The organism is Bacillus sp. CGMCC 1.60114 (assembly GCF_042676365.1).
In the GTDB taxonomy this organism is placed as follows: Bacteria; Bacillota; Bacilli; order Bacillales; family Bacillaceae_G; genus Bacillus_A; species Bacillus_A rhizoplanae_A.
Genome location: NZ_JBHTHG010000007.1, coordinates 1 through 414,073, shown reverse-complemented (window position 1 = coordinate 414,073; position 414,073 = coordinate 1). Strand labels below are relative to the sequence as shown.

Annotated in this window: 424 protein-coding genes, 3 tRNA genes, 5 pseudogenes, 2 riboswitches and 9 other annotated features; of the genes and pseudogenes, 340 read left to right on the top strand and 92 right to left on the bottom strand. The window is 37.1% G+C overall.

All coding sequences use genetic code 11. The features are described 5' to 3' along the window. Positions 1–232: 232 nt before the first annotated feature. Positions 233–424, top strand: coding sequence for a DUF3949 domain-containing protein (locus tag ACFQZ1_RS05230; RefSeq protein WP_377881054.1), 192 nt, complete (start codon positions 233–235; stop codon positions 422–424). A gap of 242 nt (positions 425–666) precedes the next feature. On the opposite strand, the gene ACFQZ1_RS05225 is transcribed toward ACFQZ1_RS05230, so the two are convergent. Beyond that, positions 667–1,464: a tyrosine-protein phosphatase gene (locus ACFQZ1_RS05225; protein ID WP_377881037.1), complete on the bottom strand. Its 798-nt coding sequence runs from the start codon at positions 1,462–1,464 to the stop codon at positions 667–669. Positions 1,465–1,861: 397 nt separating this feature from the next. Beyond that, entirely contained in the window at positions 1,862–2,509 is a 648-nt protein-coding gene (locus tag ACFQZ1_RS05220) for a GntR family transcriptional regulator (protein ID WP_377881036.1), read from the bottom strand. Positions 2,510–2,830: 321 nt separating this feature from the next. On the opposite strand from ACFQZ1_RS05220, the gene ACFQZ1_RS05215 reads away from it, so the two are divergent. Both ACFQZ1_RS05215 and ACFQZ1_RS05210 read left to right on the top strand, forming a co-directional pair. Beyond that, positions 2,831–4,171 carry an MFS transporter gene (locus ACFQZ1_RS05215; protein ID WP_377881035.1) on the top strand — a complete coding sequence of 447 codons (1,341 nt, stop codon included), beginning with the start codon at positions 2,831–2,833 and terminating at the stop codon, positions 4,169–4,171. A gap of 53 nt (positions 4,172–4,224) precedes the next feature. Further along, positions 4,225–5,937, top strand: a complete 1,713-nt coding sequence (locus ACFQZ1_RS05210; RefSeq protein WP_377881034.1) for a glycoside hydrolase family 3 protein — start codon at positions 4,225–4,227, stop codon at positions 5,935–5,937. A 357-nt stretch (positions 5,938–6,294) separates the two neighbouring features. On the opposite strand, the gene murI is transcribed toward ACFQZ1_RS05210, so the two are convergent. From murI to ACFQZ1_RS05195, 3 genes are all read right to left on the bottom strand, one after another. Continuing rightward, a complete protein-coding gene (gene murI, locus ACFQZ1_RS05205) occupies positions 6,295–7,086 on the bottom strand; it encodes a glutamate racemase (RefSeq protein ID WP_377881052.1) in 792 nt (263 codons plus the stop codon). Between the two features lie 352 nt (positions 7,087–7,438). Then, positions 7,439–8,197, bottom strand: a complete 759-nt coding sequence (locus ACFQZ1_RS05200; protein WP_377881033.1) for an arylamine N-acetyltransferase family protein — start codon at positions 8,195–8,197, stop codon at positions 7,439–7,441. A gap of 17 nt (positions 8,198–8,214) precedes the next feature. Then, the gene (locus ACFQZ1_RS05195; RefSeq protein WP_377881032.1) at positions 8,215–8,517 is read right to left on the bottom strand and encodes a YtpI family protein; all 303 of its coding nucleotides are present in this window, start codon (positions 8,515–8,517) and stop codon (positions 8,215–8,217) included. A gap of 118 nt (positions 8,518–8,635) precedes the next feature. Between ACFQZ1_RS05195 and ACFQZ1_RS05190 the strand changes: the two genes are divergently transcribed. After that, complete coding sequence (locus ACFQZ1_RS05190) at positions 8,636–9,568, top strand: DHH family phosphoesterase (protein WP_377881031.1); 933 nt, start codon at positions 8,636–8,638, stop codon at positions 9,566–9,568. 20 nt (positions 9,569–9,588) lie between these two features. Here ACFQZ1_RS05190 and ytrI read toward each other — a convergent pair whose 3' ends face one another. Together ytrI and ytrH are read right to left on the bottom strand one after the other, a co-directional pair. After that, positions 9,589–10,089, bottom strand: coding sequence for a sporulation membrane protein YtrI (ytrI, locus tag ACFQZ1_RS05185; RefSeq protein WP_377881030.1), 501 nt, complete (start codon positions 10,087–10,089; stop codon positions 9,589–9,591). After that, positions 10,086–10,427, bottom strand: coding sequence for a sporulation membrane protein YtrH (ytrH, locus tag ACFQZ1_RS05180; RefSeq protein WP_377881029.1), 342 nt, complete (start codon positions 10,425–10,427; stop codon positions 10,086–10,088). The genes ytrI and ytrH overlap by 4 nt, the downstream gene beginning before the upstream one ends. Positions 10,428–10,526: 99 nt before the next feature. Here ytrH and dnaE point away from each other — a divergent pair, with 99 nt between their 5' ends. The 8 genes from dnaE (at position 10,527) to ACFQZ1_RS05140 (ending at position 21,247) form a co-directional block, all read left to right on the top strand. Then, a complete protein-coding gene (gene dnaE, locus ACFQZ1_RS05175) occupies positions 10,527–13,856 on the top strand; it encodes a DNA polymerase III subunit alpha (protein WP_377881028.1) in 3,330 nt (1,109 codons plus the stop codon). 92 nt (positions 13,857–13,948) lie between these two features. Beyond that, positions 13,949–15,205: an NADP-dependent malic enzyme gene (gene ystJ / locus ACFQZ1_RS05170; protein ID WP_377881027.1), complete on the top strand. Its 1,257-nt coding sequence runs from the start codon at positions 13,949–13,951 to the stop codon at positions 15,203–15,205. Positions 15,206–15,219: 14 nt separating this feature from the next. Beyond that, on the top strand, positions 15,220–15,855 hold the full coding sequence (locus ACFQZ1_RS05165; protein ID WP_377881026.1) for a FadR/GntR family transcriptional regulator: 636 nt from the start codon (positions 15,220–15,222) through the stop codon (positions 15,853–15,855). Between the two features lie 197 nt (positions 15,856–16,052). Continuing rightward, a complete protein-coding gene (accD, locus tag ACFQZ1_RS05160; RefSeq protein WP_377881025.1) occupies positions 16,053–16,922 on the top strand; it encodes an acetyl-CoA carboxylase, carboxyltransferase subunit beta in 870 nt (289 codons plus the stop codon). Beyond that, positions 16,910–17,884: an acetyl-CoA carboxylase carboxyl transferase subunit alpha gene (gene accA, locus ACFQZ1_RS05155; protein WP_377881024.1), complete on the top strand. Its 975-nt coding sequence runs from the start codon at positions 16,910–16,912 to the stop codon at positions 17,882–17,884. Before accD ends, accA begins: the two co-directional genes overlap by 13 nt. A 129-nt stretch (positions 17,885–18,013) precedes the next feature. Beyond that, a complete protein-coding gene (gene pfkA / locus ACFQZ1_RS05150; RefSeq protein ID WP_377881023.1) occupies positions 18,014–18,973 on the top strand; it encodes a 6-phosphofructokinase in 960 nt (319 codons plus the stop codon). A gap of 54 nt (positions 18,974–19,027) precedes the next feature. Next, positions 19,028–20,785, top strand: coding sequence for a pyruvate kinase (gene pyk, locus ACFQZ1_RS05145; RefSeq protein WP_377881022.1), 1,758 nt, complete (start codon positions 19,028–19,030; stop codon positions 20,783–20,785). Positions 20,786–20,857: 72 nt separating this feature from the next. Beyond that, complete coding sequence (locus ACFQZ1_RS05140) at positions 20,858–21,247, top strand: FxsA family protein (protein WP_377881021.1); 390 nt, start codon at positions 20,858–20,860, stop codon at positions 21,245–21,247. Positions 21,248–21,496: 249 nt separating this feature from the next. Here the strand turns inward: ACFQZ1_RS05140 and ytvI are convergent, their stop codons facing one another. After that, complete coding sequence (gene ytvI / locus ACFQZ1_RS05135; protein ID WP_377881020.1) at positions 21,497–22,603, bottom strand: sporulation integral membrane protein YtvI; 1,107 nt, start codon at positions 22,601–22,603, stop codon at positions 21,497–21,499. 371 nt (positions 22,604–22,974) lie between these two features. Between ytvI and ACFQZ1_RS05130 the strand changes: the two genes are divergently transcribed. The 5 genes from ACFQZ1_RS05130 to ACFQZ1_RS05110 all read left to right on the top strand — a co-directional run bounded on the left by ACFQZ1_RS05130 (position 22,975) and on the right by ACFQZ1_RS05110 (position 28,053). After that, the gene (locus ACFQZ1_RS05130) at positions 22,975–23,436 is read left to right on the top strand and encodes a DUF441 domain-containing protein (protein ID WP_377881019.1); all 462 of its coding nucleotides are present in this window, start codon (positions 22,975–22,977) and stop codon (positions 23,434–23,436) included. Between the two features lie 432 nt (positions 23,437–23,868). Further along, positions 23,869–24,987: a citrate synthase gene (citZ, locus tag ACFQZ1_RS05125; protein WP_377881018.1), complete on the top strand. Its 1,119-nt coding sequence runs from the start codon at positions 23,869–23,871 to the stop codon at positions 24,985–24,987. A gap of 132 nt (positions 24,988–25,119) precedes the next feature. Then, the gene (icd, locus tag ACFQZ1_RS05120; RefSeq protein ID WP_377881017.1) at positions 25,120–26,412 is read left to right on the top strand and encodes an NADP-dependent isocitrate dehydrogenase; all 1,293 of its coding nucleotides are present in this window, start codon (positions 25,120–25,122) and stop codon (positions 26,410–26,412) included. Positions 26,413–26,433: 21 nt separating this feature from the next. Beyond that, complete coding sequence (gene mdh / locus ACFQZ1_RS05115) at positions 26,434–27,372, top strand: malate dehydrogenase (RefSeq protein WP_377881016.1); 939 nt, start codon at positions 26,434–26,436, stop codon at positions 27,370–27,372. Between the two features lie 207 nt (positions 27,373–27,579). Continuing rightward, the gene (locus ACFQZ1_RS05110; protein WP_377881015.1) at positions 27,580–28,053 is read left to right on the top strand and encodes a MaoC family dehydratase; all 474 of its coding nucleotides are present in this window, start codon (positions 27,580–27,582) and stop codon (positions 28,051–28,053) included. 124 nt (positions 28,054–28,177) lie between these two features. Here ACFQZ1_RS05110 and ACFQZ1_RS05105 read toward each other — a convergent pair whose 3' ends face one another. Further along, positions 28,178–28,501 carry a YnfA family protein gene (locus ACFQZ1_RS05105; protein ID WP_377881013.1) on the bottom strand — a complete coding sequence of 108 codons (324 nt, stop codon included), beginning with the start codon at positions 28,499–28,501 and terminating at the stop codon, positions 28,178–28,180. A gap of 215 nt (positions 28,502–28,716) precedes the next feature. Between ACFQZ1_RS05105 and ACFQZ1_RS05100 the strand changes: the two genes are divergently transcribed. The 20 genes from ACFQZ1_RS05100 (at position 28,717) to ACFQZ1_RS05005 (ending at position 50,353) form a co-directional block, all read left to right on the top strand. After that, positions 28,717–29,433 (top strand): winged helix-turn-helix domain-containing protein, encoded by a 717-nt coding sequence (locus tag ACFQZ1_RS05100; protein ID WP_377881012.1) that lies wholly within the window; start codon positions 28,717–28,719, stop codon positions 29,431–29,433. Continuing rightward, positions 29,426–31,186 carry a two-component system histidine kinase PnpS gene (gene pnpS, locus ACFQZ1_RS05095; RefSeq protein WP_377881011.1) on the top strand — a complete coding sequence of 587 codons (1,761 nt, stop codon included), beginning with the start codon at positions 29,426–29,428 and terminating at the stop codon, positions 31,184–31,186. Before ACFQZ1_RS05100 ends, pnpS begins: the two co-directional genes overlap by 8 nt. Before the next feature lie 369 nt (positions 31,187–31,555). After that, complete coding sequence (gene polA / locus ACFQZ1_RS05090; protein ID WP_377881010.1) at positions 31,556–34,189, top strand: DNA polymerase I; 2,634 nt, start codon at positions 31,556–31,558, stop codon at positions 34,187–34,189. A 12-nt stretch (positions 34,190–34,201) separates the two neighbouring features. Next, positions 34,202–35,032 (top strand): DNA-formamidopyrimidine glycosylase, encoded by an 831-nt coding sequence (gene mutM / locus ACFQZ1_RS05085; RefSeq protein ID WP_377881008.1) that lies wholly within the window; start codon positions 34,202–34,204, stop codon positions 35,030–35,032. Between the two features lie 124 nt (positions 35,033–35,156). Next, positions 35,157–35,789 (top strand): sporulation membrane protein YtaF, encoded by a 633-nt coding sequence (ytaF, locus tag ACFQZ1_RS05080; RefSeq protein ID WP_377881007.1) that lies wholly within the window; start codon positions 35,157–35,159, stop codon positions 35,787–35,789. 267 nt (positions 35,790–36,056) lie between these two features. Next, a complete protein-coding gene (coaE, locus tag ACFQZ1_RS05075; protein ID WP_377881006.1) occupies positions 36,057–36,659 on the top strand; it encodes a dephospho-CoA kinase in 603 nt (200 codons plus the stop codon). A 109-nt stretch (positions 36,660–36,768) separates the two neighbouring features. Further along, positions 36,769–37,797, top strand: a complete 1,029-nt coding sequence (locus tag ACFQZ1_RS05070) for a glyceraldehyde-3-phosphate dehydrogenase (RefSeq protein ID WP_377881005.1) — start codon at positions 36,769–36,771, stop codon at positions 37,795–37,797. Between the two features lie 372 nt (positions 37,798–38,169). Beyond that, on the top strand, positions 38,170–38,553 hold the full coding sequence (gene speD / locus ACFQZ1_RS05065; protein WP_377881051.1) for an adenosylmethionine decarboxylase: 384 nt from the start codon (positions 38,170–38,172) through the stop codon (positions 38,551–38,553). A 243-nt stretch (positions 38,554–38,796) separates the two neighbouring features. Further along, positions 38,797–39,258, top strand: coding sequence for a transcriptional regulator NrdR (gene nrdR / locus ACFQZ1_RS05060; RefSeq protein WP_098305307.1), 462 nt, complete (start codon positions 38,797–38,799; stop codon positions 39,256–39,258). A 261-nt stretch (positions 39,259–39,519) separates the two neighbouring features. Then, on the top strand, positions 39,520–40,923 hold the full coding sequence (locus ACFQZ1_RS05055) for a replication initiation and membrane attachment family protein (protein ID WP_377881004.1): 1,404 nt from the start codon (positions 39,520–39,522) through the stop codon (positions 40,921–40,923). Between the two features lie 26 nt (positions 40,924–40,949). After that, on the top strand, positions 40,950–41,885 hold the full coding sequence (gene dnaI, locus ACFQZ1_RS05050; protein WP_377881002.1) for a primosomal protein DnaI: 936 nt from the start codon (positions 40,950–40,952) through the stop codon (positions 41,883–41,885). 447 nt (positions 41,886–42,332) lie between these two features. Then, positions 42,333–42,524: a hypothetical protein gene (locus tag ACFQZ1_RS05045; protein ID WP_377881001.1), complete on the top strand. Its 192-nt coding sequence runs from the start codon at positions 42,333–42,335 to the stop codon at positions 42,522–42,524. A 111-nt stretch (positions 42,525–42,635) separates the two neighbouring features. After that, a complete protein-coding gene (gene ytxC / locus ACFQZ1_RS05040) occupies positions 42,636–43,517 on the top strand; it encodes a putative sporulation protein YtxC (RefSeq protein ID WP_377881000.1) in 882 nt (293 codons plus the stop codon). Positions 43,518–43,549: 32 nt separating this feature from the next. Next, positions 43,550–43,776, top strand: a binding site (T-box leader). A 50-nt stretch (positions 43,777–43,826) separates the two neighbouring features. Next, on the top strand, positions 43,827–45,758 hold the full coding sequence (thrS, locus tag ACFQZ1_RS05035; protein ID WP_377880998.1) for a threonine--tRNA ligase: 1,932 nt from the start codon (positions 43,827–43,829) through the stop codon (positions 45,756–45,758). Between the two features lie 198 nt (positions 45,759–45,956). After that, positions 45,957–46,077: a sequence feature (ribosomal protein L20 leader region), on the top strand. 62 nt (positions 46,078–46,139) lie between these two features. Then, positions 46,140–46,643 (top strand): translation initiation factor IF-3, encoded by a 504-nt coding sequence (gene infC / locus ACFQZ1_RS05030; RefSeq protein WP_020060081.1) that lies wholly within the window; start codon positions 46,140–46,142, stop codon positions 46,641–46,643. A gap of 21 nt (positions 46,644–46,664) precedes the next feature. Further along, entirely contained in the window at positions 46,665–46,862 is a 198-nt protein-coding gene (gene rpmI / locus ACFQZ1_RS05025; protein ID WP_020060080.1) for a 50S ribosomal protein L35, read from the top strand. A 40-nt stretch (positions 46,863–46,902) separates the two neighbouring features. Beyond that, positions 46,903–47,262 carry a 50S ribosomal protein L20 gene (rplT, locus tag ACFQZ1_RS05020; RefSeq protein WP_230573755.1) on the top strand — a complete coding sequence of 120 codons (360 nt, stop codon included), beginning with the start codon at positions 46,903–46,905 and terminating at the stop codon, positions 47,260–47,262. Positions 47,263–47,444: 182 nt separating this feature from the next. After that, entirely contained in the window at positions 47,445–48,461 is a 1,017-nt protein-coding gene (adhP, locus tag ACFQZ1_RS05015; RefSeq protein ID WP_377880996.1) for an alcohol dehydrogenase AdhP, read from the top strand. Between the two features lie 243 nt (positions 48,462–48,704). After that, positions 48,705–49,196, top strand: coding sequence for a dUTP diphosphatase (locus tag ACFQZ1_RS05010; RefSeq protein ID WP_377880995.1), 492 nt, complete (start codon positions 48,705–48,707; stop codon positions 49,194–49,196). A 71-nt stretch (positions 49,197–49,267) separates the two neighbouring features. Beyond that, positions 49,268–50,353: a M42 family metallopeptidase gene (locus ACFQZ1_RS05005; RefSeq protein ID WP_377880994.1), complete on the top strand. Its 1,086-nt coding sequence runs from the start codon at positions 49,268–49,270 to the stop codon at positions 50,351–50,353. Positions 50,354–50,391: 38 nt separating this feature from the next. Here ACFQZ1_RS05005 and ACFQZ1_RS05000 read toward each other — a convergent pair whose 3' ends face one another. After that, positions 50,392–51,012 (bottom strand): TetR/AcrR family transcriptional regulator, encoded by a 621-nt coding sequence (locus ACFQZ1_RS05000; RefSeq protein WP_377880993.1) that lies wholly within the window; start codon positions 51,010–51,012, stop codon positions 50,392–50,394. A 283-nt stretch (positions 51,013–51,295) separates the two neighbouring features. On the opposite strand from ACFQZ1_RS05000, the gene ACFQZ1_RS04995 reads away from it, so the two are divergent. Both ACFQZ1_RS04995 and ACFQZ1_RS04990 read left to right on the top strand, forming a co-directional pair. Beyond that, a complete protein-coding gene (locus ACFQZ1_RS04995) occupies positions 51,296–51,949 on the top strand; it encodes an HlyD family secretion protein (protein ID WP_377880992.1) in 654 nt (217 codons plus the stop codon). 13 nt (positions 51,950–51,962) lie between these two features. Beyond that, the gene (locus ACFQZ1_RS04990; protein WP_377880991.1) at positions 51,963–53,810 is read left to right on the top strand and encodes a DHA2 family efflux MFS transporter permease subunit; all 1,848 of its coding nucleotides are present in this window, start codon (positions 51,963–51,965) and stop codon (positions 53,808–53,810) included. Between the two features lie 29 nt (positions 53,811–53,839). Here the strand turns inward: ACFQZ1_RS04990 and ACFQZ1_RS04985 are convergent, their stop codons facing one another. From ACFQZ1_RS04985 to ACFQZ1_RS04975, 3 genes are all read right to left on the bottom strand, one after another. Next, positions 53,840–54,184 carry a hypothetical protein gene (locus ACFQZ1_RS04985; protein ID WP_377880990.1) on the bottom strand — a complete coding sequence of 115 codons (345 nt, stop codon included), beginning with the start codon at positions 54,182–54,184 and terminating at the stop codon, positions 53,840–53,842. Between the two features lie 176 nt (positions 54,185–54,360). Continuing rightward, complete coding sequence (locus ACFQZ1_RS04980; protein ID WP_377880989.1) at positions 54,361–54,942, bottom strand: HD domain-containing protein; 582 nt, start codon at positions 54,940–54,942, stop codon at positions 54,361–54,363. Between the two features lie 218 nt (positions 54,943–55,160). Next, entirely contained in the window at positions 55,161–55,379 is a 219-nt protein-coding gene (locus tag ACFQZ1_RS04975) for a hypothetical protein (protein ID WP_377880988.1), read from the bottom strand. Between the two features lie 225 nt (positions 55,380–55,604). On the opposite strand from ACFQZ1_RS04975, the pseudogene ACFQZ1_RS04970 reads away from it, so the two are divergent. Both ACFQZ1_RS04970 and ACFQZ1_RS04965 read left to right on the top strand, forming a co-directional pair. After that, positions 55,605–55,739 (top strand): annotated as a pseudogene (locus ACFQZ1_RS04970) (sigma-70 family RNA polymerase sigma factor); the annotation flags it as partial. 186 nt (positions 55,740–55,925) lie between these two features. Continuing rightward, the gene (locus tag ACFQZ1_RS04965) at positions 55,926–56,162 is read left to right on the top strand and encodes a hypothetical protein (RefSeq protein WP_377880987.1); all 237 of its coding nucleotides are present in this window, start codon (positions 55,926–55,928) and stop codon (positions 56,160–56,162) included. Between the two features lie 113 nt (positions 56,163–56,275). Here the strand turns inward: ACFQZ1_RS04965 and sspI are convergent, their stop codons facing one another. Next, on the bottom strand, positions 56,276–56,485 hold the full coding sequence (gene sspI / locus ACFQZ1_RS04960) for a small acid-soluble spore protein SspI (RefSeq protein WP_377880986.1): 210 nt from the start codon (positions 56,483–56,485) through the stop codon (positions 56,276–56,278). 82 nt (positions 56,486–56,567) lie between these two features. Here sspI and ACFQZ1_RS04955 point away from each other — a divergent pair, with 82 nt between their 5' ends. The 3 genes from ACFQZ1_RS04955 to pheT all read left to right on the top strand — a co-directional run bounded on the left by ACFQZ1_RS04955 (position 56,568) and on the right by pheT (position 61,144). Then, a complete protein-coding gene (locus tag ACFQZ1_RS04955) occupies positions 56,568–57,365 on the top strand; it encodes a TrmH family RNA methyltransferase (protein ID WP_377880985.1) in 798 nt (265 codons plus the stop codon). Between the two features lie 32 nt (positions 57,366–57,397). Next, positions 57,398–57,626, top strand: a binding site (T-box leader). 44 nt (positions 57,627–57,670) lie between these two features. Continuing rightward, positions 57,671–58,705: a phenylalanine--tRNA ligase subunit alpha gene (pheS, locus tag ACFQZ1_RS04950; RefSeq protein ID WP_377880984.1), complete on the top strand. Its 1,035-nt coding sequence runs from the start codon at positions 57,671–57,673 to the stop codon at positions 58,703–58,705. 18 nt (positions 58,706–58,723) lie between these two features. Further along, complete coding sequence (gene pheT, locus ACFQZ1_RS04945) at positions 58,724–61,144, top strand: phenylalanine--tRNA ligase subunit beta (RefSeq protein WP_377880983.1); 2,421 nt, start codon at positions 58,724–58,726, stop codon at positions 61,142–61,144. A 150-nt stretch (positions 61,145–61,294) separates the two neighbouring features. On the opposite strand, the gene ACFQZ1_RS04940 is transcribed toward pheT, so the two are convergent. Further along, positions 61,295–62,008 (bottom strand): hypothetical protein, encoded by a 714-nt coding sequence (locus ACFQZ1_RS04940; protein WP_377880982.1) that lies wholly within the window; start codon positions 62,006–62,008, stop codon positions 61,295–61,297. A 247-nt stretch (positions 62,009–62,255) separates the two neighbouring features. Further along, positions 62,256–62,825 carry a hypothetical protein gene (locus tag ACFQZ1_RS04935; protein ID WP_377880981.1) on the bottom strand — a complete coding sequence of 190 codons (570 nt, stop codon included), beginning with the start codon at positions 62,823–62,825 and terminating at the stop codon, positions 62,256–62,258. Positions 62,826–63,079: 254 nt separating this feature from the next. Further along, positions 63,080–63,333: a binding site (T-box leader), on the top strand. 50 nt (positions 63,334–63,383) lie between these two features. Between ACFQZ1_RS04935 and asnS the strand changes: the two genes are divergently transcribed. After that, positions 63,384–64,775, top strand: coding sequence for an asparagine--tRNA ligase (asnS, locus tag ACFQZ1_RS04930; protein WP_377880980.1), 1,392 nt, complete (start codon positions 63,384–63,386; stop codon positions 64,773–64,775). A 122-nt stretch (positions 64,776–64,897) separates the two neighbouring features. Then, a complete protein-coding gene (locus ACFQZ1_RS04925; RefSeq protein ID WP_377880979.1) occupies positions 64,898–65,371 on the top strand; it encodes a hypothetical protein in 474 nt (157 codons plus the stop codon). A gap of 125 nt (positions 65,372–65,496) precedes the next feature. On the opposite strand, the gene rnhC is transcribed toward ACFQZ1_RS04925, so the two are convergent. Further along, the gene (gene rnhC / locus ACFQZ1_RS04920; RefSeq protein WP_377881050.1) at positions 65,497–66,435 is read right to left on the bottom strand and encodes a ribonuclease HIII; all 939 of its coding nucleotides are present in this window, start codon (positions 66,433–66,435) and stop codon (positions 65,497–65,499) included. A 124-nt stretch (positions 66,436–66,559) separates the two neighbouring features. Between rnhC and zapA the strand changes: the two genes are divergently transcribed. The 6 genes from zapA (at position 66,560) to ACFQZ1_RS04890 (ending at position 74,320) form a co-directional block, all read left to right on the top strand. Beyond that, a complete protein-coding gene (zapA, locus tag ACFQZ1_RS04915) occupies positions 66,560–66,829 on the top strand; it encodes a cell division protein ZapA (protein ID WP_154709943.1) in 270 nt (89 codons plus the stop codon). A 1-nt stretch (position 66,830) separates the two neighbouring features. Next, positions 66,831–67,370, top strand: coding sequence for a CvpA family protein (locus ACFQZ1_RS04910; RefSeq protein WP_377880978.1), 540 nt, complete (start codon positions 66,831–66,833; stop codon positions 67,368–67,370). Between the two features lie 54 nt (positions 67,371–67,424). Beyond that, positions 67,425–69,143, top strand: a complete 1,719-nt coding sequence (gene polX, locus ACFQZ1_RS04905; protein ID WP_377880977.1) for a DNA polymerase/3'-5' exonuclease PolX — start codon at positions 67,425–67,427, stop codon at positions 69,141–69,143. A gap of 20 nt (positions 69,144–69,163) precedes the next feature. After that, entirely contained in the window at positions 69,164–71,524 is a 2,361-nt protein-coding gene (locus ACFQZ1_RS04900; protein ID WP_377880976.1) for an endonuclease MutS2, read from the top strand. Positions 71,525–71,763: 239 nt separating this feature from the next. Continuing rightward, complete coding sequence (locus ACFQZ1_RS04895; RefSeq protein ID WP_377880975.1) at positions 71,764–72,849, top strand: nitric oxide synthase oxygenase; 1,086 nt, start codon at positions 71,764–71,766, stop codon at positions 72,847–72,849. A gap of 271 nt (positions 72,850–73,120) precedes the next feature. Beyond that, on the top strand, positions 73,121–74,320 hold the full coding sequence (locus ACFQZ1_RS04890; RefSeq protein ID WP_377880974.1) for a class I SAM-dependent rRNA methyltransferase: 1,200 nt from the start codon (positions 73,121–73,123) through the stop codon (positions 74,318–74,320). An 88-nt stretch (positions 74,321–74,408) separates the two neighbouring features. Here the strand turns inward: ACFQZ1_RS04890 and ACFQZ1_RS04885 are convergent, their stop codons facing one another. Together ACFQZ1_RS04885 and ACFQZ1_RS04880 are read right to left on the bottom strand one after the other, a co-directional pair. After that, on the bottom strand, positions 74,409–74,603 hold the full coding sequence (locus ACFQZ1_RS04885) for a YwbE family protein (protein ID WP_377880973.1): 195 nt from the start codon (positions 74,601–74,603) through the stop codon (positions 74,409–74,411). Next, a complete protein-coding gene (locus tag ACFQZ1_RS04880) occupies positions 74,604–74,777 on the bottom strand; it encodes a hypothetical protein (protein ID WP_377880972.1) in 174 nt (57 codons plus the stop codon). A 221-nt stretch (positions 74,778–74,998) separates the two neighbouring features. Between ACFQZ1_RS04880 and ACFQZ1_RS04875 the strand changes: the two genes are divergently transcribed. The 6 genes from ACFQZ1_RS04875 (at position 74,999) to ACFQZ1_RS04850 (ending at position 79,503) form a co-directional block, all read left to right on the top strand. Next, positions 74,999–75,694, top strand: coding sequence for a response regulator transcription factor (locus ACFQZ1_RS04875; RefSeq protein ID WP_377880971.1), 696 nt, complete (start codon positions 74,999–75,001; stop codon positions 75,692–75,694). 1 nt (position 75,695) lies between these two features. Then, entirely contained in the window at positions 75,696–76,631 is a 936-nt protein-coding gene (locus ACFQZ1_RS04870; protein WP_377880970.1) for a HAMP domain-containing histidine kinase, read from the top strand. A 126-nt stretch (positions 76,632–76,757) separates the two neighbouring features. Next, on the top strand, positions 76,758–77,681 hold the full coding sequence (locus ACFQZ1_RS04865) for an ABC transporter ATP-binding protein (RefSeq protein WP_377880969.1): 924 nt from the start codon (positions 76,758–76,760) through the stop codon (positions 77,679–77,681). After that, positions 77,674–78,369, top strand: a complete 696-nt coding sequence (locus tag ACFQZ1_RS04860) for an ABC transporter permease (protein WP_377880968.1) — start codon at positions 77,674–77,676, stop codon at positions 78,367–78,369. Before ACFQZ1_RS04865 ends, ACFQZ1_RS04860 begins: the two co-directional genes overlap by 8 nt. Positions 78,370–78,403: 34 nt before the next feature. Next, a complete protein-coding gene (locus ACFQZ1_RS04855) occupies positions 78,404–79,096 on the top strand; it encodes an ABC transporter permease (protein ID WP_377880967.1) in 693 nt (230 codons plus the stop codon). Between the two features lie 248 nt (positions 79,097–79,344). Next, positions 79,345–79,503 carry a hypothetical protein gene (locus ACFQZ1_RS04850; RefSeq protein WP_377880966.1) on the top strand — a complete coding sequence of 53 codons (159 nt, stop codon included), beginning with the start codon at positions 79,345–79,347 and terminating at the stop codon, positions 79,501–79,503. 213 nt (positions 79,504–79,716) lie between these two features. Here the strand turns inward: ACFQZ1_RS04850 and ACFQZ1_RS04845 are convergent, their stop codons facing one another. Next, positions 79,717–80,175 (bottom strand): NUDIX hydrolase, encoded by a 459-nt coding sequence (locus ACFQZ1_RS04845; RefSeq protein WP_377880964.1) that lies wholly within the window; start codon positions 80,173–80,175, stop codon positions 79,717–79,719. Between the two features lie 229 nt (positions 80,176–80,404). Between ACFQZ1_RS04845 and ACFQZ1_RS04840 the strand changes: the two genes are divergently transcribed. Next, the gene (locus tag ACFQZ1_RS04840; protein ID WP_377880963.1) at positions 80,405–80,968 is read left to right on the top strand and encodes a hypothetical protein; all 564 of its coding nucleotides are present in this window, start codon (positions 80,405–80,407) and stop codon (positions 80,966–80,968) included. A gap of 62 nt (positions 80,969–81,030) precedes the next feature. On the opposite strand, the gene ACFQZ1_RS04835 is transcribed toward ACFQZ1_RS04840, so the two are convergent. Further along, on the bottom strand, positions 81,031–81,534 hold the full coding sequence (locus ACFQZ1_RS04835; protein WP_377880962.1) for a DinB family protein: 504 nt from the start codon (positions 81,532–81,534) through the stop codon (positions 81,031–81,033). 106 nt (positions 81,535–81,640) lie between these two features. Here ACFQZ1_RS04835 and ACFQZ1_RS04830 point away from each other — a divergent pair, with 106 nt between their 5' ends. From ACFQZ1_RS04830 to uvrC, 8 genes are all read left to right on the top strand, one after another. Next, on the top strand, positions 81,641–81,874 hold the full coding sequence (locus tag ACFQZ1_RS04830) for an AzlD domain-containing protein (protein ID WP_377880961.1): 234 nt from the start codon (positions 81,641–81,643) through the stop codon (positions 81,872–81,874). A 177-nt stretch (positions 81,875–82,051) separates the two neighbouring features. Next, complete coding sequence (locus tag ACFQZ1_RS04825) at positions 82,052–83,737, top strand: long-chain-fatty-acid--CoA ligase (RefSeq protein WP_377880960.1); 1,686 nt, start codon at positions 82,052–82,054, stop codon at positions 83,735–83,737. A gap of 108 nt (positions 83,738–83,845) precedes the next feature. Then, positions 83,846–84,433 (top strand): fatty acid metabolism transcriptional regulator FadR, encoded by a 588-nt coding sequence (locus ACFQZ1_RS04820; protein WP_445291724.1) that lies wholly within the window; start codon positions 83,846–83,848, stop codon positions 84,431–84,433. A 16-nt stretch (positions 84,434–84,449) separates the two neighbouring features. Further along, positions 84,450–85,223, top strand: coding sequence for an enoyl-CoA hydratase (locus tag ACFQZ1_RS04815; RefSeq protein WP_377880958.1), 774 nt, complete (start codon positions 84,450–84,452; stop codon positions 85,221–85,223). Between the two features lie 77 nt (positions 85,224–85,300). After that, a complete protein-coding gene (etfB, locus tag ACFQZ1_RS04810) occupies positions 85,301–86,074 on the top strand; it encodes an electron transfer flavoprotein subunit beta (protein ID WP_377880957.1) in 774 nt (257 codons plus the stop codon). Positions 86,075–86,105: 31 nt separating this feature from the next. After that, positions 86,106–87,083, top strand: coding sequence for an electron transfer flavoprotein subunit alpha/FixB family protein (locus ACFQZ1_RS04805; RefSeq protein ID WP_377880955.1), 978 nt, complete (start codon positions 86,106–86,108; stop codon positions 87,081–87,083). A 222-nt stretch (positions 87,084–87,305) separates the two neighbouring features. Further along, positions 87,306–87,620, top strand: coding sequence for a thioredoxin (gene trxA / locus ACFQZ1_RS04800; RefSeq protein WP_098305183.1), 315 nt, complete (start codon positions 87,306–87,308; stop codon positions 87,618–87,620). Positions 87,621–87,867: 247 nt separating this feature from the next. After that, complete coding sequence (gene uvrC, locus ACFQZ1_RS04795) at positions 87,868–89,649, top strand: excinuclease ABC subunit UvrC (RefSeq protein ID WP_377880954.1); 1,782 nt, start codon at positions 87,868–87,870, stop codon at positions 89,647–89,649. Between the two features lie 127 nt (positions 89,650–89,776). Here uvrC and ACFQZ1_RS04790 read toward each other — a convergent pair whose 3' ends face one another. Continuing rightward, positions 89,777–90,181: a YslB family protein gene (locus ACFQZ1_RS04790; protein ID WP_377881049.1), complete on the bottom strand. Its 405-nt coding sequence runs from the start codon at positions 90,179–90,181 to the stop codon at positions 89,777–89,779. Positions 90,182–90,528: 347 nt separating this feature from the next. On the opposite strand from ACFQZ1_RS04790, the gene ACFQZ1_RS04785 reads away from it, so the two are divergent. The 4 genes from ACFQZ1_RS04785 (at position 90,529) to ACFQZ1_RS04770 (ending at position 94,369) form a co-directional block, all read left to right on the top strand. Further along, a complete protein-coding gene (locus ACFQZ1_RS04785; RefSeq protein ID WP_377880953.1) occupies positions 90,529–91,155 on the top strand; it encodes a succinate dehydrogenase cytochrome b558 subunit in 627 nt (208 codons plus the stop codon). A gap of 13 nt (positions 91,156–91,168) precedes the next feature. Further along, positions 91,169–92,962 (top strand): succinate dehydrogenase flavoprotein subunit, encoded by a 1,794-nt coding sequence (sdhA, locus tag ACFQZ1_RS04780; protein ID WP_377880952.1) that lies wholly within the window; start codon positions 91,169–91,171, stop codon positions 92,960–92,962. Beyond that, positions 92,955–93,716: a succinate dehydrogenase iron-sulfur subunit gene (gene sdhB, locus ACFQZ1_RS04775; RefSeq protein WP_377880951.1), complete on the top strand. Its 762-nt coding sequence runs from the start codon at positions 92,955–92,957 to the stop codon at positions 93,714–93,716. The genes sdhA and sdhB overlap by 8 nt, the downstream gene beginning before the upstream one ends. A 206-nt stretch (positions 93,717–93,922) precedes the next feature. Continuing rightward, complete coding sequence (locus tag ACFQZ1_RS04770) at positions 93,923–94,369, top strand: acyl-CoA thioesterase (RefSeq protein WP_377880950.1); 447 nt, start codon at positions 93,923–93,925, stop codon at positions 94,367–94,369. A 24-nt stretch (positions 94,370–94,393) separates the two neighbouring features. On the opposite strand, the gene ACFQZ1_RS04765 is transcribed toward ACFQZ1_RS04770, so the two are convergent. After that, entirely contained in the window at positions 94,394–95,176 is a 783-nt protein-coding gene (locus ACFQZ1_RS04765) for a M15 family metallopeptidase (RefSeq protein WP_377881048.1), read from the bottom strand. A 295-nt stretch (positions 95,177–95,471) separates the two neighbouring features. On the opposite strand from ACFQZ1_RS04765, the gene motA reads away from it, so the two are divergent. Both motA and motB read left to right on the top strand, forming a co-directional pair. Then, complete coding sequence (gene motA / locus ACFQZ1_RS04760) at positions 95,472–96,263, top strand: flagellar motor stator protein MotA (RefSeq protein ID WP_377880949.1); 792 nt, start codon at positions 95,472–95,474, stop codon at positions 96,261–96,263. Further along, on the top strand, positions 96,256–97,032 hold the full coding sequence (motB, locus tag ACFQZ1_RS04755) for a flagellar motor protein MotB (protein WP_377880948.1): 777 nt from the start codon (positions 96,256–96,258) through the stop codon (positions 97,030–97,032). Before motA ends, motB begins: the two co-directional genes overlap by 8 nt. A 21-nt stretch (positions 97,033–97,053) precedes the next feature. Here the strand turns inward: motB and ACFQZ1_RS04750 are convergent, their stop codons facing one another. Further along, positions 97,054–97,884 carry a 5'-nucleotidase, lipoprotein e(P4) family gene (locus ACFQZ1_RS04750; protein WP_377880947.1) on the bottom strand — a complete coding sequence of 277 codons (831 nt, stop codon included), beginning with the start codon at positions 97,882–97,884 and terminating at the stop codon, positions 97,054–97,056. Between the two features lie 193 nt (positions 97,885–98,077). Here ACFQZ1_RS04750 and ACFQZ1_RS04745 point away from each other — a divergent pair, with 193 nt between their 5' ends. The 3 genes from ACFQZ1_RS04745 (at position 98,078) to ACFQZ1_RS04735 (ending at position 100,943) form a co-directional block, all read left to right on the top strand. Beyond that, positions 98,078–98,962, top strand: a complete 885-nt coding sequence (locus ACFQZ1_RS04745; RefSeq protein ID WP_377880946.1) for an ABC transporter ATP-binding protein — start codon at positions 98,078–98,080, stop codon at positions 98,960–98,962. 2 nt (positions 98,963–98,964) lie between these two features. Then, entirely contained in the window at positions 98,965–100,191 is a 1,227-nt protein-coding gene (locus tag ACFQZ1_RS04740) for an ABC transporter permease (RefSeq protein ID WP_377880945.1), read from the top strand. Positions 100,192–100,511: 320 nt separating this feature from the next. Then, a complete protein-coding gene (locus ACFQZ1_RS04735) occupies positions 100,512–100,943 on the top strand; it encodes an Rrf2 family transcriptional regulator (RefSeq protein WP_377880944.1) in 432 nt (143 codons plus the stop codon). 36 nt (positions 100,944–100,979) lie between these two features. Here the strand turns inward: ACFQZ1_RS04735 and ACFQZ1_RS04730 are convergent, their stop codons facing one another. Continuing rightward, positions 100,980–101,615 (bottom strand): NAD(P)-dependent oxidoreductase, encoded by a 636-nt coding sequence (locus ACFQZ1_RS04730; RefSeq protein ID WP_377880942.1) that lies wholly within the window; start codon positions 101,613–101,615, stop codon positions 100,980–100,982. Between the two features lie 177 nt (positions 101,616–101,792). After that, positions 101,793–102,758 (bottom strand): DMT family transporter, encoded by a 966-nt coding sequence (locus tag ACFQZ1_RS04725; RefSeq protein WP_377880941.1) that lies wholly within the window; start codon positions 102,756–102,758, stop codon positions 101,793–101,795. A 95-nt stretch (positions 102,759–102,853) separates the two neighbouring features. On the opposite strand from ACFQZ1_RS04725, the gene ACFQZ1_RS04720 reads away from it, so the two are divergent. Further along, complete coding sequence (locus ACFQZ1_RS04720; protein WP_377880940.1) at positions 102,854–103,429, top strand: helix-turn-helix domain-containing protein; 576 nt, start codon at positions 102,854–102,856, stop codon at positions 103,427–103,429. A 33-nt stretch (positions 103,430–103,462) separates the two neighbouring features. Here ACFQZ1_RS04720 and ACFQZ1_RS04715 read toward each other — a convergent pair whose 3' ends face one another. Together ACFQZ1_RS04715 and ACFQZ1_RS04710 are read right to left on the bottom strand one after the other, a co-directional pair. Continuing rightward, positions 103,463–103,651 carry a PspC domain-containing protein gene (locus ACFQZ1_RS04715; RefSeq protein ID WP_377880939.1) on the bottom strand — a complete coding sequence of 63 codons (189 nt, stop codon included), beginning with the start codon at positions 103,649–103,651 and terminating at the stop codon, positions 103,463–103,465. A 354-nt stretch (positions 103,652–104,005) separates the two neighbouring features. Further along, complete coding sequence (locus tag ACFQZ1_RS04710; RefSeq protein ID WP_377880938.1) at positions 104,006–105,829, bottom strand: APC family permease; 1,824 nt, start codon at positions 105,827–105,829, stop codon at positions 104,006–104,008. 297 nt (positions 105,830–106,126) lie between these two features. Here ACFQZ1_RS04710 and gerE point away from each other — a divergent pair, with 297 nt between their 5' ends. Beyond that, a complete protein-coding gene (gene gerE, locus ACFQZ1_RS04705; protein ID WP_020060005.1) occupies positions 106,127–106,351 on the top strand; it encodes a spore germination transcription factor GerE in 225 nt (74 codons plus the stop codon). A gap of 138 nt (positions 106,352–106,489) precedes the next feature. Further along, positions 106,490–107,344, top strand: coding sequence for a glutamate racemase (racE, locus tag ACFQZ1_RS04700; RefSeq protein ID WP_377880937.1), 855 nt, complete (start codon positions 106,490–106,492; stop codon positions 107,342–107,344). A gap of 161 nt (positions 107,345–107,505) precedes the next feature. Here the strand turns inward: racE and ACFQZ1_RS04695 are convergent, their stop codons facing one another. Genes ACFQZ1_RS04695 through nirB form a run of 5 tightly spaced genes read right to left on the bottom strand, consistent with a single transcriptional unit; the run spans position 107,506 to position 112,874 of the window. Then, positions 107,506–107,955 carry a precorrin-2 dehydrogenase gene (locus tag ACFQZ1_RS04695; RefSeq protein WP_377880936.1) on the bottom strand — a complete coding sequence of 150 codons (450 nt, stop codon included), beginning with the start codon at positions 107,953–107,955 and terminating at the stop codon, positions 107,506–107,508. Continuing rightward, positions 107,948–108,658, bottom strand: a complete 711-nt coding sequence (locus tag ACFQZ1_RS04690; protein WP_377880935.1) for a sirohydrochlorin chelatase — start codon at positions 108,656–108,658, stop codon at positions 107,948–107,950. Before ACFQZ1_RS04690 ends, ACFQZ1_RS04695 begins: the two co-directional genes overlap by 8 nt. Continuing rightward, a complete protein-coding gene (locus ACFQZ1_RS04685; RefSeq protein WP_377880934.1) occupies positions 108,655–110,079 on the bottom strand; it encodes a uroporphyrin-III C-methyltransferase in 1,425 nt (474 codons plus the stop codon). Before ACFQZ1_RS04685 ends, ACFQZ1_RS04690 begins: the two co-directional genes overlap by 4 nt. Before the next feature lie 59 nt (positions 110,080–110,138). Continuing rightward, complete coding sequence (gene nirD, locus ACFQZ1_RS04680; RefSeq protein ID WP_377880933.1) at positions 110,139–110,456, bottom strand: nitrite reductase small subunit NirD; 318 nt, start codon at positions 110,454–110,456, stop codon at positions 110,139–110,141. Between the two features lie 12 nt (positions 110,457–110,468). Next, positions 110,469–112,874, bottom strand: coding sequence for a nitrite reductase large subunit NirB (gene nirB / locus ACFQZ1_RS04675; protein WP_377880932.1), 2,406 nt, complete (start codon positions 112,872–112,874; stop codon positions 110,469–110,471). A gap of 344 nt (positions 112,875–113,218) precedes the next feature. On the opposite strand from nirB, the gene ACFQZ1_RS04670 reads away from it, so the two are divergent. The 8 genes from ACFQZ1_RS04670 (at position 113,219) to ACFQZ1_RS04635 (ending at position 118,767) form a co-directional block, all read left to right on the top strand. Beyond that, positions 113,219–114,256 carry a GerMN domain-containing protein gene (locus ACFQZ1_RS04670; RefSeq protein WP_377880931.1) on the top strand — a complete coding sequence of 346 codons (1,038 nt, stop codon included), beginning with the start codon at positions 113,219–113,221 and terminating at the stop codon, positions 114,254–114,256. Positions 114,257–114,381: 125 nt separating this feature from the next. Next, complete coding sequence (gene rph, locus ACFQZ1_RS04665) at positions 114,382–115,119, top strand: ribonuclease PH (protein WP_377880930.1); 738 nt, start codon at positions 114,382–114,384, stop codon at positions 115,117–115,119. A 10-nt stretch (positions 115,120–115,129) separates the two neighbouring features. Further along, on the top strand, positions 115,130–115,744 hold the full coding sequence (locus tag ACFQZ1_RS04660) for an XTP/dITP diphosphatase (RefSeq protein ID WP_377880929.1): 615 nt from the start codon (positions 115,130–115,132) through the stop codon (positions 115,742–115,744). Between the two features lie 13 nt (positions 115,745–115,757). Further along, a complete protein-coding gene (locus tag ACFQZ1_RS04655; protein ID WP_377880927.1) occupies positions 115,758–116,264 on the top strand; it encodes a metallophosphoesterase in 507 nt (168 codons plus the stop codon). Between the two features lie 101 nt (positions 116,265–116,365). Then, a tRNA-Gly gene (locus ACFQZ1_RS04650) sits at positions 116,366–116,439 on the top strand. Position 116,440: 1 nt separating this feature from the next. Next, a tRNA-Arg gene (locus ACFQZ1_RS04645) sits at positions 116,441–116,514 on the top strand. 124 nt (positions 116,515–116,638) lie between these two features. Continuing rightward, entirely contained in the window at positions 116,639–117,208 is a 570-nt protein-coding gene (locus ACFQZ1_RS04640) for a hypothetical protein (protein ID WP_377880926.1), read from the top strand. Positions 117,209–117,531: 323 nt separating this feature from the next. Beyond that, entirely contained in the window at positions 117,532–118,767 is a 1,236-nt protein-coding gene (locus ACFQZ1_RS04635; RefSeq protein WP_377880925.1) for a COG4705 family protein, read from the top strand. Positions 118,768–118,911: 144 nt separating this feature from the next. On the opposite strand, the gene ACFQZ1_RS04630 is transcribed toward ACFQZ1_RS04635, so the two are convergent. Continuing rightward, positions 118,912–119,526, bottom strand: coding sequence for a PH domain-containing protein (locus tag ACFQZ1_RS04630; protein WP_230573822.1), 615 nt, complete (start codon positions 119,524–119,526; stop codon positions 118,912–118,914). 304 nt (positions 119,527–119,830) lie between these two features. Here ACFQZ1_RS04630 and ACFQZ1_RS04625 point away from each other — a divergent pair, with 304 nt between their 5' ends. The 7 genes from ACFQZ1_RS04625 (at position 119,831) to ysxC (ending at position 129,485) form a co-directional block, all read left to right on the top strand. Continuing rightward, complete coding sequence (locus tag ACFQZ1_RS04625; RefSeq protein WP_377880924.1) at positions 119,831–120,079, top strand: hypothetical protein; 249 nt, start codon at positions 119,831–119,833, stop codon at positions 120,077–120,079. A gap of 225 nt (positions 120,080–120,304) precedes the next feature. Then, a complete protein-coding gene (locus ACFQZ1_RS04620; RefSeq protein ID WP_377880923.1) occupies positions 120,305–121,309 on the top strand; it encodes a hypothetical protein in 1,005 nt (334 codons plus the stop codon). Positions 121,310–121,638: 329 nt separating this feature from the next. Further along, positions 121,639–122,922: a trigger factor gene (gene tig, locus ACFQZ1_RS04615; RefSeq protein WP_377880922.1), complete on the top strand. Its 1,284-nt coding sequence runs from the start codon at positions 121,639–121,641 to the stop codon at positions 122,920–122,922. A gap of 264 nt (positions 122,923–123,186) precedes the next feature. Further along, positions 123,187–124,452 (top strand): ATP-dependent protease ATP-binding subunit ClpX, encoded by a 1,266-nt coding sequence (gene clpX / locus ACFQZ1_RS04610; protein WP_377880921.1) that lies wholly within the window; start codon positions 123,187–123,189, stop codon positions 124,450–124,452. A gap of 226 nt (positions 124,453–124,678) precedes the next feature. Then, the gene (gene lonB / locus ACFQZ1_RS04605) at positions 124,679–126,349 is read left to right on the top strand and encodes an ATP-dependent protease LonB (protein WP_377880919.1); all 1,671 of its coding nucleotides are present in this window, start codon (positions 124,679–124,681) and stop codon (positions 126,347–126,349) included. A gap of 212 nt (positions 126,350–126,561) precedes the next feature. Continuing rightward, positions 126,562–128,892 (top strand): endopeptidase La, encoded by a 2,331-nt coding sequence (lon, locus tag ACFQZ1_RS04600; RefSeq protein ID WP_377880918.1) that lies wholly within the window; start codon positions 126,562–126,564, stop codon positions 128,890–128,892. Next, the gene (gene ysxC / locus ACFQZ1_RS04595; protein ID WP_377880917.1) at positions 128,889–129,485 is read left to right on the top strand and encodes a ribosome biogenesis GTP-binding protein YsxC; all 597 of its coding nucleotides are present in this window, start codon (positions 128,889–128,891) and stop codon (positions 129,483–129,485) included. Before lon ends, ysxC begins: the two co-directional genes overlap by 4 nt. A gap of 24 nt (positions 129,486–129,509) precedes the next feature. Here the strand turns inward: ysxC and ACFQZ1_RS04590 are convergent, their stop codons facing one another. Together ACFQZ1_RS04590 and ACFQZ1_RS04585 are read right to left on the bottom strand one after the other, a co-directional pair. Then, positions 129,510–129,926, bottom strand: a complete 417-nt coding sequence (locus ACFQZ1_RS04590) for an organic hydroperoxide resistance protein (protein WP_377880916.1) — start codon at positions 129,924–129,926, stop codon at positions 129,510–129,512. A gap of 2 nt (positions 129,927–129,928) precedes the next feature. Continuing rightward, positions 129,929–130,381: a MarR family winged helix-turn-helix transcriptional regulator gene (locus ACFQZ1_RS04585; RefSeq protein ID WP_377880915.1), complete on the bottom strand. Its 453-nt coding sequence runs from the start codon at positions 130,379–130,381 to the stop codon at positions 129,929–129,931. Between the two features lie 560 nt (positions 130,382–130,941). Between ACFQZ1_RS04585 and hemA the strand changes: the two genes are divergently transcribed. The 8 genes from hemA (at position 130,942) to ysxE (ending at position 139,492) form a co-directional block, all read left to right on the top strand. Further along, positions 130,942–132,279 carry a glutamyl-tRNA reductase gene (gene hemA, locus ACFQZ1_RS04580; protein WP_377880914.1) on the top strand — a complete coding sequence of 446 codons (1,338 nt, stop codon included), beginning with the start codon at positions 130,942–130,944 and terminating at the stop codon, positions 132,277–132,279. A gap of 16 nt (positions 132,280–132,295) precedes the next feature. Continuing rightward, positions 132,296–133,129: a cytochrome c biogenesis protein gene (locus ACFQZ1_RS04575; protein ID WP_377880913.1), complete on the top strand. Its 834-nt coding sequence runs from the start codon at positions 132,296–132,298 to the stop codon at positions 133,127–133,129. Positions 133,130–133,144: 15 nt separating this feature from the next. Further along, positions 133,145–134,074, top strand: coding sequence for a hydroxymethylbilane synthase (gene hemC / locus ACFQZ1_RS04570; protein ID WP_377880912.1), 930 nt, complete (start codon positions 133,145–133,147; stop codon positions 134,072–134,074). A gap of 4 nt (positions 134,075–134,078) precedes the next feature. After that, positions 134,079–134,840, top strand: a complete 762-nt coding sequence (locus ACFQZ1_RS04565; RefSeq protein ID WP_377880911.1) for a uroporphyrinogen-III synthase — start codon at positions 134,079–134,081, stop codon at positions 134,838–134,840. A gap of 37 nt (positions 134,841–134,877) precedes the next feature. Beyond that, positions 134,878–135,867 carry a porphobilinogen synthase gene (gene hemB, locus ACFQZ1_RS04560; RefSeq protein WP_377880909.1) on the top strand — a complete coding sequence of 330 codons (990 nt, stop codon included), beginning with the start codon at positions 134,878–134,880 and terminating at the stop codon, positions 135,865–135,867. After that, positions 135,867–137,156: a glutamate-1-semialdehyde 2,1-aminomutase gene (gene hemL / locus ACFQZ1_RS04555; protein ID WP_377880907.1), complete on the top strand. Its 1,290-nt coding sequence runs from the start codon at positions 135,867–135,869 to the stop codon at positions 137,154–137,156. The genes hemB and hemL overlap by 1 nt, the downstream gene beginning before the upstream one ends. Positions 137,157–137,290: 134 nt before the next feature. Next, positions 137,291–138,256 carry a stage VI sporulation protein D gene (gene spoVID, locus ACFQZ1_RS04550; protein ID WP_377880905.1) on the top strand — a complete coding sequence of 322 codons (966 nt, stop codon included), beginning with the start codon at positions 137,291–137,293 and terminating at the stop codon, positions 138,254–138,256. 210 nt (positions 138,257–138,466) lie between these two features. Further along, the gene (gene ysxE, locus ACFQZ1_RS04545) at positions 138,467–139,492 is read left to right on the top strand and encodes a spore coat protein YsxE (protein ID WP_377881047.1); all 1,026 of its coding nucleotides are present in this window, start codon (positions 138,467–138,469) and stop codon (positions 139,490–139,492) included. A 49-nt stretch (positions 139,493–139,541) separates the two neighbouring features. On the opposite strand, the gene ACFQZ1_RS04540 is transcribed toward ysxE, so the two are convergent. After that, entirely contained in the window at positions 139,542–139,736 is a 195-nt protein-coding gene (locus tag ACFQZ1_RS04540) for a hypothetical protein (RefSeq protein WP_377880904.1), read from the bottom strand. 256 nt (positions 139,737–139,992) lie between these two features. Continuing rightward, positions 139,993–140,224, top strand: a binding site (T-box leader). A 38-nt stretch (positions 140,225–140,262) separates the two neighbouring features. On the opposite strand from ACFQZ1_RS04540, the gene ACFQZ1_RS04535 reads away from it, so the two are divergent. The 24 genes from ACFQZ1_RS04535 (at position 140,263) to pheA (ending at position 165,004) form a co-directional block, all read left to right on the top strand. Next, positions 140,263–142,908, top strand: coding sequence for a valine--tRNA ligase (locus ACFQZ1_RS04535; protein WP_377880902.1), 2,646 nt, complete (start codon positions 140,263–140,265; stop codon positions 142,906–142,908). A 117-nt stretch (positions 142,909–143,025) separates the two neighbouring features. After that, entirely contained in the window at positions 143,026–144,336 is a 1,311-nt protein-coding gene (locus ACFQZ1_RS04530) for a bifunctional folylpolyglutamate synthase/dihydrofolate synthase (protein WP_377880900.1), read from the top strand. Between the two features lie 156 nt (positions 144,337–144,492). Further along, positions 144,493–145,461 carry a stage II sporulation protein B gene (locus ACFQZ1_RS04525; RefSeq protein WP_377880899.1) on the top strand — a complete coding sequence of 323 codons (969 nt, stop codon included), beginning with the start codon at positions 144,493–144,495 and terminating at the stop codon, positions 145,459–145,461. Positions 145,462–145,768: 307 nt separating this feature from the next. Beyond that, positions 145,769–146,329 (top strand): Maf family protein, encoded by a 561-nt coding sequence (locus ACFQZ1_RS04520; RefSeq protein ID WP_377880898.1) that lies wholly within the window; start codon positions 145,769–145,771, stop codon positions 146,327–146,329. 13 nt (positions 146,330–146,342) lie between these two features. After that, positions 146,343–147,020, top strand: a complete 678-nt coding sequence (gene radC, locus ACFQZ1_RS04515) for a RadC family protein (RefSeq protein ID WP_377880897.1) — start codon at positions 146,343–146,345, stop codon at positions 147,018–147,020. Between the two features lie 171 nt (positions 147,021–147,191). Continuing rightward, the gene (gene mreB, locus ACFQZ1_RS04510; RefSeq protein ID WP_377880896.1) at positions 147,192–148,208 is read left to right on the top strand and encodes a cell shape-determining protein MreB; all 1,017 of its coding nucleotides are present in this window, start codon (positions 147,192–147,194) and stop codon (positions 148,206–148,208) included. A 48-nt stretch (positions 148,209–148,256) separates the two neighbouring features. Next, the gene (mreC, locus tag ACFQZ1_RS04505) at positions 148,257–149,111 is read left to right on the top strand and encodes a rod shape-determining protein MreC (protein ID WP_377880895.1); all 855 of its coding nucleotides are present in this window, start codon (positions 148,257–148,259) and stop codon (positions 149,109–149,111) included. Between the two features lie 12 nt (positions 149,112–149,123). Further along, positions 149,124–149,666: a rod shape-determining protein MreD gene (gene mreD / locus ACFQZ1_RS04500; protein ID WP_377880894.1), complete on the top strand. Its 543-nt coding sequence runs from the start codon at positions 149,124–149,126 to the stop codon at positions 149,664–149,666. Positions 149,667–149,701: 35 nt separating this feature from the next. Beyond that, positions 149,702–150,388, top strand: coding sequence for a septum site-determining protein MinC (minC, locus tag ACFQZ1_RS04495; protein WP_377880893.1), 687 nt, complete (start codon positions 149,702–149,704; stop codon positions 150,386–150,388). Positions 150,389–150,390: 2 nt separating this feature from the next. Further along, complete coding sequence (gene minD / locus ACFQZ1_RS04490; protein ID WP_230573848.1) at positions 150,391–151,188, top strand: septum site-determining protein MinD; 798 nt, start codon at positions 150,391–150,393, stop codon at positions 151,186–151,188. 153 nt (positions 151,189–151,341) lie between these two features. After that, a complete protein-coding gene (locus tag ACFQZ1_RS04485) occupies positions 151,342–152,082 on the top strand; it encodes a peptidoglycan DD-metalloendopeptidase family protein (protein WP_377880892.1) in 741 nt (246 codons plus the stop codon). After that, positions 152,075–152,935: a M50 family metallopeptidase gene (locus tag ACFQZ1_RS04480; RefSeq protein WP_377880891.1), complete on the top strand. Its 861-nt coding sequence runs from the start codon at positions 152,075–152,077 to the stop codon at positions 152,933–152,935. Before ACFQZ1_RS04485 ends, ACFQZ1_RS04480 begins: the two co-directional genes overlap by 8 nt. 63 nt (positions 152,936–152,998) lie before the next feature. Continuing rightward, on the top strand, positions 152,999–154,381 hold the full coding sequence (locus tag ACFQZ1_RS04475) for an Rne/Rng family ribonuclease (protein WP_377880890.1): 1,383 nt from the start codon (positions 152,999–153,001) through the stop codon (positions 154,379–154,381). Positions 154,382–154,458: 77 nt separating this feature from the next. After that, positions 154,459–154,536: a sequence feature (ribosomal protein L21 leader region), on the top strand. Positions 154,537–154,550: 14 nt separating this feature from the next. Beyond that, positions 154,551–154,859, top strand: coding sequence for a 50S ribosomal protein L21 (rplU, locus tag ACFQZ1_RS04470; RefSeq protein ID WP_020059958.1), 309 nt, complete (start codon positions 154,551–154,553; stop codon positions 154,857–154,859). An 11-nt stretch (positions 154,860–154,870) separates the two neighbouring features. Then, positions 154,871–155,215 carry a ribosomal-processing cysteine protease Prp gene (locus ACFQZ1_RS04465; protein ID WP_377880889.1) on the top strand — a complete coding sequence of 115 codons (345 nt, stop codon included), beginning with the start codon at positions 154,871–154,873 and terminating at the stop codon, positions 155,213–155,215. A 3-nt stretch (positions 155,216–155,218) separates the two neighbouring features. After that, entirely contained in the window at positions 155,219–155,509 is a 291-nt protein-coding gene (gene rpmA / locus ACFQZ1_RS04460; protein WP_369902463.1) for a 50S ribosomal protein L27, read from the top strand. A 65-nt stretch (positions 155,510–155,574) separates the two neighbouring features. Then, a complete protein-coding gene (locus tag ACFQZ1_RS04455; protein WP_377880888.1) occupies positions 155,575–156,123 on the top strand; it encodes a Spo0B C-terminal domain-containing protein in 549 nt (182 codons plus the stop codon). Further along, a complete protein-coding gene (gene obgE / locus ACFQZ1_RS04450; RefSeq protein WP_377880887.1) occupies positions 156,123–157,409 on the top strand; it encodes a GTPase ObgE in 1,287 nt (428 codons plus the stop codon). Before ACFQZ1_RS04455 ends, obgE begins: the two co-directional genes overlap by 1 nt. 149 nt (positions 157,410–157,558) lie before the next feature. Then, positions 157,559–158,266 carry a winged helix-turn-helix domain-containing protein gene (locus ACFQZ1_RS04445; RefSeq protein ID WP_377880886.1) on the top strand — a complete coding sequence of 236 codons (708 nt, stop codon included), beginning with the start codon at positions 157,559–157,561 and terminating at the stop codon, positions 158,264–158,266. Then, on the top strand, positions 158,256–159,338 hold the full coding sequence (locus tag ACFQZ1_RS04440) for a sensor histidine kinase (protein ID WP_377880884.1): 1,083 nt from the start codon (positions 158,256–158,258) through the stop codon (positions 159,336–159,338). The genes ACFQZ1_RS04445 and ACFQZ1_RS04440 overlap by 11 nt, the downstream gene beginning before the upstream one ends. Positions 159,339–159,431: 93 nt before the next feature. Further along, positions 159,432–160,208: an ABC transporter ATP-binding protein gene (locus ACFQZ1_RS04435; protein WP_377880883.1), complete on the top strand. Its 777-nt coding sequence runs from the start codon at positions 159,432–159,434 to the stop codon at positions 160,206–160,208. Next, entirely contained in the window at positions 160,183–162,096 is a 1,914-nt protein-coding gene (locus ACFQZ1_RS04430; protein WP_377880882.1) for an ABC transporter permease, read from the top strand. Before ACFQZ1_RS04435 ends, ACFQZ1_RS04430 begins: the two co-directional genes overlap by 26 nt. Before the next feature lie 49 nt (positions 162,097–162,145). Next, complete coding sequence (locus ACFQZ1_RS04425) at positions 162,146–164,053, top strand: ABC transporter permease (protein ID WP_377880881.1); 1,908 nt, start codon at positions 162,146–162,148, stop codon at positions 164,051–164,053. A 96-nt stretch (positions 164,054–164,149) separates the two neighbouring features. Beyond that, positions 164,150–165,004 (top strand): prephenate dehydratase, encoded by an 855-nt coding sequence (gene pheA / locus ACFQZ1_RS04420; RefSeq protein WP_377880880.1) that lies wholly within the window; start codon positions 164,150–164,152, stop codon positions 165,002–165,004. Positions 165,005–165,039: 35 nt separating this feature from the next. Here pheA and ACFQZ1_RS04415 read toward each other — a convergent pair whose 3' ends face one another. The 3 genes from ACFQZ1_RS04415 to ACFQZ1_RS04405 form a co-directional block, all read right to left on the bottom strand. Next, entirely contained in the window at positions 165,040–165,687 is a 648-nt protein-coding gene (locus ACFQZ1_RS04415; RefSeq protein WP_377880879.1) for an MOSC domain-containing protein, read from the bottom strand. Between the two features lie 91 nt (positions 165,688–165,778). Further along, positions 165,779–166,324, bottom strand: a complete 546-nt coding sequence (locus ACFQZ1_RS04410; protein WP_336481804.1) for a transcription repressor NadR — start codon at positions 166,322–166,324, stop codon at positions 165,779–165,781. Then, the gene (locus tag ACFQZ1_RS04405) at positions 166,321–167,463 is read right to left on the bottom strand and encodes an IscS subfamily cysteine desulfurase (RefSeq protein WP_377880878.1); all 1,143 of its coding nucleotides are present in this window, start codon (positions 167,461–167,463) and stop codon (positions 166,321–166,323) included. The genes ACFQZ1_RS04410 and ACFQZ1_RS04405 overlap by 4 nt, the downstream gene beginning before the upstream one ends. Before the next feature lie 113 nt (positions 167,464–167,576). Between ACFQZ1_RS04405 and nadB the strand changes: the two genes are divergently transcribed. The 6 genes from nadB (at position 167,577) to ACFQZ1_RS04375 (ending at position 175,184) form a co-directional block, all read left to right on the top strand. Beyond that, the gene (gene nadB / locus ACFQZ1_RS04400) at positions 167,577–169,103 is read left to right on the top strand and encodes an L-aspartate oxidase (protein ID WP_377880877.1); all 1,527 of its coding nucleotides are present in this window, start codon (positions 167,577–167,579) and stop codon (positions 169,101–169,103) included. A 21-nt stretch (positions 169,104–169,124) separates the two neighbouring features. After that, positions 169,125–169,958, top strand: coding sequence for a carboxylating nicotinate-nucleotide diphosphorylase (nadC, locus tag ACFQZ1_RS04395; RefSeq protein ID WP_377880875.1), 834 nt, complete (start codon positions 169,125–169,127; stop codon positions 169,956–169,958). A gap of 30 nt (positions 169,959–169,988) precedes the next feature. Beyond that, on the top strand, positions 169,989–171,095 hold the full coding sequence (gene nadA, locus ACFQZ1_RS04390) for a quinolinate synthase NadA (protein ID WP_377880873.1): 1,107 nt from the start codon (positions 169,989–169,991) through the stop codon (positions 171,093–171,095). A 282-nt stretch (positions 171,096–171,377) separates the two neighbouring features. Further along, the gene (gene safA, locus ACFQZ1_RS04385) at positions 171,378–173,486 is read left to right on the top strand and encodes a SafA/ExsA family spore coat assembly protein (protein ID WP_377880871.1); all 2,109 of its coding nucleotides are present in this window, start codon (positions 171,378–171,380) and stop codon (positions 173,484–173,486) included. Between the two features lie 130 nt (positions 173,487–173,616). After that, a complete protein-coding gene (gene nadE, locus ACFQZ1_RS04380; RefSeq protein WP_377880869.1) occupies positions 173,617–174,357 on the top strand; it encodes an NAD(+) synthase in 741 nt (246 codons plus the stop codon). A gap of 95 nt (positions 174,358–174,452) precedes the next feature. Next, a complete protein-coding gene (locus ACFQZ1_RS04375; RefSeq protein ID WP_377880868.1) occupies positions 174,453–175,184 on the top strand; it encodes a YhcN/YlaJ family sporulation lipoprotein in 732 nt (243 codons plus the stop codon). A gap of 344 nt (positions 175,185–175,528) precedes the next feature. Here the strand turns inward: ACFQZ1_RS04375 and ACFQZ1_RS04370 are convergent, their stop codons facing one another. Beyond that, positions 175,529–176,623: a response regulator aspartate phosphatase gene (locus ACFQZ1_RS04370; RefSeq protein ID WP_377880867.1), complete on the bottom strand. Its 1,095-nt coding sequence runs from the start codon at positions 176,621–176,623 to the stop codon at positions 175,529–175,531. A 640-nt stretch (positions 176,624–177,263) separates the two neighbouring features. Between ACFQZ1_RS04370 and ACFQZ1_RS04365 the strand changes: the two genes are divergently transcribed. The 7 genes from ACFQZ1_RS04365 (at position 177,264) to yajC (ending at position 182,407) form a co-directional block, all read left to right on the top strand. Further along, complete coding sequence (locus ACFQZ1_RS04365) at positions 177,264–177,794, top strand: BofC C-terminal domain-containing protein (RefSeq protein WP_377880866.1); 531 nt, start codon at positions 177,264–177,266, stop codon at positions 177,792–177,794. A gap of 278 nt (positions 177,795–178,072) precedes the next feature. Continuing rightward, the gene (ruvA, locus tag ACFQZ1_RS04360) at positions 178,073–178,690 is read left to right on the top strand and encodes a Holliday junction DNA helicase RuvA (RefSeq protein ID WP_377880865.1); all 618 of its coding nucleotides are present in this window, start codon (positions 178,073–178,075) and stop codon (positions 178,688–178,690) included. Positions 178,691–178,695: 5 nt separating this feature from the next. After that, on the top strand, positions 178,696–179,697 hold the full coding sequence (gene ruvB / locus ACFQZ1_RS04355; protein ID WP_336481792.1) for a Holliday junction branch migration DNA helicase RuvB: 1,002 nt from the start codon (positions 178,696–178,698) through the stop codon (positions 179,695–179,697). Then, on the top strand, positions 179,694–179,894 hold the full coding sequence (locus tag ACFQZ1_RS04350) for a DUF2905 domain-containing protein (protein WP_377880864.1): 201 nt from the start codon (positions 179,694–179,696) through the stop codon (positions 179,892–179,894). The genes ruvB and ACFQZ1_RS04350 overlap by 4 nt, the downstream gene beginning before the upstream one ends. A gap of 18 nt (positions 179,895–179,912) precedes the next feature. Beyond that, entirely contained in the window at positions 179,913–180,965 is a 1,053-nt protein-coding gene (queA, locus tag ACFQZ1_RS04345) for a tRNA preQ1(34) S-adenosylmethionine ribosyltransferase-isomerase QueA (RefSeq protein WP_377880863.1), read from the top strand. 14 nt (positions 180,966–180,979) lie between these two features. Continuing rightward, positions 180,980–182,119: a tRNA guanosine(34) transglycosylase Tgt gene (gene tgt / locus ACFQZ1_RS04340; protein WP_098308017.1), complete on the top strand. Its 1,140-nt coding sequence runs from the start codon at positions 180,980–180,982 to the stop codon at positions 182,117–182,119. Between the two features lie 27 nt (positions 182,120–182,146). Beyond that, positions 182,147–182,407, top strand: coding sequence for a preprotein translocase subunit YajC (gene yajC, locus ACFQZ1_RS04335; protein ID WP_377880862.1), 261 nt, complete (start codon positions 182,147–182,149; stop codon positions 182,405–182,407). Positions 182,408–182,437: 30 nt separating this feature from the next. Here the strand turns inward: yajC and ACFQZ1_RS04330 are convergent, their stop codons facing one another. Beyond that, positions 182,438–182,821, bottom strand: a complete 384-nt coding sequence (locus ACFQZ1_RS04330; protein WP_377880861.1) for a TIGR04086 family membrane protein — start codon at positions 182,819–182,821, stop codon at positions 182,438–182,440. A gap of 114 nt (positions 182,822–182,935) precedes the next feature. Here ACFQZ1_RS04330 and ACFQZ1_RS04325 point away from each other — a divergent pair, with 114 nt between their 5' ends. Next, positions 182,936–183,592, top strand: a complete 657-nt coding sequence (locus ACFQZ1_RS04325; RefSeq protein WP_377880860.1) for a DUF421 domain-containing protein — start codon at positions 182,936–182,938, stop codon at positions 183,590–183,592. 31 nt (positions 183,593–183,623) lie between these two features. On the opposite strand, the gene spoVB is transcribed toward ACFQZ1_RS04325, so the two are convergent. Further along, a complete protein-coding gene (spoVB, locus tag ACFQZ1_RS04320; protein ID WP_377880859.1) occupies positions 183,624–185,183 on the bottom strand; it encodes a stage V sporulation protein B in 1,560 nt (519 codons plus the stop codon). A gap of 121 nt (positions 185,184–185,304) precedes the next feature. On the opposite strand from spoVB, the gene ACFQZ1_RS04315 reads away from it, so the two are divergent. From ACFQZ1_RS04315 to ACFQZ1_RS04265, 11 genes are all read left to right on the top strand, one after another. Next, complete coding sequence (locus ACFQZ1_RS04315; protein WP_377880858.1) at positions 185,305–185,589, top strand: post-transcriptional regulator; 285 nt, start codon at positions 185,305–185,307, stop codon at positions 185,587–185,589. Between the two features lie 105 nt (positions 185,590–185,694). Next, a complete protein-coding gene (gene secDF, locus ACFQZ1_RS04310) occupies positions 185,695–187,959 on the top strand; it encodes a protein translocase subunit SecDF (RefSeq protein WP_377880857.1) in 2,265 nt (754 codons plus the stop codon). A gap of 106 nt (positions 187,960–188,065) precedes the next feature. Continuing rightward, positions 188,066–188,959, top strand: a complete 894-nt coding sequence (locus ACFQZ1_RS04305; RefSeq protein WP_377880856.1) for a cation diffusion facilitator family transporter — start codon at positions 188,066–188,068, stop codon at positions 188,957–188,959. A gap of 259 nt (positions 188,960–189,218) precedes the next feature. Continuing rightward, entirely contained in the window at positions 189,219–191,558 is a 2,340-nt protein-coding gene (gene recJ / locus ACFQZ1_RS04300; protein WP_377880855.1) for a single-stranded-DNA-specific exonuclease RecJ, read from the top strand. Positions 191,559–191,605: 47 nt separating this feature from the next. Next, positions 191,606–192,118, top strand: coding sequence for an adenine phosphoribosyltransferase (locus ACFQZ1_RS04295; RefSeq protein ID WP_377880854.1), 513 nt, complete (start codon positions 191,606–191,608; stop codon positions 192,116–192,118). A 352-nt stretch (positions 192,119–192,470) separates the two neighbouring features. Further along, the gene (gene relA, locus ACFQZ1_RS04290) at positions 192,471–194,651 is read left to right on the top strand and encodes a GTP diphosphokinase (RefSeq protein ID WP_377880853.1); all 2,181 of its coding nucleotides are present in this window, start codon (positions 192,471–192,473) and stop codon (positions 194,649–194,651) included. A 16-nt stretch (positions 194,652–194,667) separates the two neighbouring features. Further along, a complete protein-coding gene (dtd, locus tag ACFQZ1_RS04285; protein ID WP_377880852.1) occupies positions 194,668–195,108 on the top strand; it encodes a D-aminoacyl-tRNA deacylase in 441 nt (146 codons plus the stop codon). 118 nt (positions 195,109–195,226) lie between these two features. Next, a complete protein-coding gene (locus ACFQZ1_RS04280; RefSeq protein ID WP_377880851.1) occupies positions 195,227–195,403 on the top strand; it encodes a hypothetical protein in 177 nt (58 codons plus the stop codon). A 69-nt stretch (positions 195,404–195,472) separates the two neighbouring features. Beyond that, positions 195,473–195,702 (top strand) — a binding site (T-box leader). Positions 195,703–195,768: 66 nt separating this feature from the next. Continuing rightward, entirely contained in the window at positions 195,769–197,040 is a 1,272-nt protein-coding gene (gene hisS, locus ACFQZ1_RS04275; RefSeq protein ID WP_377880850.1) for a histidine--tRNA ligase, read from the top strand. 13 nt (positions 197,041–197,053) lie between these two features. Next, complete coding sequence (aspS, locus tag ACFQZ1_RS04270; protein ID WP_377880849.1) at positions 197,054–198,829, top strand: aspartate--tRNA ligase; 1,776 nt, start codon at positions 197,054–197,056, stop codon at positions 198,827–198,829. A 132-nt stretch (positions 198,830–198,961) separates the two neighbouring features. Beyond that, positions 198,962–199,729, top strand: a complete 768-nt coding sequence (locus ACFQZ1_RS04265; protein ID WP_377880848.1) for a tRNA threonylcarbamoyladenosine dehydratase — start codon at positions 198,962–198,964, stop codon at positions 199,727–199,729. Between the two features lie 132 nt (positions 199,730–199,861). On the opposite strand, the gene ACFQZ1_RS04260 is transcribed toward ACFQZ1_RS04265, so the two are convergent. Together ACFQZ1_RS04260 and ACFQZ1_RS04255 are read right to left on the bottom strand one after the other, a co-directional pair. Next, a complete protein-coding gene (locus ACFQZ1_RS04260) occupies positions 199,862–200,503 on the bottom strand; it encodes an RsfA family transcriptional regulator (RefSeq protein WP_377880847.1) in 642 nt (213 codons plus the stop codon). 37 nt (positions 200,504–200,540) lie between these two features. Beyond that, positions 200,541–201,827 carry a replication-associated recombination protein A gene (locus ACFQZ1_RS04255; RefSeq protein WP_377880846.1) on the bottom strand — a complete coding sequence of 429 codons (1,287 nt, stop codon included), beginning with the start codon at positions 201,825–201,827 and terminating at the stop codon, positions 200,541–200,543. Between the two features lie 223 nt (positions 201,828–202,050). Here ACFQZ1_RS04255 and cymR point away from each other — a divergent pair, with 223 nt between their 5' ends. The 7 genes from cymR (at position 202,051) to ACFQZ1_RS04220 (ending at position 208,342) form a co-directional block, all read left to right on the top strand. Beyond that, complete coding sequence (cymR, locus tag ACFQZ1_RS04250; protein ID WP_090916825.1) at positions 202,051–202,467, top strand: cysteine metabolism transcriptional regulator CymR; 417 nt, start codon at positions 202,051–202,053, stop codon at positions 202,465–202,467. Between the two features lie 35 nt (positions 202,468–202,502). After that, on the top strand, positions 202,503–203,648 hold the full coding sequence (locus ACFQZ1_RS04245; protein WP_377880845.1) for a cysteine desulfurase family protein: 1,146 nt from the start codon (positions 202,503–202,505) through the stop codon (positions 203,646–203,648). Between the two features lie 16 nt (positions 203,649–203,664). Then, entirely contained in the window at positions 203,665–204,780 is a 1,116-nt protein-coding gene (mnmA, locus tag ACFQZ1_RS04240; RefSeq protein WP_377880844.1) for a tRNA 2-thiouridine(34) synthase MnmA, read from the top strand. Between the two features lie 112 nt (positions 204,781–204,892). Further along, complete coding sequence (locus ACFQZ1_RS04235; protein ID WP_377880843.1) at positions 204,893–205,549, top strand: tetratricopeptide repeat protein; 657 nt, start codon at positions 204,893–204,895, stop codon at positions 205,547–205,549. 18 nt (positions 205,550–205,567) lie between these two features. After that, entirely contained in the window at positions 205,568–207,898 is a 2,331-nt protein-coding gene (recD2, locus tag ACFQZ1_RS04230) for an SF1B family DNA helicase RecD2 (protein WP_377880842.1), read from the top strand. Between the two features lie 109 nt (positions 207,899–208,007). Further along, positions 208,008–208,196: a hypothetical protein gene (locus ACFQZ1_RS04225; RefSeq protein WP_020060848.1), complete on the top strand. Its 189-nt coding sequence runs from the start codon at positions 208,008–208,010 to the stop codon at positions 208,194–208,196. 17 nt (positions 208,197–208,213) lie between these two features. Continuing rightward, the gene (locus ACFQZ1_RS04220) at positions 208,214–208,342 is read left to right on the top strand and encodes a YrzQ family protein (RefSeq protein ID WP_020060849.1); all 129 of its coding nucleotides are present in this window, start codon (positions 208,214–208,216) and stop codon (positions 208,340–208,342) included. Positions 208,343–208,401: 59 nt separating this feature from the next. Here the strand turns inward: ACFQZ1_RS04220 and ACFQZ1_RS04215 are convergent, their stop codons facing one another. Next, positions 208,402–208,614 carry a hypothetical protein gene (locus tag ACFQZ1_RS04215; protein WP_377880841.1) on the bottom strand — a complete coding sequence of 71 codons (213 nt, stop codon included), beginning with the start codon at positions 208,612–208,614 and terminating at the stop codon, positions 208,402–208,404. Between the two features lie 216 nt (positions 208,615–208,830). On the opposite strand from ACFQZ1_RS04215, the gene ACFQZ1_RS04210 reads away from it, so the two are divergent. The 14 genes from ACFQZ1_RS04210 (at position 208,831) to ACFQZ1_RS04145 (ending at position 222,989) form a co-directional block, all read left to right on the top strand. Next, the gene (locus tag ACFQZ1_RS04210) at positions 208,831–209,907 is read left to right on the top strand and encodes an AI-2E family transporter (RefSeq protein ID WP_377881046.1); all 1,077 of its coding nucleotides are present in this window, start codon (positions 208,831–208,833) and stop codon (positions 209,905–209,907) included. 366 nt (positions 209,908–210,273) lie between these two features. Further along, the gene (alaS, locus tag ACFQZ1_RS04205) at positions 210,274–212,916 is read left to right on the top strand and encodes an alanine--tRNA ligase (RefSeq protein ID WP_377880840.1); all 2,643 of its coding nucleotides are present in this window, start codon (positions 210,274–210,276) and stop codon (positions 212,914–212,916) included. A 74-nt stretch (positions 212,917–212,990) separates the two neighbouring features. Next, the gene (locus tag ACFQZ1_RS04200; protein ID WP_020060853.1) at positions 212,991–213,257 is read left to right on the top strand and encodes an IreB family regulatory phosphoprotein; all 267 of its coding nucleotides are present in this window, start codon (positions 212,991–212,993) and stop codon (positions 213,255–213,257) included. Positions 213,258–213,260: 3 nt separating this feature from the next. Beyond that, positions 213,261–213,674: a Holliday junction resolvase RuvX gene (gene ruvX, locus ACFQZ1_RS04195; RefSeq protein ID WP_377880839.1), complete on the top strand. Its 414-nt coding sequence runs from the start codon at positions 213,261–213,263 to the stop codon at positions 213,672–213,674. A 12-nt stretch (positions 213,675–213,686) separates the two neighbouring features. Then, positions 213,687–213,974, top strand: coding sequence for a DUF1292 domain-containing protein (locus ACFQZ1_RS04190; protein WP_154710066.1), 288 nt, complete (start codon positions 213,687–213,689; stop codon positions 213,972–213,974). A 125-nt stretch (positions 213,975–214,099) separates the two neighbouring features. Then, positions 214,100–214,552 (top strand): hypothetical protein, encoded by a 453-nt coding sequence (locus ACFQZ1_RS04185; RefSeq protein ID WP_377880838.1) that lies wholly within the window; start codon positions 214,100–214,102, stop codon positions 214,550–214,552. Positions 214,553–214,773: 221 nt separating this feature from the next. Next, positions 214,774–215,835, top strand: a complete 1,062-nt coding sequence (gene mltG / locus ACFQZ1_RS04180) for an endolytic transglycosylase MltG (protein WP_377881045.1) — start codon at positions 214,774–214,776, stop codon at positions 215,833–215,835. A gap of 197 nt (positions 215,836–216,032) precedes the next feature. Continuing rightward, the gene (locus tag ACFQZ1_RS04175) at positions 216,033–216,680 is read left to right on the top strand and encodes an O-methyltransferase (RefSeq protein ID WP_377880837.1); all 648 of its coding nucleotides are present in this window, start codon (positions 216,033–216,035) and stop codon (positions 216,678–216,680) included. Positions 216,681–216,686: 6 nt separating this feature from the next. Then, entirely contained in the window at positions 216,687–217,616 is a 930-nt protein-coding gene (locus ACFQZ1_RS04170; RefSeq protein ID WP_377880836.1) for a peptidase U32 family protein, read from the top strand. 16 nt (positions 217,617–217,632) lie between these two features. Beyond that, on the top strand, positions 217,633–218,913 hold the full coding sequence (locus ACFQZ1_RS04165) for a peptidase U32 family protein (protein WP_377880835.1): 1,281 nt from the start codon (positions 217,633–217,635) through the stop codon (positions 218,911–218,913). 17 nt (positions 218,914–218,930) lie between these two features. Beyond that, a complete protein-coding gene (udk, locus tag ACFQZ1_RS04160) occupies positions 218,931–219,569 on the top strand; it encodes a uridine kinase (protein WP_377880834.1) in 639 nt (212 codons plus the stop codon). 283 nt (positions 219,570–219,852) lie between these two features. Further along, positions 219,853–220,329, top strand: coding sequence for a transcription elongation factor GreA (gene greA, locus ACFQZ1_RS04155; protein WP_377880833.1), 477 nt, complete (start codon positions 219,853–219,855; stop codon positions 220,327–220,329). Between the two features lie 172 nt (positions 220,330–220,501). Continuing rightward, entirely contained in the window at positions 220,502–222,256 is a 1,755-nt protein-coding gene (locus ACFQZ1_RS04150) for a peptidoglycan D,D-transpeptidase FtsI family protein (protein ID WP_377880832.1), read from the top strand. A 100-nt stretch (positions 222,257–222,356) separates the two neighbouring features. Then, complete coding sequence (locus tag ACFQZ1_RS04145; protein ID WP_377880831.1) at positions 222,357–222,989, top strand: YrrS family protein; 633 nt, start codon at positions 222,357–222,359, stop codon at positions 222,987–222,989. Between the two features lie 33 nt (positions 222,990–223,022). Here ACFQZ1_RS04145 and ACFQZ1_RS04140 read toward each other — a convergent pair whose 3' ends face one another. Beyond that, complete coding sequence (locus ACFQZ1_RS04140; RefSeq protein ID WP_377880830.1) at positions 223,023–223,238, bottom strand: YrzA family protein; 216 nt, start codon at positions 223,236–223,238, stop codon at positions 223,023–223,025. A 136-nt stretch (positions 223,239–223,374) separates the two neighbouring features. Between ACFQZ1_RS04140 and ACFQZ1_RS04135 the strand changes: the two genes are divergently transcribed. The 7 genes from ACFQZ1_RS04135 to ACFQZ1_RS04105 all read left to right on the top strand — a co-directional run bounded on the left by ACFQZ1_RS04135 (position 223,375) and on the right by ACFQZ1_RS04105 (position 230,882). Beyond that, positions 223,375–224,013, top strand: a complete 639-nt coding sequence (locus ACFQZ1_RS04135; protein WP_377880829.1) for a class I SAM-dependent DNA methyltransferase — start codon at positions 223,375–223,377, stop codon at positions 224,011–224,013. A 14-nt stretch (positions 224,014–224,027) separates the two neighbouring features. Continuing rightward, positions 224,028–224,723, top strand: a complete 696-nt coding sequence (gene mtnN, locus ACFQZ1_RS04130) for a 5'-methylthioadenosine/S-adenosylhomocysteine nucleosidase (RefSeq protein ID WP_377880828.1) — start codon at positions 224,028–224,030, stop codon at positions 224,721–224,723. 85 nt (positions 224,724–224,808) lie between these two features. Further along, complete coding sequence (locus ACFQZ1_RS04125) at positions 224,809–225,732, top strand: O-acetylserine dependent cystathionine beta-synthase (protein ID WP_377880827.1); 924 nt, start codon at positions 224,809–224,811, stop codon at positions 225,730–225,732. Between the two features lie 2 nt (positions 225,733–225,734). Further along, positions 225,735–226,868, top strand: coding sequence for a bifunctional cystathionine gamma-lyase/homocysteine desulfhydrase (locus ACFQZ1_RS04120; protein ID WP_377880826.1), 1,134 nt, complete (start codon positions 225,735–225,737; stop codon positions 226,866–226,868). A 263-nt stretch (positions 226,869–227,131) separates the two neighbouring features. Next, the gene (adhE, locus tag ACFQZ1_RS04115; protein ID WP_377880825.1) at positions 227,132–229,735 is read left to right on the top strand and encodes a bifunctional acetaldehyde-CoA/alcohol dehydrogenase; all 2,604 of its coding nucleotides are present in this window, start codon (positions 227,132–227,134) and stop codon (positions 229,733–229,735) included. 126 nt (positions 229,736–229,861) lie between these two features. Then, positions 229,862–230,098 (top strand): YrhC family protein, encoded by a 237-nt coding sequence (locus tag ACFQZ1_RS04110; protein ID WP_377880824.1) that lies wholly within the window; start codon positions 229,862–229,864, stop codon positions 230,096–230,098. Between the two features lie 268 nt (positions 230,099–230,366). Beyond that, the gene (locus tag ACFQZ1_RS04105; protein WP_377880823.1) at positions 230,367–230,882 is read left to right on the top strand and encodes a GNAT family N-acetyltransferase; all 516 of its coding nucleotides are present in this window, start codon (positions 230,367–230,369) and stop codon (positions 230,880–230,882) included. Positions 230,883–230,942: 60 nt separating this feature from the next. Here ACFQZ1_RS04105 and ACFQZ1_RS04100 read toward each other — a convergent pair whose 3' ends face one another. Beyond that, positions 230,943–231,488, bottom strand: a complete 546-nt coding sequence (locus ACFQZ1_RS04100) for a helix-turn-helix domain-containing protein (RefSeq protein ID WP_377880822.1) — start codon at positions 231,486–231,488, stop codon at positions 230,943–230,945. Between the two features lie 157 nt (positions 231,489–231,645). Here ACFQZ1_RS04100 and ACFQZ1_RS04095 point away from each other — a divergent pair, with 157 nt between their 5' ends. Further along, on the top strand, positions 231,646–232,050 hold the full coding sequence (locus ACFQZ1_RS04095) for a DoxX family protein (protein WP_377880821.1): 405 nt from the start codon (positions 231,646–231,648) through the stop codon (positions 232,048–232,050). Positions 232,051–232,249: 199 nt separating this feature from the next. On the opposite strand, the gene ACFQZ1_RS04090 is transcribed toward ACFQZ1_RS04095, so the two are convergent. The 3 genes from ACFQZ1_RS04090 to ACFQZ1_RS04080 all read right to left on the bottom strand — a co-directional run bounded on the left by ACFQZ1_RS04090 (position 232,250) and on the right by ACFQZ1_RS04080 (position 234,514). After that, the gene (locus ACFQZ1_RS04090) at positions 232,250–232,396 is read right to left on the bottom strand and encodes a tRNA U-34 5-methylaminomethyl-2-thiouridine biosynthesis protein (protein ID WP_377880820.1); all 147 of its coding nucleotides are present in this window, start codon (positions 232,394–232,396) and stop codon (positions 232,250–232,252) included. Positions 232,397–232,467: 71 nt separating this feature from the next. Next, positions 232,468–232,779: a 4a-hydroxytetrahydrobiopterin dehydratase gene (locus ACFQZ1_RS04085; RefSeq protein WP_377881044.1), complete on the bottom strand. Its 312-nt coding sequence runs from the start codon at positions 232,777–232,779 to the stop codon at positions 232,468–232,470. Continuing rightward, positions 232,760–234,514 carry an aromatic amino acid hydroxylase gene (locus ACFQZ1_RS04080; protein WP_377880819.1) on the bottom strand — a complete coding sequence of 585 codons (1,755 nt, stop codon included), beginning with the start codon at positions 234,512–234,514 and terminating at the stop codon, positions 232,760–232,762. Before ACFQZ1_RS04080 ends, ACFQZ1_RS04085 begins: the two co-directional genes overlap by 20 nt. Positions 234,515–234,674: 160 nt before the next feature. After that, positions 234,675–234,901 (bottom strand) — a binding site (T-box leader). A gap of 50 nt (positions 234,902–234,951) precedes the next feature. Next, positions 234,952–235,176: a binding site (T-box leader), on the bottom strand. 198 nt (positions 235,177–235,374) lie between these two features. On the opposite strand from ACFQZ1_RS04080, the gene ACFQZ1_RS04075 reads away from it, so the two are divergent. From ACFQZ1_RS04075 to ACFQZ1_RS04065, 3 genes are all read left to right on the top strand, one after another. Next, a complete protein-coding gene (locus ACFQZ1_RS04075; RefSeq protein ID WP_377880818.1) occupies positions 235,375–237,447 on the top strand; it encodes a peptidoglycan D,D-transpeptidase FtsI family protein in 2,073 nt (690 codons plus the stop codon). A 102-nt stretch (positions 237,448–237,549) separates the two neighbouring features. Further along, on the top strand, positions 237,550–237,861 hold the full coding sequence (locus ACFQZ1_RS04070) for a hypothetical protein (RefSeq protein ID WP_377880816.1): 312 nt from the start codon (positions 237,550–237,552) through the stop codon (positions 237,859–237,861). A 9-nt stretch (positions 237,862–237,870) separates the two neighbouring features. Then, positions 237,871–239,106 (top strand): TolB family protein, encoded by a 1,236-nt coding sequence (locus ACFQZ1_RS04065; RefSeq protein ID WP_377880815.1) that lies wholly within the window; start codon positions 237,871–237,873, stop codon positions 239,104–239,106. A 50-nt stretch (positions 239,107–239,156) separates the two neighbouring features. On the opposite strand, the gene ACFQZ1_RS04060 is transcribed toward ACFQZ1_RS04065, so the two are convergent. Continuing rightward, the gene (locus ACFQZ1_RS04060) at positions 239,157–239,651 is read right to left on the bottom strand and encodes a GNAT family N-acetyltransferase (RefSeq protein WP_377880814.1); all 495 of its coding nucleotides are present in this window, start codon (positions 239,649–239,651) and stop codon (positions 239,157–239,159) included. A gap of 222 nt (positions 239,652–239,873) precedes the next feature. Between ACFQZ1_RS04060 and ACFQZ1_RS04055 the strand changes: the two genes are divergently transcribed. Together ACFQZ1_RS04055 and ACFQZ1_RS04050 are read left to right on the top strand one after the other, a co-directional pair. Next, positions 239,874–240,449, top strand: a complete 576-nt coding sequence (locus tag ACFQZ1_RS04055) for a histidine phosphatase family protein (protein WP_377880813.1) — start codon at positions 239,874–239,876, stop codon at positions 240,447–240,449. Between the two features lie 393 nt (positions 240,450–240,842). Then, a complete protein-coding gene (locus ACFQZ1_RS04050) occupies positions 240,843–241,343 on the top strand; it encodes a DoxX family protein (protein WP_377880812.1) in 501 nt (166 codons plus the stop codon). 35 nt (positions 241,344–241,378) lie between these two features. Here ACFQZ1_RS04050 and ACFQZ1_RS04045 read toward each other — a convergent pair whose 3' ends face one another. The 3 genes from ACFQZ1_RS04045 to ACFQZ1_RS04035 form a co-directional block, all read right to left on the bottom strand. Continuing rightward, positions 241,379–241,825, bottom strand: coding sequence for a hypothetical protein (locus ACFQZ1_RS04045; protein ID WP_377880811.1), 447 nt, complete (start codon positions 241,823–241,825; stop codon positions 241,379–241,381). A gap of 67 nt (positions 241,826–241,892) precedes the next feature. Next, on the bottom strand, positions 241,893–242,771 hold the full coding sequence (locus ACFQZ1_RS04040; RefSeq protein ID WP_377880810.1) for an alpha/beta fold hydrolase: 879 nt from the start codon (positions 242,769–242,771) through the stop codon (positions 241,893–241,895). Positions 242,772–242,786: 15 nt separating this feature from the next. Beyond that, the gene (locus tag ACFQZ1_RS04035) at positions 242,787–243,626 is read right to left on the bottom strand and encodes a GNAT family N-acetyltransferase (RefSeq protein ID WP_377880809.1); all 840 of its coding nucleotides are present in this window, start codon (positions 243,624–243,626) and stop codon (positions 242,787–242,789) included. A 273-nt stretch (positions 243,627–243,899) separates the two neighbouring features. On the opposite strand from ACFQZ1_RS04035, the gene ACFQZ1_RS04030 reads away from it, so the two are divergent. Next, entirely contained in the window at positions 243,900–245,285 is a 1,386-nt protein-coding gene (locus ACFQZ1_RS04030) for an alkaline phosphatase (RefSeq protein WP_377880808.1), read from the top strand. 63 nt (positions 245,286–245,348) lie between these two features. After that, positions 245,349–245,828, top strand: a complete 480-nt coding sequence (locus tag ACFQZ1_RS04025) for a Cif family virulence factor (protein WP_377880807.1) — start codon at positions 245,349–245,351, stop codon at positions 245,826–245,828. 30 nt (positions 245,829–245,858) lie between these two features. On the opposite strand, the gene ACFQZ1_RS04020 is transcribed toward ACFQZ1_RS04025, so the two are convergent. Then, complete coding sequence (locus ACFQZ1_RS04020) at positions 245,859–246,509, bottom strand: GTP pyrophosphokinase (RefSeq protein ID WP_377880806.1); 651 nt, start codon at positions 246,507–246,509, stop codon at positions 245,859–245,861. 498 nt (positions 246,510–247,007) lie between these two features. Between ACFQZ1_RS04020 and rpmG (ACFQZ1_RS04015) the strand changes: the two genes are divergently transcribed. The 4 genes from rpmG (ACFQZ1_RS04015) to ACFQZ1_RS04000 all read left to right on the top strand — a co-directional run bounded on the left by rpmG (ACFQZ1_RS04015) (position 247,008) and on the right by ACFQZ1_RS04000 (position 250,064). Then, positions 247,008–247,157 carry a 50S ribosomal protein L33 gene (rpmG, locus tag ACFQZ1_RS04015; RefSeq protein ID WP_001265619.1) on the top strand — a complete coding sequence of 50 codons (150 nt, stop codon included), beginning with the start codon at positions 247,008–247,010 and terminating at the stop codon, positions 247,155–247,157. Between the two features lie 313 nt (positions 247,158–247,470). Next, entirely contained in the window at positions 247,471–248,100 is a 630-nt protein-coding gene (locus tag ACFQZ1_RS04010; RefSeq protein ID WP_377880804.1) for a hypothetical protein, read from the top strand. Positions 248,101–248,350: 250 nt separating this feature from the next. Further along, on the top strand, positions 248,351–249,064 hold the full coding sequence (gene sigK, locus ACFQZ1_RS04005; RefSeq protein WP_230574839.1) for an RNA polymerase sporulation sigma factor SigK: 714 nt from the start codon (positions 248,351–248,353) through the stop codon (positions 249,062–249,064). Between the two features lie 220 nt (positions 249,065–249,284). Next, complete coding sequence (locus ACFQZ1_RS04000; RefSeq protein WP_377880803.1) at positions 249,285–250,064, top strand: phosphatidylserine decarboxylase; 780 nt, start codon at positions 249,285–249,287, stop codon at positions 250,062–250,064. 347 nt (positions 250,065–250,411) lie between these two features. Here the strand turns inward: ACFQZ1_RS04000 and sda are convergent, their stop codons facing one another. Next, a complete protein-coding gene (gene sda, locus ACFQZ1_RS03995) occupies positions 250,412–250,567 on the bottom strand; it encodes a sporulation histidine kinase inhibitor Sda (protein ID WP_139207688.1) in 156 nt (51 codons plus the stop codon). 277 nt (positions 250,568–250,844) lie between these two features. On the opposite strand from sda, the gene ACFQZ1_RS03990 reads away from it, so the two are divergent. From ACFQZ1_RS03990 to ACFQZ1_RS03955, 8 genes are all read left to right on the top strand, one after another. Beyond that, on the top strand, positions 250,845–251,357 hold the full coding sequence (locus ACFQZ1_RS03990; RefSeq protein ID WP_377880802.1) for a YqeG family HAD IIIA-type phosphatase: 513 nt from the start codon (positions 250,845–250,847) through the stop codon (positions 251,355–251,357). A 3-nt stretch (positions 251,358–251,360) separates the two neighbouring features. Beyond that, positions 251,361–252,467, top strand: a complete 1,107-nt coding sequence (gene yqeH, locus ACFQZ1_RS03985; protein ID WP_377880801.1) for a ribosome biogenesis GTPase YqeH — start codon at positions 251,361–251,363, stop codon at positions 252,465–252,467. Positions 252,468–252,481: 14 nt separating this feature from the next. Continuing rightward, positions 252,482–253,315: a shikimate dehydrogenase gene (gene aroE, locus ACFQZ1_RS03980; RefSeq protein WP_377880800.1), complete on the top strand. Its 834-nt coding sequence runs from the start codon at positions 252,482–252,484 to the stop codon at positions 253,313–253,315. Between the two features lie 4 nt (positions 253,316–253,319). After that, positions 253,320–253,619, top strand: coding sequence for a ribosome assembly RNA-binding protein YhbY (gene yhbY / locus ACFQZ1_RS03975; RefSeq protein ID WP_377880799.1), 300 nt, complete (start codon positions 253,320–253,322; stop codon positions 253,617–253,619). 135 nt (positions 253,620–253,754) lie between these two features. Beyond that, complete coding sequence (locus ACFQZ1_RS03970; protein ID WP_377880798.1) at positions 253,755–254,324, top strand: nicotinate-nucleotide adenylyltransferase; 570 nt, start codon at positions 253,755–253,757, stop codon at positions 254,322–254,324. After that, positions 254,314–254,883: a bis(5'-nucleosyl)-tetraphosphatase (symmetrical) YqeK gene (yqeK, locus tag ACFQZ1_RS03965; RefSeq protein WP_377880797.1), complete on the top strand. Its 570-nt coding sequence runs from the start codon at positions 254,314–254,316 to the stop codon at positions 254,881–254,883. Before ACFQZ1_RS03970 ends, yqeK begins: the two co-directional genes overlap by 11 nt. Further along, positions 254,880–255,236 carry a ribosome silencing factor gene (gene rsfS, locus ACFQZ1_RS03960; RefSeq protein WP_253630441.1) on the top strand — a complete coding sequence of 119 codons (357 nt, stop codon included), beginning with the start codon at positions 254,880–254,882 and terminating at the stop codon, positions 255,234–255,236. The genes yqeK and rsfS overlap by 4 nt, the downstream gene beginning before the upstream one ends. After that, positions 255,233–255,982: a class I SAM-dependent DNA methyltransferase gene (locus ACFQZ1_RS03955; protein ID WP_377880796.1), complete on the top strand. Its 750-nt coding sequence runs from the start codon at positions 255,233–255,235 to the stop codon at positions 255,980–255,982. The genes rsfS and ACFQZ1_RS03955 overlap by 4 nt, the downstream gene beginning before the upstream one ends. A 105-nt stretch (positions 255,983–256,087) precedes the next feature. Here ACFQZ1_RS03955 and comER read toward each other — a convergent pair whose 3' ends face one another. Continuing rightward, on the bottom strand, positions 256,088–256,912 hold the full coding sequence (comER, locus tag ACFQZ1_RS03950) for a late competence protein ComER (protein WP_377880795.1): 825 nt from the start codon (positions 256,910–256,912) through the stop codon (positions 256,088–256,090). An 82-nt stretch (positions 256,913–256,994) separates the two neighbouring features. Here comER and ACFQZ1_RS03945 point away from each other — a divergent pair, with 82 nt between their 5' ends. The 3 genes from ACFQZ1_RS03945 (at position 256,995) to ACFQZ1_RS03935 (ending at position 260,592) form a co-directional block, all read left to right on the top strand. After that, positions 256,995–257,594, top strand: coding sequence for a helix-hairpin-helix domain-containing protein (locus tag ACFQZ1_RS03945; protein ID WP_377881043.1), 600 nt, complete (start codon positions 256,995–256,997; stop codon positions 257,592–257,594). Between the two features lie 63 nt (positions 257,595–257,657). Beyond that, on the top strand, positions 257,658–258,215 hold the full coding sequence (locus ACFQZ1_RS03940; protein ID WP_377880794.1) for a ComE operon protein 2: 558 nt from the start codon (positions 257,658–257,660) through the stop codon (positions 258,213–258,215). Between the two features lie 19 nt (positions 258,216–258,234). Further along, on the top strand, positions 258,235–260,592 hold the full coding sequence (locus ACFQZ1_RS03935) for a DNA internalization-related competence protein ComEC/Rec2 (RefSeq protein ID WP_377881042.1): 2,358 nt from the start codon (positions 258,235–258,237) through the stop codon (positions 260,590–260,592). Here ACFQZ1_RS03935 and ACFQZ1_RS03930 read toward each other — a convergent pair. Beyond that, a complete protein-coding gene (locus ACFQZ1_RS03930) occupies positions 260,579–260,713 on the bottom strand; it encodes a YqzM family protein (protein ID WP_098307876.1) in 135 nt (44 codons plus the stop codon). The genes ACFQZ1_RS03935 and ACFQZ1_RS03930 overlap by 14 nt on opposite strands. Before the next feature lie 421 nt (positions 260,714–261,134). Between ACFQZ1_RS03930 and holA the strand changes: the two genes are divergently transcribed. Beyond that, positions 261,135–262,148 (top strand): DNA polymerase III subunit delta, encoded by a 1,014-nt coding sequence (holA, locus tag ACFQZ1_RS03925; RefSeq protein ID WP_377880793.1) that lies wholly within the window; start codon positions 261,135–261,137, stop codon positions 262,146–262,148. A gap of 84 nt (positions 262,149–262,232) precedes the next feature. On the opposite strand, the gene rpsT is transcribed toward holA, so the two are convergent. Then, entirely contained in the window at positions 262,233–262,490 is a 258-nt protein-coding gene (gene rpsT / locus ACFQZ1_RS03920; RefSeq protein ID WP_098307872.1) for a 30S ribosomal protein S20, read from the bottom strand. 182 nt (positions 262,491–262,672) lie between these two features. Here rpsT and gpr point away from each other — a divergent pair, with 182 nt between their 5' ends. The 33 genes and pseudogenes from gpr (at position 262,673) to ACFQZ1_RS03755 (ending at position 295,221) form a co-directional block, all read left to right on the top strand. Continuing rightward, positions 262,673–263,776, top strand: a complete 1,104-nt coding sequence (gene gpr / locus ACFQZ1_RS03915) for a GPR endopeptidase (RefSeq protein WP_377880792.1) — start codon at positions 262,673–262,675, stop codon at positions 263,774–263,776. 21 nt (positions 263,777–263,797) lie between these two features. Beyond that, positions 263,798–264,139: a YqxA family protein gene (locus tag ACFQZ1_RS03910; RefSeq protein ID WP_377880791.1), complete on the top strand. Its 342-nt coding sequence runs from the start codon at positions 263,798–263,800 to the stop codon at positions 264,137–264,139. 211 nt (positions 264,140–264,350) lie between these two features. Next, a complete protein-coding gene (lepA, locus tag ACFQZ1_RS03905) occupies positions 264,351–266,174 on the top strand; it encodes an elongation factor 4 (RefSeq protein WP_336481711.1) in 1,824 nt (607 codons plus the stop codon). Between the two features lie 181 nt (positions 266,175–266,355). Next, positions 266,356–266,730 (top strand): winged helix-turn-helix transcriptional regulator, encoded by a 375-nt coding sequence (locus ACFQZ1_RS03900; RefSeq protein ID WP_377880790.1) that lies wholly within the window; start codon positions 266,356–266,358, stop codon positions 266,728–266,730. Between the two features lie 54 nt (positions 266,731–266,784). Beyond that, complete coding sequence (gene hemW, locus ACFQZ1_RS03895; RefSeq protein ID WP_377880789.1) at positions 266,785–267,924, top strand: radical SAM family heme chaperone HemW; 1,140 nt, start codon at positions 266,785–266,787, stop codon at positions 267,922–267,924. 351 nt (positions 267,925–268,275) lie between these two features. After that, the gene (hrcA, locus tag ACFQZ1_RS03890; RefSeq protein ID WP_377880788.1) at positions 268,276–269,307 is read left to right on the top strand and encodes a heat-inducible transcriptional repressor HrcA; all 1,032 of its coding nucleotides are present in this window, start codon (positions 268,276–268,278) and stop codon (positions 269,305–269,307) included. Positions 269,308–269,429: 122 nt separating this feature from the next. Continuing rightward, on the top strand, positions 269,430–269,999 hold the full coding sequence (gene grpE, locus ACFQZ1_RS03885; RefSeq protein WP_377880787.1) for a nucleotide exchange factor GrpE: 570 nt from the start codon (positions 269,430–269,432) through the stop codon (positions 269,997–269,999). A gap of 25 nt (positions 270,000–270,024) precedes the next feature. Further along, complete coding sequence (gene dnaK, locus ACFQZ1_RS03880; protein ID WP_377880786.1) at positions 270,025–271,860, top strand: chaperone protein DnaK; 1,836 nt, start codon at positions 270,025–270,027, stop codon at positions 271,858–271,860. A 215-nt stretch (positions 271,861–272,075) separates the two neighbouring features. After that, positions 272,076–273,188: a molecular chaperone DnaJ gene (gene dnaJ, locus ACFQZ1_RS03875; protein ID WP_377880785.1), complete on the top strand. Its 1,113-nt coding sequence runs from the start codon at positions 272,076–272,078 to the stop codon at positions 273,186–273,188. Positions 273,189–273,216: 28 nt separating this feature from the next. Then, complete coding sequence (gene prmA, locus ACFQZ1_RS03870; RefSeq protein ID WP_377880784.1) at positions 273,217–274,155, top strand: 50S ribosomal protein L11 methyltransferase; 939 nt, start codon at positions 273,217–273,219, stop codon at positions 274,153–274,155. A gap of 175 nt (positions 274,156–274,330) precedes the next feature. Then, on the top strand, positions 274,331–275,080 hold the full coding sequence (locus ACFQZ1_RS03865) for a 16S rRNA (uracil(1498)-N(3))-methyltransferase (protein WP_377880783.1): 750 nt from the start codon (positions 274,331–274,333) through the stop codon (positions 275,078–275,080). Between the two features lie 6 nt (positions 275,081–275,086). Continuing rightward, a complete protein-coding gene (mtaB, locus tag ACFQZ1_RS03860) occupies positions 275,087–276,439 on the top strand; it encodes a tRNA (N(6)-L-threonylcarbamoyladenosine(37)-C(2))-methylthiotransferase MtaB (protein ID WP_098307846.1) in 1,353 nt (450 codons plus the stop codon). A 164-nt stretch (positions 276,440–276,603) separates the two neighbouring features. After that, entirely contained in the window at positions 276,604–277,269 is a 666-nt protein-coding gene (gene deoC, locus ACFQZ1_RS03855; protein WP_377880781.1) for a deoxyribose-phosphate aldolase, read from the top strand. Positions 277,270–277,704: 435 nt separating this feature from the next. Beyond that, a complete protein-coding gene (rpsU, locus tag ACFQZ1_RS03850) occupies positions 277,705–277,878 on the top strand; it encodes a 30S ribosomal protein S21 (protein ID WP_020062243.1) in 174 nt (57 codons plus the stop codon). 15 nt (positions 277,879–277,893) lie between these two features. Then, the gene (locus tag ACFQZ1_RS03845) at positions 277,894–278,337 is read left to right on the top strand and encodes a GatB/YqeY domain-containing protein (protein WP_377880779.1); all 444 of its coding nucleotides are present in this window, start codon (positions 277,894–277,896) and stop codon (positions 278,335–278,337) included. Between the two features lie 106 nt (positions 278,338–278,443). Further along, positions 278,444–278,737, top strand: coding sequence for a sporulation protein YqfC (gene yqfC / locus ACFQZ1_RS03840; RefSeq protein WP_377880778.1), 294 nt, complete (start codon positions 278,444–278,446; stop codon positions 278,735–278,737). A gap of 175 nt (positions 278,738–278,912) precedes the next feature. Next, a complete protein-coding gene (yqfD, locus tag ACFQZ1_RS03835; protein WP_377880777.1) occupies positions 278,913–280,112 on the top strand; it encodes a sporulation protein YqfD in 1,200 nt (399 codons plus the stop codon). Positions 280,113–280,119: 7 nt separating this feature from the next. Then, the gene (locus tag ACFQZ1_RS03830; RefSeq protein WP_377880776.1) at positions 280,120–281,079 is read left to right on the top strand and encodes a PhoH family protein; all 960 of its coding nucleotides are present in this window, start codon (positions 280,120–280,122) and stop codon (positions 281,077–281,079) included. Positions 281,080–281,528: 449 nt separating this feature from the next. Continuing rightward, positions 281,529–283,670, top strand: coding sequence for an HD family phosphohydrolase (locus tag ACFQZ1_RS03825; protein WP_377880775.1), 2,142 nt, complete (start codon positions 281,529–281,531; stop codon positions 283,668–283,670). Next, positions 283,671–284,141 (top strand): rRNA maturation RNase YbeY, encoded by a 471-nt coding sequence (gene ybeY, locus ACFQZ1_RS03820; RefSeq protein WP_377880774.1) that lies wholly within the window; start codon positions 283,671–283,673, stop codon positions 284,139–284,141. Next, the gene (locus tag ACFQZ1_RS03815; RefSeq protein ID WP_377880772.1) at positions 284,138–284,491 is read left to right on the top strand and encodes a diacylglycerol kinase family protein; all 354 of its coding nucleotides are present in this window, start codon (positions 284,138–284,140) and stop codon (positions 284,489–284,491) included. Before ybeY ends, ACFQZ1_RS03815 begins: the two co-directional genes overlap by 4 nt. A 55-nt stretch (positions 284,492–284,546) precedes the next feature. After that, entirely contained in the window at positions 284,547–284,945 is a 399-nt protein-coding gene (locus ACFQZ1_RS03810; RefSeq protein WP_377880771.1) for a cytidine deaminase, read from the top strand. Next, complete coding sequence (gene era / locus ACFQZ1_RS03805; RefSeq protein WP_377880770.1) at positions 284,938–285,846, top strand: GTPase Era; 909 nt, start codon at positions 284,938–284,940, stop codon at positions 285,844–285,846. Before ACFQZ1_RS03810 ends, era begins: the two co-directional genes overlap by 8 nt. Positions 285,847–286,012: 166 nt before the next feature. Continuing rightward, positions 286,013–286,153, top strand: coding sequence for a YqzL family protein (locus ACFQZ1_RS03800; protein ID WP_377880769.1), 141 nt, complete (start codon positions 286,013–286,015; stop codon positions 286,151–286,153). Between the two features lie 33 nt (positions 286,154–286,186). Beyond that, positions 286,187–286,933, top strand: coding sequence for a DNA repair protein RecO (gene recO, locus ACFQZ1_RS03795; protein WP_377880768.1), 747 nt, complete (start codon positions 286,187–286,189; stop codon positions 286,931–286,933). A gap of 105 nt (positions 286,934–287,038) precedes the next feature. Continuing rightward, complete coding sequence (gene ccpN, locus ACFQZ1_RS03790) at positions 287,039–287,671, top strand: transcriptional regulator CcpN (RefSeq protein WP_377880767.1); 633 nt, start codon at positions 287,039–287,041, stop codon at positions 287,669–287,671. Between the two features lie 29 nt (positions 287,672–287,700). Further along, the gene (locus tag ACFQZ1_RS03785) at positions 287,701–288,513 is read left to right on the top strand and encodes a pyruvate, water dikinase regulatory protein (RefSeq protein ID WP_377880766.1); all 813 of its coding nucleotides are present in this window, start codon (positions 287,701–287,703) and stop codon (positions 288,511–288,513) included. 255 nt (positions 288,514–288,768) lie between these two features. After that, positions 288,769–289,173 (top strand): annotated as a pseudogene (locus ACFQZ1_RS03780) (YaiI/YqxD family protein). 92 nt (positions 289,174–289,265) lie between these two features. After that, on the top strand, positions 289,266–291,062 hold the full coding sequence (gene dnaG / locus ACFQZ1_RS03775) for a DNA primase (RefSeq protein ID WP_377880765.1): 1,797 nt from the start codon (positions 289,266–289,268) through the stop codon (positions 291,060–291,062). Positions 291,063–291,121: 59 nt separating this feature from the next. Then, on the top strand, positions 291,122–292,243 hold the full coding sequence (gene rpoD, locus ACFQZ1_RS03770; protein ID WP_336481689.1) for an RNA polymerase sigma factor RpoD: 1,122 nt from the start codon (positions 291,122–291,124) through the stop codon (positions 292,241–292,243). 385 nt (positions 292,244–292,628) lie between these two features. After that, positions 292,629–292,988 (top strand): cytochrome c550, encoded by a 360-nt coding sequence (gene cccA / locus ACFQZ1_RS03765; RefSeq protein ID WP_377880764.1) that lies wholly within the window; start codon positions 292,629–292,631, stop codon positions 292,986–292,988. A gap of 407 nt (positions 292,989–293,395) precedes the next feature. Continuing rightward, complete coding sequence (locus tag ACFQZ1_RS03760) at positions 293,396–294,103, top strand: tRNA (adenine(22)-N(1))-methyltransferase (RefSeq protein ID WP_377881041.1); 708 nt, start codon at positions 293,396–293,398, stop codon at positions 294,101–294,103. Further along, entirely contained in the window at positions 294,100–295,221 is a 1,122-nt protein-coding gene (locus ACFQZ1_RS03755) for a Nif3-like dinuclear metal center hexameric protein (RefSeq protein WP_377880763.1), read from the top strand. Before ACFQZ1_RS03760 ends, ACFQZ1_RS03755 begins: the two co-directional genes overlap by 4 nt. Before the next feature lie 136 nt (positions 295,222–295,357). Here the strand turns inward: ACFQZ1_RS03755 and ACFQZ1_RS03750 are convergent, their stop codons facing one another. Together ACFQZ1_RS03750 and vrrA are read right to left on the bottom strand one after the other, a co-directional pair. Further along, positions 295,358–296,299 (bottom strand): 4-hydroxy-3-methylbut-2-enyl diphosphate reductase, encoded by a 942-nt coding sequence (locus ACFQZ1_RS03750; protein WP_377880762.1) that lies wholly within the window; start codon positions 296,297–296,299, stop codon positions 295,358–295,360. 90 nt (positions 296,300–296,389) lie between these two features. Continuing rightward, positions 296,390–297,112: a VrrA/YqfQ family protein gene (gene vrrA, locus ACFQZ1_RS03745; RefSeq protein WP_377880761.1), complete on the bottom strand. Its 723-nt coding sequence runs from the start codon at positions 297,110–297,112 to the stop codon at positions 296,390–296,392. Positions 297,113–297,290: 178 nt separating this feature from the next. On the opposite strand from vrrA, the gene ACFQZ1_RS03740 reads away from it, so the two are divergent. Continuing rightward, positions 297,291–298,601 carry a DEAD/DEAH box helicase gene (locus ACFQZ1_RS03740; protein ID WP_377880760.1) on the top strand — a complete coding sequence of 437 codons (1,311 nt, stop codon included), beginning with the start codon at positions 297,291–297,293 and terminating at the stop codon, positions 298,599–298,601. Positions 298,602–298,897: 296 nt separating this feature from the next. Further along, the gene (locus ACFQZ1_RS03735) at positions 298,898–299,794 is read left to right on the top strand and encodes a deoxyribonuclease IV (RefSeq protein ID WP_377880758.1); all 897 of its coding nucleotides are present in this window, start codon (positions 298,898–298,900) and stop codon (positions 299,792–299,794) included. A 21-nt stretch (positions 299,795–299,815) separates the two neighbouring features. On the opposite strand, the gene ACFQZ1_RS03730 is transcribed toward ACFQZ1_RS03735, so the two are convergent. Then, a complete protein-coding gene (locus ACFQZ1_RS03730) occupies positions 299,816–300,070 on the bottom strand; it encodes a DUF2624 domain-containing protein (RefSeq protein ID WP_377880757.1) in 255 nt (84 codons plus the stop codon). A 149-nt stretch (positions 300,071–300,219) separates the two neighbouring features. Here ACFQZ1_RS03730 and ACFQZ1_RS03725 point away from each other — a divergent pair, with 149 nt between their 5' ends. The 4 genes from ACFQZ1_RS03725 (at position 300,220) to ACFQZ1_RS03710 (ending at position 303,286) form a co-directional block, all read left to right on the top strand. Continuing rightward, positions 300,220–301,098, top strand: coding sequence for a YitT family protein (locus ACFQZ1_RS03725; RefSeq protein WP_377880755.1), 879 nt, complete (start codon positions 300,220–300,222; stop codon positions 301,096–301,098). A gap of 157 nt (positions 301,099–301,255) precedes the next feature. Then, positions 301,256–302,029: a metal ABC transporter ATP-binding protein gene (locus ACFQZ1_RS03720; RefSeq protein ID WP_377880753.1), complete on the top strand. Its 774-nt coding sequence runs from the start codon at positions 301,256–301,258 to the stop codon at positions 302,027–302,029. Next, positions 302,026–302,859, top strand: a complete 834-nt coding sequence (locus ACFQZ1_RS03715; protein WP_377880752.1) for a metal ABC transporter permease — start codon at positions 302,026–302,028, stop codon at positions 302,857–302,859. The genes ACFQZ1_RS03720 and ACFQZ1_RS03715 overlap by 4 nt, the downstream gene beginning before the upstream one ends. 13 nt (positions 302,860–302,872) lie before the next feature. After that, complete coding sequence (locus ACFQZ1_RS03710; protein WP_377880751.1) at positions 302,873–303,286, top strand: Fur family transcriptional regulator; 414 nt, start codon at positions 302,873–302,875, stop codon at positions 303,284–303,286. Between the two features lie 53 nt (positions 303,287–303,339). Here the strand turns inward: ACFQZ1_RS03710 and ispG are convergent, their stop codons facing one another. From ispG to ACFQZ1_RS03695, 3 genes are all read right to left on the bottom strand, one after another. Further along, on the bottom strand, positions 303,340–304,431 hold the full coding sequence (gene ispG, locus ACFQZ1_RS03705) for a flavodoxin-dependent (E)-4-hydroxy-3-methylbut-2-enyl-diphosphate synthase (RefSeq protein ID WP_098307794.1): 1,092 nt from the start codon (positions 304,429–304,431) through the stop codon (positions 303,340–303,342). 317 nt (positions 304,432–304,748) lie between these two features. Beyond that, entirely contained in the window at positions 304,749–305,090 is a 342-nt protein-coding gene (locus ACFQZ1_RS03700) for a hypothetical protein (RefSeq protein WP_377880750.1), read from the bottom strand. 64 nt (positions 305,091–305,154) lie between these two features. After that, a complete protein-coding gene (locus ACFQZ1_RS03695) occupies positions 305,155–305,922 on the bottom strand; it encodes a DUF1189 domain-containing protein (protein WP_377880749.1) in 768 nt (255 codons plus the stop codon). 224 nt (positions 305,923–306,146) lie between these two features. Here ACFQZ1_RS03695 and ACFQZ1_RS03690 point away from each other — a divergent pair. The 15 genes from ACFQZ1_RS03690 (at position 306,147) to ACFQZ1_RS03620 (ending at position 322,232) form a co-directional block, all read left to right on the top strand. Next, positions 306,147–306,220, top strand: a tRNA-Ile gene (locus ACFQZ1_RS03690). A 224-nt stretch (positions 306,221–306,444) separates the two neighbouring features. Further along, positions 306,445–307,056 (top strand): superoxide dismutase [Mn], encoded by a 612-nt coding sequence (gene sodA / locus ACFQZ1_RS03685; protein ID WP_377880747.1) that lies wholly within the window; start codon positions 306,445–306,447, stop codon positions 307,054–307,056. A 311-nt stretch (positions 307,057–307,367) separates the two neighbouring features. Next, positions 307,368–308,645 carry an MFS transporter gene (locus ACFQZ1_RS03680; RefSeq protein ID WP_377880746.1) on the top strand — a complete coding sequence of 426 codons (1,278 nt, stop codon included), beginning with the start codon at positions 307,368–307,370 and terminating at the stop codon, positions 308,643–308,645. Positions 308,646–308,753: 108 nt separating this feature from the next. Next, positions 308,754–310,877, top strand: a complete 2,124-nt coding sequence (locus tag ACFQZ1_RS03675) for a peptidoglycan D,D-transpeptidase FtsI family protein (protein ID WP_377880745.1) — start codon at positions 308,754–308,756, stop codon at positions 310,875–310,877. Between the two features lie 592 nt (positions 310,878–311,469). Continuing rightward, a complete protein-coding gene (locus tag ACFQZ1_RS03670; RefSeq protein ID WP_377880743.1) occupies positions 311,470–312,384 on the top strand; it encodes a PstS family phosphate ABC transporter substrate-binding protein in 915 nt (304 codons plus the stop codon). Between the two features lie 27 nt (positions 312,385–312,411). After that, positions 312,412–313,362 (top strand): phosphate ABC transporter permease subunit PstC, encoded by a 951-nt coding sequence (gene pstC, locus ACFQZ1_RS03665; protein WP_377880742.1) that lies wholly within the window; start codon positions 312,412–312,414, stop codon positions 313,360–313,362. 1 nt (position 313,363) lies between these two features. After that, the gene (gene pstA / locus ACFQZ1_RS03660; protein ID WP_377880740.1) at positions 313,364–314,230 is read left to right on the top strand and encodes a phosphate ABC transporter permease PstA; all 867 of its coding nucleotides are present in this window, start codon (positions 313,364–313,366) and stop codon (positions 314,228–314,230) included. A 30-nt stretch (positions 314,231–314,260) separates the two neighbouring features. Continuing rightward, a complete protein-coding gene (gene pstB / locus ACFQZ1_RS03655; protein ID WP_377880739.1) occupies positions 314,261–315,076 on the top strand; it encodes a phosphate ABC transporter ATP-binding protein in 816 nt (271 codons plus the stop codon). Between the two features lie 104 nt (positions 315,077–315,180). Next, complete coding sequence (phoU, locus tag ACFQZ1_RS03650; RefSeq protein WP_377880738.1) at positions 315,181–315,837, top strand: phosphate signaling complex protein PhoU; 657 nt, start codon at positions 315,181–315,183, stop codon at positions 315,835–315,837. Between the two features lie 550 nt (positions 315,838–316,387). Then, positions 316,388–317,578: a glycosyltransferase family 4 protein gene (locus ACFQZ1_RS03645; RefSeq protein WP_377880737.1), complete on the top strand. Its 1,191-nt coding sequence runs from the start codon at positions 316,388–316,390 to the stop codon at positions 317,576–317,578. Positions 317,579–317,584: 6 nt separating this feature from the next. Then, positions 317,585–319,942 carry a sugar phosphate nucleotidyltransferase gene (locus tag ACFQZ1_RS03640; RefSeq protein ID WP_377880735.1) on the top strand — a complete coding sequence of 786 codons (2,358 nt, stop codon included), beginning with the start codon at positions 317,585–317,587 and terminating at the stop codon, positions 319,940–319,942. Positions 319,943–320,012: 70 nt separating this feature from the next. Further along, positions 320,013–320,162, top strand: a complete 150-nt coding sequence (gene rpmG, locus ACFQZ1_RS03635) for a 50S ribosomal protein L33 (protein ID WP_012095458.1) — start codon at positions 320,013–320,015, stop codon at positions 320,160–320,162. 50 nt (positions 320,163–320,212) lie between these two features. After that, entirely contained in the window at positions 320,213–320,791 is a 579-nt protein-coding gene (locus ACFQZ1_RS03630; protein WP_098307772.1) for a 5-formyltetrahydrofolate cyclo-ligase, read from the top strand. A gap of 102 nt (positions 320,792–320,893) precedes the next feature. Beyond that, positions 320,894–321,088, top strand: a complete 195-nt coding sequence (locus ACFQZ1_RS03625) for a YqgQ family protein (protein ID WP_377880734.1) — start codon at positions 320,894–320,896, stop codon at positions 321,086–321,088. 166 nt (positions 321,089–321,254) lie between these two features. Continuing rightward, on the top strand, positions 321,255–322,232 hold the full coding sequence (locus ACFQZ1_RS03620) for an ROK family glucokinase (RefSeq protein ID WP_377880733.1): 978 nt from the start codon (positions 321,255–321,257) through the stop codon (positions 322,230–322,232). 135 nt (positions 322,233–322,367) lie between these two features. Here the strand turns inward: ACFQZ1_RS03620 and ACFQZ1_RS03615 are convergent, their stop codons facing one another. Next, on the bottom strand, positions 322,368–322,541 hold the full coding sequence (locus ACFQZ1_RS03615; RefSeq protein ID WP_377880732.1) for a DUF2759 domain-containing protein: 174 nt from the start codon (positions 322,539–322,541) through the stop codon (positions 322,368–322,370). Positions 322,542–322,703: 162 nt separating this feature from the next. Between ACFQZ1_RS03615 and ACFQZ1_RS03610 the strand changes: the two genes are divergently transcribed. After that, positions 322,704–323,333 carry an MBL fold metallo-hydrolase gene (locus ACFQZ1_RS03610; RefSeq protein WP_377880731.1) on the top strand — a complete coding sequence of 210 codons (630 nt, stop codon included), beginning with the start codon at positions 322,704–322,706 and terminating at the stop codon, positions 323,331–323,333. An 11-nt stretch (positions 323,334–323,344) separates the two neighbouring features. Next, a complete protein-coding gene (locus ACFQZ1_RS03605; RefSeq protein WP_377880729.1) occupies positions 323,345–324,460 on the top strand; it encodes a class I SAM-dependent methyltransferase in 1,116 nt (371 codons plus the stop codon). Positions 324,461–324,618: 158 nt separating this feature from the next. Here the strand turns inward: ACFQZ1_RS03605 and ACFQZ1_RS03600 are convergent, their stop codons facing one another. Continuing rightward, positions 324,619–324,909: an ArsR/SmtB family transcription factor gene (locus ACFQZ1_RS03600; RefSeq protein ID WP_000894376.1), complete on the bottom strand. Its 291-nt coding sequence runs from the start codon at positions 324,907–324,909 to the stop codon at positions 324,619–324,621. 353 nt (positions 324,910–325,262) lie between these two features. Here ACFQZ1_RS03600 and ACFQZ1_RS03595 point away from each other — a divergent pair, with 353 nt between their 5' ends. Both ACFQZ1_RS03595 and ACFQZ1_RS03590 read left to right on the top strand, forming a co-directional pair. Beyond that, positions 325,263–326,108, top strand: a complete 846-nt coding sequence (locus tag ACFQZ1_RS03595) for an MBL fold metallo-hydrolase (RefSeq protein WP_377880728.1) — start codon at positions 325,263–325,265, stop codon at positions 326,106–326,108. A gap of 38 nt (positions 326,109–326,146) precedes the next feature. Next, positions 326,147–326,629 (top strand): GNAT family N-acetyltransferase, encoded by a 483-nt coding sequence (locus tag ACFQZ1_RS03590; protein ID WP_377880727.1) that lies wholly within the window; start codon positions 326,147–326,149, stop codon positions 326,627–326,629. 129 nt (positions 326,630–326,758) lie between these two features. On the opposite strand, the gene metC is transcribed toward ACFQZ1_RS03590, so the two are convergent. Together metC and ACFQZ1_RS03580 are read right to left on the bottom strand one after the other, a co-directional pair. Next, positions 326,759–327,922: a cystathionine beta-lyase gene (metC, locus tag ACFQZ1_RS03585; protein WP_377880726.1), complete on the bottom strand. Its 1,164-nt coding sequence runs from the start codon at positions 327,920–327,922 to the stop codon at positions 326,759–326,761. Further along, positions 327,919–329,031: a methionine biosynthesis PLP-dependent protein gene (locus ACFQZ1_RS03580; protein WP_377880725.1), complete on the bottom strand. Its 1,113-nt coding sequence runs from the start codon at positions 329,029–329,031 to the stop codon at positions 327,919–327,921. The genes metC and ACFQZ1_RS03580 overlap by 4 nt, the downstream gene beginning before the upstream one ends. Positions 329,032–329,105: 74 nt before the next feature. Continuing rightward, positions 329,106–329,225: riboswitch (SAM riboswitch) on the bottom strand. 200 nt (positions 329,226–329,425) lie between these two features. Next, a riboswitch (SAM riboswitch) is annotated at positions 329,426–329,536 on the top strand. A 72-nt stretch (positions 329,537–329,608) separates the two neighbouring features. On the opposite strand from ACFQZ1_RS03580, the gene ACFQZ1_RS03575 reads away from it, so the two are divergent. From ACFQZ1_RS03575 to ACFQZ1_RS03545, 7 genes and pseudogenes are all read left to right on the top strand, one after another. Then, the gene (locus ACFQZ1_RS03575) at positions 329,609–331,444 is read left to right on the top strand and encodes a bifunctional homocysteine S-methyltransferase/methylenetetrahydrofolate reductase (protein WP_377880724.1); all 1,836 of its coding nucleotides are present in this window, start codon (positions 329,609–329,611) and stop codon (positions 331,442–331,444) included. Next, positions 331,441–334,842, top strand: coding sequence for a methionine synthase (gene metH / locus ACFQZ1_RS03570; protein ID WP_377880723.1), 3,402 nt, complete (start codon positions 331,441–331,443; stop codon positions 334,840–334,842). Before ACFQZ1_RS03575 ends, metH begins: the two co-directional genes overlap by 4 nt. A gap of 34 nt (positions 334,843–334,876) precedes the next feature. Continuing rightward, positions 334,877–335,935 carry an undecaprenyldiphospho-muramoylpentapeptide beta-N-acetylglucosaminyltransferase gene (locus ACFQZ1_RS03565; protein WP_377880722.1) on the top strand — a complete coding sequence of 353 codons (1,059 nt, stop codon included), beginning with the start codon at positions 334,877–334,879 and terminating at the stop codon, positions 335,933–335,935. An 85-nt stretch (positions 335,936–336,020) separates the two neighbouring features. After that, positions 336,021–336,243: pseudogene (locus tag ACFQZ1_RS03560) on the top strand (DUF3966 domain-containing protein). A gap of 74 nt (positions 336,244–336,317) precedes the next feature. Further along, a complete protein-coding gene (locus tag ACFQZ1_RS03555; protein WP_377880721.1) occupies positions 336,318–336,695 on the top strand; it encodes a group-specific protein in 378 nt (125 codons plus the stop codon). Further along, on the top strand, positions 336,695–337,672 hold the full coding sequence (locus tag ACFQZ1_RS03550; RefSeq protein WP_377881040.1) for an HD domain-containing protein: 978 nt from the start codon (positions 336,695–336,697) through the stop codon (positions 337,670–337,672). Before ACFQZ1_RS03555 ends, ACFQZ1_RS03550 begins: the two co-directional genes overlap by 1 nt. Before the next feature lie 15 nt (positions 337,673–337,687). Then, positions 337,688–338,179 (top strand): hypothetical protein, encoded by a 492-nt coding sequence (locus ACFQZ1_RS03545; protein WP_377880720.1) that lies wholly within the window; start codon positions 337,688–337,690, stop codon positions 338,177–338,179. Between the two features lie 12 nt (positions 338,180–338,191). Here the strand turns inward: ACFQZ1_RS03545 and ACFQZ1_RS03540 are convergent, their stop codons facing one another. Then, a complete protein-coding gene (locus tag ACFQZ1_RS03540; RefSeq protein ID WP_377880719.1) occupies positions 338,192–338,509 on the bottom strand; it encodes a hypothetical protein in 318 nt (105 codons plus the stop codon). 350 nt (positions 338,510–338,859) lie between these two features. Between ACFQZ1_RS03540 and ACFQZ1_RS03535 the strand changes: the two genes are divergently transcribed. Together ACFQZ1_RS03535 and ACFQZ1_RS03530 are read left to right on the top strand one after the other, a co-directional pair. Then, positions 338,860–339,075: a DUF3912 family protein gene (locus ACFQZ1_RS03535; protein ID WP_154710920.1), complete on the top strand. Its 216-nt coding sequence runs from the start codon at positions 338,860–338,862 to the stop codon at positions 339,073–339,075. 397 nt (positions 339,076–339,472) lie between these two features. Then, positions 339,473–340,525: a 2,3-butanediol dehydrogenase gene (locus ACFQZ1_RS03530; RefSeq protein WP_377880718.1), complete on the top strand. Its 1,053-nt coding sequence runs from the start codon at positions 339,473–339,475 to the stop codon at positions 340,523–340,525. A 58-nt stretch (positions 340,526–340,583) separates the two neighbouring features. Here ACFQZ1_RS03530 and ACFQZ1_RS03525 read toward each other — a convergent pair whose 3' ends face one another. The 3 genes from ACFQZ1_RS03525 to ACFQZ1_RS03515 all read right to left on the bottom strand — a co-directional run bounded on the left by ACFQZ1_RS03525 (position 340,584) and on the right by ACFQZ1_RS03515 (position 343,139). Beyond that, on the bottom strand, positions 340,584–341,978 hold the full coding sequence (locus tag ACFQZ1_RS03525; RefSeq protein WP_377880717.1) for an L-cystine transporter: 1,395 nt from the start codon (positions 341,976–341,978) through the stop codon (positions 340,584–340,586). Positions 341,979–342,084: 106 nt separating this feature from the next. Continuing rightward, positions 342,085–342,327 carry a DUF2626 domain-containing protein gene (locus tag ACFQZ1_RS03520; protein WP_154710902.1) on the bottom strand — a complete coding sequence of 81 codons (243 nt, stop codon included), beginning with the start codon at positions 342,325–342,327 and terminating at the stop codon, positions 342,085–342,087. A gap of 113 nt (positions 342,328–342,440) precedes the next feature. Further along, positions 342,441–343,139 carry a helix-turn-helix transcriptional regulator gene (locus tag ACFQZ1_RS03515; protein ID WP_377880716.1) on the bottom strand — a complete coding sequence of 233 codons (699 nt, stop codon included), beginning with the start codon at positions 343,137–343,139 and terminating at the stop codon, positions 342,441–342,443. Between the two features lie 224 nt (positions 343,140–343,363). On the opposite strand from ACFQZ1_RS03515, the gene comGA reads away from it, so the two are divergent. The 9 genes from comGA to ACFQZ1_RS03470 are packed head-to-tail and all read left to right on the top strand — an operon-like array spanning position 343,364 to position 348,033. Further along, entirely contained in the window at positions 343,364–344,407 is a 1,044-nt protein-coding gene (gene comGA, locus ACFQZ1_RS03510) for a competence type IV pilus ATPase ComGA (protein ID WP_377880715.1), read from the top strand. Then, positions 344,400–345,434: a competence type IV pilus assembly protein ComGB gene (gene comGB, locus ACFQZ1_RS03505; protein ID WP_377880714.1), complete on the top strand. Its 1,035-nt coding sequence runs from the start codon at positions 344,400–344,402 to the stop codon at positions 345,432–345,434. The genes comGA and comGB overlap by 8 nt, the downstream gene beginning before the upstream one ends. Before the next feature lie 12 nt (positions 345,435–345,446). Beyond that, positions 345,447–345,752 (top strand): competence type IV pilus major pilin ComGC, encoded by a 306-nt coding sequence (comGC, locus tag ACFQZ1_RS03500; RefSeq protein ID WP_377880713.1) that lies wholly within the window; start codon positions 345,447–345,449, stop codon positions 345,750–345,752. Next, positions 345,749–346,183 (top strand): competence type IV pilus minor pilin ComGD, encoded by a 435-nt coding sequence (comGD, locus tag ACFQZ1_RS03495; RefSeq protein WP_377880712.1) that lies wholly within the window; start codon positions 345,749–345,751, stop codon positions 346,181–346,183. Before comGC ends, comGD begins: the two co-directional genes overlap by 4 nt. Beyond that, positions 346,173–346,490: a type II secretion system protein gene (locus ACFQZ1_RS03490; RefSeq protein WP_377880711.1), complete on the top strand. Its 318-nt coding sequence runs from the start codon at positions 346,173–346,175 to the stop codon at positions 346,488–346,490. Before comGD ends, ACFQZ1_RS03490 begins: the two co-directional genes overlap by 11 nt. Further along, positions 346,477–346,923, top strand: a complete 447-nt coding sequence (gene comGF, locus ACFQZ1_RS03485; RefSeq protein ID WP_377880710.1) for a competence type IV pilus minor pilin ComGF — start codon at positions 346,477–346,479, stop codon at positions 346,921–346,923. Before ACFQZ1_RS03490 ends, comGF begins: the two co-directional genes overlap by 14 nt. Continuing rightward, positions 346,920–347,297, top strand: a complete 378-nt coding sequence (comGG, locus tag ACFQZ1_RS03480; RefSeq protein ID WP_377880709.1) for a competence type IV pilus minor pilin ComGG — start codon at positions 346,920–346,922, stop codon at positions 347,295–347,297. Before comGF ends, comGG begins: the two co-directional genes overlap by 4 nt. Position 347,298: 1 nt before the next feature. After that, the gene (locus tag ACFQZ1_RS03475) at positions 347,299–347,796 is read left to right on the top strand and encodes a shikimate kinase (RefSeq protein ID WP_377880708.1); all 498 of its coding nucleotides are present in this window, start codon (positions 347,299–347,301) and stop codon (positions 347,794–347,796) included. A 36-nt stretch (positions 347,797–347,832) separates the two neighbouring features. Then, positions 347,833–348,033, top strand: a complete 201-nt coding sequence (locus ACFQZ1_RS03470) for a YqzE family protein (RefSeq protein WP_377880707.1) — start codon at positions 347,833–347,835, stop codon at positions 348,031–348,033. 297 nt (positions 348,034–348,330) lie between these two features. Here the strand turns inward: ACFQZ1_RS03470 and ACFQZ1_RS03465 are convergent, their stop codons facing one another. Both ACFQZ1_RS03465 and ACFQZ1_RS03460 read right to left on the bottom strand, forming a co-directional pair. Next, positions 348,331–348,456 (bottom strand): hypothetical protein, encoded by a 126-nt coding sequence (locus tag ACFQZ1_RS03465; RefSeq protein WP_377880706.1) that lies wholly within the window; start codon positions 348,454–348,456, stop codon positions 348,331–348,333. 241 nt (positions 348,457–348,697) lie between these two features. Next, entirely contained in the window at positions 348,698–349,315 is a 618-nt protein-coding gene (locus ACFQZ1_RS03460) for a VC0807 family protein (RefSeq protein WP_377880705.1), read from the bottom strand. Between the two features lie 191 nt (positions 349,316–349,506). Between ACFQZ1_RS03460 and ACFQZ1_RS03455 the strand changes: the two genes are divergently transcribed. From ACFQZ1_RS03455 to ACFQZ1_RS03440, 4 genes are all read left to right on the top strand, one after another. Beyond that, on the top strand, positions 349,507–350,049 hold the full coding sequence (locus tag ACFQZ1_RS03455) for a peroxiredoxin (RefSeq protein WP_377880703.1): 543 nt from the start codon (positions 349,507–349,509) through the stop codon (positions 350,047–350,049). A gap of 21 nt (positions 350,050–350,070) precedes the next feature. Beyond that, on the top strand, positions 350,071–350,514 hold the full coding sequence (locus tag ACFQZ1_RS03450; RefSeq protein WP_377880702.1) for a TlpA disulfide reductase family protein: 444 nt from the start codon (positions 350,071–350,073) through the stop codon (positions 350,512–350,514). Between the two features lie 217 nt (positions 350,515–350,731). After that, a complete protein-coding gene (locus ACFQZ1_RS03445) occupies positions 350,732–350,962 on the top strand; it encodes a hypothetical protein (protein ID WP_377880701.1) in 231 nt (76 codons plus the stop codon). 92 nt (positions 350,963–351,054) lie between these two features. Beyond that, a complete protein-coding gene (locus ACFQZ1_RS03440; protein ID WP_195933921.1) occupies positions 351,055–351,201 on the top strand; it encodes a hypothetical protein in 147 nt (48 codons plus the stop codon). Positions 351,202–351,342: 141 nt separating this feature from the next. On the opposite strand, the gene ACFQZ1_RS03435 is transcribed toward ACFQZ1_RS03440, so the two are convergent. Together ACFQZ1_RS03435 and ACFQZ1_RS03430 are read right to left on the bottom strand one after the other, a co-directional pair. Continuing rightward, on the bottom strand, positions 351,343–352,137 hold the full coding sequence (locus ACFQZ1_RS03435; RefSeq protein ID WP_377880700.1) for a YqhG family protein: 795 nt from the start codon (positions 352,135–352,137) through the stop codon (positions 351,343–351,345). After that, complete coding sequence (locus ACFQZ1_RS03430) at positions 352,124–353,806, bottom strand: DEAD/DEAH box helicase (RefSeq protein WP_377880699.1); 1,683 nt, start codon at positions 353,804–353,806, stop codon at positions 352,124–352,126. The genes ACFQZ1_RS03435 and ACFQZ1_RS03430 overlap by 14 nt, the downstream gene beginning before the upstream one ends. A 260-nt stretch (positions 353,807–354,066) precedes the next feature. Between ACFQZ1_RS03430 and gcvT the strand changes: the two genes are divergently transcribed. From gcvT to ACFQZ1_RS03405, 5 genes are all read left to right on the top strand, one after another. Further along, a complete protein-coding gene (gene gcvT / locus ACFQZ1_RS03425) occupies positions 354,067–355,167 on the top strand; it encodes a glycine cleavage system aminomethyltransferase GcvT (RefSeq protein WP_377880698.1) in 1,101 nt (366 codons plus the stop codon). A 20-nt stretch (positions 355,168–355,187) separates the two neighbouring features. Then, on the top strand, positions 355,188–356,531 hold the full coding sequence (gene gcvPA, locus ACFQZ1_RS03420) for an aminomethyl-transferring glycine dehydrogenase subunit 1 (protein WP_377880697.1): 1,344 nt from the start codon (positions 355,188–355,190) through the stop codon (positions 356,529–356,531). Continuing rightward, the gene (gene gcvPB / locus ACFQZ1_RS03415) at positions 356,528–358,003 is read left to right on the top strand and encodes an aminomethyl-transferring glycine dehydrogenase subunit 2 (protein ID WP_377880696.1); all 1,476 of its coding nucleotides are present in this window, start codon (positions 356,528–356,530) and stop codon (positions 358,001–358,003) included. The genes gcvPA and gcvPB overlap by 4 nt, the downstream gene beginning before the upstream one ends. A 520-nt stretch (positions 358,004–358,523) precedes the next feature. Then, on the top strand, positions 358,524–358,748 hold the full coding sequence (locus ACFQZ1_RS03410) for a DUF3929 family protein (RefSeq protein ID WP_377880695.1): 225 nt from the start codon (positions 358,524–358,526) through the stop codon (positions 358,746–358,748). Between the two features lie 59 nt (positions 358,749–358,807). Then, a complete protein-coding gene (locus ACFQZ1_RS03405; protein ID WP_377880694.1) occupies positions 358,808–358,999 on the top strand; it encodes a hypothetical protein in 192 nt (63 codons plus the stop codon). 258 nt (positions 359,000–359,257) lie between these two features. On the opposite strand, the gene ACFQZ1_RS03400 is transcribed toward ACFQZ1_RS03405, so the two are convergent. The 5 genes from ACFQZ1_RS03400 to ACFQZ1_RS03380 all read right to left on the bottom strand — a co-directional run bounded on the left by ACFQZ1_RS03400 (position 359,258) and on the right by ACFQZ1_RS03380 (position 361,909). Beyond that, a complete protein-coding gene (locus ACFQZ1_RS03400) occupies positions 359,258–359,515 on the bottom strand; it encodes a DUF3975 family protein (RefSeq protein ID WP_377880693.1) in 258 nt (85 codons plus the stop codon). Positions 359,516–359,528: 13 nt separating this feature from the next. Further along, on the bottom strand, positions 359,529–359,843 hold the full coding sequence (locus ACFQZ1_RS03395; protein ID WP_377880692.1) for a DMT family transporter: 315 nt from the start codon (positions 359,841–359,843) through the stop codon (positions 359,529–359,531). 2 nt (positions 359,844–359,845) lie between these two features. Next, positions 359,846–360,178 (bottom strand): DMT family transporter, encoded by a 333-nt coding sequence (locus ACFQZ1_RS03390; protein WP_377880691.1) that lies wholly within the window; start codon positions 360,176–360,178, stop codon positions 359,846–359,848. Between the two features lie 68 nt (positions 360,179–360,246). Beyond that, positions 360,247–360,828 (bottom strand): TetR/AcrR family transcriptional regulator, encoded by a 582-nt coding sequence (locus ACFQZ1_RS03385; RefSeq protein WP_377880690.1) that lies wholly within the window; start codon positions 360,826–360,828, stop codon positions 360,247–360,249. Positions 360,829–360,931: 103 nt separating this feature from the next. Next, positions 360,932–361,909: a LacI family DNA-binding transcriptional regulator gene (locus tag ACFQZ1_RS03380; protein ID WP_377880689.1), complete on the bottom strand. Its 978-nt coding sequence runs from the start codon at positions 361,907–361,909 to the stop codon at positions 360,932–360,934. Between the two features lie 265 nt (positions 361,910–362,174). On the opposite strand from ACFQZ1_RS03380, the gene ACFQZ1_RS03375 reads away from it, so the two are divergent. Then, a complete protein-coding gene (locus ACFQZ1_RS03375) occupies positions 362,175–362,759 on the top strand; it encodes a DNA polymerase III subunit delta (RefSeq protein WP_377881039.1) in 585 nt (194 codons plus the stop codon). A 35-nt stretch (positions 362,760–362,794) separates the two neighbouring features. Here ACFQZ1_RS03375 and ACFQZ1_RS03370 read toward each other — a convergent pair whose 3' ends face one another. After that, entirely contained in the window at positions 362,795–363,184 is a 390-nt protein-coding gene (locus ACFQZ1_RS03370) for a rhodanese-like domain-containing protein (protein WP_377880688.1), read from the bottom strand. 168 nt (positions 363,185–363,352) lie between these two features. Here ACFQZ1_RS03370 and ACFQZ1_RS03365 point away from each other — a divergent pair, with 168 nt between their 5' ends. Then, positions 363,353–364,189 (top strand): lipoate--protein ligase family protein, encoded by an 837-nt coding sequence (locus ACFQZ1_RS03365; RefSeq protein WP_377880687.1) that lies wholly within the window; start codon positions 363,353–363,355, stop codon positions 364,187–364,189. Between the two features lie 94 nt (positions 364,190–364,283). Here ACFQZ1_RS03365 and ACFQZ1_RS03360 read toward each other — a convergent pair whose 3' ends face one another. Beyond that, complete coding sequence (locus tag ACFQZ1_RS03360; RefSeq protein ID WP_377880685.1) at positions 364,284–365,132, bottom strand: hypothetical protein; 849 nt, start codon at positions 365,130–365,132, stop codon at positions 364,284–364,286. Between the two features lie 199 nt (positions 365,133–365,331). Then, a pseudogene (locus ACFQZ1_RS03355) lies at positions 365,332–365,541 on the bottom strand (hypothetical protein); the annotation flags it as partial. Between the two features lie 237 nt (positions 365,542–365,778). On the opposite strand from ACFQZ1_RS03355, the pseudogene ACFQZ1_RS03350 reads away from it, so the two are divergent. The 3 genes and pseudogenes from ACFQZ1_RS03350 to ACFQZ1_RS03340 all read left to right on the top strand — a co-directional run. Beyond that, positions 365,779–366,086: pseudogene (locus tag ACFQZ1_RS03350) on the top strand (spore photoproduct lyase family protein); the annotation flags it as partial. A 144-nt stretch (positions 366,087–366,230) separates the two neighbouring features. Next, a complete protein-coding gene (gene mntR, locus ACFQZ1_RS03345; protein WP_377880684.1) occupies positions 366,231–366,659 on the top strand; it encodes a transcriptional regulator MntR in 429 nt (142 codons plus the stop codon). Between the two features lie 99 nt (positions 366,660–366,758). Continuing rightward, entirely contained in the window at positions 366,759–367,415 is a 657-nt protein-coding gene (locus ACFQZ1_RS03340; protein ID WP_377880683.1) for an HAD family hydrolase, read from the top strand. A gap of 17 nt (positions 367,416–367,432) precedes the next feature. Here the strand turns inward: ACFQZ1_RS03340 and ACFQZ1_RS03335 are convergent, their stop codons facing one another. Further along, positions 367,433–367,837, bottom strand: a complete 405-nt coding sequence (locus ACFQZ1_RS03335; protein ID WP_377880682.1) for an SA1362 family protein — start codon at positions 367,835–367,837, stop codon at positions 367,433–367,435. An 81-nt stretch (positions 367,838–367,918) separates the two neighbouring features. Continuing rightward, positions 367,919–368,842 (bottom strand): DUF1385 domain-containing protein, encoded by a 924-nt coding sequence (locus ACFQZ1_RS03330; RefSeq protein WP_377880681.1) that lies wholly within the window; start codon positions 368,840–368,842, stop codon positions 367,919–367,921. Positions 368,843–369,081: 239 nt separating this feature from the next. Between ACFQZ1_RS03330 and ACFQZ1_RS03325 the strand changes: the two genes are divergently transcribed. Genes ACFQZ1_RS03325 through efp form a run of 4 tightly spaced genes read left to right on the top strand, consistent with a single transcriptional unit; the run spans position 369,082 to position 371,703 of the window. Next, positions 369,082–369,567, top strand: a complete 486-nt coding sequence (locus ACFQZ1_RS03325; RefSeq protein WP_377880680.1) for a YqhR family membrane protein — start codon at positions 369,082–369,084, stop codon at positions 369,565–369,567. Between the two features lie 52 nt (positions 369,568–369,619). Further along, on the top strand, positions 369,620–370,060 hold the full coding sequence (gene aroQ / locus ACFQZ1_RS03320; protein WP_154712106.1) for a type II 3-dehydroquinate dehydratase: 441 nt from the start codon (positions 369,620–369,622) through the stop codon (positions 370,058–370,060). Between the two features lie 3 nt (positions 370,061–370,063). Next, positions 370,064–371,125 carry a Xaa-Pro dipeptidase gene (gene pepQ / locus ACFQZ1_RS03315; protein WP_377880679.1) on the top strand — a complete coding sequence of 354 codons (1,062 nt, stop codon included), beginning with the start codon at positions 370,064–370,066 and terminating at the stop codon, positions 371,123–371,125. Positions 371,126–371,145: 20 nt separating this feature from the next. Further along, on the top strand, positions 371,146–371,703 hold the full coding sequence (efp, locus tag ACFQZ1_RS03310; RefSeq protein ID WP_377880678.1) for an elongation factor P: 558 nt from the start codon (positions 371,146–371,148) through the stop codon (positions 371,701–371,703). A 181-nt stretch (positions 371,704–371,884) separates the two neighbouring features. Here efp and ACFQZ1_RS03305 read toward each other — a convergent pair whose 3' ends face one another. Continuing rightward, a complete protein-coding gene (locus ACFQZ1_RS03305) occupies positions 371,885–372,205 on the bottom strand; it encodes a hypothetical protein (protein ID WP_377880677.1) in 321 nt (106 codons plus the stop codon). A 201-nt stretch (positions 372,206–372,406) separates the two neighbouring features. Between ACFQZ1_RS03305 and ACFQZ1_RS03300 the strand changes: the two genes are divergently transcribed. The 9 genes from ACFQZ1_RS03300 to ACFQZ1_RS03260 are packed head-to-tail and all read left to right on the top strand — an operon-like array spanning position 372,407 to position 377,801. Beyond that, positions 372,407–372,688, top strand: a complete 282-nt coding sequence (locus ACFQZ1_RS03300; RefSeq protein WP_377880676.1) for a YqhV family protein — start codon at positions 372,407–372,409, stop codon at positions 372,686–372,688. 21 nt (positions 372,689–372,709) lie between these two features. Beyond that, positions 372,710–373,633, top strand: coding sequence for a stage III sporulation protein AA (gene spoIIIAA / locus ACFQZ1_RS03295; protein ID WP_377880675.1), 924 nt, complete (start codon positions 372,710–372,712; stop codon positions 373,631–373,633). Continuing rightward, the gene (gene spoIIIAB / locus ACFQZ1_RS03290) at positions 373,630–374,145 is read left to right on the top strand and encodes a stage III sporulation protein SpoIIIAB (RefSeq protein WP_377880674.1); all 516 of its coding nucleotides are present in this window, start codon (positions 373,630–373,632) and stop codon (positions 374,143–374,145) included. Before spoIIIAA ends, spoIIIAB begins: the two co-directional genes overlap by 4 nt. Before the next feature lie 12 nt (positions 374,146–374,157). Then, a complete protein-coding gene (spoIIIAC, locus tag ACFQZ1_RS03285) occupies positions 374,158–374,361 on the top strand; it encodes a stage III sporulation protein AC (protein ID WP_020061584.1) in 204 nt (67 codons plus the stop codon). Positions 374,362–374,370: 9 nt separating this feature from the next. After that, on the top strand, positions 374,371–374,769 hold the full coding sequence (gene spoIIIAD / locus ACFQZ1_RS03280; protein ID WP_253631174.1) for a stage III sporulation protein AD: 399 nt from the start codon (positions 374,371–374,373) through the stop codon (positions 374,767–374,769). Positions 374,770–374,782: 13 nt separating this feature from the next. Further along, positions 374,783–375,952 carry a stage III sporulation protein AE gene (gene spoIIIAE, locus ACFQZ1_RS03275; protein WP_377880672.1) on the top strand — a complete coding sequence of 390 codons (1,170 nt, stop codon included), beginning with the start codon at positions 374,783–374,785 and terminating at the stop codon, positions 375,950–375,952. A gap of 12 nt (positions 375,953–375,964) precedes the next feature. Next, a complete protein-coding gene (spoIIIAF, locus tag ACFQZ1_RS03270) occupies positions 375,965–376,594 on the top strand; it encodes a stage III sporulation protein AF (RefSeq protein ID WP_377880671.1) in 630 nt (209 codons plus the stop codon). Next, the gene (gene spoIIIAG / locus ACFQZ1_RS03265) at positions 376,587–377,231 is read left to right on the top strand and encodes a stage III sporulation protein AG (protein WP_377880670.1); all 645 of its coding nucleotides are present in this window, start codon (positions 376,587–376,589) and stop codon (positions 377,229–377,231) included. Before spoIIIAF ends, spoIIIAG begins: the two co-directional genes overlap by 8 nt. A gap of 12 nt (positions 377,232–377,243) precedes the next feature. Then, complete coding sequence (locus ACFQZ1_RS03260; RefSeq protein WP_377880669.1) at positions 377,244–377,801, top strand: SpoIIIAH-like family protein; 558 nt, start codon at positions 377,244–377,246, stop codon at positions 377,799–377,801. 42 nt (positions 377,802–377,843) lie between these two features. Here the strand turns inward: ACFQZ1_RS03260 and ACFQZ1_RS03255 are convergent, their stop codons facing one another. Next, positions 377,844–378,017, bottom strand: a complete 174-nt coding sequence (locus tag ACFQZ1_RS03255) for a DNA recombination protein RecO (protein ID WP_377880668.1) — start codon at positions 378,015–378,017, stop codon at positions 377,844–377,846. 458 nt (positions 378,018–378,475) lie between these two features. Between ACFQZ1_RS03255 and accB the strand changes: the two genes are divergently transcribed. The 16 genes from accB to ACFQZ1_RS03175 all read left to right on the top strand — a co-directional run bounded on the left by accB (position 378,476) and on the right by ACFQZ1_RS03175 (position 395,059). Beyond that, on the top strand, positions 378,476–378,958 hold the full coding sequence (gene accB, locus ACFQZ1_RS03250) for an acetyl-CoA carboxylase biotin carboxyl carrier protein (protein WP_377880667.1): 483 nt from the start codon (positions 378,476–378,478) through the stop codon (positions 378,956–378,958). Between the two features lie 17 nt (positions 378,959–378,975). Next, complete coding sequence (gene accC, locus ACFQZ1_RS03245) at positions 378,976–380,328, top strand: acetyl-CoA carboxylase biotin carboxylase subunit (RefSeq protein WP_377880666.1); 1,353 nt, start codon at positions 378,976–378,978, stop codon at positions 380,326–380,328. A gap of 22 nt (positions 380,329–380,350) precedes the next feature. Continuing rightward, positions 380,351–380,743, top strand: a complete 393-nt coding sequence (locus tag ACFQZ1_RS03240; RefSeq protein WP_377880665.1) for an Asp23/Gls24 family envelope stress response protein — start codon at positions 380,351–380,353, stop codon at positions 380,741–380,743. A 346-nt stretch (positions 380,744–381,089) separates the two neighbouring features. After that, positions 381,090–381,473, top strand: coding sequence for a transcription antitermination factor NusB (gene nusB, locus ACFQZ1_RS03235; protein ID WP_377880664.1), 384 nt, complete (start codon positions 381,090–381,092; stop codon positions 381,471–381,473). Positions 381,474–381,657: 184 nt separating this feature from the next. Further along, the gene (gene folD / locus ACFQZ1_RS03230; protein ID WP_377880663.1) at positions 381,658–382,518 is read left to right on the top strand and encodes a bifunctional methylenetetrahydrofolate dehydrogenase/methenyltetrahydrofolate cyclohydrolase FolD; all 861 of its coding nucleotides are present in this window, start codon (positions 381,658–381,660) and stop codon (positions 382,516–382,518) included. Between the two features lie 27 nt (positions 382,519–382,545). After that, a complete protein-coding gene (gene xseA, locus ACFQZ1_RS03225; protein WP_377880662.1) occupies positions 382,546–383,904 on the top strand; it encodes an exodeoxyribonuclease VII large subunit in 1,359 nt (452 codons plus the stop codon). After that, positions 383,894–384,124, top strand: a complete 231-nt coding sequence (locus ACFQZ1_RS03220) for an exodeoxyribonuclease VII small subunit (protein WP_377880661.1) — start codon at positions 383,894–383,896, stop codon at positions 384,122–384,124. The genes xseA and ACFQZ1_RS03220 overlap by 11 nt, the downstream gene beginning before the upstream one ends. Beyond that, positions 384,124–385,017 carry a polyprenyl synthetase family protein gene (locus ACFQZ1_RS03215; protein WP_377880660.1) on the top strand — a complete coding sequence of 298 codons (894 nt, stop codon included), beginning with the start codon at positions 384,124–384,126 and terminating at the stop codon, positions 385,015–385,017. The genes ACFQZ1_RS03220 and ACFQZ1_RS03215 overlap by 1 nt, the downstream gene beginning before the upstream one ends. Before the next feature lie 262 nt (positions 385,018–385,279). Then, entirely contained in the window at positions 385,280–387,172 is a 1,893-nt protein-coding gene (gene dxs / locus ACFQZ1_RS03210) for a 1-deoxy-D-xylulose-5-phosphate synthase (RefSeq protein WP_377880659.1), read from the top strand. A 3-nt stretch (positions 387,173–387,175) separates the two neighbouring features. Beyond that, the gene (locus tag ACFQZ1_RS03205) at positions 387,176–388,015 is read left to right on the top strand and encodes a TlyA family RNA methyltransferase (RefSeq protein ID WP_377880657.1); all 840 of its coding nucleotides are present in this window, start codon (positions 387,176–387,178) and stop codon (positions 388,013–388,015) included. Between the two features lie 154 nt (positions 388,016–388,169). After that, a complete protein-coding gene (argR, locus tag ACFQZ1_RS03200) occupies positions 388,170–388,619 on the top strand; it encodes an arginine repressor ArgR (protein WP_154712129.1) in 450 nt (149 codons plus the stop codon). A 281-nt stretch (positions 388,620–388,900) separates the two neighbouring features. Then, complete coding sequence (gene recN, locus ACFQZ1_RS03195) at positions 388,901–390,640, top strand: DNA repair protein RecN (protein WP_377880656.1); 1,740 nt, start codon at positions 388,901–388,903, stop codon at positions 390,638–390,640. A gap of 119 nt (positions 390,641–390,759) precedes the next feature. Then, the gene (gene spoIVB, locus ACFQZ1_RS03190) at positions 390,760–392,061 is read left to right on the top strand and encodes a SpoIVB peptidase (protein WP_377880655.1); all 1,302 of its coding nucleotides are present in this window, start codon (positions 390,760–390,762) and stop codon (positions 392,059–392,061) included. Between the two features lie 291 nt (positions 392,062–392,352). Next, positions 392,353–393,147, top strand: a complete 795-nt coding sequence (gene spo0A, locus ACFQZ1_RS03185; RefSeq protein ID WP_377880654.1) for a sporulation transcription factor Spo0A — start codon at positions 392,353–392,355, stop codon at positions 393,145–393,147. Positions 393,148–393,278: 131 nt separating this feature from the next. Continuing rightward, positions 393,279–393,503, top strand: coding sequence for a hypothetical protein (locus ACFQZ1_RS03180; RefSeq protein ID WP_377880653.1), 225 nt, complete (start codon positions 393,279–393,281; stop codon positions 393,501–393,503). Positions 393,504–393,733: 230 nt separating this feature from the next. After that, positions 393,734–395,059 (top strand): glycosyltransferase family 2 protein, encoded by a 1,326-nt coding sequence (locus ACFQZ1_RS03175; protein WP_377880652.1) that lies wholly within the window; start codon positions 393,734–393,736, stop codon positions 395,057–395,059. A gap of 269 nt (positions 395,060–395,328) precedes the next feature. Here the strand turns inward: ACFQZ1_RS03175 and ACFQZ1_RS03170 are convergent, their stop codons facing one another. After that, complete coding sequence (locus ACFQZ1_RS03170; RefSeq protein ID WP_377880650.1) at positions 395,329–395,475, bottom strand: YycC family protein; 147 nt, start codon at positions 395,473–395,475, stop codon at positions 395,329–395,331. Positions 395,476–395,619: 144 nt separating this feature from the next. Here ACFQZ1_RS03170 and ACFQZ1_RS03165 point away from each other — a divergent pair, with 144 nt between their 5' ends. Further along, positions 395,620–396,348 carry a glycerophosphodiester phosphodiesterase gene (locus tag ACFQZ1_RS03165; protein WP_377880649.1) on the top strand — a complete coding sequence of 243 codons (729 nt, stop codon included), beginning with the start codon at positions 395,620–395,622 and terminating at the stop codon, positions 396,346–396,348. A gap of 269 nt (positions 396,349–396,617) precedes the next feature. Here ACFQZ1_RS03165 and ACFQZ1_RS03160 read toward each other — a convergent pair whose 3' ends face one another. Beyond that, positions 396,618–396,851 carry a DUF2627 domain-containing protein gene (locus ACFQZ1_RS03160; RefSeq protein ID WP_377880648.1) on the bottom strand — a complete coding sequence of 78 codons (234 nt, stop codon included), beginning with the start codon at positions 396,849–396,851 and terminating at the stop codon, positions 396,618–396,620. Between the two features lie 137 nt (positions 396,852–396,988). Between ACFQZ1_RS03160 and ACFQZ1_RS03155 the strand changes: the two genes are divergently transcribed. The 17 genes from ACFQZ1_RS03155 to ACFQZ1_RS03075 all read left to right on the top strand — a co-directional run bounded on the left by ACFQZ1_RS03155 (position 396,989) and on the right by ACFQZ1_RS03075 (position 413,981). After that, positions 396,989–399,061, top strand: coding sequence for a sigma 54-interacting transcriptional regulator (locus ACFQZ1_RS03155; RefSeq protein ID WP_377880647.1), 2,073 nt, complete (start codon positions 396,989–396,991; stop codon positions 399,059–399,061). Positions 399,062–399,258: 197 nt separating this feature from the next. Beyond that, complete coding sequence (gene yqiS / locus ACFQZ1_RS03150; protein ID WP_377880646.1) at positions 399,259–400,158, top strand: phosphate butyryltransferase; 900 nt, start codon at positions 399,259–399,261, stop codon at positions 400,156–400,158. A gap of 104 nt (positions 400,159–400,262) precedes the next feature. Next, positions 400,263–401,363: a leucine dehydrogenase gene (locus ACFQZ1_RS03145; protein WP_377880645.1), complete on the top strand. Its 1,101-nt coding sequence runs from the start codon at positions 400,263–400,265 to the stop codon at positions 401,361–401,363. 87 nt (positions 401,364–401,450) lie between these two features. Next, the gene (gene buk / locus ACFQZ1_RS03140; RefSeq protein ID WP_377880644.1) at positions 401,451–402,554 is read left to right on the top strand and encodes a butyrate kinase; all 1,104 of its coding nucleotides are present in this window, start codon (positions 401,451–401,453) and stop codon (positions 402,552–402,554) included. A gap of 4 nt (positions 402,555–402,558) precedes the next feature. Further along, the gene (gene lpdA, locus ACFQZ1_RS03135) at positions 402,559–403,980 is read left to right on the top strand and encodes a dihydrolipoyl dehydrogenase (RefSeq protein WP_377880643.1); all 1,422 of its coding nucleotides are present in this window, start codon (positions 402,559–402,561) and stop codon (positions 403,978–403,980) included. A gap of 81 nt (positions 403,981–404,061) precedes the next feature. After that, positions 404,062–405,063: a 3-methyl-2-oxobutanoate dehydrogenase subunit alpha gene (gene bfmBAA / locus ACFQZ1_RS03130; protein WP_377880642.1), complete on the top strand. Its 1,002-nt coding sequence runs from the start codon at positions 404,062–404,064 to the stop codon at positions 405,061–405,063. 13 nt (positions 405,064–405,076) lie between these two features. Continuing rightward, a complete protein-coding gene (bfmBAB, locus tag ACFQZ1_RS03125) occupies positions 405,077–406,060 on the top strand; it encodes a 3-methyl-2-oxobutanoate dehydrogenase subunit beta (protein WP_377880641.1) in 984 nt (327 codons plus the stop codon). Between the two features lie 15 nt (positions 406,061–406,075). Further along, positions 406,076–407,398 (top strand): dihydrolipoamide acetyltransferase family protein, encoded by a 1,323-nt coding sequence (locus ACFQZ1_RS03120; RefSeq protein WP_377880640.1) that lies wholly within the window; start codon positions 406,076–406,078, stop codon positions 407,396–407,398. A gap of 166 nt (positions 407,399–407,564) precedes the next feature. Next, the gene (locus ACFQZ1_RS03115; RefSeq protein ID WP_377880639.1) at positions 407,565–408,269 is read left to right on the top strand and encodes a DUF421 domain-containing protein; all 705 of its coding nucleotides are present in this window, start codon (positions 407,565–407,567) and stop codon (positions 408,267–408,269) included. Positions 408,270–408,349: 80 nt separating this feature from the next. Next, positions 408,350–408,811 (top strand): NUDIX hydrolase, encoded by a 462-nt coding sequence (locus ACFQZ1_RS03110; RefSeq protein ID WP_377880638.1) that lies wholly within the window; start codon positions 408,350–408,352, stop codon positions 408,809–408,811. 136 nt (positions 408,812–408,947) lie between these two features. Further along, positions 408,948–409,355 (top strand): YjdF family protein, encoded by a 408-nt coding sequence (locus ACFQZ1_RS03105; protein ID WP_377880637.1) that lies wholly within the window; start codon positions 408,948–408,950, stop codon positions 409,353–409,355. A gap of 154 nt (positions 409,356–409,509) precedes the next feature. Further along, positions 409,510–409,923, top strand: coding sequence for a BrxA/BrxB family bacilliredoxin (locus ACFQZ1_RS03100; RefSeq protein WP_377881038.1), 414 nt, complete (start codon positions 409,510–409,512; stop codon positions 409,921–409,923). A gap of 234 nt (positions 409,924–410,157) precedes the next feature. Then, positions 410,158–410,937: a transporter substrate-binding domain-containing protein gene (locus tag ACFQZ1_RS03095; RefSeq protein ID WP_377880635.1), complete on the top strand. Its 780-nt coding sequence runs from the start codon at positions 410,158–410,160 to the stop codon at positions 410,935–410,937. A 36-nt stretch (positions 410,938–410,973) separates the two neighbouring features. Beyond that, entirely contained in the window at positions 410,974–411,633 is a 660-nt protein-coding gene (locus ACFQZ1_RS03090; protein WP_377880634.1) for an amino acid ABC transporter permease, read from the top strand. Next, a complete protein-coding gene (locus ACFQZ1_RS03085) occupies positions 411,626–412,348 on the top strand; it encodes an amino acid ABC transporter ATP-binding protein (protein WP_377880633.1) in 723 nt (240 codons plus the stop codon). Before ACFQZ1_RS03090 ends, ACFQZ1_RS03085 begins: the two co-directional genes overlap by 8 nt. Positions 412,349–412,451: 103 nt before the next feature. Then, entirely contained in the window at positions 412,452–413,420 is a 969-nt protein-coding gene (locus tag ACFQZ1_RS03080) for an aromatic acid exporter family protein (protein WP_377880632.1), read from the top strand. 21 nt (positions 413,421–413,441) lie between these two features. Beyond that, a complete protein-coding gene (locus ACFQZ1_RS03075; RefSeq protein WP_377880631.1) occupies positions 413,442–413,981 on the top strand; it encodes a L,D-transpeptidase in 540 nt (179 codons plus the stop codon). The last annotated feature ends 92 nt before the right edge of the window (positions 413,982–414,073 follow it).

The following is a 414,073-nucleotide window of genomic DNA, read 5'->3' as shown; positions in this document are numbered from 1 at the left end:
GAAGGCATTGAGTAATACGAATAGGTGTAAAATAGAGAAAAACAAAAAGAAAAACATAAAAAAGGGGGGAGCGCAAAGCGCTCCCCCCTTTTGTCAACAGCCCCGAAAGGGCAGCTTTTTTGTATGACTTAATTTTTCATCCGGTATGTTATAATGGAAAATAAAGGGATTGATATATGTGTTATTTGCTAATATCTTTTTTGGAAGCATTGCTATCCTTTACTTTCTAATCATGATTCCAATTCAATACTCTTATATATCCGGTTTAAAAGAAAGAATGAAGAAGACAGGTCTCGCGCAAAATGAGTTATACGAAAAGATGTCATTTGAAGAAGAACAAGCGCATTTCAATCTGCAAGGAAACTTATTTAATTTACCGTCGGCTATTGTTGCGAGTCTTATATATAAACTGCGCCATCGTTAGTAAGTGTCTTTATTTTAAGACAAGTCCTAAAACAGTGACTGCACTGTAGCAATAATAAAAAATCAGAAAAGGCCGGTCTCACTATTGATGAGCCGGCTTTTTTGTATAGTATGTAGGAATTTAATTTCGTTAGGTTGGTTGGAATCCCTACACAGATCTCTAAACTAAAAAACGGAATTATCCTTGTTCCTTTTCAATATACATGCAATGGGGAATATGATTTCATCTAGATGTATCTTGTCCTACTCAAGACAAAAGCTTTGTAACGCCTGTCGTTTTTCCTTTGTTAAACCAAACTCATGAGCAAAGTACGTATCAAGGTTTCCATACGTATTCGTAATAGATTGGAAAACACCTTCTAAAAACTCCTCTTTTACTCCAAGCAGCTGTTCCATAATTTGAAGACCTCTGTCATCCAAATGCGCTGAAATTTCCTTCAATACCTTTTCGTTAAACTCTTTCATCGTTTCATTTGTCAATAAATAATCTTCCATAACAGTTTCTTTTGGAACTCCAAGCACAGATAAAATAAGAGCAGCACCAACGCCCGTACGATCCTTTCCAGCGGCACAATGATGTAATAATCCCAAATTATTTGGATCTTGGATAATTTCCATCAATCGTTTGTAAGATGGATTGTTTAGCGGAAGTTTGGAATACACCTCCGACATAATATCTAAGTTAAGATTTTTGAAGAAATTACTTCTAGCCATTTCTTTGATCGTGCCGAATTGATTATTTTGCTCTGATGCCGGGATACGTTCGTATGCCACATTTGAAAGTATCGGATCGGGCTTCTTTTGTGCTTCCAGCTCATCGCGATAATCAAAAATGTATTTAATGTTTAATGTTTGTAAGAAATTCATATCTTCATCTGTCAAACCTGTTAGTTCGTCTGAACGGAAAAAAAGTCCAAACTTTACTGTACGGCCATCCGATGTTTTATAGCCGCCCATGTCACGAAAGTTATTAGCTCCAATAAAGGGGACTACTCGGTTTGCAGGATATGTCGCATAACGATTTGCTGTTGTGATTTCCATTAAAATAAACACCTCTTCTATTTGTAATTAAGAACACTTGCTCGTTGGAGAGTTGGATGATAACTTTCTCTTTTTCACAGCAAGTTGTATACAAGTAGAATACTACCTAATTGTAAAAAAAATATTAAGGCTTTTTAAAGTTCTTGTAACTTTCAAATTTTAGATGCATTGAAATAATATTTTGGGGTTTCCTTATAGTTCAAAAACAGGTATTTTGTACACGAAAAGGATATACGGGAGTTATACATTCCTACAGCTAATCTAGAACTTTATATGAAAGATAGGAAGAAATTAATAAAAAAAGCGTCCCATATTATCAGAAAGGAAAAAGAGAAAGGGACGAAAGATTTATGATCTGACGTCCCTAAGTAATAGATAAATAAGTGAAATTCAAAATTTACATTCTTCCTTCCATTACTAAACGATTACGATTGTTGAGAAGAGTCTCTTTTACTATTTGCTTTGCACCTTCATAGTCTCTGGATGCCACAGCTTGATAAAGAGATTCATTAATGCGGTTAGCGGAATAATGAGGCTGATGAGGAGTAAGCTTCCAGTTTACGGTAGCAATCATGATGATTTTATCTTGATATGAATCCATAATTTGCAGCATAGCTTGATTATTTAAGGCAGACATAATGCTGCGTGAAAACAAATGGGAGTATTTGACGTATTCAGGATAATCATCTTGCTGGCTAGCTTCAATCTGATTTTTGAGACATTTTTCTAATTCCGAGATATTTAAAATACAACCGCGTTCAATCATAGAATCTAGTACATGTATTGTAAAAGAGGCCATTACTTCCATCATATCCAATATTTCTTTAACCGAAATCTCTTTCACTAAAACGCCCCGATTTTTTAATGAAACCACAAAACCCTCCGATTCCAAATGGGAAATGGCAGTTCGAATCGGTGTTCGACTCATGTTTAGTTCGTTTGCAAGTTCGTTTTCTGATAATAGTGTTCCAGGCATGAAATCGCCAAGAATAATCTTTTGGCGTATTTTTGTATAGGCAATGTCTATTAAAGATTTAGATGACATGAACTTTTAATTCCTTTCATTTATCATTTACAAAATTATCTTACAGTAAGCAAGTTTCAACCGCAATTAAAAATCGTAAGTACAGGTTCACAATAAATAAATGAGAAAGTTACATGAACTTTAAAAATGATTAATATTTCATTTACATTCCATTGGTATTCTTCTTGTATACAACTAAGAAAGGAAGGTATACCTAAGCCAACAGATTGTTTCTCGCTGTTTGTAGACCAATGACTTTAAGGAGGAAGATAGAACAAACTAATAAGCACAGAAAAGGTTGTATAGAAACATAAATAACAAACAATTAGGGGGAGACATACAATGAAGGTTTCGTCAAAAACGGTTCTATCTTACGGACTAGGGAGTCTTGGGCAGAATTTAGTTTATATTTTGACTGTTAGTTATTTAATGTTATTTTATACCGATTACTTTGGGATATCAGCAGCAACTGTAGGAACATTATTTCTTGTAGCCCGATTGTGGGATGCTTTATTGGATCCTTTTATAGGCATTGTGGTAGATAATACAAAATCTAGATGGGGAAAGTTTAGGCCGTATCTTTTGCTTCCCCCCGTTATTATGGCCGGTTTTACAGTTCTTTGCTTTTTGCAGCCTAATATCAGTCCTGCCGCTAAGATCATTTACGCTTCTGTAACCTATATCATGTGGGGAATGAGCTTCGGTCTGGTAGATGTTCCATATTGGTCTATGACATCCGCTATCACAGACGATCCAAAGGAAAGAACAAAAGTGGTGATGGTGCCTCGTGTAATGGCAATTATCGCTGCATTATTTGTAAGTGTCTTTACCTTACCGCTTGTTAAAGCGTTAAACAGTTGGGTCCTTGTCAGCTCGATCTATGCTGTATTATGTATCGGCTTCTTCTGGATTACGTTTTTCAATGTAAAAGAACAAGTAATAGTAGCACGAAACGAAAAGTTTACGTTCAAAGATGCCTTTCGTGTAATCAAATCGAATCAGCCGCTTTTGTTGCTGTTGTTGACAATGTTAATGGAAGACATCGTAACAAAATTCCGCGGTGCTTTCGGTATCTACTATTTTAAATATTATTTACATGCAGAAAATCTTTTCCCTGTGTTTTCTTTGGTGAGCATAGTGCCAGTATTAATAGGAGGCCTGTTAGCACCTACGATTTCGAAGCGTTTAGGGAAAAAGAAAACTACTATTATTGGAATTATTGGTTACGGTGTAGAGCATATTGCTTTATTCTTTGTAGGCAAAAATATGATTCCGTTTTTTACATTAAATATTCTAGGTGGCTTATTTTTTGGTATAGCGACGATTACAATGAGTGCTATGATTGCTGATTGTGTGGAATACGGGGAATGGAAAACTGGAAAACGGGCAGAGGGAACGGTATTTTCTACTAACACTTTCCGCTCTAAATTCGCAGGAGCGATTGGCGGGGGAATAGGAGCTTATGCGCTTTCTGGTATTGGTTATATCCCGAATCAAACTCAAGCAGGTACAACGATGGTTTGGATGCAGTTGTTTTTTACGCTTATTCCAGGGATTTTGCTGCTTATCTCTGTTATACCGCTTATGAAATATCAGTTAACAGAAGGGTTCTATGAAAAAATCCTATCTGAAATAAAAATTAGACGAAAGAGCCATACGACTGAATTTAAGAATGCGCAATAAGAGCTGATGATTCGGGCATGTATGAAAAAACATACAAATCAGGGGGAGTAAACATGATGAATTTAAGAGAAAATCCTTTCTATCTAACAGATCAAGATATTGCATGGGTGAACGAAACCTTATCCTCTATGACGACTGAAGAAAAAGTCGGACAACTTTTCTGCCTGCACGGTATGGAGAAGGATGAAAAGAAATTGAAAGAAATGATCGAGACATTTAAACCTGGTGGGTTTATGTTTAGGCCAGACAAAGGAAAGGCAATGCAAGAGGTTCATCGTTTTTTACAAGAGCAATCCGCTATTCCTCTACTTCTTGCGGCAAACCTAGAAGCCGGAGGAAATGGCATTGCATTGGACGGGACAGCAGTTGCTAATCCCATGCAGACAGCAGCAACAGGAAACACAGAAATAGCATACAAGTTAGGGGAGATTGCAGCTAAAGAGGGCAGGGCTGTCGGCTGTAACTGGTCTTTTGCACCTGTAGTAGATATTGATATAAACTTTCGAAATCCTATTACCAACATTCGTACCTTTGGATCAGATGTATCCACAATTATAAAAATGAGCAAAGAGTATGTACAAGCCTTGCAAGAAAACGGACTAGCGGCATCCATTAAACATTTTCCAGGAGACGGTGTGGATGAAAGAGATCACCATCTAGTGACTTCTGTTAACTCTCTCTCTGTAGAGGAGTGGGATCGAACCTATGGTATTATTTTTAAGGAATTAATTGAGGCAGGTACAAAAACGATTATGCCTGGACATATTATGCTTCCTCATTATTCCAGAAAGCTTCGTCCTGATATTAAGGAAGAAGAAATCATGCCGGCTACTCTATCAAAAGAATTGTTACAGGATTTACTAAGAGAACAACTGCAATTTAATGGTGTCATTGTCTCTGACTCTACAATGATGGCTGGGTTCGCAATGGCAAAAAATAGAGAAGAGGCAGTTCCTTTAACAATCGAAGCGGGCTGTGATGTGCTGCTCTTTAACCGAGATGTACAAGAGGACTTTGAATTTATGATGAAGGGTCTTGAAAACGGACTGCTGACGATGGAAAGAGTAGAGGAAGCAGCCACGAGAGTGTTGGCCTTAAAAGCATCTCTTGGTCTCCATAAAAAAGAAGCCGTTACATTAATTCCGAGAGAAGAGGAGCTTAAGGTACTCGGCTGTCAAGAACATAAGAAGTGGGCATCCATTGCAGCAGATGAATCTATTACCCTGGTAAAAGATACAAAACAATTACTGCCTATATCCGCTGATCAATATCGGAGAGTTTTGTTAATTCCTATAGAAAACATAAATTCTCAGTTAAAAGCAGAAGGCTTCTACTCAAAATCCTACACTGAAAGATTTGCAGATAAGCTGCGAACAAATGGGTTTGAGGTGGTTCTCTTTGATCCAAATCAAAATTTTGGAGCGTCATTTACAGCTCCTACGTACACAATAAAAGAACAATTTGACCTTGTTATTTATTTAGCGAACCTTCCTACCGCTAGCGTAAAGCCTACTTTGCGGCTGCAGTGGTCGCCAAAGCTTGCGGGCGATTTACCATGGTTTATTCAGGAAGTGCCTACTATTTTCATTTCTTTAGCTAATCCGTATCATTTATTTGATATTCCGAGAGTTCCTGTCATGATTAACTGCTATCACGCAAACGAAGACATTATTGATTATCTTTATAAGAAGTTAACGGGGGAATCCGAATTTAAAGGAAAGAGTCCGGTAGATCCATTTTGTGGATGTTGGGATACACGGTTTTAACCAATGAGATGTTATTAATGAAGAAAGTTAACTGAGTATGTGCCTTTCTGCGAAATGTAGATCATGCTCCATCGCTATGAAGTTAAGAAATTAGCCGTTTTAAAAAACGAAAAAATGAGCTGAATTTTCATAAATAACTGTAGAAATATAAAATTTTCGTTTGGAGGAACTTCGATCGTAAATAGAAAGTAAATTTTATATAGAGGAAAGTGTCGCTATTTCAGAAAAGGAGTTAAATTGTCTAGAGGCACTTGCCGAAACTGATAGAAGGAACGAGATAGCCGTGTTTTTGAAAATTGCAGAACAAGTTTCAGAAACATAGCTATCTGCGCTTCTTGATTTACCGCTCATGTGGAATTATTTTGTGAGTGAGTTTTCCTTATCTAACAGTGTTAATAATTTTTTATAATTAGATAAAGTAGTTTCATCTTCAACTTTATCACCAGATTTAAAAAATGAAATATTTCCTGTTCCATTGTTCATTTGGTCATTTTCTTCGAGAATTCTCTTTAAATTTTTAGCAGTTCCAACACTTCCGTCGATAATGTCTACATCTTCGTCCAAAAGTTTCTGTAGACTGGATTTAAAATATGGAAAATGAGTACAACCGAGAACGATTGTTCCAAATTGTTTTAAATCAAATATAGATAATTGCTGTCTTAAGTAGGGTAAAACTTTATCTTCACTAAATTCGAATTCCTCAGCAAATTGCACAAGACCAGGAAGAGGTAGACTTTCAACAATATCATGATTATCTATACTTTTTACTAAATTTTGAAATTTTTCCTCTTTAAGAGTTAGTTTAGTTGCTAACACTAAAACCTTTTTTCGCTTTTCTTCACTATTTTGAACAGCTGGTTTTACAGCTGGCTCAATCCCTAAAATCGGAAAATCGTACTTTTTACGTAAGTCTTCCACAGCAATACTCGTTGCTGTATTACAAGCAATGACTAATGCTTTGACATCTTGATTCGCAATAAAGTCAACAGCATCAAAAATATATTGTTTTACCTCTTCCTTTGGTTTTTCGCCATATGGAACATGTAAAGTATCGGCATAAAAAATATAATCTTCATTTGGTAAGAACTTTAATGATTGATGGAGTACAGTAATTCCACCGATACCAGAGTCTAAAAATCCTATTCTCACTGCTTTCACTTTCTTTCCTTTTTAATCAATTCAATTGTATTCTATCACTTATATTTTTTTAGTACCATTTTTACTATGAATTAACTTACTTTCAATTTTAAAATTGAAAACGGTCATCCTTCCATGAAAGGATGACCGCTTTTTTATATTTTCAATGAATCTTATAGAAAAATTACAGTTATTGGATAAAGTGAAACTTCCATCAGTGGGGGGTTCACTTTATCCCCCACTGATGGATAGTTGAACCAATCGGGCTCTTACGGGCAGTTATCTCCCACCTATTTTCTTTGTTTTTTCAGAACCTTGGGGTGGGAGTTATACTGCCCGTTAATGCGGGATAAAGAAATGACTCCTATTTAACCGCAATGCCAAATTCACTCAACGCAAGTGCTTGAAAAGTTTGCATATCAATTGTTTGTTTAGATTTATGCTTCCCTTTCGTTATGGTACAGGTTTTGTCTGTCAGCGTAACGTGGCCATCATCTGTTAGTTTTGCAAGAAGTGGCGATTTATTAAATGGTGATTGTTCATGGTAGGTAATAATTTGTTGTGCGTTCTGTAAAGCTGTTTTATCAATTGGCGATGTGGAGAAGTCATAGCCAATTTCTAGAGTGCCATTTCGATATTTTTCAAATGCGTATTCTCCTAAATCTGTTTTTTTCTTTTGAATGCGGTATTCACCTGTTGAAGAAGGTACTAGTTCCCCTGTAAACGGAAGAGGTTGCAGGGCATGGTGTGAACCGAAACCAACATCAATTAGGTATGGCCGATTATTATGATGTAGAATCGTTGCAAAGTGCGTTTCAATTAGCCGAATTTCTCCATCATTAAATACAGTGCCAGATATCATATGGACTTGAAATCCTAGTTCTTTTAAAGCGTAGTAAAATAACGGATTCAGCTCATAGCAAACGCCGCCGCGCTGGTTGTCTATAATCTTTCTTTTTAAGTTTTCAAAGGTAATATCAATATTTTCATTTTGTATAATACTAATATTTTCAAATGGCACATGTTTAGCAAATTGAGATTGTAATACACGAATATCTTCAAATGTTACATCTTGCTTTTTATATTGAATGCGGTTAAAAAAATCTTTTAGAAAGGTGTTCATTTTATTTCACCTCAAGATTATTTTTGTAACTGTTCTGCTTCCTCAATCGCAAGCGGTAAGAAATGTTTATATTGGCGAATTCCATTGTAGGTGCTAACTCCGCCAACAATTACAAATAAAGTGCCAACGATTATACGAGCCGTTGAAAGATCCAAGAAAAATTGATTCAGGCCAAATAATGCAACAAATAATCCAAGTGCAATCGCTGATTTTCCAGCAAGCCATCCTTTCTCCATGGAACGGTTTGTACGAAAATATTTCGTTTTGTAGAAAAGATACAACATAAATGTAACGATAATACAAAAGACTAATACTGGCATGACCCCAATCCCCCATCTATTTGTATGTTATTTATTTTATTGTAAATCAATTATCGTCCTGTATGAAGTGTTATGCGTTATAATGGGTATAAATTGGTGGAAAAGGAGAGTTTTACATATGCATGAGCAAATTTTAGCAGCAATTAAGCAATTTGATACGATAATTATTCACCGTCATGTGCGTCCAGATCCAGATGCATTAGGTTCTCAGTGCGGACTTGGTACAATGCTGCAAGAATCGTTCCCAGAGAAAAAGATTTATATGGTAGGGTACAATGAACCATCTTTAGCATATTTACGCGTAATGGATGAAATTGATGATACTGTATATGAAGAGGCACTTGTTATCGTTTGTGACACAGCAAATCAAGAGCGTGTTTGTGATCAGCGTTATACAAAAGGAAAGCAATTAATTAAAATTGATCATCATCCAAATGAAGACCCGTACGGAGATATTGTTTGGGTAGATACAACTTCTAGTTCTACAAGCGAGCTTATTTATGAATTTTATTTATACGGTAAAGACAAAGGATTAATGTTACCAAAAGAAGCAGCGCGTCTTATTTTAGCTGGTATCGTTGGTGATACAGGACGTTTCTTGTTCCCGAGCACATCTGCAAAAACACTTCGTTATGCGTCTGAGCTTGTGGGCATGGGAGTTGAATTCCCTGCATTATATGATGAAATGTATAAAACAAATGAGCGCATTGCACATTTAAATGGTTACATTTTGCAAAATTTCACAATGACAGAAGAAGGAGCAGCTTATATTAAGCTGACAAAAGAAGTATTAGAGCAATTTGATGTACTTCCGTCTCAAGCATCAGGGGTTGTTGGAGCACTTGGAAATATTGAAGGCTTAAAAGCGTGGGTTCTATTTTTAGAGGAAGAAGATGTAATTCGAGTTCGACTTCGTTCAAAAGGACCGGTAATTAATAAATTAGCAATGCAATATAACGGCGGAGGGCATCCGATGGCTTCCGGTGCAAAAGCTTTTTCTTGGGAAGAAGCGGACCGTATTTTTGCGGACTTACGCGAATTGTGTAAATAAGAAGAAAGGTAGGGCGTGCTCTACCTTTCTTGTTTTATATTTACGCTAATTTCAAGTGTAGTGTCAAACGAGACCGTTTCAATTTCAAATCGATAGACACGGTCGTAATATTTATATACCTTATTTTCAATGACCTTTTTCAGTAGTTCCTTATTGTTTGCGACGCTTTGAATATTTTGTGTAAGTAAGTGACGGAGATCATCGCGAATCGAGGTTTTTAATGTTTCCACTGTTAGAGAGTCTAAATTATATTTGTCATGATTGACAATCTCAACTTCAATTTCTTGAATCGTTAACACTTTTTTATTTTTTTCATTTTCTTTATTTTGGTCTTCAATAAGTACATGTAAATCATTTGTTAGTTTTTTTATTATGGCTTGTTGTTTTTCGAGTGTTTTTGTTTGCTCTTCTTGAAACACGCCATATATGTACAAAAAAATAATCCAGCTTAAAATCCCGCCAACAGCAGCACCGCCTAAAAAAAGCTTCCATCTATTTGGGAGGAAAGTCGGGACTCTCATACGTGCTCCTGTGTAATCCATTTAATAATCGTGAGTCCTGTTTGCATGCCGCCCGTGGCAAAGAAAATAAGCAGAATTTGTTTTACAATATCTTTTGTATCTCCTTCAAAAAAGCTGCGTTCAAAGCTATAAAATGTATCGAAAGTCCCGCCGATGGCAGCGACGAGTGCCCAAATTCGTAAATTTATTGCAAAATGGTTAATCATTGTGAGCGTTGGTTTCCCTACTAAAAAAGCACCGATACCGCCAATTAACGAGCCCCCAATGATAACACCGAAGGCAATAAAGTAACTTGTGATAAGAAGAGAGAAAAAGCTTTGATTCACTTCCATCGTCATTCTCCTTTCTTTTTCATGTATATGGACAAAGAAGGGGAAGTATGTTTTGATTTCACGTATAATAGGAAGTAGTCAAATAGATAAAGAGAGGGCATAAAAGTGAAGTTTGTGCATTTACAATGTCAAACCGTTTATAGTTTATTGAAAAGTGCATGTAAAATAGACGAGCTTGTTCATCAAGCGAAAGAACTTGGTTTTACAACATTAGCGATTACAGATGAAAATGTGATGTATGGCGTTGTTCCGTTTTATAAAGCATGTAAAAAAGCGGGCATTCAGCCTATTATCGGTTTAACAGCTTCGATATGGAATGAAGAAGAAGAGCAATCTTATCCACTTGTTTTGTTGGCTAAAAACGAAACTGGGTATCAGAATTTGCTTAAAATCTCTAGCAGCATTATGACAAAGTCAAAAGACGGTATTCCGAAGAAATGGCTTGCGCACTATGCAGACGGATTAATTGCGATTTCACCAGGGAAAGACGGTGAAATTGAACAACTTATATTGCAAGGCAAACATGAGGTTGCTGAAGAAGTAGCGAATATGTATAAAAATATATTTGCAAGCTTTTACATAAGCTTGCAGCACCATGCTATTCAAGAAGAATTATTACTGCAGGAAGAACTTCTAACGTTCGCAAAGCAGCTTGGAATTCCGCTTGTTGCGACGAATGATATTCGTTATGTCAAACAAGGCGATGCAATTGTGCAGGAGTGTTTATTATCTGTTCATAGTGGAACGAAAATGACCGATTCGGAAAGGCCGCGTTTGCAGACCGATCAATATTATATGAAATCAGCTTCTGAAATGGAAGCGTTATTCTCTGCCGTTCCAGAGGCTATTCAAAATACTGCATTCATTGCAGAGCGTTGTCATGTAGAGATTGCGTTTCATACAAATCAATTGCCGAAGTTTCCAGTATCAACAAATGAGTCATCCGATGACTTTTTACGCCGCATTTGTGAAGAAGGGCTGAAGAAGCGCTATGAAACAGTGACAGATGTGCATAAGGCACGTCTAGCACACGAGTTAGACGTTATTTCTCGTATGGGATTTAGTGATTATTTTCTTATTGTATGGGACTTTATGACATACGCTCATGAACGCCGCATTTTAACAGGACCAGGCCGCGGTTCAGCAGCTGGATCACTCGTGTCTTACGTACTAGAAATTACTGATATCGATCCAATTCAGTATGATTTATTGTTTGAAAGATTTTTAAATCCAGAGCGTGTGACACTTCCTGATATTGATATTGATTTTCCAGATATTCACCGCGATGAAATGATTTGTTATGTGAAAGATAAGTATGGAGAGCTACGTGTTGCTCAAATTGTAACATTTGGAACACTTGCAGCAAAAGCAGCAATTCGCGACATTGCAAGAGTAATGGGGTTGCCGCCAAATGAAATTGATATTTTTTCAAAGCATATTCCATCTAGGGTTGGAATTACATTAGAAGAAGCTTATGCAGAATCGCAAGCACTGCAAAGTTATATACAAAGTAACCTCATATTTCAAAGGATATTTGATATCGCAAAACGGGTAGAAGGCTTGCCTCGTCATACGTCTATTCATGCAGCCGGGGTGATTATGAGTGAAGAACCGCTTACAAATAGCGTTGCCATTCAAGATGGACATGATGGTGTATATGTTACACAATATCCTGCAGAAGTATTAGAGGAACTTGGATTGTTAAAGATGGACTTTCTTGGTCTTCGTAATTTAACATTGCTTGAAAATATTCGTACCTTTGTTGCGCAAACAACTGGGACAAATATAGATATAAAGAAATTGCCTCTTCAAGATGCGAAAACATTCGCACTGCTTGGACGAGGAGATACGACTGGAATTTTTCAGCTCGAATCAAGCGGAATGCGGAATGTTTTGCGTTCGTTAAAGCCAAATGAATTTGAAGATATTGTTGCGGTTAACGCGCTATATCGACCAGGACCAATGGAGCAAATTCCGGTATTTATTGAATCAAAACATGGGAAACGTACGATACATTATCTTCATCCTGATTTGAAACCAATTTTAGAAAATACGTACGGAGTTATCGTTTATCAAGAACAAATTATGCAAATTGCCTCTCGTTTAGCAGGATTTTCTCTTGGTGAGGCTGACTTATTACGCCGCGCAGTAAGTAAGAAAAACCGTGATATTTTAGACGAAGAGCGCATGCACTTTGTGGAAGGCTGTTTGCAAAATGGGTATGATGAAGAAACTGCCCAGCAAATTTATGATTTAATTGTTCGATTTGCCAATTATGGATTTAACCGAAGTCATGCAGTTGCTTATAGTATGATTGGATATCAGCTTGCTTATTTAAAAGCGAATTATCCGCTTCAGTTTATGACAGCATTATTATCAAGTGCAATTGGAAATGAAGAGAAGATTGTACAGTACGTTCGAGAAACGAAGCGAAAAGGGTTTCATGTTTTACCGCCGTCTCTTCATAAGAGCAGTTATGAGTTTCAGGTGGAAGGAAATGCAATTCGATATAGTTTACTTGCGATTCGTAATGTAGGGATGGCGACAGTAAATGCTTTAATTGAAGAAAGAAATAACAAGCCATTTCAAGATTTATTTGAGTTTTGTTTGCGCATGCCAGCGAAATTTGTGACAGAGCGTAATTTAGAAACGATGACTTGGTCCGGCTGTTTTGATGATTTTAATGTTTCGCGTTCCGCCTTATTTAACAGTATTAAAGGTGCGTTAGAATACGCGAGCTTAGCACGGGAAATTGGTGAGGAGCTTGTGCCAAAGTCGGAATATGCACAAGAGGCAGAGTTATCTTTTATCGAGCAATTAAATAAGGAAAAAGAAGCGTTAGGTTTTTACTTATCGAGTTATCCAACAGCACAGTACGCGCCGCTTGTTAAACAATTAGAAATTCCAACACTTGCGCAAGCGATGAAGCGTCAAAGAACAGTGCAACGGGCAATTGTGTATTTGACAAGTATAAAAGTCATTCGGACAAAAAAATTACAAAAGATGGCATTTGTTACATTTTGTGATCAAAACAGTGAAATGGAAGCAGTTGTATTCCCTGAAACATATATCCATTTTGCAGAGCGGTTGCAAGAAGGTGAAATTGTTTTAATAGAAGGTACAATTGAACAGCGAAATCATAAGCTGCAATGGATTATAAATGGTGTCTATCCGTTAGAACAAATGGATACTTACGACAAAATGAAAGATGCTTCTATTTACGTGAAAATACCATCGCAGTATGAAAAAAGGTTGTTAAACAATGTAACAAAAATATTGTTTCACTATTCAGGTTTTGTGAAAGTACTAATTTATTATGAAAAAGAGCATAAGATGGTACAATTATCTCGCAGCTTATCCATTCACCCAAGTGAAGAATGTTTACAAGCGCTTTATGATGTAGTCGGAAAAGAAAATGTCGTTGTAAAAATATAATGGACAATTTCCTACCATTTCGATTATAGTAGTAATAGCGTTCGTGGTCAGACCACCTTGGAGAATGAATAACGTTATACAGCAAGAAAAAAATGAGGAGAGTGGATCGTTTGTCAACACTTCGTGAAGAAGCACTTCACATGCATAGAGTGCATCAAGGAAAATTAGAAACTGTGTCAAAAGTAAAGGTAGAAAATGCAAAAGATTTAAGTCTTGCGTATTCTCCAGGGGTTGCAGAACCATGTAAAGTTATTTATGACGATAAAAGCAAGGTATACGAATATACAATGAAGGGCAATATGGTAGCAGTTGTAACAGATGGAACGGCTGTATTAGGTCTTGGAAATATTGGACCGGAAGCATCACTTCCTGTTATGGAAGGTAAAGCTGTATTATTTAAGAGCTTTGCTGGTGTAGATGCATTTCCAATTGCTTTAAATACAAATGATGTAGATAAAATTGTTGAAACTGTAAAATTAATGGAGCCAACTTTTGGTGGCGTAAACTTAGAAGATATTGCAGCTCCAAACTGCTTTATTATCGAAGAGCGTTTAAAGAAAGAAACAAATATCCCTGTATTCCACGATGATCAGCACGGTACTGCAATTGTAACAGTAGCAGGTCTTGTGAATGCATTAAAGCTAGTTGGAAAGAAAATGTCTGATATTAAAGTTGTCGCAAACGGTGCCGGGGCAGCTGGTATTGCGATTATTAAACTTTTATATCGCTACGGTGTACGTGACATTATTATGTGTGATACGAAAGGTGCGATTTTTGAAGGTCGTCCTGTTGGTATGAACCCTGTGAAAAATGAAGTTGCAAAATATACAAATAAAAATCGTGTAGAAGGTTCATTAGCAGAAGTAATTCAAGGTGCAGATGTCTTCATCGGTGTATCTGCAGAAGGTGCATTAACAGAAGAAATGGTTCGCTCTATGAATGAAGATGCAATTATTTTTGCAATGGCGAATCCAAATCCAGAAATTATGCCAGAAATCGCAAAAGCAGCTGGAGCAGCTGTTGTAGGTACAGGTCGTTCAGACTTCCCGAACCAAGTAAACAATGTACTAGCTTTCCCTGGTATTTTCCGCGGTGCTCTTGACGTACATGCAACGCAAATTAACGAAGAAATGAAGATTGCGGCAGTACGAGCAATTGCAGAGCTTGTATTAGATGAAGAATTGAATGCGGATTATATTATTCCAGCTCCATTCGATGCACGCGTAGCACCACAGGTGGCAGCGTATGTAGCGAAAGCTGCAATGGAAACAGGTGTTGCTCGTCGTCAAGTCGATCCGAATGAAATAGCTGAGAAAACAAGAAAACTAGCGATTATCGGTAAAGAATAAGCGAGGAGTGTCCATTGACATCATCACAAACAAAAGTATACCTAGAAATAGTGAAAAAAATCCGTTCTATTATAAAAGAGGACGGATTGGAAGCAGGCAATCGTCTGCCATCTGAACGAGAGCTAAGCGCACGTTTAAAAGTTGGTCGTTCTTCTGTTCGTGAAGCACTCAGAGCGTTGGAATTAGTCGGCTTAATTGAAACGCGGCGCGGTGAAGGGACGTTCATTCGTAATTTTTATGAAAATGGTCTTGTGCAATTAATTGCACCGTTCGTATTACAAGATGAAAAAACGAAGCGAGATTTGTTACAAATGAAAGAATTACTTGAGAAGGATGCGATTCGTGTCCTATGCCAAATGCAGACAGAGGGCTGCTTAAAAGTACTTAAGGAAATTTTTTCTGATGAACAGTCATCTATCGCTGAATTTCATCAAACCTTTTTAAAAACGCTTGTAGAGCAAGTAGATAATTTTTTAATGTATCGTGTTTGGATGATTGTACATGACTACGCTTCGACGCTTTCTTGCGATGTTCATTTAAACGCGAGAGAGTTGCATGAAAAGCTATATAAAGCTTTAGAGAATAAGCAGGAACAAACAGCAATAGAGCTTTATGAGGCAATCATAGAGAACATACAGTTTCATTTGTAATTCTATACAAAATTTGTCGAAATGACCATGACACGTTCTGACAAACATTCTGCCAGACAACGTTTAAAGTTAAACGTAAAGAGATGGGTTATAAGGCAAATTGAGAAAACAAGGCTAACACTTATTGAAGTAGGTGTTAGCCACATTTTCTTACTCGTTAACCTTAGCTCTTTTATCACCTAAAGGAGGGTCAAACTTTGCTACGAGATTTATTCCAAAAGAAGAAAAAATATGCTGCAATTCCTTCAGAGCAAGTAAGAAGAGATGTACCGGACGGTGTCATGACAAAATGTCCGAAATGCAAAAAAATCATGTATACGAAAGAACTTCTGAAGAATTTAAAAGTATGTGTTAACTGTGGGTATCATCATCCGATGAACGTATGGGAGCGTCTTGAAAGTTTGTTAGATGAAAATTCATTTCGTGAATATGACAAAGAAATGATTTCGGCAAACCCGCTTCACTTCCATGGTTATGAGGAGAAACTTGAGGGCGATCGTAAAAAAACTGGATTAAACGAAGCGGTTGTGACAGGAGAAGGAACAATCGAGAATATGCTCGTTGTTGTTGCGGTTATGGATTCAAGGTTTCGAATGGGAAGCATGGGCTCTGTTGTAGGTGAAAAAATTGCGCGTGCTGTTGAAAAAGCACATGAAATGAAAGTGCCGTTTCTTATTTTTACCGCATCAGGCGGAGCTCGTATGCAAGAGGGTATTTTAAGTTTAATGCAAATGGCGAAAACAAGTGTTGCTTTGAAAAAGCATAGCAATGCAGGTGGTTTATTCATTTCTATTATGACGCATCCAACAACGGGCGGAGTTTCCGCGAGCTTTGCTTCACTTGGTGACTACAATTTAGCAGAACCAGGTGCATTAATTGGGTTTGCAGGTCGTCGTGTAATTGAACAGACTGTTCGTGAAAAATTGCCGGAGGACTTCCAAACGGCAGAGTTCTTATTGGAACATGGACAATTAGATGCAGTCGTGCACCGTAATGATATGAGAGATACACTCCGCAAGATTTTAGAAGTTCATCAAGGGGAGGAAGTGGCGTCATGGCAGAATTAGAATTTGAAAAGCCAGTTGTTGAGCTAAGAAATAAGATTCGTGAATTAAAAGAGTATACGAAAAACAGCCAGATGGACTTCAGTGAAGAAATCCGTATTTTAGAAGAGAAGTTAGAGCATTTAGAGGAAGAAATATACGGCAATATGAAAGTATGGGACCGTGTTCAAATTGCTCGTCATGCCGAAAGACCGACAACGCTTGATTATATTGAGCACTTATTTACCGATTTTTTTGAATGTCATGGAGATCGCCTATTTGGTGATGATGCAGCGATTGTCGGTGGTATTGCGAAATATAATGGAATGCCTGTAACGGTAATTGGCCATCAGCGCGGAAAAGATACGAAAGAAAATATTCGCCGAAATTTCGGAATGCCTCACCCAGAAGGTTATCGCAAAGCATTGCGCCTTATGAAGCAAGCGGAGAAGTTTAACCGCCCAATCATCTGTTTTATTGATACGAAAGGGGCTTATCCTGGTAAAGCAGCTGAAGAACGTGGTCAAAGTGAAGCCATTGCTCGTAATTTATTTGAAATGGCAGGTTTAACTGTACCTGTTATTTGCATTGTTATTGGTGAAGGTGGTAGCGGCGGTGCGTTAGGTCTTGGCGTAGGAGATTACATTCATATGCTAGAAAATTCCACTTATTCTGTTATTACTCCAGAGGGTGCAGCAGCGATTCTTTGGAAAGATGCAGGAAAAGCAAAGGAAGCTGCTGAAGCGATGAAAATTACGGCGGCTGATTTGAAAGAATTGGGTGTAATTGATGAAATGATTCCAGAAGCTCGCGGCGGTGCACATCGTAACGTTAAAGAACAAGCGGAATATATAAACCGTACCTTACAAAAAACACTCCAACAATTGGAAGGTGTTTCGAAAGAGGAATTGGTTGAAAATCGTTACACAAAATATATGAAAATTGGGCAAGTTTCGTTTTCAAACGCTTCCATTGGGGTAAAATAGAAAAAGCGTGCGTTCCATATCGCGAATGCACGTTTTTCTTATGAAAAAGACACATCTTCTCCATTGTCATTTTATATTTCTTCATGTTATTTTATTATAAGGCAAATAATCTTTATGAGGTGAGTACTAATGAAACGTATTGGTGTGTTAACAAGTGGTGGAGATTCCCCTGGTATGAACGCTGCCATTCGTGCGGTTGTACGTAAAGCAATGTACCATGATCTAGAAGTGTATGGTATTTATCATGGATACGCAGGGTTAATTTCTGGTCATATAGAAAAATTAGAGTTAGGTTCTGTAGGCGATATTATCCACCGCGGTGGAACGAAATTATATACAGCGAGATGCCCTGAGTTCAAAGAACTAGAAGGGCAATTAAAAGGAATTGAACAATTAAAGAAATTTGGTATTGAAGGACTTGTTGTTATTGGTGGCGATGGTTCTTACCAAGGTGCAAAAAAATTAACAGAACATGGTTTCCCATGTGTTGGTGTACCAGGCACAATTGATAATGATATTCCTGGAACTGATTTTACAATTGGTTTTGATACAGCTTTAAACACTGTTATTGATGCAATTGATAAAATTCGTGATACAGCTACATCTCATGAACGTACATATGTAATTGAAGTAATGGGTCGTCATGCGGGAGATATTGCGTTATGGGCTGGTTTAGCAGACGGTGCAGAAACAATTTTAATTCCGGAAGCAGACTATGACATGGATGATGTAATTGCTCGTCTACAACGCGGTAGTGAACGCGGTAAGAAACATAGTATTATCGTTGTGGCTGAAGGTGTTGGCAGCGCGATTGAAATCGGGAAACAAATTGAAGAAGCAACAAGCTTTGATACACGCGTTACAGTATTAGGTCACGTACAGCGCGGAGGATCTCCAAGTGCGATGGACCGTGTATTAGCAAGTCGTCTTGGTGCAAGAGCAGTTGAGCTTCTATTAGAAGGAAAAGGTGGCCGCTGCGTAGGTATTCAAAACAATCAACTTGTTGATCATGATATTATTGAAGCGTTAGCACAAAAACATCAACTTGATTTAGATGTGTATCAATTATCAAAAGAGTTATCCATCTAATTGGCGTAGTGTCGGATTGGTGGTAACGTTTTCATAAATATTTGGAGGTGCGTTATGCGCAAAACTAAAATCGTATGTACAATTGGTCCTGCTAGTGAAAGCATTGAAAAATTAGAACAATTAATCGGAGCAGGTATGAACGTTTGTCGTTTAAACTTCTCTCATGGTAGCCATGAAGAGCACGGAGTACGTATTAAAAGCATTCGTGAAGCTGCGAAGAAAACTGGTAAAACTATAGCAATCTTACTTGATACAAAAGGTCCAGAAATTCGTACACATGATTTTGTAGATGGACAAGCTGAACTAAAAACAGGTGCAGAAGTTGTTATTTCTACAGAACAAGTATTAGGAACTGCTGAAAAGTTCTCTGTAACTTATGCGGGACTTTATGATGATGTAGATGCAGGTTCTCGTATTCTAATCGATGATGGTCTTATTGAGTTAGAGGTAATCGCAAAAGCAAACGGCGATATCCGCACAAAAGTATTAAATAGCGGTACTGTAAAAAATAAAAAAGGTGTAAACGTACCAAACGTAAGCATCAAACTTCCTGGTATTACAGAAAAAGACATTCAAGATATCATCTTCGGTATTGAGCAAAATGTTGACTTTATCGCAGCTTCTTTCGTACGTAAAGCATCTGACGTATTAGAAATTCGTGAGTTATTAGAAGCGCACGGAGCGCAACACATTCAAATCATTCCAAAAATCGAGAATCAAGAAGGTATCGATAATATCGACTCTATCCTAGAAGTTTCTGACGGTTTAATGGTGGCACGCGGTGACATGGGTGTAGAAATTCCACCAGAAGAAGTACCATTAGTGCAAAAGCGTCTAATCAAAAAATGTAACGTATTAGGTAAACCAGTTATTACTGCAACGCAAATGTTAGATTCTATGCAACGTAACCCTCGTCCAACGCGTGCGGAAGCAAGTGACGTAGCAAATGCTATTTTTGATGGCACAGATGCGATCATGCTTTCTGGTGAAACAGCAGCAGGTTTATACCCACTTGAAGCGGTACAAATGATGGCAAACATCGCAATTCGTGTTGAGAAATCATTGCAATATGAAGACATGTTCAAAAAACGTCTTAAAGAGCAATCTTGCACAATTACAGATGCAATTAGTCAATCTGTTGCACATACAGCAATTGCACTTGATGTAGCGGCAATCGTAGCTCCTACAGAAAGCGGCTATACTGCGAAAATGATTTCTAAATATCGTCCAAAATCTCCAATCGTAGCAGTAACATCTAATGAACAAGTATGCCGTCGTCTTGCGCTTGCTTGGGGTGTACAAGCGTATATGGCAGAGGAAAAGGCAAAATCTACAGATGAAATGTTAGAAACTGCTATTGAAACAGCTATGGATGCAGGTATGATTGGTCTTGGTGATACAGTGGTTATTACTGCTGGTGTACCAATTGCTGAAACTGGCACAACAAACTTAATGAAAATTCATGTTGTTGGCGAACAAATTGCTAAAGGACAAGGAATTGGCCGTAAAACAGCAAAAGGTAAAGTTGTTGTAGCGACAACGGCTGAAGAAGCATTAGCAAATGTAACAGAAGGTTCTATTCTTGTTACAACAAGCACTGACAAAGATATGATTCCTGCAATTGAAAAAGCTGCAGCTCTTGTTGTAGAAGAAGGCGGCTTAACAAGCCACGCAGCGGTTGTTGGTGTATCAATCGGTATTCCAGTTATCGTTGGTGTAGAAACTGCGACTGCTATCCTAAAAAATGGTCAAGAAGTAACAGTTGATGCAGCGCGTGGAATTGTATATAATGGACATGCGGAAGTGCTATAAGAAGTAATATGTAGGGAAGGATGGAGATCCTTCTCTTTTTTTTACTCAATTTGAAAACATGAGGTGAGAGGAATGAAGATATTTCTCTTTTTATTTATTTTAATTCCAGCGTTAGAAGTTACAGTGTTAATTGGATCGAGTCAATGGATTGGGCTGTGGCCTACGTTTTGTGTGATTGTAGTAATGAGTATCATGGGAGCGTATATAGCGAAACGGCAAGGAGTAGCAGTTTGGAGAGATATTCAGTATCGGTTAAGTAGAGGTGAGATTCCCGGTGATGCTGTATTAGATGCGATTTGCATTTTTGCAGGCGGTATACTTCTGTTAATCCCAGGGTATATAACCGATTGTATAGGATTGTTTTTATTGATTCCTATGGCGAGAAAACCGGTGAAATATATGATAATCAAATGGATGGAACGAAAAATAAACCGAAATAACACTATTATTGTGCAAAAATAACGCTTGAAAGAGGAAACTCTTCAAGTGTTATTTTTTTGTCGAAAATACAAATGAATAAATATTCATTTGTAGAAAAAGGAAGAAAAAGATTGAATTTTTATCCGTATTAACGCATAAAAAACAAGGAGAGATTTCTCCTTGTTTTTAGCTAATTTTTATTGATGAAAATTCACTTTATACCGCCCGTAAGAGCCCGATTGGTTCAACTAACCATAAGTAGGAAACCCGCCTACTTATGGAAGTTTCACTTTACCCTTTTATGAACTTCCAAAGATCTTTGAATACATTTGCTTTATGCAATGTATTTAATAACACGAGTGTTACAGGACCGATAATCAGTCCTAAAAAACCAAATAATTTAAATCCGATAAATAAAGAAAATAATGTTGGAAGTGGATCGAGTCCGATGTTAGATGATAATACTTTTGGTTCCATTAATTGTCGTTGTACAATGACAACGATATATAAAATGAGTAAACCAAGTGCGAAAGCAGTGTCTCCTGTAAAGAATACGTATATAATCCATGGAACGAAAACAGTTCCTGTTCCTAAGTATGGAAGTAAATCAACAACTCCTGTAATAAGGGCGATAGTAATTGCGTACGGTACACGCAAAATTAATAGGCCGATTAGAACGATGATAGTCGTCATTGATATAAGTGTAAATTGTGCTTTTACAAATCCAAATAAAGCTTTTCGCAAATCAACAAAAATTGTTTTTCCATAACCGTGTAACCGATTTGGCAATAATTTCTCAATTTTACGAGCAAGACGGTGCCAATCAAAGCTAATAAAGAAAGTGGCTAATAAGACGAATACAAGAACAGTTAACATAGTCGGAAGAGCACTGATGAAATTTGTTAATCCGCTTATTATGGCTGTCAAAATAGTTTTCATTTGCTGAGTTGCTTCTGTGCCAAGGTTTTGAATGTTTGTTGTAATCGTACTTTGTTGTGTTGCCCCAAGGTGATTGAATTTTGCGATTAAATCGTTATAGAGCGGCATAATGTTAGTGAGTGCAAATTCTTGCAGATACTGAACAATAGCCGGAAATTTATCTGGTACTATTTGTAATAAGTAAGTTGTTGCGGAAATCGCTTCTGTCACAAGATACGTAACGAGACCAACGATGGCTCCAAACACAAGGATAAGGCTGATAAATACAGATAAAGCACGAGGAAATCGTAGTTTTTGGTCAAGAAAGTTTACAACTGGATTAATCAAATATGCAATTGCAAAAGCGATAATAAATGGGTATATAAGACCTGCTATATACACGAGTGCGTATACTCCTAATATAGCTGCTGCAATGACAAAGAGAAGTCGAAGTGCTATGTAAAGTGAATGTCGATTCAAAGGTCTTTCCCCCTTTGCAAAATATGTTGTGTATGAGCTAAGGTTGTGTAAGTATTCACTTATCAAATGATGAGATGCTTTGATACACCTTCTGTAAATGGTATGATATTGTATGGTTTTTACCCCTTTATTTTACCTTTTTCTTGTAAGAAAGAAAAGGGAAGTAACTTCTTTTAGGGTTTAAGTGGAAACGATTCTCTATTTGCTGACTGAACTCCTCTTTTTATCCCGCTATTTACAGGCGGTAAGACCCCGCCTCAAGATTCAGGGAGGAGTAGGTGAGGGGATGAAAAAGACACTGATGGAAGTTTCAACTTATCAAAAGGGCGTGTTCGAGAGCACTTCATTATTTTCAGAAAGGATGAGGCATCATGATTAGTCAATCAACTTTATTTTTATTCATACTTCTTCTTATTGGATTTATCGCAAAAAATCAATCTTTAACAGTAGCGGTCGGCGTTTTAATGTTGATGAAATGGACGTTCTTAGGGGACAAACTGTTTCCTTATCTTCAAACGAAAGGAATTAACCTTGGGGTTACCATTATAACGATTGCGGTTCTTGTGCCGATTGCGACAGGAGAAATTGGTTTTAAGCAACTTGTAGAGGCGACAAAATCTTATTATGCTTGGATTGCTCTTGCTTCTGGTATTGCTGTAGCACTTCTTGCGAAAGGCGGTGTACAACTTTTAGCGAGTGATCCGTATATTACGACAGCTCTTGTGTTTGGAACAATTATTTCGGTAGCACTATTTAATGGAGTAGCGGTGGGACCGTTAATTGGAGCTGGAATTGCATATGCTGCGATGAGTGTTATACAGCTATTTAAATAAAAAAATTTATTGTAATATAAATTTTTGAATTCTTTCCATTCACAAAAGTCAGATAATTGTTTATAATAGATTTATGGAACTTCTTCGAGTTACATAACAGCATAGACCTACACCAGATAAAATAAAAACAACATAAAATAATTTGGCTAATATTGTTTTATGTTGTTTTTATATATAAGCTCTCCGAAATTATATTTCCTCACTATGTATCGTTTGTAGCGTGGGGAGGCGGGGAGAGTCTCACGTCTATGCAAAAAAGCATGGCATGGAACGATAGATAGATGTAAATGCAGAAGTGATTGTGCTAGGATGTATTTCGTTTGTTTCAGAGATGAACGGGTGCTCATTCATTTTCGTGAACAGTGGAAAGTACATTTTATTGAGACAAAGTATAAGGTTGGGGAGAAATTTCGTTGAAAAGGAGAGATTATAATGACTGTTATTCGAGGTTTAGAAGGGGTAGTAGCAACAACGTCATCTGTAAGTTCTATTATTGATGATACATTAACTTATGTAGGATACGATATTGATGATTTAGCTGAAAATGCTACATTTGAAGAAGTTGTATATTTATTATGGCACCGCAAACTTCCAAATGAAATGGAATTAGAAGAATTAAAAACACAATTATCCCAGCATGCAGCAGTGCCAGGGGAAATTTTAGAATATTTAAAAAACACAAACTTAAAAACAACACATCCAATGTCTGTTTTACGCACAGCGATTTCCATGCTATCATTATACGATGAGGACGCTGAATTAATGAATGCAGAGTCCAATTATTTGAAAGCGGTTAAATTACAGGCGAAAGTTTCAACTCTTGTTGCGGCATTTGCAAGAATTCGCAAGGGGTTAGATGTTGTTGAGCCTCGTAAAGATTTATCATTAGCTGCAAACTTTTTATATATGTTAAATAATCGTGAGCCAAATGAAGTTGAAATTGAAGCGTTTGATAAGGCGCTTGTACTTCATGCGGATCATGAATTAAATGCATCTACTTTTACAGCGCGTGTTTGTGTAGCTACACTTTCTGATGTGTATTCTGGTATTACAGCAGCAATTGGTGCTTTAAAAGGACCACTTCATGGCGGAGCAAATGAAAATGTAATGAAGATGCTAATGGAAATCGGTGAAGAAGAAAATGTAGAATCATATATTGATAATGCATTTGCGAATAAAGTGAAAATTATGGGCTTTGGACATCGTGTATACCGCAATGGTGATCCGCGTGCAAAACATTTACGTGAAATGTCTAAGCGTTTATGTGTGCTAACAGGGCAAGATAAGTGGTATAATATGTCCATCAGAATTGAGGAGCTTGTAACTTCAGCAAAACAGCTTCCGCCAAATGTAGATTTTTATTCTGCATCTGTGTATCATTGCTTAGGAATTGATCATGACTTATTTACACCAATCTTTGCAATCAGCCGTATGTCTGGTTGGTTAGCTCATATTCTAGAACAATATGACAATAACCGTCTCATTCGTCCGCGTGCAGATTATGATGGTCCGATTAACCAACGTTATGTACCAATCGGCCAAAGGGCGTAATGCGCTTTCAAGAATCTGACTTTTTCGCAAAGAAACAATGATTGGAATATTTAAAATTAATTTATGGTTTGAACTGAGGGGGTTATCCCTCAGTTTCATACATATGAAATTTCAAACATGGGGGTAATCGCAGTGACTACAGGAGAAAAAATTACCGTAACTAATGGTGTTATGAATGTACCAAACAACCCAATCATTCCTTTTATTGAAGGAGATGGAATTGGACCAGATATTTGGGCAGCAGCATCTCGTGTATTAGAGGCAGCTGTCGAAAAAGCATATAACGGCGAAAAGAAAATTGTTTGGAAAGAAGTGCTTGCTGGAGAAAAAGCATTTAATCAAACAGGTGAGTGGTTACCAGAAGAAACGTTAGAATTGATTCGCGAATATTTAATCGCAATTAAAGGGCCATTAACAACTCCTGTTGGTGGTGGCATTCGTTCTTTAAACGTAGCGCTTCGTCAAGAACTAGACTTATACGTATGTTTACGTCCTGTTCGCTACTTTGATGGTGTTCCTTCTCCTATCAAGCGTCCGGAAGATACTGATATGGTTATTTTCCGTGAGAATACAGAGGACATCTACGCTGGTATTGAATATGCACAAGGTTCTGAAGAAGTTCAAAAGCTTCTTGCGTTTTTACAAAATGAAATGGGCGTGAAAAAAATCCGTTTTCCAGAAACTTCTGGAATTGGGATTAAACCGATTTCTGAAGAAGGTACAAAGCGTCTTGTTCGCGCTGCGATTCAATATGCAATTAATGAAAAACGTTCTTCTGTTACATTAGTTCATAAAGGTAACATTATGAAGTATACAGAAGGTGCATTCAAAAACTGGGGTTACGAAGTAGCAGAAAAAGAGTTTGGCGACAAAGTATTTACTTGGGCTGAATATGATCGTATTGTTGAGAAGGAAGGAAAAGATGCTGCGAATAAAGCGATGTCAGAGGCAGAAGCTGCTGGAAAAATCATCGTAAAAGATTCAATTGCAGATATCTTCTTACAACAAATTTTGACGCGTCCACGCGAGTTCGACGTTGTAGCAACAATGAACTTAAATGGCGATTATATTTCTGATGCACTTGCAGCGCAAGTTGGCGGCATCGGTATTGCACCAGGTGCTAACATTAACTATGTTACAGGACATGCTATTTTTGAAGCGACACATGGTACAGCTCCAAAATATGCAGGTTTAGATAAAGTAAATCCATCTTCAGTTCTTCTTTCAGGGGTATTAATGTTAGAACATTTGGGATGGAATGAAGCAGCGAAATTAATCATTGATTCTGTAGAGAAAACGATTGCTTCAAAAGTGGTAACATATGACTTCGCACGCCTTATGGAAGGTGCAACTGAAGTGAAATGTTCCGAATTTGCTGGTGCTCTTATTAACAATATGGACGCAGCGATTATTAAAAACTCATAATTCTAAAGTGGGGGAGAAATTATGACAATCAAACGCAAAAAAGTTTCAGTCATCGGTGCAGGATTTACAGGGGCAACAACAGCATTCTTATTAGCGCAAAAAGAATTAGCAGACGTTGTATTAGTGGACATTCCACAACTTGAAAATCCAACAAAAGGGAAAGCGTTAGATATGTTAGAGGCAAGCCCTGTACAAGGTTTCGACGCTAATATCATCGGCACATCTGATTACGCAGATACAGCTAATTCTGATGTTGTAATCATTACGGCAGGTATTGCTCGTAAGCCAGGTATGAGCCGCGATGATTTAGTGGCAACAAACTCTAAAATTATGAAAAGTGTAACGCAAGAAATTGCGAAATATTCTCCGAATACAATTATTGTTGTATTGACAAATCCTGTTGATGCAATGACATATTCAGTATTTAAAGAAGCTGGGTTCCCGAAAGAGCGCGTTATCGGTCAATCTGGTGTATTAGATACAGCTCGTTTCCGTACGTTTATTGCGCAAGAATTGAATCTATCTGTGAAAGATATTACAGGATTTGTTCTTGGGGGACACGGTGATGAAATGGTACCGCTTGTTCGTTACTCTTACGCAGGTGGTATTCCATTAGAAACATTAATTCCGAAAGAACGCTTAGATGCAATCGTTGAACGTACTCGTAAAGGTGGCGGCGAAATTGTAAATCTATTAGGGAACGGTAGTGCATACTATGCACCAGCTGCTTCTTTAGTAGAGATGGCAGAGGCAATCTTAAAAGATCAACGCCGCGTATTGCCAGCTATCGCATATCTAGAAGGTGAGTATGGTTACAGCGACCTTTACTTAGGGGTTCCGGTTATCCTTGGCGGTAACGGAATTGAAAAGATTATTGAATTAGATCTTCTTCCAGAAGAAAAAGAAGGATTAGATCGTTCTGCAGAATCAGTACGCAGTGTAATGAAAGTTCTTGCATAAGAAAAGAAAGAAAAAGATTCGGGGCTCCCGAATCTTTTTCCACTATTAGAGGATTATTTTTTTAAAATAATTTGAAAGCGTTATCAAATAAGTATCCTACAATATAAAATGCAGATTTGTAGTGAACGTTCTCTCACCTTTATAAAGATTCGTATAATATACCACTTCGAGTAGGATAATTTAAATATCGATCGGAGGGATTGTATCATGTTAAAAAAGAAGAATAAATTAGGTCGTAAAATGGATGAAATTACAGTAGGAGAAAAGTTATCCGTTACAGAGAAAATAGAAGACAAAGACTTGTTGTTATATTTAGGATTAACGGATGATTCAAATCCGCTATATATTCAGCATGATTATGCATCCCAAACTCCGTATGAAAAACCAATTGTACCAACTATTATGTTAACGGGGATTGTTACAACTGCGGTTACAAAATACTTACCTGGTCCAGGAAGTCATGTTGTAAGGCAAGAAATTGAATTTGTAAAGCCTGTACATCATTATGCAACGCTGCAAATTCATTTTGAAGTTGTTTCCGTTTACCAAGAAAATCATTTAATTGAAATGCAAATGTTTGCGTACAATGAGAAAGAAGAAGAAGTGATGAAAGGTTTATTAACAGTAGCACCACCGCATCATTTAACAACGATATTTGAAAGAGCGCTTGATAATTTTTGATAAAGTGAAACCTCCATCAGTGGGGACTTACTATCCGTTAATGCGGGATAAAAAAACAGGTGACGTGAAGTCACCTGTTTTTTTATCCCGCATTAAGGATTCGATTAAAATATTGAGAAGTATCTTATCCGCGTGGCCATAACATAATAAACACACCAATGATACAAACAAAGGCGCCGGTCCAATCGAATAGGTCGGGTGTTTTTTTATCGATCCACCAGCCCCATAATACACTCATTACAATAAATACACCGCCATAAGCTGCATATACTCTTCCAAAGCTTGAGAATACTTGAAATGTAGCGATGACCCCGTATAAAAATAGAATCACTCCTCCGATGATGCCGATTCCAATGGAATTGCCTTCGCGCAGCCATTTCCAAATGAGATAACCACCGCCAATTTCAGCTAGACCTGCAAGAAAAAAGATAGTAAATGCTTTTAACATAAGAGCCCTTTCTGTAAAAATGTATTTTGTTGTATAAACGTAACATAAAGTGGAGTGTAAGTCAGTAGGGAGGACTGCTTGTTAATGCGGGATAAACTCTTATTTTTCAAAGTACAATTTTATTGAGAGGGGTTTTGTTTTCTAGTATGATGGAAATGTCGGGGAAGAATACTAGGGTGAAGAAAGTTTAAGAGTCTATAACCTGGAGGAAAAGAATGAGCAATCGAATTTTAGTCGTAGACGATGAGGAGTTTATCTTAACTTTAATCGAATTTAACCTACAGCAAGCAGGATTTGAGGTCATAACAGCGATGGATGGAGAAACAGCGCTGCATAAAGCACAGACGGAACGTCCGGATTTGATTATATTAGATTTAATGCTTCCAAAAATGGATGGAATGGAAGTTTGTAAAGAACTGCGCTTGCAACGTATTATGACACCTATTTTAATGTTAACAGCAAAAGATGATGAGTTTGATAAAGTGTTAGGTCTTGAACTTGGAGCGGATGACTATATGACAAAGCCGTTCAGTCCAAGAGAAGTAGTTGCGCGTGTAAAGGCTATTTTGCGCCGTACGAAAATCAACGATGAACAAGTGCCGGAAGTAGAAGATGAAAATAGTATTATACTTGCTGAATTAAGAATTTTACCGGACTTTTATGAGGCATATTTCCAAGGGGAAAAGCTAGAGCTTACACCGAAAGAATTTGAATTACTTGTATATTTGGCGAGACATAAAAGCCGCGTGTTAACTCGCGATCAGTTGTTAAGTGCTGTATGGAATTATGATTTTGCTGGTGATACACGTATTGTTGATGTTCATATTAGTCACTTGCGAGATAAAATCGAAAAAAATACAAAAAAACCAGCTTACATTAAAACAATCCGTGGCTTAGGTTATAAATTGGAGGAGCCGAAGGGGGATGAATAAATTTCGCTCAAGGCTTCTCTTTACGTTTATTTCTCTAATTGTTCTTATTTTTGTAGGGACAGGATTATTGCTTGAAAAAGTATTGGAAGGATCTTATATTGATCGTTTCCATGAGAGATTAGAGAAAGAAACGCAGTACGTTGCTTCTGTTGTCGAAGCAGAAGGAATTGATAATGTTCTTAAGAAACCAAATGTGTTTTTGAAATTTGAAGAGCAGTTTGGTGCATATGTAACGTTTGTAAATGAACAAAAACAGATTCAATATGAGACTGTAAATCAACAGGCGATATCACGTAAAGAAGTAATAGATGAACTGCTTCCAGAAGCAAAAAAGCAAACGCATACCGTTGTGAAGAAGGAAACAAAGGATGAATACCCATATTATTATGCTATGTTTATCCAAGATGCACAGGGGAAGAAAGGGTATATCATTATTAATAGTTCTATGGAATCTTTAAAAACTGTGCATCAAAAAACATGGGGCATAGTAATGCTTGGTTTTATCATTTCTTTCCTTACTATTCTGTTTCTTGTTATGAGAATTACGGGGCAGTATATTAGGCCGATTGAGTCTGTTACAAAAGTAGCTATTGAACTGGCGAAAGGAAACTATAAAGCACGTGCTTATGAAAGCCAATCAGATGAGACGGGAATGCTCAGCAAGGCAATCAACATTTTAGCGCGTAATTTACAAGAGATGACGTTAGAACAAGAAATGCAGCAAGATCGGTTGCATACACTCATTGAAAATATGGGAAGCGGTATGATTTTAATTGATAGCCGCGGTCATGTTAGTCTTGTCAATCGTTCTTATAAAGAGATTTTTCATGTAACAGATGAAGAGTATTTACATCGTTTATATTATGAGGCATTTACGCACAAAGAAATTGTCGAACTTGTAGAAGAGATTTTTATGACAGAGGTCAAAGTACGAAAGCAAATGTTGTTGCCTCTTGAAATTGAAAGAAAACATTTTGAAGTGTATGGTGCTCCAATTATTGGGACAAACCATGAATGGAAAGGGATTGTGCTTGTCTTTCATGATATTACGGAGCTTAAGAAACTTGAACAAATGCGTAAAGATTTCTTGGCAAATGTGTCGCATGAACTGAAAACGCCTATTACTTCTATTAAAGGATTTTCAGAAACGTTGCTTGATGGAGCGATGGAAAATCAGCAATTTCTGGAGCATTTCTTACATATTATTTTGAAAGAAAGCGATCGAATGCAAATGTTAATTGAAGACTTGTTAGATTTATCGAAAATTGAACAACAAGGATTTCGATTAGATATGGGAGTTGTCGATTTAAAAGGATTATTAGAAGAAGTCGGTATGATATTAGAAAATAAAGCAAGTGATAAAGACATTCGTTTACATGTCGATGTGAATGAACATATCTCTGTTGTCGGAGATGCAGGACGATTGAAACAAGTCTTTATTAATTTAATGAATAACGCAATTTTATATACGCCAGCAGACGGAACTGTTTCTGCTAGGTTGTCGCATGATAGCCAAAACGTATATATAAAGGTGTCTGACACGGGGATTGGAATAGAAAAAGAAGAAATCCCTCGTATTTTTGAGCGTTTTTATCGCGTTGATAAAGCGCGCAGTCGTAATACAGGTGGTACGGGACTAGGATTGTCTATTGTGAAACATTTAGTTGAAGCGCATCATGGGATGATCACTGTAGAAAGTGAAATTGGGGTTGGAACAACGTTTACTGTTACTCTTCAAAAGTACAGTAAGTAGATATTTACATTATATTAACAGTAGCTTCACTTTATATTAATAAAGGTCTGTTAATATAATACATGAAAACCCCTTCATCCAAGGAGTAGTTTTGGACGAGGATAAGGAGACTTATTCTCGTCACTTCCCTTTTTTTTATGGTATTTCTTCTTTTGAAATGTATTCATGCGTGCTATGTTATACCAATATATATACTGTTGCATTTCAAGAGTAAGAAAGAATTCCACCTATATGATGCTGAATATAATAATGAAGAAAGCCGTTGTTTTTCTTCTCTCTTCCAGTCGTGGTAATATAGAGAGAAGAAAAGGAACGGTTTTTTCTATGTATTGAGAAATCGTTTTAATTTTTTACGGGGAGGTTTTTGAATTGGAAAAGAAAGTCGTCTTAGTTGATGGAAATAATATTGCGTATCGCGCTTTCTTTGCGTTGCCGCTTTTAAATAACGACAAAGGTATACATACAAATGCCATTTATGGTTTTACGATGATGTTAATGAGAATTTTAGAAGAGGAAAAGCCAACGCATATGCTCGTTGCATTTGATGCTGGGAAAACAACGTTTCGTCATAAAACATTTAGTGAGTATAAGGGTGGCCGTCAAAAAACACCACCAGAACTATCGGAGCAATTTCCGTTTATTCGTGAAATGTTAGATGCATTTCATGTGCCTCGTTACGAATTAGAGAACTATGAAGCAGATGACATTATGGGAACATTGGCAAAAGAGGCGAGTGAACAAGGATTTCAAGTAAAAGTCATCTCCGGAGATAAAGACTTGCTTCAGCTCGTTTCAGACAATACTCGTGTTTGTATTCCGCGTAAAGGAATTACAGAAGTGGACGAGTATACGAAAGAAACATTATTTGAAAAATATAGTTTATCTCCAAAACAAATTATCGATATGAAAGGACTTATGGGAGATCAGTCAGATAATATCCCAGGTGTCCCTGGTGTTGGTGAGAAGACGGCAATTAAATTGTTGACACAATTTGAAACAGTGGAAGCTGTATATGAAAATTTAGACAAAGTGAGCGGTAAGAAATTAAAAGAAAAGCTTGAAGAAAATAAAGAGCAAGCATTGATGAGTAAAGAGTTAGCAACAATTATTACTGATGCCCCAATTACGATTCAATTAGATGATATTACTTATAACGGACATGATAATAGCGATATTATTCCAATGTTTGAGAACTTAGGGTTTCATTCTTTATTGACTAAGTTAGGGGCACCGATTGCAGAAACGCCAGCAGCTGAGCTGGATGATATCTCATTTGAAATTGTAGAAGAAGTAACGGGAGAAATGTTGCAGCAAGATAGCGCGCTCATTGTAGAAGTGCAAGAAGACAATTATCACGGAGCGAGTATTCAAGGATTTGGTATTCAAAATGAAAACGGATGTTACTTTATTCCGACTGATATCGCTCTTCAATCACAACCTTTTACGAACTGGTTAGCGAACCCAGAGATGAAGAAGTATACATTTGACGCTAAGCGTGCAATTGTTGCTTTAAAATGGAAAGGCTATGAAATAAAGGGAATCGATTTTGATTTATTAATTGCAGCTTACTTACTTGATCCAGCGGAAACGGATAAAGATTTTCGTGCTGTTGCGAAAATGAAAGAAACGCATGCTGTGCAATCAGATGAAGAAGTGTATGGAAAAGGTGCAAAGCGAGCTGTGCCAGAGCAGACAGTTGTAGCAGAACACGTAGCACGAAAAGTGCATGTGTTATATGATGTACAGCAATCGTTTGCTGAAGAACTGAAAAAGAATGAGCAGTATGAATTATTTACGGAGCTGGAAATGCCGCTTTGCCGCGTATTGGCTGAAATGGAATGTAAAGGTGTTGCGGTGGATACAAATCGCCTTCGCAATATGGGGGATGAATTGGCTGCACAGCTTAAGAAAATGGAAGAAGAAATTTATGAGCTTGCGGGAACGGAATTCAATATTAATTCACCGAAACAACTTGGTGTAATCTTATTTGAAAACTTAAACTTACCAGTTATAAAGAAGACAAAAACAGGCTATTCTACATCCGCTGATGTACTTGAAAAATTAATGGAGCACCATGAAATTATCCCGAAAATCTTACATTATCGTCAGTTAGGGAAATTAAATTCTACGTACATTGAAGGTTTGTTGAAAGTTGTTTATACAGATTCATCCAAAATTCATACACGTTTTAATCAAGTATTAACACAAACGGGGCGTTTAAGTTCAACAGAGCCGAACTTACAAAACATTCCGATTCGTTTAGAAGAGGGAAGAAAAATACGTCAAGCGTTTATTCCGTCAGAAAAAGATTGGGTTATGTTTGCTGCTGATTATTCTCAAATTGAATTACGTGTATTAGCACATATTTCGAAAGATAACGGTTTAACTCAGGCATTCCAACATGATATGGATATTCACACAAAAACAGCGATGGATGTGTTTGGAGTTGAAAAAGAGGGGGTAACCTCTAATATGAGACGACAAGCGAAAGCTGTAAACTTCGGAATTGTGTACGGAATTAGTGATTATGGTTTATCGCAAAACCTTGGCATCACCAGAAAGGCTGCAGCTGATTTCATTCAAAAATATTTTGAGAGTTTTCCGGGAGTAAAGGAATATATGGATGAGATTGTGCAAGAGGCAAAGCAAAAAGGATATGTGTCTACATTGCTAAATCGTCGCCGTTATATCCCAGAAATTACGAGCCGCAATTTTAATCTACGCAGCTTTGCAGAACGCACAGCAATGAATACACCAATTCAAGGAAGTGCTGCGGACATTATTAAGAAAGCGATGATTATTATGGCGGATCGATTAGAAGAAGAAGGATTGCAAGCGCGTCTTCTTCTGCAAGTGCACGATGAACTTATTTTTGAAGTGCCTCAAGAGGAAGTGGAAAAGTTAGAGAAGCTTGTACCTGAGGTAATGGAACATGCGATTGAACTTTCTGTTCCATTAAAGGTTGATTACTCATATGGTCCAACATGGTACGACGCAAAATAAGGAAGTGATAGTATGCCAGAACTACCAGAGGTTGAAAATGTAAGGCGAACGCTAGAGAAACTTGTCAAAGGAAAGACGATTGAAGAAGTTATTGTAACATATCCAAAGTTGGTGAAAGAACCAGATGACGCTGAACTTTTCAAAGGGATGTTGCGCGGAGAAACGATTGAAGAGGTCGCGCGCCGTGGTAAGTTTCTTCTTATATATGTAACTCGTTACGTCATTGTTTCTCATTTGCGAATGGAAGGGAAATATATGCTGCATGAAGCAGATGATCCAGTTGATAAACATACACATGTCCGTTTTCGTTTTACAGACGGCACGGAACTTCGTTATAAAGATGTACGTAAATTCGGTACGATGCATCTTTTCGAAAAAGGAACGGAGCTCACAGTCATGCCGCTTGCAGATTTAGGTCTAGAGCCTTTTTCGAGTGAATTAACACCGGCGTATTTACGAGAAAGAATGAAAAAAACTGCTCGAAAAGTAAAAGTTGTTTTGTTAGATCAACGGATTGTAGTTGGTCTTGGCAATATATATGTAGATGAAGTATTATTCCGTTCACGTATTCATCCAGAGCGAGAAGCGTCTTCTTTAACGGATGAGGAATTTGAAAAGTTGTATAAAGAAATTGTTGCAACATTAACAGAAGCGGTTGAGAGTGGTGGAAGTACAATTCGTACGTATATGAATTCGCAAGGACAAATTGGTTCATTTCAAGAACGACTTTACGTATATGGAAGAAAAGGTGAACCGTGTGTAACGTGTGGCACTGCACTTGAAAAAACAGTCGTTGGCGGACGCGGTACACATTATTGTCCTGTTTGTCAGTTGAAAAGTTAAACAAACAAAGCATCAGTAAAAAATACTTATTGATGTCAGCATCATTTTATTTTTTTGTAATAACATCGGATAGGCTTCTGTCATATATATACAGCAAAGCTATGTATAGGGAAGGAGCTTATCGATGTATCATTATTTCTCTCTTATTTTATTAGCTTTTACGCTAAGTTTAGATAGCTGTAGTGTGGGGCTTACATATGGGCTCCGCAACGTCCGAATTCCATTGAAATCTATTATTGTAATCGCGATTTGTTCAGCTGTTGTGATGATACTATCAATGGGAATCGGGCATATGATTGCACAAGTTTTTTCACCGGTACTTGCGACAAGAATTGGAGGATTGGTTCTCGTAGCAATCGGTGCTTGGGTGTTGTATCAATTTTTTCAAAGTCATAAAAAAGAAGAAGTACAGCAAGAAGAAAAAGTATGGAATTTAGAAATTGCTTCTCTTGGTCTTGTCATTCAAATTTTACGAAAACCGACTGTTGCTGATTTTGATAAATCTGGGACAATTTCGGGGATGGAGGCACTTCTTCTTGGTATGGCGCTTTCATTAGATTCATTTGGAGCAGGTATTGGAGCGTCTTTACTTGGATATTCTCCATTTGTGATGGCGGGATTAGTTGCAGTAATGAGCTCGTTATTTTTATTTATTGGAATGGAAGCGGGAACAGTATTATCAAATATGCGATGGCTGCAAAAGCTCACGTTCTTGCCGGGTATATTACTTATTATTATTGGAATTTGGAAAATGTAAGGGGAGACGTGAAACGATGTTTCACGTCTTTATTTGTAAAGAATAAAAATTTATCCCGCTATTCACGGGCAGTAAGCTCCCGCCTCAAGATGCAGAGAGAAGCAAGGAAGATAGGTGGGTGGGAGATAACTGTCCTTTAACTAACCGGCAGTGGGGGATGAAAAAACCACTGCTGGAAGTTTCACTTTATAAAAATTGGAGATGTCTAGCTTCAGCGCTTGTTTTTGCTAAACAGGACGCTTAAGCTTTTCTTAAGGGGGAATTATGATGACAGTTGTAATTGGATTAACAGGCGGCATTGCAAGTGGAAAAAGTACAGTATCACAAATGTTTCAAGGTTTTCACGTTCCAGTTATTGATGCAGATATTATCGCGAGAGAAGTTGTAGAACCAGGGAAAGAAGCGTATAACGAAATTGTAGCAGCGTTTGGGAAAGAAGTGGTGGGGGGAAATAGAGAATTAGATCGCTCGAAGCTTGGTAGTATTGTGTTCCATAATGAAGAAAAACGTTTGCTGTTAAATGGCATTGTTCACCCCGCTGTGCGAAAAGAAATGAATGCACAAAAGGATATGTACATAAGAGAAAAGGCGCAAGCGGTTGTGCTTGATATTCCACTTTTATTTGAGAGTAAATTAACAGGTCTTGTAGATAAAATTTTGCTCGTTTATGTTGATAGTGAGACGCAGCTTACAAGATTAATGGAGCGCAACAATTTTACAGAAGAAGAGGCAAAAGCACGTATTGCTTCGCAAATGCCGCTAGAAGATAAAATCACATTAGCGGATAAAGTAATTAATAATAATGGCACAATGGAAGAGACGAAAGCACAATTAAGCCACATTTTAAAAGAATGGAACATTATTAAATAAAAAAATTTAAAAATGATGAAATTGTTTAGTGACATATCGCCTTTTTGTGTTATACTATTATTGGGATTAGAGATAAATAGTATAACGCAATCAAGGGGGATAACATATTATGATTCGTGTGGCAATTAATGGTTTTGGACGTATTGGGAGAATGGTGTTTCGCCAGGCAGTAAAAGAAAGCGCATTCGAAATTGTAGCGATCAATGCGAGCTACCCATCTGAAACGTTAGCACATTTAATTAAATATGATACAGTTCACGGCAAATTTGATGGTACAGTAGAAGCGTTTGAAGATCATTTATTAGTAGATGGCAAAATGATTCGCCTTTTAAACAACCGCGATCCAAGAGAATTGCCTTGGAAAGAATTAGGAGTAGATGTTGTAATTGAAGCAACAGGTAAATTTAACTCCAAAGAAAAAGCAAGCCTTCACGTAGAAGCTGGTGCGAAAAATGTTATTTTAACTGCACCTGGTAAAAACGAAGATGTAACAGTTGTTGTTGGTGTAAACGATGAACAACTTGATATTACAAAACATATCGTTATTTCAAATGCATCTTGTACAACAAACTGTTTAGCACCTGTTGTAAAGGTGTTAGATGAGCAATTTGGAATTGAAAATGGATTAATGACAACAGTTCACGCTTATACAAATGACCAAAAAAATATTGATAATCCACATAAAGATTTACGCAGAGCACGTGCGTGTGGCCAGTCTATCATTCCAACAACGACAGGTGCTGCGAAAGCGTTAGCAAAAGTTCTTCCGCATCTAAATGGAAAACTTCATGGCATGGCACTTCGCGTTCCAACACCAAACGTATCTCTTGTTGACTTAGTAGTGGATGTAAAGCGCGATGTAACAGTAGAAGAAATTAATGAAGCATTCATGACAGCGGCTAACGGTGCATTAAAAGGTATTGTAGCATTTAGTGATGAGCCTCTTGTTTCAATCGATTTCAATACAAATACACATTCCGCAATCATTGATGGTTTATCTACAATGGTAATGGGTGAGCGCAAAGTAAAAGTACTTGCTTGGTACGATAACGAATGGGGTTATTCTCGTCGTGTTGTAGATCTTGTAAAGCTTGTTGTAGATCAATTTGCGAAACAAGAAAACGTACAACATATTTAATAGATGAGAAAAGGGCAAGCGTTAGCTAGTCCTTTTCTTTTTTGTGAATGGAAAAAATTACATATGTTTTTTCTTTGTAAATCACCTTGAAGAGCTATGATTACTGTGATTTTGAATTTTTTCTTTTTTTTCAGAGAAAAGCAAAAGAGAAAGTGTCATCGAAAAATAAAAAACTGTTGTTGCAAAATGAAAATAAACAAAGTATACTAACATTCGTAAACTTAAGAGCTGAGGTGGTAGTCACTACTTAAAGGGTTAGGACCTCTCTGGACTAACTTTCCCCCGTGGTAGTGGAGCAAACCAAATTGCAAATTAGTTTTCAATTCGAACAGTTGTATTAAATTTATAAGGGGGAACTGTAGAATGGATACTATGGATACTATGGGTCGTCACGTAATCGCGGAACTTTGGGATTGCGATTTCGACAAGCTTAACGATATGCCTTATATTGAAAAATTATTTGTGGATGCAGCACTTCGAGCTGGTGCTGAAGTACGTGAGGTGGCTTTCCATAAATTTGCACCACAAGGTGTAAGTGGAGTTGTAATTATTTCTGAATCTCACTTAACAATCCACAGCTTTCCAGAACATGGTTATGCAAGTATTGATGTATATACTTGCGGTGATCGCATTGATCCGAATGTTGCTGCAGAGTACATTGCTGAAGGTTTAGAAGCAAAAACGAGAGAGAGCATTGAACTTCCTCGTGGTACAGGTAGCTTCGAAATTAAACAAAGAGAAACAAAAGCTCTTTAAAAAAGAAGATAAGTGATTTAAAATGTAAAGAGGTGTATTATACACCTCTTTTTAATTTACCCACTATTTGCGGACAATAAGGTCCACATTGATGGAAGTTTGGGGAAATTAGTTGTTAGACAGATAAAAAAATAATGTACATAAGTATATTTGATTAAGTGTTTATAATATAGAAGAGAAAATTCTTGTTTATAATGTTTTGGTTTTGTTAAGATAAAATTAAATTGTAAAGGGGTGAATGGATTGCGTTGTCCATCCTGTTTTCATAATGGTACGAGAGTATTGGATTCGCGTCCAGTTGACGAAGGGCGATCAATTCGCAGGAGAAGAGAATGCGAAAGTTGTCTCAATCGCTTTACAACATTTGAACGTGTCGAGGAGCCGCCACTAATTGTTGTAAAGAAAGAAGGAATGCGAGAAGAGTTTAATAAAGAGAAAATTTTGCGCGGTTTAATTAAAGCGTGCGAAAAACGACCTGTATCTTTAAAACAATTAGAAGAGATTACGCAACATGTAGAACGTGAATTGCGTAACTTAGGAATGTCAGAAGTAAAAAGTGATATGATTGGTGAAATGGTCATGGAAGAGCTTCGTGATATTGATGATGTTGCATATGTACGTTTTGCATCTGTTTATCGACAATTTAAAGATTTGAACGTATTTATTGAAGAATTAAAAGATATACTTCAAAAAGAACGAAAATAAAAGAGCTAGAAGCGTAAGCTATTAGCTCTTTTTTTCACTAATAAGTAGTAACAAACCGGACTATAAATCACATGTATCCCGCCATTAGCGGGTCGTAAGATTCCTACCTCGAAATTTGAGAAAATAAAGAAGAGAGGTAGAGGATAAATGCTGGCATTCGCCCGATTGGTGAAAGTTTTCCATCGGTAAGTGGTGCCCCTTCGCTTAACTGATGAAGTTTCACCTTATAATAAGAATGGATAATAGAAAGGATTTGCAAGGATGGAAAGACAGTCATGGATGGAGTTACTGCCAATTGACCGTTATAAAGTAAGCGCAAGAGGATTGCTCAGTAATTATGACCGTAAAGTGCTTACGATGCTATATCAACCGCTAATTGGGAGTAAAGCTTTTAGTTTATATATGACATTGTGGGGCGAATTAGAGCAGGATCGTTTATTTGGAAGAGAAAATACACACCATTCTATTATGGTAACGATGCAAATGCAACTCCCAGACATTTATGAAGAACGTATAAAACTAGAGGCAATTGGACTTTTAAATGTGTATATGAAAAAAGAAAAAGATATTCGGATGTTTATTTATGAGTTGCAGCCACCGCTCATGCCGAAGCAATTTTTTGATGATATTGTATTAAGTATTTTTTTATATAACCGCTTAAGTAAGGCAAAATACAATCAAGTAAAGCAATATTTTTTAGAAGAAGAATTTGACGTCGCTTCTTATGAAAATACAACAAGATCTTTTAATGATGTGTTTGGCTCGTTTAATCCGGGACAAGTTGAGCATGCCAAGGAAGAATTGCTTATACCAAATGCAACTGTAATGCCGAGCAGGGTGCAGGGGAATACACCTCAAATTTGGAATGATTTCTTTGATTTCTCATTATTTGTAGAAGGATTATCAGCTCTCGTTCCACGCAGAGCCATTACAGAACAAATACGTGAATGTGTGATGACATTAGCATACGTATACGGAATTGATCCGCTATCCATGCAAAATATTGTTCTTGGTGCTTTTACGGAACATCATACAATTGATATGGAGCGACTGCGAAAAGGTGCGCGGGATTGGTATCAATTTGAGAATGGGCAAGCACTCCCGGTGTTTAGTGAACGAACGCAGCCATTGCATGCGCGGACGATGAAAGAGAAAGAACCGACAACACAAGAAGAAATGCTCATTAAACAGTTAGAAGAAATTTCGCCAAGAGAGCTATTAAAAGAAATTTCGGGAGGGGCTGAGCCGACGAAAGCTGATTTACAGATTATCGAAGAAGTGATGTTGAATCAGAAGCTCACACCAGGCGTTGTAAATGTGCTTATTTATTATGTCATGCTGCGTTCTGATATGAAGTTGGCGAAATCGTATGTAGAAAAAATTGCCGGACATTGGGCGCGTAAAAAGGTTACAACGGTAACAGAAGCAATGAGTCTTGCGAAAGAGGAAAACCGTCAATATCAAGAGTGGGCAGAAGCAAAGAAAAAAGGAAAGACGACGAAGAAAACCGTTCGTACAGAACTTGTACCAGATTGGTTAAAGGAACAAGCTGAAGAAAGTAAACAATTGGCTGAACAACCGAATCGTAGTGAAGGTCATGAAAAATTAGAAGAAGAGCGTAAAAAATTAGAGGAAGAGCTAAGAAAATATAAGCGAAACGAATAGAGGAGAGCTCCCTTTGAGGTGAAGAAATGGAACCGATTCAAAATACATTTGCGAAGTTAATGCAAAATGAAAATTTTAAAAATAGATATGAAGTATTAAAACACGAAGTAATAGCGCATCCGCGTGTAAAAGAGTTTATAGAAGAGCATCAAGGTGAAGTGACAATGTCCATGGTAGAACGCAGCCTTGTGAAGTTATATGAGTACATCGGGCAAAGTGTTGGCTGTATAGATTGTCCAAACCTAGAATCGTGTAAAAACATGATTCAAGGATATGAGCCAAAGCTCATCATTCAAGGTAAGATGATTGATATTCAATACGATCGCTGTGTGAGAAAAGTAGCTTATGATGAGAGGAAGAAACATGAGAAACTCATTCAAAGCATTTATATGCCAAAAGATATTTTGCAGGCTTCTATGTCTTCTCTTGATTTGTCGGATGGGGAGCGATTTGAGGCAATTCGAGCTGCGAATGAATTTTTAAATGAGTATGAACCAGGAAAAAAGGTACAAGCTTTATATTTTTATGGTCCGTTTGGCGTTGGGAAAACGTTTATTTTAGGAGCAATTGCAAACGAACTAGCACAGAAGAAAATCAGTTCCATGATCGTATATCTACCAGAGTTTTTACGAGAAATTAAAAGCTCACTGCAGAATAATACTATTAGTGAAAAGATTGATGCTGTCAAACATGTGCCGGTGCTCATGTTAGATGATATTGGAGCAGAAGCGATGTCGAGCTTTGTGCGCGATGATGTACTCGGGGCGATTTTACAATTTCGTATGCTTGAGAATTTACCGACGTTTTTTACATCTAACTTTGATTTTAAACAGTTGGAACATCATTTAACATATACACAGCGCGGAGAAGCAGAGGAAATGAAAGCGGCCCGTATTATGGAGCGTATTAAATATTTAGCGAAGCCAACTCCTATTGGTGGGAAAAACCGCCGGTATACGTAAAGAGCAAGCAATGAGCTTGCTCTTTATTTTTTTTGAAGGAAATGGAATCAATGTATGAGAAATGTAATATGAAAGGAAAAGGAGGAGCTGTAAATGTTAAGGAGAAAAGGTTTTTTTATTGTAATCATCATGTGTTTTATATTGCTAGGATGTAATAAAGAAGAACAAGAGAAAGATATGCAATATATATAAAAATCACCGATTGTAACAGTTAATGGCATAGAAGTGCCGGTATATAAATTTAACAGTTGCATCCCAGGAAAAGATTATAAGCCAGAGGAAGGGCTAAAAGGAAACCCTTGCCCGTATGTTTCTGGAGAAGAATTTATGAAAGATAAACCAGCTCAGGATGTAGGGAAAGGATTAGAAATTCAACTTCGCTCAGATATTCCGCCTGGCGGAATAAAGGAAGGTGCATGAAGAGATGAGATAAAAAGAGAGGAAAACGTGCAATTGTTCAAAAACGGAGAGAGTATTTTATCTCCCACTACAGCTAAACTTACGTATCAGAAGAAGGAAAAAGAAACGATTGACACAATGCATGTAGACACAGGTTCAGGTGTATATGTAGGAGTTGTTACTCGGTATACACCAAATGGTTCCATGCAATATGCATTTAAGTTTGAAGTGAAAGAATAAAATATAATAAAGCATTATTTTGAATGAGAAATTACTTTATGCTTGTATCATTTTTTGTACATCCCCTTAATATATATGGAAATAGCAAGGATTATAAAAGGGGGGACAAAAGTGATTGAAATTTGCTTCGAAGAAAAAAATGATGCCATTGTTATATATAAAGAATTGAAAAAACGGACAGATGATATATATGCAGAAATAAGTATTTATTTGTACGAGCAAATGGTGATTGTCCATATACCAATACAAGAATCAGGCTACATTGATCGAGTGGTTATTCCAGTACTTGTTCAATATATTATAAATACAAAACAAGATGAATGGATAAGTGCTATTTTAAAAGAGAAGTTTTACTATGAAGAGCGAGAAGAGCGAATTCAAATTTTACATATGGCTCATTCTATTTTAAATGGGAAACGTAAAGGGTTAACAGATGCACCTTCTAAACAAAGGGGGAAAGAATTGGTAGTGTCCTCCTTGCGAGGATGGATGCATGATACGATGTCTTTTTCGTTTGAAGCATATATCCGTTTTCGCTTAAGAAAGTACAATGAATTTTTATATCGAACTGCGGAGATGGCGATAGACGAATATAAATTAGAACAAGAGTACCAAATGTTTGTGGAAACGCTCCGGCAGCAAGTAAGCAGTCGAAAGTCGCGTTTGTCATCCTTGCACCTTGTGTTTGATGACAGTTTTATTTTTTATGATGACAAGGGAGCGCGTTTAAAACAAGATAAGCTTGTTCAGTATATAGAAGAAGAATTACTCTCTCAAAAAGGCTTGTATATCGATCTGAATATTATGGCGCCGCTTCTTTCGATCGCGCCTAAAAAAATTCATCTGTATACGAAAAAGCAAGATCATAATATGATTGTGACAATTCAAAATGTGTTTCAAGAGAGAGTACAACTATATGCGCTTCATGAATTTGAAAAGAATGTGAAAAATTATAAAAATAAAGGGAACGCCCTTGATTTTCTAAATTTTTGAGCATATAATTACGTACATACATGAAAATACATGAAAATGTTACGATGAGGACATGGGTAATTGTCTACGATTCTCAGAGAGGGAAGCCTTAGGCTGTGAGCTTCTTAATACGAGATTATTACTTACCACCTCTGAACTTCAGCAGTGAACGAAATTCTAGTAATTGCTGACGGTAAATGCCGTTATAATGAACTTGAGCAGTTAACAATGCGTTAGCTGGAACAAGGGTGGAACCACGAATTCAACACTCGTCCCTTTTTATAGGGATGGGTGTTTTTTATTTTGACTATGAAAAAGGAGTGACCAAAGATGGCAGATGTAGTAAAGATTACATTCCCAGACGGAGCTGTGAAGGAGTTTCCAAAAGGAACAACAACTGAAGACATTGCTGCTTCTATTAGCCCTGGCTTAAAGAAAAAAGCGATTGCAGGGAAATTAAACGAGGAAATGGTGGACTTGCGTACACCGATTGAGCAAGATGGTACAATCGCTATCATTACATTAGATTCTGAAGATGGATTATACATTTTACGTCATTCAACAGCTCACCTTTTAGCACAAGCGTTAAAACGTTTATATAAAGATGTGAAGCTTGGAATTGGACCTGTTATTGAAAATGGCTTCTACTACGATATTGATATGGAAGAAGCAATTACAGTTGAGGACTTCCCAAAAATTGAAAAAGAAATGCAAAAGATTGTGAACGAGAACTTAGAAATCGTTCGTCATGAAGTACCACGTGCTGAAGCGCTTCGTCGTTACGAAGAAATTGGCGATGAGCTGAAATTAGAATTAATTAACGATCTTCCAGAAGATGCAGTTATCTCAATTTATGAACAAGGCGAATTCTTCGACCTTTGCCGCGGAGTTCACCTTCCATCTACAGGGAAAATTAAAGTGTTTAAACTGTTAAGCGTGGCAGGTGCTTACTGGCGCGGCGATAGCAATAACAAAATGTTACAACGTATTTACGGTACTGCATTCGTGAAAAAAGCAGAATTAGATGAGCATCTACGTCTGCTTGAAGAAGCAAAAGAGCGTGACCATCGTAAATTAGGTAAAGAGTTAAAACTATTTACAAATAGCCAAAAAGTAGGACAAGGCTTACCGCTTTGGTTACCAAAAGGTGCGACAATCCGCCGTATTATCGAGCGTTACATTGTTGATAAAGAAGCGAGCTTAGGATATGACCACGTATATACTCCAGTACTAGGAAGCCGAGAGCTTTATGAAACTTCTGGTCACTGGAATCACTACCGAGATGGCATGTTCCCATCAATGGAAATGGATAATGAGGAATTAGTACTTCGTCCAATGAACTGTCCTCACCATATGATGGTTTATAAAAACGATATCCACAGTTATCGTGAATTACCAATCCGTATTGCGGAGCTTGGAACAATGCATCGTTATGAAATGTCTGGTGCGCTATCTGGTTTACAACGTGTCCGCGGGATGACTTTAAATGATGCACACATTTTCGTACGCCCAGATCAAATTAAAGAAGAGTTCAAACGAGTTGTAAACTTAACTTTAGAAGTATACAAAGACTTCGGTTTAGAAGATTATTCATTCCGTTTATCTTATCGTGATCCAGAGGATACTGAAAAGTACTATGATGACGATGAAATGTGGGAAAAAGCACAAGGCATGTTAAAAGAAGCTATGGATGAAATGGGTCTTGAGTACTATGAAGCTGAGGGTGAAGCTGCATTCTACGGTCCGAAACTTGACGTGCAAGTTCGTACTGCGCTTGGAAAAGACGAAACACTTTCAACTATCCAACTAGACTTCTTGCTTCCAGAACGCTTTGAGTTAACTTACATCGGTGAGGACGGTAAGCAGCATCGCCCAGTTGTTATTCACCGTGGCGTTGTATCAACTATGGAACGCTTTGTTGCCTTCTTAATCGAAGAATACAAAGGTGCATTCCCAACTTGGTTGGCACCAGTTCAAGTACAAGTAATTCCAGTTTCTCCGCAAGTACATTTAGACTATGCGAAGAAAGTACAAGAAGAATTACAACGTGCTGGCATTCGTGTTGAAGTGGATACTCGTGACGAGAAAATCGGTTACAAAATCCGCGAAGCACAAATGCAAAAAATCCCGTATATGCTTGTAGTAGGTGATAATGAAGTTGCTGAAACTGGTGTAAACGTACGTAAATACGGCGAACAAAAATCAGAAACAATTTCATTAGATGCTTTCGTTGACTTAATTAAAGCTGAAGGAAAACGATAAGAAAAAGTCGCGGTTCGTCCGCGGCTTTTTTATATTTTTGTTTGGTAATAAGAACCAAAGTTCGCTTTGTATAAAAAAATGTTGCATGTATTCGTTTTGTTTGTTACAATATTTTTTGTTGCTACTTAAGAAGTTCAACTTCTTGACACGCATCACGTCCTATGATAGAATCATCAAGGATAATAGAATACGGATTTGTGGAACAAGTAGAAGCACCCGCTTCTCACCTGATTGACGCGAAAGCAGTTTCCAGGTAAATGTATTTCTTACTTAAGATATTACAAGTGTGGGTGTCATATGCCCGCACTTTTTTGTTTGGGTTCTGCCTTCCCAAAACGTATTCCCATAAAACCTTGGAGGTGGCTTACTATTAGCAAGGACATGATGATTAACGAGCAAATTCGTGCACGTGAAGTACGTTTAGTTGGTGCAAATGGTGATCAACTTGGAATTAAGTCTCGTCAAGAAGCATTAGATATGGCTGCAAACGTAAATCTTGATCTAGTATTAGTTGCTCCAAATGCGAAACCACCAGTATGCCGTATTATGGACTACGGAAAATTCCGCTTTGAGCAACAAAAGAAAGAAAAAGAGCAGCGCAAAAATCAAAAAATCATTAGTATGAAAGAAGTTCGTTTAAGTCCAACAATTGATGAACATGACTTTAACACAAAACTTCGTAATGCTATTAAATTCTTGGAGAAAGGCGACAAAGTTAAAGCGTCTATTCGCTTTAAAGGTCGTGCTATTACTCATAAAGAAATCGGTCAACGTGTTTTAGATCGCTTCTCTGAAGCTTGTGCTGAAGTTAGTACAATTGAATCTAAGCCAAAAATGGAAGGACGCAGTATGTTCTTAGTTTTAGCACCGAAAAATGATAAGTAATAAATAGAGGAGGAAATCACTATGCCTAAACAGAAAACTCACCGCGGCGCTGCAAAGCGTTTCAAAAAAACAGGATCTGGTAAACTAAAGCGTTCTCACGCTTACACAAGCCACTTATTCGCTAACAAATCTACAAAAGCTAAACGTAAATTACGTAAAGCTGGTGTAGTAAGCGCTGGTGACTTCAAACGTATTCGTCAAATGCTTGACAACATGTAATTAATATTTTGTTCAGATAGATATCTAGGAGGGAAATAATATGCCAAGAGTAAAAGGTGGTACGGTTACTCGTAAACGTCGTAAAAAAATTATTAAATTAGCAAAAGGTTACTACGGTTCTAAACATACATTATACAAAGTTGCTAACCAACAAGTAATGAAATCTTTAATGTATGCATTCCGTGACCGTCGTCAAAAGAAACGTGACTTCCGTAAATTATGGATCACTCGTATTAACGCAGCTGCTCGTATGAACGGTCTTTCTTACAGCCGTTTAATGAATGGTCTTAAGCTTGCTGGTATCGAAGTAAACCGCAAAATGCTTGCTGACCTAGCTGTTTATGACGAAAAAGCTTTCGCTGAATTAGCAACAGCTGCTAAAACTGCTTTAAACAAGTAATGATAATAAATCCTTAGGACATTGTTCCTAGGGATTTTTTTATTTTGTATCACCTAAGAATGAATCCTAATATTCACAAAAAATTCAAAAAATATCCAAATGGGTATCCCTTAGGTAGATAGAAATGTTTTAATATGTAAATGAAAACTTTTTCAAAAAAGCGGGTTGAAGGAGGAATTCATTTGAAAGCAGCTGTTGTAAACCAATTTAAAGAACAATTAGAGGTAAAGGACGTGCCGAAACCGAAAGCAGGTCCAAATCAAGTACTTGTACATATTCACGCTTGCGGCGTTTGTCATACGGACTTGCATGCAGCGCACGGTGATTGGCCAGTAAAGCCGAAGCTGCCATTAATTCCAGGACATGAAGGTGTTGGTGTAATTGAAGAAGTTGGTGAAGGTGTTACACATTTAAAAGTTGGTGATCGTGTTGGGATTCCATGGTTATATTCAGCATGTGGTCATTGTGAATACTGTTTAACAGGAAGAGAAACGCTTTGCTTGGATCAACATAACGCCGGCTATTCTGTTGATGGCGGTTATGCCGAATATTGCGTCGCGGCAGCGGATTACGTAATGCAAGTGCCTGAGAACTTAAATTTTATTGACGCAGCACCGCTGTTTTGTGCAGGTGTTACAACATATAAAGCGTTAAAAGTATCTGAAGCAAAACCTGGACAGTGGGTTGCTATCTTTGGAATTGGTGGTCTTGGACATTTAGCAGTACAATATGCAAAGGTAATGGGCTTACACGTTGTAGCTGTGGATACGGTTGATGAAAAACTTGAACTCGCAAAAGAATTGGGTGCAGATTTAGTTGTGAATCCATTAAAAGAGGATGCAGCACTTTGGATTCATGAACAAGTAAATGGTGTGCATGCTTCCATTTGTACAGCTGTGTCGAAGCCAGCATTTGACCAAGCCTACCGTGCAGTGCGCCGCGGCGGATCATGCGTTGCAGTCGGTTTACCGCCAGAGATGATGGAAGTGCCAATTTTTGATACCGTATTAAATGCTGTGAAAATCGTTGGCTCTATCGTTGGAACACGTAAAGATTTACAAGAAGCACTGCAATTTGCCGCAGAAGGAAAAGTAAAAGTAATTATTGAAACACGTCATCTTCATGAAATTAATGATATTTTTTCTGAAATGGAAGAAGGAAAGATTAATGGACGTGTTGTTTTAGATATGACAAAGTAGGCATAAAAGATACAATAATATAGAAGAATAAACATAAAAAGTCGGAGGTATTCTCTGACTTTTTATGTTTATTTGAATGAAATATGCTGTGAAAAGGGAGCTTGACTTCAGACAATCTTGTCTTTCCACGCGAAACTGACACTGTTATAATGTAAGAATATGACTTGCTTATTTTCTTATATTTACCATTAGAATGGAACAATATCAGATAATGTTTATTTGATATTGAAGGAGGAGTACGTTTTGGATTTACTACAATTATTTAAATTACAAAAAGAATTAGATGATCGTATTGCGAAAGAACACAATTTAGAGCCGAAAAAGCTATTAAAAGAAAAGATGCTAGCGCTTCTTGTGGAAATTGGTGAACTTGCAAATGAAACGCGCTGCTTTAAATATTGGAGCAACAAGCCGGCATCTGATCGTGCAATTGTACTAGAAGAGTATGTGGATGGATTACATTTTATTTTATCTATCGGAATTGACTTAGGAATTGATAAAAATTTCTTATTTTATAAGTGTGCAATAACAAATAAAACGCAGGTAGAAATTTTCTTAGATGCATATGCAAAAGCAATCCGTTTTAACGAACAACCTTCTATTACAAATTATATTGAATTGTTTACAAGCTATCTTCGCCTAGGACAAGCACTTGATTTTGATCAAGAAGAGATTGAGAAAGCATATTTAGATAAAAACGAAGTGAATCATCAGCGCCAAACAGAAGGGTATTGATGGAATTTTTTGAACATTCTTTTCCTCTCTTGTATAATTGAAGGGATGAAGAAAAAGGAGGTCATTGTCCAATGGGAAAATTAGATGCGACATTGACAATGTTAAAAGAACTAACAGACGCGCGCGGGATTGCAGGAAATGAACGTGAGCCTCGTGAAGTAATGAAGAAATATATCGCACCGTTTGCTGATGAAGTATCAACAGATAACTTAGGAAGCTTAGTTGCAAAAAAAATCGGTGACGGTAACGGTCCGAAAATTATGGTAGCTGGTCATTTAGATGAAGTTGGTTTTATGATTACGCAAATTGATGATAAAGGTTTCTTACGCTTCCAAACAGTTGGCGGCTGGTGGTCACAAGTTATGTTAGCACAGCGCGTAACAATCGTTACGAGCAGAGGTGATGTAACGGGTGTCATTGGTTCAAAACCACCTCACGTTTTACCAGTAGAAGCTCGTAAAAAGCCAGTTGATATTAAAGATATGTTTATTGATATTGGTGCTTCTAGTAAAGAAGAAGCAATGGAGTGGGGCGTACGCCCAGGAGATCAAGTTGTACCATACTTCGAATTCCAAGTGATGAAAAATGAGAAAATGTTACTTGCAAAAGCGTGGGACAACCGTATCGGCTGTGCGATCGCAATCGATGTTTTAAAACAACTGAAAGATGAAAAACATCCAAATATCGTATATGGTGTTGGAACTGTACAAGAGGAAGTAGGTCTTCGTGGAGCGAAAACATCTGCACATTATATTCAACCTGATATCGCGTTTGCAGTCGATGTTGGTATTGCTGGTGATACACCAGGTATAAGCGAAAAAGAAGCACAAGGTAAAATGGGGGATGGCCCGCAAATTATTTTATATGATGCATCTATCGTTGGGCATAAAGGTCTTCGTGACTTCGTTGTTGGTGTAGCAGATGAATTAAGCATTCCGTATCAATACGATGCACTTCCAGGCGGCGGAACGGATGCAGGTGCAATTCATATTTCTGTGGATGGTATTCCAGCAATGGCAATTACAATTGCAACTCGCTATATTCATTCTCATGCTGCAATGTTACATCGCGATGACTATGAAAACACAGTGAAGTTAATTGTAGAAGTTGTGAAACGTCTTGATGCTGAGGCCGTACATAACATTACATTTGATTGATATAAGAAAGAGCGAAAGGACATTCCTTTCGCTCTTTTTCATTTAAATGGTGGTTCTAATCCAGCGGCTGTATACGGACCTAAAATGATTAAACGAGATAGCTGCAAGGCCATGTAATGGGGCGTATACGGCATATTTTGTCTTAACCAAGAAAGAATCATACCTAAATGTGCACCTGTAATATAACTAGCGAGAATATCACGAGGCACAATCAATTCTTCTTCATTTGGTTGTGAAAGAGAAAGGGCGATAAGCAGATTCGCTTGAATCGCTTTCATCATTTGCAAGGAAAACTTCGGAATCCCATTATCTCCGAGCATCACTTGATAAAAGAAAGCATGTTCAGCAATATGGCTAAATAAAGATAAAAAGATAGGATGGGGCGTATCAAAGGTAAGTTCAAACTCCTTCTTATCTAATTTCTTCGACTTGAGAATATCTGCTAATGCTGTTAACATTTCCTCAATGCTCTTGTCTAACAAATCATATTTGTCGTGATAATGACTATAGAAGGTTGCTCGGTTTACGTTTGCCTTTTCAGCAATATCTTGAACCGTAATACTATTGAAACCTTTTTCGTGTATTAAAGATATAAGAGCATCACGTATCGATTGCCTCGTTCGTTTTACGCGTGGGTCATTTGAATTTTTAATAGACATTTTCGTTCTCCTTGCTTGGTTTTTCATACTTTTTCAACATATATATAAAGGACTGTTGGAAAAACAACATATCGAAATAAATTGTCGGTTGTCACTCAAGCTGAATTATTTATAATTATAAACGATATTCTTTTTCTTAGCACAAAATAAGGAGAGTATTTTGTGCTTGGGAAAGAGTTATTTTTTTGATTAGTCCTTAATAATATGAATGGTCAATATTATTAACTAAAAAGAAAGGGCTTGTTAGAAAATAACCTAAAATTAAAAATAAGGAGAGAACACAATGAGTCAATTACGAAGAATGGTTATCATCAATATTATTACATTGATTGTATTAGTTGGCGGCGGATTTGCCGGTTATTATTATTACAATCAATCAACAAATTATTTAAAAACAGACAATGCAAAAATTGATGGGAAAGTTGTACCTATTGCATCTCCAGTTGCTGGAAAATTAACAAACTGGACAGCTGAAGTAGGAAAAAATTATAATGCTGGTGATAAAGTAGGTTCTGTAACAAGTAACGCTGGCAATGCAGCGCAAGAAGTAGATGTTACAGTTCCAACAAATGCAACGCTTGTTCAATCGAATGCAACGCAAGATTCTTACATTGCGCCGGGAACACCACTAGCATATGCGTATAATATGAGTGATTTATGGGTAACGGCAAACATTAAAGAAACAGATATCGACGATGTTCAAAAAGGGCAAGATGTAGATGTATATGTAGATGCTTATCCTTCTACAACATTAACAGGAAAAGTAGAGCAAATTGGTTTAACAACAGCAAATACATTCTCTATGCTACCATCTAGCAATGCAACAGCAAACTATACGAAAGTAACACAAGTTATTCCAGTTAAAATTTCATTAGACCATAATAAATCGTTAAATATTGTCCCAGGCATGAATGTCACAGTTCGGATTCATAAGTAAGGGGGAATGAAATATGTCCTCGATTTTTATTGCAGGATACGCTCTTTTATGTATTGCCGTGTTCATTATTGTAAATCGTGTCTTTAGAAAAAAAGAAAAAGGGTTAGAAGAACCAGTTCAAGCAGTTTTTGAAGATACAAAAGAGGCAGTAATCAAACAAGAAACATCTGAAGCTACTGAAGAAAGAACTGGAGAACAAGTAATTGTAGAAGAAACAATTGTAAAACAAGAAGAACTAGTCCAAGAACAAAAAATCGTAAAACAAGAAAAACCAGTCCAAGAACAAAAAGCAGAAGGTACAGAACAGAAATCTTCTCGTTCTCAAACGATGCTTCCTGATTTTAACGTAAAGGCAGTCTTGGGTGTTCTTATTTTCGGGATGTTCGTTTCGATTTTGAATCAAACATTAATTAACGTTGCTTTGCCAGCCTTAATGAATGAATTTAATGTATCAACATCTACAGCACAGTGGCTTACAACGGGTTTTATGCTTGTGAACGGGGTATTAGTACCGATTAGTGCATTTTTAGTTTCTCGATTTACGTATCGAAACTTATTTCTATCGGCTATGCTATTCTTTACAGTAGGTTCACTTATTTGTGCGCTATCTGGAAGCTTTACGATGATGATGACAGGACGTGTCATTCAAGCTGTTGGGGCGGGTATTTTAATGCCTGTCGGAATGAATATTTTTATGACAATCTTCCCGCCGCATAAACGCGGGGCAGCGATGGGACTACTTGGTATTGCGATGATTTTAGGACCTGCCGTTGGACCAACAATTACAGGATGGGTTATTCAAAACTATACATGGAATGTTATGTTCTATGCGATGTTTATTATTGGTTTACTTATTACCGTATTAGCACTAAAATATTTCACGCTGAAACAGCCTATATCAAAGGCAACGCTAGATACGTTTGGTGTGATCGCTTCTAGTATCGGACTTGGAAGCTTACTATATGGTTTTAGTGAAGCGGGAAATAACGGTTGGAGCAGTGCGGAAGTTATCATTGCAATTGTAATTGGTGTCATTGGACTAAGTTTATTTGTATGGAGACAGTTAACGGCTGACAATAAAATGTTAGATCTTCGCGTATTCCGCTATTCTGCATTTACTTCGACGCTTTTAATTAATGCAATTGTTACAATGGCATTATATGGCGGCATGATATTGCTTCCTGTATATTTACAAAACATCCGTGGATTTACACCGATTGATTCCGGATTGCTTCTTCTTCCAGGATCTTTAATCATGGGATTGATGGGGCCGTTTGCTGGGAAATTATTTGATAAATACGGCATTCGCCCACTTGCTATTTTTGGATTAATCCTTACAACATATGCAACATATCAATTTACACATTTAACATTAGAAACACCTTATAGTGAGATTATGAGAGACTATATTATCCGTTCGTTTGGGATGTCCTTTATCATGATGCCAATTATGACAGCGGGGATGAATGCTCTGCCAATGAAACTCATTTCTCATGGAACAGCAACGCAAAATACATCAAGGCAAGTTGCTGGTTCTATTGGGACTGCGCTCTTAATTACAATTATGACGCAGCAAACGACAAATCATATGGCAGACTATGCAAATGCGATTACAACAACAAACCCGATTATTGTAAATAAACTATCCCAAATGGGGCAAAGTGTTGCTGCATTAACAGGATCAGCTCAGGCAGGAAACGCATTAAGTTCGCAAATGCTATTTGGGCAAGTTTCGAAGTTGTCCGTCATTAACGGCATTAATGATGCGTTTTGGATTGCAACGGCGTTAACTGCTATTGCATTAGTCTTGTCGTTTTTCTTACAACCGGGAAATAAGGCGAGCAAAAAAGCAGAGAGATAATCTCTGCTTTTTTATTTGTTTGAACTGTTTCAAATAAAGAATAGGGTAATAGCAAATAAAGCGACAATAAGTACAATGATGCTTTTTACTTTCTCTTTACGCCACACTTGAACAGCGTATACACACCCGCCTATTACTAAGAGAATACCGCCAATTCCTTGAAGAACGGTCAGTGATAGTAGTCGGCCTAAACTTAACAGAAAAAGCCCCATTAACATAAAGCCAGTCGTGAAAATGAATTTGAAAGACTTAAAGGTAGTTATCACTTCTTCTCGTTCCTCTTTATTCATTTTTCCATACGTTCTCACAACTAAAAATGTCGGTATACACCAAATGATTAAAAAGCCCACCAGCTTATCAACGTTTATATACAAAGATATAACCCCTTTCATAAAAAAGGATGTTATTCTTATTATCTGTTGAAACCCATTATTTGTCATTTAGTTTTGTGAATTTATTTATCCCACATTAAAGGGCAGTAAGATCCTCACTGTATTAGTGAGGATCTTACTGCCCTTTAGTAGATGAACAAGCGTCTTTTATTTAAATGTTAATGCTTTACAAGTTTTGTCTGCCCTTTTCCTTCATTTGCAGAAATATGCAAAGAGGATGGTGTATCTGTTTGTAATTCGCGATCTACCATCTGATCTAATCGCTTGATTGCTTGTAGTGCTTTTTCATAAGAGATTGTTCGATAGTGATGTGTTCCTCCTGGTTCTTCATCTGCTTCGTCTGCCCATTTAATAATATTTTGCAGAGACGTTCTTTCAAGTGTTTGCTCTAGTAGAAAAGAATCAGTGTGCAGGAGAATGGCAATGGAAATTTCCTTTGCTTGATTAGGGTGTTCTCCTAATCGGATTAACAATTTATGAGCTCTTTCCGCTCCTTTAATAGCGTGTATATCATTCTCTTTATACAATTCATAGTCCCATTTCCCATTACGATACCATGTGTGATGTCCGATATCATGAAGCAAACCAGCCTTTGTTGCCGCATCGACTGAGGCGTGATGCTTTTTGGCTAAGTGGAACGCGTGGTAAGCGACAGCAATCGCATGAACCATTCCAGAACGGTTTACATATTTTTGGGTGATGGGGTGCTGAAAAATTTGTTCAAGTGTAACACGGCGCATAAAACATTCACTCCTTTCATTCAGTGCAGTGTATTTTAGAGAAAAACAATAGCAATAAATATATTTTGAACATTTTACTACATCATTGTTATGTTAGTAAAGTAATTAATGATGTAATAGAAAAAATTTATGTTCTGATCCCTTTTCAAGAGAATAATTAAATTACATCATTTCATAGAAAAATATCCCTATTACAACAAGTGAACATAAAGTAATCCCTACATGTTTAACCACAGTGATTTGATTGCGGCACCACTGATGCCTGCTAATAAACTAGCAATAGCTAACATACACCAGTACATAGACGTTGAAAGTGGAAGAGATTGTTCTACATCCTTTCCTATCCCTGCAAAAATAAGAGGCAGGAGAACGAGTGAAAAACAAATAATTCCTATTAAGAGAATAAGCCATTTTTTGTGTATTGTTCCTTTTATCATGATAAAATAATCCCCCGCCAATGCCGCATAGTGCAAGAACAGGTATGAAAAATATCCAAAGTACGCTGAAGAATGGCATATACAAGAAAACCTCCTATGTAATAAGTTATATCTTATAACATGAGGTTTATTTTGGATATTATAAAAAAATATGGAGTTTTGATAGAGATTAACAATATACGATCGAAATAATAAGTGTAGAACGTTTGAGAGAGGAGGGGACATATGAAAATTACAGAAGAAAATGTTATAAAGCAACTTCGAAAACGAAATGAAAAAGCACTGTATTTCGTCATTGATCAGTATGGTGGACTGATAAAAAGTATTATTCGAAAGCATTTATCTTCTTTAGAAGATGTGATTGATAGAAGAGATAAAAAAATTATTGATATAAAGCAAGGCATCCAAAATCTTACTGACACAGAACTCATGCTTAATTTTGGAGATACTTGAACAAAATGATTAAAAGTTGTCCAAATGTCTATTTCAAAGAGATTGATTCCGTCATATAAATAAAGTAACTCTATAAAGAAAGGAGTTACACTTATGGCTCTTCTAACTAACTGTACTACATGTACGCCTCCTGCGGGTTCAACAACTATTCTTACTGTGGATGTACCTGGTGGACTTGCTATTAATTTATTGGGTATTCATATCGAAGCTTGTCCAATCTGTCTTACAGTATTCACTGGTGGTGGCACGTTAACAGCTGAGCAGCAAGCTATTGCAAATAACCTTGTGCAAGCTGTTAATAATTTGATTCCGAATATTCCAAGTGCTTAAAAGTAAATAAGTATATAGGTATTTTAAATAGCCTTCCGTTTTCTTCGGAAGGCTATTTTCATAAATAGGATTAGAGACGGAGTATTAACATACTCCGTCTCTGTAAAAATTTCTTATCTTTTTACTCCTTGCTCTAGCGTAGCTAACATCTCATGCTTTTCTTGCTCATCAGCATTTTTCCAAATCACTTCAAATAAAACGCCAAGTCCTGGAAGCATTTTTTCTTCACCGCTTTGAATCGCATCAACGATTGTTTCTTGTAATTGACTTTGTGTGTTTCCTGCTACGTTCGCTAATACAGCACCGCGTAAATTAAAGTTCATCACTTTCACCTCTTTTTAGGAATGGAAACTGACATTAGTTTTTGTTCTTTTTTATGTAAATATGTATGAAAAATAGGCTATAATGAGAAGACAAGAAGAGAGGGAAATACATATTATGAAAAACATTGATTCAGTACAAAATCCGCGCGTAAAGCAGTGGAAAAAGCTGCAGACGAAAAAAGAGCGCGATAAAAAAGGACTATTCTTTGTAGAAGGATTCCATTTAGTGGAGGAAGCTTTAAAAGCAGGGGTTATAACAGAATTGATTGTTTGGGATCAGACAGACCTTCCGAAAGATTGGACGGTTACTGATGTTGAAATGTACATTGTGCCTGAAGCAATTGTAAAGGTGTTATGTGAAACGGAAACAACACAAGGCGTATTTGCGGTTTGTGAAAAGCAAGAAAAAGAAGTGAATTTGACAGATGGAAAGTTCCTGTTACTTGATGGTCTGCAAGACCCAGGCAACTTAGGTACAATTATTCGTACAGCAGATGCAGCTGGTATTCATGCCGTTGTGCTTGGAGAAGGATGCGTTGATGTATATAACAGTAAAGTACTTCGTTCTACACAAGGATCTGTATTCCATTTACCGATTGTAAAAGGAAACTTAGAAGAATGGGTAGACAAGTTAAAAGAAAAGAACGTTCCTGTATACGGAACAGCTCTTGAAAATGGAGTTCCATACGGTGAAGTAACACCGACGGGAAGTTTCGCATTAATTGTAGGAAACGAAGGAAATGGTGTACGCCAAGAGATTCTTGCTAAATGTGATCAAAACTTATACATCCCGATTTACGGAGGCGCAGAATCATTAAATGTTGCGGTTGCAGCAGGGATTTTAACGTATTATTTACAAACTCCAGTTGCGAATCGATAAAAAACTTCTTATAATAGATGGAAGTAAAATAGTTAAAAACGTTGATAGAGAAGAGTAACTTGCAAAATCGCCATATAGGGAGAGAATGCCGTAGACTGAAAGTATTCTCATGGTAGACGTAAGTGAATTCACCTCTGGAGTTGACGCCAGGACCATGTAAATGTAAAGGCGTTCCGGCTTAAAAAGCCGTTATAACGAATTGAGTGGGCAGACTTGTTCTGTCAATTTAGGGTGGTACCGCGAATTTACCTCGTCCCTTTTTAGGGAGCGAGGTTTTTTTATTTTTAAAATTAGGAGGGTTCCAAATGGAAGCACGTTTAAAAGAGCTAAAGCAAGAAGCGTTAGAGCTTATTGAAAAAGCGAAAGAGCTAAAGGGCTTAAACGATGTACGCGTAGCGTATTTAGGAAAAAAAGGTCCAATTACAGAAGTACTGCGCGGTATGGGGAAATTATCTCCAGAAGAGCGTCCACGTATGGGAGCTTTAGTAAATGAAGTGCGTGAAGCAATTCAAACACGTTTAGAAGAAAAAATTAATCATTTAGAAAAAGCGGTAATTGAAGCAAAATTATCCTCTGAAACAATTGATGTAACATTACCAGGCCGTCCTGTAAATACAGGTTGTCACCATCCGTTAACAGCGGTTGTTGAGCAAATTGAAGATTTATTCATCGGTATGGGTTATGAAGTTGCTGAAGGTCCAGAAGTAGAAAAAGACTATTACAACTTCGAAGCGTTAAACTTACCGAAAGACCACCCAGCACGCGATATGCAAGATTCTTTCTACATTACAGAAGAAATGTTGCTTCGTACACATACATCGTCTGTGCAAGCAAGAACGATGGAAAAGAATACAGAAAAAGGCCCAATTAAAATTATTTGCCCTGGTAAAGTATATCGCCGTGATGACGATGATGCGACACACTCTCACCAGTTCATGCAAATTGAAGGTCTTGTTATCGATAAAAACATTCGTATGAGTGATTTAAAAGGTACATTACAAGCGTTTGCGAAGAAGATGTTCGGTGAAGATCGTGAAATTCGCCTTCGTCCAAGTTTCTTCCCATTCACAGAGCCATCTGTTGAGATGGATATTTCTTGTATGATGTGTCATGGAAAAGGTTGCGGCACATGTAAAGGAACTGGCTGGATTGAAATTTTAGGTGCAGGTATGGTTCATCCAAATGTACTTGAAATGGCTGGCTATGATTCAAAAGAATATCAAGGATTCGCATTCGGTATGGGTGCAGAGCGTATTGCGATGTTGAAGTACGGCATTGATGACATTCGTCATTTCTATACAAATGATGTACGTTTCTTACAACAATTCAAACGAGCGTAAGGGAAGGAGAGATAAAGAATGTTCGTATCATATCGTTGGTTACAAGAGTATGTAGATATTAAAGATGTAACAGCACAAGAGTTAGCTGATAAAATTACGAAAAGCGGTATCGAAGTAGAAGGCGTTGAAGTATTAAATAAAGGCGTAAAAGGTGTTGTAGTTGGTCACGTATTAGAGTGCGAAAAACATCCGGAAGCTGATAAGTTAAGCAAATGTTTAATCGATATCGGTGAAGAAGAGCCAGTTCAAATTATTTGCGGAGCTCCTAACATTGCGAAAGGTTTAAAAGTACCGGTTGCAAAAGTTGGCGCTGTTCTTCCTGGCAACTTCAAAATTAAAAAGGCAAAACTACGCGGCGAAGCTTCTCATGGTATGGTTTGTTCCTTACAAGAGCTTGGCATTGATGGGAAATTAGTTGCAAAAGATTATGCAGAAGGTATTTTCATCTTCCCAAGTGATGCAGAAGTTGGTGCAGATGCACTTGAAATCTTAAACTTACATGATGAAGTACTTGAACTAGGTTTAACACCGAACCGTGCAGATTGCTTAAACATGTTAGGTGTTGCATACGAAGTAGCAGCAATTTACGGTCGTGAAGTGAAACTTCCAGCATCAGATTTACAAGAAGCGGCAGAAAAAACATCTGATTACATTTCTGTAAGTGTAGAAGCAACAGAGCAAAACCCACTATACATTGCGAAAATGGTGAAAAACGTAAAAGTTGGTCCATCACCAATCTGGATGCAAACGCGCCTAATGGCAGCTGGCATTCGTCCAATTAGCAACGTAGTTGATATTACAAACTATATCTTAATTGAATACGGTCAACCATTACATGCGTTTGACTATGATAAATTAGGATCAAAAGAAATCGTTGTTCGTCTTGCTGGGGAAGGCGAGAAAATGACAACATTAGACGATCAAGAACGTACATTACAAGCTCATCACCTTGTTATTACAAACGGCACAAAAGCGTTAGCTGTTGCCGGGGTAATGGGCGGAGCAAACTCTGAAGTAGATAACGATACAGTAAACGTATTAATCGAGTCTGCATATTTTGCAGGTCAAACAGTACGCCGCACATCAAAAGACTTAGGTCTTCGCAGCGAATCAAGTGCACGTTTTGAAAAAGGCATCGACCCAACGCGTACATTCGAAGCGATTCAACACGCGGCAGCATTAATGGCGAAATATGCTGGCGGTGAAGCGTTAGAAGGCGTTGTAGAAGTTGATAACTTACAAGTAGAAGAGCGTACAGTATCTGTTACAGTTGAAAAGATTAACCGTGTATTAGGTACAGACATTTCTGCTGATCAAGTGTGCACAATCTTCACAAACTTAAAGTTCCCATTCACAGAAGTGGAAGGAACATTCCATGTGAACGTACCAGCACGTCGCCCTGATATTACAATTCCAGAGGACTTAGTAGAAGAAGTAGGTCGTCTATACGGATACGACCATATTCCTTCAACATTACCAACTGGTACAATCACGCGCGGTAAATTAACAGCGGCGCAAACAAAGCGTCGTAAAGTACGCCGTTATTTAGAAGGCGCTGGGTTATATGAAGCGATTACGTATTCATTAACAAATGCTGAAAAAGCAAAACAATATATGGTGGAATCAAACGAAAAAACACCTGTGAATCTAGCACTTCCAATGAGTGAAGAACGCAGTCAGCTTCGTTTAAGCTTAGTGCCGCAATTATTAGAAGCAGTAGCATATAATAATGCTCGTAAAGTAGATAATGTTGCATTATACGAAGTAGGTTCTGTATTTTTACCAACAGTAGAAGGTGAACTACCGAAAGAAGAACAACATCTTGCTGGTGTTATGACAGGGCTAGCTCTTCATCATCAATGGCAAGGTGAGAAGAAGGTTGTTGACTTCTTTGTTATGAAAGGTGTATTAGAAGGACTGTTTGACATACTGGGTGTTGCGAAGAGCATCACATATGTACCAGCAAAACGTGAAGGTATGCATCCAGGACGTACAGCTGATATTGTACTAGACGGCGAAAATATTGGTTTCATCGGTCAATTACACCCAGAAGCACAAAAGCAATTAGATGTAAAAGAAACGTACGTATTCGAATTATCTCTTGCGAAAGTATTCGCAGCAGAGGCAGAAGAAACGTACTATACAACAATCCCGCGCTTCCCATCTATGACACGCGATATGGCTGTTGTTGTAGCGAAAGAAGTAAAAGCCGGTGAAATGAAGCAAACAATTGCTGAAGCAGGCGGAGAGCTTCTAAAAGAAGTAACATTATTCGACTTATATGAAGGCGAAAAAATGGAAGAAGGCAAGAAATCACTTGCATTCTCTATGAACTACTTCGATCCAGAACGCACATTAACAGATGAAGAAGTAACAGAAGCGCATAGCCGTGTATTAGCAGCGGTAGAAGAGAAATTTGGTGCGGAGTTACGTAAATAATATAAAAGCAGCCTTGTGGCTGCTTTTTATTGTTTTTTTGTGTAATTTATCCCGCCATTTGGGGGGGCAGTTAAACTGATGATAGTTTCTGTTAATAACTGAATCGATATGAAAGGTGAATCCCGTTACCGTTAGTAATAGAAGCTTCATTTATGCATATGGTGAAGGAGTTGTTACTTTTTGGGAAAAAGGAATTCCATTTACAATACCTGAAGCTGTAAGAGTTATATCCCCAGGCCCTAAAGCATTGACAGTAGTGCTAAAGAACCCGTCTTTTTCTGTAAAAACCATGGCTGGAGAAACAGTTGCTGGGCCTGCCACTGTGAAAAAAACTGGTATTCCTGCAAACCCGATACCATTGACTAATAAACGATCTGGTGCAGAAGGGTTATCATCTTCACTTGTCAAAGTGAATCCAAGATCTACGTCTATACTAGTAATTGCTAATCTTTTAACACAAACTTTGACGATTTCTTTTTCTTTGAATGTAAACGCAACCCGCTGTCCATTTATAACTCCAAAGTTTTGTTCTTGGGCAGAAACTTCGCTAAAAATGGCCACGCCAGTCACCTCAAAAATGTCACCTTCATTGGCATCTTCGCGGTTAATGACACATTGAAATGGGATATCGTCTACAACTTGAAAACCTGGCACTAGAGTCCCATCTTCTAAAACAGCTGTATAAGTGAGAGTTGTATGGATGGCACCGTAAATAACAACTCTTTCCGGGAGTACCTTTTCAATATTTGCTTCAACTGTTTTCGTGAAGGTAACGGTATTTTCGAGTGCTGGGGGGACCAGTTGCGTTGTGTGTTCAACAGCAACTTGGCAACAAGTTGTTGGATTAGTAAGAGGATAAGCCATTAAGTATTCCTCCTTTGTTTTATAGGATATATTCTATTCAGACGAGTTGGGATTTTTATATCCCTATTCGCGGGTAGTAAGACCTCCACTGCTGGAAGTTTCACTACCCGCGAATGAATTGTCTGAATAGAATGGGATGTTCCTTCTATAAGTTATGAAATATATATGGAGCTTGTATGGGAGAATATCGGGGGGGATTACTATTTTTAATAAATAAGTTTATTCGTCCATCACAAATATTTGTTTGCTAAGTAATCATTTGTATGGAAATTTTTATAATATCTTTTTCTGTAAAATTGAAAGCAAGAGTTGGCTCACATAATTGAGGATCATTTGATTTTCCAAAGTTAGCTTCATAGGAGAGAACTTCACTGAGTATTTTTTGCTCGATGATGCTAAATTGATCGTTTTCTTTTATATCCATTGATTCTATAAGACCTTGGAAGGGAACATCATCTTGGATGCTATGGTTTGGAATCTCTTTGTTATGCATTACTGCTGTATAAGTAATAGTTTTACGGATAAAGCCAACTACGACAACGACTTCTGAACACACCTTTTCAATCGTAGTAAATATTTGTTTATCAACTTCGATGGTTCCTCTTTTTGCAGGGGGAACTAATGGGATTTTGTGTTCTACAATTTGTCTGCAGCACATAGTGTTTAGTTCAGGAGATTTCGATAATTGTATCGGTTTTTGGATTGTTGGAGATGTTGGTAATTTTACAGGTTTTTGAATTGCATGAAGTTCTGATAGAACGATATAAGGAAAAAAAGGTGTGCTTGTAACGAAATTTTTTTTATAATCTGGACTCATTCACGTTTCCTCACTTTTTCATTAAGGTATAGTGTAGAATATGTTTTTTAAATTGCAGATGCTTTTTGTTAATAGTGAATTAAGAAAATGGACTATTGTTATACATAGATAAACTAAGGTGATTTTGTTTTTTCCTAAGCTACTTTTCAGAACCTACATTAATTAGATGGGGTGATAATAAAAAGGCTTTTTGCTTTGAAGGACAACTTGCATCTTTTTCGCTAATGTAGTACATTAATTTTAGTTTAACAAAATGAAAGACGATGATAAGGAAAAGTAGTATATACTATAATCTAAAGCGAGTCAGGGACGGTGCGAGCCTGATGAGGCGGTATATGTGAAGAACACCTTGGAGTTGCTAACCGAAATTGAAACGTGTGTTCAAGAGTAGACTTAGACGGGAATCCGGCCTGTTACAAACCGGGAAGTATGTGTAATACATACGAGTTAGAGCTGGTCTTTATGACAAATTGGGTGGTACCGCGAAGTTTAACCTTTCGTCCCTTTATGGATGGAAGGTTTTTTTGTATTTAAATATAGGTAAAGGAGAATTTCAATATGGAAAACACATTAGTAAAAAGTCTGTATAGAGAAACTGATAAGTATGTAGATCAAAAAATACAAGTATCAGGTTGGATCCGTAACTTACGTGATTCAAAAGTATTTGGTTTTATCGAATTAAATGATGGTAGCTTCTTTAAAAGCGTTCAAATCGTTTTCGATACAGAACTAGATAACTTTAACGAAATTGCGAAGCTTCCGTTAAGCTCTTCTATTAAAGTAGAAGGAACGCTAATCGCAACTCCAACTGCAAAGCAGCCGTTTGAAATTAAAGCGGACAAAATCGAGATCGAGGGATTATCAGATTCTGATTACCCATTACAGAAGAAACGTCACACGTTTGAGTACTTACGTACAATCGCTCATTTACGCCCAAGAACGAATGCATTCTCGGCAACGTTCCGTGTGCGTTCAATTGCAGCTTATGCAATTCATAAGTTCTTCCAAGAGCGCAACTTTGTACACGTTCATACACCAATTATTACAGGTAGCGACACTGAAGGTGCAGGTGAAATGTTCCGCGTAACAACGCAGGATATGAACAACTTGCCAAAAGGTGAAGATGGAAAAGTAGATGATTCAAAAGACTTCTTTGGCAGAGAAACAAACTTAACAGTAAGTGGACAATTGAATGCTGAAGCGTACGCATTAGCGTACCGCGATGTATATACATTTGGCCCAACGTTCCGCGCTGAAAACTCTAACACAACTCGCCATGCTGCTGAATTCTGGATGGTTGAGCCTGAGATTGCATTCGCTGAATTAGAAGATGTAATGGATTTAACAGAAGATATGCTGAAATATGCAATGAAATATGTATTAGAGCAGGCACCAGAAGAAATGGAATTCTTCAACAGCTTTGTTGATAAAACAGTTCTAGAGCGTATGAACAATGTAATCAACTCTGACTTTGGACGCATCACATATACAGAAGCAATTGAAGTGCTTCAAAAATCAGGTGCAGACTTCAAATACCCAGTAGAATGGGGTATTGATTTACAGACAGAACATGAAAGATACTTATCAGAACAAGTATTCAAACGTCCTGTATTCGTAACAGACTATCCAAAAGATATTAAAGCATTCTACATGCGCCTAAACGATGACGGTAAAACAGTAGCTGCAACAGACTTACTTGTTCCTGGCATCGGCGAATTAATCGGCGGAAGTCAACGTGAAGAAAGAATGGATGTTTTAGTAGACAGAATTAAAGAACTAGGCATGAACGAAGAAGACTACTGGTGGTACTTAGAGCTTAGAAAATACGGCGGTACAAAACACGCTGGATTCGGTCTTGGCTTCGAACGTTTCTTAATGTACATCACTGGTATGGCTAACATTCGTGACGTAATTCCATTCCCAAGAACACCAGGTTCTGCGGAGTTTTAAGATTGAAAAAAGGTATATCAACGGCAATTAAGCTGTTTGATATACCTTTTTATTTTTCTTATGAGCAGGGAGAGATGTGGGATAAGGAGAAACAATACGTAGAATAGAAAGGAGCTGAATTTGTGAAAAAAAGAATAGTATGTTTCTTAGCGATCATGCTAATCAGCTTAAGTGCATGCGGAAATAAAAAAGAAAAACAAGAAAAAGTAGTTCCTACATCACAAGAGGCAGAGGTTGTTACGTTTCAAGGAAAAGAAATAAAGGAAATTCAGCTTACATCTACGAAAACGAAAGGTACGAAAGTATTGAAAAAAGAAAATGATATAAAACAACTTGTATCTGCGATGGAGCAGGTTGGATTGGCGGAAAACGGGGATGAACCAAGAACACTATTCCTAGATGAAGAAGCTAAGTCTGCTATTCGCTACAATATGAGTATGGATTATGGTGATGGTTCGGTTGGAAATTACTTTGTTTGGGTAGAAGATGATGGGGAAGTTGTAATTGGACATAAAGATGAGCCCGAGAAAAGTCACATTGAATTTTATGATATGAAAGAAGCCTCAAAACAAATTATGAATTTGTTTAAAGAATAAAATGAAGTTTCCATCAGTGGGGAGCTTACGGCCCGCGAATAGCGGGATAAAAGTAAGAAGACGCGAGTTAATTACTCGTGTCTTCTTGTTTATTCATTTCGCATCCTGCCCATACTGAAAAGTAGCTATTTCTTCAACAATTGAAATGCCTTTTCTGTATTCGCAAAATGTAATTTCACAAATTCAGGTAATCTGTCTTTCCCGAGCTTTTGAATCAATTTTGCTGCTGCAATATCGACTTGCTTCCCAGCGCCTTTTGGAAGCGGCATGCCTGCTTTTTTGCTCAGTTCATCAAACTGTTTTACAAATGAATAGCGGGCTAAAATAGAGGCTGCTGCAACGGCGATATGTACACTTTCGCCTTTTGTAGCGAAATATACATTTTCGCGTTGAACGTTTTTTTGTTTGGCTAAATATTTATAATATGTAGCGGGCTGTGTGAACTGATCAATTAATATGCCATCTGGTTTTGTTGGTGCCATCTTAGCTAATAAGTTTGTAATGGCTTTATTATGAAGCATTGCTTTTAGGTGTCCTTGATTGTAGCCTTTCTCAAACATTTCGTTATATTTTTCGTTGTGAAGAACAAGGGAACTGTAAGGGACAAATGCCAGTAGCTGTTTTGCAATTTCACAAATTTGTGTATCATTTAAGTTTTTTGAGTCTTTGACGCCGAGTTCTTTTAATAATGGAATTTGCGTCGCATCAACATATACTGCAACAACTGTCATCGGCCCAAAATAATCTCCGGTTCCGACTTCATCTGAACCAAGAATAGACATCACACTGATGGAAGCTGGCGGTGCATAGGAATGATCATTTACACTTTTCTTTACAGAAGCTTTCGGCGCTGCAGCATTTGCTTGCCACTGGCTAGATTCTTCAGCTGCGCGTCCACCTTGAAACATTACTTTTCCTGATTTATAGGCTGTAATGGTGCAAGATGGAACCTTTGCCATGAAGACACCACCTTGTGGAATTTTTGGCTGTAATGCTTGTGCGTATTGTTTTTTCATGTCCTCAATAACAGCAGAACTTACTTGAATGACAATAGAATTTGACAAAATGGTTGCTCCTTTTTTATTATTTATGTTTTTATCATATCGAATTGTTGTTTCTGTTTCCATATCATGTTTTTTCATGGTATGATAATCTGTAGGATTCTGTACGGGATTGGAGGACAGTAAGTTGTCACAACAAAAAGGAAATCGAAGTAAAATTAATGTAGAAATTTACGGTCAACAATATTCAGTTGTTGGCGATGAAAGTACAAGTCATATACGCATAGTCGCGGCGATTGTGGATGATAAAATGCGCGAACTGAATGCTAAGAATCCTTCGCTTGACACAAATCGATTGGCGGTGTTGACGGCAGTCAATGTCGTACATGATTACATAAAATTAAAAGAAGAGAATGAAAAATTGAAAGAAAGAATGAAACAAAAAGGAATGGAATAACATGATTGATATTATAATCATTGTATTGCTTGTTATGGGTTTTCTCCTTGGTCTAAGAAGAGGATTGGTACTGCAACTTGTAAAGTTAGCAAGCTTTATTATTGCTTATCTTGTAGCATATTGGTATTGCAAAGATTTAGCGCCTGCACTGCAGAAAATCATTCCGTATCCATTTAAGCAAGAAGTAAATGTGCCAAATTGGATCGATGCAAATAGTATGGAAACAGTCTTTTACCAAGCAATTGCGTTTATCGCATTATTCATCATTACAAAAATCGCACTGACATTGCTTGGACAACTTTTAAATATGTTTACAGAAATTCCTGTTTTGAAACAGGTTAACGCATTAGGCGGAGCAATCTTAGGTTTTTTAGAAGTGTATATTATATTGTTCGTATTAATTGTGATTGGTACGATACTTCCAGTTGAACAAGTACAAACGTCGCTTAATACATCAACAATAAGCAAAGTAATTGTAAATGACACACCAATTCTTTCTGAAAAAGTTAAGGAATTATGGCAGACAGGTAGCAAGGTATAACTTCTCTTTTTTAGAAAGAGAAGTTTTTTTCTATGATGGGAAGGCGGGAGAAGGATGAAAGTAAATAAAAAACAAGTGATTCAACTACTTGAGACGATTGCACTTTTTATGGAGCTAAAAGGTGAAAATCCCTTTAAAATATCAGCGTTTCGTAAAGCGGCAGCAGCGTTAGAAAGTGATGATCGCAGCCTTTCAGAAATTGAAGATTTTACGAAGATACCAGGCATTGGAAAAGGAACGGCAGCAGTTATTGCAGAATATATTGAAGTTGGAACATCAGAAGTGCTTACGGAGCTGGAAAAAGAAGTACCGAGCAGTTTATTGCCGCTTTTAAAACTTCCAGGTCTTGGCGGTAAAAAAGTAGCGAAGTTATACAAAGAACTTGGCGTTGTAGATATGGAAACATTAAAGACAGCTTGTGAAGGAAATCAAGTTCAAGCACTCGCTGGATTCGGTAAGAAGACGGAAGAGAAAATACTAGAAGCGATTGCTCAAGTTGGTTCTCGTCCAGAGCGTCTTCCGGTGGCAATGGTGCTTCCTATTGCCGGGGAAATAGAACGGAAATTGTCGAATGTTCCAGAAATTATTCGGTATTCCCGCGCAGGAAGTTTGCGCCGCGTTCGTGAAACTGTGAAAGATTTAGATTTTATTATTGCAACGAAAGAACCTGAAAAGGTACGTGAACATTTATTACAGTTTGAAAATATGATTGAGGTTATCGCAAGCGGAGATACAAAAGTTTCCGTACGCCTTCAGTATGAGTACGATATTTCTATTGATTTCCGTCTTGTAAAACCAGAAGAATTTATTACAACTCTTCATCATTTTACAGGTTCAAAAGACCATAATGTAAGAATGCGCCAAATTGCGAAAGATAAAGGCGAGAAAATTAGTGAATATGGTGTTGAAAACTTAGAAACGGGTGAAGTGCAGACCTTTGAAACGGAAGAAGCATTTTTTGCTCATTTTGGGCTACCGTTTATTCCGCCAGAAGTGCGTGAAGATGGGAAAGAAATTGATTTAATTGAGCAGTATCCGAATTTGATTCAGTTCTCTCATATTCAAGGTGATTTACATATGCATACGACTTGGAGTGATGGTGCTTTTTCTATTGAGGAAATGGTACAAGCATGCCGCGCTCGAGGATATAAGTATATGGCAATCACCGACCATTCACAATATTTAAAGGTGGCGAATGGTTTAACGAAAGAGCGTCTTCGTGAGCAAGGGAAAGAAATTGAACGCATCAATGAAAAATATCCGGATATTACTATTTTACGCGGTATTGAGATGGATATTTTACCGGATGCAACGCTTGATTTTGATGATGAGGTATTAGCGGAGCTTGATTATGTCATTGGTGCTATTCATTCTAGCTTCTCACAAGATCGTGAAACAATTATGAAGCGCCTTCGCACGGCAATTGAAAATCATCATGTAACAATGATTGCGCATCCAACGGGTCGCTTAATTGGTCGACGCGAAGGATATGATGTAGATACAGATTTATTAATTGAGCTTGCAAAAGAAACAAATACTGTACTTGAATTAAATGCAAATCCAAATCGTTTAGATTTAAGTGCCAAACTGTTAAAACAAGCGCAAGATGCAGGCGTGAAAATCGCAATTAACACAGATGCTCATACGCTTGAAATGCTTGAGGATATGGAAATTGGTGTTGCTGCAGCACGAAAAGGTTGGATTCAAAAGGATACAGTTATTAACACATGGGATATTGAACGTTTATTAGATTATATTAAGCGTAATAAGTAACACAAGGGGGACAAGCAACTATGTTAGAACGAACGTTGCGGGTATTAGAATATGACAAAATAAAAGAACAATTGCTTGAGCACGTTGCTTCTTCACTTGGTCGTGATAAAGTGAAAGGGCTTATGCCAAGTACGAATTATGAAGAAGTTGTAGAACTTCAAGAAACAACAGATGAAGCAGCGAAAGTAATCCGTTTAAAAGGGCATGTGCCGCTTGGCGGAATTTTTGATATTCGTCCAAATGTAAAACGTGCGAAAATTGGCAGTATGCTAAGTCCACATGAACTTTTGGATATTGCTAGTACGATGTATGGCAGCCGTCAAATAAAACGATTTATTGAAGATATGATTGAAAATGGTGTAGAACTGCCGATTTTAGACACGTATGTAGCACGCATTATATCTTTATACGATTTAGAAAAGAAGATTACAAATTGTATTAGTGATGGCGGAGAAGTAGTTGATAGCGCGAGTGAAAAGCTACGCGGTATTCGCCAGCAAATTCGCACAGCGGAAAGTCGCATTCGTGAAAAACTTGAAAATATGACGCGTTCTTCTAACGCACAAAAGATGTTATCAGATGCGATTGTAACGATTCGGAACGATCGCTATGTAATTCCTGTTAAACAAGAATATCGCGGTGTATACGGTGGTATCGTTCATGATCAGTCTGCTTCAGGACAAACGTTATTTATCGAGCCGCAAGTCATTGTGGAATTGAATAACACACTGCAAGAAGCACGGGTAAAAGAAAAACAAGAAGTAGAACGCATTTTAATGATGTTAACAGAAGAAGTTGCTGCTGAGGCTGATGTTGTTTTAGAGAACGTTGATATTGTGGCAGAGCTTGATTTTGTTTTCGCAAAAGCTTTCTATGCGAAACGATTAAAAGCAACGAAACCAATTTTGAACAATGAGCGTTATATGAATTTACGTCAGGCACGTCATCCGCTTATTGATTCTAAAGTCGTTGTGCCAAACGATATTGTACTTGGAAAGGAATTTACAACAATTGTTATCACGGGACCGAATACCGGTGGTAAAACTGTTACATTAAAAACGGTAGGGATTTGTATATTAATGGCGCAATCTGGTCTGCAAATTCCTGTTCTCGATGAGTCCGAAATTTGTGTGTTTAAACATGTGTTTGCTGATATTGGGGATGAGCAATCTATTGAACAAAGCTTAAGTACATTCTCATCTCACATGGTGAACATTGTTGATATTTTAGAGCGAGCTGATTTTGAAAGTTTAGTACTGTTTGATGAATTAGGAGCAGGAACAGATCCGCAAGAAGGGGCTGCACTTGCGATTTCAATTTTAGATGAAGTGTATAACCGTGGTGCACGCGTTGTGGCAACGACGCATTATCCAGAACTAAAAGCATACGGGTATAATCGTGAACAAGTGATTAATGCGAGCGTTGAGTTTGATGTAAATACATTAAGCCCAACTTATAAATTGTTAATTGGTGTACCAGGACGAAGTAACGCTTTTGAAATTTCAAAACGCCTTGGTTTATCTGACCGCGTAATTGATCGTGCTCGTGGTCATATTAGTACAGAGTCAAATAAAGTAGAAAATATGATTGCTAAGCTGGAAGAAAGCCAAAAGAATGCTGAACGTGAATGGAATGAAGCAGAAGAGCTTCGTAAGCAATCTGAAAAGCTTCATAAAGAATTGCAGCGTCAAATTATTGAATTTAACGAAGAACGTGATGAAAGATTATTAAAAGCGCAAAAAGAAGGCGAAGATAAAGTCGAAGCTGCTAAGAAAGAAGCAGAAGAAATTATTCGTGAACTGCGCCAATTGCGAAAAGCAAAGCTTGCGGATATTAAAGACCACGAGCTAATTGAAGCGAAAAGCCGTTTAGCAGGAGCGGCACCGGAGCTTGTGAAAAAACAAAAAATTAATGTGAAAAACACAGCACCAAAACAAGTGCTGCAGCCAGGCGATGAAGTGAAGGTATTAACGTTCGGTCAGAAAGGTCAGCTTCTTAAAAAAGTAAGTGACAACGAATGGAACGTTCAAATTGGAATTTTGAAAATGAAAGTAAAAGAGTCCGATATGGAATATATTAATACACCAACCCCTGTTGAGAAAAAAGCAGTGACAGCGGTAAAAGGAAGAGACTATCACGTTTCTTTAGAGCTTGACCTTCGCGGCGAACGTTTTGAAGACGCGATGGCACGTGTTGAAAAATATTTAGATGATGCACAGCTCGCTAGCTATCCACGCGTTTCCATTATTCACGGAAAAGGGACGGGAGCACTGCGTCAAGGTGTACAAGATTACTTGAAAAACCATCGCGGCGTGAAAAGCTTCCGTTATGGTGATATGGGAGAGGGAGGCCTTGGTGTTACAGTGGTAGAACTGAAGTAGGAAAACAAGCAAAGGGGAAACGGCTATGTTTATGGACAAACTTGTAAAAGTATTGTTAGCTTGTTGCGGAACGTTCTTTATTATTGGGGTTATATATTTGCTGTTTTTTGCGAAATAAAGGGAGAACACCATTTTTGGTGTTCTTTTTCATTGCCTGTTTTCTAGGTATTAGAGTATGTGCATGGATGAAAGTTGTTATGTATAATAGAGAATGTTATACAGGAATAGAAGGAGACGTTATGATTAAACCGAAAAAACTGTTAGAGGAAGCAACTAATTTTATTACAGATTGCTACAATGAGCTAGAAAAATCTCATGAAATACAAGATAGACTGTCACAAGTTGAAGCTGAAATACAAAACACAGGAACATATGAACATACTTTTGAAGAACTTGTTCATGGGGCGCGAATGGCGTGGAGAAATAGTAATCGCTGCATCGGTCGTCTTTTTTGGAATAAGCTTCATGTATTAGATGCGCGCAATGTAAATGATGCAGAAGGTATATATGAGGCATTGCTTCATCATATTCAATATGCTACAAATGACGGGAAAATCCTACCTACAATTACTATTTTTAAACAATATCAAGGTGAGCATAATCAAATTCAAATTTATAATCATCAATTGATTCGTTACGCGGGATATGAAACCGAGCAAGGTATTATCGGTGATTTACATTCATTGCCATTTTCGAAGTTCTGTGAGGAGCTTGGCTGGAGTGGTAAAGGAACACATTTTGATGTGTTGCCGCTTGTATTCTCAATTGATGGAAACGAACCGGTTTATATGCCGATTCCAGAAGAATATGTAAAAGAAGTGCCGTTAGAACATCCAGAGTATCCATTCTCTAATTTGGAAGCAAAATGGTACGGTGTTCCAATGATCTCTGATATGCGCTTAGAAATTGGCGGTATTTCTTACACAGCTGCACCTTTTAATGGCTGGTATATGGGAACGGAAATAGGTGCCCGTAATTTAGCTGATCATGACCGTTATAATCTTCTTCCAGCCGTTGCGGAGATGATGAGACTAGATACATCAAGAAACAGTACACTTTGGAAAGACAAAGCATTAATAGAATTAAATGTAGCAGTTTTACATTCTTTCAAAAAACAAGGAGTAACCATTGTAGATCACCATACAGCCGCTCAGCAATTTAGTCAATTTGAGAAGCAAGAAGCAGCATGCGGCCGTCTTGTAACAGGGAACTGGGTATGGTTAATTCCGCCTGTATCTCCTGCAGCAACACATATTTATCATAAGCCTTATCCAAATCAAATACTTACACCTAATTTTTTTCATAAAAAGGGTAAGAACTTGTAAAGATTTGAGCTTGCTGTGTGGATAAAGTGAAACTTCCATTAGTGTGAGTTTTACTGTCCACGAATAGCGGGATAAAAGAATAACGTGGTATAGTTAGAAGGGACTGTTTATGGGGGATACTTATATAAACAGCCCTATTTCATTTTGTGAATATATATGCTTCTAATATAGAGTGGTTTCATACATAAGATAAGTTGTGATCAAGCTTCTGACTTCGTATAAGCCTTTCTGAATAGCTAGAAAGCATTGGAATTGAAAGGTAGGATATGTGATGAAAACAGAAGTTATTTTAAAAGTTAAGATGAAATACGCAAATGAATTAAAAAGTGGTTATCCACTTATTTCGAAAGAAGCGATTATCAATTTACATGATGTAAATGCAGAAGGTGCAATCGTAAAGCTTGTGGACGAAAAAAATAATTTTATCGGTAAAGGATATTACGGGAAGCAAAATAAAGGATATGGATGGATTCTAACAAGAAAAGAACAAGAACAAATCGACCAAGCCTTCTTTGAAAAGAAGATAAAATCTGCTTTAAGCAAACGTAAAAACTTCTATGAAGATTCAGATACAACAGCATTTCGCGTGTTTAACGGTGAAGGCGATGGAATTGGCGGCTTAATCATTGATTATTATGACAAGTATTACGTAATTAGCTGGTACAGTGAAGGGATTTATCAATTTAGTAAAGAGATTATCGAGTCCGTACAGAATGTGACTGAATTTAAAGCGATTTATCAGAAAAAGCGCTTTGATACGAAAGGTCAATATATTGAAGAGGACGATTTCGTAACAGGAGAACGCGGAGAGTTCCCGATTATTGTCAAAGAGAATGGTGTAAACTTTGCGGTGTATTTAAACGACGGGGCAATGGTCGGTGTATTTTTAGATCAACGTAATGTTAGAAAGCAAATTCGTGACAAATATGCAAATGGCAAGACAGTCTTGAATATGTTCTCCTACACAGGTGCGTTTTCTGTTTTTGCAGCACTTGGCGGAGCGGCAAAAACGACAAGTGTTGACCTTGCGAACCGCAGCTTAAGTAAAACAATTGAACAATTTAGCGTGAATGGCGTTGATTATGAGGCGCAAGATATTATCGTAGAAGACGTATTTCACTATTTTAAATATGCGGTAAAGAAAGCATTGAAGTTTGATATGGTCATTCTAGATCCGCCGAGCTTTGCACGTTCAAAAAAATATACATTTAGTGCTGCAAAAGATTATAAAAACTTATTAAAAGAAGCAATTGCGATTACAGAAAATAACGGTATTATCGTAGCTTCTACAAATTGCAGTGCCTTCGGTATGAAAAAGTTTAAAGGTTTCATTGATACAGCATTTAAAGAAATGAACGGAAAGTATAAAGTGTTAGAAGAACATTCATTGCCAGAGGACTTCCGTACCATTTCACAGTTTCCGGAAGGGGATTACTTAAAAGTTGTATTCATCAAAAAAATCAAAGGCTAAGTGTACAGTATATCGGCGATTCTACACAACATATTGACCGTTCGCCGATAATCGAAAAGGAGCTCAATTATAAACTGAGCTCCTTTTCTTATTGAATAATGTGCTGTACTCTACCCACTTGTCCATCTTGAAGGCGGACTTTGATGCCGTGTGGATGTGAAGGAGAATTTGTTAAAATATCCTTCACAATACCTCTTGTTAATTTCCCCGTACGCTGATCCTGCTTTAATACAATATCAACCTCTAGCCCAGGTGAAATATTTGCTCGCTTCTGTCCGTTCATTTATACACCTGTGCGTCTGCGTTGATTGTTTGGTTTCTTCGTTTGTTGATTTTGTAATTTCTTTGTTGCTTGACTTTGATTTGTAGCATTTGATCCGTTTCCATTTCCTTGCTTTTTCTTCGCAAGTTGCTCACGCATTAAATCGGCTAAGCTTACTTTTTTATTTTCTGACATGATATGTCTCCTTTAATATAAATTAATTTTGGATAGTAATTTATGATGGTGAATTCCATCATATCATTGTTGATAGGAGAAATGAAGGTGGAGAATGGAGAAATAAGAAGTTCTATTGAGGTTTTAATTTATATCTTAACTACGCTATATATTTCGTTTACCAAGTTAACCCATCGAGTTACAATATACATATAAATTCTTCTAGAAATTGGGTGATGGGTATGCAACATAAAGTTTTATTAGTAGAAGATGATTTATCTATTCAAGAAATGGTGAATGGGTATTTAACGAAGGAGGGGTTTGTTGTAGCGGTAGCCTCGGACGGAGAGGAAGGAATAACGAAGTTTTTAGAAGATCAGTTTGATTTAGTTATTCTTGATATTATGATGCCTAAAATGGATGGCTTAGAAGTAATGAATATCATTCGTAAAAAGAGCTCTGTACCTATTTTAATTATGTCAGCAAAAGACACGGATGTTGATAAAGCATTAGGACTTGGGCTTGGCGCAGATGATTATATTTGTAAGCCGTTTTCTATGATTGAATTGTCTGCACGGGTGAAGGCTGGCATTCGTCGTTCCACAAAATATTCTGCCCCGCAAAAGAAAGAAGATGAAATGATTGTAATAGGCGATTTAAAAATTGATACGGCTAATTTTACTGTTCAGAAAAACAACGAAGTTATTAAACTCACTTCTAAAGAATTTGAGCTTCTAAAGTTATTTGCGACAAATCGAAATCGCGTGTTTACGAAGGCACAAATTTATAGCTTAATTTGGAATGAAGAATATTACGGTGATGAGAATGTCATTAATGTTCATATGAGAAGACTGCGAGAAAAAATTGAGGACGATCCATCTCAGCCGCAGTACATTAAGACATTATGGGGCATCGGTTATAAGCTGGAAGTGATATAGAATGGTTTTATTTTTAACGGCTATTATTTTTATATTAATTGGTGTTATTTATTTTCAATATCGTACGGGAAAAAATCGAAGTGTGAATTTACGTTATACATATGAAAAGTTGCAGGATATTGTGGAAAAGCAAACGAGTGAGAACTTATTAGTGGTAACAGACGATAAAGAATTGAAATCATTATTAGTGGCAATTAATTATTTGCTAGGTGAAAAGAAAAAAACAATTGCGAAGCATTCGAAACTGGAAATCTCCATGAGAAAGATGCTTTCTAACATTTCGCATGATTTAAAGACGCCGCTTACTGTTATTCTTGGTTATGTGGAAATTTTAAATGTAGATGAAACGATAAGTGAGGAAGAGCGGAAGGTATTACTAGAAAAAGTTCATACGAAAACGTTAGAAGTGCTAGATCTTATTCATAAATTCTTTGATCTTGCCAAACTAGAATCCGGCGATAAAGATATTGAAATGACGCGGATTTATATGAATGAAATTTGTCAGGAACATATGCTGTCATTTTATGATTTATTAACAACGCAAGGATTTGACGTTCATATCGATATACCGGAAACACCGATATATGCGCACGGGAATACAGAAGTTATCGGAAGAATTATGAATAACTTAATTTCAAATGCAATTGCCTACGGGGGAGACGGAAAAACGCTAGGTATTACACTAAGAAGTGATGATCAATTCGTATACGTGGATATATGGGACAAAGGGAAAGGAATTTCTGAATCGCATATCGATAAAGTATTTGAGCGTATGTACACATTAGAAGATTCACGAAATCGTTTGTATCAAGGCAGTGGACTTGGGCTTACGATTACGAAGCGTCTTGTAGAAGCATTAGGGGGAGAAATTCATCTGTCTAGTACACCATATGAGAAAACAATGTTTACGGTAATGTTGAGGAAAATTAATTTTTAGCTTGTAGAAAAGGGAATTCTACAAGCTTTTTTTGAGCTTAAGAAATTTGTAAGAATGTAGTAAGAAAAAAGAGAACTTCGTTGCTTACAATGCAAATATAGAGCAAGTGCGAAAGGGGAATGAAAGATGAAATATGTTTTAAGAACGAATCAATTAACGAAAGTATTTAATGGTAAAGAAGTCATTTCTAACGTGAATATGCATGTGAAACAAGGTGAAATATATGGTTTTTTAGGACCAAACGGTGCCGGTAAAACAACAATTATGAAAATGATAACGAATTTAATTAAACCGACGAGCGGTGAAATTGAGATTTTCGGTGAGAAATTAACAGATACCTCATATGAAGTGCTGAAGCGAATGGGGACAATTATTGAATATCCAATTTTTTATGAAAAACTAACGGCTAGAGAAAATTTGTATTTGCATTGTGAGTACATGGGCTATTATGACAAGAAAGCAATTGACCAAGCGTTAGACCTTGTAAACTTACACAATGTGGATGATAAGAAGGTAAAAGATTTTTCCCTTGGGATGAAACAGCGATTAGGGATTGCAAGAGCGATTACAACAAAACCAGAGTTGTTAATTTTAGATGAACCAATCAACGGTTTAGATCCAATCGGCATTAAAGAATTACGAGAATTATTTAAAATGCTTTGTAAAGAATATGGAATTACGCTTTTAGTGTCCAGTCACATTTTAGCTGAAATGGAACAAATGGCAGATACAATTGGTGTCATTCAAAATGGGAAGCTAATAAAAGAAGTTTCGATGAAGAGTATTAATGGTAAACAAACAGAGTATGTTGAGGTTACGGTTCAGGATGTAAAACAAGCAGCCTATGTTTTAGAGAATAAACTACGCCTTACAAATTTTAAAGTAATGAATGAAAATACGATTCGAATTTATGAAGCAAGAATAGCACAGCAAGAAATCTCGAAAATGCTCATTATGAATGATGTCGTAATTGAGGGCATTAATAAGAAACATAGCTCATTGGAAGATTATTTCTTGAACCTTATGAATGGAGGCGGCATTCATGCTTAATTTGATGAGATTAGAATTGATAAAAAGCAAACTAGGTTCTTCTATTAGAGGAGCATTTATTGCGGCGTTTATAATTTTTGGTTTTCTTCTACTAATTGGATATGCTTCAAAATCAGAAGGAGACATTGCTTTTACAAATTACAATGAATTATTTTCTGTCATAGATACTTTGGTACGTGCAACGTTTATAATTTTTGGAGCGAGTTTATTAGCAAAAATAATCGTTCAAGAATTTACAGATAAGACGATAACATTGCTATTTATGTACCCAGTCAATCGACAAAAACTTATTATCGCCAAGTTACTCATTGTGATTGCATTTACTTTTTTCTCAATGATAATTTCGGAAATGATTGTGTTTAGTTTGTTTTATGTTGTTAATGCTTATAATCCAGTGCTTTCGGAAGCATTAACATTATCGATTGTTACACATAATGCAACGAAATTAGTGATGAATGCAATCGCAGCAACGGGCATGAGCCTAATCCCGCTTTTCTTTGGAATGAGAAAGTATTCCGTTCGTACGACGATTATATCTTCTATTATAATCGTGTCTCTCGTATGCTCGAATAATGGTGGAACTTCATTAAGTGATATTATTGTCATTCCAATTATATTAGCTTGTATTGGAGTAATGATTGCTTATATGACAGTGCGAAAAGTTGAGCAGGCGGACTTATTTAAATAGGCAAAGTAGACGAACTAGGAGAGGAGAGACCATTATGCTACACCTCATGAAGCTAGAAATGAAAAAGTTTAAATTTGGTTGGTATGTAAAAGGAGCGTTGATCGCTAACATCATTATTACGGCCTTATTCATTTTCATGAACTATATCCAGCAAGTGGAAAAGGATGTAATTATGACGAATGCTGAGGAGGCTTTTTTGTTGATAGGGACAATGGTGCGGGCAACATTTATTGTGTTTGCAGCAGTATTACTTGCACAATTAGTTATTGAAGAATATAAAAATAAGACAATCATGCTCATGTTCTCTTATCCGATCAAGCGGAAGAAAATCATTGCCAGTAAATTAGCCATTATAGCTATACTGACATTTATAACAATTTGGTTATCTAATATAGTTATTACGGGTGCTGTCTTTCTTTTACAAGGATATTTCCCATTTATATCATACTCTATAACATTTACTGAATGGATGCAGCAAGCTATCGATATGATTCCATTTGCAATCGCTGCGGCAGGTACAAGTTTAATTCCACTATATTTCGGGATGCGTAAGTATTCTGTTCCTACCACAATTGTATCATCATTGCTTGTCGTTTCATTCGCTTGTTCTTATAATCCAGGATTCTCAGTGGCCACTGTTATTCCGATTCAGTTCGTCCTTGCAATTGTGGGAATTATAATTGCCTACTTAGCAATTCGGGACATTGAGAAAGAGGATGCAATTTAGTCTTTATCATTGAAATTGGATTTGTATGCCTTTAATTTTAGTAGGAATCTTTAGTTTGTAGAAAGAGCAATTCTACAAGCTTATGTAGTTTAAGAAATTTGTAAGGAATAGGTAAGGAAAAAGAAAAATTCATTTCTTATTATATAAATATAGAACGGGAGTGAAAGGGATATGAAATACGAAGTGCTGTTTTGATAGGAATGGCACTAGTATTCAGCATAATAAAAGTTAATTAGGGAGGAATGATTATGGATTTACTGGTACTTAATCTAGTAGGTGGACTTATAGCACTTTTAATAGGAGTAATCTTATATTACAGAAATCCAGAGCAGAAGTTTTTTTTACTTTTAATGTTAATAGGGATAGTAGGCGTAAGTATAAATGGGATTAGAATGTTTTTTGAATAGGTGACGAATTGCAAAAATGTATCCCGCTATTCGAGGGCAGTAATACTCCCACCTCAAGATTTAGAGAAAAGTAAAGAAGATAGGTGGGGGATAACTGCTGATTGGGCGGGCTTTCTATCAGTGGGGGATGAAGAAAAACTCCGCTGATGGAAGTTTCACTTTATCATTGAAATTGAAATTGAAATTGTATGACTCTAATTCTACTAGAAAAAATTAATTCTTTATTCTCATAAACTCCAACAAATCTTCAAACGCTGCTTGTTGGTCACTCCATAGTTCAGGTAATTCGTCTAAGGGGAAAAATTTTAGCTGTAAGCTTTCTTCGTTATGAGTATGTAAATTTCCGTGGAAATCTCTACAAATATAAGCCAACTTTACTAAGGCAAGTTGATCGCCGTTGGACAGCGTTTTTTCGTATTCTTTGCCAGAATACACATTAAAGAATTTAAGTTTTCCTAATTTCAAACCGGTTTCTTCAAACACTTCTCTTCTTACTGTATCTTCAACCGTTTCGCCAATTTCCAAAAACCCGCCAGGATGTCCCCATTGTCCATTATCAGATCGTAATTGCAGAAGTACTTCGTTTTTTTCGTTAAGTACAAAACAACCTGCGGCCACCATGATTACTTTTTCATGCCCAACCATATTTCTTAAATAGCTTATATAATCCATCCGTTTCAGCCCCAATACTAATGTATATACACCCTCAATTATTCCATAGAAGTTTATTTTCTCCTTTTTAAAAAGAGGTGGGTTGCTACATAAAAGTATATTTGTATAATAAAGAGGTATGGATTTGGAATTTATATACATTTATGATATCGTTATATGTTACTATTTATATGTTATTGAAAACAAGTGAAACAAATGTAAATCATATATGATGGGGACGGTGGGATATATGGACAATGTTGAATTATGGAAGATTGGTAAAAGAGGAGATAGAAAGTTCGAGTATAATAATACATGGAAAATCGAAGAATTTCCTGATTTTAAAAGAGTCATTGTGGCACCTAAGGAAAATCATGTGAATGTAATGTTAGATTTAGCAAAAATGTTTCAAGAGCCATATGGCATTCTTTATGATTTAAAAGTTCCTAGAGTATCTACTCATGAAGCAGGGCGATATCAAAGTCCGGAGGTAGTAGATTATAAGGAAATAGAAACATACTGTCTACAATTTGAAAATTATTTTGAAACGGATGCTAGACATGACATTTGGATAGCTGGGGTTGGAGAAACAGAACGTAAAGAGATGATAGTGTATGATCAGCATAATATCATTTATGTGTACGGGGATATAGAACAAGTATGTAAATTATTAAGTAGTAGGGGATTTACAGAGGGGGAAGTAAATATCCCTGTTCCACATGTACATCTATACCATGATAGTAATGATCAACATGAAAGAGACATGTTAAATTATTTTAGCTGGATACATTTCCCGATGAAAGAGGAGATATGATATATATTTAAAAACAAGGTTCCTCAGAACAGAGGACCTTGTTTTCGTTTAAAAAGCAAATGTTACATCTGCGGAGCTTCCATCCCAGCCGCAGCCCATTCTTCTTTTGCAGGGCCGTAAATACCAGGAACCTTTAATCCGGCTTGACGCATGAGTACCGTCATTTGTCCGCGATGATGGTTTTGATGGTTGATAACAGTCATTATAAATATTGAATTTGGCATTGGTTTTCCAAAGAAATCATTTATCGTTGCTAAATCTTTATCTGTCCATTGTGTTTTTATTGCCTGAGTAAATGCCTCATTCATTTGACGATAGCTGTCTGCGATATGCTTAGCTGACGTTGGTACAGGGTAATCCTTCATTTCTCCTTCAAACTTTAATCCTGTACGGGATGTAATGACAGGAATAGCAGTGACAATATGCCACGCAATGCGTCCTAACGTCCAGTTTTCCGGCGTAATTTCTTGTTTTAATGATTCATCAGTAAGAGCGTCTAATACCTTTTGTGTTGACTCTGCTTCGTATTTCCAAGATGTTAAAAAGCCTTCAATTGTTTGGAACATAGAAAAAACCTCCTATGATTGGATTCAAATGGTAAATTCGTGAAAGTTTTAAGGTTTCCTTCTAGTATGAAGAAAAATAAAGGGGTTGTATTGTTATTAGATTACTATGTCAATCCTTTCTCGCAACATTATAACAGAACAAAAGAATAACTCAGAACATTTTGCTTCATTAACAATTCCGCTTGTTCTGTTTCATATGAAAGGAGGAAGCTGGAGTTCTGAGTATATCGTTGCGGGTATTGTGGCGTTTGGTATAGGAGTATGGAAAAGGCAAGTTGTGTTTTCTTTATTAACTGGAGTGATTACACTTGTTTGTTGGAGAATGCTTGTAGGATGGTAATAGCTATAAAGTAGTCTGAATATTATGATTGTAACGTGGTAATCCCTATACTATAATGAAAATAATCAACATGAATACACATTCAGTTTCACTTGTTTTAGAGGAAAGCAAGCCGTTAGTACAGGAGAATAATACGCTGATGGTAATTTTCTAACTTAGAGAAGGGGGAGTTTTAAAATGGAAAGGCCCTGGCTAAAAAGTTATCCAAAGGAAATTCCACATACAATTTCCTACGATATGCAGCCTCTTCATGTGTATTTACAGCAAACAGCTTCACAATATCCAGATAAGAAAGCGCTTCATTTTCTTGGAAAAGATATTACATTCTCAGAACTAGATTGTAAAGTGAGGCAATTTGCCAACTATCTTCGCAAACTAGGAATAGAAAAAGGGGACCGAGTTGCTATTATGCTGCCAAACTGCCCGCAAGGTGTTATCGGTTATTATGGAACACTATTAGCTGGCGGTATTGTCGTGCAAACGAATCCGCTTTATACAGAACGAGAGCTTGAATATCAGCTTCATGATTCAGGAGCGAAAGTCATTCTTTGCTTCGATTTAGTGTTTCCGAAAGTCAGTAATGTGCAGTCCTCAACCGATATTGAGCATGTCATCGTAACACGCATCGCAGATTTTTTACCATTTCCGAAAAATTTATTATATCCATTTGTGCAAAAGAAACAAACGAACCTTGTGGTGAATGTAAGAGAAAGTGAGAATATCCACGTTTGGAGGTCCATTGAACGTGCAGGGGATGAAGCGATAGATGTTTCGTGTGATCCTGAAGAAGATATAGCACTTCTGCAATATACAGGCGGGACGACAGGATTTCCAAAGGGTGTAATGCTCACGCACAAAAATCTTGTATCAAATACAATTATGGGTATGCATTGGTTGTATAATTGCAGAAAAGGAGAAGAAGTCATTCTTGGTGTACTTCCATTTTTTCATGTATATGGTATGACGGCAGTAATGAATTTATCAATTATGCAAGCGTATAAGATGGTGCTCGTTCCGAAATTTGATATTAAAATGATGCTAGAGGCGATTAAAAAACATCGTGTTACGTTATTTCCTGGAGCCCCGACCATGTATATTGCATTATTAAACTATCCTGAGCTTCATAAATATGATATTTCTTCCATTAGCGCATGTATTAGTGGTTCCGCCCCGCTTCCAGTTGAGGTGCAAGAACAATTTGAAAGTGTAACGGGGGGAAAGCTTGTAGAAGGATATGGCTTAACGGAATCATCCCCGGTTACACATGGTAACTTTTTATGGGCAAGACGGGTGCCGGGAAGTATTGGTGTACCGTGGCCAGATACGGATGCGAGCATTATTTCGCTAGAGACAGGTGAAGCGTTGCCGATAGGAGAGATTGGAGAAATCGTTGTGAAGGGCCCGCAAGTGATGAAGGGCTATTGGAATAAACCAGAGGAAACAGCAGCAGTTTTGCAAGATGGCTGGCTTCATACGGGTGATGTTGGATATATGGACGAAAATGGCTTTTTTTATGTGAAAGACCGTAAGAAAGACATGATTGTTGCTAGTGGATTTAACGTATATCCGCGCGAAGTAGAAGAAGTATTGTATGAGCACGAAAGGGTGCAAGAAGTTGTCGTTCTTGGTGTGCCTGATCCGTACCGCGGTGAAACAGTAAAGGCTTTCGTTGTTATTAAAGATGGTCTAACATGTTCAGAAGAAGAATTAAATGAGTTTGCTCGTAAATATTTAGCGGCATACAAAGTTCCTAAAATATATGAGTTTCGGAAAGAGTTACCGAAAACAACTGTCGGAAAAATTTTACGTCGTGTGCTTGTTGAGGAAGAGTTGCGAAAACAAGAAGATGAGCAGACGGGCTAAATGCCCTTTCTTTTTTGAAGGAGTAGTATTGACAATTTTTTAAATAGTCAGTATTATTAAAATGTGAATGAATCATCATTCAGTCATCTTCTTGAAGGGGATAGTACTGTGAAAAAGAATCGACCAAAATATAACCAAATTATTGATGCAGCGGTGATTGTCATCGCGGAAAATGGATATCACCAAGCGCAAGTTTCTAAAATAGCAAAACAAGCTGGTGTTGCCGATGGAACTATTTATTTATATTTTAAAAATAAAGAAGATATATTGATATCTCTATTTCAGGAGAAGATGGGAGAATTTATTGAAACAATTCGGCAAAAAACAGCAGGAATTGAAAGCGCTGTAGAGAAGTTATTTATGTTGGTAGAAACGCACTTCTCTTTGTTGTCGAAAAATGATCCTCTTGCTATCGTTACGCAACTAGAACTTCGCCAATCCAACCAAGAATTACGCCTCAAAATTAATGAAGTGCTGAAAGGGTACTTGCAAGTCATTGATGAAATTTTAGAAACTGGCATACAACAAGGAGAATTTCGCGCAGATTTAAATGTCCGCGTGGCAAGACAAATGATCTTTGGAACAGTAGATGAAGTTGTAACCAACTGGGTAATGAGCGATCATAAATACGATTTGGTCGCAATTTCAAAAACGGTGCATGAGCTATTAGCAGCAGCTTGTGGTTACCGCAATTAATGGGGAGGGAGTACATTTGAATTTCCTATCTGTAACGGTGGAAGATTACGTAGCAATTGTAAAGATTAATCATCCGCCGGCAAATGCGATGTCTTCACAAGTCATTAGTGAAGTTGGTGAACTTCTTGATGCAGTGGAAACGGACGAAAATGTGCGCGTTGTACTTGTTCATGGAGAAGGTCGCTTTTTTTCAGCGGGAGCGGATATTAAAGAATTCACTTCTGTTGAAGAAGCAAGAGAGGCGACGAAATTATCACAACATGGGCAAGTGATTTTTGAACGTGTTGAAAAGTTTTCAAAGCCAATTATTGCGGCTATTCATGGTGCAGCACTTGGCGGTGGATTAGAATTTGCAATGTCTTGCCATATGCGCTTTGTAAGTGAAACTGCAAAAATCGGTTTACCGGAGTTAACGCTAGGATTGATTCCTGGTTTTGCGGGGACGCAGCGTTTACCACGTTATGTCGGGAAAGCAAAAGCTTGTGAAATGATGTTAACAAGCGATCCAATTTCAGGTGTGGAAGCAGCTGAATATGGACTTGCAAACCGAGCATTCCCTGAAGAAGCATTACTGGAAGAGACGCTAAAGCTAGCGAAAAAGATTGCAGGAAAAAGCGCAGCATCTGTCCGTTCGGTGCTTGAGCTATTGCAAACAACAAAATCTTCTTCTTATTATGAAGGAGTGCAACGCGAGGCACAGTTATTTGGTGAAGTGTTTACAAGTGGGGATGGAAGAGAAGGCGTTGCTGCTTTCTTAGAAAAACGTAAACCTTCTTTTAGCGGCAGGTAGTTTTATATTTTTTTAATATAAATTAATTGAATATTATAATTAACTAAATTTTTATAAAAAACAAGGGGGTAAATAGAATGAACATCTACGTACTCATGAAACGAACATTTGATACTGAAGAAAAAATCGCAATTAAGAACGGTGCAATTTACGATGGCGAAGCGGAATTCATCATCAACCCTTACGATGAATATGCGATTGAAGAAGCAATTCAAGTAAGAGATGCGCAAGGCGGTGAAATTACAGTCGTTACAGTTGGCGGTGAAGATAGTGAAAAAGAACTTCGCACGGCACTAGCGATGGGCTGTGATAAAGCGGTATTGATTAATATTGAAGATGATGTTGAAAATGGCGATCAATATACAACAGCAAAAGTACTTACTGAATACTTAAAAGAGAAGGATGTAGATTTAATTTTAGCTGGTAACGTAGCGATTGACGGTGCATCTGGACAAGTTGGACCACGTGTCGCTGAAGCGCTGAATATCCCGTACGTAACAACAATTACAAAGCTTGAAATTGACGGTACGAACGTGAAAATTGAGCGTGATGTAGAAGGGGATACAGAAGTAATTGAAACAACATTGCCACTTTTAGTAACAGCGCAGCAAGGTTTAAATGAACCGCGTTATCCATCGCTTCCAGGTATTATGAAAGCGAAGAAAAAGCCGCTAGAAACATTAGAATTAGATGATTTAGATTTAGAGGAAGATGATGTAGAAGCGAAAACAAAAACAATTGAAATCTATTTACCTCCTAAGAAAGATGCTGGAAAAGTGTTACAAGGCGAACTGCAAGATCAAGTAAAAGAACTTGTATCGTTGTTGCATACAGAAGCGAAAGTAGTTTAAAAAATACTAGGATATCCAGGAGGGAAAACATATGGCTCGTAAAGTATTAGTAATGGGAGAAGTTCGTGACGGATCTTTACGTAACGTTTCATTTGAGGCAGTAGCAGCAGCAAAAACAATTGCAGAGGGCGGTGAAGTTGTCGGTCTTTTACTAGGTGAAAGCGTCGCTTCATTTGCGAAAGAACTGATTCATTACGGTGCAGATCGCGTTGTGACAGTTGAAAGCGATAAGTTAAGCTCATATACATCTGATGGATATGCACAAGCATTTCTAGTAGTGTATGAAGAAGAGAAGCCAGAAGGAATTGTCTTTGGACATACGGCGCTTGGGAAAGATTTATCACCAAAACTTGCAGCGAAATTAAATGCAGGTCTTGTTTCTGACGTGACAGCGTTAGAAGTGGCTGGTGGAAACGTTGTGTTCACACGCCCAATTTACTCTGGTAAAGCATTTGAGAAAAAGATTGTAACAGACGGTGTATTATTTGCGACAATTCGTCCAAATAACATCGCGCCGCTTGAAAAAGATGAAGCACGTGAAGGCGATGTTTCTTCTATGACAGTCGACGTAAAAGATTTGCGTACAGTGATTAAAGAAGTTGTTCGCAAAACAGCAGAAGGTGTAGACCTTTCTGAGGCAAAAGTCATTATCGCAGGCGGACGCGGTGTAAAGAGTGAAGAAGGTTTCAAGCCATTAAAAGAATTAGCAGATGTGCTTGGCGGGGCAGTTGGCGCTTCTCGCGGAGCATGTGATGCAGAGTACTGTGATTATTCACTGCAAATTGGACAAACAGGTAAAGTTGTAACACCGGATTTATATATTGCATGTGGTATTTCTGGTGCGATTCAACATTTAGCTGGTATGTCTAACTCAAAGATCATAGTAGCAATTAATAAAGATCCTGAAGCGAACATTTTTAAAGTAGCTGACTATGGCATCGTTGGCGACTTATTTGAAGTGTTACCGCTTCTAACAGAAGAATTCAAAAAGTTAAAAGTACATTCTTGAGTCTTACGTTACGCATAATGGGTTCCCATTAAGTAATTACCCCTATATAAATAAAGGAAGGCGAGAGGTCCCCTGCTTCTCGCTTTTTCGTATGAAAAGTAATACTTTCTTATAGTATAAAGGCGTGATTATTTGATACAATACTTAACGATACATATTATTCGCCACGTATATAAGATAATGATATACTTTGGTTAGAAAGTTCATAAAGGAGGAAATAAAATGGCAATTGTAAACGCAACTGACCAAACTTTCGCAGCTGAAACAAGCGAAGGTGTTGTATTAGTAGATTTCTGGGCACCTTGGTGTGGCCCTTGTAAAATGATCGCTCCTGTATTAGAAGAAATCGATGCAGAATTAGGCGATAAAGTAAAGGTAGTAAAAGTAGATGTTGATGAAAACCAAGAAACAGCTCGTAAATTTGAAGTAATGAGCATTCCATCTCTTTTCGTAGTAAAAGATGGCCAAGTGGTTGATCAAGCATTAGGTTACAAACCAAAAGAAGCGTTAGTTGAACTAGTTTCTAAACACTTCTAATATAAAAAAGCTGCTGTGAGGCAGCTTTTTTATGTGCAAAAAATATGGTTAATTGTTTCACAATCATAGTCTAGAATCCAGTTGTTGTTTGTAGGGATTTTATATCTTCTTTAGTGGTTGCTATGTATAATGTTTTCATTTTTTCTACTTTCCGTTACAATAAAAGAACGTATGTTGGGGAAATGGTTTATTGTATTTTTCTAGGTTAACTAAGAATGATAGACATGTAAGGAACGGAGGAATACGAGTGCACGAGTATTTAAAAGAAAAACTAGCGATTTTACCGGATCAACCGGGCTGTTATTTAATGAAAGATAAGCAAGGAACAGTTATATATGTCGGGAAGGCAAAGGTGTTAAAAAATCGTGTGCGCTCGTATTTTACTGGTTCACATGATGGGAAGACACTCCGTCTTGTCGGAGAAATTGTTGACTTTGAATATATTGTGACCTCCTCGAATTTGGAGGCTCTCATTTTAGAATTAAATTTAATTAAAAAGTATGATCCAAAATATAATATCCAATTAAAAGACGATAAAACATACCCATTTATTAAAATTACCGCTGAAAAACAGCCGCGTTTGCTTATTACGAGAAATGTGAAAAAGGATAAAGGGAAATATTTTGGCCCGTATCCAAATTCACAGTCAGCTCATGAAACAAAAAAACTGTTAGATCGCATGTATCCGCTTCGAAAATGTACAAATATGCCAGATAAGGTTTGTTTATATTATCATATGGGACAATGTTTAGCGCCTTGTGTGAAAGAAGTAACGGATGAACAAAATAAAGAAATTGTGGATGAAATTACAAAGTTTCTAAATGGTGGTCATAAAGAAGTTCGAGCGGACTTGGAAATAAAAATGTACGAAGCGGCCGAAAAGCTAGAGTTTGAACGTGCAAAGGAACTGCGTGATCAAATTGCTCATATGGATGCAATTATGGAAAAGCAGAAGATGATTATGAGTGATTTAGTTGATCGTGATATTTTCGGTTATGCAGTAGATAAAGGTTGGATGTGTGTACAAGTATTTTTCGTTCGAAAAGGAAAGTTGATTGAGCGAGATGTTTCGATGTTTCCTATCTATGATGATCCGGAAGAAGGGTTTCTAACATTTATTGGACAATTTTATGAACAAAATAATCACTTTAAGCCGAAAGAAATTGTTGTACCGAGCAGCATTGATAATGAACTGATTGAAAGGTTTTTAGAAGTAGAAGCGACGCAGCCAAAACGCGGTAAGAAAAAAGAACTCGTCGACTTAGCGAGTAAGAATGCTAAAATTGCACTGCATGAAAAATTCTATTTAATTGAACGCGACGAAGAACGCTCAATTAAGGCAGTGGAAAACTTAGGAGAACATCTAGGGATTGAAACGCCGCACAGAATTGAAGCATTTGATAACTCTAACATTCAAGGGACAAATCCAGTTTCTGCTATGATTGCCTTTATTGATGGAAAACCTGCCAAAAAAGAGTATCGAAAATATAAAATTAAAACGGTGCAAGGGCCAGATGATTATGAATCGATGCGCGAAGTTGTGCGCCGCCGTTATACACGTGTTTTAAAAGAAAATTTGCCTCTTCCCGATTTAATTGTAACTGACGGTGGAAAAGGTCATTTAGCTGCAGTGTGTGATGTGTTAGAAAATGAACTTGGTCTCTCTATTCCAACAGCAGGACTCGTGAAAGATGATAAACATCGCACGTCACATTTAATAATCGGTGAACCGCCTGAACCTGTCATGTTGGAGAGAAATAGTCAAGAATTTTACTTATTGCAGCGTATTCAAGATGAAGTGCACCGTTTTGCTATTACATTCCATCGTCAAATTCATGGGAAATCCGTGATTCAATCGGCACTGGATGATATACCGGGAGTAGGAGAAAAGCGGAAGAAAGCACTTTTAAAACATTTTGGGTCTCTTAAGAAAATGAAAGAAGCGTCTGTTACAGACATTATAGAAGCAGGAATGCCGCAAAAAATAGCAGAGACCATTCATTCGTATTTAACAGGGAAGACATTGTAGTTTACAGTGTCTTCTATTTTTTTAGTTATAGCTCGGGAGTATAAAAAATAATATAGAATGTTGGCATATATATAGATAAAAAAGTCAACTGGACATTGTTATGTCTCGTTGACTTGTAGAATGCACATTATACTTCGACAGGATCTTTGATATCCCATTGTACAAGAAACATAATAGAGTCAGAACGCTTTTTTTGTTCCTCATAAGATTCAGCAATGACACCACGTTGTTTTTGAATTTGTTCTGCAATAAAACCAGCTTCTAATTGATAAGAAGAGTGTCTATTTTGTTGTTGACGCTCTTTAATAAGAGCACCTGTTAGTTGGAATTGCATTTCGCGGCGTTTATGTTCAATGATGGTTAAATCGCCCCATCCGGATTTTTCGAAAAACTGGATAACTTCATCAATTGTTTCTAACGGATATTTTCGTGCCAGGTTTCTGCCAGCCCAATATAGAATCGCATCTAATTCTTTTCCTATTAAGTCTGGGAGTAATTCTTCGCGTAGCAATTCGTAGCCAAAAGCATTCATTGAAATATTTTGTAAAGATTCGCTGTCAATTTTTTTTGTACTCACAATATTCCCCACTTTCTATACTGCCAATATTATATACCATTTCATATATATAAACCCAGCTATTTCTTGGCAAAAAATCTGAATTAGAGAATGAAAAAAGAATATAAAAATTATATACAGATTATGTATACGTTTTCTTGACGCTTCGACAAAAATAGGAGTAAAATGAACTTGGTATCAAATTGTGCTGAAATATTGCGAATAATTTTTTCAGTTTTTCTTATAGCAATAGTGGAAAAATGCTATTGTTATAAAGTAACGTGACAAACAGTAGTCAAACATTCAAGGGGGGTAAAGGGGACATGAAAGGCCGCGAGTATACGTTTCGCAAGTGGCACTCGTTAATGGGTGTCATTCCAATCGGTGTCTTTATGACACAACATTTAGTAGTAAACCACTTTGCAACAGAAGGAGCAGAGGCTTTCAATAAAGCTGCTCATTTTATGGAAATGCTTCCATTTCGGTACGCATTAGAAATCTTTGTGATTTTCTTACCATTGTTGTACCATGCTGTATACGGTTTATATATCGCATTTACAGCAAAGAACAATGCGACATCTTACAGCTATTTCCGTAACTGGATGTTCGTTCTGCAACGATTCACAGGAGTATTTACGCTGATTTTCTTAGCTTGGCACGTTTGGGAAACGCGCATTCAAGCTGCATTGGGACAAACGGTAAACTATGATATGATGGCAAATCTTTTAAGCAATCCATTTATGTTTGGTTTCTATTTAGTAGGGGTTGTATCAGCTATTTTCCACTTTGCAAATGGATTATGGACATTCTGTATTAGCTGGGGTATCACAGTGTCACCACGTTCGCAGCGTATTTCTACGTATGTAACATTAGCAATTTTCTTAGCGCTATCTTACGTAGGGGTAAGCGCATTACTTGCGTTTATTAATCCGAATCTAGCAAACTTGTAAGGAGTGGGAAAGCATGAAAGGGAAACTTATCGTAGTTGGCGGTGGATTAGCCGGCTTAATGGCAACGATTAAAGCAGCGGAAGCAGGCGTGAATGTAGAACTATTCTCTTTAGTACCAGTGAAACGTTCTCACTCTGTATGCGCCCAAGGCGGCATTAACGGTGCTGTAAATACAAAAGGTGAAGGGGATTCTCCATGGATCCACTTTGACGATACAATTTATGGAGGGGACTTCTTAGCGAACCAACCTCCTGTAAAAGCGATGTGCGATGCAGCACCTGGCATTATTCATTTAATGGATCGTATGGGTGTTATGTTTAACCGTACGGAAGAAGGATTACTAGATTTCCGCCGCTTTGGTGGAACGCAGCATCACCGTACAGCATTTGCTGGTGCAACAACAGGACAGCAATTATTATACGCATTAGATGAGCAAGTACGCCGTCACGAAGTAGCGGGTCTTGTTACAAAATATGAGGGCTGGGATTTCCTACGCGCTGTTGTGGATGACGAAGGCGTATGCCGCGGAATCGTAGCACAAGACTTAAAATCTATGGAGATTAAAAGTTTTCCAGCTGATGCTGTAATTATGGCAACAGGTGGTCCTGGTATCATCTTCGGAAAATCAACGAACTCTATTATTAATACTGGTACAGCAGCATCAGCTGTGTATCAGCAAGGTGCATATTATGCAAATGGTGAGTTTATTCAAATTCATCCAACAGCAATTCCAGGCGATGATAAATTACGCCTAATGAGTGAATCTGCACGTGGTGAAGGTGGCCGCGTTTGGACATATAAAGATGGTAAACCATGGTATTTCCTTGAAGAGAAATATCCTGCATACGGAAACCTTGTGCCTCGTGATATTGCAACGCGTGAAATCTTCGATGTATGCGTTGAGCAAAAGCTTGGTATTAACGGTGAAAACATGGTATATCTTGATCTTTCTCATAAAGATCCGAAAGAGCTTGATATCAAATTAGGTGGTATTATTGAAATCTATGAAAAATTCATGGGTGATGATCCACGTAAAGTACCAATGAAAATCTTCCCAGCTGTTCACTACTCAATGGGCGGACTATGGGTTGACTATAAACAAATGACAAATATTCCAGGGTTATTTGCAGCAGGTGAGTGTGATTACTCTATGCACGGTGGTAACCGACTAGGTGCTAACTCATTATTATCTGCAATTTATGGTGGTATGGTAGCCGGCCCGAATGCAATTGAATATATGAAGGGTCTTGGAAAATCATCTGATGCAGTATCATCTTCTGTATATGAGCAAAATGAATTAATCGAAACAGAAAAATTCAACAATATTTTAACGTTAGATGGTAATGAAAATGCATATGTTCTTCATAAAGAGCTTGGGGAATGGATGACAGATAACGTAACAGTAGTTCGTGAAAATAAAAAATTATTAGAAACAGATGCAAAAATCCAAGAACTAATGGAGCGTTATAAACGCATTAACATTAACGATACAACGAAATGGAGTAACCAAGGTGCTTCGTTTACACGTCAACTGGCAAATATGCTTGAATTAGCTCGTGTTATTACAATTGGTGCATATAACCGTAATGAAAGTCGCGGTGCACATTATAAACCAGAATTCCCAGATCGTGATGATGAGAACTTCTTAAAAACAACAATGGCGAAGTTTGAAGGAGAAGGAAATGCACCAGCATTCCATTACGAAGACGTTGATACTTCATTAATCAAACCACGTAAGCGTGATTATTCTTCAAAACATGAAGTAGCTGCTAAGGAAGAAGAGAAGGGGGATAAGCAACATGTCTGAGAAAACAATCCGCCTTATTATTACAAGACAAGATGGTCCGAACTCACAGGAGTATGATCAAGAATTTGAAATTCCATATCGCCCAAATATGAATATCATTTCGGCACTAATGGAAATTCGTCGTAATCCTGTTGATGCTAAAGGAAACTCTACAACACCTATTGCGTGGGACATGAACTGTTTAGAAGAAGTGTGCGGAGCATGTTCGATGGTGATTAACGGAAAACCTCGTCAATCATGTACAGCACTTATTGATAAACTTGAACAACCGATTCGCTTAAAACCAATGAAAACATTCCCGGTTATTCGCGACCTGCAAGTTGATCGCAGCCGTATGTTTAATGCATTAAAACGTGTTAAAGCATGGATTCCGATTGATGGTACGTATGATTTAGGTCCGGGGCCAAGAATGCCGGAGAAAAAGCGTCAGTGGGCATATGAGTTATCAAAATGTATGACTTGTGGTGTATGTTTAGAATCATGTCCGAACGTAAATGATAAATCTGACTTCATCGGTCCAGCACCGCTATCACAAGCTCGTTTATTCAATGCACATCCAACAGGTGAAATGCATAAAGCTGATCGATTACGTGCAATCATGGGTGATGGGGGACTTGCAAACTGCGGTAACTCACAAAACTGTGTACAATCTTGTCCAAAAGGAATTCCATTAACGACATCGATTGCTGCTTTAAACCGTGATACAACAATTCAATCATTTAAAGATTTCTTTGGTAGTGACAATAACTATTAATCTAAATTGCCTCTTCGGTTTGAAGAGGCAATTTTTATATCATTTTTATCTCGCTATTTTTGGGTAGTAAGACCCTCACTGATGGAAGTTAATTATATATTTACATTTGAGTATACTTATTCTTAATAGATTATATTTTTGTAGGTTTTTAATTCAGAAAAGTCAAATAATATATAGAGAGAGGAATTCCAAAGGAGCTGAATAGTGTGAAGAAGATTCATTATATTGAAGATTTTAAGCAATGGGAAAGTGCATTTTCATTCTATATTCCTATAAAAGTTCGTTTTTCTGAAACGGATATGTTTGGGCATATGAATAACGGTGTTGCGTTTACTTATTTTGAAGAAGCACGTATTGAATTTTTTAAAGAGCTTGGTTTTATGCAAGAGTGGGTACATGCAGAATCAGAAACAATGATTGTAGTGGCGGATTTACAATGTAATTTTTTAAAGCAAGTGTTCTTTGATGAGAATTTAAAAGTATATGTAAAAGCAGGAAATATCGGAAATTCATCTTTAGACTTAAATTATATGGTGAAGAACGAAGCAGGAGAGATGTGCTTAGTAGGACGAGGAGCGATGGTACAGGCTTCTAAGAAAACAGGAAAAGGAGTACCTTGGCCAGCAGAATGGAAACAACGGTTATTAGATTAAAAAATAAGAGAGCGTATCGCTCTCTTATTTTTTGTCTTCCATTGCTTCTTCTAATGTCAGGTGATGCTTATATAAATATGTAGCCTGCGGATTGCCGACAAAACGAAGATGCCACGGTTCATAATCATATCCTGTAATGTCTGTCTTATCTTCTGGATAGCGAATAATAAATCCGAATTCGTGAGCATGCTCTGCTACCCACTTTCCTTCAGGTGTTTCTCCAAATATCGGCTCCAATTGAAATTTTGCTGATTTAGAGCTAATATCCATGGCAAGTCCAGTTTGATGTTCGCTTGTCCCAGGAATAGCACTTAACGCATCAGCAGCTTCTTTTCCTTGACGTTTTACATATGTATTATGCAATGACTCTTGTCGCTTGTAAGAGCGAAATCCAGATACTGCAGTAAGTTCAATCCCTTGTTGTTTTGCTGCTTCAAACATGTTTTCTAGGGCATCCGCTGCCGGTTTACGAAGTAATGTTTTTTCTTTATCTTGCAGACTTAAAAATGGAACATTTGGTTTTGTTAAATCGCGTGGTGTGTAGGAATCTGGGAGCTTGCGATGCTTGTTTACTAAAACGAGTAATGAATCAGTGTTATTTACAAGTGAAAATTGTTCATCAATTTTTTTAGATGTTACGCTTGCTTTTGGGAATGGGGGAATCTCCTCTTTTGGATGTTTAGCATGCTGATTTGTTTCAACTGCTGATGCTTGATTATGTAGATTTCCTGTAAAAGCCTTAGAACCAAAATTTATTAAAGAAACAACAATAAGAATCGTAATTGAAATTAAAATTGTTCTTTTTATAATTCTTTTTTTCATAATTTTTAACCGATTTATTCCTTTCTAAAATACTTGTACTCTATTATCTTTTACATTATAAGTCTATCGTATGTAAAAAGAAATAAAGGAGCCCTGATGTAACGAAATTGAAAAAAATTTGTAAAAAAAAGTCGATTTCTTCATGATTTTTTTAAAAATGGTACATTGAAATCTTTCATGAATTCTATTTTTTATGTAATATATATTTATAGAACGATGTAACGATTATCTTATGATATGTAGCTTCTTGTTGTATCGAATAATCTAGGAGGGAACAACGATGGATTTGGCATCAATCATTGGAATTATCCTTGGGATAGTTGCCGTTGTGTTAGGAATGTTTTTGAAAGGTGCTTCACTTACCGCTCTATTAAATCCCGCTGCATTTTTGATTATTTTCATAGGAACACTTGCAGCGGTCTGTATCGCTTTTCCGGTGAATCAATTAAAAAGAATTCCAAAGTTATTCAAAATCATTTTTAGTAGTAACAAAAAAGAAATGAACTACGAAGAAATACTGGAATTATTTGTTCATTGGACGTCAGAAAGTAGAAAGTACGGCATTTTATCTTTAGAACAGCAACTAGATAAAGTGGAAGATGAGTTTCTGATGAGAGGTTTGAAATTTGTTATCGATGGTGTATCGGCAGAAGATCTTGAGCAAATATTAGAGGCAGAAATCGAAGCGATAGAAGAGCGTCACGCAAAAGGAGCTGCTCTTTTCTCGCAAGCTGGTACATATGCACCGACACTTGGTGTTTTAGGAGCTGTCATCGGACTTGTAGCTGCACTAGGGAATTTAGCAGATATGGATAAGTTAGGTCATGCAATTTCTAGTGCATTTATTGCAACGATTTTTGGTATTTTTTCTGGTTATGTTCTGTGGCATCCATTTGCGAACAAATTAAAGCAAAAGTCTGCACAAGAAATTGAAAAGAAACGTTTAATGATTGAATGCCTATTAATGCTTCAGGCTGGTACATACCCATTTGTTATGAAGAATCGCATCTTAGGTGCACTCTCTGAAACCGAGCGTAAAAAGCTAGAGCAGGGAGCGGAAAAAGATGCGTAGTAGAAAGAAGAAGAAAAAAAAGCATGAAGATCATATCGATGAAACATGGCTCATTCCATATTCAGACATGTTAACTTTGTTGTTTGCGTTATTTATCGTTTTGTTTGCAATGAGTAGTCTTGATGCTGCAAAGTTTAAACAAATGGCGGTTGCTTTTAAATCAGAGCTCTCAGGTGGAACAGGGAAGAAGGAATTTTTAAGTGACCAAAAACCAACATCTGAGAAAGATGTATCTGATAAGCGTCCGGAGTCTGAAAAGATTAAGAAACAAGCAGAGGCAGAAGTAAAACAGCAAGAAATGAATGAATTAAAAGAAGTACAAAAAGGAATCGATAAATATATTCAGGAGAAAGGACTTACATCCTCGTTTAAAACAGAGCTTACTGAACGTGGATTAATGGTAACAATTTTAGATAACGCACTCTTTGATTCTGGACAAGCTACTGTAAAGCTAGAGTCGCTGAACATGGCGCAAGAGATGGCAACATTATTAGTAGCAGCATCGCCTCGAGAAATTACTGTATCAGGGCATACTGACAATGTTCCAATCTCTAATGCAAATTTTGCTTCTAACTGGGAGCTAAGTACGCAGCGTGCTGTTAATTTTATGCAAGTATTGCTCCAAAATAAACAACTGCTTCCGGAAAAATTTAGTGCAATTGGCTACGGAGAATATCGTCCTGTCGCATCGAATGATACACCGGAAGGAAGAGCGAAAAATAGACGAGTAGAAGTATTTATTTTACCTCTTATAAAAGATAAGAAATAAAGGATGGCATAGCGCCATCCTTTATTTCTTATCTTCAAATGATTTTAAGTTATCCCTGCGGATTTTATCTTTTTCTGCATCTGATTTTTTAAAGTTATAGTCATATAAAGCACCTTCCCAGTCACCATACATTGGATTAGGGAAAACAATGTATTTTTCACCAAATTGAGCTTTCGTTTCTTCTACTTTTTTATTACGATCTTGCACGGATAATCCATCAAACCCAGTGAAATCTGATAAATTATCACCAAATAATAAAACGATGTCATGTGTTGATGAAACGAGTTCACGGCGCTTTTCTTTTCCTTGTTCTTTCGGTTCTTGTAGTAAAATGTGCTCTTTCGTTGCTTGCGGGGCACCGATATGTTCTAAATTTTTAGTAGTTGCATCTAGTTGGTTTGTTTTCCGATTGGAAATGTAGTAAATGTCTACACCTTTAGAGTCTGCATATTTTAAGAAATCAATTGCACCAGGAAGAGCTTCAGCTTCTGCTTTGTTAATCCAGTCATCCCATTTATAAGGGTAGCTTTTTCCCGTTTTGACCGTCATAACTTGGTACGGACTATTATCTAAAACGGTTTCGTCTAAGTCTAGTACAACAGCTGGTTTCTTGCTTGTCCCCTTAGCAAGAGCTGCATCTAGCTTCAGTGTACCGATGTTGTAGCCTTGATGGTATAATGCTTTTACTTCGCCAGCAGTTTGATACCATAAGTCAGCCATTAATTGCTGGTCCGTTAGTTGGACTTTTGTTTCTTTTACTGTTGCTGTTGTTTCTGCCGCCATGTTGCATGCTGTTAAAGATGTAGATAATAATACAACAGATAACAGTGTTGTTAATTTTCTTTTCTTCATATTACCCTCCTAATATGTATAAACTCAATTCTTAATTATATCATAATAATGTAATAATAAATGAATGTAATTTTGTATATCGATTTTTATTATATGAATAGTATGCACAATGTTATAATAAAAATATGGTAAAAATATGCTCTTCATATATATTGTTAAATATTTATAATTTGATTTGCGAGGAGAGAAATTTATGACATTACAAATTCAGCAATTAACCAAACAGTTTGGTGAAAATATTGCTGTGAATAAGTTGAATCTTGTATTGCCAAAAGGCGAAGTGCTAGGATTGCTCGGAAGAAATGGTGCAGGGAAAACAACGACTATTAAAATGTTGTTAGGTTTATTAGCACCAAATCAAGGAAGTATTACGTGGGATAACAAAGAGATTTCAAAGAGCGGTGTAACAATTGGTTATCTTCCTGAAGAGAGAGGTCTATATACGAAAAGTCGAGTCATTGATCAGCTTCGCTATTTTGGGAGACTAGAAGGAATGACAAAAAAAGAAGTGGATACAGCAATTGATTTTTGGTTAGGCAAATTATTTATCCCTGAATATAAATATAAGCGTGCAGGAGAGTTGTCTAAAGGGAATCAACAAAAAATCCAATTAATTGCAGCGCTTCTGCACAATCCAGATTTACTTATTTTAGATGAGCCGTTTAGTGGATTAGATCCTGTGAACGCTGCCATGTTAGCAAATATTATTGAAGAACAAATTCAAAGAGGAAAAACAATTATTTTATCGAGTCATCGTATGGAGCAAGTTGAAGCGTTTTGTCAGCATGTGTGTATTTTAAAGCAAGGTACAGCAGTTGTAGAAGGTTATTTAAATGATATAAAAAAGGAATATGGATTCCGAAACTTAACAATTGAAGATAACGAAGAAAATGAAAAGGCATTGCAAACATTACAGATTATGTATGAGAAACGTCTTGGTTCTCTTTATATTCAAGTTCAGGAAGATACAGAAGCCCTATCAATCTTGCAAAAATTACAAGAAAAAGGTTTACATTTACGTCAATTTAAAATGTTAGAACCAACTTTACATGAAATTTTTGTAGAAAGGGCGAAATAAAGATGCGTAAATTTTATCATGTGTTTTCATTTTATTTTAGAGAATCATTTCTCTCCAAAAAATCACTTATTACAAGTGGAATTTTATTTTTAGTAGTGTTTGGCATTTTTGCTTTTAATCACTTTACCTCTGCTAAGGATAAAAATAAAGATAAAGATAAGGTGGCAATAGTAATAGATAGTTCGACGTATAAAGTAAAAGAAGATGAATTACAGAAAATCCTTCCATCAGCCCAAATACAAGTAGCAGAGAAAAGTCAGTTAGAGAAGCTTCGTAAACAAGTAGAAAAAGAGGATTTAAATGGCCTTTTTTACGTTACAGAAAAAAATGGAGTTCCTGAAATAACTTATATGTATAATGGTTTTCCGAGTCAAGAGATGTCTGCAATTATAGCAAACTATTTGAAACAGCAATATACACAAGTAGTCCTTTTGAAAAATAAGATCCCATCTGATGTAGCGCAGCAATTGCAAACGAATATTTCAGTGAAAGAAGAAGCGATAAAAGATCGTTCCGCTTCTTTTGGGATTGCATATATTTTTATATTTGTACTGTATATGTTTATTATGGCTTTTGGAAATACCATTGCAATGAATATTGCATCGGAAAAATCTTCTCGTGTTATGGAGGTTATGCTTCCAAAAGTGAAACCGCTGCAAATGATGTACGCTAAAATTCTTGCTGTTGTTACAACCGCGTTATTGCAAATTGCTATACTTGCATGTGGTTTTCTTATTCCTGTTTTAATTGGGTGGATGAAATGGGAAGATGCAACTTTGTTTGGGATGCCGATTGATTTTGCGAAGCTAGATGCAAAGGTTATTAGTTTGTTTATTGTATTTTTTATTACAGGGTATCTATTATATGCGATGATGTATGCAGCAGCTGGAGCTGTCGTATCCAAAACAGAAGACTTACAGTCAGTTTCGTTTCCAGTTGCAATTTTAATTATGGCCGCGTTTTTCATTAGTATTAAATCATTGACAGACCCAAATAGTACAATTGTTGTTATTAGTTCATATGTTCCTTTCTTTACGCCGATGGTCACATTCTCGCGTGTTGTAGCTGGAGAAGCAGGAACTTTAGAAATTAGTATTACGTTATCGTTATTACTTGTGACCATCTTCCTTTTAAACTTTATTACAAGTCGCATTTATGTAAACGGTGTGATGAACTATTCTGATAAAGTGAAGTTTAAAGATCTTGCTAAATTTATAAGACGTTATTAATTTAGGAAAAAGTCTGATTTCTTCATAAGCAAATCAGGCTTTTTTTGTATTCATGAATGGTAATGTATAATCTTAAGGCACAGCGAACGAAAGATTTCTGACATGTTTCTTTATTGTAATGTTTTTTTACTTTATCTCGCTACTTTTGGGCAGTAAGACTCCTACCTCAAGCTTCAGATAAAGCGAAGAAGATAGGTGGGAGATGAAGACCCCCACTGATGGAAGTTTCACTTTATATGATGAAGGAAAATAGTATATAATAAAGGGTACGTTATTTTTAAATAGATGAGAGAGAATGAGCATAAAGGAGGGGAATACAAGTGGGAATTAGTAGTCGTTTTACAGTGGCTGTTCATATGTTAACATTGCTAGAAGTCGATAAACAATCTCGGTGTACATCTGAATGGATTGCCGGCAGTGTCAATACAAACCCAGTCGTTATTCGCCGAATTACAGGAATGTTAAAAAAAGCGGGATTAGTTGATGTACAAGCTGGAAAAGGCGGTACTTCTTTAGCTCGTGATTTAGACGAAGTTACGTTACTTGATGTATATAAAGCGGTTGAAGTTGTAGAAGAAGGACATTTATTTTCTTTTCACGATAATCCAAATGTGGAATGCCCAGTTGGAGCTAATATTCAAACTGTGTTAGAAATTATATTGTTGCAAGCGCAAGACGCGATGGAAAATGTTCTTGCAAATGTAAAGGTAAAACAGCTTGTTACAAATCTAGAAGAGAAAATACAACAATAAAAGAACCTAGCCTTGTACGATGGCTAGGTTCTTTTATTATGCGTTACGTACTGTAAAACGTTGACGAGGAAATTGTGGGTTTTCTACTTCGTCTAATAAAGCAACAGCGTAGTTTGGAATTGTAATGCGGCTATCACCATTTTCATCTGTTAGTAGTTGATCTGTTCCTGTTACATATTTACCTGTACGCTCACCTGGTTCGATCATCGCAGCAGGACTTAAATTCGTCCAGTTGAAATCAGATTGTTTATATACTTCTAGAGCATCGCGGTGTGCGAATGCGATTGATTTCCATTCTGCCGGGAAGGCTGGTGTATCAACAACTTGTAAACCAGGTGCTACTTCTAAGCTACCTGCGCCTCCAACAGCTACAAGACGAGAAACGCCAGCTTGTTTTGCTGCTTGTAATAAAGAGTGTGTTGCTTCCACAAGTTTCTCATCTTCACCGTGCTTAGGACCAAATGCACTAATTAGAACATCATGATTTGCAGCCTCTTTTGCAATACTATCTACATTAAAAATATCACCTGTTACAACATGTAAATGTTCATGTGCTGTTTCTACGCGAGATGCGTCACGAACGATAGCAGTTACTTCATGTCCGCGTGTTAAAGCTTCCTCAATAATTTGTTTTCCGATGTTACCAGTTGCGCCTACTACTACAAGTTTCATAATCATTCTCCTTTTTTATTTTGTTTTATATAAAAATGTATTTATTTTTAATTTAGTTGTAACTATTATAGTTACAACCTTATGTAACTATTATAGTTACAACTATTATTCTTTGTCAACATAAAAAAACAAGTTGCTTTTTATATGGAAGTAAAAAGCAACCTGCGGAAATGAGAATTATGCTGTTTTCTTTTGTTTTGTAACAGGAACAGAGCGGTTTAAAATACTGTTTGCTACCATTCCAAGCATGATAATGATCATCCCAATTAAAGATAATCCAACAGGCCAGGAACCGTTTAAAAATAAAACTTCACCTAGAACGGTAAATATCATTGTTCCTGCTTGTGTCGCCTCTACCGCTCCTAGTAAGGAAAGATTATTTTTTGCTAAGTCAGTAGCAAAGAAGAATGTCATTGTGGCAATAACGCCAGAACAAAGTGCCAATAAGAAACCTTGCATCATTTGTTCAGATGTTGGTATACCAGTTGTAGACCATCCGTAAATTGCCAATATAATACTGACAGGAAGACTGCCGATTGCCATACCTAATACACGTTGAAATGTATCTAAGCGTCCCCCGACAACTTCCATCATTTTTCTGTTACCGAATGGATATAGGAATGCAGCGATAACTACGGGTAAGAAACCGGATAAAAATTGAGAAATAGTAATATGCCCAGCTTCTGTTGCTTGCATGCAAATGACTCCTATTAAAATAAAGAAAGAAATGAGTAAACTACGCATTGGAATTTTACCGCGAACTCGTTTTGTTCCTGATTTCGTTTCAACTGTAATAAAAAATAGCGGAGACAATAATAAGCCAGCTAGAATTGTCGTTTGCCATGTACCTGCAACAAGCCATGCGGGACTAAATACAGCAGCGAAACTTAATAAGGAATAAAATCCAACACCAGCTAATGTTCCGAAGCTAAGCCACGCAAAGGGATGTTTTCGCATTTCTGTCCATAATGGACGAAGGTTTTTGCGAAATAAGACGATAAAGAATAAAATAGGTAAAGCGAATAAAAATCGGAAAGAAGCAGTCCAAGCCCAGCTTGTGCCTGATACGTTCATAGCCCGGTTTATAATAAATGTAGCGGAAAAAAAGGCAGATGATAAAATGCCTAATAAAATAGCACGCATTACGTTCGCTCCTTTTTATAAAATCATGTATATTATACTATGCTTTTTGAAATATAAAGTAAACTATAATGTATTGAGGGGTGTGGGGGATACATATGCGAGAACAAGAAGATATACAGACGAAAGAAGTTATTCAGCAAGTTGGTCAGCTGTTGAGACAAATACGAAATGAACAAAAATTAAGTTTAGAAGAATTAGCGAAAAAAACGGGTGTTAGTAAATTAACATTAGGAAAAATTGAAAGAGGGGAAACAAACCCTACATTGGGCGTGATTTGGAAGATTGCAAAGGGATTATCCATTCCGTTGTCACGGCTTATGGTTGTAGGAGATACAATAAATATTTCACGTTGTGGAGAAGGATTTACTGTAGAGGAAGAAAATCAAACTTGGCGATTAGAGACTATATTTCGCTATGTAAAAGAAACAGGGATGGAAATGCATCGTGCTTGTTTGCAGCCGAATAGCACATACGAAGCAGATCCTCATCATGAAGGAGCCATTGAATTTGTAACAGTAATGAAAGGGAAAGTTTCCATTCAAGTTGAACAAGAAGTATATCAATTAAACGAATTTGATTCTATCCAATTTGAAGCAAATCGAAAGCATAGCTATGAAAATAAGGGAAATGAAGTAGCAGTTCTACATTTAACAATGAAATATTCATCGTAAAATAATAAAAAGGCACCGGTGGAACTGGTGCCTTTATTCAGGAGATTGCGGCATAATCAACATAAGAATGAAATAAGCTAAAAAGCCTGTTCCGAAAAATAAGATTGCGATCAGCCAAAGAATACGAATCATATTTGTGTCCACACCGAAATATTCCCCTAAGCCACCACAAACACCGATAAACACTTTATCTGTTGAAGATTTGCATAATTTTTTATCCATGATGAAATCCTCTCCTTTTCGTGATTCACCATTTTCCTATGTAGTAGTGAATATCTATGTTTTTATCCTATATGGAAAGAAATGTAGGAACTATCGAATTATATTACGTTTTTTGGGGAAAGATTACAGTTTTATCCCGCTATTTGTAGGGAGTAAGATCATTTACCTCAAGATTCAGAGAGGAGCAAGGAAGATAGGTGATGGAGAACTGATGGAAGTTTCACTTTATATGGTTACTGTTTTTTTTTTTTTATTTCGTGCGTTTGCATGGAAAATATAAACATAAGTAATAAACCAAGAGCAATGGCCTATTTTTAATCATTGTTCTTGGTTGTCTATAATGATAAAGTATCTTTATTTCTTAAATCGATACGGGACAGTTGAGACAATAACATTCTTTTTATACAAAAGATATACCCTTAGTAAAACACTCGATTGGTTATGCAAAAAGTTATGCCAATTCTTTTTCGTAATAAATTGCGGAATGAGAACGGTAACTGCATAATGTTCCTCTTGTGCTTTATCTTGAATTGTAGTTACTAATTTTTTTATGGGTCTCATTAAGCTTCGATAAGAAGAAACTACTGTAACAAGACGAATGTTGGGTTTCCACAACTTCCATTTCTCCTGCATTTTAATCTCGCTTTCTTTGTCGAAGGCCACGTAAACAGCGATGACGGTATCTCCAATGGATTCAGCGTAACTGAGCGATTGTTCCACTACCTTTGTAATTCCAGCAATAGGTAGGATGATGACGTTTCCCTCAATTTTTTCAGGTGATTCATTAGGATTTATGCGTAGTTGTTCACCCACTGCGTCATAATGTTTATAAATACGATGGAAGAACAATACAATAATCGGTAGAAATATAAAAATAGCCCAAACTTGCATAAATTTTGTTACAAAGAAAATGAGCAGTACGGTTAAGGAAATAAGTGCTCCTAATAAGTTAATGAGTAATTTTGGTAACCACCCTTCTGGTTTTTCCCGAACCCATTTTATAATCATACCCGTTTGTGACAAGGTGAAAGGAAGGAATACACCAACTGCATACAATGGAATTAAATGTTCGGTTTTCCCTTGAAACACAATAATTAAAATAATTGAAGCGAAACTGAGTGTGATAATACCGTTTGAATACCCTAAACGATCACCACGCATCAAATACATGCGAGGCATATATTTATCTGATGCTAAGTTGTAAGCTAATAATGGAAATGCTGAGAATCCTGTATTGGCAGCTAATACTAAAATAAGAGCAGTTGCTCCTTGGATAAAGTAGTAAACAAAGTTTCTTCCAAATACATTGGAAGCGATTTGAGAAACAACAGTTTCAGCATGTTTAGGTGCAATGCCGTACCAATATGCTAAAAAGGTAATGCCAGTGAATAAAACAGCAAGAATCGCTCCCATCATGACTAATGTGTTAGCCGCATTTTTTGCAGCTGGTTCTTTAAAGTTTGGAATCGCGTTGGAAATGGCTTCGACACCTGTTAATGCAGAACAACCGGATGAGAATGCCTTTAATAAGAAGAATAATGTAATTCCAGGTACTACTGTACCAATAGGTGTATGCAAAGTGGCCGGTGCTTGTCCAGATGTAATTTTAAACATCCCAGCAATAATTAAAATAACGAGTGCTAGCACAAAGAGATAGACAGGATAAGCTAATACAGAAGCAGATTCCGTTACTCCTCTAAGGTTGAGGATTGTAATAAGAATAACGAGTATAACAGCGATAAGAACGGTGTACCGGTGTAAAGTTGGAAACGCAGATGTAATGGCATCCGTTCCTGCTGATACACTTACTGCTACGGTAAGAATATAATCTACCAACAATGATCCACCCGCGATGAGGCCTGCATTTACGCCTAGATTTGTTTTAGAAACAACGTAAGCTCCGCCCCCGTGTGGGTAAGAATAGATAATCTGTCGGTATGATAAAATAAGTGCTGTCAATAGAACTAAAACACCGACAGCAATAGGAATGGAGTACCAAAATGCAACTGCTCCAATTGTTGCAAGAACAATTAATATTTGTTCTGTTCCATATGCAACAGATGAAAGCGCATCAGAAGATAGGATAGCCAGCGCTTTTAATTTATTTAGCTTCTGCTCTCCTAATGCTGTTGATTTTAACGGTCTCCCAATTAGAAATCTTTTTACTGTTGAAAACATACTCACACCACCAATGTGCAAAATTTCCAGGAATAGATACTATGTAGTATGAGCGTCTTGTAGCCAAATATTTAGTAAGGGAAGAGGTAATAAATGGGGAGTTCTTATATAATGAAACATTGTGTAAAACATAGAAAAACGAAAATGAAATACAAACAACTTTTTTATAATTAATATATGGAATTTCTCTTTGTTTTTATTCACCACCACATGCCTCTATTCATACAATATCATGACTAAATAAACACCCAACTTACACATATACAGCTCTTGCTTAAGCAGGGAGGGTTATACCAATTGAAGGAAAAAGAATATCAATCCAAACCGTTGCTCACAAAAAGAGAGAGAGAAGTGTTTGAGTTACTTGTTCAAGATAAAACAACAAAAGAAATTGCAAGTGAACTCTTTATTAGTGAAAAAACCGTACGTAACCATATTTCGAATGCGATGCAGAAGCTAGGGGTTAAGGGACGATCACAAGCTGTTGTTGAGCTTCTTCGTATGGGAGAGCTTGAACTATAAGAGATGAAGCCGGCTTTTATATAAGGAAAAGCCGGTTATTTTTGTATCTTGCAAATTACTAGAAAAAGGAGGAGAATAAGAAAGTCTAACATGTACATAAAGTGAACATTCTATTAGTCTATGTATGTTGTACTAATGATGAGTTCACTGTTTAGGAAGGTACGCTTAGACTATGAAAGAGAAAACGGGGCGATTGTTTTGAATAGAGCGATTGGTGTAATTGATTCAGGTGTTGGCGGGTTAACAGTAGCAAAAGAATTAATCCGGCAATTACCAAAAGAACGAATTATATATTTAGGAGATACAGCACGTTGCCCGTATGGTCCGCGATCGCGTGAAGAAGTAAGACAATTTACATGGGAAATGACAGAGCATTTATTGGCACAGGATATTAAAATGCTTGTTATTGCTTGTAATACTGCAACAGCAGTTGTGCTTGAAGAAATGCAAAAGAAATTGTCTATTCCAGTGGTAGGTGTCATTCACCCTGGTGCGCGCACTGCACTAAAAATGACAAATACATACCATGTTGGTGTAATAGGAACGATTGGAACAGTGAAAAGTGGGGCGTACGAAGAGGCGTTAAAATCGATTAACAACCGCGTATTAGTAGAGAGTTTAGCTTGCCCGCCGTTCGTTGAGCTTGTAGAAAGCGGGAATTTTGAGAGTGAAATAGCGTATGAAGTAGTAAGAGAAACGCTGCAATCACTGAAGCAAACTGAAATCGATACGCTGATTTTAGGATGTACGCATTATCCAATTTTAGGGCCAGTTATTAAACGGGTTATGGGTGATTCTGTGCAATTAATTAGTTCAGGTGATGAAACAGCTCGTGAAGTGAGCACCATTTTATATCATAGTAAGATGCTGTATGATAAAGAAGAGCAAAGTGATCATCTATTTTTAACAACAGGAGAAATTGATGTGTTTAAAGAAATTGCTTCCAAATGGTTCGGACAACCAATTGAGAATGTGAAGCATATCGTTTTATAAAGATGCTGTTTTCATAGCCAGCAAATTAAGAGAATACTATAAAAAGACAAAAAGACCATCCTTATTCAGTATGTATCTGAAAATGAAAGGATGGTCTTTGATTTAATTGAATTGTACCACTAAATAGTGGGGATGAAGAAAAACGCCCACTATTAGAATTCTTACTTTATAAGTTGTGGAAGAACAGTTGTTAGTTCTTGTTTGATTTGTTTTGCAAATGCTGGATCTTTACCTGAAGTGGATATACTTACAATATATTCGTTATCTCGAATAACAGCAGGTGTGTGAAAAGATGATTGTGTGCCGTCACTTACGATATTAACCCACTGAAAATCATGCGCTGCTTGTTTGACCCTCATATTTACATCGTGATGATTTGTTGCGGCGTAAATGAGATGAGCATCTTTTATGTCTTCACCTGTAAATGCTTTTTGTTTCCATGTAATATAGGAGAGTTTCTTCATTTCCTCGCAAATGTCCGGACTCACAACAATGACAAAGGCTCCTGTATCTTTTAATCCAACAGCTTTTCGGTATGCAATTTTGCCGCCGCCGATGATGACAACGTTTTTTCCTTGTAGATTAAATATAAGAGGATATAGGTTACACATGTACAGATTCCTCCATTCGTTTTAATAATGCGGACTTCATATAGGGATCAAATTGAAGGCAGTTACATGTTGTAACATTCGTATATGTGTGTGCATGGCGCTCAATTTTCCGAAGTAATAATCCGGTAAAGAGAAGGTATGGCATGACATATACGTGTTGAGCCGCTGCTGCTATACGATTAAGTTCTTCGGTAAAAGAAGGTGCTCCTTTTGTTAAAAAAGAGCAGGAAACGGGCATGCCAATTTTCCGCTCAACTGTTGCTCCGATTTGCTGCAATTCATGTATAGGCTGAGGATCACTACTACCTCGGCCGACGAGTAGAATTTCGCTATCTTGTATAGGCATGGCTTGACGTATTCTTTTGATTACAAGTTCAATCATGAGCGGGTGTGTACTGAAAGGTGGTACAACTGAAAATGTAATATGCGGATAGCGCTTTTTCAGTTGATCAATTTCGAAAGGAACGTCACGTTTATAATGGGCCGCTGCAAATAATAAAACAGGGACAAGTAAAACCTCAGTTGCTCCATCTAAAATCGCTTCTGTAATCGCATCTTGGACAGTTGGTGTTGTGAGTTCAAGAAAGCCGATTTTTTGAATCCCTTTGCTTCGCTCCTTTATAACGGACTGGACAAAGTGGATGAATTGCTTATTCCCTTCTTGTAATCGGCTGCCGTGCCCGATATAAACAATTCCTTTCATTGTGCCGTCACTTCTTTCTCATTAAAAATCGCTTGTAATTCATAATCGATGTTCTGGAATCCGACTTTATTTGCGTACTGTAAAGTTAGTTCATCTGTATACGAGAATGGTAAATTGACAATATGCATGAAACCAAGGCGTTTAACTTCTGCTATAAATGTATCAATTGCGGCGCGTCCTTCAAATACAATGCTATCCCATGTAAATTCAAAGAGCATACGTGTATGAATTTCATCAAAACGATGATCTATTTTATATTCATGTGTCATTATATAAGAACCAGGGCCGATTTTTTCTTGAATGACAGCAATTCGGTTAATATTTCGTCCTAGATACACAGTTGGTTTTGTAGAAAACCTTGCTTGTTCACTGAAGAGTCCATATTTCATAAGTGCTTCCTCGGCAGCATGATTCATATGCTGGAGAACTCCTTGTAAGGAACGGATATCTTTCCGATGCTGTGCGCATGATTGTAACAAGATTGCTACGCTTTCGGCTGAACAGAAAACAAGACGTTCCGCATCAAATATTTCACGGAGTTGTTCCTGTGTGAATGTGTATTCTTGTTTTTTGAAAGTGGGAATCTGATATGTTTCTGCTCCAGCTTCTTGTAACTTTTGTTCTGCTTGACTTTTTTTATTTGATGAAGAGGCGAGCAAAACTTTTTTTCCGTGTAATGGTTTATGTTCTTTCCAGGCGATTTGTTTACGTAAGGATACGACATCCCCAACAATTGTCATGGAAGGATTTGAAATGTGTTCCTTGTTGACGATAGCGACAATTGTGGAGAGCGTACCTGTAACGACTCGCTGTCTACCGGTTGTACCCCATTCAATGACTGCTACTGGTGTATCTTTTTTCTTTCCTGTTTGTAGTAAGTTTTCGCAAATGGTCGGTAAGTTTTTAATGCCCATGTAAAAGGCAACAGTATCACTATTTAAGAGTGAGTTGTAGTTTACGTGATCCTGAATCGGTCCTTTTGTATGACCAGTTAGTAATGTTACGCTATTACTGTAGTCACGATGGGTAAGAGGGATGCCGGCATACGCACTAGCGGCAATGCTAGATGTAATTCCTGGTACAATCTCATATGGAATGTTTTCTGCTGCTAAAGCAGTTGCTTCTTCACCAACGCGGCCAAAGATAGAGGGATCTCCGCCTTTTAAACGGACAACGGTCTTACCTTCTTTGGCAGATTGAAGTAAATGAGCGTTAATCATTTCTTGGCGCATAATATGATTTGTTGGCATTTTTCCGCAATAAACAAGTTCACATGTTGGCTTTGTATAGCGAAGTAAATTTTGATTCAATAAGCGGTCATATAAAACAATATCTGCTTTTTGTAAACACTCCATCGCTTTTTTTGTAATAAGCCCTTCATCACCAGGTCCTGCACCGACTAAATATACGTATCCGTTCATCTCTACACCTCATCTGTTTTTACTGGAAAGGAAGCCGAGAAGAGGCTTCCTTATATAAGCTACATGTATATATAAATATCGCCATCAATAACTTGTACTTCATACGTTTGAATACAACCATCATCAGGTTTTTGTACTTCACCTGTTAGTAATGAAATTTTCCAATCGTGCAGCGGACAAAAGACAAATTCACCAGAAACAATTCCTTCCGCTAAAGGTCCATTTTTATGAGGGCACCGGTTTTCTACAGCACGGATGTCGCCATTTGCAAGGCGAAATAAGGCAATAGACATGTCCTTGATGCGTACTTCTTTACCGATTTGTACGGGAAGATCTACGGCAGGCATAATTTTTATTTTTTCTTTCGTTTGTAACATACGAATCGCTCCTTACTTTACAATCTCTACTTCATACATTGTTTTTAATGATTGCGTTTCTAGTGCTTGTCCCCAAGCTTCTTCATAGGTGCTACGTGCTTTTTGGAAACGTTCATTTAGCATAGCGACCATATTTTCATCTTGCAGCACTTCTTTTATGTGGTGTAAGCCCATTCGTTCTACCCAAGGAGCTGTACGTTCGCCGTAAATACCAGTTTCACGATAGGATTGTACGTAAGCTGTGGCGATGCGAAGTACATCCTCTTCTGAAGGTACAATCATTACAAAATCAGCTTCACGTACTTCTGTCCCGCCGTTACCGCCAATATAAAGTTGGAAGCCATTTTCAACACAAACGACACCGAAGTCTTTCGTTAATGCTTCTGCACAGTTGCGCGGACAACCTGTTACACCCATTTTCATTTTATGCGGTGTATCTACCATTTCTAATGACTGTTCAAGTAACATGCCAAGTCCTAATGAATCTTTTGTACCGAAGCGGCAGAAACGAGATCCGACGCATGATTTTACATTGCGAAGTGACTTCGAGTAGGCATAGCCAGAGCTCATACCAAGATCAGCCCACACTTTTGGTAAATCTTCTTTTTTAACACCATATAAACCGATGCGGCTTGCGCCTGTTATTTTCACGAGTGGGACGTCGTATTTTTTCGCAACTTCTGCAATTTTCATTAAATCATCTGCTGTTGTAACGCCGCCGTACATGCGTGGAATAACAGAAAATGTCCCGTCATGTTGAATATTTCCGTTCATTCTTTCGTTAACGAAGCGGGATGCTTTATCATCGGCATACTCTTCTGGGCAGGCCATACGTAAATAGTAATTTAATGCAGGACGGCATTTTGAACAGCCTTCTTCGTGCGCGAAGGCAAGGACGTTTCGCACTTCCTTCGGTGATTTTAAACCTTTCTCATGAATCGCTGCTACAACTTCATCGCGAGATAATGTTGTGCACCCGCACATACCTGCAGCCTGAGCAGAAGCATCAAAATGATCTCCGAGTGTATGAGATAAAATTTGTTCAACAACTGGGCGGCATTTCCCGCAGGATCCAGCAGCTTTTGTACATCCTTTTACTTCTGCAAATGTTGTTAAGTCTTGTTCTAAAATAGCGTGAACAATGGCTCCTTTTGTGACACCGTTACATCCGCAAACAGTTTCATCAGCACTCATACTTGTAATATCAAGTCCGCTATCTTCCCCAGCTTTGTGAAGAAGAGAAGCTGGGGTATATTCTTGTATATCTTCTTCTTTTTTTAACATGCTGAAGAGGCGTGTGCCGTCAGCTGTATCACCATATAAAACAACACCAACAACTTTATTGTCGCGGATTAGTACTTTTTTATAGGAACGTGTACATTCGACAAATATGGAGATTGCTTTTGTTACCTCATCTTCATAAATTTGACCAGCTGAGAATAAATCGCATCCAGCAACTTTCAGTTGTGTACCGACGATGCTGCCTGTATATCCATCTGTTTGTGTATTTGTAATCTGTTTTGCTAATACAGCACCTTGCTCATAGAGCGGTGCAACAAGACCATAGGCAATTCCTTTATGCTCTGCACATTCACCAACCGCATAGATGGATTGGTCATTTGTTTGCATATAGTCATTGACTACAATGCCGCGGTTCACAAGTAAACCAGCGTCTTTTGCTAACTGTGTATTCGGACGTATTCCAACAGCCATGACGATTAAATCACAATTTACAATATCGCCATCTGCAAATTGAATGCCCTCAACGTGGTCTGTACCAAGAATTTTTATCGTTTTCTTTTCCATAAGGAACTTCATACCCTGTGTTTCTAAATCTTCACGCAGTAATGAAGCTGCCTTAGCATCGAGCTGTTGCTCCATTAAGTGTGGCATTAAATGAACAACATGCACGTCCATTCCTAAGTCAATAAGTCCTCGTGCGGCTTCTAAACCAAGTAATCCGCCGCCAATGACAACTGCTTTTTTATATTGCTTAGCCGTATCTATCATAAATTGTGTATCTTCGATTGTGCGAAATCCTGTTACACCAGGGAGATTTGAACCTTCCACAGGTAAGATAAAAGCACTGGATCCTGTTGCGATAATGAGTTTATCGTACATAACAAGACGATTCTTTTCTGTAACAATGACTTGTTTTTCCCGATCAATATGAAGTACTTTTTCATTTGTATACAACGTAATATCATTTTCTTCGTACCAACTATATTTGTTCATAATGATATCTTGCATATTTGTTTTTCCTTGTAGGACGTGGGAGAGCATAATACGATTGTAATTTGGGTGCGGTTCATCTCCAAAGATGGTAATGTCGTATAAGGTATGGTTTTGTTTTAAAATTTCTTCGATGCAGCGTATTCCAGCCATACCGTTCCCGATCATGACTAAACGTGTTTTCATATTCATTTCCCTTCTTTTTGTGAAAGATTTAACAAACTTTTATGTTTGTATTATAGAATTTTTGGAAAATGAGGAGATGTGATATTTATCACAGTTTTGGAGGATTCATAAATTGTTCAAATTTGCTGTAATAGCGAAACGAAAGAAGATAGGTGGGGGATAACTGCTGGCATGCACCTGATTGGTTTAACTAACCATCAGTGGGGATGAAGAACACTCCTGCTGATGGAAGTTTCACTTTATGTAGATGTTTTTAGAAAAGATAAGTTGTCATTGCTTGTTCTAAAGTGAAAGTGGAGCTCGTATACATGTAGTACAAACTTAGATTTTTAGGAGGAAAGCGTATGCCTAAATCGACTTTAAAATGGATTGTTTGTGCTACATTAAGTACAGTTTTATTAGCAGGGTGTGGTTTGTTTAGTAAGGAAAAAGCGACAGAACAAATTGATCCGCCTAAGAAAGTAACGTATACAGATGGTGAGAAGAAAGAAACTGCGAAACAAGGGAAAACGATAAAACAAGATTTATATCTCGTAGATAAAAATGGTTATGTTGTACCGCAAACAGTACAGTTACCTGCCCCGAAAGATAATGCAGTCATTAAACAAACATTACAATATTTAGTGAAAGATGGGCCAGTGACGAATCTATTGCCAAATGGATTTCAAGCTGTACTTCCCGCAGATACAGAAATGCAAGTTGATGTGAAAAACGGGACAGCAGTTGTTGATTTTTCTAAAGAAGTGAAAAATTATAAAAAAGAAGAAGAACGTCGTATTGTAGAAGCAGTTACTTGGACGTTAACGCAGTTTAAAGAAGTGAAGAATGTGAAATTTCGTATAAATGGGCAAGATTTAGCGAAGATGCCTGTTGCTGGTACGCCGATTGGTAATGGATTAAGCCGGGCAAATGGCATTAACTTTGATGATGAGCAAGTGGCTGATATTACAAACACAAAACCAGTTACGTTGTATTTCTTGGCGCAAAATAATAAACAAAATTATTATGTACCAGTAACGCGCCGCGTTGCAGAAGGAAAAGAAAATGAAGTCGCGACAATTGTAAATGAACTTGTAAAAGGACCAGCGCATCAATCAGCGTTAACATACGACTTTAATCCAGATGTGAAGCTAATCAATGAGCCGAAACTTGAAAAAGGAACGGTGACGCTAAACTTTAATGAAAATATTTATGGGAATAAAGGTAAAAGTATGATTTCTGACTATGTACTCCAGTCTCTTGTATTAACTTTAACGGAAAAACAAGGAGTAGAAAATGTGTTAATTCAAGTGAATGGAAAAGCGAATCTTGTTACAGAAAAAGGCACTAAATTAATAAAACCAGTCGATCGTCCGCAAAACGTGAACACAGGTAGTTTTTAAACAGGAATAATTTGATATACTTAATTTATGAAAAGAAGGGGAACTCCCCTTCTTTTATTGTCATACATAACATAATTTTTAAATGGGCTATACTAACATGTAGCAGTTATAAGGGGGTTATTTTTATGCGAGTAGATGGTAGACAAGCATCAGATTTGCGCCGTGTACATATTCATACGAATTATTTAAAACATCCAGAAGGATCAGTATTGATTGAAGTTGGCGATACGAAAGTTATTTGTACAGCAACGATTGAAGAAAGGGTTCCGCCGTTTATGAGAGGGGAAGGAAAGGGATGGGTTACAGCTGAGTATTCCATGATTCCTCGTGCAACAGAACAGCGTACCATTCGTGAATCGAGTAAAGGAAAAGTAACAGGGCGCACAATGGAAATTCAACGTTTAATAGGACGAGCATTACGTGCTGTGGTTGATTTAGAAGCGCTTGGTGAAAAAACGGTTTGGATTGACTGTGACGTCATTCAAGCTGACGGTGGAACGAGAACAGCTTCTATTACCGGTGCGTATGTTGCAATGGTATTAGCCTTTGAGAAGCTTGTAGCAGCAGGAAAAGTATCGAAAATTCCAGTGAAAGATTACTTGGCAGCAACGTCTGTTGGAATCGTTGATGAGCATGGTGTTGTGTTAGATTTAAATTATGTAGAAGATTCTAAGGCGAATGTCGATATGAATGTTATTATGACAGGAAAAGGGCATTTTGTTGAAGTGCAAGGTACAGGAGAAGAAGCGACATTTAGCCGCAGTGAATTGAATGAATTGCTTGATGCAGCGGAACATGGAATTTTACAGCTTATTGAAATGCAAAAAGAAGCTTTAGGCGATATTGTAACTCATATGGAATAGAGGCGAAAATATGAAACAAGTTGTAGTAGCGACAAAGAATGCGGGGAAAGTACGTGAATTTGCGGAGCTATTTGAAAAGTTTGATTTAGAAGTAAAATCACTTTATGATTTTCCTCATATTGAAGAAGTAGAAGAAACTGGTGAAACGTTTGAAGAGAATGCCATTTTAAAAGCGGAACATCTATGTAAACAGTTAGATGAAATTGTCATTGCGGATGATTCGGGTTTAATTGTAGATGCCCTGCAGGGGAAACCAGGAGTTCGCTCTGCTCGTTATGCAGGAGAGGAAAAGGATGATCAAGCTAACATTCAAAAGGTTCTAGAAGAATTAAAGGGTATTCCAATGGAGAAACGTACAGCACGTTTTTATTGCGCATTAGCCGTTGCGTTTCCACAAGAAGATAAAAAACCATTGATTGTAAACGGAACGTGTGAAGGGAAAATTTTAGAACAACAGCGCGGGGAAAATGGCTTTGGTTATGATCCAATCTTTTATGTAGAAGAATACAAAAGCGCAATGGCAGAATTATCATCCGATGAGAAAAATAAAATTAGTCATCGCGGGCGTGCTCTTCGAAAATTAGAAGAAAAAATTCCAGTATGGTTTTTAGGAGAAGAACAATAAGGGAGCGAAACCGATGAAGGCGTTAATTGTGAGCGACAGTCACGGTTCTGTGAAAGAGTTAAAGCAATTAAAAGAGCAATATGAGGGAAACGTAGATGTAATGATTCATTGCGGTGATTCTGAATTAACATCTCAGCATTCTGAACTAGAAGGATTTCATGTAGTGAAAGGAAATTGTGATTTTGCTGGTGATTTTTCAAATGACATCATCGCAGATGTACAAAGCACACGTTTTCTTGTAACGCATGGCCATTTATACAATATTAAAATGACGCTGCAAACACTTTTATATCGTGCTAAAGAAGCTGAGGCAAATGTTGTTTGCTTCGGTCATTCGCATATATTGGGAGCAGAAATCATAGACGATATATTGTTTATCAATCCAGGAAGTATTCTTTTGCCGCGCTCGCGAAGAGAAAAAACATTTGCTTTATTAGAAATACAAGAAAGCGAAATAGAGATTCGTTTTCTTACATTAGATGGTGCAACTGTAGCGGAAAAAACGTTTAAAATAGGGTGAAAAATTTTTCTTCACCCTATTTTAAAAAAATGTTGACTTTAATTATTGGTAATAATATAATAAGAACTGTCGATGAGACATTAGAAAAAATTTCATATCATGCGGGTGTAGTTTAGTGGTAAAACAAGAGCCTTCCAAGCTCTGGTCGAGAGTTCGATTCTCTTCACCCGCTCCATGTCCCAGTAGCTCAGCAGGATAGAGCAACGGCCTTCTAAGCCGTCGGTCGGGAGTTCGAATCTCTCCTGGGACGCTAAAAAAACCTTGTTATCTTTTGATAACAAGGTTTTTTGTTTGTTTTAAATGTATTCTTTTTTGCTTGATCCAGTAAAATGGTAGTAATCCGAGTGTAGGAATGGTTAAAAGGGGGATTTGAAATGAAACGATTTATAATGCTTTTAGGCTTTATATCGCTTTTGACTCTTTTGACAGCTTGCTCGTCTACACTATCTTTAGAACTTGTAAATGCAAAAGTTGATATAGTTACCGATAAAAATAAGGTTGGTGCGATAGGAATAACAGAAGGTGATAAGAAAGGGCAGGAGCTTGTACCAACGGCATTATATTATGAGTTTAAAATTAAAAATAATGGGAAGCAAAAAATTGGAGGATTTGGCGATAAAGGTTTACAAGTGAAAATTGAACCTAATGATAAATTGGTGAATACTTCCAAAGGAATAGTTGGCTTTAATATTTTTGACCCCTCTGCATATGAAGGATCGGGTGTAGGTTTTGGAAGTTCCTTTAGCGGAGAAATCAAACCTGGTAAAAGTGGGGAATATATTCTAACTTTTGATTTAGGTGTAAGTGAAGAAAACTCGCAAGTTCCACTAAGAGTTCCAGCAAAAGAAGCATTGAAAAAACTTGAGAATAACGCTTTAGATGCTTCACTATTAGTGACGTTAGATGGTAAAGAAATAGCTCGATTTGATTTAAATAAGAAATAGTAATTGTATTATTTAATATGATAAAAAAGTAAAGCATTGGTGATAAAACCGATGCTTTTTTAGTGTTAAATGATTGTTATTTTTTTGTTTTTTAACTCCCTCAGAAGAGAACGTACTATAAAGAATGCTTTTCTCTTCTATGATGTTACATTAATTTTAATAAAGTTCTCATTTAAATCTAATTAGATTTTCAGACGAATTTCATTAAAAGATATTAAAATAGGGACTAGCTTGTAGTAATCATCAAATAAATAAACGAGAATCATGAAATGGTTTGAGACATTGATTATCGGTTTAAATACAATAAAAAGGAGATGAGTTCATTGGCAAAAAATCTATCTGCTTCTGATGAAGTCGTTGCCGCCCCGTCACTAGGCCGACAGATGTTGAATAAGGTTCCAGAAGTCATGATCTTCTTCTGGATAATCAAAATTTTATGCACAACTGTCGGTGAAACATTTGCTGATTTCCTAAATTTCAACCTTGGATTTGGTTTAACTCTCACTACCATAATTATGGGAATAGCGTTTTTCGTTGCATTGTATCTTCAATTCAGAGCAACTAAATATGTTCCAGGCATTTATTGGCTAACTGTTGTTCTTATAAGTGTATTTGGAACGTTGGTAACTGATAATTTGACAGACAGTATGGGAGTACCTCTTGAGGTTAGTACGGTAGTTTTCTCCGTACTGCTAGGTTTAACTTTTCTTTTTTGGTATCTCAGTGAAAAAACACTCTCGATACACTCGGTTTATACAAGAAAAAGAGAAGTTTTCTATTGGCTGACCATTCTTTTCACATTTGCACTTGGAACAGGAGTCGGAGATTTATATTCTGAACAACTCGGTCTTGGTTATCTTCGTACAGGAATAATAGTCGTTCTTATAATTGGTTGTGTATTTTTGGCATGGAAATTTTTGAAACTTGATGGAATATTAGCGTTTTGGATTGCGTATATTCTTACTCGTCCACTCGGAGCATCATTAGGAGATTACCTATCTCAACCAAAAAATAATGGCGGGTTAGGTTTGGGGACAACAGTTACTAGTGTGATTTTTCTAATAGCTATTTTAGCGATAATCGTTTTTCTTGCTGTTACAAAAGTTGATACAAAGACAAAAAGTGATACAGCAGAAACAAACCAAGCAAATGGAAACAAGAAAAATGTTTTGACACAAACCATTGTGGTACTATGCATGTTCTTAGTTGTTGGTATAGGTGGTTATGTTTGGTGCAGTAATCATATAGCGCCGCAAACCGATGCTACACAAACTACATTGGCTGGACAATTAACAGATTTTGTTAAAATCGAAAGTGATATGCTAAACCATGTAAATTCAAATGACTTTACTTCGGCGAAAAAAGGGGCTGACGATTTGGAACATGAATGGGACGTATCGGAGCCTAAACTTAGGAAAATAGATGGCACAACATGGACTGAAATTGATGGAACTATTGACAGTGTATTAGCGGCAGTTCGTTCATCAAACCCTGATGTCAACAAGTGCAAATCTGCACTTAACAATTCGCTTAGTGTCATAAATGGAGCGGATAAATAAAAATTTTAGGAATCGTAAATCTGAACTGCACCCCAATTGTTAGACGCAACTAACAATTGGGGTGCAGTTTTTTTATGTTTTCAATGAATTTTACAGAAAAACTATAGTAATTAGAAAAAGAATGAAAAGCAAAATTAGTTTAGGTTAATTGTTAATAAACTTCTCAAATACAAAGCCAAAATCTTTTACATTATATTGTTTCTTTGTATCAACAAGCCAATTGAACGCAATTTGATTAATTTCTTTAAACTGTGCTGCTACATCTACTTCGGCATTTCTTACGTTGCCTAATGTAGAAGAGGCCATTTCCAAGCTCTTATGTGCGTATTGCGTTGCGATGTCATTTTCGTGAGTGATTTCTGCGATCTTCAGAAGCGCTTTATATAAATCTTTTACTTCTTCAATATGTTTTTTATGTATGTCGATGGAGTAATGCTCTCCGCCCATATTAAATTTAATCTCAATATCTAAATCTACTGTCCCTGCTGTTTCGAGCAGAACGTTAGAAATTTTATGCGTGTTGTAATTATAACGGCGAAGTGTACGTTTCTTACTTACTGCGCTCGTGCCATCAACGTGAATAAGAGCTGTATTTGTAAAGCAATACTCATCTGTTTTTGATTTGATTAAAAAATAAATTTTTTCGTTTTCTTCATGCATGACATAATCATCAGCATCTACTTTATCATAATCAGCAGGGGTAATAACGGACCCAATATCACTTAAACCAAGCATATCAGCTGCTACTTTTTTAAACATTGTATTATCGCCCTTTCGTTTTGAAATTTCTGAATCATTTCAAGTTTATTATAACATGAGAGAAGTCTTTTTTTGATAAATCTTACAATTTTGTAAGGTGTATGTAAGGAAGTTCGATGGTAACTATTTCTAAAGATTTTATAATAAAGGTAACAAAGGCGAAGCGAGGAGGGGAAATAATGAAAGGTTTAGCTGTAACGGCTTTATCGATTGCTTTTGGAGTTGTTGCCTATGACAAACTGATTGACATGATTAATGTTATAAAACATTTAATTGCATAAATAAAGATTTAAGGGGACAAGGAATGGAATGGTTATTAGGGATTATTGGAATCTGTAGTGTTATTTTATTATTTATGTTTCCAATTGGATTATTAAGTTCAAGTACAAGTGTATTTTTTATGTGTTCAATTATTGGTACCATGATTATTATTATGTTATTGATGAAACGCAGTAAGCTTATTTTCTTCTTTAGCATCATCATAATGGTGTTTATTGTTCTTCAAATGATAACCCTCTTTGTATATCCTACTATTATAAAAGCTTTCCATTAAAACTCTTCGCGCCGGTAGCTGAGAGTTTTTTATTTTCTTTCATAGAATCCTCATTTGCTATAAAAGTTCTATTTTCGTATTTCTAGCCAATATATTCGATTTTTATATAGCGAAAATCGGTATTTTCTCAGTAAAAACGAACAGATTCCAAATATTGTGTTCCGAACTATCATTTGTTATATTAACTTTAAAGTGTATTGAAAATCTAAAAAAAGAGGCGAGCGTATGGATAAAAAAGAAAGTACGGTCGTATTGTTTCCGCAGTTGACAACGCGATTTATCGACGAAGGATTTATTGCATTGCGTGAACGTCGGTTTGAAGAAGCGTTAACATCCTTCGAAATGTTGCGCCAGTACGGAGCACAGACAGAGCAATCAGAATTGGCTTCAGTTATTTGTTTACTAGAATTAAAGGAAATGAAAGAAGCGAAAGAGCGATGTGAGGAATTGCTTGAAACAGGAGAACTCTTATTTCAAGATATTCTCGAAACATATGTTACGATTTTAGTGCAAACAAATGATTATGAAGGCATTATTGAAACGGTACAGTCCGTTTTACAAACGAAAGAAATAACAGAAGAGCAAAAAGAGAAATTAGCACAACTTGCATTGTTTGCAAAGAGTATGTTAGATGGTGAAGAAGCAGTAGAGATAGATAATGACGTATTCTTTGATGAACCTGCGTTTGCTGACGCTTTGCTGAAAGGTGATTATGGGAAACAATTGCGGGCGATAAATCGTCTTCCGAATAGAAATGTCAAAAGTGCGTTGCCGACGCTGCGTACATTTTTACTAGATGAAACGAAACACCCGTATATTAAAACTTCCATCTTATACGTATTAATAGAAAATCAAATAGAAGAAAGCATAGATGTGGAGAAATTCGGTGAGATCATAACAATCATACCGGCTAACTTAGCTTATAATCCATATGATACAGGAGAAGTGTTACATATATTGTCTGATCGTTTAGAGCAGGATAATCCAACGATGTATGAAGCGATTATTACATATTGGAAAGAAATGCAAACAAGCATTTTTCCGTTTCCTTTATTAATAGAGAAAGACAAGTTATGGGCAGCTGTTTTAGAGAGAATTGGAAGAAAGCGTTTTGGAATGCCAATTCATGAGGAACAGCTTCTTCGTGAGTATGATATTACACTTGAAGAATATCATGTTGCATATCAATGGTTTTTACGTATTGAGAAAGAAGGATTTATGCCAGTATAATGAAAAAGAATGTTTCAGTTATTGAAACGAGAATATTCTATGTTATAATGTAAGGGTTGTAAAAGGCTGAAATCTGCCTTTTTATAAGAGAATAGAAACAAATATTCTCTTACTTATATGTTTCATACTATTCTCGAACAAAATATACCGTATTTGTCTTTTAGGCAAATAGTAGATTGAGAATGATACGTCCAAATTTTTTTATAACGGATGGAAAAGCTGAATACATTGGCTTTTTAGAGTGTTTATTGTTTCTTTATTAGAAATGATAAATACCTCGATCTCTAGAGGTATGTGCATACATTATTATAGTTGGAGGGAAAGAATAAATGGCTGCAAAATGGGAAAAATTAGAAGGTAACGTTGGCGTTTTAACAATCGAAGTTGATGCGAAAGAAGTAAACAACTCTTTAGACGCTGCGTTCAAAAAAGTTGTAAAAACAATTAATGTGCCAGGCTTCCGTAAAGGGAAAATGCCTCGTCCACTATTCGAACAACGCTTCGGTGTAGAATCTTTATATCAAGATGCTTTAGATATCATCTTACCAAAAGCATACGGAGAAGCAATTGATGAAACTGGTATCTTCCCAGTTGCTCACCCTGAAATCGACATCGAGAAATTTGAAAAAGGCGAAAACTTAATTTTCACTGCAAAAGTTACTGTAAAACCTGAAGTGAAATTAGGCGAGTACAAAGGCTTAACAGTAGAAAAAGTTGATGCTACTGTAACTGATGAAGATGTAGAGAACGAATTAAAATCTTTACAAGAGCGTCAAGCTGAGCTTGTAGTTAAAGAAGATGGCACTGTAGAAAACGGTGATACAGCTGTAATCGACTTCGAAGGTTTCGTTGATGGCGAAGCATTCGAAGGTGGAAAAGGCGAAAACTACTCTTTAGCAATCGGTTCTGGTACATTCATCCCAGGATTTGAAGAGCAAGTGATTGGTTTAAAAGCTGGCGATCAAAAAGAAGTGGAAGTATCATTCCCAGAAGAATACCATGCAGCAGAATTAGCTGGTAAACCAGCAACATTTAAAGTAACAGTTCATGAAATTAAAGTGAAAGAACTTCCTGCTTTAGATGATGAGTTCGCGAAAGATGCAAACGAAGAAGTAGCAACTCTTGATGAGTTAAAAGCAAAACTTCGTGAAAACTTAGAAGAGAACAAAAAACATGAAGCTGAGCACAAACTTCGTGACGAAGTAGTAGAAAAAGCTGCTGCAAATGCAGAAGTTGATATTCCAGAAGCAATGATCGAAACTGAGTTAGATCGTATGGTTCGCGAATTCGAGCAACGCTTAAGCTACCAAGGCATGAACTTAGAGCTTTACTACCAATTCACAGGCACTGATGAAGCAAAATTAAAAGAACAAATGAAAGAAGACGCAGCAAAACGCGTAACAACTAACCTTGTTCTTGAAGCAATCATCAAAGCTGAAAACATTGAAGTAACAGAAGAAGAAGTAAATGCAGAAGTTGAAAAAATGGCTGAAATGTACAACATGCCAGTAGACGCTGTGAAACAAGCTCTTGGTAACGTTGAGGGTGTAAAAGAAGACCTTCAAGTTCGTAAAGCAGTAGATTTCTTAGTAGATAACAGCAAGGCTGCATAATAAAATAACAAGGCGCGACATTGCTCGTGCCTTGTTTTATAAATATAAATATATTTGTAAGACATTTTGTTATGAAGAAGGAAATGATTCTTCGAAAGTCGAATATACATATTTCAAAAGTTTCAAAATTTTTTTATTTGTACATAACTAACCATATTATTTGTATTTCTCGCCACGTAGTGACATAATATGTATTTACATACGATACATTTATCGTGTACATACGAAGGCAAGGTATTAGCACTTTGTAAGGGGTGTGAAAATATGTTTAAATTTAATGATGAAAAAGGGCAATTGAAATGTTCTTTCTGTGGTAAAACACAAACGCAAGTTCGAAAGCTTGTTGCAGGTCCTGGTGTCTACATTTGTGATGAATGTATAGAACTTTGCACAGAAATCGTGCAAGAGGAGCTCGCAAAAGATGAAGAAGTAGAATTCAAAGATGTACCAAAACCGGTAGAGATTCGCGAAATTTTGGATGAATATGTAATTGGACAAGATCAAGCGAAGAAAGCCTTAGCGGTAGCGGTATATAATCATTACAAGCGCATTAATTCTAACAGCAAAATTGATGATGTAGAATTAGCGAAAAGTAATATTGCTTTAATTGGACCAACTGGTAGTGGTAAAACTTTACTGGCGCAAACTTTAGCGCGTATTTTAAATGTTCCATTTGCAATTGCTGACGCAACATCTCTAACAGAAGCTGGATACGTTGGGGAAGATGTAGAAAACATCCTTCTAAAACTTATTCAAGCAGCTGATTATGATGTAGAGAAAGCAGAAAAAGGAATCATTTATATTGACGAGATTGATAAAGTGGCACGTAAGTCAGAAAATCCGTCAATTACGCGTGACGTATCTGGTGAGGGTGTGCAACAGGCACTTCTTAAAATTTTAGAAGGTACTGTAGCGAGCGTTCCTCCTCAAGGTGGTCGTAAGCATCCACATCAAGAGTTTATTCAAATTGATACAACAAACATTTTATTCATTTGTGGTGGTGCATTTGATGGCATTGAACCAATTATTAAACGCCGTCTTGGTGAAAAAGTGATTGGTTTCGGTTCTGAGAAGAAAAATGCTGATGTAACAGAAAAGCATGTTTTATCGCATGTATTGCCAGAAGACTTATTAAAATTTGGATTAATTCCAGAATTTATTGGTCGTCTTCCAGTCATTGCGAACTTAGAGCCGCTTGATGAAGGTGCTCTTGTTGATATCTTAACAAAGCCGAAAAATGCTCTTGTGAAGCAGTTCCAAAAGTTATTGGAACTTGATGATGTTGAATTAGAGTTTGAAGAGGGTGCCCTTGTCGAAATTGCGAAAAAAGCAATTGAGCGTAAAACAGGTGCACGTGGACTTCGTTCAATCATTGAAGGTCTTATGCTTGATGTGATGTTCGAACTTCCATCTCGTAAAGATATTGAAAAATGTGTAATTTCAAAAGAAACAGTAGCAGAAAATGCTATGCCAAAATTAGTGCTTCAAGATGGCACTGTACTTGAACAAGATACAAAAACATCTGCATAAATTAAACCTTAATCAGTGGGGAGTTTCCTCTTGCTGATTAGGAGTGGAACAAATTAATCCCCACCTAACTTTTTTGCTTTTGCTGAATTTTGAGGTGGGGATACTATTATTCGTGAATAGCAACATAATAAGAAACAGCAATTGTATAATTGCTGTTTCTTATTATGTTTAGCGTGTTTCCTCCCAGGGGATACTGATATGTAAAACATAGCGGGAGGAAATGAGTATGAGCTGGACAAATATTTTTTTAATCGTTCAACTTGTCTTTGGTGTAATTGTCGGATTATATTTTTGGCATTTACTCAAAAACCAGCGAACACAAAAAGTTTCAATTGATAGAGAATCAAAGAAAGAGCTAGAGCAACTTCGAAAAATGCGGGAAATTTCTTTAACAGAACCCCTTGCTGAAAAAGTTCGTCCGGCGTCTTTTGCTGATATTGTTGGACAAGAAGATGGTATTAAATCTTTAAAGGCTGCGCTATGCGGCCCAAATCCGCAACATGTTATTATATACGGACCGCCAGGAGTTGGAAAAACAGCAGCGGCTCGGCTCGTATTAGAAGAAGCAAAGAAAAATTCGAAATCTCCGTTTCGAATGACTGCAACATTTATTGAGCTGGATGCCACAACGGCTCGGTTTGATGAGCGGGGGATTGCTGATCCGCTAATTGGTTCTGTTCATGATCCGATTTATCAAGGTGCCGGAGCGATGGGACAAGCCGGTATTCCGCAACCGAAAAAGGGAGCGGTCACAGATGCACATGGAGGTATTTTATTTATTGATGAGATTGGGGAATTGCATCCCATTCAAATGAATAAGATGTTAAAAGTGCTTGAGGATCGTAAAGTATTTTTGGAAAGTGCATATTATAGTGAAGAAAATTCTCTCATTCCAACGTATATTCACGATATTTTCCAAAAGGGATTACCAGCTGACTTTCGCCTTGTTGGTGCAACAACACGTTCTCCTGATGAAATTCCTCCAGCTATTCGGTCACGCTGTTTAGAAGTCTTTTTTCGTGAGCTGGATACAGAAGAAATTGAAGCAGTAGCCAAAAATGCCGCTGAAAAGGTGGATATGGAGCTAGGTAAACAGGGTATAGAAATGATTGGAATGTACGCACGGAATGGAAGAGAAGCCATTAATCTTGTACAAATCTCCGCTGGAATGGCAATTAACGAAGGGCGATCTTTTATAAAAGATGAGGATATTGAATGGGTTATCCATTCAAGTCAACTGACGCCGAAATATGAAAAGCGGGTATATCCAATTCCAAAAATTGGTCTTGTAAATGGCTTGGCTGTATATGGACCAAATACAGGGGCACTACTTGAAATAGAAGTAACAGCAATTCCAGCAAAAGAGAATGGGTCCGTTGTGGTAACAGGAATTGTTGAAGAAGAAAGTATCGGTAATCAAACGAAATCAATTCGCCGTAAAAGTATGGCGAAAGGTTCTGTTGATAATGTTGTGACTGTCCTTCGTTCGCTAGATCTATTACCAGAAGGATACGATATACATATTAACTTTCCAGGCGGTATTCCTATTGACGGACCATCTGCCGGTATTGCCATTGCAACGGGCGTATATTCTGCTGTTCATCGCATGTATATCAATAATGAAGTAGCGATGACTGGAGAAATTAGTATTCACGGAGAAGTAAAACCAGTTGGTGGCGTTTACGCGAAAGTAAAAGCAGCGAAAAAGGCTGGGGCAAAGAAAGTGTTAATTCCAGCAGAAAATATGCAGCCTTTTCTTTACACAATCAAAGGTATTGAAATCGTTCCTGTGCGAAAATTAAAAGAAGTATTTGCATTAGCATTTGTAAAAGAAAAAATTGAGGGAAGAGACGATGCATTGCTTTCCTTAGATGAAGGTGACGTGCAATCGATGTAAAGGGTTAGATGAACCAATCGGGCATTATCATACGAGAGGGAGACTAACTTTATCACTCGTTAGATCAGGATATTCTAGACTTCGTTTAAGTTGTTATACGCTTAAGCGAAGTCCCTTTTTCTTTAACGAGCAATAGAGCATCGAGTCTCTGCGATTGCATAAGGCTTTATTGTAATATAAAATAGGGAAACAAAGATATTTATGGAGGTGCTATGTCTAATATGAATGCGAACGAAAGAATCGTGCCCCTCCTACCATTAAGAGGCGTTCTCGTATATCCGACGATGGTTCTGCATCTTGATGTAGGACGTGATAAATCGATACAAGCGCTCGAGCAGGCGGCTGTAGATGAAAATATAATTTTTTTAGCGATGCAAAAAGACGTGAATATCGATGATCCGAAAGAAGATGATATTTATAAAGTGGGTACGTTAGCAAAAATAAAGCAAATGCTCAAATTGCCAAACGGGACGATGCGTATCCTTGTAGAGGGTTTACATAGAGTAGAAATGACCGAATTCATCGAAGAAGACGATGTAATTACAGCTAATGTCCGTACGTTAATGGAAGAAGAAGAGGGCGATCTAGAAGAAAAAGCACTCATGCGTACACTAATTGAGTATTTTGAGCAATATATTAAGCTGTCTAAGAAGGTTTCAGATGAAACTTTTGTAACAGTTGTTGATGTTGATGAACCAGGTCGATTAGCTGATCTCGTAGCATCTCATTTGCCGCTTAAAATGAAACAAAAGCAAGAGATTTTAGAAGTCACTGCGGTGAAAGAACGATTACATACACTTATTTCTTTTATTCAAGATGAAAAAGAGTTACTAAACTTAGAAAAGAAAATTGGTCAGCAAGTGAAGCGTTCTATGGAGCGTACACAAAAAGAGTACTTCTTACGTGAGCAAATGAAAGCTATTCAAAAAGAACTAGGTGATAAAGAAGGAAAAGGCGGCGAAGTAGACGAGCTTCGTGAAAAGATTGAAGAATCGGGAATGCCTGAAGAAACGCAGCGGGCAGCTTTAAAAGAACTAGATCGTTATGAGAAATTGCCGGCAAGTTCAGCAGAGAGCGGTGTGATTCGCAATTATATTGATTGGTTATTATCTCTTCCTTGGACTGAAGCAACAGAAGATCGTATAGATCTTATGCGCGCTGAAAAAATTTTAAATGAAGAGCATTATGGGCTTGAAAAAGTAAAAGAGCGAGTACTTGAATATTTAGCAGTGCAAAAGCTCACTAATTCATTAAAGGGACCTATTCTTTGTTTAGTCGGTCCTCCTGGGGTTGGGAAAACATCGTTAGCTAAATCAATTGCGACATCATTAAATCGTAATTTTGTTCGTGTCTCACTTGGCGGTGTACGTGATGAATCTGAAATTCGTGGCCATCGTCGTACGTATGTTGGTGCGATGCCGGGCCGTATTATTCAAGGAATGAAAAAAGCAAAGGCAATCAATCCGGTCTTTTTATTAGATGAGATTGATAAAATGTCAAATGATTTTAGAGGAGATCCTTCAGCAGCATTATTAGAGGTATTAGATCCGGAACAAAATCATAACTTCAGTGATCATTACATTGAAGAACCATACGATTTATCGAAAGTTATGTTTATTGCAACAGCTAATACGCTGGCAAGTATTCCAGGTCCACTTCTTGATCGTATGGAGATTATTTCAATTGCTGGTTATACAGAACTTGAAAAAGTACATATTGCCCGTGAGCATTTGCTTCCAAAACAATTGAAGGAACATGGCTTGAAAAAAGGAAATTTACAAGTACGTGATGAAGCGCTTCTTGAAATTATCCGTTACTATACACGTGAAGCGGGTGTTCGTACGTTAGAGCGTCAGCTTGCAAAGCTTTGCCGAAAAGCAGCAAAGATTGTTGTAACAGAAGAGCGTAAGCGCGTTGTTGTAACGGAAAAGAATATTACAGAATTGCTTGGAAAGCGTGTATATCGTTATGGTCAGGCTGAAACGAAAGATCAAGTAGGTATGGCAACAGGTTTAGCGTATACATCAGCTGGGGGAGATACGCTTGCAATAGAGGTATCAGTATCTCCGGGTAAAGGGAAGTTAATTTTAACAGGGAAACTTGGGGATGTAATGAAGGAATCTGCACAAGCGGCATTTAGTTATATTCGTTCGCGTGCAGAAGAATTGCATATTGACCCTAATTTTCATGAAAAACATGATATCCATATTCATGTTCCCGAAGGTGCTGTACCAAAAGACGGACCATCAGCGGGCATTACGATAGCGACGGCCCTTATTTCAGCATTAACAGGAATTCCTGTTAGTAAAGAAGTAGGAATGACGGGTGAAATTACACTTCGTGGCCGTGTGTTACCAATTGGTGGATTGAAAGAGAAAACGTTAAGTGCGCATCGTGCAGGATTAACGAAAATTATTTTACCTGCAGAAAATGAGAGAGATTTAGACGATATTCCAGAAAGCGTAAAGGAAAACCTTACGTTTGTGCCAGTTTCTCATTTAGATGAGGTACTAGAGCACGCATTAGTAGGAGTGAAAAAATGAAAGTAACAAAAGCGGAGATTGTCATTAGTGCAGTCAAACCAGAACAATACCCTGATGGTGATTTACCAGAAATCGCATTAGCAGGTCGTTCCAATGTTGGAAAGTCATCCTTTATTAATAAAATTTTAAACCGAAAAAAATTAGTGCGCATTTCCTCTAAACCAGGAAAAACGCAAACACTAAACTTTTTCATTATTAATGACATGATGCATTTTGTGGATGTACCAGGTTATGGATATGCGAAGGTATCGAAGTCAGAACGAGCAGCATGGGGTAAGATGATCGAAACGTATTTCACAACAAGAAAGCAGCTAGATGCAGCTGTTCTTGTTATTGATTTACGTCATAAGCCGACGAGTGACGATGTGATGATGTATGATTTCTTAAAGCATTATGAAATTCCAACAATCATTATCGCAACAAAAGCTGATAAAATTCCAAAAGGAAAATGGCAAAAGCATTTAAAAGTTGTGAAAGAGACGCTTGATGTAGAACCAGGAGATGAAGTCGTATTATTCTCTTCAGAAACAGGTCTTGGGAAAGAAGAAGCGTGGAAAGCGATTCATAAGTTTACAAATACAAAAAACGTGTGACGAATTGTCACACGTTTTTTTGTGCTATAGTACGTTTAATGTAACTTCAATATTTCCTCTTGTTGCTTTAGAGTATGGACATACCCCGTGTGCAGCTTCTACTAATTGTTTTGCTTCTTCGTGAGATACGCCAGCTACGCGTACATCTAATGTGACAGCTAATCCGAATCCCCCATCTGTATCTTTGCCAATTGATACGTGAGCCGTTACTTCCGTACTTTCTACTTTTACGCGTTTCGTACGAATTACAAGCTGCAGCGCACTATCAAAACAAGCGGCATAACCTGCTGCGAATAATTGTTCAGGGTTTGTTGCTTCGCCTCCCATGCCACCTAATGCTTTTGGCATTTTTACATCAAGATTTAATACACCATCCTCAGAAATTACTTTTCCATTTCGTCCACCTGTTGCTGTTACTGTAGCAGTATATAATTTTTCCATGTCTATTCCTCTTTTCTATCATTTATTGTTTTCATTGTTTCAATTAGCTTATTTAATTGAAGTAATAAAGTTTTATAATCGTCTGCTGTAATTCCTAAATGCGATGCCATTGTTTGCGGTAAAGAACAGGCCTTTTCCTTTAAAGCACCTCCTTTCTCTGTTAGTTCAATACATACTTTGCGCTCATCTTCTTTTGAGCGAACACGCTTAACAAGCTGGAGCCCTTCCATTCTTTTTAACATGGGCGTTAATGTCCCGGAATCTAAAAATAATCGTTCTCCGATTTCTTTTACTGTTAATCCATCTCTTTCCCATAATACTAACAAGGTAATGTATTGAGGATAGGTAATCTCCATTTCTTCTAAATAAGAGCGATAAAAGCGTGTTATTTCTCTAGAACAAGCATAAATAGAAAAACAAAGCTGATTGTCTAGATGTAAAGGATTCTCATGCATGAGTATCTCTCCTTTTGAATTGTGCAAGATTAAATTTTGTACAATTAATATAAAATAAAATAAATGATATGTCAAACAAAAAGAAAATCTATCATTTGGCATAATCATACATATTTTCTTTCATTTGAAAGAGGCTAGGAAAAGATAGTCTTTCTGCACATATGGAATAGTTTCCATTACTTGATTCCAACAATTTTTTTTGGTAACGTACAGATAGAGTTATTATCTTATAATTATTATAAATTGAAACTCTCCTTTCCTCCTGAAAGGGAAGTTTAGGGATAGTCTCTTTTCTGGATAAGAGAGAATTTTTACTGTCCTTTTGAAGGGAAAGTAGGGTTTTTGTATTCTTTACACCGATGCTTAGTTGCATGTATCGATCTTTATAAAAGTTTTCCTCACCTTTCTTCTTTCATTCTTTACATATTTCAGTGAATGTCTTATTGTCAATTAAGGAAGAAAAAATAAGAGGATGTTCACATGATTGTCGGATTTATAAGAGGAAAGTTGTATTATGATAGTAGATAAGATGAAAAATCGGTTGAAGGGGGACATGCTGCGTGCATATTCTTGTTGTTGGTGTTAACTATCGAACAGCCCCTGTAGAAATTCGTGAGAAACTAACGTTCCAGGCAGCAGAGTTAGAGCAGGCAATGACAACGTTACAAAAACAAAAAAGTGTATTAGAAAATGTCATTGTATCAACGTGCAATCGAACGGAAATCTATGCTGTGGTAGATCAGTTACACACAGGACGCTATTATATTAAGAAATTTATGGCTGATTGGTTTCAGCTTGAAATAGAAGAAATTGCATCATATTTGTCTATATATGAGCAAGACGGTGCTACAGATCATTTATTCCGCGTAACATGCGGGTTAGATTCAATGGTAGTGGGAGAAACGCAAATTTTAGGTCAAATTCGTAATAGCTTCTTACTAGCACAAGAAGTAAAAACGACAGGAACAATATTTAATGAATTGTTTAAACAAGTTGTTACGCTAGCAAAACGTGCACATTCTGAAACAACAATTGGTGGCAATGCGATGTCGGTAAGTTATGCAGCTGTTGAACTTGGAAAGAAAATTTTCGGTGATTTGAAAGATTGCCATGTTCTTATTCTTGGTGCGGGGAAAATGGGCGAATTAGCATTGCAAAATTTGTACGGAAGCGGTACTCATAAAGTGACTGTTATGAATCGTACGTTTACCAAAGCGGAAACGATGGCAGAAAAATATATGGGGCACGCAAAGCCATTAGATCAACTACAGTGTGCATTGTTAGAGGCTGATATTGTAATTAGTTCAACAGGTGCTTCTGAATATGTGATTACGAAAGAAATGATGTCCAAAGTAGAGGGTATGCGCTCTGGTCGTCCGCTTTTTATGGTAGATATTGCGGTGCCGCGGGATATTGATCCAGCAATTGATGTATTAGAAAGTGTTTTCTTATATGATATTGATGATTTACAAGGCGTTGTGGAGGCAAATCGTGCTGAGCGATTAAAAGAAGCTGAAAAAATTCAAATTATGATTGAAGAAGAAATGACTCTATTTAAATCATGGTTAAATACACTTGGTGTCGTACCATTAATTTCGGAGCTTCGTGATAAAGCATTAGCGATTCAAAGTGAAACAATGCAAAGCATTGAACGAAAGATTCCAACATTAACAGATCGTGAACGAAAAGTGATTAGTAAGCATACGAAAAGTATTATTAATCAATTGTTAAAAGATCCAATTTTAATTGCCAAAGAGTTGGCGGTTGAAGAAGATGCGCAAGCAAAACTTGCTCTATTTGCGAAAATTTTTGATTTAAATGCGAAAGAAGTAGTGAAAGAGAACAAAGCAGAATGGAAACAGACAGAGAAGTGGACAGTATCCGCTCCATCTTTGTAATGGAAAGGATAAATGGATGGGTATTTTAAACAATAGCATTATTTATCATATTGCCATTATTTTATATGCCTGTAGCGTGAGTTTATATTTCATAGATTATTTTCAAAGTAACCGAAAGGCAAATCGAATTGCCTTTTGGTTACTTTCCGTTGTATGGGTATTATATTCGATATTTATGTTACTTCGAGCAACAGAAGCGGAAATCAATCCTATTTTAACACTGCTATCGGGTATTTATTTTTATGTGTGGCTATTAATTACATTATCATTAGTTATTAACCGATTTATGCGTATTGATTTTTTGGTCTTTTTTACAAATATGATTGCATTTGGTGTAAGCGCTGTTTCTATTTTTACTCCACTTGGACAAATGTCGCCGGTATTGGCAAATCAATTGGTATCGGAGCTTGTCTATGTGCATGTTGGTATGGCGATTATTTCCTATGCTACGTTCACAGTTTCCTTTATTTTTTCTATTATGTATTTAATTCAATATCGTTTGCTAAAACAAAAAAAGTGGAATGCAAGATTAAGACGGTTAGGAAATTTACCGAAGCTTGATTCTATGTCATACGGTTTGAATTTATTTTCTGTCCCGTTTTTTTTATTGGCAATTTTGCTCGGGTGTATATGGGGATATACGAAGTTAGATAATTTTCATTGGTATGACGCGAAGGTAATCGGATCTTTCGTTGTTTTATTTGTGTACTGTGCAGGTATTTATTTGCGCGGCTCAGATACATTGCAGGGGAAGAAAATTGCAAGTTGGAACATTGGGGCATTTCTCATCATGTTAATTAATATTTTTTTATTTAGCAGTTTATCGAATTTCCATTTTTGGTACTTATAATGAGGAGAGAAAAATATGCGCAAAATTATTGTAGGATCAAGAAAAAGTAAATTGGCATTAACGCAAACACATTGGTTTATCGATCAATTGAAAGCACTAGGATTGCCATATGAATTTGAAGTGAAAGAAATTGTAACGAAAGGTGACGTTATTTTAGATGTGACACTTTCGAAAGTAGGCGGAAAAGGGTTGTTTGTAAAAGAGATTGAACATGCGCTGCTTACGAAAGAAATTGATATGGCTGTTCATAGCATGAAAGATATGCCGGCAGTACTTCCTGAGGGATTAACAATTGGATGTATTCCGAAACGTGTTGATCCACGTGATGCGTTTATTTCTAAGAATGGTGAATCGTTTGATGAGTTGCCAGAAGGAGCTGTTATCGGTACAAGCAGTTTACGTCGCAGTGCGCAGTTGTTAGCAGCACGTCCTGATTTACAAATCAAATGGATTCGTGGAAATATCGATACGAGACTTCGTAAGCTGAAAGAAGAAAATTACGATGCGATTATTTTAGCAGCAGCAGGATTAAAGCGAATGGGCTGGGCAGATGATGTGATTACAGGATACTTAGATGAAATAGTGTGCGTACCAGCTGTTGGACAAGGTGCGTTATCTATTGAATGTCGAGAAGATGATACGGATTTATTACAATTACTAAGTCATTTGAATGATAGTGTAACAGCGAAAACAGTTGAAGCAGAACGGGTATTTCTTCATAAATTAGAAGGTGGCTGCCAAGTGCCAATTGCTGGATATGCGACGCTGAAAGAAGATGACCAAATTGAATTAACAGCTCTTGTTGGATCTGCAGATGGAACTGTCTTATTGAAAGAAGTTGTGACTGGTGAAAATTCGCGAGAAGTTGGAGAACGAGCAGCAGACTTGTTAATCGGGCAAGGAGCGAAGGAACTTATTGTTTTAGCAAATCAGGAGCAAAACTAGCAATATGACTTCTCTTCGTGGAAAAACAGTGCTAATTACAAGAGCTGAGCAACAGGCGAAGCAAATGAGTACAGAAGTGCAAAAGCAGGGCGGAATTCCAGTAGAAATTCCGCTTTTGCATATAACAGCAGTTTCAGATGAGAACTTTCAACAAGTGTATGATGAATTAAACACATATAATTGGATTATTTTCACAAGCAAAAATGGTGTGAATTTCTTTTTAGATGGTATAAAGCAACCGTTACCACATACCATTAAAATTGCTGCAGTTGGTGTAAAAACAAAGAAAGAATTAGAGCAACGCGGTTATATTGTTCATTTTGTACCAACTGCATTTGTAGCTGAAGCATTTGCGGAAGAATTTGTGAGTCATATAGGAAGCGGAACGCGTGTGTTATTGTCAAAAGGCAACCTTGCAAGAGATGTGATATCAAAAGCATTGCGAGGTCATGGTGCTATCGTACGTGAGCTTATTGTATATGAAACTACGGTCCATGCACAAAAGCGCAGACAGCTTATCGATGCACTGCAATCGAGAGAAATCGATGTGATTACTTTTACAAGTCCATCGACTGTGCAAAGTTTTATCGCATTGCTTGAGGGTGAAAACTGGAGAGAATGGATAAAAGGATGTACAATTGCTTGTATAGGCCCAATTACAGAACGAGAAGCGCGTAAACATTTTCAAAATCTTCTCATTCCGAAAGAATATACGATTGAAGCTATGTTACAATGCATTTCAGAATATTATTATAAAAATGTATAATAAAATGAAACTTTAAGAATTGGAGATGGAAAAAATTATGAATCCTTTACAATTTAACCGTCATCGTCGTTTGCGACAAAGTGCAGGTATGCGTGCTCTTGTGCGTGAAACACATTTACATACAGAAGATTTCATTTATCCAATTTTTGTTGTAGAAGGAGAAAACAAACGTAATGAAGTTCCTTCTATGCCGGATGTATTTCAAATTTCTTTAGACCATTTGCAAGCAGAAATGCAAGAAGTTGTTGATTTAGGTATTCGTTCAGTTATCGTATTCGGTATACCTGCTGAAAAAGATGAAGTTGGTTCTTCTGCGTATTGTGAGCATGGTATCGTACAGCGAGCAATTACACAAATTAAAGAGCAATTCCCAGAATTAGTTGTAATCGCAGATACATGTTTATGCCAGTATACGAGTCATGGGCATTGCGGTGTAATTGAAGATGGAATTATTTTAAATGATGAATCGTTAGAGGTTCTTGCCAAAACAGCAGTAAGTCAAGCAAAAGCAGGTGCAGATATTATTGCGCCATCTAATATGATGGATGGATTTGTAGCGGCTATTCGTCATGCGTTAGATGAGAACGGTTTTGCGCATGTTCCAGTTATGTCATATGCAGTAAAATATGCGTCTGCTTTTTATGGACCGTTTCGTGATGCTGCACATGGTGCACCGCAATTTGGTGATCGTAAAACATATCAAATGGATCCAGCGAATCGCTTAGAAGCGTTCCGCGAAGCTGAGTCAGATGTAATGGAAGGAGCGGACTTCTTAATTGTGAAGCCAGCGCTTTCTTATTTAGATATTATTCGTGATGTGAAAAATAACTTTAATCTTCCGGTTGTTGCGTATAATGTGAGTGGTGAATACTCAATGATTAAAGCGGCGGCACAAAATGGCTGGGTTAATGAAAAAGATATTGTTCTTGAAAAATTATTAAGTATGAAGCGTGCTGGAGCAGATTTAATACTTACATATCATGCAAAAGATGCAGCGAGATGGTTACAAGAAGGGAGCGCACGATAATGAAAAGTTTTGATAAATCAATTGAAGCTTTTGAAACAGCAAAAGATTTAATGCCAGGCGGTGTAAATAGCCCAGTGCGTGCATTTAAATCTGTCGGTATGAATCCATTATTTATGGATCGTGGAAAAGGCTCTAAGGTTTATGATATTGATGGAAATGAATACATTGATTATGTATTGTCATGGGGCCCGCTTATTCATGGGCATTCCAACGACCGGGTTGTTGAGGCGTTAAAAGCGATAGTAGAAAAAGGGACAAGCTTCGGTGCGCCAACAGAAATTGAAAATAAATTAGCGCAGCTTGTAATCGACCGCGTACCGTCTATTGAAATTGTACGTATGGTAAACTCTGGAACAGAAGCGACAATGAGTGCACTTCGCTTAGCACGCGGTTACACAGGACGTAATAAAATTTTGAAATTTGAAGGTTGCTATCACGGGCATGGTGATTCCCTTTTAATTAAAGCTGGTTCTGGTGTTGCTACGCTTGGTTTACCAGATAGTCCTGGTGTGCCGGAAGGTGTTGCAAAAAATACGATTACTGTTGCGTATAATGATTTAGAAAGTGTGAAATATGCTTTTGAACAGTTCGGTGATGATATTGCGTGTGTCATTGTAGAGCCAGTAGCTGGAAATATGGGCGTTGTACCACCACTCCCAGCATTTTTACAAGGACTTCGTGATGTTACAACGGAATATGGTGCACTTCTTATTTTTGATGAAGTTATGACGGGATTCCGTGTGGCTTATAATTGTGGACAAGGATATTTTGGAGTAACACCTGATTTAACATGCTTAGGTAAAGTAATTGGCGGTGGTCTTCCTGTCGGGGCTTATGGTGGTAAAGCTGAAATTATGAAGCAAGTCGCACCAAGTGGACCGATTTATCAAGCTGGTACATTATCTGGTAATCCATTAGCGATGACAGCTGGATATGAAACGCTTGTCCAATTAACACCGGAGAGCTATAAAGAATTTGAACGTAAAGCAGAAATGCTTGAAAAAGGTTTACATGAAGCCGCTGTAAAATATGATATTCCGCATTGTATTAACCGTGCTGGTTCCATGGTGGGCATTTTCTTTACAGATGAAAAGGTTATTAACTATGAAACAGCAAAAACGTCTAATTTAGAATATTTTGCAGCATATTACCGTGAAATGGTAGAACAAGGCGTATTTTTACCACCTTCTCAATTTGAAGGGTTGTTCCTATCAACTGCACATAGTGATGCTGATATTGAAGCAACTATTGCAGCGGCAGAAATGGCTATGTCTAAATTAAAGGGATAATTTGTTAGCCCTTTTATTTTGTTAAATATGTGGGACAAAAATCGCTCTCAAGTGAGGGCGATTTTTTTATTCATAAAGTCTCTGTTTCTCACATAAACCTGTAATGACATATAGTTTGAGAGGGGGAATACGAAGTGGCAGCAGATCAACAAACTTCATTGCGGTTTTCGTTAAAAGAATCTGTTTGGTTTCAAAAAGGACAGGAAGTCAATGAGTTACTTTCTATTTCGTTAGATCCTGATGTTGTTATAGAGGAACGTGAATATGAAATTGTTGTATATGGACAGCTAGATTTAACAGGAGAATATATTGCAAAGGAAGAAATAGACGCGTTCTCATTACGAGAATTGTCGCCAGCGCGCACTGTAGATTATGTGGAAACACGTGAAGATGGTATAAATGAATTAGTGCATTCGTTTCCATTAGAGGTTTCTATTCCAAGAGGACGCGTGAAGCAAGTTGAAGATTTATATGTGGATATTGAAGAATTTGATTATGTATTGTTAGAAAATGGTTGTTTGCAGCTTTTAGCGGATATTTCAATTCATGGATTGTGTAATGAAGAGCGTGAAGAGGAAGAAGTAGGAGAAGAGGAAGAGGGAGAAGAAGAAATTAGAGAAGAGGATGAAGAAGCGGATGAAGAAGAAATAGAGACTGATGAGTGGGAAGATTATGCTTTTGAGCCATTTCAGCTAGAAGCTCGTCAAGAACCGGAGCTGGAGCTAGAAGAGGAACAAGAAGTTGAAGAAAAGGAAGAAAAACAAGAAAAACAAGAAGAAGTCGCACCGCAGCTGTTTTTTGGACGTAAGGAACCGAAAGAAAAACATGAAGCTGCCAATGAGGAGGCGCAAGAGGAAGTTTCATACTCACAACGAGATGAAAATGCGCTATACTTAACAAAATTATTTGCAAAGCAGCCAGAAGATGAATTTACAAAACTGCGATTATATTTTGTGCAAGAAGGCGATACGATTGAATCGGTTGCAGAGCGATATGATACTTCAGTACAACATTTACACCGTGTAAATCAAACAGATGATATATATTTAACAGCAGGACAAATTTTGTATATACCAGTGCCAAAAGTGAAAACAAAGTGAGTGAAGAGAAATCTTCCTCACCTCTTTTCTTTTTCATCCCGCTATTTTTGGGCAGTAAAATTTCCACCTCAAGGTTCAGAGAGAAGCGAAGGAGATAGGCGGGAGATAACTGCTGGCATGCGCCCGATTGGTTCAACTAACCATAAGTAGGAAAACCGCCTACTTATGGAAGTTTCACTTTATGCTCCTGTAGAAAGGGTCGTTGTTCGTATGGACATGGAATTGCGAGACCGTTATGCTTCTATTTTGCAGCTATATCAATTAGCTCCTGAACATATTGAGGAATATGGGAATGTAATAAAAATTTATACGAACCAAGGTCCATATGCGTTGAAAAAATTACCACCTCAGAAATTAGAACGAAGTAATCTTATGTATCATGTTCAATTTTTACGAGAAAAGGGCTTTACGAATTTTGCACCGATTTACCATACGAAAGATGGAAGGCACGTGTTAAATGATGGTGAACATGGTTATTATTTAATGCCTTGGTTAGGAAGTGCAGAGGGACAAGGTGAAGAGAATGATCAGTATCATAAAATGTTTCAAAATCTTGCCTTAATGCACAAAAAAACGGCGCGAGAAGAAGAAGTGAAGGAAGAGGTGCTTCAGGAACATTTTGATGCCATTTCAAGTCGCTGGGAACAAGATGGAGACCTATTAGAGCAGTTTTTAGTTGACTCTGAAGCAAAGTGGTATATGTCTCCGTTTGAATTGCAGTATTGCACTTACTTTCACCAAGCGCTGCGTGCTCATGAATTTGCGAAGAAACAGTTTACAGAATGGCATGAAGCGATGAAAGAAAAAGAAAAAACACGCATTTCATTTATTCATGGCAATGTTTCCATGAATCACTTTTTATTTGATTATCAGCGGAATGGTTATTTTATTAGTTTGGAAGATGCGCAGCTTGCTACTCCAGTTCAAGATATCGTTCAGTTTTATTCACGTTCCTTTAACACATATCCAATTGCAAGAAATGATCGGTATGAATGGTACCAAATCTATCAAAAGAACTTTGCGTTTACAAAGGAAGAAAAGTTACTTATGTTTGCATATTTAGCTTATCCAAAAACATTTATAAAGCAAGTGCATTCATATATAAACACTCGAAATGTGCGTAATGGAGAACAGGAGCTAAATGATGTAGCTATGCTTCAACAAGCTCATTGGCTTATAAGTAATATTGAGTATTTTGTGGCACAGCTTCAAGCTGCTGAGCAACAACCACAGTAAAATTGGATGGGGAATTCAAAATGAAATTAGCCGTAGCCTCAAGAAAAGGTTACGGCTGAAAATGTAGGCGAATTGTTGCTGCTACGAAAATAACAAGTATGATAAAATCTAAAAACGTAGGTAGGAGTAAAGTGCGAATGCCTTGGAAAATCGTGAGTGGGATTGCAAAGTCAGAAAACATCGTTTGTAAATTTCTTAGCCATGAAGGGGATGAAAAATTGTACGTGCGTCGAAAGCGTCGCATAATGGTCCTCCGTATTAGAAACTCCTCTAGTATCGAATAATAGGAGAAGGATAGGTGTGATATTACATTATGCGGGGTAAGTGTCTCATGTGCTTGTGCTGCACTTTTTCATTTTCTTTGCATATGTTATAAAAAACTTGGTTAAGCTGATTGAAAATAGAATGTAATTATTGTAGATGTAAGTCGAAAAAAATTTTTATCTTGACGAATGTAGTTTCGTTTTTTACACTATTGTATATAATAAATTAACAATCATATAAATGCGTTGAAGGGGAAGAGTATAACATTAAACGTCTTCAGAGAGGAGAATTATTAGCTGTGAGATTCTCTAGATAGTCATGTTAGAAGGTAGCCCTGGAGCATCTTTTCTGAACGGAGTCATTCTCATTAGGAAAAGACGGATTTGTCCGTTATCAAATTAAGAGTATAAGCAAATTTTGAATTTGTTTGTAAATAAAGGTGGTACCGCGATGTCCCTCGTCCTTTTTGGATGAGGGGCATTTTTTATTTTGAAGGAGGGAAAATAATGTCAAACACGGAAAAGAATTTACCGACTAAATATGATCATATGTCCGTTGAAGAAGGCCGTTATCAATGGTGGCTTGAAGGCAAATATTTCGAAGCAACAGGAGATGAAAAGAAACAACCATATACAATTGTAATCCCACCTCCAAACGTAACAGGTAAGCTGCACTTAGGTCATGCTTGGGATACGACGCTTCAAGATATTTTAACTCGTACAAAGCGTATGCAAGGTTACGATGTATTATGGCTTCCAGGAATGGACCATGCTGGTATTGCAACACAAGCGAAAGTAGAAGGAAAACTTCGTGAAGAAGGTATTTCACGTTACGATCTTGGCCGTGAGAAATTCCTTGAAAAAGCGTGGGAATGGAAAGAAGAATACGCTTCTCACATTCGTCAGCAATGGGGGAAAGTTGGTTTAGGATTAGATTACTCTCGTGAGCGCTTTACATTAGACGAAGGTTTATCTGATGCGGTTAATAAAGTATTCGTTCAATTATACGAAAAAGGTTTAATTTACCGCGGTGAGTATATTATTAACTGGGATCCAGCAACACGCACAGCTCTTTCTGATATTGAAGTAATTCATAAAGAGGTTCAAGGTGCATTCTATCATATGAACTATCCGTTAACAGACGGTTCTGGTCACATTCGCCTTGCAACAACTCGTCCAGAAACGATGCTTGGTGATACAGCGGTAGCAGTTCATCCAGAAGATGATCGTTACAAACATTTAATCGGAAAAACAGTTACACTTCCAATCGTTGGCCGTGAGATTCCGATTATTGCTGATGAGTACGTAGAAAAAGATTTCGGAACAGGCGTTGTGAAAATTACACCAGCTCATGATCCGAATGACTTTGAAGTAGGTAACCGCCACGACTTACCACGCATCCTAGTAATGAACGAAGATGGAACGATGAACGAAAAAGCTGGTAAGTATAACGGTATGGATCGCTTTGAATGCCGTAAGCAATTAGTAAAAGACTTGCAAGAAGCAGGCGTATTAGTAGAAATTGAGCCTCATATGCATTCTGTTGGTCATAGTGAGCGTAGCGGAGCTGTTGTTGAACCTTACTTATCAACACAATGGTTCGTAAAAATGGCACCACTTGCAGAAAAAGCGATTGAGCTTCAACAAAAAGAAGAAGAAAAAGTAACGTTCGTACCAGAGCGTTTTGAAAACACATACTTACGCTGGATGGAAAACATTCACGACTGGTGTATTTCTCGTCAATTATGGTGGGGTCACCGCATTCCAGCTTGGTATCATAAAGAGACTGGTGAAGTATACGTAGGTACAGAAGCACCAGCAGATATTGAAAACTGGAACCAAGATAACGACGTACTTGATACATGGTTTAGCTCAGCATTATGGCCGTTCTCAACACTTGGTTGGCCGAATGAAGATGCAGCAGACTTCAAACGTTACTATTCAACAGATGCTTTAGTAACTGGTTATGATATCATCTTCTTCTGGGTATCTCGTATGATTTTCCAAGGTTTAGAGTTTACAGGAGAGCGTCCATTTAAAGATGTATTAATTCACGGTTTAGTTCGTGATGAGCAAGGACGTAAAATGAGTAAATCTCTTGGTAACGGTATTGACCCAATGGATGTTATTGATAAGTACGGTGCAGATGCAATGCGCTTCTTCTTATCAACAGGAAGTGCACCAGGTCAAGATTTACGCTTTAGCATGGAGAAAGTAGAATCTACTTGGAACTTCATTAATAAAATTTGGAATGCATCACGTTTCGTATTAATGAACATGGATGACATGAAATACGAAGATATCGATTTAACTGGTGAAAAATCAGTTGCAGATAAGTGGATTTTAACTCGCTTAAATGAAACGATCGAAAGTGTAACACGTAATATGGATAAATATGAGTTTGGTGAAGCTGGCCGTTCATTATACAACTTCATTTGGGATGATTTCTGTGACTGGTACATTGAGATGGCGAAGCTTCCGTTATACGGTGAAGATGAAGCAGCGAAGAAAACAACTCGTTCTGTTTTAGCGTACGTACTTGATCAAACGATGCGCCTATTGCACCCATTCATGCCATTCGTAACAGAAACAATTTGGCAGCACTTACCTCATGAAGGCGAATCTATTACAGTAGCGGCATGGCCGACAGTTCGTGAAGATTTACAAGACAAAGAAGCAGCGGCAGAAATGCACCTTCTAGTTGACATCATTCGCTCTGTTCGTAATATCCGTGCTGAGGTAAATACGCCAATGAGCAAAAAAGTTCAATTGCAAATTAAAGCAAAAGATGAGGCAGTACTAGCACAACTTACGAAAAATAGCTCTTACATTGAGCGCTTCTGTAATCCAAGTGAATTAACAATCAAGACGGATTTACAAGCGCCGGAAAAAGCAATGACTGCAATCGTATCAGGTGCAGAGTTATTCTTACCATTAGCTGACCTTATTAACCTTGAAGAAGAAAAAGTACGTCTTGAAAAAGAACTTGAGAAGTTTGATAAAGAAGTAGAGCGTGTACAAAAGAAACTTTCAAATCAAGGATTCGTAGCAAAAGCTCCGGCTGCAGTTATTGAAGGAGAACGCGCGAAAGAGCAAGATTACCTAGAAAAACGTGAGGCAGTTCGCCAACGTTTAGCTGATCTTCAAAAATAAAGTTATTCGAAAGAGACTCACTATATTGGTGAGTCTCTTTTATTTGCGTATAATAGAGCTGAGATACTCTGTTGTCTTGATTCGTTTTTTGGCTGATTTGAAAGGGGAATGGCATACATGATACATACATATGAGGAAGCAATCGACTGGATTCATAGTCGTTTAAAATTTGGCATTAAACCTGGATTAGAACGCATGCGATGGATGTTAGAGGAACTTGGAAATCCAGAACGTCATATAAAATGTGTTCATCTTGCAGGAACAAATGGAAAAGGTTCCACTCTCACATATATGCGCTATATGTTACAGGCGGCAGAGTATAAAGTAGGAACATTTACTTCACCGTACATTGAAACGTTTAATGAACGGATTAGTATTGATGGTACACCGATTTCAGATCAAGAAATTACAGATCTCGTAAATATGGTCAAACCTGTGGTGGAAAAATTAGATGAAACAGATTTAGGCGAAACGACAGAATTTGAAATCATTACTGTTATGGCACTTTATTATTTTGGAAAGACAAATCCGTGTGACATCGTTTTACTTGAGACAGGTCTTGGAGGGCGTTTTGATTCAACAAATGTCATTCACCCTGTACTGAGCATCATTACAAATATTGGTCATGATCATATGCATATTCTAGGAGATACACTAGAAGATATTGCATTTGAAAAAGCGGGAATTGTGAAATCAGGTGTTCCTGTTATTACAGGTGTGGAGCAAGAGGGTGCGTTAGAGGTTATTCGTACTATTGTAAGTGAAAAGCGTACTCATTTATATGAACTTGGGAATCAGTTTAAAGTAGAACATCTTTTTGCAAAGACGCAAGGTGAACAATTTACATTCTCGTCTTCCTTTCATACATATGAAGACCTTCATATTTCTATGAAAGGACAGCATCAAGTGCAAAATGCGGCGCTTGCGCTTATGGCAATCACATATTTAAAAGTGTATCAGGCGTTCTTAATTGATGAGGAGCATATTCGAAAAGGCTTAGCTGAAGCATACTGGGTTGGCCGTTTTGAACAACTTGCTACGAACCCGCATGTCATCATTGATGGTGCTCACAATCCAGAAGGAGTGCATAGTCTTGTAGAAACTGTTCGTGCTCACTATAGTGAAAAGCGAATTGTCGTTTTATTTACAGCACTTGGGGATAAACAATTGGATGAAATGGTTGGAGAGCTAGAAACGATTGCAGATGAAATGATCTTTACGACGTTTTCATTTGATCGTGCAATTTCCGCTAAGGCTCTTGCTGCTTATTCAAAACGAGAACCGAAACATATTTTTGAGAATTGGCAGGAAGCGATTGATACAACAATAGCTTCTCTGCAAGAAGAGGATGTTTTCTTACTAACAGGTTCTCTTTATTTCATATCAGAAGCTCGTAAATACGTTATTCAAAAAACTAGACAGAAATAAACTGTCTAGTTTTTTAGTTCTACAAATAAAGACGTAAGCATACATATAAGATAACAATATAGGATAATTTGACGAATCTCTTTGACAAATATCTCGTTCTTTTTTGAAACGAGTATGATACGATGCTGGCAATGATAAGAAGTAAGGAGTGGGGGTATGGACAAGCAATCGCGAACAATTTCAATTAAAGTGAATGGAACGGAAGCAAATTATTTAGAAAAGAAAGAACATGAGCAAAAGAAAGAAGAGTTTGAGTGGATGCTGCCAGAGAATACAGTGACAAATAATGTTGTGCCGTTTCAAAAAAATGTATTATCTTCGATGCGAAAAGGTAAAAAAGGATGGAGTAATACTTTTATTTTCACAGTATCCACAGCGATTGTAATTGGGACAGGGTTTGGAATGGGAATGCTGCACCTGTTAACAGACCAAGAAGCAGTTCGTGAAACTACAGCCCCAGCAGTAAATGTTACAGAGAAAAATGAGACAAAACAATCAACAAATGAGAAAAAAGAAGAAAAGAAAGCAGTATCAGCAGCTTTATCACCGCTTACTATTCATTTTGTGCAGGGCGGGGTATTTTCTACGAAAGAAAAGGGACAGGCGTCGTTAAAAGAGTTACAAGAACAAGGAGTCCCTGGAGCGATTATGCAATCAGGCGATAAATATTTACTCATTCTTGGAATGGCAAATGATGAGCAATCTGTTATACAGATGATAGAGCAATATAAACAAAAAGATATATCAGTTATGAAAAAGAAATGGGAGATTACGGATCAAGCACTTCTAAAAGGGAATCAAGAGTACGGATCGTTTTTTGAAAAGCTACAGTCTTTGTACGAAAAATTGCTGCAACAAGCAGCTACAGTGCAGTCCGGGAACAAAATAAATAAAACAAATTTAGAACAAATTAAAAATGAATGGAAGGCAATAAAAAAAGAAGAAACGGCATTAAAGCGAGACGATGTAAAAAAATTATTTACGTATGCATCAGTGGCTGTGCAGACAATACAAGAGGGAAAGCAAGATGTGACAACAATAACAAAATTGCAGCAAGTTTTAGTTGATAGTTTTCTTTCTTATGAAAAAATAGTTTCACAAAAAACAAAAACGTATAATAATTAGATAAGGTTTAACTTATTGTCCCGCTATTCGTGGGCAGTAAGACCCCCACGTCAAGATTCAGAGAGAAGTGAAGAAGATAGGGGGATAAAAAAACACTGATGGAAGTTTCACTTTATTAGAAGGTGGTTTTCTTTTTTTCTTATCATCTGTTTAAGCTGAAGAAAGGGAAGGGGAGTTTAAGCTCCTTTCCTTTCTTTTGTATTTTTTTGTTTAGAAAAACGATATTTTCAAAATTTGAGGAGAAGATATACATTTAGTATGGTTATGTTGTATCTTCCTGATAATTTGGAAAACGAAAGGAGAACGTATGAAAAAACTTATTTTAGCGTCCGGTTCACCAAGGCGTAAAGAATTACTTGAACTAGTAGATATACCGTTTGATGTTGTGGTTAGCGATGTAGAAGAAATAATTGGAGCATATTCATCACCGCATGATATCGTGATGTCGCTTGCGTTGCAAAAAGCATCAGCTGTAGCAAAGGATTACGAAGACTGTGTTGTGCTTGGTGCTGATACAATTGTTACTTATGAGTCGCGTATTTTGGGAAAACCAGTAGATGAGGGTGAAGCGAAAGAAATGCTGCAGCTCTTATCAGGGAAAACACATGAAGTCTATACAGGAGTGGCTCTTATTTCAAAAGAAAAAACAGTGACATTTTATGAGCGTGCAGAAGTAACGTTTTGGGAATTAACAGAAGAAGAAATCGATGCATATGTGCGAACGAAAGAGCCGCTTGATAAAGCTGGTAGCTATGGTATACAAGGAAAAGGCTCTATTTTTGTTCATCATATACAAGGTGATTATTATGCTATTGTCGGCTTGCCAATTGCACGTGTCGTGCGTGAACTAAAACAATTTAATATGTAAAGGAGGCTGAAATATGAGCTGCATTCGTGATGTTGTGAAAGAAGATCAACCACGGGAACGTTTATTGCTAGAAGGAGCAAGCAGCTTATCAAATACAGAACTTCTCGCTATATTACTTCGAACGGGTTCAAAAGAGGAGTCGGTCTTAACATTAGCGAATCGAATTTTGCATCATTTTGATGGATTACGAATGTTAAAAGATGCAACAATTGAAGAAATGACAAGCATTCATGGCGTTGGGATGGCAAAAGCATCCCAACTTATTGCTGCTTTTGAACTTGGACGAAGAATGGTACGATTAGAGTATCAAAATAGATATAGCATTCGTAATCCAGAAGATTGCGCACGTTATATGATGGAGGAGATGCGCTTTTTACAACAAGAACATTTTGTGTGTCTATATTTAAATACGAAAAATCAAGTGATGCATCGACAAACGGTATTTATTGGAAGTTTGAATGCCTCGATTGTACACCCACGCGAGGTTTTTAAGGAAGCTTTTCGCCGCGCTGCTGCCTCTATTATATGTCTTCATAATCATCCTTCAGGCGATCCCGCGCCAAGCCAAGAAGATATTGAGGTAACGAAACGACTTGTAGAATGCGGGAAAATTATCGGGATTGAAATTCTCGATCATATTATTATTGGTGACCATAAATTTGTTAGTTTAAAAGATAAAGGTCATATTTAAGACTATTTTTTTTCTTTATTTTGTTTTATAATGTGAGTTATGAGTTTTTTGTAGGCTTTCGCCTACACTATAACAAAGAACATATAAAAACGTTATGTTTTATATAAATATAATAGTATTTAGAAGAACAAATAAAGTACTTTTGTTAAATTAGAAAGGAAGATACATGATATGTTTGGAATTGGTGGTTTTACTCGTGATCTTGGAATAGACTTAGGAACAGCGAATACGCTTGTATACGTAAAAGGGAAAGGTGTCGTTGTACGCGAGCCATCTGTTGTGGCATTGCAAACAGATACAAAACAAATTGTTGCAGTTGGTAATGATGCAAAACAAATGATTGGTCGTACACCTGGAAATGTTGTAGCGCTTCGTCCGATGAAAGACGGTGTTATTGCTGATTATGAAACAACAGCAACAATGATGAAATATTATATTCAACAAGCACAGAAATCAAACGGCTTCTTCTCTCGCAAGCCTTATGTAATGGTATGTGTGCCATCTGGTATTACAGCTGTTGAAAAACGTGCAGTAATTGATGCAACTCGTCAAGCAGGTGCACGTGATGCATATCCAATCGAAGAGCCATTTGCAGCAGCAATTGGTGCAGAATTACCTGTTTGGGAACCAACAGGAAGTATGGTTGTTGATATTGGTGGTGGTACAACAGAGGTTGCAATTATCTCGCTAGGTGGTATTGTGACAAGTCAATCTGTTCGTGTTGCTGGTGATGAAATGGATGATGCAATTATTCAATATGTGAAGAAAAACTACAACGTAATGATTGGGGAACGAACAGCAGAAGCATTAAAATTAGAAATCGGCTCTGCTGGCGAAGTAGACGGTATTGAGCCAATGGACATTCGCGGTCGTGACTTAGTGACAGGATTACCAAAAACGGTATCAATTCGCCCAGAAGAAATTGCATCAGCTTTAAAAGATACAGTAGATGCAATTGTTGAGTCTGTGAAAAATACATTAGAAAAAACTCCGCCAGAATTAGCGGCAGATATTATGGACCGCGGAATTGTTTTAACAGGTGGTGGTGCTTTGCTTCGTAACTTAGATAAAGTAATTAGCGAAGAAACAAATATGCCAGTTCTTGTTGCAGAAAATCCATTAGATTGCGTAGCAATTGGAACAGGTAAAGCGTTAGACAACATCCATCTTTTCAAAACTGCTCGATAAAATCCATTATTTCAGCATAAAAATTAGTAAATTTAAGAGGGTGTGAACGTGCCACAGTTTTTCTTAAACAAAAGATTAATTGTTTTGTTAGTTAGTATTATTCTTCTCGTGGCATTGATCGGAATCTCATTGAAAGAACGGAAAAGTCTAACATGGCCAGAGCAGTTTGTAAAAGATACCGTAGGAGTTGTAGAACGTGTATTTCAAAAGCCAGCGAACTATGTTGCCGGATTCTTTGAGAACGTAGAAGATGTAAAGCGCACGTATGAAGAAAATAAAGAATTAAAAGCAAACTTGGACAAGTATGCAGAATTGTCCGTAAAGGTGAAAGACTTAGAGAAAGAAAATGCAGAACTTCGTGACATTGTTGGAAAAAAAGATTCGCTTCGTGATTATAATCCAGTTCAAGCAACTGTCATTTCCCGTAATCCAGATAAATGGTATGACCTAATTGGAATTGATAAAGGTGCGCAACAAGGTATTCAAAAAGATGCTGCCGTTATTACATCAAAAGGTTTAGTTGGAAAAGTAAAAAGCGTTTCACAATTCACTTCAACAGTTGAACTCGTAAGCTCATTAAATAGAACAAATCGTATTTCAGCTGTTGTACAAGGGGATAAGCGTGTTTTCGGGTTAATTGAAGGATACGATAAAGAGAAACAACAGCTTATCTTTACAAAAATCCCATCTGGTGTACCAGTAGAGAAGGATCAAATGGTTGTAACTTCGGGCTACGGTGGTGTGTTCCCAGAAGGATTGGTTATTGGGCAAATCGTCGATGTGACATCAGATGAATACGGATTAACACAAACAGCATATGTAAAACCTGCAGCAGATTTAAATGATGTAGATAATGTTATGGTCGCAAAACGAGTTATGCCGACAGTCGATCTAGGGAAATAGGAGGGGGAAGAGATGGAGATTATAAAAAAAGCAATTCTTCCTCTTCTACTTCTTCTCGTGTTTGTACTCGAGAACATGTTTTCCACCCTCGTACCAACGAGTCTTTTTTGGAAGAATACAATTGCAGCTCCGCATTTTTTAATGATTGTTTTATGCTTTATTACAATTTACTATAATTCTGTACAAGGTATTTACTATGGACTATTATTTGGATTTTTGTTTGATATGGTGCATACAGAGCTAGTAGGGATGTATATATTTGCTTATCCGATTTTAGCTTATCTTGTATATCATGCGATGCGAATTTTACAATTAAATCTTTTTATTGTGTACTGTATTGTATTAGCGAGCATTGCTGCGCTGGAGTATTATGTGTATGGATTTTTGACGCTAATTGGTCGTGTTCATATGCCAGCGCATATCTTTTTCATAGACCGTCTTCTTCCAACGTTGTTATTAAACGGCATTTTCTTACTACTGTTTTGTTTCCCACTGAGACGATATATTTTACGTCTTTCAGAAGCCATGGAAGAAAAAGAAAAAAGGATTTTCTGATTTTATGTCGAATTGAATCGGTGGGGTGAGCATTGGTGACAGAAAAAAAGCAACAATATGTGACTATAAAAGGAACGAAGGATGGTTTAGCATTACATCTTGACGATTCCTGTTCATTTCGCGAATTGCTGCAAGAACTTGACGAAAAGCTTTCAACCCATTATTACGAGGGAGATGGACGATCGTTAATTGAAGTACAGGTCAAAGTTGGGAATCGTTATGTGACAGAGGTACAGCAAGAAGAATTGCGTACATTAATTCGTAATAAAAAGAATTTAGTTGTAGATTCTATTGAGAGTGATGTTGTAACGAAAGAACAAGCATTGGCATGGAAAGAAGAAACAGAAATTGTTTCTGTTTCAAAGATTGTTCGTTCAGGTCAAATATTGCATGTAAAAGGCGATTTATTGTTAATTGGAGATGTAAATCCAGGCGGGACGGTTATTGCTGGAGGAAATATTTTTATTATTGGAGCATTACGAGGTATTGCACATGCTGGATATTATGGGGATACAGAAGCTGTTATTGCAGCTTCTGTTATGAATCCAATGCAGCTTCGGATAAGTGACGTAACAACGCGCGCTCCTGAAGAGAAAGAAGAAGGGGCGGAAGGGGCAGAATGTGCCTACATTAATGAGAACAATTACATTGTTGTCGATCGCATTCAACTTCTCACTCATCTTAGACCTAATTTAACAAGGTTAGAAAGGGGAATTGTATAGCTGTGGGAGAGGCAATAGTTATTACATCTGGAAAAGGCGGAGTAGGCAAAACTACAACGTCTGCAAACATTGGAACAGCCTTAGCGTTATCTGGGAAAAAAATATGTTTGATTGATACAGATATCGGTCTGCGAAATTTAGACGTAGTAATGGGGCTGGAAAACCGTATTATATATGATCTTGTTGATGTTGTTGAAGGGCGTTGTCGTTTACCCCAAGCTCTTATTAGAGATAAGCGCTTTGATGAACTCTATTTATTACCTGCAGCGCAGACGAGCGACAAATCAGCGGTAACACCTGAACAAATGGAAGAATTAATACAGCAATTACGTCAAGACTATGATTACATATTAATTGACTGCCCAGCTGGTATTGAACAAGGTTTTAAAAATGCTGTGGCAGGTGCCGATAAAGCGATTGTTGTTACGACGCCAGAAGTATCTTCAATGCGTGATGCCGATCGGATTATTGGACTATTGGAAAAAGAAGATATCGAGCCGCCGAAATTAATTATTAATCGTGTGCGCAGTCATATGCTACATGAACAGGATATGTTGGATGTAGATGAAATTGTACGTACACTTTCAATCGAATTACTCGGTGTTGTAGAAGATGATGATGCAGTTATTCGAGCAACGAATACAGGAGAACCTGTAGCATTGCAACCGAATGGAAAAGCATCAATTGCTTATCGAAATATTGCAAGACGTTTGCTTGGGGAAAATGTACCGTTGCAGCCTCTTGAAAATGAAAAAGAATCGGTTTTCACGAAAATGAAAAAATTCTTCGGAATACGCTAAGAGCACTTCGCATATATGCGAGGTGCTTTCTTTTTGTTTTGCTAAGCAGACTTCCCCCTCAAGATTTAGGAAAACTTCATTTTATTCTCATGAATATCTCCTCTGGACAACTCATACATATGTACAAACTGATTGAAAGAGGAAGGGGTCAGGATGAGAAATAGACGAGTAGAAGAAATAAGAAAACGCATTGCTAAAAGGAAAGCACAGCAGGAAAGAAGAGAAGAAGATGAGGTATTTTCATATGAAGAGCAAGAATATACACCGCTTCTTATTGAAGAAGGAGAAGAAATACACCCTCTTTTTCGAAAAGAAGTATTTCTCTTTAAGCTATTATTATCAGCAATTCTTGTTCTTGTCGTAGCGATCTTATTTAAAAATACAACAAGTTCTCTTGAAGGAACGCGTACAGCTGTTAAACAAGCGATGGAAAAAGAATTTCAATTTGCATCTGTTTCTAAGTGGTATGAATCGCAATTTGGAAAACCGCTGTCTTTTTTACCTTCTAGTGAAAAGAAAACGGTTCAAAAAGAAAAGGATTATGCTGTTCCGGCTTCAGGGAAAGTAATGCAAAGCTTTCATGCTAACGGACAAGGTGTATTTGTACAAACAGCAGCAAATGCAATTGTGGAATCAGTGAATGAAGGAATTGTTGTTTTTGTTGGTCAAAAGGAGGAATTTGGGAATATTGTTCAAGTTCAACATGCAGATGGTACAGAATCATGGTATGGAAATTTAGGGGAAACATCAGTAAAGTTATATGATTATGTAGCGAAAAAACAAAAAATCGGAACAGTTGCGAATGGAACAAATGGGAAAAATGGAAAATTTTATTTTGCTTTTAAAAAGAATGAAAAATTTATTGATCCAATTCAGGTGATTTCATTTGAATAAATACAGTGAGGTTTTATCAAAAATTACCATTCATCCATTGTTTTGGGGAATTATGGCGATTGCAATTTTTACAGCTCATTTTAAAGAATTATTAATATTATTTTTCATTGTCTTTATTCATGAATTAGGTCATGCGATAGCAGCGGCCCATTATAAATGGCGTATTAAGCAAATTCAGTTATTGCCATTTGGTGGGGTAGCTGAGCTTGAAGAGCATGGAAATAAACCGTTAAAAGAAGAATTCATTGTCATTATAGCGGGGCCTATTCAACATGTATGGATGTTAGCCGCTGCTTATTTGTTGTACACGGTAGGTTGGATGGGAGAAGATTTCTATCGTTTTTTTATGTGGAATAACATGATTATTTTGTGCTTTAATTTATTGCCGATTTGGCCTCTTGATGGAGGGAAAATTGTGCTGAATATATTGTCATATCGCTTTCCATTTTTACAGGCGCATAACATTATGATGAGAATATCAATTGCTTGTTTTAGTGCTGTATTAGGGCTGCAACTTGTCTGGAATGGGAAGAATGTGATGATGTGGACATTACTCCTTTTTTTAGCATTCTCTTTATTTCAAGAATGGAAACAACGCCGCTATGTATTTATGCGTTTTTTGTTGGAACGCTATTATGGAAAAAAACGAGAGATTGCAAAGGTTACATCAATTACAGTCGGAAAGGAAACGAGTTTGTACTATATTTTCACACAGTTTCGAAGAGGGTATAAGCATTCAATTATCATACAAGGAGATCATAAGACGCAATATACACTAGATGAAAATGAATTGCTTTACGCATATTTTACAGAAAAAAGAACAACATCATCTGTAGAAGAGTTAATCGGTTAGTGTTGACGATAACACTAACCTTTTATTATTGTATAAAAAAAGGATAAAAGAGAGGAATAGATTGTGAAGACGTTATACATAAATTATATCGGTTCGGAAAAACGAGTTGCTGTTGAAGAAGAGAAAGAGGTTGTGGAACTCTTGTGGCAACGAAATGAGCAAGAACAAATCGTTGGAAATATATATGTTGGGCGTGTTGTGCGAACGATAGCTGGGATGAACGCTGCTTTTGTTAATATTGGTTTGGAGAAGCATGCTTATTTATCATATGAAAACGTGCCATCATCTATGCGTTTACACGAAGGACAATCGCTCCTTGTACAAGTTGTGAAAGAAGCGATTGATACGAAAGGGCCAAAAATAACAGCGAATATAGAATTCACCGGGAAATATGTCGTGTATATGCCCTATGACACAGTTTTTGCCGTTTCCCGGAAAATAAAAGATGCGAGAAAACGAGAACAACTTCTTGCACTAAAAGAAATAGGTGGATTTATTTTTCGTTCTGCATGTGAGAAGGTGCAAATAGAAGACGTACAAGCGGAGATGCAACGTCTTCAGTCTCAATTTGAACTTGTAAAAAGGCAAGAACAAAGAGGAAAAGCACCACTTCTTGTTCATTCTCCTTCTAGTTTTTTAGATCGGATATTTCAAGAGATACCAGTGGAGACAGTTTCAGAAGTGATTGTAGATCAGCGCGGTGTGATACAAGAATTAAACGAGAGAATAGGTGCAGAGAAAGTGACCTTTTTTAATGAGAAGACACCTTTATTTTCTCGCTATGGAATTGATCGTGAAATTGAAAAAGCACTGCAAAAGGTTGTGTGGCTGCCAAACGGAGCCTATTTACTCATCGAACAAATGGAAACGATGACTGTAATTGATGTAAACACCGGTAAATTCACTGGAAAACAAAATTTACAGGATACAGTGCTGCGCACAAATGAAATGGCAGCGAAAGAAATTGCACGGCAACTGCGACTTCGAGATATTGGCGGAATGATTTTAATTGATTTTATTAATATGAAGCGCCGCGAAGAAAAAGAAAAAATAAGAGAAATCGTAAAATCAAACTTAGAAAAAGATCATACTTATACGAGAGTATTAGGATTTACAGAGCTTGGTATTTTAGAAATAACAAGAAAACGAAAAAAACAATCGCTTCGTGATATGCTGTTAACAGATTGTAGAGTTTGTAAAAGCAGCGGTTATGTGTTATCGCACGAAACGGTAGCATATGAGTTAGAACGAGAACTAATTGCTTATAATGGAACAGATGACGAAGCTGTTCTAATAGCTGCTCATCCGAATGTGCAACAAATCTTTTTTGAGAAAGAACTGCAGCGCAATATATCTTTTCAAATTTATTTTATTGATGATGAAGCAACACGTTATACGATTCAACGCTTTGGAACGAAGGAAGAGATACGCGCGCGGAAAAAATAGTTAGTAGAAGATTCATTGACAATAGGCTATGTTTCATGATAACATCTCTATGTTATAGTTTATAGCACCTAAACGGCTATATACTACAACCGCACAGGACAGGTTCCTAAAAGACATTGTATGTCTACCTCGTTTTGGCGAGTCTTAGTAATTATGAGGAGGTGCAATTATGTACGCAATTATCGAAACAGGTGGAAAACAAATTAAAGTTGAAGCTGGTCAAGCAATCTACGTAGAGAAATTAGACGTAGAAGCTGGTGAAACTGTTACTTTTGACAAAGTTCTTTTCGTTGGTGGCGAAACTGTTAAAGTTGGTAGCCCAGTTGTAGAAGGTGCAACGGTTACTGCGAAAGTTGAAAAACAAGGTCGCGCTAAGAAAATCATCGTTTTCAAATACAAAGCGAAAAAGAACAATCGTAAAAAACAAGGTCACCGTCAACCATACACGAAATTAGTGATTGAAGCAATCAACGCTTAATTCGGGTTGTCATGATTAAAATTACGATTAACCGCACGAAATTAGGAAGTATCCAATCATTTAAAATGACCGGACATGCCAATTTTGCGCCGCATGGACAAGATCTTGTCTGTGCTGGAACAACAGCGGTTGTATTTGGTGTGATAAATGCTGTGGAATCACTTTGTAATGTGCAAGCAACTATTGAACTTGGAAAAGATGGCGGATTCTTGACGTATGAATTGCCTAGTGATCTAGATGATTCTATAAAAGAAAAAGCTTGTTTTCTGTTAGAGGGCATGGTTGTTTCGCTAAAAACGATTGAACTTGATTACGGAAAATATATCCGATTAATAGAAAAAGTGCAGGAGGTGTAACGTATGTTAAGATTAGATCTTCAGTTTTTCGCATCTAAGAAAGGTGTAGGTAGCACAAAGAACGGTCGTGACTCTATCGCAAAACGTCTTGGTGCTAAGCGTGCAGACGGTCAATTCGTAACAGGTGGATCAATCCTTTACCGTCAACGCGGTACAAAAATTTATCCAGGTGTTAACGTTGGTCGTGGTGGCGATGACACATTATACGCGAAAGTTGACGGCGTAGTACGCTTCGAGCGTCTTGGCCGTGACCGCAAACAAGTGAGCGTATATCCTGTTGCTCAAGAAGCATAAGAAACTCACGGAAAGCTCTAACCTGGGTGCAGGTTAGAGTTTTTCTATATTAAAGGGGTATATGGATGAAGGGAAAATGGACAATTATAGATGCGCTGCGTCACTCGAGACATGATTGGCTCAATCGTATGCAGATGATTAAAGGAAATCTTTCGCTTGGAAGAGTGGAAGAAATTCATGAGCTCATCGATCGTTTTGTCCAAGAAGCGAGACAAGAATCGAATCTGATGGGGCTTTCTATGCCCAAGTTTTCAGAATGGATTTTAACATATAATTGGAAACAGCACCCGTGCTTGTTGGAGTACGAAGTATTAGGAAAGATACATAATTTATCACATCTAGATGAGAGTATTTCTATATGGACGACTCAATTTTTCCAAATGCTTGAGCATAGTTTAGACATTTATGTTGAAAATTATGTTTGTATCACAGTTGAATGTGAAGATGAGGATGCTCGTTTCTTTTTTGATTTTCGTGGCAAGCTAACGGATGTACAAGAAATACAAGAATGGCTTGCTAATCAGCATAATAAATGGTTTTCCATTTCTTATACAGTACGAGATGAAGAAATTTCGGTTATATTACAAATACTAGAAAAAAGTGTGGTGAAATAATGTTTGTAGATCAGGTCAAGATATATGTAAAAGGTGGCGACGGTGGAAACGGAATGGTTGCGTATCGTCGTGAGAAATATGTTCCAAAAGGTGGCCCAGCAGGCGGTGATGGTGGTAAAGGTGCCGATGTTGTTTTCGTTGTAGACGAAGGATTACGTACATTAATGGATTTCCGCTATCAGCGTCATTTTAAAGCAGATCGCGGTCAACATGGAATGAGTAAAAACCAACATGGCCGTAAAGCGGATGATTTAATTGTAAAGGTTCCGCCGGGAACAGTTGTAAAAGATGAAGCTACTGGTCAAATTCTTGCGGATTTAGTAACGCATGAGCAATCAGCAGTTATCGCACGCGGTGGACGTGGTGGACGTGGTAACTCACGTTTTGCGACGCCAACGAACCCAGCTCCAGAAATCGCTGAGAACGGGGAGCCAGGTCAAGAGCGTGAAGTAGTACTAGAATTGAAAGTGTTAGCTGATGTTGGACTTGTTGGTTTCCCAAGCGTTGGTAAATCAACATTATTGTCTGTTGTATCATCGGCACGTCCGAAAATTGCCGAATATCACTTTACAACAATTGTTCCAAACCTTGGAGTAGTTGAAACAGGTGATGGCCGTAGCTTTGTTATGGCAGACCTTCCAGGATTGATTGAAGGTGCACACGCAGGTGTTGGACTTGGACATCAATTTTTACGTCATATTGAGCGTACACGCGTTATCATTCATGTGATTGATATGTCTGGTTTAGAAGGACGAGATCCATATGAGGATTACGTAACGATTAATAACGAGTTAAAAGAATATAATCTGCGTCTAACAGAGCGTCCACAAGTTGTTGTTGCAAACAAAATGGATATGCCAGATGCAGAGGAAAATTTACAAGCGTTTAAAGAAAAAGTGGGCGATGAAGTTAAAATCTTCCCTATTTCTGCAGTAACGCGTCAAGGTGTTCGTGATTTACTATTTGAAGTAGCAAATCTAATAGAAACAACACCAGAATTCCCAGTGCATGAAGTGATTAGTGAATCAGATGCAAGTGTAATGTACAAATTTGAGGCTGAAGGTTCTAAATTTGAAATTACACGTGAAAGCGATGGTACATTTGTCATTTCTGGTTATGACATTGAGAAAACATTCAAGATGACAGACTTTACTCGTGATGAATCTGTGCGCAGATTCGCTCGTCAAATGCGCGGTATGGGCATTGATGAAGCACTTCGTGCACGCGGTGCAAAAGACGGCGATATTGTAAAAATTCTTGAATATGAATTTGAATTTATCGACTAAAGACTGCCGAAATACGGCAGTCTTTTTTATTTGCCAAAGTAAAAAAATCTCCTCAAATGACAATTTACCCTTATAATGGAAAATGGGTAGATGTAAGGCATGTAGTAATTGTGCCTTCATGTGCTTTTAAAAAGGGAGTGGGGAATTGTATGTATAAAATATTAATTGTAGAAGATGATCTGAAAATTTCTGATATTTTAGAAGGACATCTAGAGAAATACGGTTATCAGTCATTTCGCGTGCAAGATTTTCGTCATATAAAAGATGAATTTGCAAAAGTGAACCCTCATTTAGTTTTACTTGATATTAATTTACCATACTTTGACGGCTTTTATTGGTGCCGTCAAATTCGTACTATTTCCAATGCGCCGATTATTTTCGTTTCTGCACGTACGGGAGAAATGGATCAAGTGATGGCAATTGAAAATGGCGGAGATGATTACATTACGAAACCATTTCATTTAGATATTGTCATGGCAAAGGTAAAAAGTGCACTGCGCCGTGTGTACGGTGAATATGCTTCAGGGGCGGAAAGTGATTACTTTGGAGTCAGTGGGTTACTTTTATTTCCAGCACAACATATGGTAGAGTGGCAAGGAAAGCAAGTGGAGCTTACAAAAAATGAGTATTATTTATTAGAATGCTTAATGAAGCAAGCGGATCAATATGTAACGAGAGAAGAATTATTAGAGGCGTTATGGGATGAAATTGCTTTTGTTGATGACAATACCTTAACTGTAAATGTAAAGCGTGTTCGTAAAAAGTTAGAGGAGATTGGTATTAGCGATGCAATTGTTACGAAACGGGGCTATGGATATGCGCTTCTAACGAATTGGGTGAATGAACATGAATCTTAAAAAGTATGTGATGGACCGCACCGCATTGTTTGTTTCTTACATCATGAGTGTGGTTCTATTTGGTCTTGTCTTACAGTTGCAAGCTTTTTTGCAGAAACAATCTATAAATTGGATTACTTGGCTATATGGATTATTATTATCAATCGTCGTTTTTGCTTTCTTTCTTATGTATGATTATCGGAAAAGGCAAGCTTTCTTACAAAAGGTAGAGCATTACATTGCGGAGGGACACGAGTTGCATCATTCTTTATCAATCAGTTCCTCATATACATATGAACAAGAAGCGATTGTGGAAGCCTTTTCTCTCCTAAGACAACAATATATGAATGAAATGCATGAACAACAGGCAAAAGGAGAGCAGCAAACAATTTTTATGAACCAGTGGATTCATCAAATGAAAACGCCGGTATCTGTCATTGAACTATTGCTGCAAAAGCTTGGACAAACGCACCGCGAAGCAAGAGATACGATTGAAAGTATTCGTGAAGAAAATAATCGTATTTTACAGGGGTTAGATTTAGCGCTTCATATGGCACGCCTCGAACAGTTTGGGAAAGATTATAAAATAGAAGAAGTCAATGTAGTGGACATTGTTCGTGATAGTATTAACCAGCATAAAAAAACATTCATTCAATATTCTGTATATCCGAAAGTTATGTTTCATAAAGAGCAGTATATGGTAGCTTCGGACCAAAAATGGCTTAGTATTGCGATCAATCAAATTGTGATGAATGCACTGAAGTATACAAGAATTACAGAGAAAGAGAAAAAAGAAATTACATTTCAGATAGAAGAAACAGAAAATACTCTTATATTACATATTCGTGATAGCGGAATAGGGATTCCAAAACAAGATATAAAGCGAATTTTTGAACCATTTTTTACAGGGGTTAATGGACGGAAAACAAGAGAAGCGACAGGTATGGGATTATACATTACAAAGCAAATTTGTAATCATCTTAGCCATGGAATTGATGTACAGTCGATAGAGAATGAGGGGACAACTTTTACGTTCCGATTCTCAAAAGACAAAGGATATCATCAAATGATGAGGAAAATGACAAAATTGTAAGATAACAAACCGTTTTGTAAGGGAAATCACTCGTTACTTTCCCTCGTTTTTTCTATAGTAAAAGTAAGAAGAAAATACATAGGGGGATGTAAAATGAGTGTTCTTGAAGTAAAAGGTTTAACAAAAGTATATCAATCAAAAGGTTCGGTAACGACGACAGCGCTAAATAATATTAACTTTAAAATTGAAGAAGGTGAATTTGTCGGTATTATGGGACCATCAGGAAGCGGGAAAACAACGCTTCTAAACTTACTAGCAACAATTGATAAGCCAACATCTGGCCATGTATATATGAATGGTGAAGAAATTAGTCAAATGCGTGCTGCAAAACTTGCAGCGTTTCGCCGTACACACTTAGGGTTTATTTTCCAAGATTTTAACTTACTTGATACGTTATCAATTAAGGAAAATATCATTTTACCGCTTGTGATGGCAAACCGTCCTGTGAAAGAAATTGAAGCGAAAGTATTAGAGATTGCAAGATTTTTAAATATCGAAGAAATTTTACATAAAAAAGTGTATGAAGTATCAGGCGGTCAGCAACAACGTGCGGCAGCAGCGCGTGCTATTATCCATCAACCAACTTTAATTTTAGCTGATGAGCCAACAGGGAACTTAGACTCCAAGTCAGCAAAATCATTAATGGGGGCTTTGCAGGAACTTCATGAAGAGAAGAAAGTAACGATTGCGATGGTAACACATGATCCTGTCGCTGCAAGCTATTGCGAACGTATTTTATTTATTCGTGACGGCGAAATTTTCTCAGAGATTCATAAAGGAGAAACAAAGCAAGCCTTTTTCCAAGAAATATTAGATGTACTTGCGATGTTAGGGGGAGAGTACCATGAACTTTCGCCAGCTCGCGTTTAATAATGTCAAAGGAAATTGGCGTAATTATAAAGCGTTTTTAATTAGTAGTTGTTTATCGATTTTTGTGTTCTTTATGTATGCTTCGTTTATTTATCATCCAGATGTCGTGAGTGGTAATATTAGTGAGAAAATGCGTGTTGAAAAAGGATTAGAGACATGTAATTATATTGTTATTTTATTTTCCGGGTTATTCATTTTATATTCCAACTCCATCTTTTTACGGGCTCGTAAAAAAGAGTTAGGGCTATTCACTTTAATTGGTGCGACAAAAGGACAATTAGGAAGAATGATCATGCTAGAGCAAATGATTCTTGGATGCATTTCAATTGTCAGTGGAATTGCTCTTGGTATGCTCGGTTTACCACTCTTTTTTAAAGCAGTAAGTGCTGTAATAGGAATTGAAAAAGCATTGCCATTTGTCTGGAATGGAAAAGCGATCATAATCACTGCCGGTGTATATTTGATTCTCTTTTTCGTGTTATCATTATTTGGATTATGGACGATATGGAGATTGCAAATTATTGATCTACTTCGCGATGCAAGAAAACAAAGAGTCGAGCCGTTTTCGTTTACATGGTTATTTTTAGCCGGATTACTAAGTATTATCGTTGCTTACGTTCTTTGTTTTCAAGTAACGTTCATGAACCTTACGGTGTATTTCCTTCCAATTGTTGGTTTAACGATTATCGGAACCTATTTTTTATTCACACAAGGAAGCGTTGTTTTATTAAAAGCATTGCAAAAGAGAAAGTCGCTTTTTTATAAGCAGCCGAATTTGTTTGTTATTAGTAATCTCGTTTATAAGATGAAAGATAACGCACGTTTTCTATTTGTTGTTTCGATCATCACAGCAATTGTTGCATCGGCAATGGGGACGTTATACGTCTTCTTTGAGGATATGAGTGCAAAAGTAGTGCAGCATTCTCCGCATGCTATTTCCATTCAGGAAAAAGGGGTCAACTCTCATGAAGTGGTGAAAGAAGAAACATTGCAATCACTACTTAAGAAACATAATTTTGAACAGGCACGAAAAGTAACCGTAACAGAAATACCAGGAACTTTTCATATAAAATGGATGAATGAAGACCGAGAATTTGATATAAAAATTATCTCTGAGCAAGAATTTAATGCAGAAGCGCGAAAGCAAAAGGAAGAAGAGATTCATAATAAGCCGGGAACTGGCACAATGGTTGTGTTGGATATGATGAATGAAGTTATGAAATTTGATACAACGAAGCCTTTTACATTTAAAGTACAAAATCAATCGTATGAGCTGAAGTTAAATAAGCCATATACAAAAGCGATATTTAATACTGGTAATTTATTTGTTGTAAATGAGCAAGACTACGCCAAGTATGCAGCTGTTGTCCCAGATACAGAAAAGATGATGTATTACGGCTATTATATTCAGAACTGGAAAGATACGGAGGCTCTCGTGAAAGAATTGAAAGGTCACATCGCCGATGATAAAAAAGCGAATTTTGATAATTCTATTCTTGTTTATCAAAGTGTAAAAGAAAATGGTGCGATTACGATGTTTATTGGTTTTTTCATAACAATATTGTTCTTCTTCTTTGCTTGCAGCATGACATACTTTAAGTGGTTTAATGATAAAGAACAAGATCGTATTCAATTTCATTCTTTAAAACGAATTGGTATGACGGATCAAGAAATTCGTAAAATTGCAGTTAGACAAATGGGAGCGATTTTCTTCATTCCTATCTTGATAGGTATTTTACATAGCGGGTTTGCATTATATACGTTAGGAAACATGTTGTATTTAGACTTATGGAAATCAGGAGCGGTTATTATTACAGCATACGTACTAGCATCAGCATTATATTTTGCAATTGCCCAAAGAGGGTATTTAAAGCACGTAAAAAGCTAGGAGTTCCTAGCTTTTTATGTATGTAACGGGTTTTAGAGGGGGTAGAAAGGTGAAGTTTTACCAACTTACTTTTCAAAATGTTAGAGGGAATTGGCACAACTACAAAATATTTTTCTTAAGTAGTTGTTTTTCTGTATTTGCCTTTTTTATGTATACGTCTATTATTTTGCATCCTTACATGAGTGATTTATATAAGGGGATACAAAATGGGCTTATTGTGTGTGATGTGATTGTAATTGCTTTTTCCGTTATATTCATTCTTTATTCTAGTTCGATCTTTATACAATCTCGTAAAAAAGAATTTGGGCTATTTATATTAATGGGAGCTACGAAAGTAAATGTCATATGTATGATGATCATGGAGCAAATGGTAGTTGGACTCATTGCGAGCTTTGCCGGGATTGTGATTGGTTTACTATTTTTAAAGCTATTTTTTATGATTTTTAGTTTATTGCTTAATATGCCAAATCAATTGCCGTTTATTTTTAGTCCAAAAGCTGTTGTTATAACGATTATCACATACGTCACTATGTTTCTTTTTTTATCGATTTTTAGTGCACTACGTATATGGAAAATCGAAATTATTCATTTATTAAAGGAAATTCAGGGAGGAAAGAAGGAAACAAAAAGTAAGAAGTGGCTTTGGTGGTTCGGTTTCGTCTGTATAGGAATTGGCTATGGTTTAACAACAAAAGTGACGATGATGAATATTGCTTTGTATTTTATACCTGTTTCCATTTTAACGACAATTGGTACATATTTTGTATGCACACATGGTACGATCCAAGTATTACAAAGGATTAAAAGTAGAAAGAGTGTGATGTATCAATATCCGTATTTATTCGTGGTCAATCATTTGTTACATACAGTAAAAGATAATCGACGTTTTTTCTTTATTTTATCTATGTTAACAACGATAGTAGTAACAGCTACAGGCTCTGTCTATTTATTTTTTTCAAGTATGAAAGAACTACTTCGTTACGATCAGCCTCATGCTTTCTCATATGTTGAAAAAGGAATTGGTTCTAAGGAAGTAATCGAGAAAGAAACGGTTGAAAGTCTGTTCCGTAAGCACGGTGTCGATGATTTTCGTTATGTAACGTTTGTTGGAATCCCGGTGACATTTCAGTTAGATTCTAATAAAGAGTTTTATGCAACTGTGATTGGAGAAGATGAGTATAATAGAGAAGCAAAAAAGCAGTCGAAGCAGCAGGTGCATCCGAAAGAAGGAACAGTAACATTTGTTTATTATGGCAATTATAATGTTCCGCCTCGGCACCATAAGAAGTATATAAATTTTAAAGTGTTAGAAGAAACATATCAATTTGCATATAACGGAGCATATGAAGGAAATGTATTTAATACGGATACTAACCAGCGTAGTGGAAGATTTCTTATTATGCATAATCAAGATTTTCAGAAGCTTTCTCGTCAGGTCCCTGACCATGAAAAATATGCATATAGCGGATATGAATTAAGAGATTGGAAGAATACAGAAGCGTTAGGCGAAGAATTACAAGCTCACATTTCAAAAGGAACGGAAGGGATAACGCGCAATAATATGCTCATATATAAGGCGACGAAAGACGGAGGGAATCTCGTATTATTTATCGGTTCGTTCATTAGTGTTCTCTTTTTTCTTGCGTCCTGCAGCACAGTTTATTTTAAATGGTTTCATAATATTGAATATGACCGCATGCAATATCAAGCTCTTTTAAAAATAGGGATGACAAAGCAAGAAATATATAAGATTTCACGTTGGCAACTAGGAGTTCTATTCTTTTTCCCGGTTTTATTTGGATGCATACATAGTGCAGTTGCCTTGCATACATACTACGTTGCCTTTTTTTTATCTAAATCATTTGGGCTCGTTTTAGAGATCATTGCAGTTTATCTCATCGCGTGTATACTCTATTTCTTCTTTGCGCAAAAAGAATATATGAAACATATAGGCTAGCTCTTGCTAGTCTTTTTGTTTTAATATTCTAAAAATAGGTAGAAGAATATAGATGTTTATGGTATAACAGTAAGAAAACGAAAAAGAGGGGAAAAGATGACGATTCGAGTTGGCTATTTAGGACCAGAAGCAACATTTACAAATATGGCGGTGAGTCGCTTCTTTCCTGAGGCTGAACATGTACCATATCGAACGATTCCAGATTGTATAGATGCAGCAGCAAATGATGTTGTAGACTTTGCCGTTGTACCGCTGGAAAATGCGATTGAAGGCTCAGTAAATATTACGATTGATTATCTTGTACATGAGCAAACGTTGCCAATTGTTGGCGAAATTACAGTACCTGTTCAGCAACATTTGCTCGTTCATCCGCAGTACGAACAAGTGTGGCAAGACGTATACGCAGTACATTCTCATCCGCATGCGATTGCACAGTGTCATAAGTTTTTGAATCAAGAGTTAAAAGGTGTGACAGTGCGGGATATGACATCAACAAGCGCTGCTGCGCAGTTTGTGATGGAACATCCAGAAGAAAAAATTGCGGCAATTGCAAATGAGGCTGCAGCTGAAAAATATGGATTATCTATTGTCCAACGTGATATCCATACGCATAAAAATAATCATACGCGTTTTCTCGTAGTGCATAAGAACGAACAAGTTGAATTACCGAAAAATGGGGAGCGCCGCGGGACGAAAACAACGCTTATGGTAACGTTACCTTCAGATTATGCAGGGGCGTTATATCAAGTATTATCCGCATTTGCATGGAGGAAATTAAACCTTTCCAAAATTGAGTCGCGTCCGATGAAAACGGGCCTCGGCAATTACTTTTTCTTAATTGATGTGGAGAAAGAGTATGATGATGTCCTGCTTCCAGGAGTAAGAATGGAGTTAGAAGCACTTGGCTTTTCTGTCACACTACTTGGGAGCTATTCCTCTTATTGGGTGTGAAAAAGAAAATCCCATTGCATATGCAGTGGGATTTTTTATGTTAATTTTTCAAGTCGTGCGGTCAATGATTTTTGCCAATCTTCTGCGAGCTCGGGAACTGCGATAATCTTTTCTATGCCCTCTACATCTTTTTGCCCTCGGAAATAGACTTCGTTAGCAAATAAAATGGAAACTTGCTGTGGATGACGTTCGAGTAATGTAATTTGTGAATCTTTACGAACCGTTCCCTCTTGCAGAACGCGGCATAAATATCCTGTATAGCCAGTTTCAACAATGCGAGGTAAAATACCAGGAATACCGAGTCGTTTCGAAATTGTACTGCATGGGATTCTTCCTTGCGTTACTTGAACAATTGCATCTCCAAGCTGATAAATGTCACCAATACAAACGTCCTGCTCTAACATATTTGTAACTGTTACATTTTCTCCAAATGCAGATGAGGGAAGTGATGTATGAAATTCCTTTTCCCACAACGGATAATGTTCGCGAGGATAGACACAAACGGCACGATCAGGCCCTCCGTGATAACGTAAGTCCGCAACACCATCTCCTCGAAATCCATCTTTTGATAAAAAAGCATCCTCAACAAGCTGTTTACATATACCAGTTGTCATTTCCTTATCTTCGGCATATTGGATTGTTTTTGGTTTTCCGATGCTAAAGTGAATGAGTTCGATTCCCATATATTTTCTCCCTTCCCATCATTTTTTCTATTGTAGCATGGATAAAAACAAAAAAATGCACAGAGATAGTAAAAATTCTCTGTGCGTTTTTTTAATGAACAAGAAATCCAGCTCGGTCTAATGCCTCACAAGCTGCATTTAATTTTTCAATAGAATCTGCTTCAATTGTATGCAGATGAATTCCATCTGTAAGTTGAGATAAATAAGTCGCTTTTGTTTCTTCAATCTTTTTTAAATACTGTTCGAGTTCAAATCGATTACTTACCAGAATTAAAGCAGTTAAATCTCCGTATACTGGATGTTCCACTTTTACATCTTTAATTGTAACTCCATGGTCAACGAGTAGAGTAAGCTCTTGGCGTACTTGTGATGGTTGATGCTTGGAAACGATAATGCGCTCGAATGTAGTATGTTGTTTTTCTGACGGTCTTAAATATAAATATCCTTGTGCCGTTGCAATAATAGGTTCGTTTCGGGCTTTTAATAAAGAAATATCTTGTACGATGACCTGACGGCTTACGTTTGTTTTCTTTGCTAATTCACTGCCGGACAATGGTTTACTTGCAGCGAGGAGCCATTCTAAAATGAGCTGTCTCCTTTCCTCTCCTAAAATCTTTTTTTGTTTATTTTGACTCATTTACTATTAACACCTCTATTAAATTGATTTCCGATTGCTATAAGTGCATGGATTGTTGCATCAATATGTTCTGTTGTTGTTTGATGTCCGAATGAAAAGCGGACATACTGCTTTGCCTCTTCATATTCTTTGCCGATGGCAAGCATCGTTTTAGAAGGCTCCTGTTTTCCAATTTGACAAGCGCTTCCTGTAGAAATAGCAATACCGCGGCGATTGCATTCTAGCATTGTATACTGTCCTTCTATTCCTTTTATTGTAACCCCAATGATATGAGGTAAACAAGAAGTAGAATGGCCTTCAATTTGTATTTCCTGTGAAATGGCTTGTAATTGCTGGGTAAAGTATGCTCGTAATTCTTGTAAACGGGTCATTTTCAGTTGTTGATTCTTTAACATGTGCTGCGCTGCTGTAATAAACGAAGCAATGCCAGGGACATTCACGGTGCCGGGACGAAATCCTTTTTCATGAGAGGTGCCAGGAAATACTTGCCCCCAACGAACTTGTGGATTTATATAGCATGCTCCCACCCCTTTTGGACCGTAAATTTTATGAGCAGAAACAGAGAGACTATCAATATTCATCTTAGTTACATCGATTGGTATTTTCCCAAATGTCTGCACGCAATCTGTATGAAATAAGACGTTATGTTTTTGAAGAATTGCCCCAATTTCAGCAATTGGTTGCAGCGTTCCAATTTCAGAGTTTCCATGTTGGATGCTAGCAAGTACAGTGTGTTCTGTAATAGAATTTTCGAGTGCATCAAGTTGAATCATGCCAAAGCGATCTACAGGGATTTCAGTAATTTCATAGCCTTGCTTTTGAAGAAGGTGAAAGTAATTTCGGATAGATGCATGCTCCATAGGTGTTGTAATGATATGCTTTCCGTTTCGAGTATTTAGTAATGATTGAATCGCAAGATAGTTGGACTCTGATCCGCCGCTCGTAAAAAAGACCCCTTGTTCTTTCCCACTAATCATTGTAGCAAATGCTTGGCGGCAAGACTGTAATAATGAGGAGGCAGTACCGCCAATATCATGTAAGCTTTGTTCATTTCCGAAATAATGTTCAGCGGCTTTTGTATACGTCTCTAGCGCTTCTTTACTCATCGGTGTTGTTGCAGCATAATCCATATATATCATAGAGCATAGCCCCTTCTTTATAAGATTTTATAAAAAGCTCTTGTTATTATTTTAAATATATGTAAATATAGGTGTCAAGACAGTTGAAAAGTGTAAAGTAGGGGGCAATGAAAATGCCAAATGCAGATGTCTTAATTATCGGAAGCGGGGTTGCAGCGCTGCGTGTTGCACAAACAATTTGTCACGAAAAGAATGTGATGATTATCACAAAAAAAACGAGACGGAATAACAATACAAATTTGGCGCAAGGCGGGATTGCAGCAGCAGTTGCTTCATATGATCATCCGGATGTTCACTATGAAGATACGCTTACAGCAGGATGTCATTATAATAATCCGGAAGCTGTTCGTTACTTAGTAGAGCAAGGGCCAAATGAAATGAAAACATTATTAGATAACGGTATGCGCTTTGATAGTGATGAACGAGGATTACATCTTGGAAAAGAAGGTGCGCATCGAAAACGACGTATTTTACATGCGGGTGGGGATGCGACCGGGAAAAATTTGCTAGAGCATCTTGCAGAGCAAGTATTTCCGTATGTGACGATTGTTGAACAAGAAATAGTCTTGGATTTTATAATAGAAAATCAAACTTGTCATGGTGTTGTAGCGCGTGATCGTGAAGGGAATATACAAACGTATTACGCACAGTGTGTTGTACTGGCAACAGGCGGTATTGGTGGAGTGTATGCATTCACTTCCAATGATTGTACGGTTACAGGTGATGGGGTAGCGATGGTATATAGGGCTGGAGGAGAACTTGTTGATTTAGAATTTGTACAGTTTCATCCAACGATGCTATATGTAAATGGGGATTGCTGCGGTCTTGTGTCAGAAGCGGTGCGCGGAGAAGGCGCTATTCTTCGAAACGCAAAAGGAGAGCGGTTTATGACGCATATTCATGAACAACAAGACCTTGCACCGCGTGATGTAGTCGCGCGTGCCATTCATGAACAAATGTTAGCTGGTGAAATGGTGTACTTAGATATCTCATCTATTTCAAATTTTGAAGAACGTTTTCCAACCGTTTCTTTTTTATGTAAAAAGAATGGCGTTAACATCGAAAATAAGTATATTCCTGTTGTACCAGGCGCTCATTTTCATATGGGTGGTGTAAAAACAAATTGTAATGGGGAAACATCAATTCATCGTTTATATGCAGTGGGAGAAGTCGCGTGCAATGGTGTACATGGTGCGAACCGCCTTGCGAGTAATTCGTTATTAGAAGGCCTTGTATTTGGAAAACGTGTAGGGGAACACATTTTAGCAAATATTGAGCCGCAAATTGTGACTAGCGATGTAATGATACAAGGTGAATTAGAACACATGCAGTTACCGCAAAAAGAAGAAATACAAGAGATGATGATGAAATACGTTGGGATTGTCCGTACGGAGGAAGGCTTATCATATGCGAAGCAATGGCTAGAGCAGTATGGAACATATAATAAAATGCTTCCATATGAAGACCTTACAAATGAGGATATAACAATTATTAATATGTTAACTGTTTGTCAGTTACTAACAAAAGCTGCACTGCAAAGAAAAGAGAGTATTGGCGGTCATTATCGCAGTGATTTTCCAAAGCGTAGTAATGAGGTGCACGAAATTGTAATGAGAAAGAATAAATTACAATTTGCATAGTGAAGGGAAAAGAGGGGTTCTATGAATACGTTAAAAGTAAAAGAGGCATTGAAACAGTTTTTTCTAGAAGATATCGGGGAGCGAGATGTAACATCACAGCTTATTTTTCCAAATGACTTGCAAGCACAGGGAACGTTTCTTGTTAAAGATACGGGTGTTTTTGCAGGGGTTGATGTAATTAAGGAAGGTTTTACATTATTAGATAATCGAATTGAAGTTACACTCCATGCAAAAGACGGAGATATGGTAACAAACGGAGATATTCTTGCCACTGTACAAGGACCGATTGTTTCTTTATTAACAGCTGAGCGTGTTGTGCTAAATGTTATTCAGCGCATGAGTGGCGTAGCAACGATCACAAGAAAAGCAGTTACTGCACTCGGAAGCGATCATACACGCATATGTGATACGAGAAAAACAATGCCAGGACTTCGTATGTTTGATAAATATGCTGTTGTATGCGGCGGCGGTTATAATCATCGCTTTGGATTATATGATGGTGTCATGATTAAAGATAATCATATTGCGTTCGCTGGCTCGATTACAAAAGCGGTAACAGCAGTGAAAGAACAACTTGGACATATGGTGAAAGTAGAAGTAGAGACAGAAACGAAAGAACAAGTGTTAGAAGCTGTTGCTGCTGGAGCGGACATTATTATGTTTGATAATCGTACGCCCGAAGAAGTACGTGAATACTGTAAGCTTGTCCCAAGTATGATTGTTACGGAAGCTTCAGGTGGTATTACGATTGAAAATTTAGCAGAGTATGGTCAAACAGGTGTGGATTACATTTCGTTAGGATTGTTAACTCATTCTGTTAAAGCATTAGATATTAGTTTCAACATTGAAGTGTGATGGAAAGAAGGGAAAAGGGGGACTTCACAGATGAGTATTTTAGAAACAGTGCAACCGATTGAAACGATGTTACCAGAGCGGTATCAAACAATGTCAATCGAAGAAATGGAAGCGCGCGTACGTGAGATTAAAGAAAAACTAGGGGAAAAGCTTTTCATTCCAGGACATCATTATCAAAAAGATGAGGTCGTTCAATTTTCGGATTCAACGGGAGATTCCCTGCAACTTGCACAAGTAGCTGCACGCAACAAAGAAGCGAAGTATATTGTGTTTTGTGGTGTGCACTTTATGGCAGAAACAGCTGATATGCTAACAACAGATGAACAAATTGTCATTCTTCCTGATATGAGAGCGGGCTGTTCTATGGCTGATATGGCTGATATCGAACAAACAGAGCGAGCTTGGAAAGAATTGCAGCAATTATTCGGAGATACAATGCTTCCATTAACATATGTAAACTCAACCGCTGCAATTAAAGCATTTTGCGGCCGAAATGGCGGTGCGACTGTTACATCTTCTAATGCAAAAGAAATGGTTGAATGGGCGTTTACACAAAAAGAGCGTATTTTATTCTTACCAGACCAGCATTTAGGACGTAATACAGCATATGACCTTGGGGTGCCTTTAGAAAAAATGGCGATCTGGGATCCGCACACAGATTCATTAGAATATAACGGGAATATAGAAGACGTTCAGGTTATTTTATGGAAAGGGCATTGTTCCGTCCATCAAAATTTTACTGTGAAGAATATTGAAAGTGTAAGAAAAAATCATCCAGATATGAATATTATTGTTCATCCAGAATGCTGTTATGAAGTTGTTGCAGCTTCTGATTATGCAGGTTCAACAAAATATATTATTGATATGATTGACAAAGCTCCATCTGGAAGTAAGTGGGCGATCGGTACAGAAATGAACTTAGTCAATCGGATTATTCAGCAGTACCCGGATAAAGAGATTATTTCGTTAAACCCATTCATGTGCCCGTGCTTAACGATGAATCGTATTGATTTACCACATTTACTATGGGCACTTGAAGCAATCGAGCGCGGCGAACATGTAAATGTAATTCAAGTAGATGAAAAAATAACAGAAGAAGCGGTATTTGCGCTAAATAGAATGTTAGAGCGAGCATAGAAGCAACGGATTTACGTTGCTTTTTCTTTTGTACATAATTTGGCTTTCATGAGCATACATTGTGTTGAAGCAATCATTGTGTTAATATCCGTTTTTATCCCGCTATTCGTGGACAGTAAGACCCCCACCTCAAGATGCAGAGAAAAGCGAAGAAGATAAGTGGGGGATAACGGTCCGTAAAAGCCCGATTGGTTCAACTAACCATCAGTGAAGGGGAGGAAGAAGCCCCTACTGATAGAAGTTTCACTTTATTATAGATAAGTTATACAGGAGGGGGAAAATTTGAAAATTCATATCGTGCAAAAAGGGGATACCCTTTGGAAAATTGCGAAAAAGTACGGGGTGGATTTTGAAGTATTAAAAAATGCGAATACACAGCTCAGTAATCCAGACTTAATTATGCCTGGCATGAAAATTAAAGTACCATCTCACAGTGTTCCGATTAAAAAAAATCCAGGTGCTGGTTCAGTCCCTCCAAAAGAATATGTAAAAGAAGTGCAGCAAAAAGAATTTCCTGTTGCGCCTAAACCTCTTGGTATAGAGGAGGAGGAGGAAACTGTTCCACAAGCTGGACCAATTACAGAAAAGCCAGCGGCGCAAAAACCGCAGAAGGAAATGCAAGTAAAACCACAAAAAGAATATCCTATCCAAAAAGAGCAGCCTATCCAAAAAGAGCAGCCTATCCAAAAAGAGCAGCCTATCCAAAAAGAGCAGCCTATCCAAAAAGAGCAGCCTATCCAAAAAGAACAACCTATCCAAAAAGAGAAACCAATAGAAAAACTACCTGTTGTTGAGAAGAAACCGGTTGTTAGCAAAGTAGAAAAACAAAAAGAGAGTACAAAGTTTTCCGTGAACATTTTACCACAGCCACCGCAACCGCCGGTAAAAGCGAAAAAAGAGTATAAAATTGCAGATATTATAAAAAAAGGTAACGACTTAATTGCTCCGCAAGTAAATAAAATGAAGGGAAGTAATGTCGTTGCACCGGAAATGAAGAAAGAAAATGTAAGTAATGTTGTTGCACCAGAAGTGAAGAAAGAAAATGTAAGTAATGTCGTCGCACCGGAAATGAAGAAAGAAAATGTAAGTAATGTCGTTGCACCAGAAGTGAAGAAAGAAAATGTAAGCAATGTCGTGGCACCAGAAGTGAAGAAAGAAAATGTAAGCAATGTCGTGGCACCGCAGGTTACAAAAGAAATTCCACAAGTGCTCCCACCTAATGTTACGATGCCAATAATGGAAAATATCCAAATGCCAAATGTGATGCCGATGATGGAAAGTAATCAAATGCCAAATGTGATGCCAATGATGGAAAGTAGCAACATGCCGAATGTGATGCCGATGATGGAAGGTAGCAACATGCCGAATGTGATGCCGATGATGGAAGGTAGCAACATGCCGAATGTGATGCCGATGATGGAAGGTAGCAACATGCCAAATGTGATGCCAATGATGGAAGGTAGCAACATGCCAAATGTGATGCCAATGATGGAAGGTAGCAACATGCCAAATATGATGCCGATGATGGAAAGTAGTCACATGCCAAATATGATGCCAATGATGGAAGGTAGCAACATGCCAAATGTGATGCCAATGATGGAAAGTAATCAAATGCCAAATGTGATGCCAATGATGGAAAGTAGCAACATGCCAAATATGATGCCGATGATGGAAAGTAGCAACATGCCAAATGTGATGCCAATGATGGAAAGTAATCAAATGCCAAATATGATGCCGATGATGGAAAGTAGTCACATGCCAAATATGATGCCGATGATGGAAAGTAGTCACATGCCAAATGTGATGCCAATGATGGAAAGTAATCAAATGCCAAATATGATGCCGATGATGGAAAGTAGTCACATGCCAAATATGATGCCGATGATGGAAAGTAGTCACATGCCAAATGTGATGCCAATGATGGAAAATAATCAAATGCCACCATTTGCACCAATGCCGTATCCATATCAACCATCATATCCACAACAGATGCCATATCAATTACCATATCCACAGCAAATGATGCCAGAACCATATTATCAAATGCCATATCAACAAAATCCATACTATGGCATGCCAGCAATGCAAGGGATGCCACTAATGCAAAGCATGCCACAATATGATATGCAATACGCTTCTATGCCACATCCGAATATCGCACCTATAGCAATGGATAATAATGCACCGCCAATTGCGCCAATACAAGAGGATTGTGGTTGTGATGATGAACCTAAATTGTATAGTCCGCAGCCAGGGATGCCGTATTTCCCACGTGAATCTTATCAGGAAAATTCATATATTTCGTATACACCACAGCCTGGTACAATGTATTATCCAAAAAATCCCCCTTCTGTATTTGGTACACCGTATCCAGAAGAAGAGAAAAATTAAAAAGAGTGTCAGGAAGCCGTTCTTTCATAAAGAACGGTTTTTTTGTGAGAATCTGTTTGGAAATTCGGCAAAGATTATATATATAGTATCATGAGTAAAATGAATCCTGCTGAGAAAGGAAGTAGCAGGAATGGAACAAAAAATTGAAAAACTTATTGAGTGGTTACAAACGAAAGTAAAAGAAGCAAATGTAAAAGGTCTTATTGTTGGGATTAGTGGTGGTATTGATTCTGCTGTTGTAACGCATTTAATTAAACGTGCGTGTCCAGATAATTCTTTAGGTGTGATTATGCCTTGTAAAAGTAATCCGAAAGATCAAGAAGATGCATTAAAAGTTGTAGAAAGCTCTGGAATCGATCACTATATTGTTGATTTAACAGAGACGCATAAAACATTATTTGGTGCGGTAGAAGAGCAACTAAAATCAAATGGAAAATGGGATGAAGAACGTGCAACATTAGGTGATGCAAATACACGTGCTCGCCTACGTATGACAACGCTATATGCTGTTGCAAATAATTTTGGCTACCTTGTTGTGGGAACAGATAATGCGGCAGAATGGCATACTGGATATTTCACAAAGTATGGCGATGGTGGTGTAGACTTAGTGCCTCTTGTTCATTTTACAAAAGGTGAAGTACGAGAAATGGCAAAAGCATTAGGGGTACCAGATGAAGTTATACATAAAGCGCCAAGCGCAGGTCTTTGGGAAGGCCAAACAGATGAAAATGAAATGGGTACAACATATAACATGATTGACAAATATTTGAAAGGTGAGGAAGTTCCTGAAAAAGATCGTCTTATCATTGAACGTCTTCATGCCCGCTCAGAGCATAAACGTCATTTAGCAGCAGCACCTCCGAAATTTTAAGTAAAATACTGACAGTGTAAAACCCCCCTTTGTGACTCATGATAAGAGGGAGCTTTTCGAAAGAGAAGTTCATTCTAACAGAGGGGGTTTTTGTATTGAACAAAAAAATCAAAATTATTGCCGCTTCTTTGTTAGTTACCAGTGCATTAGCTGCATGTGGTACACCTAAAAAAAGTGCAATGGATCGTAATGCTACTTATAATTATCAACGGACAGCGTATGAGAATACCCATCCGTATACAGATAATGTAACACGTACAGATCGTACTACGGATTATGTCACATACCGTAACAATGTAAGAACAGATAATTACGGAAATGTGAAGTATTCAAAGATTAACAAAGACATTCACGATACTCGTAATAACGTTGGATACAATTATTACCGTGATGTAAATTATCACGGACAAATAGCGAATCCGTCTCCAACTCGTAATATAACGACTCCGTATCCAACTCGTAACGTTACGATGAACAATGCGTACGTTAACAATGATGGTAAAACAGCTGAAGCTATTACCAATCGTGTAAAGGGTATGGCTAACGTGGAACGTGTTTCTACTGTTGTGCGTGGTAATGATGTTGTCATTGCAGTAAAATCTCGCAGTGGAACAGATGAAAAAGCATTAACAGATGATATTCGCAAAGCTGTTGCACCACTTGTTAATAATCGCAATGTCTATGTAACAGCAAAAGAAGATATGTTTACTCGTGTTGACACGATTAGCACAAGTCTTCGAAATGGAACATTTACAAACGATTTAAATCGTGATGTAACAAATCTGTTCCGAGATCTTCGTACGAATGTAACTAATGTAGTGCGATAATGGGAAGAAGGGGAAATAACATTTCCCCTTCTTTTTACTTGAATGAATTTTATAATCATAATCCTGTAAAAAAACATGTGCATCTTTTAAATATAAAAAGTTGCCGATACATATGAAAATAAAATGAGTAACTTTTATATTTTTAATGAACAAGCGGAACGAGCGTAGAGTAAATAAAAAAGAACGCTTACCCATTTTTGGGGTGGCGGTCTTTTTTCGTTAATTATATCAACCAGTGTCTCCATCAGCTAAACGTTGAATATTAATAGCTTTTTGAGTTTCAAATGGTGTATATGTACCTACTGCTACAATTGTAACCACCAGTATTCCGAGTATTATCTTTTTCATTTTAATGCCTCCTTTTTAAAAATTTCTTTTTTTGCTTGGTGACTTAAATAGAAGTATTGGCTGGCTTTAGTATGATTGTTTTCAATATAAAATTGAATTGCCACTATTTCAGCGTATTCTTGGACATACTCATATAATTTTTCTCTTTTGAAGTAATCCATTCCTGCTAATACTGTTTTCTCTAAGTGTTCAGCAGGAACCTTTTTATTCATCTCTCTTAGAATTGTGAAACGATATTGATATTCTTTATTCCCCAATTCATTACAGATAGTCAAACCTTTCTCAATAAGTTCTTCAGCAATGTCTGTTTCCTTTAATTTAAAATGTTCCCTAGCTTTAATAAAGATAGCCTTATAATTGTTTGGTGAATTTTTAGTAACTTCAGAAAGATAACGAATAGCTAATTCGGATAAATTTTGACTTGCATACATCAAGCCTAAATTATGTCGCACTAATAAAATTGCTTTTTCGTTTTTTTGTTTTTGGAATACGCTCATAGCAGAAACAAAGTACTCTTCAGCCATTTCAAATTCGCCTAAATGTGTACAAGATAATCCGAGAAGGTTATCGCAATAAGCTATTTTTAATTCGTATCCTGAATGTTTAGAGAATATTTTTTTTGCTTTTGTTCCTTGCTTAGTAGCTAAAAGTGCTTGATGAATATGATAATGATATGTTGCTAGGTTATAATAAAACTCAGCTTTTTCAAGTTCATCAGGAATGTGATTCAGTAGCATTTCAGCTTTATCGTAATGTTCTTTAGCAAGAGTATAATTACCGATTGCGTTAGAATGGATTGCTTTATAAAAACAATAATAATATGCTAAGAAATTATCCGTTGGTGTAACGAACGATTCAATTTTATCAAAGCTACTTTTTGAGATGCTCAAATTGTCAACTAAATAGCTATATCCAAAATCTAAAAGATGGTAGTAAAGTAATAAATTTGAGTCTTCGTAGTTATTGTGAATCGAGTTATCAATTTCTTCTTTTAAGCGATTGGCGTTATTTATATTACGTGAACGAATTTCTTGATACCAATCTTGTAATAATCTCTTAATTTGTTCATTCCCCGTGATTTGGACGCTCATAAAATCCCTCCTTTTATTTTCGACATGTGTTTGTAAAGAATGCTAACAAAAATAGAATATAATAGTAGCTGTTTTGTATATTTTTCGGAAAATTCAGTACGATAAAAGTGAAATGTGATGAATTTTCTTCTTGCTTTCTTGAGAGGTTAATGTTATATTAACAAAGCGATGAGCTAATTTACGTAAGACGAGAGATATGCTTAATTGCTAAACACGCGGATGTGGCCGCCTGGTCTCTCGCCGTAAAACGCATCAAGACGCCTGCATGACAGGCGTCTTTCTTATTATATAGAAAACTGTAGCGGAGTAGGATAAAAATCTTATTCTGCTTTTTTGTTGTTTCTTCCGGCTATTCGCAGGCAATAAGGCCCCCATCTCAAGATTCAAAGAGAAACGAGAAGTGAGGGGGAAAAAACCACTGCTGGAAGTCTCACTCTATCTTTTAAACGTGTTTTTTGTATGGTCTAGCTTCTTCCGTCTAAGAACATTCTGCATGAGAAGGCAAAGTTCGCTCGATGGACAAAAGAACTATAGTCTAAGGGGATAACAGTCGATGCCGCTTTGCTAGGGGATAAAACTTCTATTTTCGGTCAAACTATAAATAGAAGTTTTTTATTTTCCCTAAAAGAGGTGACAGCATATGAAATTCATGATTATTGCAATGCAAATCGTGCTAGCTGTGTTTTGTTTTTATCATGAATCGAGTGTAGCATCGGCAGAGAGTTCGGGTAATGCAGTGCAACAGGAACCTCAAATTACAATCATGTTGCAGCGTATATATTTAGACGGGGAAGTGAGCCAGGAAATTTTTAGAGACAAGGTTGTGAATTTAGAAAAGCTTTTAGAACAATATAAAGAGTGGCAACTTGTTGATCGAGATGATATACAAGTTGTATTGCAAAAGCGTATTGATGATATTTCACCATTATTAAAAACAAGCGGTTATTTTGGGGTTTCGAAAGAGGGGATTCTCCAAATTTTTAACGGTGTGCCAGAAACTGATAATGTCATTCATTCCTTCTTTCAAATTGATATGAAAAAGATGGAGAGTTATCAGCGTGAACGGTTAAAGCGCGGGATTCGGGTGAAATCAAAAGAACGATTTATGGAAGTAATGAAGAATATGGAGCACTATTCTATGAGTAATGGAAACAGTCGTAGCTTAAAATAGCTACGACTGTTTTTTATCCCGCTATTTGCGGACAGTAAGATCCCCCATCTCAAGATTTAGAGAGAAGCGAAAAAGATAGGGGAGGGATGAAAAACATTGATGGAAGTTTCGTTTTACTTTTGTTTTTTAATGATTTTTGTGCTATTCATTTTTTGAGGGTGCTCAGTCAATATGAAATTGAGAAGATAGAATAGAGAACATTTGTTGGGGGAATCTCGCATTTATATCATTATTTATGTTAAAATGGAATACATGATTTGAGAGGGAGAGATACAGTTTTGTTTGAATATATTACAGGTTATGTGGAATATGTAGGACCGGAATATATCGTTCTTGACCATAACGGAATTGGTTATCAAATTTTTACGCCAAATCCGTATGTATTCCAAAGAAGTGAACAAGAACTTCGTGTATATACATATCATTATGTAAGAGAAGATATCATGGCCCTTTACGGATTTAAAACGCGTGAAGAGCGTTTGTTATTTACAAAGCTTTTAGGTGTATCGGGGATTGGACCAAAGGGTGCGCTTGCGATTTTAGCTTCTGGTCAAACAGGGCAGGTTGTACAAGCGATTGAACATGAGGATGAAAAATTCTTAGTAAAGTTCCCAGGCGTCGGAAAGAAAACAGCGCGTCAAATGATTTTAGACTTAAAAGGAAAATTGGCAGATGTTGTGTCGGATGCTTTTGTTGACTTATTTTCAGATGTAGAGCGTTTCGATGAGAAGAAAGGAACATCTGCGGAGCTTGATGAAGCGCTGGAAGCACTTAGAGCGCTTGGATATGCAGAGCGAGAAGTGTCTCGCGTCGTGCCAGAATTATTAAAAGAGTCACTTACAACGGATCAATATATTAAAAAGGCACTTAGTCTTTTACTAAATGGTAAGAGGTGAGTAGAATGGACGAACGTCTTGTCTCAGGAGAATCCGTATATGAAGATGTGGACTTAGAATATTCGTTAAGGCCACAAACGCTCCGTCAATATATTGGCCAAGATAAAGCAAAGCATAATTTAGAAGTATTTATTGAAGCGGCAAAAATGCGTGAAGAAACGTTAGATCATGTATTATTATATGGGCCACCGGGACTTGGGAAAACGACATTAGCAAACATTATTGCGAATGAAATGGGAGTGAATATTCGTACAACGTCAGGACCGGCAATTGAACGACCGGGTGATTTAGCAGCAGTATTAACTGCACTTCAACCGGGCGATGTTTTATTCATTGATGAAATCCATCGTTTGCATCGTTCGATTGAAGAAGTATTATATCCAGCGATGGAAGATTTCTGTCTTGATATTGTAATTGGAAAAGGTCCGACAGCGCGCTCTGTTCGGCTTGATTTGCCTCCGTTTACACTAGTTGGTGCAACAACGCGTGCAGGTGCATTATCGGCACCGCTTCGAGATCGTTTCGGTGTATTGTCTCGTTTAGAATATTACACAGTTGATCAGTTATCAGCCATTGTAGAACGTACAGCAGAGGTGTTTGAAGTTGAAATTGATTCGTTGGCTGCCTTAGAAATTGCAAGACGTGCACGAGGTACACCGCGAATTGCGAATCGTTTACTGCGCCGTGTACGTGATTTTGCGCAGGTGCGCGGTGATGGAACCGTTACGATGGATATTACGCAAATGGCACTCGAACTACTGCAAGTAGATAAACTTGGATTAGATCATATCGATCATAAATTATTGCTTGGTATTATTGAAAAATTCCGCGGCGGTCCAGTTGGATTAGAAACAGTTTCAGCCACGATTGGGGAAGAATCTCATACAATTGAAGATGTGTATGAGCCTTATTTGTTGCAAATTGGCTTTCTGCAAAGAACACCAAGGGGCCGCATTGTTACACCGCTTGCATATGAACATTTTGGAATGGAGATGCCGCAAGTATGATGGATATGCCAAAGCTGCTTATTACGGCTGGTATTCTTTTAATTGTTACGGGATTAGCTTGGAAGCTTATAGGAAGGCTTCCAGGTGATATTTTTGTGAAAAAGGGAAACGTTACCTTTTATTTTCCTATTGTTACGTGTATTGTGATAAGTATTGTATTATCTTTTATTATGTATGTCATAAATCGATTTAGATAGAAATAGGTGAACTTAGTTATGGATATTAATTTGTTTGATTTTCATTTACCAGAAGAACTTATTGCACAAGTACCGCTTGAAGATCGTGAAACATCAAGATTAATGATGTTAGATCGTGAGACAGGTGAAATTCAGCATAAGCATTTCACTGACATTCTTTCTTATTTACATGAGGGCGATTGTTTAGTTTTAAATGAAACGAAAGTGATGCCTGCGCGTTTGCACGGTGTAAAAGAAGATACAGGTGCACATATTGAAGTGCTTTTATTAAAGCAAGAAGATGGAGATACTTGGGAGACGCTTGTTAAACCTGCAAAACGTGTGAAAGAAGGAACGGTAATTTCTTTTGGTGAGGGCAAACTAAAAGCAACATGTGTCGGAGCCGGTGAACAAGGTGGCCGTCATTTGAAATTTTCGTATGACGGTATTTTCTATGAAATTTTAGACGAGCTTGGTGAAATGCCACTTCCTCCATATATTAAAGAAACGCTTGAAGACCGCGATCGTTATCAGACGGTATTTGCACGTGAAGTTGGTTCAGCAGCGGCTCCAACAGCGGGACTTCATTTTACAGAAGAACTGTTAGAAAAGCTGAAGCAAAAAGGTGTTCATTTAGCATTTATTACATTGCATGTTGGACTTGGGACATTTAGACCGGTTTCTGCAGATACAATTGAAGAGCATCATATGCATGCAGAGTATTATCATATGTCAGCGGAAACAGCAGATTTGCTAAACAATGTAAAACAAAAAGGCGGTCGTATTATCACTGTTGGTACAACATCAACACGTACGCTTGAAACAATTGCAACAGACAATAATGGCAAACTTTGCGCAGCTTCTGGCTGGACTGATATTTTTATGTATCCAGGATATGAATTTAAAGCAATCGATGGTTTAATTACAAACTTCCACTTGCCAAAATCAACATTAATTATGCTTGTGAGCGCATTTGCAGGGAGAGAAAATGTTCTGCATGCGTACAATGAAGCTGTAAAAGAAAAGTATCGTTTCTTTAGCTTCGGTGATGCAATGTTTGTTGCATCTCATTCTAAAGTTGAGAAGAAATAAAAAGGAGCAACAATATGACAGCAATACGTTATGAATTAATTAAAACATGTAAACAAACAGGCGCACGTTTAGGCCGCGTTCATACACCGCATGGCTCATTTGAAACGCCAATCTTTATGCCAGTTGGAACACTTGCGACAGTAAAAACGATGTCACCAGAAGAGCTAAAAGCAATGGATGCAGGTATTATTTTAAGTAATACGTATCATTTATGGCTTCGTCCGGGTCATGAAATTGTACGCGAGGCAGGCGGTCTACATAAGTTTATGAACTGGGATCGTTCGATTTTAACAGATTCCGGTGGCTTTCAGGTGTTTAGTTTAAGTGACTTCCGTCGCATTGAAGAAGAAGGTGTTCATTTCCGCAATCACTTAAATGGAGATAAATTATTCTTATCGCCAGAAAAGGCAATGGAAATTCAAAATGCACTTGGTTCTGATATTATGATGGCATTTGATGAGTGTCCGCCGTTTCCAGCGACATTTGAGTATATGAAAAAATCAGTAGAGCGTACGAGCCGTTGGGCAGAGCGCTGTTTAAAAGCGCACCAGCGTCCGCAGGATCAAGGTTTATTTGGTATTGTACAGGGCGGAGAGTTTGAAGAACTTCGTCGCCAAAGTGCACGCGACCTTGTTTCAATGGATTTTCCAGGTTATGCAGTTGGTGGGTTATCTGTTGGAGAACCGAAAGATATTATGAACCGTGTGCTTGAATTTACAACGCCGCTTCTTCCAGATAACAAGCCTCGTTATTTAATGGGTGTTGGATCACCAGATTCGTTAATTGACGGTGCAATCCGCGGTATTGATATGTTCGACTGTGTACTTCCAACTCGTATTGCACGAAACGGTACGTGTATGACAAGTGAAGGTCGTTTAGTTGTAAAAAACGCAAAATTTGCGAAAGACTTTGGTCCGCTTGATCCGAATTGTGATTGTTATACATGTAAAAACTATTCACGTGCGTACATTCGCCACTTAATGAAATGTGATGAAACATTCGGAATTCGTTTAACGTCTTACCACAACCTGCATTTTCTGTTAAAATTAATGGAGCAGGTGAGACAAGCTATTCGTGAAGACCGTCTTGGAGACTTCCGTGATGAGTTCTTTGAACAGTATGGCTTTAATAAACCAAATGCTAAAAATTTCTAATACATAATAATTAAGGAGGAATAAAAGATGAATCCAGGTATGATGAATATTATCATGATCGTTGCGATGTTTGTGATTTTCTACTTCTTATTAATTCGCCCGCAACAAAAGCGTCAAAAGGCAGTAGCACAAATGCAAAGCGAACTGAAAAAAGGCGATGCAATCGTAACAATTGGCGGCATGCATGGTACAATTGAATCTGTAACTGATACAACAATCGTGATTAAATCTGGTGGTTCACACCTTACATTTGATCGCAGTGCGATTCGTGAAATTGTAAAAAACTAATAAAAAAAGCCCTGAACGCAGGGCTTTTTTTTATTGTGTCCGTTTACCGATATTAACTCCAAGTATACCCCCGATTGTACTTGCAGCAATAAGTACTAGTTGGTAAAGAAGCTGTGCGTTTGATAATGCTGATGAAAAGCCTAAATAGTTTACAAGAAATACGAGAACAGCAAATGATACTCCAGTCGATCCACCGACAAACCAGCCTTTTCCTTGAGCCTTTACTCCAGCAACAAATCCCGCAATTACTGTCGATACAAGCGCGAGTACAAGAAGTGAGATAGATAAGGTCCTTTCATTTATGTTTGTAAATTTCAATAATAATGCGATTATAATACTTGTCAAGCTAGCGAAAATCAGTAAGGTAACGATGCCGAATCCAACTGCAATTGATAATTTTTTCGTTCCATCCATAGAGCATCTCTCCTTTCTAATACAAGCATATTTCTTCTTTTGCTAAGTTAGACTAGTTTCTTTTTGTACGGGGAAACTAATATGTAGGAATTGAAAGGAGAAAGGAAATAAAAGATGGAACTACTTCAAATTGTCTTTCGAACAATTGTCTTATATAGTGTCATGTTAATTATTTTTCGTCTAATGGGAAAACGTGAGATTGGGGAATTGAGCGTTTTGGACTTAGTCGTTTTTATTATGCTTGGTGAAATGGCAGTTATTGCGATTGAAAATATGGATAAGGCAATGTGGCATCAACTTGTTCCGATGGTGCTTATTATGATTATTCAAATTGCTTTATCTTTTATCTCGCTAAAAAGCCAGCGTCTTCGTCATGTATTAGAAGGGGAACCGGCTATTATCGTGCGCGAGGGGAAAATCGATGAGAAGCAAATGCGTAAACAGCGTTATAATATGGATGATTTACTTATGCAACTGCGTGAGCAAAGTATTGGTGATATACGTGACGTGGAATATGCCATTTTAGAGCCATCTGGAAGATTATCGGTATTTGAAAAACAAAAAAGTAAAAAAAGTAAAAATGACACACCATTATTTTCAGTTCCGCTTATTATTGATGGAGAAATTCAGAAAAAACATTTATACATGATGGAACATACTGATATGTGGCTGGAAGATAAACTGAAGAAATTGGGATATAAGGATATTGAAGACATTTCATATTGTAGTTTTCAAAATGGCCAGTTTTTCGTGGACTTAAAAGATAAATAAAAAGTTGCTCCTTAAAATAGGCAGCAACTTTTTATTTTAAAAAGGAGAATTTACGAATGATGGGCAGTCTAAGTAATTCTTGTTTTCTAATAAGGCCAAAGAGAATTAAAAGGAAGATATAAAGTGCCGTAGTGAATAGTATTTCCCATAATGTTTGCATGCCAAGTGAAGGCGAAAAGAAGATGTGTTTATGCATATAGAAACCTGCTCCTCCGGAAATGATTATGGCAAGCAATCCGTATACATAATCTTTTATATAAATAGTAAACGTGATTTTTTTTAACACTGTTGCATAGTGAAGTAAGGTAACCGTAACGATATTTGCTGCGATTGCAAGTGCCACGCCCATCATTTGAAATTCTGGCTGCGAGGCAAGGACGAAAATAACAAGTAATTTCACAATGGCTCCAATAAACGTGTTCATCATCGCAGCACGCGCCAAATTTAAGGCTTGTAATACCGATGTGAGCGGTCCTTGAAAATAGTGAAATAAAAAGCAAGGTGCTAGTACTTGAATGAAAAGGGTTGCACTGTCTGAACCGTACATAAGAGTTAAAATCGGTGCGGCGAATACGTATAGAATAACAACAGACCATCCTCCTGTAATAAGAGAGATACGTATTGCTTGCTGCAATCTATGCTCTACTAAACGGTGCTGCTTTTTGGCGTTTGCTTCGCTAATGGAAGGAACGAGCGCCGTTGAAAGAGCGTAGGTAATAAAAGCTGGCAGAGACAAAAGTGGAAAGGCATATCCATTTAATATACCGTATTGCTGCGTTGCAATAGAGGCTGCAACTCCGGCAATTGCTAAACTTTGCATGACAACAATCGGTTCGAAAAAATAAGAAATGGATCCGATTAAACGGCTTCCTGTTGTAGGAAGTGCAATATCCATTAAAGAATAAAAAGTACCTTTGCTTTCTTTCACGGTACTTACAAAATGAGATCGAATGGAAAGATGCTTTTCTCTTTGAAACAGCGTTAACAGAAATAAGAGGGAAGCGACTTCTCCGAGCACAGCGGATAGCATTGCGCCCGCTGCAGCGTATTCTACTCCATATGGTAAGAAAAAGCGGATGCATACTGCAATAATTGTAATGCGAACAACTTGTTCTAGTACTTGTGCGTAGGCGCTTGGCTTCATATTTTGTCTTCCTTGGAAATAACCGCGCAGCACAGAGGAAACAGCAATAACAGGTACAACAGGTAAAATAGCGATTAATGGATAATAGGTCCTTTTATCAGTTAATAATGTTTCTGCTAATAAAGGAGCAAGAAGCATAATTCCGACTGTTAATAGAATACTAATGACAGAGGTAATGGCTAATGAAACAGTTAATATTTTTTTTACTTGTTGTTTATCATGTTTAGCTTCTGCTTCAGCGACTAGTTTTGCAATGGCAACTGGGAGACCGATTTGCGTAATGGTGATAGCTAATATAAATGTTGGAACAGCCATCATATATAGTCCAACACCTTCTTCTCCTAAAATGCGTGCCATTACAATGCGATTAATGAAGCCTAAAATTTTCGTGATAAAACCAGCGAACATTAAAATAAAAGCGCCTCGTAAAAAGGTTTGTTTCGTCATAGTTTTCTCCTACCTTCTCAAAATCAATGGAATGATTTACAATAATTTATATGCATTTATAAGGCAAGCATGACAAGCATTTGAAATAAGGAACGTGAGATAAGAAGGAGATGAACTGGAAGTGGTTGGAAAAGAAGAGTTAATCGAGGCATACCGGGAACAGTTAAGAATCGTCTTAGAAAGCAAAGTAGAAGAGTTTCAAATGCTCGGCTACGATCGTGTTACAATGGAAGACGTTTGGAAATGTTTAAAGACCCGAAAGTGGAAAAAAGTAGCTAGCGATGTCAGATTGTATGAGCTTGTAAATGATGTGTTAACATTAACACCTAACGATTACATGACATTTTTAACGATGAAGGCGTATCAAGCACCGCTTTGGTCGTTCGAAGAATATGAAAATAAATAACAGGTTGTAATTGGTTTGTTCTTCCTCTTGCAGTATAATAATGAGTATTGATAAAGAGGTGATTTTGGAACAAGGGCCTTTGTTCAAAGGAGGAACAAGAAACATATGGCAAAGCGAAGCAGTAGGATCGTTGCCTTTTTCCTCGTTGTGTTATTAATTGGAGGAATCATTGGAACAACGACAAAAAACATTACAAAAGGAATTAACCTCGGGCTTGATCTTCGAGGCGGTTTTGAAATTTTATATGAAGTAAAGCCAGCGAAAAAAGGGGATAAAATTACCCATGATACCCTTGTGAGTACGGTTGGTGCACTAGAAAAACGTGTAAACGTTCTTGGTGTAAGTGAACCGAATATCCAAATTGAAGGAAATGATCGTATTCGTGTGCAGCTTGCTGGAGTAAAAGATCAGAAGCAAGCACGAGACGTGTTATCGACGCAAGCGAAATTAACATTTCGTGATGTAAATGATAACATTCTTATGGATGGTTCAGATTTAGCGACGAATGGAGCAAAGCAAACGTTTGATGAACAAGGCCGTCCAAGCGTTAGCCTAAAATTAAAGAGTGCTGATAAGTTCCGTGCAGTAACTGAAAAAGTATCTAGCATGCCGCAACCAACAAATTTAATGGTGATTTGGCTTGATTTTGAAGAAGGAAAAGATTCTTACAAGGCAGAAGCAGCGAAGCCGAAGCCAAAATATTTATCAGCAGCTACTGTGAATCAAGTATTTAATCAAGCGGAAGTATCTATTGTTGGTGGAAACTTTACAGTAGAAAGTGCAAAGCAACTTTCAGATTTGTTAAATGCTGGGGCACTTCCTGTTGATTTAAAAGAGGTATATTCAACTTCTGTTGGAGCAAAATTTGGAGAGCAAGCATTGCAAAAAACAATTTTTGCAAGTGCGATTGGTATCGCTCTTATTTTCTTATTTATGATTGTATTCTATCGTCTACCAGGTCTTGTAGCGGTAATCATGCTTGGTTTATATATTTACATAACGTTACTCGTATTCAATTGGATGCACGCGGTTCTAACCTTACCGGGTATAGCGGCACTAGTGCTCGGGGTCGGAATTGCGGTTGATGCAAACGTTATTACATATGAAAGGCTAAAAGAAGAACTGCGCATCGGAAAATCGATGTTGTCAGCATATCGCGCAGGTAATCAGCGTTCGTTATCAACGATTTTAGATGCGAATGTTACAACACTTGCGGCAGCTGCTGTCTTATTTGCATACGGTACAAGCTCTGTTAAAGGATTTGCGACAAGTTTAATTGTGAGTATTTTCGTCGGCTTCCTTACAAATGTATACGGTACGCGCTTCTTACTTGGCTTACTTGTAAAGAGTCGTTACTTTGATAAAAAATATTCTTACTTTGGTGTAAAACCGAAAGAAATCATTCCGTTATCCAAAGGTGTAGAACATGCACCAACGAAATTTGACCGTGTTAACTTTGTTAATATTGGACATAAGTTTTTCTGGTTCTCTGTTGTTGTGATGATTCTAGGTGCGATTATTTTACCAATCTTTAAATTGAATCTTGGGATTGACTTTGCAAGCGGTACGCGCATGGACATTAAAACAAATCAATCCATAACGGTTTCACAAGTACAACAAGAGTTACATGATTTAAAAGTAGATGTGAAGAAAGAAGATATCGTGCCGACAGGTACTGATAATAAAGGATTTGCTGTTCGGACAATTGGTGTACTATCAAAAGACGATATTGCGAAAGTGAAAACATTCTACCATGATAAATATGGTACAGAACCAAACGTAAGTACAGTTTCTCCGACAATTGGAAAAGAAATTGCACGAAATGCACTTATTGCAGTGCTAATTGCTTCTCTTGTTATCATTTTATATGTGAGTATTCGTTTCCGCTTCACATATGCGTTATCGGCAGTGTTAGCATTGTTACATGATGCGTTCTTCATTATCATTGTATTTAGCTTACTTCACCTAGAAGTTGATTTAACGTTTATCGCAGCAGTGTTAACGATTATCGGTTATTCTATTAATGACTCGATTGTTACGTTTGACCGAAACCGTGAGTTATATAAACAGAAACAAAAAATTCGTACTGTAAGTGATTTAGAAGAGATTGTGAATTCTAGTATTCGTCAAACGATCGGTCGTTCTATTAATACGGTCATGACAGTGTTACTACCTGTTATAACATTATTAATTTTTGGCAGTGAGTCATTGCGAAACTTCTCAATTGCATTATTTGTCGGTTTAATTGTTGGTACGTATTCTTCAGTTTTCGTTGCATCCCAAATTTGGCTGATGCTTGAAAGCCGTCGTTTGAAAAAAGGAAAAGGTCAGAAGAAAGTTGAAGTAAATACGTCTGAACCGCAAGTATAAGTAAAATCACTTAAGTTTGAATAAAAAGAGATGCCTCATTGTAGGCATTTCTTTTTTGTTCGGGGATAAAATAAAGTGTAGGTTGGCGAAAGAAAGGATTTCGGTTATGGAAAAAGATGAACGTTTTAAACAAGCGGAATTTGGAGCGATTGTTGGAATTGTCGGTAATATTGTGCTTGCAATTATAAAAGCGATTATTGGATATGTTGGGAATAGTAAGGCGCTTATGGCAGATGCTGTTCATTCTGGTTCGGACGTCATTGGCTCGTTAGCGGTTCTTTTTGGACTGCAGGCAGCAAAGCAACCGCCTGATGACGATCATCCATATGGACATGGAAAAGCGGAATCGATCTCAGCGATTATCGTAGCTGTTCTTTTATTTATTGTCGGAATTGAAATTGTTATCTCTTCTATTAAAGCTTTTACACAAGTGCTAGAGCCACCACGCTGGATTACTGTTATTGCTGTGCTTCTTTCCATTGTTGTGAAAGAAGCGATGTTTCGCTACAAATATAAGTTAGGTAAAAGGATAAAAAGTGATGCCATTATTGCAAACGCGTATGAGCATCGTTCGGATGTATTCTCATCATTTGCGGCTTTAATTGGGATTGGAGCGGCGATTATAGGAAGTAAAATGGGGGTGGATTGGCTTGTATATGCCGATCCAGTTGCCGGTTTATTTGTATCTTTACTCGTTATAAAAATGGCTTGGGATATTGGAAAAGAAGCGATTCATACAACGCTGGATCATGTACTTCATGAGGAAGATATCGTTCCGATGAGGGAAGCCGTTATGCAAGTGGAAGGAGTAAAGAAAATAGGTTCGCTATACGCAAGAGAGCATGGACACTATGTTATTGTTGATATTAAAGTGTCTGTTGATCCGTACATTACGGTAGAAGATGGACATCGCATTGGTAAACATGTGAAAGAAGTGCTCATGCAGCAAGACAATGTGCAAAATGTTTTCGTGCACATTAATCCATATTCTCCTGATTAATGTAAGAGAAGGAGAAAAACTGCCCGTAAGAGTCCGATTGGCAGGGCTAACCTTTAGCAAAAAACGCTAAAGGAAGTTTCGCTTTATCCCGCTCAAAGGGACAGTAGAGCTGTAGTGAATGCAGAGAAGGAACTGTCCCTAAGAGCCCGATTGGTTCGACTAACCATTTTTGGAAAAGGGCGCTCCAAAAATAGAAGTCTCACTTTATTGTCACCCCTTAGTCTGTCTAGTATAATGGATAGGTTAAGGGGTGATTTCGTTGTTACAAGCGAAGACGCGTTGGAAAGAAAAGTGTAATAATGAGGAACTTGTAGGACAATTGACAAATAAACTTCAATTGTCGCCTCTTGTTACCTCGCTATTATTAAATAGAGGTTTAGATACAGAAGAAAAGATTTTGGATTTTTTAAATACAGAACAGCAAGAATTTCATGATCCATTTTTACTTGAAGGTATGGAACGTACGGTAGAACGTGTGCAACAAGCTATTCAGAATGGAGAGCAAATTTTAATTTTTGGTGATTATGATGCGGACGGTGTTAGCAGTACAACCGTTTTATTTTTAGCATTGCAAGAACTTGGGGCGGATGTAGAGTTTTATATTCCGAACCGATTTACAGAAGGATATGGACCGAATGAAGAAGCATTTCGCTGGGCTCATCGTGCTGGCTTCTCGCTTATTATTACGGTTGATACAGGAATTGCAGCTGTTCATGAAGCTCAGGTTGCAAAGGAACTAGGCATTGATTTAATTATTACCGATCATCATGAGCCACCGCCAGAATTACCGGAAGCTTTAGCAATTATTCATCCGAAGTTAGACGGTGGTGTGTATCCATTTCACTATTTAGCAGGTGTTGGCGTTGCGTTTAAAGTTGCTCATGCATTGCTTGGGAGTGTACCAGAACATTTATTAGAAATTGTAGTTATTGGTACAGTAGCGGATTTAGTGCCTCTTTATGGTGAAAACCGCCTGCTTGTGCAGCGTGGATTGAAAAAGTTGCGAACAACGCAGCGAGTAGGATTACAAGCACTGTTCAAAGTTGCTAATATTTCGCAAGGTGAAATTACAGAAGAGAGTGTTGGTTTTGCGATTGGACCACGCATTAATGCAGTTGGGCGCTTAGAAGATGCAACGCCAGCCGTACATTTACTACTGTCAGAAGATGTAGAAGAAGCAAAAGAACTTGCACAAGAAATCGATGAACTGAACAAATTGCGAAAAGATATTGTAAAAAAAATTACGGAAGAAGCAATTGCGGAAGTGGAAGCACATTATCCGCCAGAAGAGAATAAAGTATTAGTTCTTGCAAAAGAAGGTTGGAATCCAGGTGTAATTGGGATTGTTGCTTCAAAGCTCATAGATCGCTTTTATCGTCCGACAATTGTATTAAGCATTGATCCCGAAAAAGGGACGGCAAAAGGATCTGCGCGTAGTATTGAAGGCTTTGATTTGTATGCCAATTTATCAGATTGCCGGGACATTTTACCGCATTTTGGCGGACATCCAATGGCTGCTGGTATGACTCTTAGTATGAATGATGTCGATGAACTGCGCCGACGCTTAAATGAGCAAGCTGCGGCTCAGCTATCAGATGAAGATTTTATTCCAGTTACTGCAGTAGATGTAGTGTGTAAAGTGGAAGATGTGACGCTTGCTGCAATTGAAGAAATGCAAAAGCTTGCTCCGTTTGGGATTGGAAATCCAAAGCCACGCATCGCTGTGAAGGATGCAGGTCTTGAAAGTATTCGTGCAATTGGTTCTGATGGTTCGCATTTGAAAATGACCCTTCGTGATGGACAAGCAACATTAGATAGCGTTGGCTTTGGCTTTGGCGCATTGGCAAAAGAAATTTCTCCTGTAGCGCACGTATCTATCGTTGGAGAAGCTTCTATTAATGAATGGAATAATTTCCGTAAACCGCAAATTATGATTCAAGATATTGCTGTAGAAGCTTGGCAATTATTTGATTGGCGCAGCATGCGTAATGTAGAAGCAAATCTAGCCGATCTTTCACGTGATAAGCTGACAATCATGTATTTTAAGGAAGAAGCATTGCAAAAGTTTTCTTTAGAAGCGTATACAGATTATCTCGTACACGCTAAAGAAGTGACAACATTAGAAGGTCGTTACGTTGTTGTTCTTGATTTACCAGATGCGACAGAAGATTTAAAGCGCGTATGTGAAAAAGGGTTTCCAGACCGTATTTATACTGTTTTTTATCAAGAAAACAATCATTTATTTAGTACTGTTCCAACGAGGGAACATTTTAAATGGTACTATTCATTTTTACATCAAAAAGCACCATTCTCTCTTCGACAATACGGAGAGCAACTTTGTCGTCATAAAGGTTGGTCAAAAGATACAGTAAATTTCATGACACAGGTGTTTTTTGAGTTAGAATTTGTTACAATAAAAGACGGTGTCATTTTTATGGCAGAAGAAATGAAAAAGCGTGATTTAACTGAATCAAACACGTATCGTGAGAAAATAAACCATTTACAATTAGAAAAGGAACTGGTTTATAGCACATATCAGCAATTATATGCATGGTTTGAAACGATTCGTAATCATAAAGAAGTAGAACAGTTAGGATAAAGGATTTGTATTTACAACCTTTTTATATTTGAGGAGGATTCATAAATATGGATTTCAAGCAACATATTGCAATTGTACCGGATTATCCGAAAGAAGGTATTGTCTTTAAAGATATTACACCTTTAATGAATGATGGAAAAGCATACAAAGCAGCAACGGATGCAATCGTTGAGTATGCAAAAAAAAGAAATATCGACCTTGTAGTAGGACCAGAAGCTCGTGGTTTTATTATTGGATGTCCAGTTTCTTACGCATTAGAAGTGGGTTTTGCACCAGTTCGTAAATTAGGTAAATTACCACGTGAAGTAATCAAAGTAGATTACGGTAAAGAGTATGGTAAAGATGTTTTAACAATTCATAAAGATGCGATTAGACCTGGTCAACGAGTATTAATTACAGATGACTTATTAGCTACAGGTGGAACAATTGAAGCGACAATTAAATTAGTAGAAGAACTTGGTGGTATTGTTGCAGGGATTGCATTTTTAGTAGAGCTGACTTACTTAGATGGCCGTAAAATGTTAGACGGTTATGATGTATTAGTATTAGAAAAATATTAATTGTAAACAGGGCGACATAAAGGAGTACCCGTGAATCTCTTTGAGAGGATCGGGTATTTTTATATATGCACCCTGCTATTTGTCGGCAGTAAGCCTCCATTTCAAGGTTTAGAGAAAAACCGGAAGAAGATAGGTGAGGGAGAACTGCTGGCATGTGTCCGATTGGCTCAACTAACCATCAGTGGGAATGAATCTCCGTTGATGGAAGGTTCACTTTATCAAAAAGTAAAGTGAAATGTTTCTAAAATCTTTTCCTTTTCACAATTCACAATCATTGCGTTATAATGATAAGATAAAAATTATTCTAATTGGCAAGGAAAGAGATTATGAATCTTCAATAAAAGGTGATTAGATGGCAAATGAACAAGTGCTAACAGCTGAACAGGTACTGGAGAGAGCAGGTCAATATTTACAAGATGATGATATCAATCTTGTTGCGCGCGCTTATGAATTTGCGCGTGCCGCACATAGTGAGCAATACCGAAAATCAGGGGAACCATATATCATTCATCCGATTCAAGTAGCAGGTATTTTAGTTGATTTACAAATGGATCCGTCTACTGTATCTGCCGGCTTTTTACATGATGTAGTAGAAGATACAGAGGTAACATTAGAAGATATTGAACGTGAATTTACAAAAGAGATTGCGATGCTTGTTGATGGTGTCACAAAGCTTGGGAAAATTAAATATAAATCACATGAGCAGCAACAAGCGGAAAATCATCGAAAAATGTTTATTGCAATGGCGCAAGATATTCGAGTGATTTTAATTAAGCTAGCTGACCGTCTTCATAATATGCGTACGCTGAAACATTTACCGCAAGAAAAGCAGCGTCGCATTGCAAATGAAACATTGGAAATTTTCGCACCATTAGCACATAGACTCGGGATTAATACGATTAAGTGGGAACTAGAAGATACAGCGCTTCGTTATTTAAATCCGCAGCAATATTATCGTATTGTCAATTTAATGAAACGCAAGCGTGCCGAACGTGAAGAATATTTAGATGAAGTTATGACAGAAATTCGTGACAAGTTAAAAGAAGTGGCGATTCAACCGGAGATTTCTGGTCGTCCAAAGCATATTTACAGTATTTACCGTAAAATGGCAATGCAAAATAAGCAATTCAATGAAATTTATGATTTGCTAGCTGTTCGTGTTGTCGTAAATAGTATTAAAGATTGCTACGCAGTTCTAGGTATTATTCACACGTGTTGGAAACCGATGCCAGGCCGTTTTAAAGATTATATTGCAATGCCAAAAGCAAACTTGTATCAGTCGCTGCATACAACAGTAATTGGACCGAAAGGTGATCCGCTTGAAGTGCAAATTCGCACGAAAGAAATGCATGAAATCGCAGAATACGGAATTGCGGCACACTGGGCATATAAAGAAGGACAAGCGGTTGACACAACAGGAACGCTTGAGAAAAAATTAACGTGGTTCCGTCAAATTTTAGAATGGCAAAATGAAGCCTCAAATGCAGAAGAATTTATGGAATCCTTAAAAATTGATTTATTCTCTGATATGGTGTTTGTCTTTACACCAAAAGGAGATGTAATGGAATTGCCGCTTGGTTCTGTTCCAATTGACTTTGCTTACCGTGTTCACTCTGAAATAGGGAATAAAACGATTGGTGCAAAAGTAAACGGTAAAATGGTGACTCTTGATTATAAATTAAAAACAGGTGACATCATTGAAATTTTAACATCTAAGCATTCATATGGCCCGAGTCAGGACTGGGTGAAATTAGCTCAAACATCGCATGCGAAAAATAAAATTCGTCAATTTTTCAAAAAGCAGCGCCGTGATGAGAATATTGAAAAAGGTCGCGAGCTTGTTGAAAAAGAGGTGCGAGGCCTTGAGTATGAAATGAAAGAAGTATTAGCATCTGATAACTTAAAACGCGTAGCTGAGAAATTTAATTTTGCGAATGCAGAAGATATGTTTGCAGCAGTTGGCTATAACGGTATTACCGCATCTCAAATTGTGACGCGCTTAACAGATAAATTCCGCAAGCAACGTGAAGAAGAAATAACGGAAGTAAAAGAAGTTCGGAAACCGATGAAAATTCGAAAATGGGATTCTGGTGTAAAGGTAAGTGGTACTGATAATTTACTTATCCGCTTATCAAAGTGTTGCAATCCAGTTCCAGGCGATGACATCATTGGCTATATTACGAAAGGCCGCGGTGTATCGATTCACCGTACAGACTGCGTAAATGTTCATACAGAAGAAGCGCAAGAGAGATTGCTGGACGTAGAGTGGGAAGGCAGTCCGGAAAAAGAAATTGAATACAATGTTGATATTGAAATTTCAGGATATGATCGCCGCGGTTTACTAAATGAAGTATTGCAAGCTGTAACAGAAACGAAAACATATATTTCGGCTGTTTCAGGAAGAAGCGACCGCAATAAAATGGCAACAATTCATATGTCTATTTCTATTCATAACTTACAGCATTTGAAAAAAGTTGTAGAGCGCATTAAACGAGTTCCGGAAATTTATGCGGTGCGCCGCATGATGCATTAATAGGGAGTGAATATAGATGAGAGTTGTCTTACAGCGATCAAAAGAAGCATCTGTAACAGTAAACGGTGAAATTGTAGGACAAATTCCTTTCGGCTTAACGCTATTAGTTGGAATCACACATGAAGATACAGAAAAGGATGCTACTTATATCGCTGAAAAAATTGCGAACTTACGTATTTTTGAAGATGAAAACGAAAAAATGAATTATTCTGTATTAGACGTTGGTGGACAAGTTCTTTCCATTTCGCAGTTCACGTTATACGGAGATTGCCGAAAAGGGAGAAGACCAAACTTTATGGATGCAGCAAAGCCTGACTATGCAGAGCGTTTATACGATTTCTTTAATGAAGAACTTCGTAAACAAGGGCTGCATGTAGAAACAGGACAATTTGGAGCGATGATGGACGTTCAATTAATCAATGATGGTCCGGTGACGTTGATTGTAGAGAGTAAATAGTGATGGTGGAAGAGAGGGGGATATGTTCTCCTCTCTTTTTTGTAACAGCGTATAACCTACATATCAATATGGAACACTAGTCATTAGAATTCCACTATTGAATGTGAGGGATATGCATATGCGTATGAATGAGAAAGGAAACGCTGCTACTAACGGAGCGAATCAATTGTTTAATGTGAATTTTCATGAGTTTATCTCAAAAGAATCGCAAAATACATCGCTTGAACTTGCTTCTGAATTTGGCATTTCGTTAAAAGATGTGAAAACATTAAAGAAACATCTTGGTCGTTCTTGAGAACCTTGACAACATTTGTGAATAACCGTATAGTAGTAAACAAATTCGTCTTTTTACAGTTACATATGTTATAAACCGATGATAGAGAAGAGTAGATGAGAGACACATGAAAAGAGAGGAAATGTCTAGGGCTGAAAACATTTCTGCATGATGACTGATCGAATGACACTCTGTAGGTTTCGTCTTGAACGGCACGTTGCTTAGTAGAGGTCGAACGCAATTTAAGCGTTATTAAAAAAGTGGAAGCATACGTGCTTCAATTAGGGTGGCACCACGGGTATTATACTCTCGTCCCTACTGTAGAATCAGTAGAGGCGGGAGTTTTTTATTTTTATTATTATTGAAAAAATGAGGAGGAACTGAATATGTCTATTCAAATCCCACGCGGAACGCAAGATATCCTTCCTGGTACTGTTGAACTATGGCAGTATATTGAAGGACAAGCACGTGAAATTTGTCGTCGTTACAACTATAAGGAGATTCGTACACCAATTTTTGAACACACAGAATTATTTTTACGCGGTGTTGGGGATACGACAGATATCGTGCAAAAAGAAATGTACACATTTGAAGATCGCGGAGAGCGCAGCTTAACGCTTCGTCCAGAAGGAACAGCGCCGGTTGTACGTTCTTATGTGGAAAATAAAATGTTTGGTGATGCTACACAGCCAACGAAATTATATTATATCGGGCAGATGTTCCGTTATGAAAGACCACAAGCAGGTCGTTACCGTCAATTTGTTCAGTTTGGTATTGAAGCGATTGGCAGTAATGATCCAGCAATTGATGCGGAAGTAATTGCACTTGCTGTGGAGTTTTACCGCGGTATGGGCTTAAAGAATATAAAAGTTGTTCTAAATAGCTTAGGTGATGCAGCGAGCCGTAAAGCACATCGTGATGCATTAATTGCACACTTTGAGCCTCGCATTGGTGAGTTCTGTTCAGATTGCCAATCTCGTTTAGAGAAAAACCCACTTCGTATTTTAGATTGTAAAAAAGATCGCAATCATGAATTGATGAACACAGCACCGTCTATTACAGAATACTTAAACGAAGAATCAAGCGCGTACTATGAAAAAGTACAAGAACTATTAACAATGATGGGTATTCCATTTGAGAAAGATCCAAACCTTGTGCGCGGTTTAGATTATTATCAGCACACTGTATTTGAAATTATGAGCGAAGCGGAAGGTTTTGGAGCGATTACGACGTTAAGCGGCGGTGGTCGTTATAACGGACTTGTACAAGAAATCGGCGGACCAGAAATGCCTGGTATTGGTTTTGCGATGAGTATCGAACGTTTAATTATGGCGCTGAAAGCTGAGAATATTGAATTACCAATTGCTCATCATATTGATTGTTATGTTGTAGCACTTGGTGAAAAAGCGAAAAATCATGCTGCAAAAATTGTCTTTGATCTTCGTAAGGCTGGATTAGCGGTTGAAAAAGATTACTTAGATCGTAAAATGAAGGCGCAGTTTAAATCAGCGGATCGTCTAAGTGCAAAATATGTAGCTGTATTAGGTGATGATGAATTAGAAAAAGGCATTATCAATTTAAAAGATATGGCAACGGGCGAACAAGAAGAAGTTGCGTTAGATGTATTTGCTTCTTACGTAGCAGAAAAGTCACTATAGGGGGAGAGCGAAAATGGCTGAAAGAACACATGCATGTGGAAAAGTAACAGTAGAAGCAGTTGGACAAACGGTTCAGTTAAAAGGTTGGGTACAAAAGCGCCGTGATTTAGGTGGATTAATTTTCATTGACTTGCGTGACCGTACAGGTATTGTTCAAGTTGTATTTAGTCCAGAGACTTCAAAGGAAGCGCTAGAAGTAGCAGAAACGATTCGCGGTGAATATGTGCTGCACGTAGAAGGAACAGTTGTTGAGCGCGCGGCTGGTGCAATTAATGAAAATATGGCAACAGGTCGTATTGAAGTACAAGCTACGAAAGTAAACGTACTAAATGCAGCAAAAACACCACCGATTATGATTACAGATGATACAGATGCATCAGAAGATGTTCGCCTAAAGTATCGTTACTTAGATTTACGTCGTCCAGTTATGTACAATACATTTAAAATGCGTCACGACGTAACAAAAACAATTCGTAACTTCTTAGATCGTGAAGATTTCTTAGAAGTTGAAACACCGATTTTAACGAAAAGCACACCAGAAGGAGCTCGTGATTATTTAGTACCAAGTCGTGTGCATGAAGGAGAATTTTATGCACTTCCGCAATCTCCGCAGTTATTTAAGCAGCTTCTTATGGTCGGCGGATTTGAGCGTTATTATCAAGTGGCACGTTGCTTCCGTGATGAAGACTTACGTGCAGACCGTCAGCCGGAATTTACACAAGTCGACATTGAGACATCATTCTTAACACAAGAAGAAATTCTAGAAATGATGGAACGCATGATGACGAAAGTTATGAAAGAAGCAAAAGGTGTAGAAATTAACGCGCCATTCCCGCGCATGACATATGCAGATGCAATGGCTCGCTACGGTTCGGATAAGCCAGATACACGTTTTGCGATGGAGCTTATTGATCTATCAGAATTTGCAGCAGACTGCGGTTTTAAAGTGTTTACAAGCGCTGTAGAAAGCGGTGGGCAAGTGAAAGCAATTAATGCAAAAGGTGCAGCGAGCAAATATTCTCGTAAAGACATTGATGCATTAACAGAATTCGTAAAAGTATATGGAGCAAAAGGATTAGCTTGGTTAAAAGTTGAAGAAGATGGCTTAAAAGGCCCAATCGCAAAATTCTTTAACGAAGAAGATGCAAATGCACTTATGAGCACATTAGAAGCGAATGCTGGTGACTTATTATTATTTGTTGCTGATAAGAAGAGCGTTGTTGCGGATAGCTTAGGAGCACTTCGTTTACGTCTCGGTAAAGAGCTTGAGTTAATTGATGAAAGCAAATTCAACTTCCTATGGGTAACAGATTGGCCGCTTCTTGAGTATGATGAAGATGCAGATCGTTACTTCGCAGCGCATCACCCATTCACAATGCCATTCCGTGAAGATGTTGAGCTATTAGAAACAGCACCGGAAAAAGCGCGTGCACAAGCATATGACCTTGTATTAAACGGTTATGAGCTTGGTGGTGGGTCACTTCGTATTTACGAGCGTGATGTACAAGAAAAAATGTTCAAAGCACTTGGTTTCTCACAAGAAGAAGCACAAGAACAATTTGGTTTCTTATTGGAAGCGTTCGAATATGGCACACCGCCGCACGGAGGAATTGCGTTAGGTTTAGACCGTCTTGTTATGTTACTTGCAGGTCGTACGAACCTTCGTGATACAATTGCATTCCCGAAAACAGCAAGCGCAAGCTGCTTATTAACAGAAGCACCGAGCCCAGTTGCAGATGCACAGCTTGAAGAGCTTTACTTACAATTAAAAGTCAAAGAAGAGAAGTAAGAACGAATCCTAGATGGGCATACTAACTCCATCTAGGATTTTTTGTTTTGGTATATAACTTTTTCTATACAAATAGTCGGAAAAACGCTAGAATACATGGTAGACCATTTTTGTAATAGGAGTGTAGACCGCATGTTACATCAATTTTCACGTAATGAATTAGCCTTCGGAAAAGAAGGTATTGAAATATTAAAAAATAGTACGGTTGGTATTTTAGGAATTGGCGGCGTTGGTTCGTTTGCAGCAGAAGCGCTAGCGCGTTCCGGCGTCGGTCGTCTTGTATTAGTTGATAAAGACGTTGTAGATATTACAAATGTTAATCGTCAAATTCATGCGTTACTTTCTACTGTGGGTCGTTCAAAAGTAGAATTAATGAAAGAGCGTATTGCGGACATTAACCCAGACTGCGAAGTTATCGCATTAGAAATGTTTTATACAGATGAAACATACGAAGAGTTCTTTAAGCATGGTTTAGATTTCGTAGTGGATGCATCTGATACAATTACGTTCAAAATTCATTTAATTAAACAGTGCTTGCGACGTAAAATTAAAATCATTTCAAGTATGGGCGCAGCAAATAAAATGGATCCAACTCGTTTCCGCATTGCTGATATTTCAAAAACACATACAGATCCAATTGCAAAGGTAATTCGTACGAAGCTTCGTAAAGAGGGCATTAAAAAAGGTGTGAAAGTTGTATTCTCTGACGAAAATCCGATTGTGATTCGTGAAGACATTCGAAAAGAAATCGTTCCAGATGAAAATGCGAAAATTCGCAAAGCGAAATTACCACCTTCCTCTAACGCATTCGTTCCGTCTGTGGCTGGCTTAGTTATGGCAAGTCATGTTGTGCGTGAACGTTTGAAGGATATAGAAGTAAAACGTGTAGGACAAGAATAAAAAAAGAGAGATGCATATGCATCTCTCTTTTTTTATCCCGCTATTCACGAGCAGTAAGATACCCACCTCAAGATTCACAGAGAAGCGAGGAAGATGGATAGGGGATAACCCCTCACTCATGGAAGTTTTACTTTATTGTGAAACAATTTCTAGATTTCCGTTCTCATCCATTTTGAAAATGGGTGCCATATGCTCGTTTGGCTCGTCTAATATAACAAGCTTACGAGCGCGGTCCATAATTCTGACAAGTGTTTCATAGTCTTCTTGTACAGATTGTTGTTGATTATTCAACGTTTCAAGCTTTTTCTCTAATTCTTGATTTGTTTTTCGCAGTTTTTCGAGCTGACGGCGTAATGTTTCGTTTTCAGTTTGCAACTTCTCTAATCGTGGATTGTTTTGTTCAACGTTTTGAAGAAATGAAATTACATCTTGCATCGTAAGCGATGACTGATTTACGCTGAGTTCTTCTGAAAACTCAGCATCAATTACGATACTTTTTTTCGGTTTCAAGCGCGATATTTGCTGTTTTTGTTCTGTTGCTTGTGCCCGCTTCAATTCTTTTCGCTGTTTTTTTGCAATTTGCACAGCTTCTTCATAGTTTTGCCGAACTTCTGCATTCCAACGAAAGCCGCAAGCAGCGGATGTTCGGTTTAATTGATCGCCAATTTCATCAAATGCTTTTAATTGGGTACTGCCCTCGCGAATATGACGTAAAACGGTTTCTGCTAGAAGTAAATCTTCTTCTCCAGTCCATGCATCTTGGCGCATTTTCATTGCGAAACCCCCATATTTCATGTCGTTTTCGCTTATATTACCCTTTTGATTCGGTTTTATGCGAATGTTGCAATCTTTCATAAATTGAAGCGAGTGCTTGTTCGAATTTTCCTGTTTTCTTTGGTTTATAGTATTGTTTGTTTTTTATTTTATCTGGCAAGTATTGCTGCTGAACCCACCCATTTGGATAATCGTGAGGATATAAGTAACCAATACCTCTACCGAGCGTTTCAGCGCCTTTATAGTGACTATCTTTTAAATGGGAGGGAACATCGCCTGTTTGTCCATTTCTAAGATCATGTAAGGCTGCATCAAGTGCTTTATATGCTGAATTTGATTTTGGTGATAAGCATAGTTCAATGACTGCATTTGCAAGCGGAATACGAGCTTCTGGAAAGCCAACGCGTTCTGCGGATTCAATGGCAGCTAGCGTACGAGATCCGGCTTGTGGATTTGCAAGTCCAATATCTTCGTATGCCATAATAAGCAATCGTCTGCCAATACTTTGCATGTCACCAGCTTCAATAAGGCGGGCTAAATAATGAAGGGCTGCATTTACATCGCTTCCGCGAACTGATTTTTGGAAAGCTGACAATACATCATAATGTGCATCGCCGCCTTTGTCGTGTACAAAACTTTTTTTCTGTAAACATTCTTCAGCTATTTCAAGTGAGACTTCTACTGTTTCTTCATTTGTTGTAAAGCTAGATAAGACAGCGAGCTCAAGAGCATTATAAGCAGAGCGCATATCACCGCCCGATGCGTTTGCAAAATGACGCAGAGCTTCATCTGTTACTGTTACATTGTACTCTCCTAGCCCTTTTTCCTCATCTGTTAAAGCGCGTTTTAATCCTTGTAAAATATTTTCTTCTGTTAAAGCGTGTAACTCAAAAATTTGACAACGGCTGCGAATGGCAGAATTAATTGCGTGAAATGGATTGCTTGTTGTTGCCCCGATTAACGTAATCAGCCCGCTTTCCAAGTGAGGAAGAAGAAAATCTTGTTTTCCTTTATCTAACCGATGTACCTCATCTAAAATTAAAATGAGGTGACGGTGCATTTTTGCTTCTTGGACAACAACTTCCATATCTTTTTTATTATGAGTAACGGCATTTAATAGACGAAAAGGCATCCCGATGCTGCCGGCAATGGCGCTTGCAATTGACGTTTTTCCCGTACCGGGTGGTCCGTATAAAATCATTGATTGTAAATGTTGTGCTTGTACCATCCGCCATAAAATTTTGCCTTCGCCCACTAAATGTTCTTGTCCGATAACTTCTGTAATATTTGTCGGACGCATTCGATGTGCGAGTGGTTGTTTCATATGTTCTCTCTCCTTCAGTGAACGTTCGTTGTTTATGTTATAAATTCCGAGTTATTTGATATACTTATATGTTATCATTTCTGTTAGAAAAGTTGAAATTTCTTATCATACTATATTATGCTATAATTTCAAAGGATTTTGATTTCAGAGAGTGTTCTTCCTACTAAATAAAAGAATAACTAGCCAAGTAAAAGTGAAAGATTTGAAAAGAGGTGCAACATATATGAAAATCTCAACAAAAGGCCGTTACGGTTTAACAATTATGATTGATCTTGCAAAAAAATTTGGAGAAGGTCCAATTTCATTAAAATCGATTGCTCAAGCGCACGATTTATCAGAGCATTATTTAGAGCAGCTCATTTCACCGCTTCGTAATGCTCGTCTTGTAAAAAGTACACGCGGTGCATATGGTGGATATGTATTATCAGATCAGCCAATTAACATTACAGCTGGTGATGTGATTCGTGTATTAGAAGGTCCGATTAATGTAGTAGAAATGTTAGATGAAGAGGAACCGGCACAGCGTCAGCTTTGGATACGCGTTCGTGATGCGGTGCAGGAAGTTCTTGATAGTACAACATTAGAAGATTTAGTACGCTATGAAGAAGAAAACAACGGTGGTTATATGTTTTACATTTAATTCCGTGTGTAACGATTTGGAAAGAAGGAGATATGATGGAACGCATTTATTTAGATCATGCTGCGACATCTCCGGCTCACCCAGAAGTAGTCGAAAAGATGATTCCATATATGACAGAAGCATTTGGTAACCCTTCAAGCATCCACTTTTTTGGGCGCCAAGGCCGTCATGCAGTTGATGAAGCAAGACGTGCGTGTGCACGGAGCATCCATGCAAATCCAAATGAAATTATTTTTACAAGTGGTGGTACAGAGGCTGATAATTTAGCGCTTTTAGGCGTAGCCCGTGCGAATCGGAATAAAGGAAATCATATTATTACGACTGCAATTGAGCACCATGCGATTTTGCATACATGTAATGTGTTAGAGCGGGAAGGGTTTGAAGTGACGTATTTACCTGTTGATGAAACAGGGCGTATTCGTATTTCTGATTTGCAAGAGGCATTAACAGATCAAACGATTCTTGTCTCTATTATGTCTGGAAATAATGAAGTTGGTACAGTGCAGCCTATAGCAGAAATCGGCGCTTTACTGAAGGAATATAATGCTTATTTTCATACAGATGCAGTACAAGCATATGGTTTAACAGCTATTGATGTGAAAGAGCTTGGCATTGATTTGTTATCAATCTCTTCACATAAGATCAATGGACCAAAAGGTGTTGGCTTTTTATATGCAGGGCAGCATGTGAAATTTGAACCACTATTAACAGGTGGAGAGCAAGAACGAAAACGTCGCGCTGGTACAGAAAACGTGCCGGGAATTGTCGGGCTTTGGCAAGCAGTTTTATTAGCAGAACAAACTCGTGAGCAAAAAATTGCCCAATACAAGGGATTTAAAGATATAATGATATCTGTCTTTAAAAAAGAAGATATTACTTTCGAGGTAAACGGAAACTTTGAGCATAGTTTACCACATGTGTTAAATATAAGTTTTACAGGAATGAATATTGAGTCGTTCCTTATGAATTTAGACTTAGCGGGCATTGCGGTTTCAAGCGGATCTGCTTGTACAGCTGGCTCTATTGATCCATCACATGTGCTTGTAGCGATGTTTGGAAAAGAATCCGATAAAATACGTTCATCCGTGCGGTTTAGCTTTGGCCTTGGAAATACGAAAGAACAAGTCGAAAAAGCGGCGTACGAAACAGTGAAGATCGTAAAGCGATTAACACAAAATTAATATAGGAGGTGAGAGGATGAACAAACTACCTCACGAAACACGCGTTGTCATCGGAATGTCCGGTGGCGTTGATTCATCTGTAGCAGCAATGTTATTAAAGAAACAAGGCTATGATGTAATCGGAATTTTTATGAAAAACTGGGATGATACGGACGAAAACGGTGTATGTACAGCAACGGAAGATTATAACGATGTAATTGAAGTATGTAACCAAATTGGAATTCCGTATTATGCAGTGAATTTTGAAAAACAATACTGGGATAAAGTATTTACGTACTTTTTAGATGAATACCGTGCTGGGCGTACACCGAACCCAGATGTAATGTGTAATAAAGAAATTAAGTTTAAAGCATTTTTAGAACATGCAATGGCACTTGGTGCAGATTATGTAGCAACAGGGCACTATGCACGTGTAGCGTATATTGATGGTGAATATAAAATGCTGCGTGGCGTTGATGATAATAAAGATCAAACGTATTTCTTAAACCAATTAGGTCAAGATCAATTATCAAAAACAATGTTCCCGCTTGGCGAGTTAAAGAAGCCGCAAATTCGTGAAATGGCGAAAGAAGCAGGTCTGGCAACAGCAGCGAAAAAAGATAGCACAGGTATTTGCTTTATCGGAGAGCGCAATTTTAAAGACTTTTTAAGTAACTATTTACCAGCGCAGCCGGGTAAGATGCAAACATTATCTGGCGAAGTGAAAGGAAAACATGACGGTTTAATGTATTATACAATTGGACAACGTCATGGCCTTGGCATTGGTGGCAATGGTGATCCATGGTTCGCTGTTGGGAAAAACTTAAAAGAAAACATTTTATATGTAGAACAAGGATTTCATAATGAGCTGTTATATGGTGACGAAGTATTTGCTACAAATGTAAGTTGGGTAAGCGATAAGCCGAAAGAAAAAGAATTTACATGTACAGCGAAATTCCGCTATCGTCAAGAGGATAACGTTGTAACGGTTCAACTTGTTGATGAGAATACAATTCGAATTCTTTGTGATGAGCCAATTCGTGCTATCACACCTGGACAAGCAGTGGTCTTCTATGATGGAGATGAGTGCTTAGGTGGCGCGACAATCGATGAAGTATATCGTAATGGTAAGAAACTTGATTATTTAGGATAAGAAAGAAGAACCTCTGCCTTATAATGGTCAGAGGTTTCTTTTTAGTAAAGGCGAATTTTCGTTCGCTCGGAAAATAGATTCTTTGTTATAATTTGTTGTAGAGGTGAGGAATATGTCAAACAAGCTTGAAAAAGGCATTCAATATATGCAAGAAGGAAACTGGGAAGAAGCAGCAAAGAATTTTACAGAGGCAATTGAGGAAAATCCAAATGATTCACTTGGTTATATTAACTTTGCAAATTTATTAGATGTATTAGGGGACAGTGAGCGTGCTGTTGCTTTTTATAAACGCGCGATTGAATTAGATGAAAAATCTGCTACAGCGTATTATGGACTAGGAAATATATATTACCAGCAAGAGCTGTTTGCACAGGCAAAAGAAGCGTTTGAGAAAGCGATACAAGCAGGACTGCAGACCGGAGACGTTTCATTTATGCTTGGCATTACATATGTGCAGCTTGGAAATGATCGCTTAGCACTGCCATTTTTACAACGTGCAGCTGAGTTAAATGAAAGTGACGTTGAAGCTATTTTTCAATGCGGATTATGCTTCGCGCGTCTAGAACATGTAAAAGAAGCAAAACCTTATTTTGAACAAGTTGTAGCGCTTGATGAAGAACATGCAGATGCCTATTACAATTTAGGTGTAGCATATGCGTTTGAAGAAAACAGTGAGAAGGCGCTTACGATGTTTAAAAAAGCTGTAGCCATTCAACCAGATCACTTTTTAGCAGGTAACGGTATTCGTTTATTAGAGCAAGACGCATAAAATGGAAGGAGAGGTAAAATGGGAAATCAGCATGCAATGGATTTGTTTGAGGAAGAGCAGAAGTTTATAAAAGCGCAAGTTCTTCATACCATTTTCCACAACGAAGAAAACCTCTATTCCGTTGTCAGTATGAAAGTTATTGAAACGAATGAAACATACGACGAAAAAAAGGTCATGATAACGGGTCACTTTCCCCGGATGCATGAAGATGAAGTGTTTACACTAACGGGTCATTTTAAAGATCACCCGAAGTATGGGAAACAATATCATATTGAAACGTTTAAAAAGGAATTACCGCAAACAAAAACAGGAATGGTGCAATATTTAGCGAGCGATTTGTTTAAAGGAATTGGAAAACGAACAGCTGAAAAGATTGTTGATCATCTTGGACAACATGCGATTTCAAAAATTATGGATGATCCTGCAGCTCTTGATGGAATTGTAAATAAGCAAAAAGCGCAAGAAATATACGATACGATTATTGAACATCAAGGTCTTGAAAAAGTAATGAGCTTTTTAAGCGGTTATGGATTTGGAACGAAGCTCTCTATTAAAATTTATCAACAGTATAAAGAAATGACACTTGAAGTCATTCGGAATAACCCGTATCAACTTATTGAAGAAGTAGATGGTATTGGTTTTGGACGAGCTGATGATATTGGGCGAGCACTCGGAATTTCAGGTAATCATGCTGATCGTGTACGTGCGGGATGTTTTTACACATTAGAGCACGTTTCATTGCAAGAAGGTCATGTATATATGAAAAAAGGTCAGTTAGTACAGCAAACAATGGAGCTATTAAATAATCAGGAAACGGCTGTTACAGAAGAAGATATATTGCAATGTGCAGAAATGATGCAAGGGGAAGGCAAAGTGATTGTAGAGGATGAGCGTGTGTATTTGGCCTCCTTGTACTATTCGGAAAAAGGTGTTATTGCCTCTATTCATCGTTTGCTCGCACAAGAAGAGCTTCCTTCGTTTCCAGAATCAGAATTATTATTAACGCTTGGAAAAATTGAAGAGCAGCTCGGAGTACAATATGCACCGCTTCAGCAAGAAGGTATTCAAACAGCTCTTCATAAACCGATGATGATCTTAACAGGTGGTCCTGGTACAGGAAAGACGACTGTTATTAAAGGGATTGTAGAAATGTATGCTTCTCTTCATGGTTTATCATTAGATCCAAAGGATTATAGTGATGACAATCCATTCCCTATTTTATTAACAGCGCCGACAGGCCGTGCAGCAAAACGAATGAGTGAATCAACAGGATTGCCTGCTTGTACTGTTCATCGTCTGCTCGGGTGGACACCAGAAGGGTCGTTTCAGCGTAATGAGCACGATCCTGTTCAAGGTAAATTACTTATTATTGATGAGTTTTCTATGGTTGACACTTGGCTTGCGAATCAATTGTTCAAATCATTGCCATCCACCATTCAAGTCATCATCGTTGGAGATGAAGATCAATTACCATCTGTTGGCCCTGGGCAAGTGTTGAAAGATTTATTAGAATCCGGTGTTATTCCAACGGTAAAGCTTACGGAAATATATAGACAAGCGGAAGGTTCGTCTGTTATTCAGCTTGCCCATGCGATTAAAAAGGGTGTGTTACCTCCTGATGTAACACAAAATAAAAAAGATCGTTCGTTTATTGCGTGTGCAAGTACGCAAATTGTTGAGGTTGTTAAGCAAGTGTGTGAAAATGCAAAAACAAAAGGATTTAGTGCGCGTGATGTACAAGTGTTAGCTCCTATGTACAAGGGGCCGGCAGGTATTAATATTTTAAATGAGGCGCTGCAAGAAGTGTTTAATCCAAAAAAAGAAAAAAGTCGTGAAATTGCATATGGCGAGGTTGTGTACAGAGTGGGAGATAAAGTGCTTCAACTTGTCAATCAACCAGAAAGCCAAGTATTTAACGGAGATATTGGAGAAATTGTATCGGTCTTTTATGCGAAAGAAAATGTGGAACAGCAAGATATGGTTGTTGTTTCTTTTGACGGTATTGAAGTAACGTATACAAAAGCAGATTTAAATCAAATTACACATGCGTATTGCTGCTCTATTCATAAATCGCAAGGAAGTGAATTTCCGATTGTGATTATGCCAGTAGTAAAAAGTTATTACCGCATGTTGCGCCGTAATTTAATTTATACAGGGATTACACGTAGTAAAAAGTTTTTAATTATTTGTGGTGAGGAAGCAGCTTTTCAATCTGGTGTAAGTCGACTTGATGATGCGCTTCGTCAAACAACGCTATGCGACATGTTGCAAGGAAAAGCTGAAGCAACTGAGATTATGACGGAAGAGGGTCTCGATGTGGAAAACATTTCACCGTATGATTTTATGTAACGAGGTGAAATTATATAGTGTAATGCAGTTCTTCTTAATGTATAAACATATATAGTTTGGACATAATGGCGTAATAGAATACGGGAGATTGTAAGGAGATGAACGTCATATGTTCAGTTGTCCAAACTGTAAAGGAAAAGATATTGGAAAAATAGGTGTAAATCAATATTATTGCTGGAACTGCTTTATTGAATTATCTATTTCAAAGGGGAAGATTCATACACATCAAGTCGAGGAAGATGGTTCATTAAGTTCTCTAGACGATTTGTTTGATGAGAATGAACGAACAATCGGCTAATAAGGAGAGTGTTAACTTTGAAATTGCGCTCATCATTAATTGTATTAGGTGTAGGAGCAGCAGCATATCAATATGCACGTAAGCAAGATGTATTTTCAAGACGAAATATGAAAAGAGCACGTAAAATGCTTAAGTCCTATTTATAATTCCCATTATACATGCATGTTTTAGATGCGAAAAAGCTCCCGAACATTAGGGAGCTTTTTTACATGGTTGTGTAGAGATAAAACAGTCCGATTTGGGAGAAAAGATAAGAAAGTCCGTAGCAGCCCATCCCTAAAACACCATAGTGCCAAAGGTGCCTGGCACGCTCTTGCGTTGAAGAAGGAATGAAAAATCCTTTCCAAATGCCAAATCCAATACATACCCATTCTAAAAGCATACAAAGTGCAGAAAGCCCCAGCATCAACCAAACCATTTTGCGCCTCCTAACTTTGTTGAACCAATCGGGTTTTTTGCCCGTTAAAGCGGAATAAACAATAATGAGAACAAGAAATGCTATGAAATTGCGCTTGTTAGTTAGAGTATATGTATTCTTCTACAAAACAGTAAAAATACCTACAAAAATATCCGAGTATGAGGGAGTTTTTTAATTTTTACACATAACCTTCTTTGTTTCTTTTCAAACTAAGAGATAGAGGAGGTTTTTCTATTGAAGAATCTTAAAATTATTTGGATTTACCGGTTAGGTTTATTATTGCTGATTTTTTTATGTTTGCTTGTCTTTTTGAAAATTAAGCCATTTTGGGCACCAATTTTATTTGTTATTAAAGTCGCGATTACACCATTTTTCATCGCTTGCTTTATTGCTTATTTGCTGCATCCGCTTATTGAAAAATTGCATGAAAAAGGCATGCCGCGGACATTTGCCATTTTACTCATTTACATTCTTTTCTTTGGTGGTCTTGGATATGGGGTGTATAAAGGAACACCAGCTGTTATTGCGCAGCTCCGAGAAATGAACGAGCAATTTCCGCAATTTGTGAGCATGTATGAAACATGGTCGGATGGAGTAACAGAGCAAACTGAAAACTTTCCTGAGTTCGTGAATGAGAAAATTAAACAAATCTTTACAGGGGTTGAAGGGAAGATACAAGCGCTTTTAAATAAAGTGATGAGTACGGCACGAGGGATACTTGATTCACTTCTTCTTATTTTTTTAATTCCATTTATCGTATTTTATATATTAAAAGACTACGGTGAATTTTATCATATTTTTTGGAAGCTTGTACCGAGTAAATGGCGGGAGGATGGTCAGCAGTTAGCGAAAGAAATTGATAAGTCTCTTGGGAATTATATTCGCGGACAATTATTTGTTTGTTTAATTTTAGGAGGGGTCTCTGCTTTATCATTTTGGTTTATCGGAATGAAGTATCCGCTTCTTTTAGGGATTATCGTTGGAGTTACTGATATTATCCCGTACTTCGGTCCTATTTTAGGAGCGATTCCAACATTAATGATTGCCGCAACAGTATCAATGAATTTAGTTATTAAAGCCGGAATTACCCTTGCGATTTTACAATTTGTTGAGAGTAATATTTTGTCTCCCTATATTGTAGGAAGATCTTTGCGGATGCATCCTGTTGTCATTATGCTTGCACTGCTTGTTGGGGGAGAAATTGGCGGCATTGTAGGACTCTTATTATCTGTACCACTGTTAGCAATTCTTCGCACCATTATTGTACATACCAAGCTATTTTGGAAACATTGACAAATAGAAACGGATTCGCTACAATTTGGGCATATAGTAAATGATAAATTGATGACGGAACGAGTATGTTACAGTCCATTTTGCAGAGAGAGACTTCCTTAGGCTGAAAGAAGTGTCAGATGAAGGGTAACAGAACGCTATTCCTGAGAGCAGCTAATCCCTGCCGTCTTGCCACGTTACGGCAACTTGAGGTGATGAAATATATGCATATTGTTAGGATGTGCAATCTAGCCGTCGTGTCTGAAAATGAGACACTTCGCTTTTTATTTCATAATCAGGGTGGTAACGCGAGTCAACTCTCGTCCCTGTTATAGGGGACGGGAGTTTTTTGTTTTTTAATTGATTTTAATGAAGGAGGAAATACATATGAAACACTTAACAGGCGCACAAATTCGTCAAATGTTTTTAGATTTTTTCCAAGAAAAAGGACATGCAGTAGAACCGAGTGCATCATTAGTTCCGCACGAAGATCCATCTCTTTTATGGATTAACAGCGGTGTTGCAACGCTGAAAAAATATTTTGATGGCCGCGTAATTCCGCAAAACCCACGTATTACAAATGCACAAAAGTCAATTCGTACAAACGATATTGAAAATGTAGGGAAAACAGCTCGTCACCATACATTCTTTGAAATGTTAGGGAACTTCTCAATTGGTGATTACTTCAAAGAAGAAGCAATTACATGGGCTTGGGAGTTTTTAACGAGTGACAAATGGATTGGCTTTGATAAAGAGCTTTTATCTGTAACAATCCATCCAGAAGATGAAGAAGCATTCCAAATTTGGAATGAGAAAATGGGTGTGCCAAAAGAGCGCATTATTCGTTTAGAAGAAAACTTCTGGGATATCGGTGAAGGCCCAAGTGGACCGAACACAGAAATTTTCTACGACCGCGGAGAAGCTTACGGTAACGATTTTAGCGATCCAGAATTATATCCAGGCGGAGAAAACGAGCGTTATTTAGAAGTATGGAACCTTGTATTCTCACAATTCAACCATAACCCTGACGGTACATATACGCCGCTTCCAAAGAAAAACATTGATACAGGGATGGGTCTTGAGCGTATGGCATCTGTTGTTCAAAACGTGCCAACGAACTTTGACACAGACTTATTTATGCCAATTATCGGTGCAACAGAAGCAATTTCTGGTGAAAAATACCGCGCTGGTAATCTTGAGCAAGATACAGCGTTTAAAGTAATTGCTGATCATATTCGTACAGTAACATTTGCGGTTGGAGACGGAGCTCTTCCTTCTAACGAAGGCCGCGGTTATGTGTTACGTCGTTTATTACGCCGTGCTGTACGTTATGCGAAGAAATTAAATATTAATCGTCCATTTATGTACGAATTAGTACCAGTTGTTGGAGAAGTAATGAAAGACTTCTACCCAGAAGTTCTTGAGAAAAAAGATTTCATTGCACGCGTTGTGAAAAATGAAGAGGAGCGTTTCCATGAAACACTTCATGACGGAGAAGCAATTTTAGCTGAAGTGATTGGAAAAGCAAAAGAAGAAAAGTCAACTGTTATTTCTGGCGAAGACGCATTCCGTCTATATGACACATACGGATTCCCAATTGAATTGACAGAAGAATATGCAGAAGAAGCTGGTATGACAGTTGATCATGAAGGTTTCGAAGCTGAGATGGAGAAACAACGTGAACGTGCACGTGCAGCTCGTCAAGATGTTGATTCGATGCAAGTACAAGGCGGGGTTCTTGGTGAAATTAAAGTAACGAGCGAATTTGTCGGTTACAATACAGTTGGAACAGAAAGTAATGTTGCTGCCCTTGTGAAGAACGGTGAGTTCACTGATAGCTTACAAGCTGGTGAAGAAGGACAATTAATGTTAGATGTAACACCATTCTATGCTGAGAGCGGCGGACAAACTGCTGACCGTGGTTACCTTCTTGCTGATGGCGTAAAAGTACTTGTAAAAGATGTACAAAAAGCACCAAATGGTCAAAACTTACACAAAGTAGTTGTTGAAGAAGGAACATTAACGAAAGATGCAGCAGTAAAAACGTTAATCGATACGAAAAACCGCGCAGCAATCGTGAAAAACCATACAGCAACTCACCTTCTGCATCAAGCATTAAAAGATGTTCTTGGTGGACATGTAAACCAAGCAGGGTCGCTTGTAACATCAGAGCGTTTACGTTTTGACTTCTCTCATTTCGGTCAAGTACAAGCTGATGAACTTGAAAAAATTGAGCGTATTGTAAACGAAAAAATTTGGGAAAGTATCACAGTAGACATTTCTCAAAAAGCAATTGAAGAAGCAAAAGCGATGGGTGCAATGGCACTATTCGGTGAAAAATACGGAGATGTTGTACGCGTTGTACAAGTAGGCGATTATAGCTTAGAGCTTTGCGGTGGTTGCCATGTAGATAACACGGCATCTATCGGTATCTTCAAAATCGTTGCTGAATCTGGTATTGGAGCAGGAACGCGCCGTATTGAAGCGGTAACAGGAAAAGCTGCATATGAATTAATGAACGAACAAGTTGGTTTATTAAAAGAAGCAGCGAATAAAATGAAAACAAATCCGAAAGACATTTTAACAAGAGTGGATGGTTTGTTTGCTGAAGTAAAACAACTGCAAAAAGAAAATGAATCTCTTGCAGCAAAACTAAGCAACATTGAAGCTGGTAATTTAACAGATGCAGTGCGTACAGTTGATGGTGTAAGTGTGCTTGCGACAAAAGTAAATGTTGCAGATATGAATAACTTACGTACAATGATGGATGACTTAAAGAACAAATTACAATCTGCAATTATCGTGCTTGCAGCTGTAAGTGATGATAAGGTCAACATTCTTGCTGGTGTAACGAAAGATTTAATTGAACAAGGATACCATGCTGGTAAGCTTGTGAAAGAAGTAGCATCTCGCTGCGGCGGCGGCGGCGGCGGTCGTCCTGATATGGCGCAAGCTGGTGGTAAAAATCCAGCACAAGTAGAGGATGCACTTTCATTTGTAGAAGAGTACGTTAAATCTGTTTCAAAATAAAGAGATAGTAGTGTACAATAGTAGGGAGAAGGGATATCTTTCTCCCTATACCTAGTAAAGTGAGGTGCTTAAAAATGGACGGGTTCGATAAAACGATGAAGTTTAACTTCCAAGAAGAAAAACAAAATGTCCATGTAAATGACGTACTATTAACTGTGTATGATGCACTTCAAGAAAAAGGATATAATCCGATTAATCAAATCGTCGGTTATTTATTAAGTGGAGATCCAGCATACATACCTCGTCATAAAGATGCTCGCAATGTTATTCGTAAGCTAGAACGTGATGAATTGATTGAGGAGCTTGTAAAGTCTTACTTGAAGCATCATCGTGAGGAGTAGTTTATGCGTATATTAGGTTTAGATGTTGGGACAAAAACAGTCGGCGCTGCAATAAGCGATGAGATGGGCTGGACAGCACAAGGCTTGGAAACGATTAAAATTAACGAAGAAAGAGGCGAATTTGGTTTTAATCGTATTTCTGAGTTAGTAAAACAGTACAATGTGGACAAGATAGTAGTAGGATTGCCAAAAAACATGAATGGTACAATCGGTCCGCGCGGTGAAGCTTGTCAGCAATTTGCAGAAAAATTGGGTGAGCTCGTGCAATTGGAAGTTGTACTGTGGGACGAACGCTTGTCAACAATGGCAGCGGAGCGCCTGCTCATTTCGGCAGATGTAAGCCGAAAAAAACGAAAGCAAGTCATTGATAAGATGGCAGCTGTCGTAATTTTGCAAGGATATTTAGATAGTAAATAAGAGGTGACCATAATGGAAGAAAATCAAATTACAATTGTTGACGAAAAAGGTAACGAACATCTATGTGAAATTATTTTCACTTTTGATGCTGAAAAATTTGGTAAAAAATCTTACGTAGTATTCTCACCAATCGGTGAAGTTGACGAAGATGGCGATCCAATTTATGATGCAATGGCTTTCGAGCAAAACGAAGAAGAATCTGGCGGAACATTACTTCCAATCGAATCAGAAGAAGAGTGGGAAATGGTACAAGAAATGTTTAACACTCTTGCTGATGAAGAAGAAGGCGAAGAAGCGTAATATGGTAAATGCAAACAAACTGATTTCATATGGAAATCAGTTTGTTTGTTATATAATATAATTTATTAGTGGGTTTTATATATTGCTTTATCAAGATTATCCAATAAGAGGAGGGACTACTTAGTATGAATTGGGATAAAATAAAGGGAACAGAAGACATAGAGGCATTTCTTAACACATTTGGTCATTTTCACGATAGCTGTTTAAAAGAGTTATATATGTGGACGGAAAGTTATGTAGATGAAGAATTAAGCATGGCAGTACCAATCGGATTTGATACAAATGTTAGGATGCTGTTTCAGAGACAGTTTAAAAATCCGTCAGCAATCGAATTAGTATTTGAAGGTGTAACCCAATTTCATGTTATTCCAAGTGGTGAAAACCAGGATTCAATTATTTATGACGCTACTCTTCTCTTACAGGATGATACATTTTATTGGGCAAATATGTACGGCTGGACACCGGATGATAATCGTTACAAAGGTGTGAGTTGGATTGCAGCTAAAGGTGTAAAATGGCGTGATGTAAGTTCTTGGATGGGAGAACAGATGAGATATGGTGTGCTTGAAGACTGTTAATTATTTTCTTGTCAGTAAACTGAAATCATATTTGTAAGATGAATGGAAGATTTTTTGTCGAAAGCATACAGTTATTTGTAGTATAATGATACAGGTTGTAGAAAAAAGAAAAAACATGTCTAAAGAATAGACATGTTTTTTAGTATTTCGTAGGTTGTTGTATAGAGTAGGCGAGTACATTATACAATTAAGAATAAGGAGGACATAGGGTAGTGAATCAAATGAAAACAAAAAAACGAAGAAGAGTAATTGCAGCCATTTTCATTGCATTGCTTGTTGTTTGTGGTTCTGCATATGCATATATTGCTTCAGCTTTAAAGCCGCTTAATGCAGAGAGTAAAAAGGAAATTCAAGTGGAAATTCCAAAAGGCTCTTCTACAAGTAAGATTGGAGAGGTTTTGGAAGATAAAGGGATTGTGAAAAGTGGAACTATATTTAGTTTATACGCAAAAATGAAGTCTGAAAATTTACAAGCTGGCACATATTTGTTAAACCCATCGATGAATGTAGATGAAATAATGGGACAAATGTCATCCGGTAATGTGCATCGTCCGGTTGCTTATAAAGTGACAGTTAAAGAGGGTGCACAAGTTGTTGAAATTGCAGATACAATTGCAAAGGAATTTAACTTAAGTAAAGAAGATGTTATTCGTCAGTTGAATGATAAAGCATTTGTGCAAAAACTCCAGCAGAAGTATCCACTATTGCTTACTAATAAAATTTTTGATAGCAATATTAAGTATCCATTAGAAGGGTATTTATATCCGGCTACATACCCGTACTATAAAAAGCAAGTAACGTTAGAAGAAATTGTAACGCCAATGCTTGATAAAACAAATAAATTGATTGAACAAAACGTACAAAAAATGCAAGCAAGACAATTGGATGTTCACCAATTATTGACAATGTCTTCTTTAATTGAAGAGGAAGCAACAGGTTATACCGATCGGAAAAATATTGCTAGTGTATTTTATAATCGTTTAGCAAAAGGAATGCCGCTGCAAACAGATCCAACAGTGCTATATGCATTAGGTAAGCATAAAGAACGTGTACTATATGAGGATTTAAAAGTAAACTCTCCGTATAATACATATGTTGTAAAAGGATTACCAGTTGGACCAATTTCGAATTCTAGTGTAAAATCAGTAGAAGCAGCACTTGAACCTGCACAAACAGATTATTATTATTTCTTAGCGGCACCAGATGGTCAAGTGTATTACGCTAAGACGTTAGAAGAACATAACGCGTTAAAACAGAAATATATTACACAAAAGCAATCGTAAATTTTTTGAGGGAAGCGAGAAAAATTCGCATATCCCTCTTTTTTATGATAAAATATATCGGGTTAAAAACTGGCAGAAGAATCGTTTTTTAATATAGAAACGGGACGTACAAGCTAAGAATAGAGCGAGCTTGTATTTTTCTTTCTGCACAGAGACGATATTCTTTTTACTTCTCCATGCGATAAGGAGGACTATCTATGGAGCAACAAGATGCAGTTTATGAATATTTGCAGTCTTTTATCGATCCGAAAGATGAGCTGATTCTGGAAATGGAACAGTATGCGATGGAGTATCATGTACCGATTATGGATCGTCTCGGTATGGAATTTATGTTGCAATTTTTGCGTTTAATTGAGCCACAGACCATATTAGAGCTTGGTACAGCAATAGGATATTCTAGTATTCGCATGATGCAAGCCATTCCAAATTCACGCATTGTCACAGTAGAGCGAAATGCGGATCGATATGAAAAAGCAATTGAATATATAAATCGTTCCCCAGTAAAAGAACGCATTTCTGTCATTTTTGGAGATGCTTTAGAAACAGGAGAACAAGTAAAAGAACATGGCACATTTGATGTCATTTTTATTGATGCAGCAAAAGGACAATACCGTCGCTTCTTTGATATATATGAACCGTTATTGAATCCTGGCGGCGTTATTATTTCAGATAATGTACTATATCACGGTCTTGTGACGACAAAGGAACACATTGAAAATAGACGTACACGCGGTTTAATTAGAAGAATTAAAACGTATAATGAGTGGCTCATGAATCATGAAGGATATGATACAACAATTTTCCCGATTGGTGATGGAGTAGCAGTGAGTAAAAAGAAGGGGTGACGTATAATGAAAAAACCTGAGTTGTTAGTAACGCCAAGAACAGTGGCGGACATTGAACCACTTGCAAAAGCAGGTGCAGATGCAGTAATGATTGGTGAACAAAAGTTTGGTTTACGTTTAGCTGGTGAATTCTCTCGTGAAGACGTAAAAGAAGCAGTAGCTATTGCACATGAAAATAACATGAAAGTGTATGTTGCAATGAATGCGATGTTCCATAATGACAAAGTAGAAGCTTTAAAAGATTACGTTGCATTTTTACAAGAAGTAAATGTAGATGCAGTTGTATTTGGGGATCCAGCTGTATTAATGACAGTGCGTGAAGTTGCACCAAATATGCAAATGCATTGGAATACAGAAACAACAGCAACAAACTGGTTTACATGCAATTATTGGGGACGTAAAGGTGCAAAACGCGCTGTTCTTGCTCGCGAATTAAGCTTAGATGAAATTGTGGAATTAAAAGAAAATGCAGAAGTGGAAGTGGAAGTACAAATCCACGGAATGACATGTATGTTCCAATCAAAGCGTTCTTTAGTAGGAAACTACTTTGAGTATCAAGGCCGCGATATGGAAATTGAAAAGAAGAAGTATGAAGAAAACATGTTTTTACATGATAAAGAACGTAATAATAAATATCCAGTTTATGAAGATGAGAACGGCACTCACATTATGAGTCCGAATGATATTTGTTTTATCGATGAATTAGAAGAGTTAATCGATGCTGAAATCGATAGCTTAAAAATTGATGGTGTATTAAAAAGTTCAGAATACATCGTTGAAGCGACGAAGAAATATCGTAAGGCCATTGATTTATGCGTAGAAGATCGCGATGCGTATTATGACGTAAAAGATGATTTATATAAAGAAATTGAAGAAATCCAACCGGTAAATCGCCCGTTAGATACAGGATTCTTCTTCAAAGAAACTGTTTATTAAAAAGGAGGTTCAGCATATGACTGTCAAAGAAATTTCACGTGTAATTGACGGAAAACGTGTTATTGTAAAGAAACCAGAGTTATTAATACCAGCAGGTAACTTAGAAAAATTAAAAGTAGCTATTCATTACGGTGCAGATGCTGTATATTTAGGTGGACAAGAATTTGGTCTTCGCTCGAATGCAGGTAACTTTACGCTAGAAGAAATGGCAGAAGGCGTTGAATTTGCAAAGAAATATGGCGCGAAAATATATGTAACAACAAATATCTTTGCACATAACGAAAATATGGATGGATTAGAAGAATATTTAAGAGGGATTGAAAAAGCTGGTGTAACGGGTATTATCGTTGCAGATCCTCTTATTATTGAGACGTGTAAACGTGTAGCACCTTCTGTTGAAGTGCATTTAAGTACACAACAATCACTATCCAACTGGAAAGCGGCGCAGTATTGGAAAGAAGAAGGATTACACCGCCTTGTATTAGCTCGTGAAGTAGGCTATGAAGAGATGAAAGAAATCAAAGAGCACGTTGATATTGAAATTGAAGCATTTGTCCATGGTGCAATGTGTATTGCATACTCTGGAAGATGTACATTAAGTAATCATATGACGGCACGTGACTCTAACCGTGGTGGTTGCTGTCAGTCTTGCCGCTGGGATTATGATTTAATTCAAACAGTATCGCAGCATAAAGATGCACAAGAGCTTCCTTTATTTAAGGAAGAGGATGCTCCTTTTGCAATGAGTCCAAAAGACTTAAATCTTATTTTATCTATCCCGAAAATGATTGAAATTGGGATTGACAGCTTGAAAGTTGAAGGGCGCATGAAATCAATTCACTACGTTGCAACTGTTGCAACTGTATATCGTAAAGTGATTGATGCATATTGTGCAGATCCAGACAATTTCGAGTTTAAACAAGAATGGTTAGAAGAACTTGATAAATGTGCCAACCGCGATACAGCTCCTGCATTCTTTGAAGGAGTTCCTGGGTATCAAGAGCAAATGTATGGAAATCATAGTAAGAAAACAACGTATGATTTTGCTGGTTTAGTGTTAGATTATAATGAAGAAACAGGCATTGCGACAATTGAGCAGCGTAACTATTTCAAACCAGGTCATGAAGTTGAGTTCTTTGGACCAGAAATTGAAAACTTTACACAAACGGTGGAAAAAATTTGGGATGAGGATGGAAACGAATTAGATGCAGCGAGACATCCGTTGCAAATCGTGAAATTCAAAGTGGATCGACCAGTGTATGTGAACAACATGATGCGAAAAAGCATACTTCAATAAGAAAGAGTGGTAGTTGAATGGGGACGAACAAGCCTGTTGTAATTGGAATCGCTGGTGGTTCAGGATCAGGTAAAACAAGTGTAACAAAAGCAATCTTTGATCAATTTCAAGGTCATTCTATTTTAATCTTAGAGCAAGATTATTATTATAAAGATCAAAGTCATCTGCCAATGGAGGAGCGTTTAAAAACAAATTATGATCATCCGTTAGCATTTGATAATGACTTGTTAATTGAGCACTTGCATCAGTTGCTTGCGTATAAGCAGATTGAGAAGCCTGTATATGATTACACATTGCATACACGCTCGGAAGAAATTATTCCAGTAGAACCGAAAGATGTAATTATTTTAGAGGGAATTCTGATTTTAGAAGACCCACGTCTTTGCGATTTAATGGATATTAAAGTGTTTGTTGATACAGATGCTGATCTTCGCATTTTACGACGTATGGAGCGAGATATTAAAGAACGCGGCCGTACGATGGAATCTGTTGTTGAACAATATGTAAATGTTGTGCGTCCAATGCACAATCAATTTATTGAGCCTTCTAAGAAATTTGCGGATATTATTATTCCAGAAGGCGGACAAAATCATGTTGCGATTGATATTATGGTTACAAAAATTGCAACAATTCTTGAAGAAAAAGTGAATTTGTAATAGCATAGTAAAAGATGTACGATAGGAAGGGATTTTTCCCCTTTCTATCGAATACAATGAAACATGCCAACCTCACCCACATCTAGGTGAGGGCATATTTATATTAACTTTCCATACATATCTTCTTTAAATAAGGAAGAATTGGGAAAATTCCGGGGTTGTGTGTGACAACTCCGCTAGTGCTAAGTGTACTAGAAACTTCCGCTATTTCATAAGGCGGGAGAGTTTTCATATGGAACTCCTCTTTTTTTCGGGGGATTGGTATATAAAAGGAGTGGAAAACATGGCAACAGAAAAAACATACCCTATGACACTTGAGGGAAAACAAAAATTAGAACATGAGCTTGAACAATTAAAAACAGTAAGACGTAAAGAAGTTGTAGAGCGTATTAAAATTGCGCGCAGCTTTGGTGATCTTTCTGAGAACTCTGAGTACGATGCAGCAAAAGATGAGCAAGCATTCGTAGAAGGCCGTATTACACAGCTTGAAAACATGATTCGTAATGCAGTTATTATTGAAGATAACGGTGAAGATTCTACGGTAGTAACACTTGGTAAAACAGTTATTTTCCAAGAGTTACCGGATGGTGAAGAAGAAGCATATACAATCGTTGGTAGCGCTGAAGCTGATCCATTTGAAGGGAAAATTTCTAACGATTCTCCAATTGCGAAGAGCTTAATGGGTAAGCAAATTGGCGAAGAAGTAACCGTACAAACGCCAGGCGGAGATATGCGCGTAAAAATCGTTTCTGTAAAGTAAAACAAAAAGCTAACTCATCTTATGGTGAGTTAGCTTTTTTAATGTTGAGATTCATATGCCTCATCTCAACATTCATGGGAGATAAAGTGAGTCTTTACTACATCAAATTCTATTGTCTCTTTGTATAAAAAGAATTACACCTCGTCAACAATGAAATACGAGGTGTTTTTTTATGAAAATGCAGCAGCGAATTATCATAATTTTAGCAGTTTTTATGGGTATGATGTTTATTTTACTTGGTCGTTTAATACAAATTCAGCTTGTGGGAACGGAGTCGTTTACAGATAAACATATTAATTTAATTGAAAAAAGCGTTGCTCAACGTACACAGGCAGTTATCGTAGATGATGGACGCGGCCGTTTTACTGATCGAAATGGAGAAGAGCTAGTTAATGATAATCAGATAGTTTTAATTTTATTTCCATTTCTACAAAGGACAAACTGGCCGGTGCAAAGGATTGCACATATTATTGGAGTGCGAGAGAAGGAATTAGAGAAGCAAATACGAATAGCAAACAAACCTGTGGTATTTCAACAAGGTGAAATACCATTGGAATTAACGAAAGAACAAATGAAGCAAATTAATCATTTAAAGATTCCAGGTATTATAGCAACTCATGCAAGAGTGAAGCAGAATGACATGATAGCAGAGCATTTCATTGGAATCACTGGAGAGAATGAGGAACAGTTTGTAAAGCGGTACGGAGAAAAAGAAAAGAAGAAAACACCAATTGGTATTTCAGGGTTACAACGTACGTTTGACGAGTATTTATTATCAGATGGAGAAGCAAAGATATTGTATCATGTTGATGGAAGAGGAGAACCGATTTTTGGAAAAAACGTTAAATATACATATCCTGCTAACCCTTTTTATCCACTTATTATAGAAACAACATTGGATAAAAGTTTACAAACGAAAGCAGAATCGCTTATTAATCAGTACAAACTTGTGAAGGGTGGTCTTATATTACTTGATATTCAAACAAATGAAATTTTAGCAATGGTGAGTAAGCCGTCTTTAGATACAAACAACAAGGAAGCGTATAAGCAAGGTGCAAGTAATCAAATGCTTATGCCGCATTTTCCAGGGTCTGTTTTTAAGACTGTCATTGCAGCAGCTGCTATTGAGGAAGGAATACTTACAGCAAGACGAAGATTTGACTGTAATATGGATCTTTATGGAGAAGGGAAAGCAGATAGGTTGATGGGGACACTATCATTCACAGAAAGCTTTTCACGCAGCTGTAATCGTACATTTGCAGTGCTTGGGAATGAACTCTTACAAAAAGATAGAATGATGATTGAGAAGTATGTAGAGGCGTTAGGAGCAGCAAACAGTGTTGGTTGGAAAGGTGCTGTTTTTCATACACCTTCATTTCATCAGCTCGTAGAAGAAAAAGAGGGAACGGTTTGGCGTGATGAAAGAGATAAAACGGTTCGAAAAGCTATTGCACAAACTGCAATTGGCCAAAAAGATGTTCGGTTATCACCGCTAGCTGTTGCCAATATGATGGCAACAATTGCCAGAGGAGGTGAAAAGAAAGAAGTTAAAGCAGTTAGAGAAATTGCATATAAAAATGGAACAAAGTTATTTCATTTTGAAGATCATCTGTTACGAGGAAAAACACTTCGAAGAAATACGATAAAGAAAGTACAACAATTGTTAAGAGGTGTTGTAACGGCACCGAATGGTACGGGCTCGGCATATCAATCATTACCATTTACAATAGCAGGAAAATCGGGAACTGCACAAACAGGGAAAGAAAATCGTGAAAATCGTTGGTTTGCTGGTTATTTTCCGTATGAAAATCCTCGCTATGCTTTAGTTGTCGTTGATTTAGAAACGAATAGACAAGACAATATCGTAACACACATTTTTGCCGATTATGTGGAATCTATTGCTAAGTGGGAAAACAAGAGAAACTGATAAGAAATATTTTCATTTCGTGAAAAAGTAGTCCTAATCCTTCAACCTTTGTGCATTTGATGTTACAATAACAAGTATGAAAAATGTCATGGAGGTTTGAATGATGGCAGGAACTAGATTTCAACAAAAACAACAAAGGCGTCGTCAAAATGGTGTTTTGAATATTGCAATTGGTATCGTACTATTAGCGGTAGTAATTGTAGCATATCAACTATTCTTTACTTCTGATAAGACAGAGCAAGTTGCGTCCAGTGATAAAAAGGTAGCGCAGCAAACTGATGCTGCGAAAAAGAAAGAAAAAGAAGAAGCAGCTAAGAAGAAAGAAGAAGCAAAAGCAGCAGATCAAAAGAAAAAAGACGAAGAAGCGAAAAAGAAAGCGGAAGAAGAGGCGAAAGCAAAAGAAAATGAAAAAGTATCCGCAGAGAAAACAATTGCAACAGCGACAGAAGCATATACAAAATCAGCTTGGAAGCCAGTTGGTACAGAGCAAGGTCAATCACCAGCAATGACATTCCAACAAGGAAGTGCTGACTGGAATGAGATGAAAAAAGCGATTGCGTATGCAATTGATATCCCAGAAGATCAGTTGGTGTATAACCGTATTGGAAATAACGGGAAACAGAAAGCATATGGTAAAGTAACAGATAAACAAACAGGTAAAAAATATCATGTAAATATTGATTGGGTAGAAAATGAGGGTTGGAAACCAACGCTTGTTCAAGTCCTGAACTAAAAAAGAGAGAGGTGATAAAGCCTCTCTCTTTTTTTAACGCAATTTTTTCAACTTAAAATGGACAACAGCACTATAATATGGTCGTTTGCTTTCGGGATCCATCACCATTTGATGTGAAACCTGATGTACTTCCATCATAAGTGCCTTATTATTATCAATTTGTTCATTGATCTTCTTTTCTAGTGATGCTAAGCTAGCTGCTTCAAAAAACTCAACTTTATCTTCCATCATTTCAAATGTAAACGACAAGGCGCACACCTCTTTTCACATGTTCATAGTTTAGTGTATCAAAGACAACTAAGAAATACCATGTGCATTTTTGTTGACTTTTTAGCGTATAAGGCATATTATACTGATAAATCCGATAAGAAAAAGGGGGATTTTTATGGGTACAGAATTTAATGAACTATTTGATGAATGGGCTCATACGTATGATTCTTTCGTACAGGGCGAGGATGTACAATATAAAGAAGTTTTCGCTCATTATGAGGAAATTTTAGAGGATGTAGTAAATAAATCTTTTGGTAATATTTTAGAATTCGGTGTTGGTACTGGCAACTTAACAAATAGATTATTAGCTGCTGGTTACACTGTTTATGGTATAGAGCCGTCAAAAGAAATGCGTATAATTGCTAGAGAGAAACTTCCGCAAGGTGCATCTATTACAGATGGTGATTTTCTGAACTTTGTTATTCCTTCACATGTTGATACGATTGTCAGTACGTATGCTTTTCACCACTTAACAGATCAAGAAAAAAATGTAGCAATTGCGAAGTATAGTCAATTACTAAATAAAGGTGGTAAAATAGTGTTTGCTGACACGATATTTGTAGATCAAGAAGCACATGATAAAACTGTTGAAGCTGCAGAGAAGCGAGGGTTTCACCAGTTAGCAAATGATTTACAAACGGAATATTATACACGTATTCCAGTCATGCAATCTATTTTTGAAAACAATGGCTTTCAAGTCACATTCACCCGTATGAATCATTACGTTTGGGTAATGGAGGCAACGAAGCAATAGAAAGAGGGATTAGATTGAGAATTGCTGTAATCGGAGCAATGGAAGAAGAAGTACGTATTTTACGTGACAAGTTAGAAGAAGCAGAAACGGAAACAGTTGCAGGTTGTGAATTTACGAAGGGTACACTAGCAGGTCATGAAGTGATCTTGCTGAAGTCTGGTATCGGTAAAGTAAACGCAGCAATGTCAACAACGATTTTATTAGAGCGTTATAAGCCGGAAAAAATCATTAATACAGGTTCAGCTGGTGGATTCCATCATTCTTTAAATGTAGGGGATGTTGTGATTTCAACAGAAGTTCGTCATCATGACGTTGATGTAACGGCATTTGATTATGAATACGGTCAAGTACCAGGAATGCCAGCGGGATTTCCAGCAGATGAAGAACTTGTTGCATTAGCTGAAAAATGTATGCAAACAACAGATGGCATTCAAGTTGTAAAAGGTATGATTGCAACGGGAGATTCTTTTATGAGCGATCCAAACCGCGTTGCGTTTGTTCGTGAGAAATTTACTGATCTATATGCAGTAGAAATGGAAGCAGCAGCAGTTGCTCAAGTATGTTATCAATATAAAGTGCCATTTGTAATCATTCGAGCACTTTCTGATATCGCTGGTAAGGAATCAGATATTTCGTTCGACCAATTTTTAGATCAAGCAGCTCTTCATTCTACAAACTTTATTGTAAAAGTATTAGAAGAGTTAAAGTAATGTAGCAAAAAGGCAACTGTTTCATATATAGGATATACATACAGTTGCCTTTTTCTTTTGAGGTGTTAGGTAAGGAGGAAATACGATGAAAGTGTATCGCAATGTTCATGACCTAATCGGACATACACCACTTGTTGAAATCACGCGTTTTTTACTTCCAGAAGGTGTTCGGCTTTTTGCGAAGCTTGAGTTCTATAACCCAGGAGGAAGTGTGAAAGATCGGTTAGGACGAGAATTAATTGAGGATGCTCTTGCTAGAGGGCTTGTTGCACCAGGTGGAACAATTATTGAACCAACAGCTGGTAATACAGGAATTGGATTAGCACTTGCAGCACTTGAGCATGATTTACATGTGATCGTTTGCGTCCCAGAGAAGTTTAGTATTGAAAAACAAGAACTTATGAAAGCTCTTGGTGCAACGATTGTTCATACACCAACTTCAAAAGGTATGACAGGTGCTATTGCAAAAGCTGAAGAGCTTCTTAAAGAAATTCCAAATTCATATTCTCCAAGTCAATTTGCTAATGAAGCAAATCCACGTGCATATTATAAAACATTAGGTCCCGAACTGTGGGAAGCACTAGACGGAAACATTAACATATTTGTCGCTGGTGCTGGTACCGGTGGAACATTTATGGGAACAGCGTCATATTTAAAAGAACAAAGTCAACAGATTAAAACAGTAATTGTTGAACCAGAAGGCTCAATTTTAAATGGGGGCGAAGCCGGCTCTCATGAGACAGAAGGAATTGGACTTGAATTTATACCGCCATTTCTGGATCCATCATATTTTGATGCCGTTCATACGATTTCAGATCGTGATGCATTCTCTCGTGTGAAACAATTGGCACAAAAAGAAGGACTTCTTGTTGGTAGTTCTTCGGGTGCAGCACTTCATGCAAGCTTATTAGAGGCAGAGAAAGCAAGGCCAGGCACAAATATTGTAACAATTTTTCCAGATAGTAGTGAACGCTATTTGAGTAAGAATATATACAAAGGGTGGGAATAAAAATGAGAAAAAAAACGAAATTAATTCATGGTATTCATATCGGAGAACCTTCAACTGGAGCTGTGACAGTACCGATTTATCAAACGAGTACGTACAAACAAGAAGGTGTAGGAAATCATAAAGGGTACGAATATTCACGTACGGGAAATCCAACTCGTGCAGCTCTTGAAGAAACAATTGCTGTTCTTGAAAATGGTCATGCAGGATTCGCATTTGGATCAGGTATGGCAGCAATTACAGCAGTGATGATGCTTTTCTCTAAAGGAGATCATGTTGTTTTAACAGATGATGTATACGGTGGAACATACCGTGTAATGTCAAAAGTATTAAATCGTTTTGGAATTGAACATACATTTGTTGACACAACAAACTTAGAAGTAGTAAGAGAAGCAATTCTTCCAAATACAAAAGCAATTTATGTGGAAACGCCGACGAATCCACTTTTAAAAATTACAGATATTAAACAAATTGCAGCGCTCGCTAAAGAACAAGGCTTATTAACAATTGTTGATAATACATTTATGACACCATATTGGCAAACACCAATCTCTCTTGGTGCAGATATTGTACTTCATAGTGCAACCAAATATTTAGGTGGTCATAGTGATGTTGTTGCTGGAGTAGTAGCTGTAAATAGTGCGGAGTTAGCAGAAGAGCTTCATTTCGTACAAAACTCAACAGGTGGTATTTTAGGACCGCAAGATAGCTTTTTATTACTACGTGGTTTAAAAACGTTAGGAGTACGTATGGAAGAGCATGAAGCAAATGCTCGTGCAATTGCTGAGTTTTTACAAAATCATCCGAAAGTAAACAAAGTGTACTATCCAGGACTTAGCATTCACCATAATCATGAATTAGCAGCAGAGCAAGCAAATGGCTTTGGTGCAATTATTTCGTTTGATGTAGATAGTAAAGAAACATTAAACGCTGTTCTTGAGAAAGTACAATACTTTACACTTGCTGAAAGTCTAGGTGCAGTAGAAAGCCTAATTTCAATTCCTTCTCAAATGACACATGCTTCTATTCCAGTAGAGCGCCGTGTAGAACTAGGAATTACAGATACATTAATTCGTATTTCAGTTGGAATTGAAGACGGAGAAGATTTAATTGAAGATTTAGCACGAGCATTATCATAATCGAACAAGCACTACTGAATGAAGTAGTGCTTGTTTCTTATGCTTCTAATTTGTGAAACTTTTCACAAATTAGACACACACAAATAAAAATATCTCGTGTATAGTAAGAACATGAAACAAGATACTTTACACATATTTATGTGAAATGTTTCACAAACAATGAGATTCATGTAGAAAAGGTAGTTCTATTTTTTTAGCTAATAGGGACAGTTTGAGACCCTGATGGACATATTATGTCCAAGAGCAGAATAGGAGGAAATTACATGGCAGTCAAAGAGAAAGTTGTAAATGAAATGCAAGAAGTAACAGAGATGATTGAGGCGTTAGTAAAGAATGGTCAAAAAGCTTTACAAGCATTGGAAGGATTTACACAGGAACAAATTGACAACATTGTACATGAAATGGCACTTGCGGGTGTGGATCAACATATGCCATTAGCAAAAATGGCTGTTGAAGAAACGGGTCGCGGTGTGTATGAAGACAAATGTATCAAAAATATTTTCGCAACTGAATACATTTGGCATAGTATAAAAAACGATAAAACAGTGGGGATTATTCGTGAGGATCCACATGAGGAAGTTATAGAAATTGCAGAGCCGGTTGGGGTGGTTGCTGGGGTAACGCCAGTAACAAACCCAACTTCAACAACGATGTTTAAAGCAATCATTGCGATGAAAACGAGAAACCCAATTATTTTTGCATTCCATCCTTCAGCGCAGCAATGTTCTATCGCAGCTGCTAAAACAGTGCGTGATGCTGCAGTAAAAGCAGGAGCACCAGAGAATTGCATTCAATGGATTGAAAGACCTTCTGTTGAAGCGACAAAGCAACTTATGAATCATGAAGGAGTAGCACTTGTTCTAGCAACAGGAGGCGCAGGAATGGTGAAATCAGCGTATTCAACTGGTAAACCAGCTTTAGGGGTAGGACCAGGTAACGTTCCTTGTTATATAGAAAAATCAGCACATGTGAAGCGAGCTGTAAATGATGTAATCTTATCGAAAACATTTGATAACGGTATGATTTGTGCTTCTGAACAAGCAATTATTGTAGATAAAGAAATCTATAATGATGTGAAACAAGAAATGACAGCGAACAATTGTTACTTTGTAACAGCAGAAGAACGAAAAAAATTAGAGAAACTTGTTATTAATGAAAATACATGTGCAGTAAATAGCGATATCGTAGGGAAATCCGCTCATTATATTGCAGCTTTAGTTGGAATTACAGTACCTGAAGACACAAAGATGCTTGTAGCTGAAATTAAAGGAGTCGGTGCAGATTATCCGTTATCGCGTGAAAAATTAAGTCCGGTATTAGCTTGTATAAAAGCAAATTCATTAGAAGAAGGATTACAGCATTGTGAAAATATGTTAGAGCTTGGCGGGTTAGGGCATTCTGCAGTCATTCACTCTACAAATACAGAAGTACAAAAACAGTTTGGTTTACGTATGAAAGCATGTCGTCTTATTGTAAATGCTCCGTCAGCACACGGCGGAATTGGTGATGTATATAATGCTTTCATTCCATCACTTACACTTGGATGCGGATCATACGGAAAGAACTCTGTTTCTCAAAACGTAACGGCAACACATTTACTGAATATAAAAAGACTTGCAAACAGAAAAAAGAATATGCAGTGGTTCAAGCTGCCACCAAAAATTTATTTTGAAAAACATGCAACGCAATATTTAGCGAAAATGCCGAATATTTCACGAGCGTTTATTGTGACAGATCCTGGAATGGTGAAGCTGGGATATGTTGATACAGTAACGTATTATTTACGTCAACATATGAATGATGTAAAGGTGGAAGTATTCTTTGAAGTAGAACCAGATCCGTCAGATGAAACTGTATTTAAAGGTGCAGAAATGATGAGAAGTTTCAAGCCGGACGTGATTATTGCTCTTGGCGGCGGATCAGCGATGGATGCAGCAAAAGGAATGTGGCTATTTTATGAGCATCCAGAAACAGAATTCTTTGGTATCAAACAAAAGTTTTTAGATATTAGAAAACGTACATGTAAATATCCAAAACTAGGAACTAAAGCACAGTTTGTTGCAATTCCTACAACATCTGGAACAGGATCAGAAGTAACGCCATTTGCAGTTATTACAGATAAAAAGAACAATATTAAATATCCGCTTGCTGATTATGAGTTAACACCAGATGTTGCGATCGTTGACCCGCAGTTCGTTATGACAGTACCACCGCATGTGACTGCTGACACAGGAATGGACGTATTAACACATGCGATTGAAGCGTACGTATCTATTATGGCAAACGATTATACAGATGGATTAGCTTTAAAAGCAATTGATCTTGTCTTTAAATATTTACCACGTGCATATAAGGATGGAAATGACGAAGAGGCCCGTGAAAAAATGCATAATGCTTCAGCAATTGCTGGGATGGCATTTGCCAATGCGTTTCTTGGTATTAACCATAGCTTAGCACATAAAATTGGACCGGAGTTTCATATTCCGCACGGACGTGCTAATGCAATCTTAATGCCGCATGTTATTCGCTATAATGCAATTAAACCGAGAAAACATGCGCTATTCCCTAAATATGAGCACTTTGTTGCAGATGAGCGTTATGCACATATCGCAAGAATGCTTGGTCTGCCAGCACGTACAGTAGAAGAAGGCGTGGAATCATTAGTACAAGCCATTATCGCTCTTGGAAAAGAATTAAATATTAATATGAGCGTTGCTGGCCAAGGTGTTGAAAAAGAAGTATTTGAAGCGGTTGTTGATGTACTTTCTGAACGAGCATTTGAAGATCAATGTACAACAGCAAATCCGAAATTACCGCTTATTTCAGAATTAAAAGAAGTTTATATGCAAGCATATAAAGGTGTGTAATGAAAGAAAGAGCCGCGTGTATTGCGGCTCTTTTTCTTACGGAAAACTTCTCCCTCATTGGTTATATTTACTTGCCTACGAAACGATGAAAATATGATAAAGTGAAGAAAGAGGAGTGATAAAAGAATGAAAGAATTGCAGCAAAAAATTGCAGATTATATTCGCTTCGGCCAAGTCATGCTAGCACTAAGTGCATTTTTAATGCTCGGTTTATTACTCCCAAATGGACAAAAAGAAACGGTGCAAATGTTTGCCATGATGGGGGTTATCGTTGCCTTTTTAGGCGGTTCGTTTTATTTTTTCCGCCGTGCAAAAGAGCTGGGTGACAAGCTAGAGGAGAACGAAAATGAGCAGGTGTTATAGATAGAAACGCTACTTAAAGAGTACGTACCTTTAAGTGGCGTTTTTTTGATAAAAATAAAACTTTTAAGTAATGGAACAATAAAGTGAACCCTCCATTAGTAGGAGGGGCATCCTTCACTGATGGTTAATGTTTGGTGCATCAAAAAAATTCCACAATCTCTTATTTGAATTCATTTACGCTAGTAAGAAAGAAAACAATAGTTGTTTACAAATTTGTAAACAACTATTGTTTTCTTTTGTTTATAATTTACATAAGGGGGGGGAGGCTATGTTTCACACAGAACGTTTACAGTTTCGGAAATATACGATTGATGATCTAGATTTTTATGCTTCTTTATGGGGAAATGAGAAAGTGATTCGATACATTGGTAGAGGTAATCCAAAAACGTATGAACAATGTAAAAAAAGCCTTGAAAGTTGGATTTTTCCAGGATATGAACGTGGACTTGGTTTATTTATGATGTTACATAGAGAGACTGGTGAACCAATTGGTCATGCAGGAATTGTTCGGCAGCGTGTTGATGGAAAAGAAGAGGTGGAAATCGGATATTGGTTGCTTCCGCAATATTGGGGAAACGGATATGCGAAAGAGGCAGCGGCTGCTTTTCGTGATTACGGTTTTCAAGTGCTTAAGCTTGAAAAACTCATTTCTCTTATTAATCCCAATCACCCAGCTTCTATTTTTGTGGCAAGAAAAACAGGTATGGCTTATGAGAAGACGGTGCTATTTCATGATATGGATGTTCTCGTTTATTCAATGAAAAGAACAGGGTTCGTAACTTAAACAACCTGTTCTTTTTTATTTTATAATGAAATCACTGCAAACAAATTTGTTCACAATGCTTCAATACACATGTTTTCGATTTTCAGTATAGCTTGAAATAAGAAGAAGTGCAGCTTCATCCCCAATATTACGAACGATATGCGGTACGCAAGCACTCCAAGAAAACGAATCTCCTTCTTCTACAATTGCAATATCTTCTCCGTGTTGTACTTCTAATTTTCCGCGCAAGACAAGATGACATTCTTCTCCTTCATGAGCATTTGGCGTGTTTTCTTTCGGAAAGCCAATAGGAATTTCTACTAATGATAAACGCAGTCCGCCTTGTTCAGCTACATGTTCAATTTTTTGCTGGTCTTTTCCGTAAATACTATATTTTCGTTCTTCTTTTTTAACAACTTTCATTCGATTTTTTTGCTCTAACAATAAATAAGGAAGAGGAACATTTAAAAAATGAGCGATTGTTTCTAGAGTAGATATAGATGGAGAGGTTTTATTGTTCTCCACTTGGCTCATAAATCCTTTAGAAAGCCCTGTTCCTTCACAAATTTGCGCAATTGTAATGCCTCTGCGTTGTCGAATTTCACGTATTGTCGAACCGATATTCATAATGCTCGATCTCCTTTTTCTAAACAGATATTTGTATCATAGCAAATCTTTTTTATTTTTTCTCAATAAAAATCAATTGACGAATAAAAAAATTTATTGTATGTTTTGTAATGTGAAAAAAAGTTTTATATAACAAAACAATAAAGGAGAAATAACAATGAATCAATATATTGGTAATTTAATTATTCGAATTGTATTAGGAGTTACGTTTTTTGCTCATGGTTTAGCGAAGTTTCAAGCAGGAATCGATAACATTGCAGGCTGGTTTACAAGTATTGGTTTACCAGGGGGTCTTGCATATGGCGTTGCGACAGTAGAATTAGTTGGTGGTATTTGTTTAATTATCGGTTTAGGCGTAAGATATGTCGGACTATTATTTGCACTTATTTTAGTTGGAGCAATTGTAAAAGTAAAATGGTCAGCTGGTTTATTAGGAGATGGAAAAAATCCTGGATATGAAATAGATCTTGCATTATTAGCAATGGGCGCTTACTTATTTGTTGTGAAAGCAGAAGGATTTGTAGATCGTTTCTTAAAAGCGACAGTATTGAAAAAAGACTAGTACTAATTCACAACAATTGATTTGAAATAGTTCATGATTGAACTAACAGGTAAGTATAAGGCATATTGGAACATCTGTTATGTAGGAAAATGAAGTGTATCATATTCATTCTCGTGTGAGATAGAAAAAGGAAGCCTAAATAGTGGCTTCTTTTTTGTCTTTTTCTAATGTAATAAGCAATAAGCAGAAGTACGAGATGTTATCCCTTATTCTTTCCGATTTGATACCCAGAAATTGCACCTAGTATGAAAAGAAATAAACTACCCGAATTGTAATTGTTTGTGAAGAAACTAATGATTAGCCAAGCGACAAATGCACCGAGAAAAAGTTGAATGAGTTTTTTCAATTATGTTCCTCCTACATGTCTAGTTACATGAAATGAACCAGCAGAAAAGTTTCTGGCTGGTTCATTTGATATTATCTTATAATTGTTTTTTCATTTTGTAAAAACATCTCATCAAACTGTTTTGCCATTTCAAAATCAAGTTTTGTCAAACCTTTTGCATTCCATGATGACAACGTGATAATAACTGCTTTATACTGGATAAGGATAAATGGATGGTGATTGTGTTCTTCTGATAGTTTGGCCGCTTCAGAAACAAATTCGACACCTTTTAAGTAGTCGGAGAACATGTATTTGCGTTCAATCCATTTTTCGTCTTTTACTGTCCATTTATCCAACTTCATTAACTCTTCTTGAACCTCTTCATTAGTTAGTCGTTGCATTATTTGTCACATCCTTTATTGGGAGTAAGGCAAGCCCGTTATTGATTAAACGCTGAACTTCTTCATTATTTTTAAAGGAAGAAAGCTGTTGTAACAATGCTGCACGTTCTGGAATCTTCACTTTATGTTCTAGTAATAACTCTAAAATCTCAAGGCGCAGTAGCCATTCTTTTTCATAAAACTTATCTAATACGTGATGGATTGCTGCAAGCTGTTCTATATGCTGTTCGTGTAATGAACCTTCGCTGCGTATATCACGAACCGTTTCGTACATTTTTTCAAGTTCTGTTTGTGCGCGCGGTGCAGGTATTACTTCATCTTCTTCTGCTATTGGGAAGAAAGCTGTTGGATCTGCTGCACCAGGGAAAACAGAAGGAATTGCTGAACCAACTGCCATATCAAATGTACCCCAGGCCGCATCAAATAATAAGCGATCTTTTAAAGTGACTGTACAATTTGTAAATGAAATGACAGCGACTTTTTCCTCATTTTTAATAATGTCGGTTACTGTCCCTGTCACATGTACACCGCTTGTAAAGGTAAGCTCAGTTTTGTTACCAACAGAGATTCCTAATGTGTTTAATTCTTCGTCTGTACAAGACTCTAATGCGATATTATTTTGTAACAATCCAATTGGTGTACCAAACCCATCTTGGTGCACATCTGTAGAATGATTTGGCAATTGTGTATGATTGATAGCTAATGCAGTTGGACTACCCGTTTTTATATAAATAGCCTCGCCACTTTCATCTTTTACTACTTCAACTAGTGTTCCTGTAATTTGTAATCCGCTGTTTAAAGTAACTGTCGCTGTATTTTCAGAACGCAGTGCTTTATCCAAACCTTTTGTACCACCTGATTTGAATGCCATTGTTTCTGAGAATTTTTTAAGTGCTTCAATCAATTCTTCGAAAGAACCACATACAAAAAGCTGCGGTTGCATTTTTGTTACATCGTAGCTCGTTTGAATACATGATTCAATGGAGAATGGAACTTTTTTAACGGCGTCAGTTAAACAATGTTTGCTTTCACCTACAGATGAAAGAAGTCCAGCACCGTAAATTTTCGGATTCTGTATATCACCAATCAATCCGTATTCTACTGTCCACCAGAAAAGACGGGAAATTTGTTCTGCTTCTGATAGGCCAGAAACATGTTTTTGTTTTTCTTCCACTTCTTTCTCTGCCGCAATAATTTCTTCTGGAGTAGATGTGCGGCTCTCTTTTACAATCGTTAATTGGCGAACCGCTTCAAATAATTCGTGCTCTTCCTTTGTAGAGAAAGCTTTTGCTCCAATCTGTCCGAACAATTTTACATATTTTGCATATGTAGGATCGAGTAGAATTGGTGCATGTCCAGCTGCTTCATGAACAATGTCAGGAGCTGGTGTATATTCAATATTTTCTACTTTGCGAATATCTGTCGCAATTGGCAGGAGACCATGTCCTTGGAAATCAAAGAATGCTACGCCAGGAATTAAACCGTCAATTGTAACAGCTCCCCAGCCGCTCGGTGCTAAACAATTGTTCATTTCTTCTACTTTTGGAATGGCATCTATATTAATACCGGAAGACTGCAATCCGTTTACATATGCTGGATGTGCAACGTCTTTTAAAAAGTTATGATTTTGTCTCATAATGTAGCGCCATACAGCGTGATCAATAGGTGTGTATTGGTCGTAATGCTGCTTTGATACAAATGGTTTTAAATGTGATGGAATTTCTGCTGTTTTTGTCATATAGATATCCTCCTTTTATGTAAAAAAGTGCTATGGTTTGTTTTTTTATGCGCATCACTCCTTTCAAAAAAATGTAAGCGCTTCTAAAATTTTATCATAAAATTACGAATTATTTAATATTTGTTTAGCTGCAAATAGAAAAATCCCTATCGGAAAATCCGATAGGGACGATAAAAATCGCGGTATCACCCTACTTGTAAACAAAAAAACTGTTTACCACTCTCTTAAGATAACGGAAAGTTCCGTCTTTCCCTTCATGAAAAGTTCACTACGAGAAAGAAGCTCCAGAATTGTAATTCATGTTTATATATGTACTGATTCGCACCAATCATCAGCTCTCTGAAACAGGGATATAAGCCACTACTATTATTCTATCAACGCGTATATATAAAATTGATTAAAAGGAGGCCACGCAAAAAAGCCCCTATCGGAAATCCGATAGGGACGATAAGAATCGCGGTACCACCCTACTTGTAAACAAAAAACTGTTTACCACTCTCTTAAGATAACGGAAAGATCCGTCTTTCCCTTTATGAAAGGTTCATTACGAGAAAGAAGCTCTGGAATTGTAATTCGTGTTTATATATGTACTGATTTCCACCAACCATCAGCTCTCTGAGACAGGGATATAACTACTACTATGATTCCTTCATTGCCTGTATGTTTCGTTCAAATAAACTATGTTTTGTATTATAAAACTACTACTTCGAAAATGTCAACAATAATTATAGTGAAAACATGCAAAAGTAAAATTTAAAAATTATTATTTTCTAGAATTGTAAAAAAATGTTGTTTGGGAAACTCTTCTGTTTTATTATATTATATGGATATTATTGTAATAAAAGAAAAGGGTGAGAGGGATGGGGAAGAAGGAAAAGAAAAATTATATGCATTCTAGACTGAATCTTCTGTTTTTAATAGTGTTTATAGCATTTTCAGCACTTATTTTTCGTTTAGGTCTTTTACAGATTATCAAGGGGGAGAGCTATAAGCAAGAAGTAGCGAGGGTAGAAAATATAACGACAAATGTTTCTGTACCACGGGGGAAAATATATGATCGTTATCATCGTGTTATTGTAGAAAATAAGCCGCTGCGAACGATTAGTTATACGAGGACTAAAAGTTCCAGAAAGGAAGATCGTTTAGAAGTTGCAAGGAAATTAGCGAAGTTAATTGAAATGCCAATAGATAAAGTTACAGAGCGTGATAAAAAGGATTTTTGGATAGAGTTGAATCCAAAGCAGGCCGAAAAGAAAATAACAAAAGAAGATTTACAATTACTAAAAGATAAAAAAATTAGTGATAAAGATCTTTATAAGAGACAGTTAGAACGTATTACGGAAGAAGAATTAGCAAAGTTTACTCCAGAAGACATTGAGATTTTGGCGATTAAGCGTCAAATGGAAGGTGGACATGTTTTAACTCCTCAAACAATAAAAAATCAAGGGGTAACCGATCAAGAATATGCAATTGTAAGCGAAAGGTTAGCAGAACTTCCAGGAGTAGATATTACAAGTGATTGGGATCGTAGCTATCCATATGAAAATATGTTTCGAACGGTACTTGGTAGTGTTACAAATAGTAATGAAGGGTTACCGAAAGAGAGATTGGATTATTACCTTGCCCGAGGATATAACCGGACGGATCGAGTAGGAAAAAGCTATATTGAGCAAGTACATGAAGATGTCCTTCAGGGTAAAAAATCGCAAGTGAAAAATGTGACAGATGAAAACGGTGCTATTATGGAGACGATATATCTTTCTAAAGGTGAACGTGGAAAAGATTTATTTTTAACAATTGATATGGAATTGCAAAAGCAAGTAGAGAAAATTATAGAAGAAGAATTACAGGCTGCGAAGCGAAATGGGGAACATCTCATTGACCGAGCGTTTGTCGTTATGATGAATCCGAAGAATGGTGAGATTTTGTCTATGGCAGGAAAACAGTTTGTCGAAAATGAGGAGCAAATACAAGACTTCGCACTTGGAACGATGACGAGCTCTTATCCAATGGGGTCTGTTGTAAAAGGGGCAACGGTGTTTACGGGGTATCAAGAAGGTGTCATTCAGCCGGGTACGTCATTGCTAGATGAGGAGATTTTGCTTTATAGAACACCAGTTAAAAAGTCGTATAAAGTATTTGGAAACATTACGGATTTACAGGCATTACAAGTATCGTCCAATGCGTATATGTTTAAAACAGCAATGAAAATTGCCGGGATTGATTATAAAGCAAATATGAAGTTGAATGTGAAAGAAGAGGCATTTCGCAAGATGAGAAATTCATTTGGTAAGTTTGGGCTTGGTGTTCCAACTGGCATTGATTTACCGAATGAAGCAAGCGGTTTAAAAGGACTTGCTGATAAACCAGGTTTTTTATTAGACCTTGCGATTGGTCAGTATGATACATATACGCCTCTGCAATTAGCGCAGTATGTCTCTACGATTGCGAACGGAGGATATCGATTAAAGCCACAATATGTGAAAGAAATTCGTAAGCCAACAACTAAGGAAGGAGAAATAGGTGCTGTCGTTCAATCCAATGAACCAGTCGTACTAAACAGCATTGATATGAAAGATAGCTCTTATCTCAAGCAAATACAAAAAGGATTTCGTATGGTAGTGGAGGCGCCTCCGGGAACAGGATATTCGAATTTTGGACAAGACAATCTCTATATGCCCGCAGCAAAGACAGGAACAGCCGAAATTTACTATGATGGTCCTAATAAGGAACTACGGAAATCTGGTTCAGATGGAAAGAGTCCAAAATGCAACAACTTAACGTTTGTTGGGTATGCACCGTACGATAATCCAGAAATTGCATTTTCTGTTGTTGTACCATGGGTTGTGAATGATACAGAAAATCCGGTGAATAAAAAGATTGGAAAGCGCATTTTAGAAGCATATTTTGAATCGCAGAAAGTGAAAAAGTAAGAAAGAAGGCATAGAGTGTGCCTTCTTTTTATTTTTTACTTTTTGTATACTCTTTGGTTGAGTAGCGAAATGCTATAAGAAAAAGGTAGGAAGGAAAAGTTTTTGGAAATGGAGCAAGGGGTATTACCATTATTAATACACGGGGCAACAATCTTTTTATTGATTTCTTTTGTTATTGCTGCACTGTTATGGAGGAAAACAAAATGTGGTGTATATGGCTGGTTTTTTAGTCATCTTATATTTCTAAGTTTTGGAATTGCAGCTTGGGTACATATTTTACAAGAGCCGCCTGTTGGAGATGGACTTGAGTCGGAATATAATTCGCTTTATATTGGAATTGCCGGCTTATCGTGGGGAGTTAGCATGCTGTTTTTTATAAAAGGAATGCAGAGAATTGCAAAGCTTGTGAAGTGAGGTGTTCATATGTTTAAAAGTCTGTTACAGTTTTTCATCTATATTTGTGTTTTTTTTAGTGCGGTTTCAAGTAGTTATGCGGAAAGTGAACGAATAAAAGTTGCTTTTATTCGTAATCATGACCTTTGGGTGAAAATAGATGGGAAAGAAAAGCAGATAACAGAAGGAGAGCATGTTGTGAATCCAAAGTGGTCATATGATGGAATGTGGCTTGCTTATGCAAAGGGAAAAGAAGCAAACCGGCTTGAATTATATCGAATTTCAGATGGCAAAAAGGTGATGCCTTTTCTAGTGGATGCAACAAACTACCAATGGTCACCAAAGCAAAACATCATCGCCTTTCAATTTGATGGAGTTTTAAACATATACGATATAAAACACCCGCAAAAAGGTTTTGAGAATGTATCGGTTGGTGTGGGAGATTATGGCTGGTATCCTGATGGAAAGAAATTTCTCGTTTCTTCTATGTCTCATTTACTTCCAACAGGATGGACAGGTGCTGAGTTATTTCAAGTGCCACTTGATGCAAATTTAGACCGAAGCAAGATTAAACATTTTTACACCTTACCAAAAGAATCACCACAATTTTTTGCAATTGTAGCAAGTTTGTTCCAATGGTCACCCGATAGAAAATGGATTTCATTTTTAGCAACCCCAACTGCCTCTTGGTCGATGGATAGTAACACGTTGTGTATAATTGGAGCGGATGGAAGTAAGTTTGAAGCAGTTGATCACATGTTAATTCAACCAAAATGGTTTCAATGGGCACCGTCAAAAAATATTCTTGCATACATAGAAGGAGAAGGACGCTTTACCGTCGAAAATAAACATTTAAAATTAAAAGAACTTCCTGTTTTTCGGCAAGTTACTTTCACTCCAAAAGGTTATGTTGATTGGGATTTCACTTGGAACAGTAATACGTTGATTACAATTTCTAGAGCAAAGGAAACGGAATGGTCCAATGATCCGAAGCAACGTCCGCAGCCTTCACTATATCAAATCAATGTTGCGAATGCACAGCAACGTCAAATTACAACCCCGCCAAAAGGGTATGGAGATTATTATCCGTACTATATAAAACACACAAATCAACTTTTATGGATGCGCTCTAATCGAAAGCAAGCCGATATGTGGATTGCAAATGCAGACGGTTCACAAGCGCGAAAATGGATTCAAAATATAGACGAAGCCGCAAATTATTATGAGAAACGAGATTGGGAGCATGTTGTATCCGTAAAAGAATAAAAATATGCGTGCCCTGATTTAAGAGACGCATATAAAAAATGCATAGTTTGTTATAAGATTTTCGCCATATAATATTCGTTTCTTGGTTGTCCATCAATAATCACACCATGCACTGCTTCACCTTCTATAACAAAACCCATCTTTTTATATAACGAAATGGCTCTTTCATTATGAGACATGACTGTTAATTCTAGACGCAGTAATTGTTGTGTGCGGGCCCATTGTTCAATTTCATGAAGTAATTGTTTACCAATTCCTTGACCCGTATATTGCTGGAGCACGCCAATGACTAAATATGCAGCGTGTTGTTTTCGCTTTACAGCTCCGCCGCGAGCTATTATATAACCAACAAGTTGCTCATCTTTCTCCGCTACTAAAAGTGTTGAATTATGGGGAGAGAGAAGTGCTTGAATCATAGATTTTTGTTTCTCTATTGTAAAGTTTCGCTCATTAGGCTCAAACAACATAAAATTTGTTTCTTGATCAATTGTTTGACATAGCTTTAAAAACGGAGCTGCATCTGCTTCTGTAATTTCACGAATCATCATAATCACCTATTTCTATTTTTGTATAACATATGATATTCGTTATGTAGATGCTGAACTCCTGTAAGGAAAGGGTCATATTACTTTGTTTCCCCCTTAAATTTAAATATATGTGGATCCTCTCTTTTTTATAAAGAGAGGATTTTTTTGTAAAGAAGAGAAGGAGAAACTTCTATGAGTGAAGGGAAGTTATGTTAATACGGAATAGAAAGGAATGTTGATATGAAACTTATTTTTATCAGACATGGAGAAGGAGAGCATACAAAAAACTTGCCGAACAGTTTAGGGATGAATCATCCATATCTCACAAATAAGGGAAGAGAACAGGCATTATTACTGCAAGAAAATTTACCTCTGCATGAGAGCGATGTATTGATTGCAAGTCCAACGGTTCGAACATTGCAGACAGCTGCGTTATGGAGTGAGCATGTTGCTTGTAGGAAAGATGTCCATTCATATATTTCGCCTCGTATTTTTCCATATCGAGAAGGAGCAAGAACGTTGCCTTGTGACAAAATGTTAAGCAAAAAGAACATGCAGCAGTTGTTCCCGCAATTTTCATTAGCAGAAGAACACAATGACGAGTTATGGAGTAGTGGAATCAATACGATTTCAGAGCTTGAGTTTTGCACGGCTGCTCATAGCTTCATTGAATGGTGTAAAATGTTACAAGTTTCACGCATAATAATTGTTTCTCATGATGGAACGATTACAGCATATAGGAAATATGTAATGAAACAAGTATTAACGAGGGAAGACTTTTTAGAGGAGACAGGGATGTATGAAATTCAATTATAGTAAAAAAGAGATTAAATAAATATTGCATGAGTAAAAGGAGAGAACTGTGTTTTATATTTGGGTTATCCCTCTCTAAGGGATAGGTGTTTATAAAAGTCTGGTTGTGTACTAACGATAAGTAGGAGTCTACTCATCTAAAAAGATAAAAATATGCTTTTTTATAAAATTTAACATTGTGAAAATAAATTTTTTACAAATAGTAATGAAAATCATTATCGTTTGTGTTATTATATGTTCAAGTTTTTATTTGCAAATAAAAGTGGCTATATAACGTACGTTTGAAGTATTTTGTGTAAATTGATAAAAAGCAATCATAATGAATGAAACGAAAACCGGTTACGAATGTTGTTGTATTCATGTAATTTATTTAATTACAAAAATCAGGAGGAATGTATGGTTATTCAGTTTTTAAGAGAGAACAAAGCAGTTTCCTTTTTACTAGCAGCAGTGCGTATTTATATTGGATATACGTGGCTTATGGCAGGGGTGAAAAAACTAACAGGTGGTGGATTTGACGCAACAGGTTTTTTAAAAGGCGCAATTGAACAAGCATCAGGAGCTCATCCAGCAGTGCAATCATGGTGGGCATCCTTTTTAAAAGAAGTAGCAATTCCAAATGTAGAGCTATTTAATTTTTTAGTTACATGGGGAGAAATTTTAGTTGGAGTAGGGTTAATTGTTGGGTGTTTAACGAAAACAGCTGTATTTTTTGGTCTTGTAATGAACTTTTCCTATATGTTTAGTGGGTCAACGGGTGTGAATCCACAATTAGTAATCTTGTCTATGTTGATTTTAGTTTCAGGTTATAATGCTGGCAAATTTGGTGTAGATGGACTTATTTTATCAAAAATTTTCAATAAAAAATCACGCAATTATAAAAATCAAGCCGCTTAGCGTATAAAAGGGTATCTCATCATGAGATACCCTTTTTAACGAATTTGAGGTGATTTTGCTATAAATAAACTAAGCATGAGCATCGTAATTGCTGATAGAAAGAAAATCGGGATTCCTAAAAAGGCTGCACCGAAACAAGATTCATCATTTGGGAGGCTCATAAAATAGCCGAAAAAAATAAGATTGGGAATCACGCCGATTATACCAATAATAAACATATTCCAAATCGGTTTTTGTGTAACACATTGGCGGTACTTCTGTAATAATCGAATCCATAATATAAAGTAACCGATCCCTGATAGGAGTAAGAAGAGTACTACAATCGGGCCAAATAGAAGAGTAAAACTACTTTTTATTTCAATGAAACTAAATATCCAAACAAGCCCGATTAATAGAGCACCTGATCCAAGCATATAGCATAAGTTATAAATGCTTAAATACAACCCATTTTTATATGAATTATCTTTATTCGGTCTGAGCAATACATCTCCTCCTTTCTCCCCCGATTGTATCGTAGGTTTTCTTTTGTTAGGGATTTTTTGTAAAAAATTACGACTTAGTAGGATACTTCTTAAAAAACTCATCAACATACTGCATAAACTCTTTCGGCTGTTGACGAAACGGTGCATGTTCGCCTTCTTCGATAATATGAAGTGTACTATTTTTTAAGAATTGATGATACGTTTCGCCATTTTTCCAAGAAACGCTTTTATCATTTCTTCCCCAGATAATTAATGTTGGCACTTTGATTTCATCAGCATTGATACGTAAACGGCGCGGCCTCATTTTACTTAATTCTGTATAATGTTCCGTATCTTCACGTTTATACTTTACTTCATTCTTACGATATTCTTTCGGAGTAGAGACAGTACTCAAATCATTTGATAAATTTGGTTTTGGAGATCCTTTCTCATGCTGCAAAGATTCAACTCCTGTTGCATCCGCTAAAATAAGGTGGCTTACTGCATTCGGATATAAGTATGCTAAGTTTAAAGAGATTTCTCCGCCCATTGAGTGCCCTAATATCGCGAATGTATCATATCCTAATTTTTTCATTAATTTATAATATAAGTTTGCTTGATTTGGAAATGAATAGTGAAAATCCATCGGTTTAGAAGAATGACCGAAACCTAAAATGTCGACAGCGATAATGGTATGATTTTTTGCTAACTCGGGATAAATATCGCTAAATCCATTTGATGAACCTCCGAAGCCATGAAGCATAAGTAAAGGTGGTTTATTTTTACCAATTTGTTTGAAGTAAATGGTTTGTCCATCAATTTCAATCATTTTTTCGTTCGTCTCTAGTTTTGTTGCAATTGTTTCTTTTATTTGTGTTGCTTTTTTTGTTTCCTTCTCAATTGTGCTGCAGCTTGTTAACGTTGTGAGAACAAAGCAGCTGAGCATGTAGAGCTTCCATCGTTTCAAAGTGTTTTCTCCTTTCTAGCATAATGCTGCATCCATCATAGCAAATATGAAATCTCGTTTACCAGGAAGATTCTCTTCGTTTTTTATCATGAGAGGAGAAAGCAGCGTTTCTTTAAACTCAAATGATAGCAGTTTGTCCCTAAAGCTTTTTTGTGAATGAGGAACATCGATACGAATAGCTCCATCCCATTGATTACATATGGATAGTAGTAAATGCATGGCATTCTCTTCATTATTAGCAATAAGGGGAGTAACACATACGGTATCTCCTTTTCGTATACATAGCGCAAAGGCCTCTAGTCTATCATTTTTTTCTATTTTTAATGCAAGGTATGCTCTATTTAAAAGTATTGAATATAGCTCGGGACGATAAGCGCCGCTTGCTATGAAATCGAGTTGAATGAGTGTATTAAGATCTTGACTCGTGATTTGACTAGTAGAAAAGGAGTTGTTTTTTGTTGCCGTGCGATTTCGTTCTAATCGATGAATAGAAGTAATTGTGTTAAATCCATATGTATGATATAACGGCATACCAGCATCTGTTGCAATGAGAGTAAAAGGTTGTAATTGCGGAGCGTTTTTTATACTAGTGTCTAGCAAAGAGCGTGCTAATCCTCTTCGTTGAAAATCTGGATGAACAATAAGCATACCAATAGAAGTAAATCCTGTTTTATATGGAAAAACAGCGATACAAGAGATAAGCTTACCTTCGTTATCATGGCCAAACAAGGTACCGATAGTAAAGAAGGTTTCAAATTGTTCTTTCATAGATGAAACGTTATGTAACCAACCTACTGCATCACAAAGAGATAGAAGCTGTGAGATATCAGAGGTACTTAGTGTTTTTACTTGCATATATTACACTCCTCGTGTTTTTTTAGTAGATACATTTTATCATGGGAAATCAAAATATTGCGTCCTATTGTGCATTAAGGAGAGAGAGGATTTACAAACGTGCTGAATTTAGAAGGGTCATATACGTCAATAAGTAAAACGACAAAGAAATACAGCTTGCAACAACATTCACCTTAAATTAACAAAATATTTACATATTTCCAATTTTCTCTTAACAGTTTTCTATTACATTTGGTAGTGGGGATAGAAATAAGCATTTAGGGGGATTTATAGATGAAAAAAATTATGAAGAAAGCTTGGCCGTTTGCAGTTGTTTCATCGTTAGCACTTACTTCAATTGTAACATGGAATGTTACGCGTTCAGATGTCATTAAAGCAGATGAAAAAGAAGACAATGCAAAGATTAAAAATGTGATTGTCTTAATCGGAGATGGTATGGGCCCTTCTTATATGACAGCGCATCGTTATATGAAGGATAACCCAAAAACATTTGAAATGGAGCAAACCGAATTTGATAAGCATCTCGTAGGAACACAGGTTACATATCCAGAAGATGAGCATCAAAATATTACAGACTCAGCTTCTGCGGCAACTGCAATGTCAGCAGGGGTTAAAACATATAATGCAGCTATAGCAGTGGACAATGATAAATCAAAGGTAAAAACAGTATTAGAGCAAGCGAAAGAACGCGGAAAATCTACAGGTTTAGTTGCAACTTCTGAGATTACACATGCAACGCCAGCTGCGTTTGGAGCACATAACATTGATCGGAAAAATATGGATCAAATTGCTGATGATTATTTTAACGAGAAAATTAATGGGAAACATAAAGTTGACGTTCTCCTTGGGGGAGGATTAAAGAATTTTGATCGAAAAGATCGCAAACTTACAGAAGAATTTAAAAAAGATGGTTATAGTCTTGTAACGGATCGTCAGCAATTATTAAATGATAAAAATGACCAAATTCTTGGATTATTTGCGCCTGGTGGTCTTGATAAAATGATTGACCGCAATGACAGCACACCTTCTTTAGAAGACATGACAAATGCAGCGATTAATCGCTTAAATAAAAACAAAAATGGTTTCTTCTTAATGGTAGAAGGCAGCCAAATTGACTGGGCTGGTCATGATAATGACGTTGTTGCAGCGATGAGTGAAATGGAAGACTTTGAAAGAGCGTTTAAAGCAGCAATTGAATTTGCGAAAAAGGATAAGCACACGTTAGTAGTGGCAACGGCTGATCATTCTACTGGTGGTCTGTCTCTTGGAGCAAACGGAGTATATAATTTTGATGTGAGTCCAATTAAAGCAGCAAAACGTACACCTGACTTTATGGCAGCTGAAATTGCTAAAGGTGCAAACGTTGAAGAAACATTGAAAAAGTATATTGATTTACAATTAACACCTGAAGAAATTAAATCTGTGAATGATGCTGCAACGTCAAAAGATGTAACAACGATTGATAATGCAATTGAAGCGATCATTAATAAACGCTCTTACACAGGTTGGACAACTGGTGGCCATACTGGTGAAGATGTTGGTGTATATGCATTTGGACCAGGAAAATACTTATTTGCTGGGGTTCAAGAAAATACAAACTTAGCAAAACGTGTGTTTGATATTATTGGCGGCGGCGACCCAAATAAAGGTAGACGCTAATATGAAGAAAAAGCGGGGCTTCTTTGCCTTGCTTTTTTCTTTTTGATTTTGGAGGGTAGATATATGAAACGATTTTTAAAGAGATTAGGGATTTTAGGAATAATAAGTTTTCAATTATGTGGATGTAGCTCACAAGAAAAAGCGCAAAAAGACACAACGAAAAAGGAAGAAACGATTCATAAAGAAGGAAAAAATAAAAAGATTACAAAGTCTATACCTGAGGAAGAACAACAAGCGATTAAAAAGTTAATAGAGTCCTATATTCAAACAATAAATGAAAAAAACTTTGAAGGGCATATGGCACTTTTTTCAACGAATTCATTAGGATTAGAAGATACAAAAGCACAAAAAGAAGCAGAATTTAAAAATAAGAATAAAAAAATCGAACTTTTGGATTTTAGTGTAAGAAATTTTGAAGGAGAGTATGCTGTGGTAGAAACGAAAGAGAAAGAAGAATCTGCTGAAAAGAAAGTTCGTTACACCGTAGGAAAAGAAGATGGTGTATGGAAGATAGAAGAAGTACGTGTGATTGAGAAGGAATAAAAAGAAGTTCTCTACAATCGAGAACTTCTTTTACACAGGTAATAAAATGCGCTCTGAACATGATTCAATTTCATCAATATCTTGACGGATGGATGCCATCTTATTGTCAAGTTCTTCAGCTTTCATAGCGGCATCATGTAATTCCTGCTTTAAATATTCAGGGATATTTCCTTCATATTTATAATACATTTTATGTTCTAAACTTGCCCAAAAATCCATTGCTAACGTTCGTAATTGAATTTCTGCAAAAACATCTTGTGTTCCTGAATTTAATACTAATGGATACTTAATAATCATGTGGAGACTTTTATAGCCATTTGGTTTTGGCGTTGCAATATAATCTTTAACTTCTATGATCTCCATATCTGTTCGTTTTTCTATCAAATTTTTCAAATAGTAAATATCTTCCACGAAACAACATGTAATTCGAATACCGATAATATCGAATAAATGTTGTTGGGCATTTTCGACAGTTGGTACTAAGTTTTTTCGTTCCAACTTTTTAATAATACTTTTTGGTTGTTTTAATCGTGTTTTTATATGTTCAAACGGGTTGTAGTCTTCTAGAAACTGAGCTTCCCGGTTCATAATTTCAAATTTTGTTTTCAGTTCTTCAAGAGCAAATGTATAAGGTAATACAAATGCTTTCCAATAATCAACTGTTGTTTGGTTAAATTCCATTATATACACACCTTTTTCTTATTTGGAAAGTAAGGTTGCTTAAACTAAATACCAAATCATATAAGCAAACGCTGCCACAGATGAAATCATAAAGCGATAGCGTGTTTTCATTACATGTTCCTCCTTCCCCACATAGTGTTTATTGTATGATATAACTATGTACATTTTCTATATTAATTGATTGATGTGAATTCCGTATGAACAAATTGTTTCAGTTTTTTGTCTTTTTTATACCGTTTACAAAATACCTTGAGTTCGAGGTATGTTACTTTCTTTGTATAAGCTTCTATATCATTTCAGTTTTAATGATTGCAAAGGGAAAAGTAATGAAATTATAATTCAGCCATATGGATATTATTTAAGAAGAAAGAATCAGTTTTTTAAATTAAGGAGTTTTTTTATTATAGAATTGACAAAGTAAATGGCAAAGTTTATGATATAAATCGTAATGATTACGTTTTGTTTTTGCGAAATGAATTTTCTAGGAGGTGTAAACTTATGCGTGTAAATATTACGTTAGCTTGTACAGAATGTGGTGATCGCAATTATATTACAAAGAAAAATAAACGAAACAACCCAGAGCGTATTGAACTAAAAAAATATTGTCCGCGATTAAAGCGAGTAACATTACATCGTGAAACGAAGTAAACGACTAGAGATCCTAGTCGTTTTTTGTTATTTGTAGTGATATCGAGTGAATTTTATCCCGCTATTCTTGGGTAGTAAGACACCCACACTGATGGAAATTTCACTTTATGATGATATAAATGAATTTATAGTTGTATGTAAAGATAGAAAATTGGTAATTTTTACCTTTCTGTAATAACATGTTGTGTCAATCCAGTATGAAGCTGAGATACATACGGAGATTTGTTAGAAAAACGTGGACAAGGATACAAGCAAAAGGAGTTCTATTCCATATATTTATAGTATATTTCAATAGAAAGGAGTTTATTTATTTTTGCCCCCAAAAGATCAAAAATTTTTCCATTCGTATGAGTTCCCTGCTCCTATTGGAGGAGCTCAAAGACCACAAAAATCGCATGTATTTACAACAGGACCTATATTAAAAAATCCCAATACTGAGATTGTAGTTGTTACGCTTTTGAATGAGGATTTTTACGAATCTCAAATGGTCACTGTGTCCGTGTTAGATTGGAAAAATACGTCGTATCCTACAGAGTTTGCTAAGTCTGGATTTCTATGCGGACAAGCTATCAACCCATATTTAATGACACAAGGGGTTCAACCGCAGCAAACTAATACCGTTCCTCCTAACAATGGCCAATCGGTTCTTACACCTCTTACATGTACGATTCCGCCACGCGGTCTTCTTGTGATTCATGCATCTCCACCACAATCTGTACATCTGCCAAGTTCTTGCTACGAAGTGATTGTTACTCTTTCGTCTAATTTTACTCACCCACCTGCTCCTATCAGACGTGTCATCGTCAATACATTTGGGATTAATGCCGCAGGTGTGCCACAAGAGGGAAATACCGTCTTGCATAATCAGTTGATACCTAGTCATATAACTTCACCTGTTCCTTTCTCTCCAATAGCTCCTATAACTCCACCTCCTACCCTATAAGGATCAGAAACAGAATCTAGGATTAGGAGATGAAGTAAGAATAGCAGCATAAATTGCAATCATTTTTACGCCAACATCAATCCCCTTCAATAAGTAATTTGAAGGGGACTTTAAATGTATGATGAAAAGGTTTTGATTTGATAACGGACTTTGAAAAAGACAAGAATTGATATTTGCGTTGTACAGACACAAACAATCACTCGCCCACATACATATAGGAAAGACCACTATTTTTGCGGAGGTGAAGAGGTTGAGTCTGTTCGCCGCAATTGGGTATATGATTCGCGAAGTTTTTATTTTCGTATCGTATGTCAAAAATAACGCATTTCCACAGCCATTGTCACCTGATGAGGAGAGAAAGTACTTAGAGCTTATGGAGCAAGGAGATGCGCATGCAAGAAATCTCCTCATCGAACATAATTTACGTCTTGTGGCACATATTGTGAAGAAATTTGAAAATACAGGAGAAGATGCAGAAGATTTAATTTCCATCGGTACGATTGGTTTAATTAAAGCGATTGAAAGCTATTCGCAAGGAAAAGGAACAAAATTGGCAACGTATGCCGCTCGCTGCATTGAAAATGAAATTTTAATGCACTTACGCGTATTGAAGAAAACAAAAAAAGATGTTTCTCTTCATGATCCAATCGGGCAAGATAAGGAAGGGAATGAAATTTCTTTAATAGATATTTTAAAGTCAGAATCAGAAGATGTGATTGATACCATTCAACTCAGTATGGAGCTTGAGAAAATTAAAGAGTATATCGACATATTAGATGAACGGGAAAAAGAAGTAATTGTAAACCGATTTGGTCTTGGCATGGAGAAAGAGAAAACGCAGAGGGAGATTGCGAAAGCACTTGGTATATCGCGGAGTTATGTATCACGCATTGAGAAGAGGGCATTAATGAAGATGTTTCATGAATTTGTTCGTGCAGAAAAAGAGAAGAAGGGGAAATCTTAAAGGTGGAAAGTGCCTGATTTTATTCGAAAGCAGGCACTTTCCTTTTTTGATAAAATGAAACTCCTTTGATAAATCTATGTTCACGGTTGAAAATGATGGGTTCTATCTGTAATATTAAAAGGTGCTAATAATTTATGATATAGAAACAAAAATAGGAAAAACTACATTTAATAGTCTTATTACAAATTTATATATCATAGTAGGTAGGGGGTTTCGCAGTTTGCGACGTACGTTATATCGATTATTAATTGAACTTACAAATGGTCGTTTTACGTCCTATGTATTGCGTAAATTTGCACAGTCGCGTTTAAGCTCAATTATTGTTCCGTCTTATGCAAAAGTGTTTCACATTAGGCAAGATGAGATGGAGAAGGATTTAAAAGAGTACGGAACGCTTCATGAATTATTTACGCGTAAATTAAAACAGGGAAAACGGTCGATTGATACAGAAGTATCTAGCATTGTGAGTCCGGTTGATGGTGTTTTTGCAGGTCACGGTCCTATTGATCAGGCAAAAATGTTTGAAATTAAAGGGAAACAATATTCTATTGTAGATATGCTTGGTACGGAAGAACGAGCAGTACGCTACGCAGGTGGTACATATATGGTTATTTATTTAAGTCCAAGCCATTATCACCGTATTCATAGTCCGCTTTCAGGCACCGTAACAGAACGTTTTGTACTTGGAAGGAAATCATATCCTGTTAATGCAGCAGGTATGAAATATGGAAAAGATACGTTATCCAAAAACTATCGCTCTGTAACTGAAGTAGAGAGTGAAGGAGAGCGAATGGCTCTTGTTAAAGTAGGCGCAATGTTTGTTAATAGTATTGAACTGCTACATGAGAAAGAAGTCATTCAAAAAGGTGAAGAGATGGCTTACTTTACATTTGGCTCTACAGTCGTTCTATTATTTGAAAAAGATATGATTGAAGTAGTTCAATCATTAACTAGTGGACAAGAGGTTCGTGTTGGTGAAAAAATCGCAACTCGATTATAAAAGAAGCAGCTTTTACATAGCTCGTTTCACTTTATAATAAAGTGAAACTTCCGTCAGTGGGGGGGGCTTCATCCTCCCAGTAACGGTTAGTTGAACCAATTGGGCGCATGCCAGCAGTTATCCTCCCCCTATCTTCTTTGCTTCTCCCTGAATTTTGAGGTGGGGTCTTACTGTCCGCAAATAGCGGGATAAAAGAGCCGTCTTATAGATGGCTCTTTTTACAGGTGAAGTATTATCTGTTTTGTACTGACTGGATTACCTTAATATGCAGAGCATATTAAGGTAATCCAGTCAACTAATCATAAGCGGGTAAAAGGTCATCTATGGAAGTATTACTGTATATGTACTTAAGACGATTTCAAAAGCTTGTCCTCTAGTGAGCGTCTAATGATTTCTTGTTTAATAAGTAAAATGAAGTCAGGATTTAATTTTAATTCTTTTGCTTTATAATAAGACTCAGTGAGTAATTCAGTAGATAACTGTTCCATATGTTTCGCCGTCAAGGCGGTTCACCTCCTGCGAAAAAGGTAAATTTGTCTCATTTAATGTACCAAAAATTGTCTTATGTCACAATCTGTTGGTTATCCACATCCCATCGTGGATAAGATGTGTAATAATTGTTGGTAATTTTAGAATTGACTGAAAATTAAATGCGGAAATTGTGTACAAGTTTATCCACAGGTATGCAATCGAAAAATGCTGTCGAAAAATTTTATCTAACTTTAACGGACAGCAGCCGTTAGTTGAACTTTACAAAACTCCTCAAAGAGGTGAAAGAGATTGAGTTTATTTTTACCAAATGAATACGTAAAGAATGTGTATCATATTCAACCTGAAGAATTGAATAACCGAGGTATAAAAGGGATTATTACTGATTTAGATAATACCTTGATTGAATGGGATCGTCCGAATGCGACGCCGCAATTGGAAGAATGGTTTGCAAAAATGAAGGAACACGGCATTCAAGTGACAGTTGTTTCGAATAATAACGAACAACGTGTAAAAGATTTCGCTGATCCACTTGGTATTCCGTTTATTCATAGTGCACGTAAGCCGCTTGTTCGTGCTTTTAAACGAGCGCTAACGAAAATGAATCTGCGTGCTGAAGAAGTAGTTGTAATTGGAGATCAATTATTAACAGATGTGCTTGGAGGTAATCGTGTTGGACTTCACACAATTTTAGTTGTTCCAGTTGCGCAAACAGATGGATTTATGACTCGTTTTAATCGGAAAATTGAGCGTAGAATTATGCATAATATGAAGAAAAAAGGTTTAATTAATTGGGAGGAATAAAGCTTGACTGAGACGTTTAAATGTATTGGATGCGGAGTTGCAATCCAAACAGAAAATAAAAATGAAGTTGGTTATGCGCCAGCTTCTTCGTTAGAGAAAGAACATATCATTTGTCAGCGTTGTTTTCGTTTAAAGCATTACAATGAGATTCAAGATGTGTCATTAACAGATGATGATTTTTTACGCATTTTAAATGGAATTGGACAATCTGATGCATTAGTTGTTAAGATTGTTGATATTTTTGATTTTAATGGAAGTTGGCTACCTGGTTTACACCGTTTTGTTGGAAATAATAAAGTACTTCTTGTGGGCAATAAAGCGGACTTGATTCCAAAGTCTGTAAAACCAGAAAAACTAACACATTGGATGCGTTATAGTGCAAAACAACTCGGGCTAAAGCCAGAAGATGTTTTCTTAATTAGTGCAGCGAAAGGTCAAGGTATTGATGAGCTTGCAAGTGCAATTGAACAATATCGTGATGGAAAAGATGTTTATGTTGTTGGATGTACAAACGTTGGGAAATCAACATTTATTAACCGTATCATTAAAGAGTTTAGTGATGAAACAGAAAATGTTATTACGACATCACATTTTCCTGGCACAACGCTGGACTTAATCGATATTCCATTAGATGAAAATTCATCTTTATATGATACACCAGGTATTATTAATCATCATCAAATGGCGCATTACGTTGGAAAGCAAAGCTTAAAAATAATTACTCCAACAAAAGAAATTAAGCCAATGGTATTTCAGCTTAATGAAGAACAAACGTTATTCTTTGGTGGATTAGCACGATTTGATTATATAAGCGGTGGTCGTCGTTCGTTTACTTGTCATTTATCCAATCGTCTTACAATTCATCGCACGAAGCTTGAAAAAGCAGATGCATTGTATGAAAAACATGCTGGAGAATTATTAAATCCGCCAACACCAGAAGAACTTGAGAACATGCCAGAGCTTGTAAAATATGAGTTTACAATTCATGAACCGAAAACTGATGTTGTATTTTCAGGTTTAGGATGGGTAACAGTGAATGAAGCTGGCGCAAAAATTGCAGCGCATGTACCAAAAGGAGTTAGCGTTTCATTACGTAAATCTTTAATCTAAAGTGGTGAGGACTTGTGAAACAATTATATGGCGTAATTGGAAATCCAATTGGACATTCTTTATCACCGCTCATGCATAATGATGCATTTATACATTTAGAGATGGATGCGCATTATCACGCTTTTCTCGTTCAAGAAAGTGAGTTAAGTGAAGCGGTGAAAGGATTGAAGGCACTTGGAGTTGTTGGTTTTAATGTGACAACTCCGCACAAGGTTTCTATTATGCAGCATTTAGATAAAATTGATCCGTTGGCAGAACAAATCGGTGCGGTGAATACAGTACTTCATAAAGAAGGAAAATTAATTGGTTATAATACAGATGGAATAGGGTATGTTCGTTCATTGCAATCTATTTGTAAAGAGCCCTTAATAAACAAACGTATTTTGCTGCTCGGAGCTGGGGGCGCATGTCGTGCGATTTATTATTCGCTTGCAGATGCGGGTGTAAAAGAGGTTGACATTGCGAATCGAACAGTAGAAAAAGCAGAGCAGCTTATTGCTGGTTGTGAAAGTGAAGTCGTGTCTTCAGCGCTTTCAATAGAAGAAGCAACAGACAAACAAGCACTGTACGATATTATCATCCATACAACGACAGTAGGTATGCATCCGCACGTAGAAGATACGCCGATGTGTATTCGTGATTTGAAAAAAGGAAGCATTGTTTCTGATATTATTTATAATCCGTTTGAAACGAAATTGTTGCAAGATGCGAAGGCGCATGGAGCAATTGTACAAAATGGCATTGATATGTTTGTATTTCAAGGAGCGCTTGCATTTGAAATTTGGACGGGACGCTTACCTGATATAGAACGAATGAAACAAATAGTAATGAAAAAGCTTGGAGGCTAAATACATGTTAACAGGAAAACAAAAAAGATTTTTACGTGCTGAGGCACATCACTTAACACCAATTTTTCAGGTTGGTAAAGGTGGAGTAAATGAAAATATGGTAAAGCAAATTGCAGAAGCGCTAGAAGTGCGTGAGCTAATGAAAATTAGTGTACTGCAAAACTGTGAATTTGACCGTCATGAAGTAGCAGAAGAGCTTGCAAAGGGTGCAAAAGCAGAGCTTGTACAGGTAATCGGAAACACAATCGTCTTATATAAAGAATCAAAAGAAAATAAACGTATTGTGTTACCAAAAACAAAGTAACGATCTTAGGAAATCTGATTCCAGTGACAGTTCGTTGAACCAATCGGGTTCTTATAGATATCTTGCTTTTTTGACGTATTGGAAGTTTTAGGCGAGATCTATTGTCTGTAAGAACAAGGTAAAGGGGCGTTTTCTTTGAAGAGAATCGGGATTATTGGCGGGACATTTGACCCGCCTCATAATGGACATTTGTTAATTGCAAATGAAGTGTATGATGCATTGCAACTTGATGAGGTCTGGTTTCTACCGAATCAAATCCCCCCACATAAACGAGATAGGGAAGTTACAAGTGTACGTAATCGTTTAGAAATGATCCATTTAGCAATCGAACAAGAAATGCACTTCTCTGTTTGTTTAGCAGAGCTTGAACGAGAAGGCCCATCTTACACATATGACACTATGTTACAATTGACAAAGGAGCATCCAGACGTACAATTCCATTTTATTATTGGCGGAGATATGGTTGAATACTTACCAAAATGGTATAACATCGATGAATTATTGAAGCTCGTTACGTTTGTCGGCGTTGCTCGTCCTGGTTATACACTTTCTACTCCTTATAAAATTGTAAAGGTGGAGATTCCAGAATTCGCTGTTTCTTCATCACTTTTACGTGAACGTTTTACAAAGAAGAGGACATGCAAATATTTGCTTCCAAAAGAGGTACAGGAATACATTGAGAGGAATGGGCTATATGGATCGTAAGCGAGCACTTGAAATTGTGAAACAACAAATGCATGAAAAGCGTTATATTCATACAATTGGTGTTATGGAAACGGCTATTGAACTCGCAAAGCAATATGGTGTTGACGAGAAAAAAGCCGAGATGGCAGCGATTTTTCATGATTATGCAAAGTGTAGACCGATTTCAGAAATGGAAGAAATTATTAAGCAAGAAAATTTACCAAAAGACTTGTTGTATTATAATAAAGAATTATGGCATGCACCAGTTGGGGCATATTTAGTAGAAAAAGAAGTCGGTATTACAGATGCTGACATATTACAAGCTATTACGTATCATACGAGTGGACATGAACAAATGACAATGCTTGATAAAGTGATTTACGTGGCAGATTATATTGAACCTGGCCGCAAGTTTCCTGGCGTTGAAGAAGCGAGAAAGCTGGCGCGAGAAGATATTAATCAAGCGTTATTATATGCTTTAAAGCATACAATACAATTTTTAATGGAAAAGAACCAAGCGATCTATCCATTAACATTTCAAACGTATAATGCAGTCATTAAGGAGGACGTTACTAAATGAAAGATAGAGAATTATTAGTATTGGCAGCACGAGCAGCTGATGATAAAAGAGCAGAAGATATTGTTGTTTTAAATATGCAAGGGATTTCCCCACTTGCGGATTATTTTGTGATCTGCCATGGTAACTCCGATAAACAAGTGCAAGCAATCGCTCGCGAAATTAAAGAGCAAGCACATGAAGTGCACATTGATGTAAAGCGCATGGAAGGCTTTGAAGAAGCGCGTTGGGTGTTAGTTGACCTTGGAGATGTTGTTGTACACGTATTCCATAAAGATGAACGTGACTATTATAACTTAGAACGTCTTTGGGGCGATGTACCGCGAGAAGATATCGCAGAAGAGTTAGGTCAATGAGATACGAACAATTTGCATTATTGTATGATGAGCTAATGAATGATGTCCCATATGAAAAATGGGTGGAATTTACAGAACAAAGCTTAGAGCAAATTGGTAGAACAGGTGCAAAAATTCTTGATGTAGCTTGTGGGACAGGTAATGTTACATTGCCACTTGTGAAAAAAAGGTATGATGTAACGGGAGTAGACTTATCAGAAGAAATGTTAACAATCGCTCAGCAAAAGTTATGTGAAGAAGGTCATTTTATTCCTTTTTATCAACAAGATATGCGCGAGTTGGATATTCCAGGTGAGTTTGACTGCGTGACGATTTTTTGTGATTCGTTAAATTATGTATTGCAAGAAGAAGGTGTTCAAGAAACGTTTCGACGTGTCTATCATCATTTGCATCAAGATGGTTTATTTTTATTTGATGTTCATTCTTTTTATAAAATTCATCATGTATTTCAAAATGAAACGTATACAGTTAATGAAGAAGAAATTTCTCTCATTTGGAACTGCTTCCCTGGTGAAGAACCAAACAGCGTTGAGCATGATTTAACATTTTTTGTGCGAGATGAAGAGGAGGATGTGTATCATCGATTTGATGAGTTGCATATGCAGCGTACATATTCTGTTGAAGAACTGACAAAATGGCTTGAAGAAGCTGGTTTTACGGTTCTTCGCGTAACGGGTGACTTCGAAAGAACTGAGGTAACAGAACAAACAGAGCGTATTTTCTTTGTCGCTAAAAAGAATGCATAGTAAAAAAGCAACCGTATGAATGGTTGCTTTTTTACTTATAAAGGTAGACTGCAAAAAATAAAGCATTTATGAAGGAATATAGTAGTTTTTGTCGTAAGAGATATATTAATGCTTATTAAATTGCTGTTCCACATGTTCAATATCCTCTTCATACTTCTCATGTGTTCGTTTTAACACCTTGTTAAACATATCTCCAACATGTTCTTCTAAAACGCGAATCCCTTCTCCTGTTATACCGCCTTTTACACACACTTTCTCCTGCAAAGTCGGCAAGGTGAAAATTTGTTTTTCTAACAGTTTTCCCATCCCGATAATCATTTCGCTCGTTAAAATAGTAGCTTCTTCACGTGTAATATTTGTTTCTTCTACAGTAGCATCAATAAAACGCTGTAATAAATAGCTGAAAAATGCCGGGCCGCAGCTTGCGATATCGGATGCCACTCTTGTGATATTTTCTTCAATGACAACAGGTTTAGAGATTTTTTGAACCAATTTTAATAACAACGTTTTCCATTCTTGTGAACAGTTTTTTCCGAATGTACATAAGGAAACACCAGCTAATGCGCGATTTGTAATACTTGGGATAATACGAGCAACATGGCAGGATACAATCGTTTCTAATTGTACGGTAGATATGGGGCTTGTAATTGAAACTAGGCATTTGTCATTTGTAAGAATAGAAGCATGCTTTGTCAAAATAGGATATATATCGAATGGTTTTACGCAAATAAAAATCAGCTCAGAGCGTTCAATCACTTCTTGAATTGTTTTTGCTATATGAATAGAAGGATACTTCTCTTTTATATGATATGCTTTTGCGAAAGTACGATTAATGATAGTAAGACACGAAGGTTTGACAGCCCGGGCTTCGATACATGCATCAATGAGTATATTCCCCATATTCCCTGTTCCTATTATTCCTATGTTCAATGTTTCATCCCCTCCTTCGTAACATCTTTCTCCTAAACAATATGAAGTTTATTTTGAATTTATGAATTAGAGGTGCAAAATGATGATAATGAATTTGCCAAGAAAGTGGCTCGTTTTGTTTGTAGCAATTGGTATTGTTGGCATTTTATTTGTATGGCAAACAAAAAATTGGCAAGAACAACCGGCAGTGAATGTGGAAGCGAGTTCTAAGACAGAAGAGAGGAAAGAAAAAATAAATGTAACGGACTCTAAATTACAATCGAAAGCGATTATGGTTGATATGAAAGGAGCTGTGCAGCGTGAAGGAGTATATGAATTACAGAGCGGAGCGCGGGTGAAAGATGCTATTGAAAAGGCAGGAGGGTTTTTAGCAGAGGCGGATGTAACAAAGGTAAATTTAGCGCAGCTTGTGCAAGATCAAATGGTGGTTTATGTACCCAAAAAAGGAGAGCAAGTTACTACTGTGAATGGATCTTCCTTGCAGGAAGGGAAAATACAAATTAATACAGCGACAAAGGAGCAACTTGAAAAAATATCTGGTATTGGTCCTAGAAAGGCAGAAAATATTATGAAGTATCGCGAGCAGCACGGTCCGTTTCAAAAAGTAGAAGATTTATTGGAGGTTGATGGGATTGGTGAAAAATCGCTGGAAAAAATAAAAGATGAAATAATTGTTCCGTAAATGATTGACGACTTTTTTCTTATTTCGTTAAACTGTAAGAAGATTAAAAAGTAGGTGAAGATAATGGAACGAGTTTCTTGGGATCAATATTTTATGACACAAAGTCATTTGCTATCATTGCGCAGCACGTGTACAAGGCTTGCGGTTGGAGCGACAATTGTGCGGGATAAACGAATTATTGCTGGTGGTTATAACGGATCGATTGCCGGAGGTGTGCATTGTATAGATGAAGGGTGTTATGTGATTGATAATCATTGTGTGCGCACGATTCATGCAGAAATGAACGCATTGCTGCAATGTGCGAAATTTGGTGCGAAAACAGATGGTGCAGAAATTTATGTTACACATTTTCCATGTTTACATTGCTGTAAAGCGATTATTCAAAGTGGGATCACGGCAGTGTATTATGCACAAGATTATAAAAATCATCCGTATGCACTTGAATTATTTGAGCAGGCAAATGTAAGGATAAAGCATGTTCCTCCTGCGTTTGACGTAACAACATTAGAAGAGCAACAGAAAATACAGGAGTTAAAAAAACTCTTATCTTCGTTAGAAGCTGACGAAATGACGTTGGAACAGTTGCAACAAGTATTACTGCAGGCAAAAAATATGTTATAAACCGTGAGGTGAGTACATGTTGCGTGGGCAATGGAGTTATGTTGCAATCTCAGTTATCTTTGGGATTGCAACAGCTTACTCCTCTTCTCCTATTGTTCCTTTTCTTATATTCGGCTGCTATTGTTTAGTTTGTTTTTTTCGTACCTCTCTTCCAATACTCTCCTTGATTGTCTTTGTATTTGCTCTTACGTATGTGTATGCAATCTACGTAGACACACAAAATAAGTCTATGTTCCCTTTTCGTGAAACAGACCTAACAGGTACAATTCAAAGTACACCGCTTGTAAATGGAAATCGTCTTTCTTTTCAGTTAGGAATGGAAAGTGGTGAAACAGTTCAGTTGTTTTACAAAATTCCGTCTCGTAAATTAAAGGAAGAATTGAAGCAATTGCACCCCGGTATGGTGTGTGCGTTTACTGGTGCTATGAAAGAGCCGCCACTCCCTCGGAATTTTTATGCGTTTAATTATAAGGATTATTTATATAAACAGCATATTCATGCTCTTTTTGAAGCAGAAATAATCTCAAATTGTGTGCAAAAAGATATTTCGTTTGTTCATTGGTTGTTTTCGATGCGACAAGCAGCAGTTTCTTATATAGGAGAGACTTTTTCCGGACAGTCAGCAGCCTTTATGAATGCTTTATTGTTTGGTGATCGCCAATATATGACGTTTGAGGTAGAGGAACAGTATCAACAGTTTGGTCTTGTGCATTTGTTGGCGATATCAGGATCGCATATTGTGCTATTAACTGCGATATGTTATTTTGTATTACTTCGAATTGGTATGACACGTGAAAGTACGACGATGCTACTACTCGTTTGTATTCCACTGTATATGTTTTGTGCAGGGGCCTCGCCATCTGTTGTGCGAGCATCTATAGCAGCTGTTATTATACTCGGAGCGCTTACGCAAGCAATCCGAGTATCAGGGATAGATGCTTTAAGTATGACGTTGATAATTATGCTTTTTTATGACCCGTATGTACTATTTGACATTGGATTTCAGTTTTCATTCGTAGGAAGTTTTTCTCTTCTATTATCTTCGTCACGGCTTCTAGCTAGTGAAAATGGTATAGTGAAAAATTCCATATATCTTTCAGTTATTTCCCAGCTAACGAGTACGCCTATTTTACTGTATCATTTCGGCTATTTTTCCCCTTACAGTATTCTCCTCAATATGATATATGTCCCGTTTTTATCTTTATTTGTCTTACCTGTGTGTCTTGTACTTCTTATATGTATGATATTTTCCCCAATTGTGTCGCAGTGGTTAGCTCACATATTGTCCCTATGTATACATGTTTCGAATGCCATGCTTCAAATGTGCGAAGCTTTACCTTTTGTGCGTCTTACCTTTGGACAAACATCGCTATTTATCATTGTACTATATTGTATGAGTATTGTAAGTGTTCTTTTATCATGGGAGGGGCTTATTTGGAGAAAATATCGCATGTTGTTTCTATCGAGTTTTTTTCTGCTTAGTATATGTCATTATGCCTTTCCGTATTTGGATGCAAACGGAAGTATTACTTATATTGATGTCGGACAAGGAGACGCTATTTTGATTCGTCTCCCATACAATCAAGGAACGTATTTAATCGATACGGGAGGGACACTTCCAGTAAAGAAGGAAGAATGGCAGCAGAAAAAACATGAATTTTCTGTTGGTCATGACATCCTCATTCCATTTTTACAAAAAGAAGGTGTGCGGGTGATTGATAAATTAATTGTGACACATGGAGATATGGATCATATGGGAGCAGCCAAAGAGGTAATGCAATCCATTACTGTGAAAGAGGTTGTGTTAGGGAAGAAAGTGAAATTCTCCTTACCTGAACAACAAATAAAGCAGCTTGCTGTGCAAAAGAACGTGCCCGTTCGAGTTGTAGAAAGAGGAGACAGTTGGACGGCTGGAGGAACGGTGTTTTCGGTATTATCCCCAGGAGGAGAAGAAAAAGAAGATAATGATCAATCTATTGTGATTTGGACAAAAATAGGGGAACTAACGTGGTTATTCACAGGTGATTTAGAAGAAATAGGTGAGAGGCGCCTCATACAATGGTATCCAGAGCTGCATGCAGATGTTTTAAAAGTTGGGCATCATGGTAGTAAAACATCATCCTCACAGCAATTTTTGGATATTTTGCAGCCGAAAACAGCTGTTATTTCTGTCGGAGAGAATAATCGCTATGGGCATCCGCATATTGAAGTGTTAGAGCGTTTAAGGGAACGGGGTATTGAAATGTGGAGAACGGATGAGCAAGGAGCAATTTCTTATGTTTTTCAAGGGGATACGGGAACGTTTCGCAGTAAGTTAACATATGATGAAACACAGAAAAAAAGAAGACTGCCACATGCAGTCTTTAAGAACCGATAAATTTAATGACTGTTGCGATAATAAATAATGTGGTAAAAAATCCAAATGAAACTATAAAGCCTACCCCTGAATCAGTAGCGTCATTACGCTTACTTTGAACGTTTTTTTCAAATTCATTCATCTTTGAATCCCTCCCAACATTCCATTTTAGTATAAAATATTGTCAGAAAAAAATCTACAATTTATCCTGTTATTCGTGGGCAATAAAAATTTTCAACTTAAGATTGTGAGAGAGTTGGGAAAACGGCCCGTAAAAGCTCGATTTGTTCAACTAGCCATCAGTAGAAAACACTCTCCATTGGTAGAATTTTCACTTTATCAATGCTTTTCCAAGTGTGCTAACAGTTGTCATTCATAGTTGGTAAGGCAGGTGCAAACAATAAGACCAAGATGATCACCGCTACAAAATAAGATTCCCGGGGTTTATTTTGTAGCGTTTTATATAGATCAAGGAACGGGTAGCTGCCTGTTCCTTTGCACTTGTAAAACGGTAGCTGTCACATTACTATAAGTATATAAAGTGTTAGGGAGTAGGAAGTTACATGAGTGATGTACATAAAAAAATAAAGAAAAAACAATTTTCTACGTTATATTTGTTATATGGAACAGAGGTATATTTTATAAATGAAACGCTTCAGCTTTTGACATCAGAGGCCTTACCTGAAGAAGATCGTGAGTTCAACGTTGTTACATATGACTTAGAAGAAGCGTATTTAGAAGAAGTAGTTGAGGATGCAAAGACACTTCCTTTTTTTGGAGAACGTAAAATCATCATTGTGAAATCACCGTTATTTTTAACATCGCAAAAAGCAAAAATTGAGCAAAACGTAAAAGTGTTAGAGGAATATATTGCTGAACCTTCACCATTTTCTATTCTCGTATTTATCGCTCCGTTTGAAAAATTGGATGAGCGTAAAAAAATTACAAAGCTCTTGAAAAAAACAGCAGATGTGGTAGAAGCAAATGCAATGCAAGTGCAAGATGTGCGGAAATGGATTGTAATCCGTGCAGAAGAAGTGCATATTCATATAGAGGAAGGGGCAGTTAGTTTACTACTAGAGCTTGTTGGAAGCAATGTAACGATGCTTGCGCAAGAAATGGATAAGCTCACATTATATGTCGGGATCGACGGTGAGATTACTACAAGTCTGGTAGCAGAACTTGTTCCGAAGTCTGTTGAACAAAATGTGTTCGCTTTAACAGAAAAGGTGATAAAAAAAGATATTGCAGGTGCAATGCGTATTTTAGAAGGATTATTTACACAGCAAGAAGAGCCGATTAAATTGCTTGCGCTTCTTGTAGGTCAGTTTCGTTTGTTGTATCAAGTGAAAGAACTTCAGCAGCGTGGTTATGGGCAAAATCAAATTGCATCGCATATTGGTGTGCATCCGTATCGCGTAAAATTGGCTATGAATCAAACTAATTTCTTCTCGTTTGAAGCGTTAAAGCGAGTGATTCACGAACTTGCTGAAGCAGATTATAATATGAAAACAGGAAGAATGGATAAACGACTTGTGTTAGAATTTTTTCTAATGCGTTTAAATCATATTGGATAGTGGGAAAATGTTCATGTAGACAATTACATGAACATTTTTTTTTGAAAATAAAAAACGACCCAGATGGATCGTTTTTTTAAACGCTTACGCGTTTACTTGTTTCGCTAAGCGAGATTTTTGACGAGCTGCAACGTTTTGGTGGATAAGACCTTTACGAGCTGCTTTGTCAAGTTTTTTAGAAGCTACTTTGTATGCTTCTTTTGCTGTTTCAAGATCGTTATTGTTAACTAAAGCTTCTACAGTTTTAACAGCTGTACGCATGTCAGATTTGATAGAAGCGTTATGTGCACGACGCTCTTCGCTAAGTTTAGCGCGTTTGATAGCAGATTTAATGTTTGCCATATATTTCACCTCCCTGGTGCGATCGAGTGACTCGATACTTACATAGAACAAGTGATATTCTATCAAACGGAGAAGAGAATTGCAATAGTGAGATCGATGAAATTTCAATATAGGAAAAGAATGACTAAAAATAATTTGGGGAATTCTAATGAATATTTATTATAAGTAGTGGAGGAGATTGTATGCGTGAACCGCTTGATTTAAGTAAATACGCGATAAGAACAGATCTTGCAGTAGAAGCTCATCAAATGCTGCAAGAGCAGCAAGAAGAAAAATCTGCGATTCAAGGTGTAATTGTAAAAGAGCGCGAAGAAGACGGGATTACAATTACGAAGGTGACGATTGATGAAAGTGCTGTTGAGGCGATGGGAAAGAAACCGGGGAACTATTTAACCTTAGAAGTGCAAGGGATTCGTCAGCAAGACACAGAGTTACAACAAAAAGTAGAGAATATTTTTGCGAAAGAATTCTCCTACTTCATGGAGGAAATTGGGATAGATAAGGAAGCTAGCTGTTTAATTGTTGGTCTTGGTAACTGGAATGTAACACCGGATGCATTAGGGCCAATTGTTGTAGAGAATGTACTTGTCACACGCCATTTATTTAAGTTGCAGCCGGAAAGTGTCGAGAAAGGTTTTCGTCCTGTTAGTGCGATTAGACCGGGAGTTATGGGTATTACAGGTATTGAAACGAGCGATATGATTTATGGAGTCATTGAAAAGACGAAGCCAGACTTTGTGATTGCAATTGATGCGCTTGCCGCTCGATCTATTGAACGAGTAAATAGTACGATTCAAATTTCGGATACTGGTATTCACCCCGGTTCTGGCGTTGGGAATAAACGAAAAGAGTTAAGTAAAGATACGCTAGGTATACCAGTTATTGCAATTGGTGTTCCAACTGTTGTAGATGCGGTTTCAATTACAAGTGATACAATTGATTTCATTTTAAAACATTTTGGGCGTGAGATGCGCGAGGGCGGAAAGCCATCCCGTTCTTTACTTCCGGCAGGCTTTACATTCGGTGAGAAGAAAAAGCTTACAGAAGAAGATATGCCGGATGAAAAAAGCCGCAATATGTTTTTGGGAGCTGTTGGTACGCTTGAGGAAGAAGAGAAGCGAAAGTTAATTTATGAAGTGTTAGCACCGCTAGGACACAATTTAATGGTAACACCAAAAGAAGTGGATGCGTTTATTGAAGATATGGCCAATCTCCTTGCGAGTGGTTTGAATGCAGCGCTTCATCATCAAGTTGATCAAGATAATACAGGGGCATACACGCATTGATTGTAAAAGGAGAAATAAGAATTGGGGCAGTTTACACGCAAATGTGTCCTTCTCGTTATTAGTTTATTTCTTATAACATTAGCAGGTATGCAAGTTGCTAATAGTGGGTTAAAACGAATGAAAGGCTATAACAATCCAACATATGAGCAGATTGCTCACATAACAGGAACAGACCACGGTGATGTAGAAACAACAATTCTTGGAGAGACATTTTCCATTAAGAAAAAACAAAAACAACTAGAAGAATTAAAAAGTTTTAATATGTTAGAGAGTATGGGAAGAGGATTGACTTCATTGGTGCAAAATGTAGTTCGCAGCATAACATATACCATTGTTGACAAAATAAAAGGTGCATTTCATTGATTTGAAGCGTACGAAAGCAGCTATCTTACTTAAGAGTAGGGTAGCTTTTCTTCATGATAGAAAAGGTTTGTCTATTGTTTACGGATTGCATATGATAAAAGTAAGAGTACTTGCTTATAACGCTGCACCAGTTTTCATTGAATCTTTGTCCTTGTATTGATATAATCAGTGCTAGTGTATATTGGCGAGATTAGTAGGAGTGAGAAAATAGATGAATAAAGAAGAAAGAGCAAAAAGACAGTCTAAAATTCGGAACTTTTCCATTATTGCTCACATTGACCACGGAAAGTCAACGTTAGCAGACCGTATTTTAGAGAAAACAAATGCGTTAACACAGCGTGAAATGAAAGCGCAGTTACTTGACTCTATGGATTTAGAGCGTGAGCGCGGAATTACTATTAAATTAAATGCAGTACAATTAACGTATAAAGCAAAAGATGGAGAAGAATATATTCTCCACTTAATTGATACACCGGGGCATGTCGACTTTACGTATGAAGTATCTCGTAGTTTAGCGGCTTGTGAAGGTGCAATACTTGTTGTTGATGCAGCGCAAGGAATTGAGGCGCAGACGTTAGCAAACGTATATTTAGCACTTGATAATAATTTAGAAATTTTGCCGGTTATTAATAAAATTGACTTGCCGAGCGCTGATCCAGAGCGCGTTCGTCAAGAGGTAGAGGATGTAATTGGCTTAGATGCATCAGAAGCTGTGCTTGCTTCTGCAAAAGCGGGGATTGGTATTGAAGAGATTTTAGAACAAATCGTTGAGAAAGTGCCAGCTCCAGCAGGTGATTCGGAAGAACCATTACAATGTATGATTTTCGACTCTTTATATGATCCGTACCGCGGTGTAATTGCTTATATCCGTGTTGTAAACGGTACAGTAAAAGTTGGCGATAAAGTACGTATGATGGCAACAGGTAAAGAGTTTGAAGTAACAGAAGTTGGTGTATTCACACCGAAAACAACGCAGCGTGAAGAATTAACAGTAGGTGATGTAGGATTCTTAGCGGCATCAATTAAAAATGTTGGTGATACACGTGTAGGTGATACGATTACACATGCAAAACGTCCAGCGGCTGAACCTTTACCAGGGTATCGTAAATTAAACCCAATGGTATTCTGTGGTTTATATCCAATTGATTCTGCACGTTATAATGATTTACGTGATGCATTAGAAAAGCTAGAATTAAATGACTCTGCTCTTGAATTTGAACCAGAAACGTCTCAAGCACTTGGGTTTGGTTTCCGCTGTGGTTTCTTAGGCTTACTTCATATGGAAATCATTCAAGAACGTATTGAACGTGAATTTAAAATTGATTTAATTACAACAGCACCAAGTGTTATTTATAAAGTATATTTAACAAACGGTGAAGACATGACAGTTGATAACCCGTCTAACATGCCAGATCCGCAATCTCTTGATCGTGTGGAAGAACCGTATGTAAAAGCATCTATTATGGTTCCAAACGATTATGTTGGAGCAGTTATGGAAATTTGCCAAGGGAAACGTGGTACGTTTATTGATATGCAATATTTAGATGAAACGCGCGTTACTTTGACATATGAAATTCCGCTTTCTGAAATCGTATATGATTTCTTCGATCAATTAAAGTCGAATACGAAAGGATATGCATCCTTTGATTACGAGCTAATTGGTTATAAGCCGTCTAAGCTTGTGAAGATGGATATTTTATTGAATGGTGAGCAAGTTGATGCGCTATCTTTCATTGTGCATCGTGACTCAGCATATGATCGTGGAAAAGTAATTGTAGAAAAGTTAAAAGAGCTAATTCCAAGACAGCAGTTTGAAGTGCCTATACAAGCGACAATCGGAAATAAAGTTGTGGCGCGTTCTACAATTAAAGCAATGCGTAAAAACGTATTGGCGAAATGTTACGGCGGTGACATTTCTCGTAAACGTAAACTTCTTGAGAAACAAAAAGAAGGTAAGAAGCGTATGAAGTCCGTTGGTTCTGTAGAAGTACCGCAAGAAGCATTCATGGCTGTATTGAAAATGGATGATAACTAATAACAAAAAGAAGCCGTTTGTACGGCTTCTTTTTGTTTAAGAAATCAGAAATGGTAGTCTTTAAGGATACGGTTAACATTTAGACATCTTTGTGCCTGTCCTTTACAATAGTGGTGATGCTTTTTAGCGAAGAGTAACCAAACAGTAATCATAACTGTGAATTAAAAGTTAGGAGATTGTCGTGTCTGAGAACATTCGAAAAGAAATTCAAGAAAAAATACAAAACGGTGATTTTAATTGTGAAAAGGAACTAACGCTTTCAATCATTAGTGGAAAGTGGAAAGTTGTGATTTTATGGCATTTAGGTGTTGAAGGCCCGCATCGTTTTAGTGAACTTCAGCGTTTATTTCCTAATATTTCTCATAAAGTTTTGTCCAATCAATTAAAAGAATTAGCGGAAGATGGAATTATTAATCGGACTGTATATCCAGAAGTGCCTCCGCGTGTAGAGTACTTTATGACGGAGCTCGGTATGACACTTTTACCAATTGTTGAAATGATGTATGATTGGGGAAAAGTGCGAATGAACCAAATTCGCATAGGGTTACAGAAGTGAATAAACCTCCGAAGTGCGGGGGAGGGGTTCTTTTTAGAAAGGTAGGAACAGAATTTGATACAAGCTGCTTATATTCATATTCCGTTTTGTCAGCATATTTGTCACTATTGTGATTTTAATAAAGTATTTATTGAGCGTCAGCCAGTTGAACAATACTTACAATATTTAGAGAAAGAAATTGTGAATACAACCAACAAAACACCTTTTAAAGAAATGAAAACGATTTTTGTTGGCGGAGGAACACCAACAGCGCTAAATATGGAACAGACAGAGCAATTATTAAATATTATTAATCGTCGTTTACGTCCGTTTGCGCCAAATTGTGAACTAACTTTTGAAGCCAATCCGGGAGATTTACCTAAAGAGAAATTGAACCTTTTACTAGAAGGCGGTGTAAACCGGATTAGTTTTGGTGTTCAAACGTTTCGAGATGAGTTGCTGCAAAAAATCGGGCGCAAACATACGAGAGAAGATGCCTTCGTAGCGATTCGTGAAGCGAGGGAAGTTGGTTTTACAAATATTAATGTAGATTTAATTTATGCATTACCAGGACAAACGATAGAAGATGTAAAAGAAACGTTAGACATTGCATTTACACTTGGGGTTCAGCATTTCTCTGCGTATTCTTTAATTGTCGAACCGAAAACGGTCTTTTATAATTTAATGAATAAAGGAAAGCTGAGACTTCCAGGAGAAGATCATGAAGCAAAAATGTATGAAATTGTGATGGACGAAATGGAGAAACATGGTTACAAACAGTATGAAATTAGTAATTTTTCGAAAGAAGGCTATGAAAGTAGGCATAACCTTACATACTGGAATAATGAAGAATACTATGGTTTTGGAGCCGGAGCTCATAGTTACGTAAATGGCGAGCGAATTCAAAATGTGGGTCCATTAAAACAATACTTCACGAAAATTGATGAGACAGGTTTGCCATATTTAGATGTTCATGAAGTAACGAGACAAGAAAAAATGGAAGAAGAGTTATTTTTAGGACTTCGAAAAACAGCAGGTGTTTCAAAAGTAGAATTTAGAAAAAAATTCGGCATAGAGATGAGCGAAATCTTTGCGAAGCAGTTACTCCATAATAAAGAACATGAACTGCTTCAAGAGACGAATACTCATATCTGTTTAACAAGAAAAGGAAAGCTATTAGGAAATGAAGTATTTCAATCATTCTTAGTGGATTAATTTCATGTAAAGTTTTACTGTATCCCGCTCAAACGGACGGTATAGGAAGAAAAGTCAAGAAGCTAAACCGTCTGTAAGAGCCCGATTGGCGGGGCTAATTAGCAGCGAAAAATCGTGCTGCTAAAAGTTTCACTGTATCCCGCTCAAACGGACGGTACATAGAGGTAAAACGAGAAGTAAAACCGTCCGTAAGAGCCCGATTGGTTCAACTAATTAGCAGCAAAAAATTGTGCTGCAAAAAGTTTCACTGTATCTCATCACGTTTCCGTTGACAATTCAATATCAATTTTGGTAAGTTAGTAATAGATTTAGCACTCGAAACACAAGAGTGCTAACAGAGGTGATGATGAAATGCTTACGGAACGTCAGCTCTTAATTTTACAGACAATAATTGACGACTTTATTGGATCTGCACAACCTGTTGGATCAAGAACTTTATCAAAAAAAGAAGAAATTACATTTAGTTCAGCGACAATTCGAAATGAAATGGCTGATTTAGAGGAACTTGGGTTTATCGAAAAGACACATAGCTCTTCAGGGCGCGTTCCTTCTGAAAAAGGGTATCGCTTTTATGTAGATCATCTTCTTTCACCGCAGCATTTGCCAAGTAAAGATATTGTACAAATTAAAGACTTGTTTGCTGAAAGAGTTTTTGAAGCAGAAAAGCTTGCGCAGCAATCCGCGCAAATTTTATCAGAACTTACGAACTATACGGCGATTGTTCTTGGGCCAAAAGTGAGTGCGAATAAGCTAAAAAATGTACAAATTCTTCCGCTCGGTTATCAAACAGCGGTCGCAATTATTGTAACTGACACAGGACATGTGCAAAGTAAAACCATCACTGTTCCGGAATCTGTTGATTTACAAGATTTAGAAAAGATGGTTAACATTTTGAATGACAAGTTATCAGGTGTACCGATGTCAGAACTGCACAATAAAATCTTTAAAGAAATTGTAATGGTTTTGCGTCAGTACGTTCATAATTATGATAGTGTCATGAAAATGTTAGACGGTACATTCCAATTTCCATTATCTGAAAAAATATATTTTGGTGGAAAAGCAAATATGCTTGCTCAGCCAGAATTCCATGATATTCAGAAGGTCCGATCATTATTCACTATGATTGAAAACGAAGATGCGTTTTATGACATCTTGAAGAGTAAACAAATTGGTATTCAAGTGAAAATTGGACGTGAAAATTCTTCTGCTGCCATGGAAGATTGTAGCTTAATTTCTGCGACATACTCAATTGGGGATGAGCAGCTTGGAACAATTGCGATTTTAGGACCGACGAGAATGCAATATTCTCGTGTCATTAGTTTATTGCAATTGTTTACAAAGCAATTTACAGATGGACTAAACGGTTTATATAAACCGAAATAATAATAAACTTCCATTTGTGGCGGGGATATCCCCGCTACGGATGAGTAGTTGAATACAAGAAATTAGATAGCTGGGTTAATGTTGAATTGTGCCCGCCCTGTCTTTTTAAGGAGGTGAAAGTTGTGGAAGAGCGTAATGAACAAGTGGTAGAAGAAGTAAAAGAAGCGCAAACAGAAGAAGCTGTAGCACCAGAAAATAGCGAAGAAACTGTAGTAGAAGAAAAAAGCGAAGCTGCTCTTTTACAAGAAAAAGTAGATGAATTACAAGCGAAATTGTCGGAAACGGAAGGTCGCATGCTTCGTCTACAAGCTGATTTTGAAAACTATAAGCGCCGCGTTCAATTAGATAAGCAAGCGGCTGAAAAGTATAGATCACAAAGCCTTGTATCAGATATTTTGCCAGCTCTTGATAACTTTGAAAGAGCAATGCAGGTGGAAGCAAATGATGAGCAAATGAAATCCTTATTACAAGGGATGGAAATGGTATATCGTCAATTGTTAGAAGCGCTGACAAAAGAAGGTGTAGAAGCGATTGAAGCTGTTGGAAAGCAGTTTGATCCACATGAACATCAAGCTGTTATGCAAGTAGAAGACAGTGAATTTGAATCGAACGCGGTTGTGGAAGAATTTCAAAAAGGCTACAAGCTGAAAGATCGCGTGATTCGACCATCAATGGTAAAAGTAAATCAATAATTACATAAATATAGGAGGTTTCGTCATGAGTAAAATCATCGGTATTGACTTAGGTACAACAAACTCTTGTGTAGCTGTTATGGAAGGCGGGGAACCAAAGGTTATTCCAAATCCAGAAGGTAACCGTACAACTCCTTCTGTTGTAGCTTTCAAAAATGAAGAGCGTCAAGTTGGGGAAGTAGCGAAGCGTCAAGCAATTACGAACCCAAATACAATTATCTCTATTAAACGTCATATGGGTACAGATTACAAAGTAGAAGTAGAAGGTAAAGAATATACACCTCAAGAAATTTCTGCGATTATTTTACAAAACTTAAAAGCTTCTGCTGAAGCATATTTAGGTGAGCCAGTAACAAAAGCTGTTATTACTGTACCAGCATACTTCAACGATGCAGAGCGTCAAGCAACAAAAGATGCAGGCCGCATTGCTGGTTTAGAAGTAGAACGTATTATTAACGAACCAACAGCAGCTGCGCTTGCTTACGGTTTAGAAAAACAAGACGAAGAGCAAAAAATCTTAGTATATGACTTAGGTGGCGGTACGTTCGACGTATCTATCCTTGAATTAGCAGATGGAACATTCGAAGTTATTTCAACTGCTGGTGACAACCGTCTTGGTGGTGATGACTTTGACCAAGTTATCATTGATCATTTAGTAGCTGAATTCAAAAAAGAAAATAACATTGATTTAAGCCAAGATAAAATGGCACTTCAACGTTTGAAAGATGCAGCTGAAAAAGCGAAGAAAGATCTTTCAGGTGTAACACAAACACAAATTTCATTACCATTCATTAGTGCTGGAGCTGCAGGTCCATTACATTTAGAATTAACATTAACAAGAGCAAAATTCGAAGAAATTTCAGCAAACCTTGTTGAAAGAACGTTAGAACCAACTCGTCGTGCATTAAAAGACGCTGGTCTTTCTCCAAGCGAATTAGATAAAGTAATTCTTGTTGGTGGTTCTACTCGTATCCCAGCTGTACAAGAAGCAATTAAACGTGAAACTGGTAAAGAACCATATAAAGGTGTAAACCCTGATGAAGTTGTAGCATTAGGTGCTGCAGTACAAGGCGGCGTACTTACTGGTGATATAAAAGGCGTTCTATTATTAGACGTAACTCCGCTTTCTTTAGGTATCGAAACAATGGGTGGCGTGTTTACAAAATTAATCGAGCGTAACACAACAATCCCGACAAGTAAATCACAAGTGTTCTCAACAGCTGCTGATAACCAACCGGCAGTAGACATTCACGTACTACAAGGTGAGCGTCCAATGGCAGCGGATAACAAAACGTTAGGTCGTTTCCAATTAACAGATATCCCGCCAGCACCACGCGGCATTCCACAAATCGAAGTAACATTCGATATTGATGCGAACGGTATCGTAAACGTACGTGCAAAAGATTTAGGAACAAGTAAAGAACAAACAATTACAATCCAATCTTCCTCAGGTCTTTCTGATGAGGAAGTAGATCGTATGGTAAAAGAAGCAGAAGCAAATGCTGATGCTGACCAAAAACGTAAAGAAGAAGTTGAACTTCGTAACGAAGCAGATCAACTTGTGTTCCAAACAGATAAAGTTGTAAAAGATTTAGAAGGCAAAGTAGATGCAGCTGAAGTAGCGAAAGCAACAGAAGCAAAAGATGCATTAAAAGCGGCAATCGAGAAAAATGATCTTGATGAAATCCGTGCGAAAAAAGATGCACTTCAAGAAATCGTACAACAATTAACTGTAAAATTATATGAGCAAGCTCAAGCTGCTGCAGGATCACAACAAGCAGAAGGCGCACAAGGCAACGCAGGCGCGAAAAACGATAATGTAGTAGATGCTGAATTTGAAGAAGTAAAAGAAGATAAGTAATAAAATAAGTAAGATGACAAAAAGTCAAAGTCAAGCGTGCCTTGGCTTTGGCTTTTTTCACGAGTGAAGAAAAGACTGGGTGTACACGAAGTCTTTTGTGTAAGAGTCCAATGTTTTTCTTTTTGCATACTGTAAGTGAGGAAACAGTGTTGCAAAGCACTTTCTTTCGATGTTAAAATTACGTTTATGTGAAAGGATTCGGGGGTTACAAAATTATGAGTAAACGAGATTACTATGAGGTGCTTGGCGTTAGCAAGAGTGCTTCAAAAGACGAGATTAAAAAGGCATACCGTCGTTTGGCGAAAAAGTATCATCCAGATGTAAGTACAGAAGAAAATGCAATTGAAAAATTTAAAGAAGTGCAAGAAGCATATGAAGTATTAAGTGATGATTCAAAACGTGCGCAGTACGACCAATTTGGTCATGCTGATCCAAATCAAGGCTTTGGTGGTTTTGGCGGCGGCGACTTCGGTGGTGGATTCGGTTTTGAAGACATCTTCAGTTCATTCTTTGGTGGTGGAGGCGGTAGACGCCGTGATCCAAATGCGCCGCGTCAAGGTGCAGACCTTCAATATCAAGTTTCTTTAAATTTTGAAGAGTCAATTTCTGGTAAGGAAATGGATATTGAAATTCCAGTTGAAGATCCTTGTGATACATGTAACGGTAGCGGAGCAAAACCGGGAACTTCGAAAGAAACATGTAAACTTTGTTCTGGAACAGGGCAAGTTAGCGTGGAGCAAAACACACCATTTGGTCGTATTGTGAATCGTCAAGCTTGTAGACAATGCTCTGGAACAGGCCAAATAATTAAAGATAAATGTACAACATGTCATGGATCTGGAAAAGTGCGTAAACGCAAAAAAATTAATGTTAAAATTCCAGCAGGTATTGATAACGGTCAACAAATTCGCGTGACCGGTAAAGGGGAAGCTGGTATAAACGGCGGACCAGCTGGTGACTTATATGTAGTGGTTCGTGTGAAAGATCATGAATTCTTCCATCGCGAAGGTGATGATATTATTTGTGAAATGCCATTAACATTTGCGCAAGCAGCACTTGGAGATGAAGTCGAAGTTCCGACTGTGCATGGAAAAGTAAAATTAAAAATTCCAGCAGGAACACAAACAGGAACAGAATTCCGTTTAAAAGGAAAAGGTGCTCCAAACGTGCGCGGGTATGGGCAAGGTGATCAATATGTTGTTGTTCGTGTTGTTACACCAACAAAATTAACATCACACCAAAAAGAATTGCTGAGAGACTTTGCAGGTCAAGATAATCAAGATGGCAGCCTATTTAAAAAGCTTAAGCGAGCTTTTAAAGGGGAATAATGGAAATAAAAAATGGAGTTGGTAAATTGTGAAATGGTCAGAAATTAGTATTCATACAACAGAGGAAGCGGTAGAAGCAATCTCGCATATTTTACACGAGGCAGGGGCAAGCGGCGTTGCGATTGAAGATCCAGCTGAATTAACGAAAGAGCGTGAACAACAATTTGGTGAGATTTATGCGTTAAATCCAGCTGAATATCCAACGGAAGGCGTACTCGTAAAAGCGTATTTCCCAAAGACTGATGCTTTGCAAGAAACAATTACAAGTGTAAAATCATCCATTGATATGTTGCCGTCCTATGGAATCGAGATTGGAGCAGCGACAGTATCTGTTAATGAAGTAGATGAAGAGGATTGGGCTACTGCTTGGAAAAAGTATTATCATCCAGTGAAAATTTCTGATACATTTACAATTGTGCCAACATGGGAAGAGTATACACCTTCCACACCAGAAGAAAAAATTATCGAGTTAGATCCAGGAATGGCATTTGGTACAGGGACGCATCCAACAACAACGATGTGTATTCGTGCTTTAGAAAAAACAGTACAACCTGGTGATACTGTTATTGATGTTGGAACAGGCTCTGGTGTGTTAAGTATTGCTGCTGCTAAACTAGGTGCTGCATCTATTCAAGCATACGATCTAGATCCAGTTGCAGTAGAAAGCGCTGAGATGAACGTTCGATTAAATCATACAGAGAATGTTGTAACCGTTGGACAAAACAGTTTACTAGAGGGCATTGAAGGTCCTGTTGATTTAATTGTTGCAAATCTACTAGCGGAAATTATTTTGTTATTCCCGGAAGATGCAGCGAGAGTTTTAAAACCGGGTGGACTGTTTATTACATCTGGTATTATTGCTGCGAAAGAAAAAATTGTAACAGAAGCGTTAGTAAAAGCAGGTTTTACAGTAGAAGAAGTGTTAACGATGGAAGATTGGGTAGCAATTATTGCGCGTAAAGGGTAAGATAGAATTTCCCTTTTTTAAGAGTTTATTGCCCGTTTGACGGGAGAATACAAGCGGACAGTCTCTCGCTGACAGTAGTGAGGGACTTACCGTTTGTTCAGTCCAAATCATACTGTTTGGCTCTTTTCGTAAGCATTTGTTTACGAAAAGAGCTAAACTTTACTAAGGTGATATAATGCAGCGTTATTTTGTAGAAGAACAAAATATAAATGAAACGACAATTCGTATTGTAGGAGATGATGTACATCACATCGGAAGAGTGATGCGTATGACGCCTGGTGATCACATTTATTGTTGTACAAATGGAAAAACAGCAATTTGTACAATTGCTGAAATTACCAATGAATTTATAAATGCAACTATTGTAGAATGGGTAGAGATGTCAAGTGAACTACCTGTATTTGTGACAATTGCTAGCGGACTGCCTAAAGGAGATAAGCTTGAGTTGATTTTACAAAAAGGAACTGAGCTTGGAGCAGCCGCCTTTTTACCGTTTCAAGCATCTCGATCTATTGTAAAATGGGATGCGAAAAAAGCCGGGAAAAAAGTAGAGCGTTTTAATAAAATTGTAAAAGAGGCAGCCGAGCAGTCTCATCGTAGTGAGGTTCCTACTGTGCATGCGCCTGTTTCTTTTAAAGAGCTTCTCATGATGAGTAAAGACTACGATAGTTGTCTTGTTGCATATGAGGAAGAAGCAAAGCAAGGTGAAAAATCAAATTTCGCTAAGGCTTTAACAAAGTTAGAGTCAGGGCAAAAGGTACTCATTGTATTTGGGCCAGAAGGTGGTTTAACAGAAGGGGAAGTGTCTGCTCTTTCTGAGCATACTTTTGTACCTTGCAGTTTAGGACCAAGAATATTGCGGACAGAAACAGCGCCTTTATATGCGCTAAGTGCCGTGTCTTATCATTTTGAATTAATGGGGTGAATATATATGGCAACTGTTGCGTTTCATACGTTAGGTTGTAAAGTAAACCACTACGAGACAGAAGCGATTTGGCAACTGTTTAAACAAGGTGGTTATGAGCGAACTGAATTTGAGAAAACAGCTGATGTATATGTAATTAATACATGTACTGTAACGAATACAGGGGATAAAAAAAGTCGTCAAGTAATTCGTCGTGCCGTTCGTCAAAATCCTGATGCGGTAATTTGTGTAACGGGATGTTATGCACAAACATCTCCAGCTGAAATTATGGCAATTCCAGGTGTAGATATTGTTGTCGGAACGCAAGACCGTGAGAAAATGCTTGGCTATATTGAAGAATATCGCAATGAACGTCAGCCAATTAATGCTGTACGTAACATTATGAAAACACGTGTATATGAAGAATTAGACGTACCGTACTTTACAGATCGTACGCGTGCATCTTTGAAAATTCAAGAAGGATGTAACAACTTCTGTACGTTCTGTATCATTCCATGGGCTCGTGGTTTAATGCGTTCTCGTGACGGGAAAGAAGTTATTCGTCAAGCACAGCAATTGGTAGATGCTGGTTATAAAGAAATTGTCTTAACAGGTATCCATACAGGTGGATATGGTGAAGACATGAAAGATTATAATTTAGCAGGATTACTTCGCGATATGGAAGCGCAAGTAACAGGTTTAAAACGTCTTCGCATTTCTTCCATTGAAGCAAGTCAAATTACTGATGAAGTGATTGAAGTATTGCGCGACTCTAAAGTTGTTGTACGTCATCTGCATATTCCACTTCAATCTGGATCTAATACAGTATTGAAGCGTATGCGTCGTAAATATACGATGGAGTTTTTCCAAGAACGTTTAGATCGCTTAAAAGAAGCGTTGCCAGGACTAGCAATTACATCTGATGTTATCGTTGGTTTCCCTGGTGAAACGGAAGAAGAATTTATGGAAACGTTCAATTTTATTAAAAATAATCGTTTCTCTGAACTTCATGTATTCCCGTATTCAAAACGTACAGGAACACCAGCAGCACGTATGGACGATCAAGTGCCAGAAGAAATTAAGAACGAGCGTGTCCATCGCTTGATTGCATTATCTGATCAATTAGCAAAAGAATATGCATCTCAGTTTGAGGGTGAAGTTCTTGAAATTATTCCAGAAGAACCATTTAAAGAAGCAGATCGTGAAGGATTATATGTAGGTTATACAGATAATTACTTAAAAGTTGTCTTTGAAGGATCTGAAGAATTAATCGGTAAATTGATTAAGGTGAAAATCACGAAAGCTGGTTACCCTTATAATGAAGCACAATTTGTTCGTGTGCTAGAAGATGTATCTCCGAAAGAATCAGCAAGCGCATAACCGAAAAGCATGCAAACAGTTTTGTTTGCATGCTTTTTTATTTGATGGAGAAGTTAAAATATGAAAACGCTATATTTTATGATATAATGCTGAAGATTAAGGTTGTCAGACAACTGACAAGTACGAAATTATTACGTATAAGTTAAGGAAGGGGCAATTTTTAAATGAATTATGCAAAATTAATTGATCATACGTTATTAAAACCAGATGCAAAAAAAGAAGCAATCGTTACTCTATGCGAAGAAGCGAAACAATATGATTTTGCTTCTGTATGTGTAAATCCAACATGGATTGAAACAGCGGCAGAAATTTTAAAAGGGACAGACGTAAAAGTCTGTACTGTAATTGGTTTCCCTCTTGGAGCAAATACACCAGAAACGAAAGCATTTGAAACAAAAGATGCGATCGCAAAAGGCGCAACAGAAGTTGACATGGTGATTAACATCGGTGCGTTAAAAGATAAAAACGACGAGTTAGTAGAGCGTGATGTTCGCGCAGTTGTAGAAGCTGCAAAAGGAAAAGCACTTGTAAAAGTAATTATTGAAACATGTCTATTAACAGAGGAAGAAAAAGTTCGTGCTTGTGAGTTATCTGTAAAAGCAGGCGTTGATTTTGTAAAAACATCAACAGGATTTTCAACAGGCGGTGCAACAGTAGAAGATGTTGCATTAATGAGAAAAACAGTAGGACCAGAAATAGGTGTAAAAGCATCAGGTGGTGTTCGTGACGAAAAAGGCATGGACGCAATGGTAGAAGCAGGTGCAACACGCATCGGTACAAGCTCCGGTGTAGCGCTAGTAAGCGGAAAAACAGCAACAACTGATTATTAAAATAAAAGCGGAAGCCGCTCGTTTAGAACATGAGGGCGTTGGAGCTCTTGACGTAGAGGCGTTTTTTGCCTCGTAGGAAAGAGTGAAACGACCGATTGTTCTAGCAGCTGTAGCTGGATAAAATAAAAGCGGAGCCGACTGTTTAGCCCTGTCGGTAAAGGTTATTTGACACGAAAAACTGGCATATTGTACCCAGATGATGAAAAAGTAGAAGCGAACATTTTGGTAGAATAATGTCGCATTGATATAGAATTTTATATCGAAATTGAACGTATCGTGAAAAAAGAAGAGCGATTGCTCTTCTTTTCTTTTACCAGATAGTTGACCTAAAAGTATAAAATGTATTATAATCGTAAAAGACATGCTGAGAAAGTGTTTCTTTTTTGCATGCTGAATTTAGGATGTAAGTGGATGTTTCGGAGGGAGGGAAAGAGAATGTCAAAAACAGTCGTTCGTAAAAACGAGTCTTTGGAGGATGCACTTCGCCGTTTTAAAAGATCAACTTCTAAAGCTGGTACGCTTGCTGAAGCAAGAAAGCGCGAGTTCTATGAAAAGCCAAGCGTAAAACGCAAGAAGAAATCTGAAGCGGCAAGAAAACGCAAATTCTAAGAGAGGGTGTAATTTATGAGTCTTCTCAGTCGTTTAAACGATGATATGAAACAAGCGATGAAGAATAGAGAAAAAGAAAAATTAACCGTTATTCGTATGGTTAAGGCTGCTTTACAAAATGAAGAAATTAAACTGCAGCACTCTCTTGCAGAAGAAGAGGAATTAACAGTTTTAACTCGTGAAGTAAAACAGCATAAAGACTCCCTCCTTGAATTTGAAAAAGCGGGTCGTGAAGACCTTGTTGATAAACTGAAACGCGAAATTCAGATTTTACAAACATATTTGCCAGAGCAATTAACAGAAGAAGAATTGACTGCTGTCATTCAGCAAGTTATTTCTGAAGTTGGTGCAGCTTCTAAAGCTGATATGGGCAAAGTGATGAATGCTGTTATGCCGAAAGTAAAAGGCAAAGCAGATGGTTCACAAGTGAATAAGCTTGTTTCACAACTATTAGCATAAAAAAGCGTCTCATTTATAATGAGACGCTTTTTTATGTTTTTTTTCAATTTGGACGTGATATTACAAGCTTTTTTTTCATACATATGGGATGAGAGGGGGGTCTTCGATGAGAAAGTTGCAGCAAATGAAAAATTGGATCACTAAGCAGATAGACCTACCTGCAGATGTATTCATGGATCTGCCGCGAATTACACTTGTTGGGCAGGTGCATATTTATATAGAAAATCATCGTGGATTATTAGTATTTAGTGATAAAGAGGTGCGGCTTTTGTTAAAGCAAGGACAGTTATTAATAAAAGGAGACTCTTTTGTTATTAAAACAATTCTTCCAGAAGAGCTTTTACTTGAAGGGACCATTGAGCAAGTCTTGTTTTTGGAAGAAGAGAAGAAAAATAAATAAAATGAAGGTTTCATTCGTGAGGTACTTTATTGTACGGGTGGCTAGTAGAGTGAATCGGATCCTTATAGTCGTTTAGCATTTGCTGCTTAGTCCAACTCCTTGGGATAAATTTAAAAGAGGGTGCAGGTCTCTAAAAGGGACTGCGCCTTTTTCAGAAAGCTGGTGGGGGCAAGCTATGAAAAATCAGTGGTTTACAAGATGGATTGGGTATGTGAAGGTGCGGATTCAAGGAAGAGGAGTAGAACGATTTATTAATGAATGTGTACGGCGTGATATTCTTGTTTGGAATGTGAAGAAAGCTGCAGATGATACACTTGTATTTTGCATGCTACTTCGTGATGTGAAACGATTACGTCCGATTTACCGTAAAAATGAATGTAAACTGTATTTTATTGGACGTTATGGGCTGCCATTTTGGAATAAGCGCTTACTTCGAAATAGTGGTTTTCTTGTTGGTTTTATCCTTTTTTTCTTAAGTGTTATCGTTTTATCAAACATGGTATGGAAAATAGAAATAACAGGGGCGAAGCCAGAGACGGAATATATTATAATGAAAGAATTGGACAAAATGGGTATTAAGAAAGGGAAGCTGCAATTTCAAATGCCCAGTGTAGAGACTGTACAGCGTTATTTGACTAATAATATTAATGCTATTACATGGGTTGGTTTTGAAGTGAAAGGAACGACCTACCACTTTAAAATAGTCGAGAAAAATGAACCGAAAAAAGAAAACGAACAGGTGCCGCAACATTTAGTTGCAAAAAAAGAAGCGATTATTACGAAGATGTTTGTTGAGATTGGAAAGCCGGCAGTTATGAAAAATGATTATGTGCAAAAAGGACAACTTCTTGTATCGGGGGTGTATGGGAAAGAAGATAGCCCGACAATTGTTTCTGCTAAAGGGGTTGTATTTGGGGAAACTTGGTACAAGTCTGAAGTGGAGGTACCTTTGAAAACGACATTTCAAGTCTATACAGGCAATTCATCTACAGAACATTATCTTACTTTCGGAAACGCAAAAATAAAAATATGGGGATTTCAGCATGATAAGTATAAGCAGTCTAAAACGGAGATAGTAAGACATGATGTTAAGTTGCTCGGTTTTACACTGCCGATCGCTTATGAAAAAGCGATTGTACGTGAAGAGGAAGAAGCAAACCGTGAATATACAGAAAAACAGGCAATGGCGGTAGCGGAGGAAATGGGGCAAAAAGAATTAAAGAAAAAATTGGATGAACGTGCTATGATTATAGGGAAGAAAGTTTTGCATAAACAGGTTGAGAATGGAAATTTGAAATTATTGTTGCATTATACAGTGATTGAAAATATTGCAGAGGCTCAACCAATATCTGAATCCGATATTCAAGGAGATTGAGTAATTAATGGCTGAACAATTAGTAGAGATCAATCAACAATTGGAAAACCATAATGAAGCAATTGCTTTGTTTGGAGTAAATGATGCACACTTAAAAGTAATTGAGAACGAACTTGAGGTATCGATTGTTACGAGGGGGGGATCTGTTCGTGTTTCTGGAACAGACGAAGCGGTAGCTCTTGTTGAAGGTATATTACAACAACTTCTAGCTGTTATTCGCAAAGGTATATCGATTTCTGAGCGTGATGTAACCTATGCGATACAACTTGGCCGTCAAGGGAAATTGGCTCATTTTGAAGAGTTGTATGAAGAAGAAATTTTCAAAACAGCAAAAGGTAAGTCCATCCGGGTGAAAACAATGGGGCAAAGGCAATATATTTATGCCATTAAGAAAAATGATATTGTTTTTGGAATGGGACCAGCAGGTACTGGTAAAACATACTTAGCTGTGGTAATGGCTGTTCGAGCATTAAAAAATGGTTATGTGAAAAAAATTATTTTAACAAGACCTGCTGTTGAAGCGGGAGAAAGTCTAGGTTTTTTACCGGGAGATTTGAAAGAAAAAGTGGATCCGTATTTACGCCCTCTTTATGATGCTCTTCATGATGTGCTTGGGCAAGAACATACGCAAAGAATGATGGAACGCGGTATCATTGAAATTGCACCATTAGCATATATGAGAGGACGAACACTCGATGACGCGTTTGTTATACTAGATGAAGCGCAAAATACAACTGGAGCACAAATTAAAATGTTCTTAACGCGTCTTGGATTTGGTTCCAAAATGGTTGTAACGGGAGATCCATCTCAGATTGATTTACCGAAAGGTGTGAAATCTGGTCTTTCGATTGCAGCGAATGTGTTAGACGCTGTACCTGGACTTTCATTTATTAAACTTGAGCAATCGGATGTTGTTCGTCATCCGCTCGTACAGCGCATTATTGAAGCATATGATAAAATGGAATGATCCTGCTTGTAAGGATCATTTCTTTTTATCCCGCTCAAACAGTCGATAGAAGCAGTTCAAAGAAGAGAAAGCGAACCGACTGTAAGAGCCCGATTGGTTCAACTAGCCATTCGTGAGGGAAAGCGTCTCGCGAATGGAAGTTTCACTGTATATCTTATAGAGATAAAGGGGAACGGTTGGCTAATGTATTATTTTTTACTATCATAAAGAGTGGAAAGAATAATTTCTGTTTGTAAGGGTCTGATTGGTTCAATCTATTGTCTAGAGGAAGGCGCACTAGCTAGAAGGAAGTTTTACTTTATCCCGTTCAAACAATCGGTAGTAGAGCAAAGAAATGAAAGTAACCCGATTGTAAGAGCCTGATTGGTTCAACTAATCATTCGTGAGGACAAAGTGTTGCGCGAATGAAAGTTTCACTTTAAATCTGGAGAGGAGAAGGTATTGTAATTATGTTAAGGTTTCAAGAAGTTGCTAAGTGGTTTCGCAATATACAGCATTCGAAAAAATTGAGCTGGATTTCTTATGTTTTAATAGGAGCAGTACTATTTTTTGCGCTGATGAATAATGTAAAACCGGAACAATTAGATGTCAAAATGCTGTCTATTTCAAAAAAGACAATCCATTCTCCTGTTAAAATTGAAGATAAAGTAACAACAGAAAAGAAAAAGAGAGAAGCGGCTCAAAAGGTCGAGGATCAGTATACGTATCGAAGTGAATATAAACAAAACCGAATCGATGTTGTGAATTCGGTCTTTGATGCAGTTAAAGAAGTAGATTCAGAGACAAATGCTTCGGCACCAGATGCACAAAAAACTTTGTCGACTACAGAACGATTGGATAAGTTAAAAAAGAAATTGCCAACGGATTTAACAAAAAGTTTGTCTGATCAAGTGTTATTGCAATTTTTAAATGCAGAAGAAGGTCAGCTTCTTGTGGCGCGGGAATCAACTGTCACAGCTGTTAATAATTTAATGAGTTCTCATATTAAAATAAATGAGGTAGATCAGTTTAGAGACCGTATCTCCAACGAGTTAAAAAATGTATTTGTTAGCAATGAATTGAAACAAGCAATTATTGCGCTTGGGCAGTATGCGATTGTGCCAAATTATTTTTATGACTCGTCCGCTACGACGGAACGAAAGCAGATGGCGATGGATCAAGTGGCACCTGTTTATATTTTACAAGGTCAAATTCTTGTGAAAGAAGGCGACACAATTACAAGAGAAATATATGAACAATTGAAGTTAGTAGGATTGCTAGATCAAAGTAATTCATTTCAACCATTTTTAGGACTAGCTATTTTTATCGGTGTTCTTCTATTCTTTATGCATAAGCAATTTGAGGCGTTTTTAAAGCCGAACAGAGAGGACAAGCCATATATTTTAGCATATACAACAATTGTCGCTATTACGGTTGTTTTAATGAAAATTATTAGTTTGTTTCAAAAATTAGAATACGCTGGCATTGCTTATATTGTCCCGGTTGCAATGGGAACTATATTAGTGAAGCTAATGATCGGTGATCGATTTGTTTTTATAACGAGTGTGATTTTTTCAGTGTGTGGTAGTATTTTATTTAATGAAGGGGTAACGAGTACGCTGAATTATTCAGTTGGGATTTACGTATTGATTAGCTCGCTTTCTGTTAGTATTTTCTTACGTGAAAAAAACCGTCGTACAATGCTGCTGCAAGCTGGGATACTTGTATCTATTTTAAATGTGGTTGTATTAGCAGCTTTATTGTTACTGCGGAACGGAAACTTTTCACTGTTGGAGATTGGAACGCATTTATTAATGGCGGCAGCATCTGGGATTATTTCATCTATTTTAGCAATGGGGATTTTGCCATATTTAGAAAGTGCACTTGGTCTCGTTTCTAGTATGAAGCTGGTAGAATTAGCAAGTCCAAACCATCCATTACTTCGCAAGATTTTATTGGAAGCGCCAGGGACATATCATCATAGTGTGATGGTTGCAAATTTATCAGAAGCGGCATGTGAAGCTGTTGGAGCAAATGGTATGCTAGCACGTGTAGGGGCATATTATCACGATATCGGAAAAACGGTACAGCCGCATTTCTTTATTGAAAACCAAATGGGAATCTCAAATCCTCATGATCGATTGGATCCTGAAACGAGCAGGGATATTATAATTGCTCATGTTACAAATGGAGTAAAAATGTTAGAGGAACATCATATTCCGCAAGAAATTATTGATATCACGGCGCAGCATCATGGAACTACTTTATTAAAGTATTTCTACTATAAAGCAATGCAAGAGGATAAAGAGAAGTATACAGAAGAGATGTTTCGTTATCCAGGCCCAAAAGCAACATCAAAAGAATCAGCAATTGTTGGTGTTGCTGATAGTGTAGAAGCAGCAGTGCGTTCGATGAATGCACCAACGCCGGAGCAAATTGACAATCTTGTTCGTAGTATTATTAAGGATCGTCTGCAAGATGGACAATTTAGTGAATGTAATTTAACATTTAAAGAACTGCAAATTGTGGAGAAAACATTATGTGAAACATTAAATGGAATTTTCCATTCTCGGATTAAGTATCCGAAATTATCAGAAGAAAAGGTGAAGTAAATGGGGTTAATAATTGACTTTTTTGATGAAACGGAAGAAGTAAGAGAAGAGTATGTTGACATGATTCAACAGTTGGTTGAAAAAGCTGCAGAGACAGAATCTGTAGAAGATGGAGCAGAACTTTCGATTACATTTGTAAATAATGAGCGCATTCAAGAAATTAACCGTGAATATCGTGATAAAGATCAGCCAACAGACGTGATCTCTTTTGCCATGGAAGATATAGGTGAAGGGGAAATGGAAATTGTCGGTGTGGAAATGCCTCGTATGTTAGGGGATATTATTATTTCTATTCCGAGAGCGAAAGAGCAGGCTGAAGAATATGGCCATTCTTTTGAGCGTGAGCTTGGTTTTTTAGCAGTGCATGGCTTTTTACATTTACTTGGCTATGATCATATGACAGAAGAAGAAGAAAAGGTCATGTTTGGAAAGCAAAAAGAAATTCTTGATACTTTTGGATTGGGTAGATGAAAAAAGGAAAACTTATAAACAGTTTTCGCTATGCATTTGCTGGGATTTTCTTTTGTCTTCTTCATGAACGAAATGTACAAATTCATTGTTTAGCAGCGTGCGTTGTTAGTGGCCTTGGTTTGTATTTTCGTATTACGAAAATAGAGTGGCTTATTTTACTTTTGACAATTGGCATTGTATTTGCGCTAGAAATCGTCAATACAGCGATAGAGAAAACAGTTGATTTAGTAACGACTGATGTGAAACCACTTGCTAAAATAGCAAAAGACGCAGCAGCAGGCGCGGTATTGTTTTTCTCGATTATTGCCGTTGTAATTGGTGCTATTATCTTTGGATCGTATATGATATAGTTGCATTCCAAAGATTTTTATCTTTTCATAATGTAAATGGAAAGGAAGAGAAGCGATGAACAGCAAAGAATTAATCCAAGAAGCCATCGAAGCGCGTAAACAAGCATATGTACCTTATTCCAAATTTCAAGTAGGTGCTGCATTATTAGCGACAGACGGGAAAGTATACCGTGGTTGTAATGTTGAAAATGCATCGTATGGTTTATGTAACTGTGCGGAAAGAACAGCGCTATTTAAAGCGATTTCTGAAGGAAGCACAGAATTTACTGCAATTGCAGTTGTAGCGGATACAAAACGTCCGGTACCTCCATGTGGAGCGTGTCGTCAAGTTATGGTAGAATTGTGTGAGTCAAATACAAAAGTGTATTTAACAAATTTAAAAGGTGACATACAAGAAACAACAGTAGGAGAATTGTTACCAGGAGCATTTTTAGCGGAGGATTTACATGAATAGAGAAGGTTTTAAATCGGGTTTTGTCTCTATTATTGGGAGACCAAACGTTGGAAAATCAACATTTTTAAATCGAATTATCGGTCAAAAAATTGCGATTATGAGTGATAAACCACAAACAACACGTAATAAAATTCAAGGTGTTTACACAGAAAATGATGCGCAAGTCATATTTATTGATACACCAGGTATACATAAACCAAAGCATAAGCTTGGCGATTTTATGGTTAAAATGGCTCAAACAACAATAAAAGAAGTGGACATTGTTTTGTTTATGGTCAATGCGGAGGAAGGCTTTGGACGCGGTGAAGAGTTTATCATTGAAAAATTACAAGAAACGAAGCGACCAGTCTTTTTAGTAATCAATAAGATTGATCAAGTTCATCCAGAGGAGCTGCTTGGACTTATTGATAAATACCGTACGTTATACGATTTTGCTGAAATTGTACCTATTTCAGCGTTAGAAGGAAATAATGTGGAAGCGTTAATTGGAGCGATTAAAAAATATTTACCAGAAGGTCCACAGTATTATCCGGAAAATCAAGTGACAGATCATCCAGAGCGTTTTATTATTGCAGAACTTATTCGTGAAAAAGTATTGCATTTAACACGTGAAGAAGTGCCGCATTCTGTTGCGGTTGTTATTGATGCAATTCAAAAGCGTGAAGGCGGGGCAATTTATGTTAATGCAACCGTCATTGTAGAACGTCCATCACAAAAAGGAATTGTGATTGGGAAACAGGGTAAGATGTTAAAAGAAGTTGGAAAAAGAGCGCGCATTGATATTGAGTCGCTTCTTGGTTCAAGAGTATTTTTGGAGTTGTGGGTAAAAGTACAGAAAGATTGGCGTAACAAAATGTCACAATTACGTGACCTTGGCTTCCGCGAAGACGAATATTTATAAAATGGAACTTCCAATCTTGAGGTGGGGGGCCTGCCCGCGAATGGCAGGATAAAAACTGTATAATTTAGAAAAATTTTTCTCACATGAAAATGAACAAAATGGGTCATTTTAATAACAAAGAAAGAAATTGGATTACATGTAAGCTTACTGAGAAAGGTGGATTCTTATGTTAGATTTTACCTGGAAAGTTTTCTCGAAAACAGGAAGCATTGAAACATATCTGCTCTTGAAAGAAATTGAAAATAGTGCAGAGGATGAAATGCATCAGCATGATGAAGTATTAGAGCTAGATTCTCCAATTTCCTGACCCATTTTGTTCGAACCTTGGATGGTGACGAACATGTTTCAAAAAATTGAGGGAATTGTCATTCGAACAATTGATTATGGAGAAACAAACAAAATTGTAACTATATTTTCCCGCGAATTAGGAAAAGTTAGTGCAATGGCTAGAGGAGCTAAAAAACCTAAAAGTAGACTAGCATCCATTTCTCAATTATTAACTCACGGCCATTTTCTTATTCAAATGGGTTCCGGTTTAGGGACATTACAGCAAGGTGAGATTATTTCTTCTATGCGAGAAATCCGTGAAGATTTATTTTTAACTGCTTATGCGTCATTTGTTGTTGAACTGACTGATAAAGCGACAGAAGAGAAAAAACATAATCCGTATCTATTTGAGCTGTTATATCAAACATTGCATTATATGAGTGAAGGGGTTGACCCAGAAGTTCTAGCACTAATTTATCAAACGAAAATGTTGCCAGTTTTTGGGCTTAACCCGTACTTTGATACATGTGCAATTTGTCACCAGTCAACAGATTTTGTCGCCTTCTCTGTTAGGGAAGGCGGCTTTCTATGTAAACATCACGCTGAGCAAGACCCGTACCGTATTGCAATTGGAGAAGCTGTTCATAAGCTGTTGCGGTTATTTTATCATTTTGATTTAGCGCGTCTTGGAAATGTATCTGTTAAAGAAGAAACAAAAAAACAAATGCGCACAGTATTGAATATGTACTATGATGAATATTGTGGGATATATTTAAAATCAAGACGGTTTTTAGATCAACTTGATAAATTTCAAATATAAGAGGACCGAATAGGGTCTTTTTTACATACTTTCTTTTTCGAATGACATATTTAGTATATAATATTTAAGAGATAGTATAACTCTTTTCGTTTTGTAATGAAGGTGGTGATTATCATAGAACTAAATAAGCGCCAAGAACATATTATCCAGATTGTAAAAGATAACGGTCCAATTACAGGAGAAGCGATTGCTGAGCAATTAAATTTAACGAGAGCAACGCTTAGGCCAGATTTAGCTATTTTAACAATGGCGGGTTATTTAGAAGCGCGTCCGCGTGTTGGCTACTTTTATACTGGAAAAACAGGTGGACAACTGCTTTCTGAGGCGGTTAAAAAAGTTATTGTACAAGATTATCAATCTAGGCCGGCTGTAATTGATAAAAACGTTTCTGTATATGATGCAATCTGTGCAATGTTTTTAGAAGATGTCGGTACTTTATTTATCGTTGACCAAAATACATTGTTAGTCGGTGTTGTTTCTCGAAAAGATTTGCTAAGAGCAAGTCTAGGAAAGCAGGATTTAACGTCATTACCGGTAAATATTATTATGACAAGAATGCCGAATGTTACGATGTGTCGCAAGGAAGATAGCTTGTATGATGTCGCAATGGGTTTAATAGAAAAGCAGATTGATGCTGTTCCGGTTGTGAAGGACACGAAACAAGGATTAGAAGTTGTCGGTCGCATCACAAAAACTAATATTACGCGTGCATTCGTTGATTTAGTGAATCATGAGTAAGTGCAATTCGTTTAAAGTGAGGTAATGCAATGAATAGTAAAATCGTATATGTCGTATCTGATTCGGTTGGAGAAACAGCTGATTTAGTTGTTCGAGCAGCTATGGGGCAATTTCCATTTGCGCCGGACATTAGACGTGTACCGTACGTAGAAGATACAGGGACATTAAAAGAAGTTATTTCTATCGCCAAAAGTAATGATGCGCTTATTTGTTTTACGTTAGTAAAGCCTGATATGCGAAAATATTTACGGGAAGAAGCGGCAAAAGAGGGTGTAGAGGCTTATGATATTATCGGTCCTCTTATCGACCAAATTGAAGAGGTAACAGGGCAAATTCCAAGATATGAGCCAGGGGTTGTACGAAAGTTGGATGAAGAGTATTTCAAAAAGATTGAAGCGATTGAATTTGCTGTGAAATATGACGATGGTAGAGATGCGCGTGGTCTTTTAAAAGCTGATATCGTATTAATTGGAGTGTCACGTACATCTAAAACACCACTTTCACAATATCTTGCGCATAACAAACGATTAAAAGTTGCCAATGTGCCTCTCGTACCTGAAGTAGATCCGCCGGATGAGTTATATCGCGTGCCAAAAGAAAAATGCTTTGGTTTAAAAATAACGCCTGATAAATTAAATCATATTCGCAGGGAACGTTTAAAATCTCTTGGATTAAGTGATGGCGCAAGTTACGCTAACATTAATCGTATTAAGGATGAGCTTGAACACTTTGAACGTGTAGTGAATAAAATCGGTTGTCCTGTTATTGATGTATCTAATAAAGCGATTGAAGAAACGGCAAATATTATTGTGAATGCAGTGCAAAACCGACAGAAGTTTTAGCACATTTACCGAAGGTGAATGTGCTTTTTTTACTCAATTATGAAAATTTAATGGACATGTAGCTAAGTTTAGAAAAATATATTATAATAAAAAATTGTGATAAAAACATTCATTTTACGTTTAGACTTTAATTTTTCAGAATAAACTAGGGATAGGATTTGTGAAGGAAATACTTTTACGTAAAATCGACAAAAATCTGAACAAGAAAACACACATTATGGAAGGATTCACAGAAGGGATGTAGAATAGAGAAATATGCAAAACATCACTAAAATTTTTGTTGATGCAGATGCATGTCTAGTGAAGAAAGAAATTTTGCACGTTGGTGCCAAATTTCATGTCGACATTTGGTTTATCGCATCCTACGCCCATCAGTCAAGAAGCCAAAAAGGGAATTAGATATATGTAGATTCTGAGCAAGATGAGGTGGATTTTTACATCTATCAGCGTGCAAAGGCAGGAGATCTCGTTATCACACAAGATATGGGACTTGCTGGTCTTCTTGTTAAAAAAGGAGTATACGTATTATCTCCGCGTGGCACCTTTGTAACCGATGAGCATATGGATACAATTTTATATAATCGATATGTATCTGCGAAGTTACGTAGACAAGGAACCTTTACAAAAGGGCCAAAAGCATTTTCTCAGCATGATCGATAATGTTTTTTGTCTAGTTTAGAAAAAATATTGTCGAATTATAGAGGAATCCTTTAGTTTGTATCGAATACAAAATACGACACGGAGATGGAGTTATGGGGAACAGAATTCCCGAGGAAGTTGTAGAACAAATTCGTACATCATCTGATATTGTTGAAGTAATTGGTGAATATGTGCAGCTTAAAAAACAAGGTCGAAATTATTTTGGACTTTGTCCTTTTCATGGCGAGAACTCACCTTCGTTTTCTGTTTCATCTGATAAGCAAATTTTTCATTGCTTCGGATGCGGAGAAGGGGGAAATGTTTTTTCCTTTTTAATGAAAATAGACGGACTGTCTTTTGTGGAAGCTGTACAAAAACTAGGTGAGCGAAATGATATTCCTGTTGCTAACTTTACATCAGAACTAGAGCAAAAACAAAACATATCTGATGATAGCACGATTATGTTGCAAGCTCATGAGCTTTTGAAAAAGTATTACCATCATCTCTTAGTAAATACAGAAGAGGGGAAACAACCGCTTTCGTATTTGTTAGAGCGAGGTATTACAAAAGAAATGATTGCAAAGTTTGAAATTGGATATGCCACTCCTGCTTGGGATGCAGCAGCGAAAATCTTGCAAAAACGAGGATTTTCACCAACTGTTATGGAGCAAGCTGGGTTACTTGTTCGCAGCGAGAAGGATGGTAGTTATCATGATCGTTTTCGTGGAAGAGTTATATTTCCAATTCACACATTGCAAGGAAAAGTGGCTGCTTTTAGTGGACGGGCATTAGGGGATGATACTCCCAAGTATTTGAATAGCCCAGAAACACCTATTTTTCATAAAAGCAAGCTGCTCTATAATTTTCATCAAGCAAGGCCGTTTATTCGAAAACGAGGGCAAGTTCTTCTCTTTGAAGGGTATGCGGATGTTTTAGCAGCTGTGAAAAGTGGAATTGAAGAATCTGTTGCAACAATGGGCACTGCTTTAACTGAGGAACAGGCGAAGCTTCTGCGGCGTAATGTTGAAACTGTTGTTCTTTGCTATGATGGTGATAAAGCAGGACAAGAAGCAACAATGAAAGCAGGACAATTGTTATTGCAAACCGGTTGTGAAGTGAAAGTTGTCTCTATGCCAGATAAATTAGACCCTGACGAATATGTACAGCGATACGGGACAACACCGTTTCAAAAACTTGTACAAGCAAGTATAAGTTTTGTTGGATTTAAAATAAATTATCTTCGTTTAGGGAAAAATTTGCAAGATGAATCTGGAAAAGAAGCTTATGTGAAAAGTGTTTTAAAAGAGTTAGCGTCATTGCAAGATGCAATGCAGGCGGAATCATATTTGAAGGCATTGTCACAGGAATTTGCTTACTCAATGGAAACACTACTTGGGCAATTGCACCAATATCGCAAAGAACAAAAGGTACAGCAAAAACAGACAAAGCCAATTTCGCAGTCTTCTCAAATTGTTCATGCGAAGCCGAAATTTTCTGGTTTTGAAAGAGCTGAAAGAGAGCTTATTTATCATATGTTGCAAAGTGTAGATATCGCTTTTCGTATCGAGCCTCATATAGAAGATTTTCATACAGAAGAACATAAAGGGATTTTATATGAGTTATACGCATATTATGAAAAGGGAAATGAACCGTCAGTCGGAAACTTTTTAAGTTGGCTTTCTGATGAAAAATTAAAAAATATTGTAACCAATATTTCAACAGATGAAATGATTAATCCCGAATACTCAGAAGAATTGCTTCATGGTAACGTAGATGCTTTACGTCGACATAAGCAAAAAATAAAGAAAATGGAAAATATTTTTAAGCTCAAGCAAATGGAAAAAGAAGACCATTTGGCAGCAGCGCGTTTTTTCCAAGAGTATTTACAAAAGCGAAAAGCAAGAAAATAGCTTTTTGTATAAAAACTTATTATAATCATTGTTTGTATCTCGCGTAAGGAGGGGAACAAATGGCTGATAAACCAGCTCGTTCTAAACAAATTGAAACTGATATAACACTTGAACAAGTGAAAGAGCAACTTACAGAGCTCGGAAAAAAACGTGGCGTTCTTACATATGAAGAGATTGCAGAACGCATGAGCGGATTTGATATTGAATCCGAACAAATGGATGAATATTATGAATATTTAGGTGAACAAGGAATTGATTTAGTTGGCGACAGCGATGAAGATCCAAACACACGTCAATTAGCCAAAGCAGAAGAAGAGTTTGACTTAAATGATTTAAGTGTACCGCCAGGTGTGAAAATTAATGATCCTGTGCGCATGTACTTAAAAGAAATTGGTCGTGTTGACTTACTATCTGCTGAAGACGAAATTGCTCTTGCAAAACGTATTGAAGAAGGCGATGAAGAAGCGAAGCGTCGCCTTGCAGAAGCAAACTTACGTCTTGTTGTAAGTATTGCAAAACGTTATGTTGGCCGCGGTATGCTTTTCTTAGACTTAATTCAAGAAGGGAATATGGGTCTAATTAAAGCTGTTGAAAAGTTTGATTACCGCAAAGGGTATAAATTTAGTACGTATGCAACATGGTGGATACGCCAAGCGATTACACGTGCAATTGCGGACCAAGCAAGAACAATTCGTATACCTGTTCATATGGTTGAAACAATCAATAAATTAATTCGTGTTCAACGTCAGTTATTACAAGATTTAGGCCGTGAACCGTCTCCTGAAGAAATTGGTGAAGAGATGGATCTGGCTCCTGAAAAGGTACGCGAAATCTTAAAAATTGCACAAGAGCCAGTATCTCTTGAAACACCAATCGGTGAAGAGGACGACTCTCATTTAGGCGACTTTATCGAAGACCAAGAAGCAACATCTCCTGCAGAACATGCAGCATATGAGTTATTAAAAGAGCAATTAGAAGATGTATTAGATACATTAACAGATCGTGAAGAAAATGTTCTTCGTCTTCGTTTTGGTTTAGACGATGGACGAACTCGTACGCTTGAAGAAGTTGGAAAAGTATTCGGCGTTACGAGAGAGCGTATTCGTCAAATTGAAGCAAAAGCGCTTCGTAAATTAAGACACCCAAGCCGTAGCAAACGTTTGAAAGATTTCTTAGAATAGAGATTTGTTTAAAGTTTACTTCATTAATATGAAGTAAACTTTTTTCTTTTGTTAATTTTTGTTAAAATCAGCTATCAAAAGCAATTACAATTCTTGTAATTTATTTTACAGAATTGTCTTTTGATTTGCAAATGGTCATTTTTCGATTTTTCGATTAATTTCGTGTATTCCTAGCAAAAATATGTAGAAAATATAACTGTTTATGATGAGAAAAGTGGATATTTATCAAAAATTTACGTGATTTTGTAGCGGAATAATTGATAGAAAATATGGAATATTTTTAACATAGTATAGTTTGGTCTTTTCTGGTAGAGCGTTTTCAAGTACAATATAAATAACTGAATCATCAAACTATTAGGGGATGTAGAGGGGGAAAAAGAAAAAAATGAAGCGTAATCCGTTAATTCCATTTGCTCTTATTGCTGTATTGGGAATTGTTATGATGTTTGTATTTTCATTTCAAGGCATGCATAAATCCAAGGAGCTAGCTGAGGCGAAGAAACACGGGGGGAAAGCGACGCAAACAGCAACAAAACCTGATGAGATTGTAAAACAAAATTGTACAAGTTGTCATGGTGATCAGTTGCAAGGAGCAGTTGGTCCTAATTTACAAAAAGTGGGTGACAGACTTTCGAAGGATCAAATCCAAGAAGTTATTTTAAAAGGAAGAGGAAACATGCCACCGGGTATTATTCCAGCGGATCAAGCATCAAAGGTTGCGGATTGGTTATCAAAGAAAAAATAATATGCTGTTACATGGAAACTCTTTGCGTTTAAGCGAAGGGTCTTTTTTTGTCTTTATCCCGCTATTCGTGGGCAGTAAGACCCCCACCTCAAGAATCAGAGAGAAGCAAAGAAGATAGGTGGGGGATGAAGAAAACCTCCACTGACGGAAGTTTCACATTATTATGTTTGCTTTCTGTTTACCTTCTTTTTAAAATAAAGAGGATCAAGACAATCCTGAAAAGGGCATGTAGTGACTACATGAAACAATTACTTGGTGATATATGTTAGTTTCACTATATCACCTAGAACGTTGAATTCGAAAAAAATGGTTTGTAAGGTAAGTAAAATAATTTATTCCCTTGCAACAACAACTATAAATTCTTTATCATGGAGACAGACCGAAAAGAGAAGGAGCAATTGAAACAAATGAATGAAGTAAAGCTTTCAAAACGATTAGAAGAAGTAGTGCTTGAAATTCCAACAGGTTCTACTGTTGCAGATATTGGTTCGGATCATGCTTATTTACCTTGCTATACAATTTTGCATCATATTGCCGTGCAGGCGATAGCAGGAGAGGTTGTAGAAGGTCCGTTTCGTTCTGCACAAGCTACAGTAGCAGAATGTGGATTGCAAGATAAAGTGAGTGTACGGAAAGGGAATGGTTTAGAAGTCATCGCGCCAGGGGAAGTGAATGTAATTACAATTGCAGGTATGGGTGGTGCGTTAATTCGTGATATTTTAGAAAATGGAAAAGAGAAGCTGAGTGGTGTAACTCGTTTAGTTTTACAACCTAACATTGCTGCACATCATATTCGTGAATGGTTTATTGAGAATGGTTGGGAATTAATAAAAGAAAAAATCGTAAAAGAAGACGGAAAGATTTACGAAATTTTAGTAGGGGAACAGGGCAATGTTCTAGCGCCCTACAATGAGAAGAAAGAAGAAGCTTTATTCATGGGACCATTTTTAATGAAAGAGAAAAATGAAGTGTTTGTAGAAAAATGGGAAAATGAACGAAAAAACTTTGAAAATATTTTTAAGCAATTAGAACGTGCAACAGAAACAGAAGAGACGAAGGCGAAGCGAGCAGAAGTGCTAGAGAAGATCCGTATGATTGAGGAGGTTTTATCATGAGTAAAACGCCTAATGGATATGAAATCATTTCTTTATTTGAAAGTATGTACCCGAAACATTTAGCGGTCGAAGGCGATAAAGTTGGATTGCAAATTGGGGCATTAAATAAATCGGTAGAGAATGTGTTAATTGCGCTTGATGTAACAGAAGAAGTTGTACAAGAAGCAATTGAAAAAGGGGTAAATTTAATTATTGCCCATCATCCGCTTATTTTTAATCCGCTCAAAGTAATTCATACAGAGCAAGCGTACGGGCGTATTATTGAAATGTGTATAAAAAACGATATTGCAGTTTATGCTGCTCATACAAATGTGGATATCGCAAAAGGTGGTGTGAATGATTTACTTGCAGATGCTTTAGGATTGCAGGAAACGGAAGTACTTGTTCCTACTTATGCAGAAGAAATGAAAAAGCTAGTTGTATTTGTTCCTTCTTCGCATGCAGAAGCAGTACGTCAAGCAATCGGTAATGCAGGAGCAGGGTATATCGGAAATTATAGTCACTGTACGTTTAATAGTGAAGGCAAGGGTACATTTTTGCCGCAAGAAGGAACGAATCCGTATATCGGAGAGGCAGGGCGTTTAGAGCAGGTAGAAGAAGTTCGTATTGAAACGATTATCCCGGCGTCATTGCAACGTAAAATCATGAAGGCAATGCTACAGGCGCACCCGTATGAAGAAGTAGCATATGATATTTATCCGCTAGAGAACAAAGGTGAAACATTAGGACTTGGGAAAATCGGATATTTACCGCAAGAAATGACATTACAACAGTTTGCAGAGCATGTGAAGGAATCCCTTGAAGTGAAGGGAACTCGCGTTGTTGGAAACTTACATGATACTGTGAAAAAGGTAGCGGTACTTGGCGGGGATGGAAATAAATATATAAAGCAAGCAAAATTTAAAGGAGCAGACGTATATGTAACAGGAGATATGTATTATCATGTTGCGCATGATGCGATGATGCTCGGATTAAATATTGTAGACCCAGGGCACAATGTGGAGAAAGTGATGAAAAAAGGTGTGCAAAAACAATTACAAGCAAGAGTAGATGAGAGAAAATTTACTACGCGTATTCATGCTTCAGAATTACATACTGATCCATTTACATTTGTATAAAATGCAAAATGAAATCCGTTATCTCACAAGATAACGGATTTATTTGTATTGTCCCGATATTTTTGGGAGGCTTAATGCCCGTAAAAGCGAGCTCTCCATCAGTGGGGAAGAACACCTGCTGATGGAGAGCTGCACTTTATTTTACTTTTACTTTCGGTAAGATTTTTTGTAGTGGTACGTTTCGTTTACGCTCCCACGTTGCAGGATTGATTGGATCGTACTGTTCAAAAAATGCGATTACTTCTTTTGTGATAGGGGTTGGTGTAGAAGCACCTGCTGTAATAGCAACTGTTTCTACGCCTTGTAGCCATTCTAATTGAATTTCACTTACATCGGCAACACGGTATGCTTTTGTGCTAGCGATTTCCTCAGATACTTGTGCAAGGCGGTTAGAGTTATTACTTTTTGGATCGCCAACAACAATTGTTAAGTCAGCAGTATTTGCTTGTTTTGCAACCGCTTCTTGGCGCACCTGTGTAGCAAGACAAATCTCTTTGTGAAATTCTGCTGTTGGAAACTTTTCTTGAATTTTCTCCATAATATGTTGAACATCCCATTGACTCATCGTCGTTTGGTTTGTGACTAGAATTTTATTAGTTGGAATGGTAAGTGTTTCAAGGTCTGCTTCTTTCTCAATGAGATGGACAATATCTGGGGCAATCCCAACTGCACCTTCAGGCTCAGGATGTCCTTTTTTGCCGATATAAATAATATGATAGCCCTCTGCTTTTTTTGCTTCAATTAAGTCGTGTGTTTTTGTTACGTCAGGACATGTCGCATCAATTGTTGTTAGTCCTTTTTCTTTTGCACGTTGTTTTACTTCAGGAGATACACCGTGAGCTGTAAAAATAACAGTGCCAGACTCAATTTTCTCTAGAATATCTAAGCGGCTTGGGCCATCAAGTGTAATAATACCCTCCTCTTCAAACGCATCTGTTACGTGTTTGTTATGGACAATCATACCTAGAATATAAATAGGTCTTGGTAAAGTTTTATCCAGCGCTGCATTGCGCGCGATGACCATCGCATCTACAACACCGTAGCAATAGCCACGAGGAGAAATTTTAACAATTTTCATATAGTTAATCCGCTCCTTTAAAAAAGGATTTGTTTTATAAAGTCAACCCTTTTTATTATAAAGGAGAAGAAGGCGGATGACAAAGAAATGTTACACATATAACTTTGGTTTAGAAGTAGTAGATGGTATGGTTTCTACGTTTGCGTCATCTTCAAGTGTGATTTGGGAGGTAAGTGGTTTGCTTGTGATAGGTATTTGTTTAGATGGAGTGGGAGGTATTATTTCGACTTCTTCTGTTTGTTTTTCCTCAGTACTTTTTCCGGATGTAAGTATCTTCATTATGTTAGGGATACTGCGGACAACCGGGCCGTATTGCTGCACGACGGGTCCAAAGGATTGGGCCATTTGGACAACTTTTTCAACGTTGTTTAGCATTCCAGTGGGGTTTGAAATAAAGTTAGTGAAAAAGCTGCCAATCCCACTAGTTGTACTTCCTGCTGCTCCTGCCGCTCCGCGTGTTTCGTTTGCTATCCCGCGTGTTTCATTTGGTGCCATCATTTGAGGTTGCATCATTCTTTGCTGCTGCGGCGGTTGCATATATGGGTGGTTTTGCTGCTGCGGCGGTTGCATATATGGACGGTTTTGCTGATAGGGTATATTTGAGTATGTTTCCATTTGTCTATAAGGGGGCATCATATGCATATAATCTGCAGCTGGTTCGTTTTTTTTAAACAATTTTGCAAGAAACCCTTTCTTTTTAGGCATCATCGGCTGCATACCCGGTGACGGCTGCATACCTGGTGACGGATACATCGTATAAGGATATGGAGGCTGACCGTACATTTGTTGATATGGAGGGGATTTCATACGCATTAGGAAATCCTCCTTTCTTCAATTAGGTAATATACACTACAATATGCAATTAACAGAAAGAAGGTTAGTTTTTCTGCTGAAAAGCTAAACTAAAGATAGATTTTACTGGTAGATTTCGATATAATGTTAACTTGACTGATTAATGAACGCAGTAGAAATAAGGAAGAAGGTGGAATGTATGACAGTGCAAACATTTACACAGTATGATTTTCAACCATTTTTAATAGATGCAATTCGTGAATTACGTTTTTCAGAACCGACAGAAATTCAACAGAAGATTTTCCCGGTTGTGAAAAAGGGAATTAGTATTATCGGGCAATCACAAACAGGTTCTGGAAAAACACACGCGTATTTACTTCCAACGTTAAATCGTATTGATACAAATCGAGAGGAAGTACAGCTCGTAATTACAGCTCCAACTCGTGAATTAGCACAGCAAATTTATGCAGAAATTGTAAAGATAACAAAGTTTTGTGAAGAAGACAAAATGATTACAGCGCGTTGTTTTATCGGTGGGACAGATAAACAGCGTTCAATTGAAAAGCTGAAGAAACAACCGCATGTTGTTGTCGGAACACCTGGTCGTATTAAAGATTTAGTGGAAGAGCAAGCACTATTTGTACATACGGCTTCAGTTATTGTTGTCGATGAAGCAGATTTAATGCTTGATATGGGCTTTATTCACGATGTGGATAAAATTGCAGCGCGTATGCCGAAAAATTTACAAATGCTTGTTTTCTCAGCGACAATTCCGCAAAAGTTAAAACCATTTATGAAGAAATATATGGAGAACCCAGAGCATATTCATATTAATCCAAAGCAAATAGCAGCAGTTAATCTTGAACATCATCTTATTCCATCAAGACACCGTAATAAAGTTGAGCTTGTGAAAAATATGTTACTGCAATATCAGCCGTATTTAGCGATCGTGTTTACAAATACAAAAAAAATGGCTGATGAAGTAGCTGATGGTTTAGCGGAGCGCGGTTTAAAAGTTGGTCGTATTCACGGTGATTTATCCCCTCGTGACCGCAAGAAAATGATGAAACAAGTTCGTGATTTAGAATTCCAATACATTGTAGCTACGGATTTAGCTGCACGTGGTATTGATATTGAGGGAATTAGTCATGTTATTAACTATGAAATTCCGTCCGATTTAGATTTCTTTATTCACCGTGTTGGCCGAACTGCACGTGCTGGGTACTCTGGTATTGCAGCAACAATTTATGATCCGGCTGATGAAGAAGCATTAGATACTTTAGAGAAGCAACGCCATATTGAATTCAAACATGTTGATTTGCGTGCAGGTGAGTGGGTTGAATTAGGACCTCGTCGTCGTCGTCAAAGTCGTAAGAAACCAAATGATCAATTGGATGCTATGGCGCAAAAAGTTGTGAAAAAACCGAAAAAAGTAAAACCGAACTATAAGAAAAAGCTTGAATGGGAACGCGAAAAAATTAAGAAAAAATATAGCAAAAAGAAAAGATAAGGGACTCCTTATCTTTTTTTATGGATAAGAATTTCCCCGCTATTCGTGGGCAGTAAGACCCCCACCTCAAGATTCAGAAAAAGCGAAGGAGATAGGTGGGGGATAACTGCCAATAAAAGCCCGATTGGGCGGGCTTTCCATCAGTGGGTATGAAGAAAATCCCCACTGATAGAAGTTTCACTTTATGAAATTTGGAAATGTTTAGCGTTTGTGCTTTTTTATAGAGAAGTCAAGAGTGTCAGGTTTCTACAAATTATGCTATCATTATAGCTATTGTATGTATAAGAGGTGATCACATGTTGAAAATCGGATCTCACGTTTCGATGAGTGGAAAGAAAATGCTATTAGCAGCGAGTGAGGAAGCTGTATCCTATGGTGCAACAACGTTTATGGTTTATACAGGGGCACCGCAAAATACGAGAAGGAAACCAATTGAAGAGTTAAATATAGAAGCTGGACGTAAACATATGGAACTTCATGGGATTGAAGAAATTGTTGTTCATGCACCTTATATTATTAATATTGGTAACACAATAAAACCTGAAACGTTCCAGCTAGGTGTTGATTTTCTTCGTATGGAAATTGAAAGAACATCAGCATTAGGCGTTGCAAAGCAAATTGTACTCCATCCGGGAGCGCATGTTGGAGCAGGTGCGGATGCAGGAATCCAAAAAATTATTGAAGGATTAAATGAAGTAGTAACAGCTGATCAAACAGTGAACATTGCGCTAGAAACAATGGCTGGAAAAGGGACGGAGTGCGGACGCAGTTTTGAAGAGCTTGCTAGAATCATTGATGGTGTAACACATAATGAGAAGTTATCTGTATGCTTTGATACGTGTCATACACATGATGCTGGTTATGATATTGTTAATGATTTTGACGGTGTTTTAAACGAGTTTGATAAAATTGTAGGTATTGATCGTTTACAAGTATTACACATTAATGATAGTAAGAATGAGCGCGGTGCTAGAAAAGACCGTCATGAAAATATCGGTTTTGGTCATATTGGCTATAAAACATTGCACCACATTGTACATCATCCGCAATTACAGCATGTACCGAAAATTCTTGAAACACCGTATGTAGGTGAGGATAAACAAGATAAAAAGCCGCCGTATAAATTTGAAATTGAAATGTTGAAAAACGGTATGTTTGATGAAGAGATTCTTCAGAAAATTAAAGGTCAATAAAAAAGGGGAGTCCCCCTTTTTTTATTTTGTTAATTTTTGGAATAGGGTATTGATTTGTTGTGCGGTAGCAGGAGAAGTAACCTTTGCAATTTGTTTTAAAAGTTGCAATCTTTCTTGAGTATCATAAATATTAATATGTTTTCCTTGAATTAATGTAACGATTTTGTCTGCTTGTTCGCTTGTAATAGATACTCCATATTGTGTACTATATTTTAATAATTCTTTAGAAGTCATAGAGTTTATTTTTTTGTTTACAAACTGTTGAATGAGGTTCATGGTGTTGCCTCCTTTGTTTTGTCCTCATATCCGAATATATGTGGAATATGCTTGTATATATTCCAAAGCAGACTGTTTTCTCATCAGAAGAATAAGAGTATGTTATAATAAAAGAATAAAACTATATGAAAATCATTAAAGGAGGTAACATGGAAAAAAAACAACATAGAAAAGAAAGTATCATTCATCTTTTGTATCGTCTTGTTATGATTGTAATAGGTGCTGGCTGTGCTGCAGTTGCACTCGAACTCTTTTTAATTCCAAACAAAATTATTGATGGTGGTATTATCGGTGTTTCCCTCATATTAGATTACCTTACACCAAATATATGGTGGCTAAGCTTTTCCACTTTAGTTGTAATCCTCAATTTACCATTTATGTACTCAGGTTATAAGCAAATCGGAAAAACATTTATGTTATCTTCTGTTTTTGCAGTTGTATGTTTAGCTTTCATTGAGTCGACATTACATTCTATTCAGCCCTTTACGACAGAGCCGATTTTAGCGACTGTCTTTGGCGGATTAATTTTAGGTGTTGGTGTTGGGCTTGTAATTAGACATGGTGGTTCATTAGATGGAGCGGAAATTCTAGGTATTTTACTAACAAAGAAATTACCGTTTTCTGTTGGTGAATTTGTGATGTTTATGAATATTTTCGTCTTTTCTTGGGCGGCATTTGTGTTTGGCGTAGAACAAGCAATGTATTCTGTTATGACATACTATATTGCCTTTAAAACAATTGATACAGTTATTCAAGGTTTGGATGAAACAAAAGCAGTTATTATTGTGTCAGACCATTATGAAGAGGTATCAAATGCAATTTTACATCGACTTGGTCGTGGAACAACGAAGTTGGTTGGAAAAGGTGGCTATACAGATAAAGAAAAAGAAGTCATCTATGCAGTTATTACTCGTTTAGAGGTAACGAAGCTAAAATCGATTGTTCATGAAGTAGATGAAAATGCTTTTATTACTATAATGAATACGCAAGAAACAAAAGGTGCAAAATTTAAATCAGCAATTCACTAAAAGCAGAGAGATTTTCTCTGCTTTTTGCTATAATAGAAGGGTTGTCTAAATGAGAGGTATATTCTAGGGCAGATTGGTTTACAACTCGTAATAAGCTGTAATATAATTCAAATAGAAATAAATCGGAATCATTCTGAATTAAAATAGGTGAGGTATGATGGAATATATATTAGAAATCAAGAATTTAACCTTTCGTTATGAAGAGCGAAATGTGTTAGAGAACATTCAATTACAAGTTCCTAAAGGAGCTTTTTTAGGTTTGGTAGGACCAAATGGATCGGGGAAATCTACATTATTAAAATGTATATTAGGTATTTTAAGACCGAAACAAGGGACGATTCGGTTGTTTGGTGTCGATAGTAAAAAGTTTAAAAATTGGAATAAAGTTGGATATGTTTCACAAAAGGCAAATAGCTTTAACTCTGGATTCCCGGCAACTGTATTTGAAGTTGTTTCGATGGGACTTGTTTCTAAAAAAGGTTTGTTTCGTTTTTTATCAAAGTCTGATAAAGAAAAAGTAAGACAGGCCATCGCCAATGTTGGAATGAGTGATTTTATAAATCGGAATATTGGAGAGCTTTCCGGAGGACAACAGCAGCGCGTCTTTATTGCAAGAGCGCTTGTCAGCGATCCAGAGCTATTGATTTTGGATGAACCGACAGTAGGTGTAGACGTAAAAAACGTTGAAAGTTTTTACGAAATGCTTGCACATTTAAATAAGAAATTAGGAATTACACTTATTCTTGTGACGCATGATATTGGCGCGGTGACAGAAAAAGTGACGCATGTAGCGTGCTTAAATCAGCATCTACACTTCCATGGGAATGTAGAGACATTCCGAGAGTTAGAAGATGCTGAAATGTCGTTATTATATGGTCATCATGTTCATCGTTTAGAGCATGATCACGAGCATCACGGGGGGATACGATGATACAGGATTTTTTGCAATATGACTTTTTACGAAATTCTTTATATGCTGGAATTTTAATTGGAATTGTTGCCCCGCTGCTAGGTGTTTTTGTTGTAATTCGTCGTTTATCGTTCATTGCTGATGCGTTAAGTCATGTTACGTTGTCAGGTATTGCAGCGAGTTTATTACTAGAAAAAACAGTATTTACCGGTGGCTTTTTAAATCCATTATATATGGGAATGGTATTTTCTATTGGCGGTGCCTTACTTATTGAAAAATTAAGAACGGTATATAAACATTATCAAGAATTAGCAGTTCCAATTATTTTATCAGCTGGTATTGGAATCGGTGTTGTGTTCATTTCGCTTGCGAATGGGTTTAATACAGATTTATTTAGCTATTTGTTTGGTAGTGTGAGCGCGGTAACAAGCGGAGATTTACTCATTATTGGATTAGTTGCTATTGTTGTGGTCGTTGTTATCATTTTATTATACAAAGAACTGTTCTTATTATCTTTTGATGAAGAATATGCTGTAGCAACAGGTTTGCGTGCAAAATGGATTCACTTTATTTTTGTTATTTTAGTTGCACTTGTGATTGCGGTTTCGATGCGTGTGGTCGGTATTCTTCTCGTTTCATCGTTAATGACATTACCGGTTGCAGCGAGTATTCGCATTGCAAAAGGATTTAAGCAAACAATTTTCTACTCTATTGTATTTGGGGAAATTTCGGTAATCGGAGGTATGTTGGCTTCTTATCAGCTTAACCTAGCTCCAGGTGGTACAATTGTTGTGTTAGCAGTTCTTATTTTAATTGGTGCAATCTTATGGGAGAAGAAAAAAACTGCGTAAAGTAGGGATGATTATGAATCTTACAGAAGCTTTACACCTTATGAAAGAAAAGGGCTATAAACATACCGGAAAAAGAGAAGAGATGCTTCGACTGTTTGCAACTCACAATAAATATTTAACAGCCAGAGATGTTTTAGCTAATATGAAAGATGATTATCCGGGATTAAGCTTTGATACCATTTATCGTAATTTAACTTTATTTGTGGAAATTGGTATTTTGGAACAGACTGAATTAAATGGTGAAAAGCATTTTCGCTTCAAATGTTCTACTACAGAACACCATCATCATTTCATTTGTTTAGATTGCGGAGGAACGAAGGAAATTACATCGTGTCCAATGGAATTAATGAATAAAGATTTTAAAGGATTTGAAGTAACAGGGCATAAGTTTGAAATATATGGACGTTGTCCGAAATGTGCACAATAAAAAAGCTTGTCAGTTTTGAAACTGACAAGCTTTTTTAGTAGAATTTTTTCGCCTTATTTTTCTTGTTTTGCTGCATATTCTGCTGCAATTTTATCAATTTCTTTTTTTAATTCTTCTACCATTGTTTCTTCTGGTACTTTACGTACAATTTCACCTTTACGGAAAAGCAGACCTTCTCCGCGTGCTCCGGCAATCCCGATGTCAGCTTCACGTGCTTCACCAGGACCATTTACTGCACAGCCAAGTACCGCAACTTTAATCGGTGCTTTAATTTTTGAAATATATTCTTCTACTTCATTTGCGATGCTAATTAAGTCAATTTCAATACGTCCACAAGTCGGACAAGAGATCAATGTAGCAGCGTTAGAAGCAAGACCAAATGATTTTAATAGTTCGCGCGCAACTTTTACTTCTTCAACTGGGTCTGCACTTAATGAAATACGTAGTGTGTTACCAATGCCTTTGCTTAAGATAGCTCCAAGACCGGCTGCACTTTTGACAGTTCCAGCAAATAAAGTTCCAGATTCCGTAATACCGAGGTGTAATGGATAATCAAAAGCACGTGAAGCTTTTTCGTATGCTTCAATTGCTAAGTTCACATCAGACGCTTTCATCGATACGATGATATCGTGAAAATCTAAATCCTCTAAAATTTTAATGTGATGCAATGCGCTTTCTACCATGCCATCTGCTGTTGGATATCCGTATTTTTCTAAAATATGACGTTCTAATGAACCTGCATTTACACCGATGCGAATTGGAATACCGCGTTCTTTTGCAGCATTTACAACTGCTTCAACTTTATGACGGCGACCGATATTTCCTGGATTGATACGAACTTTGTCAATACCGCCTTCAATTGCTTTTAATGCGAGACGATAGTCGAAGTGAATATCAGCAACAAGAGGGATATTAATTTGTTTTTTAATATCAGCAATTGCATCTGCAGCGCGTTCATCTGGAACTGCTACACGAACAATTTGACAACCTGCTTCTTCTAAACGTTTAATTTCGGCAACTGTTGCTTCTACATCATGCGTTTTTGTTGTTGTCATACTTTGTATAATTAATTCATTATTACCGCCAATTGTTAAATTTCCAACTTTAACAGGACGTGTTTTTGTACGATGAGTTATTTCATTCACGAATAGATCGCTCTCCTTATAAAAGAAGTTTCTTATTTTGTAGACAAATACAATTCATATTATATGCAGTATTTATCTAGTGAAGCCAAATGTCTAGTTTCACTTTTTCTATTGTATCAGCGCTTTGCTGCAGTTGACAAGAATTATGTAATGCTATTTATCCTGCTATTCGTGGGCAGTAAGATCTCCCACCTCAAGATTCAAAGAGAAACGAGGAAGGTAGGTGGGGGGGATAACTGCCCGTAAAAGCCCGATTGGTGAGAGCTTTCCATCAGTGGGGAATGGAAAACCCCCTCACTGATGGAAGTTTCACTTTATTATGGATAGAGAGGGAATTTGTATTTTTTTCCGATCTGTATTTTTGCAGGAGATTCATTTTGGTTTAATCCTTTAAAATCTGTAACAACCTTTTCAATAGAAGGAATTTTTTTTTTGTTAATTTCTTCTGTAATGGATAGAACGGTATCACCTGTTTTTACTTCAATGATTTTATATTTTGCTGATAATATATTTTCTTTTTGGTCGTTCTTTGAAGCTTTAGCTGAAGTTTCTTTTGTTTTGGAATATGTATGAAGCAACGGCAAAGTGCCGATTGTAATATCGTAGTACAAAATGTAACCGAGGACAAGCAACAATAAGATGCCGCCAAGTCTTTTCATATTTCTCACTCCTTTGTAGAAAAATATATGCTTGTCCAAAAAAAAAATGCCTTGAAGGCATTTTTTAAAGTGAATTTTTTTCTTTTGGCTTTGGTACTTCTTTTATTGTTAAGTAAAGTACAATTAGAACAACAGTAACAAATAAAAACAACGCACTTGGGACGTAAATTTTTAACAAGTCCATTATCATAAAGAATATAGTTGGGATTGTATAACTGTAAGCAGTTAATGTCCAAATTTGTTTGTAAGATAGCTTGCGCTGTCCGCTCATTGCAGAGCCGATAAATGCTAATAGCGTAACACCAAGGAATGTAATGAAGAGCTGGAATAAGTAAATAAATATCCCGATAACGAACATAGCAATTGGATATATGCTATCGACAAATGAAACTAATTCTTGAATATCTTTCTTTTCAAAAGTTGAATTTCCAAAGTCACTATATAGAAATGATTGTGTTTTTTGTTCTGCTGCTGAAGTCACCTTATCTTTTAAGATGAACAAACCATCTCGGTTTGGATACGCACTTGTATCCGTTGCGTTTGGATCAAATACAAAAATAAAATTTGTGTCATCTTTTACAATGGGTTTGTCGATGTCTGCATGAAGTTCACCATTTTCAATTTTAAAATCAGGCACATCTTTTTCGATAGAACGATCAACCAGACTGATACCATCTTGAATGAAACTTCCAAATAGAATTGTTTTTGGAACGGTAGCAAGTAAACATAACAACATTATGTAAAGAATCGTTTTTCCGACTTTTTGAAAACGAAAAAGTGCCATCTCTTTTGGTACATATAAACTTTTAAACAATTGCGTAAATATGGACATGAATTCACTTCCTTCTTTTAAATATACTGATTTACCACCTCATTGTAACGTACGTTTCTAAAGAATCACAAGATATATCATGCGTGATATGAAAATACAATTGACACATTTCTTTTCAATATGGTAAATTTATCTTACATTTTTATATGTAATCATACATTCCGTAGTAGTTTAACTGACTAGAACATACAAGATACCTTGGCAATTATTCGTATATATATTGTGGACCCTTAGCTCAGCTGGTTAGAGCAGACGGCTCATAACCGTCCGGTCGTAGGTTCGAGTCCTACAGGGTCCATACCCATTTCAAATATTCATACATAGCACATATGCTTCCTTATAGAAGGAAGCTTTTTTTACGAAATACATGAGCATTTCGTTTGAAAAGAAATGGGAAATTTGCTACTTTAATGTTAGCGAGGCAATACGTTAAATTTGTTTTCAGCCCTATGTAATTAGGGTAAAATGAATTTGTATGCCGAGTCATTATCGGTAAATACATACAATGGGAGGAATATAACAATGGCAAAACATGAATTACCAAATTTACCTTATGCGTATGATGCATTAGAACCTCATTTTGACAAAGAAACAATGAACATCCATCATACAAAACATCACAACACATACGTAACAAACTTAAATGCTGCATTAGAAGGACATGCTGAATTAGCAGAAAAAAGCATTGAAGAATTAGTTGCAAACTTAAACGAAGTGCCAGAAGCAATTCGCACAGCAGTACGCAATAACGGTGGTGGACATGCAAACCACTCTTTATTCTGGACAATTCTTTCTCCAAATGGCGGCGGACAGCCAGTAGGTGAACTTGCAGGCGCAATTGATGCGAAATTCGGCAGCTTCGATGCATTTAAAGAAGAGTTTGCAAAAGCAGGCGCAACTCGCTTCGGTTCTGGCTGGGCATGGCTTGTTGTAAACAATGGTGAGTTAGAAGTAACAAGCACACCAAACCAAGATACTCCATTAATGGAAGGTAAAACTCCAGTTTTAGGATTAGACGTTTGGGAGCATGCATACTACTTACATTACCAAAACCGTCGTCCTGACTACATCGGTGCATTCTGGAACGTTGTAGATTGGAACGCAGTTGAAAAACGTTACCAAGACGCAAAATAATTATACTTATAAAAGCTAGGAGATCTTTCTCCTAGCTTTTTTTGTTTTCTCACACCAGTCCGATTGGTAAGGCTAGCTGTCAATGGAGAAAAACACTCCGTTGACGGGAGTTTCACTTTACCCCGCTCAAACAGGCGGTAAGAAGCTTTACAGGGAAGAGAACCATGAACCGCCTGTAAGAGCCCGATTGGTTCAACTAACCGTCAATAGAGAAAAGCACTCCATTGACGGAAGTTTCACTTTACCCCTTCTTCTTTACATAATTGTGGCCTTCTTTGGAAGACTAGAACATGAAGTAAAGGAGAGTTCATATGAAATGGAAACATTTAATTGGCGATGTTGAGGTGAATCGTGACTTAGTATTATTACTCACAATTGGCGGGTTATATGCGTTGGCTATTTCGTTGTCGAATACGTTTGTTAATATTTATTTATGGAAACAAACGAAGGATTTTGTGAATATTGGTCTTTATAATTTAGCAAGCGTTGTTTTACAACCACTGACATTTCTTGTTGCCGGAAAATTAGCGAAACGAGTAGATCGTACGATTTTGCTCCGAATTGGTGTGACAACATTAGCTATTTTTTTTATTGTTGTATTACTAACAGGAACAAATGCTTCTCAGTATATTTTACTTATCGGTAGTTTGCTTGGAATGGGATATGGGTTTTACTGGCTCTCATTTAATTTATTAACATTTGAAATTACAGAGCCGGAGACACGGGATTTTTTTAACGGATTTCTCGGATTGCTTAGCTCATTTTCGGGCATGATTGGTCCGATTGCATCCGGATTTATCATTTCGCGTATGGAAAAGTGGAGTGGTTATACATTCGTTTTTTTTCTGTCTTTAACCTTATTTACTATTGCAGTTGTGGTCAGTTTTTTTCTCACAAAGCGTGAATGTGAAGGACGTTATGAACTTGTTGAAGTAATGAAAGAGAGAAAGAATAATAAAAACTGGGGAAGAATTACACTTGCTCACTTCTTTCAAGGTTTACGAGAAGGTACATTTATATTTGTTATTTCTGTATATGTGTACTTGGCTTCTGGAAGCGAATTAGCGCTAGGAAAATATGGACTTGTAAATTCTGCTGTTTCTTTCATTTGTTACTATTTAGTAGCACGTGTAATGAAAAAGGAATGGAGAAAAAAAGCCATTTTAATTGGTGGAATTATTTTATATGCCGTTGTATTTTTAGTTGTTTTTCATGTTACGTATACGAAATTGCTCATATATGCAGCTTGTATTGCTGTGGCGTATCCAATTCTTCTTGTTCCATACGGTTCGATGACATATGATATAATTGGCAGAGCCAAACAAGCAAAAGAGCGGCGAGTAGAATATATTGTTGTTCGTGAACTATGGTTAAACGGAGGAAGAATCTGTTCTGTTTTAAGTTTCCTACTAGCGGTTTCGTTATTTCCGGCAGAAAAAAGTTTGCCTGTTTTATTATTAATATTGGGTGCTGGACATTTACTCATCTATTTTGCAATTCGAAATGTCAAATACGGTGATGAAAAAGCGCATTGTGCAAGGCTAGACGTTGTACAAACGACTCAAAATACAACTGAAGGAGAAGGTTAACTTCTGCCCTATTTTATGTTAAAATAATAAAACGTATATGACAGTAGCGAGGACACCTGAAGAAGGTGTCCCTTTCCGCTTGTATAGCGGTTGGCAGAGGGGGTCCGTATGAGTAAGAAAAAGAAAAAGAAGAAAACCACGATTCCGTTTCGGTTAAACGTGTTGTTTTTCTGTGTGTTTTTACTGTTTTCTACAGTTATTGTCCGCTTAGGAATGGTACAGATTGTAAATGGTGAAAGTTATAAAAATGAAGTAGATAAAAAAGAAAACTTAACAGTAAGTACCCCTGTTCCACGCGGAAAGATTTTTGACAGGTACGGTCGTGCAGTTGTAGATAATACACCACTTCGAACGATTACGTATACAAGAGTGAAGGGGTCGAAACCTGAAGAACGTTTAGAAACCGCAAAACAACTTGCGAAACTGATTGATGTACCGACTGATAAGTTAACAGAACGAGATAAAAAAGATTATTGGATGCTGTTAAATCCAGAGCGGGCAAAAGAAAAAATCACGAAAAAAGATGAAGCGGATTTCAAAGCGAAAAAGATTGATGATAAGCAACTGGCACAGCGTCAACTGGACCATATTACAGAAGCAGAATTAAATGAATTAACTGCTGAGGATTTAAAGGTGTTAGCAATTAAGAGTAAAATGGACAGCGGTTATGCAATGACGCCGCAAATTATAAAAAAAGATGTTACACCTGAAGAATATGCTGTAATTAGTGAGAACTTAGAAAAGTTGCCAGGAGTAGACACTACGGTTGATTGGGATCGTAACTATGCTTATGGTGATATGTTCCGCACTGTACTTGGCGGTGTAACGAGTTCTGATGAGGGATTACCGCGAGAGAATCTAGATTACTACTTAGTTCGTGATTACGATCGTAATGATCGCGTCGGAAAAAGTTATATTGAGCAGCAATATGAAGACGCATTGCATGGTACAAAAGCAGAAGTGAAAAATATTACAGACTCAAAGGGCAACATTATTGAAACAGATTACGTATCTAAAGGAGAAAGCGGAAAGAATTTAACTCTGACTATTGATATGGAACTGCAAAAGAAGGTTGAACAAATTATTGAGGATGAAATGAAAAAAGCGAAAGCCTCAGGCTCAGCAGGTTATATGGACCGGGCGTTCGTTGTTATGATGAATCCGAAAAACGGAGAAATTTTATCAATGGCTGGTAAACAATTTGCGAATGACAATGGGCAGTCTACTCTAAAAGATTATGCACTTGGCACGATGACGAGTTCATATGAAATGGGTTCGACTGTAAAAGGGGCAACTCTTTTGACAGGATATCAAACAGGAGCTATTACGCCAGGAGAAGTAATTGTCGATGAACCACTGAACTTTAAAGGTACGAAGGTGAAAAAGTCATGGACAGGGAATGGAATGGGACCAATCGATGACTTAACTGCCCTGCAACGATCTTCAAACGTATATATGTTTAAAACGGCGATGGCAATTGCTGGTACACCATATGTGCCGGGTGGTACATTAAACGTTAAACAAAAGACTTTTGATACAATGCGTTATTACTTTAATCAATTTGGTCTTGGAGTGCCAACGGGAATAGATTTACCGAATGAGGTGTATGGAGTAAAAGGACCAGCAGGAGAACCTGGTAAGCTACTTGATTTTGCGATTGGACAGTTTGACACTTATACACCTCTGCAATTGGCACAATATGTATCAACGATTGCGAATGGCGGTTATCGCATGAAGCCGCAAATTGTAAAAGAAATTCGCAGGCCGACTTCAAAACCAGAAGATATAGGGCAAGTTGTGCAGTCGATGGAACCAGTTGTCTTAAATCGAGTAGATATGAAAGAGGATTATATTAAACACGTCCAAGATGGCTTTAAAATGGTAATGCAAACACAGAACGGAACAGGTCATACTGCTTTTGGTACTGCCACATATGATCCGGCAGGAAAAACAGGAACAGCACAGTCAGTTTATGCAGGTCCTGACCAAAAAGAAGTAAAAGCAAGGTTAGGTCAATTGCCAAATACGTATAATTTAACGATGATTGGATATGCGCCGGCATCTGATCCGGAAGTTGCATTTTCTGTTGTTGTTCCGTGGCTGTCTGATGATCACAATCCAGTCAGCAGAAATATTGCACGCCGAGTTATGGACGCATACTTTGATTTGAAAAAGCAAGAAATTAGCGGAAACGCTGGAGCATTAGAAGATACTTCAAAAACAAATCAATAAGAATAAAAATATGTAAGGTTGGCACACTATCTGTGAAGATAGTGTGCTTTTTTTTATGTGTGCCGCATATAGTGATGAAAGAAGTGTACAAGCTTATGGAATAAGACTTGTGTTTTGTAATTTAATAAATGAAATGAGATTCATCCCGTTATTCACAGATAGTAAGACTCTTCTCTCAAGATTCAGAGGAAATAAAGAAGATAGGAGGGGAAGCATTCGCTGGTAAAAGTTTGCTCAAACAGACGGTAAGCAGTAGAGCAAGGAAGAGAGATTCTAAACCGCCTGTAAGAGTCCGATTGGTTCAACTAACTGTCAATGGAGAAAACATTCCATTGACAGAAGTTTCACTTTATATACGCTACAGATGCATAATTGCTTGTTCGTTAATGTATAAAAAATGTTGATGTTTACAAAGCTTTTACAAACTGTTAAAGCCGAGTTAATAGTTCGGCATTATTGCTTGTTCGTTAGCGTATAAAGAAATGTTGATATTTACAAAACTTTTACAAACTATTAAAACCGAGTTAATAGTTCGGCATTATTCTTATATGTGTACTTCTGTTATCAGAAGGCCCCTAGGAGGAAATATTACGTGAAACGTAATAGAACATACACCATGGTTATATTATCGATATTTTTTTTATCTGCTAATGCGTTACCTATTTCTGCCGCGAATATTGTAGGGAAAGTACAAATTGATGGATCTTCTACAATTTTTCCGATTATGGAAGCAGTGGCAGAAGAGTATACGAAACGAGACCCCTCTGTAAAAATTTCCATTGGTATATCTGGAACAGGAGGAGGGTTTCATCGTTTTGGAAAAGGCGAAGTGGATATGACGAATGCTTCTAGGCCAATGAAAAAAGAAGAAGAGCAACTTGCTATGAAGCATCACATCACGTATACGCCACTTCAAATTGCGTATGATGGACTTACGCTTATTGTGAATCGTGAGAATACATGGGCAGATAATCTTACAATAGAAGAGTTACAAGCAGTATGGAGTGAAAATGAGACAACGAAAAAATGGTCACAAATTCATCCGAAATGGCCGCAGGAAACGATACAATTTTATGCACCAGGGGTAGATTCTGGTACGTACGATTATTTTCAAAATGTAGTGTTGCAAAAAAATCTCATAACAAAAACAGTTACATTATCCGAAGATGACAATGTTCTAATAAGAGGTGTTATGAGTAATAAAAACGCAATTGCGTTTGTTGGATATGCATATTATGCCGCGAATCGTGACAAAGTAAAGGCCGTAAAAATTAACGGTATTCCCCCAGCGAAAGAAACAATTCAATCTGGGGCATATAAGCCGTTGTCTAGGCCGCTCTATGTATATGTAAACAATTCTTCTATTCGAGCAAAAAAAAGTGTTGCGAATTATGCATCTTTTATGATGAAGCACGCAGGAGAGCTTGTAGAGGAGATTGGATATGTGAAGTTACCGCAATATAAATATAATCAACAACTGCAAATGTTAACAGAAATACAAAAATAATGTCAGGATGGAGAGGGGTTTTCATCTTTGGCTCGTAATGATAAGAGTCGCGTTACGGTTTCTGTTCAACATTTGATTGAAAGAAATATGGGCAAGCGAAAGAAAGCACAGCGAATCAATCAAATGGTTCCTTTCGTACTACGAATAATCGCCAGTATTTCTATTGTTACAACGATAGGAATTATTGTAACTTTAGCAAATGAAACATTTATGTTTTTTGAAAGAGTATCAATGGTTTCCTTTTTTACAGAAAAAGAATGGCTTCCTTTTTTTGAAAACCCTAAGTTTGGTATTTTACCGCTTATATATGGAACTGTGCTTGTTACTATCATTGCAATGGCTGTTGCAATTCCAATTGGATTAGGAAGTGCAATATTTTTAAGTGAATATGCTTCTAATTCAGCAAGGAAGGTATTAAAACCGGTATTAGAACTATTGGCGGGGATTCCGACAATTGTATACGGTTTTTTTGCCTTAACAGTTGTTACACCTATTTTGCAGCGCGTCGTCCCGGATTTACAGTTTTTTAATGCACTTAGTCCAGGGATTGTAATTGGTATCATGATGATTCCAACGATTGCATCTCTTAGTGAGGATGCGATGCGTGCTGTACCGAATCAGGTGCGAGAAGCTTCCTTTGCAATCGGGGCCACTCGTTTTGAAACGGCAAAGAACATTGTATTACCAGCAGCTTTTACGGGAGTTGTAGCAGCGATTGTGTTAGCCGCCTCAAGAGCAGTTGGAGAAACGATGATTGTTGTCATTGCGGGCGGTTCAACGCCAAGCTTATCATTAGACCCGACACAGTCTATTCAGACGCTAACGGCTTATATTGTGCAAGTTAGCTTAGGAGATGCTCCTTATGGAACGCTGACCTATTACAGTATGTATGCTGTCGGAGCAACGCTATTTATTTTTACATTGATCATGAATGTGATTGCGCAGTATATTATGCGTCGCTTTAAGGAGGCGACATAATATGCGTATGTTAAATGAGCGAAATATAGAAGAACATATGCCTTCTCGATTCCGGAAAGATCGTGTATGCAAGATTGCATTTCGTATAACGATGTTATTTTCAATTTGTATATTAATTTTTTTGTTGTACCAAATTTTCCGACAAGGCATAACATATATTTCATTTGATTTTTTTACTAATTTTGCATCGCGAAATCCGGAGAAAGCTGGTATTGCAGCTGCTTTATCGGGAACGATTTTATTTATGAGTGTTGTTACTCCTACTTCTTTTTTATTTGGAGTCGGAACAGCTCTTTATTTAGAATACTATGCCAAGCAATCATTGTTTACACGAATAATAAAAATCAACATTCAAACGTTGGCAGGAGTACCATCTGTTGTTTTTGGATTATTGGGGTTAACAATGTTTGTATATGGATTGCAGTTAGGTGAAAGTATATTGGCAGCAGCATTAACGATGAGTCTTCTCGTTTTGCCGACAGTTGTTGTAGCAGCTCAAGAGGCACTTCGATCTGTACCGAAATCTCTGTTAGAAGCTTCTTATGGAGTAGGAGCAACGAAGTGGCAAACAATGTCTCGTGTTGTTATTCGGGCAGCGATGCCAGGAATTTTAACAGGCTGTATTTTAGCATTATCACGAGCCATTGGAGAAGCAGCGCCATTACTTGTTATTGGGGCACTTGCTTTTGCAAACTATGTACCGCTTGATGTATTTGATAAATTTACAGTTTTACCAATTCAAATCTTTAATTGGATGAGCAGGCCGCAAGAGGAGTTTCAGCATGTAGCAGCAGCTGGGATTATTGTATTACTACTGTTGTTGCTTTTTATAAATACTTTTGCAATATGGCTACGAAATCGTAAGTAAGAAGGACATGGATGAAAGGGGAATTTCAAAATGGTATCCACAGTAGTAAATGTACAGGTGAAAAATGAAGAAAAAACTATCCCTCAGACAAAAAAAGTGGTATTTGATACGAAAAATTTAAACTTATGGTATGGAGAAGACCATGCATTAAAGGATATTAATTTAAGTATTTACGAAAATGAAGTGACAGCAATTATTGGGCCGAGTGGTTGTGGAAAATCTACGTATTTAAAAACATTAAATCGTATGGTTGAACTAGTACCAATCGTTAGGACAACAGGGGCAATTGAATATCGTAATCGTAACATTTTCGAAAAATCTTATCCTGTTGAGGAACTGCGTACACATGTTGGAATGGTATTTCAGAAGCCAAATCCATTTCCAAAATCAATTTACGAAAATGTTGTGTATGGCCCGAAGATTCATGGTATTCGCGATAAGAAAACGTTGGACGAAATTGTTGAGAAGAGTTTGCGCGGTGCGGCGATTTGGGATGAATTAAAAGATAGATTACATGATAATGCGTATGGGCTATCAGGTGGACAGCAGCAACGTTTATGTATTGCACGTTGCTTAGCAATTGAACCAGATGTCATTTTAATGGATGAACCAACATCAGCGTTAGATCCAATTTCTACATTAAAAGTGGAAGAGTTAATTCAAGAGTTAAAGAAAGATTTCAGTATCGTTATTGTTACGCATAATATGCAACAAGCAGCGCGTATTTCTGATAAAACTGCTTTCTTCTTAAGTGGAGAAGTAGTGGAATATACAGAAACGAATAAATTATTTACAACTCCAACAGACAAACGAACAGAAGATTATATTACAGGCCGATTCGGTTAATAGTGTCTGTTTGAGAGAGAAATGTATGTTCTTATCAATTGGAATAATTCGGTGAGAGCTTCATCTTATATTGGGGCACGTGTAACGAATAAAGGGGGACCAACATGGTACGCGAACAATTTCAGTATGATCTGCAAGCATTACAGCAAAAAATTATTGAACTAGGTGAATTAGCAAAACAAGCTCTTGAAATTGCAATGGAAGGATTGCGTACAAGAGATGTAGAGAAGGCGCTTGAGGTAATCGATGGTGATTATCGTATGGATAATTTGGAAGAAGAAATTAATGATTTTGCATTAATGTTGATTACGAAACAACAACCTGTTGCTAGTGATTTACGAAGAATTTTTATTTCAATTAAAACCGCAACAGATTTAGAACGTATTGCAGATCACGCAGTAAATATTGCCAAGTCGACAATCCGTCTTGGTGAAAAAGAAGTATCTGTATCATTACAAAACCTTGAAGATATGTTCAAAATTGCAATAGATATGCTGCAAAATGTGATTCAATCTTATAGAGAAGAAAACTTAACATATGCGAAAAAGATTGCTGAGATGGATGATGAAGTCGATGAACTTTATGGGAAAGCTATTCGCGAGTTTATTTCTTCTATTCCAAATCAGCCAGAGACGATTGGACAAATCACACAACTGTCGTTTATTGCACGTTATATTGAACGAGTTGCAGATCATACTACAAACATTGCGGAAAATGTTTTTTATCTTGTAAAAGGGAAGCATTATTTATTAAATGAATAAAAATTATTAAGAGAGGAATGCAGAATGTTCCTCTCTTTTTTTAGTCAAAATGTTACAAAAAAGGATTATTGTTACTTTATTATTATGGTGGTAATATGGATTATAATGCGATTGAAAGAAAGCGCTTACTTTTTGTTCATGAAAGGAAGTTGCACTTTACCCCGCTCAAACGGTTGGTAAGAGGTATAAGCAAGAAGAAGGTCAAACCACCCGTAAGAGCCCGATTGGTTCAACTAAGCTTTCATGAAAAAAAGCGTTCATGAAAGGAAGTTTCACTTTACCCCGCTCAAACGGTTGGTAAGAGGTATAAGCAAGAAGAAAATCAAACCACCCGTAAGAACCCGATTGGTTCAACTAAGCTTTCATGAAAAAAGCGTTCATGAAAAGAAGTTGCACTTTACCCCGCTCAAACGGTTGGTAAGAGGTATAAGCAAGAAGAAGGTCAAACCACCCGTAAGAGCCCGATTGGTTCAACTAACCTTTCATGAAAAAAGCGTTCATGAAAGGGAGTTTCACTTTATTCTTCTACGTGAAGAGAAAAGAGGGATGTATGGAGCCTTTGCATATTTTAATGTTGGCATGGGAATATCCCCCGATGATGGTAGGTGGCCTAGGAAGACATGTGTATGAATTATCCCGGGCTCTTGCACATAATGGACATTATGTGCATGTAGTAACTGTACACGAAGAGCATTGCACGACATATGAAAAGATACATGATGTACATGTGCACCGTGTTTCAGTTGATGATCGTGAAAAGTATCATTTTTATGAATGGATTGCTCAGTTAAACAAGTCTATGTTTGCTTATACACAGGAACTGTGTAAATGTTATAAGTTTGATGTGATTCATGCTCATGATTGGCTTGTTGCTATTTGTGCGATGGAACTGCAAAAACAGCAACATTTGTCTCTCGTTACAACCATTCATGCAACGGAACGTGGACGCAATGGTGGAATTTATACATCACTGCAATGGCAAATACATATGCATGAAAAAGAGCTAGTAAAAGAATCTAACATTGTGATTGTTTGTAGTCAGTTTATGAAAGATGAGGTTGTACGAGATTTGGAAGTAAATGGTGAACGTGTTTTTGTACATCCAAATGGGATTGACCGTCATTTCTTTCATGCTGTTACGCCTTCATTAGAAATTACGAAGCGTTATAATTTAGCAGAAAGATTGGTTATATTTTCAATTGGTCGTATTGTCAATGAGAAGGGTTTTTATACGATTATTGAAGCTGCGCCGCAGATTATTAAGCGATACCCACAGGTTATATTTATTATTGCAGGTCAAGGGCCCATGTTAGAGCAGTACCGTGCAGTTGTTCAAGGAAGAGGACTGCAACACTCTATCTTTTTTCTCGGTCATATTACAGAGGAAGAACAACGAGCTTTTCTTCAAAGGTGTGATGTATTATTAATTCCAAGCTTGTATGAACCTTTTGGGATTGTTGCATTAGAGGGGATGCTTGCAAAGAGACCAGTTTTGGTTTCGCGTGTGGGTGGCCTACAAGAGATTATTATAGATGGTGTGAATGGGTTTCAAATGAAATCAGGTTGTTCGCAAAATTTGAGTGAGAAATTAATATTTATTATAGAACAACGAGAATTTGCTCAGTGCGTGGCAAATAAAGGATATGAAGATGTTCTTGTTCACTATAGTTGGGGTGAAATTGCAAGAGCAACCGCACACACGTATGAAAAAGCAGTTCAACATCATAAATGTGGAGGTTGAATGCCAATGAAGGGGGTTATTTTAGCAGGAGGGAAAGGGACGCGTTTACGTCCGTTAACATGTAACCTTCCCAAGCCCATGTTGCCTCTACTACAAAAGCCAGTGATGGAATATAGTATTGAACTATTGAAAGAGCATGGTATTCGAGAAATTGCTATTACTGTTCAATATATGAGTTCCGTTATTCAAAATTATTTTGGTGATGGCAGTAAATGGGGAGTAAAGCTCTATTATTTTGAAGACACTCCTCCTCTTGGTACGGCGGGGAGTGTAAAACAAGCAGAGAAATTTTTAGATGAGCCATTTGTTGTGATTAGCGGAGATGCGCTAACAGATTTTCAGTTGTCAAAAGGTATTGATTTTCATAACAGTCATAATGGAATAGTTACAATGTTTGTAAAAGAAGTAGCTAATCCGTTATCGTATGGATTAGTTGTAACAAATCAGCGTCATGAAGTTATTAAATATATTGAAAAGCCAAGCTGGAACGAAGTAATTTCCAATACAGTAAACACTGGTATTTATATTATGAACCCCGAGATTTTTTCTTATATTACACCTCATACGTTTTTTGATTTTAGTCACCATGTATTTCCTTTATTAGAAAACAAAGAAGCCATGTATGGATATGTAGCGGATGGATATTGGCTTGATATTGGAACATTTGCTCAATATCGTCAGGCGCAATTTGACTTGCTTACAAAGAAAGTTCATGTACCTATTCCATATACAGAAGTGTTGCCAATGGTATGGATTGGCGAAGATGTAACAATTGAAAAAGGAACAAAGATCCACGGTCCTGCTTTTATTGGTGAAGGAACAACAATACAAACAGGAGCTGTTATTGAGCCGTATTCTATTATCGGTAAGCATAGCATGATTTCTGCATATACTCGTCTTCAAAAAAGTATTTTACTCCCCCATACGTACATAGGAAAGCAATGTGAGTTGCTTGGAACGACAGTTGGGGCAAGTACAATTATTGAAGATGGAGTTACTTTATTTGAAAAGAGTGTTGTGGCTGATCAATGTCGAATTGGACGGAATGTAGTGATCAAGGCGAAGGGAAAGGTATGGCCAGAGAAAGTGGTTGAAAACAGTACAATTATTGCTTCATCTGGAATTAGAGAGCATGAAAATATTTCGTGTTTTCTGCAGAAAAGTCGTATGTGTGGAAGAAGTAATTTAGATATTACACCGCAAGTTGTTGTGAAATTAGCAATGGCATACGGTTCTTTGCTAGAAGAAGGAGGAAATTTGCTGATTGGCAGTAGTGCACATGTAGAAGTAGAAATGTTTAAACATATTTTTTTACATGCTGTTCATACAGTGGGATTGCATACAATGGAATGCCAAGAAATAAATGAGTCTTGTTTTCGATATGCGGTCGGGCAAACAAATGTCGTTGGCGGTGTGTATTTTTATAAGGGGCAAGATGAGAAACTAGTCATTCAATTTTATAATGAAGAAGGAATGGGATTAACATATAAAAAGCAAAAAGAAATAGAAAATTTGTATATGGCGGAGTCATTTCGATATGTCGATTGTAAAAAAATCGGTAATAACGAAGTCATACATGTTTGTTCAAAAATGTATATTGAATCTGCTCTGCAATTAATAGATGTACCAGCTATAAAAAAACAAACATTCCATCTTCTTATAAATAAGTGCGATGAAATGATTCAGTCTTTGTTACTATCTTTTTTACAGAAAATTGGCTGCACAGTAACGTGGATATATGCGGCTGAGAAAAAAGAGCATATTAAGTCATTAATGAAATCAAGTCAAGCAGATATGGCTATTATGTTTCGTGAACAAGGAAATACATTTGAGTTATATGATTCTTATGGGAATATTTACAAAAACACAAATTGTGAGGAGATTGATATTCCAAATTTATTATTTGAAAAGGATGAATGTGTCTATCCATTATCATTAAAGTTAGGAGAATGTTATCTTCTTTTTTATATGCAGAATGAAAATAAGAAATTATTTCAAATGAGATGGCAGCAGGATATTTTATTTCGAATTGGTAAATTATTGGAGTTAATTGTTCTTCAAGGGAAGACACTTCCGGCAATGTTAGAGCAATATCCACCACTTTACTTATTATGTGACGAGGTAGTTTGTTCATGGAATGAGAAAGGAAAAGTGTTAGGGATGTTGCTGCGGGACATGGCACAGCGGGAGTTTGAGGTATTAGAAGGAATTAAGTTTACACATGCGGAAGAAGAGTGGTCCTATGTTGTTTCTGATGTAAATCAACCGAAATTTCTTGTGTATTCTCAAGCAAGAAATCCAGTCATAGCAAAGGAAAATATGAATACTCTTATAGAAAAAATTAGACAATATCAAAAGGTGTAGAATTTTTATTTTAAAAGTGGTATTATAGTATAGTCTGATTTAAGTTATTAGTGACTGGAGGGAAATAAGAATGCGTGTAAATATTACTCTAGCATGTACAGAATGCGGAGATCGTAACTATATCTCAAAGAAAAACAAACGTAACAACGCTGAGCGTCTTGAGCTTAAAAAATATTGCAAGCGTGACAAGAAGTCTACGTTACACCGCGAAACAAAGTAAGCAGTAGGATATTTTCCTACTGTTTCTTTTGTATATAGGGGGAATTTATGATGAAAGAAGAGAAAAAAAGATTACGAAAAGAAATATTGCAGCGTATGAATGCTTTATCGGAAGAACAGTATACGACTTTATCAGCAAAAATTGTAGATTCTTTATATAAACAACGAGAATGGATTGAGGCAAAAACAATCGGGATTACACTTTCTATGGAACGTGAAGTAAATACATATGCAATTATTGAAAAGGCATGGGAAGAAGGGAAAGCAATTGTTGTCCCAAAATGTAATCGTGAAACAAGAACAATGACATTTCGCCAAATTACGAATTTTGAACAACTGGAAACGGTTTATATGAATTTACGAGAGCCAGATCCGTCTATAACAGAAGAGGTATCAGCGGAGGAGATTGATTTACTTCTCGTGCCAGGTGTTGCGTTTACGCGAAAAGGAGAACGTGTAGGATATGGTGGAGGATATTATGATCGTTATCTTGTGAACTATAAAGAGAAAACGCTATCATTAGTTTTTGATTTTCAAATTGTCTCTCATATCCCAGTTGAGCCGTTTGATAAAACTGTACAAAAAATTATTACAGAAAAAGAAACAATCTCTATTTTGGAACTTACATAGGTCAATTATAAATTGACGATTCTTTTTCATGTTTATTATAATAAAATATGTGAACGTTTTCTTATTATGTTTTTATAGTAAGTGGACATAGAGGGTGAAAGAATGATATCTGTTTATGATATTCAACAATTATTAAAGAAATTTGGAACGATTATTTATACAGGAGACCGTGTTGCGGACTTACAATTAATGGACGATGAGCTTCGTGAATTATATAAATCACAGCTGATTGAGCCAAAAGATTATCAAACTGCCTTATTTTTATTAAAGCAGGAAATTCAAAAAGAGATAAAGTGAAACTTCCATCAGTGGGGGGGGGGCATCCCCCACTGATGGAAGCCCGCCCGATCGGGCGCATGTCAGCAGTTATTCCCCATCTATCTTCTTTGTTTCCTCAGAATCTTGAGGTGGGGTCTTACTGGCCGCGATTAACTGAAGAAATCGATGAAGGAAGGATAGTAAAATGGAAGAGAAATGGTTGGTTGGTGTTGATCTTGGTGGAACAACAATTAAGTTAGCGTTTATTAACATTTACGGTGAGTTTTTACATAAATGGGAAATCCCGACAAATATAAGTGAACAGGGAAAACATATTACACTTGATATTGCGAAGGCAATTGATAAAAAGTTAGAGGAATTAGGTAAGTTAAAAAGCAAGTTAATCGGAATTGGGATGGGTGCTCCAGGACCTGTTCATGTTGCTTCTGGAATGATTTATGAAGCAGTAAACCTAGGATGGAAAAACTATCCACTTAAAGATTTATTAGAAGTAGAAACTGGTTTGCCAGTTGTCGTTGATAATGATGCTAATATTGCAGCACTCGGAGAAATGTGGAAGGGTGCTGGAGAAGGTTCAAAGGATATTGTTTGTATGACACTTGGAACGGGTGTTGGTGGCGGTGTTATTACAAATGGTGAAATCGTACATGGTATAAGTGGGGCAGCTGGTGAAATCGGTCATATTACAGTTGTAACAGAAAATGGCTTTGCTTGTAATTGCGGGAAATCAGGATGCTTAGAAACAGTTTCTTCAGCAACTGGTATTGTACGCGTTGCGATGCAAAAAATGCAGGAAACAGATGAAGCAAGTGTACTACGTTCGATGCTAGAACAAGAAGGAAGCATTACATCGAAAAATGTATTTGATGCACTTGCACAAGGTGATGCATTAGCAGCAAAAATAGTAGACAAAGTAGCTTCTTATTTAGGGCTAGCGGTAGCAAACCTTTCTAGTACATTAAATCCAGAAAAAATTGTTATTGGTGGTGGTGTATCAAAAGCAGGTGATGCATTGCTGCAACCAATTCAACGTTACTTTGAAAGATATGCATTTTCACGTGCTGTTAAAAGTACAAAACTAGCAATTGCGACGCTTGGGAATGATGCTGGAGTAATCGGCGGTGCGTGGCTTGTGAAAAAATATATTTATGAAGCAAAATAAGGTGAATCTTTATACGCGTCGAAGACTAAGAAATGAATCATCTTTTACGTGCATGATAAGAAAAAGGAAGGGAGATCCCTTCCTTTTTGCATATGCTAGAAACCATGATGTATGTAGAGAGTTTAGACAAGACGCTTAATGTGTTGGTGGATAGCCATTGTTTATAAAGGTCATGACTGTAAACCAACCGAAAACAAGTGCAGTTGCAACGGAAAAACCTCCAGCAAGAAGGTTCTTATCTCGCAACGTTTTAAGAGAAGAGTATACACCTACCAGAGTGACTAACGCAAAAATAATAACAAGACCCATACATATCCCCCTCTACTCTCTCATTTTTGTCTGAGTTTTTGTAATATTTTTTCATTTTTATTGTACATGTTTTCTATATTGTTGTCGAGGTATCGTTTCTTTTCTTATGAGAAGAAAATGTTGTATGATGAAAATGAATGTAATGACTGGAGGAGATTAAGAGTGAATTGGATTCAAATGCCGTTAGGCCCACTTCAAACAAATGCGTATATTTTAAGTAATGATCAAAAAGAATGTATTATTTTTGATCCAGGTAGTGAAGGGGAAAAGCTTGTAAATTATGTAAAACAACAACAGTTAAAGCCATTGGCTATTTTGTTAACACACGCACATTTCGATCACATTGGTGCGGTAGATGAAGTACGTACTGCTTTTCAAATTCCGGTTTATGTTCATCAAGAGGAAGCGGATTGGCTAGAAGATGCTACTTGTAATGGCTCGCAAATTTTTATGATGAATCGTAGTATTACGGCAAAACCTGCGGACCACATCATCGAGGAAGAAGGAGTATTAACAATTGGTTCGTTTTCATTTGATATGTATGAAACACCAGGTCATTCACCAGGAAGTATTTCGTACTATTGCAAAGAAGCAAATGCTGTATTCTCCGGAGATGTTTTATTTCAAATGAGCATTGGTCGTACGGATTTACCAGGAGGCAGTTTCCAAGAATTAATCATGAGTATTGAAGAGAAGTTATTTGTACTGCCGGATGATACAAAAGTGTTATGTGGACATGGCCCAGAAACAACAATTGGTTTTGAAAAAGAAAATAATCCATTTTTACAATAAGGGGTACGAGAATGGAACACGTTCTAAAACAAGCAATGAAAAAAGAAATAGACCAGTCTATTTCTTATAGTACATATATGAGCCTTGCATTATATGACGTAAACAATGGCTATTATATGAAAGAACGTGAAAAAATCGGAAGGCAAGGAGATTTTTTTACAAGTAGTAATGTGTCTTCTGTTTATGCAAAAACATTTGCTCGTTTTTTTATTCAGCTTGTGAAATCAGGAGTTGTTTCACCGCATATATGTGAAATTGGTGGGGGAACGGGAAGATTTGCGTATGACATGTTACAAGAGTGGCAAACGATATCTCCTGATACGTTTGAAAATATGCAATACTCAATTATAGAGGTGAGTCCGTTTCATAGAGAGTTACAGAAACAACAACTTATTTCTTTTTCAAATGTTTCGCAATATGCATCCTATGAGGAGCTAGGAGCTTCCTTTACAGGAATTGTTTTTTCAAATGAGTTGTTTGATGCGTTTCCTGTAGAAGTGATAGAGAAACGAGAAAGAATGTTATATGAAGTACGTGTAAAGTATAACAGTGAAGGTAGACTTGTTGAAGTATTGCGACCGTTGGATAGTAACAATATTATAAAGTATTTGCAAAGACATCAAATTTCACTGTATGAAGGACAACGATTTGAAGTACCGTTACAAATGAATGATTATGTTAAACAGCTGGCAAGTTGGCTGCAGGAAGGATTGCTTATAACGATAGATTATGGTTATACGAATGAAGAATGGGCGCATCCAGCTCATCGTGAGGGAAGCATGCGAAGCTATTATAGGCATCAAATGATTCGGGATCCTCTTCAATTTCCAGGAGAGATGGATATAACAACTCATATTCATTGGGATGTATTGAAGACGGTTGGAAAAGAGAATGGATTGCAAACAGTATGGCATACGAAACAAAGGGAATTTTTACTAGCTGCAGGTATTTTAGAACAGCTTGTAAATCACCAAGATCGTAATCCGTTTTCTGATAAACAAAAGAAAAACCGAGCGATTCGTTCAATGATTTTACAAGGTGGCATGGGAGATGCTTTTGAAGTTGTCATTCAGCAAAAAGGGATTCCGTGTTTAAACCTAGAGCGTTATCTACATATTTTTTCATAAAACAAGCGCAGAGTAAAACTCTGCGCTTGTTTTGTAGGTTAATACGACGTTTTGTTTAGGATTATGTAGTATTTTTATATTTTCCCTCATGATATATATTTATATTAAAGATATGAGATCAAAAATATACAATACGTCCTATTTTTATTTGAATACCCTTAACCTAGTAATACGCGAACTAATTGAATAATCGTTTCATTTTCTACTTTGTAGTAAATTTCTAGCCCTTTTCTTTCACTTGAAACAATTTTAGCGCTTTTTAATTTTGCTAAATGTTGAGAAATTGTAGATTGGGGCATGTTTAAACCTGTATACATTGTAGAAACGTTACTTGGTCCTCGTTCAATCAATCCTTTTACAATACATAAACGAACTGGATGAGCAAGTACCTTCAATAATTCTGCATTGTTTTCATACAATTCTAATTCCTTTTGAAAGGTTTCTAACATATTCTTTTCCACCTCCATGCGTGCTGTTATACCATAATATACATTACAAAATTTTAAAGCAAAGAAAACAGTTGTTGCAAAAAAAATGCTCTAAAGTAAAGAAATTGTAAGAAAAGAGAACATGGTGTAAATAAATTAGATAATTTTGGACGTTTTTCCAACGAGATAAATCAAAGTTTGTAAATTGAAATAAGAGATATTTTCGTTCTTAAATAAAAAAAATTCCATTTATATCATAATTTTACCATATTTTATTTTTCTTTCAACAATATAAAATAAAATTTTTAGAATAATTAGAAAAGGAATCGTATATATCAATCTAGAAATTAGTACGGATGAAAGAGGGGATAGTCATGAGAATGGAATTTTTAGGAACTGGTGGTGCTACGCCAACTCCAAGACCAGGTAGCTGTAGAAAAGTAAGTAAAGAGGCTAGAGAAAAGGGTTTACCATATAGCAGAATGGGTCCAAGTGTTTTTATTCACGATCTTCATTTATTAATTGATACACCAGAGGAAATACGATTGCAATTAGAGCGATCTAACATTTCAAAAGTAGAGGCTGGGATTTACTCACATTGGCATCCTGATCATACGATGGGCAGGAGAATTTGGGAAACGATGGCGTTTGAAACGAATAAATCTTGCGCTACTACTGTGTATGTACCAGAGCAAGTAGCAGAAGATATGAAACAATTTTTAGGATCATGGGATCATCTGCAATTTATGCAGCAGCAAGGATGGATTGATTTAATTGTGTTACGTGATGGACAATCTTTCATAAAAAATAATGTGAAAGTTACTCCGTTTCGTTTACATGAACAATACGTGTATGCATTTTTATTAGAAGAAAAAGAAAAGCGAGTATTGATTGCAATGGATGAATTATATAGATGGGAACCACCTGCTCATCTAATTGGTAATTTAGATGTAGCTATTTTGCCGATGGGAATCGTCGAGTTTGATTGGAGGACGAAAGAGCAAATAAGAGATCGCACTTTTATTGAACGCATACGCGAGGCGACGCTTGAAGATACACTAGAAGTAGCGAAGCAATTACAAGCAAAACATACAATTATTACGCACATTGAAGAAGTAGATAACCTTGGATATGATGAACTGAAAGAAATCGAAGCTGAATTGCGAACAGAAGGTATGAATATAACATTTGCTTACGATACGATGAAAATCGATGTGTAGAGGTGCAAAATACATGGGTACATCAAAAGGAAATCTCTATGGAAACTTATTTTACTGGTGATGGGAGAGAAAATATGATGTCACTTCCAATTCTAAAAGCTAATAATCAAGATGTGAGCGTTATTTTAAAGCATTCTGCAGCTGGGGTATATGAAAGTACTGGTAATACAGTTAACCCTCCGGAAGAAAAGGTATATGCAATGTTTACCGCTATACTGGAAAAAGGGGGATATTATCTAGTAGCCAAAGAAGAGGATCAAATACAAGGATGGATTCTTCTTGGTCAAAATAGAGATTACTCTACAGATGCAATCCATGGATTTATTTATGATATATTTGTCTTACCTGAATATCGTGGAAAAGGACTATCTAAGATGCTTATCCAGCACGGAATTGAGGAATTAAAATTAAAGGGTTATGAAGAAATAGGTTTAAATGTATTTGCATCGAATACGGCGAAAGAATTATATAAAAGATTAGGGTTTAAAGAAACTCAAATTTTAATGAAATTATCCGTTTAATAGATTTAAAGCTAGATGAATTTTCTTCATCTAGCTCTCTTATTTCTCCTAACGGAAAGTGTTTGTTTTGAGTCTATAATTATTTTCTACCTATAAATCGCTTCTATGCATGACCAGATTTAACCTTTTTTAAGAGATAACGACCTCTTCTACATACGTAAGTGCATGCTCAAAGTCCGCAATTAAATCGTCTACGTTTTCTAATCCAACCGATAAACGCAGTAGTGCATTTGAAATCCCTCGTTTTTCACGTTCTTCTTGTGGCATGGCAGCGTGTGACATTTTGGCTGGATACGAAAGAATCGATTCAACTGCTCCTAAACTAACTGCAAATACAGGAAGCTGAATATGTGCTAGAAATTGTCGTAATGCATGTTCAGATTCTAATGTAAAGGAAAGGACAGCTCCTGCTGACTTTGCCTGAGTGTTCTGCGTTTCATATCCGGCGTGAGACGGTAATCCAGGATAATAGATATCTTTAATTTTTGGATGTCTTTGTAAATAAAAGGCGATTTTTTCAGTGCTTCGTGAAGAGTGCTCTAAGCGAACGCTTAATGTTTTTAAGCCGCGAAGGACGAGGGAACAATCTTGCGGTCCTAATATGGCACCAAAAGAATTTTGTAAAAAACCAATTTTTTTTGCAAGTTCTTCATCTTTTGCTACTGCCAACCCTGCGGTAACATCGCTATGACCGGCAATAAATTTTGTTGCACTATGGAGAACGATATCAGCCCCAAGAGCTAATGGTTTTTGAAATAACGGTGTTAAAAATGTATTATCAACAAAAGTGAGCGCTCCAACAGATTTTGCAAGCTCACAAACGGCTCTAATATCTGTAACTTTTAATAATGGATTTGATGGTGTCTCAACATAAAAAACTTTTGTATTCGGCTGAATATTTCGTTCTACTTCTTCTAAATTTGTCATGTCAACGAATGTGTAGGAAACGCCGTAACGAGAGAGAACTTCAGTTACAATTCGATACGTACCTCCATATACGTCTTCAGAAATAAGGACATGATCTCCTTGTGATAAAAGAAGAAAAGTTGTTGAAATAGCAGCCATGCCAGATGAGAAGGCAAACCCTTTGCTCCCACCTTCTAGTAAAGCAATCATTTCCTCAAGAGCTTCGCGCGTTGGATTTCCCGAACGACTATAATCATATTTTCCAAATGCATCTACATCAAACTGATGAAATGTAGATGTATTATAAACAGGAACATTTACAGCACCTGTTTGTTTGTCATGTTTAAAACGATTATGAAGTAAAAGCGTATCTAGGGAATAACTCATATTCTCACTCCTTCTTTTACTTGTTTGAGTGCTTGCTGTAAGTCTTGAATTAAATCATCTTGATTCTCAATTCCTACAGAGAAGCGGAGCAGACGATTACAAACACCGCGGGCAGTGCGAATCTTTTCTGGTATATCGGCATGCGTTTGTGTTGCTGGGTATGTAATGAAGCTTTCTACGCCGCCCAAACTTTCTGCGAACGTAATAAGAGAAAGAGATTGTAAGAATGGATCAATCCACGTTTCCTCTCGCAGTTTAAAAGAGATCATCCCACCTTTTCCTGGATAAAAAACATCGGTTATTGTTTCTTCTCCCTGTAAGTAAGCAACAATTGCTTTTGCGTTTTCTTCATGCTGCTTCATACGCAGTGCTAATGTTTTCATACCGCGTATTAAAAGCCAAGAATCAAATGGGCTTAACACAGCTCCAGATGCATTATGATAGTGAGCGAGTTCCTCGCATAACTTTGCCCCTTTAGCAACGACAAGTCCGCTTAATACATCGTTATGACCACCTAAATATTTTGTAGCACTATGCAGGACAATATCAGCACCTTTTGTTAATGGCTGTTGTAAATATGGTGTGTAGAATGTGTTATCAACAATAAGAAGTAAATTGTGACGTTTTGCAATGGTAGCAACTGCTGCGATGTCCGTTACTTGCATAAGTGGATTTGTTGGTGTTTCTATGAAAATTGCTTTTGTCCTTGGTGAAATTGCTTTTTCAATTTCTTGTATATGCTGTGTATCTACGTATCTACATCGAACATCCCATTTTTGTTCGTGCTCTGTAAATAAACGATATGTTCCGCCATATAAATCTTCAGATACAATAAGTTCGTCACCAGACCGGAATAGTGAAAGGACAAGAAGAACAGCCGCCATTCCTGAGCTACAGGCATAGCCTTGTTCGCCTTGTTCTAAGTCAGCGATTGCACGCTCTAATAGAAGACGTGTTGGGTTTCCAGTTCGGGAATAATCAAACCCTGTTGACTTTCCAATTCCTTCGTGACGATACGCAGTGGAGAAGTAAACGGGGGGATTTACTGTTCCTGTTGTTGTTTCACTGCGATTTCCAATTTGGGCAAGCTTCGTTTCAATTGTAGACATAATAGAATTCCTCCCTAATACAAAATAAAAAAGCCTTCTAAGAAGAAGGCTCATATGTGACGAATATAGTCTTCTTCTTATCTGTCAAATCAGTTCTGAATTTGCTGGAATTAGCACCTTATTAACAAATAAAAAATTTGTTAATGGTTGCTGAGGCGTCAATGGGCCAGTCCCTCGACCTCTCTCGATAAGAAAGTAAAATATAAAGTTTTTTATTATGTTTTTTACTTTACAACAAATTCAGAAAGAAACGCAACTATATTTTGAATAATTTTATTTTTCTTTATTTTCGTTGACTTTATTATTTCAACATGCTAAATTAATGAAAAAATTAACAAAGATTGTTAATGAGTGAACGGATGATGTTTACTTTGGCATTCACAATAGAATGAAACTCTTATCAAGAGTGGTGGAGGGAAAGGCCCTGTGAAACCCGGCAACCTTCAAACAACATGTTTGAGACGGTGCTAAGACCTGCAGAACAAATTGTTCTGAATGATAAGAGGAGGATGAAATGCTGTCCCCCTCTTCATTGAGAAGAGGGGGTTTTTATATTGAAAGGAAGAGAGGGAGATATGTGAAATTACTAGATTTATTGCAAAGAGGAATTGTCATTGGAGACGGGGCAATGGGAACATTGTTGCACTCTCATGGTTTACAAAGCTGCTTTGAAGAATTGAATTTATCTGAGCCGGAGCGGATTATTTCAATTCATAAACAATATGTTGCAGCTGGGGCAGATGTCATTCAAACAAATACATACGGAGCAAATGAAGGAAAACTTCGCATGTATGGATTAGAGGATCGCGTAAGGAAAATTAATCGTGCCGCTGTAAGGCATGCAAAAGCAGCAGCGACAGAAAAGAATGCAATTGTTGGAACAATTGGTGGGATGAAACACATTGGAGCAGTTACAACGAATGATATGGAACGAGAATTTATGCTTTTAGAGCAAGCAAATGCCCTGCTAGAAGAAAATGTTGATGGGCTATTATTAGAAACCTTTTATGATGAATTTGAATTGCTTCATGCAGTGAAAGTATTACGAAAGCAAACAAATATTCCTCTTATTGCACAGCTTGCTCTTCACTCAGCTGGTACAACTCAAAATGGAAATAACGTAGATGATGTATTGAAGCGTCTTATAGAGTACGGTGCAAATGTGGTTGGATTAAATTGTCAGTTAGGACCGCTTCATATGATTGAATCTTTTAAAACGATTGCAATTCCTGAATATGGCTATTTATCTGCGTATCCAAATGCCGGTCTTCCAAAATATGTAGAAGGTCGTTATGTATATGAAGGAAGCCCTGCTTATTTTGAAGAGATGGCGCCGGAATTTATTAAGCAAGGAGTTAGGTTACTTGGTGGTTGCTGCGGTACAACCCCTGCCCATATCGAAGCGATGAAGCGAGCACTTGAAAATAAGAGTCCTGTAACAGTTAAAGAAGTTGTAAAGTGTGCAGAAGTAATAGAAACGAAGCGTGTAAATACAGTGGATCGAATTACATTAGCAGAAAAAGCGAGGAAAAAAACAACAGTGATTGTTGAACTTGATCCGCCAAAAACATTGGATACACAAAGGTTTTTTGAAGGAGCAAAAGCGTTGAAGCGTGCGGGAGCAGATGCGATTACGTTAGCAGATAACTCCTTAGCATCACCTCGTGTATCAAATATGGCAATGGGTGCGTTATTAACAAAACATGATATTCCTGTATTGACTCATTTAACGTGCCGTGATCATAATGTGATCGGGCTGCAGTCCCATTTACTTGGATTAGCAGCGCTCGGTATGGAGGAAGTATTGGCATTAACAGGAGATCCAGCCCGCGTTGGTGATTTTCCGGGTGCAACATCTGTATATGATCTTTCCTCTGTAGAGCTCATTAAAATGATTAAAGAAATGAACAATGGGCGCTCTATTTTAGGGAAAACAATTGGAGTAGCTACCCATTTTTCAGTCGGCGGAGCTTTTAATCCGAATGTAAGACATATAGAAGCAGCTGTAAAACGAATGGAGAAAAAAATTACAGCTGGTGCTGAGTATTTTTTAACGCAGCCTATTTATGATGCGGCAGTCATTCGAAAAGTATATGAAGCAACGAAGCATATCGAACAGCCAATTTTTATTGGTATTATGCCACTTGTAAGTAAACGAAATGCAGATTTTCTACATTTTGAAGTGCCGGGTATAATTCTTCCAGAAGAAGTGAGAAGGCGTATGGACGGGCATAGAACATCAGAAGAAGCAGTGGCAGAAGGAATTCGTATATCTCAAGAGTTAATTGATGTTGCGATGGAATTATTTAATGGTATTTATTTAATTACACCATTTTTAAAGTACGAAGTGACAGAAGCACTTGTTAAGTATATTCAAGCGAAGAAAGAGCAGAAAGAAGGAATGAATGTATGAGACCAATCGAGGAAAGATTGCAGCAAGAAATTTTAATTTTAGATGGTGCGATGGGGACGATGATTCAACAAGAAGACCTTTCGGCTGCAGATTTTGGCGGAGAAGAATATGAAGGCTGTAATGAATATTTAGTAAAAACACGCCCAGATGTTATTTTACATATTCATAAAGAGTATATCGAAGCAGGAGCAGATATTATTGAAACAAATACATTTGGTGCAACGAACATTGTACTAAGTGATTATACTCTCTCTCACTTAGATGAGGAGTTAAATGAAAAGGCAGCTCAATTAGCGAAACAAGCTGTAATAGAGAGCGGCAAAGAAGTATATGTGGCAGGCGCAATGGGCCCAACGACAAAAGCGATTAGTGTTACGGGTGGGGTGACGTTTGAAGAGCTTATTGAGGCATATACAAGACAGGCGCGCGGGTTACTGCGTGGTGATGTAGATTTGTTACTTGTGGAAACAAGTCAGGACATGCGTAATGTAAAAGCAGCCTGTTTAGGAATCGAAAAGGCATTTGTTGAAGTAAATAAAAGAGTTCCTCTTATGATTTCTGGAACAATTGAACCGATGGGAACGACGTTAGCTGGACAAACAATTGAGGCATTTTACTTATCGGTAGAGCATATGAATCCATTATCAGTAGGGCTAAACTGCGCAACAGGACCAGAATTTATGAGAGAACATATTCGTTCACTCGCAGAGTTATCGGAGTGTTATATTTCTTGTTATCCAAATGCTGGGCTCCCAGATGAAGATGGTCATTATCATGAATCGCCGCATTCTCTTGCATATAAAGTGAAGCAGTTTGCAGAAGAAGGTTGGGTCAACATTGTTGGTGGTTGTTGCGGAACGACGCCAGCACATATTCGTGCGATGAAAGAGGCATTGTTATCATTTCAGCCGCGTGTGAAGCAAGAAAGAAAAGGACATGGAATTAGTGGGCTCGAAGCGTTGCAATATGAAGATGCAATGCGTCCACTATTCGTTGGGGAGCGGACGAATGTAATTGGTTCACGGAAATTTAAACGTCTTGTTGCAGAAGGGAATTTTGAAGAAGCAGCAGAAGTAGCAAGGGCGCAAGTAAAGAAAAATGCCCATATTATCGATATTTGCATGGCAGATCCAGACCGTGATGAAATAGAAGATATGGAGAATTTCCTGCAATCTGTGACGAAAGTATTAAAGGTGCCAATTATGATCGATTCGACAGATGAGCAAGTGATGGCGAGAGCTCTTACTTATTTGCAAGGAAAAGGAGTGATTAACTCCATTAACTTAGAAAATGGAGAAGAACGGTTTGAAAAGGTGATTCCACTTATTAACCAATACGGAGCTGCTATTGTTGTTGGAACAATTGATGAAGTTGGTATGGCGGTAACGGCCAAGCGGAAGCTAGAAATTGCCAAAAGAAGTTATGAGCTATTAACAACGAAATACGGGGTACGTCCATCTGATATTATTTTTGATGCCCTTGTATTCCCTGTTGGAACAGGTGATGAAGAATATATCGGTTCAGCTGCGGCAACAATTGAAGGCATTCGGCTTATAAAAGAAGCAATGCCGGAGTGCTTAACGATATTAGGTGTAAGTAATATTTCGTTTGGTTTACCACCGGCAGGACGCGAAGTATTAAATTCAGTCTTTTTATATCATGCCACAAAGGCAGGTTTAGATTATGCAATTGTTAATACCGAAAAACTAGAGCGTTATGCCTCTATTTCTGAGGAAGAAAAAGCGTTAGCAAACGCTCTCTTGTTTGAAACAACGAAAGAAACATTAGAGAAGTTTACAAACTTTTATCGAAATGTGAAGCAAAAAGAAGTCGTAGCAGCTGAAACGTTAACGCTTGATGAGCGTTTATCTCATTATATAGTTGAAGGGACGAAGCAAGGATTACACGATGACTTGCAAGCTGCGCTTGCTGAAGGAAGAAAGCCGCTTGACATTATTAATGGGCCGCTTATGGCAGGAATGGATGAAGTAGGACGTTTATTTAATAACAATGAGCTGATTGTTGCAGAAGTGTTGCAAAGTGCGGAAAGCATGAAAGCAGCGGTTGCTTATTTAGAGCCGTATATGGAGACAAATGATAGTGCCAAAAAAGGGAAAGTATTGCTTGCTACAGTAAAAGGGGATGTACATGATATCGGTAAAAATTTAGTGGAAATTATTTTATCGAATAATGGATATGATATTGTGAACCTCGGTATTAATGTGCGATCTGACCGCATTATTCAAGAGGTAAAAGAACAAAAACCTGATATTATTGGATTATCAGGATTACTTGTTAAATCTGCACAGCAGATGGTGACAACAGCAGAAGATTTAAAAGCAGCAAATATTGATCTTCCCATCGTTGTAGGCGGAGCTGCGCTGACACGGAAATTTACAGAAACGCGCATTTCCCCTTCTTATCAAGGGCTTGTCTTATACGCAAGCGATGCGATGACGGGCTTAGATCTTATCAATCGCCTGCAACATGAAGAGGAACGAGAAAAGATGCGTGAGGAAAAAGCAAAGCGTCACTTACATGTTGTTGCAAAAGAAGAGAAAAAAGTAGTAGAGGTACCAGTACAGATTGAAAGATTACCTGCAGTGCCAGTGATCATACCAGATTCTACAAAACGTGTCGTTCTCCGGGATTTTCCAGTAGCACATCTTGCTCCTTTTTTAAATCGACAAATGTTACTTGGGCATCACTTAGGTTTAAAAGGGAATGTAAAAAAATTGCTGCAAGAAGGAGACAGAAGGGCACATGAACTGAATGACTTAATCGATGAATTGCTTCGTGAAGGAGAATCGTGGCTGCGTCCGAGCGCTGTATATCAATTCTTTCCTGCACAAAGTGAAAACCAAGATATCTTAATTTATGACCCGGAAGATCGGACTCGTGTATTAGAACGTTTTACATTCCCAAGACAAGGAAAAGCACCACACCGCACATTAGGCGATTATTTACGCCCGGTTGGAGATGAAATGGATTATGTTGCTTTTCTAGCTGTAACAGTTGGTAAAGGCGTGCGCGCTGTAGCAGAAAAGTGGAAAGAGCAAGGCGATTATTTGCGCAGCCATGCAATTCAGTCGCTTGCGCTTGAACTTGCAGAAGGCTTAGCGGAAAAAACGCATATGCTCATACGTGATCGCTGGGGGTTTCCAGATTCACCAAACATAACGATGGAAGAGCGGTTCCGCACAAAATATCAAGGAATTCGCGTTTCTTTTGGTTACCCTGCATGTCCGGAACTTGCTGATCAAGAAAAGTTATTCCGCCTCATTCACCCAGAAGAAATTGAAATTTCCTTAACGGAAGGGTTTATGATGGAACCAGAGGCTTCCGTTACAGCGATGGTGTTTGCTCATCCAGAAGCGCGTTATTTCAGTGTGTTATAATCTAAAGTAAAACTTCTATAAAAGGAGACTTACTGTGAAGACGATTATATTTACAGGCGGAGGTTCTGCAGGTCATGTTACACCTAATTTAGCGCTTATACCGCATTTTCAAAAGAGTGGATGGAACGTGTGCTATATTGGTTCGCACAATGGAATCGAAAAGACTATCATTGAAAAAGAAGGGATTCCTTATTATGGTGTAGCAAGCGGAAAGCTTCGTCGTTATTTCGATTTAAAAAATATAAAAGACCCCTTTCTTGTGATGAAAGGGGTTATGGATGCGTATGTACTCATTCGGAAATTAAAACCAGATGTTATTTTTTCAAAAGGTGGCTTCGTATCTGTACCAGTCGTAATTGGTGCATGGTTAAATCGTGTTCCTGTTTTTTTACATGAGTCTGATATGACACCGGGGCTTGCAAATAAAATTGCTCTTCGCTTTGCTTCAAAAATATTTGTTACGTTTGAAGAAGCAAAAAAACATTTACCAAAAGAAAAAACAGTCTATACTGGTTCACCTGTGCGAGAAGAGGTGTTGCAAGGGAGTCGAAACAAAGGACTGCAGTTTTTACGTTTTACTGCATCAAAGCCGGTTATTACAGTTATGGGAGGCAGCTTAGGAGCAAGGCGCATTAATGAAGCAGTGCGCGGTGCATTGCCGAATCTTCTTCAAACGTATCAAATTGTTCATTTGTGCGGGAAAGGAAATCTTGACGAAAACCTTGAAGGTACGCCCGGATATAAGCAGTTTGAATATGTTCATGATGAACTGCCAGACATATTAGCGGCGACAGATATTGTCGTTTCTCGTGCAGGTTCCAATGCAATCTTTGAATTTCTAACATTGCAAAAGCCGATGTTATTAATTCCTCTTCCGAAATCTTCGAGCCGAGGCGATCAAATTTTAAATGCACAGTCGTTTGAAAAACAAGGATACGGCCGCGTGTTATTTGAAGAAGATTTAACAGAAACACTACTTGTTGAATATGTAGAAGAGTTGTACAAAAAACGTTTACAGTATAAAAGATCTATGCAGCAGTATAACGGACAAGAAGCGTTGCAAACGATTATTGATTATGTAACGAAAGCATGATTTCTATGAAATCATGCTTTTTAAATAGAGATAACAGCATACTTTATGTTACAATAACATAGATTTGACAGGAGAATTCTAATTGTTGATGCGTGAAAATACGGATGAGATTAGGAGTGACTATGTTGGGGCTAAGTCTCTATGAAAACATTGCTCTAGTTGTTTGTTTAGTATTGTATATTGGTAGTATCATAGTTTATATGGGACGGAATTTTTCACAAGAACGTAAACTAGAAAAATCAGAAATTACAGCTGAATTAGATATGTTAAATGATAAAAGCAATAAAAAAGTAAAAAAAGAGTTATAGTTGTGAACGTCCTCTTTTTTCATGCATATAAAGGGTTTCCTGTCTATGTATTACACAATAAGGAGAGAAGTAGAATGAAATTTTACATTGCTTCAACCTTTACAAATAAACCTCTTGTCCGCTTTGTAGGTGATAAACTGAAACAAGCAGGATGGATTCATACATATAATTGGACAAAAAATGAAAAAGCGACAAATAGATTAGAATTAGAAAGTATTGGAAAAGCAGAAAAACAAGCTGTACAAGATGCAGACGTTTTTCTGCTTTTGTTGGATGGAGGGAAAGGAAGTCATACAGAGTTTGGAATGGCACTTGCTTGGGATAAAAAGGTATATTTGTATAGTGAAAATCATTCTTTAGATACAACGTTTTACCATTTACCAGAAGTACATATAGTTGAAGGTGGTATAGAAGAATTTATTCAACAAGTGTTAGAGGGGGCAAAAGTTTGATTACAATTAATGATACTATATATGGTGAACATCATATAGATGGCGTGCTCGCGGAGCTATTGCAATCAAAAGCGGTGCAGCGCCTAAAGAAGATTCATCAAGGTGGTGCAAGCTTTCTCGTGAATCCAACGTGGAATGTAACACGTTACGAGCACTCTGTTGGCGTTATGATTCTTGTGAAAATGTTAGGTGGTAGTGTAGAGGAACAAATTGCCGCCTTGCTTCACGATATATCTCATACAGCATTTTCTCACATTGTGGACCGCGTATTAGAGGAGCAAGATGAAGATTATCATGAACAAATTTTTATGGACGTTATTGAAACTTCAGATATTCCATCTATTTTGCAGACATATGGCTATGATTATAGAATAATTGAGAAATGGGAACAATGGACGTTATTAGAACAACCTCTGCCGAATTTATGTGCAGATCGTATGGACTATACGTTACGGGATTTATACACATATGGAATGATTTCAAAGCAAGAAGTGTACTCTTTTTTAGAAGACGTAACAGTTTATAACGGACAAATATGTTTACAGTCTGTACAGGCAGCAGAATGGTTTACAGAAACTTATTATAAAGAAACGATTGATTTCTTTTTACATCCGTTGACGTCGTACGGTTCTTATATATTAACAAAGGTATTACAAGAAGCGCTGCAAAAGAATATTTTGGATCTATCTGATTTTTCAGCTGATGATGAAACGGTGTTATATATGTTGAGAAATAGTGGAGATAGTGAAATTGAGAAGATGCTTAGTTCCTTACATTCAAAAGTAGAATTAGAAGAGAACAGGGCAGAATACGACATTTGTTATAAGGGTGGAAAAGTACGGTTAATTGATCCGTTTGTTTATAGAAATGGTAAGATGCAAAGAGCGTCTATCGTATCTCCATTTGTTAAACAGTGTAATGAGAAAGCGAAAAAGCAATTGAAAAAACGTATATATTTAAAAATAAAGAGTATATAAAAAGGAGATATAAATATGCAGTTAGAACAAGGATGGAAAACAAACTTTTTAACAGTTGTACAGCAAAGTGAATATAAGAAAGGTGCACTTTTAGCACAATTACTATTTGAAGATGGAGAAGAAGTAGAAGAACTCGTTGATGATTATGGGTATGAAGAGATTATAAATCGTGAACATGATGATGAACTGGAAGAGACCTTAGGCGAAGAGCTATTTTATGAACTTGAGCGTAACGTTTTTGTATCATCGCAGTCAAAAGAGAAGTTCATTTCCTTTATAAATGGTTTAGGATTTCATTTACTAGATTGTATTGTAATATTGGAATCAGAATTTCGTGTAGATAGCGTGACGTTTTCATCTGATGCAGTGAAAAAAATGGAGAAGCGTTTTCATAAATTTCCTTATGTGGAAGGTGAGCAAACGATTTTTGATATGACACTAGAAGAAGTAGTTGAATTATTAGAGAATGCGTCAGGTCTTCAAATTAAAGAAAATATGACTGTATAAAAAAGAACGTGCTTAGCACGTTCTTTTTTTTGTATGTTCTACGTTTTTATATTGTTTTTCAATGATTGTATTTAAATACTCAACCTTTCGTATGCAAGATTGTATATGCTTTTCGACTTCATGCAATTCTGTAAGGTGATGTGTTTCAATAGGATGAATTTGTACACTGAATTTTTCAAATTGAGCGCTATATGTTATTTCTGCATAGCCGCTCATAATATCTGTCTCGTTGTGAAACAAATATTGTTTTGTTTTTTCACAATATGCTACACTTTGAAATCCATACGATTTTAAGGTTTCGATGATTTTTGTAATGATTACTGTATTCATTGTTTTTCCTCTTTAAGAAATTCGATTTTATCTCGCAACTTGCGGAAAATAAGTCCTTCACTTTAAGACAGTGAGAAAGCCTAAAAGATAGTGAAGAATAAATGTCCACAAAAAACGATGTGTGAAATTAATTATCAGTGAAACTTCCGCTAATGGGATTTTCACTGTATTAGTATAACATGAGTTTATTTTAGAAAGCGCTATCAATGTATTTGTAACATGAATTTTTATGTATATTTTATATAATTAAAACAAATGAAAAATAATTGTAATAAAGCAAAAAGTAGGGGACTCTTTCATTATTTCATCATATACATACAGAAATGGAGCAAATGAAAGAGGTGAAGATGTTGAACTTTGATATTACAGGACAAAAAGCATATGTAAAAGATGGACCGCATCGGAATCAAATTGGAGTCATAAAACGAAATGATACGAAGAGCAGTACAGAATATGCGATTGTAATTGACGATATGAATATCGATATTGAATTAAAAGATATTGTTTTAATTGATGTAGATGTTCGGCAATTTCATGATTGGTGCGAGGAACAAGGTTATTTGTAAAAAGTTTTATTACTGTGCTTACTTTAATGATCGTTCATTAACAAATTGAATGGTATAACTATGTCTGGAAAAAACACGCTGAAAATAGCGTGTTTTTTTATTTATGCTGTATGATTTTTTGTAGGGTGTTAGCTTCTTTTTCTTTTTAAACAAACTTTTTAGTGCCTGGCATTCGCATTCTTTTGACTAGAAGAATGTCTCACCGTTGCTATGCATAGCGCGATACTCTCTTTCTTAAAAAGAAGACCGTATTCATATAGAATTGTCATGTTTGGAAAATTGTAGGGGATTTTGACAATTACATTTTGAAATATATGGATTTTAGTATTATAATAATTATATACTTCACCAGATTAAATAAATAAAGTCACATACATGCAGAGAGGGATGGATATACATGAAAGCATTACTTTGGTATGATCAACGTGATGTAAGAGTTGAAGAAGTTCCAGAACCAGCTGTAAAACCAGGAGCAGTCAAAATTAAAGTAAAGTGGTGCGGAATTTGTGGAACGGATTTACACGAATATTTAGCAGGGCCTATTTTTATTCCAACAGAAGAACATCCGCTAACACATACGAAAGCACCAGTTATTTTAGGTCATGAGTTTAGTGGTGAGGTTGTTGAAATTGGTGAAGGTGTTACATCTTATCAAGTAGGAGACCGCGTCGTTGTGGAACCGATTTATTCTTGCGGTAAATGTGAAGCTTGTAAGCGTGGTTATTATAATCTTTGTGACCAGCTTGTCTTCCATGGTATTGGCGGAGATGGCGGCGGTTTTTCTGAATATACTGTTGTACCTGAAAATATGGTTCATCACATTCCAGATGAAATGACTTATGAACAAGGTGCACTTGTAGAGCCAACTGCAGTTGCAGTTCATGCAGTGCGTCAAAGTAAATTAAAAGAAGGCGAATCTGTAGCTGTATTTGGCTGCGGACCAATCGGACTTCTTGTGATCCAAGCAGCGAAAGCGGCCGGGGCAACTCCTATTATTGCGGTTGAGCTTTCTAAAGAACGTCAAGAATTAGCGAAATTAGCAGGTGCTGATTATGTATTAAACCCAGTTACACAAGATGTACTACAAGAAATTCGCAATTTAACAGATGGCGTTGGTGTACGCATTAGTTATGAAGTAACAGGTGTTGAAGTTGTACTTCGTCAAGCAATTGAAAGCACTAGCTTTGATGGACAAACTGTCATTGTCAGTGTATGGGAAAGAGATGCAACAATTACTCCAAACAACTTAGTCTTAAAAGAAAAAGAGGTTATTGGTATTCTTGGATATCGTCACATTTTCCCATCGGTTATTAAATTAATTAGCTCTGGTCAAATACAAGCAGAGAAATTAATTACGAAAAAAATTACAATTGATGAAGTTGTGAAAGAAGGATTTGAAGCACTTGTGAAAGATAAAAATCAAGTGAAAATTCTTGTTTCGCCTAAATAATAGATTCGTTTAGAATAAACTTAAAAACAGCTGACAGATTACTGTCAGCTGTTTTTTCTTATAATGCAACTTCTTCAGTTTTATTGACTGTTTCATTGTACGTATTTACATCTAATTCTCCGAGCCATTTGCTAGAAATCAAACCAGTTGTCATAGAACCGCTCACGTTTAAAGCTGTGCGTCCCATATCAATTAATGGTTCAACAGAGATTAATAGAGCGACAATTCCAATTGGTAAGTTCATTGTAGAAAGTACGATGAGCGCTGCAAATGTTGCTCCTCCTCCGACACCGGCAACGCCGAATGAACTAATGGCAACCACGGCAATTAACGTTAAGATAAATTGCGGCTGCAACGGATCGATACCAACAGTTGGCGCAACCATCATCGCAAGCATTGCAGGATAAATACCGGCGCATCCATTTTGACCAATTGATACACCAAAGGATGCCGCAAAGTTTGCAATTCCTTCTGAAACGCCTAGTTTTTCTTTTTGCGCTTCAATATTTAATGGCAGTGTACCTGCACTTGAGCGTGAAGTAAACGCAAATGTTAAAACAGGGAATGCCTTTTTCAAATATTGGATTGGATTTAAACCAGAAAGAGCGATAAGTAATAGGTGAATAATAAACATAACAATGAGTGCTACGTAAGACGCTAATACAAAGTTTCCAAGTTTTAAGATGGCCTGGATATCACTACCTGAAACTGTTTTTGCCATAAGAGCAAGTACGCCATATGGAGTAAGACGTAAAATTAATGTTACCATCCGCATGACGACCGCATATACGGCATCGAGCATAATTCTAAATTGTTCTGCCTGCTCTGGGTATTTCTTTTTCACTCCTAAGAAGGCGATTCCAATAAATGCTGCAAAGATTACAACAGAAATTGTTGATGTTGGACGGGCACCTGTTAAATCTAGAAATGGATTTGCAGGGAGTAATTCTAATAATTTTTGCGGGATGGGTGTTTGGTCAATAGAAGTGAATTTTTCTTCCACTAATTTCAAGCGAGCTGTTTCAGCATCACCTTGCTGCAAGCCAGTTGCTTGCACATCAAAACCAGCACTTGCAGCAATTCCGACTGCAGCTGCAATTGCAGTTGTAAGAAGTAAAATACCGATAATAAAACCGCTAATTTTACCAAGATTATTTGTTAATTTCAATTTTGTAAACGCTGAAAGAATAGAAACTAAAATAAGCGGCATAACGATCATTTGTAATAACTTAACATAACCGCCTCCAATTAAGTTAAACCAATTATTAGATTGAACAATGACTTCGGAAGTTGGTTTATAAAAAAATTGTAAAATAAGTCCGAATGCAATTCCGAGTCCGAGTGCGGTAAATACACGTTTATTAAATGAAACGTGCTTACGTTGCATATAATATAACACGCCGACTAATAAGAGTATAATTACAACGTTTATGCTAACTGACAATGTATTCATACTGTTTTCCTCCTCCAAATCTGTTACATACAAATATATTCCAATAAAACCTATAAGTCAACTATGAAATGGGGTGGGTATAAAAAAAGATGGCGTATATGCCATCTTAATGTCCTACTCCTGGTGTAAGAAGGAATGTCGTATAGTATGTAAATCCAATGAAGAAAACTGTTAAATATGCGCCAAATACATAAATGTACATGCGCTCTGTTAATTTTAAATAGCTTAAAAGTACAAAAAATCCTGTTTGTCCTAAAAATAATAGTGCTGTGCCATACATATCCCCTAAATAAAACATGACGGAAAAAATACCAGTCCAAAAGCCGAGAACGCGAAACATGCGCTCCATCCCATTCCCCTCCTTTTGTATGAACTCAATACTTCTTTTATTATAATGCACTTTTCTAACTATTGTAAACATTTACAAAATAATAAGAAGCCAGTATAATCTGGCTTCTTATTTTATATATGAAGATGATAACTACAAGACTTACAACTTGTTTCTAGCATAGTATCGTTGCGTGCTAATTCCATGTTTGGAAATAGGATTTCAAAGATACCTTTCATCATATCTCCGTGCATGTTGCAAATTTCATTTGGGTGGTGTATAGCCACTTCTTTAAAAGGACAATTGTATACTTCATAGAAAATTTTTGTTTCATCAATGCTTAATTCAAATGTTGGAGATAATCCTGCTGTTGTTAAAGCTTCTTTGGCAATTTGTGTTTTTTGTTCTACAGTCAATTCGTTTTCGTTAATGTTTAGATGACGTAGATGTTGTTCCATTAATTCCTTACCAAACTGCTTACCTGTCTCATATAGTGCATTTTTACCAACTTCGCCTAAGCTTAGTAATGTATTGCATGCAATTTGTGCTAATAATTGATAATCACGAAACGGAAACTGCAGTTGAATTACATCGTCTGATAATGCATACAATCTGCTTGGTCTGCCGCCTTTACCTGTTTTTTTTGTTTCTGATTTTAACATATTTACATCTTCTAGCTTAGAGAGATGTAGACGTGCAACATTTGGATGAATATTAAATTCGTCAGCAATTTCTTGTACAGTAACATCAGTATGTTTTTGAGAAATATATTGATAAATATAATAGCGTGTTGGATCAGATAGTACGTTTGTAATTTTTAAAGCTTGTTCCATGAGAATCGCCACCTTTATCGGTTTATCTGAGATAACAACATTATAATATAGATAATGTTGCATAATAATGGGTTTTGGCAATGATTCATTAATTGTTCATAATTTCACATACTTTTTTGGTTTTTCTTTTGGAAAATTCGAAAATTTAATGGCGAAAAATAGAAAATTCCTCATTTTTCTTTTCATGATGGCCATGATATATAAATAGTGAGGAGGGGATAACAGTGAATGCTGTCGAACAGTTTGCTGACACAATCATGAAAGAAGCATGCCGGTTGCGTGCATCAGATCTTCATATTGTGCCGCGTCATGAAGATGCTGTTGTGCAATTACGCATTGGAAAAGATTTGGTGACAAAGCACTGTATTTCAAAGGATTTTTGTGAACGGCTTGTATCGCACTTTAAATTTTTAGCAGCTATGGATATCGGTGAAAGGAGAAAGCCGCAAAATGGTGCATTGCAGATGAATGTTGATGAGGAGGAAGTATATTTACGTCTTTCTACTTTGCCAACTATACATCATGAAAGTTTGGTCATTCGTATGCATTTACAAACGGCGGTGCCAAACCTCTCACATCTCTCATTATTTCCAAGTTCTGCGAAAACACTTCTCTCTTTTTTACATCATTCGCATGGATTAATTATTTTTACAGGACCAACAGGATCAGGAAAAACAACAACGATGTATGCTCTTTTAGAAGTAGCGAAGAAAGAGCAGACTCGCCGTATTGTTACGCTTGAAGATCCGGTTGAAAAGAGAAAGGACGGGTTATTACAAATTCAAATTAATGAAAAAGCCGGTATTACGTATGCAACTGGATTAAAAGCAATTTTACGTCATGACCCGGATATTATTTTAGTAGGAGAAATTCGAGATGAAGAAACTGCAAAGGTGGCGGTTCGAGCGAGTTTAACAGGCCATTTAGTTATGACGACATTGCATACAAATGATGCGAAGGGTGCAGTGTTACGCTTGATGGATTATGGTATTACTCTTCAAGAAATTGAACAGTCGTTATTAGCAGTAGCGGCGCAACGACTAGTGGAATTGAAATGTCCATTTTGTAAAGGAAAATGTTCACCGTTGTGTAAAAAAGTGCGTCATGTACGCCGAGCGAGCATTTATGAATTATTGTACGGTTATGAACTAAAAGAAGTAATTCAGGAAGCGAATGGAAAACAAGCAAGGTATCAATATACAACGCTTCAAGATGAATTAAGAAAAGGATATGCACTAGGGTTTATTGAAGAAGATGCCTATGTTTAAACATGAGAGGTGGTCGTTACATGAACAAGCTTTATTGCTCCGAAGGCTTGGCGAGCTCTTAGAGAAAGGGTATTCTTTATTACATGCATTAGAATTTCTTCATTTCCATTTAAATCCTCATAAACAAATACAGCTTCAAGATGCTGCTGAAGAATTTAAAAAAGGAAGTAGCTTGCATGATGTGTTCCATAAACTTGCATTTCATTCAGATATTTTAAGTTATTTATTTTACGCCGAGCAGCATGGTGACATTTCCTTTGCATTGCAACAAGGAAGCTCACTACTCAGTAGAAAAGATAAACATCAAAAAAATATGATGAAAGTATTGCGGTATCCACTCTTTCTTTCTCTGTTTCTATTAGGAATCCTCCTCGTGTTTAATATGGTTCTTCTTCCGCAGTTTTCAACTTTATATAGTTCACTCCGTGGGTCTTCTTCTTCGTTTACAGATGATATTTTAACATTTATTCAATTCCTTCCGTATGTTATAGGTGGAGTTGCTTTGGCAATCGGCATTGTAGTGCTTATATATAGTGTGTATGTAAAGAGATTGCCCCCTGTTAGGAGAATGAATATTTTTATGCGAGTGCCTCTCATAAAACAGTTTTTTATGTTAACGAACTCACACTATTTTGCAATCCAATTAAGCGGTCTTTTGCAAGGTGGGTTATCTATATTAGAAGCACTTACATTGATGAAGGAACAAAAGCATCATCCATTTTTTCAATGCGAAGCTCTCAAAATACAGGAATTATTAACGGTAGGTGAACAGCTTGATTTCATTATGATGGATCGGCCTTACTACGAACAGGAGCTTTCTTATATTATTAAACATGGACAAGCCAATGGGAATTTAGCAACTGAGCTTGCTGATTATAGTGAAATGACAATAGAAAAGATGGAAGAGAAAATAAATCGTATTTTATTTGTTGTGCAACCTCTTTTATTTGCATGTATCGGAATGGTTGTTGTTCTTATGTATTTGGCGATGATTATGCCGATGTTTCAAATGATGGATTCTATTTAGGAGGCTTGTTCTATGAAAAATGAAAAAGGCTTTACGCTGTTAGAAATGTTGCTTGTTATGCTTGTGATTTCTGTTTTGCTGCTTCTTATTATTCCAAATGTGGTAAAACAGCGTTCTTCTGTACAAGGAAAGGGATGTGACGCCCTTGTAAAGTCTGTTGAAGCGCAAGTACAAGCGTATCAATTAGAATATAATAAAATCCCAACAGTAGACGAGTTATACAATGGTAAATATATTACATCTAAAACTTGTCCCAAGGGTGAGAATATTATAATTGATGCGACAGATGGAGAAGTTACGGTTGCAGGGAAATCGTGAAGAAAAATGGCTTTACGCTATTAGAAATGCTCATCGTATTAAGCGCCATCTCTATATTAAGTGTTGTAACATACTTTAATCTATCCTCAATATATGAAAAACAAAAAGTTGATCAGTTTATAAATCAATTTTCTCAAGATATTCTTTTTATGCAACAATCAGCGATAAGCCATCGTAATCGTCATACGTTACGATGGTTTTCTAATCAGGCAAAGTATAGCGTTACATCTTCTGGAGAAACCAATCCTGTTCTTGTTCGTTACTATTCATCTGATATACAGGTGAACCTAAATACGTTTCCAAATCCAATGACTTACGGTGCTGATGGAAACATTAATAGAGGCGGCACAATTATTGTTTCGTATAAAACAAAAACGTATTATATCGTATTTCAGCTTGGGAGAGGAAGATTTACGTATTATGAAGTGTGAAAAAGGTTCGGTTATGCTGGAGATTCTTGTGTCCCTTAGTTTATTAATGATGACGGTTTCACTCTTGCTTCCGCAAACGCTTCTCATTATGCAAGAAAGAAAAAATATTCAACTACGGTATAAAGCACAGCTATTCTTAAAAGAAGCAGCAGCCGTATATATGTATCATCATGTAATTTCACCAGTAATAGAAAAGCAATATGAGAATGTAACGTATACAATTCAATGGCAGACTGAAACGGTATGTGTGCGGTGGAAAGATATGAAACAACGAGAAATTGAACGGTGTCGCTATGTTAAAAAATAGCAAAAAAGAAAAAGGCTTTACGTTGTTAGAAGTTCTGATGTGCTTTTTATTGTTATCGGTATTCTTTCTTCTGCTACCTCGGCTTCACGTATTATTTATAGAAACTCCTTACTCTAAGCATGTTACGAATTGGGAATGGAATATTTTTTTAGAGCAAGTGCAAATTGAAATTCGAGAAGTAGAGGAAGGAAATAGTGGAGATGGGAAATTATTTTTGAAAACAAAGACAGGCGAACGTATTACGTATGTTAGGTCTGGAAATAATGTTGTTCGAAAAGTAAATGGTACGGGGCATGAAGTTCTTTTGCAAAAAGTAGAGAATATTTCTTATGAATTAACAGCGCATACATTGATAATACGCGTGCAGGATATAAGTGGTAAAATATATGATGGTATTGTTACTCGTTATTCTGCTATTGAGGTGAATAGATGAGATATGAAAGTGGATTTACAATGCCAGGAACGATTATTCTCATATTGTTGCTCATGTCTTTCTTTGTATATGAGACAAATATATTCTTATCAGATCAAAAATTTTATGCAGAAACAGAAGAATTGTTTATATTAGAAGAAATAACGGATCAAGCTGTTGCAGAGGTGAAACAAGATTTAAAAGCTGGAATAGAAAAAAGAGGATTTTTTTTTACGTATGAAAAAGGAGAAGCGAAGGGGGATTACACAGTAGTAGATGGGGATGCTTTTATTACCTTACAATGCATAACGAAACGAAAGCTCACATATAAAGTAAGCTTTCGTTATAATACAAATAACGAAGCGATTACGAATTGGCAAGAGGAGAGGTTGTAGTATGAGAGCGTTATATATAACAGGTTTTATGGGAGCTGGGAAAACGACAATCGGTAAAGCATTAAGCAGTGTACTTCATATCCCAGTAATTGATACAGATCAACGTATTGAAGAAAAAATGAAGAAAATCATTCGAGATATCTTTTCGGAAGAAGGAGAAGATGTATTTCGAAAGTATGAAAGTGAAGTACTACAATCGTTACCTACAAATGACTATATTATTACAACAGGAGGAGGGATAGTTGAAAAAGCTGAGAATCGCCAATGGATGAAAGAACATGGCACTGTAATTTATTTGTATTGTGATCCATATGTGATTGCGAAGCGAATTGCAGGAGATAGAACTAGGCCGTTATTTCAAAAAGAAAACATTCCATCGTTTATAGAGAAATTTGAAAAGCGTCAAGCCTATTATGAAGAAGCAACATTGAAGATAGACACGACAAATAAAAGCATTGAAACAATTGTGCAAGAAATTCAAGCGCAGATTAAGGAATAAAAAAGTGGACATACTAATCTAGTAGAGGTGAGAGATATGTCTACAAATGATTATATAAGATATATGACACAACAATTCGTATCATATATGGATGCTCCAAAAGCTGATCGAAAACAAAAACGGCAACAACGTCGTGAAGAGAGAGAACCATTTTTAAATCGTTGGTTCGGTATGTTGCCGTTAAGTGCTGCAGTATTTTACCGGCAAGTGAAGAAAAAGCGAAAAAAATCAAGTTAATAATTTTTTGGAATAATTTACAACTAGAAAAGAATTGTATGTCATAGTACAATTTTTACGGCGAGTTGTACTCGTCATCTATTCGACAATATAACCTAAACAAGTAGCTCCACTGTTTGTAAACAGTGGAGCTACTTGTTTATTTTTGGTCCTTTTATTTCTTACTTAACTAATGCACTCGTTAGTTCCATGTATTTACCTAAAATAAAAAGACCATCTTATGACGTTCTACTGTTAGTATCCCTAGACACATCAGGTTAATTTTGAGGGACAGGTTAACTGTCCCATGTTTTTTACTTATTTTGGATTTTTTTGGGCTCTTAATGCTAGTTTTTCAAGTCCATTTTCTCCTGAAAATTCTACATCTGCTTTTGGCTGAGCATTTTTATTATTTTTAAATTGGTTATTCTTGTTTTTAGCCATTTTTTCACCGCCCTTGTAGTTTGATTTAGTTATTCCTTCAAAGATGCCAACTATTATAAATTACACTAAAGATATCAGAGTGATATTTTTCCATGTTTTTCGTTATCGGCATCCACGATTTTAGTTTGCTTTCTTTTTTGTTGGCTATGCTATTTGATTTTCTTTAACAGAGCCAAAGAAAAAGAAACACTCTACTTCAAACCGATAAAAACCCCCACTGATAGAAATCTCACTTTATAAGTTAAATTTTTGCTTCTGTCACTTGCTTAATTTTATGACCAACCCAAAGGAATCCAGCTCCAATGCCTATCGAAACGAACCAACCAATCCCTGTCATAATTGCTTTCATTTCCCCGTAGCCATTTACACCAAACTTAGAAATCATATATATTTTGATGAAACTAAGCACAAAAAACTGTAAGCCAAAAAACAAAGTAAAGTATTGAAATGATGGAAAGAGACCACAGTATAAAAGTTGTGATTCCTTTCGATCAAAACCTTGGAGTGCAGCATAGTCGGCTGCGAAATATAACATAAGTGGTTGGTTAATAAAAATGGTACATATGACAAGAGTTCCAAGTGTAATGTGATAGTATACGTCGTTCCATAACATCTTTTCAGCTGAGCCGGAAAGTAAGTCTACGCTTGTGTTTACAATCATCGTAATAAGGATGAAAAAGCCAGTCACATGAAATTGTCGTTCTTTTTTGAAACAATACAATGTATAGAAAATACCTGGTACAGAAGAAATAAGCATTGCATAATACGCATCCATATAATGTTTGCCGAATTTCCAAATAACAAATGGAAAGATGAGATAAAAAACAATATCGTATAAAGCTTTATAGTTTTGTTTCATTAAAATCCTCCTTTGCTTGTATTTTACAACGAGTATTCTGAATATTACATCTATTTAATTGATAAAGAAAATCAAATTAAAATAATTTTAATTTGATGTTGACTTTAATTTGATAGTATATATAATATTAATTGTAATGATTATAAAGTAGAAATAAATATTATTTAGTTTTTAGGAGGAAGAATAGGGATATGACAAAGCGTTTAGTCGGAAAACAAGCACCGCGTTTTGAAATGAATGCTGTGGTGCCAAATAAAGAATTTAAAAAAGTTAGTTTAGAAGAAAATATGAAAAATGATAAATGGACAGTTCTATATTTCTATCCAATGGATTTCACTTTCGTTTGTCCAACTGAAATCATCGCTCTATCTGATCGTTATGACGAATTTGAAGATTTAGACGCAGAGGTAATCGGTGTTTCTACAGATACAGTGCACACACATTTAGCGTGGATTAACACAGATCGCACGAAAAATGGTTTAGGTGATTTACGTTATCCGTTAGCAGCGGATACAAATCATACTATATCAAGTGACTATGGTGTGTTATTAGAAGAAGAAGGTATTGCACTTCGTGGATTATTCATTATAAATCCAGAGGGTGAATTAATGTATCAAGTTGTACATCACAACAATATTGGTCGTGAAGTAGACGAAGTATTGCGCGTTCTGCAAGCATTGCAAACAGGTGGACTTTGTCCAGCGAACTGGAAACCAGGACAAGAAACGTTATAATTTAAAGGGGGAATTAAATTTATGAAATTACGCGAGCAAATGCCATCATTAGAGGGAGCAACACAAGTTTTAAATGATACAATCACACGTGAAGAGTTAATTGGAGATAAACCAACCCTTATTCATTTTTGGTCAGTAAGTTGCTATCTATGTAAAGAAGCAATGCCAGAAGTAAATGAATTGCGTGATGAGTACGATGATCGTTTAAATGTGGTTGCAGTTCATATGCCTCGTTCAGAAGATGATTTAGATTTAGCGGTGATTGAAAAAATGGCAGAGAGTCATGATATTCTTCAACCAATTCTAGTTGATAGCAAACATGTAATTACAGATGTATTTGAAAATAAATATGTACCTGCGTATTATGTATTCGATAAAGAAGGTAAACTGCGTCATTTCCAAGCAGGTGGAAGTGGTATGCCAATGCTTCGCAAACGTCTTGAGCGTGTATTAAACGAAGAATAGAAACAAAAATGATTACCTCTAGCGGGGTAATCATTTTTGTTATATAATAATTAAAACGCTTTCATTTTATGGTTGTTCACAAATTTGTCTAAATTACACATTAATACTGTGGCAATATTGTTTTATAATGAAACTAATCATTAATACATGCATACATTGATTGTGAAATGAATAACATATTTGAATTTATATAAATGTAAACGTTATCAAAAAAGAGGTGGTACAAATGAGTAAATTTTTCTTTGATCAAAACCCTGCAAGAGTTGAGGACGGAAAGTTGGTAGAATATGCGGAAACAATTTATGGAAAAGGAGGTCGTTCTGTATTAGAAAATTTAATTATAAAAGCATCTATTCGATTACGTGATCGTTATCCTGATAAGTCTGATGAGCAGATTTCTTTTCTTGTGAATCAAGGGTTGCATGATATGTTTCAAAAATATGTGTAAGGAGAGGCTAATGCCTCTCCTTACTTTTTTGTATAAGGGAAATTATGATTGCTAAAACTAATGGTGAAGTATATGTGAGTGGGGTGAACAAAATGAGTAATGGAGCAGGCGGCTCAAAGAAGAATAAAGAAACAGATGCAAATCATGTGAGTGCAAAACAGAGAGAATATCAAAAACGAATGACAAAGATTCATCAACAAGAACATAACGATGGTCGAAAATATAATGGGAAAATATAAAGTGAAACTTCCATCAGTGGGGGATCTACTGCCCGCGAATAGCGGGATAAAATGAATGTTTTTTCATTGAGAGGGACTCTCTAACGCTTGAATGGATTGGACATTAGAACGAGAAAAAAGCACCTTTAGAAGGTGCTTTTTTTATGTTAGAAAATGATTCGCTGTGACATAAAAGAGTCCACCGTTTATAATTTGCATGGTAATGCGAGGTTCATATTGCTCTTGTAATGCTTGTTTTTCTATCGAGTAGCTTTCTGGTAATTCATCACTTTCCTCGTAAAAGCGATTTAATAGTTGTAAATCGTGATTCCAACGCACTTTCGCTTCTTCAGCCCATGTGTGATCGTCTGTTCCAATGACGTTTTTCATTGCTTCTTCAATTCTAGATAACCCGCTTTGCGGTTTAATAATAGGTGTTAATGTAAAACAAAAATCAGGGATTTTTGGTGTTAGACGAAGTGTTGCTAATGCTTCATGAAAATTTGTAATCATCGTACCGGAAATAAGGTGGATACCGATGGAATACAACATGTCTTTTTTTCGATCACATTGATAGGAGACTTTTATATTGACGCCAAGCCAAGGATGAAGCGGGGTGCTTGCATGTCCATTAGAATGAACCTCTTCAAATAAACGAATGTAAGCACCTAATTCCTTTGTAGCCTGAAAAATTTGATGTAAGCGTGGAGAACCATAGTGAATGAGTTCGCCTTCTTTCTCCTCATGTTTTGGATCCGTAATGAATGTAAGGCGCATCGGATTTGGTGTGCCGCCGGTTTTCTCAAGATAATGCCAGTAAAATGGACGGTTCATCAGCAGTTTGTCCATATCAATTGTTAATTGTACGTCTAATAAATGTGGAAAACGCTGCAAAATTTCACAGTTATTTGCCTCGAAAAAACAACTTAAATAATTATGAATTTCATGTTGCTGCATAACCACGCACCTCAGTTTCATTTCGTTTTGCAAATTCAATAATGGACGTCAAGTTTTCCATTTTTATTCGGATTTCTCCTTCACTTTTGGAATGTGCAAAAATATCTTGAATGTGCGCATCGATATTTTTCATATTAATTCTTGTCAAGATTTCATCTAAGTCGCCAATGACACGCTCAAATAGGTTAATTTTTTCATACAGCAATTTTAAAATATGTTCTTCTACTGTATGTTTCGTTGCCAAATTATAAATATGAACATCATGTTTTTGTCCAAGACGATGAATACGTCCGATTCTTTGTTCGAGTCGCATCGGATTCCAAGGAAGGTCATAGTTAATCATGTAATTACAAAACTGTAAATTAATCCCTTCTCCACCTGCTTCTGTCGCAATCAATACTTGTGCATGGTTTTGAAATAATTCTTTCATCCAATCTTTTTTCCCGCGTTTAAATCCGCCGCGAAATGGTACAGACGAGATACCATGCTGCTTTAAAAACCATTGTAAATACATTTGAGAAGCACGATATTCTGTGAAGATTACAACTTTATCATTAATTTCTTTAATGATTTCTAATGCTTTATTTGCTTTTGAATTGGAAGAAATACAATTAATTTTTTCCATCAACACATCTATGTATGGATCTAGTGTATATTGTTCATCTTCTTTTTGGCGCTTTTCTACATGTTTTTTGAGTGAGAAATAAACAGCTTCTCGGCTGCTGCATGCCTCACGCTTTAATGTTAAAGCAGAAAATGCAGAAGTAAATGCATCTTGCCTTTTCCACCCTTCAATTGCATCGTATAAGGCTTTCTCTTGTTCATTGAAATCTACAAAAAGCGTATGAACGTGTCGTTTTGGCCATTCAATGCCGGTGTCATGCCGGCGATTCCGTACCATTACTTTATTAATAAGTTCTTTTAAATGTTCATCTGTTTCAGCGTTGCGATTTTTAGAAGCATAATATTCCTCAAAGTTGGATTGATTGCCGAGATGGCCGGGTTTTAATAATGAAACAAGATTAAAGATTTCATCAATGCGATTTTGAACAGGTGTTGCTGTAAGTAATAAACAAAACTTTTTCTTTAATAGTTGCGCAAATTCATAGTTTTTCGTTTTGTTATTTTTTAGTTTATGTGCTTCATCAATAATAATGAGATCGTATTCTAAATTTAAAACAATATCACGGTGCGGAGAGCGCTTTGCTGTATCAATGGAAGAAACGATAACGTCAGCTTGCTCCCAGGAGTAACTTTTTCTTTGTGCGACAGCTGGAATGAAAAATTTCGTATTCAATTCATATGCCCATTGTGAAACGAGTGAAGCAGGTACAAGAATAAGCACTTTTTTCACAAGCCCCCGCACCATATATTCTTTTAAAATAAGCCCAGCTTCAATTGTCTTTCCAAGACCAACCTCATCTGCTAAGATTGCTTTTCCATTCATTTGTTCAATGACTGTTTGTGCTACTTCTAACTGATGTGGAAGTGGTGTGAAGTTAGGTAAATGTTTGGGTGCCTGTAGCCCGTCAAATGTTGGAATGAGAAGGGACTTCTCTGTTTGATATGCTAGATGAAATAGTTCCCAATTTGTCCACGGGCCATCTTCTTCTATTCGTTTTAAGAAGTTTTCTTGCCAAGAACGATCTATTGAAATTTCGACATTCATGGATAAAATCTCACCTTCTATAAATTCTAAATTATTTTTTTAGCTAGAATATTGATGAAACGGCTCGAAAAATGTTAGGATAATGATGTGAAATGTGTGGAATCTTTCGTATTTTATCCAAGAAAGTACTTTTTTATTTACGCTTTCATAAAAAAATAGAGTGAGATTCCGTATATCCCATCTTTTCAGAATTAAAAATGTTTAGATATGGGAAGCCAACTTTTATTGATTTGTCATAGACAGCGTAAGGGGGAGAGAACATGATTACATTACAACGTACACCGCTATTTGATGTATACGCGAAGTATGGTGGGAAGACAATTGATTTTGGTGGTTGGGAATTGCCAGTTCAATTTTCGAGCATTAAAGAAGAACACGAGGCTGTTCGCACAGCAGCAGGTCTTTTTGATGTGTCTCACATGGGAGAAGTAGAAGTAAAAGGTGCAGATAGTTTAGCATTTTTACAACGTGTAGTTACAAACGACGTTTCTATCTTAAAGATAGGCGGAGCACAATATACGGCAATGTGTTACGAAGACGGTGGTACAGTAGATGATTTATTAATCTACAAACGCGGGGAAGAAGACTATTTATTAGTAATCAATGCATCAAATATTGAAAAAGATTACGAGTGGTTAGCGTCTCATGTAAGCGGTGATGTGCAAGTAGTCAACGTTTCTAGTGAAATTGCACAACTTGCAATTCAAGGACCAAAAGCAGAAGACATTTTACAAAAAGTTGTGTCAGAAGATTTGAAAGATATTAAGTTCTTTAAATTTAAAGACCATGTTCTTGTAGATGGTGTAGAAGCGCTTGTATCTCGTACAGGTTACACAGGTGAAGATGGCTTTGAAATTTACTGTAAGAGCGAAGACGCTGCAAAGCTTTGGGAGAAACTTCTTGAAGCAGGAAAAGAAGATGGCTTAAAACCATGTGGTTTAGGAGCTCGTGATACACTTCGCTTTGAAGCAACACTTCCACTTTATGGTCAAGAGTTATCGAAAGATATTACACCAATTGAAGCTGGAATTGGCTTTGCGGTAAAACCAAACAAAGAAGTAGATTTTTTTGGAAAAGAAACGTTAAAGGAACAAAAAGAAAACGGTGCACCTCGTAAATTAGTCGGCATCGAAGTAATTGAACGTGGTATCCCGCGTACTCATTATCCAGTATATGTAGGCGATGAAAAAATCGGGGAAGTTACAAGTGGTACACAATCTCCAACGTTAAAGAAAAGCATTGGTTTAGCGCTAATTGATGTAAAATATGCAGCAATTGATACAGAAGTCGAAATTGAAATTCGTAACAAACGCGTCAAAGCAGTTGTCGTTCCAACACCATTTTACAAACGTTCAAAGTAACGGGGAGAGGGGTAGATTTCATGTTGCATCGTTATCTTCCAATGACAGAAGAAGACAAAAAAGAAATGTTACAAACGATTGGTGTACAATCGATTGATGAATTATTTTCTGATATTCCAGCGAGCGTTCGTTTTCAAGGGGATTTAAAGATTAAACAAGCAAAATCAGAACCAGAACTTTTAAAAGAACTGTCTGAGCTTGCTCGTAAAAATGCAAACTTAAAAGACTATGCTTCTTTCCTAGGAGCAGGTGTATATGATCATTATGCACCAGTAATTGTTGATCATGTTCTTTCTCGTTCAGAATTTTATACAGCTTATACACCATACCAACCGGAAATTTCACAAGGGGAATTACAGGCAATCTTTGAATTCCAAACAATGATTTGTGAATTAACTGGAATGGATGTAGCAAACTCTTCTATGTATGACGGAGGTACAGCGTTAGCAGAAGCGGCGATGCTAGCAGCAGGTCATACTCGCAAAAAGAAAATTCTTGTTTCTAAAGCAGTTCATCCAGAATCAAGAGCAGTTCTTGAAACATATGCAAAAGGTCAACATCTAGAAGTTGTTGAAATTGATCATAAAGACGGTGTAACAGATTTAAACGTATTACAAAGTGAAGTAGACGACACTGTCGCTTGCGTAATCGTACAATATCCAAACTTCTTCGGACAAGTGGAGAAATTAGCTGATATTGAGAAAATTGTTCATCAACAAAAATCATTATTTATCGTTTCTTCAAACCCATTATCACTAGGTGCATTAACACCACCAGGAAAATTTGGTGCTGATATTGTCATTGGTGATGCACAACCATTTGGTATTCCAACACAGTTTGGTGGACCACACTGCGGTTATTTCGCAACAACGAAAGCATTTATGCGTAAAATTCCAGGACGTCTTGTAGGACAAACTGTGGATTCTGAAGGGCAACGCGGTTTCGTATTAACGCTGCAAGCACGTGAGCAACATATTCGTCGTGATAAAGCGACGTCTAATATTTGTTCAAACCAAGCGCTAAATGCATTAGCAGCTTCTGTTGCGATGACAGCACTTGGAAAACAAGGTGTGAAGGAAATGGCACGTCAAAACATTTCTAAAGCACAGTACGCAAAACGTCAATTTGAAGCAAAAGGATTCACAGTGGCATTTGCTGGACCGTTCTTCAATGAATTTGTTGTAGATTGCAAACGTCCAGTACAAGAAGTAAATGATGCATTATTGCAAAACAATATTATCGGTGGTTACGACCTTGGCCGTGACTATGCAGAGCTTGCAAATCATATGCTTCTAGCGGTAACAGAACTTCGTACAAAAGAAGAAATTGATACACTTGTAAACGAAATGGGGGCTATCCAATGAAGAACCAAGACCAAGCACTTATTTTTGAAATGAGTAGAGAAGGACGCGTAGGATATAGCTTACCCCATTTAGATGTAGAAGAAGTGAAATTAGAAGATGTGTTTGAGAGCGATTATATTCGCGTAGAAGATGCTGAACTTCCAGAAGTATCTGAACTTGATATTATGCGCCATTACACAGCTCTTTCAAATCGTAACCACGGTGTTGATTCTGGATTTTATCCATTAGGATCTTGTACAATGAAGTACAATCCAAAAATCAATGAAAACGTGGCACGTTTCCCAGGCCTTGCACACATTCATCCGCTTCAAGATGAAAAAACAGTGCAAGGTGCAATGGAATTAATGTATGACTTACAAGAACATTTAATTGAAATTACAGGTATGGATACTGTTACACTTCAGCCAGCAGCTGGTGCACATGGGGAATGGACAGGATTAATGTTAATCCGTGCATATCATGAAGCAAGCGGTGACCATAACCGTACAAAAGTTATCGTTCCTGACTCTGCACATGGAACAAACCCAGCATCTGCAACAGTAGCAGGTTTTGAAACAATTACAGTAAAATCAAATGAAAATGGTCTTGTTGACTTAGAAGATTTAAAACGTGTTGTGAACGAAGAAACAGCAGCACTTATGCTAACAAATCCAAATACACTTGGTTTATTTGAAGAAAACATCTTAGAAATGGCACAAATCGTTCATGATGCAGGTGGTAAATTGTACTATGACGGTGCAAACTTAAATGCAGTATTAAGTCAAGCGCGTCCAGGAGATATGGGATTTGACGTTGTGCATTTAAACCTTCATAAAACATTTACAGGTCCGCATGGCGGCGGTGGACCAGGTTCTGGTCCAGTAGGTGTAAAAGCAGATTTAATTCCGTTTTTACCAAAACCAATTTTAGAGAAAACAGAAAGTGGTTACCACTTTAATTACGATCGCCCACAAGCAATTGGACGCGTGAAACCGTTCTATGGTAACTTTGGCATTAACGTTCGTGCGTATACGTATATTCGTTCTATGGGCCCAGACGGACTTCGTGCAGTAACAGAATATGCAGTATTAAATGCCAACTATATGATGAGAAGATTAGCTCCGTTCTATGATCTTCCATTTGATAGACATTGTAAGCATGAGTTTGTTTTATCTGGTCGTCGTCAAAAGAAACTTGGCGTACGTACGCTTGATATTGCAAAACGTCTGCTTGATTTCGGCTACCATCCACCAACAATTTACTTCCCATTAAACGTGGAAGAATGTATTATGATTGAGCCGACAGAAACGGAATCAAAAGAAACATTAGATGGATTTATCGATACAATGATTCAAATTGCAAAAGAGGCAGAAGAGAATCCAGAAGTAGTTCAAGAAGCGCCGCATACAACAGTAATTAAGCGTCTTGATGAGACACTGGCAGCACGTAAGCCGATTTTACGTTATCAAAAACCATCTATGGTACAAGTTTAATTATCAATAACTATTTTTAGGAGAACTCGCTATAGGCGAGTTCTTTTTATATTTTGCTAAAACAGTTAGTAGAAAAATCCTGAAAAAAGAAAAGCAAGCTTTCCGTAAGGATCCACTGGTTGGAGTATTGTTTATCCCGCATTAATGGGCAGTAAGACCCCCACCTCAAGATTCAGAGAGAAGCAAAGAAGATAGGTGGGGGATAACTGCCCGTAAAAGCCCGATTGGTGAGAGCTTTCCGTCAGTGTGGGATGAAGAACCCCCCACTGACGGAAGTTTCACTTTATTGGGAAGATAATTTTATTTAAAGATAGTTTTTGTGTATGAGAAAAATGTTATAAAATTGCGGGTTTTATGTAAGATTGGAGGATTTTTATATTTTCTCAACATTTTTGTTGAAAAAGTCCCTTTGATAAAATTGTGTATTTTTGTTAGAATTTTAATGAAATTAAAGTGAATGAGAAGCAAAAATGTCAATTTTTCATACATATGTGAAGAAATGAACAAGGGGATGAAAAAGATGGGCTATAAGCGTTATAGGATGGTGTACCATTTAGAAAATGGTAGGATGATTAAGGATATTAAAGAATTTTATTACCAAGATACGGAAAAAATGTTAGAACGAGTGAAGCATCACGTATTAGATAATAAAAGTGTAACCGCAATCGATAGTAAAGGAACACTTATTCCAATTGCTTGTCATGATATTGTAAAAGTTGAGTTAGACTATTTACAGGAAAGTTAGTCTTGAGTCATAGGGGAGAATTCGTTACAATAAATGAGTAATTTAGAGAGGAGTTCGTTATGGGTAGTCAAAGACATTTTTACATGTTTATTGTTGCTTTTGTACTTGTTACAGTATTAACGATATACTTGATTGTGGATAGCCACTGGTACAATACAGTACATCCGGCAGTTCTTATTTTTATGTATATCGCGCTTGCTGTTGTCAGCTTTGGAATGAGAGATGAGATGTTAAATCGCTTTGAGAAGTGATACATATATGAAAGACCAACGGGGAAATGTTGGTCTTTTTTTAATGTAACAAATTATGTACAACAAATTTATAAACTGAAACCATACTCGGCGAATAAGCAGGCACGTTATACGTATGTAGTATGAAACTAAAAAACACAACACATACAATAAAGATAAAAAATAGAAGTAAAATATGTTTATGTACAGAAGTTTGCATATAATCAGCTCCTTTTCTCGTAGTGTGTCCAAAGGAGGGAATTATATGAAAAAAGACAGTTACTTCTTGTCAGAAGAACTGTCTTTTGAAAAGAATTTATTCCAAAGTTTCGCGATACTCCAAATGATGATAATTCCAATTGAAGCGATAATCGACCAAACAACAGAAGCTACTTCAAGAGCCATGTTTGGAATAAAAGAGATGATTGAAAATACTTTATGAAATAACCATTCTGCAATATGAAATATAGCTTGCAACACAAGTGCAACTGCAATCATGATTCCTGTCATAATTTGTTTTCCTCTTTTTTTCCACACGGCATTCACCTCGTTAACTTATTAATTTTAAACCGACCGCACCGCATAAGATGCAGCTTAAGAAAGCAAGGCGGCGCCAATCAGCAGATTCACGGAAAATAAGAATACCAAGCAGTGCGCTTCCTGCAGTTCCGATTCCCGTCCAGATTGCGTAAGCCGTTCCCATTGGCAGTGTATCCATTGCGAGAGATAGGAAAAGGAAGCTTATACCGAAGTTTGCAGCTAAAATGAGTTTTGGCATCCAGCCTTTTTTTTCATTGGCTATCTTCATAAAGATAACACCAGTAATCTCACATATACCAGCTATAATTAAAAATAACCATGCCATGTTTATGCAGCCTCCTTCTCTACTTGTTCACCTGTTACTCGTTTTAAACCAATAACACCAACGAAAATTAAACCGATAAATAAGATTTTTACAAGCGAAAATGGCTCGCCAAAAACAAAAATTTCTGTTAGCACAATACCTCCAGCTCCGATTCCTGTGAATACAGCATACACAGTCCCTACAGGGAGTTTTGCATAGGCTTTAAATAAAAGGAAAAAGCTCGTAGCGATTGCAATCGCTACACCGATCCATTCTAGTGGTGTTGTTGCATGCTTTAAACCAATCACCCAAATAATTTCAATGATTCCTGCTAAAATAACATAAATCCATTCCATCATTCATTCTCCTTCCTACCAGTCGTTAGGTTTAGGGCCGGAAAATGACGTATTGCGTATGCAATCCGTCATTTTGATAATCCGCGCCAAAATACTTTCCAAGATGCTTGTAATCGATTTTCAAATGGTTGTATTCCAGCAAATAAAAATTCAACCATTAATCCGTCAATTAAACATAAATAAGCTGTAACAGCTTCTGCTACTTCAATGTTACAAAGTTCTTTTTCTTCTTTTGCTTGTTCAAATATAGGTACTAGAAGCTGCCCGATATTTTCAATGTATGCATTTGCTTTTTCTACAATTTGCTCACGAAAGGCATCGGGTGGAAAAAATGAGGTACGAAGCCAAAACATTGTTTCAATGCCCTCTTGAAAGCGATGACCGTAATCTTTAAGAAGACGAAATAAAAAGTCTCCAAACGGTGTATTTTCTAGATTCGTAACATACTGTTTAAAGAATTGCAGATCCTTTTGTAAGGCTTCTTCTAAGCAAATAAAATATAGCTCTTCTTTTCCTTTAAAATGTGCGTATATTGACGGCTTCTTAATACCAACATCTTGTGCAATGTTTGCTAGTGAAGTTCCTTCATAGCCATAGCGTGCAAAGTGTGAAAGTGCCACAGATTTTATGCGGTTTGCTGTCATGTTCATCCCCTACCTACCGTTCGTTAGTTAAAGTATAAGATAAAAAAAATATATAGTCAAGAAGGACAATTATACAAAATGGAACAGTGTAAGCTCTATAATAGGAGCTTTACACTGTTCTTCGTTCAATTAAATGAAACGGTAATTCTTCAGAAGTTCCTATAATTTTCTCATGTTGTACTTGTTCATAAAATAGTGAAAAAGCACGTTTTCCCATTGCTAGTCCAGGATGTTCAATGGTGGTTATTTCTAGTGCCTCAGAAATGGGATGATTATCAAATCCAAGAATTGCTAAATCTTCTGGAACTCGTAATCCTTGTTTTTTCGCTTCTGTTAACAAGCCAGCAGCCACTTGGTCGCTGGCAGCGAAAAGAGCGGTGGGACGATTTTTCATAGTTAGTATATTTTTGATTACGTTTGCACCGTCTTGAATGTTATAACAATGATAAAATAGCCAGTCTGTCTGTACACGTTTTCCAGCTGCATGAAGCGCATCAAAGAATGCTTGCTCACGCTGTTTTGTACTCACACTTTTTTCGCGTGCTAAACAAAATCCAATATGTTCATGTCCGTTTTGTAATAAACATTGTGTCCCAATATGGAAGCCGTCATAATGATTGACAAACACAGAAGATATAAGAGGATGCAGCAGTTTTTCACACGAAATGATAGGAGCGAACTTTGCATAAGGTTCAATTGTATCCCATGAACTTGTTCGAGAACAAATAATCATTCCATCAAATTGTTTCATCTTCATCATTTCAAGGACACGTATTTCCTCAATACTATCGTAATTTGTTTGACAAAGATTAATGCGATATCCTGCTTCAAGCGCTTTGTTTCCAATTCCTTCAATAATTGTACTAAAGTACGGCAAATTAATAAAAGGAAGCATAACACCAATCGTATATGTTTTTCCTTTGAGAAGATGAACCGCATTTACATTTTTGGCGTAATTCAATTCTTCGACAGCGTCTAGGACGCGTTTTCTTTTTTCTGCACTGACATATGGATGCTCATTTAAGACGCGTGAAACAGTCGTAATAGAGACTCCGGCCGTTTTCGCAATTTGTTTTATATTTACCATATGTTTCACCTCTATTTTCATTATACAGGAAAAGGGTGAGGAAAATCTTATGAAACACTTGACATGAAAAGCTTTTCATAATCTATTTTGTTAATAATGCTTTCCGCTATTCGCGTAACAATCATTCTTGGCGTGAGAATAGGGAAAGCATTTTTGTCAAATTGTGTGAGATAAACGAGGAAAGTTTTCAAAGGTGGAAAAGGAAGTAAAAGAGAATATGAACATAACATACGAAAGCTTCAATTGTATCTTGATAGAAAAGAGAATGTTGAGAAAGGGCGGATACACATTGAAAAAACGGATGCTCTGTTTCGTATTTTCTAGTATGGTATTAAATGCATGTTCTTTTCAGCAAACGATGGTCGAAGAAAAAAAATTTGCAGAAAGTTTAGAGGCAAGTGAAGATATGATGTCTGATCCAGTATCGGTACAAGCTGTAAAAAACGTTCTCCCGTTTTCGTTTCAAACACCATCATTTTTACCGTATGAATCAAAAGATAATCCAAAAGCAGTAGTTCGAAAAATGGGAGATAAACGAATTGCCCTTGATATTAAATATGAACGACGTGAAAAAAGCATGAAGGATTATATTGAATTAACAGTTGCCAACTTCTCATATAATTTTCCTTTTATTGTAGAACAAAATCATTTTCAGGAGCAAGTAAAGCTTGAAAATGGCATAACAGCTTATTTTAAAAGTAGTGACGGAGAAATGGATGGAGAAGACATTGCGACGCTTACTTGGAAAGAAGAGAAAGTAGAATACCAGTTGCTGTACCGAAATGTGCGCGATCAAAGTAGTGAAGATGTAAAGAAAAATTTAATGTATATCGCTAGTAAAATGGAATGAAATAGCTAGCTTGTGATAGACAAGCTAGCTATTTGTTATGAATTTTTCTTTTTCACTTTACCAGACCAAGTTTTAAAGCCACCTTGCAATTGATAAAATTCTTTGTAACCATGCTTCTTTAAAAATTGTGCTGCTCGTCCTGTTCGGAAACCATTTTGGCAATACATATAAATCGGTTGGTCAGCACGTAGTTCTTTGTAACGAAGGCGTAATTGTGATACCGGAATGTTACGTGCTCCTAAAATATGACCAGCATTATATTCGTCTGCTTCACGAACATCGATAAGTTGTGCTTTACGATATCCAGCGCGAAATTCTTCTTCTGAAAGTGTTTTAATTAATTTTTTCTGATAGAAATACATCCATACAGAATAGCCGATGAATCCTACAGTTATGGCTAGTAAAATAATAACATTTGTTGACACGATTGTATCGCTCCCTTTTTTCTTATCCTACTTTCCATATTATAATGCCCATATGTATTTATGCAACAAGTTCATTTTGTATTAGAAGAAATTTCGTATTCTTTCACAAATTTTGTCGAATTTGATAGACTAGAGAATGTGAGAAAAATTAGTTATATGAGGTGTGGGATGGAACAGGAAAAATGGTGTTATATAAATTCCGGTAAATGCTCTCCAGCGTTTAATATGGCGTTAGATGAATGTTTATTAAATTGGCAAAGCGAAAAGAAAATGCCGCCAACAATTCGTTTTTATGAGTGGGAAGTTCCGACATTAACAGTGGGGTATTTCCAACGCGCTTCAAAAGAAATTGATATGGATGCAGTGAATAGAAATGGTTTTGGATTTGTACGTCGTCAAACGGGTGGCAGAGGCGTTCTTCACGATAATGAATTAACATATAGTGTAATTGTATCTGAAGATCATCCAAGCATGCCAAAAACAGTGACAGAAGCATATCGCGTTATTTCACAAGGTTTGTTAGATGGATTTAAAGAATTAGGCTTAGAAGCATATTTCGCAGTGCCAAAAACAGCAGAGGAGCGCGATAATTTGAAAAATCCGCGTTCAGCAGTTTGTTTTGATGCTCCGTCATGGTATGAAATCGTTGTAGAAGGGCGTAAAATTGCTGGAAGTGCACAAACGCGTCAAAAGGGAGTTATTTTACAGCACGGATCGATTCCATTAGAAATTGATTTAGATACGCTGTATGATCTGTTCCTGTTTCCAAATGAACGTGTAAAAGAACGTATGAAAAAAATGTTCTCTTCAAAAGCAATTGCAATTAATGAATTAACAGAACGTACATTTACAATTCAGCAACTTATTGATGCATTCCATATTGGATTTGAAAAAGGCTTAAATGTGGAACTTGTTCCGTATGAGTTAACAGAAGAACAATTGCATGAAGTGGAAACATTAGCAAAAGAAAAATATGAAAGTGATGAATGGAATTATAAGAAATAAGGAGATGGATGTCCATCTCCTTATTTTTATATTGTTGAGAGCTTTCCAACAGTGATAATGAGAAAACGGACTGATGGAAATTTCGCTTTATAATTTATAATAAGTTTAATACTTTCTCTACTTTAATTCCTTTTTGCTTTAGTGAACGTAAACGATTTACAACATCCATAATTTCTGCATCAAATGCTACCGATATTCCTTGTTTTTGTAACTCACCTTTTAAGTTCTCGATAGAATCGTCTACATCCATACCAAGTTCATAATCTTGACATACATCCACAGCTTGCTTTACAAGACGAACATACTTTTCTTGTAATTCAGAGTTTGGTTGATTTGTTGCAGGTTGTTTAGCTGTAACTACTGGCTGTACTGGAGTTGACACAGTTACTTCTTTTTGCACTGTAGTTGGTGCAGTTACATCTTTTTGTACAGGAGTTGGTGTAGCTTTAACTACAGGTTCTGGACGCACCGGTTTTGGAATTGGTGTTGGAGTAGGTGCAACATTTACAACTGGTTTTGTTACAGGTGTAACTTCTTTTGAAGTTTCAACTACTGTCTCTTTCTTTGGAGTAGGTGTTTCGATAACTGATAGTGCATTGTCTTCTAATTCTGCCATTTCTTCTTTTGTTTCTTTACTCCACATAACGCGTTCGATTTGCAGTGAAACATTGTTTTTGTTCATGGCGCTTAATATCACTTTACCAACTTCGGCATTGCCAGTAAAATCGACAATTTTATAAATAACGCTTTTGTTCCAATCTACTTTTCCGCTCAAAAATAATTCTTCGTTACATTTTGGCGTTAAGCCCTCGATTTTAATTTCTGCGTTTACACCGTTTTCACTATATACCATGATTAGCGAAGCATTCACATCTTCGTCTGCTAACATTAGCTCACGTACCATTTTGCCGGTGCGCACTTGTGTTTTCTTCTTAAGTGACATCAAATTTCCCCTCTCAAAAATTCAGTAATAATAAAAAAATCGTATAACGAAAAATAATTGCTCACGAAGAAATATGATACCGATAATAAAAGCATCACGTCAACAATTTACTTTAATTATTTTGTATTTTTCTTTTTTGTTTATGTTATTTTTCTTTTTGTAAATTTAGACAAACGAAAAATAGCCCTGAAAAGAGCTGTTAAAACCTTGAGGCTTTAAATAAAAATTTATATAAAACGTAGAAGAACAGCGCTAATATAGCACCTTGCCATATCGTTAAATTATAGGATAAATACTCTTGTTTTTTAAAGTAAATATTTAAGAATACAGAGGAGCAAAATGGAATAGAAAAAGCTAAGCCAAATGTAATTCTTTGTTTCCAAGTAATTGTTCCGTTAAATGAATCCCGCTATTTGCGGACAGTACTACTTCCACCTCAAAATTCGGTGAAAGCATTGTCCAGCTCCAGTAGCTAGAATGTTCGGTGGCTTCGCTTCTTCCTGTGAGGTAAAAAACACCTCTACGTCAGAAGCTCCATCCCCCTCACATTCTGAACGAGCCACTTCCGCTTTTCTAAAGAAGTTAGGTGGAGAGAGAAACTGCTGGCATGCGCCCGATTGGTGAGGGCTAATAATCAGTGGGGGATGAAGAGTGGGAAGAAGGATATCGCGAATTGTTTGAAAGGCCTTATCAAGCATTAAAAGATTTAACTTTGCCGAATTTATCGTTTGAATTAATTCAGCATCGTTTTACAAAAACCAGTAAAAAAGTAATCCAGCAGTGCTATCCAAACACAAAGCTTGATATGGATGAAGAAAAACGAAAATATAAATAGGAATATATGGAATTGGTAAATATGTATGTCAAAAAGAGGATGCAATGAGATTAGAAGAAACAATAAGAGATTATATTCATAAATATTTTCCAAATGCTGAAATTCAATATTTTACATGATAGAATTCGCGATATATACGTGGGTTCTTTTCTGTATTGAGAAAATGGGCTTGTTTCCACCCTTGTCACGATATCCTTTCTGTTGTATCATTTTATTGATTGCTTAGTCCGGAATATAAAAACTGAATTGGATGGAGGAAACCGATGCCTACTCCTAGTATGGAAGATTATATCGAACAAATTTATTTGTTAATTGAAGAAAAGGGATATGCCCGTGTATCTGATATTGCCGAAGCGCTTAATGTACATCCATCCTCTGTAACAAAAATGGTACAAAAACTTGATAAAGATGAATATCTAATTTATGAAAAATATAGAGGGCTTGTATTAACAGTAAAAGGGAAAAAGATTGGTAAGCGCCTTGTCTATCGCCATGAATTGTTAGAACAGTTTATGCGTATTATCGGTGTAGACGAAAGCAAAATCTATAATGATGTAGAAGGAATTGAACATCATTTAAGCTGGGAAGCTATTGATCGTATTGGCGATTTAGTGCAGTACTTTGAACAAGATGAGCTTCGTGTTGAGAAGCTTCGTGGTGTTCAAAAGGCAAATGAAGAACAAGCGCAGTAAGAGAGGGAACTGAAGAACAGTTTCCTTTTTTGCTTGTGAAAAAGGGGATTTACGCACAGTGTAGAATATATATGCTGACTACACTCGTAGGGAGAGGATATGTTGAAAGCGATTGTGTTTGACTTTGATGGACTCATTGTAGATACGGAAACGGTATGGTTTGAAGCATATCAAGAAATTGTACGTGAATACGGAGGAGAATTGCCACTTGAAGAGTTTGCAAAATGCATTGGAACAACAGATGAAGTGTTACATACATTTTTGCAAGGTGAGTTAAAAGAAAAATGGAATAAAGAACATATAGAGGAAAAAGTAGCGATATTACATCGTGAAAAAATGAAATTACCTATGGCTCGTGAAGGGGTAAAAGAATATTTGGAAGAAGCAAAGAAACTCGATTTGAAAATCGGTTTGGCCTCTAGCTCTTCACGGAAATGGGTGACAAATTTTTTGAAGGAATTGGGATTACAAAAATATTTTGAGGTTATTAAAACAAAAGAAGATGTATTACAAGTAAAACCAGACCCAGCACTATACGTAGGTGCTGTTGCTGAACTTGGCGTACATCCTTCTGAAGTAATTGCTTTTGAAGATTCCGTAAACGGAGCGAGAGCTGCAGTTGCAGCCGGGTTAAAATGTGTAATTGTGCCAAATGAGGTGACAAAATCCTTGTCTTTTGAAACGCATCATTTACGTTTAAATTCTATGAAAGATAAGAATTTATCTGAGGTTATTGAACATATTAAACAAAAGTAAAGAAAGACCACACTTCTCTAAAAGGAAGCGCGGTCTTTCTTTTTGCCTTTTTTTCCTTCAATAACTGTTAAGTGAGATTGTTTCCGTTTGCGTCTTAGGAAGGAAGCATTTCCTTTTTTTCCTTTAGCATCAGAAGCATTTTTCTTTAACAAATTTTTGCTTAGGGGTGTTACATTTTGTTTTCCATATTTTCGGTTCGATTGTTTCGCAGCACGTTTGTAAGAAGATTGTGAGTTATTAGCTGAACCGCTTGAACTCGTAAGCATCTTATAAAGCAAATAAAAGACACCAGCAACAATGAGCATTATCGCAATGTTTTTTACAACTCCCATTGGATTTTCAATTGTGAATGCTACAAGACTAAATACGGCTAACCCAACAATTACAACAAATAGAGCGAACATAAATGAACGACCCTTCATAAGGAACACCTCCTAAAAAGAAAGATATTTTAATTAGTTTATTAACGAAAGGCGAAGGAGTTGAATAATATTAAGAAAAAGTTATTGTTGTCTTTCTTCTAGACGCAGTAGTTCTTCAAAAGATGCAATTGCTACTTCAACTTGATCATCTGTTGGTTCTTTCGTTGTTAACAGCTGAAGCCACAGACCAGGGTATCCTAATGCGCGGAGTACTGGAACGCTTCGTAAGCTGTTTGTAAATTGCAACACCTCAAATGAAATACCCAGCACTACAGGAATGAGCAAAATACGATTCATAAGGCGAACCCAAAGAGGATCTGTTGGAACGAGAAAATATACAAACATCCCAATAATAACAGTAAATAAAATGAAGCTGCTGCCGCAACGATAATGAAGACGGGTTTGTTTTTGTACGTTTTCTACTGTTAATGGAAGATTATTCTCATAAGCATTAATTACTTTATGTTCCGCCCCGTGATATTGAAATACACGTTTAATAAGTGGAGTTAGTGAAACAAAGTAAATATAGCTAAGTAATAATACAAGCTTAATGATACTTTCGACAATAATTTGCCCAGCATGAGATGGGAAAACAGGTCTTGTCAATTCTGCTAAAAGCGCAGGAACCGCAGTGAAAATCACTTTTCCGAAGATAAAGGATAAGACCCCTACTGCCGCAACACTAAGTATCATCGTTAGCTTTGACTGTTCTTCTTTTTTTTGTACGAATTGTGCATCATCTGCAGGATGTACATCAAAGCGTTCTGAAGCGAAGTTTAAATGCTTTGCCCCGTTTGCACTTGCATCAATAATTGCCGCGATGCCGCGTAGAAATGGAATTTTTTTAAACATAGACGATACTTTATTACGAACACGAGGTAATCGATAAAATTCGATAGATTTATCTTTACGACGAATCGCTGTAACAGTATATTCTCTACCGCCAAACATAACTCCTTCTACTACCGCTTGACCGCCGTAGATTTGTTTTGTCTTCTCTGTCATGTCAACACCAACCTGTATTTGTTTTTCTCTTATCAGAAAAGAGGTAGCGACTCTAGGTGTTGTCATTATATTATATGACAACACTACAGTTTCCTTTATTTTATCGACAAAAGTGTACTTCTGACAAGGAAAATCAGCAGGTTAGTCAGACATTTCCTATTCTTTTTATAGACAAATTCCGCAGTATTTAAACATGCTTTAAATTAGTTTCGGACATACTAGTAGGCGGAGGTGTGGATGTGAAACAAGAACAATCTGTCACGAAAAAAATAGTTCAAATTGGTGTGTTTGGAGGTTTGTTTTGGGGAGCTGTTTGGTACTTTCTCCATATTTTTTCTTTTACTAATGCGGGTCCAAATTATTTGCTGCTCCCGTTTGCACTTGGAGATTGGAAAGAAGGTGTATGGGGAAACGTAGCGGGAATTGTGTGTATGGGGATACTTTCAATTGTTGTAGCGTTTGTATATAAGGTAGCTTTGAGTAAGTTTGAAGGTGTGATTCCAGGCGTTATATACGGTCTTATATGGTGGGGAATATTATTTTTTGCAATTGGATCTATTGCACCTGTCATAAGAAGTGCGTTAGAAATGTCTAGGACAACCATTATAACGACAGCATGTATTTTTATTCTATATGGTGTTTTTATTGCATATTCTGTTTCGTTTGAGGTGAATAACGAAAAGGGTACAGAGAACAAGGAAAAGACAAACTATTCAAATAAGTGAGGGGTATGGTAAAATGCTATATAGACATTTTTTTTATTAAGGAGTTAGGTATATGAATAAATTGCTCCTCGTTAACGGGCCTAATTTAAACCGCCTCGGTGTGAGAGAGGTTAATGTATATGGTACGGGAACGTTAGCATCGCTAGAAACAGATATGAAACAACAAGCAGAAAGTTTGGGAGTGGAGCTAGAGTGTTTCCAATCCAATCATGAAGGTGCCATTATTGATATCATTCACGAGGCTGAGGGTACATATAAGGGAATTATTCTAAATCCAGGAGCATTTACGCATTATAGCTATGCAATTCGTGATGCGATTGCGAGTATTTCGATTCCTGTTGTTGAGGTGCATATTTCAAATATTCATCAGCGCGAATCGTTTCGTCATGTATCTGTTACGGCGCCGGTCACAGCAGGACAAATTGTAGGATTTGGCTTGTATGGCTATCACTTAGCGTTACTTGCATTATTGGAGAAAATCGGGGAGGCATAATCAATGGAGAAACTTACAAAATTAAGAAGTGCATTTGGAGAAGTTGGTATTGATGGCATTCTATTAACGAATCAACATAGTCGTAGATATATGACAAACTTTACAGGAACGGCAGGAGTTGTATTAATTTCAAATAAACGCGCTTTGTTTATTACAGATTTTCGCTACGTTGAACAAGCGCAAAAACAAACGGTGGGCTATGAGATCGTGCAGCATACTGGTTCGATTCTTGAAGAAGTTGCAAAACAAGTAAAAGACTTAGGAATTCAAAAGCTTGGTTTTGAGCAAGATACTCTTACATACAGCTCTTATACGGCATATAAAGAGGAAGTTGATGCAGAATTTGTTGCAACTTCTGGTATTGTGGAAAAGTTACGCTTGATTAAGACTGATTCAGAGATTAAGATATTAAAGGAAGCTGCACAGATTGCAGATGCTGCCTTTGAACATATTCTATCATTTATTCGCCCGGGAGTATCTGAGATTGAAGTGTCAAATGAACTTGAATTTTTCATGAGAAAGCAAGGAGCAACTTCTTCTTCGTTTGATATTATCGTTGCTTCGGGACTTCGTTCAGCATTGCCGCACGGCGTGGCATCTGAAAAATTGATAGAAAAGGGAGATTTTGTTACATTAGACTTCGGTGCTTACTATAAAGGATATTGCTCTGATATTACTCGTACAATTGCAGTAGGTGAGCCGTCCGACAAATTAAAGGAAATTTATAATATCGTATTAGAGGCGCAGCTGCGTGGTGTTAATGGCATTAAAGCTGGTTTAACTGGCCGTGAAGCAGATGCGTTAACGCGTGACTACATAACTGAAAAAGGATACGGTGAGTATTTTGGGCATTCTACAGGTCATGGAATTGGTCTTGAAATTCATGAGGGACCAAGTTTAGCATTCCGCTCTGAAACGGTACTTGAGCCAGGAATGGTTGTGACTGTAGAACCTGGAATTTATATTCCAAATGTAGGCGGAGTTCGCATTGAGGATGATATTATAGTAACAGCTGAAGGTAATGAAGTGTTAACTAAATCTCCGAAAGAACTCATTATTTTGTAATACACAGGAGGATTTTTTGCATGATTTCAGTAAACGATTTTCGTACAGGTTTAACAATTGCGGTGGACAACGGCCTTTGGCAGGTTATAGATTTCCAACACGTAAAACCAGGTAAAGGTGCAGCGTTCGTTCGTTCTAAACTACGTAACCTTCGTACAGGTTCTGTTCAAGAAAAAACATTCCGTGCTGGTGAAAAAGTAGAAAAAGCACATATCGAAAACCGTCGTATGCAATATTTATATGCAAGCGGTGAAGCTCATGTATTCATGGATAATGGAACATACGAGCAAATCGAACTTTCTGACAAGCAAATCGAACACGAATTAAAATTCTTAAAAGAAAATATGGAAGTAGCAATCATGACATACCAAGGCGAAGTACTTGGTGTAGAACTTCCAAACACTGTTGAGTTAAAAGTTGTTGAAACAGAACCAGGTATTAAAGGTGACACAGCTTCTAACGTAACAAAACCAGCTACATTAGAAACTGGTCTAGTTGTACAAGTACCAATCTTTATTAACGAAGGTGAAATGCTTATTATCAACACAGGAGAATCAAAATACGTTTCTCGTGCGTAATTGAAAGAGGCACTCGTGGATTATCCATGAGTGCCTTTTTTTATCCCGCTATTCTTGGGCAGTAGAGCCCCACCTTAAGATTCAGAGATAGGTGGGGGCCTTACTGCTGGCATGTGCCCGATTGGACGGGCTTTCCATCAGTGGGGAGATGAAGAAAACCCTCACTGATGGAAGTTTCACTTTATGTGAAATAAGGTATGTAGTAAATAACGGTAATAATCAAGCTAATCGTAAGTAATAAGAGAGTTCCGATCATATAGGGATTCATCCGAACTTGAAAAGGTGTTACTTCCCCGGTGTCAACTCCTGTCCAGCTTTTTGTAATAGCACGCTCCATATTGGCGTTACGATTCATATTTAAAAGCAATAGCCAAGTGATGCTGAAAATGGCTAAACTCCCTAAAAAGAAACTTTCTATAAATGACCAACCAACAAATTTTGCAAATAAGAAAATAGCAGCTATTTCTACTGAGATAGTAAGGATAATTTTAAGAACTTTCATACTTCCACCCTTTTTATTCCAATATATCATGATTTTACAGAAAATTCCGTTTATTTTCATTTAATAATTAAAAAATTACTTTTCCACTTCTGAAATAGACAACCCTTGCATATGGTTGTACAAACGTACTCTTTCATCTTGTTTCAGCAGGGTATATGTGTGCTGTTAGAACGGTGTAAGGATAATGAGAGAGGTGAGAGGATGAAACAGTGGCTAGCGGCATTTGAAACATCTGTGCTTGTGATGGCGCTTCTTAGGCTCTTCTCGGGAAGCATGGAGATTTTCGCCGCTTTGCTTATGTTGTATTTCAATGATGCAAAAAAAGCATTGTTCGTAAACGGCATGCTTGCATTTGTTGGACCGACTGTTTTAATTGTGACCATGTCAGTTGGAATTGCGAGTGTTACGAACGAAATTTCATTTTTGAAACTATTTTTTCTGGCGCTTGGGATTGCTTGTATTTTTATTGCAGTATTGAAATAGCGATGTGATGGGGAGAGAGCTATGAAAGAAGTATTAGAGATGTTGCCAAAGCAAATTGAACGTTTTATACAAGACTGCAAAGAATATGACACATTAGAAGAAATACGGATTCGGATTGGTCGGCCGCTTGAATGTATTGCGCGCGGGAAAGCGCATTTTTATAACTATATCGTGACGGTAGAAGACGCGGCATATTTACTGAATAAATTGAGTCAATATTCGCTTTATACGATGGAAGAAGAGCTGAAGCGAGGGTACGTCACACTGCGCGGGGGGCACCGTGTTGGCTTAGCAGGAAAGGTAATTATGGAAAAGAGTGTGGTGAAAATGATTCGAGATGTGGCGTCATTTAATATTCGAATTGCTCGACAGAAAATGGGGATTGCCGAGCCTCTTTTACCGTATTTATATCAGAAACGTTGGCTAAATACGATGATTATTGGCCCACCGCAAACAGGGAAAACAACCTTATTACGTGATGTAGCCCGCTGTATGAGTGCTGGTGTTCCAGGGCAACATGTACCTTCTTGTAAAGTTGGTATCGTAGACGAAAGATCGGAAATTGCCGGATGTGTGAAAGGTGTTCCGCAATATGAGTTTGGACCAAGAGTAGATGTGCTAGATGCATGCCCAAAAGCAGAAGGTATGATGATGATGATTCGTTCAATGAGCCCCGATATATTAATTGTTGACGAAATTGGCCGTCAAGAGGATAGCGAAGCAATTATGGAAGCTGTTCATGCGGGTGTTCAATTGTTTATTAGTGCACATGGATACGGATATGAAGATATACTGAAACGACCTTCGCTGAGAAAAATTATAGAGCTGGGCGTGTTTGAACGTTTTATTGAACTTTCTAAAATAAAAGGACCAGGAACTATTATGAATATGAAAGATGGTAGTGGAAGGCCGATACGCCAAGGAGAAAGGGTGCTGAGCGTATGATTAAATTCTTTGGTGCTGCACTTATTGTTGCGGTATCAACATTTTTTGGTTTTTCACATGCGAAAAAATATAGTGAACGCCCTCGTCAACTGCGATTGCTAAAGGCTGCTCTGCAATCGTTAGAGGCTGAAATTATGTATGGGCATACTCCATTATCTGAGGCAGCTGCACGCCTTGTGAAACAAATGCCAAAGCCTTTGAACTGGTTTTTTCATAGCTTTCATGAGCGATTACAAACGGGAGAGCAAACTGTGCGGGAAGCATGGATCGATAGCTTACAAGAAAATTGGAAACTCACAGCACTGAAGCAAACAGAATATGAAATTTTACAGCAATTTGGAGAAACGTTAGGACAACACGACCGCGAATCGCAGCAAAAACATATTCGTTTATGTATTACACATCTAGAGAGAGAAGAAGGGGAAGCAAAGGAAATGCAAATCCAGTACGAAAAGATGCTGAAAAGTTTAGGTGTATTAGCAGGACTATTGATCGTTATTTTACTGTTGTAAGGGGGAAAGGTGATGTCGATCGATGTTGGATTAATCTTTCAAATTGCAGGTATTGGTATTATTTTAGCTTTCATTCATACTGTGCTGAAAGAACTGAAGCGAGAAGATATTGCCAACTGGGTTATTCTCGTTGGTTTTGTCGTTATTTTATTTCAGGTTGCATTTTTAATTAACAATTTGTTTGACAAGATTAAAAGCGTCTTTCTCTTTCAGTAAAGGGGGGCGATTCGAATCGAAATATTGCAAATTGTAGGACTTGGGCTTGTGGCGACGTTTTTGGCGGCAGTATTGAAGCAGCATAAATCGAGTATAACTTCATTGTTTGTTGTATTTGTCAGTAGCGTTATGTTTTTACTTGTCATCGATCAAATTCACTCCATTTTAACGATGATTGAGCGTATTGCAAATGAGGCGAAAGTGAGCAATGTGTATGTGGAAACATTACTGAAAATTATTGGAATTGCCTATATTGCAGAATTTGGCGCACAAATTACGAAAGATGCAGGACAAGGAGCGATTGCTTCAAAAATCGAATTAGCAGGGAAAATTTTAATTTTAGTGATGGCGATTCCAATATTAACGGTTGTAATTGAAACAATTCTCGGTTTTTTACCAACTGGATAAAGGAGGGTGAATCGTGCGATCGTGTGGAATAAAGTTTTTGTTTGCCTTTTTCTTCTTTTTTTCTTTGCCGATTATCGTACAAGCTTCTCCTTTAGAACAAAATGTTGTGGATGAACAGCTAGGAAAGCTTGGGATAGAAGATGTAAAGAAATATTGGGATGACCTTGTTGCAAAGTACGGGGGGTATTTGCCGGAAAGCCAAAAGGGAAGCTTTATGGAGTTTGTAAAAGGAGAAAAAAATTTTTCAATTAAAGAGTGGATAATTGGGTTACTAAAATACTTATTTCATGAATTAGTGGCTAATGGAAAGTTACTTGGGACACTTATTATGCTTACTATTTTTAGTGCGCTTCTTCAATCGCTTCAATCTGCTTTTGAAAAAAGTAGTGTGGGGAAAATAGCAGATGCTGTTGTATACATGGTGCTTATCGTTTTTGCCTTAAATAGTTTTTACGTTGTAATGACGTATGCAAGAGACACCATTCAAACAATGATAGATTTCATTTTAGCGCTTCTTCCTATTTTGTTAGCACTCATTGCTACTGGAGGGGGTGTAGTATCTGTTTCCTTCTTTCACCCCATTATTGTTTTTCTTATGAATACGAGCGGGATGCTCATGAATTACATTGTTTTACCGCTCCTGCTGCTTGCAACGATTTTAAGTATCGTAAGTACAATGAGTGATCAATATAAAGTTACAAAATTGTCCAAGCTGTTGCAAAATGCTAGCGTTAGCATTATTGGTATTTTCTTAACAATCTTTCTCGGTGTGCTTTCTGTACAAGGAACGGCAACAGCAGTAGCAGATGGGATTGCTGTTAAAACAGCAAAGTTTGTAACCGGAAACTTTATTCCAGTTGTAGGGCGAATGTTTACCGAAGCAGCAGATACAGTGCTCAGCGCATCTGCATTATTAAAAAATACAATTGGAATTGTTGGGATTGTTATTTTATTACTTATCGTTGCTTTTCCTGCTATTCAAATTTTTTGCATTGCTTTCATTTATAAGTTTGCAGCAGCAGTGTTGCAGCCTGTTGGTGGAGGAACGATTATTCAATGCCTGGATATTATCGGGAGAAGCATTATATACGTGTTTGCTTGTTTAGCTATTGTATCGTTTATGTTTTTTTTAAGTATCACTATTATTATCGCAGCTGGAAATATTACGTTAATGATGCGTTAGGGGGTGATCAAGTTGCAATTTGTAGTAGAGTGGATTCGGAATATTATTGTGTTTCTACTATTAGCGACGATGCTTCATATGTTACTTCCTAATTCGAATTTACAAAAATATGTAAAATTTGTTGTTAGTTTGCTTCTAGTTGTTTTAATCTTAACACCCTTATTTAAATTGCTACAAACAGACATTAAAGATGTAATTGCAAATGTTAGCCAAGACAAGTATGTGGCCAACGGATTAATAGAAAATAAAATTGATACAAAGAAAAAAGAAATACAAGCCTCACAACGTGCATATATTTTAGAACAGATGGCTGTCCAAATGAAAAAACAAGTTGGAAAAGAACTGGAAGAGAGATATGGCATGGCCGTTATGAGTTTGCAGATAAAAGTACCAGAAGAAAAAAAGGAAGTGAAATCTCAGCAAGATATTCAGTCTGTTGTCGTAACGCTTCAAAAAAATGAACACAATCGAGAAGGAGCTATTGAAACAATTCAAAAGGTAGAAATTAATTCGAAGGAACCTCGAAAGACGTCAGAACAAAACACGGCTGAAATGAAACAATTCTTCTCAAACAAATGGCAATTAGAAGAGAGCAAAATTAAAGTACAGATGGAAGGGGGGATAGGGAAAGTAAATGAATAATAAATTTCAATTTCTTCGCACCTTTTTTAAAGGAAATGAAAAAGACGGGAAAGAGAAAAAAGTCACATCAAAGTTTTTAATTGCCTTGCTCATACTCGGTATGCTTCTTATGTTTTCTAGCAATCTTTTTCAAGCAAAAAAACCAGAAGTACCTGTTTTGAAATCACAGACAGGGCAAGAACAGTCTAAAGATGTACCAACATTTGGACAAAAGGACAGCGACAACAAATCTATTATTGATAAATATGAAAAAGAATATGAACAACAATTGAAAGAAGCTTTAGAAAGTGTTACGGGCGTTAAAGATGTAACAATTGAAGTTAATCTTGATTCATCTGAAGAAAAAATACTCGATAAAAATACAGTCAAGCGATCGCAAAGCACAGATGAAACAGATAAAGAAGGTGGAAAGCGGAAAGTTGAAGATGAATCGATTGACGAAAAAACAGTGACTGTACGTCAAGGGGATAAAGAAGCTCCTATTGTACTCCGAGAAGATAAGCCGAAAGTTCGCGGTGTTCTTGTTGTTGCAAAAGGAGTAGATAATTTACAAGTGAAACAGATGGTGATAGAAGCTGTTACACGTATGCTAGGGGTTCCAAGTCACCGTGTATCTGTCTTACCAAAAAAGAATTAGGGAGGAAATAAAGTGCTAAAAAAACAAACAGTTTGGTTATTAACGATGCTAAGTTTAGTTGTTGTTCTTTCGGTATACTATGTAATGACACCAGATAACAAAAGTAAGGTTGTTACAACATCCCTTGGAGAAGTAACGAAAGAGAAGCAAGGATCTGAAAAGGAAACTAGTAAAAAAGAAACAAGTAAAAAAGAAGGTAATGTATCTAGTCATTCTGCTAGTGATGATAGTTTCACAGCGCTACGCTTGAAAATGGAGGATCAGCGCAGTGAAGTGAAAGAGAAATTACAAAATGTAATGAACTCAACGAACGCTTCCGCTGAGGAGAGAAGTAAAGCAAAAGATGACTTTGATGCATTAAGTGATTTAGCAGCTAAAGAAACATTATTAGAAACATTAATTAAAACAGAAGGTGGCTATAAAGACGCACTTGTACGTGCAGATGGAAATGACATTAAAGTAACAGTTAAAGCAGCGAAGCTCTCCGCGAAAGAAGCAAATAAAATTATGCAGCTTGTAAAAAGCGAGACGGGCTTAATGGCAGATGTTCGATTTGAAGTAGCAAAGTAAAAAGCTATCGATTTTTCGATAGCTTTTTTTGGTTACTAGAAGCTAGTCTGGGAATTGTAGTTCGGCTTCTTTCACTTTTATAGGAGAAATTTGTTGAGAACAGAAAATCATTGGTTCTTGGTAAAGGTGATTACTTTGTCCGCATTTCATTTGAATAGCGAGAGCTGCAGCCCAAATAATAACAGTTGGTAGAAAGAGAATAAGCCAAATGTTCACGTTTTCACACCTCACTGTATATGATTCTACTTTGACAATACTCTTTTTATATGAAGGGGATATGAAGTGGGTGTAAATAAACTTTGAATATTTGGTAAAAATATACAAACTGCATAATAAGGGAGGTGATATTGATTTTTAAGAAGTGGTCTTGCCAATTTTGAGTGAAACTTGGTATTATTACTAGGTGATAAAATATAACATGCTGTTATTTTAACATTCCAATTTATTTGTCATAAATAAAAAATAAATTGGAATGTTAAAAATATTTATCGTAAGATAAATATATAGTTTGAAACTTCAAAGTAGCTTTTTATTGAAAGTACGCGAAGCAATGTATTATTGTCTGTTATAGCAAAATTAAGTGAAACTTCCATCAGTGACATTTATGATGATGGCTTGTAGAAGCAACCGTGCTATTGCAGCAAGACAAACAAGTATATAGGAGTGGATTTTATATGTTTAAAATTCAAGAAGTTCGTGAATTGATTAAGTTGATTGATGATTCTAATATTGATGAATTTGAATACAAAAAAGATGGTACTACGATTAAGATGAAAAAGCGTGGCAATGAAGTAGTTGCTGTGCAACCTGCTCTTGCAGTGCAAAAACCTGTACAAGCTATAGCAAACGAAGTGGTTGCTGCACCAGCTCAAGCTGAAACGCCAAAACAAGAAGAGAAACCAGTAGCACAAGATGAGAACTTGCAAAAGATTACTTCTCCAATGGTTGGGACGTTCTATGCATCTCCATCACCAGATGCACCTGTATATGTAAATGTAGGAGATCGCGTATCGGAAGGGAAAATTGTTTGTATTATAGAAGCAATGAAACTCTTTAATGAAATTGAAGCAGAAGTAAGTGGAGAAATCGTTGAAATCCTTGTGAATAACGGTCAGCTTGTTGAATATGGACAACCGCTATTTCTTGTAAAAGCATAATAAGGGAGTCTTGAATTATGATTAAAAAAGTATTAATTGCGAACCGCGGGGAAATTGCTGTACGAATTATTCGTGCTTGTAAAGAAATGAATATTGAAACAGTTGCAATTTATTCTGAGGCAGATAAAGAAGCGCTTCATGTACAAGTAGCAGATGAAGCATACTGCGTTGGTCCAACCGTATCAAAGGAGAGTTATTTAAACTTAACGAACATTATTAGTGTTGCGAAATTAACAGGTTGTGATGCAATTCACCCTGGATATGGATTTTTAGCAGAAAATGCTGATTTTGCAGAGCTTTGTCGTGAATGTAATTTAATTTTTATCGGTCCAAGTCCAGAAGCTATTTCAAAAATGGGCACAAAAGACGTTGCACGTGATACAATGAAAGAAGCAGGGGTTCCGATTGTACCGGGTTCACAAGGAATCATTAAAAATATCGAAGAAGCTGTAGCACTCGCAGAGGAGATTGGATATCCTGTTATTATTAAAGCAACAGCGGGCGGCGGCGGTAAGGGTATTCGCGTTGCGCGCACTGAAGAAGAGCTTGTGAAAGGAATTCAAATTACACAGCAAGAGGCAAGTACCGCTTTTGGAAACCCTGGTGTATATTTAGAAAAATACATTGAAGATTTCCGTCATGTGGAAATTCAAGTGATGGCAGATAACTATGGTAATGTCATTCATTTAGGAGAGCGTGATTGTACAATTCAGCGTCGTTTGCAAAAGCTGTTAGAAGAGTCACCTTCTCCAGCTTTAGATGCTACTATTCGTCAACAAATGGGAGAAGCAGCAGTAAAAGCAGCGGCAGCAGTAGATTATACAGGTGCTGGCACAGTTGAATTTATTTACGAATATAAAACGAAAAGTTTCTATTTTATGGAAATGAATACACGAATTCAAGTCGAACATCCTGTAACTGAAATGGTAACAGGAGTAGATCTTATTAAAGAGCAAATTCGTGTTGCTTCAGGAGAGCAGTTATCACTGCAGCAAGAAGATGTACAATTTAACGGTTGGGCAATTGAGTGCCGAATTAATGCGGAAAACCCTGCCAAAAACTTTATGCCATCTCCAGGAAAGGTAGAAATGTATTTACCACCAGGAGGATTTGGTATTCGCGTCGATTCAGCTGTATATCCTGGATATACGATTCCACCTTATTACGATTCGATGGTTGCAAAGCTTATTGTTTACGGAAAAACACGTGAAGAAGCAATTGCAAAAATGAAGCGAGCGCTAAGTGAATTCGTCATTGAAGGTGTACATACGACGATTCCGTTTCATTTACAACTTCTTGACCATCCTGAGTTTGTACAAGGTGAATTTAATACTAAGTTTCTAGAACAGCATGATTTAACGGCGCACTGATACATTTAAAGGAGGTTTTTTCATGGCTGATCATATGTTAGACATGGGGCAAGACACAAGCCTTGGTAAAGTAGAAATCGCACCGGAAGTAATTGAAGTAATTGCAGGTATTGCTGCTTCTGAAGTAGAAGGTGTAGCAGCAATGCGTGGTAACTTTGCAACAGATGTTGTTGAGAAGTTAGGGAAGAAAAATCACGGAAAGGGCGTAAAAGTAGAGTTAGCAAACGATGACATTATCGTTGATGTATATGTATTAATGTACTTTGGTGTAGCAATTCCAGTTGTTGCACAAAACATTCAAGATAATATTCGTCAAGCGCTTCTTACAATGACAGGCCTTGAACCGAAAGAAGTAAACGTGCATATCGTTGGTGTAACATTTGAAACACCAAAGACAGAAATTGAGCCAGTGTAATACTAAAAAAGGTGCCTCGTTATACAGGCACCTTTTTTATCGTTTTGTATACTTTTATCTGAATTTCAGAAACATGATATTATTTGAAAAAATGAAAAATATATAAGGATAAATACGTATTTTTGAAAAAAACGTACATTGTGGTATGATATGGAACTTGAAGTTAATCTTTTTATTATTTTTCCGTTAGGGAACTCGTGTATGAAACGATAAATTGTGGTATTATCATTGTATTATAAGGTTGAAAACTCAGCGGAATTTATAAAGAGTAAGTAATTCGACGGCTTATAAATTATAATAATATAACAAAACATAAGAAAGACTTGAAGTATAAAGGAGAGTTATAATGAAACGTAGGACGGCTAGAGAAAGAGCAATGCAAGCACTCTATCAAATGGATATTACCGGAGAATATAATCCGAAAGCTGCAGTAGAAAATGTGCTTGAAGAAGGCGAAAGTACAAATGAATTTTTAGAAACGCTTGTCTTCGGTTGTGTAGAATATAAAGAAGTAATTGATGAACTTATTCGTCAAAATTTAAAAAAATGGAAATTAGAGCGCATTAGCATTGTTGATCGCAGTATTTTACGACTCGCTGTGTATGAAATGAAATATATGGAAGATATCCCGCATAGCGTATCTATTAACGAGGCAATTGAAATTGCAAAAGCATATGGGGACGAGGAATCTCGTCGTTTTATTAACGGCGTTTTATCAAGTATAAAGTGAAACGTCCATCAGTGGGGAGCTTTATCTTCCACAGATGATTAGTAAGAACAATTAAGCTTTTACGAGCAGTTAATCCTCACCTATCTTCTTTGATTTTTCAAACCTTTAAGGTGGGGGCTCTACTGCTCGTTAGAGCGGGGTAGAAGAAAAATAACTTTGTAATTTTTTAAGGGGGAATTTTAACATGGTAGCAGTAATCATCAAAGGAAATGAAGTTGCAGAGAAAAAGCGAGCACAGTTAAAAGAGAAAGTTGCAGAACTAAAAGAACAAGGAATTGTACCAGGATTAGCTGTTATTTTAGTTGGAGATGATCCAGCTTCTCATTCGTATGTAAAGGGGAAAGAAAAAGGATGCGAACAAGTTGGTATTTATTCCGAATTAATTACATTTCCTGATACAATTACACAAGATCGTTTATTAGCAGAAATTGATCGTTTAAATAATGATAATCGTATTCACGGTATTTTAGTGCAATTACCTTTGCCAAATCATATTGAAGAGAAGGCTATTATTGAAAAAATTTCTCCAGAGAAAGATGTGGATGGTTTCCACCCTATTAGTATTGGTCGCATGATGACAGGACAAGATACGTTCCTACCATGTACACCACATGGTATTTTAGAATTAGTAAAAGAAACAAACCTTGATATTACAGGGAAACACGTTGTTGTTATTGGACGAAGCAATATTGTTGGAAAACCGGTAGGACAACTGTTTTTAAATGAAAATGCGACAGTTACTTATTGTCATTCAAAAACAGCGAATATAAAAGAATTAACGAAGCTAGCTGATATTTTAATTGTTGCAGTTGGTCGAGCAAAAATGGTAACAGCTGACTATGTAAAAGAAGGTGCAGTTGTAATTGATGTCGGAGTAAACCGTTTAGAAACAGGAAAACTGTGCGGTGATGTTGACTTTGATGATGTATTAAATGTTGCAGGTTATATTACCCCAGTACCAAAAGGCGTAGGTCCAATGACGATTACGATGCTACTAGAAAATACTGTACTATCTGCGGAGCGTGCAGGAGTTATTTGTAAGTAATTGCAAAGCGGCTATGAGGAGAGAAAAATGGAAAAGCAATATTTAACCGTTACAGCATTAACTCGTTATATGAAAACAAAAATAGAGTATGATCCTCATTTACAGTCTGTTTGGTTAAAAGGAGAAATTTCAAATTTTAAATATCATAGCCGCGGTCATATGTATTTCACATTAAAAGATGAAAATGCAAGAATTGCTGCGGTCATGTTTGCGAGTCATAATCGTAATATGAAATTTAGACCAGAAGACGGGATGACAGTCCTTGTAAAAGGGAAAATCTCTGTTTATGAAGCAAGTGGTTCATACCAAATTTATGTTCAGGATATGCAGCCGGATGGAGTAGGGAATCTTCATTTAGCATATGAACAGTTAAAGGCTCGTTTAGAAGAGGAAGGGCTGTTTTCACAAGTATATAAACAACCAATTCCTGCTTATCCAACAACAATCGGTGTTATTACGTCACCAACGGGTGCGGCCATTCGGGATATTATAACGACGATTACACGTCGTTATAATATTGGAAATGTAATTGTATTTCCAGTTCTTGTACAAGGGGAGTTCGCAGCTCCCTCGATTGTACAGGCTATTGAAAAAGCAAATGAAATGAACGATATGGATGTATTGATTGTTGGTCGCGGCGGAGGTTCAATTGAAGAACTATGGGCGTTTAATGAAGAAACAGTGGCCCGGGCAATCTTTGCGAGTAAAGTTCCTATTATTTCTGCAGTTGGCCATGAAACGGATTTTACAATTGCTGATTTTGTTGCGGATTTAAGAGCGCCAACGCCGACAGCAGCAGCTGAATTGGCAGTTCCTCACATTCTCGAGCTAGAAGAAAAAGTGATGCAGCGTACACTTCGGCTAACGCGAGCGATACGTGAGATGATGAAATATAAGCAGGAACACCTGCAAGCGTTGCAAAAATCATATGCGTTTCGATATCCAAAACAACTGTATGAGCAAAAGGAAGAACAATTGGATCGCACAATTGATAAGCTGATGCAAACGAAAGAACGTTACATAGAGAAGAAGGCGAATCAGCTTCAGCAGCTGTCCTTTTATTTAGGAAAGCATCATCCTTCGCAAAAAATTGAACAAACAAAGCTTACGGTGGATGCATTGCAAAAACAACTGCAACGCGAAATGCAAACTCTTTTACAAACGAAAGAATTTGCTTTTACAAGAGCAGTAGAGAAGTTAGAAACCTTAAGTCCTCTTAAAGTGATGATGCGAGGCTACGGTCTTGTGTATAACAATAAAAAACAGGTGTTAAAAAGCGTGAAGGAAATTGATCTTGGAGATGCAGTTGCAGTACAGCTTCAAGATGGTGTGTTAGAATGTAATGTATGGGGAATAGAGGAGCGTGAACTAGGCGATGGAAAATAAAGTGAGCTTTGAAGAAGCAATTGCAAAGCTTGAGCAAATTGTTTCTAAGCTTGAACAAGGCGATGTTCCGCTTGAAGAAGCAATTTCATATTTTAAAGAAGGTATGGAACTTTCTAAGCTTTGCGATGAAAAATTAAAAGATGTACAAGACCAAATGGCAGTTATTCTTGCTGAAGATGGTGAAATACGTCCTTTTACTGCCCTAGGAGATGAAGCATAATGGCGTATGTAGCTTTTGATGCTTTTATGAAAGAGAGCAAAGCATTTGTTGAAGAACAGCTTGTGCGTTATGCAACTACATTACAATGTCCGAATGTGCTTCGCGAGGCGATGGCATATTCATTAGAAGCGGGCGGAAAGCGTCTCCGGCCGTTACTTTTATTTGCGACGCTTCAAGCGTTTGGGAAAGATAGAGGTTTAGGGATAGGTACAGCCTGTGCACTAGAAATGATTCATACATACTCTTTAATTCATGATGATTTGCCTTGTATGGATGATGATGATTTACGCCGCGGGAAACCGACAAATCATAAAGTATTTGGTGAAGCGATGGCTGTATTAGCTGGTGATGGATTGTTAACGTATGCATTCCAAGTTATAACAGAACAAGAGCATACAGACATTACTCCTGAAATCAAGCTATGCATTGTGTTAGAACTTGCAAAAGCAGCAGGACCAGAAGGAATGGTTGGAGGACAAGTTGCAGATATGGAAGCGGAAGGGAAACAGTTAACGCTTCACGAGTTAGAATATATTCATAAGCATAAAACTGGCCGGTTATTAGAATTTGCAGTATTAGCCGGTGCGCTATTATCAGGAGCTACGACTGAGCAACAAGAAAAACTACTTACATTTGCGAAGTATGTCGGGCTTGCTTTTCAAATTCGTGATGATATTCTAGATGTAGAAGGAACAGAAGAAGAGATTGGGAAACCAGTCGGAAGCGATATGACAAATGAAAAAAGTACATATACAACGTTGTTTACAGTAGAAGAAGCGAAGCAAATTTTAGAAGAGACAATTGCAAAAGCAAAAGACGCAATTTCTTCTTTACAATTACAAGATGAATATTTGTTAACAATTTGTGATTTAATTGCAAAGCGTAATCATTAGTATAAGAACGTTTTCGTTTGTTGAGCCATTCAGGATTTTATGGTATAAATGTAGACAAAGGTTTTTCTTTTCTTGTTATTGGCAAAAATATATGTAGATTACATTGCCGTTATCACTTTGTGTTAGCGGCTCTTTTTTCATCGTATAAAAATAAAGAATATGCTTGATTTTGGTAATACAATTAAGTACAACTATGTTTTGCAGGTATTTTGTATAATAGTTGACATGATGACAGATTATGAAACGAAAGTGAGTGATCCTTGTGGATCTGACGCAAATTCAAAATCCTAGTTTTTTGAAGGATATGTCTATAAGTGAACTAGAGGCGTTAAGCGAAGATATTCGAAAGTTTTTAATTGAAGAGCTTTCTGAAACAGGTGGACATATTGCCCCGAACCTAGGTGTAGTAGAACTCACAATTGCTTTGCATAAGGTATTTAATAGTCCAAGAGATAAATTCTTATGGGATGTAGGACATCAATCCTATGTACATAAAATTTTAACAGGGCGTGCAAAGGAATTTGGTACATTAAGACAATATAAAGGATTATGCGGTTTTCCAAAGCGTTGCGAAAGTGAGCACGATGTATGGGAAACTGGGCATAGTTCTACTTCATTATCTGCCGCAATGGGAATGGCGCTTGCGCGTGATTTAAAGAAAACGAAAGAGTATATTGTTCCAATTATTGGTGATGGTGCGCTAACGGGTGGAATGGCACTAGAAGCGCTAAATCATATTGGACATGAGCAAACAGATATGACGGTTATCTTAAATGATAATGAAATGTCGATTGCCCCGAACGTTGGTGCATTGCATAACGTACTTGGACGTTTACGTACAGCAGGGAAATATCAATGGGTAAAAGATGAATTAGAATACTTATTGAAGAAAATCCCAGCAGTAGGCGGTAAAGTAGCAGCAACAGCAGAAAAAGTAAAAGATAGTTTGAAATATTTGCTTGTGTCTGGTGTGTTTTTTGAAGAGTTAGGCTTTACATATTTAGGACCTGTTGATGGTCACGATTATGAAAGTTTATTTGAAAATCTTCAATATGCAAAGAAAACGAAAGGCCCTGTTATTGTCCACGTCATTACGAAAAAAGGAAAAGGATATAAGCCAGCTGAAAGTGATGTAGTGGGAACTTGGCATGGCACAGGACCATATAAAATTGAGTCTGGTGATTTTGTAAAACCGAAAGAAGCTGCACCGGCATGGAGTTCTGTAATTAGTGAGGCGGTTCGTAAATTAGCGAAGAATGATCCGCGTATTGTTGCTGTGACACCAGCAATGCCGGTTGGATCAAAGCTTGAAAAATTTGCGAAAGAGTTTCCTAATCGCATGTTTGATGTAGGGATTGCCGAGCAGCATGCGGTAACGATGGCAGCCGGTTTAGCGACACAAGATATGAAGCCGTTTTTAGCGATTTATTCTACGTTTTTACAACGTGCTTATGATCAAGTTGTTCACGATGTATGTCGTCAAAATTTAAATGTCTTTTTTGGAATTGATCGAGCAGGGTTGGTAGGAGCTGATGGAGAAACGCATCAAGGTATATTTGATATTGCGTTTTTACGCCATCTTCCGAATATCGTTCTTATGATGCCAAAAGATGAAAACGAAGGCCAACATATGGTGTATACGGCTATTAATTATGAAGATGGACCAATTGCACTTCGTTATCCGCGAGGAAATGGGCTTGGTGTATCTATGGATGAAGAGTTTAAAGAAATTCCAATCGGTACATGGGAAACACTTCGTGAAGGTTCACAAGCAGCTATTTTAACATTTGGTACGACAATTCCAATGGCTATAGAGGCAGCGGAATCTCTTGAGAAAAAGGGGATATCTGTAAAAGTTGTGAATGCTCGTTTTATTAAACCGATGGATGAAGCGTATTTACATGAGTTATTAGGAAAGAATATGCCGATTTTAACGATTGAAGAGGCGTGTTTAATGGGCGGATTTGGTTCTGGTGTGTTAGAATTTGCTAGTGAGCATGGGTACCATAATGCATTAATTGAGTGTATGGGTATTCCTGATCATTTCATTGAACATGGCAGTGTATCTAAACTTCTTGAAGAAATTGGCTTAACAACAGATGCAGTTGTTGAACGCATTTGTACAATGATTCCATTAAAACAAAAAAGGGCGTAACAAATGAGCGGGAAAAAAGAAAGAGTAGATGTACTATTAGTAGAACAAGGGCTTGTGGAAACAAGAGAAAAAGCAAAGCGGGCTGTTATGGCCGGGCTTGTGTATGCTAATGAAATGCGTTTAGATAAGCCTGGTGAAAAAATACCGCAAGATACAGAGCTTACATTAAAAGGTCAAGTGATGCGTTATGTAAGCCGTGGTGGATACAAATTAGAGAAGGCATTAGAGGCGTTTCAAATAGATTTGCAAGACAAGATTATGTTAGATATTGGTTCCTCAACTGGTGGATTTACTGATTGTGCTTTGCAAAACGGAGCAAAGTTATCATATGCGTTAGATGTAGGGTATAACCAGCTTGCATGGAAGTTGCGTCAGGACGAGCGCGTTGTGGTAATGGAACGGACGAATTTCCGTTATGTAACACCTGCTGATTTGCAGCAGGGATTACCGCAATTTGCGAGCATTGACGTATCATTTATATCTTTAAAATTAATTTTACCTGTATTGAAAACAATGTTAACTTCTGGTGGTGACGTTGCAGCTCTTATTAAGCCGCAATTTGAAGCTGGACGAGAGCAAGTGGGGAAAAAGGGAATTGTTCGCGACCGTAAAGTGCATGAAGCAGTTATAGAAATGATTGTCGGTTTTGCATTAGATGAGGGTTATGATGTTCGAAATTTAACGTTCTCTCCAATTACAGGTGGGGATGGAAATATTGAATTTTTAATTCATTTAAAATGGTATGGTGAGCGTGCGCAAGGAGAAAATCATTCTCCTATTCGAATAGAAGAAGTTGTGACAGAAGCTCATGAAGCCTTGAAGCAAAAAGGAAAAGAGGAATAACAATTGTTGTTCCTTTTTTTATCATATAGAAAGTTAGAGTTGTAAACGCAATTGTAAAAACAATTGTGTACAAGTAACCGGTTATACGTTAACATAAATAAGAGAAGTATACGAATGTTAAACTAAGGTAAGAGATAGTGCGAGGTGCAAAAAGATGAATAAAGGGCAGCGCCATATTAAAATTCGAGAAATTATTGCTAATAAAGAAATTGAAACACAAGATGAACTAGTAGATATTTTGCGTAATGAAGGTTTTAATGTAACGCAAGCGACAGTATCACGAGACATTAAAGAATTACATTTAGTAAAGGTGCCACTTCATGACGGAAGGTATAAATATAGCTTACCAGCCGATCAACGATTTAATCCGCTTCAAAAATTAAAGCGCAATCTTATCGATTCGTTTGTTAAATTAGACTCAGCTGGTCATATGCTCGTGTTAAAGACATTGCCAGGTAACGCACATGCTCTTGGTGCACTTATTGATCATTTAGAATGGGATGAAATTATTGGCACAATTTGCGGTGATGATACGTGTCTAATTATTTGTCGTACACCTGAAGATACAGGAGTTGTATCGAATCGCTTTTTAAATATGTTGTAACAAAAAGAATCTTGTTTGCTTTATTACTCAGAAGAGTGAAAAGTAAGCAAGATATTTTTGTTATTGAGAAATATAAAAGTCTAAAATAGCACATGAAAATACACATTTCCATATCGAAATATCATTATTGTTACATTGACCGTGAAAACAAATGTTTGGTACAATGAAGCAGGTTACATAACATATTCTTCAGAAAGAAAAGAGTTAATAGAAGAATGTATGTAAGAATAGTTTAAGCCTCCTGTGCGGAGTGTGAATTAGATAACGAGGTGAATGAGGCATTGTTATCGGAATTATCGATTAGAAACTTTGCTATTATTGAATCATTGAATATTTCTTTCCAAAAAGGGCTGACTGTTTTAAGTGGTGAAACGGGTGCGGGGAAATCCATCATTATTGATGCGATTAGTCTTCTTGTTGGAGGACGCGGTTCTGCAGAATTTGTGCGCTATGGGACAGATAAAGCTGAAATTGAAGGGTTATTTTATATTGAGGATGAAAATCATCCTTGCGTTATGAAAGCAGAAGAACTTGATATTGAAATTGAAGATGGCATGATGATTTTAAAGCGGGATATTTCTGTGAACGGAAAAAGTGTATGCCGCGTAAATGGAAAACTGGTTACATTAAGCGTATTAAAGGAAATTGGGAAAACGCTTGTTGATATTCATGGGCAACATGAAACGCAAGATTTAATGAATGAAGATCGTCATTTGTTTATGCTGGATCATTTTGATGGGGATCATATTTTAGTTCAGTTAGAAAAGTATCAAAATGTTTATAGAGAATATGAGCAATTAAAAAAACAATTGCTCTCTTTAACAGAGAACGAGCAACAAATGGCGCATCGTTTAGATTTGATTCAATTTCAACATGAAGAGATTCGAAATGCAGACTTGAAAATAGATGAAGAACAAGACTTATTAGAAGAACGATTGAAGATTTCGAACTTCGAAAAGATTTATAAGGCGCTGGGTGATTCGTATCGTTCTTTAACTGAAGACCGTTCTGGTTTAGATCATGTTCGAAATGCAATGAATCAAATGGAGAGTATTACGGATTTGGATGTAGCATATCAAGAAAACTATGATGCAATTGCAAATAGTTATTATTTATTGGAAGAGGTCGCTTATCAGCTGCGTGAAAAGTTAGATATGATGGAGTATGACCCTAATCGTTTAGATGAAATTGAAACACGTTTAAATGAAATTCGTATGTTAAAACGTAAATATGGCAATACTGTAGAAGAGATTTTAGCGTATGCGGATAAAATCGATCAGGAAATATTTACCATCGAAAATAAAGATGTACACATTGAAACGACAAGAAAGAAATTAAAAGAAGTAGAACAGCTTATATTAAAAGAAGCGAAATCTTTAAGTGATATGCGCCACAATCTTGCGAGCCGATTAACAACGGCAATTCATCAAGAATTAAAAGAGCTGTACATGGAAAAAACAAAATTCGAAGTAATGATAAAGAAAAAAGAAGGGACAATTGACGATCCTCTTGTCGAAGGAGCTCCTGTAAAAATGAACCAAGATGGGTATGACTATGTGGAATTTTATATTTCTACAAATCCAGGAGAACCGTTAAAGCCGCTTTCTAAAGTAGCTTCAGGAGGAGAATTATCCCGTATCATATTAGCGTTAAAGAGTATTTTCTCTAAACATCAAGGTGTTGCTTCTGTCATTTTCGATGAAGTAGACACTGGGGTAAGCGGGCGTGTTGCGCAGGCAATTGCTGAAAAGATCTATCGTGTTTCTGTCAATTCACAAGTGCTATGTATTACACATTTACCACAAGTTGCGTCTATGGCAGATTCTCATTTGTTTATTCGTAAACAAATTGTCAATGAGCGAACAGTTACATCTGTTACTGTATTGAATCAAGACGAAAAAGTAACAGAAATTGCTCGCATGATCTCTGGTGTGGAAATTACTGATTTAACAACAGAGCATGCAAGAGAGTTGCTCTCGCAAGCGCATCGTTTTAAACAAGCAGCAGAGGCTATCCAATAATGGATAGCTTTTTTGGTAACGACAATGATTTCTTAATTCTTCCGGTTATAAAGAACGGGTAGCAAGGAGAGATTAAAAAGTGAAGCCGCTTGGCTGAATGTGGGTTAGGAGCGAGGAGAGTGAAAAGATTGAAATTAGAGCAATTTCGAAAAATCATAGGAATCTGTCTCCTTGTTTCGCTTGTCTTTATTGGGTGTTATAAACCGTTCCGTGAGTTTATTTCACTTCCAAAGGAACTTGTTATGTTTCAAAATCAATATTCACAAGTATCTTCTTTACCTGTATTCCAAACAAAATCAACAGATGAAACGATTTTTACAATTGCTTCTGGGCAGGCGGATGAAAAAACTATTTCAGTAAATCCCCGTCAAAGTGGAGATGCTGATATGGTTTATGAGCTTGCAGGATTGCCGGTGAAAAAGGTAAATGTAAAAGTATTAAAAGATTTTAAGGTAATTCCAGGTGGGCAATCAATAGGGGTAAAGTTAAACGCAAAAGGGGTACTTGTTGTAGGGCATCATTTAATCCAAACAGAAAAAGGAAAAGTATCTCCGGGTGAACTTGCAGGTGTACAAGTAGGGGATATGATTACTGAAATAAATGGTAAGACGATTGAACGAATGAGTGATATTGCACCATTTATTCATGATAGCGGGAAAACAGGAGAATCGCTTAATCTTGTTTTATTGCGAGATGGAAAATATATTCGAACAAAATTAACTCCACAAAAGGATGGGGGAGAACAGTCGTATCGAATTGGATTGTATATTCGTGACTCAGCTGCAGGCATTGGAACGATGACATTTATTCATCCAGAGTCAATGAAGTACGGTGCACTTGGTCATGTTATTTCTGACAATGATACGAAGAAACCAATTCAAGTTGAGGATGGGCAAATTGTCCGTTCGACGGTAACATCCATTGAACGTGGTAGTAATGGTGATCCCGGGGAAAAGCTAGCAAGATTTTCACCAGATCATGAAATTATTGGTAACATTACAACAAATAGTCCATTTGGTATTTTTGGTAAATTAAATACTGGAATGAAAAATGGAATTATGGATGAGGCAATTCCGATTGCCCTTTCTTATCAAGTAAAAGAAGGACCTGCAAAAATTTTGACAGTTATTGATCAAGATAAAGTGGAAGCGTTCGATATAGAAATCGTAAGTACAGTTCCACAAAAATTCCCTGCAACAAAAGGGATGGTTGTTAAGATAACAGATAAACGCCTATTAGAAAAAACAGGTGGAATTGTACAAGGAATGAGTGGTAGTCCTATTATACAAGATGGGAAATTAGTTGGAGCTGTAACACACGTATTTGTCAATGACCCAACATCTGGATATGGCGTTCATATTGAGTGGATGTTACATGAAGCGGGTATTAACATTTATAACGATCAGAAAAAAGCAAGCTGAATTTATTCAGTTTGCTTTTTTTTGATCTATAAAGTCGTTGAAAATTTACAAAAGTTTCGCAATGGTTGTTTTTTGTTGTAAAATAAAAGTAGAGTATGTATATTCAGTTGTAATCATATGATGGAATATGTAAAAGAAAGCTAAGAAATGAACGATAAAGATGCTTTTTTGTGATTTTTTCGGAATTTAAGAAAGTTTTAAAGGGGATTTTCACATAATTGTCGAACAATTCATGTAGTCTAGAAGCTAATACTTTATGTCGGGAGAAATCATTAGTAGGGAGGAAAAGCTGTGGAGAAAATTAAAGTGTGTCTCGTGGATGATAATAAAGAACTTGTATCTATGTTAGAGAGTTATGTTGCCGCTCAAGATGATATGGAAGTGATTGGTGTAGCTTACAATGGTCAAGAGTGCTTGAATTTATTAAAAGAGAGACAACCGGATGTACTTGTTCTTGATATTATTATGCCACATTTAGATGGACTGGCAGTGCTAGAAAAAATGCGTCAAATTGATCGATTCAAACAGCCGAATGTTATTATGCTAACAGCATTTGGACAAGAGGATGTGACAAAAAAGGCTGTTGATTTAGGGGCATCATATTTTATTTTAAAACCATTTGATATGGAAAATTTAACAAGTCATATTCGTCAAGTAAGTGGAAAATCAAGCACTACAATTAAACGTCCACTGCCAGCTTTTCGTTCTGTCACAACGTCTGATGGGAAGCCAAAAAATTTAGATGCGAGCATTACGAGTATCATTCATGAAATTGGTGTACCAGCTCATATTAAAGGGTATATGTATTTGCGGGAAGCAATTTCTATGGTATATAACGATATTGAATTGCTTGGCTCAATTACGAAAGTATTATATCCGGATATTGCAAAGAAATATAATACAACAGCAAGCCGTGTAGAACGTGCAATTCGTCATGCGATTGAAGTTGCATGGAGTCGAGGTAATATTGAATCCATTTCTTCTTTATTTGGTTATACGGTATCCATGTCAAAAGCGAAACCTACGAACAGTGAGTTCATCGCGATGGTGGCAGATAAGTTGAGATTGGAACATAAGGCGAGTTGAACGCAGTGATATAAAAATAGCCAATGAATTATGTATGTAAGTAATAAAGTACCTAGATAATTGATGGCTAATTTTAAAACCTCCTATCTATTGAAAGATTTATTCCAATAGATAGGAGGTTTTTTGGTTATATGAATAGCGCTCAGATGGATGTTGAAAACTTTCTGCTTTTAGTCTACCAAATTTTAAAGGAAAATATTTACATGATTATAGGGCTACTGTGTCATTTGAGTGAAACCTTATCATTACAAATTTTAGGAGTTTATGTAGATGATTTTCAAGACAATAACAGAACGAGCGTATACAGTCCTTATCGTGACAACTTTTCTTGTCATATTTTCAATCGTGACGATTAAATTTTTTATACCTAAGACTATATGGACGGCATATAATTTCCCTTATCCATCTTTTTTGTTTACATGTTGCTAAGTATCCTATACTATTTCTCTTTGAATATTACAAAAGATTACATTTATTTCAAAAATTTTAAAATTTAGATTGAATATTATATAGGATATTTTATAATAGTATAAGTATTTGAAATATTGAATAAAGAGAAAGCTGTAGAATTACAGGAGGAAAAGAAATGGAGTTTATGAGTGGAAAAGTAGTAACCGCTTTATTGGGCTTATTTTTTGTATTAACTTTGTATGTTAACATTAATACTGTATACTACGTAATTTTGTCTTTCTTTGGGTTTGGTAGAGCAAAGCGTGACTATGAATTAGTCGAAGATAAGACAAGGTTTTTAATTTTAGTAGCGGCCCATAATGAGGAGAAGGTAATTGGCTCTACTATCGATAATTTGAAGAGTATTCAATATCGTGATGATTTATATGACATTTATGTTGTAAACGATAATAGTAGCGACAGAACAGGTGCTATTTGTGAAGAAAAGGGAATGAAATACATTAATACAAGTGAACAACTTTTTACTCGTGAAGGAGTCGGTAAACCTGCAGGCTTACAATATGCATTGCGCTACTTAGGATTTGAAGAGTTGACAAAAAAATATGACTGTCTCATGATTTTGGATGCTGATAATCACGTGGATTCTAATGTTTTACAAGAGTTAAATTCTCAGTATATTGCAAAGAAAGAACCAGAAGCGATTCAAATTTATTTAGACTCAAAGAATTCAGCGACTAACTTATCTCTTGGATACGCTATGAGTTACTACTTAACAAATCGTTTCTTCCAGTTAGCGAAGTATCGTGTTGGATTACCGAATGCTATTGGTGGAACTGGATTTATCGTTAAAATGGAGTATTTAATGAAACACGGCGGTTTTCGTTTTCATTCTTTAACAGAGGATTTAGAGCTAGAAATGGAAATTGTTAAAGAGAATGGAAGGGTATTATGGAATCATTTTGTTCGTGTGTATGATGAAAAGCCAGATAATTTTAAAGTAAGTATTAAACAGCGTACACGCTGGTCGCAGGGGCATTGGTATGTAGCTTTCACAAACTTTAAGCCGATGATGAAAAAATTGTTTACAGAAAAAGGTAAGATGAAAATTATTGACCAATTGTTTTATTTATTTGGTATGACGCGTGCAGTGCAAATGTCGATAACTTTAATTGGTATTTTAGTTGCTTTGGGTTACGCTGTTGTTACGAGATCTTACCAGGATATACCAGATATAGGGCAGCGCCTCGTAGCGATGATTTTGGGGGCTAGCATTCTTTCCTTGGTGTTGTTCGCTTATCAATTTATTGTTTGTATGTATTATGCGGTCAAGATAGATACAAATCGAAAATATCAATTGATTCGAATGAGTTTCTCGATTTTCTATTATGCATACACGTTCGTATACGCTCAAATCGTGGGGCTGATGAAATGGAAACAACAGCATACTTGGGTGAAAACAGAACACAATAAAACATCTATAAATCATAAAATTGAAAAATAATAATTGGGAAAATATAGTGTATTTATAAAGAAATCAACAAAGGGGAGAGACATTGTATGGGTCTCTCCTCTTTGTTGATTATTATTCTAGTGTGTAGTGAAAATAAATTATTAAGTTTATCGTATGTAAGTAGGCAATAAAGCCCTTGTTGATGAAAGTATCACTTTAGTATAAATGATAACAGAGTTAACTTCACTAGAGATACAATAAACTTATACATGGAGATTATCATTAAAATTAAAAACAGTCCTGTGCTAAATAGGGTATGTTTATTTATCTTCTTTATTTTGTTTTTCTAATTCAACAAGTTTTTGAATTAAAATATGCTGAGGCATATGCATAAGCTGTTCAAGTGGAACACCGAGAGCTTTAGATAACTTAATAGCTGTTTCTGGTGAAAGTTGTAATGGTTTCATAAAAGTACCTCCTTTTTGTATAGTATAACATAAAGAGAGGTCTTCATCGGCGGGGGATTCGCTAATAGTAGCAGCTCGCAAGGTTAGTAACCTGCAATGAATTTCTTACTGGCTGTTAGAGCAGACAAGATTTGAGGTGATAAGATGACGCTTATTTTTGGACATCGAGGGGCTGCGGGAACATATCCGGAAAATACAATGGTTTCTTTTCAAGCGGCGGAGCAGTTCGGAGCCGATGGAATTGAATTGGATGTTCAGTTCACGAAAGATAGTAAAATCGTTGTCATTCATGATGAAACAGTAAATCGAACGACAAACGGAAAAGGAGCAGTTCAGAGTTATTTATATAAAGATTTGCGTGCATTAGATGCTAGTTATACATTTTATGATAAGGTCGGTGTGTGCCGTATTCCTTTATTAGAAGAGGTGTTAGAATGGCTAGAAACAAACAATCTTTTTCTTAATATTGAATTAAAGAATAATAAGGTGCCGTATCGAGGGTTAGAAGAAGAGGTAATTACGCTCGTTCGAAAATATAATATGGAGGAGCGAATCATTCTATCTTCTTTTAATCATTATAGTATGAAAAAGTGTCATATGATGGCCCCTGATATTGAAACAGCAATTTTATATAAGGAAGGGTTGCATAGTCCTTGGGCTTATGCGAAAAAGATGGGCGCTAGTGCTATTCATCCGAACTATCGTTATATATCGGATGGGATTATTGAATTAACGATGATAAATGGTGTAGCAGTGCGTCCGTATACGATTAATGATGAAGAAGTGATGAGAAAGTTTTTGGAGATGAATGTGACCGCTATTATTACAGACTATCCAGAGCGTGCAAAGGGGCTATTGCAAGGTAAAAAATGAGACTTTTCTTCAGAGAAAGTCTCATTTTTTTTGTGTGAACGTTGATATTGTGAAGTATTTCAAGGTAAAGAATTCTATTCCGCTATTCGCGAACAGAAAGACTTCCACTGATAGACGCTTCGTTTTATCCTGCTATTCGTGGGCGATAAGACCTTTACCTCAAGATTCAGAGAAAGCGAAGAAGAAATGTGGGTGATAACTGCCCGTAAAAGCCCGATTGGTTTAACTAAGCATTCGAAGGAAAAGCGCCTTCGAATGGAAGTTTCACTTTATCTTCGAAATCGAGCTTGTACTTTATTTCGTTTTCGGTCGCGATATAAAATGAAGCCGCCAAAAATATAAAAACCAATTGCAAAACAGAATGCTCCAATTAAAAATTGTAACCATAATACAGGGATTGGAGAGAAAAGAATACCGAAGACAGTATCTCTCATCAGTTTAATGCCTACCACAGCTAGTGAAATGGGAATAACTGCTAAAAGAAGGGCAAGATAACGCTGCATGAAAAAACTCCTTTTCAGACAATTTAGTATATACAAAATGATGTTATAATTTGTGTTCGTTTGTCAAGAGGTTTCAGAAGAAGTAAGATAGAAGTGTGAAAAATTTTGCAGAGTTGCTACGGGAGGATTGGTGGTATATGAGACAAAGAGCATTAATTATTGGAGCTGGAGCTGGGGGCAGTGCGATTCTGGGCTTGCTGCAAAAATCGAATATATTTGAAGTGGTTGCAATTGTCGATATTGATGAAAAGGCAAAAGGTATACAACTTGCAAAGAGTCTTTATATTTCTACAGGAAGTGACTGGGAAGCGTTTATAGAAGAGGATATTGATGTCATCTTTGATATGACAGGTGATTACAGTGTGTATGAAAAGGTTTTGGTGAAGAAACAAGAAGATGCACTGCTTGTTCCGGGTGATGTTGCGAATATAGTTGTCAAGCTTGCGCATGAAAAAGAAATGTTGATTGGGCGGTTGAAAGAACAAACACAGCAGCGGGATCTTATTTTAAATTCAACGCACGACGGTATGATTGTTGTTGATAAAGATGGGAATGTACTATTATTCAATAAAAGTGCGGAACGAATGATAGGGTATAAAAGCGAAGATGTTGTTAATAAGTACATTTTAGAAGTAATTCCAACAAGTAAGTTACTTCGTATTATTCGTACGAAACAAATTGAGATTAATCAAGAATTAACATTACATAATGGGAAAAAAATTATTTCAACGCGCATTCCAATTTTAAATGAGGTTGGGGAAGTGCAAGGAGCGTTTGCAGTTTTTAAAGATATTACCGAGATTGTAAATTTAGCTGAAGAAGTGACGAATTTAAAAGAAATTCAAATGTTGCTAGAAGCGATTATTCATTCATCTGAAGAAGCAATTTCCGTTGTTGATGAGCAAGGACGAGGGCTTGTAATTAACCCAGCCTATACAAAATTAACAGGTCTTTCTGAAGAAGATATTATTGGTAAACCAGCGACAACGGACATTGTAGAAGGGGAAAGTATGCATATGAAAGTGCTTCGGACACGCAGAGCAGTGCGTGGCATTCATATGAAGATTGGTCAAAAAAAGAGAGATGTAATTGTAAATGTAGCCCCGGTTATTGTTGATGGAATTTTAAAGGGAAGCGTTGGCGTCATTCGTGATGTATCCGAAATTCAAAAATTAACAAATGAATTAAATAGGGCGAGGCAAATTATTCGTACGTTGGAGGCGAAATATTCATTTGATGATATTGTTGGAACGTCAGAAGGGATTGTAGCGGCAATTGAACAGGCGAAACTAGGAGCGAATACACCAGCGACGGTACTCCTGCGCGGAGAGTCAGGAACTGGAAAAGAATTATTTGCGCACGCCATTCATAATGGCAGCAATCGGAAGTACAATAAGTTTGTTCGGGTAAATTGTGCAGCCATTTCCGAATCGTTATTGGAAAGTGAACTATTTGGTTACGAAGAAGGTGCATTTTCTGGCGCGCGACGCGGAGGGAAGCGTGGTTTTTTTGAGGAAGCAAATAATGGGAGTATTTTCTTAGATGAAATAGGAGAGTTGTCTGCGAATACACAGGCGAAATTACTCCGTGTTTTGCAAGAGAAAGAAATCGTCAGGGTTGGAGGTACGAAGCCGATTCCTATTAATGTTCGAGTCATTGCTGCAACGCATGTGAACTTAGAAAAAGCAATTTTAAATGGTGACTTTCGGGAAGATTTATATTATCGCTTAAATAAAATTCCGATTCATATTCCGTCCCTTGGTCAGCGTAAAGAAGACATTGCTGAAATTGCCGATCGATTAATTCAAAAAATTAATCAAGATTATGGACGCAATGTCGAAGGATTAACGGAATCAGCCGTACAGTATTTGCAGTCGTATGACTGGCCTGGGAATGTTCGTGAGCTTGAAAATATTTTAGGACGAGCGATTATTTTTATGAATTATAATGAAATGTATATTGATGTACATCATTTACCTTCGCTACATCAAGAGGATCAAGTTGAATTGAAAGTGAGTAAATTACTTCCCGAATTAGAAGAAAAGCCTCTTGAAGATTTAGTAGCTGAATTTGAAGGGAATATTATTCATGAATATTTATCTAGATTTGATGGGAATAAAACAAAAACAGCTCAAGCATTAGGGGTTTCGGTTCGGAATTTATACTATAAGCTAGAAAAATACGAGCGTGCAAAAAATAGCATGCAATAAATTTCATACCGTGCAACAAATTGCACGGTAAATATAATGCGACAAAATTAGACGGAATTTTTTGTTTAGTTACAAAATGTTGATTTTTCTACGTTTTGAATGCGTTTTCAAAAATATTTGAATGGAATTTAAAAGTTGGCACGGTATTTGCTTTAATATATAAGCGAGGGACGACGAGGAAGGGTTGATTACAAAATATGAAGTTACAAACTTTAATTGATCAAGCAGCAGAGCAACCGAAAAAAACAGTTGCTGTTGCAGTAGCTGAAGATCATGAAGTAATTGAAGCAGTTGCAAAGGCTGTTCAATTACAGTTAGCTCAATTTCGTCTATATGGAAATCAAGAAACAATTATGAATATGTTACAGGAACATGGATTACAGCCTTCAGAACATATTGAAGTAATCTCCGCTGCCTCTAATGCAGAAGCTGCTGAATTAGCAGTAAAAGCTGTAAGAGGTGGAGAAGCAGATGTGCTTATGAAGGGAAACATTCCAACCGCTAGCATTTTGAAAGCAGTATTAAATAAAGAATGGGGTCTTCGTAAAGGCGGTGTGTTATCACACGTTGCAGCTTTTGAAGTACCTAATTATGATCGCTTTATTATTGTAACAGATGCAGCGATGAATATTGCTCCAGATGTGCAGCAAAAAGCGGCAATTGCACAAAATGCAGTTGAAGTTGCCCGGGCAATAGGAGTGGATGTACCAAAAGTAGCTCCGATTGCTGCTGTGGAAGTTGTAAATCCAGTAATGCAAGCAACGATTGATGCAGCAATGTTAACGCAAATGAATCGTCGAGGACAAATTAAAGATTGTATCATTGATGGACCACTTGCTTTAGATATTGCGGTTTCACAAATTGCAGCAGAGCATAAAGGAATTCAAAGTGATGTAGCTGGTAAAGCAGATATTTTACTCGTCCCAACAATTGAAGCTGGAAATGTATTATATAAATCGCTTGTATACTTTGCAAATGCAAAAGTAGGAGCGATTATCGCCGGAGCAAAAGCACCGATTGTGTTAACATCTCGCGCAGATTCAGCAGAAACAAAAGTGTATTCATTAGCATTGGCAGTTGCGACTGCTTCTAAATAAACTTTCTTACAGTACATGTTTTATTTTCATTAATGATTAAGGAAATGAGTCCAGTATAACGGGCTAAAATCGAAAATGTTAAACATATCAAGGGGGAAATTACAATGACATTAGAAATTTTCAAATACTTAGAAACTTACGATTACGAGCAAGTAGTATTCTGTCAAGATAAAGAATCAGGATTAAAAGCAATTATTGCAATTCATGATACAACTCTTGGACCAGCTCTTGGCGGAACAAGAATGTGGACATACGATTCTGAAGAAGCGGCAATTGAAGATGCTCTTCGTCTTGCAAAAGGAATGACATATAAAAACGCAGCTGCTGGTTTAAACTTAGGCGGTGCAAAAACAGTTATTATCGGCGATCCACGTAAAGATAAGAGCGAAGCAATGTTCCGTGCATTAGGCCGTTACATTCAAGGCTTAAATGGCCGTTACATTACAGCAGAAGATGTTGGTACAACTGTAGATGATATGGATATTATTCATGAAGAAACAGATTTCGTAACAGGTATTTCACCTTCATTCGGTTCTTCTGGTAACCCATCTCCAGTAACTGCTTACGGTGTATACGTTGGTATGAAAGCAGCTGCAAAAGAAGCGTTCGGTACAGATAGCTTAGAAGGTAAAGTAATTGCTGTTCAAGGTGTAGGAAATGTAGCTTATCACCTATGTAAACACCTACATGCAGAAGGTGCAAAATTAATCGTTACAGATATTAATAAAGAAGCTGTACAACGTGCTGTAGAAGAATTTGGTGCAACTGCTGTTGAACCAAACGAAATTTACGGTGTAGAATGTGATATCTATGCACCATGTGCATTAGGAGCAACAGTAAACGATGAAACAATTCCACAATTAAAAGCGAAAGTAATTGCTGGTTCTGCAAATAACCAATTAAAAGAAGATCGTCATGGTGATATCGTTCATGAAATGGGTATCGTATATGCACCAGACTATGTTATTAACGCAGGTGGCGTAATTAACGTAGCGGATGAGTTATACGGATACAACAGAGAGCGTGCATTAAAACGCGTAGAAGCAATTTATGACACAATTGCAAAAGTAATCGAAATTTCAAAACGTGATGGCGTGCCAACATATGTAGCAGCTGATCGTCTTGCTGAAGAGCGCATTGCAAGCTTAAAAAATACACGCAGTACATTTTTAAGTAACGGCCACAACATTTTAAGCCGTCGCTAATTGATAGAAAAAGTAAATATAAAAGCAGTAGCAGCTTTATTTGGAAGTTGCTACTGTCTTTCTAAATAAATGATGGAGGGAGCAGCCTTGTCCGTGAATCGAATTCTTGTCATTAATCCTGGTAGTACATCTACGAAGATTGGTGTTTTTGATAACGAAAGACCTGTTTTAGAAGAAACAATTCGTCATGACGAAGAACAGATTGGGAAATATAAGCGTATTATTGATCAATATGAATTTCGTAAGCAAACTATTTTAGAGGTGCTTCATTCCCATGGTATTAATATTTCTAAGTTAAATGCTGTATGTGGACGCGGCGGATTACTTCGCCCAATCGAAGGTGGTACGTATACAGTAAATGAAGCTATGCTAGAAGATTTAAAAAATGGTTATAGTGGCCATCACGCTTCCAATTTGGGAGGTATTTTAGCATATGAAATCGCTTCTGGACTTAACATTCCAGCGTTTATTGTCGATCCAGTAGTTGTAGATGAAATGGATGATATTGCCCGTATTAGCGGAATAGCTGGCATGGAGCGAAGAAGTATTTTTCATGCGCTAAACCAAAAAGCAGTAGCTCGTAAAGTTTCAAAAGAACTTGATCGTAAATATGAAGATTTAAACTTATTAATTGCACATATGGGCGGCGGTATTTCAGTTGGTGCTCATAAAAAGGGAAGAGTTATTGATGTAAATAACGGTTTAAATGGAGAAGGACCATTCAGCCCAGAACGTGCAGGAACAGTTCCGGTAGGTCAGCTTGTAGAAATGTGCTTCTCTGGTGACTATTACCGTGATGAAATGATGAAAAAACTCGTTGGACAAGGTGGCTTAGTAAGCTTACTTGGTACAAATGATGCAATTAAAGTAGAAAAGATGGTAGAACAAGGTGATCCGGAAGCGACACTTGTTTATACGGCGATGGCATATCAAGTTGCAAAAGAAATTGGTGCGGCAAGTACAGTTCTTCATGGGAAAGTAGATGCTATTGTTTTAACTGGTGGACTTGCATATAGTAAAATCCTTGTTGATGAAATTAAAGAGCGTGTTCATTGGATTGCAGATGTCATTGTACATCCAGGAGAAGATGAATTACAAGCATTAGCAGAAGGTGCGCTTCGTGTACTTCGTGAAGAAGAAGCTGCAAAAGAGTATGTTGTAATGGAAAAAGAAACCGTAGCTAGGGGTTGAGAATATGGCAAAAGAGTACGATTTAGTTATTGTTGGCGGCGGTACAGGCGGATATGTTGCTGCTATTCGTGCATCACAATTAGGACTAAAAACAGCGCTTGTTGAAAAAGAGAACCTAGGAGGTACTTGCTTACACAAAGGTTGTATTCCAAGTAAAGCGTTGCTTCGCAGTGCTGAAGTTTTTGCAACTGCGAAAAAAGGTGAAGAATTCGGTGTTGTAACGAGCAATGTAGAATTAAATTTTGCAAAAGTACAAGAACGTAAAGAAAAAATTGTTAGCCAGCTTCATAAAGGAGTACAACATTTAATGAAGCAAGGGAAAATCGATGTGTATGAAGGAATCGGTCGTATTCTTGGCCCATCTATTTTCTCACCGATGCCAGGAACGATTTCTGTTGAATTAGCGAGCGGAGAAGAGAATGAAATGCTTATTCCGAAAAACGTAATCGTTGCAACAGGGTCACGTCCAAATTCTTTACCAGGACTTGAACTTGATGGTGAATATGTCATGTCATCTGATCACGCCTTGAAAATGGAAGCGATTCCTGAATCTGTAATTATTGTTGGCGGCGGTGTAATCGGTATTGAGTGGGCATCTATGCTTGCTGATTTCGGTGTGGAAGTAACTGTACTTGAATATGCAAAACATGTTCTTCCGCTTGAAGATCAAGATGTTTCTAAAGAAATGCAACGTTTGCTTAAGAAAAAAGGTATTAAAATTGTAACTGGTGCCAAAGTATTACCAGAAACTTTAATAAAAGATAATGGCGTTACAATTCAAGCAGAACTTAACGGTGAAAATAAAGAATTTAAAGCTGAAAAAATGCTTGTATCTGTTGGAAGACAAGCGAACACACAAAATATCGGCTTAGAAAATACAGATATTGTTGTTGAAAAAGGTTATATTCAAACAAATGAATATTATCAAACGAAAGAATCACATATCTATGCAATTGGTGATGTAATTGGCGGCTTGCAACTTGCACACGTTGCTTCTCATGAAGGAATTGTAGCAGTTGAACATATTGCTAGAAAAGAGCCGATGCCAATTGATTACTCTATGGTATCTAAATGTGTATATAGTAGCCCAGAGGTTGCTTCTGTCGGTTTAACAGAACAAGAAGCAAAAGAAAAAGGCTACAAATTAAAAGTAGGTAAATTCTCATTCCGTGCAATCGGTAAAGCACTTGTATACGGAGAATCTGATGGTTTTGTGAAACTTGTTGTTGATGAAGAAACAAATGATATTCTTGGTGTTCATATGATTGGACCACATGTAACTGATATGATCTCAGAAGCAGGTCTTGCAAGAGTATTAGATGCGACGCCTTGGGAAGTTGCACATACAATTCATCCGCATCCATCGTTATCAGAAGCAATTGGCGAAGCTGCATTAGCGGTTGATGGAAAAGCATTACACGGATAAAAGTGAACCGGTGGGAATGGATAGTGTATCGTTCTTGCTTTATAATAGAGCGTGGTAAAAAGGATTTAGGAGGGTGTTAAAATGGCTGAAGTAAAAGCAAAACGCCATGAAGAGCTTGGCTTAAGCGATGAGCAAGTATTAGAAATGTATCGCACGATGTTACTCGCACGTAAAATTGACGAGCGTATGTGGTTATTAAACCGTGCAGGAAAAATTCCATTTGTAATCTCTTGTCAAGGTCAAGAAGCTGCACAAGTAGGAGCAGCATTTGCACTTGATCGTGAAAAGGACTATGCGTTGCCATATTACCGTGATATGGGTGTCGTGTTAGCATTTGGTATGACAGCAAGAGAGCTTATGCTATCTGGATTTGCAAAAGCAGAAGATCCAAACTCTGGCGGACGTCAAATGCCTGGACACTTTGGACAAAAGAAAAATCGCATCGTAACAGGTTCTTCACCAGTTACAACGCAAGTACCGCACGCAGTAGGTATTGCATTAGCAGGTAAGATGGAAGGGAAAGATTTAGTAACGTTTGTTACATTTGGAGAAGGTTCTTCTAACCAAGGTGACTTCCATGAAGGTGCAAACTTTGCAGGAGTACACAAATTACCAGTTATTTTCATGTGCGAAAATAACAAATATGCAATTTCTATCCCGGTTGAAAAACAATTAGCATGTAAAAATGTATCTGACCGTGCAATCGGTTATGGTATGCCAGGATACACAGTAGACGGAAATGATCCGCTTGAAGTATATAAAGCTGTAAAAGAAGCTGCAGATCGTGGTCGCCGTGGTGAAGGCCCAACATTAATTGAAACTGTATCTTATCGTTTAACAGCTCACTCTAGTGATGACGATGATCGTGTGTATCGTGATAGAGAAGAAGTAGAAGAAGCAAAGAAAAAAGATCCAATCTATACATTTGCAAACTACTTAAAAGAAGTAGGCATTTTAACAGAGGAATCTGAAAAACAAATGTTAGATGATGTGATGCATATCGTAAACGAAGCAACAGATTATGCAGAAAATGCTCCGTATGCGGATCCAGAATCTGCATTAAAGCACGTATACGCGGAATAAGGGGGAACGTTTCATGGCTGTAATGTCTTATATTGACGCGATTACATTAGCAATGCGCGAGGAAATGGAACGCGATGAGAAAGTATTTGTATTAGGAGAAGACGTTGGTAAAAAAGGTGGCGTATTTAAAGCGACAACTGGATTATATGATCAATTTGGTGAAATGCGCGCGCTGGATACACCACTTGCAGAATCGGCAATTGCTGGGGTAGCAATCGGTGCAGCGATGTATGGAATGCGTCCAATTGCAGAAATGCAATTTGCTGACTTCATTATGCCAGCGGTAAACCAAATTGTTTCCGAAGCAGCAAAAATTCGTTACCGTTCTAACAATGACTGGACTTGTCCAATCACGATCCGCGCACCATTTGGCGGCGGTGTTCACGGTGCATTGTATCATTCTCAATCTGTAGAAGCACTTTTTGCAAACCAACCTGGCTTAAAAATTGTAATTCCTTCTACACCGTATGATGCAAAAGGTTTATTAAAAGCAGCAATTCGTGATGAAGATCCAGTATTATTCTTTGAACATAAACGTGCATATCGCTTAATTAAAGGTGAAGTGCCTGAAGATGATTATGTATTACCAATCGGAAAAGCAGACGTAAAACGTGAGGGTGACGATATTACTGTTATCACATACGGATTATGTGTTCACTTTGCTCTTCAAGCTGCTGAAAAATTAGCACAAGATGGCATTTCTGCTCACATTCTTGATTTACGTACTGTGTATCCGTTAGATAAGGAAGCAATTATTGAAGCAGCTTCAAAAACAGGTAAAGTTCTTCTTGTAACGGAAGATAATAAAGAAGGAAGCATTATAAGTGAAGTAGCAGCAATTATCGCAGAAAATTGCTTATTCGATCTTGATGCACCAATTGCGCGTCTTGCAGGTCCAGACGTTCCAGCAATGCCATATGCACCAACAATGGAAAAATTCTTTATGGTGAATCCAGATAAAGTTGAAAAAGCAATGCGCGAACTTGCGGAATTTTAATCGGGGGGACTATACATGGCTGTAGAAAAAATTACGATGCCTCAGCTTGGGGAGAGTGTAACGGAAGGTACAATTAGTAAATGGCTTGTTTCTGTTGGTGATCATGTAAATAAATATGATCCGCTTGCAGAAGTAATGACAGATAAAGTAAACGCAGAAGTACCATCTTCTTTCACTGGGGTTGTTACTGAGTTAATCGCTGGCGAAGGTGATACATTAGCTGTCGGCGAAGTGATTTGTATGATTCAAGTTGAAGGTGCAAATGAAGTAGCTGCAACAGCTGTAGAAGAAAAAACAGAAGAAGCACCAAAAACAGATGCAGCTGCAGCTGCATCAGCAGCGCCAAAAGCGAAGCAACCAACTGATGGTAAGCCACGCTTTTCACCAGCTGTATTAAAACTTGCAGGTGAACATAATATTGACTTAGATGCTGTAGAAGGTACGGGAGCAAATGGTCGTATTACGCGCAAAGATATTTTAAAATTAGTGGAATCTGGAAATATTCCACAAGCAGGTGCGAAGAAAGAAGCAGCAGCTGCACCAATTACGCAAGAAGCACCAAAGGCTGCGGCTACACCAGCACCAGCAGCTCCAAAAGCAGAAGCGGCAAAACCAGTATCTGTACCAACAATGCCTGGAGATATTGAAATCCCAGTGACTGGTGTGCGTAAAGCGATTGCTGCAAACATGCTGCGTAGTAAGCATGAAGCACCGCATGCTTGGATGATGATTGAAGTGGATGTAACAGACCTTGTTTCATACCGTAATTCAATTAAAGGTGAATTTAAAAAGCGTGAAGGCTTCAACTTAACATTCTTTGCATTCTTTGTAAAAGCTGTTGCACAAGCGTTAAAAGAATATCCACAAATTAATTCTATGTGGGCTGGCGATAAAATTGTTCAGAAGAAAGATATCAACCTTTCTATCGCAGTTGCAACTGACGATGAACTATTCGTTCCAGTTATTAAGCACGCTGATGAGAAAACAATTAAAGGTATCGCTCGTGAAATTACTGAGCTTGCAACGAAAGTACGTACGAAGTCATTAAAAGCTGACGAAATGCAAGGTGGAACATTTACAATCAATAATACAGGATCATTCGGTTCTGTTCAGTCTATGGGTATTATTAATTATCCACAGGCGGCAATTTTACAAGTGGAATCTATCGTGAAACGTCCAGTAATTATGGATAACGGTATGTTCGGTGCACGCGATATGGTTAACTTATGCTTATCTCTTGACCACCGTGTATTAGACGGATTCATTTGCGGTAAGTTCTTAGGACGCGTAAAAGAAATTCTTGAAAATACGTCTGCAGATAATACTTCTGTATATTAATGATAAAAAAGCTCGCCAATTGGCGGGCTTTTTTATTTATATCAATTGAAAGCGCATTTCTTATGTAAATTTATAATTTCGTTAAAGCTTTATATTGTTTTTTACATAGACAATATAGATAAACACAAACTAAAAGGAGGAATTTTATTAAGGGGTGCTATTTATTATGCATATGCACATCTTTGAAGGAACAAAGCATCTTTCGAATTTTGAATGGATAATCCGTGCCATAGTGGCATATATGTTTTTGATTATTGTTGCAAAGGCAATGGGACAACGCTCTATTGCTCAGCTTCGTTTTTTAGATCTTGTTCTCGTGCTATTAATAGAGGGAAATCTATCGAACGCATTATCTGATGAAAGAGTAGGCCTTCTCGGTTCTCTGATTACAACATTTGTTCTCGTAGTACTTCATATAGTAAGTTCCATTTTGACATTAAAGGTGGATTGGTGGAGACGTTTTTTAGAGCCTGCACCGATTATTCTGCTACATAACGGTTCCGTTCAATTTAATAATTTAAAGAAAGCACGGATTACAGTAGAATATTTGTTTTCTGAGCTGAGATTGCAGGGGATTACGGATATTCAAACGGTAAAGTTAGCTTTATGGGAAGCGAGTGGAGTCGTTTCAGTATTTCAATATGCAGCACATGAAACAATTTCTCGAAAAGATATGAAAATATACGTAGAACAATCACCTATTACATTTATTCTTGTGAAGAACGGAAAGATTCAAAAAGATGTTCTCGCTTTATTAGAAAAAACAGAAGAGTGGGTAAGAGACGAGTTAGAGCAAAGAGTACCTATTCAATCGATTCAATTAGCAACAGTTGATGAAAAGGGACAAATAAATATTTTACTTAAAAAGTAAAAAAACATTATGCATTTTTCCATTTTATACATATGATACAATGGTGTGGACAACGAAATAAAAAAGAAGGGTTTGTTACGATGGGATATGTTGAAGAGTTACGAAAAATAGTTGGTCATCGCCCTTTAATTTTAGTCGGTTCAGTTGTTCTTGTATTGAATGAAGATGGAGAAGTGCTATTACAACAAAGGCAAGAACCGCACGGGAAGTGGGGACTTCTTGGTGGATTAATGGAGTTACGGGAATCACCAGAAGAAACAGCATGTCGTGAAGTTTATGAAGAAGCCGGCATTCATGTGAAGAATTTGCAGCTCATTAATGTGTTCTCAGGTGCAAAACATTTTGTGAAACTAGAAAACGGTGACGAGTTTCAAGCTGTAACGACTGCATATTATACGCATGATTATGAAGGAGAACCTGCTGTAAATAAAGAGGAAGCGATGCAATTAAAGTTTTTTTCGATTACAGAATTGCCAGATTATATTGTAGGATCGCATAAAAGAATGATTGAAGTATATGCAGAAATGATACAAAACAAGTAGAAATGTAATATAATGGTGATAGAAATGCAAAAACACAGTTCCGGTTGGTAGTCCGGACGCATAATTTTTTATGTCAGTAACCTTCCCCTCCGGGATGTCCAGCATTTCTGAATATGTTTTAAAGGAGGGGCTGTCAATGAAATTGACAGTATATCATGACGGTCAGTATTTTGTAGGAATGATTGAACGAGAAGAAAATGGAAGGTTGTATGCAGTACGGCACATTTTTGGTACTGAACCGTCTGATGAAGAAGTGCTTTTGTTTGTAAATGATACGTTGTTACCGTATTTTGATTGCTTTGCTAAATGCGGAGTAGAGATTAAACAGCAAAAACGTCCGAAAAATGTAAAGCGCATGATTCGGCAAGCCGCAAGGGAATTAAAAACTTCAAAATTTACGAAAGCACAAGAAGCGATTCAGTTATCGTATGAAGTGCATAAACAAGAGAAGCAAGTGCAATCGAAAGAAATGCGAGAAGTAGAAAAACGGAAAAAACGTGCGTTAAAAGTGCAAAAAGCGAAGCAGAAGCGTCGTGGTCACTAAGAAAAACGTCTTAGAGCGAGGTCTCTAAGACGTTTTTCTTAATGAATCATGACTACAAAGCAAGTAAGTTTACTTGTATTTTAGAAATGGTTATTGGTAAGATACAGATAGATACGTGTGAGGAGGGAAAACTTTGATTAACTTTAACTTTTTTATGAATGACGTTGTTCGTCAAGCGCGCGAAGAAATCGTGGCTGCTGGTTATACAGAATTAACAACAACAGAAGCGGTAGATGAAGCATTACAAAAGAAAGGCACAACGCTTGTAATGGTAAACTCTGTGTGCGGCTGTGCAGGTGGTATTGCACGTCCAGCAGCAGCGCATTCTGTTCATTATGATAAACGCCCAGATAATCTTGTTACTGTATTTGCAGGTCAAGATAAAGAAGCAACAGCACGTGCTCGTGAATATTTTGAAGGATATCCACCATCTTCTCCGTCGTTTGCATTATTAAAAGACGGTAAGATTGTGACAATGGTTGAGCGTCATGAAATTGAAGGCCATGAACCAATGCAAGTTATTGCTAAATTACAATCGTACTTTGAAGAACATTGTGATGAAATGTAATATACGTTTTTAGAACCGTTAAGAATGGAATCTTAACGGTTCTTTTTTATACATAAAATCAGTTGTTTATGCATAAATTATACAGTGTATAAGCTGTTAATGATGTTGTGGAAAGAAAAAACAAATTTATTTTTATTTTATTTATTGCATAAAAATAAATTTGTTGCTACAATACATTCAACGAATAAAAATTCTATTATTTTTTTAAATATACATTTACTAGGAGGAGAAGAAATGAAGAAATTTTTATCAATTTCACTTGCACTTATTTTAATCGTAAGTATATTCGGAGCTTGTAGTAAGCGTGAAGAAGCAGGAAGTACTAATAAAAACAAAGTTTTAGTAATGGGAACTTCTGCAGATTACAAACCATTTGAATATGTCGATGCGAAAAAGGGCGACGACATTATCGGTTTCGATATTGATGTTATGAACTACATTAGTAAAGAATTAGGTTATAAAGTTAAAATTAAAGACATGGATTTTAGCGGATTGTTGGCATCATTAGAAGCTGGAAAAGTTGACTTTGTAATGGCTGGGATGACACCGACAGCAGAACGTAAGAAAAATGCTGATTTTACGGATATTTATTTTACTTCTAAAAACTTGATTATTTCTAAAGAAGGTTCAAACATTAAAACATTGCAAGATTTGCAAGGTAAAAAAGTAGGAGTACAAACAGGATCAATTCAAGAAGAAAAGGCAAAGGATTTACAAAAACAAGTATCGTTCCAATTTGAAGGACGTGACCGTATACCAGAACTAATTCAAGAAATTCAAGCAGGCCGTTTTGATGCAATTATTTTAGAAGATACAGTAGCAAAAGGATATTTAGAAAAAAATAAAGAGTTAAAGAGTGTAGAAATTCCGGAAGCTGCGGATGAAGCTGGTTCAGCAATTGCACTTCCGAAAAATAGTGATAAAACAGCGGAGTTTAATAAAGTGATTAAGAAAATGAAAGAAAATGGAGAAATGGATAAATTAGTGAAGAAATGGTTTGGCGGCGAGCAATAAGCCGCCTTTCCGTCTTCTGGAGAGGACTGACTTAGGATGAATTTGGATTTTTCGCAAATTACGCCGTCAATACCGTATATATTAAAGGGATTAGAAGTAACGTTAAAAATTGTTTTTGTAGCTTCTTTGCTCGGCTTTGCGCTAGGTACGTTATTAGCGCTTTGTAAAATTGCTAGAATTAAATTTTTAAGTATGATTGCTGATTTTTATACATCAATTTTTCGTGGTACACCGCTTGTACTACAATTAATGCTTATTTATTATGGTCTCCCTCAAATTACAGGATATGATATTTCGGCATTTTTAGCAGCAGTTTTAGCATTTAGTTTAAACTCAGGTGCGTATATGTCGGAAGTTATTCGCGCCGGAATTCAGGCGGTTGATAAAGGACAAACAGAAGCAGCGATGGCACTCGGTGTTCCATATGGAAAAATGATGCGAAATATTATTTTACCGCAAGCATTAAAAAACATTTTGCCAGCATTAGTAAATGAATTTGTTACATTAACGAAAGAGTCAGCAGTTGTTACTGTGATAGGCGCAACAGATTTAATGCGCCGCGCGTATATTGTTGGCGGAGAGACATTGTCATATTTTGAACCACTTTTATTTGTCGGTATGATTTATTACATTCTTGTTATTATTCTTACATTCATCGGCAAAGCGGTTGAAGGGAGAATGAAGAAAAGTGATTAAGATTGAAAACCTTCATAAATCATTTGGAAATAACGAAGTATTAAAAGGTATTACAACAACAATTGGACAAGGCGAAGTAGTTGCGATTATTGGACCGTCTGGTTCAGGAAAATCAACATTTTTACGTTGCATGAATTTATTAGAAGTACCATCGAACGGACAAATTTGGATTGGCAATCAAGAAGTAACAAATCCGAATACAAATATTATGGAAGTGCGTCAGCATGTTGGGATGGTATTTCAGCATTTTCACTTATTCCCTCATATGACAGTGTTAGAAAATATTACGTATGCTCCTCTTACAGTAAAAGGTATCTCAAAGGATGAGGCAGCAAAAAAAGCTGAAGAATTATTAGAAAAAGTGGGATTACTTGAGAAAAAGGATGCATATCCAAATCGCCTTTCTGGTGGACAAAAACAGCGTGTTGCAATTGCAAGGGCCTTGGCAATGGAACCGGACGTTATGCTTTTTGACGAACCAACTTCCGCGCTGGACCCAGAGATGGTAAAAGAGGTACTAGAAGTTATGAAATCTCTTGCAACGACAGGAATGACGATGGCAATTGTTACGCATGAAATGGGCTTTGCAAAAGAAGTGGCCGATCGTGTTCTGTTTTTAGATGGTGGAAAACTTGTAGAAGATGCGAACCCAGAGCAGTTTTTTACAGCACCGGAGAGCAAGCGTGCACAAGAATTTTTGCAAAAAATGTTGTAATATGTAAAAATTGCGTGAATAATAATGGGAAAAGGATGACATTGCGTCATCCTTTTCTTTATACTTATTTTGAAAGTAGTTCGTACATAATAGGAGCGTTAATATGTTTAAAATTGGATATCGAACAGTGAAAACAGCAGCTGGAACTGCCTTGGCTGTGTGGATTGCTCAATTATTTCATTTAGAGTTTTATAGCACAGCCGGCATTCTTGTTATTTTATGTGTACAAAATACAAAAAGAAAATCATTAGAAGTATCTATTCATCGTTTTTTAGCTTGTTTACTTTCTATGGTGTTTGCATTTTTTATTTTTGAATCGATAGGGTATACACCGCTAGCAATTGGACTTCTATTACTTCTGTTTATTCCAACTGCGGTTATGCTTAAGATTCAAGAAGGGATTGTTACAAGCTCTGTTATCGTTATGCATTTATTTTCATTGCAAAAAATTACGTGGTTAATTGTTGGAAATGAGATTGCAATTTTAACGATTGGAATTAGTGTTGCTTTGCTAATTAATTTGTACATGCCAAGCGTTGAAAGTGAGTTAAAAGAGTATCAACAAAAAGTAGAATCTAATTTTAAGACAATTCTGTTTGAAATGGCTGCATACTTAAGAAATCGTGATAGTGTTTGGAATGGAAAAGAGCTAATTGAAACGGAAGAATTACTTGAGAAGGCAAAAGATTTGTCTTTCAAAAAGCTGGAAAATCAATTTATGCGTGAAGATGATTATTATTATCGTTATTTTCAAATGCGTCAGCAACAGTATGAAATTTTAGAAAGAGTTATGCCGTTAGTCGCTTCGTTATCTTGGGCATATGAACAAGCGGGGATGGTGGCCGATGTAATTGAAAATGTTGGGAATGCAATTCGCCCAGAAAGTACGGGAGTTATTTCATTAAGGCAACTTCAGGAGATGCGAGAAATCTTTCGGGAAATGCCGCTTCCGGAGACACGAGAAGAATTTGAAACGCGTGCTAAGCTCGTTCAGCTCGTGTATGAAATAGAACAATATTTACTCATTAAAAGTCGATTCAGAGGGAAATATAATATCAAAGAATTAATATAAGAAGGAAGGAATGATTGAGGTATGCCATATCTTCTTTCATTCATATTATTTGTTTCCCTATCGCCGCTTTGGCCGCTCGGTGATAATCCACGTGTTGGCGATCCGCTTATTATCGTCAATAAACAAACGAACCAGCTTGCATATATTCATGATGGAAAGATACAAAACACATTTCCAGTTGGGACAGGTAAAACGAATGATTTAACGCCAGAAGGTACATTTGATGTTGTGATGAAAGCAAAAAATCCATATTATATTGCAAAGAACATCCCAGGTGGTTCCCCGAAAAATCCGCTCGGTTCTAGATGGATTGGGTTTAATGCCCGAGGTACAGATGGTAGTAAATATGGAATACACGGAACAAATCAGCCAAGCTCAATCGGCAAATATATTTCGCAAGGTTGTATTCGCATGTATAAAAAAGATGTAGAGTATTTATACGATCAGGTTCCGATTGGAACAAAAGTATGGATTGTTAAGTCGAAAAAGTCATTTGAGCAGCTTGCGAAAGAAAAGGGTGCGATTGCTTACGAAAAAAGCCAACAGTATAGGGGCTGTTGACAAAAGGGGGGAGCGCTTTGCGCTCCCCCCTTTTTTATGTTTTTCTTTTTGTTTTTCTCTATTTTACACCTATTCGTATTACTCAATGCCTT

What these genes read in the sequence shown, in the direction of transcription:
- ACFQZ1_RS03115 (WP_377880639.1), top strand. Translation starts at nt 407,565, where the DNA reads ATGCATATGCACATCTTTGAAGGAACAAAGCATCTTTCGAATTTTGAA.
- mnmA (WP_377880844.1), top strand. Translation starts at nt 203,665, where the DNA reads ATGAACAAACTACCTCACGAAACACGCGTTGTCATCGGAATGTCCGGT.
- ACFQZ1_RS03080 (WP_377880632.1), top strand. Translation starts at nt 412,452, where the DNA reads ATGTTTAAAATTGGATATCGAACAGTGAAAACAGCAGCTGGAACTGCC.
- ACFQZ1_RS04690 (WP_377880935.1), bottom strand. Translation starts at nt 108,658, where the DNA reads ATGAAAGGAATTGTTTATATCGGGCACGGCAGCCGATTACAAGAAGGG.
- argR (WP_154712129.1), top strand. Translation starts at nt 388,170, where the DNA reads ATGAATAAAGGGCAGCGCCATATTAAAATTCGAGAAATTATTGCTAAT.
- ACFQZ1_RS03180 (WP_377880653.1), top strand. Translation starts at nt 393,279, where the DNA reads ATGAATAGCGCTCAGATGGATGTTGAAAACTTTCTGCTTTTAGTCTAC.
- ACFQZ1_RS03590 (WP_377880727.1), top strand. Translation starts at nt 326,147, where the DNA reads ATGGAAACTTATTTTACTGGTGATGGGAGAGAAAATATGATGTCACTT.
- secDF (WP_377880857.1), top strand. Translation starts at nt 185,695, where the DNA reads ATGGCAAAGCGAAGCAGTAGGATCGTTGCCTTTTTCCTCGTTGTGTTA.
- accC (WP_377880666.1), top strand. Translation starts at nt 378,976, where the DNA reads ATGATTAAAAAAGTATTAATTGCGAACCGCGGGGAAATTGCTGTACGA.
- ACFQZ1_RS03675 (WP_377880745.1), top strand. Translation starts at nt 308,754, where the DNA reads ATGAGTAAGAAAAAGAAAAAGAAGAAAACCACGATTCCGTTTCGGTTA.
- racE (WP_377880937.1), top strand. Translation starts at nt 106,490, where the DNA reads ATGAGTTCACTGTTTAGGAAGGTACGCTTAGACTATGAAAGAGAAAAC.
- ACFQZ1_RS04105 (WP_377880823.1), top strand. Translation starts at nt 230,367, where the DNA reads ATGTTTCACACAGAACGTTTACAGTTTCGGAAATATACGATTGATGAT.
- ACFQZ1_RS03380 (WP_377880689.1), bottom strand. Translation starts at nt 361,909, where the DNA reads ATGGTAAATATAAAACAAATTGCGAAAACGGCCGGAGTCTCTATTACG.
- ACFQZ1_RS04625 (WP_377880924.1), top strand. Translation starts at nt 119,831, where the DNA reads ATGGAATGGTTATTAGGGATTATTGGAATCTGTAGTGTTATTTTATTA.
- ACFQZ1_RS04430 (WP_377880882.1), top strand. Translation starts at nt 160,183, where the DNA reads ATGAACTTTCGCCAGCTCGCGTTTAATAATGTCAAAGGAAATTGGCGT.
- dnaI (WP_377881002.1), top strand. Translation starts at nt 40,950, where the DNA reads ATGGAACCGATTCAAAATACATTTGCGAAGTTAATGCAAAATGAAAAT.
- ACFQZ1_RS03385 (WP_377880690.1), bottom strand. Translation starts at nt 360,828, where the DNA reads ATGAACATGACAGCAAACCGCATAAAATCTGTGGCACTTTCACACTTT.
- spoVB (WP_377880859.1), bottom strand. Translation starts at nt 185,183, where the DNA reads ATGACGAAACAAACCTTTTTACGAGGCGCTTTTATTTTAATGTTCGCT.
- ACFQZ1_RS04910 (WP_377880978.1), top strand. Translation starts at nt 66,831, where the DNA reads ATGATTGATATTATAATCATTGTATTGCTTGTTATGGGTTTTCTCCTT.
- ACFQZ1_RS04565 (WP_377880911.1), top strand. Translation starts at nt 134,079, where the DNA reads ATGACTTCTCTTCGTGGAAAAACAGTGCTAATTACAAGAGCTGAGCAA.
- ACFQZ1_RS05105 (WP_377881013.1), bottom strand. Translation starts at nt 28,501, where the DNA reads ATGTTAAAAGCATTTACTATCTTTTTTCTTGCAGGTCTAGCTGAAATT.
- ACFQZ1_RS05100 (WP_377881012.1), top strand. Translation starts at nt 28,717, where the DNA reads ATGAGCAATCGAATTTTAGTCGTAGACGATGAGGAGTTTATCTTAACT.
- ACFQZ1_RS04740 (WP_377880945.1), top strand. Translation starts at nt 98,965, where the DNA reads ATGCGTAAATTTTATCATGTGTTTTCATTTTATTTTAGAGAATCATTT.
- ACFQZ1_RS04725 (WP_377880941.1), bottom strand. Translation starts at nt 102,758, where the DNA reads ATGCGTGCTATTTTATTAGGCATTTTATCATCTGCCTTTTTTTCCGCT.
- phoU (WP_377880738.1), top strand. Translation starts at nt 315,181, where the DNA reads ATGGTACGCGAACAATTTCAGTATGATCTGCAAGCATTACAGCAAAAA.
- rpsT (WP_098307872.1), bottom strand. Translation starts at nt 262,490, where the DNA reads ATGGCAAACATTAAATCTGCTATCAAACGCGCTAAACTTAGCGAAGAG.
- ACFQZ1_RS04410 (WP_336481804.1), bottom strand. Translation starts at nt 166,324, where the DNA reads ATGAGTCAAAATAAACAAAAAAAGATTTTAGGAGAGGAAAGGAGACAG.
- ACFQZ1_RS03390 (WP_377880691.1), bottom strand. Translation starts at nt 360,178, where the DNA reads ATGGAATGGATTTATGTTATTTTAGCAGGAATCATTGAAATTATTTGG.
- ACFQZ1_RS03330 (WP_377880681.1), bottom strand. Translation starts at nt 368,842, where the DNA reads ATGACAGAGAAGACAAAACAAATCTACGGCGGTCAAGCGGTAGTAGAA.
- ACFQZ1_RS03605 (WP_377880729.1), top strand. Translation starts at nt 323,345, where the DNA reads ATGGAACACGTTCTAAAACAAGCAATGAAAAAAGAAATAGACCAGTCT.
- spoIIIAB (WP_377880674.1), top strand. Translation starts at nt 373,630, where the DNA reads ATGATTAAATTCTTTGGTGCTGCACTTATTGTTGCGGTATCAACATTT.
- ACFQZ1_RS04850 (WP_377880966.1), top strand. Translation starts at nt 79,345, where the DNA reads ATGGATTTACTGGTACTTAATCTAGTAGGTGGACTTATAGCACTTTTA.
- ACFQZ1_RS03620 (WP_377880733.1), top strand. Translation starts at nt 321,255, where the DNA reads ATGGAAGAGAAATGGTTGGTTGGTGTTGATCTTGGTGGAACAACAATT.
- ACFQZ1_RS03240 (WP_377880665.1), top strand. Translation starts at nt 380,351, where the DNA reads ATGGCTGATCATATGTTAGACATGGGGCAAGACACAAGCCTTGGTAAA.
- rpmA (WP_369902463.1), top strand. Translation starts at nt 155,219, where the DNA reads ATGTTAAGATTAGATCTTCAGTTTTTCGCATCTAAGAAAGGTGTAGGT.
- ACFQZ1_RS04640 (WP_377880926.1), top strand. Translation starts at nt 116,639, where the DNA reads ATGAAACGATTTATAATGCTTTTAGGCTTTATATCGCTTTTGACTCTT.
- ACFQZ1_RS04190 (WP_154710066.1), top strand. Translation starts at nt 213,687, where the DNA reads ATGGAAGAAAATCAAATTACAATTGTTGACGAAAAAGGTAACGAACAT.
- ACFQZ1_RS03615 (WP_377880732.1), bottom strand. Translation starts at nt 322,541, where the DNA reads ATGGGTCTTGTTATTATTTTTGCGTTAGTCACTCTGGTAGGTGTATAC.
- ACFQZ1_RS03105 (WP_377880637.1), top strand. Translation starts at nt 408,948, where the DNA reads ATGAAATTGACAGTATATCATGACGGTCAGTATTTTGTAGGAATGATT.
- etfB (WP_377880957.1), top strand. Translation starts at nt 85,301, where the DNA reads ATGAACATCTACGTACTCATGAAACGAACATTTGATACTGAAGAAAAA.
- sdhB (WP_377880951.1), top strand. Translation starts at nt 92,955, where the DNA reads ATGTCTGAGAAAACAATCCGCCTTATTATTACAAGACAAGATGGTCCG.
- hrcA (WP_377880788.1), top strand. Translation starts at nt 268,276, where the DNA reads ATGCTTACGGAACGTCAGCTCTTAATTTTACAGACAATAATTGACGAC.
- ACFQZ1_RS03715 (WP_377880752.1), top strand. Translation starts at nt 302,026, where the DNA reads ATGATACAGGATTTTTTGCAATATGACTTTTTACGAAATTCTTTATAT.
- ACFQZ1_RS05055 (WP_377881004.1), top strand. Translation starts at nt 39,520, where the DNA reads ATGGAAAGACAGTCATGGATGGAGTTACTGCCAATTGACCGTTATAAA.
- ACFQZ1_RS03825 (WP_377880775.1), top strand. Translation starts at nt 281,529, where the DNA reads ATGTTAAGGTTTCAAGAAGTTGCTAAGTGGTTTCGCAATATACAGCAT.
- gpr (WP_377880792.1), top strand. Translation starts at nt 262,673, where the DNA reads ATGCGTGAACCGCTTGATTTAAGTAAATACGCGATAAGAACAGATCTT.
- ACFQZ1_RS05140 (WP_377881021.1), top strand. Translation starts at nt 20,858, where the DNA reads ATGAAGATATTTCTCTTTTTATTTATTTTAATTCCAGCGTTAGAAGTT.
- ACFQZ1_RS03830 (WP_377880776.1), top strand. Translation starts at nt 280,120, where the DNA reads ATGGCTGAACAATTAGTAGAGATCAATCAACAATTGGAAAACCATAAT.
- ACFQZ1_RS04050 (WP_377880812.1), top strand. Translation starts at nt 240,843, where the DNA reads ATGGTTATTCAGTTTTTAAGAGAGAACAAAGCAGTTTCCTTTTTACTA.
- ACFQZ1_RS04110 (WP_377880824.1), top strand. Translation starts at nt 229,862, where the DNA reads ATGAAAGAATTGCAGCAAAAAATTGCAGATTATATTCGCTTCGGCCAA.
- ACFQZ1_RS03545 (WP_377880720.1), top strand. Translation starts at nt 337,688, where the DNA reads ATGCAGTTAGAACAAGGATGGAAAACAAACTTTTTAACAGTTGTACAG.
- ACFQZ1_RS04325 (WP_377880860.1), top strand. Translation starts at nt 182,936, where the DNA reads ATGGAACTACTTCAAATTGTCTTTCGAACAATTGTCTTATATAGTGTC.
- cccA (WP_377880764.1), top strand. Translation starts at nt 292,629, where the DNA reads ATGAAGCGTAATCCGTTAATTCCATTTGCTCTTATTGCTGTATTGGGA.
- ACFQZ1_RS05005 (WP_377880994.1), top strand. Translation starts at nt 49,268, where the DNA reads ATGGGAAAATTAGATGCGACATTGACAATGTTAAAAGAACTAACAGAC.
- mntR (WP_377880684.1), top strand. Translation starts at nt 366,231, where the DNA reads ATGCCTACTCCTAGTATGGAAGATTATATCGAACAAATTTATTTGTTA.
- accB (WP_377880667.1), top strand. Translation starts at nt 378,476, where the DNA reads ATGTTTAAAATTCAAGAAGTTCGTGAATTGATTAAGTTGATTGATGAT.
- ACFQZ1_RS03725 (WP_377880755.1), top strand. Translation starts at nt 300,220, where the DNA reads ATGGAAAAAAAACAACATAGAAAAGAAAGTATCATTCATCTTTTGTAT.
- accA (WP_377881024.1), top strand. Translation starts at nt 16,910, where the DNA reads ATGGCAGAATTAGAATTTGAAAAGCCAGTTGTTGAGCTAAGAAATAAG.
- ACFQZ1_RS04245 (WP_377880845.1), top strand. Translation starts at nt 202,503, where the DNA reads ATGGAACGCATTTATTTAGATCATGCTGCGACATCTCCGGCTCACCCA.
- ACFQZ1_RS03095 (WP_377880635.1), top strand. Translation starts at nt 410,158, where the DNA reads ATGAAGAAATTTTTATCAATTTCACTTGCACTTATTTTAATCGTAAGT.
- rpsU (WP_020062243.1), top strand. Translation starts at nt 277,705, where the DNA reads ATGTCAAAAACAGTCGTTCGTAAAAACGAGTCTTTGGAGGATGCACTT.
- ACFQZ1_RS03930 (WP_098307876.1), bottom strand. Translation starts at nt 260,713, where the DNA reads ATGAATGAATTTGAAAAAAACGTTCAAAGTAAGCGTAATGACGCTACT.
- udk (WP_377880834.1), top strand. Translation starts at nt 218,931, where the DNA reads ATGGGGACGAACAAGCCTGTTGTAATTGGAATCGCTGGTGGTTCAGGA.
- ACFQZ1_RS04100 (WP_377880822.1), bottom strand. Translation starts at nt 231,488, where the DNA reads ATGAATATCGGTTCGACAATACGTGAAATTCGACAACGCAGAGGCATT.
- lpdA (WP_377880643.1), top strand. Translation starts at nt 402,559, where the DNA reads ATGGCAAAAGAGTACGATTTAGTTATTGTTGGCGGCGGTACAGGCGGA.
- yqfC (WP_377880778.1), top strand. Translation starts at nt 278,444, where the DNA reads ATGAGAAAGTTGCAGCAAATGAAAAATTGGATCACTAAGCAGATAGAC.
- ACFQZ1_RS04575 (WP_377880913.1), top strand. Translation starts at nt 132,296, where the DNA reads ATGGGTATTTTAAACAATAGCATTATTTATCATATTGCCATTATTTTA.
- ACFQZ1_RS05220 (WP_377881036.1), bottom strand. Translation starts at nt 2,509, where the DNA reads ATGTCATCTAAATCTTTAATAGACATTGCCTATACAAAAATACGCCAA.
- ACFQZ1_RS04630 (WP_230573822.1), bottom strand. Translation starts at nt 119,526, where the DNA reads ATGTTTAAAAAAGTAGCAGCTGATATGCTTGGTTTAAGTGATATTGGG.
- ACFQZ1_RS04975 (WP_377880988.1), bottom strand. Translation starts at nt 55,379, where the DNA reads ATGATAAAAGGAACAATACACAAAAAATGGCTTATTCTCTTAATAGGA.
- holA (WP_377880793.1), top strand. Translation starts at nt 261,135, where the DNA reads ATGAGTGATGTACATAAAAAAATAAAGAAAAAACAATTTTCTACGTTA.
- coaE (WP_377881006.1), top strand. Translation starts at nt 36,057, where the DNA reads ATGACAGTTGTAATTGGATTAACAGGCGGCATTGCAAGTGGAAAAAGT.
- ACFQZ1_RS04465 (WP_377880889.1), top strand. Translation starts at nt 154,871, where the DNA reads ATGATTAAAATTACGATTAACCGCACGAAATTAGGAAGTATCCAATCA.
- thrS (WP_377880998.1), top strand. Translation starts at nt 43,827, where the DNA reads ATGGCAGATGTAGTAAAGATTACATTCCCAGACGGAGCTGTGAAGGAG.
- ACFQZ1_RS03815 (WP_377880772.1), top strand. Translation starts at nt 284,138, where the DNA reads ATGAAAAAAGGAAAACTTATAAACAGTTTTCGCTATGCATTTGCTGGG.
- ACFQZ1_RS03520 (WP_154710902.1), bottom strand. Translation starts at nt 342,327, where the DNA reads ATGGAGCGCATGTTTCGCGTTCTCGGCTTTTGGACTGGTATTTTTTCC.
- ACFQZ1_RS04900 (WP_377880976.1), top strand. Translation starts at nt 69,164, where the DNA reads ATGTTAGAACGAACGTTGCGGGTATTAGAATATGACAAAATAAAAGAA.
- dnaK (WP_377880786.1), top strand. Translation starts at nt 270,025, where the DNA reads ATGAGTAAAATCATCGGTATTGACTTAGGTACAACAAACTCTTGTGTA.
- ACFQZ1_RS04020 (WP_377880806.1), bottom strand. Translation starts at nt 246,509, where the DNA reads ATGGAATTTAACCAAACAACAGTTGATTATTGGAAAGCATTTGTATTA.
- ACFQZ1_RS04860 (WP_377880968.1), top strand. Translation starts at nt 77,674, where the DNA reads ATGCTTAATTTGATGAGATTAGAATTGATAAAAAGCAAACTAGGTTCT.
- ACFQZ1_RS05190 (WP_377881031.1), top strand. Translation starts at nt 8,636, where the DNA reads ATGCATGAGCAAATTTTAGCAGCAATTAAGCAATTTGATACGATAATT.
- ACFQZ1_RS04670 (WP_377880931.1), top strand. Translation starts at nt 113,219, where the DNA reads ATGCCTAAATCGACTTTAAAATGGATTGTTTGTGCTACATTAAGTACA.
- lon (WP_377880918.1), top strand. Translation starts at nt 126,562, where the DNA reads ATGTCTAATATGAATGCGAACGAAAGAATCGTGCCCCTCCTACCATTA.
- gcvPB (WP_377880696.1), top strand. Translation starts at nt 356,528, where the DNA reads ATGAAGAACCAAGACCAAGCACTTATTTTTGAAATGAGTAGAGAAGGA.
- ACFQZ1_RS03595 (WP_377880728.1), top strand. Translation starts at nt 325,263, where the DNA reads ATGAGAATGGAATTTTTAGGAACTGGTGGTGCTACGCCAACTCCAAGA.
- ACFQZ1_RS03955 (WP_377880796.1), top strand. Translation starts at nt 255,233, where the DNA reads ATGAGATACGAACAATTTGCATTATTGTATGATGAGCTAATGAATGAT.
- ACFQZ1_RS04405 (WP_377880878.1), bottom strand. Translation starts at nt 167,463, where the DNA reads ATGATATATATGGATTATGCTGCAACAACACCGATGAGTAAAGAAGCG.
- relA (WP_377880853.1), top strand. Translation starts at nt 192,471, where the DNA reads ATGGCAAATGAACAAGTGCTAACAGCTGAACAGGTACTGGAGAGAGCA.
- spoIIIAC (WP_020061584.1), top strand. Translation starts at nt 374,158, where the DNA reads ATGTCGATCGATGTTGGATTAATCTTTCAAATTGCAGGTATTGGTATT.
- polX (WP_377880977.1), top strand. Translation starts at nt 67,425, where the DNA reads ATGAAAGTAAATAAAAAACAAGTGATTCAACTACTTGAGACGATTGCA.
- ACFQZ1_RS03215 (WP_377880660.1), top strand. Translation starts at nt 384,124, where the DNA reads ATGGCGTATGTAGCTTTTGATGCTTTTATGAAAGAGAGCAAAGCATTT.
- sodA (WP_377880747.1), top strand. Translation starts at nt 306,445, where the DNA reads ATGGCAAAACATGAATTACCAAATTTACCTTATGCGTATGATGCATTA.
- ACFQZ1_RS04825 (WP_377880960.1), top strand. Translation starts at nt 82,052, where the DNA reads ATGGAAAGGCCCTGGCTAAAAAGTTATCCAAAGGAAATTCCACATACA.
- ACFQZ1_RS03600 (WP_000894376.1), bottom strand. Translation starts at nt 324,909, where the DNA reads ATGTTAGAAACCTTTCAAAAGGAATTAGAATTGTATGAAAACAATGCA.
- ACFQZ1_RS04855 (WP_377880967.1), top strand. Translation starts at nt 78,404, where the DNA reads ATGCTACACCTCATGAAGCTAGAAATGAAAAAGTTTAAATTTGGTTGG.
- ACFQZ1_RS03145 (WP_377880645.1), top strand. Translation starts at nt 400,263, where the DNA reads ATGACATTAGAAATTTTCAAATACTTAGAAACTTACGATTACGAGCAA.
- ACFQZ1_RS04445 (WP_377880886.1), top strand. Translation starts at nt 157,559, where the DNA reads ATGTATAAAATATTAATTGTAGAAGATGATCTGAAAATTTCTGATATT.
- pfkA (WP_377881023.1), top strand. Translation starts at nt 18,014, where the DNA reads ATGAAACGTATTGGTGTGTTAACAAGTGGTGGAGATTCCCCTGGTATG.
- ACFQZ1_RS04235 (WP_377880843.1), top strand. Translation starts at nt 204,893, where the DNA reads ATGTCAAACAAGCTTGAAAAAGGCATTCAATATATGCAAGAAGGAAAC.
- ACFQZ1_RS04525 (WP_377880899.1), top strand. Translation starts at nt 144,493, where the DNA reads ATGGACAAGCAATCGCGAACAATTTCAATTAAAGTGAATGGAACGGAA.
- ACFQZ1_RS05230 (WP_377881054.1), top strand. Translation starts at nt 233, where the DNA reads ATGATTCCAATTCAATACTCTTATATATCCGGTTTAAAAGAAAGAATG.
- ACFQZ1_RS05210 (WP_377881034.1), top strand. Translation starts at nt 4,225, where the DNA reads ATGATGAATTTAAGAGAAAATCCTTTCTATCTAACAGATCAAGATATT.
- ACFQZ1_RS03940 (WP_377880794.1), top strand. Translation starts at nt 257,658, where the DNA reads ATGGAACGAGTTTCTTGGGATCAATATTTTATGACACAAAGTCATTTG.
- citZ (WP_377881018.1), top strand. Translation starts at nt 23,869, where the DNA reads ATGACTGTTATTCGAGGTTTAGAAGGGGTAGTAGCAACAACGTCATCT.
- ACFQZ1_RS03120 (WP_377880640.1), top strand. Translation starts at nt 406,076, where the DNA reads ATGGCTGTAGAAAAAATTACGATGCCTCAGCTTGGGGAGAGTGTAACG.
- ACFQZ1_RS04880 (WP_377880972.1), bottom strand. Translation starts at nt 74,777, where the DNA reads ATGTCAGAAAATAAAAAAGTAAGCTTAGCCGATTTAATGCGTGAGCAA.
- ACFQZ1_RS04265 (WP_377880848.1), top strand. Translation starts at nt 198,962, where the DNA reads ATGTTACATCAATTTTCACGTAATGAATTAGCCTTCGGAAAAGAAGGT.
- ruvX (WP_377880839.1), top strand. Translation starts at nt 213,261, where the DNA reads ATGCGTATATTAGGTTTAGATGTTGGGACAAAAACAGTCGGCGCTGCA.
- xseA (WP_377880662.1), top strand. Translation starts at nt 382,546, where the DNA reads ATGGAAAAGCAATATTTAACCGTTACAGCATTAACTCGTTATATGAAA.
- folD (WP_377880663.1), top strand. Translation starts at nt 381,658, where the DNA reads ATGGTAGCAGTAATCATCAAAGGAAATGAAGTTGCAGAGAAAAAGCGA.
- gcvPA (WP_377880697.1), top strand. Translation starts at nt 355,188, where the DNA reads ATGTTGCATCGTTATCTTCCAATGACAGAAGAAGACAAAAAAGAAATG.
- ACFQZ1_RS03305 (WP_377880677.1), bottom strand. Translation starts at nt 372,205, where the DNA reads ATGAAAGTTCTTAAAATTATCCTTACTATCTCAGTAGAAATAGCTGCT.
- ACFQZ1_RS04845 (WP_377880964.1), bottom strand. Translation starts at nt 80,175, where the DNA reads ATGGATTATATAAGCTATTTAAGAAATATGGTTGGGCATGAAAAAGTA.
- ACFQZ1_RS03625 (WP_377880734.1), top strand. Translation starts at nt 320,894, where the DNA reads ATGATATCTGTTTATGATATTCAACAATTATTAAAGAAATTTGGAACG.
- comGF (WP_377880710.1), top strand. Translation starts at nt 346,477, where the DNA reads ATGTTAAAAAATAGCAAAAAAGAAAAAGGCTTTACGTTGTTAGAAGTT.
- ruvB (WP_336481792.1), top strand. Translation starts at nt 178,696, where the DNA reads ATGGACGAACGTCTTGTCTCAGGAGAATCCGTATATGAAGATGTGGAC.
- pyk (WP_377881022.1), top strand. Translation starts at nt 19,028, where the DNA reads ATGCGCAAAACTAAAATCGTATGTACAATTGGTCCTGCTAGTGAAAGC.
- pstA (WP_377880740.1), top strand. Translation starts at nt 313,364, where the DNA reads ATGCGTATGTTAAATGAGCGAAATATAGAAGAACATATGCCTTCTCGA.
- ACFQZ1_RS03160 (WP_377880648.1), bottom strand. Translation starts at nt 396,851, where the DNA reads ATGCAGCGTTATCTTGCCCTTCTTTTAGCAGTTATTCCCATTTCACTA.
- ACFQZ1_RS04200 (WP_020060853.1), top strand. Translation starts at nt 212,991, where the DNA reads ATGGACGGGTTCGATAAAACGATGAAGTTTAACTTCCAAGAAGAAAAA.
- ACFQZ1_RS04660 (WP_377880929.1), top strand. Translation starts at nt 115,130, where the DNA reads ATGAAACAAGTTGTAGTAGCGACAAAGAATGCGGGGAAAGTACGTGAA.
- gcvT (WP_377880698.1), top strand. Translation starts at nt 354,067, where the DNA reads ATGATTACATTACAACGTACACCGCTATTTGATGTATACGCGAAGTAT.
- ACFQZ1_RS03755 (WP_377880763.1), top strand. Translation starts at nt 294,100, where the DNA reads ATGAGTAAAACGCCTAATGGATATGAAATCATTTCTTTATTTGAAAGT.
- ACFQZ1_RS04990 (WP_377880991.1), top strand. Translation starts at nt 51,963, where the DNA reads ATGTCCTCGATTTTTATTGCAGGATACGCTCTTTTATGTATTGCCGTG.
- mtaB (WP_098307846.1), top strand. Translation starts at nt 275,087, where the DNA reads ATGGCAACTGTTGCGTTTCATACGTTAGGTTGTAAAGTAAACCACTAC.
- ACFQZ1_RS05070 (WP_377881005.1), top strand. Translation starts at nt 36,769, where the DNA reads ATGATTCGTGTGGCAATTAATGGTTTTGGACGTATTGGGAGAATGGTG.
- ACFQZ1_RS03435 (WP_377880700.1), bottom strand. Translation starts at nt 352,137, where the DNA reads ATGCAGCAACATGAAATTCATAATTATTTAAGTTGTTTTTTCGAGGCA.
- ACFQZ1_RS05110 (WP_377881015.1), top strand. Translation starts at nt 27,580, where the DNA reads ATGTTAAAAAAGAAGAATAAATTAGGTCGTAAAATGGATGAAATTACA.
- ACFQZ1_RS04530 (WP_377880900.1), top strand. Translation starts at nt 143,026, where the DNA reads ATGATACATACATATGAGGAAGCAATCGACTGGATTCATAGTCGTTTA.
- ACFQZ1_RS04145 (WP_377880831.1), top strand. Translation starts at nt 222,357, where the DNA reads ATGATGGCAGGAACTAGATTTCAACAAAAACAACAAAGGCGTCGTCAA.
- ACFQZ1_RS04940 (WP_377880982.1), bottom strand. Translation starts at nt 62,008, where the DNA reads ATGGCTTATCCTCTTACTAATCCAACAACTTGTTGCCAAGTTGCTGTT.
- comGB (WP_377880714.1), top strand. Translation starts at nt 344,400, where the DNA reads ATGTTTAAACATGAGAGGTGGTCGTTACATGAACAAGCTTTATTGCTC.
- yhbY (WP_377880799.1), top strand. Translation starts at nt 253,320, where the DNA reads ATGTTAACAGGAAAACAAAAAAGATTTTTACGTGCTGAGGCACATCAC.
- ACFQZ1_RS04135 (WP_377880829.1), top strand. Translation starts at nt 223,375, where the DNA reads ATGGGTACAGAATTTAATGAACTATTTGATGAATGGGCTCATACGTAT.
- rpmG (WP_001265619.1), top strand. Translation starts at nt 247,008, where the DNA reads ATGCGTGTAAATATTACGTTAGCTTGTACAGAATGTGGTGATCGCAAT.
- ACFQZ1_RS03730 (WP_377880757.1), bottom strand. Translation starts at nt 300,070, where the DNA reads ATGAACCTCATTCAACAGTTTGTAAACAAAAAAATAAACTCTATGACT.
- ACFQZ1_RS04885 (WP_377880973.1), bottom strand. Translation starts at nt 74,603, where the DNA reads ATGAACGGACAGAAGCGAGCAAATATTTCACCTGGGCTAGAGGTTGAT.
- ACFQZ1_RS04065 (WP_377880815.1), top strand. Translation starts at nt 237,871, where the DNA reads ATGTTTAAAAGTCTGTTACAGTTTTTCATCTATATTTGTGTTTTTTTT.
- nadB (WP_377880877.1), top strand. Translation starts at nt 167,577, where the DNA reads ATGCCAAATGCAGATGTCTTAATTATCGGAAGCGGGGTTGCAGCGCTG.
- ACFQZ1_RS04030 (WP_377880808.1), top strand. Translation starts at nt 243,900, where the DNA reads ATGAAAAAAATTATGAAGAAAGCTTGGCCGTTTGCAGTTGTTTCATCG.
- sdhA (WP_377880952.1), top strand. Translation starts at nt 91,169, where the DNA reads ATGAAAGGGAAACTTATCGTAGTTGGCGGTGGATTAGCCGGCTTAATG.
- ysxC (WP_377880917.1), top strand. Translation starts at nt 128,889, where the DNA reads ATGAAAGTAACAAAAGCGGAGATTGTCATTAGTGCAGTCAAACCAGAA.
- ACFQZ1_RS04720 (WP_377880940.1), top strand. Translation starts at nt 102,854, where the DNA reads ATGCGAGAACAAGAAGATATACAGACGAAAGAAGTTATTCAGCAAGTT.
- ACFQZ1_RS03475 (WP_377880708.1), top strand. Translation starts at nt 347,299, where the DNA reads ATGAGAGCGTTATATATAACAGGTTTTATGGGAGCTGGGAAAACGACA.
- mreB (WP_377880896.1), top strand. Translation starts at nt 147,192, where the DNA reads ATGTTTGGAATTGGTGGTTTTACTCGTGATCTTGGAATAGACTTAGGA.
- ysxE (WP_377881047.1), top strand. Translation starts at nt 138,467, where the DNA reads ATGGACATGGAATTGCGAGACCGTTATGCTTCTATTTTGCAGCTATAT.
- ACFQZ1_RS04695 (WP_377880936.1), bottom strand. Translation starts at nt 107,955, where the DNA reads ATGTGTAACCTATATCCTCTTATATTTAATCTACAAGGAAAAAACGTT.
- metC (WP_377880726.1), bottom strand. Translation starts at nt 327,922, where the DNA reads ATGAGTTATTCCCTAGATACGCTTTTACTTCATAATCGTTTTAAACAT.
- nirD (WP_377880933.1), bottom strand. Translation starts at nt 110,456, where the DNA reads ATGTTACAAACGAAAGAAAAAATAAAAATTATGCCTGCCGTAGATCTT.
- ACFQZ1_RS03525 (WP_377880717.1), bottom strand. Translation starts at nt 341,978, where the DNA reads ATGAATACATTGTCAGTTAGCATAAACGTTGTAATTATACTCTTATTA.
- ACFQZ1_RS04835 (WP_377880962.1), bottom strand. Translation starts at nt 81,534, where the DNA reads ATGTTCCAAACAATTGAAGGCTTTTTAACATCTTGGAAATACGAAGCA.
- ACFQZ1_RS04440 (WP_377880884.1), top strand. Translation starts at nt 158,256, where the DNA reads ATGAATCTTAAAAAGTATGTGATGGACCGCACCGCATTGTTTGTTTCT.
- pheT (WP_377880983.1), top strand. Translation starts at nt 58,724, where the DNA reads ATGTTCGTATCATATCGTTGGTTACAAGAGTATGTAGATATTAAAGAT.
- ACFQZ1_RS05200 (WP_377881033.1), bottom strand. Translation starts at nt 8,197, where the DNA reads ATGAACACCTTTCTAAAAGATTTTTTTAACCGCATTCAATATAAAAAG.
- clpX (WP_377880921.1), top strand. Translation starts at nt 123,187, where the DNA reads ATGTTTAAATTTAATGATGAAAAAGGGCAATTGAAATGTTCTTTCTGT.
- ACFQZ1_RS03580 (WP_377880725.1), bottom strand. Translation starts at nt 329,031, where the DNA reads ATGTCTACAATTGAAACGAAGCTTGCCCAAATTGGAAATCGCAGTGAA.
- ACFQZ1_RS03680 (WP_377880746.1), top strand. Translation starts at nt 307,368, where the DNA reads ATGAAATGGAAACATTTAATTGGCGATGTTGAGGTGAATCGTGACTTA.
- ACFQZ1_RS03640 (WP_377880735.1), top strand. Translation starts at nt 317,585, where the DNA reads ATGAAGGGGGTTATTTTAGCAGGAGGGAAAGGGACGCGTTTACGTCCG.
- ACFQZ1_RS03645 (WP_377880737.1), top strand. Translation starts at nt 316,388, where the DNA reads ATGGAGCCTTTGCATATTTTAATGTTGGCATGGGAATATCCCCCGATG.
- rpmG (WP_012095458.1), top strand. Translation starts at nt 320,013, where the DNA reads ATGCGTGTAAATATTACTCTAGCATGTACAGAATGCGGAGATCGTAAC.
- mreD (WP_377880894.1), top strand. Translation starts at nt 149,124, where the DNA reads ATGGAGATTATAAAAAAAGCAATTCTTCCTCTTCTACTTCTTCTCGTG.
- ACFQZ1_RS03490 (WP_377880711.1), top strand. Translation starts at nt 346,173, where the DNA reads ATGAAGTGTGAAAAAGGTTCGGTTATGCTGGAGATTCTTGTGTCCCTT.
- ystJ (WP_377881027.1), top strand. Translation starts at nt 13,949, where the DNA reads ATGAGGAGAGTGGATCGTTTGTCAACACTTCGTGAAGAAGCACTTCAC.
- hisS (WP_377880850.1), top strand. Translation starts at nt 195,769, where the DNA reads ATGTCTATTCAAATCCCACGCGGAACGCAAGATATCCTTCCTGGTACT.
- ACFQZ1_RS04750 (WP_377880947.1), bottom strand. Translation starts at nt 97,884, where the DNA reads ATGAAGAAAAGAAAATTAACAACACTGTTATCTGTTGTATTATTATCT.
- spoIIIAG (WP_377880670.1), top strand. Translation starts at nt 376,587, where the DNA reads ATGAATAATAAATTTCAATTTCTTCGCACCTTTTTTAAAGGAAATGAA.
- ACFQZ1_RS03430 (WP_377880699.1), bottom strand. Translation starts at nt 353,806, where the DNA reads ATGAATGTCGAAATTTCAATAGATCGTTCTTGGCAAGAAAACTTCTTA.
- speD (WP_377881051.1), top strand. Translation starts at nt 38,170, where the DNA reads ATGGATACTATGGGTCGTCACGTAATCGCGGAACTTTGGGATTGCGAT.
- metH (WP_377880723.1), top strand. Translation starts at nt 331,441, where the DNA reads ATGAGACCAATCGAGGAAAGATTGCAGCAAGAAATTTTAATTTTAGAT.
- ACFQZ1_RS04790 (WP_377881049.1), bottom strand. Translation starts at nt 90,181, where the DNA reads ATGAATGCTTTTGGCTACGAATTGCTACGCGAAGAATTACTCCCAGAC.
- mltG (WP_377881045.1), top strand. Translation starts at nt 214,774, where the DNA reads ATGAAAACAAAAAAACGAAGAAGAGTAATTGCAGCCATTTTCATTGCA.
- tig (WP_377880922.1), top strand. Translation starts at nt 121,639, where the DNA reads ATGGCTGCAAAATGGGAAAAATTAGAAGGTAACGTTGGCGTTTTAACA.
- ACFQZ1_RS04055 (WP_377880813.1), top strand. Translation starts at nt 239,874, where the DNA reads ATGAAACTTATTTTTATCAGACATGGAGAAGGAGAGCATACAAAAAAC.
- deoC (WP_377880781.1), top strand. Translation starts at nt 276,604, where the DNA reads ATGAATTATGCAAAATTAATTGATCATACGTTATTAAAACCAGATGCA.
- bfmBAB (WP_377880641.1), top strand. Translation starts at nt 405,077, where the DNA reads ATGGCTGTAATGTCTTATATTGACGCGATTACATTAGCAATGCGCGAG.
- dnaJ (WP_377880785.1), top strand. Translation starts at nt 272,076, where the DNA reads ATGAGTAAACGAGATTACTATGAGGTGCTTGGCGTTAGCAAGAGTGCT.
- ACFQZ1_RS03555 (WP_377880721.1), top strand. Translation starts at nt 336,318, where the DNA reads ATGAAATTTTACATTGCTTCAACCTTTACAAATAAACCTCTTGTCCGC.
- vrrA (WP_377880761.1), bottom strand. Translation starts at nt 297,112, where the DNA reads ATGCGTATGAAATCCCCTCCATATCAACAAATGTACGGTCAGCCTCCA.
- ACFQZ1_RS04830 (WP_377880961.1), top strand. Translation starts at nt 81,641, where the DNA reads ATGTCAATCCTTTCTCGCAACATTATAACAGAACAAAAGAATAACTCA.
- ACFQZ1_RS04215 (WP_377880841.1), bottom strand. Translation starts at nt 208,614, where the DNA reads ATGGTTTGGTTGATGCTGGGGCTTTCTGCACTTTGTATGCTTTTAGAA.
- ACFQZ1_RS04120 (WP_377880826.1), top strand. Translation starts at nt 225,735, where the DNA reads ATGAGAAAAAAAACGAAATTAATTCATGGTATTCATATCGGAGAACCT.
- efp (WP_377880678.1), top strand. Translation starts at nt 371,146, where the DNA reads ATGATTTCAGTAAACGATTTTCGTACAGGTTTAACAATTGCGGTGGAC.
- aspS (WP_377880849.1), top strand. Translation starts at nt 197,054, where the DNA reads ATGGCTGAAAGAACACATGCATGTGGAAAAGTAACAGTAGAAGCAGTT.
- hemB (WP_377880909.1), top strand. Translation starts at nt 134,878, where the DNA reads ATGAATCCTTTACAATTTAACCGTCATCGTCGTTTGCGACAAAGTGCA.
- lepA (WP_336481711.1), top strand. Translation starts at nt 264,351, where the DNA reads ATGAATAAAGAAGAAAGAGCAAAAAGACAGTCTAAAATTCGGAACTTT.
- ACFQZ1_RS04305 (WP_377880856.1), top strand. Translation starts at nt 188,066, where the DNA reads ATGGAAAAAGATGAACGTTTTAAACAAGCGGAATTTGGAGCGATTGTT.
- ACFQZ1_RS04035 (WP_377880809.1), bottom strand. Translation starts at nt 243,626, where the DNA reads ATGCAAGTAAAAACACTAAGTACCTCTGATATCTCACAGCTTCTATCT.
- ACFQZ1_RS03515 (WP_377880716.1), bottom strand. Translation starts at nt 343,139, where the DNA reads ATGGAACAAGCTTTAAAAATTACAAACGTACTATCTGATCCAACACGC.
- ACFQZ1_RS03165 (WP_377880649.1), top strand. Translation starts at nt 395,620, where the DNA reads ATGACGCTTATTTTTGGACATCGAGGGGCTGCGGGAACATATCCGGAA.
- pepQ (WP_377880679.1), top strand. Translation starts at nt 370,064, where the DNA reads ATGGAGAAACTTACAAAATTAAGAAGTGCATTTGGAGAAGTTGGTATT.
- ACFQZ1_RS03465 (WP_377880706.1), bottom strand. Translation starts at nt 348,456, where the DNA reads ATGGCTAAAAACAAGAATAACCAATTTAAAAATAATAAAAATGCTCAG.
- ACFQZ1_RS03460 (WP_377880705.1), bottom strand. Translation starts at nt 349,315, where the DNA reads ATGAAACAAAACTATAAAGCTTTATACGATATTGTTTTTTATCTCATC.
- ACFQZ1_RS04955 (WP_377880985.1), top strand. Translation starts at nt 56,568, where the DNA reads ATGAGAAGACAAGAAGAGAGGGAAATACATATTATGAAAAACATTGAT.
- ACFQZ1_RS04280 (WP_377880851.1), top strand. Translation starts at nt 195,227, where the DNA reads ATGCGTATGAATGAGAAAGGAAACGCTGCTACTAACGGAGCGAATCAA.
- ACFQZ1_RS04455 (WP_377880888.1), top strand. Translation starts at nt 155,575, where the DNA reads ATGAAGGGAAAATGGACAATTATAGATGCGCTGCGTCACTCGAGACAT.
- pstB (WP_377880739.1), top strand. Translation starts at nt 314,261, where the DNA reads ATGGTATCCACAGTAGTAAATGTACAGGTGAAAAATGAAGAAAAAACT.
- ACFQZ1_RS03785 (WP_377880766.1), top strand. Translation starts at nt 287,701, where the DNA reads ATGAATAGTAAAATCGTATATGTCGTATCTGATTCGGTTGGAGAAACA.
- ACFQZ1_RS04255 (WP_377880846.1), bottom strand. Translation starts at nt 201,827, where the DNA reads ATGAAACAACCACTCGCACATCGAATGCGTCCGACAAATATTACAGAA.
- ACFQZ1_RS04125 (WP_377880827.1), top strand. Translation starts at nt 224,809, where the DNA reads ATGAAAGTGTATCGCAATGTTCATGACCTAATCGGACATACACCACTT.
- ACFQZ1_RS04080 (WP_377880819.1), bottom strand. Translation starts at nt 234,514, where the DNA reads ATGACAAAAACAGCAGAAATTCCATCACATTTAAAACCATTTGTATCA.
- ACFQZ1_RS04585 (WP_377880915.1), bottom strand. Translation starts at nt 130,381, where the DNA reads ATGCATGAGAATCCTTTACATCTAGACAATCAGCTTTGTTTTTCTATT.
- yqfD (WP_377880777.1), top strand. Translation starts at nt 278,913, where the DNA reads ATGAAAAATCAGTGGTTTACAAGATGGATTGGGTATGTGAAGGTGCGG.
- rplT (WP_230573755.1), top strand. Translation starts at nt 46,903, where the DNA reads ATGCCAAGAGTAAAAGGTGGTACGGTTACTCGTAAACGTCGTAAAAAA.
- ACFQZ1_RS04805 (WP_377880955.1), top strand. Translation starts at nt 86,106, where the DNA reads ATGGCTCGTAAAGTATTAGTAATGGGAGAAGTTCGTGACGGATCTTTA.
- ACFQZ1_RS03110 (WP_377880638.1), top strand. Translation starts at nt 408,350, where the DNA reads ATGGGATATGTTGAAGAGTTACGAAAAATAGTTGGTCATCGCCCTTTA.
- ACFQZ1_RS03365 (WP_377880687.1), top strand. Translation starts at nt 363,353, where the DNA reads ATGGAACAGGAAAAATGGTGTTATATAAATTCCGGTAAATGCTCTCCA.
- infC (WP_020060081.1), top strand. Translation starts at nt 46,140, where the DNA reads ATGATGATTAACGAGCAAATTCGTGCACGTGAAGTACGTTTAGTTGGT.
- ACFQZ1_RS03405 (WP_377880694.1), top strand. Translation starts at nt 358,808, where the DNA reads ATGGGTAGTCAAAGACATTTTTACATGTTTATTGTTGCTTTTGTACTT.
- ACFQZ1_RS04025 (WP_377880807.1), top strand. Translation starts at nt 245,349, where the DNA reads ATGAAACGATTTTTAAAGAGATTAGGGATTTTAGGAATAATAAGTTTT.
- ACFQZ1_RS04785 (WP_377880953.1), top strand. Translation starts at nt 90,529, where the DNA reads ATGAAAGGCCGCGAGTATACGTTTCGCAAGTGGCACTCGTTAATGGGT.
- mdh (WP_377881016.1), top strand. Translation starts at nt 26,434, where the DNA reads ATGACAATCAAACGCAAAAAAGTTTCAGTCATCGGTGCAGGATTTACA.
- ACFQZ1_RS03735 (WP_377880758.1), top strand. Translation starts at nt 298,898, where the DNA reads ATGTTGAAAATCGGATCTCACGTTTCGATGAGTGGAAAGAAAATGCTA.
- mutM (WP_377881008.1), top strand. Translation starts at nt 34,202, where the DNA reads ATGCCAGAACTACCAGAGGTTGAAAATGTAAGGCGAACGCTAGAGAAA.
- adhE (WP_377880825.1), top strand. Translation starts at nt 227,132, where the DNA reads ATGGCAGTCAAAGAGAAAGTTGTAAATGAAATGCAAGAAGTAACAGAG.
- yqiS (WP_377880646.1), top strand. Translation starts at nt 399,259, where the DNA reads ATGAAGTTACAAACTTTAATTGATCAAGCAGCAGAGCAACCGAAAAAA.
- nirB (WP_377880932.1), bottom strand. Translation starts at nt 112,874, where the DNA reads ATGAAAACACGTTTAGTCATGATCGGGAACGGTATGGCTGGAATACGC.
- ACFQZ1_RS04175 (WP_377880837.1), top strand. Translation starts at nt 216,033, where the DNA reads ATGGAGCAACAAGATGCAGTTTATGAATATTTGCAGTCTTTTATCGAT.
- ytrH (WP_377881029.1), bottom strand. Translation starts at nt 10,427, where the DNA reads ATGACGATGGAAGTGAATCAAAGCTTTTTCTCTCTTCTTATCACAAGT.
- ACFQZ1_RS04890 (WP_377880974.1), top strand. Translation starts at nt 73,121, where the DNA reads ATGAAAACAGAAGTTATTTTAAAAGTTAAGATGAAATACGCAAATGAA.
- ACFQZ1_RS03760 (WP_377881041.1), top strand. Translation starts at nt 293,396, where the DNA reads ATGAATGAAGTAAAGCTTTCAAAACGATTAGAAGAAGTAGTGCTTGAA.
- motB (WP_377880948.1), top strand. Translation starts at nt 96,256, where the DNA reads ATGCGTAGTAGAAAGAAGAAGAAAAAAAAGCATGAAGATCATATCGAT.
- radC (WP_377880897.1), top strand. Translation starts at nt 146,343, where the DNA reads ATGAGCTGCATTCGTGATGTTGTGAAAGAAGATCAACCACGGGAACGT.
- ACFQZ1_RS03155 (WP_377880647.1), top strand. Translation starts at nt 396,989, where the DNA reads ATGAGACAAAGAGCATTAATTATTGGAGCTGGAGCTGGGGGCAGTGCG.
- ytrI (WP_377881030.1), bottom strand. Translation starts at nt 10,089, where the DNA reads ATGAGAGTCCCGACTTTCCTCCCAAATAGATGGAAGCTTTTTTTAGGC.
- ACFQZ1_RS04350 (WP_377880864.1), top strand. Translation starts at nt 179,694, where the DNA reads ATGATGGATATGCCAAAGCTGCTTATTACGGCTGGTATTCTTTTAATT.
- ACFQZ1_RS03410 (WP_377880695.1), top strand. Translation starts at nt 358,524, where the DNA reads ATGGGCTATAAGCGTTATAGGATGGTGTACCATTTAGAAAATGGTAGG.
- ACFQZ1_RS04620 (WP_377880923.1), top strand. Translation starts at nt 120,305, where the DNA reads ATGGATAAAAAAGAAAGTACGGTCGTATTGTTTCCGCAGTTGACAACG.
- ACFQZ1_RS03630 (WP_098307772.1), top strand. Translation starts at nt 320,213, where the DNA reads ATGAAAGAAGAGAAAAAAAGATTACGAAAAGAAATATTGCAGCGTATG.
- ACFQZ1_RS04095 (WP_377880821.1), top strand. Translation starts at nt 231,646, where the DNA reads ATGAATCAATATATTGGTAATTTAATTATTCGAATTGTATTAGGAGTT.
- nadE (WP_377880869.1), top strand. Translation starts at nt 173,617, where the DNA reads ATGGAACAAAAAATTGAAAAACTTATTGAGTGGTTACAAACGAAAGTA.
- ACFQZ1_RS03845 (WP_377880779.1), top strand. Translation starts at nt 277,894, where the DNA reads ATGAGTCTTCTCAGTCGTTTAAACGATGATATGAAACAAGCGATGAAG.
- ACFQZ1_RS04170 (WP_377880836.1), top strand. Translation starts at nt 216,687, where the DNA reads ATGAAAAAACCTGAGTTGTTAGTAACGCCAAGAACAGTGGCGGACATT.
- ACFQZ1_RS03395 (WP_377880692.1), bottom strand. Translation starts at nt 359,843, where the DNA reads ATGGCATGGTTATTTTTAATTATAGCTGGTATATGTGAGATTACTGGT.
- nadC (WP_377880875.1), top strand. Translation starts at nt 169,125, where the DNA reads ATGAATACGTTAAAAGTAAAAGAGGCATTGAAACAGTTTTTTCTAGAA.
- greA (WP_377880833.1), top strand. Translation starts at nt 219,853, where the DNA reads ATGGCAACAGAAAAAACATACCCTATGACACTTGAGGGAAAACAAAAA.
- ACFQZ1_RS04655 (WP_377880927.1), top strand. Translation starts at nt 115,758, where the DNA reads ATGAAGGCGTTAATTGTGAGCGACAGTCACGGTTCTGTGAAAGAGTTA.
- ACFQZ1_RS03335 (WP_377880682.1), bottom strand. Translation starts at nt 367,837, where the DNA reads ATGAAGGGTCGTTCATTTATGTTCGCTCTATTTGTTGTAATTGTTGGG.
- recO (WP_377880768.1), top strand. Translation starts at nt 286,187, where the DNA reads ATGTTTCAAAAAATTGAGGGAATTGTCATTCGAACAATTGATTATGGA.
- ACFQZ1_RS03440 (WP_195933921.1), top strand. Translation starts at nt 351,055, where the DNA reads ATGAGTAATGGAGCAGGCGGCTCAAAGAAGAATAAAGAAACAGATGCA.
- ACFQZ1_RS04365 (WP_377880866.1), top strand. Translation starts at nt 177,264, where the DNA reads ATGAAATTCATGATTATTGCAATGCAAATCGTGCTAGCTGTGTTTTGT.
- ACFQZ1_RS03470 (WP_377880707.1), top strand. Translation starts at nt 347,833, where the DNA reads ATGTCTACAAATGATTATATAAGATATATGACACAACAATTCGTATCA.
- ACFQZ1_RS05215 (WP_377881035.1), top strand. Translation starts at nt 2,831, where the DNA reads ATGAAGGTTTCGTCAAAAACGGTTCTATCTTACGGACTAGGGAGTCTT.
- ACFQZ1_RS03810 (WP_377880771.1), top strand. Translation starts at nt 284,547, where the DNA reads ATGAACAGCAAAGAATTAATCCAAGAAGCCATCGAAGCGCGTAAACAA.
- ACFQZ1_RS03720 (WP_377880753.1), top strand. Translation starts at nt 301,256, where the DNA reads ATGGAATATATATTAGAAATCAAGAATTTAACCTTTCGTTATGAAGAG.
- lonB (WP_377880919.1), top strand. Translation starts at nt 124,679, where the DNA reads ATGAGCTGGACAAATATTTTTTTAATCGTTCAACTTGTCTTTGGTGTA.
- ACFQZ1_RS04935 (WP_377880981.1), bottom strand. Translation starts at nt 62,825, where the DNA reads ATGAGTCCAGATTATAAAAAAAATTTCGTTACAAGCACACCTTTTTTT.
- ACFQZ1_RS04745 (WP_377880946.1), top strand. Translation starts at nt 98,078, where the DNA reads ATGACATTACAAATTCAGCAATTAACCAAACAGTTTGGTGAAAATATT.
- ACFQZ1_RS04185 (WP_377880838.1), top strand. Translation starts at nt 214,100, where the DNA reads ATGAATTGGGATAAAATAAAGGGAACAGAAGACATAGAGGCATTTCTT.
- ACFQZ1_RS04075 (WP_377880818.1), top strand. Translation starts at nt 235,375, where the DNA reads ATGGGGAAGAAGGAAAAGAAAAATTATATGCATTCTAGACTGAATCTT.
- pnpS (WP_377881011.1), top strand. Translation starts at nt 29,426, where the DNA reads ATGAATAAATTTCGCTCAAGGCTTCTCTTTACGTTTATTTCTCTAATT.
- trxA (WP_098305183.1), top strand. Translation starts at nt 87,306, where the DNA reads ATGGCAATTGTAAACGCAACTGACCAAACTTTCGCAGCTGAAACAAGC.
- ACFQZ1_RS03170 (WP_377880650.1), bottom strand. Translation starts at nt 395,475, where the DNA reads ATGAAACCATTACAACTTTCACCAGAAACAGCTATTAAGTTATCTAAA.
- ACFQZ1_RS04840 (WP_377880963.1), top strand. Translation starts at nt 80,405, where the DNA reads ATGGACAATGTTGAATTATGGAAGATTGGTAAAAGAGGAGATAGAAAG.
- comGG (WP_377880709.1), top strand. Translation starts at nt 346,920, where the DNA reads ATGAGATATGAAAGTGGATTTACAATGCCAGGAACGATTATTCTCATA.
- ACFQZ1_RS04715 (WP_377880939.1), bottom strand. Translation starts at nt 103,651, where the DNA reads ATGGATAAAAAATTATGCAAATCTTCAACAGATAAAGTGTTTATCGGT.
- rpoD (WP_336481689.1), top strand. Translation starts at nt 291,122, where the DNA reads ATGGCTGATAAACCAGCTCGTTCTAAACAAATTGAAACTGATATAACA.
- ACFQZ1_RS03205 (WP_377880657.1), top strand. Translation starts at nt 387,176, where the DNA reads ATGAGCGGGAAAAAAGAAAGAGTAGATGTACTATTAGTAGAACAAGGG.
- aroQ (WP_154712106.1), top strand. Translation starts at nt 369,620, where the DNA reads ATGAATAAATTGCTCCTCGTTAACGGGCCTAATTTAAACCGCCTCGGT.
- ACFQZ1_RS04995 (WP_377880992.1), top strand. Translation starts at nt 51,296, where the DNA reads ATGAGTCAATTACGAAGAATGGTTATCATCAATATTATTACATTGATT.
- ACFQZ1_RS03710 (WP_377880751.1), top strand. Translation starts at nt 302,873, where the DNA reads ATGAATCTTACAGAAGCTTTACACCTTATGAAAGAAAAGGGCTATAAA.
- ACFQZ1_RS03100 (WP_377881038.1), top strand. Translation starts at nt 409,510, where the DNA reads ATGAATGACGTTGTTCGTCAAGCGCGCGAAGAAATCGTGGCTGCTGGT.
- ACFQZ1_RS04865 (WP_377880969.1), top strand. Translation starts at nt 76,758, where the DNA reads ATGAAATATGTTTTAAGAACGAATCAATTAACGAAAGTATTTAATGGT.
- ACFQZ1_RS04485 (WP_377880892.1), top strand. Translation starts at nt 151,342, where the DNA reads ATGAGAAATAGACGAGTAGAAGAAATAAGAAAACGCATTGCTAAAAGG.
- bfmBAA (WP_377880642.1), top strand. Translation starts at nt 404,062, where the DNA reads ATGGCTGAAGTAAAAGCAAAACGCCATGAAGAGCTTGGCTTAAGCGAT.
- ACFQZ1_RS04590 (WP_377880916.1), bottom strand. Translation starts at nt 129,926, where the DNA reads ATGGAAAAATTATATACTGCTACAGTAACAGCAACAGGTGGACGAAAT.
- ACFQZ1_RS04165 (WP_377880835.1), top strand. Translation starts at nt 217,633, where the DNA reads ATGACTGTCAAAGAAATTTCACGTGTAATTGACGGAAAACGTGTTATT.
- ACFQZ1_RS04330 (WP_377880861.1), bottom strand. Translation starts at nt 182,821, where the DNA reads ATGGATGGAACGAAAAAATTATCAATTGCAGTTGGATTCGGCATCGTT.
- rph (WP_377880930.1), top strand. Translation starts at nt 114,382, where the DNA reads ATGCGAGTAGATGGTAGACAAGCATCAGATTTGCGCCGTGTACATATT.
- ACFQZ1_RS04435 (WP_377880883.1), top strand. Translation starts at nt 159,432, where the DNA reads ATGAGTGTTCTTGAAGTAAAAGGTTTAACAAAAGTATATCAATCAAAA.
- ACFQZ1_RS05000 (WP_377880993.1), bottom strand. Translation starts at nt 51,012, where the DNA reads ATGTCTATTAAAAATTCAAATGACCCACGCGTAAAACGAACGAGGCAA.
- ACFQZ1_RS04875 (WP_377880971.1), top strand. Translation starts at nt 74,999, where the DNA reads ATGCAACATAAAGTTTTATTAGTAGAAGATGATTTATCTATTCAAGAA.
- ACFQZ1_RS03700 (WP_377880750.1), bottom strand. Translation starts at nt 305,090, where the DNA reads ATGAAAAGACTTGGCGGCATCTTATTGTTGCTTGTCCTCGGTTACATT.
- rpmI (WP_020060080.1), top strand. Translation starts at nt 46,665, where the DNA reads ATGCCTAAACAGAAAACTCACCGCGGCGCTGCAAAGCGTTTCAAAAAA.
- ACFQZ1_RS03540 (WP_377880719.1), bottom strand. Translation starts at nt 338,509, where the DNA reads ATGAATACAGTAATCATTACAAAAATCATCGAAACCTTAAAATCGTAT.
- tgt (WP_098308017.1), top strand. Translation starts at nt 180,980, where the DNA reads ATGACAGCAATACGTTATGAATTAATTAAAACATGTAAACAAACAGGC.
- ACFQZ1_RS04225 (WP_020060848.1), top strand. Translation starts at nt 208,008, where the DNA reads ATGTTCAGTTGTCCAAACTGTAAAGGAAAAGATATTGGAAAAATAGGT.
- ACFQZ1_RS04370 (WP_377880867.1), bottom strand. Translation starts at nt 176,623, where the DNA reads ATGAGCGTCCAAATCACGGGGAATGAACAAATTAAGAGATTATTACAA.
- ACFQZ1_RS05195 (WP_377881032.1), bottom strand. Translation starts at nt 8,517, where the DNA reads ATGCCAGTATTAGTCTTTTGTATTATCGTTACATTTATGTTGTATCTT.
- spoIIIAA (WP_377880675.1), top strand. Translation starts at nt 372,710, where the DNA reads ATGAAAGAAGTATTAGAGATGTTGCCAAAGCAAATTGAACGTTTTATA.
- ACFQZ1_RS03750 (WP_377880762.1), bottom strand. Translation starts at nt 296,299, where the DNA reads ATGAAAATTGTTAAAATTTCTCCTCGTGGCTATTGCTACGGTGTTGTA.
- ACFQZ1_RS03360 (WP_377880685.1), bottom strand. Translation starts at nt 365,132, where the DNA reads ATGTCACTTAAGAAGAAAACACAAGTGCGCACCGGCAAAATGGTACGT.
- ACFQZ1_RS04685 (WP_377880934.1), bottom strand. Translation starts at nt 110,079, where the DNA reads ATGAACGGATACGTATATTTAGTCGGTGCAGGACCTGGTGATGAAGGG.
- ACFQZ1_RS04870 (WP_377880970.1), top strand. Translation starts at nt 75,696, where the DNA reads ATGGTTTTATTTTTAACGGCTATTATTTTTATATTAATTGGTGTTATT.
- ACFQZ1_RS04980 (WP_377880989.1), bottom strand. Translation starts at nt 54,942, where the DNA reads ATGCGCCGTGTTACACTTGAACAAATTTTTCAGCACCCCATCACCCAA.
- pheA (WP_377880880.1), top strand. Translation starts at nt 164,150, where the DNA reads ATGACGATTCGAGTTGGCTATTTAGGACCAGAAGCAACATTTACAAAT.
- queA (WP_377880863.1), top strand. Translation starts at nt 179,913, where the DNA reads ATGGATATTAATTTGTTTGATTTTCATTTACCAGAAGAACTTATTGCA.
- ACFQZ1_RS03695 (WP_377880749.1), bottom strand. Translation starts at nt 305,922, where the DNA reads ATGTCCATATTTACGCAATTGTTTAAAAGTTTATATGTACCAAAAGAG.
- ACFQZ1_RS03175 (WP_377880652.1), top strand. Translation starts at nt 393,734, where the DNA reads ATGGAGTTTATGAGTGGAAAAGTAGTAACCGCTTTATTGGGCTTATTT.
- ACFQZ1_RS03740 (WP_377880760.1), top strand. Translation starts at nt 297,291, where the DNA reads ATGACAGTGCAAACATTTACACAGTATGATTTTCAACCATTTTTAATA.
- era (WP_377880770.1), top strand. Translation starts at nt 284,938, where the DNA reads ATGAATAGAGAAGGTTTTAAATCGGGTTTTGTCTCTATTATTGGGAGA.
- ACFQZ1_RS03375 (WP_377881039.1), top strand. Translation starts at nt 362,175, where the DNA reads ATGTTGAGAAAGGGCGGATACACATTGAAAAAACGGATGCTCTGTTTC.
- hemC (WP_377880912.1), top strand. Translation starts at nt 133,145, where the DNA reads ATGCGCAAAATTATTGTAGGATCAAGAAAAAGTAAATTGGCATTAACG.
- ACFQZ1_RS03220 (WP_377880661.1), top strand. Translation starts at nt 383,894, where the DNA reads ATGGAAAATAAAGTGAGCTTTGAAGAAGCAATTGCAAAGCTTGAGCAA.
- recD2 (WP_377880842.1), top strand. Translation starts at nt 205,568, where the DNA reads ATGGGAAATCAGCATGCAATGGATTTGTTTGAGGAAGAGCAGAAGTTT.
- sspI (WP_377880986.1), bottom strand. Translation starts at nt 56,485, where the DNA reads ATGAACTTTAATTTACGCGGTGCTGTATTAGCGAACGTAGCAGGAAAC.
- motA (WP_377880949.1), top strand. Translation starts at nt 95,472, where the DNA reads ATGGATTTGGCATCAATCATTGGAATTATCCTTGGGATAGTTGCCGTT.
- ytaF (WP_377881007.1), top strand. Translation starts at nt 35,157, where the DNA reads ATGTATCATTATTTCTCTCTTATTTTATTAGCTTTTACGCTAAGTTTA.
- ACFQZ1_RS04295 (WP_377880854.1), top strand. Translation starts at nt 191,606, where the DNA reads ATGGATTTCAAGCAACATATTGCAATTGTACCGGATTATCCGAAAGAA.
- ACFQZ1_RS03075 (WP_377880631.1), top strand. Translation starts at nt 413,442, where the DNA reads ATGCCATATCTTCTTTCATTCATATTATTTGTTTCCCTATCGCCGCTT.
- rplU (WP_020059958.1), top strand. Translation starts at nt 154,551, where the DNA reads ATGTACGCAATTATCGAAACAGGTGGAAAACAAATTAAAGTTGAAGCT.
- ybeY (WP_377880774.1), top strand. Translation starts at nt 283,671, where the DNA reads ATGGGGTTAATAATTGACTTTTTTGATGAAACGGAAGAAGTAAGAGAA.
- pheS (WP_377880984.1), top strand. Translation starts at nt 57,671, where the DNA reads ATGGAAGCACGTTTAAAAGAGCTAAAGCAAGAAGCGTTAGAGCTTATT.
- ACFQZ1_RS05225 (WP_377881037.1), bottom strand. Translation starts at nt 1,464, where the DNA reads ATGGAAATCACAACAGCAAATCGTTATGCGACATATCCTGCAAACCGA.
- yajC (WP_377880862.1), top strand. Translation starts at nt 182,147, where the DNA reads ATGAATCCAGGTATGATGAATATTATCATGATCGTTGCGATGTTTGTG.
- cymR (WP_090916825.1), top strand. Translation starts at nt 202,051, where the DNA reads ATGAAAATCTCAACAAAAGGCCGTTACGGTTTAACAATTATGATTGAT.
- yqeK (WP_377880797.1), top strand. Translation starts at nt 254,314, where the DNA reads ATGGATCGTAAGCGAGCACTTGAAATTGTGAAACAACAAATGCATGAA.
- ACFQZ1_RS03530 (WP_377880718.1), top strand. Translation starts at nt 339,473, where the DNA reads ATGAAAGCATTACTTTGGTATGATCAACGTGATGTAAGAGTTGAAGAA.
- hemL (WP_377880907.1), top strand. Translation starts at nt 135,867, where the DNA reads ATGAAAAGTTTTGATAAATCAATTGAAGCTTTTGAAACAGCAAAAGAT.
- ACFQZ1_RS04965 (WP_377880987.1), top strand. Translation starts at nt 55,926, where the DNA reads ATGGCTCTTCTAACTAACTGTACTACATGTACGCCTCCTGCGGGTTCA.
- ACFQZ1_RS03800 (WP_377880769.1), top strand. Translation starts at nt 286,013, where the DNA reads ATGTTAGATTTTACCTGGAAAGTTTTCTCGAAAACAGGAAGCATTGAA.
- ACFQZ1_RS05130 (WP_377881019.1), top strand. Translation starts at nt 22,975, where the DNA reads ATGATTAGTCAATCAACTTTATTTTTATTCATACTTCTTCTTATTGGA.
- ACFQZ1_RS04415 (WP_377880879.1), bottom strand. Translation starts at nt 165,687, where the DNA reads ATGGGAATCGAACTCATTCACTTTAGCATCGGAAAACCAAAAACAATC.
- ACFQZ1_RS04710 (WP_377880938.1), bottom strand. Translation starts at nt 105,829, where the DNA reads ATGTTTTCAACAGTAAAAAGATTTCTAATTGGGAGACCGTTAAAATCA.
- nadA (WP_377880873.1), top strand. Translation starts at nt 169,989, where the DNA reads ATGAGTATTTTAGAAACAGTGCAACCGATTGAAACGATGTTACCAGAG.
- ACFQZ1_RS03090 (WP_377880634.1), top strand. Translation starts at nt 410,974, where the DNA reads ATGAATTTGGATTTTTCGCAAATTACGCCGTCAATACCGTATATATTA.
- ACFQZ1_RS04540 (WP_377880904.1), bottom strand. Translation starts at nt 139,736, where the DNA reads ATGCGACGCTTTCGACGCACGTACAATTTTTCATCCCCTTCATGGCTA.
- dnaG (WP_377880765.1), top strand. Translation starts at nt 289,266, where the DNA reads ATGGGGAACAGAATTCCCGAGGAAGTTGTAGAACAAATTCGTACATCA.
- ACFQZ1_RS03300 (WP_377880676.1), top strand. Translation starts at nt 372,407, where the DNA reads ATGAAACAGTGGCTAGCGGCATTTGAAACATCTGTGCTTGTGATGGCG.
- ACFQZ1_RS03945 (WP_377881043.1), top strand. Translation starts at nt 256,995, where the DNA reads ATGATAATGAATTTGCCAAGAAAGTGGCTCGTTTTGTTTGTAGCAATT.
- ACFQZ1_RS04060 (WP_377880814.1), bottom strand. Translation starts at nt 239,651, where the DNA reads ATGATTCGTGAAATTACAGAAGCAGATGCAGCTCCGTTTTTAAAGCTA.
- ACFQZ1_RS03865 (WP_377880783.1), top strand. Translation starts at nt 274,331, where the DNA reads ATGCAGCGTTATTTTGTAGAAGAACAAAATATAAATGAAACGACAATT.
- ACFQZ1_RS03450 (WP_377880702.1), top strand. Translation starts at nt 350,071, where the DNA reads ATGAAATTACGCGAGCAAATGCCATCATTAGAGGGAGCAACACAAGTT.
- obgE (WP_377880887.1), top strand. Translation starts at nt 156,123, where the DNA reads ATGTTTGTAGATCAGGTCAAGATATATGTAAAAGGTGGCGACGGTGGA.
- ACFQZ1_RS03340 (WP_377880683.1), top strand. Translation starts at nt 366,759, where the DNA reads ATGTTGAAAGCGATTGTGTTTGACTTTGATGGACTCATTGTAGATACG.
- ACFQZ1_RS04520 (WP_377880898.1), top strand. Translation starts at nt 145,769, where the DNA reads ATGAAAAAACTTATTTTAGCGTCCGGTTCACCAAGGCGTAAAGAATTA.
- nusB (WP_377880664.1), top strand. Translation starts at nt 381,090, where the DNA reads ATGAAACGTAGGACGGCTAGAGAAAGAGCAATGCAAGCACTCTATCAA.
- asnS (WP_377880980.1), top strand. Translation starts at nt 63,384, where the DNA reads ATGGAAAACACATTAGTAAAAAGTCTGTATAGAGAAACTGATAAGTAT.
- ACFQZ1_RS04150 (WP_377880832.1), top strand. Translation starts at nt 220,502, where the DNA reads ATGAAAATGCAGCAGCGAATTATCATAATTTTAGCAGTTTTTATGGGT.
- ACFQZ1_RS04895 (WP_377880975.1), top strand. Translation starts at nt 71,764, where the DNA reads ATGATTAAACCGAAAAAACTGTTAGAGGAAGCAACTAATTTTATTACA.
- ACFQZ1_RS04260 (WP_377880847.1), bottom strand. Translation starts at nt 200,503, where the DNA reads ATGAAAATGCGCCAAGATGCATGGACTGGAGAAGAAGATTTACTTCTA.
- rsfS (WP_253630441.1), top strand. Translation starts at nt 254,880, where the DNA reads ATGAAAGATAGAGAATTATTAGTATTGGCAGCACGAGCAGCTGATGAT.
- comGC (WP_377880713.1), top strand. Translation starts at nt 345,447, where the DNA reads ATGAAAAATGAAAAAGGCTTTACGCTGTTAGAAATGTTGCTTGTTATG.
- alaS (WP_377880840.1), top strand. Translation starts at nt 210,274, where the DNA reads ATGAAACACTTAACAGGCGCACAAATTCGTCAAATGTTTTTAGATTTT.
- ACFQZ1_RS04730 (WP_377880942.1), bottom strand. Translation starts at nt 101,615, where the DNA reads ATGAAACTTGTAGTAGTAGGCGCAACTGGTAACATCGGAAAACAAATT.
- ACFQZ1_RS03455 (WP_377880703.1), top strand. Translation starts at nt 349,507, where the DNA reads ATGACAAAGCGTTTAGTCGGAAAACAAGCACCGCGTTTTGAAATGAAT.
- ACFQZ1_RS04535 (WP_377880902.1), top strand. Translation starts at nt 140,263, where the DNA reads ATGTCAAACACGGAAAAGAATTTACCGACTAAATATGATCATATGTCC.
- dtd (WP_377880852.1), top strand. Translation starts at nt 194,668, where the DNA reads ATGAGAGTTGTCTTACAGCGATCAAAAGAAGCATCTGTAACAGTAAAC.